The organism is Thalassovita sp. (genome assembly GCF_965218685.1).
Classification (GTDB): domain Bacteria; phylum Pseudomonadota; class Alphaproteobacteria; order Rhodobacterales; family Rhodobacteraceae; genus Thalassobius.
This window is the reverse complement of sequence record NZ_OZ244657.1, coordinates 57672-495083: the sequence shown is the minus strand read 5'-3', so window position 1 is coordinate 495083 and position 437412 is coordinate 57672. Positions and strand designations below refer to the sequence as shown.

General features: G+C 60.3%; 461 protein-coding genes, 7 tRNA genes, 1 other RNA gene, 6 pseudogenes and 1 riboswitch (2 of these 476 running past the window's edge). Of the genes and pseudogenes, 272 read left to right on the top strand and 203 right to left on the bottom strand.

The genetic code is table 11. The annotated features are described in order from the left end of the window. The 3 genes and pseudogenes from ACOQOQ_RS02695 to argE form a co-directional block, all read left to right on the top strand. Positions 1-264 (top strand): annotated as a pseudogene (locus ACOQOQ_RS02695) (aminotransferase class III-fold pyridoxal phosphate-dependent enzyme); its annotated part reaches 441 nt to the left of the window's first position; the annotation flags it as partial. A 12-nt stretch (positions 265-276) separates the two neighbouring features. Then, positions 277-1461, top strand: a complete 1185-nt coding sequence (locus tag ACOQOQ_RS02690) for a M24 family metallopeptidase (RefSeq protein ID WP_420568610.1) — start codon at positions 277-279, stop codon at positions 1459-1461. A gap of 3 nt (positions 1462-1464) precedes the next feature. Further along, positions 1465-2616, top strand: coding sequence for an acetylornithine deacetylase (gene argE / locus ACOQOQ_RS02685; protein WP_420568609.1), 1152 nt, complete (start codon positions 1465-1467; stop codon positions 2614-2616). 11 nt (positions 2617-2627) lie between these two features. Here the strand turns inward: argE and ACOQOQ_RS02680 are convergent, their stop codons facing one another. The 12 genes from ACOQOQ_RS02680 to hmgA all read right to left on the bottom strand — a co-directional run bounded on the left by ACOQOQ_RS02680 (position 2628) and on the right by hmgA (position 14130). Continuing rightward, positions 2628-2975, bottom strand: coding sequence for a DUF779 domain-containing protein (locus tag ACOQOQ_RS02680; protein WP_420568608.1), 348 nt, complete (start codon positions 2973-2975; stop codon positions 2628-2630). Between the two features lie 72 nt (positions 2976-3047). Further along, a complete protein-coding gene (locus ACOQOQ_RS02675) occupies positions 3048-3560 on the bottom strand; it encodes an acyloxyacyl hydrolase (RefSeq protein WP_420568607.1) in 513 nt (170 codons plus the stop codon). A 112-nt stretch (positions 3561-3672) separates the two neighbouring features. Beyond that, positions 3673-3747, bottom strand: a tRNA-Glu gene (locus tag ACOQOQ_RS02670). Between the two features lie 83 nt (positions 3748-3830). Then, positions 3831-4766, bottom strand: a complete 936-nt coding sequence (locus ACOQOQ_RS02665; protein WP_420568606.1) for a phosphotransferase enzyme family protein — start codon at positions 4764-4766, stop codon at positions 3831-3833. Then, positions 4763-6052, bottom strand: a complete 1290-nt coding sequence (locus tag ACOQOQ_RS02660; RefSeq protein WP_420568605.1) for an aspartate aminotransferase family protein — start codon at positions 6050-6052, stop codon at positions 4763-4765. Before ACOQOQ_RS02660 ends, ACOQOQ_RS02665 begins: the two co-directional genes overlap by 4 nt. 173 nt (positions 6053-6225) lie before the next feature. After that, positions 6226-6993 carry an HpcH/HpaI aldolase family protein gene (locus ACOQOQ_RS02655; RefSeq protein ID WP_420568604.1) on the bottom strand — a complete coding sequence of 256 codons (768 nt, stop codon included), beginning with the start codon at positions 6991-6993 and terminating at the stop codon, positions 6226-6228. A gap of 1 nt (position 6994) precedes the next feature. Beyond that, positions 6995-8410, bottom strand: coding sequence for a pyridoxal phosphate-dependent decarboxylase family protein (locus ACOQOQ_RS02650; RefSeq protein ID WP_420568603.1), 1416 nt, complete (start codon positions 8408-8410; stop codon positions 6995-6997). 105 nt (positions 8411-8515) lie between these two features. After that, positions 8516-8707: a DUF2783 domain-containing protein gene (locus ACOQOQ_RS02645; protein ID WP_420568602.1), complete on the bottom strand. Its 192-nt coding sequence runs from the start codon at positions 8705-8707 to the stop codon at positions 8516-8518. 5 nt (positions 8708-8712) lie between these two features. Further along, positions 8713-10335 carry an FAD-dependent oxidoreductase gene (locus ACOQOQ_RS02640; RefSeq protein ID WP_420568601.1) on the bottom strand — a complete coding sequence of 541 codons (1623 nt, stop codon included), beginning with the start codon at positions 10333-10335 and terminating at the stop codon, positions 8713-8715. 117 nt (positions 10336-10452) lie between these two features. After that, positions 10453-11403: an MBL fold metallo-hydrolase gene (locus tag ACOQOQ_RS02635; RefSeq protein WP_420568600.1), complete on the bottom strand. Its 951-nt coding sequence runs from the start codon at positions 11401-11403 to the stop codon at positions 10453-10455. A 12-nt stretch (positions 11404-11415) separates the two neighbouring features. Beyond that, on the bottom strand, positions 11416-12672 hold the full coding sequence (gene fahA, locus ACOQOQ_RS02630) for a fumarylacetoacetase (RefSeq protein WP_420568599.1): 1257 nt from the start codon (positions 12670-12672) through the stop codon (positions 11416-11418). A gap of 102 nt (positions 12673-12774) precedes the next feature. After that, the gene (gene hmgA / locus ACOQOQ_RS02625) at positions 12775-14130 is read right to left on the bottom strand and encodes a homogentisate 1,2-dioxygenase (protein WP_420568598.1); all 1356 of its coding nucleotides are present in this window, start codon (positions 14128-14130) and stop codon (positions 12775-12777) included. Between the two features lie 69 nt (positions 14131-14199). Here hmgA and ACOQOQ_RS02620 point away from each other — a divergent pair, with 69 nt between their 5' ends. Then, positions 14200-14634 carry a MarR family winged helix-turn-helix transcriptional regulator gene (locus ACOQOQ_RS02620; RefSeq protein WP_420568597.1) on the top strand — a complete coding sequence of 145 codons (435 nt, stop codon included), beginning with the start codon at positions 14200-14202 and terminating at the stop codon, positions 14632-14634. A 6-nt stretch (positions 14635-14640) separates the two neighbouring features. Here ACOQOQ_RS02620 and ACOQOQ_RS02615 read toward each other — a convergent pair whose 3' ends face one another. From ACOQOQ_RS02615 to rplS, 3 genes are all read right to left on the bottom strand, one after another. Continuing rightward, positions 14641-15450, bottom strand: coding sequence for a division plane positioning ATPase MipZ (locus ACOQOQ_RS02615; RefSeq protein ID WP_420568596.1), 810 nt, complete (start codon positions 15448-15450; stop codon positions 14641-14643). Positions 15451-15659: 209 nt separating this feature from the next. After that, positions 15660-15881: a 50S ribosomal protein L31 gene (rpmE, locus tag ACOQOQ_RS02610; RefSeq protein ID WP_420568595.1), complete on the bottom strand. Its 222-nt coding sequence runs from the start codon at positions 15879-15881 to the stop codon at positions 15660-15662. Positions 15882-15892: 11 nt separating this feature from the next. Then, complete coding sequence (rplS, locus tag ACOQOQ_RS02605) at positions 15893-16276, bottom strand: 50S ribosomal protein L19 (RefSeq protein WP_420568594.1); 384 nt, start codon at positions 16274-16276, stop codon at positions 15893-15895. A gap of 333 nt (positions 16277-16609) precedes the next feature. Here rplS and ACOQOQ_RS02600 point away from each other — a divergent pair, with 333 nt between their 5' ends. Continuing rightward, positions 16610-16978, top strand: a complete 369-nt coding sequence (locus tag ACOQOQ_RS02600; RefSeq protein ID WP_420568593.1) for a hypothetical protein — start codon at positions 16610-16612, stop codon at positions 16976-16978. Positions 16979-16981: 3 nt separating this feature from the next. On the opposite strand, the gene trmD is transcribed toward ACOQOQ_RS02600, so the two are convergent. The 10 genes from trmD to ffh form a co-directional block, all read right to left on the bottom strand. Further along, positions 16982-17857 carry a tRNA (guanosine(37)-N1)-methyltransferase TrmD gene (gene trmD / locus ACOQOQ_RS02595; protein WP_420568592.1) on the bottom strand — a complete coding sequence of 292 codons (876 nt, stop codon included), beginning with the start codon at positions 17855-17857 and terminating at the stop codon, positions 16982-16984. Between the two features lie 59 nt (positions 17858-17916). Next, the gene (locus tag ACOQOQ_RS02590) at positions 17917-18351 is read right to left on the bottom strand and encodes a hypothetical protein (protein ID WP_420568591.1); all 435 of its coding nucleotides are present in this window, start codon (positions 18349-18351) and stop codon (positions 17917-17919) included. Positions 18352-18410: 59 nt separating this feature from the next. Further along, positions 18411-18941 carry a ribosome maturation factor RimM gene (gene rimM, locus ACOQOQ_RS02585; protein ID WP_420568590.1) on the bottom strand — a complete coding sequence of 177 codons (531 nt, stop codon included), beginning with the start codon at positions 18939-18941 and terminating at the stop codon, positions 18411-18413. 57 nt (positions 18942-18998) lie between these two features. Next, positions 18999-19709: a dienelactone hydrolase family protein gene (locus tag ACOQOQ_RS02580; protein WP_420568589.1), complete on the bottom strand. Its 711-nt coding sequence runs from the start codon at positions 19707-19709 to the stop codon at positions 18999-19001. Between the two features lie 88 nt (positions 19710-19797). Then, positions 19798-20175 carry a 30S ribosomal protein S16 gene (rpsP, locus tag ACOQOQ_RS02575; RefSeq protein WP_420568588.1) on the bottom strand — a complete coding sequence of 126 codons (378 nt, stop codon included), beginning with the start codon at positions 20173-20175 and terminating at the stop codon, positions 19798-19800. Positions 20176-20243: 68 nt separating this feature from the next. Next, positions 20244-20540, bottom strand: a complete 297-nt coding sequence (locus ACOQOQ_RS02570) for a chorismate mutase (protein ID WP_420568587.1) — start codon at positions 20538-20540, stop codon at positions 20244-20246. Next, the gene (locus ACOQOQ_RS02565) at positions 20533-21135 is read right to left on the bottom strand and encodes a GNAT family N-acetyltransferase (RefSeq protein ID WP_420568586.1); all 603 of its coding nucleotides are present in this window, start codon (positions 21133-21135) and stop codon (positions 20533-20535) included. Before ACOQOQ_RS02565 ends, ACOQOQ_RS02570 begins: the two co-directional genes overlap by 8 nt. Continuing rightward, a complete protein-coding gene (locus ACOQOQ_RS02560) occupies positions 21132-21662 on the bottom strand; it encodes a GNAT family N-acetyltransferase (RefSeq protein ID WP_420568585.1) in 531 nt (176 codons plus the stop codon). The genes ACOQOQ_RS02565 and ACOQOQ_RS02560 overlap by 4 nt, the downstream gene beginning before the upstream one ends. Further along, a complete protein-coding gene (locus tag ACOQOQ_RS02555) occupies positions 21659-22219 on the bottom strand; it encodes a GNAT family N-acetyltransferase (RefSeq protein ID WP_420569720.1) in 561 nt (186 codons plus the stop codon). The genes ACOQOQ_RS02560 and ACOQOQ_RS02555 overlap by 4 nt, the downstream gene beginning before the upstream one ends. After that, the gene (gene ffh, locus ACOQOQ_RS02550) at positions 22220-23737 is read right to left on the bottom strand and encodes a signal recognition particle protein (RefSeq protein ID WP_420568584.1); all 1518 of its coding nucleotides are present in this window, start codon (positions 23735-23737) and stop codon (positions 22220-22222) included. A gap of 369 nt (positions 23738-24106) precedes the next feature. Between ffh and ACOQOQ_RS02545 the strand changes: the two genes are divergently transcribed. Then, positions 24107-24331 carry a hypothetical protein gene (locus ACOQOQ_RS02545; RefSeq protein WP_420568583.1) on the top strand — a complete coding sequence of 75 codons (225 nt, stop codon included), beginning with the start codon at positions 24107-24109 and terminating at the stop codon, positions 24329-24331. 90 nt (positions 24332-24421) lie between these two features. Here the strand turns inward: ACOQOQ_RS02545 and ACOQOQ_RS02540 are convergent, their stop codons facing one another. Further along, positions 24422-25015, bottom strand: a complete 594-nt coding sequence (locus ACOQOQ_RS02540) for an FMN-dependent NADH-azoreductase (protein WP_420568582.1) — start codon at positions 25013-25015, stop codon at positions 24422-24424. A gap of 118 nt (positions 25016-25133) precedes the next feature. Here ACOQOQ_RS02540 and ACOQOQ_RS02535 point away from each other — a divergent pair, with 118 nt between their 5' ends. After that, positions 25134-26009: a LysR family transcriptional regulator gene (locus ACOQOQ_RS02535; RefSeq protein ID WP_420568581.1), complete on the top strand. Its 876-nt coding sequence runs from the start codon at positions 25134-25136 to the stop codon at positions 26007-26009. Position 26010: 1 nt separating this feature from the next. Then, the gene (locus ACOQOQ_RS02530) at positions 26011-26892 is read left to right on the top strand and encodes a DMT family transporter (protein ID WP_420568580.1); all 882 of its coding nucleotides are present in this window, start codon (positions 26011-26013) and stop codon (positions 26890-26892) included. Here the strand turns inward: ACOQOQ_RS02530 and ACOQOQ_RS02525 are convergent. Further along, positions 26889-27221 (bottom strand): ArsR/SmtB family transcription factor, encoded by a 333-nt coding sequence (locus ACOQOQ_RS02525; protein ID WP_420569719.1) that lies wholly within the window; start codon positions 27219-27221, stop codon positions 26889-26891. The two genes, ACOQOQ_RS02530 and ACOQOQ_RS02525, sit on opposite strands and share 4 nt — an antisense overlap. A 237-nt stretch (positions 27222-27458) precedes the next feature. Between ACOQOQ_RS02525 and ACOQOQ_RS02520 the strand changes: the two genes are divergently transcribed. The 5 genes from ACOQOQ_RS02520 (at position 27459) to ACOQOQ_RS02500 (ending at position 30009) form a co-directional block, all read left to right on the top strand. Beyond that, complete coding sequence (locus ACOQOQ_RS02520; protein ID WP_420568579.1) at positions 27459-27788, top strand: AtpZ/AtpI family protein; 330 nt, start codon at positions 27459-27461, stop codon at positions 27786-27788. A gap of 2 nt (positions 27789-27790) precedes the next feature. After that, entirely contained in the window at positions 27791-28549 is a 759-nt protein-coding gene (locus tag ACOQOQ_RS02515; RefSeq protein ID WP_420568578.1) for a F0F1 ATP synthase subunit A, read from the top strand. A gap of 53 nt (positions 28550-28602) precedes the next feature. Then, complete coding sequence (locus tag ACOQOQ_RS02510; protein ID WP_136340256.1) at positions 28603-28827, top strand: F0F1 ATP synthase subunit C; 225 nt, start codon at positions 28603-28605, stop codon at positions 28825-28827. Positions 28828-28907: 80 nt separating this feature from the next. Continuing rightward, positions 28908-29447 carry a F0F1 ATP synthase subunit B' gene (locus ACOQOQ_RS02505; protein WP_420568577.1) on the top strand — a complete coding sequence of 180 codons (540 nt, stop codon included), beginning with the start codon at positions 28908-28910 and terminating at the stop codon, positions 29445-29447. Between the two features lie 4 nt (positions 29448-29451). Next, positions 29452-30009 carry a F0F1 ATP synthase subunit B gene (locus ACOQOQ_RS02500; RefSeq protein WP_420568576.1) on the top strand — a complete coding sequence of 186 codons (558 nt, stop codon included), beginning with the start codon at positions 29452-29454 and terminating at the stop codon, positions 30007-30009. A gap of 55 nt (positions 30010-30064) precedes the next feature. Here ACOQOQ_RS02500 and ACOQOQ_RS02495 read toward each other — a convergent pair whose 3' ends face one another. Next, positions 30065-30832 (bottom strand): FadR/GntR family transcriptional regulator, encoded by a 768-nt coding sequence (locus ACOQOQ_RS02495; RefSeq protein WP_420568575.1) that lies wholly within the window; start codon positions 30830-30832, stop codon positions 30065-30067. 166 nt (positions 30833-30998) lie between these two features. Here ACOQOQ_RS02495 and ACOQOQ_RS02490 point away from each other — a divergent pair, with 166 nt between their 5' ends. Continuing rightward, entirely contained in the window at positions 30999-31547 is a 549-nt protein-coding gene (locus tag ACOQOQ_RS02490) for a fasciclin domain-containing protein (protein ID WP_420568574.1), read from the top strand. Between the two features lie 54 nt (positions 31548-31601). Here ACOQOQ_RS02490 and ACOQOQ_RS02485 read toward each other — a convergent pair whose 3' ends face one another. Then, positions 31602-32816: a TsoY family (seleno)protein gene (locus ACOQOQ_RS02485; RefSeq protein ID WP_420568573.1), complete on the bottom strand. Its 1215-nt coding sequence runs from the start codon at positions 32814-32816 to the stop codon at positions 31602-31604. Between the two features lie 124 nt (positions 32817-32940). Here ACOQOQ_RS02485 and ACOQOQ_RS02480 point away from each other — a divergent pair, with 124 nt between their 5' ends. Next, positions 32941-33348 carry a hypothetical protein gene (locus tag ACOQOQ_RS02480; protein WP_420568572.1) on the top strand — a complete coding sequence of 136 codons (408 nt, stop codon included), beginning with the start codon at positions 32941-32943 and terminating at the stop codon, positions 33346-33348. Here the strand turns inward: ACOQOQ_RS02480 and ACOQOQ_RS02475 are convergent. Further along, positions 33345-33800, bottom strand: a complete 456-nt coding sequence (locus tag ACOQOQ_RS02475; RefSeq protein WP_420568571.1) for a GNAT family N-acetyltransferase — start codon at positions 33798-33800, stop codon at positions 33345-33347. The genes ACOQOQ_RS02480 and ACOQOQ_RS02475 overlap by 4 nt on opposite strands. 193 nt (positions 33801-33993) lie before the next feature. Between ACOQOQ_RS02475 and smc the strand changes: the two genes are divergently transcribed. Next, on the top strand, positions 33994-37449 hold the full coding sequence (smc, locus tag ACOQOQ_RS02470) for a chromosome segregation protein SMC (protein ID WP_420568570.1): 3456 nt from the start codon (positions 33994-33996) through the stop codon (positions 37447-37449). A gap of 57 nt (positions 37450-37506) precedes the next feature. On the opposite strand, the gene ACOQOQ_RS02465 is transcribed toward smc, so the two are convergent. From ACOQOQ_RS02465 to ACOQOQ_RS02445, 5 genes are read right to left on the bottom strand one after another with little or no spacing between them, the layout of a single operon-like run. Beyond that, a complete protein-coding gene (locus ACOQOQ_RS02465) occupies positions 37507-38055 on the bottom strand; it encodes a hypothetical protein (RefSeq protein ID WP_420568569.1) in 549 nt (182 codons plus the stop codon). After that, on the bottom strand, positions 38055-39236 hold the full coding sequence (locus tag ACOQOQ_RS02460; RefSeq protein WP_420568568.1) for a lytic murein transglycosylase: 1182 nt from the start codon (positions 39234-39236) through the stop codon (positions 38055-38057). The genes ACOQOQ_RS02465 and ACOQOQ_RS02460 overlap by 1 nt, the downstream gene beginning before the upstream one ends. 60 nt (positions 39237-39296) lie before the next feature. Then, positions 39297-40205 (bottom strand): adenosylcobinamide-phosphate synthase CbiB, encoded by a 909-nt coding sequence (gene cbiB / locus ACOQOQ_RS02455; RefSeq protein ID WP_420568567.1) that lies wholly within the window; start codon positions 40203-40205, stop codon positions 39297-39299. Beyond that, positions 40202-41137, bottom strand: a complete 936-nt coding sequence (locus ACOQOQ_RS02450) for a threonine-phosphate decarboxylase (RefSeq protein WP_420568566.1) — start codon at positions 41135-41137, stop codon at positions 40202-40204. The genes cbiB and ACOQOQ_RS02450 overlap by 4 nt, the downstream gene beginning before the upstream one ends. Positions 41138-41197: 60 nt before the next feature. Further along, positions 41198-42175: a glutathione S-transferase family protein gene (locus ACOQOQ_RS02445; protein ID WP_420568565.1), complete on the bottom strand. Its 978-nt coding sequence runs from the start codon at positions 42173-42175 to the stop codon at positions 41198-41200. Between the two features lie 254 nt (positions 42176-42429). On the opposite strand from ACOQOQ_RS02445, the gene ACOQOQ_RS02440 reads away from it, so the two are divergent. Continuing rightward, positions 42430-42789, top strand: coding sequence for a hypothetical protein (locus tag ACOQOQ_RS02440; protein ID WP_420568564.1), 360 nt, complete (start codon positions 42430-42432; stop codon positions 42787-42789). A 3-nt stretch (positions 42790-42792) separates the two neighbouring features. On the opposite strand, the gene ACOQOQ_RS02435 is transcribed toward ACOQOQ_RS02440, so the two are convergent. Further along, positions 42793-43962, bottom strand: coding sequence for a MalY/PatB family protein (locus ACOQOQ_RS02435; protein WP_420568563.1), 1170 nt, complete (start codon positions 43960-43962; stop codon positions 42793-42795). A gap of 257 nt (positions 43963-44219) precedes the next feature. Here ACOQOQ_RS02435 and def (ACOQOQ_RS02430) point away from each other — a divergent pair, with 257 nt between their 5' ends. The 5 genes from def (ACOQOQ_RS02430) to ACOQOQ_RS02410 are packed head-to-tail and all read left to right on the top strand — an operon-like array spanning position 44220 to position 46686. After that, on the top strand, positions 44220-44738 hold the full coding sequence (gene def, locus ACOQOQ_RS02430; RefSeq protein WP_420568562.1) for a peptide deformylase: 519 nt from the start codon (positions 44220-44222) through the stop codon (positions 44736-44738). Beyond that, positions 44735-45229: a peptide deformylase gene (def, locus tag ACOQOQ_RS02425; RefSeq protein WP_420568561.1), complete on the top strand. Its 495-nt coding sequence runs from the start codon at positions 44735-44737 to the stop codon at positions 45227-45229. The genes def (ACOQOQ_RS02430) and def (ACOQOQ_RS02425) overlap by 4 nt, the downstream gene beginning before the upstream one ends. Positions 45230-45285: 56 nt before the next feature. After that, positions 45286-46191 (top strand): methionyl-tRNA formyltransferase, encoded by a 906-nt coding sequence (gene fmt, locus ACOQOQ_RS02420; protein WP_420568560.1) that lies wholly within the window; start codon positions 45286-45288, stop codon positions 46189-46191. Between the two features lie 12 nt (positions 46192-46203). Further along, the gene (locus ACOQOQ_RS02415) at positions 46204-46440 is read left to right on the top strand and encodes a hypothetical protein (protein ID WP_420568559.1); all 237 of its coding nucleotides are present in this window, start codon (positions 46204-46206) and stop codon (positions 46438-46440) included. Between the two features lie 9 nt (positions 46441-46449). Further along, entirely contained in the window at positions 46450-46686 is a 237-nt protein-coding gene (locus ACOQOQ_RS02410; RefSeq protein WP_420568558.1) for a GlsB/YeaQ/YmgE family stress response membrane protein, read from the top strand. Position 46687: 1 nt separating this feature from the next. Here the strand turns inward: ACOQOQ_RS02410 and ACOQOQ_RS02405 are convergent, their stop codons facing one another. Genes ACOQOQ_RS02405 through ispH form a run of 5 tightly spaced genes read right to left on the bottom strand, consistent with a single transcriptional unit; the run spans position 46688 to position 49771 of the window. Further along, positions 46688-47311 (bottom strand): trimeric intracellular cation channel family protein, encoded by a 624-nt coding sequence (locus tag ACOQOQ_RS02405; protein WP_420568557.1) that lies wholly within the window; start codon positions 47309-47311, stop codon positions 46688-46690. Then, positions 47308-47775 (bottom strand): ribonuclease HI, encoded by a 468-nt coding sequence (gene rnhA, locus ACOQOQ_RS02400; RefSeq protein ID WP_420568556.1) that lies wholly within the window; start codon positions 47773-47775, stop codon positions 47308-47310. The genes ACOQOQ_RS02405 and rnhA overlap by 4 nt, the downstream gene beginning before the upstream one ends. Continuing rightward, the gene (locus ACOQOQ_RS02395) at positions 47768-48361 is read right to left on the bottom strand and encodes a class I SAM-dependent DNA methyltransferase (protein ID WP_420568555.1); all 594 of its coding nucleotides are present in this window, start codon (positions 48359-48361) and stop codon (positions 47768-47770) included. The genes rnhA and ACOQOQ_RS02395 overlap by 8 nt, the downstream gene beginning before the upstream one ends. Further along, entirely contained in the window at positions 48358-48801 is a 444-nt protein-coding gene (locus ACOQOQ_RS02390; RefSeq protein ID WP_420568554.1) for a DUF3429 domain-containing protein, read from the bottom strand. The genes ACOQOQ_RS02395 and ACOQOQ_RS02390 overlap by 4 nt, the downstream gene beginning before the upstream one ends. A gap of 19 nt (positions 48802-48820) precedes the next feature. Continuing rightward, positions 48821-49771, bottom strand: coding sequence for a 4-hydroxy-3-methylbut-2-enyl diphosphate reductase (gene ispH, locus ACOQOQ_RS02385; protein WP_420568553.1), 951 nt, complete (start codon positions 49769-49771; stop codon positions 48821-48823). A 147-nt stretch (positions 49772-49918) separates the two neighbouring features. On the opposite strand from ispH, the gene ACOQOQ_RS02380 reads away from it, so the two are divergent. Further along, entirely contained in the window at positions 49919-50353 is a 435-nt protein-coding gene (locus ACOQOQ_RS02380) for a c-type cytochrome (RefSeq protein WP_420568552.1), read from the top strand. A gap of 27 nt (positions 50354-50380) precedes the next feature. Here ACOQOQ_RS02380 and ACOQOQ_RS02375 read toward each other — a convergent pair whose 3' ends face one another. After that, positions 50381-50947, bottom strand: coding sequence for an NYN domain-containing protein (locus tag ACOQOQ_RS02375; RefSeq protein WP_420568551.1), 567 nt, complete (start codon positions 50945-50947; stop codon positions 50381-50383). Positions 50948-51085: 138 nt separating this feature from the next. On the opposite strand from ACOQOQ_RS02375, the gene folK reads away from it, so the two are divergent. The 12 genes from folK to era all read left to right on the top strand — a co-directional run bounded on the left by folK (position 51086) and on the right by era (position 60462). After that, positions 51086-51655 carry a 2-amino-4-hydroxy-6-hydroxymethyldihydropteridine diphosphokinase gene (gene folK / locus ACOQOQ_RS02370; protein ID WP_420568550.1) on the top strand — a complete coding sequence of 190 codons (570 nt, stop codon included), beginning with the start codon at positions 51086-51088 and terminating at the stop codon, positions 51653-51655. Between the two features lie 76 nt (positions 51656-51731). Further along, positions 51732-52091 carry a DNA-directed RNA polymerase subunit omega gene (rpoZ, locus tag ACOQOQ_RS02365; RefSeq protein ID WP_420568549.1) on the top strand — a complete coding sequence of 120 codons (360 nt, stop codon included), beginning with the start codon at positions 51732-51734 and terminating at the stop codon, positions 52089-52091. 30 nt (positions 52092-52121) lie between these two features. Beyond that, positions 52122-54254, top strand: a complete 2133-nt coding sequence (locus ACOQOQ_RS02360; protein ID WP_420568548.1) for a RelA/SpoT family protein — start codon at positions 52122-52124, stop codon at positions 54252-54254. A gap of 14 nt (positions 54255-54268) precedes the next feature. Continuing rightward, positions 54269-54931, top strand: coding sequence for a DUF2062 domain-containing protein (locus tag ACOQOQ_RS02355; RefSeq protein WP_420568547.1), 663 nt, complete (start codon positions 54269-54271; stop codon positions 54929-54931). Between the two features lie 43 nt (positions 54932-54974). Continuing rightward, on the top strand, positions 54975-55724 hold the full coding sequence (locus ACOQOQ_RS02350; protein WP_420568546.1) for a pyridoxine 5'-phosphate synthase: 750 nt from the start codon (positions 54975-54977) through the stop codon (positions 55722-55724). Next, the gene (locus tag ACOQOQ_RS02345) at positions 55721-56215 is read left to right on the top strand and encodes a hypothetical protein (protein ID WP_420568545.1); all 495 of its coding nucleotides are present in this window, start codon (positions 55721-55723) and stop codon (positions 56213-56215) included. The genes ACOQOQ_RS02350 and ACOQOQ_RS02345 overlap by 4 nt, the downstream gene beginning before the upstream one ends. A 23-nt stretch (positions 56216-56238) precedes the next feature. Beyond that, a complete protein-coding gene (locus ACOQOQ_RS02340) occupies positions 56239-56655 on the top strand; it encodes an ABZJ_00895 family protein (RefSeq protein WP_420568544.1) in 417 nt (138 codons plus the stop codon). A gap of 3 nt (positions 56656-56658) precedes the next feature. Continuing rightward, positions 56659-57060 (top strand): holo-ACP synthase, encoded by a 402-nt coding sequence (gene acpS / locus ACOQOQ_RS02335; RefSeq protein ID WP_420568543.1) that lies wholly within the window; start codon positions 56659-56661, stop codon positions 57058-57060. A gap of 55 nt (positions 57061-57115) precedes the next feature. Further along, positions 57116-57946 carry a signal peptidase I gene (gene lepB, locus ACOQOQ_RS02330; RefSeq protein WP_420568542.1) on the top strand — a complete coding sequence of 277 codons (831 nt, stop codon included), beginning with the start codon at positions 57116-57118 and terminating at the stop codon, positions 57944-57946. Further along, the gene (rnc, locus tag ACOQOQ_RS02325) at positions 57943-58632 is read left to right on the top strand and encodes a ribonuclease III (protein ID WP_420568541.1); all 690 of its coding nucleotides are present in this window, start codon (positions 57943-57945) and stop codon (positions 58630-58632) included. Before lepB ends, rnc begins: the two co-directional genes overlap by 4 nt. A 2-nt stretch (positions 58633-58634) precedes the next feature. Continuing rightward, a complete protein-coding gene (locus ACOQOQ_RS02320; protein ID WP_420568540.1) occupies positions 58635-59501 on the top strand; it encodes a DMT family transporter in 867 nt (288 codons plus the stop codon). 55 nt (positions 59502-59556) lie between these two features. Then, complete coding sequence (era, locus tag ACOQOQ_RS02315; protein ID WP_420568539.1) at positions 59557-60462, top strand: GTPase Era; 906 nt, start codon at positions 59557-59559, stop codon at positions 60460-60462. Positions 60463-60472: 10 nt separating this feature from the next. On the opposite strand, the gene ACOQOQ_RS02310 is transcribed toward era, so the two are convergent. Next, positions 60473-61375: an endonuclease/exonuclease/phosphatase family protein gene (locus ACOQOQ_RS02310; protein ID WP_420568538.1), complete on the bottom strand. Its 903-nt coding sequence runs from the start codon at positions 61373-61375 to the stop codon at positions 60473-60475. 32 nt (positions 61376-61407) lie between these two features. Further along, on the bottom strand, positions 61408-62763 hold the full coding sequence (gene hemN / locus ACOQOQ_RS02305) for an oxygen-independent coproporphyrinogen III oxidase (RefSeq protein WP_420568537.1): 1356 nt from the start codon (positions 62761-62763) through the stop codon (positions 61408-61410). A gap of 68 nt (positions 62764-62831) precedes the next feature. Between hemN and fnrL the strand changes: the two genes are divergently transcribed. After that, positions 62832-63578: a transcriptional regulator FnrL gene (fnrL, locus tag ACOQOQ_RS02300; RefSeq protein WP_420568536.1), complete on the top strand. Its 747-nt coding sequence runs from the start codon at positions 62832-62834 to the stop codon at positions 63576-63578. Between the two features lie 48 nt (positions 63579-63626). On the opposite strand, the gene ACOQOQ_RS02295 is transcribed toward fnrL, so the two are convergent. After that, entirely contained in the window at positions 63627-64466 is an 840-nt protein-coding gene (locus ACOQOQ_RS02295) for a universal stress protein (protein WP_420568535.1), read from the bottom strand. A gap of 201 nt (positions 64467-64667) precedes the next feature. Here ACOQOQ_RS02295 and ccoN point away from each other — a divergent pair, with 201 nt between their 5' ends. The 4 genes from ccoN to ccoP are packed head-to-tail and all read left to right on the top strand — an operon-like array spanning position 64668 to position 68096. Continuing rightward, a complete protein-coding gene (ccoN, locus tag ACOQOQ_RS02290) occupies positions 64668-66269 on the top strand; it encodes a cytochrome-c oxidase, cbb3-type subunit I (RefSeq protein ID WP_420568534.1) in 1602 nt (533 codons plus the stop codon). Between the two features lie 16 nt (positions 66270-66285). Then, a complete protein-coding gene (ccoO, locus tag ACOQOQ_RS02285) occupies positions 66286-67014 on the top strand; it encodes a cytochrome-c oxidase, cbb3-type subunit II (protein WP_420568533.1) in 729 nt (242 codons plus the stop codon). A 14-nt stretch (positions 67015-67028) separates the two neighbouring features. Then, the gene (locus ACOQOQ_RS02280; RefSeq protein ID WP_420568532.1) at positions 67029-67220 is read left to right on the top strand and encodes a cbb3-type cytochrome c oxidase subunit 3; all 192 of its coding nucleotides are present in this window, start codon (positions 67029-67031) and stop codon (positions 67218-67220) included. A gap of 3 nt (positions 67221-67223) precedes the next feature. Further along, positions 67224-68096 carry a cytochrome-c oxidase, cbb3-type subunit III gene (gene ccoP, locus ACOQOQ_RS02275; RefSeq protein ID WP_420568531.1) on the top strand — a complete coding sequence of 291 codons (873 nt, stop codon included), beginning with the start codon at positions 67224-67226 and terminating at the stop codon, positions 68094-68096. 121 nt (positions 68097-68217) lie between these two features. Here the strand turns inward: ccoP and ACOQOQ_RS02270 are convergent, their stop codons facing one another. Then, positions 68218-68889, bottom strand: a complete 672-nt coding sequence (locus ACOQOQ_RS02270; RefSeq protein WP_420569718.1) for a DUF2270 domain-containing protein — start codon at positions 68887-68889, stop codon at positions 68218-68220. A gap of 279 nt (positions 68890-69168) precedes the next feature. Here ACOQOQ_RS02270 and ccoG point away from each other — a divergent pair, with 279 nt between their 5' ends. Genes ccoG through ccoS form a run of 4 tightly spaced genes read left to right on the top strand, consistent with a single transcriptional unit; the run spans position 69169 to position 73421 of the window. Beyond that, positions 69169-70605: a cytochrome c oxidase accessory protein CcoG gene (gene ccoG / locus ACOQOQ_RS02265; RefSeq protein ID WP_420568530.1), complete on the top strand. Its 1437-nt coding sequence runs from the start codon at positions 69169-69171 to the stop codon at positions 70603-70605. Next, entirely contained in the window at positions 70605-71060 is a 456-nt protein-coding gene (locus tag ACOQOQ_RS02260) for a FixH family protein (protein ID WP_420568529.1), read from the top strand. The genes ccoG and ACOQOQ_RS02260 overlap by 1 nt, the downstream gene beginning before the upstream one ends. Positions 71061-71069: 9 nt before the next feature. Beyond that, complete coding sequence (locus ACOQOQ_RS02255) at positions 71070-73256, top strand: heavy metal translocating P-type ATPase (protein ID WP_420568528.1); 2187 nt, start codon at positions 71070-71072, stop codon at positions 73254-73256. A 6-nt stretch (positions 73257-73262) separates the two neighbouring features. After that, positions 73263-73421: a cbb3-type cytochrome oxidase assembly protein CcoS gene (gene ccoS / locus ACOQOQ_RS02250; RefSeq protein ID WP_420568527.1), complete on the top strand. Its 159-nt coding sequence runs from the start codon at positions 73263-73265 to the stop codon at positions 73419-73421. A gap of 61 nt (positions 73422-73482) precedes the next feature. Here ccoS and ACOQOQ_RS02245 read toward each other — a convergent pair whose 3' ends face one another. Both ACOQOQ_RS02245 and ACOQOQ_RS02240 read right to left on the bottom strand, forming a co-directional pair. Then, the gene (locus tag ACOQOQ_RS02245) at positions 73483-74892 is read right to left on the bottom strand and encodes a D-alanyl-D-alanine carboxypeptidase family protein (RefSeq protein WP_420569717.1); all 1410 of its coding nucleotides are present in this window, start codon (positions 74890-74892) and stop codon (positions 73483-73485) included. Between the two features lie 212 nt (positions 74893-75104). Then, complete coding sequence (locus ACOQOQ_RS02240; RefSeq protein ID WP_420569716.1) at positions 75105-75806, bottom strand: HAD family hydrolase; 702 nt, start codon at positions 75804-75806, stop codon at positions 75105-75107. A gap of 110 nt (positions 75807-75916) precedes the next feature. Between ACOQOQ_RS02240 and clpS the strand changes: the two genes are divergently transcribed. From clpS to hemF, 4 genes are all read left to right on the top strand, one after another. After that, positions 75917-76255 carry an ATP-dependent Clp protease adapter ClpS gene (clpS, locus tag ACOQOQ_RS02235; RefSeq protein ID WP_420568526.1) on the top strand — a complete coding sequence of 113 codons (339 nt, stop codon included), beginning with the start codon at positions 75917-75919 and terminating at the stop codon, positions 76253-76255. Between the two features lie 29 nt (positions 76256-76284). Next, positions 76285-77259 (top strand): class I SAM-dependent methyltransferase, encoded by a 975-nt coding sequence (locus tag ACOQOQ_RS02230; RefSeq protein WP_420568525.1) that lies wholly within the window; start codon positions 76285-76287, stop codon positions 77257-77259. A gap of 39 nt (positions 77260-77298) precedes the next feature. Continuing rightward, a complete protein-coding gene (locus tag ACOQOQ_RS02225) occupies positions 77299-78099 on the top strand; it encodes an SDR family NAD(P)-dependent oxidoreductase (RefSeq protein ID WP_420568524.1) in 801 nt (266 codons plus the stop codon). A gap of 74 nt (positions 78100-78173) precedes the next feature. Then, the gene (gene hemF, locus ACOQOQ_RS02220; RefSeq protein ID WP_420568523.1) at positions 78174-79067 is read left to right on the top strand and encodes an oxygen-dependent coproporphyrinogen oxidase; all 894 of its coding nucleotides are present in this window, start codon (positions 78174-78176) and stop codon (positions 79065-79067) included. Positions 79068-79273: 206 nt separating this feature from the next. Here the strand turns inward: hemF and hemE are convergent, their stop codons facing one another. Next, positions 79274-80308: a uroporphyrinogen decarboxylase gene (gene hemE, locus ACOQOQ_RS02215; RefSeq protein ID WP_420568522.1), complete on the bottom strand. Its 1035-nt coding sequence runs from the start codon at positions 80306-80308 to the stop codon at positions 79274-79276. A gap of 99 nt (positions 80309-80407) precedes the next feature. Here hemE and hemC point away from each other — a divergent pair, with 99 nt between their 5' ends. Then, on the top strand, positions 80408-81364 hold the full coding sequence (gene hemC / locus ACOQOQ_RS02210) for a hydroxymethylbilane synthase (protein WP_420568521.1): 957 nt from the start codon (positions 80408-80410) through the stop codon (positions 81362-81364). A 3-nt stretch (positions 81365-81367) separates the two neighbouring features. Here the strand turns inward: hemC and ACOQOQ_RS02205 are convergent, their stop codons facing one another. The 8 genes from ACOQOQ_RS02205 to ACOQOQ_RS02170 form a co-directional block, all read right to left on the bottom strand. Further along, positions 81368-82651, bottom strand: a complete 1284-nt coding sequence (locus ACOQOQ_RS02205) for a flavin-dependent oxidoreductase (RefSeq protein WP_420568520.1) — start codon at positions 82649-82651, stop codon at positions 81368-81370. A 73-nt stretch (positions 82652-82724) separates the two neighbouring features. Next, a complete protein-coding gene (locus ACOQOQ_RS02200; RefSeq protein WP_420568519.1) occupies positions 82725-84125 on the bottom strand; it encodes an FAD-binding oxidoreductase in 1401 nt (466 codons plus the stop codon). A gap of 59 nt (positions 84126-84184) precedes the next feature. Then, on the bottom strand, positions 84185-84985 hold the full coding sequence (gene hpaH, locus ACOQOQ_RS02195; protein ID WP_420568518.1) for a 2-oxo-hept-4-ene-1,7-dioate hydratase: 801 nt from the start codon (positions 84983-84985) through the stop codon (positions 84185-84187). Next, positions 84982-85839 carry a fumarylacetoacetate hydrolase family protein gene (locus ACOQOQ_RS02190; protein WP_420568517.1) on the bottom strand — a complete coding sequence of 286 codons (858 nt, stop codon included), beginning with the start codon at positions 85837-85839 and terminating at the stop codon, positions 84982-84984. Before ACOQOQ_RS02190 ends, hpaH begins: the two co-directional genes overlap by 4 nt. Positions 85840-85861: 22 nt before the next feature. Beyond that, positions 85862-86842 (bottom strand): 3,4-dihydroxyphenylacetate 2,3-dioxygenase, encoded by a 981-nt coding sequence (hpaD, locus tag ACOQOQ_RS02185; RefSeq protein WP_420568516.1) that lies wholly within the window; start codon positions 86840-86842, stop codon positions 85862-85864. 26 nt (positions 86843-86868) lie between these two features. Further along, positions 86869-87723: a 3,4-dihydroxyphenylacetate 2,3-dioxygenase gene (gene hpaD, locus ACOQOQ_RS02180; RefSeq protein ID WP_420568515.1), complete on the bottom strand. Its 855-nt coding sequence runs from the start codon at positions 87721-87723 to the stop codon at positions 86869-86871. Between the two features lie 45 nt (positions 87724-87768). Next, a complete protein-coding gene (gene hpaE / locus ACOQOQ_RS02175) occupies positions 87769-89280 on the bottom strand; it encodes a 5-carboxymethyl-2-hydroxymuconate semialdehyde dehydrogenase (RefSeq protein WP_420568514.1) in 1512 nt (503 codons plus the stop codon). 3 nt (positions 89281-89283) lie between these two features. Beyond that, on the bottom strand, positions 89284-89667 hold the full coding sequence (locus tag ACOQOQ_RS02170; RefSeq protein WP_420568513.1) for a 5-carboxymethyl-2-hydroxymuconate isomerase: 384 nt from the start codon (positions 89665-89667) through the stop codon (positions 89284-89286). A 102-nt stretch (positions 89668-89769) separates the two neighbouring features. Between ACOQOQ_RS02170 and hpaR the strand changes: the two genes are divergently transcribed. Next, positions 89770-90225 carry a homoprotocatechuate degradation operon regulator HpaR gene (gene hpaR, locus ACOQOQ_RS02165; protein ID WP_420568512.1) on the top strand — a complete coding sequence of 152 codons (456 nt, stop codon included), beginning with the start codon at positions 89770-89772 and terminating at the stop codon, positions 90223-90225. Positions 90226-90255: 30 nt separating this feature from the next. Here hpaR and nirD read toward each other — a convergent pair whose 3' ends face one another. Then, on the bottom strand, positions 90256-90576 hold the full coding sequence (nirD, locus tag ACOQOQ_RS02160; protein WP_420568511.1) for a nitrite reductase small subunit NirD: 321 nt from the start codon (positions 90574-90576) through the stop codon (positions 90256-90258). Further along, complete coding sequence (gene nirB / locus ACOQOQ_RS02155) at positions 90573-93020, bottom strand: nitrite reductase large subunit NirB (RefSeq protein ID WP_420568510.1); 2448 nt, start codon at positions 93018-93020, stop codon at positions 90573-90575. The genes nirD and nirB overlap by 4 nt, the downstream gene beginning before the upstream one ends. Before the next feature lie 597 nt (positions 93021-93617). Here nirB and ACOQOQ_RS02150 point away from each other — a divergent pair. Next, positions 93618-94682, top strand: coding sequence for a Hint domain-containing protein (locus tag ACOQOQ_RS02150; protein ID WP_420568509.1), 1065 nt, complete (start codon positions 93618-93620; stop codon positions 94680-94682). A 140-nt stretch (positions 94683-94822) separates the two neighbouring features. After that, positions 94823-95443: a 30S ribosomal protein S4 gene (gene rpsD / locus ACOQOQ_RS02145; RefSeq protein WP_420568508.1), complete on the top strand. Its 621-nt coding sequence runs from the start codon at positions 94823-94825 to the stop codon at positions 95441-95443. A gap of 107 nt (positions 95444-95550) precedes the next feature. Here the strand turns inward: rpsD and ACOQOQ_RS02140 are convergent, their stop codons facing one another. Beyond that, complete coding sequence (locus ACOQOQ_RS02140; protein WP_420568507.1) at positions 95551-95997, bottom strand: SMI1/KNR4 family protein; 447 nt, start codon at positions 95995-95997, stop codon at positions 95551-95553. Between the two features lie 466 nt (positions 95998-96463). Next, positions 96464-97369 carry a LysR substrate-binding domain-containing protein gene (locus ACOQOQ_RS02135; RefSeq protein ID WP_420568506.1) on the bottom strand — a complete coding sequence of 302 codons (906 nt, stop codon included), beginning with the start codon at positions 97367-97369 and terminating at the stop codon, positions 96464-96466. 100 nt (positions 97370-97469) lie between these two features. Between ACOQOQ_RS02135 and nhaA the strand changes: the two genes are divergently transcribed. The 4 genes from nhaA to ACOQOQ_RS02115 all read left to right on the top strand — a co-directional run bounded on the left by nhaA (position 97470) and on the right by ACOQOQ_RS02115 (position 102051). Beyond that, the gene (gene nhaA / locus ACOQOQ_RS02130) at positions 97470-98660 is read left to right on the top strand and encodes a Na+/H+ antiporter NhaA (RefSeq protein ID WP_420568505.1); all 1191 of its coding nucleotides are present in this window, start codon (positions 97470-97472) and stop codon (positions 98658-98660) included. Between the two features lie 31 nt (positions 98661-98691). Continuing rightward, positions 98692-99660: a sodium-dependent bicarbonate transport family permease gene (locus ACOQOQ_RS02125; RefSeq protein ID WP_420568504.1), complete on the top strand. Its 969-nt coding sequence runs from the start codon at positions 98692-98694 to the stop codon at positions 99658-99660. A gap of 291 nt (positions 99661-99951) precedes the next feature. Then, positions 99952-100839 carry a tyrosine-type recombinase/integrase gene (locus ACOQOQ_RS02120; RefSeq protein ID WP_092465131.1) on the top strand — a complete coding sequence of 296 codons (888 nt, stop codon included), beginning with the start codon at positions 99952-99954 and terminating at the stop codon, positions 100837-100839. A 12-nt stretch (positions 100840-100851) separates the two neighbouring features. Beyond that, the gene (locus ACOQOQ_RS02115) at positions 100852-102051 is read left to right on the top strand and encodes an IS91 family transposase (protein ID WP_420566739.1); all 1200 of its coding nucleotides are present in this window, start codon (positions 100852-100854) and stop codon (positions 102049-102051) included. A 479-nt stretch (positions 102052-102530) separates the two neighbouring features. Here the strand turns inward: ACOQOQ_RS02115 and ACOQOQ_RS02110 are convergent, their stop codons facing one another. Further along, positions 102531-104576: an FAD-dependent oxidoreductase gene (locus ACOQOQ_RS02110; RefSeq protein ID WP_420568503.1), complete on the bottom strand. Its 2046-nt coding sequence runs from the start codon at positions 104574-104576 to the stop codon at positions 102531-102533. A 92-nt stretch (positions 104577-104668) separates the two neighbouring features. Between ACOQOQ_RS02110 and ACOQOQ_RS02105 the strand changes: the two genes are divergently transcribed. After that, on the top strand, positions 104669-105289 hold the full coding sequence (locus tag ACOQOQ_RS02105) for a TetR/AcrR family transcriptional regulator (RefSeq protein ID WP_420569715.1): 621 nt from the start codon (positions 104669-104671) through the stop codon (positions 105287-105289). A gap of 564 nt (positions 105290-105853) precedes the next feature. Here the strand turns inward: ACOQOQ_RS02105 and ACOQOQ_RS02100 are convergent. The 4 genes and pseudogenes from ACOQOQ_RS02100 to ACOQOQ_RS02085 all read right to left on the bottom strand — a co-directional run bounded on the left by ACOQOQ_RS02100 (position 105854) and on the right by ACOQOQ_RS02085 (position 109307). Beyond that, on the bottom strand, positions 105854-106618 hold the full coding sequence (locus ACOQOQ_RS02100; protein WP_420568502.1) for an SDR family NAD(P)-dependent oxidoreductase: 765 nt from the start codon (positions 106616-106618) through the stop codon (positions 105854-105856). Positions 106619-106818: 200 nt separating this feature from the next. Beyond that, a pseudogene (locus ACOQOQ_RS02095) lies at positions 106819-106953 on the bottom strand (aldehyde dehydrogenase family protein); the annotation flags it as partial. A gap of 9 nt (positions 106954-106962) precedes the next feature. Next, positions 106963-107748 carry a coniferyl-alcohol dehydrogenase gene (locus tag ACOQOQ_RS02090; RefSeq protein WP_420568501.1) on the bottom strand — a complete coding sequence of 262 codons (786 nt, stop codon included), beginning with the start codon at positions 107746-107748 and terminating at the stop codon, positions 106963-106965. Between the two features lie 143 nt (positions 107749-107891). Further along, positions 107892-109307, bottom strand: a complete 1416-nt coding sequence (locus ACOQOQ_RS02085) for an aldehyde dehydrogenase family protein (RefSeq protein WP_420568500.1) — start codon at positions 109305-109307, stop codon at positions 107892-107894. An 84-nt stretch (positions 109308-109391) separates the two neighbouring features. On the opposite strand from ACOQOQ_RS02085, the gene ACOQOQ_RS02080 reads away from it, so the two are divergent. The 5 genes from ACOQOQ_RS02080 (at position 109392) to ACOQOQ_RS02060 (ending at position 114008) form a co-directional block, all read left to right on the top strand. Continuing rightward, positions 109392-110276: a helix-turn-helix domain-containing protein gene (locus tag ACOQOQ_RS02080; RefSeq protein ID WP_420568499.1), complete on the top strand. Its 885-nt coding sequence runs from the start codon at positions 109392-109394 to the stop codon at positions 110274-110276. Between the two features lie 321 nt (positions 110277-110597). Further along, complete coding sequence (locus tag ACOQOQ_RS02075) at positions 110598-111110, top strand: TIGR00645 family protein (protein ID WP_420569714.1); 513 nt, start codon at positions 110598-110600, stop codon at positions 111108-111110. A gap of 101 nt (positions 111111-111211) precedes the next feature. Then, a complete protein-coding gene (gene hisC, locus ACOQOQ_RS02070) occupies positions 111212-112297 on the top strand; it encodes a histidinol-phosphate transaminase (RefSeq protein ID WP_420568498.1) in 1086 nt (361 codons plus the stop codon). A gap of 53 nt (positions 112298-112350) precedes the next feature. Then, on the top strand, positions 112351-113211 hold the full coding sequence (locus ACOQOQ_RS02065; protein WP_420569713.1) for a prephenate/arogenate dehydrogenase family protein: 861 nt from the start codon (positions 112351-112353) through the stop codon (positions 113209-113211). After that, positions 113208-114008, top strand: coding sequence for an extensin family protein (locus tag ACOQOQ_RS02060; RefSeq protein WP_420568497.1), 801 nt, complete (start codon positions 113208-113210; stop codon positions 114006-114008). The genes ACOQOQ_RS02065 and ACOQOQ_RS02060 overlap by 4 nt, the downstream gene beginning before the upstream one ends. Here ACOQOQ_RS02060 and ACOQOQ_RS02055 read toward each other — a convergent pair whose 3' ends face one another. Continuing rightward, entirely contained in the window at positions 114009-115010 is a 1002-nt protein-coding gene (locus ACOQOQ_RS02055; RefSeq protein ID WP_420568496.1) for a DUF2125 domain-containing protein, read from the bottom strand. Between the two features lie 67 nt (positions 115011-115077). Here ACOQOQ_RS02055 and ACOQOQ_RS02050 point away from each other — a divergent pair, with 67 nt between their 5' ends. The 3 genes from ACOQOQ_RS02050 to ACOQOQ_RS02040 all read left to right on the top strand — a co-directional run bounded on the left by ACOQOQ_RS02050 (position 115078) and on the right by ACOQOQ_RS02040 (position 118717). Next, complete coding sequence (locus ACOQOQ_RS02050) at positions 115078-115608, top strand: gamma-glutamylcyclotransferase (protein ID WP_420568495.1); 531 nt, start codon at positions 115078-115080, stop codon at positions 115606-115608. Between the two features lie 68 nt (positions 115609-115676). Continuing rightward, a complete protein-coding gene (locus ACOQOQ_RS02045; protein ID WP_420568494.1) occupies positions 115677-116861 on the top strand; it encodes a biopolymer transporter ExbB in 1185 nt (394 codons plus the stop codon). 2 nt (positions 116862-116863) lie between these two features. Then, positions 116864-118717 carry a peptidoglycan -binding protein gene (locus ACOQOQ_RS02040; RefSeq protein WP_420568493.1) on the top strand — a complete coding sequence of 618 codons (1854 nt, stop codon included), beginning with the start codon at positions 116864-116866 and terminating at the stop codon, positions 118715-118717. On the opposite strand, the gene ACOQOQ_RS02035 is transcribed toward ACOQOQ_RS02040, so the two are convergent. The 3 genes from ACOQOQ_RS02035 to gloB all read right to left on the bottom strand — a co-directional run bounded on the left by ACOQOQ_RS02035 (position 118718) and on the right by gloB (position 122938). Next, positions 118718-119611 carry a M23 family metallopeptidase gene (locus ACOQOQ_RS02035; RefSeq protein ID WP_420568492.1) on the bottom strand — a complete coding sequence of 298 codons (894 nt, stop codon included), beginning with the start codon at positions 119609-119611 and terminating at the stop codon, positions 118718-118720. Positions 119612-119679: 68 nt separating this feature from the next. After that, the gene (gene clpA / locus ACOQOQ_RS02030) at positions 119680-122010 is read right to left on the bottom strand and encodes an ATP-dependent Clp protease ATP-binding subunit ClpA (RefSeq protein WP_420568491.1); all 2331 of its coding nucleotides are present in this window, start codon (positions 122008-122010) and stop codon (positions 119680-119682) included. A gap of 160 nt (positions 122011-122170) precedes the next feature. Next, positions 122171-122938, bottom strand: a complete 768-nt coding sequence (gene gloB, locus ACOQOQ_RS02025) for a hydroxyacylglutathione hydrolase (RefSeq protein WP_420568490.1) — start codon at positions 122936-122938, stop codon at positions 122171-122173. Between the two features lie 60 nt (positions 122939-122998). On the opposite strand from gloB, the gene ACOQOQ_RS02020 reads away from it, so the two are divergent. The 7 genes from ACOQOQ_RS02020 (at position 122999) to ACOQOQ_RS01990 (ending at position 129496) form a co-directional block, all read left to right on the top strand. Beyond that, on the top strand, positions 122999-123739 hold the full coding sequence (locus ACOQOQ_RS02020; RefSeq protein WP_420568489.1) for a class I SAM-dependent methyltransferase: 741 nt from the start codon (positions 122999-123001) through the stop codon (positions 123737-123739). Between the two features lie 412 nt (positions 123740-124151). Beyond that, positions 124152-124712: a F0F1 ATP synthase subunit delta gene (locus ACOQOQ_RS02015; protein ID WP_420568488.1), complete on the top strand. Its 561-nt coding sequence runs from the start codon at positions 124152-124154 to the stop codon at positions 124710-124712. After that, the gene (atpA, locus tag ACOQOQ_RS02010; protein ID WP_420568487.1) at positions 124713-126251 is read left to right on the top strand and encodes a F0F1 ATP synthase subunit alpha; all 1539 of its coding nucleotides are present in this window, start codon (positions 124713-124715) and stop codon (positions 126249-126251) included. It begins immediately after the preceding gene. Positions 126252-126266: 15 nt separating this feature from the next. Then, complete coding sequence (locus ACOQOQ_RS02005) at positions 126267-127142, top strand: F0F1 ATP synthase subunit gamma (protein ID WP_420568486.1); 876 nt, start codon at positions 126267-126269, stop codon at positions 127140-127142. A gap of 16 nt (positions 127143-127158) precedes the next feature. Then, positions 127159-128583 carry a F0F1 ATP synthase subunit beta gene (gene atpD / locus ACOQOQ_RS02000; RefSeq protein ID WP_420568485.1) on the top strand — a complete coding sequence of 475 codons (1425 nt, stop codon included), beginning with the start codon at positions 127159-127161 and terminating at the stop codon, positions 128581-128583. 11 nt (positions 128584-128594) lie between these two features. Then, positions 128595-129032, top strand: a complete 438-nt coding sequence (locus ACOQOQ_RS01995) for a F0F1 ATP synthase subunit epsilon (RefSeq protein ID WP_420568484.1) — start codon at positions 128595-128597, stop codon at positions 129030-129032. Positions 129033-129148: 116 nt separating this feature from the next. Beyond that, on the top strand, positions 129149-129496 hold the full coding sequence (locus ACOQOQ_RS01990) for an H-type lectin domain-containing protein (protein ID WP_420568483.1): 348 nt from the start codon (positions 129149-129151) through the stop codon (positions 129494-129496). 30 nt (positions 129497-129526) lie between these two features. Here ACOQOQ_RS01990 and ACOQOQ_RS01985 read toward each other — a convergent pair whose 3' ends face one another. Next, complete coding sequence (locus ACOQOQ_RS01985; protein WP_420568482.1) at positions 129527-130543, bottom strand: ribose-phosphate pyrophosphokinase; 1017 nt, start codon at positions 130541-130543, stop codon at positions 129527-129529. A 105-nt stretch (positions 130544-130648) separates the two neighbouring features. On the opposite strand from ACOQOQ_RS01985, the gene ACOQOQ_RS01980 reads away from it, so the two are divergent. After that, entirely contained in the window at positions 130649-131248 is a 600-nt protein-coding gene (locus ACOQOQ_RS01980) for a 2-hydroxychromene-2-carboxylate isomerase (protein ID WP_420568481.1), read from the top strand. A gap of 3 nt (positions 131249-131251) precedes the next feature. On the opposite strand, the gene ACOQOQ_RS01975 is transcribed toward ACOQOQ_RS01980, so the two are convergent. From ACOQOQ_RS01975 to ACOQOQ_RS01945, 7 genes are all read right to left on the bottom strand, one after another. Then, positions 131252-132295 (bottom strand): threonine aldolase family protein, encoded by a 1044-nt coding sequence (locus tag ACOQOQ_RS01975; protein WP_420568480.1) that lies wholly within the window; start codon positions 132293-132295, stop codon positions 131252-131254. Next, a complete protein-coding gene (locus ACOQOQ_RS01970) occupies positions 132295-132741 on the bottom strand; it encodes a YcgN family cysteine cluster protein (RefSeq protein ID WP_420568479.1) in 447 nt (148 codons plus the stop codon). The genes ACOQOQ_RS01975 and ACOQOQ_RS01970 overlap by 1 nt, the downstream gene beginning before the upstream one ends. Then, positions 132738-133676, bottom strand: coding sequence for a bifunctional riboflavin kinase/FAD synthetase (locus ACOQOQ_RS01965; protein WP_420568478.1), 939 nt, complete (start codon positions 133674-133676; stop codon positions 132738-132740). Before ACOQOQ_RS01965 ends, ACOQOQ_RS01970 begins: the two co-directional genes overlap by 4 nt. 92 nt (positions 133677-133768) lie before the next feature. Beyond that, the gene (locus ACOQOQ_RS01960) at positions 133769-134212 is read right to left on the bottom strand and encodes a MaoC family dehydratase (protein ID WP_420568477.1); all 444 of its coding nucleotides are present in this window, start codon (positions 134210-134212) and stop codon (positions 133769-133771) included. Between the two features lie 101 nt (positions 134213-134313). After that, on the bottom strand, positions 134314-135189 hold the full coding sequence (locus ACOQOQ_RS01955; protein WP_420568476.1) for a TIGR01459 family HAD-type hydrolase: 876 nt from the start codon (positions 135187-135189) through the stop codon (positions 134314-134316). Between the two features lie 153 nt (positions 135190-135342). Further along, the gene (locus ACOQOQ_RS01950) at positions 135343-136263 is read right to left on the bottom strand and encodes a manganese-dependent inorganic pyrophosphatase (RefSeq protein ID WP_420568475.1); all 921 of its coding nucleotides are present in this window, start codon (positions 136261-136263) and stop codon (positions 135343-135345) included. A gap of 90 nt (positions 136264-136353) precedes the next feature. Then, on the bottom strand, positions 136354-137355 hold the full coding sequence (locus ACOQOQ_RS01945; RefSeq protein ID WP_420568474.1) for a TraB/GumN family protein: 1002 nt from the start codon (positions 137353-137355) through the stop codon (positions 136354-136356). A gap of 97 nt (positions 137356-137452) precedes the next feature. Between ACOQOQ_RS01945 and ACOQOQ_RS01940 the strand changes: the two genes are divergently transcribed. The 4 genes from ACOQOQ_RS01940 to ACOQOQ_RS01925 all read left to right on the top strand — a co-directional run bounded on the left by ACOQOQ_RS01940 (position 137453) and on the right by ACOQOQ_RS01925 (position 141187). Next, on the top strand, positions 137453-138109 hold the full coding sequence (locus ACOQOQ_RS01940; RefSeq protein WP_420568473.1) for a DUF2161 domain-containing phosphodiesterase: 657 nt from the start codon (positions 137453-137455) through the stop codon (positions 138107-138109). A gap of 179 nt (positions 138110-138288) precedes the next feature. Continuing rightward, positions 138289-138576 carry a co-chaperone GroES gene (groES, locus tag ACOQOQ_RS01935; protein WP_420568472.1) on the top strand — a complete coding sequence of 96 codons (288 nt, stop codon included), beginning with the start codon at positions 138289-138291 and terminating at the stop codon, positions 138574-138576. A 38-nt stretch (positions 138577-138614) separates the two neighbouring features. Next, positions 138615-140261, top strand: coding sequence for a chaperonin GroEL (groL, locus tag ACOQOQ_RS01930; protein ID WP_420568471.1), 1647 nt, complete (start codon positions 138615-138617; stop codon positions 140259-140261). An 83-nt stretch (positions 140262-140344) separates the two neighbouring features. Continuing rightward, on the top strand, positions 140345-141187 hold the full coding sequence (locus tag ACOQOQ_RS01925; protein WP_420568470.1) for a DMT family transporter: 843 nt from the start codon (positions 140345-140347) through the stop codon (positions 141185-141187). Positions 141188-141232: 45 nt separating this feature from the next. Here the strand turns inward: ACOQOQ_RS01925 and ACOQOQ_RS01920 are convergent, their stop codons facing one another. The 6 genes from ACOQOQ_RS01920 to ACOQOQ_RS01895 all read right to left on the bottom strand — a co-directional run bounded on the left by ACOQOQ_RS01920 (position 141233) and on the right by ACOQOQ_RS01895 (position 145448). Next, entirely contained in the window at positions 141233-142156 is a 924-nt protein-coding gene (locus tag ACOQOQ_RS01920; protein WP_420568469.1) for an FAD-binding protein, read from the bottom strand. Next, positions 142156-142914: an electron transfer flavoprotein subunit beta/FixA family protein gene (locus ACOQOQ_RS01915; RefSeq protein ID WP_420566854.1), complete on the bottom strand. Its 759-nt coding sequence runs from the start codon at positions 142912-142914 to the stop codon at positions 142156-142158. Before ACOQOQ_RS01915 ends, ACOQOQ_RS01920 begins: the two co-directional genes overlap by 1 nt. A gap of 267 nt (positions 142915-143181) precedes the next feature. Continuing rightward, on the bottom strand, positions 143182-143754 hold the full coding sequence (locus ACOQOQ_RS01910; protein ID WP_420568468.1) for a cob(I)yrinic acid a,c-diamide adenosyltransferase: 573 nt from the start codon (positions 143752-143754) through the stop codon (positions 143182-143184). A gap of 1 nt (position 143755) precedes the next feature. After that, on the bottom strand, positions 143756-143959 hold the full coding sequence (locus tag ACOQOQ_RS01905; RefSeq protein ID WP_420568467.1) for a twin transmembrane helix small protein: 204 nt from the start codon (positions 143957-143959) through the stop codon (positions 143756-143758). A 75-nt stretch (positions 143960-144034) separates the two neighbouring features. Continuing rightward, entirely contained in the window at positions 144035-144865 is an 831-nt protein-coding gene (locus tag ACOQOQ_RS01900) for an SDR family NAD(P)-dependent oxidoreductase (protein WP_420568466.1), read from the bottom strand. Between the two features lie 142 nt (positions 144866-145007). Beyond that, a complete protein-coding gene (locus ACOQOQ_RS01895) occupies positions 145008-145448 on the bottom strand; it encodes a hypothetical protein (RefSeq protein ID WP_420568465.1) in 441 nt (146 codons plus the stop codon). Positions 145449-145645: 197 nt separating this feature from the next. Between ACOQOQ_RS01895 and ACOQOQ_RS01890 the strand changes: the two genes are divergently transcribed. After that, positions 145646-147988, top strand: a complete 2343-nt coding sequence (locus tag ACOQOQ_RS01890) for a DNA topoisomerase IV subunit A (protein ID WP_420568464.1) — start codon at positions 145646-145648, stop codon at positions 147986-147988. 73 nt (positions 147989-148061) lie between these two features. Here the strand turns inward: ACOQOQ_RS01890 and ACOQOQ_RS01885 are convergent, their stop codons facing one another. Continuing rightward, positions 148062-149417, bottom strand: a complete 1356-nt coding sequence (locus tag ACOQOQ_RS01885) for a cytochrome P450 (RefSeq protein ID WP_420568463.1) — start codon at positions 149415-149417, stop codon at positions 148062-148064. 122 nt (positions 149418-149539) lie between these two features. On the opposite strand from ACOQOQ_RS01885, the gene ACOQOQ_RS01880 reads away from it, so the two are divergent. The 28 genes from ACOQOQ_RS01880 to rplP all read left to right on the top strand — a co-directional run bounded on the left by ACOQOQ_RS01880 (position 149540) and on the right by rplP (position 178390). Next, the gene (locus ACOQOQ_RS01880) at positions 149540-150112 is read left to right on the top strand and encodes a hypothetical protein (protein WP_420568462.1); all 573 of its coding nucleotides are present in this window, start codon (positions 149540-149542) and stop codon (positions 150110-150112) included. Positions 150113-150264: 152 nt separating this feature from the next. Next, positions 150265-151440: an elongation factor Tu gene (gene tuf, locus ACOQOQ_RS01875; protein WP_420568450.1), complete on the top strand. Its 1176-nt coding sequence runs from the start codon at positions 150265-150267 to the stop codon at positions 151438-151440. A 132-nt stretch (positions 151441-151572) separates the two neighbouring features. Continuing rightward, a complete protein-coding gene (locus ACOQOQ_RS01870; RefSeq protein ID WP_420568461.1) occupies positions 151573-152559 on the top strand; it encodes a zinc transporter ZntB in 987 nt (328 codons plus the stop codon). A gap of 95 nt (positions 152560-152654) precedes the next feature. Further along, positions 152655-152730 (top strand) — tRNA-Trp (locus tag ACOQOQ_RS01865). 153 nt (positions 152731-152883) lie between these two features. Continuing rightward, positions 152884-153081, top strand: a complete 198-nt coding sequence (secE, locus tag ACOQOQ_RS01860) for a preprotein translocase subunit SecE (protein ID WP_420568460.1) — start codon at positions 152884-152886, stop codon at positions 153079-153081. Between the two features lie 198 nt (positions 153082-153279). Continuing rightward, positions 153280-153813: a transcription termination/antitermination protein NusG gene (gene nusG / locus ACOQOQ_RS01855; protein WP_420568459.1), complete on the top strand. Its 534-nt coding sequence runs from the start codon at positions 153280-153282 to the stop codon at positions 153811-153813. Between the two features lie 101 nt (positions 153814-153914). After that, positions 153915-154364: a 50S ribosomal protein L11 gene (rplK, locus tag ACOQOQ_RS01850; RefSeq protein ID WP_420568458.1), complete on the top strand. Its 450-nt coding sequence runs from the start codon at positions 153915-153917 to the stop codon at positions 154362-154364. A 1-nt stretch (position 154365) separates the two neighbouring features. Next, positions 154366-155064 carry a 50S ribosomal protein L1 gene (gene rplA / locus ACOQOQ_RS01845; protein WP_420568457.1) on the top strand — a complete coding sequence of 233 codons (699 nt, stop codon included), beginning with the start codon at positions 154366-154368 and terminating at the stop codon, positions 155062-155064. A 486-nt stretch (positions 155065-155550) separates the two neighbouring features. Beyond that, the gene (rplJ, locus tag ACOQOQ_RS01840; protein WP_420568456.1) at positions 155551-156069 is read left to right on the top strand and encodes a 50S ribosomal protein L10; all 519 of its coding nucleotides are present in this window, start codon (positions 155551-155553) and stop codon (positions 156067-156069) included. Positions 156070-156141: 72 nt separating this feature from the next. Continuing rightward, positions 156142-156519 (top strand): 50S ribosomal protein L7/L12, encoded by a 378-nt coding sequence (gene rplL, locus ACOQOQ_RS01835; RefSeq protein ID WP_420568455.1) that lies wholly within the window; start codon positions 156142-156144, stop codon positions 156517-156519. Between the two features lie 239 nt (positions 156520-156758). After that, positions 156759-160895, top strand: coding sequence for a DNA-directed RNA polymerase subunit beta (gene rpoB / locus ACOQOQ_RS01830; protein ID WP_420569712.1), 4137 nt, complete (start codon positions 156759-156761; stop codon positions 160893-160895). Between the two features lie 52 nt (positions 160896-160947). Continuing rightward, positions 160948-165189: a DNA-directed RNA polymerase subunit beta' gene (gene rpoC, locus ACOQOQ_RS01825; protein WP_420568454.1), complete on the top strand. Its 4242-nt coding sequence runs from the start codon at positions 160948-160950 to the stop codon at positions 165187-165189. Positions 165190-165243: 54 nt separating this feature from the next. Further along, positions 165244-166230 carry a DMT family transporter gene (locus tag ACOQOQ_RS01820; protein ID WP_420568453.1) on the top strand — a complete coding sequence of 329 codons (987 nt, stop codon included), beginning with the start codon at positions 165244-165246 and terminating at the stop codon, positions 166228-166230. Between the two features lie 273 nt (positions 166231-166503). Then, a complete protein-coding gene (gene rpsL, locus ACOQOQ_RS01815; RefSeq protein WP_005621086.1) occupies positions 166504-166875 on the top strand; it encodes a 30S ribosomal protein S12 in 372 nt (123 codons plus the stop codon). 12 nt (positions 166876-166887) lie between these two features. Further along, positions 166888-167358, top strand: coding sequence for a 30S ribosomal protein S7 (gene rpsG / locus ACOQOQ_RS01810; protein ID WP_420568452.1), 471 nt, complete (start codon positions 166888-166890; stop codon positions 167356-167358). 21 nt (positions 167359-167379) lie between these two features. Further along, the gene (fusA, locus tag ACOQOQ_RS01805) at positions 167380-169497 is read left to right on the top strand and encodes an elongation factor G (protein WP_420568451.1); all 2118 of its coding nucleotides are present in this window, start codon (positions 167380-167382) and stop codon (positions 169495-169497) included. Positions 169498-169584: 87 nt separating this feature from the next. Next, positions 169585-170760, top strand: coding sequence for an elongation factor Tu (gene tuf / locus ACOQOQ_RS01800; protein WP_420568450.1), 1176 nt, complete (start codon positions 169585-169587; stop codon positions 170758-170760). 120 nt (positions 170761-170880) lie between these two features. Next, positions 170881-171459, top strand: a complete 579-nt coding sequence (locus tag ACOQOQ_RS01795) for a sulfotransferase (RefSeq protein WP_420568449.1) — start codon at positions 170881-170883, stop codon at positions 171457-171459. 203 nt (positions 171460-171662) lie between these two features. After that, the gene (gene rpsJ / locus ACOQOQ_RS01790) at positions 171663-171977 is read left to right on the top strand and encodes a 30S ribosomal protein S10 (protein WP_420568448.1); all 315 of its coding nucleotides are present in this window, start codon (positions 171663-171665) and stop codon (positions 171975-171977) included. Between the two features lie 18 nt (positions 171978-171995). Further along, positions 171996-172721, top strand: a complete 726-nt coding sequence (gene rplC / locus ACOQOQ_RS01785) for a 50S ribosomal protein L3 (RefSeq protein WP_420568447.1) — start codon at positions 171996-171998, stop codon at positions 172719-172721. Continuing rightward, complete coding sequence (gene rplD, locus ACOQOQ_RS01780) at positions 172718-173335, top strand: 50S ribosomal protein L4 (RefSeq protein WP_420568446.1); 618 nt, start codon at positions 172718-172720, stop codon at positions 173333-173335. The genes rplC and rplD overlap by 4 nt, the downstream gene beginning before the upstream one ends. After that, complete coding sequence (locus tag ACOQOQ_RS01775) at positions 173332-173628, top strand: 50S ribosomal protein L23 (RefSeq protein WP_420568445.1); 297 nt, start codon at positions 173332-173334, stop codon at positions 173626-173628. Before rplD ends, ACOQOQ_RS01775 begins: the two co-directional genes overlap by 4 nt. A gap of 428 nt (positions 173629-174056) precedes the next feature. Further along, positions 174057-174785: a sulfotransferase gene (locus ACOQOQ_RS01770; RefSeq protein ID WP_420568444.1), complete on the top strand. Its 729-nt coding sequence runs from the start codon at positions 174057-174059 to the stop codon at positions 174783-174785. 962 nt (positions 174786-175747) lie between these two features. Next, entirely contained in the window at positions 175748-176590 is an 843-nt protein-coding gene (gene rplB, locus ACOQOQ_RS01765) for a 50S ribosomal protein L2 (RefSeq protein ID WP_420568443.1), read from the top strand. Between the two features lie 3 nt (positions 176591-176593). After that, on the top strand, positions 176594-176872 hold the full coding sequence (gene rpsS / locus ACOQOQ_RS01760; protein WP_136338417.1) for a 30S ribosomal protein S19: 279 nt from the start codon (positions 176594-176596) through the stop codon (positions 176870-176872). A 3-nt stretch (positions 176873-176875) separates the two neighbouring features. Then, positions 176876-177256: a 50S ribosomal protein L22 gene (gene rplV, locus ACOQOQ_RS01755; protein ID WP_420568442.1), complete on the top strand. Its 381-nt coding sequence runs from the start codon at positions 176876-176878 to the stop codon at positions 177254-177256. Continuing rightward, positions 177256-177963: a 30S ribosomal protein S3 gene (gene rpsC, locus ACOQOQ_RS01750; protein WP_420568441.1), complete on the top strand. Its 708-nt coding sequence runs from the start codon at positions 177256-177258 to the stop codon at positions 177961-177963. The genes rplV and rpsC overlap by 1 nt, the downstream gene beginning before the upstream one ends. A gap of 13 nt (positions 177964-177976) precedes the next feature. Next, on the top strand, positions 177977-178390 hold the full coding sequence (gene rplP / locus ACOQOQ_RS01745; protein ID WP_420568440.1) for a 50S ribosomal protein L16: 414 nt from the start codon (positions 177977-177979) through the stop codon (positions 178388-178390). Positions 178391-178596: 206 nt separating this feature from the next. Here rplP and ACOQOQ_RS01740 read toward each other — a convergent pair whose 3' ends face one another. Further along, on the bottom strand, positions 178597-179217 hold the full coding sequence (locus tag ACOQOQ_RS01740; RefSeq protein WP_420568439.1) for a 2OG-Fe(II) oxygenase family protein: 621 nt from the start codon (positions 179215-179217) through the stop codon (positions 178597-178599). A gap of 266 nt (positions 179218-179483) precedes the next feature. Between ACOQOQ_RS01740 and rpmC the strand changes: the two genes are divergently transcribed. From rpmC to ACOQOQ_RS01600, 28 genes are all read left to right on the top strand, one after another. Continuing rightward, complete coding sequence (gene rpmC / locus ACOQOQ_RS01735; protein ID WP_420568438.1) at positions 179484-179684, top strand: 50S ribosomal protein L29; 201 nt, start codon at positions 179484-179486, stop codon at positions 179682-179684. Positions 179685-179696: 12 nt separating this feature from the next. Further along, on the top strand, positions 179697-179924 hold the full coding sequence (rpsQ, locus tag ACOQOQ_RS01730; protein ID WP_420568437.1) for a 30S ribosomal protein S17: 228 nt from the start codon (positions 179697-179699) through the stop codon (positions 179922-179924). Positions 179925-180011: 87 nt separating this feature from the next. Continuing rightward, the gene (gene rplN, locus ACOQOQ_RS01725; RefSeq protein WP_005849814.1) at positions 180012-180380 is read left to right on the top strand and encodes a 50S ribosomal protein L14; all 369 of its coding nucleotides are present in this window, start codon (positions 180012-180014) and stop codon (positions 180378-180380) included. A 1-nt stretch (position 180381) separates the two neighbouring features. Continuing rightward, complete coding sequence (gene rplX, locus ACOQOQ_RS01720) at positions 180382-180693, top strand: 50S ribosomal protein L24 (protein WP_420568436.1); 312 nt, start codon at positions 180382-180384, stop codon at positions 180691-180693. Further along, positions 180686-181249, top strand: coding sequence for a 50S ribosomal protein L5 (gene rplE / locus ACOQOQ_RS01715; RefSeq protein ID WP_420568435.1), 564 nt, complete (start codon positions 180686-180688; stop codon positions 181247-181249). The genes rplX and rplE overlap by 8 nt, the downstream gene beginning before the upstream one ends. 17 nt (positions 181250-181266) lie before the next feature. Beyond that, positions 181267-181572 carry a 30S ribosomal protein S14 gene (gene rpsN / locus ACOQOQ_RS01710; protein ID WP_420568434.1) on the top strand — a complete coding sequence of 102 codons (306 nt, stop codon included), beginning with the start codon at positions 181267-181269 and terminating at the stop codon, positions 181570-181572. Between the two features lie 13 nt (positions 181573-181585). Beyond that, the gene (rpsH, locus tag ACOQOQ_RS01705) at positions 181586-181978 is read left to right on the top strand and encodes a 30S ribosomal protein S8 (protein WP_420568433.1); all 393 of its coding nucleotides are present in this window, start codon (positions 181586-181588) and stop codon (positions 181976-181978) included. 11 nt (positions 181979-181989) lie between these two features. After that, complete coding sequence (gene rplF, locus ACOQOQ_RS01700) at positions 181990-182523, top strand: 50S ribosomal protein L6 (protein ID WP_420568432.1); 534 nt, start codon at positions 181990-181992, stop codon at positions 182521-182523. Positions 182524-182534: 11 nt separating this feature from the next. Continuing rightward, positions 182535-182894, top strand: coding sequence for a 50S ribosomal protein L18 (gene rplR, locus ACOQOQ_RS01695; protein ID WP_420568431.1), 360 nt, complete (start codon positions 182535-182537; stop codon positions 182892-182894). A gap of 115 nt (positions 182895-183009) precedes the next feature. Next, complete coding sequence (gene rpsE, locus ACOQOQ_RS01690) at positions 183010-183579, top strand: 30S ribosomal protein S5 (protein ID WP_420568430.1); 570 nt, start codon at positions 183010-183012, stop codon at positions 183577-183579. Positions 183580-183591: 12 nt separating this feature from the next. Beyond that, positions 183592-183780 carry a 50S ribosomal protein L30 gene (rpmD, locus tag ACOQOQ_RS01685; protein ID WP_420568429.1) on the top strand — a complete coding sequence of 63 codons (189 nt, stop codon included), beginning with the start codon at positions 183592-183594 and terminating at the stop codon, positions 183778-183780. Between the two features lie 535 nt (positions 183781-184315). Beyond that, positions 184316-184783 (top strand): 50S ribosomal protein L15, encoded by a 468-nt coding sequence (gene rplO, locus ACOQOQ_RS01680; protein ID WP_420568428.1) that lies wholly within the window; start codon positions 184316-184318, stop codon positions 184781-184783. A 109-nt stretch (positions 184784-184892) separates the two neighbouring features. After that, entirely contained in the window at positions 184893-186254 is a 1362-nt protein-coding gene (gene secY, locus ACOQOQ_RS01675) for a preprotein translocase subunit SecY (RefSeq protein WP_420568427.1), read from the top strand. Then, the gene (locus tag ACOQOQ_RS01670; protein ID WP_420568426.1) at positions 186251-186826 is read left to right on the top strand and encodes an adenylate kinase; all 576 of its coding nucleotides are present in this window, start codon (positions 186251-186253) and stop codon (positions 186824-186826) included. Before secY ends, ACOQOQ_RS01670 begins: the two co-directional genes overlap by 4 nt. A gap of 208 nt (positions 186827-187034) precedes the next feature. Next, entirely contained in the window at positions 187035-187403 is a 369-nt protein-coding gene (gene rpsM / locus ACOQOQ_RS01665) for a 30S ribosomal protein S13 (RefSeq protein ID WP_420568425.1), read from the top strand. A 15-nt stretch (positions 187404-187418) separates the two neighbouring features. Next, positions 187419-187811, top strand: a complete 393-nt coding sequence (rpsK, locus tag ACOQOQ_RS01660) for a 30S ribosomal protein S11 (RefSeq protein ID WP_420568424.1) — start codon at positions 187419-187421, stop codon at positions 187809-187811. A gap of 111 nt (positions 187812-187922) precedes the next feature. Then, on the top strand, positions 187923-188939 hold the full coding sequence (locus ACOQOQ_RS01655; protein WP_420568423.1) for a DNA-directed RNA polymerase subunit alpha: 1017 nt from the start codon (positions 187923-187925) through the stop codon (positions 188937-188939). Positions 188940-189075: 136 nt separating this feature from the next. After that, positions 189076-189504, top strand: coding sequence for a 50S ribosomal protein L17 (gene rplQ, locus ACOQOQ_RS01650; RefSeq protein WP_420568422.1), 429 nt, complete (start codon positions 189076-189078; stop codon positions 189502-189504). A 130-nt stretch (positions 189505-189634) separates the two neighbouring features. After that, complete coding sequence (locus ACOQOQ_RS01645) at positions 189635-191023, top strand: Do family serine endopeptidase (RefSeq protein ID WP_420568421.1); 1389 nt, start codon at positions 189635-189637, stop codon at positions 191021-191023. A gap of 2 nt (positions 191024-191025) precedes the next feature. Then, entirely contained in the window at positions 191026-192351 is a 1326-nt protein-coding gene (locus ACOQOQ_RS01640; protein WP_420568420.1) for a replication-associated recombination protein A, read from the top strand. Positions 192352-192411: 60 nt separating this feature from the next. Continuing rightward, positions 192412-192789 (top strand): fluoride efflux transporter CrcB, encoded by a 378-nt coding sequence (gene crcB, locus ACOQOQ_RS01635; protein ID WP_420568419.1) that lies wholly within the window; start codon positions 192412-192414, stop codon positions 192787-192789. After that, entirely contained in the window at positions 192786-193829 is a 1044-nt protein-coding gene (locus ACOQOQ_RS01630) for an RluA family pseudouridine synthase (protein ID WP_420568418.1), read from the top strand. Before crcB ends, ACOQOQ_RS01630 begins: the two co-directional genes overlap by 4 nt. Continuing rightward, positions 193826-194500 carry an HAD-IA family hydrolase gene (locus ACOQOQ_RS01625; RefSeq protein WP_420568417.1) on the top strand — a complete coding sequence of 225 codons (675 nt, stop codon included), beginning with the start codon at positions 193826-193828 and terminating at the stop codon, positions 194498-194500. Before ACOQOQ_RS01630 ends, ACOQOQ_RS01625 begins: the two co-directional genes overlap by 4 nt. A gap of 3 nt (positions 194501-194503) precedes the next feature. Next, the gene (locus ACOQOQ_RS01620) at positions 194504-195226 is read left to right on the top strand and encodes an ATP12 family chaperone protein (RefSeq protein ID WP_420568416.1); all 723 of its coding nucleotides are present in this window, start codon (positions 194504-194506) and stop codon (positions 195224-195226) included. Between the two features lie 192 nt (positions 195227-195418). Further along, positions 195419-196435 carry an amino acid ABC transporter substrate-binding protein gene (locus tag ACOQOQ_RS01615; protein ID WP_420568415.1) on the top strand — a complete coding sequence of 339 codons (1017 nt, stop codon included), beginning with the start codon at positions 195419-195421 and terminating at the stop codon, positions 196433-196435. A gap of 125 nt (positions 196436-196560) precedes the next feature. Beyond that, positions 196561-197808, top strand: a complete 1248-nt coding sequence (locus ACOQOQ_RS01610) for an amino acid ABC transporter permease (protein ID WP_420568414.1) — start codon at positions 196561-196563, stop codon at positions 197806-197808. A 1-nt stretch (position 197809) separates the two neighbouring features. Further along, positions 197810-199111 (top strand): amino acid ABC transporter permease, encoded by a 1302-nt coding sequence (locus ACOQOQ_RS01605; RefSeq protein WP_420568413.1) that lies wholly within the window; start codon positions 197810-197812, stop codon positions 199109-199111. 12 nt (positions 199112-199123) lie between these two features. After that, complete coding sequence (locus ACOQOQ_RS01600) at positions 199124-199915, top strand: amino acid ABC transporter ATP-binding protein (RefSeq protein ID WP_420568412.1); 792 nt, start codon at positions 199124-199126, stop codon at positions 199913-199915. Positions 199916-199963: 48 nt separating this feature from the next. Here ACOQOQ_RS01600 and ACOQOQ_RS01595 read toward each other — a convergent pair whose 3' ends face one another. From ACOQOQ_RS01595 to argB, 3 genes are read right to left on the bottom strand one after another with little or no spacing between them, the layout of a single operon-like run. Beyond that, positions 199964-200464 carry a SixA phosphatase family protein gene (locus ACOQOQ_RS01595; RefSeq protein ID WP_420568411.1) on the bottom strand — a complete coding sequence of 167 codons (501 nt, stop codon included), beginning with the start codon at positions 200462-200464 and terminating at the stop codon, positions 199964-199966. After that, positions 200461-201102, bottom strand: coding sequence for a ferredoxin (locus tag ACOQOQ_RS01590; RefSeq protein ID WP_420568410.1), 642 nt, complete (start codon positions 201100-201102; stop codon positions 200461-200463). The genes ACOQOQ_RS01595 and ACOQOQ_RS01590 overlap by 4 nt, the downstream gene beginning before the upstream one ends. Beyond that, positions 201099-201983: an acetylglutamate kinase gene (gene argB, locus ACOQOQ_RS01585; RefSeq protein ID WP_420569711.1), complete on the bottom strand. Its 885-nt coding sequence runs from the start codon at positions 201981-201983 to the stop codon at positions 201099-201101. The genes ACOQOQ_RS01590 and argB overlap by 4 nt, the downstream gene beginning before the upstream one ends. A 131-nt stretch (positions 201984-202114) precedes the next feature. On the opposite strand from argB, the gene ACOQOQ_RS01580 reads away from it, so the two are divergent. Beyond that, positions 202115-202849, top strand: a complete 735-nt coding sequence (locus ACOQOQ_RS01580) for an SDR family NAD(P)-dependent oxidoreductase (RefSeq protein WP_420568409.1) — start codon at positions 202115-202117, stop codon at positions 202847-202849. A 104-nt stretch (positions 202850-202953) separates the two neighbouring features. On the opposite strand, the gene yihA is transcribed toward ACOQOQ_RS01580, so the two are convergent. From yihA to rpmH, 8 genes are all read right to left on the bottom strand, one after another. Next, positions 202954-203604, bottom strand: coding sequence for a ribosome biogenesis GTP-binding protein YihA/YsxC (gene yihA, locus ACOQOQ_RS01575; protein ID WP_420568408.1), 651 nt, complete (start codon positions 203602-203604; stop codon positions 202954-202956). Further along, positions 203604-204353, bottom strand: a complete 750-nt coding sequence (locus ACOQOQ_RS01570) for an MOSC domain-containing protein (RefSeq protein WP_420568407.1) — start codon at positions 204351-204353, stop codon at positions 203604-203606. Before ACOQOQ_RS01570 ends, yihA begins: the two co-directional genes overlap by 1 nt. After that, positions 204350-206146, bottom strand: coding sequence for a membrane protein insertase YidC (gene yidC, locus ACOQOQ_RS01565; protein ID WP_420568406.1), 1797 nt, complete (start codon positions 206144-206146; stop codon positions 204350-204352). Before yidC ends, ACOQOQ_RS01570 begins: the two co-directional genes overlap by 4 nt. Positions 206147-206253: 107 nt before the next feature. Continuing rightward, positions 206254-207774, bottom strand: a complete 1521-nt coding sequence (locus tag ACOQOQ_RS01560; protein ID WP_420568405.1) for a putative bifunctional diguanylate cyclase/phosphodiesterase — start codon at positions 207772-207774, stop codon at positions 206254-206256. A 57-nt stretch (positions 207775-207831) separates the two neighbouring features. Then, positions 207832-208701 (bottom strand): tRNA 2-thiocytidine(32) synthetase TtcA, encoded by an 870-nt coding sequence (gene ttcA / locus ACOQOQ_RS01555; protein ID WP_420568404.1) that lies wholly within the window; start codon positions 208699-208701, stop codon positions 207832-207834. A gap of 2 nt (positions 208702-208703) precedes the next feature. After that, a complete protein-coding gene (yidD, locus tag ACOQOQ_RS01550; RefSeq protein WP_420568403.1) occupies positions 208704-208937 on the bottom strand; it encodes a membrane protein insertion efficiency factor YidD in 234 nt (77 codons plus the stop codon). After that, a complete protein-coding gene (gene rnpA / locus ACOQOQ_RS01545; RefSeq protein WP_420568402.1) occupies positions 208934-209350 on the bottom strand; it encodes a ribonuclease P protein component in 417 nt (138 codons plus the stop codon). Before rnpA ends, yidD begins: the two co-directional genes overlap by 4 nt. A 20-nt stretch (positions 209351-209370) precedes the next feature. Then, complete coding sequence (gene rpmH / locus ACOQOQ_RS01540) at positions 209371-209505, bottom strand: 50S ribosomal protein L34 (RefSeq protein ID WP_005980833.1); 135 nt, start codon at positions 209503-209505, stop codon at positions 209371-209373. A 319-nt stretch (positions 209506-209824) separates the two neighbouring features. Between rpmH and ACOQOQ_RS01535 the strand changes: the two genes are divergently transcribed. From ACOQOQ_RS01535 to ACOQOQ_RS01520, 4 genes are all read left to right on the top strand, one after another. Further along, positions 209825-210514, top strand: a complete 690-nt coding sequence (locus ACOQOQ_RS01535) for a TVP38/TMEM64 family protein (protein WP_420569710.1) — start codon at positions 209825-209827, stop codon at positions 210512-210514. Further along, positions 210514-211929: a dihydrolipoyl dehydrogenase family protein gene (locus ACOQOQ_RS01530; protein WP_420568401.1), complete on the top strand. Its 1416-nt coding sequence runs from the start codon at positions 210514-210516 to the stop codon at positions 211927-211929. Before ACOQOQ_RS01535 ends, ACOQOQ_RS01530 begins: the two co-directional genes overlap by 1 nt. 18 nt (positions 211930-211947) lie before the next feature. Next, entirely contained in the window at positions 211948-213333 is a 1386-nt protein-coding gene (locus ACOQOQ_RS01525; protein WP_420568400.1) for a sensor histidine kinase, read from the top strand. 119 nt (positions 213334-213452) lie between these two features. After that, positions 213453-213529: transfer RNA gene (locus tag ACOQOQ_RS01520), tRNA-Arg, on the top strand. 60 nt (positions 213530-213589) lie between these two features. On the opposite strand, the gene ACOQOQ_RS01515 is transcribed toward ACOQOQ_RS01520, so the two are convergent. After that, positions 213590-214495 carry a LysR family transcriptional regulator gene (locus ACOQOQ_RS01515; RefSeq protein ID WP_420568399.1) on the bottom strand — a complete coding sequence of 302 codons (906 nt, stop codon included), beginning with the start codon at positions 214493-214495 and terminating at the stop codon, positions 213590-213592. 123 nt (positions 214496-214618) lie between these two features. Between ACOQOQ_RS01515 and ACOQOQ_RS01510 the strand changes: the two genes are divergently transcribed. The 6 genes from ACOQOQ_RS01510 to ACOQOQ_RS01485 are packed head-to-tail and all read left to right on the top strand — an operon-like array spanning position 214619 to position 219851. Then, entirely contained in the window at positions 214619-215671 is a 1053-nt protein-coding gene (locus tag ACOQOQ_RS01510; protein WP_420568398.1) for a C4-dicarboxylate TRAP transporter substrate-binding protein, read from the top strand. A 5-nt stretch (positions 215672-215676) separates the two neighbouring features. Next, complete coding sequence (locus ACOQOQ_RS01505; RefSeq protein ID WP_420568397.1) at positions 215677-216192, top strand: TRAP transporter small permease subunit; 516 nt, start codon at positions 215677-215679, stop codon at positions 216190-216192. Further along, positions 216189-217499 carry a TRAP transporter large permease gene (locus tag ACOQOQ_RS01500; protein ID WP_420568396.1) on the top strand — a complete coding sequence of 437 codons (1311 nt, stop codon included), beginning with the start codon at positions 216189-216191 and terminating at the stop codon, positions 217497-217499. Before ACOQOQ_RS01505 ends, ACOQOQ_RS01500 begins: the two co-directional genes overlap by 4 nt. Positions 217500-217511: 12 nt before the next feature. Next, positions 217512-218282 carry a cyclase family protein gene (locus ACOQOQ_RS01495; protein ID WP_420568395.1) on the top strand — a complete coding sequence of 257 codons (771 nt, stop codon included), beginning with the start codon at positions 217512-217514 and terminating at the stop codon, positions 218280-218282. A 3-nt stretch (positions 218283-218285) separates the two neighbouring features. Next, positions 218286-218861, top strand: coding sequence for an OsmC-related (seleno)protein (locus ACOQOQ_RS01490; RefSeq protein WP_420568394.1), 576 nt, complete (start codon positions 218286-218288; stop codon positions 218859-218861). A gap of 18 nt (positions 218862-218879) precedes the next feature. Continuing rightward, entirely contained in the window at positions 218880-219851 is a 972-nt protein-coding gene (locus tag ACOQOQ_RS01485) for a fumarylacetoacetate hydrolase family protein (RefSeq protein WP_420568393.1), read from the top strand. Positions 219852-219855: 4 nt separating this feature from the next. Here ACOQOQ_RS01485 and ACOQOQ_RS01480 read toward each other — a convergent pair whose 3' ends face one another. Further along, complete coding sequence (locus ACOQOQ_RS01480) at positions 219856-220842, bottom strand: YeiH family protein (protein ID WP_420568392.1); 987 nt, start codon at positions 220840-220842, stop codon at positions 219856-219858. 156 nt (positions 220843-220998) lie between these two features. Between ACOQOQ_RS01480 and ACOQOQ_RS01475 the strand changes: the two genes are divergently transcribed. The 6 genes from ACOQOQ_RS01475 (at position 220999) to uvrC (ending at position 226505) form a co-directional block, all read left to right on the top strand. Next, on the top strand, positions 220999-221502 hold the full coding sequence (locus ACOQOQ_RS01475; RefSeq protein ID WP_420568391.1) for a CoxG family protein: 504 nt from the start codon (positions 220999-221001) through the stop codon (positions 221500-221502). 111 nt (positions 221503-221613) lie between these two features. Beyond that, the gene (locus ACOQOQ_RS01470; RefSeq protein WP_420568390.1) at positions 221614-222408 is read left to right on the top strand and encodes a S49 family peptidase; all 795 of its coding nucleotides are present in this window, start codon (positions 221614-221616) and stop codon (positions 222406-222408) included. After that, positions 222389-222577, top strand: a complete 189-nt coding sequence (locus ACOQOQ_RS01465; protein ID WP_420568389.1) for a hypothetical protein — start codon at positions 222389-222391, stop codon at positions 222575-222577. Before ACOQOQ_RS01470 ends, ACOQOQ_RS01465 begins: the two co-directional genes overlap by 20 nt. A gap of 2 nt (positions 222578-222579) precedes the next feature. After that, positions 222580-223524 carry a calcium/sodium antiporter gene (locus ACOQOQ_RS01460; RefSeq protein ID WP_420568388.1) on the top strand — a complete coding sequence of 315 codons (945 nt, stop codon included), beginning with the start codon at positions 222580-222582 and terminating at the stop codon, positions 223522-223524. A 17-nt stretch (positions 223525-223541) separates the two neighbouring features. Continuing rightward, a complete protein-coding gene (locus tag ACOQOQ_RS01455) occupies positions 223542-224321 on the top strand; it encodes an SDR family oxidoreductase (RefSeq protein WP_420568387.1) in 780 nt (259 codons plus the stop codon). 300 nt (positions 224322-224621) lie between these two features. Continuing rightward, positions 224622-226505, top strand: a complete 1884-nt coding sequence (gene uvrC / locus ACOQOQ_RS01450; RefSeq protein WP_420568386.1) for an excinuclease ABC subunit UvrC — start codon at positions 224622-224624, stop codon at positions 226503-226505. Here the strand turns inward: uvrC and ACOQOQ_RS01445 are convergent, their stop codons facing one another. Continuing rightward, the gene (locus ACOQOQ_RS01445) at positions 226506-228287 is read right to left on the bottom strand and encodes a histidine kinase N-terminal 7TM domain-containing protein (protein ID WP_420568385.1); all 1782 of its coding nucleotides are present in this window, start codon (positions 228285-228287) and stop codon (positions 226506-226508) included. It abuts the gene before it with no gap. A gap of 191 nt (positions 228288-228478) precedes the next feature. On the opposite strand from ACOQOQ_RS01445, the gene pgsA reads away from it, so the two are divergent. From pgsA to ACOQOQ_RS01425, 4 genes are read left to right on the top strand one after another with little or no spacing between them, the layout of a single operon-like run. Next, entirely contained in the window at positions 228479-229144 is a 666-nt protein-coding gene (gene pgsA, locus ACOQOQ_RS01440) for a CDP-diacylglycerol--glycerol-3-phosphate 3-phosphatidyltransferase (RefSeq protein WP_420568384.1), read from the top strand. Next, positions 229144-229389, top strand: coding sequence for a molybdopterin converting factor subunit 1 (moaD, locus tag ACOQOQ_RS01435; protein ID WP_420568383.1), 246 nt, complete (start codon positions 229144-229146; stop codon positions 229387-229389). The genes pgsA and moaD overlap by 1 nt, the downstream gene beginning before the upstream one ends. A gap of 1 nt (position 229390) precedes the next feature. Further along, positions 229391-229834, top strand: a complete 444-nt coding sequence (locus ACOQOQ_RS01430) for a molybdenum cofactor biosynthesis protein MoaE (RefSeq protein WP_420568382.1) — start codon at positions 229391-229393, stop codon at positions 229832-229834. Positions 229835-229890: 56 nt separating this feature from the next. Beyond that, a complete protein-coding gene (locus ACOQOQ_RS01425; protein WP_420568381.1) occupies positions 229891-230355 on the top strand; it encodes an MAPEG family protein in 465 nt (154 codons plus the stop codon). On the opposite strand, the gene ACOQOQ_RS01420 is transcribed toward ACOQOQ_RS01425, so the two are convergent. From ACOQOQ_RS01420 to ubiA, 3 genes are read right to left on the bottom strand one after another with little or no spacing between them, the layout of a single operon-like run. Continuing rightward, positions 230356-230685 (bottom strand): hypothetical protein, encoded by a 330-nt coding sequence (locus tag ACOQOQ_RS01420; protein WP_420568380.1) that lies wholly within the window; start codon positions 230683-230685, stop codon positions 230356-230358. Beyond that, entirely contained in the window at positions 230678-232600 is a 1923-nt protein-coding gene (locus tag ACOQOQ_RS01415; RefSeq protein WP_420568379.1) for an OmpA family protein, read from the bottom strand. Before ACOQOQ_RS01415 ends, ACOQOQ_RS01420 begins: the two co-directional genes overlap by 8 nt. 57 nt (positions 232601-232657) lie before the next feature. Further along, the gene (ubiA, locus tag ACOQOQ_RS01410) at positions 232658-233629 is read right to left on the bottom strand and encodes a 4-hydroxybenzoate octaprenyltransferase (RefSeq protein WP_420568378.1); all 972 of its coding nucleotides are present in this window, start codon (positions 233627-233629) and stop codon (positions 232658-232660) included. Positions 233630-233641: 12 nt separating this feature from the next. Here ubiA and ACOQOQ_RS01405 point away from each other — a divergent pair, with 12 nt between their 5' ends. From ACOQOQ_RS01405 to ACOQOQ_RS01395, 3 genes are all read left to right on the top strand, one after another. Continuing rightward, the gene (locus ACOQOQ_RS01405) at positions 233642-234367 is read left to right on the top strand and encodes a 16S rRNA (uracil(1498)-N(3))-methyltransferase (protein WP_420568377.1); all 726 of its coding nucleotides are present in this window, start codon (positions 233642-233644) and stop codon (positions 234365-234367) included. Then, positions 234364-234888, top strand: coding sequence for a hypothetical protein (locus ACOQOQ_RS01400; RefSeq protein WP_420568376.1), 525 nt, complete (start codon positions 234364-234366; stop codon positions 234886-234888). The genes ACOQOQ_RS01405 and ACOQOQ_RS01400 overlap by 4 nt, the downstream gene beginning before the upstream one ends. 61 nt (positions 234889-234949) lie before the next feature. Then, positions 234950-236320: a glutamate--cysteine ligase gene (locus ACOQOQ_RS01395; RefSeq protein ID WP_420568375.1), complete on the top strand. Its 1371-nt coding sequence runs from the start codon at positions 234950-234952 to the stop codon at positions 236318-236320. Between the two features lie 42 nt (positions 236321-236362). Here the strand turns inward: ACOQOQ_RS01395 and plsY are convergent, their stop codons facing one another. Genes plsY through ACOQOQ_RS01360 form a run of 7 tightly spaced genes read right to left on the bottom strand, consistent with a single transcriptional unit; the run spans position 236363 to position 241185 of the window. Further along, the gene (gene plsY, locus ACOQOQ_RS01390; RefSeq protein ID WP_420568374.1) at positions 236363-236968 is read right to left on the bottom strand and encodes a glycerol-3-phosphate 1-O-acyltransferase PlsY; all 606 of its coding nucleotides are present in this window, start codon (positions 236966-236968) and stop codon (positions 236363-236365) included. Then, the gene (gene pyrC, locus ACOQOQ_RS01385) at positions 236968-238248 is read right to left on the bottom strand and encodes a dihydroorotase (RefSeq protein ID WP_420568373.1); all 1281 of its coding nucleotides are present in this window, start codon (positions 238246-238248) and stop codon (positions 236968-236970) included. The genes plsY and pyrC overlap by 1 nt, the downstream gene beginning before the upstream one ends. Next, a complete protein-coding gene (locus ACOQOQ_RS01380; protein ID WP_420568372.1) occupies positions 238245-238712 on the bottom strand; it encodes a hypothetical protein in 468 nt (155 codons plus the stop codon). Before ACOQOQ_RS01380 ends, pyrC begins: the two co-directional genes overlap by 4 nt. Beyond that, positions 238709-239242: an aspartate carbamoyltransferase catalytic subunit gene (locus ACOQOQ_RS01375; protein WP_420568371.1), complete on the bottom strand. Its 534-nt coding sequence runs from the start codon at positions 239240-239242 to the stop codon at positions 238709-238711. The genes ACOQOQ_RS01380 and ACOQOQ_RS01375 overlap by 4 nt, the downstream gene beginning before the upstream one ends. Beyond that, positions 239239-239679, bottom strand: coding sequence for a hypothetical protein (locus tag ACOQOQ_RS01370; protein ID WP_420568370.1), 441 nt, complete (start codon positions 239677-239679; stop codon positions 239239-239241). The genes ACOQOQ_RS01375 and ACOQOQ_RS01370 overlap by 4 nt, the downstream gene beginning before the upstream one ends. A gap of 1 nt (position 239680) precedes the next feature. Beyond that, positions 239681-240232: a hypothetical protein gene (locus ACOQOQ_RS01365; RefSeq protein ID WP_420568369.1), complete on the bottom strand. Its 552-nt coding sequence runs from the start codon at positions 240230-240232 to the stop codon at positions 239681-239683. Beyond that, the gene (locus tag ACOQOQ_RS01360) at positions 240229-241185 is read right to left on the bottom strand and encodes an aspartate carbamoyltransferase catalytic subunit (RefSeq protein ID WP_420568368.1); all 957 of its coding nucleotides are present in this window, start codon (positions 241183-241185) and stop codon (positions 240229-240231) included. The genes ACOQOQ_RS01365 and ACOQOQ_RS01360 overlap by 4 nt, the downstream gene beginning before the upstream one ends. 126 nt (positions 241186-241311) lie before the next feature. Between ACOQOQ_RS01360 and ACOQOQ_RS01355 the strand changes: the two genes are divergently transcribed. From ACOQOQ_RS01355 to ACOQOQ_RS01335, 5 genes are all read left to right on the top strand, one after another. Beyond that, the gene (locus ACOQOQ_RS01355) at positions 241312-242106 is read left to right on the top strand and encodes a uracil-DNA glycosylase (RefSeq protein ID WP_420568367.1); all 795 of its coding nucleotides are present in this window, start codon (positions 241312-241314) and stop codon (positions 242104-242106) included. Then, positions 242106-242720: a LysE family translocator gene (locus tag ACOQOQ_RS01350; protein WP_420568366.1), complete on the top strand. Its 615-nt coding sequence runs from the start codon at positions 242106-242108 to the stop codon at positions 242718-242720. Before ACOQOQ_RS01355 ends, ACOQOQ_RS01350 begins: the two co-directional genes overlap by 1 nt. Before the next feature lie 2 nt (positions 242721-242722). Continuing rightward, positions 242723-243265 carry a molybdenum cofactor biosynthesis protein B gene (gene moaB / locus ACOQOQ_RS01345; protein ID WP_420568365.1) on the top strand — a complete coding sequence of 181 codons (543 nt, stop codon included), beginning with the start codon at positions 242723-242725 and terminating at the stop codon, positions 243263-243265. 99 nt (positions 243266-243364) lie between these two features. Then, on the top strand, positions 243365-244822 hold the full coding sequence (locus ACOQOQ_RS01340) for an efflux RND transporter periplasmic adaptor subunit (RefSeq protein ID WP_420568364.1): 1458 nt from the start codon (positions 243365-243367) through the stop codon (positions 244820-244822). A gap of 3 nt (positions 244823-244825) precedes the next feature. Next, the gene (locus ACOQOQ_RS01335) at positions 244826-248194 is read left to right on the top strand and encodes an efflux RND transporter permease subunit (protein ID WP_420568363.1); all 3369 of its coding nucleotides are present in this window, start codon (positions 244826-244828) and stop codon (positions 248192-248194) included. Between the two features lies 1 nt (position 248195). Here the strand turns inward: ACOQOQ_RS01335 and ACOQOQ_RS01330 are convergent, their stop codons facing one another. Continuing rightward, positions 248196-249005 carry a protein-disulfide reductase DsbD domain-containing protein gene (locus ACOQOQ_RS01330; RefSeq protein ID WP_420568362.1) on the bottom strand — a complete coding sequence of 270 codons (810 nt, stop codon included), beginning with the start codon at positions 249003-249005 and terminating at the stop codon, positions 248196-248198. Between the two features lie 131 nt (positions 249006-249136). Between ACOQOQ_RS01330 and ACOQOQ_RS01325 the strand changes: the two genes are divergently transcribed. Continuing rightward, complete coding sequence (locus ACOQOQ_RS01325; RefSeq protein WP_420569709.1) at positions 249137-249712, top strand: YqgE/AlgH family protein; 576 nt, start codon at positions 249137-249139, stop codon at positions 249710-249712. Here the strand turns inward: ACOQOQ_RS01325 and ACOQOQ_RS01320 are convergent. After that, positions 249709-250662: an L-threonylcarbamoyladenylate synthase gene (locus ACOQOQ_RS01320; protein WP_420568361.1), complete on the bottom strand. Its 954-nt coding sequence runs from the start codon at positions 250660-250662 to the stop codon at positions 249709-249711. The two genes, ACOQOQ_RS01325 and ACOQOQ_RS01320, sit on opposite strands and share 4 nt — an antisense overlap. A gap of 121 nt (positions 250663-250783) precedes the next feature. On the opposite strand from ACOQOQ_RS01320, the gene ACOQOQ_RS01315 reads away from it, so the two are divergent. From ACOQOQ_RS01315 to ACOQOQ_RS01295, 5 genes are all read left to right on the top strand, one after another. Continuing rightward, on the top strand, positions 250784-252481 hold the full coding sequence (locus tag ACOQOQ_RS01315; RefSeq protein ID WP_420568360.1) for an acyl-CoA dehydrogenase: 1698 nt from the start codon (positions 250784-250786) through the stop codon (positions 252479-252481). Continuing rightward, positions 252478-253521 (top strand): MBL fold metallo-hydrolase, encoded by a 1044-nt coding sequence (locus tag ACOQOQ_RS01310; RefSeq protein WP_420568359.1) that lies wholly within the window; start codon positions 252478-252480, stop codon positions 253519-253521. The genes ACOQOQ_RS01315 and ACOQOQ_RS01310 overlap by 4 nt, the downstream gene beginning before the upstream one ends. 4 nt (positions 253522-253525) lie before the next feature. Continuing rightward, complete coding sequence (locus ACOQOQ_RS01305) at positions 253526-253978, top strand: DUF6173 family protein (protein WP_420568358.1); 453 nt, start codon at positions 253526-253528, stop codon at positions 253976-253978. Between the two features lie 126 nt (positions 253979-254104). Next, positions 254105-254239: an aa3-type cytochrome c oxidase subunit IV gene (locus tag ACOQOQ_RS01300; RefSeq protein WP_420568357.1), complete on the top strand. Its 135-nt coding sequence runs from the start codon at positions 254105-254107 to the stop codon at positions 254237-254239. Between the two features lie 25 nt (positions 254240-254264). Next, complete coding sequence (locus ACOQOQ_RS01295; RefSeq protein ID WP_420568356.1) at positions 254265-254918, top strand: hypothetical protein; 654 nt, start codon at positions 254265-254267, stop codon at positions 254916-254918. 10 nt (positions 254919-254928) lie between these two features. On the opposite strand, the gene ACOQOQ_RS01290 is transcribed toward ACOQOQ_RS01295, so the two are convergent. The 4 genes from ACOQOQ_RS01290 to greA form a co-directional block, all read right to left on the bottom strand. Then, positions 254929-255261 (bottom strand): AzlD domain-containing protein, encoded by a 333-nt coding sequence (locus ACOQOQ_RS01290; protein WP_420568355.1) that lies wholly within the window; start codon positions 255259-255261, stop codon positions 254929-254931. Further along, complete coding sequence (locus tag ACOQOQ_RS01285; RefSeq protein ID WP_420568354.1) at positions 255261-255980, bottom strand: AzlC family ABC transporter permease; 720 nt, start codon at positions 255978-255980, stop codon at positions 255261-255263. The genes ACOQOQ_RS01290 and ACOQOQ_RS01285 overlap by 1 nt, the downstream gene beginning before the upstream one ends. Before the next feature lie 89 nt (positions 255981-256069). Beyond that, entirely contained in the window at positions 256070-257098 is a 1029-nt protein-coding gene (locus ACOQOQ_RS01280; protein WP_420568353.1) for a hypothetical protein, read from the bottom strand. A 20-nt stretch (positions 257099-257118) separates the two neighbouring features. Continuing rightward, on the bottom strand, positions 257119-257589 hold the full coding sequence (gene greA, locus ACOQOQ_RS01275; protein ID WP_420568352.1) for a transcription elongation factor GreA: 471 nt from the start codon (positions 257587-257589) through the stop codon (positions 257119-257121). Positions 257590-257917: 328 nt separating this feature from the next. Here greA and ACOQOQ_RS01270 point away from each other — a divergent pair, with 328 nt between their 5' ends. The 3 genes from ACOQOQ_RS01270 (at position 257918) to ACOQOQ_RS01260 (ending at position 262228) form a co-directional block, all read left to right on the top strand. Continuing rightward, positions 257918-259564: an electron transfer flavoprotein-ubiquinone oxidoreductase gene (locus ACOQOQ_RS01270; RefSeq protein ID WP_420568351.1), complete on the top strand. Its 1647-nt coding sequence runs from the start codon at positions 257918-257920 to the stop codon at positions 259562-259564. 149 nt (positions 259565-259713) lie between these two features. Continuing rightward, positions 259714-261435 (top strand): tetratricopeptide repeat protein, encoded by a 1722-nt coding sequence (locus ACOQOQ_RS01265; protein ID WP_420568350.1) that lies wholly within the window; start codon positions 259714-259716, stop codon positions 261433-261435. Beyond that, positions 261422-262228 carry a 4-(cytidine 5'-diphospho)-2-C-methyl-D-erythritol kinase gene (locus ACOQOQ_RS01260; RefSeq protein ID WP_420568349.1) on the top strand — a complete coding sequence of 269 codons (807 nt, stop codon included), beginning with the start codon at positions 261422-261424 and terminating at the stop codon, positions 262226-262228. Before ACOQOQ_RS01265 ends, ACOQOQ_RS01260 begins: the two co-directional genes overlap by 14 nt. Here ACOQOQ_RS01260 and ACOQOQ_RS01255 read toward each other — a convergent pair. After that, entirely contained in the window at positions 262221-263222 is a 1002-nt protein-coding gene (locus ACOQOQ_RS01255; protein WP_420568348.1) for a polyprenyl synthetase family protein, read from the bottom strand. The two genes, ACOQOQ_RS01260 and ACOQOQ_RS01255, sit on opposite strands and share 8 nt — an antisense overlap. Before the next feature lie 56 nt (positions 263223-263278). Between ACOQOQ_RS01255 and ACOQOQ_RS01250 the strand changes: the two genes are divergently transcribed. The 3 genes from ACOQOQ_RS01250 (at position 263279) to ACOQOQ_RS01240 (ending at position 264517) form a co-directional block, all read left to right on the top strand. Further along, positions 263279-263494: a DUF2007 domain-containing protein gene (locus tag ACOQOQ_RS01250; protein ID WP_420569708.1), complete on the top strand. Its 216-nt coding sequence runs from the start codon at positions 263279-263281 to the stop codon at positions 263492-263494. Continuing rightward, a complete protein-coding gene (locus ACOQOQ_RS01245) occupies positions 263487-264233 on the top strand; it encodes a tRNA1(Val) (adenine(37)-N6)-methyltransferase (RefSeq protein ID WP_420568347.1) in 747 nt (248 codons plus the stop codon). Before ACOQOQ_RS01250 ends, ACOQOQ_RS01245 begins: the two co-directional genes overlap by 8 nt. A gap of 116 nt (positions 264234-264349) precedes the next feature. Continuing rightward, a complete protein-coding gene (locus ACOQOQ_RS01240) occupies positions 264350-264517 on the top strand; it encodes a YdcH family protein (RefSeq protein ID WP_420568346.1) in 168 nt (55 codons plus the stop codon). Here the strand turns inward: ACOQOQ_RS01240 and ACOQOQ_RS01235 are convergent, their stop codons facing one another. Both ACOQOQ_RS01235 and ACOQOQ_RS01230 read right to left on the bottom strand, forming a co-directional pair. Beyond that, positions 264518-265381: a DMT family transporter gene (locus ACOQOQ_RS01235; protein ID WP_420568345.1), complete on the bottom strand. Its 864-nt coding sequence runs from the start codon at positions 265379-265381 to the stop codon at positions 264518-264520. Beyond that, positions 265378-266325, bottom strand: coding sequence for a transcriptional regulator GcvA (locus ACOQOQ_RS01230; RefSeq protein ID WP_420568344.1), 948 nt, complete (start codon positions 266323-266325; stop codon positions 265378-265380). The genes ACOQOQ_RS01235 and ACOQOQ_RS01230 overlap by 4 nt, the downstream gene beginning before the upstream one ends. 108 nt (positions 266326-266433) lie before the next feature. Here ACOQOQ_RS01230 and ACOQOQ_RS01225 point away from each other — a divergent pair, with 108 nt between their 5' ends. Then, positions 266434-266595 carry a hypothetical protein gene (locus ACOQOQ_RS01225; protein WP_420568343.1) on the top strand — a complete coding sequence of 54 codons (162 nt, stop codon included), beginning with the start codon at positions 266434-266436 and terminating at the stop codon, positions 266593-266595. Between the two features lie 75 nt (positions 266596-266670). Here the strand turns inward: ACOQOQ_RS01225 and phbB are convergent, their stop codons facing one another. The 3 genes from phbB to ACOQOQ_RS01210 all read right to left on the bottom strand — a co-directional run bounded on the left by phbB (position 266671) and on the right by ACOQOQ_RS01210 (position 269754). Beyond that, on the bottom strand, positions 266671-267393 hold the full coding sequence (gene phbB / locus ACOQOQ_RS01220; RefSeq protein ID WP_420568342.1) for an acetoacetyl-CoA reductase: 723 nt from the start codon (positions 267391-267393) through the stop codon (positions 266671-266673). 197 nt (positions 267394-267590) lie between these two features. Beyond that, positions 267591-268766 carry an acetyl-CoA C-acetyltransferase gene (locus ACOQOQ_RS01215; protein ID WP_420568341.1) on the bottom strand — a complete coding sequence of 392 codons (1176 nt, stop codon included), beginning with the start codon at positions 268764-268766 and terminating at the stop codon, positions 267591-267593. Positions 268767-268905: 139 nt separating this feature from the next. Beyond that, entirely contained in the window at positions 268906-269754 is an 849-nt protein-coding gene (locus ACOQOQ_RS01210; protein ID WP_420568340.1) for an EAL domain-containing protein, read from the bottom strand. Between the two features lie 119 nt (positions 269755-269873). On the opposite strand from ACOQOQ_RS01210, the gene ACOQOQ_RS01205 reads away from it, so the two are divergent. Then, complete coding sequence (locus ACOQOQ_RS01205) at positions 269874-270461, top strand: DNA-3-methyladenine glycosylase I (protein ID WP_420568339.1); 588 nt, start codon at positions 269874-269876, stop codon at positions 270459-270461. Here the strand turns inward: ACOQOQ_RS01205 and ACOQOQ_RS01200 are convergent. From ACOQOQ_RS01200 to ACOQOQ_RS01190, 3 genes are all read right to left on the bottom strand, one after another. Beyond that, a complete protein-coding gene (locus ACOQOQ_RS01200; protein ID WP_420568338.1) occupies positions 270458-271381 on the bottom strand; it encodes a sterol desaturase family protein in 924 nt (307 codons plus the stop codon). The genes ACOQOQ_RS01205 and ACOQOQ_RS01200 overlap by 4 nt on opposite strands. Further along, on the bottom strand, positions 271378-271770 hold the full coding sequence (locus tag ACOQOQ_RS01195) for a hypothetical protein (protein ID WP_420568337.1): 393 nt from the start codon (positions 271768-271770) through the stop codon (positions 271378-271380). Before ACOQOQ_RS01195 ends, ACOQOQ_RS01200 begins: the two co-directional genes overlap by 4 nt. 76 nt (positions 271771-271846) lie before the next feature. Further along, the gene (locus ACOQOQ_RS01190) at positions 271847-272431 is read right to left on the bottom strand and encodes a TlpA family protein disulfide reductase (RefSeq protein WP_420568336.1); all 585 of its coding nucleotides are present in this window, start codon (positions 272429-272431) and stop codon (positions 271847-271849) included. 21 nt (positions 272432-272452) lie between these two features. Between ACOQOQ_RS01190 and argH the strand changes: the two genes are divergently transcribed. The 5 genes from argH (at position 272453) to ACOQOQ_RS01165 (ending at position 278214) form a co-directional block, all read left to right on the top strand. Next, positions 272453-273844 (top strand): argininosuccinate lyase, encoded by a 1392-nt coding sequence (gene argH, locus ACOQOQ_RS01185; protein WP_420568335.1) that lies wholly within the window; start codon positions 272453-272455, stop codon positions 273842-273844. Further along, entirely contained in the window at positions 273841-273963 is a 123-nt protein-coding gene (locus ACOQOQ_RS01180) for a hypothetical protein (protein WP_420568334.1), read from the top strand. The genes argH and ACOQOQ_RS01180 overlap by 4 nt, the downstream gene beginning before the upstream one ends. 56 nt (positions 273964-274019) lie before the next feature. Further along, positions 274020-274286, top strand: coding sequence for a DUF2834 domain-containing protein (locus ACOQOQ_RS01175; protein WP_420568333.1), 267 nt, complete (start codon positions 274020-274022; stop codon positions 274284-274286). A gap of 81 nt (positions 274287-274367) precedes the next feature. After that, on the top strand, positions 274368-275633 hold the full coding sequence (gene lysA, locus ACOQOQ_RS01170; RefSeq protein ID WP_420568332.1) for a diaminopimelate decarboxylase: 1266 nt from the start codon (positions 274368-274370) through the stop codon (positions 275631-275633). Between the two features lie 34 nt (positions 275634-275667). After that, positions 275668-278214 carry a TIGR02302 family protein gene (locus tag ACOQOQ_RS01165; RefSeq protein WP_420568331.1) on the top strand — a complete coding sequence of 849 codons (2547 nt, stop codon included), beginning with the start codon at positions 275668-275670 and terminating at the stop codon, positions 278212-278214. Between the two features lie 243 nt (positions 278215-278457). Here the strand turns inward: ACOQOQ_RS01165 and ACOQOQ_RS01160 are convergent, their stop codons facing one another. After that, positions 278458-280035 carry a 2-isopropylmalate synthase gene (locus ACOQOQ_RS01160; protein WP_420568330.1) on the bottom strand — a complete coding sequence of 526 codons (1578 nt, stop codon included), beginning with the start codon at positions 280033-280035 and terminating at the stop codon, positions 278458-278460. Positions 280036-280300: 265 nt separating this feature from the next. On the opposite strand from ACOQOQ_RS01160, the gene ACOQOQ_RS01155 reads away from it, so the two are divergent. After that, positions 280301-280966 (top strand): SDR family NAD(P)-dependent oxidoreductase, encoded by a 666-nt coding sequence (locus tag ACOQOQ_RS01155; protein ID WP_420568329.1) that lies wholly within the window; start codon positions 280301-280303, stop codon positions 280964-280966. 10 nt (positions 280967-280976) lie between these two features. Here the strand turns inward: ACOQOQ_RS01155 and ACOQOQ_RS01150 are convergent, their stop codons facing one another. Continuing rightward, a complete protein-coding gene (locus ACOQOQ_RS01150) occupies positions 280977-282332 on the bottom strand; it encodes an MORN repeat-containing protein (RefSeq protein ID WP_420569707.1) in 1356 nt (451 codons plus the stop codon). A gap of 199 nt (positions 282333-282531) precedes the next feature. Here ACOQOQ_RS01150 and ACOQOQ_RS01145 point away from each other — a divergent pair, with 199 nt between their 5' ends. Beyond that, positions 282532-284193 carry an NAD+ synthase gene (locus ACOQOQ_RS01145; protein WP_420568328.1) on the top strand — a complete coding sequence of 554 codons (1662 nt, stop codon included), beginning with the start codon at positions 282532-282534 and terminating at the stop codon, positions 284191-284193. Then, complete coding sequence (locus tag ACOQOQ_RS01140) at positions 284194-285060, top strand: EamA family transporter (RefSeq protein ID WP_420568327.1); 867 nt, start codon at positions 284194-284196, stop codon at positions 285058-285060. 3 nt (positions 285061-285063) lie between these two features. Here the strand turns inward: ACOQOQ_RS01140 and ACOQOQ_RS01135 are convergent, their stop codons facing one another. Further along, a complete protein-coding gene (locus ACOQOQ_RS01135; protein WP_420568326.1) occupies positions 285064-285996 on the bottom strand; it encodes an MBL fold metallo-hydrolase in 933 nt (310 codons plus the stop codon). Positions 285997-286183: 187 nt separating this feature from the next. On the opposite strand from ACOQOQ_RS01135, the gene ACOQOQ_RS01130 reads away from it, so the two are divergent. Next, positions 286184-286834 carry a hypothetical protein gene (locus ACOQOQ_RS01130; protein WP_420568325.1) on the top strand — a complete coding sequence of 217 codons (651 nt, stop codon included), beginning with the start codon at positions 286184-286186 and terminating at the stop codon, positions 286832-286834. Between the two features lie 186 nt (positions 286835-287020). Then, the gene (gene gltX / locus ACOQOQ_RS01125) at positions 287021-288340 is read left to right on the top strand and encodes a glutamate--tRNA ligase (RefSeq protein WP_420568324.1); all 1320 of its coding nucleotides are present in this window, start codon (positions 287021-287023) and stop codon (positions 288338-288340) included. Between the two features lie 59 nt (positions 288341-288399). Here gltX and ACOQOQ_RS01120 read toward each other — a convergent pair whose 3' ends face one another. Next, positions 288400-288963: a gamma-glutamylcyclotransferase family protein gene (locus ACOQOQ_RS01120; protein WP_420568323.1), complete on the bottom strand. Its 564-nt coding sequence runs from the start codon at positions 288961-288963 to the stop codon at positions 288400-288402. Positions 288964-289090: 127 nt separating this feature from the next. Here ACOQOQ_RS01120 and ACOQOQ_RS01115 point away from each other — a divergent pair, with 127 nt between their 5' ends. The 4 genes from ACOQOQ_RS01115 to gcvP all read left to right on the top strand — a co-directional run bounded on the left by ACOQOQ_RS01115 (position 289091) and on the right by gcvP (position 294263). Then, positions 289091-289537 (top strand): RrF2 family transcriptional regulator, encoded by a 447-nt coding sequence (locus ACOQOQ_RS01115; RefSeq protein ID WP_420568322.1) that lies wholly within the window; start codon positions 289091-289093, stop codon positions 289535-289537. Positions 289538-289606: 69 nt separating this feature from the next. Continuing rightward, positions 289607-289692: riboswitch (glycine riboswitch) on the top strand. 160 nt (positions 289693-289852) lie between these two features. Continuing rightward, positions 289853-290977, top strand: a complete 1125-nt coding sequence (gene gcvT / locus ACOQOQ_RS01110; protein WP_420569706.1) for a glycine cleavage system aminomethyltransferase GcvT — start codon at positions 289853-289855, stop codon at positions 290975-290977. Positions 290978-291000: 23 nt separating this feature from the next. After that, a complete protein-coding gene (gene gcvH / locus ACOQOQ_RS01105; RefSeq protein ID WP_420568321.1) occupies positions 291001-291360 on the top strand; it encodes a glycine cleavage system protein GcvH in 360 nt (119 codons plus the stop codon). A gap of 65 nt (positions 291361-291425) precedes the next feature. Continuing rightward, positions 291426-294263: an aminomethyl-transferring glycine dehydrogenase gene (gene gcvP, locus ACOQOQ_RS01100; protein ID WP_420568320.1), complete on the top strand. Its 2838-nt coding sequence runs from the start codon at positions 291426-291428 to the stop codon at positions 294261-294263. A 40-nt stretch (positions 294264-294303) separates the two neighbouring features. On the opposite strand, the gene ACOQOQ_RS01095 is transcribed toward gcvP, so the two are convergent. The 3 genes from ACOQOQ_RS01095 to ACOQOQ_RS01085 all read right to left on the bottom strand — a co-directional run bounded on the left by ACOQOQ_RS01095 (position 294304) and on the right by ACOQOQ_RS01085 (position 298431). After that, positions 294304-295167, bottom strand: coding sequence for an inositol monophosphatase family protein (locus ACOQOQ_RS01095; protein WP_420568319.1), 864 nt, complete (start codon positions 295165-295167; stop codon positions 294304-294306). 64 nt (positions 295168-295231) lie between these two features. Further along, positions 295232-297748, bottom strand: coding sequence for an ABC transporter permease (locus ACOQOQ_RS01090; RefSeq protein WP_420568318.1), 2517 nt, complete (start codon positions 297746-297748; stop codon positions 295232-295234). Then, positions 297745-298431, bottom strand: coding sequence for an ABC transporter ATP-binding protein (locus ACOQOQ_RS01085; RefSeq protein ID WP_420568317.1), 687 nt, complete (start codon positions 298429-298431; stop codon positions 297745-297747). The genes ACOQOQ_RS01090 and ACOQOQ_RS01085 overlap by 4 nt, the downstream gene beginning before the upstream one ends. A gap of 16 nt (positions 298432-298447) precedes the next feature. Between ACOQOQ_RS01085 and ACOQOQ_RS01080 the strand changes: the two genes are divergently transcribed. Continuing rightward, complete coding sequence (locus tag ACOQOQ_RS01080) at positions 298448-299128, top strand: arylesterase (RefSeq protein ID WP_420568316.1); 681 nt, start codon at positions 298448-298450, stop codon at positions 299126-299128. A 54-nt stretch (positions 299129-299182) separates the two neighbouring features. Continuing rightward, a complete protein-coding gene (trxC, locus tag ACOQOQ_RS01075; RefSeq protein WP_420568315.1) occupies positions 299183-299614 on the top strand; it encodes a thioredoxin TrxC in 432 nt (143 codons plus the stop codon). Positions 299615-299629: 15 nt separating this feature from the next. On the opposite strand, the gene ACOQOQ_RS01070 is transcribed toward trxC, so the two are convergent. Further along, positions 299630-299950, bottom strand: coding sequence for an antibiotic biosynthesis monooxygenase family protein (locus ACOQOQ_RS01070; protein ID WP_420568314.1), 321 nt, complete (start codon positions 299948-299950; stop codon positions 299630-299632). A 121-nt stretch (positions 299951-300071) separates the two neighbouring features. On the opposite strand from ACOQOQ_RS01070, the gene ACOQOQ_RS01065 reads away from it, so the two are divergent. Then, entirely contained in the window at positions 300072-300707 is a 636-nt protein-coding gene (locus tag ACOQOQ_RS01065) for a hypothetical protein (protein ID WP_420568313.1), read from the top strand. 87 nt (positions 300708-300794) lie between these two features. Here ACOQOQ_RS01065 and ACOQOQ_RS01060 read toward each other — a convergent pair whose 3' ends face one another. The 3 genes from ACOQOQ_RS01060 to ACOQOQ_RS01050 all read right to left on the bottom strand — a co-directional run bounded on the left by ACOQOQ_RS01060 (position 300795) and on the right by ACOQOQ_RS01050 (position 305311). Beyond that, the gene (locus ACOQOQ_RS01060; RefSeq protein ID WP_420568312.1) at positions 300795-303086 is read right to left on the bottom strand and encodes a glycosyl hydrolase family 28-related protein; all 2292 of its coding nucleotides are present in this window, start codon (positions 303084-303086) and stop codon (positions 300795-300797) included. 146 nt (positions 303087-303232) lie between these two features. Further along, on the bottom strand, positions 303233-303628 hold the full coding sequence (locus tag ACOQOQ_RS01055; RefSeq protein WP_420568311.1) for a DUF4864 domain-containing protein: 396 nt from the start codon (positions 303626-303628) through the stop codon (positions 303233-303235). Positions 303629-303736: 108 nt separating this feature from the next. Continuing rightward, entirely contained in the window at positions 303737-305311 is a 1575-nt protein-coding gene (locus ACOQOQ_RS01050; protein ID WP_420568310.1) for a lysine--tRNA ligase, read from the bottom strand. Positions 305312-305433: 122 nt separating this feature from the next. Here ACOQOQ_RS01050 and ACOQOQ_RS01045 point away from each other — a divergent pair, with 122 nt between their 5' ends. After that, positions 305434-305865 (top strand): tellurite resistance TerB family protein, encoded by a 432-nt coding sequence (locus tag ACOQOQ_RS01045; protein ID WP_420568309.1) that lies wholly within the window; start codon positions 305434-305436, stop codon positions 305863-305865. Between the two features lie 320 nt (positions 305866-306185). Here ACOQOQ_RS01045 and dacB read toward each other — a convergent pair whose 3' ends face one another. Further along, positions 306186-307526: a D-alanyl-D-alanine carboxypeptidase/D-alanyl-D-alanine endopeptidase gene (gene dacB / locus ACOQOQ_RS01040; RefSeq protein WP_420568308.1), complete on the bottom strand. Its 1341-nt coding sequence runs from the start codon at positions 307524-307526 to the stop codon at positions 306186-306188. Between the two features lie 213 nt (positions 307527-307739). Further along, the gene (locus ACOQOQ_RS01035; protein WP_420568307.1) at positions 307740-308339 is read right to left on the bottom strand and encodes a nicotinate-nucleotide adenylyltransferase; all 600 of its coding nucleotides are present in this window, start codon (positions 308337-308339) and stop codon (positions 307740-307742) included. Positions 308340-308484: 145 nt separating this feature from the next. Here ACOQOQ_RS01035 and ettA point away from each other — a divergent pair, with 145 nt between their 5' ends. The 3 genes from ettA to ACOQOQ_RS01020 all read left to right on the top strand — a co-directional run bounded on the left by ettA (position 308485) and on the right by ACOQOQ_RS01020 (position 310983). After that, positions 308485-310140, top strand: coding sequence for an energy-dependent translational throttle protein EttA (ettA, locus tag ACOQOQ_RS01030; RefSeq protein ID WP_420568306.1), 1656 nt, complete (start codon positions 308485-308487; stop codon positions 310138-310140). Positions 310141-310308: 168 nt separating this feature from the next. Next, positions 310309-310674 carry a hypothetical protein gene (locus ACOQOQ_RS01025; protein ID WP_420568305.1) on the top strand — a complete coding sequence of 122 codons (366 nt, stop codon included), beginning with the start codon at positions 310309-310311 and terminating at the stop codon, positions 310672-310674. A gap of 105 nt (positions 310675-310779) precedes the next feature. Next, complete coding sequence (locus tag ACOQOQ_RS01020; protein ID WP_420568304.1) at positions 310780-310983, top strand: hypothetical protein; 204 nt, start codon at positions 310780-310782, stop codon at positions 310981-310983. A 76-nt stretch (positions 310984-311059) separates the two neighbouring features. On the opposite strand, the gene ACOQOQ_RS01015 is transcribed toward ACOQOQ_RS01020, so the two are convergent. Beyond that, positions 311060-311263 carry a YgaP family membrane protein gene (locus ACOQOQ_RS01015; RefSeq protein ID WP_420568303.1) on the bottom strand — a complete coding sequence of 68 codons (204 nt, stop codon included), beginning with the start codon at positions 311261-311263 and terminating at the stop codon, positions 311060-311062. A 169-nt stretch (positions 311264-311432) separates the two neighbouring features. Here ACOQOQ_RS01015 and ACOQOQ_RS01010 point away from each other — a divergent pair, with 169 nt between their 5' ends. The 4 genes from ACOQOQ_RS01010 (at position 311433) to ACOQOQ_RS00995 (ending at position 314728) form a co-directional block, all read left to right on the top strand. Beyond that, positions 311433-311840 (top strand): universal stress protein, encoded by a 408-nt coding sequence (locus tag ACOQOQ_RS01010; protein ID WP_420568302.1) that lies wholly within the window; start codon positions 311433-311435, stop codon positions 311838-311840. A 105-nt stretch (positions 311841-311945) separates the two neighbouring features. Continuing rightward, complete coding sequence (locus tag ACOQOQ_RS01005; protein WP_420568301.1) at positions 311946-312209, top strand: zf-TFIIB domain-containing protein; 264 nt, start codon at positions 311946-311948, stop codon at positions 312207-312209. Positions 312210-312323: 114 nt separating this feature from the next. Then, positions 312324-314126, top strand: coding sequence for a translation elongation factor 4 (lepA, locus tag ACOQOQ_RS01000; RefSeq protein ID WP_420568300.1), 1803 nt, complete (start codon positions 312324-312326; stop codon positions 314124-314126). Between the two features lie 119 nt (positions 314127-314245). Next, positions 314246-314728 (top strand): cytochrome b, encoded by a 483-nt coding sequence (locus ACOQOQ_RS00995; protein WP_420568299.1) that lies wholly within the window; start codon positions 314246-314248, stop codon positions 314726-314728. 69 nt (positions 314729-314797) lie between these two features. Here the strand turns inward: ACOQOQ_RS00995 and ACOQOQ_RS00990 are convergent, their stop codons facing one another. From ACOQOQ_RS00990 to ACOQOQ_RS00965, 6 genes are read right to left on the bottom strand one after another with little or no spacing between them, the layout of a single operon-like run. Then, positions 314798-315643, bottom strand: a complete 846-nt coding sequence (locus tag ACOQOQ_RS00990; RefSeq protein WP_420568298.1) for a class III extradiol dioxygenase family protein — start codon at positions 315641-315643, stop codon at positions 314798-314800. Between the two features lie 12 nt (positions 315644-315655). Further along, the gene (locus tag ACOQOQ_RS00985; RefSeq protein WP_420568297.1) at positions 315656-316015 is read right to left on the bottom strand and encodes a protocatechuate 4,5-dioxygenase subunit alpha; all 360 of its coding nucleotides are present in this window, start codon (positions 316013-316015) and stop codon (positions 315656-315658) included. Between the two features lie 60 nt (positions 316016-316075). Further along, positions 316076-316963, bottom strand: a complete 888-nt coding sequence (locus tag ACOQOQ_RS00980; protein WP_420568296.1) for an amidohydrolase family protein — start codon at positions 316961-316963, stop codon at positions 316076-316078. Then, entirely contained in the window at positions 316960-318015 is a 1056-nt protein-coding gene (locus tag ACOQOQ_RS00975; protein ID WP_420568295.1) for a 4-oxalomesaconate tautomerase, read from the bottom strand. The genes ACOQOQ_RS00980 and ACOQOQ_RS00975 overlap by 4 nt, the downstream gene beginning before the upstream one ends. Further along, on the bottom strand, positions 318008-318700 hold the full coding sequence (gene ligK / locus ACOQOQ_RS00970) for a 4-carboxy-4-hydroxy-2-oxoadipate aldolase/oxaloacetate decarboxylase (protein WP_420568294.1): 693 nt from the start codon (positions 318698-318700) through the stop codon (positions 318008-318010). Before ligK ends, ACOQOQ_RS00975 begins: the two co-directional genes overlap by 8 nt. Continuing rightward, positions 318697-319431 (bottom strand): PIG-L deacetylase family protein, encoded by a 735-nt coding sequence (locus tag ACOQOQ_RS00965; protein WP_420568293.1) that lies wholly within the window; start codon positions 319429-319431, stop codon positions 318697-318699. The genes ligK and ACOQOQ_RS00965 overlap by 4 nt, the downstream gene beginning before the upstream one ends. Before the next feature lie 129 nt (positions 319432-319560). On the opposite strand from ACOQOQ_RS00965, the gene ACOQOQ_RS00960 reads away from it, so the two are divergent. Together ACOQOQ_RS00960 and ACOQOQ_RS00955 are read left to right on the top strand one after the other, a co-directional pair. Then, positions 319561-320784, top strand: a complete 1224-nt coding sequence (locus ACOQOQ_RS00960; protein ID WP_420568292.1) for a LysR family transcriptional regulator — start codon at positions 319561-319563, stop codon at positions 320782-320784. A 148-nt stretch (positions 320785-320932) separates the two neighbouring features. Further along, positions 320933-321877: a Gfo/Idh/MocA family oxidoreductase gene (locus ACOQOQ_RS00955; protein WP_420568291.1), complete on the top strand. Its 945-nt coding sequence runs from the start codon at positions 320933-320935 to the stop codon at positions 321875-321877. A gap of 329 nt (positions 321878-322206) precedes the next feature. On the opposite strand, the gene ACOQOQ_RS00950 is transcribed toward ACOQOQ_RS00955, so the two are convergent. Further along, positions 322207-322281, bottom strand: a tRNA-Thr gene (locus tag ACOQOQ_RS00950). A gap of 116 nt (positions 322282-322397) precedes the next feature. On the opposite strand from ACOQOQ_RS00950, the gene ACOQOQ_RS00945 reads away from it, so the two are divergent. The 12 genes from ACOQOQ_RS00945 to ACOQOQ_RS00890 all read left to right on the top strand — a co-directional run bounded on the left by ACOQOQ_RS00945 (position 322398) and on the right by ACOQOQ_RS00890 (position 330290). Then, a complete protein-coding gene (locus tag ACOQOQ_RS00945; protein WP_420568290.1) occupies positions 322398-322550 on the top strand; it encodes a hypothetical protein in 153 nt (50 codons plus the stop codon). Then, positions 322550-323818, top strand: a complete 1269-nt coding sequence (gene murA / locus ACOQOQ_RS00940; RefSeq protein WP_420568289.1) for a UDP-N-acetylglucosamine 1-carboxyvinyltransferase — start codon at positions 322550-322552, stop codon at positions 323816-323818. Before ACOQOQ_RS00945 ends, murA begins: the two co-directional genes overlap by 1 nt. Then, entirely contained in the window at positions 323815-324291 is a 477-nt protein-coding gene (locus tag ACOQOQ_RS00935; protein WP_420568288.1) for a DUF2948 family protein, read from the top strand. The genes murA and ACOQOQ_RS00935 overlap by 4 nt, the downstream gene beginning before the upstream one ends. A 176-nt stretch (positions 324292-324467) precedes the next feature. Beyond that, on the top strand, positions 324468-325769 hold the full coding sequence (gene hisD / locus ACOQOQ_RS00930; RefSeq protein ID WP_420568287.1) for a histidinol dehydrogenase: 1302 nt from the start codon (positions 324468-324470) through the stop codon (positions 325767-325769). 9 nt (positions 325770-325778) lie between these two features. Continuing rightward, positions 325779-326258 carry a UPF0262 family protein gene (locus tag ACOQOQ_RS00925; RefSeq protein ID WP_420568286.1) on the top strand — a complete coding sequence of 160 codons (480 nt, stop codon included), beginning with the start codon at positions 325779-325781 and terminating at the stop codon, positions 326256-326258. A 4-nt stretch (positions 326259-326262) separates the two neighbouring features. Then, positions 326263-326721: a low molecular weight phosphatase family protein gene (locus tag ACOQOQ_RS00920; RefSeq protein ID WP_420568285.1), complete on the top strand. Its 459-nt coding sequence runs from the start codon at positions 326263-326265 to the stop codon at positions 326719-326721. A 24-nt stretch (positions 326722-326745) separates the two neighbouring features. Next, a complete protein-coding gene (locus tag ACOQOQ_RS00915) occupies positions 326746-327330 on the top strand; it encodes a GNAT family N-acetyltransferase (protein WP_420568284.1) in 585 nt (194 codons plus the stop codon). 3 nt (positions 327331-327333) lie between these two features. After that, positions 327334-328212, top strand: a complete 879-nt coding sequence (locus ACOQOQ_RS00910) for a carbon-nitrogen hydrolase family protein (RefSeq protein WP_420568283.1) — start codon at positions 327334-327336, stop codon at positions 328210-328212. A gap of 84 nt (positions 328213-328296) precedes the next feature. Next, positions 328297-328515 (top strand): translation initiation factor IF-1, encoded by a 219-nt coding sequence (gene infA / locus ACOQOQ_RS00905; RefSeq protein ID WP_008186030.1) that lies wholly within the window; start codon positions 328297-328299, stop codon positions 328513-328515. A gap of 1 nt (position 328516) precedes the next feature. Continuing rightward, complete coding sequence (locus ACOQOQ_RS00900) at positions 328517-329092, top strand: Maf family protein (protein ID WP_420568282.1); 576 nt, start codon at positions 328517-328519, stop codon at positions 329090-329092. Continuing rightward, positions 329089-330111 carry a ribonuclease E/G gene (locus ACOQOQ_RS00895; protein ID WP_420568281.1) on the top strand — a complete coding sequence of 341 codons (1023 nt, stop codon included), beginning with the start codon at positions 329089-329091 and terminating at the stop codon, positions 330109-330111. Before ACOQOQ_RS00900 ends, ACOQOQ_RS00895 begins: the two co-directional genes overlap by 4 nt. Further along, a complete protein-coding gene (locus ACOQOQ_RS00890) occupies positions 330108-330290 on the top strand; it encodes a DNA gyrase inhibitor YacG (protein ID WP_420568280.1) in 183 nt (60 codons plus the stop codon). Before ACOQOQ_RS00895 ends, ACOQOQ_RS00890 begins: the two co-directional genes overlap by 4 nt. On the opposite strand, the gene ACOQOQ_RS00885 is transcribed toward ACOQOQ_RS00890, so the two are convergent. Beyond that, positions 330287-331531: a cytochrome P450 gene (locus ACOQOQ_RS00885; protein WP_420568279.1), complete on the bottom strand. Its 1245-nt coding sequence runs from the start codon at positions 331529-331531 to the stop codon at positions 330287-330289. The genes ACOQOQ_RS00890 and ACOQOQ_RS00885 overlap by 4 nt on opposite strands. A gap of 186 nt (positions 331532-331717) precedes the next feature. On the opposite strand from ACOQOQ_RS00885, the gene ACOQOQ_RS00880 reads away from it, so the two are divergent. Beyond that, positions 331718-331792: transfer RNA gene (locus tag ACOQOQ_RS00880), tRNA-Phe, on the top strand. A gap of 450 nt (positions 331793-332242) precedes the next feature. On the opposite strand, the gene ACOQOQ_RS00875 is transcribed toward ACOQOQ_RS00880, so the two are convergent. The 5 genes and pseudogenes from ACOQOQ_RS00875 to ACOQOQ_RS00855 all read right to left on the bottom strand — a co-directional run. After that, positions 332243-333585 (bottom strand): IS3 family transposase gene (locus ACOQOQ_RS00875; RefSeq protein WP_420566748.1). Its coding sequence is split into 2 segments (ribosomal slippage): positions 332243-333258 and positions 333258-333585, totalling 1344 coding nucleotides; the frame shifts between segments, so codons are not numbered across the junction. Between the two features lie 161 nt (positions 333586-333746). After that, positions 333747-334764, bottom strand: a pseudogene (locus ACOQOQ_RS00870) (IS3 family transposase). A 115-nt stretch (positions 334765-334879) separates the two neighbouring features. Next, complete coding sequence (locus tag ACOQOQ_RS00865; RefSeq protein ID WP_420568278.1) at positions 334880-335032, bottom strand: recombinase family protein; 153 nt, start codon at positions 335030-335032, stop codon at positions 334880-334882. A gap of 115 nt (positions 335033-335147) precedes the next feature. After that, positions 335148-335243, bottom strand: a complete 96-nt coding sequence (locus ACOQOQ_RS00860; RefSeq protein WP_420568277.1) for a recombinase family protein — start codon at positions 335241-335243, stop codon at positions 335148-335150. Positions 335244-335281: 38 nt separating this feature from the next. Next, a pseudogene (locus ACOQOQ_RS00855) lies at positions 335282-335425 on the bottom strand (IS3 family transposase); the annotation flags it as partial. Positions 335426-335482: 57 nt separating this feature from the next. On the opposite strand from ACOQOQ_RS00855, the pseudogene ACOQOQ_RS00850 reads away from it, so the two are divergent. Continuing rightward, positions 335483-335665, top strand: a pseudogene (locus ACOQOQ_RS00850) (IS5/IS1182 family transposase); the annotation flags it as partial. Positions 335666-335877: 212 nt separating this feature from the next. Here the strand turns inward: ACOQOQ_RS00850 and ACOQOQ_RS00845 are convergent. Both ACOQOQ_RS00845 and ACOQOQ_RS00840 read right to left on the bottom strand, forming a co-directional pair. After that, the gene (locus ACOQOQ_RS00845; protein ID WP_420568276.1) at positions 335878-337416 is read right to left on the bottom strand and encodes an alanine/glycine:cation symporter family protein; all 1539 of its coding nucleotides are present in this window, start codon (positions 337414-337416) and stop codon (positions 335878-335880) included. Positions 337417-337436: 20 nt separating this feature from the next. Beyond that, entirely contained in the window at positions 337437-337871 is a 435-nt protein-coding gene (locus ACOQOQ_RS00840; protein ID WP_420568275.1) for a universal stress protein, read from the bottom strand. A gap of 143 nt (positions 337872-338014) precedes the next feature. On the opposite strand from ACOQOQ_RS00840, the gene ACOQOQ_RS00835 reads away from it, so the two are divergent. Then, positions 338015-338470, top strand: coding sequence for an Lrp/AsnC family transcriptional regulator (locus ACOQOQ_RS00835; RefSeq protein ID WP_420568274.1), 456 nt, complete (start codon positions 338015-338017; stop codon positions 338468-338470). Positions 338471-338513: 43 nt separating this feature from the next. Here the strand turns inward: ACOQOQ_RS00835 and ald are convergent, their stop codons facing one another. Then, complete coding sequence (ald, locus tag ACOQOQ_RS00830) at positions 338514-339632, bottom strand: alanine dehydrogenase (protein ID WP_420568273.1); 1119 nt, start codon at positions 339630-339632, stop codon at positions 338514-338516. A 170-nt stretch (positions 339633-339802) separates the two neighbouring features. Then, positions 339803-340678 (bottom strand): LysR family transcriptional regulator, encoded by an 876-nt coding sequence (locus ACOQOQ_RS00825; RefSeq protein WP_420568272.1) that lies wholly within the window; start codon positions 340676-340678, stop codon positions 339803-339805. Between the two features lie 109 nt (positions 340679-340787). On the opposite strand from ACOQOQ_RS00825, the gene ACOQOQ_RS00820 reads away from it, so the two are divergent. The 6 genes from ACOQOQ_RS00820 to ACOQOQ_RS00795 all read left to right on the top strand — a co-directional run bounded on the left by ACOQOQ_RS00820 (position 340788) and on the right by ACOQOQ_RS00795 (position 346992). Beyond that, on the top strand, positions 340788-341948 hold the full coding sequence (locus ACOQOQ_RS00820; protein WP_420568271.1) for an ABC transporter ATP-binding protein: 1161 nt from the start codon (positions 340788-340790) through the stop codon (positions 341946-341948). 1 nt (position 341949) lies between these two features. Then, complete coding sequence (locus ACOQOQ_RS00815; protein WP_420568270.1) at positions 341950-342927, top strand: carbohydrate ABC transporter permease; 978 nt, start codon at positions 341950-341952, stop codon at positions 342925-342927. Beyond that, the gene (locus ACOQOQ_RS00810; protein WP_420568269.1) at positions 342924-343886 is read left to right on the top strand and encodes a carbohydrate ABC transporter permease; all 963 of its coding nucleotides are present in this window, start codon (positions 342924-342926) and stop codon (positions 343884-343886) included. The genes ACOQOQ_RS00815 and ACOQOQ_RS00810 overlap by 4 nt, the downstream gene beginning before the upstream one ends. 114 nt (positions 343887-344000) lie before the next feature. Then, positions 344001-345248: an ABC transporter substrate-binding protein gene (locus tag ACOQOQ_RS00805; protein ID WP_420568268.1), complete on the top strand. Its 1248-nt coding sequence runs from the start codon at positions 344001-344003 to the stop codon at positions 345246-345248. A 62-nt stretch (positions 345249-345310) separates the two neighbouring features. Then, on the top strand, positions 345311-346141 hold the full coding sequence (locus ACOQOQ_RS00800) for a metallophosphoesterase (protein ID WP_420568267.1): 831 nt from the start codon (positions 345311-345313) through the stop codon (positions 346139-346141). Further along, positions 346138-346992 carry a phosphodiesterase gene (locus ACOQOQ_RS00795; RefSeq protein WP_420568266.1) on the top strand — a complete coding sequence of 285 codons (855 nt, stop codon included), beginning with the start codon at positions 346138-346140 and terminating at the stop codon, positions 346990-346992. The genes ACOQOQ_RS00800 and ACOQOQ_RS00795 overlap by 4 nt, the downstream gene beginning before the upstream one ends. A gap of 68 nt (positions 346993-347060) precedes the next feature. Here ACOQOQ_RS00795 and ACOQOQ_RS00790 read toward each other — a convergent pair whose 3' ends face one another. The 15 genes from ACOQOQ_RS00790 to ACOQOQ_RS00720 all read right to left on the bottom strand — a co-directional run bounded on the left by ACOQOQ_RS00790 (position 347061) and on the right by ACOQOQ_RS00720 (position 360216). Further along, positions 347061-348524 carry a benzaldehyde dehydrogenase gene (locus ACOQOQ_RS00790; RefSeq protein ID WP_420568265.1) on the bottom strand — a complete coding sequence of 488 codons (1464 nt, stop codon included), beginning with the start codon at positions 348522-348524 and terminating at the stop codon, positions 347061-347063. A 23-nt stretch (positions 348525-348547) separates the two neighbouring features. Continuing rightward, a complete protein-coding gene (locus tag ACOQOQ_RS00785) occupies positions 348548-349648 on the bottom strand; it encodes an NAD(P)-dependent alcohol dehydrogenase (protein ID WP_420568264.1) in 1101 nt (366 codons plus the stop codon). Between the two features lie 27 nt (positions 349649-349675). Further along, the gene (locus tag ACOQOQ_RS00780) at positions 349676-350713 is read right to left on the bottom strand and encodes a branched-chain amino acid ABC transporter permease (protein WP_420568263.1); all 1038 of its coding nucleotides are present in this window, start codon (positions 350711-350713) and stop codon (positions 349676-349678) included. Positions 350714-350725: 12 nt separating this feature from the next. Next, complete coding sequence (locus ACOQOQ_RS00775) at positions 350726-351589, bottom strand: branched-chain amino acid ABC transporter permease (protein WP_420568262.1); 864 nt, start codon at positions 351587-351589, stop codon at positions 350726-350728. Positions 351590-351591: 2 nt separating this feature from the next. Then, positions 351592-352308, bottom strand: coding sequence for an ABC transporter ATP-binding protein (locus ACOQOQ_RS00770; RefSeq protein ID WP_420568261.1), 717 nt, complete (start codon positions 352306-352308; stop codon positions 351592-351594). Continuing rightward, the gene (locus ACOQOQ_RS00765) at positions 352305-353033 is read right to left on the bottom strand and encodes an ABC transporter ATP-binding protein (RefSeq protein ID WP_420568260.1); all 729 of its coding nucleotides are present in this window, start codon (positions 353031-353033) and stop codon (positions 352305-352307) included. Before ACOQOQ_RS00765 ends, ACOQOQ_RS00770 begins: the two co-directional genes overlap by 4 nt. A gap of 66 nt (positions 353034-353099) precedes the next feature. Beyond that, entirely contained in the window at positions 353100-354383 is a 1284-nt protein-coding gene (locus ACOQOQ_RS00760; protein ID WP_420568259.1) for an ABC transporter substrate-binding protein, read from the bottom strand. 284 nt (positions 354384-354667) lie between these two features. Then, positions 354668-355606, bottom strand: a complete 939-nt coding sequence (locus tag ACOQOQ_RS00755; RefSeq protein ID WP_420568258.1) for a helix-turn-helix domain-containing protein — start codon at positions 355604-355606, stop codon at positions 354668-354670. Between the two features lie 419 nt (positions 355607-356025). Beyond that, entirely contained in the window at positions 356026-356802 is a 777-nt protein-coding gene (locus ACOQOQ_RS00750; protein ID WP_420568257.1) for a TonB family protein, read from the bottom strand. Beyond that, positions 356799-357176: an ExbD/TolR family protein gene (locus ACOQOQ_RS00745; protein ID WP_420568256.1), complete on the bottom strand. Its 378-nt coding sequence runs from the start codon at positions 357174-357176 to the stop codon at positions 356799-356801. The genes ACOQOQ_RS00750 and ACOQOQ_RS00745 overlap by 4 nt, the downstream gene beginning before the upstream one ends. Before the next feature lie 2 nt (positions 357177-357178). Next, the gene (locus tag ACOQOQ_RS00740) at positions 357179-357550 is read right to left on the bottom strand and encodes an ExbD/TolR family protein (RefSeq protein ID WP_420568255.1); all 372 of its coding nucleotides are present in this window, start codon (positions 357548-357550) and stop codon (positions 357179-357181) included. Between the two features lie 4 nt (positions 357551-357554). After that, positions 357555-358268, bottom strand: a complete 714-nt coding sequence (locus ACOQOQ_RS00735; protein WP_420568254.1) for a MotA/TolQ/ExbB proton channel family protein — start codon at positions 358266-358268, stop codon at positions 357555-357557. A 163-nt stretch (positions 358269-358431) separates the two neighbouring features. Continuing rightward, positions 358432-359202, bottom strand: coding sequence for a CPBP family intramembrane glutamic endopeptidase (locus tag ACOQOQ_RS00730; protein WP_420568253.1), 771 nt, complete (start codon positions 359200-359202; stop codon positions 358432-358434). Next, positions 359199-359807, bottom strand: a complete 609-nt coding sequence (locus ACOQOQ_RS00725) for a TetR/AcrR family transcriptional regulator (protein ID WP_420568252.1) — start codon at positions 359805-359807, stop codon at positions 359199-359201. The genes ACOQOQ_RS00730 and ACOQOQ_RS00725 overlap by 4 nt, the downstream gene beginning before the upstream one ends. A 335-nt stretch (positions 359808-360142) precedes the next feature. Beyond that, a tRNA-Cys gene (locus ACOQOQ_RS00720) sits at positions 360143-360216 on the bottom strand. Positions 360217-360373: 157 nt separating this feature from the next. Between ACOQOQ_RS00720 and ACOQOQ_RS00715 the strand changes: the two genes are divergently transcribed. The 3 genes from ACOQOQ_RS00715 (at position 360374) to ACOQOQ_RS00705 (ending at position 363504) form a co-directional block, all read left to right on the top strand. Beyond that, on the top strand, positions 360374-361027 hold the full coding sequence (locus ACOQOQ_RS00715) for a protein-L-isoaspartate O-methyltransferase family protein (RefSeq protein WP_420568251.1): 654 nt from the start codon (positions 360374-360376) through the stop codon (positions 361025-361027). A gap of 87 nt (positions 361028-361114) precedes the next feature. Next, positions 361115-362539, top strand: a complete 1425-nt coding sequence (locus ACOQOQ_RS00710) for a TolC family outer membrane protein (RefSeq protein ID WP_420568250.1) — start codon at positions 361115-361117, stop codon at positions 362537-362539. A 71-nt stretch (positions 362540-362610) separates the two neighbouring features. After that, positions 362611-363504 (top strand): hypothetical protein, encoded by an 894-nt coding sequence (locus ACOQOQ_RS00705; RefSeq protein WP_420568249.1) that lies wholly within the window; start codon positions 362611-362613, stop codon positions 363502-363504. Here ACOQOQ_RS00705 and ACOQOQ_RS00700 read toward each other — a convergent pair. Both ACOQOQ_RS00700 and ACOQOQ_RS00695 read right to left on the bottom strand, forming a co-directional pair. Further along, complete coding sequence (locus ACOQOQ_RS00700) at positions 363489-364946, bottom strand: cobyric acid synthase (RefSeq protein WP_420568248.1); 1458 nt, start codon at positions 364944-364946, stop codon at positions 363489-363491. The two genes, ACOQOQ_RS00705 and ACOQOQ_RS00700, sit on opposite strands and share 16 nt — an antisense overlap. 117 nt (positions 364947-365063) lie before the next feature. Continuing rightward, positions 365064-365384 (bottom strand): DUF6280 family protein, encoded by a 321-nt coding sequence (locus ACOQOQ_RS00695; protein ID WP_420568247.1) that lies wholly within the window; start codon positions 365382-365384, stop codon positions 365064-365066. A gap of 215 nt (positions 365385-365599) precedes the next feature. Between ACOQOQ_RS00695 and efp the strand changes: the two genes are divergently transcribed. Then, positions 365600-366163 (top strand): elongation factor P, encoded by a 564-nt coding sequence (gene efp, locus ACOQOQ_RS00690; RefSeq protein ID WP_420568246.1) that lies wholly within the window; start codon positions 365600-365602, stop codon positions 366161-366163. Positions 366164-366339: 176 nt separating this feature from the next. Here efp and ACOQOQ_RS00685 read toward each other — a convergent pair whose 3' ends face one another. After that, complete coding sequence (locus tag ACOQOQ_RS00685) at positions 366340-367083, bottom strand: YgfZ/GcvT domain-containing protein (protein WP_420568245.1); 744 nt, start codon at positions 367081-367083, stop codon at positions 366340-366342. Between the two features lie 68 nt (positions 367084-367151). Between ACOQOQ_RS00685 and ACOQOQ_RS00680 the strand changes: the two are divergent. Further along, positions 367152-367760, top strand: a pseudogene (locus tag ACOQOQ_RS00680) (glycosyltransferase); the annotation flags it as partial. Here ACOQOQ_RS00680 and ACOQOQ_RS00675 read toward each other — a convergent pair. After that, on the bottom strand, positions 367696-369582 hold the full coding sequence (locus tag ACOQOQ_RS00675; protein WP_420568244.1) for an ABC transporter ATP-binding protein: 1887 nt from the start codon (positions 369580-369582) through the stop codon (positions 367696-367698). The pseudogene ACOQOQ_RS00680 and the gene ACOQOQ_RS00675 sit on opposite strands and share 65 nt — an antisense overlap. 187 nt (positions 369583-369769) lie before the next feature. Between ACOQOQ_RS00675 and ACOQOQ_RS00670 the strand changes: the two genes are divergently transcribed. Next, positions 369770-370975, top strand: a complete 1206-nt coding sequence (locus ACOQOQ_RS00670) for a pyridoxal-phosphate-dependent aminotransferase family protein (protein WP_420568243.1) — start codon at positions 369770-369772, stop codon at positions 370973-370975. On the opposite strand, the gene ACOQOQ_RS00665 is transcribed toward ACOQOQ_RS00670, so the two are convergent. Together ACOQOQ_RS00665 and ACOQOQ_RS00660 are read right to left on the bottom strand one after the other, a co-directional pair. Further along, complete coding sequence (locus ACOQOQ_RS00665) at positions 370972-371142, bottom strand: hypothetical protein (RefSeq protein ID WP_420568242.1); 171 nt, start codon at positions 371140-371142, stop codon at positions 370972-370974. The two genes, ACOQOQ_RS00670 and ACOQOQ_RS00665, sit on opposite strands and share 4 nt — an antisense overlap. Before the next feature lie 49 nt (positions 371143-371191). Further along, positions 371192-372301, bottom strand: a complete 1110-nt coding sequence (locus ACOQOQ_RS00660) for a pyridoxal phosphate-dependent aminotransferase (protein WP_420568241.1) — start codon at positions 372299-372301, stop codon at positions 371192-371194. A 123-nt stretch (positions 372302-372424) separates the two neighbouring features. Here ACOQOQ_RS00660 and ACOQOQ_RS00655 point away from each other — a divergent pair, with 123 nt between their 5' ends. After that, positions 372425-373213: a crotonase/enoyl-CoA hydratase family protein gene (locus ACOQOQ_RS00655; protein ID WP_420568240.1), complete on the top strand. Its 789-nt coding sequence runs from the start codon at positions 372425-372427 to the stop codon at positions 373211-373213. A 158-nt stretch (positions 373214-373371) separates the two neighbouring features. On the opposite strand, the gene ACOQOQ_RS00650 is transcribed toward ACOQOQ_RS00655, so the two are convergent. Next, on the bottom strand, positions 373372-376470 hold the full coding sequence (locus ACOQOQ_RS00650; protein WP_420568239.1) for a valine--tRNA ligase: 3099 nt from the start codon (positions 376468-376470) through the stop codon (positions 373372-373374). A 153-nt stretch (positions 376471-376623) separates the two neighbouring features. Continuing rightward, positions 376624-377058: an Lrp/AsnC family transcriptional regulator gene (locus ACOQOQ_RS00645; protein WP_420568238.1), complete on the bottom strand. Its 435-nt coding sequence runs from the start codon at positions 377056-377058 to the stop codon at positions 376624-376626. Between the two features lie 115 nt (positions 377059-377173). On the opposite strand from ACOQOQ_RS00645, the gene ACOQOQ_RS00640 reads away from it, so the two are divergent. The 3 genes from ACOQOQ_RS00640 (at position 377174) to ACOQOQ_RS00630 (ending at position 381694) form a co-directional block, all read left to right on the top strand. Continuing rightward, positions 377174-378295 (top strand): type III PLP-dependent enzyme, encoded by a 1122-nt coding sequence (locus tag ACOQOQ_RS00640; protein WP_420568237.1) that lies wholly within the window; start codon positions 377174-377176, stop codon positions 378293-378295. Positions 378296-378363: 68 nt separating this feature from the next. Then, on the top strand, positions 378364-380658 hold the full coding sequence (locus tag ACOQOQ_RS00635; RefSeq protein ID WP_420568236.1) for a xanthine dehydrogenase family protein molybdopterin-binding subunit: 2295 nt from the start codon (positions 378364-378366) through the stop codon (positions 380656-380658). Beyond that, positions 380639-381694 carry a DUF2235 domain-containing protein gene (locus tag ACOQOQ_RS00630; RefSeq protein WP_420568235.1) on the top strand — a complete coding sequence of 352 codons (1056 nt, stop codon included), beginning with the start codon at positions 380639-380641 and terminating at the stop codon, positions 381692-381694. Before ACOQOQ_RS00635 ends, ACOQOQ_RS00630 begins: the two co-directional genes overlap by 20 nt. Here ACOQOQ_RS00630 and ACOQOQ_RS00625 read toward each other — a convergent pair. Beyond that, complete coding sequence (locus ACOQOQ_RS00625) at positions 381691-382179, bottom strand: PaaI family thioesterase (protein ID WP_420568234.1); 489 nt, start codon at positions 382177-382179, stop codon at positions 381691-381693. The genes ACOQOQ_RS00630 and ACOQOQ_RS00625 overlap by 4 nt on opposite strands. Positions 382180-382246: 67 nt before the next feature. After that, on the bottom strand, positions 382247-383113 hold the full coding sequence (gene metF, locus ACOQOQ_RS00620) for a methylenetetrahydrofolate reductase [NAD(P)H] (protein WP_420568233.1): 867 nt from the start codon (positions 383111-383113) through the stop codon (positions 382247-382249). Positions 383114-383208: 95 nt separating this feature from the next. On the opposite strand from metF, the gene ACOQOQ_RS00615 reads away from it, so the two are divergent. Both ACOQOQ_RS00615 and ACOQOQ_RS00610 read left to right on the top strand, forming a co-directional pair. After that, positions 383209-384114, top strand: coding sequence for a LysR family transcriptional regulator (locus ACOQOQ_RS00615; RefSeq protein WP_420568232.1), 906 nt, complete (start codon positions 383209-383211; stop codon positions 384112-384114). 140 nt (positions 384115-384254) lie between these two features. Continuing rightward, entirely contained in the window at positions 384255-385049 is a 795-nt protein-coding gene (locus ACOQOQ_RS00610; protein ID WP_420568231.1) for an inositol monophosphatase family protein, read from the top strand. 137 nt (positions 385050-385186) lie between these two features. On the opposite strand, the gene ACOQOQ_RS00605 is transcribed toward ACOQOQ_RS00610, so the two are convergent. Further along, positions 385187-385936, bottom strand: a complete 750-nt coding sequence (locus ACOQOQ_RS00605) for a rhomboid family intramembrane serine protease (protein ID WP_420569705.1) — start codon at positions 385934-385936, stop codon at positions 385187-385189. 113 nt (positions 385937-386049) lie between these two features. Between ACOQOQ_RS00605 and ACOQOQ_RS00600 the strand changes: the two genes are divergently transcribed. Both ACOQOQ_RS00600 and ACOQOQ_RS00595 read left to right on the top strand, forming a co-directional pair. Further along, positions 386050-386559, top strand: coding sequence for a tetratricopeptide repeat protein (locus ACOQOQ_RS00600; RefSeq protein WP_420568230.1), 510 nt, complete (start codon positions 386050-386052; stop codon positions 386557-386559). A gap of 90 nt (positions 386560-386649) precedes the next feature. Continuing rightward, positions 386650-386736, top strand: a tRNA-Leu gene (locus tag ACOQOQ_RS00595). A gap of 337 nt (positions 386737-387073) precedes the next feature. Here the strand turns inward: ACOQOQ_RS00595 and dtd are convergent. From dtd to ACOQOQ_RS00550, 9 genes are all read right to left on the bottom strand, one after another. Further along, complete coding sequence (gene dtd / locus ACOQOQ_RS00590) at positions 387074-387511, bottom strand: D-aminoacyl-tRNA deacylase (protein WP_420568229.1); 438 nt, start codon at positions 387509-387511, stop codon at positions 387074-387076. Beyond that, positions 387508-388191, bottom strand: coding sequence for a nitroreductase (locus tag ACOQOQ_RS00585; RefSeq protein ID WP_420568228.1), 684 nt, complete (start codon positions 388189-388191; stop codon positions 387508-387510). Before ACOQOQ_RS00585 ends, dtd begins: the two co-directional genes overlap by 4 nt. A 20-nt stretch (positions 388192-388211) precedes the next feature. Beyond that, complete coding sequence (locus ACOQOQ_RS00580) at positions 388212-389312, bottom strand: primosomal protein N' (replication factor Y) - superfamily II helicase (protein ID WP_420568227.1); 1101 nt, start codon at positions 389310-389312, stop codon at positions 388212-388214. After that, positions 389302-389682 (bottom strand): nuclear transport factor 2 family protein, encoded by a 381-nt coding sequence (locus ACOQOQ_RS00575; protein WP_420568226.1) that lies wholly within the window; start codon positions 389680-389682, stop codon positions 389302-389304. The genes ACOQOQ_RS00580 and ACOQOQ_RS00575 overlap by 11 nt, the downstream gene beginning before the upstream one ends. A gap of 18 nt (positions 389683-389700) precedes the next feature. Continuing rightward, entirely contained in the window at positions 389701-390822 is a 1122-nt protein-coding gene (locus tag ACOQOQ_RS00570) for an SPFH domain-containing protein (RefSeq protein ID WP_420568225.1), read from the bottom strand. Between the two features lie 17 nt (positions 390823-390839). After that, positions 390840-391778, bottom strand: a complete 939-nt coding sequence (locus ACOQOQ_RS00565) for a DUF2927 domain-containing protein (RefSeq protein ID WP_420568224.1) — start codon at positions 391776-391778, stop codon at positions 390840-390842. Between the two features lie 6 nt (positions 391779-391784). Beyond that, on the bottom strand, positions 391785-392984 hold the full coding sequence (locus ACOQOQ_RS00560) for a toxic anion resistance protein (RefSeq protein WP_420568223.1): 1200 nt from the start codon (positions 392982-392984) through the stop codon (positions 391785-391787). A gap of 27 nt (positions 392985-393011) precedes the next feature. Further along, positions 393012-393890: a 5-bromo-4-chloroindolyl phosphate hydrolysis family protein gene (locus ACOQOQ_RS00555; protein WP_420568222.1), complete on the bottom strand. Its 879-nt coding sequence runs from the start codon at positions 393888-393890 to the stop codon at positions 393012-393014. 163 nt (positions 393891-394053) lie between these two features. Then, entirely contained in the window at positions 394054-395031 is a 978-nt protein-coding gene (locus tag ACOQOQ_RS00550; RefSeq protein WP_420568221.1) for a pseudouridine synthase, read from the bottom strand. Between the two features lie 86 nt (positions 395032-395117). On the opposite strand from ACOQOQ_RS00550, the gene ACOQOQ_RS00545 reads away from it, so the two are divergent. Then, positions 395118-395567 (top strand): nucleoside deaminase, encoded by a 450-nt coding sequence (locus tag ACOQOQ_RS00545; protein ID WP_420568220.1) that lies wholly within the window; start codon positions 395118-395120, stop codon positions 395565-395567. A gap of 3 nt (positions 395568-395570) precedes the next feature. Here the strand turns inward: ACOQOQ_RS00545 and ACOQOQ_RS00540 are convergent, their stop codons facing one another. Continuing rightward, positions 395571-396263, bottom strand: a complete 693-nt coding sequence (locus ACOQOQ_RS00540; RefSeq protein WP_420568219.1) for a metal-dependent hydrolase — start codon at positions 396261-396263, stop codon at positions 395571-395573. A gap of 215 nt (positions 396264-396478) precedes the next feature. Between ACOQOQ_RS00540 and gatC the strand changes: the two genes are divergently transcribed. From gatC to ACOQOQ_RS00500, 8 genes are all read left to right on the top strand, one after another. After that, positions 396479-396766, top strand: coding sequence for an Asp-tRNA(Asn)/Glu-tRNA(Gln) amidotransferase subunit GatC (gene gatC / locus ACOQOQ_RS00535; protein ID WP_420568218.1), 288 nt, complete (start codon positions 396479-396481; stop codon positions 396764-396766). Beyond that, the gene (gatA, locus tag ACOQOQ_RS00530) at positions 396766-398253 is read left to right on the top strand and encodes an Asp-tRNA(Asn)/Glu-tRNA(Gln) amidotransferase subunit GatA (protein WP_420568217.1); all 1488 of its coding nucleotides are present in this window, start codon (positions 396766-396768) and stop codon (positions 398251-398253) included. The genes gatC and gatA overlap by 1 nt, the downstream gene beginning before the upstream one ends. Before the next feature lie 35 nt (positions 398254-398288). Then, positions 398289-399062, top strand: coding sequence for a hypothetical protein (locus tag ACOQOQ_RS00525; RefSeq protein ID WP_420568216.1), 774 nt, complete (start codon positions 398289-398291; stop codon positions 399060-399062). Positions 399063-399143: 81 nt separating this feature from the next. Further along, a complete protein-coding gene (locus tag ACOQOQ_RS00520; protein WP_420569704.1) occupies positions 399144-399791 on the top strand; it encodes an N-acetylmuramoyl-L-alanine amidase in 648 nt (215 codons plus the stop codon). A 33-nt stretch (positions 399792-399824) separates the two neighbouring features. Beyond that, positions 399825-400221, top strand: an RNA gene (gene rnpB, locus ACOQOQ_RS00515) — RNase P RNA component class A. Between the two features lie 90 nt (positions 400222-400311). Further along, a complete protein-coding gene (locus tag ACOQOQ_RS00510; protein ID WP_420568215.1) occupies positions 400312-401037 on the top strand; it encodes a DUF533 domain-containing protein in 726 nt (241 codons plus the stop codon). 143 nt (positions 401038-401180) lie between these two features. Then, on the top strand, positions 401181-401348 hold the full coding sequence (rpmG, locus tag ACOQOQ_RS00505) for a 50S ribosomal protein L33 (protein ID WP_420568214.1): 168 nt from the start codon (positions 401181-401183) through the stop codon (positions 401346-401348). A gap of 93 nt (positions 401349-401441) precedes the next feature. Then, positions 401442-402128, top strand: coding sequence for a VIT1/CCC1 transporter family protein (locus ACOQOQ_RS00500; protein WP_420568213.1), 687 nt, complete (start codon positions 401442-401444; stop codon positions 402126-402128). A 54-nt stretch (positions 402129-402182) separates the two neighbouring features. Here ACOQOQ_RS00500 and ACOQOQ_RS00495 read toward each other — a convergent pair whose 3' ends face one another. Together ACOQOQ_RS00495 and ACOQOQ_RS00490 are read right to left on the bottom strand one after the other, a co-directional pair. Next, the gene (locus tag ACOQOQ_RS00495; RefSeq protein ID WP_420568212.1) at positions 402183-402920 is read right to left on the bottom strand and encodes a Bax inhibitor-1 family protein; all 738 of its coding nucleotides are present in this window, start codon (positions 402918-402920) and stop codon (positions 402183-402185) included. Between the two features lie 122 nt (positions 402921-403042). Next, the gene (locus ACOQOQ_RS00490) at positions 403043-403261 is read right to left on the bottom strand and encodes a DUF1127 domain-containing protein (protein WP_420568211.1); all 219 of its coding nucleotides are present in this window, start codon (positions 403259-403261) and stop codon (positions 403043-403045) included. Positions 403262-403382: 121 nt separating this feature from the next. Here ACOQOQ_RS00490 and ACOQOQ_RS00485 point away from each other — a divergent pair, with 121 nt between their 5' ends. After that, complete coding sequence (locus ACOQOQ_RS00485) at positions 403383-404255, top strand: LysR family transcriptional regulator (protein WP_420568210.1); 873 nt, start codon at positions 403383-403385, stop codon at positions 404253-404255. A gap of 6 nt (positions 404256-404261) precedes the next feature. On the opposite strand, the gene ACOQOQ_RS00480 is transcribed toward ACOQOQ_RS00485, so the two are convergent. Further along, the gene (locus ACOQOQ_RS00480) at positions 404262-405221 is read right to left on the bottom strand and encodes an NADPH:quinone oxidoreductase family protein (RefSeq protein ID WP_420568209.1); all 960 of its coding nucleotides are present in this window, start codon (positions 405219-405221) and stop codon (positions 404262-404264) included. A 257-nt stretch (positions 405222-405478) separates the two neighbouring features. On the opposite strand from ACOQOQ_RS00480, the gene ACOQOQ_RS00475 reads away from it, so the two are divergent. From ACOQOQ_RS00475 to ACOQOQ_RS00460, 4 genes are all read left to right on the top strand, one after another. Continuing rightward, a complete protein-coding gene (locus ACOQOQ_RS00475) occupies positions 405479-405850 on the top strand; it encodes a helix-turn-helix domain-containing protein (RefSeq protein WP_420568208.1) in 372 nt (123 codons plus the stop codon). Positions 405851-405917: 67 nt separating this feature from the next. Further along, the gene (locus tag ACOQOQ_RS00470) at positions 405918-406709 is read left to right on the top strand and encodes an inositol monophosphatase family protein (RefSeq protein WP_420568207.1); all 792 of its coding nucleotides are present in this window, start codon (positions 405918-405920) and stop codon (positions 406707-406709) included. A 102-nt stretch (positions 406710-406811) separates the two neighbouring features. Next, positions 406812-408158, top strand: a complete 1347-nt coding sequence (locus ACOQOQ_RS00465; RefSeq protein WP_420568206.1) for an 8-oxoguanine deaminase — start codon at positions 406812-406814, stop codon at positions 408156-408158. A gap of 11 nt (positions 408159-408169) precedes the next feature. Then, the gene (locus ACOQOQ_RS00460; protein WP_420568205.1) at positions 408170-408628 is read left to right on the top strand and encodes a CAP domain-containing protein; all 459 of its coding nucleotides are present in this window, start codon (positions 408170-408172) and stop codon (positions 408626-408628) included. On the opposite strand, the gene guaD is transcribed toward ACOQOQ_RS00460, so the two are convergent. Beyond that, entirely contained in the window at positions 408589-409905 is a 1317-nt protein-coding gene (gene guaD, locus ACOQOQ_RS00455) for a guanine deaminase (protein ID WP_420568204.1), read from the bottom strand. The genes ACOQOQ_RS00460 and guaD overlap by 40 nt on opposite strands. A 129-nt stretch (positions 409906-410034) precedes the next feature. Here guaD and mgtE point away from each other — a divergent pair, with 129 nt between their 5' ends. The 4 genes from mgtE (at position 410035) to ACOQOQ_RS00435 (ending at position 414758) form a co-directional block, all read left to right on the top strand. Next, a complete protein-coding gene (mgtE, locus tag ACOQOQ_RS00450; RefSeq protein ID WP_420568203.1) occupies positions 410035-411432 on the top strand; it encodes a magnesium transporter in 1398 nt (465 codons plus the stop codon). Beyond that, positions 411429-411989 (top strand): 5-formyltetrahydrofolate cyclo-ligase, encoded by a 561-nt coding sequence (locus ACOQOQ_RS00445; RefSeq protein ID WP_420568202.1) that lies wholly within the window; start codon positions 411429-411431, stop codon positions 411987-411989. Before mgtE ends, ACOQOQ_RS00445 begins: the two co-directional genes overlap by 4 nt. A gap of 69 nt (positions 411990-412058) precedes the next feature. Next, positions 412059-412871 (top strand): TIGR00282 family metallophosphoesterase, encoded by an 813-nt coding sequence (locus ACOQOQ_RS00440; protein ID WP_420568201.1) that lies wholly within the window; start codon positions 412059-412061, stop codon positions 412869-412871. 108 nt (positions 412872-412979) lie between these two features. Then, entirely contained in the window at positions 412980-414758 is a 1779-nt protein-coding gene (locus tag ACOQOQ_RS00435) for an SLC13 family permease (RefSeq protein WP_420568200.1), read from the top strand. 4 nt (positions 414759-414762) lie between these two features. Here the strand turns inward: ACOQOQ_RS00435 and ACOQOQ_RS00430 are convergent, their stop codons facing one another. Next, positions 414763-416535 carry an SLC13 family permease gene (locus ACOQOQ_RS00430; protein WP_420568199.1) on the bottom strand — a complete coding sequence of 591 codons (1773 nt, stop codon included), beginning with the start codon at positions 416533-416535 and terminating at the stop codon, positions 414763-414765. 121 nt (positions 416536-416656) lie between these two features. Here ACOQOQ_RS00430 and ACOQOQ_RS00425 point away from each other — a divergent pair, with 121 nt between their 5' ends. The 3 genes from ACOQOQ_RS00425 to ACOQOQ_RS00415 all read left to right on the top strand — a co-directional run bounded on the left by ACOQOQ_RS00425 (position 416657) and on the right by ACOQOQ_RS00415 (position 419290). After that, positions 416657-417397, top strand: a complete 741-nt coding sequence (locus ACOQOQ_RS00425; RefSeq protein ID WP_420568198.1) for a YebC/PmpR family DNA-binding transcriptional regulator — start codon at positions 416657-416659, stop codon at positions 417395-417397. Positions 417398-417753: 356 nt separating this feature from the next. After that, complete coding sequence (locus ACOQOQ_RS00420) at positions 417754-418347, top strand: LysE/ArgO family amino acid transporter (RefSeq protein WP_420568197.1); 594 nt, start codon at positions 417754-417756, stop codon at positions 418345-418347. Positions 418348-418384: 37 nt separating this feature from the next. Then, on the top strand, positions 418385-419290 hold the full coding sequence (locus tag ACOQOQ_RS00415) for a DMT family transporter (protein WP_420568196.1): 906 nt from the start codon (positions 418385-418387) through the stop codon (positions 419288-419290). On the opposite strand, the gene choV is transcribed toward ACOQOQ_RS00415, so the two are convergent. The 3 genes from choV to ACOQOQ_RS00400 form a co-directional block, all read right to left on the bottom strand. Further along, positions 419287-420315, bottom strand: a complete 1029-nt coding sequence (gene choV / locus ACOQOQ_RS00410) for a choline ABC transporter ATP-binding protein (protein ID WP_420568195.1) — start codon at positions 420313-420315, stop codon at positions 419287-419289. The two genes, ACOQOQ_RS00415 and choV, sit on opposite strands and share 4 nt — an antisense overlap. Beyond that, positions 420312-421148 carry a choline ABC transporter permease subunit gene (gene choW, locus ACOQOQ_RS00405; protein WP_420568194.1) on the bottom strand — a complete coding sequence of 279 codons (837 nt, stop codon included), beginning with the start codon at positions 421146-421148 and terminating at the stop codon, positions 420312-420314. The genes choV and choW overlap by 4 nt, the downstream gene beginning before the upstream one ends. Positions 421149-421335: 187 nt before the next feature. After that, on the bottom strand, positions 421336-422259 hold the full coding sequence (locus ACOQOQ_RS00400) for a choline ABC transporter substrate-binding protein (protein WP_420568193.1): 924 nt from the start codon (positions 422257-422259) through the stop codon (positions 421336-421338). A gap of 73 nt (positions 422260-422332) precedes the next feature. Here ACOQOQ_RS00400 and betI point away from each other — a divergent pair, with 73 nt between their 5' ends. The 6 genes from betI (at position 422333) to ACOQOQ_RS00370 (ending at position 428642) form a co-directional block, all read left to right on the top strand. Beyond that, a complete protein-coding gene (gene betI, locus ACOQOQ_RS00395; protein WP_420568192.1) occupies positions 422333-422920 on the top strand; it encodes a choline-responsive transcriptional repressor BetI in 588 nt (195 codons plus the stop codon). Next, positions 422907-424421, top strand: coding sequence for a choline-sulfatase (gene betC / locus ACOQOQ_RS00390; RefSeq protein WP_420568191.1), 1515 nt, complete (start codon positions 422907-422909; stop codon positions 424419-424421). Before betI ends, betC begins: the two co-directional genes overlap by 14 nt. A gap of 22 nt (positions 424422-424443) precedes the next feature. Next, entirely contained in the window at positions 424444-425904 is a 1461-nt protein-coding gene (gene betB / locus ACOQOQ_RS00385) for a betaine-aldehyde dehydrogenase (protein ID WP_420568190.1), read from the top strand. Positions 425905-425995: 91 nt separating this feature from the next. Continuing rightward, positions 425996-427642, top strand: a complete 1647-nt coding sequence (betA, locus tag ACOQOQ_RS00380; protein ID WP_420568189.1) for a choline dehydrogenase — start codon at positions 425996-425998, stop codon at positions 427640-427642. 97 nt (positions 427643-427739) lie between these two features. Beyond that, a complete protein-coding gene (locus ACOQOQ_RS00375; protein ID WP_420568188.1) occupies positions 427740-428297 on the top strand; it encodes a hemerythrin domain-containing protein in 558 nt (185 codons plus the stop codon). A gap of 102 nt (positions 428298-428399) precedes the next feature. Then, positions 428400-428642, top strand: a complete 243-nt coding sequence (locus ACOQOQ_RS00370; RefSeq protein ID WP_420568187.1) for a YdcH family protein — start codon at positions 428400-428402, stop codon at positions 428640-428642. Between the two features lie 7 nt (positions 428643-428649). Here the strand turns inward: ACOQOQ_RS00370 and ACOQOQ_RS00365 are convergent, their stop codons facing one another. The 3 genes from ACOQOQ_RS00365 to ACOQOQ_RS00355 form a co-directional block, all read right to left on the bottom strand. Continuing rightward, positions 428650-429450, bottom strand: a complete 801-nt coding sequence (locus ACOQOQ_RS00365) for an alpha/beta hydrolase (RefSeq protein WP_420568186.1) — start codon at positions 429448-429450, stop codon at positions 428650-428652. After that, positions 429450-430847: a helix-turn-helix domain-containing protein gene (locus ACOQOQ_RS00360; protein WP_420568185.1), complete on the bottom strand. Its 1398-nt coding sequence runs from the start codon at positions 430845-430847 to the stop codon at positions 429450-429452. Before ACOQOQ_RS00360 ends, ACOQOQ_RS00365 begins: the two co-directional genes overlap by 1 nt. 70 nt (positions 430848-430917) lie before the next feature. Next, positions 430918-432135 carry a multidrug effflux MFS transporter gene (locus ACOQOQ_RS00355; protein ID WP_420568184.1) on the bottom strand — a complete coding sequence of 406 codons (1218 nt, stop codon included), beginning with the start codon at positions 432133-432135 and terminating at the stop codon, positions 430918-430920. A gap of 202 nt (positions 432136-432337) precedes the next feature. Here ACOQOQ_RS00355 and ACOQOQ_RS00350 point away from each other — a divergent pair, with 202 nt between their 5' ends. The 6 genes from ACOQOQ_RS00350 to ACOQOQ_RS00325 form a co-directional block, all read left to right on the top strand. Continuing rightward, positions 432338-433870: an acyl-CoA carboxylase subunit beta gene (locus ACOQOQ_RS00350; protein WP_420568183.1), complete on the top strand. Its 1533-nt coding sequence runs from the start codon at positions 432338-432340 to the stop codon at positions 433868-433870. Positions 433871-433959: 89 nt separating this feature from the next. Next, positions 433960-434313, top strand: a complete 354-nt coding sequence (locus tag ACOQOQ_RS00345) for a hypothetical protein (RefSeq protein ID WP_420568182.1) — start codon at positions 433960-433962, stop codon at positions 434311-434313. After that, complete coding sequence (locus ACOQOQ_RS00340) at positions 434306-434731, top strand: DUF6497 family protein (RefSeq protein WP_420568181.1); 426 nt, start codon at positions 434306-434308, stop codon at positions 434729-434731. The genes ACOQOQ_RS00345 and ACOQOQ_RS00340 overlap by 8 nt, the downstream gene beginning before the upstream one ends. 208 nt (positions 434732-434939) lie before the next feature. Continuing rightward, complete coding sequence (locus ACOQOQ_RS00335) at positions 434940-435080, top strand: hypothetical protein (protein WP_420568180.1); 141 nt, start codon at positions 434940-434942, stop codon at positions 435078-435080. Between the two features lie 78 nt (positions 435081-435158). After that, the gene (locus ACOQOQ_RS00330) at positions 435159-435515 is read left to right on the top strand and encodes a hypothetical protein (RefSeq protein ID WP_420568179.1); all 357 of its coding nucleotides are present in this window, start codon (positions 435159-435161) and stop codon (positions 435513-435515) included. Between the two features lie 390 nt (positions 435516-435905). Continuing rightward, positions 435906-437412, top strand: the 5' portion of a protein-coding gene (locus ACOQOQ_RS00325) for an acetyl-CoA carboxylase biotin carboxylase subunit (protein WP_420568178.1). Its footprint extends 542 nt past the window's final position; 1507 of the gene's 2049 nt are visible here — the first part of the coding sequence; its start codon is at positions 435906-435908; its stop codon lies beyond the right edge, outside the window.

Genomic DNA, 437412 nt, shown 5'->3' with positions numbered 1-437412 from the left:
CCCAATGTCGGCGACATCCGCGGTGAGGGAATGCTGAGCGCGGTGGAATTCGTGGCCGACAAGGACAGCCGCACCTTCTTTGATGCGGGCGAGAAGATCGGACCGCAGATTGCCGCCAAATTGTTAGAGCAGGACAGCGTCATCGGGCGCGCCATGCCACAGGGGGACATCCTTGGGTTCGCTCCGCCTTTCTGTCTGACCAAGGCCGAGGCCGACCGAGTGGTCGCTGCCACCCTGCGCGCCGTTCAGGCCGTTTTGCCTTAAGGAGGGCGACAGATGACAAAGACCAAAGCTCCGTTCAGTTCAGCCGAATACCAGCGCCGCCTGTCCAAGACGCGGGCAGCGATGGAAAAGGCCGGGCTGGATGCCCTTTTCGTCACCGACCCTTCGAACCAGGCGTGGCTGACGGGCTATGACGGTTGGTCTTTTTATGTCCATCAGGGCGTGATCGTGACCAAAGAGGGCGAACCGATTTGGTGGGGCCGCCACATGGACATGATGGGCGGACGCCGCACCTGCTGGATGGATCACGCTAACATCCTTGGGTATGGCGACCAGTTCGTGCAGTCCACCGAGATCCACCCGATGCAGGACCTGGCGCAGCAACTGAAGCAGCGGGGCCTTGGCGCATCGCGGATCGGTGTGGAAATGGAGAACTACTATTACTCCGCCAAAGCTCATTCTGTTCTTTGCGAAGAATTGCCGGACGCAAGGCTGGTTGATGCGACAGCCCTTGTGAACTGGCAGCGTCTGGTAAAATCGGACGAAGAGCTGGGCTTTATCCGAAAGGCTGCGGGCATCAGCGAAAAGGTCATGCAAACCGCGATCGAACGCGCGGTGCCCGGCGTGCGAAAAAATGATCTGGTGGCTGATATCATGAAAGCCGGGATCGAGGGGGTGGGCGACGATTGGGGGGATTACCCTGCGATTGTGCCATTGACCCCCTCGGGGCTGGACGCGACTGCGGCGCATTTGACGTGGGATGGCACCCCCATGCGCAAGGGCGAGGCGACCTTTTTCGAGTTGTCAGGCTGCTACCGCCGCTATCACGCGCCCATTTGCCGGACGGTGTTTCTGGGCACGCCCGGCGACGACATGCTGCGCGCCGAAACCGCGCAGCTTGAGGGGATCGAGGCTGGTCTAAACGCTGCCCGCGCCGGCAATCGCACCTGCGACATAGCCAATGCCTTCATGGCGGTTCTGGCCAGGTACGGCATCGAAAGGTCGGGGCGGATGGGCTATCCCGTGGGCCTTAGCTATCCCCCGGATTGGGGCGAGCGAACCGCGTCTATCCGGGCCGAGGATGAAACGGTGCTGCAGCCCGGCATGGTCTTTCACTTCATGCCGGCGCTGTGGATGGACAGCTGGGGGCTGGAAACGACCGAGACCATCCTGATCCGCGAAGATGGCCCCGCCCAGCTCTTGTGTGAGTTCGAGCGTAAACTGTTCGTCAAAGGATAACCCATGCTGGAGCAGACAAAACGCATCCTGTCTGACCTGATCGCCTTTCCGACGGTCTCGGCCGATAGCAATCTTGAGATGATCGCCTATCTGGCGAGCTATTTGCAGGATTGCGGTGCCGAGGTCGAGGTTCTGGCCGATGACACCGGCCAGAAGGCCAACCTGTTCGCAACATTGGGGCCAAAGGTGGACGGAGGCATCGTTCTGTCCGGTCATAGCGACGTTGTCCCTGTCACTGATCAAGAGTGGCGCTCGGATCCGTTCATGCTGGACGAGCGGGACGGGCGCCTTTACGGCCGGGGTACCTGTGACATGAAAGGGTTTATCGCGGCCGCGATCGCCATGGCCCCCGTGTTCGCCCGGCGGGTATCGGACAGGCCGGTGCATTTTGCCTTCACCTATGACGAAGAAACGGGCTGCGCCGGGGCCGCCCATCTGGTGCAGGCACTGAAGCAACGTGACATCTCTCCGCGCTTGGCGATCATTGGCGAGCCGACCGAGATGCGGATCATCGAGGGCCACAAGGGGTGCTACGAATACAGCACGCATTTTCAGGGCCTCGAAGGGCACGGCTCGGCCCCCGATCAGGGTGTGAACGCGGTGGAATACGCGGTGCGCTTCACTTCGCGCTTGCTGGAACTGAAGACCCAGCTGACCACCATGGCACCGCCCAATTCCAGGTTTCAACCGCCATGGACCACGGTCAATGTGGGCGCGCTACATGGCGGCAGCGTTCACAACATCATTGCCCCCAAAGCGCAGGTCGATTGGGAAATGCGCCCCGTGCAGGATAGTGACGCGAGCTTTGTCAAAAAGGCCCTGCATGTCTTTTGCCAGGACGAGCTTCTGCCCGCGATGCGCCGGGTGTTCCCGCAGGCGCAGATCGAAACCGAGGTAATAGGCGAGGTCGTCGGCCTGACGCCCGAAGACAGCAACGAGGCACGCAGGTTGCTGATGCAGCTGACCGGCGCGAACCGCGCTGATCTGGTGGCCTTCGGCACCGAGGCCGGCCTGTTTCAATCGCTGGGGATGGACGTGGTGGTTTGCGGTCCCGGCTCGATAGCACAAGCGCACAAGGCCGACGAGTTTATCGCGCTGGACCAACTGGCCGAATGCCTTGAGCTGCTGGACAAGCTGAGCCTGAAACTTGGGTGACGCTTGCCGCGTTAGCTGTCCGTCGAAAGAATGCGCGCCCGGGTGACGAAATGCTTATCGCGGCCGTTATCCAGGCTGAAGCCGTTGCCGCTTCCGGTGCCGGTATCCAGGATCAGTTGCGAGTTTTCCCACAGCGTCGCAATCGTGCGCGAGGCCCAGATCTGGGTGCCGTCCACCTCGCCCAGCTGCACATCGCCCGACCCGATATAAGCATCGCCCTTGCGGTAAACCATCGGCCCGGAACCGTCGCAGCACCCGGCGGACATCTGAAACACCACGTCACCATGTTCGGCGCGCAGTTCAGCCAGCAGCGCGACGGCCGCAGGGGTTGCGATGACTTTTTCCAGTTGCTCTGACATGTGATGCTCTGCCGTGATCCGTTTAGGTCACAGTACTGCAGGCGGGCGCTCAGCCAAGCGCGACCAAGGTCGTTACCGTAGTGGGAAACTGGCGCGCAGCTGGATGGTCTCAAGGCCTGGGTTGATGCGCCCGGTGTCCGCGTTGGACCGGTGATCATAGGACAGACCGATACGCACGCCGCTGGCGGTCTCGAAACCGATCTCGGCACCCGAGCGGAACTCGATCGCAGAGCCTAGATCAGGGCCTTCACCCTTGCCGTAAACCCCGGGCATAAGGTGCAGCTGCACATACCCGCGATCCTGGGCAAAGCTGTAGGTCCAGCTGGAGCCCGCGCCGAACCAGACGCTGCCTTCATCGGTGACCGAGACACCCAAGGCGGGCTGGAAGGGCCCGAATTTCTTGGGCAGGTCATAGCGCAGGTACACCTCGTTCGCGATGCGGTTGCCCTGAAATTCGACCTCGCCGGCGGAAACAGCGATCCGCGCGTCCAAAGGCGACGTGGCCAGACAGCCGTCATCGCAGTAATTCATGGTCATGTCGGTCAAGCCTGCCACGAGGAACAGGGTTGCAAGTGTGCCGTCCATGCTGGTCTCCGTCCTTGATGACAGATGGCTACACCACATGTGGCCTGATGTCACCTGCGGCACGCAGACCGGCGGTGCGATTGTGACATTTCAGATGGAACGAGCGGGAAAGTGGTACTCCGTAGGGGAATCGAACCCCTCTTTCCAGGTTGAAAACCTGGCGTCCTAACCGATAGACGAACGGAGCACTCTAGGTGTGAGCGCGCTTTTAGGAAAAGCCGTGCGGCGCTGCAAGCGGCAAATGATGTTCCGGCACATTTTCTTTGCGACCTAGTCAGCCAGGAAAGCCCGTGCCAATGGAACCGCCGTGCGAACAGCCAGTAACGAGCGTGCCCGCCCGCCGGGTTCGTTTCTGCGCGGGATGATCCATCCGGGATAAGTCAGGGCGCGCAACAGGATGAAGAAATCCATGATCTTGGGGTCAAACGTGGCGCGCTGGGCATAACCGTCCAGCAGGGCCCCGCGCAGTACGTCATAGTCAGCATGGCCCAAAAAGCGCATCAGAAAGGTCGCCAGTTCAAACGCCCGAAAGCCCCAGCCGCCGTCGTCAAAATCGATTAATCCCACCCGGCTGCCCTCTGTCAGCACATTCTCGGTGATGATGTCAGCATGGATCAGGCCAAAGTCCAGTTCAGCGCGCAGCCTGTCCAGCATTTCATGGGCCTTGTCGCGGGTGTGCCGCAGCAGCTCTGCCTCGTCCGGCGTCAGGTCGGGGTTTTCCCAGAACGGGCCCCACAGGGGGTGCGGGCCCAGCAGACCGTCCAGATCCCACGATGGGCGCGAGAACCCAGCCGGAGGTGTCCAGTCGTCCGTGATCTCGTGCATCCGGGCCAGAGCACGTCCCAGCGCGCGGGCGAAATTCGGTGGGTCATCCACGTCCAGCCGGTCCCCGCTGCCTGATGGCGCACCGGGCATCCAGGACAGCAGACTAACAGGGATGTCGCCGACCATGTCAATCAGGGTGCCAGCCAGTGTGGGTTCGGGCAGGGGGACGTCCATGCCGTTCAGCGCCAGAACCTCCATCCACTGCAGCTCGGACAGCAGTTCGGTCTTGGTGCGGTATCCCGGCCGGTGCAGGCGCAGGGCATAGGCCATACCGTTTTTGTGGGCTTTGTAGACGGTATTTTCGCGCCGTGCGGCCAGGGTCAGGTTCTGCGCCGAGATGCCCCATAATGCGGCGGCCTGAATAGCTGTCGTGTTGCTCATGCGGTGGCCCGGGCCTGGCCCAGAACTTCGTCCAAGGCCGAGATCATCTGGTCCACATTTTCACGGGTAAACACCATCGGAGGACGCATCTTCAACACGTTTCCATGACGACCAAGAAAGTTCAGCAGCACCCCGCGCTGGCGCATTTCATTGGCAACTTGCTTGGTAAAGAGGGGCGCTGGAATTTTCTGGGCGCGGTCCACAACCATCTCGGCGCCAAAGAACAGGCCCGCGCCGCGTACGTCGCCGATACAGTCATGCTGCGCGGCCAGTTCCTGCAGACAGGTCTTGGCATAGGCGCCAACCTGGGCGGCGTTCTGCTGCAGCCCTTCACCCTCGATCACTTCCAGCGTGGCCAGGCAAGCGGCCATCGACACGGGGTTACCGCCGAAAGTGTTGAAATAGCCAAAAGCGTTGCGGAAGGCCGCCATGGTGTCGTGCCCGGCGATCACCGCGCCAACCGGGTGACCGTTGGCCATAGGTTTGCCGATGGTGGCGATTTCTGGCGTAAAGCCTATCCGCTCGTGCCCCCAGAAATGCGAGCCCAAACGGCCGAAGCCGGGTTGCACCTCGTCGGCGATGATGATGCCTCCGGCGTCGCGAACGGCTTTGATCGCGGGGGCCAGCCAGCCCTTTGGCAGATCGGGAAAGCCTTCGTTGGCGAAAAACGGGCAGATCACCAGCGCCGAAACGCCGTGGCCCTTTTCCTGCAGCACGTCGATTCGAGCCTGCACCTCGGCTGCGAAGGCATGCGCATGCGCCATCCCCGCCTGACCACCCAACGGGCGATAGCTGTCGGGCGCGGGGACGAAGGCCATATTGTCCCAATAGCCGCCGATGGGGGGTTTGGTGCGGCTAAGCTGGCTGACCGCCAGAGTATTGCCGTGATAGGTGAAATCGGTGGCGATGATCCCGGTGTTGCCGGTGACTGCCTGCGCCATCCTAAGCGCAACGTCATTCGCCTCGGATCCGGTGCAGGTCATCAGCATCGTGTCCAGGCTGTCGTCAAAAGTGGCCGTCAAACGCTCGGCATAGTCGACGATCCCATCGTGCAGATAGCGCGTGTGCGTATTCAGCGTGGCGGCCTGATCGCAGATTGCCTGCACGACCTTGGGGTGACAATGCCCCACATGAGGGACATTGTTATAGCAATCCAGATATTTGCGCCCATCGACGTCCCACAGGTATTGGCCTTGCCCTTTGACCAGATGCACGGGCTGTTCGTAAAAAGTGGGCAGGTTTGGCCCCAGAAGGCGCGCGCGTTTCTGGACAAGGGTTTCGGTCATAACTGTATCCAGGCTGTTGTAAGGTCCACCTATTTATCAGACGCATGTAGCGATTTGTCATGCCCATTGCTGGATTATTTGACCTTGCCCAAAGCAATGTGTGATCCGCGCCACCATAGGCGCTCGCATACGCCGTGCCCGCCGGTTTGCAGGCACCAAGAAGAGCGCGGGCCTTAACCTTTCCAATGGGCGGCTTTGGCGCGCGCGGCCTGCGCCAGCATTACCACGTCCAGACCCACGGCCAGGAACTGAGCGCCCCAATCGCGATACTCGGCCGCGACTTTGTCATCCGGGGACAGAATGCCTGCTGCCTTGTCCGAGGCCGCGATCCGCCCCAGCAGATCCCTGATCATCGCACGGACTTCAGGATGAGCCGCGTTGCCAGGGTGCCCCATATCAGCGGCCAGATCTGCGGGGCCGATGAAGACACCGTCAATATTGTCCACTGCCAGTATGTCGTCCAGCGCCGCGACGCCCTTGCGGCTTTCGACCTGGACCAGCAGGCAGACCTCTTGATTGGCGACCTTCACGTAATCGGCGATCCCTCCGAAGCGCGATGCGCGAGCCATGGTGGCTCCGACACCACGGATGCCCTCGGGGGGGTAACGCATGGCGCGGACCAGCTGCGCTGCCTGAGCGCCGCTTTCGACCATGGGCACCAGAACGGTTTGGGCACCGGCGTCCAGCACTTGTTTGATCAGCCAATCCTCGCCAACAGGGACACGAACCACGGGATGAGACGCGGACCCCTGCAACGCCTGCAGCTGCGCCATGATCGAACGGATGTCATTGGCGGCGTGCTCTCCGTCGATGACCAGCCAGTCGAAGCCAGCAGTGCCCATCACCTCGATCGCAAAGGGATCGGCAAAGCCGGACCAACAACCGTATTGCATTTTACCGTCGGAAAGAGCGGCCTTGAACGGGTTCTTGATGGCAGGCATGTCAGGTGTCCTTCAGGGATTTGGCGGTTTCGATGATCACGTCAAAGGCGAACTGGATATCTTCAGCCGTGCAGTCGAATTGACCGGCCTGAAAACGGATGACCTGTTTGCCTTGCGTACGGGTTTGGGTCAGGTAGATGCGGCCTTCGTCATTGATGGCGTTCAGCAGGTTCATCGTGGCCTGATCGGCATCCTGTCCTTCGGGTGTGAAGCGGAAGGTGAACAGGGACAGAACGGGTTCGGTTACGATCTCAAAATCCGGGGCGGCGCGCAGTTTCTCAGCCAGATCCTGTGACCAGTTCACATGGTTGCGGATCATCTGCCGCAGACCATCCAAGCCGTAGGCGCGGATCATGAACCACAGTTTCAGTGCACGGAAACGGCGCCCCAGGGGGACGCTCCATTCCGAGTAGTTGATGATCCCGTCAGCGCCGTGGGTTTTCAGGTATTCAGGCTGGATGGCCAGAGTCTGTGTCAGCGCCTCGGGAGATTTGACGAAATGAGCGGACAGGTCGAATTGCGTCCCCAGCCATTTATGCGGGTTGAAGACGATGGAATCGGCTTGGTTCACGCCCTCCCACAGATCGCGGTACTCGGGGCAGATCATGGCCGAGCCCGCCCAAGCAGCGTCTACATGGGTATAGATGTTGTATTTCTGCGCGACGGCGCAGGTTGCGGCAATGTCATCACACGCGCCCGTGCCGGTGCCGCCCACGCAGGCGACGATGCCAGCGGGCAGATATCCAGCATCCAGATCGGCCTTGATTTGCGCCTCAAGTGCTTTGATGTTCATCGAGCGCAGCGGGCCTTGGGTGGGGATGCGCACCAGGTTGGCCTGGCCGATACCGGCAACCCAAATGGCGCGATCCACCGAGGTGTGCACCTCGTCCGAGCAATAGATTCGCAGCGGTTTCTGGCCCGGCAGACCGCTGGCGTTGCCATCCCAGTTCAGCGCGCGTTCCCGCATCACCAGCACCGCAGCCAGCGTGGCCGAGGATGCCGAATCCTGGATGACACCGGAAAACCCGTCAGGCAGGCCCAGCCCCTGGCGTAGCCAGTCCATCATGCGGGTCTCCATCTCGGTCGCGGCGGGCGAGGTCTGCCACAGCATGCATTGCGGCGCCATCGCGGTGACCAGGTTGTCGGCCAGAACCGCGGCGGGCGAGGCGTTCGACGGGAAATAGGCGAAAAAGCGGGGATGCTGCCAGTGGGTGATGCCCGGCATGACGATCCGCTCGAAATCGGCGATCACATCCTCGATAGGTTGCGCTTGGTCCGGAGGGCTGACCGGCAAGGCGTTCAGCACGTCCCCGGGTTGCGTCTGGGCGCGCACGGGGCGGTTGCGCAGGCCAGCGTGATAATTCGCGGCCCAGTCGGCTGCCCACTTACCCCATTTGGGAAATTCGCTCCACTTCATCTGACCCTCCTCTGTTCGCTTAACATGTTAAATAACAGAAAGCGAAACACCCCGGCAAGGAAATTCCATCACCGGGGTGTTGAAAGGTCAAGCAGGCAGGCGTGCTCAGGCGTCCTTGGCGGCCTGCATCGCGGCGCTTAGCACCGCGCGGTCACCTACGTGGTTGGCCAGGATAAGCACCAGGCGCGCGTTCAAAGCGTTGCTGTCTGCGTCGCTCAGGCCCTCGTGGGTGGCTATCAGTTCAGCATAGAAATCATCTACGCCGTCGATGTTCGGGGTCAGGATCAGATCGGACATCAGGCTTACTCCTTACCGATGGCGCGGCGCAGAGCAGCGCGGATTTTGGTTTCGTCATAGCTGTCAAAGCGCGCGGCAACGTGCTGGTCCGGTCGGATCAGGTAGACGGCCTGACTGGCCTCGCCCAGATAGCGTTCGGCCAAGGCGCCGGTGGCATCGTCCTTGGTCGACAAGGCCAGACGTTTGATCGAGACACCGTCTGCGTCCAACGCATCGGGCGCATCTGCGTCGATGGTCAGCAGAATGAACTCGTTGCCCAGTTTGGACAGCAGGAATTCATCCCCCAGCGGCGCGTCGGGGCAGGGCGATCCGGGCCGCGTGCGCTCGGGGCCGTTCAGCGCGTCCGGGGTATTCAGCGGCGAGCCATCATAGGTGCAAGGCACCGACAGGCGCCCCGAGTTCACCATGGGACGGGCGAATTCGTACTTCTCGGACAGGTTCAGCACCGCGTCGCGCAGCAGCTTGGACATACCGGATTTCGGGGTGATGAAATCGGTGGAGCGGGTCGAGTTCAGGATGTTTTCATCCGCGCCGTGGATACGCTCGTTGTTGTATGTGTCCAGCAGGCTGTCGGGGGCTTGGCCGTTGATCACCAGGCCCAGTTTCCAGCCCAGGTTATCGACGTCCTGCATGCCCGAGTTGGCCCCACGCGCACCGAAGGGTGACACCTGGTGCGCGGCATCGCCAGCAAAGAACACGCGGCCGTGGCGGAAACTGTCCATGCGCTTGCACTGGAACGTGTAAATCGAAGACCAGACCATGTCATATTCGACACCACCCAGGAAGGCATCCAGACGGCGACGGATGTTTTCTTCTTTCATCTCTTCCTTGCGGTCGACATCCCAACCGATCTGGAAGTCCACGCGCCAGACGTCATCGGGCTGTTTGTGCAGCAGCATCGAGGCGCCCTCGCCATGGCTGGGCTCGAACCAGAACCAGCGCTCGGTCGGGAAATCCACGTCGCCCTTCATCTTGATGTCGGCAATCAGGAAACTGTCCTGGAACACTTTGCCGGTGAAGTCATAGCCCAGCATCTCGCGCAGGGGCGAGCTGGCGCCGTCACAACCGATCAGCCAGTCGGCCTCGATCTTATAGGGGCCATCCGGTGTGGAAACCTCCAGCACTACATGGTCGTCTTTGACCTCGACATTGTCGATGCGGTTCTTGCCGCGAATTTCAATCGGCGCGCCCTGAGCTTGCAGCTCGCGCAGGCGTTCGATCTGGAAACTTTCATAGTAGGGCTGCTGCAGATTGATAAAGGCAGGGTACTTATGGCCCTGTTCCGGCAGCAGGTTGAATTCAAAGACCTTGTCGTCCTTGTGGAACACTTTGCCCAGGTTCCAGACAACACCCTTGTCCAGCATCGGCTCGCCGCAACCATAACGGTCGGCGATTTCCAGACAGCGTTTGGCGAAACAGATCGCACGGCTGCCCATGCCCACGCCTTCGTGGTCGTCCAGCACAAGAACCGGGATGCCTTGCAGGCCCAGATCCAGCGCGGTGGCGATGCCGATGGGGCCGCCGCCCATCACGACAACCGGGTGGCGGACAGCCTCGGATTTGTCCTGATCGGGTGATTTTTCGTAGGGGTACAGCCGGTAGGCCAGCGTGTATCTGTCGTCAAACATGGGTGTCTCCTCCCTGTTTTGGGTGCACTTGTAGAATGCCATGCCCTCGCATGACTTTCAGGTGGTCAGTTTTGCGTTTCGGGCTCCCCCGCACCGGCATGGGCGGGGGAAGCAGGCTTAGCCCTGCAGGGCCTCCCACATTTCCAGATCGCGCTGGGCGGTCCAGATGCGGGGGGTGTCGATGCCGCGGGCCTCGTCATAGGCGCGGGCAACGTTGAACGGCAGGCAGTGTTCGTAGATGGCGTAGTCGGCGAACTTGGGGTCACATTCCTCGCGGACGGCATCCCATGCTTCTTTCAGAGTGCCGTTGCGCGCAGCCACCCTGGCGGCGGGGCGATAGGTGCTGTCGACGAAATCACGGGTGTTTTCGATGGCGGCGTTTACCATTTCCTTGCCAACCAGAGCATCACCACGGCCGGGCGCGATGGCGTCCACGTCATAGGCTTTGATCTTGTCCAGGGTGGAACCCCAGTCGCCGAAATGCCCATCACCGCAATAGCAGGCCGAGTGGTATTCGACGATATCGCCGGTGAACATGACGTTCTGGTCGGGGACGTGAATGATGGAATCCCCAGCAGTATGCGCGCGGCCGATCTGGCGGATATCCACACGGCGGTTGCCCAGATAAACGGTCATCGAGTCGCTGAACGTCGTGGTCGGGTAGGTCAGACCGGGGATGGATTCGTGGCCTTCGAACAGACGGGGGAAGCGTTGGAATTCGCTGTCCCAGTCCTCTTGTCCGCGTTCCACTACCATCGAGCGGGCCGTGTCCGACATGATGACCTGCTGCGCCCCAAAGGCGCTGGCGCCCAGCACTCGCACAGCGTGATAGTGGGTCAGAACCACGTGGGTGATCGGCTTGTCGGTGACGCTGCGCACGCATTCAATCACCTTGTTTGCCAGGCGCGGGGTGGCCTGCGCCTCGACGATCATGACGCTGTCGTCGCCAATGATCACACCGCTGTTGGGGTCACCCTCGGCGGTGAAGGCATACAGGCCCTCGCCCACTTCGGTGAAGCTGATGGTCTTTTCGGTCATGTCCCCTTGGGACGCGAATGCTTTGGCCATTTTGGTATTCCTTTAGCGTTTATAGGGGTCATCAAGCGCGGGCAGAACGGTGCCAGTGCAGGCGCCGAATCCGATGGTGTAACCGTCGCCCTTGGCGGCGCCGTGCAGGGTCAGCGTGTCACCGTCCTCAAGGAAGCAACGCTCTTCTCCGGTGTCCAGCGTCAGCGGTTCCTTACCGCCCCAGCTGAGTTCCAGCAGCGAGCCGCGCTCGGGTTTGGTTGGCCCCGAAATGGTGCCCGAGCCCAGCAGATCGCCCACATTCATCGGGCAGCCGCTGGTGGTGTGATGTGCCAACTGCTGAGCCGCCGAGTAGTACATCATGTTATAATTGGTGCGGGTGATGGTGGTGGCCTTTTTGCCCTCAGGCGCCAGGGTCACGGACAGGTCGATGTCATACAGCATCGGGCCGCAGTCGCGCAGATGAGGCAGCAGCTCTTTCTCGCGCGCGGGGGTGTCACAACGGAACGGCTCCAGCGCGGCCTTGGTCACGATCCAGGGGCTGATGGTGGTGGCGGTCGCCTTGGCCTGGAACGGCCCCAGCGGCTGGTATTCCCAAGCCTGGATGTCACGCGCCGACCAGTCGTTCAGCAGCACATAGCCAAAGATGTTGTCGTCAGCCTCTTGCACGGTGATCGGCCCGTCAGACGAGGTGCCGACGATGGCGCCCATTTCCAGTTCCAGATCAAAGCGCGCACAGGGGGCCCAACGCGGTGCGTCATCATTCGGGCCTTTCAACTGACCCCAGGGGCGGCGCACAGCCGTGCCCGACACCACAACCGAGGACGCCCGGCCATTATACCCGATCGGAATATGCAACCAGTTGGGCGGCAAGGCATTTTCGGGGCCGCGGAACATCGTGCCCACGTTGAACGCGTGGTTCTTTCCGGCATAGAAGTCGGTGTATTCCGACACCAGAATCGGCATGTGCAGGGTCGCGTCAGCTTGCGGCACCAGCATGGATTCCACGGCGGCCTGATCGGCGCTGCCCTCGGCCAGGATTTCGGTCAGGCGGGTGCGCAGGGCGGCCCACAGCGCAGAGCCTTCTTCCATGACCTCATTCCAGAAAGGCACGTCGAACAGGGCCACGTCACTCACAGCGATCACGCCGGCCTCTTCGGCGGTCTGGCAATCCAGGATCATATCGCCGATGGCCACACCGCAACGGGGCTCCAGCTCGGCGGTTTCGAACACACCATAGGGCAGGTTGTTCAGGGGAAACGGGCTGTCTGCGCGATTGGCGCTTTCGACCCAGCTTTTCATCAATGACATTCGTCGTCCTTCCATCAGATGCGCTTCACCGCACCGTTTTCTTTGCTCCCGAAATACTCCGGGGGAATTGGCCGCAGGCCAAGGGGGCAGCGCCCCAACGCCTCACTTTTTGCCGGGGGTTCCGTCGAACTTCTTTTCCAGATCGGTCCAGCAATCGATATAGTCATCCTGCAACGGCGCCTCGTTGGCGGCAAATGCCGTCAGATGCTGCGGGAACCGGGTCTCGAACATGAAGGACATGGTGTTGTCCAGCTTATCCGGCCCGAGGTTCGAGTTCGAGGCGCCCTCGAACGCGTTCTTATCCGGGCCATGCGGCAGCATCATGTTATGCAGGCTCATCCCGCCGGGGACAAACCCCTGGGGTTTGGCGTCGTACTGGCCGTAAATATTTCCCATCAGCTCGGACATGATGTTCTTGTGATACCACGGCGGGCGGAAGGTGTTCTCGGCCACCAGCCAGCGTTCGCGGAACAGAACAAAGTCGATATTTGCGGTGCCCGGCTGGCCCGAAGGCGCGGTCAGCACGGTGAAAATCGAGGGGTCCGGGTGATCAAACAGGATGGCGCCAACCGGGCAATAGGTGCGCAGGTCGTATTTGTAGGGGGCATAGTTGCCGTGCCATGCGACCACGTCCAGCGGCGATTGGCCGATCTCGGAGGTGTGGAACTGACCGCACCATTTCACGGTGATCTTCGAGGGCACTTCCTTGTCCTCATAGGCCGCAACAGGGGCCTTGAAATCACGCGGGTTGGCCATACAGTTGGCGCCGATCGGGCCACGGGCGGGCAGCTCGAATTTCTGACCGTAGTTTTCGCAGACGAATCCGCGGCAGGGGCCTTCAAGAACCTCGACCTTGTACACCAATCCCCGCGGGATGATTGCGATCTCTTTGGGTTCCACGTCGATGATGCCCAGCTCGGTGAAGAACCGCAGACGGCCTTCCTGAGGAACGACCAGCAGCTCGGAATCGGCCGAAAAGAAATACTCGTCCACCATTGATTCGGTGACCAGATAGACATGGCTGGCCATGCCGACCTGGGTGTTCACGTCGCCGGCGGTGGTCATGGTGCGCATGCCGGTCAGCCAGGTCAGGCCCTCATCTGAATGGGGCACCGCGTCCCAGCGGTACTGGCCCAGGCTGGTGACATCAGGGTCCACACATGGGGCGGACTTCCAGTAAGGCAGGTCGATTTTTGTGTAGCGATGCGAGTGCTTTACGCTGGGCCGGATACGATAGCACCATGTCCGCTCGGGCGGGTGGGCGGTGAAAGCTGTTCCCGACAACTGTTCTCCGTACAGGCCATAGTTACATTTCTGAGGGCTATTCATTCCCTGAGGCAAAGCTCCGGGCAAAGCCTCGGTTTCAAAGTCATTGCCGAAGCCGGGCATGTAGCCGGGTGTCGTCCCAACATCGGACGGCGCCTGCACATAGGCGTCGGGCTGAGTTTGGTGATTCATTGCGCGTCTCCTCTATAGTTGCAGGGTTAATTGTTGTTTTTGTAACTAACAACGGGTAGAGATCGAGAAATGGAAGAAAATGATAAGTTCCCGCTACAACAATTCCTACCATACCTTTTGAACCAGGCTGCAGAAGAAAGCAGTCTGGAATTCCAGAAGGCCTATAAGGATCGATATGGCATGCTGCGGACGGAATGGCGTGTGTTGTTCCATCTTGGCATTTATGGGCGGATGACGGCCAAGGATATCGGGCTACGCTCGAAGATGCATAAGACAAAGATCAGCCGCGCCGTGCACCGGTTGGCGCAGCGGCGATACCTGACACGGACGCAGGATGATAATGACCGGCGGCTGGAGCATCTGGACCTGACGCCCACCGGGCGCGCGGCCTATCTGGATCTGCGCGGAATCGCCGAGGATTATGATGCGCGCTTGTCCTCGATCCTGACGAACGAGGAAAACCGGGTGCTGCGACAGGCGTTGCTCAAGCTGGCGCGTATGTGACGCGGATCAGAAGTTGATCTCGACGTCCGGCAGGTCCAGCGCCTTGATCAGGTCGCGCAGTTCTTGCCGGGCGGCCACGTTCGAGATGTTCAGCTGCTTCACCCCGATGTCACGCAGGTCCAGCAGAGTCAGGCCCCGGGGGAACAGCTCGCGGAAAATCACACGCTCGTGGAAACCGGGCACCACTCGGAATCCGATCCGCTTGGCCAGGGCCGACAGTGCCTTTTCCATCTTTTCCTTGTTCACCATATGCTGAGCACCCAGACGGTTGCGCAGCACGACCCAGTCGATGGGTTTCAGCCCGGCCTGTGCGCGCAACTGGCGGGCGTTCCAGACCATCTCGGAGTAAACCGAGGGGCCTTCGATCTTGCGGCCATCATTGTCCACATGGGCCAACAGGTCGAAATCCACGAAACTGTCGTTCAGCGGGGTGATCAGGGTGTCGGCCAATGAATGCGCCACCTGGCTGAGGCGGGTATGCGAGCCGGGGCAGTCGATCAGGATGAAGTCATTGTCCGGCTCGACCTCTGCAATCGCCTTGGACAGGCGGTGGTCATACGGGTTCTCGCCGGGCTTCAGCTGTTCCTGATCGGCCGGGGGCAGGTCGTGATACGAAGGGCTGGGCAGGTCCAGCCCGGCTTCGGCCAGAAAATGTTTCCGGTTGGTCACATAGCGCGCAAAGGTTTTCTGGCGCAGGTCCAGGTCCAACACGGCCACTTTCTTGCCCATCCGCGCCAAGGCGGTCGCCACATGCATCGAGACGGTGGATTTCCCGGCTCCGCCCTTTTCGTTCCCGACGACAATAATATGCGCCATACGCCTCTATCCCGCTATACTTGCCTTGTTTCAATCATATGCCCACAGGATATTGTGGTCCGCATGAATTTTCAAAGCTTTGTTACCTGTCGAGAGCCATCCTTCGCATCTGTGGCGCGATTTTGGAAGGGCCAAGGCGCATCCTGCCCTCTGAAAACAGAAAACCCCGCCAAAGGGCGGGGTTTCCATCAATGCGCGTGGGGTCAGGCTTAGAAGCCCAGACCGGCGTATTTGTTTTTGAACTTCGACACGCGGCCGCCGGCGTCCATCAGACGCGAGGTGCCACCGGTCCATGCCGGGTGCGCGCTGGGGTCGATGTCCAGGGCCAACTGGTCGCCTTCTGCACCCCAGGTAGAGCGCATGGTGACAACGGTGCCGTCGGTCATTTTCACTTCGATGAAGTGGTAGTCGGGGTGGATGCCATCTTTCATCAATCCGTTCCTTATGCTTCGGCGCCAGCTTTGGGCTTGTAGTTGGTGACTTCTGCGATACGTGCGGATTTACCACGACGCGAACGCAGGTAGTACAGCTTGGCGCGGCGGACGCGACCACGACGGACAACAGTGATGCTGTCGATGTTGGTCGAGAACAGGGGGAACACACGTTCCACGCCTTCACCAAAAGAAATCTTGCGAACGGTGAACGAACCGGCGATGCCGTTGCCGTTTTTGCGGCTGATGCAGACACCTTCGTAGTCCTGCACACGGGTACGCGAGCCTTCGGTCACTTTATAGCCGACGCGAATGGTGTCGCCAGCTTTGAAATCGGGGATATTTTTCCCCAGGGCGGCAACTTGTTCCGCCTCGAGTTGTGCGATCAGATCCATCGCTTTGCTCCTAACTATGCTTGCGGTTGGTCCGCAAAGGTCTGTGACATCCTCAGAGCTCTTGGTCTTCGTCCGGGTCCGCCGCAGCGCCCGCCAGAGGGTTCAGGTCATCTTTCTTTGAAGCTGTAGGGTATCACGTAACGGATGCCGAAGACGTATCCAAAATACCAAACAGGCCCGCAGGCCGATTCCGACCGCGAACGGGCGGTGTATAGGGGCAGAAGTCTCATGGATCAAGGGGTTTCGGCGGGAATTGCCGTCCTTGGATGTATCCGTTAGGGCTGGGTTGTTTTTTCAAAGGAAAAAGTACCCTTGATTGTGAAGAAATCCATTTTGAGCATCGCTGTTGCCTTGACCGTCGCGGTGTGCGCCCCGGCCCCCTCGTCCGAGGGAAAAGCCGCCGCGGTGGCCGAGAAAGAAGCCCGCAAAGGCGCCGAAACCTTTAGCCATGACGGAAAATCGTACCAGATCGCCGTATTGGAGGACCGCAAGACGGCCCTTATCAATAGCGCCGAGAAAGGAGTGCCCTTCACCGGGCGCGAACTGGAGCGCGCAGCCAAGGCTCATACCGGGTGCAAGTCAACGTTCCAGGCAGGCGTTCTGGCGATGATCGGCGGTTTCACCCTGGATACCGACCTGCAAAACATCAAGATCAAGAAAGACGGGTACAAGACCGGTTGGTCAGTCGCGCTGGCCTGCTAAGCCTTAGCGTTTCTTTTTCTGAGCCTTATACGCCGCCCACATGTCAGGGCGGCGTTCTTTTGTGATTTCCTCGGACATTTTTTGGCGCCATTCAGCAACTTTTCCGTGGTGCCCGGACATCAGAACATCGGGGATTTCACGGCCCATCCATTCGGCAGGGCGGGTGTATTGCGGATGCTCCAGCAACCCGTTGGAATGGCTTTCATCTTCGATGCTGTCGGCATTGCCCAGAACTGATGGCAGCAACCGCACAGTGGCGTCGATCATCGCTTGGGCGGCGATCTCGCCTCCGGTCAGGACAAAATCACCCAAGGACACTTCGTAAACGCCATAGTGATCCAGCACGCGCTGATCCACGCCCTCGAAACGTCCGCACAGCAGGGTGACGCCATCACATTGCGACCAGCTGCGGGCCATTTGCTGGTCAAACCGGCGGCCACGAGGTGACAGGTAAAATATCGGCCATTTGCCGTGGGCCCCCTCCATTGTGTGTGCGATGGCGTTGCCCACCACGTCGGGGCGCAGCACCATGCCGGCACCGCCACCTGCGGGGGTGTCATCGACATTGCGGTGCTTGCCTACGCCAAAATCCCGCAGATCGGTGGTTTCCATCTGCCACTTTCCCTCTTTCAGGGCCTTGCCTGTCAGGCTTTCGCCCAGCACGCCGGGGAAGGCCTGCGGGAACAGAGTGATAATCCGAGCGGTCCAGACCCCCGCCAGACGGGCATCCTCGCTCATCAGGTCTTGCGGCTTGGCGCTAAGACGGATGGATTTGCGGCCATGCGACTTGTTTGCGTGCGATTTGCCGCCGTGCGACAGGCTGCCGTGGGATTTGCTGCCTGCAGCCTTGCTGCCTGGGGTTTTGGGTGTCTGAGTCATGGCGCGGGTCTAGCGCGATCGGGCCGCGCTCGCCAAGGGCTGTTTTTATGCGCGCGGGTTTAATCGGCGTCGATATCGTCGGTCTTGATCTGTGAAAGGGCATTCAGCGCGTCGTCCAAGGCGGCGTCCAGCTTGGCCTGCTCTGGTGTCCAGCGATAGCGCCAGATGCCGACTGCCGTGGCTGCCGCGCACATTGCCAGCGCGGCCCAAACGGGGACGGGCAGGGGGCCGGTCAACAGCGCCGCTCCGCGTCCCAAGGCAAACAGCCCCGAGGCAATGGCCCCGTGCAGAGCCAAGGCAAAGGCAACGGTCATGGCCAGCGGGCCAGCTTTATCTGGAACGGCGCGGGTTTTCAGGATCAGGGCCGAGAACAGGCCTGCAAATGCGGGTACCGCTGCCCAAGGAGCCGCGCTGGCGCCGGCAATGATGGGCGCGGCATACAAAGGGACAGCGTACAGCAGGATGCCAGAGGGGGAATATTTTTCGAAAGCCATGGGGCGATAATATCATGCGCGCCCAGGCTCGCTCCAATGACAAAGCCTGTCACAAAGGCTTATTCGGCGTCAGGCTCGGGGAACAGCCCGTCGGGAGGGTCGGCTATCACGCGGCCCGCGGTCAGGTCCACGGTGGGCACGGCGGTACGGGTAAAGGGCAGCAGCACGGTTGCCTTCAGACCGGGGCCATGGATTTCCAGAAGGTCCCCTGCGCCGTGATTCTGCACCGCCTTCACCTTGCCCAGAAGGGTGCCGCCGGTATCCACGACCTCCAGTCCGATCAGATCGGCGTGGTAAAACTCATCATCGGGCAGCGACGGCAGACGCGAGCGGGGGACATAAAGGTTCACACCCTTCAGCGCGTCGGCCTCTTCCTTGGTCGAGACCGAAGTCAGACGCACCGCCAGCCCGTTCTTGATGGATTGGAGTATGCCGACGTCAAAAGATTGGCTGCCGTCCTCGGTGGTCAGAGGGTTGTAGTCCTCGATCGCTTCGGGATCGGCGGTAAAGCTTTTCAGCCGCACCTCGCCGCGCACGCCAAAGGCGCCTGCGATCGAGGCAACACAGATCAGATCGTCCGGCTCGCTCATGGTGTTGGTCCTTTGGCGGTTCGAGGGCGTTTTACCCAAGTGCGCCGGGCGGGGCAATCACTCGGCCAGCTGCTCGGTCAGGAAATCGGTCAGGATGCGCCATGTTCGGGCATCGGCGCGGGGGCTAAAGGCCATCCCAGTCTCGGGCATCTGCGCATTGGGATTGGTAAAGGAATGCCCGGTGTGGCCAAAGGCCAGGGTCTGCCAGTCGGGGCAATGGGCGGTCAGCTCTTGCGTCAACGCCATGAAATCATCGGGCTGGGCCAGCGGGTCATCCCAGCCGTGCAGGATCAGCGCGGCTGCCTTGTAGTCCTGCACCTGGGGCGGGGCGTCGAACAGGCCGTGGATCGGGATCACCGCGCGGGTATCCGCACCCGAGCGCGCCAAATCCAGCACCGCCTTACCGCCCAGGCAGAACCCCATCGCTGCGGTGCGCGATTCATCGACGTTGGGTAGCGCCTTGAGGGCATCCAGCGCTGCGTTCATCCGGCGGGCCAGTTCGGGGCGCTCGTCGTTCAGGCCCGACATCCATTGAAAGGCGATTTCGCGTTCGGTCGTGTGGCGGCCGTCCCCGTAATAGTCGACGACCAGCACGACATAGCCCTTGGCCGCCATTTCGCTGGCGCGCAGCATTTCCAGAGGGCCGGGGCCGGCAAAGGCAGGGGCCAGCAGCAACCCGGGCAGAACATTCCCAAGCAAGGGGTCGTGAAAGACGCGGCCAACCATTTGGGTGCGCCCGTCGGAATATGTGATTTCGGTACTGTTCATCGGGCCAGATTGGGCCAGCCGCACGCCAAGCGCAACGCAAAAAGGGCGCCGCAAATGCGACGCCCTTTCGCTTAGCCTGATGAAAGGCTTATTCCTCGGCGGGTGCTTCTTCTGCGGCTTCGGCAGCTTCAGCAGCCTTGGCGGCTTTCTCTTCTGCGCGGTCCTTGGCTTTCTGGCCGGGCTCGGCTTTCTTCATGTTGGCGCGCTCTTTTTTCTCCAGGGTGCCAGCGGCCTCCAGGAAACGCGACACACGGTCGGTGGGCTGAGCGCCCTGGTCCAGCCAGTACTGAACGCGTTCCATGTCCAGTTTGACGCGCTCTTCGCTGTCTTTGGGCAGCAGCGGGTTGTAGGTGCCCAGTTTCTCGATGAAGCGGCCGTCGCGCGGCATGCGGCTGTCAGCAGCAACAACGCGGTAGAAGGGACGCTTTTTCGAGCCACCACGGGCCAGACGGATTTTCATTGCCATTGTTCAGTTCTCCTTAAGATGGCGGGTGCCGGTATCGGACCGGCGTGTCCTTGGGTTAGGGGCCAGGATCATTCCTGGTGTTTTTTGTGGTGCTGAATGACTTCAGCGATGATGAAGTTCAGAAACTTCTTGGCGAAATCGGGGTCCAGATCGGCCCGGTTTGCCAAATCTTCCAGCCGCGCGATTTGCGCGGCCTCTCGATTGGGGTCCGAAGGCGGCAGGTCATGGCTGGCCTTCAGCTTGCCGACCGCTTGGGTATGTTTGAACCGTTCGCCCAGAGTGTAGACGAGGATCGCATCCAGACGGTCGATGCTTTCGCGGTGTTCCTTCAGGATTTCCGCGGCGCGGGTCACAGCGTCAGTCAATGGGCATCCCTTTCGGTTTGAACAGAGGATCAGCGTAGTTGGCGATCTCCATCTCGATCCCGTTGGCTAGTTGGCTGCCTGCCAACTGATCGGGCGAGGGATGGCGATACACGATGTCATTGCCGTCAACGGTGGTGGCGGTCTTGTCGCGCTGGGCGCCCAGACGTTCGGCCAGCCGGATCGAATCCAGATTCTTGGGGTCCACATAGGACACGGCGGTTTCCCAACCCATCTGAGTATACAGATGGTTTCGGACAGCATGCGTGGCTTCAAGCGCATAGCCCTTGCCAGCAGTTTCCGGCCAGATGATCCAGGCCAGCTCGGCCTCGGGCCATTTGGCGGGTCGCCAGCCACCGGCCATGCCCAGCGGTTTGTCGGTTGCCTTGTCGTGGATCATCCACATGCCAAAGCCGCGAATATGCCAATGGCCAATCTCGGCCGCGTACAGCATCCATGTTTCATAGTCGTTCAGCGGTCCGCCCATGAAACGCGCGCGGTAGCTGGTGAAGGTCGACTTGAAGTTCGGGTAATCCTCGGGCTCGGGGCCGCGCAGGATCAGGCGTTGGGTTTCCAGAGTTGGAATTTGGACGGTCATTGGGCGCCCTCGCTGGGAAGATGGCGATAGGTGTCGCAATTGTCGATGGGTGCAGGCAAATCCGGCGCAACTTGTGCCCCCAGACGATCTGCCAAAGCGCGTGAACGCGTGTTATCGCGGTCTATATAGCTAACGACATGAGGCCAGTTCAGATCAGCGAACAGGTGGCGCAGAACAGCCTGACAAGCCTCGCGCGCCAGACCTTTGCCTTCATGCTGCGCCGAGGTCACAAGCCAGCTCATCTCGGGTTCGGGAAAATGAGCAGGGTGATAGGGGCCGGCCATGCCGACGGTTTGCTCCGAGGCCTTCTCGACCACGGCGAACATGCCGTATCCGCGCAACATCCATTGGCCCGCATAGGCGGCCAGCTTGCCCCAAGCCGTGCCCAAATCCATGGGGCCGCCATAAAATTCGGCCCGGTCCGAGCGCAGAAAACCCAGGATTGCAGATTCGTCGTCAGCGCCGGGCGCGCGCAGGATCAGGCGGTCGGTTTCCAGGGGGGGGATGGTGGCCGTCAGCAGGGTCATGCGTAAGCCTCCACCGAGCCGTCGGCGTCCAGATCTGCCGGACCTGGATGGCGATACAGCAGATCCTCGCCCATTTCGACATTCTGATAGGTGCGTTCGTATGTGGCGCCCAGCCGTACAGCCAGCGCGATCGAGCGGTCATTGCCCGGCACGATGTTCGAGGTCAGCGTGGTAAAGCCCAGCCCATCGGGCGCATAGGCCCATTCGCGGGCGCGTTGGGCGGCCTCATAGGCGATTCCCCTACCCTCGAACCCAGCGAAAACCACCCAACCCAGTTCGGGTTCAGGCCAGCCATGCGGGTTCCAGATGCCGGTGATGCCAGCAGTGGCCCCCGAGGCTTTTTCTTCGATCGTAAGGTAGCCATAGCCATGCAGGTGCCAATGGCCGACGTTCAGCGCGAACCAGCGCCACGCGTCCGAGCGGTTGTTATAGCCGCCGAAGCCCGCAGACCGGTCCAGATCGCACAGGAAATCCATCAACGGTTCCGCATCTTCATGACGCGGACCTCGCAGGATCAGGCGATCGGTTTCCAGGGTGGGGGCGTTGGTCAGCATGATTTATTTCTTCTTGCCAAAACCGCTGAGACCGGGGGGCAGCGCACCGCCACCCAGACCGGGCAGACCGCCGGGCAGGCCTTTGCCGCCGCCCAGTGCCTTGGCCGCTTGTTCCAGCGCTTTGGGGTCCATCTGGCTGGGATCCATGCCCGCCATATCCGGCGCGCCGCCCTTGCCCATCATGCCCTTCATGGCTTGTTTGAGCATGCCGCCTTTGCCCATCTTGCCCATTTTCTTCATCATGTCGGCCATCTGGCGCTGCATCTTCAGCAGCTTGTTCAGCTCGCTGACCTCCAGCCCGGCACCGCGCGCGATACGTTTCTTGCGGCTGGCCTGCAGGATCTGCGGGTTGGCGCGTTCCTTCTTGGTCATCGACTGGATCAGGGCGATCTGACGCTTCAGCACCTTGTCGTCCATGCCTGCGGCCTGAGCCTGCTTGGCCATTTTGCCCATGCCCGGCATCATGCCCATGATGCCCTCCATGCCGCCCATTTTCAGCATCTGCTCCAGCTGCATTTTCAGGTCGTTCATGTTGAACTGACCTTTCTTGAAGCGGCGCATCATGCGCTCGGCTTGCTCGGCCTCGATGGTTTCCTGAGCCTTCTCGACCAGGGCAACGATGTCGCCCATGCCAAGGATACGGCCAGCGATCCGTTCGGGCTCGAAGGTTTCCAGGGCGTCCATCTTCTCGCCCAGACCGACGAATCGGATGGGTTTGCCGGTCACGGCGCGCATCGACAGGGCGGCGCCGCCACGGCCGTCACCGTCCATACGGGTCAGAACCACGCCGGAGATGCCGATCTTGTCGTCAAATTCTTCTGCGACCTCGACGGCGACCTGACCGGTCAGGCCATCGACCACCAGCAGGGTTTCGCGCGGGTTGACGGCGTCGCGGACGTCCTCGACCTCTTTCATAAGGGTCTCGTCGATCTGCAGACGGCCGGCGGTGTCCAGCATATAGACGTCATAACCGCCCAAGCTGGCCTGAGTCTTAGCGCGCTTGGCGATCTGCACGGCGCTTTCTCCGGCCACGATCGGCAGGGTGTCCACACCGATCTGCGCGCCCAGAACCTGCAACTGCTGCATTGCGGCGGGGCGATAGATATCCAGCGAGGCCATCAGGACCCGCTTGCCTTCTTTTTCTTTCAGGCGCTTGGCCAGCTTACCGGTCGTGGTCGTCTTACCCGAGCCCTGCAGGCCTACCATTAGAATCGGTGCGGGCGGGTTGTCGATTTTCAGCGCGCCGGGGTCTTCGGCGCCTTGCAGCACCTCGATCAGGGCGTCATGAACGATCTTCACGACCTGCTGGCCGGGCGTCACGGACTTGGTGACGGCTTGGCCGGTGGCCTTTTCCTGAACCTTTTTAACAAAATCGCGGGCAACGGGCAGGGAAACGTCGGCCTCCAGCAGGGCCACGCGGACCTCGCGCAGGGCGGTTTTAACGTCATCCTCGGACAGAGCGCCCTGTTTGGTCAGGCGGTCAAAGACCCCACCAAGGCGTTCGGACAGATTTTCAAACATTCCCGTGGCTCCTTTAACCCCGTTTCAACATGGCCTTACAGGTAAGCAAGACCGGCCCAAATGCCAATGTCCCCCGTGGGCGCAACGCGCTGACGGGGGGCGATCCCTGCATATAGCATGGGACCGGAAGACTCGCGGACTCCCGGATTGGTAGGGCGCGGATATTCGAACTGTGTGAATAAGTCAACACATCTGGCCAAGAGGCCCAGAATTGAACCTGCGGCGGGCTGTCTGCTTGACCATTAGTCACATGTAAGAGTAATACAGGGCTTTAAGCTGGCTGTTACATTAAATGCTTTGCCTGAAGTTTTGATGTGCGCTAAAGCCGTAATGGCCATGTTGGCCGAAACATTAGAAGGAAGATTCGATATGAAAAAGCTTGCTATGGCTGTGGCCGTTTGCTCCGCTTTCGTGCCCGGTATCGCCGCGGCAGGTAACGTTCTGTCGGGTAGCACCGATCCTGAGCCCGCAATGTCCGACGATCCCTTTGCCGCCGCTTCGTCGTCGGCAGGTTCGCTGGGTGCCGGTGGCGCTGCTGGTATCGTTGCTGCTGTTGTTGCAGTCGCCGCGATCGCTGCAGCTGGCGACAGCTAAGTCGACATAAGAATAACAGACGGTCAGCTTGGCTGGCCGTTTGGAGAGCGACGGTGGCTTTGGCCTCCGTCGCTTTTTCTTTTTGGGGCGTTATGCCGCCAGTTCTGCGATGCTGTTGTTGGCGGCTTTCAGCGAATCCTCGGCGTCGATGGCCGAGCGGTCCGAGGCCACGAACTGCACATCGGTGATGCCAAAAAATCCAAGCATATGCTTCAGATAACCCGAGGCGAAGTCGATCTCGGATTGGAAAGGCGTGCCGCCCGAGGAATAGGCGACGATGGCACGGGTGCCTTCTACCAGGCCGATGGGGCCGTTTTCAGTGTACTTGAAGGTCTCGCCCGCGCGGGCCATCTGATCAAGCCAGGATTTCAACTGCGAGGGCATGGTGAAGTTGTAGATCGGCATGCCAATCACCAGAATGTCGGCCTCTTTAACCTCGGCGATCAGAGTGTCGGACAGATCGGCGATCTTGGCCTGTGCGTCCGTGCGTTGGTCCGCGGGCGTGTTCACAGCCACCAGCCAATTGCTATCGGCGGCTTCGACCGGGTCGGTGCCCAGATCGCGGGTCTTCACTTGGGCATTTGCGTGGGCCGCCTGCAAGCGAACGATGATCTGGTCGGTGAGTTTGTGCGAGATCGAGCCTGCGGATTGAATGCTTGAATCGATGCGAAGAATCTTGGTCATGGTCATATTCCTGTGAGTGTCTTGTTTCTGTCTGACAGGAATGTATCTTCTGCGCATTGGATAACAATTCGTCCAAATTTCACATCTTATGTGAGAGCGCGCACAGAAAGGATTGCACATGGACAACTGGGATGAGATTCGCACCGCCTATCAAGTGGCCCGCATGGGAACCGTCAGCGGTGCAGCAGGCGTGCTGGGGGTCCACCACGCGACGGTGATCCGGCATATTGATGCGCTCGAAGATCAACTGGGCGTGAAATTGTTCCAGCGTCACGCGCGTGGGTACACCCCGACCGAGGCCGGTCAGGATTTGCTGCGCGTCGCGCAGGGTGCGGATGATCAGTTCAGCCAACTGGCAGGTCGAATCAAAGGGCGCGGGCAGGATGTCTCGGGCGAGTTGGTGATCACGTCGTTGTCGGCACTCGTGCCACTGCTGGTGCCGATCCTTTCCGAATTCCAAAGACTCTATCCTGATGTGGTTGTGCGGCTGCTGACTGGAAACCGCCTGTTCCGTCTGGAGTATGGCGAGGCCCACGTGGCGATTCGCGCAGGAAGTGCACCGCAGGATCCTGACAACGTGGTCCAACCGATGCTGCACCAGAAAATCGGGCTTTACGCTGCGCGAAGCTATGTAAAGCGGATGGGAATGCCCGCCGGGGACGCGGATTTCGCGAAACACCTGTTCGTGGGGTCTGACAGTCGTGACACGCGCGCACCGTTTTATCGCTGGATGTGGGAGGTAATCCCCGAAGACAACATCGTTTTCCGTACGTCTGACATCCACGCGGTTGAAGAGGCGATACTGCAGGGAATCGGGATTGGTTTCATGTCGCAGTGGCAAGCGGCCCAAAACCCGGATCTGGTCGAGGTCGCCGCACCGCGTGACGAGTGGGCAAGCTCGCTTTGGTTGGTGACCCATATGGCGTTGCACCGGACCAGCAAGGTGCAGGCTCTGCTGAACTTCCTTAAGGATAGCACCAAGGACTGGGAATAAGATGAGCCAGGCTTTGCGCGGCCATGCGGCCATGCTGTTGTTTTCGGCTCTTGTGGCTGGCTCGTTCTCGCTTGGGGTGATGGCGGCGCCGCATATCGCTCCGGCGGTGCTGAATTCCTTGCGGTTCCTGATCGCGGCAGTGCTTGTTGGCGTGGCTGCTTTTGCCACAACCGGTGTGCCCCGATCCGCATTGCACGCTCCGTGGCGCTATTTCGTTCTGGGGGGCATTTTCGCCACCTATTTCGTGCTGATGTTCGAGGGGCTGAAAACCGCAGAGCCTGTTTCCGCGGCTGCCGTGTTTACCCTGACGCCAATCATGGCGGCCTTTGCCGGGTATTTTTTGTTGCGCCAGATCACGACCGGCTGGATGGCTGCGGCCCTGGCGATCGGGGGGGTAGGGGCCGTCTGGGTGATCTTTCGCGCTGACCTGAATGCCCTTTTGCAGTTTCAGGTGGGCCGGGGCGAGGCGATCTATTTCGTCGGCTGCATCGCTCATGCGATTTATACCCCCATGGTGCGCAAGCTGAACCGGGGTGAGCCTGCCGTGGTCTTTACCTTCGGAATGCTGGTGGCTTGTTGCATCGTGGTGACCGTCTGGGGGTGGCGTGATTTTCTGGTGACGGATTGGGCGGCCATGCCGGGGATCGTCTGGATCACGCTGCTATACGTGGCGATCTTTGCCAGTGCGATCACCTTTGTGTTGCTGCAATACGCCTCGCTGCGGCTGCCCTCGGCCAAGGTGATGGCCTACACCTATCTTACCCCAAGCTGGGTACTGGTATGGGAGATCGCGCTGGGCCACGGCGCACCGACGTCTTTGGTGCTTCTGGGCGTCGGGCTAAGCATCCTGGCGCTGGTGATGCTGCTGAAGGGCGACCGCTAGTCGGTCTTGCCGTTCAGCTCGGATTCCAGAAAGCGTTCAAAGGCATCCAGGTTCACCGCTTCGAACTGACCAAAGCTTTGCATCCAGATGCTGGCCTCGCGCAGGGCGTCGGGTTCCAGCTTGCACCATTTTACACGCCCGCGCTTTTCCTGACTGATCAGTCCGGCATTAGCCAAAATCGTCAGGTGCTTGGAGATTGCGGCCAATGACATCTCGAACGGATCGGCCACATCGGTAACGGCCATGTCGTCCTCAAGCAGCATGGACAGGATTTGCCGGCGCGTGGGATCGCCCAGAGCGGCAAAGACGGTATCGAGGGAAGCGGCCAGTGTCATGCCCATGCGTTACCCGCGCCAAATCCGAAGATCAACCAAACAGTTGAATATGGGAAATGGCTCATGTGGGCGCTAACAGGTCGCAGTCGGGTCCGGAATGTCGCGCCGGGAGACTCGGGGTATTGTTGTTTTTCAATAGGTTAGTGGGGGCGAGCAAGGGCGTTTTGCATGCTTGACTCAGGCCGTGCCGCACCGTAGCACAGGGCCAACCGTCCAAAGGGGGTTTTGCGCGTGACCGATCCCGACCAGAAACGCGACCTAGAGCGTCTGGAAGCCCGGATCGAGGCTGCGAAAGTGGCCCAGTCCCCGAAACCCCGCGCGGACGAACACTATTCCATGGCCAATCAGGCCTGGCGGATGGTGATCGAGTTAGTTGCCGGTCTTGGGATCGGTTTTGGCATAGGATTTGGGCTGGACAGCCTGTTCGGAACCATCCCGATCTTCCTTGTCATATTCACATTGTTGGGTCTTGCGGCGGGGATACAGACGATGATCCGCACGTCAAAAGAGATCCAGGAACAGACATTGGCCGAAGAGGCCAAGAAGGACGAGAGGACATAGACGTGGCAAGCGAAGCACATGGCGCGGAAGAAGGCGGTCTGGTTTTCCACCCGATGGATCAGTTCATCGTAAAACCCTTGTTCGGGGGTGACGCGATTCACTGGTACACCATCACCAACGTGACCCTGTGGATGGCCCTGGCGGTTGTCGCAGTGATCGCGCTGATGGTTCTGGGGACCTCGCGCCGCGCAACCGTGCCGTCGCGCAGCCAGTCGATCGGCGAACTGGCTTATGTCTTTGTATATAAGATGGTCGAGGATGTCGCCGGCAAGGACGCCGTCAAGTTCTTCCCCTACATCATGACCCTGTTCATGTTCATCGTTTTCGCCAACTTCCTGGGTCTGCTGCCCATGAGCTTTACCACCACCTCGCATTTTGCTGTGACCGTGGTTCTGGCTCTGCTGGTGTTCGTGACCGTGACCGTCACCGGTTTCGTCAAGAACGGCATGGGTTTCCTCGGCCTGTTCTGGGTGTCCAGCGCGCCGCTGCCGCTGCGCCCGATCCTGGCAATTATCGAACTGATCTCGTACTTCGTGCGCCCCGTCAGCCACTCCATTCGTTTGGCTGGTAACGTGATGGCTGGCCACGCCGTGATCAAGGTTTTCGCGGGCTTCGCAGCCATTGCTGCTGTTAGCCCCGTGTCGGTGGTCGCAATCACCGCCATGTACGGTCTGGAGGTCCTTGTGGCCTTCATCCAGGCCTACGTGTTCACAATTCTGACCTGTGTGTATCTGAAGGACGCTCTGCATCCGTCGCACTAAGGTTCGACACTAAACCCTACTTATTCAAACTTCCAATCGTAAGGAGATACATCATGGAAGGTGATCTGGCACACATCGGCGCAGGCCTGGCAGCAATCGGTTCGGGCGCAGCAGCAATCGGTGTTGGTAACGTTGCAGGTAACTACCTGGCAGGCGCTCTGCGCAACCCCTCGGCAGCTGCTTCGCAGACTGCAACCCTGTTCATCGGCATCGCATTCGCAGAAGCCCTGGGGATCTTCTCGTTCCTGGTCGCTCTGCTGCTGATGTTCGCCGTCTAATCCGAACGGAACACATCCTTACGGCCGGGTGGGCGCAGCGCGCCTGCCCGGTGTAACCGGAAGTTCCCAAGGAGGACGCAATGGCGAGCAATACGCACGACGCCGCAGGTCAAGCCGCTGAGGCCGCCGCACCCGGCATGCCGCAGCTGGATTTTTCGAACTGGGGCAACCAGATTTTCTGGCTTCTGGTCACGCTGGTCGTGATCTACTTCGTCCTGTCGCGCATCGCGCTGCCCCGCATTGCTGCGGTTCTGGCCGAGCGTCAGGGGACAATTACGAACGATATCGCCGCAGCTGAAGAGCTGAAGGCGAAAGCGGTCGAAGCTGAAGAGGCTTACAATAAAGCACTGGCAGACGCCCGTGCCGAAGCCCAACGCATCGTCGCTGAAACCAAGGCCGAAATTCAGGCCGATCTGGACGCAGCCACCGCCAAGGCGGATGCCGAGATCGCCGAGAAAGTGGCCGAGGGTGAGAAAGTCATCGCCGAGATTCGCGCGAATGCCCTGGAAAGCGTCAAAGACGTTGCCAAGGACACCACCGCTGAAATCATCGCTGCCCTGGGCAACGAGGCAGACGCGAAAACCGTGGACGCAGCTGTTGCTGCTCGTTTGAAAGGGTAAGGGAATGCGTACACTTGCTACTCTGCTGGCCCTGACTGCGGCTACTCCGGCCTTCGCGGCCTCGGGTCCGTTCTTTTCGCTGCACAACACGAACTTCATCGTGCTGCTGGCCTTCATCCTGTTCATCCTGGTTCTGGTGTACTTCAAAGTGCCCTCGATGCTGGGCAAGATGCTGGACAAGCGCGCTGACGATATTCAGTCGGAACTGGACGAAGCACGCGCTCTGCGTGAAGAAGCCCAGACCCTGCTGGCCTCGTACGAGCGTAAGCAGAAAGAGGTTCAGGATCAGGCCGACCGTATCGTCGCCCACGCCAAGGAAGAGGCCGGTGTGGCCGCTGAGCAGGCAAAGGCAGATCTGGCCAAGACCATCGAACGCCGCTTGAAGGCCGCCGAGGAACAGATCTCTTCTGCCGAGGCATCTGCCGTCAAGGCCGTGCGCGATCAGGCAATCACCATTGCCATCGGTGCCGCCAACGACGTGATCGCCAAGCAGATGACCGCGACCGAAGGCAACAAGCTGATCGACGCAGCTATCGCCGAAGTGGACGCGAAACTGCACTGATTACGGTCAGTTCAAGACATCAAAGAACCCGCGCGAAAGCGCGGGTTTTTTCGTTTCAGCGGGCTTTTTCGTGTTGGAATCGCTGTAAGGCGATTTCCTCGTTCCGTTCGGCCTTTTGCTGGTCGCTCAGCGAATTCTTAACGAAATCCAAATGCGCCTCGACGGCTTGCCGTGCTGCCACTGGTTCGCGTGCTTGTAGCGCATCGTTGATGGCGCGGTGCTGGTCCAGCAGGGTGTCACGCGTCGTGCGCTGACGGAACATGATCGTGCGGTTATAGAACACGCCCTCGCGCAGCAATTGGTACATCGAACGCATCATGTGCAGCATCACCACGTTGTGGCTGGCCTCGATAATGGCCAGATGAAAATCGGCGTCCAAGCGGGCCTCGTCTGCGGGGTCGCGTTTGGAATGCGCGGCCTCCATCTTGTCGAAAATGGTCTGGACCACCTTCAGATCCGTGTCCGAAGCAAGGCGCGCGGCGCGTTCGGCGGCCAGCCCCTCCATGTCGCGGCGGAAGGAAATATAGTCGAACACGGCCTCGTCATGGGCGGCGAAAAGTTTGACCAGTGCCTCGGAAAAGGCCGAGCCCAAAACGTCGGCGACATAAATCCCGGCCCCGGCGCGGGTGGTCAACAATCCTTTGTCTTGCAACTCGGCGATGGCCTCGCGCAGCGAAGGGCGCGAGACGCCCAGCTTCTCGGACAGCTCTCTTTCCGAGGGCAGGCGCTCTCCAGGGCGCAAAATGCCGCGCAGGATCAGCAGTTCGATCTGGCGGGTTACAGCGGCGGACAGCTTTTCGGGCTGGACCTTTTGGAAGGGCATGGCTTGTCCTTTTTGGTCAAATGATATGACCACGTGCCCGCACTGACAAGAGCCAGACCTCACAGTGCCGTGATCATTCGTGAACAAGAAAAATGAAACCAGTCGGACATGCGCTGCGTAGTCCTTCACATCAACAACAGGCTTAGGCCGCATGAGGAGACTAGCTATGACCAAGTTCAAAACCATTTTCGCCGGCACCGCATTGGCCCTGATCGCCAGCACCAGCTTTGCGATGCAGACCAGCAAAGCGGACGCGATGTCCGGGTCCAAAACCATCGTGGAAACGGCTGTGGGTTCGGCTGATCATACGACGCTGGTGGCGGCGGTTCAGGCTGCTGGCCTGGTCGAAACCCTGTCCAGCCCCGGCCCTTTTACCGTGTTCGCGCCGGTCAATGACGCATTCGGCGCTTTGCCTGCGGGGACCGTTGAAACCCTGCTTCAGCCCGAAAACAAAGACACTCTGGTCAAAGTTCTGACCGCCCACGTGGTGGCGGGGAGCTGGTCCGGCGCGGATCTGGCAGGTAAGGCCCAAGCCAGCGCGGATGGCTTTTTCCACTTCAACACGGTGTCTGGCGATGCTCTGTCGGCCCAGGTGAAGGGCGGCAAGGTCTACATTTATGACGAAAGCGGCAACGCGGCCCAAGTGACTGTCGCGGATATGCAGCAATCGAACGGCGTGATCCATGTTGTCGATAAGGTGCTGCTGCCGAAATAAGAGCCTCGGCATAAACAGCAAAGGGCGACCCTATCGGGTCGCCCTTCTTGTTCGTTATTCGGCGGGAACGGCCACCGCTTGCGAAGTTTTCCCGAAATGCTGCCGGTTCAGTCGCAGCACCAGCCAGACCATCAACGCTTGCGAGATCAGGGCAATCGCGGTCACCGCCCAGTACCCGGCCGAGAATTTATCGATCACACCAGCAGCCACCAAACCTTTGTTGACGAAGAATTGGATCATCACCGACAGTGCCACGCCGGGGCAGACCAGAGCATAAGAACCAGGCGAGGTTTTCGGGCCCATCACGAAGTCTGCAAAGTAACCCTGGCGGCGCAGCACCAGCATCCCAAGCAGCAGGAACACGACCTGCACCGTCAGCATACGGGCCAGGAACACCATGGTTTCGCCTGCCGAGCCATGGACGTCAAAGGTGACGTGCAGACCGTGGTCCTGACGCAGGAACAGGATACCCAGAACGGTCATGATCGGAACGATGACCATCAGGGTGGGGCCGGCCTCTTTCGCGGTGCCATAATGCAGCATCGAGTTGAAGGCGGTCACGGCGGCCACGACGGTGTACAGGATCGAAGCAAAGCCGAAGAAGGTCGACAGCACCACCGAAGTTCCAACAGTCAGCGTGTTGGTGCTCATTGCGGCGGGGGCGGCCAGACCCACGCCTACCATGGCCAGGGCAAAGGCCGGCATCAGCTGGGCGAAAGAGTTATGCGCAGTCACGTCAAACACTCCACCCTTGGTCAGCACACGGCCCAGGAAGTCCCCGATCGTACGCAGCGCCCAGAGACCGATCAGCGCAAAGGCGACGATGGCCATCGGGAACAGGTATTCAACGATGGTCCACAGCTTGGGCACATAGACCAGCCCCACGATGAACAGCGCGTTCACGGTCATCGCCATGGCCAGCGGCGCTGCCAGCAGAGTTGTTTCGGCGTTCGAGTTGCGCAAAGCCTCGTACTTGTCGGTCTTCTGGAACTTGCCAAGCGAGGACAGGTTCCACAGCAGCATTTTGACGTTCAGGAAGGCAAAGACGGCGATGCCGACAACGGCGATGGCGATGGCCACCTGCAGCGGAACCGAGCCGGATTGAAAGGCGGACAGGATGTCCTCGAAGATGGGAACGGGGCGGCCGGGATGAGGCACCCAGAACATCAGGTACATGAAGAAAGTAACGGCCAAGCCGCCGGCCCCCAGTGATGCAAGGAAATAGAGCGGAGAGTAATTGTCCGCCGGTCGTTTGATTTGAGTGGTCATGGCAACCTCATAAATATTCTACAGCTGGAATGTATACTAATATGCAAATAATGGAATGTAAGTGCATCAGTTGTCGCAGGTGGTCATTAACCACGCGTTTACCCTGATACCGGACCCTGCAGACATGAGAGCCCTTGCTTGCCTGATCCTGCTTTGCGCCTGCGACACGCCCAGCCCGGATTTCTGGGGCGTAGAGGCTACGCGGGTCATGGTCCAGGGGACCACCTTTGATGTCCGGATCAAGGATCGAAAGGCCGAAGCGATTCGTCTGAATGCTGAACCAAGGCCCCGCTGGATGGTGATCGGCGCTAAGGCCGGGCTTGCGATCGAACGGGTGAGCGGATGCAAAATCAAGAAACTAGGCGGGGACCCGGCGGTCGTTCTGGCCAAGTTGAAATGCAAGAATGACCCGGACCAACAACGGTATCTGCCGCGAAACCTGACCTATGATTGCGACATCGACGACACCTATTTCAGTCGCGGCAGGGGTGTTGAGGTGACCGAGATGAACTGCGAGCTGGTGGAGCTTTAGCCCAGTGGTTTGGCCATGAACAGGCTGGCTGGATGGTCTTCGTAGTCGCCGAACGGACCGCGCCTGGTAAAGCCCAGAGCGTGATAAAGCGCCACGGCGGCGGCCAGTTTCTCTCCGGTTTCCAGCATGATTTCAGTGTGGCCGGTGGCGCGGGCTGTTGTTTCGAGCCGTGCCATCAAGGCCCGGGCCGCGCCAGTGCCACGCGATGCAGGGTCAACGAAAAGACGTTTCACCTCGCCGTAATCGCCCAAATCCACCAGCGCAACGCATCCTATCGCATGTCCGTCCAGACGCGCGACAAGGAAAGAAATCGCCGGATCATCCAGCTGCTTTGCGGAAAAGGTAAAGCATTCATCAGGCGTATAAACCGCGCGCAGTGCCTGTTCCGAACCCTCGATCAAGCGATGAGCATCATCGGTCAGCGGGCTTTCCTGGTGGATTGTCAGGGGCATGCGGGCCTTTCTGTTTTCGCTTAGTTTTCAGTACGGCCTTGGCACTCGTCAAGCGGCAAATCCCTGCCGATAATCGCAATATCTTGTGGATAACTGCGCCTTTCAGGCCATATCCGGGGGGAATACGTTGACTCGTGGGGGCGTGGCGGAACAGGATCAAGGTCAATCTGGAATCACCGGAGCGAATCCGCGCGTGCTTTTCACGAAACTCAGACTGACCGGCTTCAAAAGCTTTGTTGACCCGACCGATCTGCTGATCAAGGACGGGCTGACCGGTGTTGTTGGGCCCAACGGCTGCGGTAAGTCCAACCTGCTAGAGGCGCTGCGCTGGGTCATGGGGGAAAACCGGCCCAAGGCGATGCGTGGCGGCGGGATGGAAGACGTGATTTTCGCCGGGGCGTCCTCGCGTCCTGCCCGGAACTTCGCCGAGGTTTCGCTGATCATCGACAACGCGGATCGTTTGGCTCCCGCCGGGTTCAACGATGAAGACCAGCTGGAAATCGTGCGCCGTATCACGCGTGACGTGGGCAGCGCCTATAAGGTCAATACCAAGGATGTGCGGGCGCGGGACGTGCAGATGCTGTTCGCGGATGCCTCGACCGGGGCGCATTCTCCCGCTCTGGTTCGGCAGGGCCAGATCAGCGAACTGATCAACGCCAAGCCCAAGAATCGCCGCCGCATTCTGGAAGAGGCCGCTGGCATCTCGGGGCTGTATCAGCGCCGTCACGAGGCTGAGCTGAAGCTGAAAGGCGCCGAGCAGAACCTGGCCCGTGTCGACGATGTCGTGGAACAGCTGGCAAACCAGTTGTCTCAACTGGACCGTCAGGCCCGTCAGGCCGCGCGGTATCGGGCGATTGGCGAGGAATTGCGCAAGGCCGAGGGGCTGCTGCTGTATCGCCGTTGGCGCGAGGCAGACGAGGCTCGTCTGGCCGCCGAGGAAGAACTGCGCGAGCGGACGACGCTGGCCGCTCAGGCCGAAGGTGCAGCGCGTCAGGCAGCCAAGCTGCGGGCGGAAAAAGACGACGCTCTGCCGCCCCTGCGCGAGGAAGAGGCGATCGCGTCGGCCGTATTGCAGCGTCTTCAGGTGCAGCGTGACGCCTTGGGCGATCAAGAAGCCCGCGCCATCCAGACCATTGAAACCCTACGCAACCGTATCTTGCAGCTGAGCCGTGATATCGAACGCGAAGCCGGTCTGAACCGTGACGCGGGCGAGATGATCGAGCGGTTGGAATGGGAAGCCCGCGAGCTGCAGAAGGCGGGCGAGGGGCAAGCCGACAAATTGAACGAAGCTGCGGAAGCATCGCGCGAGGCAGCCAGCGTGTTGCAGGACCGCGAGGCTGATCTGGCCGAACGAACCGAAGATGTCGCGCGTCTGGCGGCCAAGCATCAGTCGGCGCATCGACTGCTTGACGACACTCGAAAAATGCTGGCCCGCGCTGAAGGCGAAGCTGCCAAAGCCAAGGAAGTCGTCAGCTCGGCGCAGTTGACGCTGGAAAACGCTCAGATCGAGTATGAGGCCGCGCAAGAGCAAGAGGCGATCGCGGTGGAAACCGTCGCCCATGCCGAAGAAACCCTGATGGAGGCCGAGGCTGCTCGGGCTGAAACACAGGCGCGCGAGGCGGACGTTCGGGCTGAACGGTCCGAGGCCGAAGGCGAGCTGAATGCGCTGCGCGCCGAGGTGACCGCATTGGCAAAATTGCTGGAGCGGGACACGGCCGAGGGCGGCCAGATCATGGATCGACTGCAGGTCGAACAGGGCTTTGAAAAGGCCTTGGGCGCGGCGCTGGCCGATGATTTGCGGGCGCCAGAGGTTGACGAGGATGGGCCGTCCGGCTGGACCGTGCTGCCCGAGTACGACACGCCCCCTGCGCTGCCTGCCGGGATCACACCCCTGTCGCGTCACGTGTCAGTGCCCGAAGTTCTGGCGCGGCGCATGTCCCAGATCGGGCTGGTTGGCGCAGAAGAGGCCGCGCGCCTGCAGTCGCAGCTTTTGCCCGGCCAGCGTTTGGTCAGCCTTGAAGGGGACTTGTGGCGTTGGGATGGCTATCGGGCATGGGCCGAAGATGCGCCCTCGGCCGCGGCCCTGCGTTTGCAGCAGCTAAACCGTTTGGAAGAACTGAAACAGCAGATGGAGCGGGCGACCGCGCGCGCGGATGCGGCCCGGCAGGCGCACGATACGCTGACCGAGCGTCTGACCGAATTGACCCATGCCGACCAGGCCGCCAGACAAGAGCGCCGGGACGCAGACCGGCTGGTGAACGAGGCGAACCGCAAGCTGAGCCGCGCCGAAGCCGATCGGAATCTGGCCGAATCCAAGCTGGAATCGATGGGCCTGGCCGTTGAACGCCACGAAGAAGACGCGATGGCCGCGCGGGTGCAGGTCAACGAGGCTGAGCGGGCGGTATCAGATCTGGACGATCTGGATGCGGCCCGCGCCTCGGTCGAGGATGTGAAAATGACGGTCGAGGCCGCTCGGATCACCATGATGTCGCGCCGCTCGGCCCACGATGAATTGCGCCGCGAGGGCGAAGCGCGGCTGCGCCGTTCGCAAGAGGTGACGAAAGAGCTGAGCGGTTGGCGGCACCGGCTGGAAACCGCCTCGACCCGAAGCGCCGAATTGGAAGAGCGCAAGCAAGCCTCGGAGGAGGAGCTGCTTGAAGCCACCGCCGCACCTGAAGAGATCGCAATCCAGCGCGAGGAGCTGGGCGAGGCAATCGATGCGGCCGAAGCGCGGCGCAAGCTGGCAGCAGACAAGCTGTCCGAGGCCGAAACCGAAGCGCGCGCTGCCGAGCAATCCGAACGTGATGCCGAACGTAGGGCCAGTGAGGCCCGTGAGGGGCGTGCCCGGTCCGAAGCGCGAGCCGATGCCGCGCGCGAGACCGTTACCGTTGCCGTGGATCGTATCGAAGAACAGCAAGACATCACGCCGCAAAAGCTGCTGGAAACGCTAGATGTGAACCCCGAACAGATGCCGCCTTCGGATCAGATCGAGGCGGATGTGAACCGCTTGAAGCGTCAGCGCGATGCTTTGGGTGCGGTGAACCTGCGGGCCGAGGAAGATGCCAAGGAAGTGCGCGAAGAGCACGGTAACCTGTTGTCGGAAAAGGCGGACCTGGAAGAGGCCATCAAGGCGTTGCGCGCAGGGATCGCCAGTTTGAACCGTGAGGGTCGCGAGCGGTTGCTGACGGCCTTCGAGCAGGTGAACAGCAACTTCACCACCTTGTTTCGACATCTGTTCGGTGGCGGTGAGGCAAACCTGGTTCTGGTTGAAAGCGACGACCCGTTGGAAGCGGGGCTGGAGATTATGTGCCAGCCTCCGGGTAAGAAACTGTCCACCCTGTCGCTGTTGTCCGGGGGAGAGCAAACGCTGACGGCGCTGGCGTTGATTTTTGCAGTGTTCCTGGCCAATCCGGCGCCGATCTGTGTGCTGGACGAGGTGGACGCACCATTGGATGATGCCAACGTGACCCGTTTTTGTGATCTGCTGGACGAAATGTGCCGACGGACAGAGACGCGATTCCTGATCATCACGCACCACGCTGTGACGATGGCGCGGATGGATCGGTTGTTCGGGGTGACCATGCAAGAGCAGGGTGTGAGCCAGCTGGTGAGCGTGGATCTGAAGAAGGCCGAGCAGCTGGTTGCTTGAGTCGGGGCCGGGGACGACGCTCGTTGCCTGCTGCAACATCGCCCCGCCCACCGTCCCTTAGGAGAGCTTGGTCAGCCGGTCTTGGGTGGTAACGGAGCCATCCTGGACGATTTTGCACAGCAGGCCGCGCAGGCGCAGGTGAATGTGTTCACGCTGGGTGATCCAGTCTTTGGCCGGGGTGCCGTAACGTTGCTTCCACTTGATGCAGGCGTCGTTGAAGACGTCCGAAACCTCGAGCACAGCAGTTCCTGCCTGAAGACGGCTGCCGACGGGCAAATTACCATACGAACAGTCCAGGTCGGCGACGATGGGATCGCCTGGGTGGGGTTGCGCGTCGCGGTCCAGCCAGACGGCGTTCATCACGCGCGTGGGCAGAATCGAGACCTGGATACGTGGATCTGGGCTGCCGTCGGGCAAGCGCATCCAAGGGCCGGTTTGCCAGCGTTCGCCGGGGATGCCTTGGGCGACGGTCAGGTCGAGTTTGGAGACAAACTCGCGTTCACCGAAGCCGGGCCGCCGGCACAGCATCTGGATGGGCGCCTTGTCCTTGGGGGCGGCCAGGACGTGGGGCATGGCCGCGCGCAGTTGGCCTGTAGTCGCCTGCATCACAGTTTGCCCAACAGTGCGGCAGTCGGCCAGGCGTCTGCAGGAAGGCCCAGGCGGATTTGTTCGTCCTGAACGGCCTTGCGGGTGCCAGCGCCAAGGATGCCGTCGATTTTGCCGACATCGTGGCCGCGTTTGGCCAGCTTGCGTTGTAGTTCCTTCATTTGCGAGCCACTGAGGCCGGGGTCTGGGTTGCGGGCGTCAAAGACGGGTGCTCCGGTTAGTCGGGTGGCAAAGTACCCAGCGGTCAGTACGTAGGTAAAACTTTGATTCCATTCAAAGAAGACGTGAAAGTTGGGGTATGCGGCAAAGGCGGGGCCTTTGTGGCCTTGTGGCAGGATGATGCTGACGGGCAGGTTGGTTTGCCATTGTCCGGCCCTTGGGCGCACCCCCATTTTTTCCCATTGCGATTGGCTGAGCGTGGTGTGAATACCGGTTTTCGACCAATCCATTCGGGCGGGGACGGTGACCTCTTGCAGCCAGGGTTGCCCCTTGTTCCAGCCAAGGTGGCTGAGCATCTTGCCCCCCGACATCAGCGCGTCCGGTGCCGAGGTTTTCAGGCGGACGTGACCGTCTCCGTCACCGTCTACGCCGTTGTCCAGAATATCCTGCGGCAGCATCTGCACCATGCCGATCTCGCCTGCCCAGGCACCTGTGGTGCGGGCGGGGTCGAAATCTCCGTTCTCATAGAGCTTTAGCGCGGCGAATATCTGGGGGCGGAACAGCGCGGGCCGGCGGCAATCATGGGCCAACGTGACCAGCGCGTTCAGCGTGTTGAAATCACCCTGAAAGGCGCCATAGTCCGTCTCGAATGCCCAAAAGGCCAAAAGGACGCCGCGGCTGACGCCGTATTTGCGTTCAACTTGGTCAAAGATCGCGTTGTATTTGCGGGCGTTTGATTGTCCGCGCTTCATCCGGTCAGCCGAGATTAAGCGTCGTGCGAACGAGGTGAAATCCATCTGGAACACACCTTGCGCGCGGTCAGCCTTCAGCACTTTGGGATCCTGGCGAACGCCTGCAAAGAAACGCTTAACGGTTTTGGAGCTGTGTCCGTCCGAGATCGCCTCGGCGCGTAATCCGTCCACGAAATTGGAAAACGCGCCGCCGCACGGGGCGGCCAATGTGGTTGTAGCGCTGAAAAGCAGGGCAGAAACGGTAACGCAGAGCGACTTGTGAAAACGCATGGGGGCCTCGGGTAAATGACTTTGGGCCGACCCTAGCAGGTGCCAAGCCTTTAGCGAAAGTCAGAAAAAACAGACGATCAGACCGATGACTAGGCTAAGCGCCAGCGCAGTGGCCCAGGTGCGCCACAAGGCTGCCACCGCAGAATCGATTGCATCCGGGCCCGGGGCGCGGTCTGCATGTGGGTTCACCCACGGAAAATCGCGCATCTGCCCGTCATACGAGCGGGGGCCGGACAGTGCAACGCTCAGGGCACGCGCCATCGCGGCCTCGGGCCAGCCTGCATTGGGCGAACGGTGACGTCGGGCCTCGGCGCGGATCAGGTGCCAGTCATTCTGCCCGTTGTGGGTCAGCGCGATCAGGGCAGCCGTAAGACGCGCGGGGATCAGGTTCAGCAAGTCGTCAAACCGCGCCGCCGCCCAGCCAAAGGATTGATGCCGAGCGGTTTTATAGCCGATCATGCTGTCGGCGGTGTTGGTGATCTTGTACAAAAGAAGGCCGGGCAGACCCGCCACAAGGAACCAGAAGGCAGGGGCGATAATCCCGTCTGAAAGGTTCTCGGCCGCTGACTCGATCGCGGCGCGGGTGACGGCGGGTGCATCCATTTCAGCGGTATCGCGCCCCACGATCATGGCGACCGAGCGGCGCCCCTCGGCCAATGAAAGGCGCAGCGCGTTGCCCACGGCTTGCACATGCTGCACCAGGGATTTTTGAGCCAGCAAAACGGCGGCCACGAGGATCTCGATCACCGGACCCAGTTGGGACAGTAGCGCACCAAGCAGAACAGCGCCAACGGACAGCGCGGCCACGGTCGCGATGCCTTTAAGGCGGCGATAGGACCCGTTGTTGAAACGTTTATCCGCCCAACCGATCAGGCGCCCCATCAAAACGGCGGGATGAGGCGCGCGGCTCCATAGCCATTTCGGCTCGCCCAGCAGCGCGTCCAAAATCATCGCGAAGAACAATGTCACAGGGCGGCCTCCAGTCGGGGCCAATCGGCGGGGGAGGGCAGGCCAAGGCGCAAGAAGTGGTCCGAGTATGGGAAGGTGCGCGTCCAGATGTGTTGGCGGGCCAAGCGGTCCTGCCACTGTGCAGCATTCGGGACGTGATAGAGCCGGAACAGGGAGGTTCCGCCTTGCAACTGGGCCCCGGCGTTCAGCATCAGTGTATCAAGGCGCGCGGCATCAGCTGTCAGACGCGCCCGGGTGGTTTCGGCCCAGTCTTGATCTGAAAGAGCCCGTGCGCCGATCGCCAGCGCGGGACCCGAAACAGGCCAAGGGCCAAGCGCGTTCCGCAGGGGCTCGATATCCTGCGGCTGGCCGATGGCAAAGCCAAGGCGGAGACCCGCCAGCCCCCAGAATTTCCCAAAGCTTTTCAGGACAATTCGACCAGGCTGGGCGGTTTCGCGGATCAGGGACCGGTCGGGCGCCTCATCGCAAAAGCTTTCGTCGATGATCGTCAAAGGCGCGGTCACGGTGTCGCGGTGGTGCCAAGTGCCCGTCGGATTGTTCGGGTGGACCAGAACACGGGCGTTGGCATCTGCCCCTCGCGTCCAACCGTAGGCCTCGAAGGCGGCCAGATGTTCGTTATAGGTGGGCTGAGGGATATCGACCCGCCCCGCAGGCCGCAGCAGCGGGATGCGGGCGATCAGCGCCGAGGCGCCGGGGGCAGCCAGGACCGAAGCCGTGTCAGGCACGTTCCAGAATTGGCGGGCAGCGCGTTCCAGCGCCTCGGCGGCGCCGGCGTCGGGCAGGGCGGTCCAGGCCTGCGCGGGCAGATCGCCCACCGGGTAGGGCACCGGATTGATCCCGGTGGACAGGTCAATCCAATCGCCTCGCGCCCCGCCATATCGTGCGGCGGCCGCGTCGATGCCTCCTCCGTGATCTCGGGTGTTGGTGGTCATGTGTGCCTCTGCCAGATCCTGGGGCGTTGAATGCCCGGAAACCGCAGGGAAAGACAAGGCCTAGTGCCCGCGGTTGTGCGGCTCATTGTAGTTCAAAACCGGGTTGATCGGCAGGATCCGGTAAGGATTTATCGTCTCGTGGCTGTAGTGATAATGGCGCACGATATGATCCAGATACGTAACCTGGGCCACTCCGGGCGTCTGATACAGCTCGCGGGTGAACCCCCACAGGTTGGGATAGTCAATCAGTCGCTTGCGGTTGCATTTGAAGTGCAAGTGATAGACCGGATCAAAGCGGATCAGGGTGGTGAAAAGACGCCAGTCGGCCTCGGTCTGTTGATCGCCCAGCAAATAGCGGTTCGAGGACAGGTGGGTTTCCAGCCACTCCAAGCTGTCGAACAGCGGGTGAACCGCCGCGTCATAGGCCTTTTGCGTGGTGGCAAAACCAGCCTTGTAGACACCGTTGTTCACCGTGTCGTAGATGCGGGTGTTGAACGCTTCGATCTTTGTGCGCTGCGCTTCGGGCCAGAAATCCAGCGTAATGCCGGTCAGCTTGTCAAAGGCGCTGTTGAACATTCGGATGATCTCGGCGCTTTCGTTCGAAACGATCGTGTTCGTCTGTTTGTCCCACAGCACAGGCACCGTCACTCGCCCCGAGATGTCATGTTGCGCGCGGGTGTAGATGTCGCGCAGGAACGGCAGGCCAAACAGTGTGTCGCCCGTGGCACCCGGAAAATCAGTCGCGAAGGTCCAGCCATCATCCAGCATGTCCGGATGTACGACCGAGATGCTTATATGGTCCGTCAGCCCCTTCAGAGCGCGAAAGATCAGGGTGCGATGCGCCCAGGGACAGGCGTGCGAGACATAAAGATGATAGCGCCCGCTTTCGGCCGCGAACCCGCCCGTACCGCTGGGGCCGGGTTGCCCGTCAGGGGTGATCCAGTTGCGAAAACTGGTGACTGAACGTACGAATTTTCCACCCGTTTTACTGGTGTCGTACCACGTGCTTTCCCATTTTCCGTCGACAAGCTGGCCCATAGAGGTATCTCCTTTGACCGGGGGTATAGGACATTGGTCGCGCCGCGAACAGCCCGCCAGCGCGCAGTTACGGTGCGTTGCTGCACATGCAAGAGAATCAGTTTTTTCACCGATTCCTAAGGACTTGGGTGTGAAACATTCTTGCGCGACCATGTAGGAAAGGGGTTTGCGGCCATGCTGCGCCGCCGCGTAAGCGGCGCTTGACGGCTGCGCTTATTGCGGCATGCTCTACTCATCTGGAAGGGGAAGCCACGATGTCTACGTTCATATCCAAAGAGGTTCAGGCCGGCCTGGATGCCGCGCGTCTGCGCAGTCAGAAACGCTCGTCCCGTATGGTGGTCGAGGCAAACGGCCAAGCCTTCCGCATATTGCGGTTCTGGGACACGGGTTTCGCACTCGAGGCCGAGGATGCGCCCAAGCTGCGCGGGTTTGTCGATATCTACGACCGCGGCTTTCACATGTATCAATGCCTGATCGTCGCCTCGGAAGAGGAAAACGGCCAGATGATATTCGAGTTCAAGCGGCTGACGGCCATTCAAGACGTCCCGCCCGTGGATTTCGTCGTGGACGAGCCGCAGACGGCCGGGCTTCTGGAAAGCAAACCGATCGTTTAGGCGTTATTGCAGGTCCGAGAATGCGGCCTGCATCCGCTCGATCGCCTGCTCGACCAGCGCCCGGGGTGTCGCCAGATTGAAGCGCAGGAAATCCTCGCCGCCCGACCCGAAGGTCGGCCCGTGGTTCACCGCGATCTTGGCTTCTTTTTCCACCCGCGCGGTGAATTCCTCGCGCGGCATTCCGGTGCCGGAAAAATCGACCCAGGCCAGATAGGTGGACTCCAGCGGCATGGATTTCAGGCCGGGGATGGCGTTGATCGCAGTGTCGAACAGCTGCTTGTTGCCATCAAGATAGGCGACCAGTTCATCGACCCACGCCGCCCCTTCGGGAGAATAGGCGGCCTCGGCCATGTGCAGCCCAAAAGCGTTGGGTGAAAGACCCAGACCCATCAAGCGGTTCGCAAACTTCCGGCGCAAGGCTGGGTTTTGGATGATCACATTGCCCGAATGGCTGCCTGCGATGTTAAAGGTCTTGGTGGTGGCGGTCATCATGATCAGCCGGTCCTCGATCCCGTCGATCAGCGCCATGGGGGTGTGGGTGGCGCTGGGGAAAACCAGATCGTGGTGGATCTCGTCCGAGACCAGGATCAGGTCGTGACGTTTGGCGAAATCGGCAACGCCCTGCAGTTCGTCCTTGGTCCAGACACGCCCACCCGGGTTATGCGGCGAGCACAGAACCAGCATCCTGGCCGAACCATCCATCTGCGCGTCCCATGCCTCGAAATCCATCTCATAGCGGCCATCATTGTTGCGCAGATCGCATTCGATCACGTGGCGGCCATTGGCGCGGATCACCTTGGCAAAGGCGTGATACACCGGGGTCATCAGGACAACGCTGTCGCCGGGCTGGGTAAAGGTCTCGACACACATCGCGGTGCCGTTGACCAGTCCGTGAGTGGTGAAGATGGCGCTTGGGTCCACCTCCCAGCCGTGGCGGTTTTTCATCCACCAGCAGATAGCCTCCAAATAGCTGCGTTCGTCGCCGTAATAACCGTAGATCCCATGGTCATGCATCCGCTGAACTGCGTCCTGAACGCATTGCGGGGCAGGAAAGTCCATGTCGGCAACCCACATGGGCAGGCCCTCGTCAGCCGGGACATCATAGCGCGCGCTCATCATGTCCCATTTCAGGGAATGGCTGCCAAAACGGTTGATGATGTCATCAAAGCTCATACGAGGTCTCCTTGGTGGTTGGGGCTGCACCCTAGACGGATAAATAGGTTGGGAACAAGGAGGCATCCTTGGTAGGTATTTGCTCTCATAATGCCGAAAAAAATAAAAGGGTGTTCCTAAATATTAGATAAAAATGGGAAAAAGTACCTAAAGAAGATAGCAAAGCAGGAAAAAGTCCCAAATGGATAAGTCTTCCCCTCTGTCATCCGAGACTTTGGCCCATTGCGCGGGGCTTGGCCATATCATAAATGCCCCTCATGAAGTACCCGATCCTGATCCATCCCGACCCCCGGCTCAAGAAAGTCTGCGATCCCGTTGCCGACCTTTCGGACGAGCTGCGCACCCTGGCAGACGACATGCTGGAAACCATGTATGACGCACCGGGCATCGGTTTGGCGGCCCCTCAGATCGGGAAAATGCACCGTCTGATCGTGCTGGATTGCGTTAAGGAAGAGGGCGAAACGCCCCGCCCCCTGATCATGTTCAACCCCGAGATTATTGCGTCCTCGGACGACACCAATGTCTACGAAGAGGGCTGCCTGTCGATCCCCGACCAGTACGCCGAGGTAACGCGCCCGGCGGATGTCTCGGTGCGGTGGATCGACATGAACGGCAATGAGCAGACCGAGGATTTTGGTGGGCTGTGGGCGACCTGCGTGCAGCACGAGATCGACCACCTGAACGGCAAGCTGTTTATTGACTATCTGAAGCCGCTAAAGCGCCAGATGATCACCCGCAAGATGCAGAAGCTGAAACGCGAACGGGCCCGCGCGTGACCGCTCGGGTGTGCATTCCCTGGCCGGACAAGCGGCTGCGCACAGCGGCCGCTGATGTAGCTGAGATTACCGATGAAACCCGCGCGATCTGGAATGACATGATCGACACGATGGAGGCGATGCCCGGTGTTGGTCTGGCTGCTGTCCAGATCGGCGTGATGCAGCGGCTGGCGGTCGTGGACGCGTCCGAGGCCCGTGGTCAGGCCGTACGCATGGCCAATCCTGAAGTGCTTCATGCCAGTGTTCAGCTGCGCCCTCATGAAGAGGCCAGCCCCAACCTGCCGGGTGTGTCTGCCAAGATCGAGCGGCCTCGGGCCGTGACCGTCCGCTTTCTGAACGAAAACGGAGACATCGAAGAGCGCGATTTCGTCGGCCTGTGGGCCACCAGCGTTCAGCATCAGATCGACCACTTGAATGGCAAGATGTATTTCGACCATCTATCCAAGATGAAGCGGGATATGCTGATCCGCAAAGCGCGGAAACTGCGCTAAACTCACGCTGGGACGCCTCCGGCGGGAGTATTAGAAGAGCAAAGAAAGGCAAGCGGATGCGCGTCGTATTCATGGGAACACCAGAGTTTTCGGTTCCGGTGCTGGAGGCGCTGGTCGAGGCCGGGCACGAGATCGCCGCTGTTTATTGCCAGCCGCCGCGTCGGTCTGGGCGCGGTAAGAAAGAACGTCCCACCCCGGTTCATGCCCGTGCTCTTGAAATGGGTTTGGACGTAAGACATCCGGTATCCCTGAAGGGCGTTGAAGAACAGGCCGAGTTCGCCGCCTTGGGTGCTGATGTAGCCGTAGTTGTGGCTTATGGTTTGTTGCTGCCCCAGCCCGTGCTGGATGCGCCCAAATATGGTTGTCTGAACATTCACGCCAGCCTGCTGCCCCGTTGGCGCGGGGCGGCTCCGATTCACCGGGCGATCATGGCCGGGGATGCGCAAACCGGTGTGTGCATCATGCAGATGGAGGCCGGTCTGGACACCGGGCCTGTGCTGTTGCGCAAAACGACGGAAATTGGCACTGAAGAGGTCACCTCGGAGCTGCATGACCGACTGTCTGAAATGGGGGCCGCGCTGATTGTCGAGGCGCTGGAGCGTCTGCCCGAGCTTACTCCGCAAAAGCAACCTGCCGATGGGGTGACCTATGCCCACAAGATCGACAAGGCCGAGGCCGCGATCGACTGGCAGGCGCCTGCAGCCGAGGTGGATCGCAAAATCCGCGGACTTTCGCCCTTTCCCGGTGCGTTCGTCGAGATCGAGGGCGTGCGCATCAAGCTGCTGGGCTCGCGTCTGGTCGAAGGGAATGGCGTGCCCGGTGAAATTCTGGATGACAGGCTGACGGTGGCCTGCGGCTCGGGTGCGGTGCAGCTTTTGCGCTTGCAACGGGCCGGTAAGGGAGCGCAGGATGCCACCGAGTTTCTGCGCGGAATGCCTTTGCCAAAGGGCACGCGCCTTTAATCGGAGAGCTCCATGTTTCCTTCCATGATCGGTACTGTCGTGATTGCCGGGATCGTGGGCTATGCCTCGGAGAGAACCGGGTTTACGCGAAACGGGTACCTGCCCTCGATTATCATCTGCGTGGGTGGGGCGCTGTTGTTCTATTTCGTGCGGATCATGTTCGGGCTGCGGTTCGGCAGCGCTGGCGTGGATGCGATCCTGAGTTCGATCGGGGCGCTGGTTATCGTGCCCACGCGCTTTCGCAAATAGGAGGGAACCATGGGCGTCATCTGGTTGGTTATCATTGGGGCCGCGGCCGGTTTTCTGGCCACCCGGTTGATGAAGCTGGAAATGCAGATCATCCCGACCATCGCCATTGGCATTGCCGGCGCGTTGATCGGCGGGCTGGTCCTGCGGTTTTTGCTGAGCGTGATGGGCGCATTTGCCGGGCTGATCGGGGCGGTCCTGGGCGCGATGCTGCTGATCTGGCTGTGGCAGACCTATATCCAGAAATAGATCACTGTTTGGGCGGGCGGCTTTTATAGACCGGCAGTTGCCAGCCGAACTGCATCGAACCGGCGCGCAGGGCCCAAGTTGTACCTGCGCAGATCATCAGGCTGATCGGGGTCGAAAGGTCCAGCCATTGGGCCAGCACCGCTGCGGCCGATCCGGCGAAGGCGGCGGTGACGTATAGCTCGCCTTGTTTCAGCACCAATGGTACTTCGTTGCAGACCACGTCACGCATCAGGCCCCCGAAGGTGCCGGTGATCATGCCCATGATCATCACAATGGGGGCGGGTTGCCCCTGGCTTAGGGCCAGGCTGACCCCGGCCGGAACGGCCACGGCCAAGGCGATGCTATCCAGCCAAAGTAGCAACCGATAGCGGCTTTCGAACAGGTGAGCGGTGAAGAAAACCAGCAGGGCAGCACAGGCAGCAAGGGCGATATAGGACGGCTGGGCGATCCAGAACAGCGGGTTTCGATCCAGTAGCAAATCGCGCAGAGTGCCTCCGCCCACGGCTGTCAGACACGCGATGAAGGCGAACCCAACAAGGTCCAACTGCGCGCGAGACGCGGCCAAGGCGCCGGTCAGGGCGAACACCGCGACCGAGGCATAATCCAACATCGCAAGCGCGCTCATTGGCTTGCCTTGCTTGGTTTGAAGGGCGCCATGCCGGCGCGGGCCAGCTCGTCCGCGCGTTCGTTCTCGGGGTGGCCGGCGTGGCCTTTGACCCATTCCCAGGTGACCTGATGCCGGGCTTGGGCCTCGTCCAGTCGCTGCCACAGCTCGACGTTTTTCACCGGTTTTCTGGAGGCGGTTTTCCAACCGTTCCGCTTCCACCCGTGGATCCAGCCGGTGACGCCGTTCTTGACGTAGGCGCTGTCGGTCACAACCGTGATAACCGAGGGTTTTGCCAGCGTTTCCAGCGCGTTGATCGCGGCCAAAAGTTCCATCTGGTTGTTTGTGGTCTCGGCCGCACCGCCCGAAAGCTCGCGTTCTTTGACGATGGAGTCGCCGTCCATCGCGCGCAGCAGAACGCCCCAGCCACCGGGGCCGGGATTACCAGAGCAAGCTCCGTCGGTATAAGCATATAGTTCAGGCATGGGAGGCCACCGATATCCAATCAGACAAGCTGCCGTCCAGCCCTTTATCGCGTCCGGGCGTGATTTTCGTGACGGTGAAGCCCGCGTCCTCCAGCAGCGCCCGCATTTCGCAGGGTTGATAGTAGGTATAAAAACGCCCCAGCCGGTCACGCGCCTCGCCCGTGCCGGTTTTCACGGTCATGTGGAACTGTCCGCCGGGTTTCAGCGCTGAGTGGATACGGGCCAAGTGGCCGGGCATGTCTGCGCGCGGGGCGTGCAGTAAGCTGAAGTTGGCCCAGACGCCGTCATAATGTTCCCGCGCATCCAGATCAGCAAAGCTTGCCTGCCGGGCGCTGACGCCTGGTTGCTGGTTGGCCAAAGCCACCATCTGCTCCGAGGCATCGGTGGCATCCACCGTCAGCCCCTTTGCCTCCATGGCTGCTGCGAACAACCCCGGACCGCAGCCCAGATCCAGAACATGCGCATCAGAGGGCAGGGCGGCGATAAAGGCTTGCAGTAGCGGCGTTTCGATATGGTCCGCTGTGACCGAGGCATACTCGCCCGCGCGTTCGTCATAGATCTGGATGGTACGAGGATCCGAGCTCATGAGGTGGCCGTGATCAGAAGGCAGGCAACGACGACGATACTCAGCGGGATACGCAGGGCCATCCACCAATCTGGCGCCAGCCGGTGACGCACGAAATAGGCGTCCACCAGCAAGATTGCCAGAAAGCCGATTGCAAGGTTAAGCGCGGCGGTGACGTGGCCTCCGCCCGTGGAATAGAACGCCCAAAAGGCCGGCGGGACGGACAAAAGATACCCCAGTGGCCGGTCCGATTTTGTGGCAAAGCCCCACAGGATGCCCGACATGAAGGCCAGGATCACCGCGCCGTAGAAGACACCGATATATGGTCCAGTGAAGCGGGCACCCAGGGCCTGAATGCTCCAGACGGCAAGGGAGTCAAAGGTGACGGTCAGGGCGCTCCAAAGGAATGGGAGCAACCCGGCAAGGCCGATCAGTAGGGGCGTGCGTGGGATCTGGATCATTGCGTGGCCTATGGGTGGTTCAGGCAGTTTCACGCAGAACGCGGGGGACCTTGAACTCGATGTTTTCCTGCGCGGTTTCCACGATCTCGACCTGTGCATCAAAGCGGGCGCGGAATGCATCGACAACCTCAGAGATCAGAACCTCGGGGGCCGAGGCGCCAGCCGTGATGCCGATCGACCGGATGCCTTCAAGCGCGCGCCAGTCGATATCCGTGGCGCGCTGCACCAGTTGGGCATAGTCGCAGCCATTGCGCGAGGCGACCTCGACCAGACGGCGCGAGTTGGACGAGTTCGGCGCCCCCACGACCAACAGCGCGTCCGAGCGCGGAGCAATCGCCTTGACCGCAGCTTGCCGGTTTGTCGTGGCATAGCAGATGTCCTCTTTATGAGGGCCAACGATCTGGGGAAAGCGCGCATTAAGGGCCGCGATGATGTCGATCGTATCGTCCACCGACAGTGTGGTCTGCGTCACGAACGCCAGCTTGGACGGATCGCGCACGGCAACGCTGGCGACGTCCTCGACGGTTTCGACCAGCAGCACCTCTCCTTCCGGCAGCTGACCCATGGTGCCGATGGTTTCGGGGTGGCCTGCGTGTCCGATCATGATGATCTGTAGCCCGTTTTCAAAGTGCCGCTCGGCCTCGATATGCACTTTCGAGACAAGCGGACAGGTGGCATCCACATAGACCATCTGGCGCGCCGAGGCGGCCGCGGGCACCGATTTGGGCACCCCATGGGCCGAGAAAATCACCGGGCGGTCGTCGGGGCAATCCTCAAGCTCTTCCACGAAGACGGCGCCTTGGTCGCGCAGGCTGTCGACCACGTATTTGTTATGCACGATCTCGTGGCGGACATAGACGGGCGCCCCCCATTTCTGGATCGCCATTTCGACGATCTTGATGGCGCGGTCAACGCCTGCACAGAACCCGCGCGGGGCAGCAAGATAGATGGTCAACGGTTGTTTGGTCATGCGGGCTCTCCTGTGGGGTCAGAGGTAAGGCCTTAACCCCCAAGCGTCCAGCCCCTTGGGCGCAATGGAACACGCAACCGTGAGCAGCGGCGGTGTTGATCGTCGCCGGGTGATCTGATGCAATGGAACCGAAGGACAGGAGGGGTCATGCGCAAAGCGTTCTATTCTCTGGCAGCGGTTTTGGCGGCTGGCAATGTTCAGGCCGAAGGGTTCGTGCCTTATGACAACCCCTCCGCTGTGCGTGCCGGCCAGCAGATATATGCCGAGAATTGCGCCAGTTGCCACGGGGCGAACCTGGAAGGCGAGCCGAACTGGCGCGACCGCGACGCCGAGGGCTATCTGCCCGCGCCGCCGCATGATGCCTCGGGGCATACATGGCACCATCCGGACCGGATTTTGTTCCTGACCACGAAATACGGGACCGAGGCGATGGTTGGCGGTGGCTACAGGTCGCGCATGGCCGGGTACGAGGACATCCTGTCGGATGGGGACATACTGGCTGTGCTGGCTTTCATTAAAAGCACGTGGCCCGCAGCGGTGATCCGACGGCATGACATGATCAATGCGCAGGCGGATCAGTGACAGGCGGCGGGCCCGACCCGTAAGGTGTCACGACGAATAGACGGTCTCGCGCTCCAAGGGGACTTCGCGCGGGGGGCGCCCGATGACCTCTTTCAGCTCGTCCAGTTCGATGAAGTTGTCGGCCTGACGGCGCAGTTCGTCTGCAATCATTGGCGGTTGGCTGCGAATGGTCGACACGACCGACACGCGCACACCCTGACGTTGCAGCGATTCCACCAGCGGACGGAAATCCCCATCGCCCGAGAACAGCACAACGTGATCAACACGCGGGGCCAGCTCCATCGCGTCGACGGTCAGCTCGATGTCCATGTTGCCTTTGACCTTCCGGCGGCCCTGGCTGTCGGTGTATTCCTTGGCCGGCTTGGTCACCATGGTGAAGCCGTTGTAGTGCAGCCAGTCGACCAGCGGCCGGATGGGCGAGTATTCGTCGTTTTCCAGCAGGGCAGTATAATAAAAGGCCCTAAGCAGTTTCCCGCGGCGCATGAATTCCTGGCGAAGCAACTTATAATCAATGTCAAAGCCAAGAGCTTTGGCCGCAGCATATAAATTTGATCCGTCGATGAACAGCGCCAGCCGTTCGTCTTTGTAGAACATAAAAATCCTTCCCAATTTTTTAATGCGCGCCGACTGTCCGTGAGTGAGTGAGTGAAAAAATCAGGCGCGACTAGTTTCAGAATTATGTTTATCAGAAACAGTTAGCAAGTGGGTTACTACGCTCGAAAGGATAGGGTCTTGCAGAATACCGATCAAGTCGTCGTGCTTGCCTTAGGATCGAATCAGTCTCTGGACGGTCAGGGGCCAGAGCAGCTGTTGCGACTTGCCTTAGCGAAAATTTCGGCAAGCGGAGTGCGGGTGCTTAGAACCAGCCGGTTCTACGAAACACCCTGTTTTCCCGCCGGGGCGGGGCCTGACTATGTGAATGCGGTGGTGGTTGTGGACACGCGGCAAGAGCCCGGCCCATTGCTGGAGCTGCTGCACAAGGTCGAGGCCAACCTGGGCCGTCAGCGCGACCGGCGTTGGGGCGCGCGGACGGTGGATATCGATCTTATCGCCCACGGACAAAGGGTTTTGCCCGACGTGGCTGTTTTCCGCACCTGGCTGGAGCTGCCGCTTGACCGACAGCAAACCGAGGCCCCACAGCAACTGATCCTGCCGCACCCCAGGTTACAGGACCGGGCCTTTGTGCTGGTGCCGATGCTGGACGTCGCGCCGGACTGGTCTCATCCCGTTCTGAACCAGACCACCCGGCAGTTGTGCGAGAGCTTGCCGAAAATTGCGCGAGACGAGGTAAAACCGATTTGAAATTTGGGTTGTCAATCCCTTATTTTGAGCCTAGAAAGCGCCTTTCATACTCTCACCCCTCTGATTGGAGTGCCCGATGGCCCGCGTTACCGTTGAAGATTGCGTAGACAAGGTTCCGAACCGCTTCGAGCTGGTTATGCTCGCTGCTCACCGCGCACGTGAAGTGTCGGCCGGTGCCCCGATCACCGTGGACCGTGACAACGACAAGAACCCCGTTGTTGCCCTGCGCGAGATTGCCGAGGAAACCCAATCGGCCGACGAGCTGCGCGAGCGCCTGATCGAGAGCAACCAGACCCAGATCGAGGTCGACATGCCCGAGGATGACAACATGGCCCTGCTGATGGGCGGTGGTGAACCCGAGGACAAACCGGCCGCGGACGACATGTCCGAAGAAATGCTGCTGCGTCAGTTGATGGAAGCTCAAGGGCAGGGCTAAGCCTGCCCCTAGCCACGGAAAGCGGGTTTTATGATCGCGGTTGATGACCTGATCGCTCTGGTCCGCAATTACAATCCGAACACGAACGAAGACCTGCTGCGGCGGGCCTATGACTTTGGGCTGCAGATGCACGAGGGGCAGTATCGCCACTCGGGCGAGCCCTATTTCACCCATCCCGTCGCCGTTGCCGCCATCCTGACCGAACAGCGTCTGGACGATGCCACCATCGTCACCGCGTTGCTGCACGACACGATCGAGGATACCAAGGCCAACTATTCCCAGGTCGAAAAGCTGTTTGGCACCGATGTGGCCGAGCTGGTCGACGGCGTTACCAAGCTGACCAACCTGCAGCTGTCCAGCAGCGAAACCAAGCAGGCCGAGAACTTCCGCAAGCTGTTCATGGCGATGTCCAAGGATCTGCGGGTTATTCTGGTCAAGCTGGCCGACCGTTTGCACAACATGCGCACGATCAACGCCATGCGACCTGAAAAGCAGGTCGTCAAAGCGCGCGAGACCATGGACATCTTTGCCCCCCTTGCCGGACGGATGGGGATGCAATGGATGCGCGAAGAGCTGGAGGATCTGGCCTTCAAGGTGCTTAACCCCGAGGGCCGCGCCAGCATCATGCGCCGCTTCGTGATGCTGCAAAAAGAAACCGGGGACGTGATCCATCGCATCACCGGCGACATGCGTCACGAGCTGGAAGAGGCCGGGATCGAAGCTCAGGTCTTTGGGCGTGCCAAGAAACCCTACTCGATCTGGCGCAAGATGCAGGAAAAGGACATGGGCTTTAGCCGCTTGTCCGACATCTATGGCTTTCGGGTTATCACCGACACGGAAATGGATTGCTATCGCGCACTGGGCGTGATCCATCAGCGCTGGCGCGCCGTACCGGGCCGGTTCAAGGATTACATCAGCCAGCCCAAATCGAACGGGTACCGATCGATCCATACCTCGGTTTCGGGCCGTGATGGCAAACGGGTCGAGGTGCAAATCCGCACCCGGCAGATGCATGATGTGGCCGAAACCGGTGTGGCCGCGCACTGGTCCTATCGTGACGGTGTGCGCAGCCAGAACCCCTTTGCCGTGGACCCGGCCAAGTGGATCGCAAACCTGTCCGAACAGATGATCGTTGAAGAAGACCATGACGAGTTCATGGAAGCGGTCAAGCTGGAGATGTATACCGATAAGGTGTTCTGCTTCACCCCCAAGGGCGAGGTGGTCAAGCTGCCTAAGGGCGCGACGCCGATCGATTTCGCCTATGCCATCCACACCAGGATCGGCAACGCCTGCGTAGGCGCCAAGGTGGATGGGATGCGCGTGCCGCTGTGGACCCGCGTGAAGAACGGCCAATCGGTCGAGATCATTACCGCCGAAGGCCAGACGCCGCAAAGCACCTGGCTGGAAATCGCGACAACCGGCAAGGCCAAGGCCGCCATTCGCAGGGCCTTGCGCGCTGTGGACCGCGAACGGTTTATCAAGCTGGGCCGGGAACTGGCGCGCTCGGCCTTTGAACATGTCGGCAAGAAATCAACCGACAAGGCGCTGGACACTGCCGCGCGGCATTTGCGCATCGACGGCCGTGACGAGCTGCTGGCCCGCCTTGGAAGCGCCGAGCTGACAGCCCGCGAAGTGATACATGCCGTCTATCCCGAGCTTAGCTCGGTTGAGGGCGACGTGGTTGAACCCAAACGCGCTGTTGTTGGTCTGTCTTCGGACCAGCGGTTTGACCTGGCGCCGTGCTGCCAGCCGCTGCCCGGCGAGCGGATCGTTGGCATTACCTATCGCGGCAAGGGTGTCGTGGTGCACGCAATCGATTGCGAGGCGCTTGCCTCGTACGAGGATCAGCCCGAACGCTGGATGGACCTGCATTGGCACGCTGGACAGCACCCGCCAGTGCATCCGGTCTCGCTTGAGCTGACGATCGGCAATGATGCGGGTGTACTGGGGCGTATTTGCACATTGATCGGAGAGCAGAAGGCCAATATCTCGAATTTGCAATTCGCCGACCGCAAGCCCGATTTCTTCCGCCTGATCATGGATATCGAGCTGCGCGACGCAGAACATTTGCACTCGGTAATGTCGGCCCTTGAGGCAGAAGGGGACGTGGCGGCCGTAGCGCGTCATCGTGATCCCACTCGGTTGAGCGGGTATTCAGGGTAAGGAAGGAACCTTTCGTGGTTTTCAAACGCAGGGACAGAAGGCCGATCTGGCAGATCGTGTTCGAATTCTTCTGGCCCCGCGGGGGATGGGGGCGCGCCGCCCAATACGTCCAACACCGCCTGCGCCGCCTGCCCGATTCGCCTGAAAAGATCGCTCGCGGTCTGTTCGCCGGGGTCCTTACCACCTTTACGCCTTTCTTCGGGATGCATTTCGTCGTGGCGGCTACGCTGGCCTTTATCGTGCGCGGCAACATCCTGGCGGCGCTTTTGGGCACCTTTTTCGGTAATCCGCTGACCTATGTGCCCATTGGCGTGATCAGCATGAAGACGGGCTATTTCCTGCTGGGACGCGGCAATGGGGACGATGACGAGGTACACCGCTCGCTTGCTGGCAAGTTCGTGGACGCGGGCGAGAACCTCAAGGACAACGCGCTGGCCCTGTTCAACGGGCAAGAGGTCGAATGGCATAACCTGCTTGTCTTTTATGACGAGGTGTTCTTTCCCTTCATGATCGGCGGCATCATCCCCGGCACCATCGCGGGACTGGTTGCTTATTACATTAGCGTGCCGCTGATCCGGGCCTATCAGAAGCGCCGCAAGGGGGCTCTGAAGGCAAAACTTGCTGCCCTGAAGAAAAAAGCGCATCTGGCGGCTGACGACAGCAAAAAACCGGACTAGGGTCTGCCCCGCGGGGTCTTGCGAAAGAGTGAAGGAGAAGGCGATGGAGCCTTTGGGAAAACTGCGTCTGGGTGTGAACATCGACCATGTCGCCACGGTGCGGAATGCACGAGGTGGGGCGTATCCGGACCCGCTGCGGGCGGCCAAGCTGGCCGAAGAGGCAGGGGCGGATGGCATCACGGCGCATTTGCGCGAAGACCGCCGGCACATTTCGGACGCGGATATTGATGGGCTGATGGAGGTCCTGACCGTGCCGCTGAACTTTGAAATGGCCGCGACCGACGAGATGCAGAGAATCGCGCTGCGTCACAAACCACATGCGGTCTGTATCGTTCCTGAAAAACGCGAAGAACGCACCACAGAAGGCGGGCTGGAAGTCGCGCGCGATGAAAACCGTTTGGCGCATTATATTGCGCCCTTGCGCGAGGCGGGGTGCCGAGTATCGATTTTCATCGCCGCTGATAGAAAGCAGATCGAAGCCGCCGCGCGCATCGGGGCCCAGGTGATCGAATTGCACACCGGTGCCTATTGCGACGCCCATGCCGAAGGTCGTTTCGATGAACGCGATGCCGAGCTTGAGGCCCTGCGCGAAATGTCGGCCTATGCGCATTCGCTGGGGCTCGAGGTCCATGCGGGCCATGGCCTGACTTATGACACTGTCGCGCCCATCGCGGCCTTTCCCGAGGTGATGGAGCTGAACATCGGCCATTTCATCATTGGCGAATCCATCTTTCGCGGGCTCACGCCTGCTATCCACGAAATGCGCCGCCTGATGGACGAGGCTCGCGCATGAAGTGGCTGATCACGGCAATCGCAATGCTGGCCAGCACCGCCAGCGCGGAAACCTATGCGCCCTATCCGGCGGAAACATGGGTTTTCAAGGTCGAATTTCGCCGCTTTCGGGACATCCCTCAATGCGCCGAGGAAAAAGGCCGGGGTCATCTGACCAAGCAGACCGGGGGTGGCCGCGCGACCTATGTTTTGACAGGGTTTCCGCAGGCGCGCCGACTGGTGTGTAAACTGTCCAATGGCCAGTCGTTCATCGTGGACGCCTGGCACCTGTTCGACATCCCCGAAGACGGATGGAAGGGCCCGGTCGAGATGATGAAGCGTGGCGACATCCGCGAGATCACCGCGCGGGCCACCTACAAGAAAAAGGCCCATATGGTTGATGGCTACATTGACTTTGAGACCTACAAGGGGCGCTATCGCGAAAACGCCTTCTGGTCCGAAATCCACTATGCCTTGGAACCTTACCCCAGAAAGGTCGGGCGCTGGAAATAGCCGCCCGAACCCAGGAGAAACCCATGAATATCATTCGCTATACCATCGTTTTTCTGGGCGTCAGCGTCGGGCTTTGGTTCCTGACGCTGATGGTCGTCCAGCTGTTTGACTTTGACATCTCGAACGGGGGCATGGTGCTGCTGCCGCCCTTGGTTGCCGCGATGATTGAAGGGAACAAATATGCCCGCAAAACCCGCCAGATGCCCGAAAGCGGTCAGATGTGGCGATTTGCGCGGACTGCAGCTCTGGTCGTGCTGGCCATCACCATGATCTTTACTGTTGTGCTGACCTTCGTGGTGCCGCAACTGCAAGCGATGATGGCGCAGCCCCTTGGCGCCGGGATGCTGATGGGCGCGGTGCTGCTGCAGGCGGTGATTGCCTTCCTGACCACTCGGTTTTTCCTGGGGATGGGCGCCAAATCGGGTCTGAACGGGCGCTGAAACATGATCCTGGGCATCGGCACTGATCTGGCCAATATCGAGCGGATCTCAGGCACGCTGGAGCGTTTCGGGGACCGCTTCCGCAACCGTGTCTTCACCGAGGTCGAACAGCGCAAGGCCGAACGGCGCAAGGACATTGCCGGGACCTATGCCAAACGTTGGGCCGCGAAAGAGGCGTGCTCCAAGGCGCTGGGCACGGGTCTGCGCATGGGGATCAGCTGGAAGGACATGGCCGTCAGCAATCTGCGTACCGGTCAACCGGTGATGGAGGTTACGGGCTGGGCCCTCGAGCGGCTGAACGAAATGACCCCCGAGGGTCACGAGGCCATCATTCACGTCACTTTGACCGATGATCACCCTTGGGCGCAGGCCTTTGTCGTGATCGAGGCGCGCCCGCTACCTTGACACCTTTGGCGCAGCCCCGCATGTAGCCAGCAACAGATTTTCAGGAGTTTGCCCGATGGCGAAGAAGGAAAAGAAAGACAGCGGTTTGGTCGAGACCATTAAGACCGTTGTCTACGCTCTGCTGATTGCGGGCGTGTTCCGTACCGTGTTTTTCCAACCGTTCTGGATTCCGTCCGGTTCGATGAAGGACACGCTGCTGATCGGGGATTTCCTGTTCGTGAACAAGATGGTCTATGGCTACTCCTATGCTTCGTGCCCCAGCATCCGCGCGTTCGGGCTGGACATCGATGCCAAGGACATCTGCGGTTTCCTGGATGGTGACAACAAGCGGTTCCTGGGCAGCGAGCCCGAGCGTGGCGATGTGATCGTATTCCGCCACCCGGTGACCGGCGCGGATTACGTCAAACGCCTGATCGGCCTGCCAGGGGATACCGTGCAGATGAAGGCGGGGCGGCTCTATCTGAACGGCAAGGCGGTCGAGGTGAAGGATGACGGCGTGTTTGAAGAGGTCGCCGACGCGCAAGGCCCGCAACGCCTGCGCCCGCGCTGCGAAAACGGCCCCGTGGGCACCGGCGGCGTCTGTCAGAAGTCGCGCCAGATCGAAACGCTGCCCAACGGCGTCTCGCATGCGATCCTAAACATCACCGATCAGCAGTCTGACCACACCGGCGTTTATACTGTTCCCGAAGGGCATTTCTTCTTCATGGGGGATAACCGCGATAACTCGACCGACAGCCGCGTGCCGCAGGCCGTGGGTGGGGTGGGCTTTGTGCCGCTGGAAAATCTGATTGGCCGCGCGGATCGCATCATGTTCTCGTCTGCGGGCAGCTCGCTGTTCTCGGTCTGGGCATGGCGTGGGGATCGCTTCTTTGTGGGGGTCGAGTGAGGCTTTCGGCGGAATTAAAGGCCTTTGAGGGCCGGATCGGGCACACATTCGGACGGCCCGAACTGCTGGTGCGCGCGCTGACCCATTCGTCGGTGTCTTCGCCCACACGGCAGGACAACCAACGGCTGGAGTTTCTGGGCGACCGGGTTCTGGGCCTTGTCATGGCCGAGGCATTGCTGGCGCGGGACAAATCCGCATCCGAGGGGAAGCTGGCCCCGCAATTCAACACCCTTGTCCGCAAAGAGGCCTGCGCTGATGTAGCCCGCCAGATCGATCTGGGGGCTGTGCTGCGGTTGGGCCGGTCGGAAATGATGTCAGGCGGACGCCGCAAGCAGGCCTTGCTTGGCGACGCCATGGAAGCTCTTATCGCTGCGGTCTATCTGGATGCCGGGTTTGAAACTGCGCGGGACATGGTACTGCGGCTGTGGGGCAATCGCGTGGACACGGTCAAGGCCGATGCCCGCGATGCCAAGACCAGCCTTCAGGAATGGGCGCAGGCGCGTGGTCAGCAGCCTCCCACGTATTCTGAAAAGCACCGCAGCGGCCCCGATCATGCGCCGGTGTTCACCGTCTCGGTGACCCTGCAATCGGGCGAGCAAGCCGAGGCGACCGCCAGCTCGAAACGACAGGCCGAACAGGCGGCAGCGCAAGAGCTGCTCTCGCAAATCACCGCAAACGGAAAATAGCCATGGGCCGCGACAACCTGCGTGGCGCCGCGTTCATGGTTTTGGCCATGGGCGCCTTTGCGCTTGAAGATATGCTGTATAAATCGGCCACGCAGACCTATCCCGCGGGGCAGGCGCTGGTGCTTTTCGGAACCTTCGGGCTGGTGATTTTCGTGGCCATGTCCGTGCGCCAGCACGAGGCGATCCTGCATCCGGCCATCCTGACCCGTCCATTGCTACTGCGCACCGTGTTCGAGCTGGGCGGGCGACTGTTCTTTGCCCTTGCGTTGGCGCTGACGCCTTTGGCCAGCACGTCTTCTATTCTGCAAGCCGCGCCCCTGGTCGTGGCTTTGGGCGGGGTGTTGATCTTTCACGAGCCTGTCGGCTGGCGGCGCTGGCTGGCCATGCTGGTGGGCTTTGCGGGCGTTCTTCTGATCCTGCGCCCGACCCCCGCCAGTTTCGAGCCTTATTCGATCTTTGCGCTGTTGGGTATGATCGGGTTTGCGGGACGTGACCTGGCCACGCGCGCCAGTCCACCCAGCATGTCCACCGCACAGCTTGGTACGCTTGGTTTCGCTGTTATGGTCCTTGCCGGGGTGATCCTGATGGGATCTCGCGCCGAACAGCTGCAAGCCCCACCGTCAGAGGCCGTCTATTTGCTGATCGGCACGTCGGTGGTCGGCGTTCTAGCGTATGGCGCGCTGACGCGGGCGATGCGCATCGGGGAAATCGGCTTTGTTGCACCGTTTCGGTACTCGCGTCTGGTATTCGCCCTGATTCTGGCCGTGGTGATCTTTGAAGAGCGTCCCGACGGCTTGACGCTGCTGGGCGGGGCAGTGATCGTGGCAAGCGGGCTGTATTCTCTGCGCCGTCAAAGCAAAGCGGGCTAGCGGTGGCCGATGTTTTGCGCTATGCCGCTGACCTTGATCCAAGGAGAGACGAACCATGACCAAGCGCGCAGGCTTTGTGGCCCTGATCGGAGAGCCGAACGCCGGTAAATCCACGCTGACCAACCGGATGGTGGGGGCGAAGGTCTCGATCGTGACGCACAAGGTTCAAACCACGCGCGCGCGCATCCGGGGCGTCGCCATGGAGGGTGAAAGCCAGATCGTGTTCGTCGACACGCCCGGCCTGTTCCGCCCGCGTCGCCGTCTGGACCGCGCAATGGTTGCCGCCGCCTGGGGCGGGGCTGCTGATGCGGACGTGATCGTCCTGCTGGTCGAGGCGCATCGCGGTGTTACCGAAGGCGTCGAGCGCATCCTTGAGGGGCTGGCCGACTTGGGCGAGCGTCGCATCGCTCTGGCCATCAACAAGATTGACCGGGTCAAGGCCGAGGATTTGCTGGCTTTGTCCCAGGATCTGAATGCCCGCTTCAACTTTGTTCAGACCTTCATGATCTCGGCTGAAAAAGGGCATGGCGTTGACGATCTGCGCAAATGGTTGGCCCAGGAACTGCCCGAGGGCCCTTGGCTGTACCCAGAGGACCAGATCGCCGATCTGCCCATGCGCATGATCGCCGCCGAAATGACCCGCGAAAAACTGACCCTGCGCCTGCATCAGGAACTGCCCTATCAAATGACGGTCGAAACCGAGAAATGGGAAGAGCGCAAGGATGGCTCGGCTCGTGTTGACCAGATCATCTATGTGCAGCGCGATGGCCACAAAGGTATCGTTCTGGGCAAGCGCGGTGAGACGATCAAGGCAGTCAGCCAGGCCGCACGCGCCGAGCTTGAGGAATTCATGGGCCGACGTATCCACTTGTTTTTGCAAGTGAAGGTGCGTGAAAACTGGCAGGAAGAGGCCGAGCGTTACTCGGAAATGGGTCTGGATTTCCGTGACGGAAACACCTGATTTTCAGCGTTCAGAGGCCGGGTAAATCCAGCACCAACGCCGCGTGGTCACTGGCGTGTGGGCGATGATGGCCGACGCCGGACAAATGCGGACCGGGGTTGCGGTGGGTCTCAAGGCTCATGCCCTCTCGCAGAATTTGTGGAACAGCGTTCGGGAATTGGTGCGCCAGGGTAGGGCTGGCCAGCATCGCATCGGGATGGCCATACAGATGGCTGGGCGGGTGGTGCCACGTCCACCGCTGCGGCGCGGGCAACCGGTCCAGAAGATCAACGCTGATCGCTGACAACTCCTCTAGGGCGCGCGGCGCATGGTCTGAGGCGGGCTCGTTCAGATCCCCCAGAACCAGCCAAAGCGCCTGCGGCGACTGCGAGCGGTAAATGATTTCGTGCAATGCCCGCGCTTCGGCGCGGCGGATGTCCCATGTGCGTTGGGTGTCGGGGTAGGGGGCCTTGAAGTGACAGATGAACAGGGTCAGGGCTCCACTACGAATTTCCAACACATCCCGGCGAAAAATCGGCTGATCCAGCGGCAAAGACGGCAGATCCAGCTCCAGATCCTGCGGCGTCAGTGCGGCGTGGCTGCGCACCAGATCCAAAGGGCTTCGCGCCATCACGGCCACATCCAGCCCGCGCCCATCATTTCCGGGCAAGCAATGACGGTGCGGGTATGTCACCCCGATTGGCGTCAGATAGCGGTCGTGAAATGCATCCAGGGTCGCGCTGTCGAATACCTCTTGCAAGGCGATGATATCGGCCGTCGTGTCGCGGATGACCTGCGCGCTAAGCTGGCGATCTGAGTGATCCAGCGTCGGGGCCTGATCGCCCATGTCAGCGGGCAAGTCGCTATCGCGGGCGCCATCCAGATGATCGCCGCGCAGACGCAGGTTTTGCAGATTGAACGTGGCGATCCGCATGTGCTCGCCCCAGTTTGGCTTTGGTCGTTTCCCTAGATAGCCGAGGAATGCCCAGCTTTGCTTAGGTCATAAGCATCGAAAGAACGGGCGATCATCCGGGTCAGCGGACGTGCCTGTGCCGGGATGTACAGACCCTTGCTGTTGTGTTCCAGCATCTCGGAGAATTCGGCCCGTGCAGGGGCGAAAAGCGCGTTCAACTCGGCCTGCGTCATCTGGAAGGTTTCCTTCAGCTCGGCGTCGTCGGTGGCAAAGTCGCACATCAGCATCTCGATGATCCGCGAGCGCAGAACGTCGTCGTTGCGGAAAAGGTGACCCCGCGCGGTCGAGTAGCGCCCCTCGCGGATGGCGGCGGTATGCGCGCCGGTGCTGGGAGCGTTCTGAGCATAGCCCTGCGGAAACCGCGAGATCGACGACGCGCCGACGCCCAGCAACACGTCAGACGTATCATCCGTGTATCCCTGGAAATTGCGGCGCAGTTTTCCGGTTTTCTGAGCGATGCTCAGGCCATCCGATTTTGTGGCGAAGTGGTCGATGCCGATTTCCACGTAATTGTCCCAGGCGAACAGGCGGCGGGCTGTCTCGAACAGTTCCAGCCGCTCTTCGGGGGTGGGCAACGCGTCCGAGGGGATCATCTGTTGCCGCTTGGCCATCCACGGCACATGCGCATAGCCATACAAGGCGACCCGGTCAGGGTTCAGCGACAGCAGTTTTTGCACACTTTCGGTGATGCGCTCGTTGGACTGGTGCGGCAGGCCGAACAGGATGTCGGCGTTAAGGCTGTAAACTCCGTGACTGCGGATCGCCTCGATCGCGTCGCGGGTGATATCAAAGCCCTGAATCCGTCCGATGGTTTTCTGAATATCTGGGTCGAAGTCCTGCACTCCGATCGAGGCCCGGTTCATCCCGGCCGCAGCCAGTGCACTTAGGCGAGCGTCGTCGATCTCGTTCGGGTCGATTTCGACTGAAAATTCATAATTCTTTGCAAAAGGCGCCACATCCAGCACGGCTTCGGCCAGATCGGTCATCATTTCAGCGGACAAAAGCGTGGGCGTCCCGCCCCCCCAATGCAACCGGTTGAGCCTTACGCCCTCGGGCAGATCACGTTTCAGAATCTGCAATTCGGCCTTCAGAGTTTCCACATAGGCGCGAACAGGTGATTCCGATTGAGTGCCTTGAGTCCGGCAGGCACAGAACCAGCACAGACGGCGACAAAACGGCACATGCAGGTAAAGAGATATCTCTGATTCAGGTTCTATCCCCCTGATCCAGCTTCTAAAATCCCCGTCTGAGACGTCATTTGAGAAGTGTGGCGCCGTAGGGTAACTCGTGTAACGAGGGACCTTCGCGTCAAACAGACCCAGTTTTGCAAGTTGCGTTTTCGTTTCCATAAGCCTAGCCTCTAGTGGAAACAGGAAGGGTCAACTTTGACCCAGATCAAGCGCGAAACGGTTCCAAAATGCTGCAGGACGACACCCTTGCCCGCAACCATCACTGTGATGAATGTCCGATTCGTCATAAAGCTGTATGCGCACGTTGTGATGGTGATGAGCTGGAGCAACTGGAAGAGATCAAATACTACCGCAACTTCGAGGCCGGCCAGACCGTGATCTGGTCGGGTGACAAGATGGATTTTGTTGGGTCGGTCGTATCGGGTATCGCCACGCTGACCCAGACGATGGAAGACGGGCGCACTCAGATGGTCGGCTTGCTGCTGCCCAGCGATTTCGTCGGTCGCCCCGGGCGTGACGGCGCAGCCTATGACGTGGTCGCGACCACTGACCTGGTGATGTGCTGCTTCCGCAAGAAACCATTTGAACAGATGATGGAGCGCACGCCCCATATCGCTCAGCGTTTGCTGGAAATGACCTTGGACGAGCTGGATGCGGCACGCGAATGGATGCTGGTCTTGGGCCGGAAAACCGCGCGCGAGAAAATCGCATCACTGCTGTCGATCATCGCGCGTCGCGATGCGTCGTTGAACTTGCGTGCGACGCAGGGGCCGGTGGTGTTCGATCTTCCGCTGACCCGCGAGGCGATGGCCGACTACCTGGGGCTGACGCTGGAAACAGTCAGCCGCCAGATCTCGGCGTTGAAACGGGATGGGATCATCACGCTGGAAGGCAAGCGCCACGTCACCATCCCTGATCTGGGCCGCCTCATGGAAGAGGCCGGCGACGACAGCGACGGCGGCATGTTCGCCTAAGAGAATTCGCCTAAGAGAAAAGGGAGGCCTTGCAGCCTCCCTTCTTTATTAGTGGGCCATCAGCACCGGTAGTTCGGTCTGCTCCAGCATGTACCGTGTCGCGCCGCCAAGGATTGCCTCGCGAAAGCGCGAGTGGCCATAGGCGCCCATCACCACCAGATCGGTCTTGGTATCCGCGGCGTGGCGCAATAGCACATCCGATACGCGGGGCATGGTTTTGGCCAGCACATCGATTTCGGCGCGCACACCCTGGCGGGCCAGGTATTGCGACAACAGCCCACCGGGATCCGAGCGGGTGGGGCCGTGGGTCGGCGGGTCGATGACCACCACATGCACGGATTCGGCTGCCTGCAGATAAGGCAGCGCAGCGCGTACGGCCATCAGGGACTCGTTGCTTTCGTTCCACGCGATCGAGATCGTCTTGGCCTGTGTCATCGGAGGCTTACCGTCAGGCAGCATCAGCACCGGCACCTTGCCGTCAAACAGGGCGGCTTCGATCACGGGCTCCATTTCGGCGCTGTGGTCTTCTCCGTATGGCTGCGGCAGCACCACCAAGTCAGAGAATCGCGCATGGGCCGCGACGATACGGCTGAGATCCGCCATCTGGGCGACGCTCTGTTCGGTTCCCCAGCGAATTTCGGTTTTCGACAAGAAAGCCTTGGCCGCGTCCTCGATTTCCTGGGCATCCTCCTGCGCACGCGAGATTGTTTCCTGCAAAACCATCGCACTAGCGCCAGCGTAGTAGTATCCGGTCTGGGTCCGATCGACCCCCATGCAAAGCACGTCCAGATGCGCATCATGCGCCGCGGCCAGCGCGGTGGCTTGTTCCAAAACAGGTGCAACGAAAGCGGAATTCGTCAGCACCGTGAAAAGACTTTTATAGGCCATGGGTCACTCCAATCCGTTTGCCCTCTGAGATCAGAGCCTAAAGCGCGCTATTCGGACGCACTTTGACACGGGTCAAGGAATGCACGGCTGAGTTTTGACACAGATCAAGGCAAGACCGGGCCCCGAACCGCATTAAACGCCCAGTCTGGAACCGCCTGCGCGGCACACGAATCGTGCAGGTCAGAGACGAAGGGACGCAAAATGGTAAATTACATCAAGCTGATCGCGCTTGGTCTGATCACGCTCTTGGCGCTGATCGCGGCCAATTATGCGCGTGACGTGGCATACTTGGTGAACGCGATAACCGTGGCTTTGGCCGCCGGTGTCACGTTCCTGTATGTTCTGCGGAATACTGGCGAGGACGCCAAACCCGCACCACAAAACGAATATCTCGACGGTGTCGTCCGCTACGGCGTCATCGCAACTGCCTTGTGGGGGGTCGTTGGCTTCCTGGCGGGGACATTCATCGCATTTCAATTGGCATTCCCCGTGCTCAATTTCGATTGGGCCCAAGGGTATCTGAACTTTGGCAAACTTCGCCCACTGCACACCTCGGCGGTTATTTTCGCCTTTGGCGGCAACGCATTGATCGCGACCTCGTTCTACGTGGTTCAGCGGACCAGCGCTGCACGCCTTTGGGGCGGTAACCTGGCCTGGTTCGTGTTCTGGGGCTACAACCTGTTCATCGTTCTGGCCGCAACCGGGTACATCCTGGGTGCAACCCAGTCGAAAGAATACGCCGAGCCTGAGTGGTATGTGGACATTTGGTTGACCATTGTTTGGGTGAGCTATCTGGCCGTGTTTGTCGGCACCATCGTCAAACGGAAAGAGCCGCACATCTACGTGGCAAACTGGTTCTTCCTGTCGTTCATCATCACCGTGGCCATGCTGCACGTGGTGAACAACCTGTCGATCCCGGTTTCGATCTTCGGTTCGAAATCCATCCAGGTCTTTGCAGGTGTCCAAGACGCCATGACCCAGTGGTGGTACGGCCACAACGCCGTGGGCTTCTTCCTGACCGCTGGCTTCCTGGGTATGATGTATTACTTCGTGCCGAAGCAGGCTGAACGTCCGGTTTACTCGTACAAACTGTCGATCATCCACTTCTGGGCACTGATCTTCATCTATATCTGGGCTGGTCCGCACCACCTGCACTACACCGCGCTGCCTGACTGGGCTTCGACCCTGGGCATGGTGTTCTCGGTTGTGCTGTGGATGCCCAGCTGGGGTGGCATGATCAACGGCCTGATGACCCTGTCTGGCGCTTGGGACAAGCTGCGCACCGATCCGATCATCCGTATGATGGTTATCTCGATCGGCTTCTACGGCATGTCGACCTTTGAAGGTCCGATGATGTCGATCCGCGCTGTGAACTCGCTGAGCCACTACACTGACTGGACCATCGGTCACGTGCACTCGGGTGCGCTGGGTTGGAACGGCATGATCACCTTTGGTGCTCTGTACTTCCTGGTTCCCAAACTGTGGAACAAGGAACGCCTGTACAGCCTGAGCCTGGTTTCCTGGCACTTCTGGCTCGCGACCATCGGCATCATCCTTTATGCGGCATCCATGTGGGTGACCGGCATCATGGAAGGTCTGATGTGGCGCGAAGTGGATGCAAACGGCTTCTTGGTGAACTCGTTCGCTGACACCGTTGCTGCGAAACTGCCGATGTATGTGGTGCGTGGCGCTGGTGGGATCATGTTCCTGCTGGGTGCGATCATCATGTGCTACAACCTGTTCATGACCATCAAGCGGAGCCCGGCTGTTGCAGCTGATAACTCTGCTGTCCCGGCAGAATAAGAAGGGACCATAGACAATGGCAATTCTTGATAAACACGCGATCCTCGAGAAGAACGTAACGCTTCTGACGATCTTTGCCTTCCTTGTGGTCACTATCGGCGGCATCGTGCAAATCGCTCCGCTGTTCTGGCTGGAAAACACCATCGAGGACGTAGAGGGCATGCGCCCCTACACCCCGCTGGAGCTGGCTGGTCGTGACATTTACATCCGCGAAGGGTGCTATGTCTGCCACAGCCAGATGATCCGCCCGATGCGGGACGAGGTTGAACGCTATGGCCACTACTCGCTGGCGGCTGAATCGCAGTATGACCACCCCTTCCAATGGGGTTCGAAACGGACCGGTCCTGATCTGGCCCGTGTGGGCGGCCGCTACTCGGACGAGTGGCACGTCGACCACCTGCGTGACCCGCAATCGGTTGTGCCTGAATCCGTGATGCCGAAATACGGCTTCCTGGAGAACCGCATGATCGACGGCAAGTACATCGCCGACAGCATGAAGGTGAACTCGTTCGTTGGGGTGCCTTACTCCGAGGAAATGCTGGCCAGTGCCCAGGCGGACTTTACCGCTCAGGCTGACCCGGACAGCGATTACGATGGCCTGCTGGAGCGCTATGGCGAAGACGTACAAGTGCGCAACTTCGACGGTCAGCCCGGAATCTCCGAAGCTGACGCTCTGGTCGCCTATCTTCAGATGCTGGGCACGTTGGTTGATTTCTCGACCTTCACCCCGGACGCAAGCCGGTAAAGGAGGGACCAAATATGGAAACCTATTCTTTCCTGCGTGAGTTCGCGGACAGCTGGATGCTGATGGCCCTGTTTGCCTTCTTTATCGGGGTGGTGGTCTTCGCCTTCCGTCCCGGTTCCTCGAAGGTCTACAGCGACGTCGCCGACATCCCCTTCCGGCACGAAGACAAACCCGCCGCTAGCGGCGGTGACGCCAAGGAGGCGTGAGACATGGCTAAGAAACCAACTGAAAACAAAGATGTGGGCACGACGGGCCACGAATGGGACGGCATTGAAGAGCTCAATACCCCCCTGCCGCGCTGGTGGCTGTGGACCTTCTACGCCTGTATCTTCTGGGGCGTGATCTACACCATCGCTTATCCGGCATGGCCGGGCATCAGCAGCGCAACTGCGGGTGTTCTGGGCTGGTCGACCCGCGGTAACGTTGCGGCTGAGATTGCTGCCAACGAAGCCAAACTGGGCCCGATCAACGAACGCCTGGCATCGGTCGAGCTGGCCTCGATTGCGGATGATGCCGAGCTGAACGGTTATGCCGTTTCCGCCGGTTCCGCCGTGTTCAAGACCTGGTGCGCTCAGTGCCACGGTTCTGGTGCAGCTGGTGCCAAGGGCTATCCCAACCTGCTGGACGATGATTGGCTGTGGGGTGGTTCCATCGAGGACATCCACTTCACCGTCACCCATGGTATCCGCAATGAGGATGACCCCGAAGAAGAGGCCCGCCTGTCGGCAATGCCTGCCTTCGGTGCAGACGAGTTGCTGGAGCCCGAACAGATCGACCAGGTCGTGAACTACGTCATGTCGCTGTCGGGTGAGCCAATGGATGCTTCGCTGGTTGCAGCTGGCGCCACCGTGTTCGCGGACGAATGTTCCTCGTGTCACGCAGAGGATGGTACCGGTGACCGCGGTCAAGGTGCACCGAACCTGACGGATGCGATCTGGCTGTATGGCGGCGACTATGACGCCATCAAAGAGACTGTTGTGAACTCGCGCTATGGCGTGATGCCCAACTGGAACACCCGTCTGACCGAAGCTCAGATCCGCGCGGTTTCCGCTTACGTCCACCAGTTGGGCGGCGGCGAGTAACCTCGCAAAAGAATACCCAGGGGCGTTTCCCGCGTCCCTGGGTTCGGCACCGGCCCTTCCGTCCTGTTCGCGCGTTTCCTGGAAGGCCGGTGCCAATTAATTTAGGCACCGATCCCAAAAATCAACCCATCGAGCTGTCAGTTCCGCGCCCCCGAGCGCGGTTTTTGTCGTTTTGGTCGCTCCAAAGCGCAATTCCCATCCAACTGATCATGTACAGAATGCCAAAAACTACGATTACTTCGCCGGGCAAAGGGCCGACATCGGCGCGGCGAAACGCTTGATCCAACGATTCGACCGGGGTGGGGTGCACCGCCAGCTTGCCCGCAAAAGCCAGGGATTGGATCATCAGGATCCACAGGTAATTCCGACGGATGCGCCGCCCGATCGCGGTCATCATGCTGACGTGATACTTGGGTTTAAGATAATCCTCGGACAGGGTTTTCTGCCAGTTCTCCTCCATATGAAGGTCGCCGTCATACAGCATCGGCGCATAGAAATGGGTCTCCATCCAGCGGGCCCGCGCCCGCCAGACGTTGAAATAGCGATAGCGCCGGGCCTCTTGCATCAGGAAAAAGATGATCAGCACCCCCACGAGCACCAATGGCAGCGGCGAGGCATCGGGCGAGGCAAACGAGATGGACAAGGCCACCCCCAGCGTCACCACCGCCCAGTTTGTGGTGGTGTCCAATCGGGTGCGCCAGATGGTGCTGCGATAGACCTCGCCCCGATAAAGGTGAGCGATTGCTGTTACTTCGGAATTAGTCAGCGATGTTCGTTCGGTTTCTTGGGCCAGTTTGCCCGCGGATTGGGTCACGTATTCCCCCCGTTTTGCCTTTTGTTCCGGACGTTTTGCCCGGCGTCTCCTGCTCCAAGGAAACTATGCACGGGGGAACTGAGATGGTCAAAATTTAAGCAGGCCCCAGAGCTGCCTTTTTCGCTCTGGTTTAGACGACAGGCCAAGGCATCTTCAGAAATAGGTGAGTGAAAGATGCAGATTTGATGCAGGTCAAAGCCGCTGAGTGCCAAGACTGGGAAAACAGCGCGACCAGTAGCCATTTACCGGAGTGATTCCGTGTCGCAAACCGAACCCGAAACCCCACCGAGCCTTTATGCCGCCCGCGAACCGATTTTCCCGCGCCGTGTCAGCGGGAAATTCCGTAATCTCAAGTGGTGGCTGATGGCCTTTACGCTGGGTATTTACTATCTAACCCCTTGGTTGCGCTGGGATCGTGGGCCGGCTTTGCCCGACCAGGCTGTTCTAGTTGACCTGGGCAACCGCCGCTTTTTCTTTTTCATGATCGAGATCTGGCCGCACGAGTTTTACTTCATCGCTGGCCTTTTGGTGATGGCGGGGCTTGGGCTTTTCCTGTTCACCTCGGCGTTAGGGCGTGTTTGGTGCGGCTATGCTTGTCCTCAGACCGTTTGGACTGACCTATTTATTTTGGTCGAGCGCTGGATCGAAGGTGACAGAAATGCGCGTCTGCGTCTGCACCGCCAGAAAAAACTGGATTTCCGCAAAGCGCGGCTGCGACTGACCAAATGGGTGGCGTGGTTCCTGATCGCCCTGTCTACGGGTGGGGCCTGGGTGTTCTATTTCACCGACGCTCCGACGCTGCTGGTTGATCTGGTGACGATGAGCGCACACCCGATCGCTTATTCGACCATTCTGGTTCTGACGCTGACCACCTTTATCTTTGGCGGTTTCGCGCGTGAACAGATCTGTATCTATGCCTGCCCCTGGCCGCGGATTCAGGCCGCCATGCTGGACGAAGACTCGTTGGTTGTGGGCTATCGCAGCTGGCGCGGCGAGCCGCGCGGCAAGCACCGCAAATCCGCCGAGGCTGAAAACCTTGGGGATTGCATCGATTGCATGGCCTGCGTGAACGTCTGCCCCATGGGGATCGACATCCGCGACGGCCAGCAGCTGGAATGTATCACCTGCGCCCTGTGCATCGATGCCTGTGACGAGATGATGGATAAGGTGGGCAAACCGCGTGGCCTGATCGACTATATGGCCCTGACGGACGAGGCCGCCGAACGCGCTGGCAACGCTCCGAAATCGGTCTGGAAGCATGTCTTCCGCCCGCGTACCATTCTTTATACCACATTGTGGTCGCTGGTTGGTGTCGCGCTGGTCGTCGCCCTGTTCTTGCGGACCGAGATTGACCTGACCGTCGCCCCGGTACGGAACCCGACCTTCGTGACGCTGTCGGATGGCACTATCCGCAACACCTATGACGTCCGCCTGCGGAACAAGCATGGCGAGGAGCGGCCCTTCAAGATCTCGGTCAAGGGCGATCCGTCGCTTTATGTGATGCTTGAAGGCACGCCCTATGCGTCGGTCACGGTGCCTGCGGACTCGATGAAGCTGCAGCGCGTGTATGTGATGGCGCCCAAGGGGTCAGCCCCGGCAGAAAGCGAACGCGTTGACCTGCGTATCTGGGTCGAGGACAATTCCAACGGTGACCGCGCTTATAAGGACACCGTATTCCACGGAAGGAACAACTGATGACCGAGCGTCAAATCACCGGCCGGCATGTCTTTTTGGGGTTTGCCGCGGCCTTTGGCCTGATCATTGCCGTGAACGTCTTTATGGCCTTCAACGCCATCAAGACCTTTCCCGGGCTCGAGGTGAAAAACTCGTATGTCGCCAGCCAGGAGTTCAACGTACGCAAGGCCGCGCAAGAGGCTTTGGGCTGGACCGTCACGGCGGTGCATTTGAAGGGGACGCTTTACCTGAACATCAATGATGAGAATGGTAACCCGGTTGTTCCCAAGGAATTGCACGCGGTTGTGGGGCGCGCAACGTCGATCGCCGAGGATGTGGAACCCGCTTTTTCCTTTGACGGCCGTGCCCACGTAGCGCAGCTGGAACTGGCCGATGGTAACTGGAACATCCGCATGAATGCCATCGCCGAAGATGGCACCGAGTTCACCCAACGGGTGATCCTGCACGTGAAGTAAGGCCCTGACATGACTGCCACCATGCGTCCAACCCCGTCTGCATGTCCGGCCTGCGCCGCGGCTCCGGCCTCGGAAGCTTTGGCTGAACTGGACGCCCCGCAAGAGGCCCGCATAGCCCTGTCAGTTCCTGCCGTGCACTGCGCGGCCTGTATCTCGACCGTGGAAAGGGCCCTGGCCAAGGCCCCAGGCGTGCAGTCGGCCCGCGTGAACCTGACCCTGAAACGGGTCCAGGTCGAGGCGGACGCAGACGTGATGCCCGAGGATCTGATCGGCGTGCTGGAGCGCGTCGGCTATGAGGCGCACGAGCTGGACGCCGGCGCGCTGAGTGCCACCCAAACCGACAAATCAGGCCGCGATCTGCTGATGCGGTTGGCGGTGGCGGGCTTTGCCTCGATGAACGTGATGCTGCTGTCGGTGTCCGTCTGGGCCGGGGCGGCAGATGCCACGCGGGACATGTTTCACTGGATCTCGGCGGCGATCACGCTGCCGACCATCGCGTTTTCGGGCGTACCATTTTTCAAAAGCGCATGGGGCGCGTTGAAGCACAAGCGCCTGAACATGGACGTGCCGATCGTGCTGGCCATTGTGCTGGCGCTGGTGACCTCGCTTTGGGAAACCTCGTTGTCCGGGCACCATGCCTATTTCGACGCCGCGCTGACGCTGACGTTTTTCCTGCTGGCGGGTCGCTATCTGGATTACCGCACCCGCGCGATTGCTCGGTCAGCAGCCGAGGAACTGGCCGCGCTTGAGGTGCCCCGCGCCATCCTGATCCGTGACGGAGAAGAAGTGCAGGTGCCAGTTTCCGAGGTATCCGTGGGCGATATGATCCTTGTGCGTCCGGGCGGGCGGATGCCCGTGGATGGGGACGTAACCGAGGGCACATCCGAGATTGACCGCTCGCTTCTGACCGGGGAAACATTGCCGGTTCTGGCCGAGCCGGGGCACGGCGTTTCAGCTGGCGAGGTCAACCTGACCGGCCCACTGATCATTCGCGCCACGGCCGTGGGCAAAGATACCTCGTTGCATCAGATGGCCGATCTGGTTGCTATCGCTGAATCCGGCCGCTCGCGCTATACCTCTTTGGCGGACAGCGCGGCCAAGCTTTATGCGCCCGGCGTGCATATCCTGTCGGCGCTCAGCTTTGTTGGCTGGTGGCTTTATACGTGGGACGTGCGCACCGCGCTGAACATTGCCGCCGCCGTTCTGATTATCACCTGCCCCTGTGCACTGGGTCTGGCTGTTCCGGCTGTGACCACCGCAGCCTCGGGACGGTTGTTCCGCAAGGGGATGCTGATCAAGCATTCGACGGCTTTGGAACGTCTGGCCAAGGTCGACACCGTGGTCTTTGACAAGACCGGCACGCTGACCGCTGGCACGCCCGAGCTGACAAATCTGGGTGATCATGCGACCCGCGATCTTGAGATTGCGCTGGCATTGGCCGAGGGGTCCTCGCATCCCTTGTCGCAATCGCTGACTCGCGCTGCGCGAGAGGCTGGCGTAAAACCCGCCCGCGTTGACCAGATCACCGAGGTGCCGGGCTATGGTACCGAAGGTCTGTGGAAAGGTCAGCGCGTCCGCCTGGGCCGTGCGGCTTGGGTTGGCGCCAGCTCGACCGAGATGACTTCGGCCTGGTTGTCCGTCGCGGGGGAAGCGCCGCAAGCCTTCACCTTTACCGACCGTCTGCGCGATGGGGCCGAAGAGGCCGTGCGCGCGCTGATTGATGCGGACAAAGAGGTCATCCTGATTTCGGGCGACGCCACCCGCGCGGTCGAGGATCTGGCCAACCGTCTGGGCATTCAACACTGGATGGCCGAGGCGCTGCCCGCAGACAAGGCCGCCCGAATTCAGCATCTGTCGCAGCAGGGCAAGCATGTGCTGATGGTGGGCGATGGGCTGAATGACACAGCAGCGCTGGCGGCTGCGGATGTTTCGATCTCGCCAGCCTCGGCGCTGGATGCGGCGCGTGTGGCCTCGGATATTGTGCTGCTGGGCGGGGATCTGTCCCCAATTGCAGACGCGCTGGAGACGGCTCAATCGGCCACCAAGCGCATCCGTGAGAACTTCCAGATCGCGACCCTGTACAACGTGATCGCCGTTCCGATCGCGATCATCGGGCTGGCCACCCCATTGGTGGCGGCCTTGGCCATGTCTGCAAGTTCCATTACAGTATCGCTGAATGCGCTGCGCCTGAGGTAACCCGCCATGGAAGTCCTGTCATACCTGATCCCGATCTCGATCGTCATGGGCGGCGTGGGGCTTTTGGCGTTTGTCTACACGGTACGCTCGGACCAATATGACGACCCCGAAGGCAACAGTCAGCGCATCCTGTCCGACGAATGGGACGATCACCCCAAACCGTGAACCGCAAACACAAAAGGCCACCCAAACGGGTGGCCTTCTGCGTCACGGGACAGACGAGGGATCAGCCTGGCCCGATCATGAAACAGGTAACTTGCCGCGCTTGCAGGCGGCGGCAGGCCAGATCGGCGCTTTCACGAGTCATGCCCATGAAATTGGCGTCAAACCCGCCCTTGCGGTTGACCACCTTGCGCAGGCTGCCGTCCAGCGTCGCCATTTCGGCCAGGGCGGTTTTCACCAGAACCTTTTCCGCGGCATAGCGGCTGGGATAGCGACCCACGTTGATGCCCCAGTGGCGCCCTCCCGAGGTCGACAGACGGGTGACAACCTCGCGGCGTTGTTCCTCGGCGATGACTTCGGCGACCAGCTCATCCACAGCGGAAGCATTTCCAGTGCTGGCAAGCAGCAGGTTCTTGGGCCGCTCCCGAGGCTTAATGGATTTGTTCGCGTTTGCTGGCAGGGTGTCCGGTGCGGCGGCGGGCTTGTTGATGACTTCCTTAAGCGCGTCCTGAATGTCGTCCTTGACCGCGACCAGAACCGGCGCCTGCGTTCCCGGGCGCATCTTCGGGCGAAGGCTTTTCTGAACTGCGGTGACAACGCGGATGGTTTTGCCAGCACCGCCCTTGGGAACGGTATTACCAACATAGGCTGGACGCGCGGGCTTGCGGACGTTTGCATGGCTGGGCGCTCGGCGGAACCCAAGATCCATCAGCTCGGCCACCTTGGCGTTACGCGTCGCGGTCGAGCGGCCCCCGAAAACGGTGGTGATGATGCGTTCGTTGCCGCGTTCGGCCGATGCAACAAGGTTGAACCCAGCAGCGCGGGTATAGCCGGTCTTGATGCCATCGGCACCGCGATAGTCGTTCAGGAATCGGCGGTTGGTGTTCTTCACCGTGCGTAGCCCCGCATGGGTCGAACGACGGCTGAACAGGTTGTAGTATTCGGGGAAATCATACAGCAGGTGCCGCCCCAGGATGGTCATATCGCGGGCGGTGGACAGGTGACCGTCACGGGTCAGGCCATGCGCGTTCTTAAAGGTAGTGCGGGTCATGCCCATCGATTTGGCTGTGCGGTTCATCCGGCGGGCAAAGGCCGCTTCGGAGCCCGAGATCGCCTCGCCGATGGCCGTAGCTGCGTCGTTGGCGGATTTCACTGCGGCAGCGCGGATCAGGTAGCGCAGCTTGATACGTTGCCCGGCGGCCAGGCCCAACTCGGATGGCGGCTCGGCTGCAGCGTTGCGGGACACTTTAACCATCGTATCCAGCGAAATCTCGCCACGCTCGATGGCCTCGAAGGCGATATAGAGCGTCATCATTTTGGTCAAAGAGGCCGGATGCAATCGCGTGTCAGCGTTGGACGAGTGCAGCACCTTGCCGGTGCGGGCGTCCATCACCATCGCCGCATAAGGAGCCGCCCGTACCACCGCAGGTACGAAGGCCAGAAGACCCACCAATAGAAGGGATAGCAGACCCATACGGGTCAACTGTACATGCCGATGATCCACGGACACTGCCTTTTTCTGCCTCTTGCCGCTGATTTTTCAGTCGGCGTTTTTATTTATTAGTAGAAGGCTAGCACAGGCGGTGAATCGAATAAAGTCTTCATTTCTAACGATTTGACCGCTCGCGTGACGTGACATTTTCAAAATGTAGGGGCTATGACGGCGCCAACCCCAACAAGATGATTTCAGTCGCCGCTTTGTTCGATCCGGTCGATCTGGGCGCGCAGCCCACCCAGATCCTGCAGCTGCACGAACCTCGGCGCGTCATGCGGCGGATCCGCGCGCTCGATCTCCCATTCCAGCCCATGGGGGACATGCACGCCCCAACCGCCGGCCTGCACCATCGGCACCACATCGGATTTCATCGAGTTGCCGATCATCATCCCCCAGTGCGCCCCGTCTCCATGCCGCGCGAAAATCTCTTCGTAGACAGGTTGAGTTTTGGCCGAGACGATTTCGACCCCGTCGAACAATTCGCCAAGGCCCGATTGCGCCAATTTGCGTTCCTGATCCAGCAGATCGCCCTTGGTGATCAGCAAAACACGATGGGTATCGGCGATGGCCTCGACGGCTTCTTGTGCGTGGGGCAACAACTCGATCGGGTGTTGCAGCATCTCTTGGCCAGCATCGACCAAAGCGCGGATCACGGGTCCGGGCACCCGATCTCCCGTGACGTCCAGCGCGGTTTCGATCATCGACAGAACGAAGCCCTTGATGCCGAACCCATAATGAGAAATGTTGCGCTTTTCAGCTTCCAGTAACCGTTCCATCAAATGATCAGCCTCGCAATAATCGCGCAGCAGATCGGCGAATCGGTCCTGGGTCATGCGGAAAAAACGCTCGTTGTGCCACAGAGTGTCGTCCGCATCGAAGCCTATGGTGGTCAGTTTGGGCAACCTTCTCTCCTTGTCGCTGGTTCGCCCTCTTTCCTTGTGGCGCACAGAGGTTATATAGACCCTTCAAAGAATGATTGGTCAAACCCGGAAGAGTTTGAATGATGGCGCAGTGGCCTGTGACAATGTCGGATGAAGAGTTTGACGACGGAGACCCCTCTGTCGCCCTGAAAACCCGCCCGAAAACCAAGCGCCCACCGTTGTACAAGGTGATGCTGCTGAATGACGACTACACCCCGATGGAGTTCGTCGTGCACGTGCTGGAACGTTTTTTCGGCATGTCTCATTCCCAGGCGTTCGAGATCATGCTGACCGTCCACAAAAAGGGTCTGGCCGTGGTCGGTGTCTTCAGCCACGAGATCGCCGAAACCAAGGTGACCCAGGTGATGGATTTCGCCCGCCGTCACCAACATCCCCTGCAATGCACGATGGAGAAGGAATGACCGCGCGTTCGGTCCTTCTGTCCTGAAACATGACACATACCCGCTTGTCCCTGGCGCTTGAGGCCGGAATGGAATTGCCGTCCCAGGGCGTGATTGCCGTATTTGGCCCGCGCGCCGATACGGATCTGTCTGACCTGCCCAAGGACCGGTTGGTGCTGGTCACCGGGTTCAAGCCCGATGTGGATGCCTTTACCGCGCGTGGATACGCTTGCCAGACCGATGCGCCCACAGCCGCGGCTGCCATTGTGATCCTGCCCCGCGCCAAGGCCTTGGCCCGCGCGATGATCGCTCGGGCCGCCGGGGCGGATGTCCTGATCGTTGACGGGCAAAAGACCGATGGCATCGAATCCGTCCTGAAAGAGCTGAAAAAGCGCGAGCGGATTGCCGGAACCATCTCTAAGGCGCATGGCAAGCTGTTCTGGCTGAACCCGACCTCGGATTTCTCGGACTGGCAGGGCCGTGCTGCGACAGTGCAGGGCTTTGTTACCCGCCCCGGCGTGTTCTCTGCCGATGGGATCGATCCGGCTTCGGCCCTGTTGATCCAACATCTGCCGCAGAAACTGTCCGGTAGGGTCGCCGATCTGGGGGCAGGCTGGGGATACCTTGCGGCCACCGTCTTGGCCGGCCATCCCGCCATCAAGGAATTGCATCTGGTCGAGGCCGACAGCGCCGCGCTGGATTGCGCCCGTGAAAACGTCACTGATCCGCGTGCCTGTTTCCATTGGGCCGACGCCACGCGCTGGACCGCGCCTGCGCGTATGGATGCGGTGATCATGAACCCACCCTTCCACGTGGGTCGCGCCGCCGAGCCCGATCTGGGCCGCGCCTTTATTGCGACCGCCGCCAAAAGTTTGGCCCCGAATGGGCAGCTTTGGCTGGTCGCCAACCGTCAACTTCCCTACGAGGCAGCGCTTGCCGCGCTTTTCACCCATGTCGAAGAGATCGGCGGCGACAAACGCTTCAAAATCCTGCACGCGCAACGGCCCACTCGCCAGCGCGGTTAACGCCCTATAGGCTCGAGCGAAGGGAATCAGGAGGTCTTCATGACATTCTCACTTGCCGGAAAAACCGCCATTGTCACCGGAGGCGCCAACGGAATCGGTTTGGCCATCGGGCTCCATTTCGTGGACAAGGGCGCGAATGTGGTGTTCGCGGATCGTGACGAAGACGGGCTGGTCAACCAGTTCGGCGAAAACGACGAGGCCAATCCCTATCGCTATTTTGCCGGAGACCTGCGAGAGCGTCTGACCCAGGCCAACCTGCTGTCGGCCACGCTGGATGCGTTTGATCGGGTCGATATCTTGATCAACGCCTCGCGTCAGGTGGTGGCGGTGGACCCGCTGAACGATGATGACGATGCGGTTGAAATGCTGCTGCAACAGAACCTGCTGAACGCGCTGCGGCTGTCTCAGCTGGTGGCCAAGCGCATGATTAAGCAGGCAAAAGACCAAGAAGAAGGCGTTGCCGGGTCGATCGTGAACCTGTCCTGTATCGCCGGGCGTCGTACCAGTTCGGATCTGCTGGCGTATTCTGTGTCGACTGCTGCGCTGGATCAGATGACCCGCTCGTTGGCGGTGGCCCTTGCGCCGCATCGTATCCGGGTGAATGGACTGGCCTTTGGGTCGGTCATGTCGCACAGCCTTAAGGATCAGCTCAAAGGCAATGCCGAATACCGCAGCGATATCGAGCAGCACACCCCGTTGCATCGGATCGCATCGCCGACCGAGCTGGTGCATTCCGCGCAATACCTGGCCTCCGAGGCATCGGCCTTTATGACGGGCCAGGTGCTGACGCTGGACGGCGGGCGCACGCTGATTGACCCGGTCTCGGCCCCCGCGCATTGATGTCGCGCCCCTGGGTGGTGGCGTGAAGCGGCCTTGCCTGTTAGGTCTTGGGAAAAGACAAACGGGGACCCAAGATGACCGACACCTTCACCGATCAGAAAGCCCGCGCCAGCGCTTGGTTCCGTAGCCTGCGCGATGAAATCGTGGCCAGTTTCGAAGCTTTGGAAGACAGCCAGACAACCGGACCTTTCGCGGACTGTCCTGCTGGCCGTTTCGAAGTGACCGAGACCAAGCGCGCCTCGGATGACGGCAGTGACGCTGGTGGCGGTCTGATGAGCGTGATGCGCGGCGGCCGTGTGTTTGAAAAGGTCGGCGTCAATGTCTCGACTGTCTACGGAGAGCTGGGCGAGCGCGCCCAGGCAGCCATGGCGGCGCGCAAAGGCATCCCTGGGATGAAAGATGACCCTAGGTTCTGGGCCAGCGGCATCAGCCTGGTGGCGCATATGCAGAACCCACACACACCGGCGGTGCATATGAACACCCGCATGTTCTGGACACCGCATGCATGGTGGTTTGGCGGGGGATCGGACCTGAATCCCTGCATCGAATACGATGAGGACACCACCCATTTTCATGCCGTACAGAAAGAGCACTGTGATCGGCATGACGCAGGATTTTATCCACGGTTCAAGGACTGGGCGGACGAATATTTTTATGTCCCCCACCGTGGCCGCGCCCGCGGGGTAGGGGGGATTTTCCTTGATGACCATAACTCGGGTGATTGGGAGACTGACTTTGCCTTCATCCAAGACGTCGGTCGCGCGTTCCTACCCGCCTTTGTGCCGGTGACGGAAAAGCGCCGCAACACGCCCTGGAGCGAGGCTGAAAAGGACACTCAGCTGGTGCACCGGGGGCTCTATGCCGAGTATAATCTGGTCTACGACCGGGGCACGAAATTTGGCTTGGAGACAGGGCACGACGCCAATGCCGTGCTTATGAGTCTGCCCCCGCTGGCGAAATGGGTCTGACCTGAAGGAGCGCGCAAGCGCGCACAGGATATCTCGGCTTTTCCCATTGGGAAAAGCCTCGGGTTTGGCGCGTGCTGGACGCGCGGCTGATCATTTTGAGTGTTGCTGAACTTCGGGCGCCTTGGGGGTTTGGGGGGATGTCCCCCCATCTGCCCGCAGGGTCAGACCTGGGCAGGCCGAATGGCCTGCTCCGCTGGATCAATAGGTCAGTTGCCTCTAACTGTGTCGATCATCAGTTGCACGTTTTCGGGGTTTGCGTCAGGCGTGATGCCGTGTCCCAGGTTAAAGATGTGCGGGCCGTTTGACAGGGCTTTGACGATCCGGCGGGTTTCGTCCACCAGTGCCTGGCCACCTGTCACCATGTGCGACGAGGCCAGGTTGCCTTGCACGCAGCCATCCACCTGAACGTTCTTGGCCACCCACTCGGCGCTGACCGAGTTGTCCACGGCCACGCAGTCGGCGCCGGTTGCTTTGGCGAAACCGATATAGCGCTCGCCGCCCTCGCGGGGGAAGGCGATGATGGGAGTGTTCGGGTGACGCTCTTTCAGCGCGGCGATGATCTTTTTCGCAGGTTCCAGAGCGAAGTCGTCAAAATCTTGCCCTTTCAACGAGCCGGCCCAACTGTCGAAGAGTTTCACCACCTCGGCGCCGGCCTCGATCTGTTTGCTGAGATACTCGATCGTGCTTTCGGTCAGCAGGTCGATGATCCCTTGGAATACCGCGCGGTTTTCAGCTTTCAGCGCGTGGGCCGGGCCCTGGTCCTTGGTGCCGCGACCGGCGATCATGTAGGTCGCCACCGTCCAGGGCGCGCCAGCGAAGCCGATCAGGGTGGTTTCCTTAGGCAATTCTGACGACAGGATTTTCACCGTCTCATAGATCGGGTTCAGAACCTCGTGGATGGCGTCTTTGTCCTTCAGCTTGGCCAGTTCCGCCTCGGTCGTGGTGGTGGACAGGCGCGGGCCTTCACCGGTAACGAACCACAGGTCAGCGCCTAAGGCTTGAGGCAGCAACAGGATGTCAGCGAACAGGATTGCGGCATCGAACCCGTAGCGGCGGATGGGTTGCAGGGTGACCTCGGCGGCCAGCTCGCTGTTATAGCACAGCGACAGGAAATCCCCGGCTTGCGCCCGAGTGGCGCGATATTCGGGCAAGTAACGTCCCGCCTGGCGCATCATCCAGATAGGAGGGGTTTCCAGCGTCTCGCCTGCCAGCGCGCGAAGGATCTTTTTCTGTTCAGCCATCGGATTTCCTTTCGTTCCCCCGGTTCGTCCCCTTATGGCGACAAGATGTCAAGCATCGGGTGCTTGTCAGGACAACCTGCCGCGACTAAGGCTTTGGGCATGACACTTACGATGCCCAGCCCCGCCTCGCCTTTGAAGATCGGAACCCGTGGATCGCCGCTTGCGCTGGCGCAGGCGCATGAAACGCGGGATCGGCTGGCGAGGGCCTTTGATCTGCCGCCCGAGGCGTTCGAGATCGTGGTCATTCACACCACCGGCGACAACCAGCGTTTGATCGACGCGGATCAGCCGCTGAAGACGCTAGGCGGCAAGGGCCTGTTCACGCGTGAAATTGAACAATCCATGCTGCGCGGTGGCATCGACATTGCCGTGCATTCGATGAAGGACATGCCGGTGCTGCAGCCCGAGGGGTTGGTGCTGGATTGTTTTTTGCCGCGCGAGGATGTGCGTGATGCGTTCGTGTCGCTGACCGCTGCTTCGTTGGCCGAATTGCCTAAAGGGGCCGAGCTGGGCTCGTCTTCTTTGCGGCGCCGGGCGCAGTTGCTGCACCGCTTCCCGCATCTGAAAGTCGTCGAATTCCGCGGCAACGTGCAGACCCGGATGAAGAAATTGCAGGACGGTGTGGCCGATGCGACCTTCCTGGCGATGGCGGGTTTGAACCGGTTGGGCATGGCGGATGTGGCGCGCTCGGCCATTGACCCAGATGAAATGCTGCCCGCCGTGGCACAGGGTGCGATCGGGATTGAACGGCGGATGGACGACAGCAACACGGCTGGCCTGCTGGAGGCGATCCATGACGGTGTCACCGGTCAGCGCCTGACGGCGGAACGCGCGTTCCTTGAGGCGCTGGATGGCTCGTGCGAGACCCCGATTGCCGGCCTGGCGACGCTGGACGGTGGGACCTTGCGGTTGCGCGGTGAGGTGCTGCGCCCCGATGGATCCGAGGTGATCGCCGACGATCGCACTTGCCCGGTCGAGGACGGCGCCGAACTGGGCCGCGTCATGGCCAAGGATATGCTGGCGCAGGCGGGCCCCGATTTCTTTAGCTGGCGCTAAGGCTTAGGTTTTCACCTTGGCCCCTTCGGCAATTGTGCGGGGGGCGTTGTTCAGCTTTTCAATCGCGAAACCGGCGGCGGCCTTGTACTTGGCCATGAACTCGGCGCGTTCGTCGGCGGGGATCACGTCGTCGATATTGTCGAACTCGCCGCCACAGCGATCATCGACCATGTTCAGCAGACCAAAGGGGCCCGCGCCCCGGTTGCGCAGGATCAGCTCGGACACCGGGCCGCACAGGGCTGCATCATAGCTGGCCAGCGCCTGTTCGGTAACACCGTGTTCTAGCATCGCAGCGGCCAGGGTACGCGCGTCGATCACGGCCTGTGACGCCCCGTTCGAGCCTGTCGGGTACATCGCGTGGGCCGCATCGCCCATCAGCACGACTTTGCCGTCCTGCCAGGTGGGGATCGGGTCGCGGTCAATCATCGGGTTCTCATAGGCGACCGAGGCCCCGCGGATCAGCGCGGGCACGTCCAGCCAGTCATAGGTCCAGCCGTCAAAGTGATGGGCGAAATCGTCAATCTGAACCTGGCGGAACCAGCCGGTGTTTTCATGAGCCGAGGGATCATCATAGGTGACCTCGGCGATCCAGTTGATCTCGGCCTCGCCGGAGTCGGGATCAGGATGCGAGATGGGATAGATCACCATTCGGTGCTTATGCGTGCCCAGCCCCAGGAACGAGGACCCGGTGCGCGAAGGTTTCGCCCGCGTCGTGCCGCGCCACATCACAGCGCCGCCCCAGTGAATGGGGGGCTGATCAGGGTGCATCTGCGCGCGGATGTTCGAATGAATGCCGTCGGCGCCAATCAGGATCGTGCCACTCTCTCGGCTTTCGGACCCATCGGCATGACGGATGATCGCGGTGACACCCTCGGCGTCTTGCTCATAACCTGTAACCTGACAGCTCAGACGCACGGCATCCGTGCCGGCGCGTTCCACGAATTTGCGGTACAGCAGCATGTGAAACTCGCCCCGATGCACGGCATATTGCGGCCAGTTATAGCCAGCCAGCTCGCCGCGCGGTTCGGCGTAGATGTCATTGCCGTTCAGGCCTACAAGGGCCCATTCCTTGGCCGGAACCCCCACCGTATCCAGATCATCCGCGCCAATTCCCAGATCATACAGCTCGCGTACGGCGTTGGGCTGTAGGTTGATGCCTACGCCCAGCGGTTTCAGCTCTCGGACGCTTTCGAACACCACACATTTCACACCGATCTGTTCCAGCGTCAGGGCCATGGACAGGCCGCCAATACCGCCGCCGGCGATCAGGACGAGTGGTGTGGACATAGGTTCCTCCGGGTGTGCAAGTCTGGAGGGTTGTTACCCTACATAACTATCAACGCCAAGGGGGACCGTACGGTCAGGGCAGCAGCTTGCCGGGGTTCAGGATGTTGTTCGGGTCCAGCGCGGCCTTTATCGCCTTCATTGCGGCCAGCGCGACAGGGTTCTTACGCCGCCGCATCGAAGGCAGCTTGGACAGTCCGATCCCATGTTCTGCCGAGAAGCTGCCGCCCAGTTTCAGAACCTCGTCCTCGACCGCTTCCATGATTGCGTCGTGCTGATCAGGGTCCTGCGAGCCGGGCCAAACAGTATAGTGGATATTCCCATCCCCCAGATGCGCCACGATGATCGGCCGGGCACCTTCGTCAATTTCAGGCAAGCGGGTTTCCATCGTGTCCAGAAAGGTCGCGACCTTATCCAGCGGCAGGGCGATATCGTTGCCGATGATCGGGCTGCGGGACATGGCGATCTCGGCTGCGGCCTCGCGGCGTTCCCACATTTCCTGGCGTTGGGTGTCGTTCTGCGCAACCACCGCGTCCAGAACGGCACCTTCTTCGAACATCTCGCCCAGAACGGTTTCCAGATAGGTCGTCACGGGGATCGAGCCATCGGGTTCCGGCGTTGCATCGCGCGGGGCGGTTGCACCGACCTCGACCAGGAGGTTGATGTCATAGGCTTCGTCAAAGGGTTCGCGAGCGCTTGGATTGATCTCTTTGTGGATCTCGATGTGGTGGCGCGGCATGTATTCAAAGGCCTCGACGCAGCCGCCGGTGGCCTCTTGCAGCCGGTTCAGCAGGTCCAGCGCGGCAGGCAGGTCGGGTGCAGCCACCATTGCGGTCGCATAGGCGCGCGGTTTGGGGTGAAGCTTCAGCACCGCGGCGGTGATGATACCTAGCGTCCCCTCGGCACCTATCAGCAGATGTTTGAGGTTATAGCCCGAGTTGTCCTTATGCAGCTCGCTCATGATTTCCATGACCTCGCCAGTGGGCAGCACGGCCTCGATCCCCAACACCAGGTCGCGCGTATTGCCATAGCGCAGCACGTTGGACCCGCCCGCGTTGGTGGCCAGGACGCCCCCGATCATCGCCGAGCCCTTGGCGCCGAAGGTCAGCGGAAAGATCAGGTCTTGCTCTTCCGCGGCGCTGTGGACGTCGGCCAGAATGGCGCCAGCCTCGACAATCGCGATACGAGAGGAGGCGCGGACCTCGCGGATGGCGTTCATCCGGTCCAGCGACAGCATGATCGATCCGTCGGCCGATCCCCCGCCAGCAAGCCCCGTGTTCCCCGAGATCGGCACAATGGGCGTTTTGGTCTGGTTGGCCAGCTTGACGATGGCAGAGACCTGGGCCGTGTTGGCAGGGCGCACCACGGCCAGCGGGTTGGACTGGTATTTTCCAACCCAGTCCCGCGACCATTTTGCGGTATCCTTGCCGGTCAACACATAGGCCGCGCCGACAATCTGTTGCAGCTGTTCCAGCATCTCTCTCTCTCCCTTGTTCCCATCCCTGAATGCCGACTGACTTGGACAAAGGCAAGAGGTCAGGCGAAGGCGATCGATACGCCTCCGAATGGACCAAAGTCCGCCTCGATCACCGCACCCGAGGGGGCCTCGACCGGGCGAATGAAGCTGCCTGACAGGATAACCTGCCCGGCCTCGATCCGCTGGCCGTATTGGTCCATGCGCCGCGCCAGCCAGACAATGCCCTGCACCGGATCGTTCAGAACGCCCGCGCCCAGCCCGGTTTCCTCGACCTCGCCATTTTTGGACACGATCGCCCCGACCCAACGCAAATCCTGCGCGTCAATGGCGTGTTTCTCGTCCCCCAGTACGATTCCGGCGTTGGCGGCATTGTCGCTGATCGTGTCGGTGATGATGCGGGTTTTCCCGGTTTCGGGGTCCGCGCGCAAAATCCGCGTGTCCAGAATTTCCAACGAAGGCGTCACGTAATCCGTCGCGGCGATCACATCCTCGGCGGTGACATGTGCGCCAGCCAAAGGCGACTTCATGACAAAGGCGATCTCGGCCTCGATCCGGGGCTGAATGAACCGCCCCTTGGGCACCACGCCACCGTTCACAAAGGCCATATCGTCCATCAACACCCCGCTATCGGGGATGTCGATGTTCAGCGCCGATTGCATCGCCTTCGAGGTCAGCCCGATTTTCCAGCCGATCACTTCGCGCCCCACGGCCTTGCGCCGGGCGATCAGGGCCGCCTGCACGGCATAGGCATCATCCATCGTCATGCCCGCGTATTTCAGCGACAGCAGACCGATCTGTTGGCCGGTCTGTTCAGCCTGCCACAGGGCCTCGGCGGCTTCTACGTGCTGGTCGGGGGTCACGCCTCGTCCTCCACGGTGTTGCGCAGGGTACCGATGCCTTCGACCTCGATTTCAACCACGTCGCCGGGCACCAGATACTTGGGCGGATCAAAGCGTGCACCTGCGCCCGTTGGGGTGCCGGTCACGATCACATCGCCGGGGACCAGGGTGGTGAAGGTACTGATATAGGCGATTTCCTCGCGGATCGGGAACATCATGCGGGCCAATACGTCGTCCTGACAGACCTCGCCATTGACGCGGGTGATGATACGCGCGTCATCCAGCTGAGCGGCGTCCGTGAACGGCACCAGCCACGGCCCGATCGCGCCCGATTTGTCCCAGTTCTTGCCTTGCGTGACGTTGAATTTCGCATGGCGCACCCAGTCTCGGATCGTGCCTTCGTTACACAGGCTCAGCGCGGCAATATGGTCATAAGCATCCTCGGCGGCAATGCGGCGTCCGCCCTTGCCGATCACGATCACCACCTCGCCTTCGTAATCCAGCGTGTGGTTTTCCGGCGGACGGATCAGCGGGCGACCGTGACCGGTAAAGCTGCTGGGAAACCGCGGGAACAGCGACATGTGTTTGGGCTGGCTGGAGCCATCCTTGTATTCCGCATTCCGGTCGGGGAAGTTCACGCCCACGCACAGGATTTTTTCGGGCGAAGGGATCGGGATGTCATAGTCGAACGTCCCCTCAGGATGCGTTACCGCGCGCCCTTCGGCGGCTTCGGCCAAGGTGCCCAAACCGTCGGCCGCGATCACTTCGCGCAGGGTGGGCCATTCGGGGAATTCCTTGGACAGGGCCACAAAGCCCCCTTCGATCACGGCGCCGTAAAGCTGGCCTTCGTCTGTCGATACAGTCGCAAATTTCATGCTAATCACTTTCTTCAGCGGGTCAGGGTGCGATGATGGGTTGTGCTTTCATCTTGCTGGCGCGCAGCTCGACGTTTTGGAAAACACTGCCATGTTCGAACCATGATTTCGGAGCTGGCGCGCCCCAAAGTGTCTGGCGTTGCGGGTCTTTCAGATCCCATTTTATGGGCTCCAGATCAGGGTCAACTGTCTGATAATCCGAGCAATAAATCTCGATCCGGTGGCCGTCAGGGTCCAGGATATACAGGAAAAACGCGTTCGAGATCCCGTGCCGGCCCGGCCCGCGTTCGATGTTGTCCAGGTATCCTGTGGTGCTCATCAGATCCAGCAGATCGATGATGTTCAGCGGGGTGGGCACCCAGAAAGCAGTGTGGTGCAGGCGCGGGCCCTTGCCGTTGGTAAAGGCGATGTCGTGAATGCCGCCCTTGCGGTGCATCCAGGCGGCCCACAGGTTCTTGCTCTCGTCATCCTCGGTATATTCGGTGACGCGGAAACCTAGTTCGTTATAGAATTCCACGCTGGCGTCCACGTCGGGGCTGTAGCAGTTGAAATGGTCGATCCGCAGCGGTTTCACACCGTTATACAGCTTGTATTCCTGATGGATGGGCGCCAGCCGGTCCATTTTGAAATAGAACTCCATCGGCGCGCCGAACAGGTCGGTGGTGCGCATCGTGCGGCCCTGATAGGGGCGCTCCACCCATTCGACCGGCAGATTTTTGGCGGCGAACCACTCGGCTGCGTTATCCAGATCATCCTCGGAGAACACCTTGTAGGACAGGTAGCTGACCGAGGGCGTATCGCCCTTTTTCAGCACCATGCAGTGGTGGCCACGCTCTTCCATGGCGCGCAGATAGATGGTGCTGTCGTCCTCGTCAGTGACTTGCAGGCCCAGCGTGTCCACATAGAACGCGCGGCTGGCGGCAAGGTCGGTGACGATCAGCTCAACATGGCTGAGGCGGACGATATTGAACGCCGGATAGAGGTTAGGGGCGGGAACGGGCATTGGGGTCTCCTGTTATCGCGTTGGTCTTAAGGGACCGGGAAAATCACGTTGGTCTGGCCGGTGCCAGAGCTGGGGAAATACTCGGTCACGACCTCGCATTTCTGGTCATACTTGTCCCAGCCAAGCGCGCCATACAGCATCGCGGTGTCATGCATCGAGCCTTCACCGCAGCACAGTTCGGCGTAGTCGCCCAGCATTTTGAGGAAGGTAGCGTGTTCTCCGTTCTTCCACATCTCCATCACGCGCAGATCGACCTGGCGGTTGAATTCCGAGCTGATGGTGAAGGTGCCGTTATTGGGCGCGTATTCCTTGTTCGACCAGATCTTGTGGCTAAGGCTGCCGCTGGCAACCAGCAACACCTTGCTGTCGCTTTCCTCGACGGCGGCGCGGATAGCTTCGCCGATGATCCGGCTTTCGTCATGGTCATGCACAGTACAGAACGCGGCGACGGACACGACCTTCATATCATGTTCGCGGCTCATGAAATGCATGGGCACCAGAGTGCCGTATTCCAGATCCAGACTGTCCAGATGATGCGCCAGGGTATAGGCGCCCAGCTCGGTCGCCTTTTCGGCGATGGCATCGCCCAAGGCGGGGTTGCCGCGGTGCGAATAGGGCATGTCCCGGATGAATTGCGGGAATTCGGACGAGGTCAGCAGCCCCTCGAATTTTTCATTCGCGTTGATGTGGAACCCAGCGTTCACCAGCCAATGCGTGTCGCAGATGACCACGGTATCCGCGCCCAGCTCTTTGGCGCGGCGGGCGATTTCCAGGTGCCCGTCGATGGCGGCCTGACGTTTGCCTTTGACGGGACCTTCTTGTTCGGACATCTGCAGCGTCGGAACGTGGGTCATTTTTGCGGCGAGTACGATTTCACCCATTTGATTTCTCCTCCAATAGAAACTTACGCGCGTTTCCTGTGGGTATTAGGCGCCCAGACGGGGGATGTTGTGCTGACCGATGGCCAGACCGATGTGTTTTTGCTCCATGTAGAACTCGAACGACCAGTCGCCGCCATCCCGGCCGATACCGCTTGCCTTAACCCCACCAAAGGGCGTGGGCAGGTGGCGTACGTTTTCGCTGTTCACCCAGATCATCCCGGCCTCCAGCTTATTGGTAAAGCGCAGGGCGCGGGTCAGATCGTTGGTCCAGACATAGCCGGTCAGCCCGTATTGCACATCATTGGCAATCTGCAGCGCATCCTCTTCGGTATCAAAGGGGATCGCTGTCAGCACGGGGCCAAAGATTTCCTCTTGCGCGATCCGCATATCGTTCCGGGCACCGGTGAACAGGGTCGGTTTGACGTAATATCCGGGCTGGTCCAGCGCTTCGCCACCGGCGGCGATGGTGGCGCCGTCCTGCTTGGCGATATCGAAATAGCTGCACACCTTACCGAAATGGGTCTGGTGGATCAGCGGGCCGACTTCGGTCTTCGGGTCCAGCGGGTGGCCGACCTTGATGTTGTTCACGCGGGAGGTCAGTTTTTCGATGAATTCACCAGCGATTGTGGATTGCACCAGCAAGCGACTGGACGAGGTGCAGCGCTCGCCGTTCAGCGAGTAGATCATAAAGATCGCAGCATCCAAAGCGCGGTCCAGATCGGCGTCATCGAACACGATCACAGGGTTTTTGCCACCCAGTTCAAAATGGACGCGTTTCAGCGTGTCAGCCCCCTGTTTCATGATCATCGAGCCAGTTTTGGACTCGCCCACAAAGGCGATGGCCTTGATGTCGGGGTGTTCGGTCAGGGCCTTGCCAGCGTCTTCGCCAAAGCCATTCACCAGATTCCAGACGCCCGGCGGCAGGCCAGCCTCTTCGGCGATCTCCATCAGGATCCGCGCAGTGACGGGGCTGAATTCGGCGGGTTTGTGCACCACTGTGCAGCCTGCGGCCAGCGCCGGAGCAATCTTCCACGTGGACAGCATGAAGGGCGTGTTCCACGGGGTGATCACGCCGATCGGGCCAATGGGCGTGCGGGTGGTGATGTTCATCAGCGTAGGCGAGGGCAGGTTCTGCCCGTCCCGTGCGCTGGGCGCCTTGTCAGCGAAGAATTTGAAGTTCGCAGCCCCACGCAGCGCGGCCTTGGACATGAAGCGCAGTGCCTGACCAGTGTCGAAACATTCACACAGGGCGATTTCCTCGGCGCGGGCCTCGATGCCCTCGGCGATCTTGTGCAGGATTTTCTTGCGTTCAGCGGCGGGCATATCGCGCCAGGCGGGGAAAGCATCCCGCGCGGCCTTGGCTGCGGCGTCGATATCGGTTTCGTCCGATTTGACGACGTTACAGATAAAGGTTTCGTCAACGGGTGAATGGTTTTCGAAGGTCTTGCCGCTGTTCGCGGGCAGATCCTGGCCACCGATCCGGTTCAGAACGCCGGTGTCCTTGAAACGCGCCAGATAGCCGTTCAGTTTCTCGATATTGGTTTGCAGATCGGACATGGTTCAGCCTTTCAGATGGTCGCGAATGGTGCCGGTTTTGGGCGCCAACTCGGCGTCGATGTCCCGCATCTCCATGGACAGAGCCAGGGAACGGGTTTGCATAATGGGTTCAAGGAAGCTTTCGGCCGCGGCGAACAGCGCGGCGGTCGCGGTTTTGCGTGCTTCCAAAGAGCGGCCTTCGCGCAGACGGACGCTGATGTCGATATAGCCGTGCTTGGCATCACCGTCGGCGATGCTGACGTGGTTGGCCGCAAAAGCACGGACCCGGATGCCCGCCAAGGGAAACACGCCGGTCGCAATCGCCTCGGTCCGCAGCAGATCACAGAATGCGGGCCAGTCGATCTCTTCCTCCAGATTAGGGGAATAGTCGATGATGAAATGTGCCATGGTGCCTCCCTCTTGATCAGTTATTAACATGTTAAGCAAATTGAGGGGCCTGCGTCAAGCCCCCGTATTGCCAGTCGTAAAAAACGCAGGCAGAAAAGGGACATGGAAGCAGTCAAACACACGCCACCCGAAACGAATCGCTCTTTGCCGATCGCGCTACTGCGCGCTCGGGAGAAGGTGATGGGACCCATCCGGGCGATGTTGGCGGATGTCGGTGTGACCGAGCAGCAATGGCGCGTGTTGCGCGTGCTGAACGAAGGCGGGACCCTGGACCCCACCGAGATCGCCGAGCGTTCATGCTTGTTGCTTCCGTCGTTGACGAGGATTCTTCAGACGCTGGAGAGCAAGGCGCTGATCACCCGCCAGCCGCACCCAACTGACCGGCGCAAGCAGTTGGTGACGATCTCACCCTCGGGCAGTCAGCTGATCTCGGATAACCTGAAGGAAAGCCAGCAGCTGAACGCCTGGCTGCTGGACAGTTTCGGCCAGGAAAAGCTGGACGCGTTGCTGGATCTTCTGAACGAGCTGGACGCGCTGGAACGACCAGGCGAGCGCTAAGAAAAATGGGCCCCGCAGGGCCCATTCTGATTACAGCCCCAACAGAACCGTTTGTCCGTCCAGCTTGACGGGAAAGCTGGCTGTCTGGCCATCGTCCGCGCCCTGGGCTTCGCCGGTTTCCAGCGAGATAACCCAATTATGCAGCGGGCAGGTGACGCAGCCGTCATGCACAATGCCGTTGCTCAGCGGGCCGTTCTTGTGCGGGCACTTGTCCTCGAGCGCAAAGACCCGGTCATCGCTGGTGCGAAAGATGGCGATTGTCATGTCGCCGTTCTTCACACAGCGCGCACCTTGGCGCGGAATGTCGGACAGCTCACCAACCGAGATCCATTGTTGTGCTTGGACGTTCATTCTGCGGCCTCCAGTTTGATATCTGCCATGGGAGAGAATTCATGCGCCTCGGCGCCGGCAACGCGTTCGGCCCAGGGATCAACCTGCGAGAATTGCTGGCTGTAGACGAAGCGTTCGTAGTAGGCCTGACGCTGTTCCAGGTCGTCATAGATGACTTCCCTAATGTGGTCATAGCCCACGCGATCGGCCCATTTATAGATGCGTTCCAGATAGAAGCCCTGTTCGCGGTACATCTGGGTCAGGGCGCAGATGGTCTCGATCACCTCTTGTTCGGTCTTCACGGTGCCCAGCTCGGTGGTGCCCTGAATGTGCAGGCCCGCCGCGCCGCCATAGACAATCTGATAGCCGCTATCGACACAGATGACGCCGATGTCCTTGCAGGTGGCCTCGGCGCAGTTGCGCGGGCAGCCGGTGACGGCCAGTTTCAGTTTTGCAGGCGACCACGAACCCCACAGGATTTTCTCCAGCTTCACGCCCAGACCGGTCGAGTCCTGCGTGCCAAAGCGGCACCAGTCCGTGCCGACGCAGGTTTTCACCGTCCGCAGCCCCTTGGCATAGGCCGCGCCCGAGATCATGCCCGCGTCGTTCAGATCCTTCCAGACGGGGACCAGATCCTCTTTCTTGACGCCCAGCAGGTCGATCCGTTGGCCTCCGGTCACCTTGACCGTGGGGATGTCGTATTTGTCAGCTACATCTGCGATGGCGCGCAGCTCGTCCGGGGTGGTCAGACCACCGAACATACGCGGCACGACCGAATAGGTGCCGTCTTTCTGGATATTCGCGTGGACGCGTTCGTTGATAAAGCGCGACTGCTGGTCATCCACGTATTCACCGGGCCAATCGGCCACCAGATAGTAGTTCAGCGCGGGGCGGCACTTGGCGCAGCCTTCGGGCGTGGACCATTCCAGTTCCTGCATCGCCTCGGGGATGGATTTCAGTTCCTTGGCCTTGATCAGGCGGCGGACATCGGCATGGGTGTGGGTGGTGCAGGGGCACATGCCCTCGGCCTCGGGCAGGACGAACTCATCGCCCAGGGCCAGCCCCATCACGCCCTCGACCAGGCCGGTACAGGTCCCGCACGAGGCGCTGGCCTTTGTCACCGCGCGAACCTCGGCCAGGGTGGTCAGGCCCTGCTCCTTGATCGCGGTCATGATCTGACCCTTGGAGATGCCGTTACAGCCACAGATTTCCGCGTCATCTGGCAGGTTGGCCAAAGCGGCCAGCGGATCGGCAGTCGCACCGCCCTGATAGGCCTGACCAAAGATCAGCGTCTCGCGCATCTCGTGGATGTCTTCGCCCGATTTCAGCAGTTCGTTATACCAAGCGCCATCGGCAACCTCGCCGTACAGAACGGCGCCGATCACCTTGTTGTCTTGCAGGATGACCCGCTTGTATGTGCCCCGGTTGGCGTCGCGCAGGACGATATCCTCGCGATCGGGACCTTCAGCGAAATCCCCGACCGAGTAGAGATCACAGCCGGTGACCTTCAGTTTGGTCGGTGTCTCGGCATGTTTGAATGCGCTGTCCGACGGGCCTGCCAGATGCGCGGCAGCAACGCGGGCCATCTGATACAGCGGGGCGACCAGGCCATAGACCATGCCGCCCACCTCGACGCATTCCCCGACCGAGTAGATGTCAGCGTCCGAGGTTTGCATGGTCGATGTGGTCACGATGCCCCGGTTGACCTCAAGGCCCGCATCGGCGGCCAGTTGCGTGCTGGGGCGGATGCCCACGGCCATCACGACCAGCGAGGCGTCAATCACCGTGCCGTCGGCCAGCTCTACGCCCTCGACTTTGTCGGAGCCCAGGATTTGCTTGGTGTTGGCCTCGCACAGAACCTCGATCCCGCGCGATTCCAGCTCGCGTTGCAGCAGGTAACCGGCCGCGGGGTCCAGCTGACGCTCCATCAGGGTGGGCATCAGGTGAATGACCGTGACGTTCATGCCGCGCGCCTTCAGACCGGCGGCTGCTTCCAGACCCAGCAGGCCGCCCCCAATGACAACGGCGCGCCCGCCCTTGTCCGAGGCGGCCAGCATCCCATCGACATCATCCAGATCGCGATAGGCCAGAACGCCCGGCAAATCCTTGCCCGGAACCGGGATGATAAAGGGGGACGAACCTGTGGCGATAACCAGCTTGTCATAGGGCGCGGTCACGCCACCCTGGCTGGTGACGGTTTTGGCTGCACGGTCGATATACGTGACCTTCTGGCCGCGATGCAGGGTGATGCCGTGATCGGCGTACCAGGCGTCGTCATGGATGACGATATCGTCAAATGTTTTCTCGCCCGACAGAACCGGGGACAGCATGATGCGGTCATAGTTCACGCGCGGCTCGGCGTTGAAAATGGTGACTTCGTATTGATCGGTCAGGTCGAAAAGATGCTCCAGCATCCGGCCGGGGGCCATACCATTGCCGATGATGACAAGACGTTGTTTGGACATTGTGGCGCTCCATCGTCACATGAGCCGCTGGGGCTCGTTGTTCTTGGTGATCGAAGTTGCAGCGCCATTGCCGCGAAGATCCGCACGGGGATCGAAATAGGCAGGGCCACGCCATTGTGGCCTGTTGATTGGACCCAATGTTACTAAGAGAGACCGGGTGAATTGCAAGACCTTGCCGCTGCGGTGCAGCGAGAAATCATGGGTAGCGGGGTCGGAGACTTCTGCTGGCGCCTAAAGTTTGTGCAGGTTTTCGGCGCAAGGGCAGGTTTTCGACGGTCCCAAGTCGGAGAATCCCACCGCTTTTGTCTTGGCCACAGGGCCGAGTCGCGAAGCGCGGTTTCTTCCTGGTGTTCGCCGTGCCCGGCGAGGCAAAGGCCGCCGGAGCGATGATCCGTCAGCCCGGCACAAGATCGCGCGGGATTGAAAGAAGGCTCTACTCTTGGTTGGTCGGTGCGCGCTGCTACGCATGTTCGTGGGGAAAACTTAAGACAATTCGTTGGAATCGGACAAGATTTTCGTTCTCAGCGGGCTAGGCAGACGAATCGGATTCTGCTATGGCTGGTTGTAATAAAAAAATAAATGGCAGGCATACGGGCAATGAGAACGGGCTATCTGGGCACGTTCGTCATTTCTTGGTCGCAAACAGAACTAGACGGCTTGCGGGCCGCCCCTTTGACGCAATTGACCGTGGGAGCAGCATGGTCTTGGCATGGGGACGCGCTGCGCGTAGATGGCCGCAACGACCTTTTGCGACTGGAAAATGCGGACGGAGAAGAGAATCTTCGCCGAAGCGCGGCACGCATGGTGTCGCGACTGGTTGGCGTTGCACTTTCAGACAAGCGCAAGCAAGAGCCGCAGGGCAGGGACACCCCTCTGCGAGATCGGTACTTTATCGTCACGGATGGTCAGCGGTCCTATACGGTTACGTTGGTTGATCCGGATACGGGCGGCGCCCCGCTGGCGATGTTCGTCGGCGATGTGCCCCCCCAGAAACGTGATTTGTGGATCGTGCATGCCGCAGTGCGCCCCGATGGCGGGGCCGAGGTCGCGGATACGCGTCGCGGTGTCATCTGCTTCACCCCTGGGACCAAGATCGAAACGCCCTCGGGGCCGCGACTGGTGCAGGACCTGCGCGAGGGCGACATGGTTCAAACCCGGGACAGCGGGGCCCAGCAAATCCAATGGATCGGCCAGCGCCGGATGACGGGCGCACGTCTTTTCGCGATGCCTTATCTGCGCCCGATCCGGGTGCGCGCCGGCACCTTTGGGCTGGACCGCCCGGATCAAGAGCTGCTGGTCTCGCCCGATCACCGTATCTTGCTGCGCGGGGATGCAGCCCAAGCGCTGTTCAACACGCCCGAGGTGCTGGTCGCCGCGCGCGATCTGGTGAACGGTCACACGGTCAACGTGGACATGGGTCTGCGCGAGGTCACTTATATTCACATCCTTCTGCCGCATCACCACGTGATCCGCGCCAACGGCGTCGATACCGAAAGCTTCCACCCGGCCAGCGCGCATTTCGATGCGCTGGAGGACAGCGACCGTCTGCGGCTGGGCAAGGCCCGCCCGGATGTGATGGATGATCCAACAGGGTACGGCGACTATGCCCGCCGGATGCTGAACAGGTCCGAGGCCGCGATCCTGATGCACGAGGTTGCCTAAGGGCTGTTGACTCCTCCAAACCTTCGTCTATAAGCGCGGCTTCATTGGTGTTGGTGGCCCCCGCAAGGGGATGCCTGTCATGTCGGCCAAATCCGGCAAGAGGACAACGCCCTTCGAAACCTAAACGAAGGAGATCAGCCGTGACCAAACGCACGTCTGCCAAGTACAAAATTGATCGCCGCATGGGCGAAAACATTTGGGGCCGCCCCAAATCCCCCGTCAACCGTCGTGAATATGGCCCCGGCCAGCACGGTCAGCGCCGTAAGGGCAAGCTGTCCGACTTCGGCACCCAGCTGCGTGCCAAGCAGAAGCTGAAAGGCTACTACGGCGACCTGACCGAGAAACAGTTCCGTCGCATCTATGGCGAAGCCGAGCGTGTCAAAGGCGATACCGGTGAAAACCTGATCGGCCTGCTGGAGCGCCGCCTGGACGCCGTTGTCTACCGCGCCAAGTTCGTGCCCACCGTTTTCGCGGCCCGTCAGTTCGTGAACCATGGCCACGTCCTGGTGAACGGCAAGCGCGTGAACATCGCGTCCTACCGCGTCAAAGAAGGCGACGTTGTCGAAGTTCGTGACAAGTCCAAGCAACTGGCCGTTCTGCTGGAAGCCGTGCAACTGCCCGAGCGTGACGTTCCTGACTACATCGACGCCGACCACTCGAAGATGAAAGCCACCTTCGTGCGCACCCCCGGCCTGTCGGACGTGCCCTACCCGGTGATGATGGAACCGAACCTGGTCGTGGAATTCTACGCGAAGAACTAATCTTCGCCGATCCAGACGAAATTCAGGAAAACCCGGCCCTCGCGGCCGGGTTTTTCATTTGGTGTTTCTGTCCAAAGTCCAGATTGAGCCTTCTCTGCCCGGGGCGGCTAGTATTGCATATCACCAGAGTTCATCCTGACGGCAAAGCTTTCGAGGTCTTGAGCGATTACTTCGTCAACCCCGGGTCCGATGGCAAGGACTTCGCCATTGCCTGAGCAGTTTGTGTTTAGGAAAAAGTACGCCCCTAGACCATCTTCTGAGATTGGAACAAGGTGACGCCTCTCGGTTCCGACTTGCCCCAACCTCCGAAGTTGGCTCGTCACATCAACAACCTGTTGCCACATGGGTGGACTGTTTTTCTCAATTTCAACTATCCCAAAGACTTCAAAGCCATCGGCAATCATGGCACCAAACTCCTCAAGGAAAGCCCGGTAACTCTTTGGGAAAACGACCCCCAAAGAACTCTCTGCGTTAGCAATCTGAGATGGAGAAGCTCCTCCAGCAGTCAAGCTGGCCTCGCAAAACTTCCGAAAATTCTCGTTGGTAGCGGCCATGGAAGGGTTCTTTTGAGACGCGGACAAAGATGAAAATGGGCTTCGACCTATTTATCGGAATACTGAGTTGGGTCAATTGATGTCAGCTTTGTCCGCGCTGCTGACATAAACAATGACCGCTTCGGATACACCCTGCCGCACTGCGCGGCGGTGCAGCATGGCTGAAACCGGGTCCAGAACGTCCGGAAACGGCCATAGAACCAGTCATCCGACGCCACCAGTCCGATCGACAGGAAAAAGCCGACCACCCGGGTCAAACCGACACTCAACCCGGCAAAGACAAGCGAGCCGATCTTGCTGGCCACAAATCCGAATGCAAACGCATAGTGATCCAGGCGGTGTCACTCAGCGCGATGGCGAACGCTCGAACTCCGTGTTTGCCCCGTTTTTACTGGAATTGGCTCTGCGGTCGCGTACTCGGGGTATGATTTACAACCCGGTCTCCTAGGCCGAGCCTCTTGGCGGATCAGGCTGCCAGTAAACGCTGCGCCTCGGCTCTGAGTATTTCCGACAATACCTCGCTGCCGGGGCGGGGTTCCGGGAGCTGTGGCTGGATCAGCGCGATGTCGCGGCTGGCCGCGGGGTCATCCAGCACCCGCAGGCTCACATCGGTGGCGCGGCGCGCCTCGGTCGCGGCATAGATGCTGGGCAGGATGGCGATCCCGGCGCCAGAGGCTGCCATCAGGCGGATCGCGTCCAGGCTCGTGCCTTCGTATTCATCCGAAACGTGGCCACCAGCACGGCTGGCAAGGCCCGCGACGATGTGCGACAACCGGTGCCCGGCGCCAAGGGTCAGGAAAATCTGCCCGGCAAGCGCCTGCAATGCGACCCGGCTGGTTTCGTCGTGCAGCGGGTGATCCAGTGCCATGGCGGTCCAGAGTTTTTCTGTGAACAGCGGCGCCTGACGGGTGCCCGGATGGTCTTCGGGCGTCGAGATGATCATGTCCAGCCGCCCGCTGCGCAGCCCTTCATCCAGGTCACGGGTGCTCTCTTCGCGCACGATCAGGCGAAAGCTGGGGTGTTCGACATGCAGCCGCCGCACCACGCCGGGAAGCAAGTAGGGCCCGATCGAGGGCAGCACGCCCAGGCGCAAACGGCCCTGGAAGATGCCGCCGCCCCGGGCCGCGGCGCGCAGGTCCTGCAGTTCATGCAGGATCTGGCGGGCCCGCCGCGTGACTTCTTCGCCCACCGGTGTGGGCTTGGCACCCGACCGTCCGCGCTGAAAGAGCACGGCACCCAGATCGGCCTCGACTTCGGCCAACTGCGCCGAGAGGCTGGGCTGGCTGACATTCAGCCGAGTCGCGGCCAGGCTGACCTGTCCGGTCTCGGCAACGGCGACGATGTATTCGAGCTGGCGCAGGGTTGGGCGCATTATAGCCTCAAGCTATGCAATATAGATGAAACATATATTTGAAAGTATGTCTCTGGCAACCGATATCCCTGCAGACACCCTCAATCGAACGGAAATTCCGATGGTCAAGACCCTGTCCCGCATCCAGGCCTTTATGAAACTTGAGGCCAGCGCTGGCTTGATCCTAATGGGGGTTGCCCTCACGGCTATGCTGGCCGCCAACAGCCCGCTGGCGGCGCTTTATGATGGTGTTCTTGGCACTAACATCCGGGTCGGGATCGGCAGTTTTGAGATATCCAAACCGGCGCTGTTGTGGATCAATGACGGGCTGATGGCGATCTTCTTCTTCCTGGTCGGACTGGAGATCAAGCGCGAGGTGCTCACCGGCGAGCTTTCGAGCTTTGACAAGGCGGTGTTACCGGTGCTGGCAGCGATTGGCGGCATGGCGGTGCCGGCGCTGGTCTTTGTGGCGATGAACAGGGGGTTGCCTGCCAATCTCACTGGCTGGGCGGTACCCACGGCCACTGATATCGCTTTTGCCCTCGGTATTCTCGCCCTGCTCGGGACTCGCGCGCCGGTGGCGCTCAAGGTGTTTCTGCTGGCGGTTGCCATCATCGATGATCTGGGCGCCATTGTTATCATCGCGGTGTTTTACACCTCCGAGCTGTCAACCAATGCGCTGACCCTGTCGATGCTGGGTTTCGCGCTGGCGGTTGCGCTCAATCGGATGGGGGTTCAACGGGTGGCGCCGTACCTGATCATCGGGGTTTTCATGTGGGTATTCGTGCTGAAATCAGGTGTCCATGCGACCCTGGCGGGCGTGCTGATCGCGCTGACCATCCCGCTGAAAGAAAAGGATGGCGAGAAGGCGCTGCTGTACCGGCTGGAGCATTCCCTGCACCCCTGGGTCGCCTTCCTGATCCTGCCGGTCTTTGCTTTCGCCAATGCGGGTGTGAGCCTGACCGGCCTGTCGCTCGACGACCTGACCCAGCCGCTGCCCCTTGGCATCGCCGCCGGGCTGTTCCTGGGCAAGCAGGTCGGCGTGTTCGGGGCCACCTGGATCGCGGTCAAGAGCGGGCTGGCGAGGTTGCCCGAGGGAGTGGACTGGCGCCATATCTACGGTGTGGCCTGCCTGACCGGCGTGGGATTTACCATGAGCCTGTTCATCGGCTCGCTGGCCTTCGGCGCCGGTGACACCATGAACGCGGTGCGGCTGGGGGTGATCTCGGGCTCGATCCTATCCGGCCTGCTGGGCTACGCGGTGCTGCGCAGTGCTGCACGCCCGGCATCGGTCACCGCGCCTGCTGCATAAACAACGACAACAACCAAGTTACGGGACAGTCATGGACCTTTCAATCGCCTCCCTGGCGAGCAACCTGCTCGCGCCCACGATCCTTTTCTTCATCCTTGGCCTGGTCGCTGCGATTGCCCGCAGCGACCTGTCGATCCCAGACGGAGCAGCCAAGATCATGTCGATCTACCTGCTGCTTGCAATCGGCTTCAAGGGCGGCGTGGCGGTCGCAGAGAGCGGGGTCGATTCCCAGATGATCGCCTCGCTCGGGGCGGGGGCCGTGCTGTCCTTCGTCTTGCCCTTCATCGCCTATTGGCTGCTCAGGATCATGACCCGTCTCGATCCCCTGAATGCCTCTGCGGTTGCAGGACATTATGGATCGATCTCGATCGTGACATTCGTCACTGCGGTGAACCTGCTTGAAGGGCGCGGCCTTGGGTTCGAAGGATACCTTGTGGCGGTTGCCGCGGTCATGGAAGTGCCCGCGATCATGTCCGCACTTTGGCTCGCCGCACGCAGAGCGGGCACGGCCTCATCCGACAATTCGCTCCTCCGCCACATCATCGGCAACGGCTCCATCGTGCTGCTGATCGGTTCCTTCGCTATCGGCGCGATCACCGGCGAGGCCGGGCTGATCGAGCTCAAGCCCTTCATCGTGGTTCCGTTCACCGGCGTGCTGGCGGTGTTTCTGCTGGATATGGGCCTGTCTGCGGGCAAGAGCCTTCTGGAACACCGCAAAGACATCTCGGGCGGCCTGCTGGCCTTCGGCTGCATCATGCCGCTGATCGGCAGCCTGTTCGGTCTTGCGGCCGGCGTGCTGATCGGGCTGAGCACCGGGGGTATTTTCCTAATGATGGTTCTGAGCGCCTCGGCCTCTTACATCGCCGTGCCAGCCGCCATGCGCCTGGCTTTGCCGCAGGCGAAATCGGGCATCTATCTATCACTTGCGCTCGGGGTCACATTTCCCTTCAACCTCACCCTCGGGCTCCCCATATATTTCCTGTTGGCAAACTTGATATGACCAAAGCGCAGAAGCACGAGTGAAGACTGCGACGCGCAGTTCAAGTCGGCAGGAAAAACAAAACGGTTAAGGAATACATTGGCGGTATACCCGGATCGTGCCGGTGACAGCGATGCTTTGAAGCACGCCCGATCCCTGCCCAACGTCGGGTATGAGCCCATGGACTAAGCCGCTCCGCGGCATTGGCGCCTTTGGTTGGTGTGGTGACCTGACCAAATCAGTGCGCATTTTGCGATTTTGATGACCTGCCGGACGATTGGGGCCTTCTCAATCATTAGACAGGAGGTTTCCATGACAGAGGAGAGAGTAAGCCCGCTGCGTCAGCGGATGGTCGAAGACATGCGTATCCGTGGCATGGGCGACAAAGCTCAGAAAGCCCACATCCGAGCGATCAAAGACTTCACCGCATTCCTTGGCCATTCGCCTGATACCGCAACGCCGGAGGAACTGCGCGCCTATCAGCTTCATATGACCAACGCAGGGGTCACGCCGTCAACTTTCAATGCGCGGATCGTGGCGCTCAGGTTCTTCTTCGGCATGACCTGCGGGCGGGAGGAGATGAAGCGCTATATGCAATTCCGCACCGAACCGCGGAAGTTGCCGATCGTTCTCAGCGTCGAGGAGGTGTCCGACATCCTGATGGCGGCACCCGGGCCAGGGCTGAAGTATCGGGCGGCGCTCAGCATTTCTTACGGTGCCGGCCTCAGGGCAGCGGAAGTCTGTAATCTCAAGATCGGTGATATCGACAGCGACCGGATGCTGATCCATGTCGAGCAGGGCAAGGGGCGTAAGGATCGCAAGGTCATGCTGTCCCCGGGCTTGCTGAATCTGTTGCGTGATTGGTGGCGCGAGGCCCGCCCGGAAGGCTGGCTGTTCCCGGGCAAGCCAAAGATCAACCCGATTTCGCCGAGGCAGTTGAACCGTGCTTTCACCTCAGCCAAGCACATGGCTGGCATCAGCAAACCGGCAACACTGCACACGCTGAGGCACAGTTTCGCGACACATCTGTTGGAGGCCAACACGGATGTGCGGGTGATCCAGGTGCTGCTCGGTCACGCCAAGCTCACCACGACGGCGCAATATACCCACGTCGCCACCAAAACGATCCGCGACACGGTCAGCCCCTACGAGATGCTGGCCAAGCTGCAGGACCAGACTGTGAAGCGAAGTCTGGAGTGATTGGCTGTCGGGGTGCCCCGGCCAAAGCTAGAGATCGCTGACATCTTCCGTGCCCATGGTCCTGCGTGGCGGCAGGCCAATGCCGGGCATGTCAGCCTCTCGCAACTCAAGGTGATGTCAGCGATAGAAGCCTGCCGGACCGACGCGCTCGGCGGGCATGTGGCCGGTTGCACCAAGTGCGGCCACCATCACATCGCCTACAACAGTTGCAAGAACCGCCATTGCCCGAAGTGTCAGGGGCCGACGGCGCGAGACTGGATTGAGGCCCGCGCCGAGGACCTGCTTCCCGTGGAATATTTCCACGTCGTGTTCACGCTGCCCGCCGAGATCGCGCAAATCGCCTATTGGAACAAGAGGGCGGTCTACGCGCTGCTGTTCAAAGCGTCGGCGGAAACGGTCATGACCACTGCCGCCGACCCCAAACGCATGGGTGCGAAGGTGGGGCTGACCAGCGTCTTGCACACCTGGGGCTCTGCCATGACACACCATCCGCATATCCATATGATCGTGCCCGGCGGCGGTCTGTCGAGGGACGGCACCAGGTGGGTCGCCAGCAAGCCCGGGTTCTTCTTGCATGTGCGCGTGCTGTCCCGCCTGTTCCGCCGCCTCTTTCTGGACGGCCTGATGGCGCTGCACCAAGCCGGAGACCTGGCTTTCTATGGCGACCTGGAGCGGTTGGTCCGGCCGGATGCCTTTACCGCCTGGCTCACCCCATTCCGTAAATCCGAATGGGTGGTCTATTCCAAACCGCCCTTTGGCGGCCCAGAGGCCGTGCTTGCCTATCTGAGCCGCTATACCCACAGGGTAGCGATCTCGAACCATCGCTTGGTCAGCGCGGATGCCCACACTGTAGCTTTCCGTTGGAAGGATTATCGCATCAAAAATGGCGATCGCCAGAAGATCATGCGCCTTGCCACACCCGAGTTCATCCGCCGCTTCCTGATCCATGTCCTGCCCGATGGGTTCCATCGCATCCGCCATTACGGCCTGCTGGCCAGCGGTGTCCGCAAAGCGAACCTCACCAAAATCCGCGCGCTGCTCTGCGTCCAGCCAGTGGAACAGGCGGATAACCACGATCTTGAGCCAGAGGTTGCCCCTCTTACGCTGCGTGAACCCTGCCCATGCTGCGGCGGACCCATGCGTATCATCGAGATCTTCCGTCGTGGGCAAAAACCGATGTCGCGCGCGCCACCAAGGGAGCAGGCCGCATGACCGAACGCCTCGCAAAGATCATAAACCCATGCTGGCAGCTCCATGCAGGCCCGGCCCAAGCCACCTGCGCCGATCAGGTACCAGCGCGGTTCCAGACCGCACATGCACACAGTCCGACGGTTAGCGCTTGGCGGCTGGACTGGGAAGCCCGCGTGTCCACCGCCGTGAAAAACGTGAAACGGCCCGCTGAAATCGCCGTCGCATCAACCGCCGGCGCTCTTTCCCCATAGTCTCACCAAGACCCTCGCGGCTTCGTCCTTGGGAGGTTTTCCAACGCGGGTCGTCCGCCCGCCAAGGCGCCAACCTTACGCCGCGACCCGCATCAGAAAACCTTCACCAATTCGACCAATGCCGCAAAAAGCGCAAAAGGTAGATTTGAGGCACAAAGCAGACGTGTTCGACGGTCTTTTTGCAGAAATGGACACGCAATTTATCAATGCATACCCATTCCAAGCAGTGTTTAATTTGAAGACTTTGCTTTACAAGTCCTTCACCAACCTCAGCGCATCGTAGATAGCAGCGTGTGTATTACGTGCCGAAACTGCGTCTCCGATGCGAAATAGCTGAAACGTTCCTTCAGCATTGCGAGAAATTTGTTGCGGCTTTCCGTCAATGAGGTCTTCGTAGTCAACAGCTCCGCCATTTGAGCTCATTGGCTTCAGGTCAAAGTAAAGATCATCAAGCGGCATAGTCCCGTAATTTACAACGACCTGATCGTATTCCATCTGGTAGGTGTGATCGCTGTAATCGGTGCCGACAGTGGCAGCCAGTTTGTTGCCTGTCCGTTCGACATTCAGCAACCGTCGTGTGACGGTAAAAGTCACATCCTTGTCCTGGAGGGATCGCATGTAGGGTGTCAGGTTCATCGCCATGACATCCGGAGCAAAAGAACGATCAGGGGTCATGATTTCCACCTTCGACCCGGCAAATGCAGCGACTTCTGCGGCCTGCAGCGCCGGATGGTCGCCGCTTTCATCATAGATAAGCACATGATCCGACGGTTTCACATCCCCGGCAATCAGGTCCCAGGCCGTCACGACATGCGGTGCATCCTTGCCTGTTTCGAAAAGCTCGGTGTTGGGTAGACCGCCCGTGGCTATGATCACGACATCTGGGTTCAACGCGGTGACGTCATCGGCTTCGGCCAAGGTGTTGAAGTGGAAGATCACGTCACGCGCGGCGCATTGGGACATTCGCCAATCAATGATCGATATCATCTCGCGGCGGCGTTCGCTTTGTGCCGTCAATCGAACCTGTCCACCGGGATCGGGCTGGGCTTCGAACACGATGACTTCGTGACCACGCTCGGCCGCAACCCGTGCGGCTTCCAGACCGGCAGGGCCCGCACCCACGACCACCACACGGCGCTTTTCCGTTGCCGGTTCGATCTCGTGTGGCATGGTCAGTTCGCGACCAGTGGCGGCATTGTGAATGCACAGGGCATCCCCGGCCTGATAAATTCGGTCCAGGCAATAGGTGGCCCCGACACAAGGGCGGATATCATCTTCGCGCCCCTCGACAATCTTCTTCACGATATGAGGGTCGGCCATGTGTGCCCGAGTCATGCCAACCATGTCCAAAAGTCCTGCGGCGACGGCATGACGCGCAGTGGCAACATCCGGTATCTTTGCCGCGTGGAAGGTGGGCATTCCAGTGGCCTGTTTCACCCGTCCAGCGAAATCAAGATGCGGGGCATTGGCCATGCCTTGCACGGGGATTACATCGGTCAGTGCCGGGTCGTTATGGATGCGTCCCTTGATGACGTTCAGAAAATCCAACTGGCCGGTCGCCGCCAGTCGCTTGGAAATCTCGATACCGTCCTCTTCGGTGATCCCGCCCTTTTGCGCTTCGTCCGCCGTATAGCGAAAGCCTACGATAAACTCATCTCCGACCCGTTTACGGACGGCGCTAAGAACATCCATTGGGAATCGCAGTCGGTTTTCCAAAGTGTCGGCACCATAGGGCCCGGCAAGATCATTGGTCAAAGGCGACCAGAACTGGTCCAGCAGGTGACCATAGACCTGCAATTCAATCCCATCCATGCCGCCGAACTTCATGCGTTCGGCTGCATCGGCAAAGTCATTGATGATCCGGTCGATGTCCCAATCTTCAATCAGCTTGGGGAAAGCACGGTGCGCGGGCTCGCGATGCTTGGAGGACGAAACAGAAGGAAGCCAATGCCCCTTGTTCCAGTTGGTTCGGCGGCCCAGATGGGTCAGTTGGATCATCACCGCACACCCATGTTCGTGGCAGCCGTCAGACAGGTTCTGAATCCAGGGAACTACTTCGTCTTTGTAAGCCAAGATGTTGTTAAACACCGGCGGGCTGTCTTTGGATACCGCCGCCGAACCCGCTGTCATCGCCAGAGCCACCCCCGCTTTTGCGCGCTCTTCGTGATAGGCGCGATACCGATCCTTGGGCATGCCATCTTCCGGATATGCCGGTTCATGGCTCGTGGTCATGATGCGATTTCTCAAGGTCAGATGCTTGAGTTGATACGGCTGAAGCAGTGGATCTTTTGACATTGGAACATCCTGAGATGGTGGACTTGACATAGGTGTAAAGTGATAGCTACGCGATACTTGACAGATGTGTCAAGCGATGTATTTTTGTGGCGATGAATGAGACATCCGAGAAACGCCCGCGTGGTTCGCGCGAACTATGGCTCGATGCGGCCTATGAGCTTTTGCTTACGGACGGGATCGACGCTGTGAAGGTGATGCCGTTAGCAAGGCGCCTGAACATGACCCGCACAGGATTCTATTGGTTCTTCAAAGATTTAAATGAATTGCACGCTGCGGTGATCGAGCGTTGGGAGAACATGAACACCGGCAATCTCGTTGCTCGATGTAATGCTGAAGCGAGCAATATCTGCGAAGCACTCTTCAACGTGATGGACTGCTGGCTGGACCCAACGCTTTTCGATTCAAGGCTTGATCTAGCAATTCGCAACTGGGCACGCGTTGACGTGAAACTCAAGGAACGCCTGGATCAAGCAGACAAAACTCGAATCGACGCGGTCAGGCAAATGTTCTCGCGGTTCGGCTATTCGGAGGAGCAGGCAATAGTGCGGGGTATGACGCTTATTTACACACAGATTGGCTATATTTCGATGGAAGTCGCAGAAGACTCAAACGAAAGGCTTGAGCGGGTGCAGCACTATGTGGAACTTTTCGCCAGCGTTCAGCCTAACCAAATGGATGTACGGAATTTCGTGACAAGGCATTCACACAGCTAAGCGCGCGAGATTCTAAGAATTTTTAGACGCGATTTTTTTGTCTGCGCCAAACTCATTGCAGACATTCACAACAATTCGCTCATCGGCAACAATGTCCTGCACTCCCGTCGTCGATATAAAACGCGGAAGGTCCCCGCCCGAGCTTTCGCCCGGACGGAGTGTTGTTCATGATGGAAGTCGTTCCCTGACCACGTACTCAGCTAGCCAAGCCCAGTATTCTTGCCCCTTCGCTGCCAGATCCTCCGAATTCTTTCTTGGCAATCCTCCATCGTATTCAGCAATGGCAGCCCTTTCTTCGAAAGCTTCGATATCGGGGAGCATGGTAGGGTCAACGGTTCGTCCGTTGGCTTGTGGGCCTTCAGAGCTGCTGTTCGAGGACTGGGTATGCGATAGCAACATAGTGCGTCGTTGCTGACCTTGCGCAGGTGTGCTTGGTACGGGGTTTTCCTGAGTCTAGGTGGTGCAAAATGGCGGCCAATTGGCGCTTCGCCAAAGCAAGAAGGCATATTCGCTGGAGAGCGGCCGTTGCCCCCGCCCGCAAATCGGGCGAGGGCACGTGGTTCATTATGGGCAGGTATAGCCACCATCGATGACAAGATCGGAGCCGGTCATGAACGAGCTTTCATCTGACGCAAGGAACACCGTGCCGTAGGCGATCTCCTCGGGTTTTCCGAAACGCTTCATCGGCACAAGATCGACCAACGGCCCCCATGCCTCTTTGGGTACCGAGCTTTCGAACAGGTTGGTGTCGAACATACCTGGGCAGATAGCGTTGATGCGGATGTTGTCTCCGACAAACTCCAATGCCGCAGACTTGGTCATCAATCGCACGGCGCCTTTGGTTGATTGATAAGCCGTCGACACGCCCGCACCCGCGATGCCATAGATTGAGGCGAAGTTAATGATGGAACCGCCACCGTTTTCCTTCATTGCAGGAACGGCCGCTTTCATGCCCAGCAGAACCCCAAGCTGGTTCACACCGACTATTTGCTGGAACTTGTCGATCGTGTGATCCAGCAAGCCAGCGTGATAATAGATGCCAGCGTTGTTGACCAGCACATCGAGCTTCCCGAAGCGATCCACTGTTTGCGCAACGGCGTTTGCCCATTGCGATTCACTGGTCACATCAAGCGCCACAACCTCCGCTTTGCCGCCTGCATCACGAATGCTCTTTGCTGTGTTCTGAGCGTTTTCCCAGAGGCAATTTGCAGCTTTCCCTTCCGCGACAACGGGGTCTTCGGGCAAGTTGGCCAGCATAAGCGTCGCCCCCTCTTTTGCCATCAGTTTGGCTTGAGCAGACCCGAGGCCTCCTCCTGCGCCGGTCAGCAAAACGACCTTTCCTTCTAGACGTCCTGTCATTTTTTCTCTCCCTAGTTGGTTGATAAACTGTGTGAATGTGGCCCGTAGCGAGCCAATGCCCGGTAAGCCCAACCACGTTGAGCTCCCCGATTTCGTGGCCGCGGTGGCCGCTTGTTCTTGCGGCGATACCGTGCTCCACAAACTCTTGCGCTCTTGGATGTGCATCGCACTTAGAACGGATAGTGTTGCTTGGGGTTCTCGATCGTGACCCAGCGTTGTGTGGTGAATGCGTCGATTGCCGCCTTGCCGCCGAAACGGCCGTAGCCACTCTCTTTGACGCCGCCGAAAGGCATTTGAGCTTCATCGATTTGTCCTTAAAAACCCATGACTTCTGCCATGACCGAGGCTTCAAGCCCGCCATCGCAGGCGATGTTTGTGCCGTTGACCCATCGCGCCATATCCGAAGCCAGAAATGCGATTGTCGGTGCGATGTCGTCTGCTGTGCCCGCACGTCCGACACGATCGATGTCACTGTTGACACGTGCGTCCCCCAAGACGTTGCGGAATTGTTCGAGTATGGGGGTTTCGACCGGGCCGGGACTCACCGCGTTCACGCGGATGTTCTTCGATTTGAAGACATCGAGATGCGCGGCTTGATAGGTCCAAAGCAGCAAGAGTTCCTTGGACGAGGGGTAGGAGTTTTCATCTGTGATCTCGTGATCGGTGCAGAACGCGGCTGGATCAGGGAACCCTTCCGCGGCAACGGCTGCTTTGACCTTTTCGAGGTTGGGTCGCCAGCCGAAGCCCGCGATGGAAGCGACATTGATGATCGCACCGCGTTGGTTCATTTTCGCGACCACTCCGAGCGAAAGCGCTCTCAAGCCGAGGAAGTTCACCGCAATTGTCGGGACCGCGCCTGGTGTTCCCGAAAGCCCTGCGACGTTGGCCAGCGCATCGAGACCCGCAGGCAGTTGGTCGAGGATGGCGGCGACCCCTCCTTCAGTTCCAAGATCTCCTTGGATGAAGTGGCCGACCGAATTTCTTGGGGTATCACGATCAATGCTGAAAACGTTCGCACCCATTGTATGTGCGAGTTCGGCTGTGCGCTTCCCAATGCCTGAAGCGGCGCCGGTGACTACAATGTTCTTTCCTTGAAGCATTTTTCCTCCCTGAGCGTGAGCTGGTGTGTTGAGTGGTTGAACCGGTGTCGCCAAGACCAGTGCGCAGAACGCACTGTCCCCGTCCCGCCCAAAGGCGAGTTCAAAGAAGCGACTTTTTGTTGAAGTTTGAGAGCGGGTAGCGCCTAGATGCGTTCTGTAAACCAACGTTGGTTGGTGAATTCATCAATGGCCCATCGTCCACCAAAGCGCCCATACCCGCTGTCTTTCATCCCCCCGAACGGGGCGTGCGGGTCGTCATCGACGGTCGATCGGTTGATGTGACAAATCCCCGTTTCGAGCTGCGACGCGATCCGCCGCGCTTCTTCGAGATTTGCCGTGAAAATTGAGGCGGCCAAACCGTAGCCGCTGTCGTTTGCGATAGTGATTGCTTCGTCAGCGCTGTTGATCCGCGTTACCGACAATACCGGCCCGAACACCTCTTCCTGAAAGAGGCGCATTTCTGGTTCGACATGGTCGATTAGGGTCGGTTCGAAATAAGCGCCGTCAACACCTGCGCCGCCAACAACCTTTGCGCCTTTAGAGACCGCGTCGCTCACAAGACCCGAAAGCCGCTGTGCAGACTCCGCGTTTATAAGAGGCCCAAGATCGGTGCTCGCTTGCCGTGGATCCCCTACGGTTAAACCGGATCGTAATTTCTCAACCATGGCAATAAACGTGTCAGCAATTGGTGCGTCAACGATGAGACGCTCTGTGGACATGCAAATCTGGCCCTGATTGAGAAAGCCACCTTCTACTACGGCTTGTGCCGCCAATTCGAGATCGGCGTCCCCAAGCACAATCATCGATGCCTGTCCGCCGAGCTCAAGCAAAGGGCGCTTGAGATGTCGTGCACTGATCTCCGCCACGCGCCTCCCAACGCGTGTGGACCCGGTGAAACTGATATGACGCACGACTGGGGACGCGATCAGCATATCGACCACGGCTTCACCAACGTCAGTCGCGCAAAGAAACAGGTTCACGACCTTGTCGGGTAACGCGGACCGTTCGATTGCGTCTCCGAAGAGTTGATAGCATTTGGGCGAAAGCTCATTGCCCTTCAAAAGAACCGTGTTTCCGCACAGCAGAGCCATTGCGATTGCGCGTGCCCCCAAAATGAGCGGTGCATTCCACGGCGTGATTGCCAGACAGACACCCAGCGGGTCGTTGACCACATAGCTGCGCACGTCGAGGTTTGGGATAACCTCGGGGCCTTGAGAGATCGTGTCTGCATAGGTGGCTGTTTCTCTGAGGGTTTTTGCGGCCAGAGAGACGTTGTGGTTGGCCCAGGCGGCCGTTGCTCCGATCTCGTCGAGCATTGTCTCACAGAGGATGTCACGGGATTTTTCGAGCTCGTCAGCAAGGCTTTCGAGGCACGCCGCACGTTCTCGTGGTGTGCCTTTCGACCATGGTTCAAAAGCGGCGGCACATTCGGCAAGCATCGCTGGACAAGCCGTCGTCATCCGCTCCCGAACCTCGCATGATTGCGCAAGGTCATCGGGCCCCTGCAGACCAAGTTCCACTGGCTTGAATCTGACTATTTCACTGGCCGCAATGTCCATGTTCCCTCCTCAAAACACAGATGGCTTGTGAAAAAGCTAGCGAGATGAGACTGTGCGATAAATGTGAAATTCTGGATATGGATTGTGAAAAAATTGCATAATTCGGCAACATCCCCGTACGCGATCTGCCAGGTTGAGCGAGAAGCGCTAAAGCCAAGAACCCTTCGACGCAGATTCTCGGAAGACTTTGCCACCTTGCTCCAACTGGAACGCGGAAAGCTGCAAGTCGGTGACGATGGCCAGGAAGTTCCCGGGCCCGCATTGTGCTTTTGGCCAAGCATGCAGTTTCCAAGAATTACGCTGGCTCCAGGCGCCAGTGCCAAAGTCCTTGGTATCAGCGATACGCTCATACTGGACGCCGTCGGTAGTCAGGCAGAGTCGGTCCACCTACGCATGATGATCGAGCAACCTTTTCAGGTCGCACTCAAAATCGACCCGCGCTTTTCCCACGTAGAATCTCTTTTCGAATGGTTTGCCTTCGAAACCAAAGTTCCGCACCACCGATCGCCAATGATGCAGTCAGCTTATTTGCGTTGTCTTCTGATTATTGCTCTTCGCGTTCATGCGCCCAAAGTGGAAAACGAGAACACCAAACGCTCGGAGGTTTTGCGGCGTTTTCGACATCTAGTCGAAATACACTATCGTGACCATTGGAAGGTTTCGGAATATGCTGAAGCTTTGGGTGTCGAGTACGACAGGCTCCACCGTATTTGCAAACGTCACACGGAGCGGACACCTTCGATTCTGGTGCATGAACGCTTGATTGCGGAAGCTAAGGCAAGACTGGAAAACACAGGACAATCCGTGAAGGAGATTGCCAACGCGCTCGGGTTTGCCGACGACTCACGGTTCGGTCACTTTTTTAAGAAAAACACAGGCGTGTCGCCCGGGGCCTACCGAAAATACGCGTCCCAACTTGATATGGACGGATACCGCCCTGAATCTGGAAACTTCGCGGATTGGCCTTAATGCCTTCTGAATTACAAACAGACCGCACGCTTTGGTTAAACCAACGGAAGCACACAATGGCCTCTCTGACTGCAGCGTCCGGCGAGGGGACCGACCTACCGCAAGGTCAATTTGGCAAAGGCTGCGAATCCACAAGGGTTTCCATCGACCGTAACAAAAGCCGTCATCGGTGCAGCCTTGGCGAAGGTCGGAAGAGCCCCGCTTTACAAACATAGACAATGATCGTTTCGGATACACCCTGACGCATTGCGCGGCGGTGCAGCATCGCTTAAACCGCGTCTGCGACAGGACAGGAGAGCTGACATGGCCGAAAAACCAGCGCTGGAACGGAAATTCGAACAGGGGCTGTTTGCCTCGCGTTGGTTGATGGCTCCGATGTATCTGGGGCTGGTTGTGTCCTTGGGGATGCTGACCATCGTGTTCTGCCGCGAGCTGATTTATTACGCGCCGCAAGTTCTGACCATGACCGCCGACAAGGCTATTCTGGTTGTGCTGACCCTGATCGACCTTTCGCTGGCCGCAAACCTGCTGCTGATCGTCTTGTTCTCGGGCTATGAAAACTTCGTGTCCAAGCTGGACATCGATGACGGTGGTGATCGGCCCAGCTGGATGGGCACCGTGGATTTCGGCGGGCTGAAAATGAAGCTGATCGCCTCGATCGTGGCGATTTCGGCTATTCATCTGCTGAAGCAGTTCATGGAGATTGGCAAAACCGACAAGCCCCTGGATGAACAGGCGCTGTATTGGCTGGTGGTGATCCACATGGTGTTCGTCGGCTCGGGCGTGTTGATGGCCGCGATGGATTGGCTGGCCGCGCAGACGAAAAAGCGCTGACCCGGGCGGGTCCTTCGCGTCACACAAGCGTTCAAATCTCTGGTTTCGACCTTCCCTTGCCTGTGCGGGCTTTGTAAGGAGGGTCCGAAGGAGACACGAACATGACCAAGATCACGCCCCAACCCGGCATCATGGAAATCGCCCTGTATGTGGGCGGTGCCAGCCATGTTGACGGCGTGAGCGATGTGGTTAAGCTCAGCTCGAATGAAAACCCCTATGGGCCCAGCCCCGTGGCAATCGAGGCGCTGCGGCGTGCATCGTTCGAATTGCACCGCTATCCGTCCACTGATCACGCCCAATTGCGGGCCGCGATTGGCGAGATTCACAGCGTGGACCCCGACAACGTCATCTGCGGTGTCGGCTCGGACGAGGTGTTGCAGTTCATCGCCCAGAGCTTCTCTGGCCTCGGTGACGAGGTGATTTATACCGAGCACGGGTTCTCCATGTACCCGATTCTGGCCCATGCGGCCGGTGCGACTCCGGTCAAGGTGCCCGAGGCCGAACGTGTTGTGGATGTTAACGCCATTCTGGCCGCATGTACTGATAAAACCCGGATCGTGTTCATCGCAAACCCGGCCAACCCGACTGGCACGATGATTGATCTGGACGAATGCGCGCGGCTGGCCGATGGCCTGCCCGAGGGCGCGTTGCTGGTGCTGGATGGCGCTTATGCCGAATTTGTCGAAGGTTATGACGGTGGCGCCAAACTGGTGGAAACCCGTGAAAACGTGATCATGACCCGGACGTTTTCCAAGATCTATGGGCTGGGCGGTTTGCGGATCGGCTGGGGCTATGCGCCGCGTGCGATCATCGACGTGCTGAACCGCGTGCGCCAGCCCTTTAACCTGTCCAACACCCAGCTGGCCGCGGCCGAGGCTGCCGTGCGTGACGTGGCCTATACCGAAAAATGCCGGACGGATAATACGCGTCTGCGCGCTTGGCTGGCCGAGGCTTTAGAGGCGCATGGCGTGCCCTCGGACCCGTCGGAAACCAACTTTATTCTGGCGCGGTTCAAGGATGAGGCCGAGGCCAGCGCCTGTGACGAATACCTGAAATCTCAGGGGCTTATCGTGCGAAAGGTGGGCGGATATGGCCTGCCGAATTGCCTGCGGATCACCATTGGGGATGAGCCCGCCTGCCGCCGCGTGGCCCATGCCATCGGCCAGTTCAAAGGGGGTGCATCGTGAAGACCCCCTACAACCGTGTGGCTCTGATCGGGCTGGGTCTAATCGCTTCGTCCATGTTCTGGGCGCTGAAACGTGCCGGATTCGAAGGTGAGGTGACGGGCTATGCTCGCTCGCAGGAAACGCGCGACACCGCGCGCCGGATCGGTCTGTGTGATCGGGTCTGCGACAGCGCGGTCGAGGCCGTGCAGGATGCCGATCTGGTCGTTCTGTGTGTGCCAGTTGGTGCGATGGGCGCAGTTATGGCCGATATCGGACCGCATCTGAAGCCGGGCGCGACCGTGTCTGACGTCGGTTCGGTCAAAAAATCCGTGGTCGAGGCCGTGGCCCCGCATATCCCTGCAGGCGTGCATTTCGTCCCCGCACACCCCATGGCAGGGACCGAACATTCCGGTCCTGAATCCGGTTTTGCGACCCTGTTCGATAACCGCTGGTGCCTGATCGTGCCAAATGGTGCGGACGAAGCTGCGACCAAGGCGCTTGAGGATTTCTGGCACGATCTGGGCGCCAATTGCGAACGGATGGATATCCAGCACCACGATATTGTCTGTGCAGTGGTCAGCCATATCCCGCACCTGATCGCCTATACGATGGTGGGCGTGGCCGACGATCTGAACCGTGTCACTGATTCCGAGGTTATCAAGTTCTCGGCCGCAGGTTTCCGTGATTTCACCAGGATTGCCGCGTCGGACCCGACCATGTGGCGCGACGTGTTCTTGACCAACAAAGAAGCGACGCTGGAAATCCTTGGCCGTTTCACCGAGGAACTATTCGCGCTGCAACGGGCCATTCGCACGGGTGATGGCGACCAGTTGCACGACTATTTCTCGCGTACGCGTGCCATTAGGCGCGGCATCATCGAGGCTGGTCAGGACACCGAGGCCCCGGATTTCGGTCGCGGCCAGAAGCCTGCATGAAGGCGGGGCGGGCGCTGACCTGCGCTGCCCTGATCTGGGCAAGCATGGGTTCGGTTGTCTGGTCAAATGCGCCTTCTGTATCCTTGCGACCGGTTGCGCGCGGCGAAGTTGATCCACGGGTGATCCTGCCGATCTCGCCTTCTGTTGTGGGGGTGAAGCCGTCGGTCCAAGAGGCACCGGGCCTGAAACGCTCGCTGCGCCCCAAGGCGCGGCCCAAAGGGCTGGCGCGCCGTGCTGCCAAGGCCCAGAAAGTGGCGATAACCACCGGCAAACGCGGGGCCGTCTGTGGCAGCCGCGATATCATCGGACAGGTCGAGGGGCGCGTGCCCGGCAAGATCAATGGCTGCGGGGTTTCACAGGCGGTGCGGGTGCGCTCGGTATCGGGGGTGAAGCTGTCGCAACCGGCGCTAATTGATTGTGACACTGCCAAGGCCTTGAAAACATGGGTCGAGCGCGGCCTGAAACCCGCCGTTGGGCGCTATGGCGGCGGCGTTGATGATTTGAAGGTTTTTGCCAGCTATTCGTGCCGGACCCGCAACAACAAGAAAGGCGCGAAAATCTCGGAGCATGGCAAGGGGCGCGCCATCGACATCGGGGTTGTCGGGCTTAAGGACGGATCGGATATCTCGGTGTTGCGGGACTGGAAAAAGGGCCGCAAAGGGCGCATCCTGAAAGAGCTACACGAGACTGCCTGCGGCCCGTTCGGAACAGTTCTGGGGCCCGCGGCGGACAAGTATCACCGCGATCACTTCCATTTTGATACCGCGCGCTATCGCAGTGGCAATTACTGCCGGTAATCAGCGCAGCACCAACGCCGGCAGTTGCCCCACGGGGATCGGCCCCAAAAAGGCCACCCCGCGGCGAATGTCCAAAGGTACGTCCAGCGTGTTGGGGTTGCCCGCCAATTGCGACAGCAGGCCCAAACCTTTTTCCATTTGATCGCCCAGACCTTGCGGAATCTGGCCCGAGTTCACTGCCATCCGCAGGATGTCGCGCCAGTTGCGCAGTTTGATGGTGAACTTGCCCGTCATGGCACCATTTGCGTCCACGTCCGCTTGGCCGGCCAGCCAGATTTCCAGGTCACCCCAGCGGGCCTCGGCCAGGGACAGGTCCAGGCGGGTTGGCTGTGGTCGCCGATCTTCGATCGCATCCAGATCCCAGGGGGCGTCAAAACCAACCGAGAATTGCGCCCGCAACGCCGAGAATGTCCGGGGCAGGGTATCCGTCGCGCCAATCAGGCCGCGAAAGCTCATCGGGGGGGCGAAATCATCGCTCTCGACCGCGAAGCGATAGGTTTGCGGCGCCTCGGCGTCTTGGCTCACCGCCGCCCTGAGCGAGGTCATGGTGGTTGCCTGCCCGTCGCGATCCTGCAGGGTCAGCGTCTCGGCCACCAGGTTGGCGCGGTTCAGCGGCAGGCGCGTGCCCGCATCCAGTATCACACTGGCCTGAAGAGAATTGCTGGTGATGTCGAATTTCTGCGTCGGCGTGGCCAAAAGTTGCTTGTTCGGCCAAACCGCGATCACGTGATTGGGCCGGTAGCTGAGCGCCAGCATCTGGAAAAACGGGGCTTCCCATGCCCATCCGGTGCGCGGATCGGCCAGTTGAAGATCGCTGAAATGGGTGTCGACCCGGTTCGGAAAGCCCGTGACGCTTAGGTCGGAATATTCAGCCACCCAGCCTTGGGCGCGGCGGTCCTCGAACCAGGCCTTGAAACCAGATTTCACTCCGGTCGATGCTGACAGCCAGAACCCGGCCCAGACACAGGCCAAAATCACAATCGCGATCAACAAACGTTTCATTCCCGCAGGCCCTTTTCTCTTCGCTTGCGGTGGTGTTTACAGGGGGGCGCAAGAAAGGACCAGTGACATGACGATGTGGGTGTTTGGCTACGGCTCTTTGCTATGGAACCCGGGGTTCGAAGCGGCGGACAGCCAATTGGCGCATCTGCCGGGCTATCACCGCAGTTTCTGTATGCGTTCGATCCATCACCGCGGAACCGAGGACAAGCCGGGCCTGGTGTTGGCGCTGGACCGCGCGGTTGATGCCGCCTGTCACGGGCTGGCCCTGGCGGTGCATCCCACTGATGAAGAACAGGTTCTGGCGGATTTGCGGGAACGCGAGCTTGTGTCCTCGGCCTATCTTGAGGTTCAGCACGAAGTCCACCTGCGTGACGGGCGCAGTGTCACGGCGATCACCTATGTGATCGACCCCGATCACGTGCAGTATTGCGGCGGCCTGCCCTTGGAGGAGCAGGCCCAGATCATCGCCCGTGCCCACGGCGGCCGCGGCCCCAATACCGAATATCTGTTCAATACCGCTGATCATTTGACCCAGCTGGGTATCCGTGATCACGAACTGGACTGGTTGACGGCACGTGTGCGTGAGATCATCGGATAAATCCTTGGCTTGAAAGCGAGTTGATCGTACAGTCCGGGCAACAATAACAGCGTCAGGACCTGTCCGAAATGGAGCAGCCAGACCTCGAGGCCGAGCCGCAATTTTCGCAACCCTTCCGCCAGATCATGCTGATGATCCTGGTGCTGGGGCTGACATCTTTCGTGGTGTTCCTGGCCCTGCCGCGCATTTTGCCGGTGTTCGAAGCCAACCCGTATCTGAACGGCTTTATCATTTTCGTCTTTCTGGTCGGGGTGATTGCCTGTTTCTGGCAGGTGGCCCAGCTTTTCAACTCGGTCAGGTACATCGAAAGCTTTGCCAGCGACCGTCATGACATGTCGGGCCTGAACGCGCCGCGTCTGCTGGCGCCCTTGGCTGCGTTGCTGCGAACCCGTGACGCCCGGATGCAGATCAGCGCGTCCTCGTCTCGATCGATCCTGGATTCGGTGGCAACGCGCGTTGATGAAGCCCGCGAAATTACACGGTATATCGTCAACCTGTTGATCTTCCTTGGCCTTCTTGGAACTTTTTATGGTCTGGCCACCACCGTTCCGGCGTTGGTCGATACGATCAGGGGCTTGGCCCCCCAGGAAGGCGAGGCCGGCGTCGAGGTGTTTGGCCGTCTGATGAGCGGGCTGGATTCGCAGTTGTCTGGAATGGGTGTTGCTTTTGGGTCGTCTCTGCTGGGACTGGCCGGATCGCTGGTCGTGGGCCTGCTGGAACTGTTTGCGGGCCACGGTCAGAACCGTTTCTACCGCGAGCTTGAAGAATGGTTGTCCACCATCACCCGCGTGGGATTTTCCTCTGGGGATGGAGAGGGTGCCGACGGATCTCCGGTGGCTATCGTGCTGGATCACATGAGCCAGCAGATCGACTCGATGCGTGCGATGTTCATGCAATCCGAGGCAAACCGCGCCCATCTGGATGCGAACCTTGCCAGTCTTGCGACCTCGATCGAGCGGTTGACCGATCGTATGGCTGGCACGGCGCGGGCCAATGATGCGATGGTGAAAATGGCCGAGTCCCAGGACCGGCTAATCGATGTTCTGACCGAACAGGGCGCCGACGGGATGGATCCCGAAAGCCGGATGCGTTTGCGCTCGATCGATGTGCAACTGCTGCGCATCCTGGAAGAAATCAGCGCCGGCCGGCAGGAAACCATGGCAGAACTGCGTACGGATATTGCGGCGCTGACACAGGTGCTGCGCCGCCGGCAACGCCGAAACCAACAGTCTGACGAGCAGCAGGAGGGCTGAGTATGGCCCTGTCACGACGCACCGGTCAACGGTTCCAGGCCTCGATCTGGCCCGGCTTCGTGGATGCGATGACGGGGCTTTTGCTGGTTCTGATGTTCGTGCTGACCATCTTTATGGTCGTGCAATCGGTCCTGCGCGAAACGATCACCGGCCAGGAAAACAGGCTGGATGCACTGTCAACCGAGATCGCTGCGCTGGCTGACGCGTTGGGGCTAGAACGCGATCGCACGGCGCAGCTTAGCTCGGAATTGGGGCAGCTCAACGCCACGTTGGCGGAAGAGCGCGCGCAGTCACAACAGCAATTGGCTTTGATCGCGTCGCTGAGCGCCGAGCGTGACGCGCAGGCCCGCCAGATCACTGATTTCGAGGCGCAGGTGGCGGTGCTGCTTTCTCAGCGGGACAATGCCTTGAACACCGTCGCGACACTGGAGGGTGAAAAAGCCGCTTTGCAGGATGAGCGTTCGGCGTTGGAGCTGGCCCTGGCCCAGGCGCGCACCGAAATTGACGCTGGCGCCGAAGCCGCCCGGCTGGCCGCAGCGCGTCGCGAAGCGTTGGAAGCCCTGATCGCCGATCTGAAGGCTGAAAACGCGCAGGCGGACACTCAGAATTCGGCCCTCAATGCGCGGATCACTGATTTGGAAGCCCAGCTTAGCGAGGAAGAGGCCATCCGCCTGGCCGAGGCCGCCGCCGCCCAAGCCCTGCGCGAGCGGTTGAAAAATGCCGATGTCGAACTGACGGCCATGACCCTTGCGCTGGAAGAGCAGCGTAAAAAGGCCGAGGAAACGCTGACGTTGCTGGCCGCTGCGCAAACGGCCGGCGAGGATCTGACCGCCCGGCTGGCGGAGGCTTTGTTGGCGCAAGAGCAGGCCCAAACGCGATTGAGCGAGGCTGAAACCGGCAATGCGGATGCCCAAGCGCGAATGGAAGGCCTTGAGGCCAGTTTGTTGAACGCCCGCGAAAACAATGCCGCGCTTGAGGCTGATCTGGCCGACATTCAGCAGGCCTTGGCCCGTGCCCTGGCCGAGAAGCTGGCGGCAGAGCAACAAGCGGCCTCGCGACTGTCTGACGCCGAGCGTCAGGCTGCCTTGCTGGCTGCTGCGGACAAGGCGCTGGCGAATGAAAAGGAAATCTCGACCCAGGCGCAGCGCGCCCAAGCCTTGCTGAACCAGCAAGTGGCGGCGCTTAGGACACAGCTTGGCAGCCTGCAGGCGCTTTTGGATGATTACGAAGAACGTGACGCCGCTGCGCGTGTGCAATTGGAAAGCCTTGGCTCGGATCTGAACGCTGCATTGGCCCGCGCCGCAGCCGAAGAGCGTAAGCGCCGCCAGTTGGAAGAGGCCGAGCGCCTGCGCCTTGAACAAGAGAAAAAAGCGCTTGAGGCCGAGAAGAAGGATCTTGAGAAATACCGCAGTGATTTCTTTGGACGCCTGCGCGAGGTGCTGGGCGCCCAAGAGGGGATCCGCATCGTAGGCGACCGTTTCGTGTTCTCCTCCGAGGTGTTGTTCCAGCCTGGCAGCGCTGATCTGTCCGGCGAAGGGCAGGCCGAGATCGCCAAGATCGCGCGCATTCTTCGGGGTATTTCCAACGATATCCCGCCCGAGATTGACTGGGTGATCCGTGTGGACGGGCATACGGATAATGTGCCCCTGTCCGGCACCGGTGAATACGCGGACAACTGGGAACTCAGCCAGGCGCGCGCGCTTTCCGTGGTGCGCCATATGGTGAACTTCCTGGGCCTGCCGCCAGATCGGCTGAGCGCCAACGGCTTTGGCCAATATCAGCCCGTCAATCCTGCCGATACCCCCGAAGCGCGGGCACAAAACCGGCGGATCGAGCTGAAGCTGACCGAAAAATAGCTAGTTCAACACAACTTGCGTCTGGCGGGTGTCCAGCTGCTTGCCATCTCGGATCAGGCGGATCTGGCCGTTATAGGTTCCGGGTGCAAATCCCGCGCCGGGGCGCCGTTTCCCAACCGCGCGGAAATATTGGGCCTGGGTTTTCTCCAGCGTGACATCCTTGCTGAGTACGATGCCCGCGGGCCCCGATATCGTTAATTGCAGGATATCTCCGGGCTGGCTGCCATAGGCATAGACCCACAGCACCAGCGCTTCGTCCATGACCGATAAAGGGGCGGGTGCGGGGCCGTCCTTGACCTCGGCAAAGCTGGGAACACGGGTGGAAAAGCCAGCATTCAGCGTGCCGCCGGGGCGATATTCCGGCGCGACATCCCACAGGGTTTCGACCGCCCCGCCGCAAGTATCCGCCGCGACAGACGAGAACGGATCAACCACAGCACCGTTCTTGCGGACAGACAGGTGGACATGGGGAAACTGGGTTTTTCCGGACAAGCCAACCTGACCTAATACCTGCCCAGCCTTGATCACATCATTGCGCCGCACGCGAACCGAGCCGGATTTCAGATGGCAGTATTGCGTCTGCCAGCCGTCCCCATTGTCGATGACCACGCCGTTGCCGCATTCCTTGCCCTCGATTGCGGCGGCTGTGTCCTTGGAATAGCCGGTGTCTGGCATCCCGTCGCGCGTGCCGATGACCACACCGGGCGCTGCGGCCAGGACATCGACGCCCGCGCGCATTGCCGCCAAAGAAGGCAGGCCGAAATCGGTCCCTTTGTGACCGTCATAGCTTAGCGCTCCGCAGGTGAAATCACGTGCAGCATTGCCAGGATCCCGGTCGACATATTGCTGAATGAAACAGGTCTGCCCCAAGGTGCAGTCAACGGGTTGTTGCAAAAGCAAATCCCCCGCGATGACTGGCATCGCGAGGGAGAAAAACGCGGCAGTCGTGGCCGCAAGACGCATCAGTCGGCGGTCAACAAGGGGGGCTTGTCCCCGGACAGACGCTTTTGCGCGGGGCCATCGATCCGAAGTTCGATCTTGCCGTCCTTGACCCCAACTTTGACCACCCCGCCCTTCGAGAGCTTGCCGAACAGCAATTCCTCGGCCAGGGGTTTCTTGATGTTTTCCTGAATCACACGGCCCAAGGGACGTGCGCCCATCTTCTCGTCATAGCCCTTTTCGCCAAGCCATTCGGCGGCCGGGCGGGTCAATTCGATATGGACGTTGCGATCCAACAGCTGAGCCTCGAGTTGCAGCACGAACTTTTCGACCACCTGCAGGATCACCTCTTTGGGAAGCGGCGCAAAGCTGATTACCGCATCCAGTCGGTTGCGGAATTCAGGCGTGAACGTTCGTTCGATCGCGGCGGTATCCTCGCCCTCGCGACGGTCACGACCAAAGCCGATTGCAGCCTTGGCCTGTTCGGCCGCACCCGCGTTCGAGGTCATGATCAGCACCACGTTGCGGAAATCGACCGTGCGGCCGTTGTGATCGGTCAGGCTGCCGTGGTCCATCACCTGCAACAGGATGTTGTAGACGTCAGGGTGCGCTTTCTCGATCTCATCCAGCAGCAGCACACAATGCGGATGCTGATCAACACCATCAGTCAGCAAACCGCCCTGATCAAACCCGACATAGCCCGGAGGCGCACCGATCAGGCGGCTGACGGCGTGTTTCTCCATGTATTCGGACATATCAAAACGCAGCAGCTCGACACCCAGTGTATCGGCCAGTTGCTTGGCGACCTCGGTTTTGCCGACACCAGTGGGGCCCGCAAACAGATAGTTACCGATGGGTTTTTCCGGCTCGCGCAGGCCCGCGCGGGCCAGTTTGATGGCGCTGGACAGCGCCTCGATCGCGTTGTCCTGACCAAACACGACGCGCTTGAGCGATTTCTCCAGGTCTTTGAGAACCTCGGCATCGTCCTTGGAGACATTTTTCGGCGGGATGCGGGCGATCTTGGCCACGACGGCCTCGATCTCTTTGGCGCCGATGGTTTTGCGACGCTTGGATTCCGCGACCAAATGCTGGGCGGCGCCCGCCTCGTCGATTACGTCAATCGCTTTGTCCGGCAGCTTGCGGTCATTGATATAACGCGCAGCCAGTTCCACGGCGGTTTTGATCGCATCAGCGGTATAGCGCACGCTGTGATGTTCCTCGAAATAGGGTTTCAGGCCCTTGAGGATCTTCACCGCGTCCTCAACCGAGGGTTCCACCACGTCGATTTTCTGGAACCGGCGGCTAAGCGCGCGGTCCTTTTCGAAATGCTGGCGGAATTCCTTATAAGTGGTCGAGCCCATGCAGCGCAGTTTGCCGCCCTGCAGCGCAGGCTTCAGCAGGTTGCTTGCGTCCATCGCCCCGCCCGAGGTTGCCCCAGCACCGATCACGGTGTGAATCTCGTCGATGAACAGCACCGCGTCGGGGTGGTCCTCAAGCTCGGTCACGACGGCCTTCAGGCGTTCTTCGAAATCACCGCGATAGCGTGTTCCGGCCAGCAAAGCGCCCATATCGAGCGAGTAGATGGTGGTTTTAGACAGAACCTCGGGCGTTTCGCCCTGCACGATCTTGCGGGCCAGACCCTCGGCAATGGCGGTTTTGCCCACGCCGGGATCGCCCACCAGAAGCGGGTTGTTCTTGCGGCGGCGGCAGAGCACCTGAATGCAACGCTCGACTTCGGAATCGCGGCCGATCAACGGGTCAACATCGCCCTTGTTGGCCTTGGCGTTCAGATCCACGCAGTACTTCCCAAGCGCGGATTCCTTTTGTTCCACGGCTTCTTGTGCCCCGGGGGAAGTGCTGTGCGTCTCTTCTTCGGTCGCGCCCGAAATGGGGCGGGATTCGCCAAATGCGGGGTTCTTGGCCACGCCATGGGCAATGAAATTCACCGCGTCATATCGGGTCATGTCCTGTTCTTGCAGGAAATAGGCCGCGTTGGATTCACGTTCGGCGAAGATGGCGACCAGAACATTGGCGCCGGTCACTTCGGTCCGCCCCGACGATTGCACATGGATCGCGGCGCGCTGGATGACGCGCTGGAACGCGGCGGTCGGCACGGCCTCGGAGCCATCAATGTCGGTGACTAGGTTCGAAAGATCCTCGTCGATGAATTCTACCAGCGTGGTGCGCAGCTCTTCGGTGTCGACCGAGCAAGCCTGCAGCACGCGCAGGGCGTCGGGCTCTTCGATCAGGGCCAGAAGCAGATGTTCCAACGTGGCGAATTCGTGTTTGCGTGCGTTGGCCTGCGCCAGCGCAGCGTGGATCGCCTGTTCAAGTGTGTTCGAGAATGAAGGCAACGGGGTGCTCCTTCCAGATCTGGGTCGGTCTGCGGGATCGCAGGGCCAACCATGGCCTCATAAGTTTAAAGTTTGGTCGATAACCGCCCGGCTTCAAGTCTTTTCTGTCTTTTTTGTTTCACAAAAGGCGGCGTTGCTGGCTGTCTGAGCGGGTTTTCTCTTAAAAATTGTCCTTGCGTTTGCGTACTTCGGCAAAGACCTGCACCGGGTCGGCCCCCACCATGTTGACCGCTTTTTGGACGCCCGGCGTGTGTCCGCGCAGGAACGGGTTGGTCTCCAGTTCTTCGGCCAAGGTCGAGGGCACGGTGGGCTGCCCGGCGGCGCGTGCTTCGGCAACCGCCTGAACCCGAGAGATAAGCTGCGGATTGTCAGGGTCAACGGTCAAGGCGAATTTCCCGTTGCTTTGTGTGTACTCATGCCCCGAGCATACTGTGGTTTCAGGGTCCAGCGCGGCCAGCTTGGACAGGCTGGCATGCATCTGTTCAGGAGTGCCTTCGAACAGGCGCCCACAACCAAGGGCCATCAGGCTGTCGGCGGTGAACAGCAGTTTGCTGTCAGGCATGTGAAAGGCGATGTGCCCGTTCGTGTGACCTGAGACATCCATCACATGCACAGTCTCGGCGCCGAATTGAAATGTGTCGCCATCGGCCAGTTCCTGATCCAGCGGAGGCAGGCGATGGGCGTCAGCAGCCGCGCCAAAGACAGCGGCCGGATGATCTGCGGCCAAATCCGAGAGCCCGTCGATATGGTCCCAGTGATGATGCGTCAGAAGAACGTGCGACAGGACCCAGCCGCGCTTTTCCAAGGCAGCCTTTATGGGCGCGGCATCGGGAACGTCCACAACAGCAGTTTCGCCCGTTTCGTCATCATGGATCAGAAAAGAGTAGTTATCCGAAAGGCACGGGATCGTAACAAGCTCGACAGGCATGGTGTTTCCTTCTGTGATCGCTATGTTTGTTCCAGAGTACAGATCACAGGGCTGGCCGCAATGCATCTTGATGTACAAGATCTGCGCAATTTCTATTATCGGTCCACTTTGGGGCGCGCGGCACAAAAGGCCGTGCGCAATCAGTTGCTGCAAATGTGGCCCGAGGCGACAGGCCAAACCGTGGTGGGTTTCGGCTTTGCGGTACCGCTGTTGCGCCCGTACCTGGCCGATGCGCGCAGGGTCACGGCTTTGATGCCGGGGCCGCAAGGGGTGATGCCCTGGCCGGCGGGGATGCCCAACCTTTCCGTTCTATGCGAAGAAACGCAGTGGCCGATCGAAACTGGTCACGTGGATCGTTTGATCGTGATGCATGGTCTTGAAACCAGTGAACAGCCCACGGCGCTGCTTGAGGAATGCTGGCGCGTTCTGGGGCCGGGGGGCAAGGCGATGTTCATCGTACCGAACCGCGCTGGGCTGTGGTCTCGCAGCGACGAGACCCCCTTTGGCTTTGGCCGCCCCTACACGCTGGGTCAGTTGGAAACGCAGCTGAAGCTGCATCACTTCATGCCCGAGCGGAATGCCTCGACGCTCTATCAGCCGCCGTCGCCACGGCGTTTCTGGCGCAAGACGGGTGAGCTGTGGGAGAAGATGGGCGCCTCGATGTCCGTTGTCGTTTCGGGCGGGGTCATCATGGTCGAGGTGTCCAAGCGCGTGCACGCGCCCTTGGGGCCTGGTTTGAAAGAGGCCGTACGCCGCCCGCTGAAAGTCCTGAGCCCCAGCCCCGCGACCGAACCGGCCTAGCACAGCGGTCGGGTTTTGCCGATTTGAACGGTGCCGAATCCTATGCGTAGGTGGCAGATTGAAATGGTTCGATTGCGCCAAAACCCGGCGATTACCGTCACGTCAACCGTGCCGCATCCACGTGATAGCGATAACGTTTGTGACGCCTTGTGCGGTTAAAAGGCCCAAAACAACCATTAACGGGAAAAAAATGCGCTTAAAAAACCGGTTCAAACCGTCGCACTTTGGTTAAGTATCTGAAATGCAAAGGTATTCAATTGTATACTGCGTTCTTCTGGCAGCTTGCTAGGTGAGGAATGCTCTGCTAAACCCACGCCGATTTTGATACTTTGACGTAAATCAAAGGTCCAAACGTCCTCGGCTCGGAATTCAGGATATTTCGGACGGGGCCTTAATAGTCGGAAGGGTGGACGTGTCCGAACCAGCTTCGATTTCCTCTGGCATTGCCTCGCGCTATGCCACCGCAATTTTCGAGATTTCGAAAGAGAGCAATTCTCTGGAGACTCTCGAAGCAAATGTTACCGATCTTGCAGCAGCCCTGGGCGCCAGCACTGATCTGAATGCGCTGATCGGTTCGCCGGTTCTGTCGCGCGATGATCAGGCCAAAGCCATCGCAGCCGTTGCCGACAAGATGAGCCTGGCAGACGTCATGAAAAACGGTCTGGCCGTGATGGCGGAAAAACGCCGCCTGTTCGTGCTGCCTGCGCTGCTGAACGAACTGTCCGCGCTGATCGCCGAAGAAAAAGGCGAAGTGACCGCCGAGGTCGCAAGCGCGAAAGCGCTGACCAAGGCGCAATCGGAAAAACTGGCCAAAAGCCTGGCCGCACGCGTCGGCAAAGACGTGAAGATCAATGCGACCGTTGATGAAGATCTCATCGGCGGTCTCGTCGTTAAAGTGGGCTCGAAGATGATCGATACCTCGATCCGCTCCAAGCTCAACTCCCTCCAGAATGCAATGAAAGAGGTCGGATAAATGGGTATCCAAGCTGCAGAGATTTCTGCGATCCTGAAGGACCAGATCAAGAACTTCGGTCAAGAAGCCGAAGTGGCCGAGGTTGGCCGCGTGCTCTCCGTCGGTGACGGTATTGCCCGTGTCTACGGTCTGGACAACGTTCAGGCCGGTGAAATGGTCGAGTTTCCGGGTGGCATCATGGGCATGGCCCTGAACCTTGAAGCTGACAACGTCGGTGTTGTGATCTTCGGTTCGGACCGTGACATTAAAGAAGGTGACACCGTCAAGCGTACCAACTCGATCGTGGACGTTCCGATCGGTGAAGGTCTGCTGGGTCGCGTTGTTGACGGCCTGGGCAACCCCCTGGACGGCAAAGGCCCCATCACTGGTGTCGAGCGCGGCATCGCCGACGTGAAAGCCCCCGGCATCATCCCCCGTAAATCGGTGCACGAGCCGATGGCAACCGGCCTGAAATCGGTTGACGCGATGATCCCGATCGGCCGTGGCCAGCGTGAGCTGATCATTGGTGACCGTCAGACCGGTAAAACTGCCGTTGCTCTGGACGCGATCCTGAACCAGAAATCCTACAACGACGCCGCCGGCGACGACGAAGGCAAGAAACTGTACTGCGTTTACGTCGCAGTTGGTCAGAAGCGTTCGACCGTTGCTCAGCTGGTGAAGAAGCTGGAAGAAACCGGCGCGATGGAATACTCGATCGTGGTTGCTGCAACCGCGTCCGATCCTGCACCGCTGCAGTTCCTTGCGCCCTACGCCGCAACTGCAATGGCCGAGTTCTTCCGTGACAATGGCCGCCACGCTCTGATCATCTATGATGACCTGTCCAAACAGGCCGTTGCTTATCGTCAGATGTCGCTGCTGCTGCGTCGCCCGCCGGGCCGTGAAGCTTACCCCGGTGACGTTTTCTATCTGCACTCCCGCCTGCTGGAACGTTCGGCCAAGCTGAACGAAGACTTCGGTGCTGGCTCGCTGACCGCGCTGCCGATCATTGAAACCCAGGGCGGCGACGTGTCGGCGTTTATTCCGACCAACGTGATCTCGATCACCGACGGCCAGATCTTCCTGGAAACCGAGCTGTTCTACCAGGGTATCCGTCCTGCTGTGAACACCGGTCTGTCGGTTTCGCGTGTGGGTTCGTCGGCTCAGACCAAGGCGATGTCCTCGGTTGCTGGTCCGGTGAAACTGTCGCTGGCTCAGTACCGCGAGATGGCAGCGTTCGCCCAGTTCGGTTCCGACCTGGACGCCGCCACCCAGCAGCTGCTGGCCCGTGGTGCCCGCCTGACCGAGCTGATGAAACAGCCGCAGTATTCGCCCCTGACCAACGCTGAAATCGTCTGCATGATCTTTGCAGGTGTGAACGGCTATCTGGACAAGGTCGAAGTCAGCGATGTTGGCCGCTTCGAGGCCGGTCTGCTGGGCCACCTGCGTGGCAAGCACGCCGAGTTGCTGGAGTGGATCACCACCGAAGATCCGAAGATCAAAGGCGATGCAGCCGACAAAGTCAAAGCAGCGCTGGACGAATTCGCAGCTGACTTCGCATAAGGGGGAGATAAGGCAATGCCGAATCTCAAGGACCTAAAAAACCGGATCGCGTCGGTCAAATCGACCCGCAAGATCACCAAGGCCATGCAGATGGTTGCCGCGGCGAAACTTCGCCGCGCGCAGGATGCTGCCGAAGCCTCGCGTCCCTACACAGAACGTTTCAACAGCGTTCTGGGTGGGCTGGCTGCTTCGGTTGGCGGATCTGACAGCGCCCCCAAGCTGCTGAGCGGCACCGGTGCCGACCAAGTTCATATGCTGGTTGTCATGACCGCAGAACGTGGTCTGTGCGGTGGCTTCAACAGCACCATCGTGAAACTGGCCCGTGCGAAAGCTCAAGAGCTTATCGCGCAGGGCAAGACGGTTAAAATTCTGACCGTCGGCAAAAAAGGCCGTGAGCAGCTGAAGCGTGAAATGGGGGACCTGATGGTCTCGCACGTGGATCTGTCCGAGGTGAAAAACATTGGCTACGCCAACGCACAGGATGTCGCCCGCGACCTTCTGAACCGCTATGACGCGGGCGAATTTGACGTGGCCACGATTTTCTTCAACCGCTTCCAGTCGGTGATCAGCCAGATCCCGACCGCGCAGCAGATCATTCCTGCCAAGTTTGACGAGCCCGCGGCTGATGCAGCCACGACGCTTTACGACTATGAGCCGGATGAAGAGGCCATTCTGGCTGACCTGCTGCCGCGTGGTGTTGCCACCCAGATCTTCGCTGCGCTTTTGGAAAACGCAGCGTCCGAGCAGGGTGCACGTATGTCCGCAATGGACAACGCAACGCGCAACGCGGGTGAGATGATCGACAAACTGACCATCGAGTATAACCGCTCGCGTCAGGCTGTGATCACCAACGAGCTTATTGAAATCATCTCGGGCGCTGAAGCGCTCTAAGAACCGGAGACGAAACATGGCAAACGCAAAAGGCAAAATCACTCAGGTGATCGGCGCCGTTGTGGACGTGCAGTTCGAGGACGCCCTGCCGGAAATCCTCAACGCACTGAACACCGACAACAATGGTAAGAAACTGGTTCTGGAAGTTTCCCAGCACCTGGGCGAAAACACTGTTCGCTGTATCGCAATGGACGCGACCGAAGGTCTGGTTCGCGGTCAGGAAGTCGTTGACACCGGCGCACCCATCTCGGTGCCCGTTGGTAACGCGACCCTGGGCCGTATCCTGAACGTCGTCGGCGAGCCCGTTGACGAAAAAGGCCCCGTAAACGCAGAAGAAACCCGTTCCATCCACCAGCCCGCACCGGATTTCGACGAACAGTCGACCGAGTCGGAAATCCTGGTGACCGGCATCAAGGTTATCGACCTGCTGGCTCCCTACTCGAAGGGTGGTAAAATTGGTCTGTTCGGTGGTGCCGGTGTTGGTAAAACCGTTTTGATCATGGAACTGATCAACAACATCGCAAAAGTGCACTCGGGTTTCTCGGTGTTCGCAGGTGTTGGTGAGCGTACCCGTGAAGGGAACGACCTGTACTGGGAAATGATCGAATCCAACGTGATCAAGCCCGACAACCTGGAAGAATCGCAGGTTGCTCTGGTTTACGGTCAGATGAACGAACCTCCGGGTGCACGTGCGCGTGTTGCTCTGACCGGTCTGACCCTGGCAGAACAGTTCCGCGACCAGTCCGGTACCGACGTTCTGTTCTTCGTGGACAACATCTTCCGCTTCACTCAGGCAGGCTCCGAGGTTTCGGCGCTGCTGGGTCGTATCCCCTCGGCCGTGGGCTACCAGCCGACGCTGGCCACCGACATGGGTGCGATGCAGGAACGTATTACCTCGACCAAGAACGGTTCGATCACCTCGATCCAGGCCGTGTACGTGCCTGCGGATGACCTGACCGACCCTGCACCGGCAACGACCTTTGCCCACTTGGACGCAACTACCGTTCTGAACCGTGCGATCTCGGAACTGGGTATCTACCCGGCCGTTGACCCGCTGGACAGCTCGTCGCGTCTGATGGACCCGGCAGTTGTTGGTGAAGAACACTACAACGTGGCCTTCCAGGTTCAGGGTATCCTTCAGCGTTACAAGTCGCTGCAGGACATCATCGCGATCCTTGGCATGGACGAACTGTCGGAAGAAGACAAACTGACCGTTGCCCGTGCTCGTAAAATCCAGCGTTTCCTGTCGCAGCCCTTTGACGTTGCGAAAGTGTTCACCGGCTCGGACGGTGTTCAGGTTCCGCTGGAAGACACCATCTCGTCGTTCAAGGCTGTTGTGGCCGGCGAATACGATCACCTGCCCGAAGGCGCCTTCTACATGGTTGGCGGCATCGATGAAGTGATCGCTAAAGCCGAGAAAATGGCGGCCGACGCGGCCTAAGGAGGGCCATTATGGCTGATACTGTTCAATTCGATCTGGTCAGCCCCGAGCGGAGCCTTGCTTCGCTGGTGGTTGAACAGGTCCAGATCCCGGGTGCGGACGGGGACATGACGGCCATGGCCAACCATGCTCCGACCATCACCACCCTGCGTCCTGGCGTGCTGCGGATCTCGGGCCCGGAAGGCGAGGCTGAATATGTTGTGACCGGCGGTTTCGCTGAAATCACTGCTGACGGCATTTCCGTTCTGGCCGAGCGCGCAGTTCCGCGTGCCGAAGTGACCCAAGAGCACCTCGATGAGATGCTCAAGGCCGCCTCGGAAGCGCTGAGCCAGGCCAAGGAAGTGTTCAAGAACGAGCCTGGTCCGGTTGATGACGCAGCCAAACTGCTGGCCGATATGGTTGCCATGGGCGGCCACATCGGTCTGGACACCAACGCTGCGAACAACTGATCTACGTTCAAACGACATCCTAGAAAGGCCCCGGAAAGCTCCGGGGCCTTTTTTCTTGCCTGGGCCGGGGAATGCGGCACTATGGGGCTGCACATAAAACGGGCAAAATAATAGCCATGAAGATTTTGAATACGGGTCACGTTGCCGTGACTCAGGGAAATGCCGATCTGTTCGAGGATTTCGAAGACGGCGGAGAGATGTGGACCGGAGAGGGTACACGCGAACGCCGTGTCCACATTGCCTTTGAACGGGCCTTTTCCGCGCCTCCCAGTGTCCATTGCGCGCTGTCCCTGTGGGACGTCGATTACTCGACCAACATGCGCGGGGACGTAGACGTGGACAAGATTACCCCAAAAGGGTTCGAGATCGTGTTTCGGACTTGGGGAAATACGCGCGTCGCACGGGCCAGGGCCAGTTGGATGGCAATTGGCACCATCATTGATGACGACATGTGGGAAGTTTAGGGTCGCACCATTGGCACGACCCTGAAAGGCTTAGCCCTTGAACTGACCTTCGTAGATCGGCTCCAGCGTATCTGTTTCGAACAGTGACGATACCGAGGTGCCGTTCCAGATGTTCAGGATGGCCTGGGCGAACATCGGCGCGGTTGGCAGGATGCGGATGTTCGGGGTGGCCTCGACGGCTGCGGTCGGCTGGATCGAGTCGGTGATGACCAGTGATTTCATGACCGAGTTGGTGATCCGTTCAACTGCGGGGCCGGACAGAACACCGTGCGAGATATACGAGTGCACCTCGGTCGCGCCGTGTTCCAGCAGGATCTCGGCCGCTTTACACAGGGTGCCGGCGGTATCGCACATGTCATCGACGATGATGCATTTCTTACCCTCGACATTCCCGATCACGGTCATTTCGGCGACCTCACCGGGTTTCTCGCGGCGTTTGTCCACGATCGACAGGGGGGCGTTGATCCGTTTGGCCAGCTCGCGGGCACGAGCCACGCCGCCAACGTCGGGGGAAACGACCATTACGTCTTCCATCGAGCCTTCGAACTGTGTCTGGATGTCCAGCGCAAAGATCGGCGAGGCATAGAGGTTATCCACGGGGATATCAAAGAAGCCCTGGATCTGAGCAGCGTGCAGGTCCAGCGTCAGGATACGTTCGATCCCGGCCTCGACCAGCATGTTGGCAACCAGCTTGGCGCTGATGGGCGTGCGGGCCTTGGTGCGGCGGTCCTGACGGGCATAACCGAAATAGGGGATCACGGCGGTGATACGCGAGGCCGACGAGCGGCGCAGCGCGTCGGACATGATCAGCAGCTCCATCAGGTTGTCATTCGCGGGACGCGAGGTCGGCTGGACGATAAACATATCTTCGCCGCGGACGTTCTCGTAGACCTCGACAAAGATCTCCTGATCGTTGAACCGTTCGACGCGGGCATCCACCAGGCCGATGTTCATTCCGCGATGGATGGACATCCGGCGTGCGATGGATTGGGCCAAGGGCAGGTTGGCATTGCCTGCGATCAGCTTGGGTTCGTTCAGAGTGGGCATGGCAGCAGTTCCCCAGAGTGGTCGATATGACAGATTCGTGTCGTTGACACCGCATAGCATCCCACTACCGTCAGGCAAAGCTATGCGCACGAGGGAGGGGCAGAAATGCCACATATCGACTACTATTTTTCGACGCTTTCACCGTATTCCTATCTGGCGGGCAGCCGGATGGAGCAGATCGCGAACAAACACGGGGCAAGTGTCACCTATCGCCCCTTCGATATCATTGCTGCGTTCCCTCGAACCGGGGGGCTGCCGCAGGGCCAGCGGCATTCGTCTCGTAATGACTATCGCGCGCAGGTGCTGCCGCGGACGGCCAAGAGGCTGGGAATGGCGTTCAACCTGCAACCTGCGCATTGGCCAGTGAATGCTGCGCCGTCTTCTTATGCAATCATCGCGGCGCAAGCCTCTGGAGGCGGCGATGTTGGCGCCTTGGTTCAGGCAATCTTGCGTGCCACTTGGGCCGAAGAGAAGGACATATCCGATGACGCGGTGATCAAGGCCTGTCTTGAGAGCGCGGGGTTTGATCCCGGTCTGACCGACAGTGGTCTGCTGATGGGGGCCGAGACCTATGCCCGTAACCTTGAGGATGCGGTCAGCGCGGGCGTTTTCGGGTCGCCCTTCTATGTGGTTGATACCGGGCAGAAATTCTGGGGTCAGGACAGTATTGATGATCTGGATCTGCACTTGGCGGGCAAGCTGTAAGGCTTAGCCCAAAAGGTCTAAAAACCTGTCGATCTGGGCGTTCTGGATCGACCAGTCACAGACAAATCGGCCGGTCAAAGGCTCGTCCGGGTCGTCGCCTTCAAGCGTACCGCGGGTGATATAGTAGGTCGCGCCGCCATCATGCAGTCGCTGGTGCAATGCGCGCGGCATGTCCGCGAAAATGATGTTGGCCTGAGGCGGAAACAGGATTTGAATGCCCTGCGCCGTGTCGAACCCGGCGGCAAGGCGGGCGCAGGCAGCATTCGCGGTGTCGGCCATGTCGCGCCACAGATCGCCGCTCAGATAGCCCAGAAACTGCGCCGACAAATACCGGTGCTTCGAGAACAGATGCGCCCCGCGCTTGCGGCGCAGTTCGAACTCCCACGCTTTGGCGGGGTCAAAAAAGATCACGGCCTCGACGCCAAGGCAGCCGTTCTTGGTGCCGCCAAAGCTGACGGCGTCAATACCCGCCTTCCAGCTCATTTCGGCAGGCGAGCATCCCAACGCGGCCACAGCATTGGCGAAGCGCGCGCCATCCAGATAGGTCGGCAGGCCAAATTTGCGGGCGACGGCGGTCAGCGCCTGTAGCTCACTCAGGCTATAGACCTGTCCGCGTTCCGTGACCTGAGTCAGCGATACCGGCCCGCGCTGCGGGCCATGCACACCGCGCGTTTCTTCGGCCAGAATGGCGGTGCGAAGGGCATCGGGTGTGATCTTGTCCGCATTGCCCACCAAGGTCAGCTTGGCGCCGCCCGAGTAAAATTCGGGTGCGTTGCATTCGTCTTCGTGGATATGGGCGGTGGGCGCGCAGAACACCGTCTGCCAAGGGTCGCCCAAAGTCGCCAGCGCCAAGGCGTTTGCCGCTGTGCCGGTTCCGACCAGATAGATCGCGGCGTCGGGGGCCTCGAACAGATCACGCAGCTGGGTGCGGACCTTGGCCATTTCGGCATCAGCACCATAGCCCATCGCATAGCCCTGATTTGCGTCCGCCACGGCCTGCATCACCTTCGGATGCACAGGCCCTGCATTGTCCGAAGCGAAAAACATCAGCGCGGCTCCTCTATCAGGTGGTCTTCCCAGTCATCTTCGTCGATCTCGAATTCGGGCACTGTTATCCCTTGGACCGAGACACCAGCCCGGTGCACGCTTTCAGGATCGCCCGAGATCAGCGGATGCCAATTATACAGTTTATGGCCGTTCCACAGAAGTTTATAGGCGCAGGTTTCCGGCATCCAATAAAGGTTCTTGTCGATGTTACCGGGCTTCAGAACGATGCATTCGGGAACGAACTGGTGGCGAATTTCATACTGCGTGCAGCGGCACGTTTCGTCATCCAGAAGACGGCAGGCGACGCGGGTCAGGGCGACCTCGCCGGTGTCTGCATCCTCAAGCTTGTTCAGGCAGCATTTGCCGCAGCCGTCACACAGCGCTTCCCATTCATCGCGGGTCATGTCCTTCAGTGGGACGGTTTCCCAGAACCGGGGCCGGGTCATAGCGCGCCAAGAATATCGCGGGCCTGAAGGCAATCCTTGTCCATCTGCGCAGTCAGGGATTCCAGCCCATCGAACTTCATTTCAGGGCGCAGATAGTCGACCAGTCCGATGGACAGAGGTGTGCCATAAAGATCGCCGGTGAAATCGAAGATGAAGGTTTCCAGGTTCGGCTTTTCGCCGTTGAACGTCGGCCGCACCCCGATCGAAGCGGCGCCGTGGTAGCTGCCTTTGTGGGGGCCTTCCAGCACGTCGACCAGAACCGCATACACACCCATTTTCGGCTGGTGCAGCCCGTCGATGGACATGTTCGTGGTCGGATAGCCCATTTCGCGGCCGCGTTGGTCGCCACCGATTACTTCGCCCTCGATCCGGTGCCAGTGGCCCAGCATCGCGGCAGCATCGCGCGGGCGGCCATCCGTCAGCGCTTGGCGGATCGCGGTAGAGGACACCTCGCCGGTGTCACCCTCGATCAGCTCGGTCACAGTGACCCCAAAGCCCATTTGATCGCCAAACCGTATCAGATCTTCGGTCGAGCCTTTGCGGCCCCGCCCAAAGCAGAAATCCGCGCCCACGATCACATGTTTCAGGCCCAGCCCGTCCTTGATGACCTTCTGCGCGAAATCTTCGGGCGTCAGGCCGGACAGGGCGGCGTTGAAGTTCAACTCGTATAGGCGCTGGACGCCCAGTTTTTCCAGCCGGTGCGCCTTGGCTTCGCGGCTCATCAGGCGAAAGGCCGGGGCGTCGGGGGCGAAATACTGGCGAGGGTGCGGCTCGAAGGTCATGACGCCCAGTGGTGCGCCGATGGCGTCGCCAGCTTTGCGGGCCAAGTCGATTACCGCCTGGTGGCCCAGGTGGACGCCGTCGAAGTTGCCAATCGCAACCGAGGCGCCGCGGTCCTCTTCGTTCACATAGGTATGGTCACGGATGATACGCATTTCGAAGGCCTAGCGGCCCACGGCAAAATGCGCAAGCAGGGATGCGCCCCAGGCTTGACCAGCGACGCATCATTTTTTGCCTTGTCAGGCGATCAGTCGAATTTACGCGACGGTGCCAGCACGGTGGCTTCGCCGACCAGAACCTTCTTGCCGTCGACCATGCAGCGGCAGTCCAGCTTGACCCGGCGTTTCTGGTGTTCGATATCCACGACCTCGACCTCGGCCGTTACCATGTCGCCCGGGCGGACCGGCGCCAGGAATTTCAGGCTTTGGCCCATGTAGATCGTGCCATGGCCTGGCAGCTGTTCGCCGATCACGGCCGAAATCAGCCCTGCCGTCAGCATCCCATGGGCGATGCGGCCATGGAACATGGTGTCCTTGGCGTATTCTTCATCCAGGTGCACCGGGTTGTGGTCGGTCGAGACCTTGGCAAACATTTCGATATCTTCGTCCGTGACGACTTTCCGCACATGACGGGTCATCCCCATCTCGATATCTTCGATGCAGATCGTTCCACGAGGTAAATTGTCCAACATCCGACCCTCCGTTTGGTTCGGTGAGTAATTTTTGGGCGTTCGCGGCCCTCATGTTGGAACTTTATTACTTTGCAGTCGCAGAAAATCAAGTCCTAATTGGATTAACGGAGTTGTCCAATGGTATAGGTTGGCATGGACATTTCCCTTTGCAGATAGGCGGTTAACGCTTCTGGGTCCGGTTGGTGCGACGTTTTGGTATCTGCGCGGGCCAGACCGCCACTGATGAACAGGGAATCGATGTCTTCGCCGGTGGCGCCTTTGATATCGGTCTGGGCGCCATCGCCGATGGCCAGAATCTGGCTGTCCGGGATATCGTGACCCAAAGCGTACAGGCGCCGCCGCGCCAGATCATAGATTGGCGGATGGGGTTTGCCGAAGTACAGGCTTTCTCCGCCCATTTCGGTGTACAGGCGCGCGACCGCACCGGCGCACCATTCGCGCACTTCGCCGCGGTCCACGACGATGTCGGGGTTGGCGCATAGCAGCTTCATTCCCTTGGTCTTGGCATAGAGCAGCTGGGGCCGCAGATCGGCGGGGTCCGCCATCGGGTCGAAGGGGCCACAGCACACGATGCCCTCGGCCTGATCCAGATCGACCAGTTCGATGTTCAGCGGATCTTCCAGCAGCTTCAGCGGTGTAAAGAACTCTTCGTCCCGCTCCCACTCGCCCATGAAGAAGACCTTCTCGCCAACGGCGCCCCGGAACATGGCCGAGCGCGCACTGTCCCCCGAGGTGGCGATCGTGTCCCATGCATCGGTGGGGACGCCGAATTTCTGAAGCTGAACCTCGACCCCCGCGCGCGGCTTGGGCGAGTTGGTGACCAGAACCACGATCCCGCCCTTGCGGCGATAGTCTTGCAAGGCGGTGACGGCCTCGGGCATGGCTTGAACACCATCATGAACACAGCCCCACAGGTCCACGAACAGAGCGTCATAGCGGCTGGAAATCTGGGCAAGCGAGGAAATAATCTGGGTCATCGGGGCTCTCGGACTGGCAATGGCTGTTTGCCGCCTGTCTATCACACCACTATGACGCCGCAGCACAAATCGGCCCTCAAAGAACCCGAAATGGGCCTGCAACGAAAAAGGGCGCCCCGCTGGACGCCCTTTCGAAACTTGTCAGAGTTCAGATCAGACCTTCAGGTTGGGGATGATTTGTTTCTTCCGGCTCATGACGCCTGGCAGGACAACGGTGTCGCCGGTCACGGTGGCGCCAAAGGATTTTTCAGCAACGCCTTTGATCACGTCGTTGGGGACCAGCAGGGTGGCTTCTTCGTTCAGGATGTCCACGGCGAACAGCAGAACTTCGTCAACGCCGTCCTCTTTGGCGACTTCGGCGAACGAGGCCATCAGGCTGTCTTTGCGGTCCAGAACCAGCTTGGGTGCGGTGGTTTCCAGAACCGAAACGCGGAAATTGGTGCCGTCGACTTCGTATTTTTTCGAGTCCATGCGGATCAGCTCGGCGTCCGAGAAGGCCGAGATATCGGATTTTGCTTCGAACATTTCCGAGGCATAGGCGGCAACGTCGACGCCCAGATCGGCGGCCAGCGCCTCGACCACTTCGCGGTCACGATCGGTGGTGGTGGGCGAGCGGAATTCCAGCGTGTCCGAGATGATGCAGCTCAGCGCGGCGCCTTTGATGGCTTCGGGCATCTTGGCGGCGTCGTCACCCATCAGGTCGTACATGATGGTGGCGGTGCAGGCCAGCGGACGGATGGTGATATCGATCGGGCCTTTGGTTTCCAGGCCGCCGACCAGCTTGTGGTGGTCGATGATCGCGGTGATGTCCGCATCGTTGATGTTCTCGGGCAGTTCACCGGGGTTGTTGGTGTCAACGATGACGACGGGTGCGCCGGCTTCGACACCATCGATGATCTCGGGCTTGTCCAGGTTCCAGCGTTCCAGCACGAACAGAGCTTCGGTGTTGGGCTCACCCAGCAGTTTGGGGGCGGCGGCAACGCCTTTGATCTCGTTCAGGTACCAGGCCCAGACGATGGGCGAACCGGTCGAGTCGGTATCGGGGGATTTATGGCCAAAAACCTGGGTGGTCATGTTGAGATTCCTTAGATTCATCAAAAAGGGGCTGTTGTCGGGCTTATAGGCAGCGGAAAAAGGATTGTCACGCGCCTAAAATGCCGCGTTTCAGGGCTGATTCAACGAAAGCCGTTCAACCGAAAATCCCGCCTTTTCCAGCATCCTGAGGACGCCGTATTCCCCCGGCAGATGTAGGGCGCCAACAGCGACGAAACTGGGTGTCTGCGTCAGCTCCGGTGCCAGCGTTTCCCCCCACTGCTGATTGCGTCCAATGATCAGGTCATCCAGCAGCTGCGTTGTGAATTCTTGCAGCTTTGCCGCATCCTTTGCGGGGACGGTCGCGGCCAGAGTTTCGAAATAATGCAGGGTATAGACCCAGGCCACCTGCGTCTCTTCCTGGAAATAGAAGGCCGTGATCCCCGAGGTTGTCGGGTCCTCGGGCAGGTCCAGCATCAGGCCCCAGCGCATGTCTTCGACCTGTTTGGGCAGCGGGTCCTTGGCGAAATAGGCCAGCAGATCGCCAACATCGTCCAGGGATTGCACGGGTTTGTTCAGGTCTACGGCAGTGGCTTCGATGCTTTTGTCGATGCCGAACCGTTTGGCCTTCAGGTCCTCCATCGCGCATTTCGGCAGCATCATTGAAAATCCCAGAAACCAGGGTTGAAGCTTGGCCGCCATGAAAGGAGGCGTTCCACGACCTTGCAGTTTTTCGACTAGTTTCGCCCAGGCTTCGGGGCCCAGCCGGTCCATCAGGCTGGGGCCTTCGGTGATGGAGTAGAGGTCCGGGTTTTTCCCAAGCAAGGTCTTCATTTTGGCCTCGCTTTTTTTGGTCACCTCAACCAGCACCTGTTCGGAAGACGCAATCAGGGGCTTCAGGCGTTCGAGCGAGGCCGCATGGCGTGGATCATACAGATGCATCGTGCCAAAAATGTACGAGGTCACGCCGTCCTTCTGGACCTGCCAAAGATTACCGCGATGAAAAGGGGCTTGGGCGGCTTTGGCCCGTAGCTCGGTCAGGACTTGGGGGGAAATGTCCAGCTTCTCGGTGCAGCGGGCCTGCGCCAGAGGAGCGAGACAGATCAGGAAAATGGCGAACAGAATACGGGTCATACAGGCCTCGGTTGTGAAGTGATGCTGGCACGATACCAAATTACAGCAGCGCAGCAACTGGGGTTGGACTGGCGCGCGCGGCGCAGTAGAAAAAACTATGGCCAAGATTTCCGAAACTGACCTCTATGATCCGGTGAAACGGTTCTTCCAGGCCTTGGGTTATGAGGTGAAATCCGAAATTGGCGCGGCGGATGTTGTGGTCATGCGCGCAGGCGAACCCCCGGTGATCATCGAGCTGAAGACCGGCTTTTCCCTGACATTGTTGCAGCAGGCTGTGGCGCGTCAGGCTTTGACGGATCAGGTGTATGTGGCAGTCCCCCGGTGGAAGGGGCGCACGGGATGGCGGGCGTTCAAGGGCAATGTTGGTCTGTGCAAACGGCTTGGGCTGGGCGTGATCACGGTCAAGCTGGATACAGCCGAAGTACAGGTGCACCACGACCCTGCGCCTTTCCGCCCGCGCAAGATCAAGCGGCGGCAAGACACGCTTATGAAAGAGTTCGAGAGACGTCAGGGCGATCCCAACCAGGGCGGGGCGGTGCGCAAGGGGCTGGTGACCTCGTACCGGCAAGAGGCGCTGCGCTGCGCGGCCTATTTGGCCGAACACGGACCCAGTAAAGGCAGCCTGGTTGCCAAAGGCGCCGAGGTGGCCAAGGCCACGACGATGATGCGCGACAATCACTATGGCTGGTTCACCAAGGTCAGTGTCGGCACATACGATTTGTCCGATGCAGGTCGCGAGGCGCTTGTGACCTAAGTGAAATTCATGCTGCAGCGCCGCATGAAAATTTGTCGAATTTGTCCGGACAATCAGTTGACTCCCCTCTGTGCTGTTCCTAACTATGCCGCCGTTAGCACTCGACAATGGTGAGTGCTAACGGCCTCGCTTCATGAGGAGGAGGCCAGAGGGAAACTTTGAGCTTAGGAGTCTCAGAGATGGCATTTAAACCGCTACACGACCGCGTGCTGGTACGCCGCGTTGAAAGCGAAGAAAAAACCGCAGGTGGGCTGATCATCCCCGACAGCGCCAAAGAAAAGCCGGCGGAAGGCTTGGTTGTCGCCGTTGGCGCAGGCGCGCGTGACGAAGATGGTGATCGCATCTCCATGGACGTCAAAGAAGGCGACCGCATCCTGTTCGGTAAATGGTCCGGCACCGAAATCACCATCGACGGTGAAGAGCTGCTGATCATGAAAGAATCCGACATCATGGGCACCCTGTCCTGATCGTCGACGACAGAATTTAAGAAACAGGAGCAAGCACAATGGCTGCTAAGGACGTAAAGTTCGGAACCGACGCCCGCAACGCGATGCTGCGCGGCGTGAACATTCTGGCTGACGCCGTGAAAGTGACCCTGGGCCCCAAAGGCCGTAACGTGGTCTTGGACAAATCCTTTGGTGCGCCCCGCATCACAAAGGACGGTGTGTCGGTCGCAAAAGAGATCGAACTGGAAGACAAGTTCGAAAACATGGGCGCCCAGATGGTCAAAGAAGTGGCCTCGCGCACCAATGACGAAGCTGGTGACGGCACCACCACCGCGACCGTTCTGGCCCAGGCCATCGTTCGCGAAGGTCTGAAGCAGGTCGCAGCTGGCCTGAACCCGATGGACCTGAAGCGCGGCATCGACGTGGCAACCGCCACCGTCGTTCAGTCGATCAAAGACATGGCCCGCGAAGTGAAAGACTCGGCAGAAGTTGCCCAGGTCGGCACCATCTCGGCCAACGGCGAAGCCGAAATCGGCCAGCAGATCGCTGACGCGATGCAGAAAGTCGGCAACGAAGGCGTGATCACCGTCGAAGAGAACAAAGGTCTGGAAACCGAGACCGATGTCGTCGAAGGCATGCAGTTCGACCGCGGCTACCTGTCGCCCTACTTTGTCACCAACCCTGACAAAATGATCGCAGATCTGGACGACTGCCTGATCCTGCTGCACGAAAAGAAACTTTCGTCGCTGCAGCCGATGGTTCCCCTGCTGGAACAAGTCATCCAGTCGCAAAAGCCCCTGCTGATCATTGCCGAGGACGTCGAGGGCGAAGCCCTGGCAACCCTGGTTGTGAACAAACTGCGCGGCGGCCTGAAAATCGCTGCTGTGAAGGCTCCGGGCTTCGGCGATCGCCGCAAGGCAATGCTGCAGGACATCGCAATCCTGACCGGCGGTCAGGTCATCAGCGAAGATCTGGGCATGAAGCTGGAATCGGTGACCATGGACATGCTGGGTTCCGCCAAGAAAGTGACCATCACCAAAGACGAAACCACCATCGTCGACGGTGCCGGTGAAAAAGCCGAGATCGAAGCCCGCGTTGGCCAGATCCGCACCCAGATCGAGGAAACCACCTCGGACTACGACCGTGAAAAACTGCAAGAGCGCGTGGCCAAACTGGCTGGCGGTGTTGCCGTGATCAAGGTCGGCGGCATGACCGAAGTCGAAGTGAAAGAGCGCAAAGACCGTGTCGATGATGCTCTGAACGCGACCCGCGCTGCTGTTCAGGAAGGCGTGATCGTCGGTGGCGGTGTTGCCCTGGTTCAGGCCGGCAAAGCCTTGGAAGGTGTCAAAGGCGCCAACTCTGATCAGGACGCTGGTATCACCATCGTGCGCAAAGCTCTGGAAGCTCCGCTGCGTCAGATCGCTGAAAACGCTGGTGTCGACGGCGCCGTGGTTGCTGGCAAAGTACGCGAGTCCGATGACAGCACCTTCGGCTTCAACGCTCAGACCGAAGAATATGGCGACATGTTCTCGTTCGGTGTGATCGATCCTGCCAAAGTGACCCGTACCGCTCTGGAAGACGCGGCATCGGTTGCTGGCCTGCTGATCACTACCGAAGCCATGGTTGCTGACAAGCCGTCCGAAGGCGGCGCTGCTGGCGGCATGCCCGACATGGGCGGCATGGGCGGCATGGGCGGCATGATGTAAGTCACGCCATCCAGTCGGATGAATTTGGGGTCGCCTTCGGGCGGCCCCTTTTCTTTTACGCAGTCTGTGCCACTTTACCCGGCATGAAGTTGTTCGTTCTGACCGCCCTAACCATGATCGCCTTTGCCGCCAACTCGGTTCTGAACCGAATGGGGCTGGACAAGGCGGGCATGGACCCGCTGCATTTCGGTACCATCCGGCTGTTTGCGGGCGCGTTGACCCTGGCGGTGTTGGCCCTGATCCTGCGCCGGGGGCTGCAGATCCGAGGGCCCGGTAGGGTGCTGTCGGTGCTATCCTTGATCATCTATATCTACGGTTTTTCAATCGCTTACGTAATGTTGGATGCAGGCTTGGGTGCGTTGATCCTGTTCGGCATGGTCCAAGTCACCATGTTCGCCGGCGCGGTACTGAACCGCGAGGCCATCCCGCCCTTGCGCTGGCTGGGGGCAGGGGTGGCCTTTGCCGGGCTGGTCTGGCTTTTGTGGCCCCGTGAGGAGGTCTCGGTCCCGTTGTTCCACGCAAGCATGATGGTGCTGGCGGGGGTTGGTTGGGGCGTTTACTCGCTGGTGGGGCGCAAAGCGACAGACGCGTTGCAGGCGACCGCGGCTAATTTCCTTTTGGCCGCACCAATCGGTTTGGGGTTGGGGTTTTTACGCCCAGCTGTCAGCGACATTTCTCAGTTCACCACAGAGGGCGTTGCTCTGGCGATCCTGTCCGGCGCCATCACCTCGGGGTTGGGATATGCGCTGTGGTACAGCCTGATCCCGGCCCTGGGCGCGGGGCGTGCTGCGGTTGCGCAGCTTTCGGTTCCGGTCATAGCTATCGCGGGCGGAGCCGTCTTCCTTGCTGAATGGCCCGACCTGCGCTTCGTCATTGCGGCCCTGATCGTGTTGGGCGGGGTGGGGCTGTCGCTGCGGGCAAAATAAAAGGCCCACCGGATGGCGGGCCTTTTGAATTGGATCGGGAGCTTGTTAGCCCAGTTTTTCGGTCAGTTCAGGGACGGCGTCGAAGAGGTCAGCGACCAGACCGAAGTCTGCGACCTGGAAGATGGGTGCTTCTTCGTCCTTGTTGATGGCGACGATGACCTTGCTGTCTTTCATGCCGGCCAGGTGCTGGATCGCGCCCGAGATGCCCACGGCGATGTAGAGCTCGGGGGCGACGACCTTGCCGGTCTGGCCCACCTGCCAGTCGTTCGGGGCAAAGCCGCTGTCGACTGCGGCGCGGCTGGCGCCAACGGCGGCGCCCAGCTTGTCAGCCAGGGCCTCGATCAGGGCGAAGTTCTCCTCGGAGCCGACGCCGCGACCACCCGAGACAACGACGCCTGCCGAGGTCAGTTCGGGCCGGTCGCTTTCGGCAACCTTGTCCTCGACCCATTCGCTCAGGCCGGGGTTGGCTGCGGCGGCAATCGCCTCGACCGGGGCCGCAGCACCGGTGCCGGCCGCGTCAAAGGTCGAGGTCCGAACCGTCAGTACCTTCTTGGAATCGTTCGATTTAACCGTCTGCATCGCGTTGCCGGCATAGATCGGGCGTTCAAAGGTCGACCCGTCCACAACCGCCGTCACATCCGACAGAACCATCACGTCCAGCAGCGCCGCGACGCGCGGCAGGATGTTTTTCGCCGATGCCGTAGAGGGGGCAACGATATGTTCATAATTGCCTGCCAGGCTGACCAGAAGGTCGGCCACAGGCTCGGCCAGGCCGTTGGCATAGGCCGCGTCATCGGCAACCAGGACCTTGGACACACCATCAATGGTGGCGGCCTCATCGGCAGCCGCTGCAGCGCCGGCAACCAGGACGGTCACATCGCCCAGGGCCTTGGCCGCGGTAACCGCCTTGGCGGTGGCGTCCAGCGCCAGCGCGCCGCCCGAGATTTCTGCAAGGAGAAGAACAGCCATTACACGACCCCCTTTTCTTTCAGTTTGGCCACCAGGTCATCGACCGAGCCGACGATCTCGCCAGCTTGACGTTCCGACGGTTCGGCGGTTTTGACGATTTCCAGACGCGGGGCGGTGTCGACGCCGTAATCGGCGGCGGTTTTCTCGTCCAGCGGCTTCTTCTTGGCCTTCATGATGTTCGGCAAAGAGGCATAGCGCGGCTCGTTCAGGCGCAAATCGGCGGTCACGATCGCCGGCAGCTTGACCTTGATGGTCTGAAGACCGCCGTCAACTTCGCGGGTCACAACGGCCGCATCGCCGTCAATCTCCACCTCAGAGGCAAAGGTCGCCTGACCCCAGCCCGTCAGCGCCGCCAGCATCTGGCCGGTCGCGTTCATGTCGTTGTCGATCGCCTGCTTGCCCGCAAGAACCAGGCCGGGCTGCTCTTCGTCGATCACGCCCTTCAGGATCTTGGCAACCGCCAGAGGTTCGATGTCCTGGTGCACGTCATCAGCCGCAACAACCAGGATCGCCCGGTCCGCGCCCATGGCCAGGGCAGTGCGCAGCGTCTCCTGCGCTTGTTTCACGCCGATCGAGACGACGATAACCTCGTCCGCCTTGCCTGCTTCTTTCAGACGGATCGCCTCTTCAACGGCAATCTCGTCGAACGGGTTCATCGACATCTTGACATTCGCGAGATCGACACCGCTTCCGTCCGCCTTAACACGAACCTTAACGTTGTAATCAATCACGCGTTTAACAGGTACTAGTACCTTCATTTGCGCGGTCTCCTTCCAATGGTGGGGGCGCGCGAAACGACTCCCCACGAAATGCTCTTGGATGTGATATATTCTTGCTCGCCGAGTAAACAGAGCAAAATCGACCTGAATTGGCTAAAGGACGCCGCGTTTACCGAAAAAAATTGTAAGATGTCTTACAAAAATGGCGATTTCATCCAGCCGGGGCCGAAGAGGTTAAGAAGGATGAATGTTTGAAGGTGGCGGCCGTTTCCCGGCGCGCCGTTGATTCCCCAGGCGAAAGACCGGTTATCGGTTTGCGCCCGGCACCCACAGCACATCGGTATCGCCGTTGTCATTTGCCACGCGGGCGGCAACGAACATCCAGTCGCTCAGCCGGTTGAGGTATTTCACCGCCGCTGGGTTCACATCCTCGATCAGGGCTAACTCGACCGACAGGCGCTCGGCCCTGCGAGAGACTGTGCGGCACAGGTGCAGATGCGCGGCAAGGGCCGAGCCGCCGGGCAGGATGAAACTGCGCAGCGGCGACAGGGCCGCATTCATCGCGTCAATCTCGGTTTCCAGGCGTTCCACCTGGGTGTCGGCGATGCGCAGGGGCGGGTACTCGGCCTTTGCGTCCTTGGCCATGTCGGGGCGGCACAGGTCCGCGCCAAGATCGAACAGGTCGTTCTGAATGCGCTCCAGTGCGGCGTCCAGGTCCCCGGTCGCGTGCAGCCGGGCCATGCCCAGTGTCGCGTTGGTTTCATCGACGGTGCCATATGCATTCACGCGGGCCGAGTTCTTGGCCACGCGTTCGCCGTTGCCCAGGGCGGTGTCGCCCTTGTCGCCGGTCCGGGTGTAGATCTTGTTCAGAACAACCATGTCATCCCCCCGAGCGCAGCCAGACAAACAGCAGGATCATGGCCACGGCAATGAACTGAGCCACAATGCGCAGGCGCATGATCTTGTTCGCGTATTTACGGTTGAAATCACCGCCCTTGGCGAAGCCGCCAATGCCGGTCATCAAAATCACCACGACCGCCAGGCAGGCGATTGCAACGACATAGAACAGGGGATCGTCCTTCATCCGGATGGGTCCTTTTATAACTTAGCCCTGATGTAGTCGCATCGGACGAAAAAGCGAACCCTCGTTATTGTCGCGTCAGCCTTTGGCCAGAATCCAGTCCAGCGCGCGCGATGGCAGGATGCGCCGCAGGGCTCCCATGATATGGGTGGCCTTGGTGACATAATATCTGGGCCGCGGGTTGTCACTGTTCAGAATTCGCAGCAGCTTTTGCGTGACTGCCGAGGGGGGCAGCTCGAACAGGTCCGTACCCTCTTTCTTGGCATAAAGACGCGGGATCAGCGCATCGCGGTATTGCTGGGCCCGGGGCGAGTTTTGCCAGTCGATCCATTTTTCGAAATAGGGAACCGAGTTGGCTCGGATGCGCGAGGTCACGGGGCCGGGTTCCAGCAGCACCACCTTGATATTGGTGTCGCGCATTTCGATCCGCAGGGTGTCGGTCAGGCCCTCAAGCGCGAATTTGCTGGCGTTATAGGCCGATCGCCAAGGCGCCACCACGATCCCCAGAATGGACGAGCAGTTGATGATGTAGCCATGCCCCTGCGCCCGCATCACCGGGATCACCCGGCGGGTCAGGTCGTGATAGCCCAGCACGTTGACTTCGAAAATCTCGCGTAGCGCCGCGCGGGGCAGATCCTCGGCGGCGCCGGGGCATGCGAAGGCCCCGTTGTTGTAAAGCGCGTCCAAAGTGCCGCCCGTCTGCTCAAGCACCCAATCCAGTGCGCTGGCGATGCTGTCCTCGTCACCATAATCCAGCTGGCAGCTTTCGAGCCCCTCGTTTTGCAGCCGTTGCACGTCCTTTTCCTGGCGGCAAGTGGCAAAAACGCGCCATCCGGCCCGGTGCAACCCGTGCGCCACGTCATAGCCAATACCCGAGGAACACCCGGTGATAAGAATTGATTTGCGCATCTGTCTGGCCTCAACCTGCTCGGGTCACGTTCCGGACATTGGCCTAGGAGAATTCGCGCAAGGTTGCAACGCTGGGCTTAGCTGGTGGCCTGTTCCAGCAGACGCGCGGCGATCCAGCCGATCCGGCCGGTATCCTCGACCTTCAGCTTGACCCAACATTGCCGGGGTCCTGAAGGATTTCAACGCGCGTGCCTTGGGTGAGTTTCAGGATCACATTGTATCGTGTGCTGGGCCCGTTTCGAACATTGACGCGAGACCCACGCACCTGGCGGATATCTGCAGCCGGTTCTGGTTGCGCGGATATCGTTGCGATTGCGGCAGGTGTCTGGGCTGCGGGTTTGATCTGCACCTCGGTGGGATCAAAGGCGGCACGGGTGACCATGACCTCGGTCACGACCCGCTCTTCGGCCGCTTCGGCTTGCCGGGTTGCTGCGGCTTGTGCCGCCGCCAGTTCGCGATCTTCTTCCAGTTGCAGGGCGGCCAGTTTTCGGGCCTCCAGATCCTTGGTGAAGTCAGCGCCGCCGCTAAGTTCGTAAAAACCCCGGCCAAGAAAAAGCAGCGACAAAAAAACAAAGCGCGACATGGCGCATCCCCTTTACCCAATACTCAAACGAATGCAGCCATCATAGCACAAGCCGTTGAATTCATTTATGGGGAAAGCCGGCAGACTGTTCCCCCGCCGGGAAAACAGCGTTAACATATCCAGAACGGACAAGGCGCGCGCGCGCCAGAACGGGGCTGCGGCTTGCCGTGCCAGATTTTGGGCGCTACACAGCATTTATGAGCGACCTGCTGGATGACCCCAACATGAACCCCACTGAACTGGCCGAGCCGCTGCGCCGCGCCATTGGTGACCGTTACCTGACCTATGCACTGAGCACGATCATGCACCGGGCCTTGCCCGATGCGCGTGACGGGCTGAAACCGGTGCATCGGCGAATCCTTTACGCCATGCGCGAGCTGCGACTCACTTCGAGCGGGGGGTTCCGGAAATCCGCGAAAATCAGCGGTGACGTGATGGGCAACTATCACCCGCATGGTGATGCTGCGATCTATGACGCGATGGCGCGTCTGGCGCAGGATTTCGCGGTGCGCTATCCGCTGGTGGACGGGCAGGGGAACTTTGGAAATATCGACGGGGACAACCCTGCTGCCAGCCGATACACCGAGGCGCGGATGACCGCCGCCGCCGAGGCTTTGCTGGAGGGGCTGAACGAAAACGCCGTCGATTACCGCGAGAATTACGATGGCACGCTGACCGAACCGGTTGTGCTGCCTGCAGCCTTCCCGAACCTTCTGGCCAACGGGTCCAGCGGGATCGCGGTGGGGATGGCGACGAACATTCCGCCGCACAATATCGAAGAGCTGTGCAACGCCTGTCTGCATCTGATCAAGGCCCCCGATGCGCGCGACGACACGCTGCTGCAATATGTGCCGGGGCCGGATTTCCCAACGGGCGGTGTGATCGTCGAGCCCAAGGAAAATATCGCCAAGGCCTATCGCACCGGGCGCGGCAGTTTCCGCCTGCGCTGCAAATGGGAGATCGAGGATCTGGGCCGCGGCCAATGGCAGATCGTCGTCACCGAGATTCCCTATCAGGTGCAAAAATCCAAGCTGATCGAGAAACTGGCCGAGGTCATCCAGACCAAGAAGGTGCCGATCCTTGCCGATGTGCGCGATGAATCCGCCGATGACATCCGCCTGATCCTGGAACCCAAGTCGAAAAACGTGGACCCGCAGCTGTTGATGGGCGCGCTGTTCCGCAACACTGATCTTGAGGTCCGTTTCAGCCTGAACATGAACGTGCTTATCGACGGGGTTACGCCCAAGGTCTGCTCGCTCAAGGAAGTGCTGCGCGCCTTTCTGGATCACCGCCGTGACGTGCTGCAACGCCGCTCGCGTCACCGGCTGGACAAGATTGATCACCGTCTGGAAGTGCTGGAAGGTTTCATCATCGCATTCCTGAACCTGGATCGCGTGATCGATATCATCCGATACGATGATGATCCCAAGGCCGCGCTGATGGCTGAAAACTGGGGTGTGAAACACGCGCGCGCCGCGACCGAGGCGGACTATCGCTCGCCGTTGCCTGCCTCGGGTGAAGGTGAATTGTCTGAGGTTCAGGCCGAAGCGATCCTGAACATGCGTCTGCGCAGTCTGCGCCGTCTGGAAGAGATCGAGCTGGTCAAGGAACGCGACGCCCTGATGGAGGAACGCGCGAACCTCGAGGACCTGCTGGCCGACGAAGGGCTGCAATGGGCCCGGATTGCCGAAGAACTGCGCGAGACCCGCAAGAAATTCGGCAAGGATTATGAACGCGGCAGCCGTCTGAGCCAATTCGCCGAAGCCACCGAAGCCGAAGAGGTCCCGCTGGAGGCGATGATCGAACGCGAGCCGATCACGGTTGTTTGCTCGCAAATGGGCTGGGTCCGCGCGATGACCGGCCATATCGACCTGAACCGCGAATTGAAGTTCAAGGACGGCGACGGGCCGCGCTTTATCTTCCATGCGGAGACCACCGATAAACTGTTGGTTTTTGCTTCGACCGGACGGTTCTACACGGTGCAGGCCAGTAATCTGCCAGGTGGGCGCGGCATGGGCGAGCCCCTGCGCCTGATGGTGGATCTTCCGAACGAGGCTGAGATCGTCGATTTGTTCATTCACAAACCAGGGCAGAAGCTGCTGGTCGCCTCCTCCGAGGGCAATGGGTTTGCCGTGAACGAGGACGAAATCCTGGCGCAAACCCGAACGGGCAAACAGGTGCTGAACGTGGGCAAGGATGCGCGCGCGCAGCTGGTCCGGCCCATCGCTGGGGACCACGTGGCGATTGTCAGCCTGAACGGCAAATTCCTGGTCTTCCCGACTTCGGAACTGCCGGAAATGGCGCGGGGCAAGGGCGTGCGCCTGCAGAAATACAACATGGCGCGGGGGCGGCAAGGGACGCTGGAGCTGGACGGCGGTCTAAGCGACATCACCACTTTCAACTGGTCTGAGGGGCTGAGTTGGGAGATGGGTGGCGGCAAGACCCGCCACGAGCCGGACTTGACCGAGTGGCTGGGCAAACGCGCGGGAGTTGGCAAGAAGCCACCTTATGGGTTCCCGCGCAATTTCAGGTTCAGCTAAGCGGTGCGCGCTGAAGCGCGCGCTGGATATCTCGTCATCGGCCTTTGGCCTCTTCCTCGGGTTGTCGCGTGGGTCAGACGTGTTCGGCTTGCAACCAGACGCCGCCTTGAGGGCGTAGTGTAAGGATCATCACCGGGTCAGGTTGTTTGCCAGGAACGGGTGTGAAGTGGAAGCGGGAAAGAAGCGTCGCGAGGATAATCACCGCCTCCTGGATTGCGAAACTTGCGCCAATGCAAATCCGCGGGCCGTCCCCGAAGGGCAGGTAGGTGAAACGCTGGATCTGCTTGCGATCGGCAAAGCGGTCGGGGTTGAAACTGTCGGGATCGGGCCAGAGTTGATGGCTGCGGTGCAGGGCATAGATCGGCAGGATCACGGTGTCGCCCGGACGAATTGCGCGCCCGCCAAGCGTGTCGGATTTTAGCGCGGTGCGCGAGACCAGCGCAGCGGGGGGATAGAGGCGCAGGGCCTCGTCGATGATCATGCGGGTGAAGGGCAGGCTGGCGACGTCCTGCGCGGTGGCGGTGCGGCCTGAGAGCACCGATTGCGCCTCGGATCGGGCGCGATCCTGCACGGTTTGATCGAAGGCGCAAAGATAGAGCGCCCAGGACAGGGTCAGGGCCGTGGTTTCGTGCCCGGCGACGATGAAGGCAAGCAGGTTGTCGCGCAGCTCGGCTGTGTTCATGGCGCGTTTGGTATCTGGGTCTTCGCCGGCCAGAAGCAGGTCCAGAAGGTCGGGAACCTTGGCGGCGGGGGCGGCCTTGCGCGATTCGATGGCTTGGTCGGCCATGGACTTCATCTGTTTCACCGCGCGGCCGGCAAAGAGCCGGTTGGGTCGCGGAAACCATGCTGGGGCGCCGATCATGTCCAGAAGGCTGACGCGGCCGGCCTCGGCGATATACTGGTCGATAGCGCCATGAACAGCGGCGCGGTCGAACCCCTGATCACCCGAGAAGGTCACGTCGCTGATCACCTCGAATGTGGCGCGGACCATTTCGTCATACATGTTAAGGGCTCGCGGCATGGCCGAGGTGATGCGAGTGGTGGCGTTCTGGGCGGCGGCGCTCATGATCGGGCCCAGGTTTGTGACGTTGCGATGCGAAAAGACAGGGGCCGCCGCGCGCCTTTGCCAGCGCCAGTGCGCGCCCTCGGCGACGAACAGTGACTCGCCAATCGCGGGACGCAGCAGGTTCTTGGTGACGTCAGACTTGGGGTAGTCATCCAGCTTTTCAATGAGCACCCGTTTCAGCGCCTCGGGGTCCATTACCATGTGCCAGCGTTTGCCGGTCTTGCCGCTGACCATGGGCTGACGGGTGGCGATTTCGGGGATAATCGACAGAATGTTGCGCCGGGCCGCGGCCAGGCTGCCGAAAATTCCCATCGGTTCAGTCACCAGCGGGACGCGCACGGGAGTGGGTGTTGGATTGGGCATGGTCTTCTCCGATCGTGGTGAAGACTATAGGGCAGGGCGCGCGCAGGCAAAGTGCCGCCTGCAAGATTGCGCTGCGTGGTCCCATACAGTATCCCAAGTCAACCTGACTGCCGGAGTTCCCAATGCTGCGTTTCCTTGCCGTGATTTTTCTGCTTCTTGGGCTAAGCGCCTGCGCGAACCCGAACGATCTGGATCAGCCGCCTGTTGATCTGGGCGCGTTCAAGCTGGGGCACAATATCGTGGTGGCGCCGAAAGCGACCAAGGGGCCGGTCTCGCGCGATGCCTCTGCGGAAGAATGGGTGGCCTCGTTGACCGAGGCCATGGCCGAGCGGTTCGGGCGCTACGAAGGCGAAAGGCTGGTTCACTTCGGCATCTCGGTCGAGGGATTCGTTCTGGCGCAGCCCGGTATTCCGGTCGTTGCGTCTCCGAAATCGGTGTTGATCATCAATTTGACCGTCTGGGATGACAAGGCGGGCGCCAAGCTGAATGAAAAACCGCAGCAAATTACGGTGTTGGAGAGCTTTTCGGGCAAAAGCTTCGTTGGATCGGGTCTGACGCAAAGCAAGGAAGAGCAAATGTTGAACCTGTCACGCAATGCGGCCAAACAGGTCGAGGAATTCCTGGTTAGAATGCACGCCGAAGAGGGCTGGTTTGCGCCGTCCCGGCCTGCGGATGAGGCCTTGGATCAGGGCTGATTCCGCCGCGCTGGGCCAAACCGGTCCAAAGCGCGTGAAATCACTGGGTTTGCAGCAGTAACCAAGGCTTGATTTCCGCTTCTCAAACCAATAAATCGGCCTCCGAAGATCAAACCGGGCCAATGGGGCCCCCAAATGCGAGGCGCCATAAGATGGCAAAGGAAAAGTTTGAGCGTAGCAAACCGCACGTTAACATCGGCACCATTGGTCACGTTGACCACGGTAAGACCACTCTGACTGCAGCGATCACCAAGTATTTTGGTGACTTCAAAGCGTATGACCAGATTGATGGCGCGCCCGAAGAGAAAGCCCGCGGTATCACCATCTCGACCGCGCACGTGGAATACGAGACCGACGCGCGTCACTACGCGCACGTCGACTGCCCCGGCCACGCTGACTATGTGAAGAACATGATCACCGGTGCGGCGCAGATGGACGGCGGTATCCTGGTTGTGAACGCAGCCGACGGCCCGATGCCCCAGACCCGCGAGCACATCCTGTTGGCGCGTCAGGTTGGTGTGCCTGCTCTGGTCGTGTTCATGAACAAAGTTGACCAGGTTGACGACGAAGAGCTGCTGGAGCTGGTGGAAATGGAAATCCGCGAGCTGCTGTCCGAATACGACTTCCCCGGTGACGATATCCCGATCATCGCAGGTTCGGCCCTGGCCGCAATGGAAGGCCGTGACCCGGAAATCGGCGAGAACAAGATCCGCGAACTGATGGAAGCCGTTGATTCGTACATCCCCGAGCCCGAGCGTGCCATCGACCAGCCGTTCCTGATGCCGATCGAAGACGTGTTCTCGATCTCGGGCCGTGGTACTGTTGTGACCGGCCGTGTGGAGCGTGGCGTGATCAACGTTGGTGACGAGATTGAAATCGTCGGCATCAAAGACACCACCAAAACCACCTGTACCGGTGTTGAAATGTTCCGCAAGCTGCTGGATCGCGGCGAAGCCGGCGACAACATCGGCGCCCTGCTGCGCGGCATCGACCGCGAGTCGGTTGAGCGTGGCCAGGTTCTGTGTGCCCCCGGTTCGGTGAACCCGCACACCAAGTTCGAAGCCGAGGTCTACATCCTGACCAAGGAAGAAGGCGGCCGTCACACTCCGTTCTTCGCGAACTACCGTCCGCAGTTCTACTTCCGTACCACGGACGTGACCGGCACCTGCATCCTGCCCGAGGGCACCGAGATGGTGATGCCCGGCGACAACCTGAAACTGTCGGCCGAGCTGATCTGCCCGATCGCGATGGAAGAAGGCCTGCGCTTCGCCATCCGCGAAGGTGGCCGCACCGTCGGTTCGGGTGTTGTCTCGAAAATCATCGAGTGATCCTGATCACATCGACTTAAAGAAGGGCCGCTCAAAAGAGCGGCCCTTTTTGCATGCCACGGGGAATTGCAGAGGCTTGATGGTGCCGGTTTGGTCTGTATCCTGATCGCGCCAATCAGACCGGAGCCCCCGATGGAACCTTCCTTTGTGACCTATGCTTTCGCTTTGCAGGGGGACGACCGCGGACCTGTGCAGTCCGAGGATGTCCTGGTGCAGACCTTGCGCGCTGATGCGCCTGCCTGGGTCCACCTGGATGGGACCGGCCACGGTGTCGACACATGGATCGCAGAGCATCTGGATTACCTTGACCCGCAGGCGATTGAGGCGCTTTTGGATGCGGACACCCGCCCGCGTATGAATGTTTTGGGCAGCGGCATGATGCTGATCCTGCGCGAGATCAACCTCAACGAGGGGGAAGACCCCGAGGACATGGTCTCAGTCAGGATGTGGGTCGACGCGCATCGAATCGTGACGATCTCGCGTCGGCGGGTGCGGGCGATCGAAAACATCAGCCGCGCCCTGGGGGCCGGCGGCGGCCCTGAAACCGCGGGGGCCTTTCTTGTTCATCTGGTCGAACATCTGACGCAGAACATCGCCCGGTTTCAAAGCGAGCTGGATGCAAATGCCGAAGAGCTGGAGCACAAGGTCATCGCGCACGGGGGCGAGGCCCTGCGCCGGCAGGTGGTAGATATGAGGCTGCAGATTATTGCGGCGCGCCGTTACATGGGCCCGCAACGGGACGCGCTGGCCTCGATCATCGCGGCGCCTTTGGACCTGATTGATAAGACCACTCGCCGCGAAATCCAGGAAGAGCACGTCAAGATGACCCGCGTCGTCGAGGACATGGACGAGCTGCGCGATCAGGCGATGATCCTGCGTGAGGAACTGTCTGGCCATTTGTCCGACCGGCTGAACCGCAACATGTTTGTTCTGTCTTTGCTAAGCGTGGTTTTTCTGCCCCTAGGGTTTCTGACCGGACTGTTCGGCGTGAACGTGGCCGGGCTGCCGGGGCTGCAGGACCAGGATGCGTTCTGGTGGCTGTGCGGGGCCATGGGGGTGTTGGTGATGTTGCAGTTGCTGTTGTTCTGGCGCCTGCGCTGGATTGGACGGGGCGGTTAGCGACCCGTCGCGGAAACTCTACCCGGATTTCCTAGGATCGGGCGGTTTTCGCTCTTGAAATCCCTTCTGCGATTCCGTAACAGTCCACCCACTTTAGGGGTATAGCTCAGCTGGTAGAGCGACGGTCTCCAAAACCGTAGGTCCCGGGTTCGAACCCTGGTGCCCCTGCCATTTCTCTTTCACACCGATCCGATCGCCCGAAACCTTCTGGCCGGTTCTCGGATTTCCACGCCTTCAAAGGTTGCCGCCCGCGCGCAGGGCTTGAATTCCTGCGGCATGGGGCGTATGTGACGCAGCAATCTGATCAGATAAAGATGCGAAAACATGGCACGTACAAACCCGCTACAATTCATTCAGCAAACCCGTTCGGAAGTGGGCAAGGTCGTCTGGCCGACCCGCCGAGAGGTTCTGCTGACCACCGTGATGGTGTTCGTCATGGCCTCGTTGACGGCCGTGTTCTTTGCACTGGTCGACATGCTGATCCGCGGCGGTCTGCGCGGTCTGCTGTCGCTGTTCGGCTGACAGGAAAAAGCCCTGTAACAACGCGGCTAGGGTTGATTAATTCAGCCCGTGGCGGTAGGTGACAGGCCTGATCCGATCCATGGCGTGCGGCGATTCGTGTTGCACGCCGATTTTTTGTTTCGGACAGGGGCGGGCAACCGCCTGACTGGATTAAGAATTTGGCCCTCTGTGGCCTTGGGATGCAAGGACTGAATCGTCATGGCAAAGCGTTGGTACTCGGTGAGCGTTCTCTCGAACTTCGAGAAGAAAATTGCCGAGCAGATCAGGACCGCTGTCATCGAAAACGGTCTGGAAGACCAGATCGAAGAAGTGCTGGTCCCCACCGAAGAAGTGATCGAAGTGCGTCGCGGCAAGAAAATCACGACCGAGCGCCGCTTCATGCCCGGCTATGTGCTGGTGCGCATGGAGATGTCGGATCAGGGCTATCACCTGATCAGCTCGATCAACCGCGTCACTGGTTTCCTGGGCCCGCAGGGGCGCCCGATGCCGATGCGCGACGCCGAGGTAAACCAGATCCTGAACCGCGTGCAGGAAGGCGAAGAAGCCCCGCGCACCCTGATCAACTTCGAAGTTGGTGAGAAGGTGAAGGTCAACGACGGCCCGTTCGAAGATTTCGATGGCATGATCGAAGAAGTCGACGACGACAACCAGCGCCTGAAGGTGTCGGTTTCGATCTTTGGCCGGGAAACCCCGGTCGAACTGGAATTCACTCAGGTCACCAAACAGACCTGAGCCTGAACCGTGGGAGGATCCGGGCGCGCGCGTCCGGCCGGACCACACAACTGAGAGCCTAAGGAACGCGTTCCAAGGGCGTTGGAAAAAGGAGAGGCCAAATGGCCAAGAAACTGGTTGGTACGCTGAAGCTGCAGATCCCTGCAGGTCAAGCAAACCCGTCGCCGCCCGTGGGTCCTGCCCTGGGTCAGCGTGGCATTAACATCATGGAATTCTGCAAGGCGTTCAACGCCAAAACGCAGGAAATGGAAAACGGCGCCCCGTGCCCGACCATCATCAACTACTATCAGGACAAGTCCTTCACCATGGACATCAAGACGCCCCCAGCGTCTTACTACCTGAAGAAAGCTGCTGGTCTGAAGCCCGTCGGCAAGCGTAACCGTCCCCGTGGTGCTGAAAACCCCGGTCGTGAAGTGGTCGCTACCGTGACCGCCGCTCAGGTCAAAGAAATCGCAGAAGCGAAAATGAAAGACCTGAACGCCAACGACGTTGAAGGCGCAATGCAGATCATCTTGGGCTCGGCCCGCTCCATGGGCATTGAGGTGAAGTAAGATGGCAAAACTCGGAAAACGCACCGCCGCTGCTCGTGAAGCATTTGCTGGCAAAACCGACGTCTCGGTCGAAGATGCTGTCGCACTGGTCAAGGCAAACGCCACCGCCAAGTTCGACGAAACCGTCGAAATCGCAATGAACCTGGGTGTTGACCCCCGCCACGCGGACCAGATGGTCCGCGGCGTGGTTTCGCTGCCCAACGGCACCGGCAAGACTGTTCGCGTCGCTGTGTTCGCACGTGGCCCCAAAGCCGAAGAAGCTCAGGCCGCTGGCGCTGACATCGTGGGTGCCGAGGACCTGATGGAAACCATCCAGGGCGGCACCATTGAATTCGATCGTTGCATCGCAACCCCGGACATGATGCCCGTCGTTGGCCGTCTGGGTAAGATCCTGGGCCCGCGCAACCTGATGCCGAACCCCAAAGTTGGCACCGTGACCATGGATGTGAAAGCAGCCGTGGAAGCAGCCAAAGGCGGCGAAGTGCAGTTCAAGGCTGAAAAAGCCGGTGTTGTGCACGCAGGTGTCGGCAAAGCCTCGTTCGACGAAGCCAAGCTGGTCGAAAACGTCAAAGCGTTCGTAAGCGCCGTAGCCAAGGCCAAGCCTGCAGGTGCCAAAGGCGCCTACATGAAAAAAGTCGCGATCTCCTCGACCATGGGTCCGGGCGTTTCGATCGACCTGGGCAGCGTCACCTCTGAATAAGAGAGACGCTTGTCACCAATACGGAAAGGCGCCCCTTCGCGGGCGCCTTTTTGTTTGCGCAAAGGCTGGCCGAGACGGGCAAAAGACAAAAAGCGTGAAAAAACATGCCAACATGTGCTAATATCCCCCAGTCAAACCGCGCGGACCACATCACCGCGCCGACAGGGCGGAGCCCCGCAAAGGTACGCACGGCCTGTTTGCTTTTTGTCAAGGGAAGTGGCTTCGCCCCCTTGCGGAAGGTGCGATTTGCCCTTAGTTAAACTCTCGCTGATCAGCGTGCGATTCGTCGTGCGCTGTTTTGCATTCGTCCAAGACGGTGGGTGAGAGGAGTGTCCTTTCTTAATTTCCTGCCTGAGACGGGAAAAACCGGATTAGCCGCGGGTAACCTCGGGTGGTCTTGGCATTGCCCCGTAGTCGGACATAGCTGCCGGTCGCAAGGCCGGCTCAACTGAGCCGGGGGGCAACCCCCAAATTTGGAGTAAAACTGTGGATAGAGCCCAAAAAGAGAAGGTGGTCGAGGAACTCGGCCAGATCTTTGACAGCTCTGGCGTTGTGGTCGTAGCCCATTACGCAGGTCTCACGGTTGCCGAGATGCAGGACCTGCGCGCACGCATGCGTGATGCGGGCGGTGCCGTACGTGTCGCCAAGAACAGGCTCGCCAAGATCGCCCTCGACGGAAAGCCCTGCGCAAGCATTGCAGACCTGCTGACGGGTATGACCGTTCTAACCTATTCCGAGGACCCCGTGGCAGCAGCCAAGGTGGCCGAGGACTTCGCCAAGGATAACAAGAATTTTGAAATTCTTGGTGGCGCAATGGGTGAGAACGCTCTGGACCGTGCTGGTGTCACGGCCGTGTCGAAAATGCCTTCGCGCGAGGAGCTTATTGCCTCGATCGTTGGTTGTATCGGCGCACCGGCCTCGAACATCGCCGGCGCCATTGGCGCACCTGCTTCGAACATCGCCTCCATTCTGTCTACCATCGAGGAAAAGGCAGAGGCGGCGTAAGCAACCTTTTGATCTGCGTGGGGTCAAAACCTTCACGTTGGAACACATACCTACAAACGGAAAGAGTCTAAAATGGCTGATCTGAAAAAACTGGCAGAAGAGATCGTTGGTCTGACCCTGCTGGAAGCACAAGAACTGAAAACCATCCTGAAAGACGAGTACGGCATCGAGCCCGCCGCTGGCGGCGCCGTCATGGTCGCAGGTGCTGCTGACGCCGGTGGCGCAGCTGAAGAAGAGAAGACTGAATTCGACGTCATCCTGCTGGAAGCTGGCGCTTCGAAAATCAACGTCATCAAAGAAGTCCGCGGCATCACCGGCCTGGGCCTGAAAGAAGCCAAAGAGCTGGTCGAAGCCGGCGGCAAAGCCGTCAAAGAGCAGGTTTCGAAAGACGAAGCAGAAGAGATCAAAGGCAAGCTGGAAGCAGCTGGCGCCAAGGTCGAACTGAAGTAATAAACGCCGGGGCAACCCGGATGTTTGTTCAGGCTGGGCCCGGAGTTTTCCGGGTCCAGCCATACCTGTCTTGGTAAAGGCTTTTGCGAAAGTCTTTTCCTGGGAGAGGTTCGAGGATCGGGAGGCTTCTGGTGGGACAGAGGCCGGGAATTGATCAGAACATCCCTGTTTCGGATGAACGTGCTGCCGGGGCCCGACGGCTGGCGCGATCAGAGGTGAAACGAAAGGTGACATCGACCATGGCTCAGAGCTTCCTTGGCCAGAAACGTCTGCGTAAATATTTCGGCAAAATCCGCGAAGTGCTGGAGATGCCGAACCTTATCGAGGTTCAGAAATCCTCGTATGATTTGTTCCTGCGTTCCGGTGACGCGCTTCAGCCGACTGACGGCGAAGGCATCATGGGCGTGTTCCAATCGGTGTTCCCGATCAAGGACTTTAACGAAACGGCAATCCTGGAGTTCGTGAAATACGAGCTGGAAAAGCCGAAATACGACGTTGACGAATGTATGCAGCGCGACATGACCTATGGCGCACCGCTAAAGGTCACCCTGCGTCTGATCGTGTTCGATATCGACGAAGATACCGGCGCCAAATCGGTGAAGGACATCAAGGAACAGGACGTTTTCATGGGCGACATGCCCCTGATGACTCCGAATGGGACGTTCATCGTGAACGGTACCGAACGTGTGATCGTGTCCCAGATGCACCGTTCGCCCGGCGTGTTCTTTGACCACGACAAAGGCAAGACCCACAGCTCGGGTAAGCTGCTTTTTGCCTGCCGCATCATTCCCTATCGCGGCTCGTGGCTGGACTTTGAGTTCGACGCCAAGGACATCGTATTTGCGCGCATCGACCGTCGCCGCAAACTGCCTGTGACCACCCTTCTGTATGCGCTGGGTCTGGACCAGGAAGCGATCTGTGACGCCTACTATGACACCGTCACTTACACTCTGCGCAAAGGCGAAGGTTGGGAAACCAAGTTCTTCCCGCAGCGCGTCCGCGGCACCCGTCCCACCGAGGATCTGATCGACGCCGCGACCGGCGAAGTGATCTGCGAAGCGGGCAAGAAAATGACCCCCCGCGCGGTCAAAAAGATCATCGACGAAGGCAAGATCACCGATCTTCTGGTCCCCTTCAGCGCGATCGTTGGCAAATTTGTCTCCAAGGACATCATCAACGAGGAAACCGGCGCGATCTATGTCGAAGCTGGCGACGAGCTGACGCTGGAGATGGACAAAGACGGTGAGATCACCGGCGGCACCCTGCAAGATCTGATCGACGCAGGCGTCACCGAGATCCCCGTTCTGGATATCGACAACGTCAACGTTGGCCCCTACATCCGCAACACTCTGGCGCAGGATAAAAACTCGGGTCGCGAAACCGCCCTGATGGACATCTACCGCGTCATGCGTCCCGGCGAACCGCCGACCGTTGATGCAGCAAGCGCGCTTTTCGACACGCTGTTCTTCGATTCCGAACGTTACGATCTGTCCGCCGTTGGCCGCGTGAAAATGAACATGCGCCTGGCCTTGGACAAGGAAGACACCCAGCGGACCCTGGATCGCGAAGACATCGTTCAGTGCATCAAGGCCCTGGTCGAGCTGCGCGACGGTAAAGGCGACATCGACGACATCGACCACCTGGGCAACCGTCGTGTTCGCTCGGTTGGCGAGCTGATGGAAAACCAGTACCGCGTCGGCCTGCTGCGCATGGAGCGCGCGATCAAGGAACGTATGTCCTCGGTCGAGATCGACACCGTGATGCCGCAGGATCTGATCAACGCGAAACCCGCCGCTGCGGCCGTGCGTGAATTCTTCGGCTCTTCGCAGCTGTCGCAGTTCATGGACCAAACCAACCCGCTGTCGGAAGTCACCCACAAACGCCGCCTGTCGGCGCTTGGGCCGGGTGGTCTGACGCGTGAACGTGCTGGCTTTGAGGTTCGCGACGTGCACCCGACCCACTATGGTCGGATGTGCCCGATTGAAACGCCTGAAGGTCCGAACATTGGTCTTATCAACTCGCTGGCGACCTTTGCCCGCGTGAACAAATACGGCTTCATCGAGACCCCGTATCGCGTGGTCAAAGAAACCAAGGTGACCGACGAAGTTCACTACATGTCCGCGACCGAGGAAATGCGTCACACGGTGGCTCAGGCCAACGCGACCCTCGACGAGGACGGCAAGTTCGTGAACGATCTGGTGTCGACCCGTCAGTCGGGGGATTACACCCTTGCGCCGCGCGAAAACGTGGACTTGATCGACGTGTCGCCGAAGCAGTTGGTCTCGGTCGCTGCCTCGCTGATCCCGTTCCTGGAAAACGACGATGCTAACCGCGCTCTGATGGGGTCGAACATGCAACGTCAGGCCGTGCCGTTGTTGCGCGCCGAGGCGCCGCTGGTCGGCACCGGGATCGAAGAAGTTGTGGCTCGCGATTCTGGTGCGGCCATCATGGCCGAGCGTGGCGGTATCATCGACCAGGTCGATGCACAGCGTATCGTGATCCGCGCCACCGAGGATCTGGAACTGGGCGACGCCGGTGTGGATATCTACCGGATGCGCAAATTCCAGCGTTCGAACCAGAACACCTGCATCAACCAGCGTCCGCTGGTGAAGGTGGGCGACACCGTGACCAAGGGCGAAGTGATTGCCGATGGTCCGTCGACCGATATCGGTGAACTGGCGCTGGGTAAGAACGTGATCGTCGCGTTCATGCCCTGGAACGGCTACAACTACGAAGACTCGATCCTGATCAGCGAACGTATTGCGCGTGACGACGTGTTTACCTCGATCCACATCGAGGAATTCGAAGTCGCCGCCCGTGACACCAAGCTGGGCCCGGAAGAGATCACCCGTGACATCCCCAACGTCGGTGAAGAAGCGCTGCGCAACCTCGACGAGGCTGGCATCGTTTACATCGGTGCGGACGTTGAACCGGGCGACATTCTGGTCGGTAAGATCACCCCCAAAGGTGAATCGCCGATGACCCCCGAAGAGAAGCTGCTGCGCGCCATCTTTGGTGAGAAAGCTTCGGACGTGCGCGATACCTCGCTGCGTGTGAAACCGGGTGACTACGGTACCGTCGTCGAGGTTCGCGTCTTCAACCGGCATGGTGTGGAAAAAGACGAACGTGCCCTGCAGATCGAACGGGAAGAGGTCGAACGCCTGGCCCGTGACCGTGATGACGAGCTGGCAATCCTGGATCGCAACATCTATGCCCGTCTGAAAGGCATGATCCTGGGTAAAACCGCTGTCAAAGGCCCCAAAGGCGTGAAGGCAAACTCGGAAATCACCGAGGAATTGCTGGACAGCCTGACCCGCGGCCAATGGTGGCAGCTGGCCCTGGAAGAAGAAGCTGACGCCCAGGTTGTCGAGGCTCTGCACGAACAATACGAAGTGCAGAAACGTGCTCTGGACGCCCGTTTCGAGGACAAGGTCGAAAAAGTCCGCCGTGGCGACGATCTGCCCCCGGGTGTGATGAAAATGGTCAAGGTGTTCATCGCGGTGAAGCGTAAGCTGCAGCCGGGTGACAAAATGGCTGGTCGTCACGGGAACAAAGGTGTGATCTCGCGCGTGGTTCCGATGGAGGACATGCCGTTCCTCGAAGACGGGACCCCGGTCGATTTCTGTCTGAATCCGCTGGGTGTGCCTTCGCGTATGAACGTTGGTCAGATTCTGGAAACCCACATGGGCTGGGCCTCGCGTGGTCTGGGCCTGAAGATCGACGACGCTCTGCAAGAGTATCGCCGTTCGGGTGATCTGACGCCGGTTCGCGAAGCAATGCATCATGCCTATGGTGACGACGTCTATGACGAAGGCATCGCAGGCATGGACGAAGGTCAGCTGCTGGAGGCCGCAGGCAACGTGACCCGCGGTGTTCCGATTGCAACGCCCGTCTTTGACGGCGCGAAAGAGGCTGACGTGAACGACGCCCTGATGCGGGCTGGCTTCAGCGAAAGCGGCCAGTCGATCCTGTTCGACGGTCGCACTGGTGAACAGTTCGCGCGTCCGGTGACGGTGGGTATCAAGTACCTGCTGAAACTGCACCACCTGGTCGACGACAAGATCCACGCGCGTTCGACTGGTCCGTACTCGCTTGTTACTCAGCAGCCGCTGGGTGGTAAGGCGCAGTTCGGTGGTCAGCGCTTTGGTGAGATGGAAGTCTGGGCCCTGGAAGCTTACGGCGCCGCCTACACTCTGCAGGAAATGCTGACGGTGAAATCGGATGACGTGGCTGGCCGGACGAAAGTCTACGAGTCGATCGTCAAAGGCGAGGACAACTTCGAAGCCGGCGTGCCGGAATCGTTCAACGTTCTTGTCAAAGAAGTTCGCGGCCTCGGCCTGAACATGGAACTCCTGGATGCGGAGGGTGAGGAATAAGGGCCCTTGGCCCAATTCCCCCCACCCATCTGCAAGAATTTGAGGTATCAAAATGAACCAGGAACTGACTAACAACCCGTTCAACCCGCTGACCCCGCCCAAGGTTTTCGACGAAATCAAGGTGTCGCTGGCCAGCCCGGAACGGATCCTTTCGTGGTCGTACGGCGAAATCAAAAAGCCCGAAACCATCAACTACCGGACGTTCAAGCCTGAACGTGACGGCCTGTTCTGTGCACGTATCTTTGGCCCGATCAAAGATTACGAATGTCTGTGCGGCAAATATAAGCGCATGAAATATCGCGGCGTTGTCTGCGAAAAATGTGGTGTCGAGGTGACGCTGCAGAAGGTCCGCCGCGAACGCATGGGCCACATCGAACTGGCCGCGCCCGTTGCGCATATCTGGTTCCTGAAATCGCTGCCCAGCCGCATCGGCCTGATGCTGGACATGACGCTGCGGGATCTGGAACGCGTTCTCTACTTTGAAAACTACGTCGTTATCGAGCCCGGTCTGACCGACCTGCAATACGGCCAGATGATGAGCGAAGAAGAGTACATGGATGCGCAGGACGCGTATGGCATGGACGCCTTCACCGCCAACATCGGTGCCGAAGCGATCCGCGAAATGCTTGCGGCCATCGACCTGGAAGCCGAAGCCGAACAGCTGCGTGCTGATCTGGCCGAAGCCACCGGCGAACTGAAGCCCAAGAAAATCATCAAGCGCCTGAAAGTTGTGGAATCCTTCTTGGAATCCGGCAACCGCCCGGAGTGGATGGTTCTGACCGTGATCCCCGTGATCCCGCCGGAACTGCGCCCGCTGGTGCCTCTGGATGGTGGTCGTTTCGCGACTTCGGATCTGAACGATCTGTATCGCCGTGTGATCAACCGGAACAACCGTCTGAAGCGCCTGATTGAACTGCGCGCGCCTGACATCATCGTCCGAAACGAAAAGCGGATGTTGCAGGAATCGGTTGATGCTCTGTTTGACAACGGCCGTCGCGGCCGCGTGATCACCGGCGCCAACAAGCGTCCGCTGAAATCGCTGTCCGACATGCTGAAGGGTAAGCAGGGCCGCTTCCGTCAGAACCTTTTGGGTAAACGCGTCGACTTCTCGGGTCGTTCGGTGATTGTGACCGGCCCCGAGCTGAAGCTGCACCAATGTGGTCTGCCCAAGAAGATGGCGCTGGAGCTGTTCAAGCCCTTCATCTACTCGCGACTGGAGGCCAAGGGCCTGTCCAGCACCGTGAAACAGGCGAAGAAGCTGGTTGAAAAAGAGCGTCCCGAGGTTTGGGATATCCTGGACGAGGTCATCCGCGAGCATCCGGTTCTGCTGAACCGCGCGCCCACGCTGCACCGTCTGGGCATCCAAGCGTTCGAACCCACGCTGATCGAAGGTAAGGCCATCCAGCTGCACCCGCTGGTCTGCTCGGCGTTCAACGCTGACTTTGACGGCGACCAGATGGCCGTGCACGTCCCGCTGAGCCTTGAGGCACAGCTGGAAGCGCGTGTTCTGATGATGTCGACGAACAACGTTCTGTCGCCTGCAAACGGCGCGCCGATCATCGTTCCGTCGCAGGATATGATCTTGGGTCTGTACTACACGACCATCGAACGCGAAGGCATGAAGGGCGAAGGCATGACCTTCGGCTCGATCGAAGAGGTGCAATACGCGCTGGATACCGGTGTGGTTCACCTGCACTCGAAAATCGTCGCGCGCATTCCTCAGATTGACGAGGAAGGTAACGAGGTGCTCAAGCGCTTTGAAACCACCCCTGGCCGTGTCCGTCTGGGTGCGCTGCTGCCGCAGAACGCCAAGGCGCCTTTCGATCTGGTGAACACGCTGCTGCGTAAGAAAGACGTGCAGAAAGTTATCGACACGGTCTATCGCTACTGCGGTCAGAAAGAGTCGGTCATCTTCTGTGACCAGATCATGTCGATGGGTTTCAAAGAGGCGTTCAAGGCCGGCATCTCGTTCGGTAAGGACGACATGGTGATCCCCGACAACAAGTGGGAGATCGTCGAAGATACCCGCGGTCAGGTGAAAGACTTTGAACAACAGTACATGGACGGCCTGATCACTCAGGGCGAAAAGTACAACAAAGTTGTGGATGCTTGGTCGAAGTGTAACGACAAGGTCACCGATGCGATGATGGGAACCATCTCGGCTGAGAAACGCGACGAAAACGGCGCAGTCATGGAACCGAACTCGGTTTACATGATGGCTCACTCGGGTGCGCGTGGCTCGGTTACGCAGATGAAACAGCTGGGCGGTATGCGCGGCCTGATGGCTAAGCCGAACGGCGACATCATCGAGACCCCGATCATCTCGAACTTTAAAGAAGGCCTGACCGTGCTTGAGTACTTCAACTCGACTCACGGTGCTCGTAAAGGTCTGTCGGATACCGCTCTGAAGACGGCAAACTCGGGTTATTTGACCCGTCGTCTGGTTGACGTTGCGCAGGATTGCATCGTGCGTGAAATCGACTGTGGTACCGAGCGTTCGATCACCGCCGAAGCGGCTGTGAACGACGGCGAAGTCGTGGCGACGCTGGGCGAACGTATTCTGGGTCGTGTCGCTGCAGGTGACATCCTGGTGCCCGGAACCGAAGAGGTTCTGATCGCCGAGGGTGCGCTGATCGACGAACGGATGGCTGACTCGGTCGAGGAAGCAGGCGTTCAGTCCGCACGTATCCGCAGCCCGCTGACCTGTGAGGCCGAAGATGGCGTTTGTGCCATGTGCTATGGTCGTGACCTGGCGCGCGGTACCCGCGTGAACACCGGTGAGGCCGTCGGCATCATCGCGGCTCAGTCGATTGGTGAACCCGGTACACAGCTGACGATGCGGACCTTCCACATCGGCGGCGTTGCCCAGGGTGGCCAGCAGTCGTTCCAGGAAGCAAGCCAGGAAGGCCAGATCTCGTTCGAAAACCCGCAGCTGCTGACCAACGCCAATGGCGAAATTCTGGTTATCGGCCGGAACATGAAACTGCGGATCATGGACGAGCATGGTGAAGAACGCGCCAGCCACAAGCTGGGCTACGGCACCAAGCTGTTTGTGACCGACGGTCAGACCATTGCCCGCGGTGACAAGCTGTTCGAATGGGATCCCTATACCCTGCCGATCATCGCCGAGAAGGACGCAACCGCCAAATTCGTTGACCTGGTCAGCGGTGTGGCCGTGCGTGACGAAACCGATGATGCAACCGGTATGACCCAGAAGATCGTGATCGACTGGCGCTCTGCCGCCAAAGGTAACGAACTTAAGCCAGAGATCATTCTGCTGGACGGCGATGGTGAGCCTGTGCGCAATGATGCGGGCAACCCGATCACCTATCCGATGTCTGTGGACGCTGTCCTGTCGGTCGAAGACGGTCAGGAAGTCAAAGCCGGTGACGTTGTCGCGCGTATCCCGCGTGAAGGCGCCAAAACCAAGGACATCACCGGTGGTCTGCCGCGTGTGGCTGAACTGTTCGAAGCCCGTCGTCCCAAGGACCACGCGATCATCGCGGAACTTGATGGTCACGTCCGTTTCGGCCGCGACTACAAGAACAAGCGTCGCATCGCGATCGATCCTGTGGACGAAAGCCGTGAGCCCGTCGAATACATGGTGCCCAAGGGCAAGCACATCCCGGTGCAGGAAGGCGACTTCGTGCAGAAGGGCGACTATATCATGGACGGCAACCCCGCGCCGCATGACATCCTGGCCATCATGGGTGTCGAAGCGCTGGCGAACTACATGATCGACGAAGTGCAGGACGTGTACCGACTGCAGGGCGTGAAGATCAACGACAAACACGTCGAGGTCATCGTGCGCCAGATGCTGCAGAAATGGGAAGTCTCGGACAGCGGTGAAACCACGCTGCTGAAGGGCGAACATGTCGACAAGGCCGAGTTTGACGCCGCCAACCAGAAAGCTCTGGATAAAGGCGGACGTCCGGCTCAGGGCGAGCCGATCCTCTTGGGGATCACCAAGGCTTCGTTGCAGACCCGTTCGTTCATCTCGGCGGCGTCGTTCCAGGAAACCACCCGCGTTCTGACCGAAGCCTCGGTTCAGGGTAAACGCGACAAGCTGGTTGGCCTGAAAGAGAACGTCATCGTGGGTCGTCTGATCCCGGCCGGTACCGGTGGGGCCACCATGCGCGTGCGCCACATTGCGCAGTCGCGTGACAACGTGGTCATCGAAGCCCGCCGCGAAGAAGCCGAGGCCGCTGCTCAGCTGGCCGCTCCGGTGGACGACGTGGTTGGTGGTGACGACTTCGACACCCTGGTCCAGACCCCGGAAAGCCGCGAAGAATAATCGCAGCTGAAACGCATTCCAAAGGCCCTCGGAGAAATCCGGGGGCCTTTGTCGTTGCAGACCCGTAGTATTCCGGTGGGGCTGGACGAGGCAGGGCATTCAGCGCAAAGCTGCATCGACCAATCAGAGGAGCCGACGGCTTTGAACCTATCTGCCAACATGCGCGGTGCGCTCTTGATGATGTGCTCGATGGCGGCCTTCACGCTGAACGACACGTTTCTGAAAGAGCTGGCGGGGCAGGTGCATCTGTTTCAGGTCCTGGCGTTGCGCGGGGCATTGACCACGGTTTTGATCGCGATCGTTGCCTGGCGGATGGGGGCCCTGCATTTCCGTATCCCACGCGGTGATCAATGGCTGATTGGTTTGCGCATGGTGGCCGAGGTCGGCGCGGCCTATTTCTTTCTGACCGCCTTGTTCAACATGCCGATCGCCAACGTGACGGCGATCTTGCAGTCAATTCCGCTGGCCGTGACCCTGTGCGCTTCTTTGCTGTTCGGCGAGGCCTTGGGATGGCGCAGGATGATCGCAATCATGGTCGGCTTTGCCGGGGTGATGCTGATTGTTCAGCCGGGCGGGGCAGGGTTCAACGGCTACTCGATCTACGCACTGATTGCGGTGGGGTTTGTGGTCCTGCGGGATTTGGTGACCCGCCGGCTAAGCGGATCGACGCATTCACTGACCGTGACCTTTGCGACGACCATCGCCGTGACGGTGTCTTTCGGCGCGGCCAGCGTGACTGTAGACTGGGTGCCGATGAACACGGACCAAATTCTGCTGATCGTGAAATCGTCGGTGATGGTCATGGCGGCTTATCTGTTCTCGGTGATGGTCATGCGTGTGGGCGAGGTGTCGTTCGTGTCGCCTTTCCGGTATACCGGCCTGCTGTGGGCCTTGGGATTGGGATGGTATGTGTTCGACGAATGGCCCAGCCAGTTAGAGCTGACTGGCGCCGGAATCGTCGTGGCCAGTGGGGTCTTCATGCTGTACCGCGAGGGCGTGGCCGCGCGCAGACAGGCAAGGGCCCTGGCCAAGAGCAGCTAAGGGCAGGGGCGCTGTTGACACCGGTCGCGACTCCGCATATACGCGCGTCCATCCGGCACCTTGGGGTTCGCCCCATATCGCCGAATTCAAATCTGTAGTGGCCAAGATCCAAGCAATTTTGCAGCTTTGATCCTCTGGGAACTCACCGCGTCGTTTACCTCGGTACGGAAACGATTGCGGTTTTTGTCTTTGCGGGCGTGTCATGCGTCTGAACTGAAATCGCCAGGGGCTTCGGCTGTTGGCAACACAAGAGTAGGAAACGGGGACCGCCCAATGCCAACGATCCAACAGCTGATCCGCAAACCGCGTCAGCCCAAAGTCAAACGTTCGAAGTCCATGCACCTGGAGCAGTGTCCCCAGAAGCGTGGCGTTTGCACCCGTGTGTACACCACCACACCGAAAAAGCCGAACTCGGCCATGCGTAAAGTTGCGAAGGTTCGCCTGACCAACGGTTTCGAGGTCATCTCGTACATCCCCGGTGAAAGCCACAACCTTCAGGAACACTCGGTTGTTCTGATCCGTGGCGGCCGTGTGAAAGACCTTCCGGGTGTCCGTTACCACATTCTGCGTGGTGTTCTGGATACCCAGGGCGTCAAAGACCGTAAGCAGCGTCGTTCGAAATACGGCGCCAAGCGTCCTAAGTAAGGAGATCTCAGAATGTCTCGTCGTCACGCTGCTGAGAAGCGCGAAGTTCTGCCCGACGCCAAATATGGCGATCGCGTGCTGACCAAGTTCATGAACAACCTGATGATCGATGGTAAAAAATCGGTCGCAGAAAAAATCGTCTACAACGCGCTGGATCGTGTTGAAGGCAAAGTCAAACGCGCCCCTGTCGAGGTCTTCCACGAAGCCCTGGACAACGTGAAACCCGCCGTCGAGGTTCGCTCGCGTCGTGTGGGTGGTGCCACCTACCAGGTTCCCGTCGAAGTTCGTCCCGAGCGTCGCGAAGCCCTGGCGATCCGTTGGCTGATCACTGCCGCACGCGGTCGCAACGAAAACACCATGGAAGAGCGCCTGGCAGGTGAACTGCTGGATGCCGTCAATGGTCGTGGTACTGCTGTTAAAAAGCGCGAAGATACTCATAAGATGGCCGACGCGAACAAAGCGTTCAGCCATTATCGCTGGTAATCCCCAAAGGACTGTAGACCAATGGCACGCGAATATCCGCTCGACCGTTACCGTAACTTCGGTATCATGGCGCACATCGATGCAGGTAAAACCACCTGCTCCGAGCGTATCCTGTATTACACCGGCAAATCCCACAACATCGGTGAGGTGCACGACGGTGCAGCCACCATGGACTGGATGGAGCAGGAACAGGAACGCGGGATCACCATCACCTCGGCTGCGACCACCACCTTCTGGGAACGCACCGAAGATGGCGAAACTGCTGAAACTGAAAAGCACCGCCTGAACATCATCGACACCCCCGGCCACGTTGACTTCACCATTGAAGTTGAACGCTCGCTGGCGGTTCTTGATGGTGCCGTTTGTGTTCTGGACGCAAACGCCGGTGTTGAGCCTCAGACCGAAACCGTGTGGCGTCAGGCTGACCGCTACAAGGTTCCGCGCATGGTGTTCGTCAACAAGATGGACAAAATCGGCGCTGACTTCTTCAACTGTGTGAAGATGATCGAAGACCGTACCGGCGCTCGTGCGATCCCGGTTGGTATTCCGATTGGTGCCGAAACCGAGCTGGAAGGCCTGGTTGACCTGGTGACCATGGAAGAGTGGCTGTGGCAGGGCGAAGATCTGGGTGCATCCTGGATCAAAGCTCCGATCCGTCCCGAGCTGCAGGACATGGCCGCCGAATGGCGCGAAAAAATGGTCGAGGCTGCCGTCGAAGAAGACGAAGAAGCCATGATGGAATACCTGGAAGGCAACGAGCCCGACGTGCCCACCCTGCGCAAACTGCTGCGCAAGGGCACCCTGGCTCTGAACTTTGTGCCTGTTCTGGGTGGTTCGGCGTTCAAAAACAAAGGCGTGCAGCCCCTGCTGAACGCTGTGATCGACTATCTGCCCAGCCCGCTGGACGTTGTTGATTACATGGGCTTTAAACCCGGCGACGAAAACGAAGAACGGAACATCGCGCGTCGTGCAGACGACGAGATGGCCTTCTCGGGTCTGGCGTTCAAAATCATGAACGACCCCTTCGTTGGCTCGCTGACCTTCACCCGTATCTACTCGGGCACCCTGAGCAAGGGTGGCACCATGCTGAACTCGACCAAAGGCAAAAAAGAGCGTATCGGTCGTATGATGATGATGCACTCGAACGATCGTGAAGAGATCGAAGAGGCATTCGCAGGCGACATCATCGCTCTGGCCGGTTTGAAGGACACCACCACTGGTGACACCCTGTGTGATCCCAAGGATCCGGTTGTTCTGGAAACCATGACCTTCCCCGATCCTGTGATCGAGATTGCCGTGGAGCCCAAAACCAAGGGTGACCAAGAGAAGATGTCGCAAGGTCTGGCCCGCCTGGCCGCCGAAGACCCCTCCTTCCGTGTGGAAACTGACCTGGAATCGGGCCAGACCATCATGAAAGGCATGGGCGAACTTCACCTGGACATCCTGGTTGACCGTCTGAAGCGTGAATTCAAGGTTGAAGCAAACATCGGTGCGCCGCAGGTGGCCTACCGTGAAACCATCAGCCACGAAGCCGAAGTTGACTACACCCACAAGAAACAGTCGGGTGGTTCGGGTCAGTTCGCGCGCATCAAAATGGTCATCACTCCGACCGAGGCCGGCGAAGGCTACTCGTTCGAGTCGAAGATCGTCGGTGGTTCGGTTCCCAAGGAATACATCCCCGGTGTGGAAAAAGGCATCCAGTCCGTCATGGACAGCGGCCCTCTGGCTGGCTTCCCCGTGATCGACTTCAAGGTTGCCCTGATCGATGGTGCATACCACGACGTTGACTCGAGCGTTCTGGCGTTCGAAATCGCGGCCCGTGCAGGCATGCGTGAAGGTCTGAAAAAGGCCGGCGCGAAACTGCTGGAACCGATGATGAAGGTCGAGGTTATCACCCCCGAAGAATACACCGGTGGCATCATCGGCGACCTGACTTCGCGTCGTGGTCAGGTTTCGGGTCAGGAACCCCGTGGTAACGCGATCGCGATTGACGCGAACGTGCCGCTGGCCAACATGTTCGGCTACATCAACACTCTGCGTTCGATGTCGTCGGGCCGTGCCCAGTTCACCATGCAGTTCTCGCACTACGATCCCGTTCCGCAGAACATCTCGGACGAGATCCAGGCTAAATACGCATAACAGCGGTGGGCCAGTGGCCCACCCTACCCCCAACAGTAGGGTGCGAGGCGACCTCGCACCGCTTCAAAGATCTAAGGAGGCCATAAGATGGCAAAGGAAAAGTTTGAGCGTAGCAAACCGCACGTTAACATCGGCACCATTGGTCACGTTGACCACGGTAAGACCACTCTGACTGCAGCGATCACCAAGTATTTTGGTGACTTCAAAGCGTATGACCAGATTGATGGCGCGCCCGAAGAGAAAGCCCGCGGTATCACCATCTCGACCGCGCACGTGGAATACGAGACCGACGCGCGTCACTACGCGCACGTCGACTGCCCCGGCCACGCTGACTATGTGAAGAACATGATCACCGGTGCGGCGCAGATGGACGGCGGTATCCTGGTTGTGAACGCAGCCGACGGCCCGATGCCCCAGACCCGCGAGCACATCCTGTTGGCGCGTCAGGTTGGTGTGCCTGCTCTGGTCGTGTTCATGAACAAAGTTGACCAGGTTGACGACGAAGAGCTGCTGGAGCTGGTGGAAATGGAAATCCGCGAGCTGCTGTCCGAATACGACTTCCCCGGTGACGATATCCCGATCATCGCAGGTTCGGCCCTGGCCGCAATGGAAGGCCGTGACCCGGAAATCGGCGAGAACAAGATCCGCGAACTGATGGAAGCCGTTGATTCGTACATCCCCGAGCCCGAGCGTGCCATCGACCAGCCGTTCCTGATGCCGATCGAAGACGTGTTCTCGATCTCGGGCCGTGGTACTGTTGTGACCGGCCGTGTGGAGCGTGGCGTGATCAACGTTGGTGACGAGATTGAAATCGTCGGCATCAAAGACACCACCAAAACCACCTGTACCGGTGTTGAAATGTTCCGCAAGCTGCTGGATCGCGGCGAAGCCGGCGACAACATCGGCGCCCTGCTGCGCGGCATCGACCGCGAGTCGGTTGAGCGTGGCCAGGTTCTGTGTGCCCCCGGTTCGGTGAACCCGCACACCAAGTTCGAAGCCGAGGTCTACATCCTGACCAAGGAAGAAGGCGGCCGTCACACTCCGTTCTTCGCGAACTACCGTCCGCAGTTCTACTTCCGTACCACGGACGTGACCGGCACCTGCATCCTGCCCGAGGGCACCGAGATGGTGATGCCCGGCGACAACCTGAAACTGTCGGCCGAGCTGATCTGCCCGATCGCGATGGAAGAAGGCCTGCGCTTCGCCATCCGCGAAGGTGGCCGCACCGTCGGTTCGGGTGTTGTCTCGAAAATCATCGAGTGATCCTGATCACATCGACTTAAAGAAGGGCCGCTCAAAAGAGCGGCCCTTTTTGCATGCGGGCAGCTTGATGAATGCCGCGTCTCGTGGTTCTTTGCTGCAGGCGCAATTCCGGAGCCCAATATGCCCAGTGTCAAAGTCTTTCAGGTCGGCTTCAACAAATGTGCGACACGCAGCCTGGCCCAGTTTTTTGAGGACAATGGCTATGCTGCTGCGCATTACCTGGGGGGACGCCTGGCGCGGAACATCCGTAACAGCAAGGCTGCGGGGACCCTGCCGTTGGAGCGCTGGTCGGACACTGTGCTTTTCTCGGATATGGAGCTTGTCACCGAGGACGCGTTGATCGAGTCCTACAAGGATTTTGCCTTCCTTGATCAGTGCTTTCCGGACGCTCATTTCATTCTGAACACCCGGCGGGTCGAGGCGTGGCTGCTAAGCCGGTTGCGCCATGAAAACGGGGACTACCTGAAACGCTATATGGCCGCGTATGGGGACGACAATCCGTTGCACGCATTGCAGCGGTGGCAGGAAGATTGGAACGTCCATCACCAAGCTGTACGCATGCATTTCGCGGATTGCCCTGACAGGTTTCTGGAATTCGACATAGACAACGACGACCCAGAGAAAATTGTTGCCCACTTTCGTGGAACCCTGGATCTGGATCCTGAAAAGTGGGGCCACCGGGGCAAGACAACTGGGTAGGGCGCGCTAAGGCATCAAGCTGCGCTCAAGCTCAGCGTGATCGGCGTGAATTATTCCTTGCCACCCCCCTTTAGCCCCTGTATATCGCGCGAGTTCGCAATTGCGAGCAGGGGCGGGATGATTCCCGCCTTTTGGGTTCGACGAGGGTTCGCGATGCGCGTGGGCCGTCCTCTCAACTCCAACGCCTAAGAAAAGGCTATGAAATGCAAAGCCAAAACATTCGCATTCGGCTGAAGGCATTCGATTTCCGCGTTCTGGACGCCAGCACCCAGGAAATCGTTAACACGGCAAAGCGCACCGGCGCATCTGTCCGTGGCCCGATCCCGCTGCCGAACAAGATTGAGAAGTTCACCGTTCTGCGTGGCCCTCACATCGACAAGAAATCCCGCGACCAGTTCGAGATCCGTACGCACAAGCGTATGCTCGACATCATTGATCCGACCCCCCAGACCGTTGACGCGCTGATGAAGCTCGACCTGGCCGCTGGTGTGGACGTCGAGATCAAGTTGCAGTCGTAAGATCGGAGGGTATAGAAAATGCGCTCTGGTATTATCGCTAAAAAGGTGGGCATGACCCGCCTGTTCATGGAAGACGGCAAGCAGATCCCTGTGACCGTTCTTCAGCTGGAAAACCTGCAGGTCGTTGGTCAGCGTACCGCCGACAAGCACGGCTACACTGCTGTTCAGCTGGGCTGTGGTTCGATCAAAGCAAAACGCGTCAGCAAAGCCATGCGCGGCCACTTCGCCGCTGCGTCGGTCGAGCCCAAGCGTAAGCTGGCCGAATTCCGCGTCTCCGAAGACAACCTGATCGAAGTTGGCGCCGAAATCTCGGCCGAGCATTATGTGTCCGGTCAGAAGGTGGACGTCGCCGGTACCTCGATCGGTAAAGGTTTCGCCGGTGCCATGAAACGCCACAACTTTGGTGGTCTGCGCGCCACGCACGGTGTGTCGATCAGCCACCGTTCGCACGGTTCGACCGGTCAGTGTCAGGACCCGGGCAAGGTGTTCAAAGGCAAGAAAATGGCCGGCCACATGGGTGCCGTCCGCGTGACCACTCAGAACCTGGAAGTCGTCAAAACCGACGCCGACCGCGGCCTGATCATGGTCAAAGGCGCCGTTCCTGGCTCCAAAGGCGGCTGGGTCACCATCAAGGACGCCGTGAAGAAGAAACTGCCCGAGAACGTTCCGTTCCCGGCTGCTCTGAAAACCGCTGCTGCTGAAGCCCCGGCTGAAGAAGCTCCTGCGGAAGGTGGTGAAGCATGAAACTTGATGTGATCAAACTGGACGGCGGCACCGCCGGTTCCGTGGAACTGTCCGAAGACCTGTTCGGTCTGGAGCCGCGTGCAGACATCCTGCACCGCGTGGTTCGCTGGCAGCGTAACAACGCTCAGGCCGGTACCCACAAGGTTCTGACCCGTTCCGAGGTGAGCTACTCGACCAAGAAGATATATCGCCAAAAAGGCACCGGTGGCGCGCGCCACGGGTCCCGCAAGGCGCCTATCTTCCGTAAAGGTGGTATCTACAAGGGTCCGACCCCGCGTAGCCACGGCCACGACCTGCCGAAGAAATTCCGCAAGCTGGGTCTGAAGCACGCCCTGTCCGCCAAAGCCAAGGCTGGCGAACTGGTTGTGATCGAAGCCGCCGAAACCGAGGGCAAGACCGCCGCTCTGGCCAAACAGGTTGCAAACCTGGGCTGGAAACGCGCCCTGATCATCGACGGTGCGTCGGTGAACGAGGGCTTCGCCCAAGCCGCCCGCAACATCGAAGGTCTGGATATCCTGCCGACGATGGGCGCTAACGTGTATGACATCCTGAAGCGTGACACCCTGGTGATCACCAAAGCAGGTGTCGAAGCTCTGGAGGCTCGCCTGAAATGACCACCAAGGCAGAACTGTACGACGTGATTCGCAAGCCCGTCATCACCGAGAAGGCCACCATGGCTTCGGAAACCGGTGCTGTCGTGTTTGAGGTCGCAATCGACGCCAACAAACCCCAGATCAAAGAGGCTGTTGAGACTCTGTTCGGTGTGAAGGTGAAAGCCGTCAACACCACGATCACCAAGGGTAAAGTAAAGCGTTTCCGCGGCCAGCTGGGCAAGCGTAAAGACGTCAAGAAAGCTTACGTGACCCTGGAAGAGGGCAACACGATCGACGTGTCCACCGGACTGTAAGATCTGAGCTTTGCAAGATTGAAGGGCCCCTCGGTGCAAACCGGGGGGCTTTTCTTGTTTTCTACTTTGATAGGTTTTCAATACTAAACGTGTCGACTTCGCGCCGGCAGAGCATCCGCTTGGAGTTCGCGAACATTGTCCCGTGAGGGCGCGCGCAGGCCAGGAGGTGCGCGCAATTGTTCGCCATTTTTGAGGAGAGCGACCGTCTGTCCTCATCCTAAACAATTAAGAGCTAAACAGAGTTTCGAGTCCAAAATGGCGGAACGTTGACCTTTCTCGTGAACTGCTGCAATTAGGCCAATAGACCTAATACAGTAACCCAGGGTTGAGGGATTTCTCTTTAGCCCAAAATTCCCTGCGCTATACGCATTTCGCCTTTGGCGGCTGAGAGACAGCTCTAACGGTACCGAAATAGAAAGGAGCCTGAGTTGACTACCCGTTTCCTCGTCGTTGGGCTGCCGCGGAGCGGCACAACTTATCTTATGAGTTTGTTGAATGCACACCCCAAGGTCCGTTGTGATGGCGAGATTTTTAACCCGAATAGTCTAATTATGCAGGGTGCGCCGCAGCAGGATGACGCGAGGATTCTGACAAGGGATACCTTCCCGAAAGCCTTCCTCGAAAAACACTTCATTCGACAGACCGAAGAAGACCCAAAGGCGCTTGCAGTGGGGTCGAAGTACATGATTGGGCACCACCCGGAAGTTTACGATTTTCTTAGGGCGCGGCCGGATATTCGTCTAATCTATGTGTACCGAGAGAATAAGCTGGCGCAAACAGCATCCCTCCTCAAGGCACTGCAAACCAAAAAATGGGCTACCCGCAATCCTCTGTCTGTCGATCGCACGCCCATCCCCGCTTGGCCAAGAAACGTGGCGATGCGGGTTCGGGAGCAGCAAACGACGGACCTGCTTTTCCAGAACTTTTTGGCAGGGATGCCTAACCCTTCTGTGACCTTCGAGTATCGCGAGATGTTTCAACCAGGTTTCAAAGACAGCCTGTGTCAATTTCTTGATGTGCCTAGCAGCCGCCGAATGAAGTCATGGCTTGTCAAACAGGGCGACAACAATATTTTGGCCCGCTTTGAGCACTCCAAGGCTATTGCGGAGTACTTCACAGCGATCGGGAAGGGGGATTGGTTAGAGCCTGAACTCTAGCCTATAAAGGCCCTAAGGCGTGCTAACTGAGCTGGCTCAGTCCAAACGAGAATGTGAATCCCTTTTTGATGCTGAGAATTGGAAAACTGGTCCTCATGCGGCGTGCATGTCTATAGGTGCTATCGTGGGTGAGGGTACTAGCACTGGGCTTGTTACTAGCGCTCCGATAAATTCAATGTGTCGAGATGCAATCTGTACAGATAAATGTGCAAAACAGTGAGGACTGAAATAGTGCGAAGATTTCTTACAGTCACGTGCATTCCAGGAACGTTGTTCATTTTGGGTTTATGGGAGTTGTGGGGAGCACTCGGACTAATTTGCGCTGTAGCTATATACATCGCAGTTGCGGTTTTATGGATGCGAATGGAGCTATAGCGGCATAGCTGCAGCTGAATGCGTGAATGTTTGGCCGCTAGAGATTGCCCGTGACCTGAGCCCCAAGTTTCCTCCACTTCACGGAGAGTCCTTGGGTTTGGTTTGATCCGCAGTCATCATTTAGGAGCTTAGTGGTTCCAATTGTTGTAGCGCTAATATTCATTGGAAATCTCGGGCGTGTTTTGCGAGGCCGGTCACTCAGGGAGTATTACTTGGGATCGTCGTTGCGAATTTGGTGACCTACGTGTTGATCGGGGACACGAGCGCTATTCTCGCCATAGGAACCTGTTGGAATATTCTTGTTTACTTTGTGGCCAGGTAATGTGGCGCCAAGCAGCGGTCATCTGGCCCCAGCGCGAGACGTCGATGCGCGAGATCATTCATGGTGAGGGAAGAATCTCGCCCCCACTATAGACACTCCAGCATTCCACTGCTAAAGACGCGCATCTCTTCGGCCTCGGATTCGTTCCGGGGCCGGTGAGTTTTGGAATCAGGGACCTTCGGGGCCCTAGCAAAGCGGCCACCTTCGGGGGGCTATAACATCGGGTGGGCCGTCGGCCTGCCTCACAAAACGGAAGACAGAAAGCATGGCACTCAAGTCGTATAAACCGACGACGCCGGGCCAGCGTGGGCTGGTTCTGATCGACCGTTCGGAGCTGTGGAAAGGACGTCCGGTCAAAGCCCTTACTGAGGGTTTGACCAAAAACGGCGGCCGGAACAATACCGGACGGATCACGATGCGCCGCAAAGGCGGTGGGGCAAAGCGCCTCTATCGTATCGTGGACTTCAAGCGCAACAAATTCGACGTTGCTGCAACGGTTGAGCGGATCGAATATGACCCCAACCGCACCGCGTTTATCGCGCTGATCAAATACGAAGATGGCGAACAGGCCTATATCCTTGCTCCGCAGCGTCTTGCTGTTGGGGATCAGGTGATTGCCTCGGCCAAAGCCGACATCAAGCCGGGTAACGCAATGCCGTTCTCGGGCATGCCGATCGGTACTATCATTCACAACATCGAAATGAAGCCCGGCAAAGGCGGTCAGATTGCCCGCGCAGCTGGTACTTATGCTCAGTTCGTTGGTCGTGACGGTGGCTACGCTCAGATCCGCCTGTCCTCGGGTGAACTGCGCCTGGTGCGTCAGGAATGCATGGCCACCGTCGGTGCCGTGTCGAACCCTGACAACAGCAACCAGAACTTCGGTAAAGCCGGTCGTATGCGCCACAAAGGCATCCGTCCGTCGGTCCGTGGTGTTGTCATGAACCCGATCGACCACCCCCATGGTGGTGGTGAAGGCCGGACCTCGGGTGGTCGTCACCCGGTGACCCCTTGGGGTAAACCGACCAAGGGTGCTCGTACCCGCAACAAGAACAAGGCGTCGCAGAAGCTGATCATCCGCTCGCGTCACGCTAAGAAGAAGGGCCGTTAACACATGGCACGTTCTGTTTGGAAAGGCCCCTTCGTGGATGCTTACGTGCTGAAAAAAGCCGAAGCAGCTCGCGAGTCGGGTCGCAACGAAGTCATCAAGATCTGGTCGCGTCGTTCCACCATCCTGCCCCAATTCGTTGGGCTGACCTTTGGTGTGTACAACGGCCAGAAACACGTTCCTGTGAACGTCAGCGAAGATATGATCGGCCAGAAGTTCGGTGAGTATTCGCCGACCCGGACCTACTATGGTCACGCGGCTGACAAAAAAGCGAAGCGGAAATAAGTCATGGGCAAGGCAAAGAACCCCCGCCGCGTGGCAGATAACGAAGCAATGGCCAAAGTGCGCATGCTTCGCACCAGCCCGCAGAAACTGAACCTGGTCGCCGCAATGATCCGTGGCAAGAAGGTGGACAAGGCTCTGACCGACCTGACCTTCTCGAAGAAACGGATCGCTCAGGACGTGAAGAAATGCCTTCAGTCCGCCATCGCGAACGCTGAAAACAACCACAACCTGGATGTCGACGAGCTGATCGTGGCAGAAGCTTACGTTGGTAAGAACCTGACCATGAAACGTGGTCGTCCCCGTGCCCGTGGTCGTTTTGGCAAGATCATGAAGCCGTTCTCGGAACTCACGATCACCGTGCGTCAGATTGAGGAGCAAGCCTAATGGGTCAGAAAGTAAATCCGATCGGCATGCGCCTTCAGGTCAATCGCACCTGGGACAGCCGCTGGTACGCGGACTCGAAAGATTACGGTGATCTTCTGCTGGAAGACATCAAGATCCGTGAGTTCATCAAGGAAGAGTGCAAACAGGCCGGCGTGGCCCGTGTGATCATCGAACGTCCGCACAAGAAGTGCCGCGTTACGATCCACACCGCACGTCCGGGCGTGATCATCGGCAAGAAAGGTGCAGACATCGAAGTGCTGCGCAAGAAGCTGGCGAACATGACCGATTCTGAGCTGCACCTGAACATCGTCGAAGTGCGCAAGCCCGAGCTGGACGCTCAGCTGGTCGCGGAATCGATTGCTCAGCAGCTGGAACGCCGTGTGTCCTTCCGTCGTGCCATGAAGCGCGGCGTGCAGAACGCAATGCGTATGGGCGCCCTGGGCATCCGTGTGAACGTTGCTGGCCGTCTGGGCGGTGCAGAAATCGCGCGTACCGAATGGTACCGTGAAGGCCGCGTGCCGCTGCACACCCTGCGTGCTGACATCGACTATGCCGCCGCCGAAGCGATGACCCCCTATGGCATCATCGGCATCAAAACCTGGATCTTCAAAGGCGAGATCATGGAACACGATCCTCAGGCTCGTGACCGTCGCGCCCAGGAAATCCAGGATGGTCCCGCGCCCCGTGGCGCTGGCGGCCGCCGCTAAGGAGATCTGAGTTATGCTTCAACCAAAGCGTACTAAATTCCGCAAGCAGCAGAAGGGCCGGATCAAAGGCCTGGCCAAGGGCGGTTCCGACCTGAACTTCGGTTCGTTTGGTCTTAAAGCCACCCAGCCCGAGCGTGTGACTGCGCGTCAGATCGAGGCCGCTCGTCGTGCCATGACGCGTCACATGAAACGTCAGGGCCGTGTCTGGATCCGTATCTTCCCCGATGTCCCCGTGACCTCGAAACCCGTCGAAGTTCGTATGGGTAAAGGTAAAGGTTCCGTGGACTACTGGGCTTGCAAGGTGAAGCCTGGCCGCATCATGTTCGAAATCGACGGCGTCGACGAAGATATCGCACGTGAAGCTCTGCGCCTGGCCGCGATGAAACTGCCGGTGAAAACCCGCGTCGTGGTTCGCGAAGACTGGTAAACAGCTGCAGTTTGCATCGCAAACTGTCGGCAGCGCGGTATAGGCAAAATCGCAGATTTTGTCTGGGCCGCGCCCCAGCCAAGAAAATCAAAAACCCCCGTCGAGCAATCGGCGGGGGTTTTCTTTGAGTATTTGAAGAGCAAAGAAGCGGGCTTTGTGGTGGTTCGGTCAGAGTGTTGGCGCAAGGGCTGAGGCGCCGCTCCGGCTTATTCCCACTTATAGTTAAAGCTCACCGACACCCGGTCATATTCCGAGCGGTTCAGGGGGACTTCGTGGCGCAGCCAGCTTTCCCAGAGCAGCACGTCGCCCACTTTGGGGGCCATGTAGATGAACGGTTGCAGGTCGCGGCGGGCGTCTTTGCGGCGGGCAGGGGCGGCCATCATGCGGCCCGAACGCGGGTCTTCCAGTTTCAGGGCGCTGGCGCCGTCGGGCATGGCCACATAGGTGGTGCCGGAAATCACCGAATGCGGATGCAGGTGGGATGAATGGGTGCCGCCCTCGGGCAGGATGTTGATCCACAAATCCTCGAGTACCAGTTTGCGCCCGTCCAGATCGAATTCCAGATCCTCGGCAAAGGCGGCGACATGTTTGTCCAGCGCCTCGATCAGGTCGGCGAAGACGGGAAAGCGCCAACCCAGGTCGGTCAGCGAGGCATAGGAGGTGTAGCCGGGATAACCGTTATCCTCGCACCATTGCTGGCCGGCCTCGTCGTCCTCGGCGATGGAATAGCACGAGGCCTCCATTTCATCGGCGTCGACCTTGGGGTCAAACTCGGACAGGGCGGCGCGGTACAGGCGGGTAACAAAGAGGGATTCGATCTGGGACATTGAGTCCTCCTGAGGCAGAGATTACAAATGGTCTGACGCATTTGGCCCGTGCCCTCAAGAGGCCGGAATGGCGCAGATTGTTCAGGGCAGGGGGACAGCGGGCGAAAAGCCTAGTTTTCCCTTGCTCCCAAAGGACAACCCTCTTATAGAGCAACATCTCGCGGATTCCGGGTGACTGGGATTCGCGCGTTTGTTTTTTGAATCCACCAGAGAATGGGTCACCCGTCATAAGGAGCTCACTGGTGTCAGAAAGAAGGAATGGCGAAATGTCCGCCACTGAACTGCGTGAAAAATCGCTGGACGAACTGCGCGAGCAGCTGTCCACCCTGAAGAAAGAAGCGTTTAACCTGCGCTTCCAGCAAGCAACCGGTCAACTGGAAAACACTGCACGCGTCAAAACCGTGCGTCGCGACGTCGCTCGTGTCCTGACCGTGTTGAACGCCAAAGCCGCTGAAGCAGCAGAATAAGGAGCCTGACAGATGCCCAAACGTATTCTCCAAGGCACCGTGACCTCGAATGCCAACGAACAAACCGTTACTGTTCAAGTCGAGCGCCGCTTTACGCACCCCGTTCTGAAGAAAACCATCCGTAAGTCCAAGAAATACCGGGCTCACGATGAGAACAACCAGTTCAACGTCGGTGACACCGTCCGTATCCAGGAATGTGCACCGAAGTCGAAGACCAAGCGTTGGGAAGTGATCGCCTAAGCAAGCCTTAGACGATCCCGACGCTTATTAGCGAAACCCTGGGGATCAGGACGCCTGCATGTCCCCCCATAGGTCGGGAGAAACCAAATGATCCAGATGCAGACCAATCTGGATGTAGCTGACAACTCTGGCGCTCGCCGAGTTCAGTGCATCAAGGTTCTGGGTGGCTCGAAGCGTAAATACGCTTCGGTAGGCGACATCATCGTCGTCTCCGTCAAAGAAGCCATCCCGCGCGGCCGCGTTAAAAAAGGGGACGTCCGCAAGGCCGTCGTCGTACGCACCGCCAAAGAAGTCCGTCGTGAAGATGGCACCGCGATCCGTTTTGATCGCAACGCAGCTGTTATCCTGAACAACAGCAACGAACCCGTCGGTACCCGTATCTTCGGGCCGGTTGTTCGTGAACTGCGCGCCAAAAACTTCATGAAGATCATCTCGCTCGCGCCGGAGGTGCTGTAAGATGGCTGCTAAGTTGAAAAAAGGCGACAAGGTCGTCGTGCTGGCCGGTAAGGACAAGGGCAAAGAGGGCACTATCACCTCGATCGACCCCAAGGCCGGCAAGGCCGTTGTGGAAGGCATCAACATTGCCATCCGCCACACCCGCCAGTCGCAAACCGAACAGGGCGGCCGCCTGCCTAAGGCACTGCCGATCCAGCTGTCGAACCTGGCAATCCTGGACGCAAATGGCAAACCGACCCGCGTTGGCTTCCGCATGGAAGGTGACAAGAAGGTTCGTTTCGCCAAGACCACGGGGGACGTGATCGATGCTTGATGCTGCAACCTATACCCCGCGTCTGAAGGCCCTGTACAAGGACTCGATCCGCGACGCTCTGAAAGAAGAGTTCGGCTACAAGAACGAGATGATGATCCCCAAGCTGGACAAGATCGTTCTGAACATCGGCTGTGGCGCTGAAGCTGTCAAAGACAGCAAGAAAGCCAAGTCGGCCGTCGAAGATCTGACCGCGATTGCAGGCCAGAAGGCTCTGACTACCGTCGCTCGTAACTCGATCGCTGGTTTCCGGGTTCGTGAAGGTATGCCGATGGGCGCGAAAGTGACCCTGCGTGCAGACCGCATGTACGAATTCCTGGACCGTCTGATCACCATCGCAATGCCCCGTATCCGCGACTTCCGCGGTGTTTCGGGTAAATCGTTCGATGGTCGTGGCAACTATGCCATGGGTCTGAAAGAGCACATCGTCTTCCCCGAGATTGACTTCGACAAAGTCGACGTGAACTGGGGCATGGACATTGTGATCGCCACAACCGCGAAAACCGACGCGGAAGCTAAGGCGCTGTTGAAGCACTTCAACATGCCCTTCAACAGCTAAGCGCGGGAGAGAGAATTATGGCTAAAAAATCCATGGTCGAGCGCGAGAAGAAGCGCGAGCGCCTGGTGGCAAAATACGCCGCTAAGCGTGCTGGTCTCAAAGAGATCATCAACGATCAAGACAAGCCGATGGAAGAGCGTTTCCGCGCTTCTCTGAAGCTTGCTAAACTGCCGCGCAACAGCTCGGCTGTCCGTTTGCACAACCGTTGTCAGCTGACCGGTCGTCCCCACGCTTACTATCGTAAGCTGAAGGTCAGCCGTATCATGCTGCGGGAACTGGGCTCGAATGGCCAGATCCCCGGTCTGGTGAAATCCAGCTGGTAAGGGAGAGACTTTTATGAACGATCCTATCGGCGATATGCTCACCCGTATCCGCAACTCTCAGATGCGTGGCAAGTCCACCGTTTCGACACCTGCGTCGAAACTGCGCGCCTGGGTCCTGGATGTACTGGCCGACGAAGGCTACATCCGCGGCTACGAAAAGGGCACTGATGTCAACGGTCACCCGACCCTTGAAATCAGCCTGAAATACTACGAAGGCACCCCTGTCATTCGCGAACTGAAGCGGGTTTCGAAACCCGGTCGTCGTGTTTACATGGGCGTCAATGACATCCCCACCGTCCGTCAGGGCCTGGGCGTGTCGATTGTCAGCACTCCGAAAGGTGTGATGTCGGACGCAAGCGCACGCTCCAACAATGTTGGCGGCGAAGTGCTCTGCACCGTCTTCTAAGGAGGTCTGCAATGTCTCGTATTGGTAAAAAACCGGTCGAGCTGCCCAGCGGCGTTTCCGCGTCGGTGTCCGGCCAGACCATCGAAGTCAAAGGCGCCAAGGCGTCGCAAAGCTTCACCGCATCCGACGACGTGACCATCACGGTTGAGGACAACTCGGTTGTCATCACCCCGCGTGGCAAGTCCAAGCGGGCGCGTCAACAGTGGGGCATGTCCCGCACCATGGTGGCCAACATGGTCACCGGTGTGACGACCGGCTTCAAAAAAGAGCTGGAGATCAACGGTGTTGGTTACCGGGCTCAGATGCAGGGCAACACCCTGAAACTGAACCTGGGCTACTCGCACGAGGTGAACTTCGAAGTGCCGGCCGGCGTGACCGTGACCGCACCGAAGCCCACCGTGATCGTTGTTGAAGGTGATGACTCGCAACTCGTCGGCCAGGTCGCGGCCAATATCCGCGAATGGCGTAAGCCCGAGCCCTACAAAGGCAAAGGTATCAAGTACAAAGACGAGTACATCTTCCGCAAAGAAGGCAAGAAGAAGTAAGGACGAGCAAAATGGCAAACAGCAAACGGACCCTGTTCCTGAAGCGCCGTCTGCGCGTTCGGAACAAGCAGCGGAAAGTGAACGGAGGCAAGCTGCGCTTGTCGGTTCACCGCTCGAACAAGAACATCAGCGCTCAGCTGATCGACGACGTCAAAGGCGTCACCCTGGCATCGGCCTCCTCGCTGGAGAAAGATCTGGGCGTGGTCGGCAAGAACAACGTCGAAGCAGCAACCAAGGTTGGTGCACTGATCGCAGAGCGTGCCAAGGCAGCCGGTGTCGAAGAATGTTACTTCGACCGTGGTGGCTTCCTGTTTCACGGCAAGGTGAAGGCTCTGGCCGACGCCGCGCGTGAAGGCGGTCTGAAGTTCTAAGAACCCTGTGGGGGGCGCGCCGCGCCCTCCCGATGATCCGGGGCCGGTCCTGTGGGCCGGTCACCAGGATTGAGTAATCATGGCGCAGCCGCGCCACCATGAAAAGGACTGTCCAATGGCAGAACGTGATAACCGTCGGGGTCGTGGTCGCAACCGCGAAGAAGAAACCCCGGAATTCGCCGATCGTCTGGTTGCAATCAACCGCGTATCGAAAACCGTTAAAGGTGGTAAGCGCTTTGGCTTCGCCGCTCTGGTCGTCGTTGGCGATCAAAAAGGCCGCGTTGGCTTTGGTAAAGGTAAAGCGAAAGAGGTCCCCGAGGCCATTCGTAAAGCCACCGAGCAAGCCAAGCGTCAGATGGTTCGCGTACCTCTGAAAGAGGGCCGCACCCTGCACCACGACATGGAAGGCCGTCACGGCGCCGGTAAAGTGGTCATGCGCACCGCTCCGGAAGGTACCGGAATCATCGCAGGTGGCCCGATGCGTGCCGTCTTCGAGATGCTGGGCATCAAAGACGTGGTTTCCAAGTCGATCGGCTCGCAGAACCCCTACAACATGATCCGCGCTACCATCGATGGCCTGACCAAAGAGTCCAGCCCCCGTTCGGTTGCTGCGCGTCGCGGTAAGAAAGTTGCTGACATCCTGCGCAAGGACGAAGCAGCGGCCCCCGCCGAAGCTGAAGCGTAAGGAGAGCAGATCATGGCTAAAACCATCGTTGTGAAACAGATCGGCTCGCCGATCCGTCGCCCCGCCGTCCAGCGTCAGACCCTGATCGGTCTGGGCCTGAACAAGATGCACAAGACCCGCGAACTGGAGGATACTCCTTCGATCCGTGGCATGGTCGCGAAAATCCCGCACCTGGTCGAAATCATCGAAGAGCGCGACTAAGCGATCTTTGGGCCCTGTGCCCGAATGACATCCAAGACACCCCGCTGCTTGCAGCGGGGTGTTTTCGTTTCCCGAGAGGCGGCAATTTTTCATTCTGCCTATTTGCTATGCACTGAGTGCATTGCGGGGTTTCGGCATTCGCTATGGATATGGAAGCTTTGCTGCCGTATCCGGGCGCCAACGCTTTCAATGAATATGGACCCCGAAATGGCAAACGCAACAAACCTGGTCGGCATGACCATCCGCGCGTTCTTTGGTAAACTGACCCGCGCCGTGACCAACCCCGTTCCCTGCTGGGAAGATTATCTGCGCCAGACGCGCTGATCCCTCTCGCGTCATTGTGATCACCGAGTGAACAAGCGCCGCGGCCATGCCGGGGCGTTTTGTCGTTCTGCTGGGCATCACAACACTTGCTTCATAAGGGCCAGGGGTCTATACGCCCCCGGTGGCCATCTGGCCGCAAAAGAATCAATCAAGAAAAGCCGTGTTTGGCCCCCTACGCTTCATGGGTCAGTTCCGGCAAAGGAGAAGCGACATGAAATTGCATGAACTGCGCGACAACGAAGGCGCAACCAAGAAACGCACACGCGTTGGCCGTGGCCCGGGTTCGGGCAAAGGTAAAATGGGTGGCCGTGGTATCAAAGGTCAAAAATCGCGCTCGGGTGTGGCCATCAACGGCTACGAGGGCGGCCAGATGCCCCTGTACCAACGTCTTCCCAAGCGTGGCTTCAACAAGCCCAACCGCAAGGAATTCGCTGTTGTGAACCTGGGTCTGATCGCCAAGTTCATCGAAGCCGGCAAGCTGGACGCTTCGGCCGCGATCACCGAGGACGCACTGGTTGCCTCGGGTCTGGTCCGCCGCAAGCTGGATGGCATCCGCGTTCTGGCCAAAGGCGAGATCGGGACTGCCGTTAACCTGGAAGTGACCGGTGCCTCGAAATCGGCTATCGAAGCCGTCGAAAAGGCCGGTGGCTCGCTGAAGGTCGCGGCTGCCGCAGAATAACGGGTTGTGAGCGGCGACGAGGCCGCTTAGATACAACTTAGTTTTCCTAAGAACGCCGCCCGAGCTGGAAAACGCTCTGGGCGGCGTTGCTACATAAGAGAGACCGAATATGGCATCTGCAGTCGAACAAATGGCCGCGAACACCAGCTGGGGACAGCTGGCGAAGGCGACGGACCTGCGCAGCCGCATCCTGTTCACCATCATGCTTCTGATCGTTTGCCGTGTCGGCACGTTCATCCCAGTTCCGGGCATTGACGGCGTAGCGCTGCGTGACTTTATGGAAGGCGCGGCCGCTGGTCTGGGCGGGATCTTGTCGATGTTCACGGGTGGCGCCCTGGGCCGCATGGGGATTTTCGCGCTGGGGATCATGCCCTACATCTCTGCCTCGATCATCGTGCAGCTTCTGACGGCCATGGTGCCTCAGTTGGAGCAACTGAAAAAAGAGGGTGACGCAGGCCGCAAGAAGATCAACCAGTATACCCGCTATGGCACCGTGCTGCTGGCGACGATGCAGGCCTATGGTCTTGCTGTCTCGCTTGAGGCGGGCGAGCTGGTGACCGATCCTGGTCTCTATTTCCGCGTCTCCTGCGTGATTACGCTGGTTGGCGGCACCATGTTCATGATGTGGCTGGGGGATCAGATCACCAGCCGCGGCATCGGTAACGGCATCTCTCTGATTATCTTCGTCGGCATCATCGCCGAGGTTCCCGCAGCGCTGGCTCAATTTCTGAGCCAAGGCCGTTCGGGTGCCATCAGCCCGGCCGTGATTATCGGTGTGTTCGTCATGGTCGTGGCGGTGATTGCCTTTGTGGTCTTCATGGAGCGCGCTCTGCGCAAAATCAACATCCAGTATCCGCGCCGTCAGGTGGGGATGAAGGTCTATGACGGCGGCAGCTCGCACCTGCCGATCAAGGTCAACCCCGCAGGCGTGATCCCCGCGATCTTTGCCAGCTCGTTGCTGTTGCTGCCGACTACGATCAGCACCTTCTCGGGGTCGCAAACAGGCCCGGTCATGTCGACCCTGCTGGCCTACTTTGGTCCCGGGCAGCCGCTGTACCTGCTGTTCTTCGTCGGGATGATCGTGTTCTTTGCCTACTTCTATACGTTCAACGTTTCGTTCAAACCTGACGAGGTCGCGGACAACCTGAAAAACCAGAACGGATTTGTTCCCGGCATTCGCCCCGGTAAGAAAACCGCTGAGTATCTGGAATACGTGGCCAACCGCGTTCTGGTGCTGGGTTCGGCTTACCTTGCGGCAGTTTGTCTCTTGCCCGAGATTCTGCGTAGCCAACTGGCGATCCCCTTCTATTTTGGCGGCACCTCGGTTCTGATCGTCGTGTCGGTGACCATGGACACTATTCAACAGGTCCAAAGCCACCTGCTGGCGCACCAATACGAAGGTCTGATTGAGAAGTCGCAGCTTCGCGGCAAAGGTAAAAAACGCGCACGCAAAGGACCCTCACGTCGATGAACATTATTCTGCTTGGACCGCCCGGCGCGGGCAAAGGAACTCAGGCCGCATTCCTGGTCGAAAACCGTGACATGATCCAGCTGAGCACCGGCGACATGCTGCGCGAAGCCAAGGCAAGCGGCTCGGAAATGGGTCAGTTGGTTGCCAAGGTCATGGACAGCGGTGGCTTGGTCACCGACGAGATCGTCATCGGCCTGATCCGCGAGAAGCTGGACGGCGACAAAAAGGGCGGGTTCATCTTTGACGGCTTCCCCCGCACGCTGGCTCAGGCTGACGCGCTGAGTGAGTTGCTGGCTGAAAAGGGCGAGACCCTGGACGCCGTGATCGAGATGCAGGTCGAGGACGAAGTTCTGGTCAAGCGTATCGTTAACCGCGCCGCCGAGGCTGTCGCCGCAGGTGGCACCGCGCGTGCAGACGATAACGAGGAAAGCGTCCGTTTCCGCCTGATGGAATACTACAAGAAGACCGCGCCGCTGATCGGCTACTACCACGCCAAGGGTAACCTGACCTCGATCGACGGTCTGGGCTCGATCGACGAAGTTCAGGGCGCAATCGCCGCGATTCTGGACTAATCAGGGTACGAATAGGGAAGGGGGCTTGACGGCCCTCTTTTTTCCTCCTACCCAGCAACATCTCTATTACGAGAATGATTCTCGGCAGACATATGCGCCGAAGATCTTATCACCTGGATCAGCTGAGGCCCGGCGGAAAAATCGTCGGGCTTACGTTGTGAAAAAAGGTTCTGGAACTACGGAACCGCAACGAAAAGGAAAGTGACACGTGGCACGTATCGCCGGCGTAAACATCCCCACTGCAAAGCGGGTACCCATCGCCCTCACCTACATCACCGGTATCGGCCCCGCATCGGCCAAAGCCATCTGCGAAGCTGTGAACATCGACTCGACTCGTCGTGTGAACGAACTGTCGGACGCCGAAGTTCTGTCCATCCGCGAGCACATCGACGCCAACTACACCGTCGAAGGTGACCTGCGCCGCGAAGTGCAGATGAACATCAAGCGTCTGATGGACCTGGGTTGCTACCGTGGCCTGCGTCATCGCCGCAGCCTGCCCGTACGCGGTCAGCGTACGCACACCAACGCTCGCACCCGCAAAGGCCCCGCAAAGGCCATTGCCGGTAAGAAGAAGTAAGGGAGGGCAGCACCAATGGCACGTGATACCCGTCGTGGCGGCAAGAAAAAGGCCTCCAAGAACATCGCATCTGGCGTCGCACATGTGAACTCCAGCTTCAACAACACCAAGATCCTGATCTCTGACGTGCAGGGCAACGCCATTTCGTGGTCGTCTGCTGGCACCATGGGCTTCAAAGGGTCGCGCAAATCCACCCCCTATGCCGCTCAGATGGCTGCAGAGGACGCGGGCAAGAAAGCCCAGGATCACGGCGTGAAAACCCTGGAAGTCGAAGTTCAGGGCCCCGGTTCGGGCCGTGAATCGGCTCTGCGCGCACTGGCCGCAATCGGTTTCAACATCACCTCGATTCGTGATGTGACCCCGATCGCACACAACGGCTGCCGCCCGCCGAAACGCCGCCGGGTCTAATCCGACAGTATTGTTTTGGGGCTGTGCACGCGCACGGCCCCATTCCGTCATTTTGAAACCTCGGGCGTTTTGCTCTTCGGACATGGGAGCAAGACAGGAATGGAGGGACGCATGATCCATAAGAATTGGGCAGAACTGATCAAACCGACTCAGTTGGAGGTCAAACCCGGCAATGACCCGTCGCGTCAGGCGACTGTTGTTGCAGAACCTCTGGAGCGTGGCTTTGGTCTGACCATGGGCAACGCGCTGCGTCGCGTTCTGATGAGCTCGCTGCAAGGCGCGGCCATCACCAGCGTTCAGATCGACAACGTTCTGCACGAGTTTTCCAGCGTTGCCGGTGTACGTGAAGACGTCACCGACATCATCCTGAACCTGAAGCAGGTTGCCCTGCGGATGGAAGTCGAAGGGCCCAAGCGCCTGTCGATCTCGGCCAAGGGTCCGGGTGCCGTCACCGCCGGTGACATCAGCGACAGTGCTGGCATCGAGATCCTGAACAAGGAACACGTGATCTGTCACCTGGATGACGGCGCGGACCTGTACATGGAGCTGACCGTTAACACCGGTAAGGGCTATGTCGCAGCCGACAAGAACAAGCCCGAAGACGCCCCCATCGGTCTGATCCCGATCGACGCGATCTATTCGCCGGTCAAAAAGGTGTCGTACGATGTGCAGCCCACCCGCGAGGGCCAGGTTCTGGACTATGACAAACTGACCTTGAAGATCGACACCGATGGCTCGATTTCGCCCGACGATGCTGTGGCCTATGCCGCGCGCATTCTGCAGGATCAGCTTTCGATCTTCGTCAATTTCGACGAGCCCGAAGCCGCTGGTCGCCAGGACGAAGACGACGGTCTGGAGTTCAACCCGCTGCTGCTGAAGAAAGTGGACGAGCTGGAACTGTCGGTCCGTTCGGCAAACTGCCTGAAGAACGACAACATCGTTTACATCGGCGATCTGATCCAGAAAACCGAAGCAGAAATGCTGCGCACCCCGAACTTCGGCCGCAAATCTTTGAACGAGATCAAAGAAGTGCTGTCGGGCATGGGACTGCACCTGGGCATGGACGTCGAGGACTGGCCGCCGGACAACATCGAAGATCTGGCCAAGAAGTTCGAAGACAGCTTCTAAGAGTTTCGGGGTGGGCCAGCGGCCCGCCCCAACAATGCCCGCACCTTGCGGGGAATATCTGGGCCAACGCCCCAAGGAGAGCCGGTGACACGCATCGCCGGACGGACAAAGCAAAACGCAAGTTAGGAGATAGAAAATGCGTCACGCACGTGGTTACCGCCGCCTGAACCGTACTCATGAGCACCGTAAGGCCCTGTTCTCGAACATGGCTGGTTCGCTGATCGAGCACGAGCAAATCAAAACCACCCTGCCCAAGGCAAAAGAACTGCGCCCGATCGTTGAAAAACTGATCACCCTGGCCAAACGCGGCGATCTGCACGCCCGCCGTCAGGCCGCAGCTCAGCTGAAGCAGGACAAGGACGTTGCAAAACTGTTCGACGTTCTGGGCCCGCGCTACAAGGAACGCCAGGGTGGCTACATCCGCATCCTGAAAGCCGGCTTCCGCTATGGCGACATGGCCCCCATGGCCATCATCGAGTTTGTCGATCGCGACGTCTCGGCCAAAGGTGCCGCCGACAAGGCTCGCCTGGATGCTGAAGAAGCAGCAGCCGACGCCGAAGAATAATCCGGACACCATTCGGAATTGAAAGGCCAGCCCGTCGGGCTGGCCTTTTTCTTTGGGGTTTTCATTCGCCCGGACGGGTTGCGAAACGGGGGCTCTCTGCGCATATCATTCCCAAAGCAAGAGGTGCCCCATGATCTTTGCCCGAGTATTGTCCCTGTTCGCCGTGATTGTCCTGGCCCTTCCAGCCGCGGCCGAGACCCGTGTCCCCCAGTCACAGACCGAAATCAGCCTGGGCTTTGCGCCGCTGGTCAAACAGGCCGCCCCGGCGGTGGTGAACATCTATGCAAAGCGCGTGGTCCAACAGCGGTCCAGTCCGTTTCAGGATGACCCGTTTTTCCGCCAGTTCTTTGGCGACGATTTGCGCGGCCGACCGCGTGTGCAGAACTCGTTGGGCAGCGGCGTTATTCTGTCCGCCGACGGGATTGTGGTGACAAACTTTCATGTGGTCGGCGAGGCGACGGAAATTCGGGTCGTACTGAATGACCGGCGTGAATTTGACGCTCAGGTGATGCTGGCTGATCAGGACTCGGATCTTGCGATCCTGCGGCTGGATGGCGCCGAGGACATGCCGCATCTTTTCCTGCGCGACAGCGATAGCGTCGAGGTAGGCGAGCTGGTGCTGGCCATCGGCAACCCTTTCGGCGTGGGTCAGACAGTCAGCAGCGGGATCGTGTCGGGGCTTGCGCGCTCGGGCGTGGCGACGGGCAGCGCGTGGGGTTACTTCATTCAAACGGATGCGCCGATCAACCCTGGTAACTCGGGCGGCGCGCTGATTGACGTGAACGGTCGCCTGATTGGAGTGAACACGCGAATCCTGTCGCGCTCGGGTGGCTCGAACGGGATCGGGTTTGCCATCCCTGCCAATTTGGTTTCTCAATTCGTAACCCAAGCGCGCGCGGGGAATGCCACGTTCCAGCGCCCCTGGGCGGGGATTGGCGGGCAGATCGTCGATGCGGACATGGCGCAAAGCCTGGGTCTGGATCGTCCGGGCGGGATCGTTGTCTCGGATCTGCATCCGGCCAGCCCGTTTCTTTCGGCTGGCCTGAAGCAGGGGGATGTGGTGACCCATGTGCAAGGTGAGGCGGTGAATACCCCCGCCGAGATGCTGTTCCGGATGAGCGTCGTCGGCCTGGGTCAGAAGGCGCGGATTGCTTATGTCCGTGACGGACAGGCGGACCAGACCCAAGTGGCCATGATGGCCGCCCCCGAAACCCCGGCGCGGCAGACCACGATCTTGGGGGATCGTTCCAATCTGCCGGGCATGCAGCTTTCGAACATCAACCCGGCGGTGATCGCTCAGTATGGGCTGGCCCTGTCGGCCAGCGGTGTGGTGGTCGAAACGCCCGGTCCGTATGGCCAGCGGGTGGGGTTGAAGCCCGGCGATGTCCTGCAAAATATCAACGGTACTGACATCACGACCACCTCGGACGCTGAACGGGCGTTGTCAGAGCGCCGCTCGACCCTGTCGATGGATGTAAAGCGCGGCTTGAAGAGACTGCGTCTGCGGTTCAGATTGTAAACATGGCTGATCTTTTCGAATCCTCCAGCGCGTCGGATCAAAACCGGGCGTCCAATGCGCCGCGACCGCTTGCGGACCGGCTGCGCCCGCAATCCTTGGATCAGGTGATCGGGCAGGAACAGGTGCTGGGCCCCGAAGCACCGCTGGGTGTGATGCTTGCCTCGGGGGCGCTGTCCTCGTTGGTGTTCTGGGGCCCGCCCGGTGTGGGGAAGACCACGATTGCGCGGCTTCTGGCCGATGAAACCGATCTGCATTTCGTTCAGATCAGCGCGATTTTTTCGGGTGTGGCCGAGCTGAAGAAAGTGTTCGAGGCCGCGCGTATCCGCCGTCAGAACGGGCAGGGGACGCTTTTGTTCGTGGACGAGATCCACCGTTTCAACAAGGCCCAGCAGGACGGGTTTCTGCCCTTTATGGAGGACGGCACGATCCTGCTGGTGGGCGCGACCACCGAGAACCCCAGTTTCGAGCTGAATGCCGCTGTGCTGAGCCGCGCGCAGGTTCTTGTGCTGGAAAGGCTGTCCCTGGCCGATCTGGAGCGTCTGGCGCAACGGGCCGAAAAAGAGCTGGACCGTGCGCTGCCCCTGACCGGAGAGGCCCGCGAGGCGCTGCTGGAGATGTCAGACGGCGACGGGCGCGCCCTGTTGAACCTGATCGAACAAGTCAATGCCTGGACAGTGGACGGGAAGCTGGATGCGCAGGGGCTGGCCTCGCGCCTGATGCGGCGGGCGGCCAAGTATGACAAGGGTGGGGACGAGCATTACAACCTGATCTCGGCCCTGCACAAATCCGTCCGCGGTTCGGATCCGGATGCAGCGCTGTATTGGCTGGCGCGGATGCTAACGGGCGGCGAAGACCCTCGTTATCTGGCGCGGCGCATCACCCGCATGGCGGTCGAAGATATCGGACTGGCAGACCCGCAGGCGCAATCGGTCTGCCTGCATGCCTGGCAAGTGTACGAGCGTCTTGGCAGTCCCGAGGGCGAGCTGGCCCTGGCCCAGGCCGTGACTTATCTGGCGCTGGCCCCGAAATCCAATGCGGCTTATGCGGGCTATAAGGCGGCGATGCGGCTGGCCAAGAAAACCGGATCGGCCATGCCGCCCAAGCATATCCTTAATGCACCGACTTCCATGATGAAGGATCAGGGCTATGGCGATGGCTATGCCTATGATCACGATGCCGAGGATGGGTTTTCGGGGCAGAACTACTTCCCCGAGGGGGTGGCGCGACCCGACCTTTACCAGCCCGTGGAACGCGGTTTTGAACGCGAGTTGAAAAAGCGGCTGGACTATTTCTCCCGCCTGCGCGATCGGCGCGCCGAGCCGGGCTAATTAGGGCAATACCCCCCGCTATCCTTGACATTCCGCCGGTCCGTGCCCACAGGTGTGCCGATGATGACAACGCTATTACAAGTGGCCCTTGGGGGCGCATTGGGCGCCAGCGGGCGCTATTTGACGGGCGTGGCCGCCAGCCGCCTGATGGGCCTCGGATTCCCATGGGGGACGCTGACGGTGAACATCGTCGGCAGTTTCGTGATGGGGATGATCGTGGTGGTTCTGGGGCACTACAGCGCCAACCGGTTCGCGCCTTTCCTGATGACCGGCGTTCTGGGTGGCTTCACCACCTTTTCGGCCTTTTCGCTGGATGCGGTGACGCTGTGGGAACGCGGGCAGGTGGTCACGGCGGCAGTCTACGTGGGCGCCTCGGTGCTGTTGTCACTGGGGGCCATTATCCTGGGTCTGATTTTCGCGCGGAGTATCGTTCAATGAGCAGAGTTCAAATGATCACGATCGGCCCAGGCGAGGGCGATCAGCGCCTGGATCGCTGGTTGAAACGAACCTTCCCTCAGCTGGGCCAAGGCCGTATCGAAAAGATGTGTCGCAAGGGCGAGTTGCGCGTGGACGGTGCCCGCTGCAAGGCCAGCACCCGGATCGAAGTGGGGCAAGAGATCCGCATTCCGCCCTTGCCCAGCACCGACGCGCCAAAGCCCCAGCCGACATCCCGCGTTTCGGCTGCGGATGCCAAGATGATGCAGGACGCCGTTCTGTACAAAGATGACGACATCATCGTGTTGAACAAACCTGCCGGTCTGCCCGTTCAGGGCGGCAGCAAACAGACCCGCCACGTGGACGGTCTGAGCGAGGCTTTGCGCTTTGGCGCAGACGAAAAGCCGCGCCTTGTGCACCGCTTGGACAAGGATACCAGTGGCGTGCTGATTCTGGGACGGACGCGGGCGGCGGCCTCGGCGCTGACGGCGGCCTTTCGGCACCGTGAAACGCGCAAGATTTACTGGGCCCTGGTGGCTGGCGTGCCCACGCCTTACCTGGGCGAGATCAAGTACGGTCTGGTCAAAGCGCCGGGTCATGGGCGCGGGGGCGAGGGTGAAAAAATGTTCTGCGTGCATCCGCGCGACATGAACGACACGCCCGGTGCCAAGCGCGCGCATACGCTTTATGCGACGCTGTACCGTGTGGCCGGACGCGCCTCGTGGGTGGCGATGGAGCCTGTGACCGGCCGCACCCACCAGCTGCGCGCCCACATGGCCGAGATCGGCCACCCGATTATCGGGGACGGCAAGTACGGCGGCTCGGGTCAGGACAACATGGGCGACGGCTGGGGCTCTCAGTTGGGCGGGATCATTAGTAAAAAGCTGCACCTGCACGCCCGCCGCTTGCTGATCGAACATCCCGTGACCCGCAAGGTTATGGAATTCACCGCCCCGTTGCCCGATCACATGGCGCAAAGCTGGGAAACCTTTGGCTGGACCGAGGACCTGGCTGCAGACGACCCGTTTGAAAGCCTGCAATGACCGCTAATTTGCGGCTGATCATCTTTGATGTGGACGGTACCCTGGTGGACAGCCAGGGGGATATCGTTGCCTCGATGACGGCTGCGTTTCAGGCCGAGGGGCACAAAGTCCCCTCGCGCGCGCAAATCCTTTCGATTGTCGGGCTCTCGCTTGAGGTTGCCATTCCGCAGCTTGTTCCGGGGTTGGACGAAGCCGCCTATGTCCGCATGGTCGAGGCATACAAATCGGCGTATATGCAGCTGCGCGCCAGCCAGGGAACCCAGCAAAGCAGCCCTTTGTATCCCGGTATCCGCGCCGTTCTGGACGAATTGAACGCGGTGCCCGAATTTCTGCTGGGTGTGGCGACGGGCAAGTCGCGACGGGGCCTTGATGCGTTGTTGGCCGGCCACCAGATGGAGCGGCTGTTTCTGACGCAGCAAGTGGCCGATCATCATCCCTCGAAACCCCATCCCGCGATGCTGGAGGCCGCGCTGAACGAGACCGGCATCGATCGGCAAAACGCCGTGATGATCGGTGATACCGAGTATGACATGACCATGGCCCGTGCCGCCGGGGTGCACGCGATCGGGGTCAGTTGGGGCTATCATGGGCTCGACCGGCTGGACCTTGCCGACAAACTGGTCCATAGCGTGGCCGACCTTCCTGGGGCGATCCGGACAGTGTGGGAGTAGACTATGAGCGCGTGGAAAGCGAAACGATTCTGGAAAGAAACCAAAGCCGCCGAGGCTGAGCGTGGATTTACCGTTCTGCTGGACGGGCGCAGTGTGAAAACTCCGGCCAAGACCCCCTTGATCGTGCCCACAATGGCCATGGCCGAAGCAATCGCCGCCGAATGGGACGCGCAAGAAGACGAAGTCCAGCCGCTAACCATGCCGGTGATGCGTGGTGCCAATGCGGCCTTGGACAAGGTGACCCATCAGTTTGACGAAGTTGCCGCTATGCTGGCCGAATATGGCGCGACCGATCTGCTGTGCTATCGCGCAGAAAGCCCGCGCGAGCTGATCGATCGGCAGGCACAGTCATGGGACCCATTATTGGATTGGGCGGCCGAGGCTTTGGGGGCACGACTTGGCAGTGCGCAAGGGGTGATGTTTGTTTCACAGGACGCCGCGGCTCTGGAGAAACTGCACGATCTGGTGCGCCAGATGACCCCGTTCGAGCTGGCCGCGTTCCACGATCTGGTTGGGATCAGCGGTTCGTTGATTCTGGGCTTCGCCGCAGTCCGAGATCACCTTCCGATCGAGCAGATCTGGGACCTGTCGCGCGTGGATGAAACCTGGCAGGCCGAGCAATGGGGCGTCGACGATGAAGCAGCCGAACAGGCCGCAATGAAACGCAAAGAATTCCTGCGCGCCAAGCGATTCTATGAGCTGTGCCAGGCTGATCAAACTGGCTGAAAATTGTTGGCTGTCCTCGCGTCAACTTCTGGTAGGCGTGCCAAATTCCTGATCAGTCCCTTGACCTTTTGGTCCGAATTTGCCCAAACTTCCTACACTGAGAGGGGAAAAACCTTTTCAGCTGTGCTTCTGGTCACTCAAGATCAGAACAACCGCCGACCATATCCGGCGGTAAATCAGGATGAGGTAAAAATGAAAAAATCCGTATTTTTTGGCGCGCTCACCGTCGCTGGACTGGCCGCTGGTGCTGCAGCAGCTGGTACTCTGGACGACGTGAAAGCACGCGGGCAACTTCGTTGCGGCGTGACCACGGGTCTGGTGGGCTTTGCTGCGCCGGACGCGAATGGCAAATGGGATGGCTTTGACGTTGGCGTTTGTCGCGCTGTTGCGGCTGCGGTCCTTGGCGATGGGGACGCCGTGGAATTCGTGCCGACCACCGGTAAGACGCGTTTCACCGCGCTTGCGTCGGGCGAGATCGACATGCTGGCCCGGAACACCACCTGGACGTTCTCGCGCGATGTCGATCTGAAGTTCGAATTCGTCGGCGTGAACTACTATGACGGCCAAGGCTTCATGGTTCCCAAAGAGCTGGGCGTGTCCTCGGCCAAGGAACTTGACGGCGCGACCGTCTGCATCCAGACCGGCACCACCACCGAGCTGAACCTGGCGGACTTCTTCCGCACCAACAACATCAGCTACGAGCCGGTTCCGGTTGAAACCAACGCTGAGATTCAGCAGCAGTACCTGGCCGGTGCTTGCGACGTTTACACCACCGATGCCTCGGGTCTGGCGGCCACACGTGCCACCTTCGAAGATCCCTCGGCCCACGTGGTTCTGCCCGAAATCATCTCGAAAGAGCCGCTGGGCCCGCTGGTCCGTCACGGCGATAACGAGTGGGGCGACGTTGTGCGCTGGACTCTGAACGCACTGATCGCTTCGGAAGAGCTGGGTATCACTTCGGCCAACATCGCTGAAATGGCGGCTGGCACCAACAACCCTGAAATCAACCGTCTGCTGGGCACCGAAGGTAGCCTGGGCGAGATGCTGGGTCTGGACGCTGGTTGGGCCAAGGCTGCCATCATGGTAGGTGGCAACTATGGCGAGCTGTTTGAAAAGAACATCGGTTCGGCCTCGCCGGTCGGTCTGGCGCGTGGTCTGAACGCACAATGGACCGATGGTGGTCTGCTGTACGCTCCGCCGTTCCGCTAAGACATTGATTACAAAGAAGGGCGCGATTCATACGCGCCCTTCTTTACTTGTACTAATCCAATAATTCGGCCATCGGGCCCCTGTGGACCCGGACAAAAATCAAGGTCGAAAGACGGGGAACCCTTATGACCACTTTGACCGACCCTCCGAAGGAGTCGTTCCGGCTATCTATGCTGATATACGACACCCGGTATCGCTCGATGACCATTCAGGTCGTGGCGATGATCGGCTTCATGCTTTTGTTCTTCTGGCTGTTCAACAACACCGCCAAGAACCTCTTGGAACTGGGCAAAGAACCCAGCTTTAGCTTTCTGGGCGAGCCCGCCGGCTATGACATCAACCAGCGTTTGATCGACTACGACAACCAGAATTCTCACTTTCGGGCGGCTTTTGTTGGCCTTCTGAACACCCTTTTGGTGGCCGTACTGGGCTGTATCACCGCCACCATTCTGGGTGTGGTGATCGGTGTTCTCAGGCTGTCCAAGAACTGGCTGATTTCCCGCATCATGACTGTCTATGTCGAGGTGTTCCGCAATGTGCCGGTGCTTTTGTGGATCGTGTTCATGATGGCCATCCTGATCGAGACACTGCCGGCGCCAAAGGCGTTCCGCGGGGTCGACACGGGGGCCATTGTCGCAACGAACCGCGGTCTTTATGTGCCTGAACCGCTTTTCTCGAACAGTTTGGGCAACATCCATCTGTTCGGCCAAAGCAGCCTTCGGTTTGACATCTCGATTGATCTGATTGCCGTGCTGTTCGCGTTGGCGGTGGGCTTTACCATCCGTCATTTCATCAACAAACGCGCAGATCGCATTCAAGAGGCAACGGGCGAGCGCCCGACCACCTGGTATCTTAACCTGGCGGTCATCCTTGTGCCTTTGGTTGCCGTGTTGTTGGCTTTGGGGTTCTATCTGGGCTACCCAGAGCTGAAGGGCTTCAACTTCAAGGGCGGCATTTACATGCGGAACTCGTTGATTGCTCTGTGGTTGGCGCTGTCGCTTTATACAGCGGCCTTTATCGCGGAAAACGTCCGCGCGGGTATCCTGGCGATCTCGAAGGGGCAGACCGAGGCCGCAGGGGCCCTGGGCTTGCGTCCGAACCGAGTGATGAGCCTGGTGGTCCTGCCGCAGGCGCTGCGGGTGATCATCCCGCCGCTGATCTCGCAATACCTGAACCTGACCAAGAACTCGTCGCTGGCGATCGCCGTGGGCTATATGGACCTGACGGGTACCTTGATGGGCATCACCATGAACCAAACCGGCCGCGAGCTGGAAACGGTTCTGATCGGCATGCTGATCTATCTGGCCATCAGTCTCAGCATCTCGTTGGTGATGAACTGGTACAACAACAGCGTCAAATTGGTGGAGCGGTGATATGAGTGATATTTCTTTCGTCCGCACTGAAATGCTGGCTGAAAAAGAGCCGCCAGCCACGTCGGTCGGTGTGATCGGCTGGATGCGCGAGAACCTGTTCTCGGGGTGGCTGAACTCGGTCATTACCGTGATCAGCGGTTTGTTCGTGCTGTACGTGGTCTTCTTCATTCTTGGTTGGGCGTGGTCTCCGACGTGGAACGCCACCTCGCTGGGGGAGTGCCGCGAGATTCTGGCCGGTTTGGGCCACGAAGGCCATGGTGCCTGCTGGGGTGTGATCCGCGACCGCTGGGTGCAGCTGATCTTTGGCTTCTACCCGGCTGACCTGTACTGGCGTCCGATCCTGGCGTTTGTCCTGCTGGCCGTTGCGCTGGCCCCGGTGCTGTACGCGGACAAGGTGCCTGCGCAATTGATCTATTTCACTGCCGTCTACCCGTTCATCATGCCTTGGCTTCTGTGGGGCGGAACGATCTGGGGGCCGCTGGTCGCTGCCGCCGGTTTCGTGCTGGGCTATGTGGCCTTCAAGCTGGTGGAAAACGCGGTAAGCAGTCTTGCGGGTTTCATCGCCGGAGTTCTGGTGGCGGTTATCTGGTGGCTGTTCCTGGCTTCGCCCGTTGCCGGAGCGCTGGGAGGCATCATTCCCATCGGCCTGGAATCAGTGGAAAGCCGCAACTTCGGCGGCATGATGTTGTCGATCACCATCGGCGTCGTCGCCATTGCCTGCTCGTTGCCGATCGGCATCCTGCTGGCACTGGGCCGTCAGTCGGACCTGTTGATCGTCAAATCCATCTGTGTGGGCTTTATCGAGTTCATCCGGGGCGTTCCGCTGATCACGTTGCTGTTCGTGGCATCGACCCTGCTGAACATCTTCATGCCTCCGGGAACGAACTTTGACATCATCATGCGGGTGATCATTATGGCAACCCTGTTTGCCTCTGCCTATATGGCCGAGGTGATCCGGGGCGGCTTGGCCGCTCTGCCCAAGGGCCAGTACGAGGGCGCTGACAGCCTTGGTCTGGACTATTGGCAGGCACAGCGTCTGATCATCATGCCTCAGGCGTTGAAGATCTCGATCCCCGGTATCGTGTCCACATTTATCGGGCTGTTCAAAGACACCACGCTGGTGTCGGTGATCGGCCTGCTGGACCCGTTGGGCCTGTCCAATGCCATCCGCGCCGATGCGGCCTGGAACGGCGTTGTGTGGGAGCTCTACGGCTTTATCGCCCTGATGTTCTTTGTCTTCTGCTTCGGCATGTCCCGCTACTCAATGTATCTCGAGCGTAAGCTCAGAACTGACCATCATTAAGGAGATCACCAAATGTCTGATCTTGCTATTGAACGTGATATCGACCGCTCCAAGATGCAGGTCTCGGATGAGGTTGCTATCGAAATCACCAACATGAACAAGTGGTACGGTACCTTTCACGTGCTGCGCGACATCGACCTGACGGTAAACCGGGGCGAGCGTATCGTCATCGCGGGTCCGTCCGGATCGGGTAAATCCACGCTGATCCGCTGTATCAACCGTCTGGAAGAACACCAGTCCGGCAGGATCGTCGTGGACGGAACCGAACTGACCTCGGATCTGAAAAACATCGACAAGATCCGGTCCGAGGTTGGCATGTGCTTCCAGCACTTCAACCTGTTCCCGCACCTGACTATTCTGGAAAACTGCACGCTGGCCCCGATCTGGGTCCGCAAGACGCCCCGCAAAGAGGCGATCGAAACCGCGATGCATTTCCTGGAAAAGGTGAAAATCCCCGATCAGGCCAACAAGTACCCCGGCCAGTTGTCGGGCGGTCAGCAGCAGCGTGTGGCCATTGCGCGTTCGCTGTGTATGAAGCCGCGGATTATGCTGTTCGATGAACCTACCTCGGCGTTGGACCCCGAGATGATCAAAGAGGTGCTGGACACCATGATCGAACTGGCCGAGGAAGGCATGACCATGCTTTGCGTGACCCACGAGATGGGCTTTGCCCGTCAGGTCGCCAACCGCGTGATCTTCATGGATCAGGGCCAGATCGTGGAACAGAACGAACCCGAAGAGTTCTTTAACAACCCCAAATCTGAACGGACCAAGTTGTTCTTGTCGCAGATTCTGGGTCACTAAGAAAATCGGGCGCGGCTGTTCTGGTCGCGCCCTTTTTGTGTCTGGCGTTTACTGGGCCATGATCTCGCGTGGGATGGCGAACTCGATCGAGGTGCCCGTCCCAAAACCGACGTCCCCCCAATCCGAGACATCGAAATCCGCGATCAGCGTCGCGCAGGTCGGATAGTCGTAAAATCGGGGATGCGGCGGTATGGTTTGCACCAGCCGGTCGGCGAAATCCGCGATGCCGGGATTGTGCCCCACCATCAGAACACAAGGCGCCGTGCCCGCGCCACGCAGCACGCGCAGCATCACTTCGGCACCAGCGTGGTAAAGCTCGCGCGTGAACGTGATCTGGCCGCCAAAGCCCACGCATTGGGTCGTTTCCTGCGTCCGCCGCGCGTCCGAGCTGAGCGTCAATTCAGGCTGTTCACCGCGTGCCCGCAGCCATTCCCCCATCGCGCGCGCGGACTTGCGCCCACGGCCGTTCAAAACCCGCGCGTGATCGGGTTGCAGGGGATCGCCCCAGTCGGATTTCGCGTGACGCATCAGGATCAGGCGCAGGCTCACAGAAATGCCCTCATGTGAAAGGCGGATTGTTCGCTCAGCCTGCCATAAGACCGGCTGAGCGGGCAAGCGCGCCGTGCTGCGCAGCCGTTGGTCATGCACTCCTGCCCGTTGGGCCCACGTAAGAAGGTCTTGCAGGCAGGCACGTCATAGCCTTGCGGGCCAAGCGCATTAACGGGGCAGGTGGTCCGGCAGGGGGCGCTGCAATCAGCACAGGGCGCTTGGGCAGGCGCGGGCGGCAGGGCGATCCGATGACCAAACCCCAAGGCCCCACGATACGAGGCAAACAGGCCTGCGTCGTCGTGCACCAGCAGATTGATCGGCGAGGCCCACGCCCGACCGCTGTCCTTGGCCCATTGGATAAAGGGATGCCAAGGCGGGCCGCCGAAGGGAAAAAGGGGCTGTGCGCCAAGCTCGGCTGCCAGATCGCCAATAACACGGGTCGACCAGCGGTCCATCGGGTCGGGTTGGCCGTCCTGATATTCGGGGCTTTGGGTGAAGGCGGGCCAAAAGGCAGGTTCGTCCGGGCCCAGCAGGATCAGGGTTTCGATCCCTTCCAGATCTTCGGGGTAAAGTCCGCCGCGGATGCACAAATGCCGCCCAAGGGCGGCATTTTGAATGGCGTCATAAGCCGGGCTCATTCATCCTCGGCATGAGGTTTTACACGCGGTTTGGTGGACCGGATGATCGAGCCCGCACCGTGTTCGGTGAACAGCTCCAGCAGGGTCGCGTTGGGCATCCGTCCGTCCAGGATCACCACGGCACGCACACCGCGATCCAGGGCTTCCAGCGCGGTTTCCGTCTTTGGGATCATGCCGCCGGCGATGGTTCCGTCGGCAATCATGTCGCGCACTTGTTCGGGGCTGATCTGGGTCATGATCTCGCCATTCGAGTCCTTTACGCCCGCCACGTCAGTCAGCAGCAACAGCCGGTCGGCCTGCAGGGCACCCGCGATGGCGCCCGCGGCGGTATCACCGTTCACGTTGAAGGTTTCATTATCATTAACGCCGGTGCCGATGGGGGCAATCACGGGAATGATACCCGCATCGCACAGGTCGCGGATGACCTGCACCTTCATCTGCACGGGTCGGCCGACAAAGCCCAGCTCGGGGTCGTCGGGAATGCAGACCATCAGGTCGTCATCCTTGCCCGAGATCCCAACCGCGCGGCCGCCTTCGTCATTGATGGCTTGCACGATGCGTTTGTTCACAAGGCCAGCCAGCACCATTTCGACCACCTCGACAGTGGCCTTGTCGGTGACGCGCTTGCCGCGGACCCAATCGCTTTCGATGCCCAGACGTTTCAGCATGTCGTTGATCATCGGGCCGCCGCCGTGCACGATCACCGGGTTCACGCCAACCTGACGCATCAGCACCATGTCGCGGGCGAACTCGGCCATGGCGTCATCGTCGCCCATGGCGTTGCCGCCAAACTTGACGACAACCTGCGCGCCGGTGAAACGTTGGAGATAGGGCAGAGCCTCGGAAAGGGTGCGGGCGGTGGCGATCCAGTCGCGGTTCATGTTCTGCTTCTTCATCATCTGCGTCCCGAAATTCGTGCTGTGTTACAGGGTTCGCGCCCGAGTGCCAAGTGCTACGTTGAACTTGCCAGTGATGGTGCTAGGGTCAAGGCAAATCAGACAGAGGTAGTCAGATGGCAGAGCGTCAGAAAACGCTGCTGTTGACCGGAGCCAGCCGAGGAATCGGCCACGCCACGGTCCGGCGGTTCAATCGTGCCGGTTGGCGGGTGATCACCTGCTCGCGTGCGCCGTTTCCACAGGAATGTCCCTGGGGTGGCGGCGAGGAAAATCACGTTCAGATCGACCTAGCTGACCCCACGGATACGATCAACAAGGTCGAAGAAATCCGCGACCGGCTGGATGGCCGTCTGGACGCGCTGGTGAACAACGCGGGCATTTCCCCCAAGGGTCCGAACGGAGAGCGCCTGAACACGATTGATACTGACCTGATGACCTGGGGGCACGTGTTCCATGTGAACTTCTTTGCCTCGGTCGTGCTGGCACGGGGGCTGCGCGAGGAACTGGCACAGGCGAAGGGGGCCGTGGTCAACGTAACATCGATCGCGGGGTATCGGGTGCACCCCTTTGCGGGGGCGGCCTATGCGACATCCAAGGCGGCGCTGAAGGCGCTGACGCGGGAAATGGCCCATGATTTCGGGCCTATGGGCGTGCGGGTTAACGCGATTGCGCCAGGTGAGATTGAGACCGCGATCCTGTCTCCGGGGACGGATAAGCTGGTCGAGGAAATTCCGCTGCGCCGTTTAGGGCAGACCGAGGAGGTCGCCAATACGATCTATTTCCTGTGTACGGATGCGTCCTCGTATATCTCGGGGACCGAAATCGAGGTGAACGGCGGGCAACACGTCTGATTGAACGGCGTGATCCAACGGGCACGCCTGCGGCGTGGCACTATGCTTGACCCCCTCCCTGGCCCTCCCCTTCTGGGGAGGGAAGCGCGCGGTGGCCGACCCTGTCAGATCAGCGTCGCGATGATGGCACGCAAGGTGGCGATACCGTCGCCTTTTTCCGAAGAGGTCAGGATCAGTTCCGGGAAAGCGGCGGGGTGTTTGGAGAGTTTTTCGCGCACCTGAGCGAGGACGCGCTCGCGGTCTTTGAGTTTGACCTTATCGGTTTTGGTCAGCACGCATTGGAAGGTTACGGCCGAGCTGTCGAGCAGGGACATGATCTCTTCGTCGACGGCTTTGACGCCGTGGCGCGCATCGATCAGCACGAAGGCGCGGCGCAGGTTTTGGCGGCCCGAGAGGTATTGTTTCAAAAGGCGTTGCCATTTTTCAACGACGGCCACTGGAGCGTTGGCAAAGCCATAGCCCGGAAGGTCGACGAGGTAATGCTCTTCTCCGGCGGTGAAGAAGTTGATTTCCTGTGTTCGGCCAGGGGTGTTGGAGGCGCGAGCCAATCCTTTGCGTCCCGTCAAGGCATTGATAAGGCTGGATTTGCCAACGTTCGAGCGGCCGGCAAAGCAGACCTCGATCCGGTCGGCAGGGGGCAGGCCGTTCATAGCGACCACGCCTTTGAGGAACTCGGTCTCGCCGGCAAAAAGCAGGCGACCTTTTTCGCGGGTGATGTCGTCGGGCTCTTCTGCCTGGGGGAATGGGAGTTGCATTACAGAACCTCGATGTCGTCGTTGATGGCGATGGGGCCGGATTTCGTGACCAAGGCATAAACGCCGAAGTCCTGGTGGTCATAGGCTTGGTCCAGCGCGGCCAGCGTGTCCACGTCCGCGTGGCCGGTTTTCGGGCTTACGGTGGTGGCCTGACAGCGGGTGATCCGTTCAACGATGCGCAATTCAGCCCCGCCCATGCGAAGCGTTTTGCCGATCAGGTCGAACTCGTGGAAAGGGGGCCAATCCTCGACCCACAGGTTGCCGCGAAAACGGTGGATAGACAGATTGCGGCCAGCGCGGTGGCCGAGCGCACGCAATGAGCTGAGGCTGAGCAGCGACAGATAGGGATCGGGCATGTCACCAAAGGGCTGGCCGGGCAGATGCACGACATTGGCGGGCGCGGGGCGGGTGTCGGGCCAAAAGGGGCGCACCCAGTCAATGAGCTGATCTGCTTGGGCCAACGGGTCAAGCGTGACCGGGTTTGCCCGCGGATGGTTGAGCGTGACGGTTCCCGATGCCTCGTTCGTCTGAGCCTGTACGGCCATCAGCTGATGGCCCGCAACCCCACGGACGAAATTGCGTTTCGACGCCCATTCGGTCGGCTTGGCACCAAAACCGGCAGCCTCGTGGGCGATTGCCCAGTGCCGATCAAAGGGAAGAGCGCGCCCCTTTGTCAGGGACGCGCTTTCAATCTCCTCGTACCCGACCGACTTGATCGGGTGCCGGACGATATGAGCGAGACGGCTCATTTCTTCCGTTTGAAGCTGTTTTTGATATTGCCGAACACATCAGGTTTGTACCCGTGACTGCGCATGATCAAATACTGCTGCGTGAAGGTGATGGTGTTGTTGGTGATCCAGTAAAGGACCAGACCGCTAGCAAAGCTGCCCAGCATGAACATGAACACCCAGGGCATCCAGGCAAAGATCATCGCCTGGGTCGCATCGGTGGGTGCCGGGTTCAGTTTCTGCTGTAGCCACATCGAGATACCCAGCAGGATGGGCAGGATGCCCAGGCTGACGATGGCAAAGATGCTGTCGGGCGACGGAGTCGCATAGGGCAGCAGGCCGAACAGGTTCAGGATCGAGCTGGGATCAGGCGCGCTCAGGTCGGTGATCCAACCCAGCCAGGGGGCGTGGCGCAGTTCCAGCGTGACGAAGATCACTTTGTAGAGCGAGAAGAAAATCGGGATCTGGATCAGGATCGGCAGACAACCCGAGGCAGGGTTCACCTTTTCCTTCTTGTACAGCTCCATCATGGCTTGCTGAACTTTGGCCTTATCGTCGCCCGCTGCCTTCTTCAGCTCTTCCATCTTGGGCTGAAGCTCTTTCATCTTCGCCATCGAGGCATAAGACTTGTACGCCAGCGGGAAGACGATCGCCTTGATCACGATGGTCAGAGCGATGATCGACCAGCCCATGTTGCCGATGAAGCCGTGAAGGAAGTGCAGCGCCTGGAAGATCGGTTTTGTCAGGAAGAAGAACCAACCCCAGTCGATCGAGTCGACAAACTTGGTGACGCCCGCGTTCTCGTAGTTGCGGATAGTTTCCCATTCCTTGGCGCCAGAAAACAGTTTCGTGTCGGCGCTGGCGGTTTGGCCAGGGGCCACGGTCTGCGTCGGTTGCACGGCCTCGGCCTGGAAGATGTTGCGCGCCTCGTCATATTTGATCACCGACTTGAAGGGCGTGCCAGCAGTTGGGATCAGGGTCGACATCCAGTAGTGATCAGTAAAGCCGATCCAACCGCTTTCAGCGACTTGGGTAACTTCAGCGCGGGTGCCCTCGCGGGCATTGAAATCCAGGTCTTCAAGGTTGCCATACGAGGTCTCGGTCAGCTCGCCATCGGCCATGCCGACGGTGCCCTCGTGCAGGATGAAGAAGTTCTTGGCGTTGGCCGGCTCGCCGTGGCGGGCCAGAATACCATAGGGGGCCAGCGAAATCGCGCTGGCACCGGTATTGGTGACCGACTGGGTGACACTGAACATATAATCCTGGTCAACGCTGATGGTGCGGCGGAAGGTTTGGCCCGCACCGTTATCCCAGGCCAGAGTGACGGGGTTGTCGGGGGTCAGGTTCGTGCCGCTTTCGACCGTCCACAGCGTGTTGGGGCCCGGTACGGCGTCGGGGGTCAGACCCGCGCCCGCAGCCCAGCCGAACAGAGCGTAAAAGGCATTCTCGCTGCCGACAGGGGACAGCACGGTTACATTCGCCGAACCGGGAACGTTTTCCTCGCGGTAATCCTTCAGCGCCAGCTGGTCGATGCGACCACCCTGCAAAGAGATCGCGCCCTCGATCCGGGGGGTGTCGATGGGCAGACGCGGAGCGTTGCTGTCCGCAGCTTCGACCGTCGCCTGTGCCGGGGCAGCGGGGGTCGCGGCCGGTGCGGCGGGCGCAGCGGGGGTGGTGACACCCTCGGCGGTCGCAACCGGTGCGTTGGGGTCGGTCGGTTGGGCCTCGGGGGGAGGGAAAAGGATGAACCATACAAGGATGACAACAAAGCTGAGCGCCGTCGCCAGGATGAGGTTCTTGTTCTGAGAGTCCATCTGATCAAAGCCTGTCGTTTTGAAGTTCAGGCTGGTTCAACAGAGTGCGGCCCCAAAGGTCAAGCAGTTTCACCCGAAAACTGGGTTCTGTGCGGCTATTCGCGGCCTCAAACCTGCTTGCGGCCGATCAGGGGCGGTTGTTTTACGCGGGCCTCATGCGCACGAATCCAGTCAAGGGTCTGATCAAAGGGCATCGGACGGGCAATGCCAAAGCCTTGAACGTGGCCGCATCCCAATTGCGCCAACAGGGCATGCTCGGCCGGGGTTTCCACCCCCTCGGCCAGCGTGTCCAGGCCCAGGCGCTCGGCCATCGAGAGAATCGCAGTGACCATCCGTTGCTGTTCAGGGTCCCTGTCGACCTTCATGACAAAGCTGCGATCGATCTTGATCCGCCCCACCGCGAATCGGCGAATGGACGAGATCGAGGCATGCCCGGTGCCGAAATCGTCCAGATCGATGCGGCACCCTTGGGCAGCAAGTTCGTTGATGTTGCGGGCGACCATGTCGTCCGGCGTTTCGGCGACGACGGTTTCCAGTACCTCGATGGTCAGTCGGTCCGGCGTCAGCCCCAGCCTGTCCAGCTCCCAGTTTACCTTCTCGGTCAGGTTCGGGTTGCGCAGCTCTTGTTCGGCAAAGTTGACCCCAACGCTGGGAACATTGACACCAGCCCGGTCCCAACCGGTAAGCGCGGCCAGCGCGCGGCTGAGCATGACTTCGCCAAGACGCTCCATCATGCCGGCGCTTTCAAGGGTTGGCAGGAAATCTCCGGGGGGGATGATTCCCTGTTCGGGGTGGACCCAACGTGCAAGGGCCTCGAAACCCGTGATCTGGCCCGTGTCGGTCGAGATCTGGGGTTGAAACCACGGCTGGATCTGACCGCTTTCAAGGGCTCGCACTGCCTGATCAGTCAGATGCGACCGGGTCAGGCGCGCTGATTTCATATGTTCCGACCAAGCGCGGATCGCGGAAGGCGCATTGGCGCGGGCGTCATCCAATGCAACATGTGTGTTTTGTGCCATTTTCAACCCGTTGCGATGGGGGTTCTGTTGGCTCAGGCTGAAGGCGATCGAACAGGACACATAGATACTGGTTGATTCGAGCGATACAGGCTCTTCCACTGCGGCCTGCAGCCGCCGTGCAACCTGGATGGCCATTTCCAGGTCCATCAGGCGCACTGGGGCCATTACCACGGGGACAACGCCCTCGTCAGGTTTCAGGACGATGTCACCATGGCGAAGCACTGCCCGGATCCGGTCAGAGACGCGCTCAAGAACGCGATCCATGGCGGCCTGCCCATATCGGTCCAACAGTTCATCGTGATCATCCATCGAGACCAGAAAACAGGCAAAGACCTTTTGGCGGTGATGTGCCTCGGCCAGGCGTTGGTCCAAAAGTACCTCGAGCTTAGGCAGATCGGGCACTTTGGGCTGGGACATCTGTCCAAAGCCCCCCACAGCGGCATAAAGCACGGGGAACCCAAGCGAAACGGCCAGCAGGTAAGCCTCGCCCCCGATCCAATATGCGCTCAGCACGGCGGCGGGCAAAAAGGCCAGCATTTGCGGCCCCGTCAAAGCTTGACGAAGTTTTACGCGCAGTTCAGCCAGGGCCTGCCGCCGGGGATGTGGCATGGGAATCCTTTCCTTCAAATCCGAAGGAAAGCTAGGCCCCCAAAGCTCAACGGCGACTTAACGCAGCTTGGGTAAATCAGTGTCGATTTGTTGAAAATTGTTCGCACCCAGCTCCAGCCCGGCGAAATCGAACAATTTCGGGTCCAGCAGATGCGATGGCCGCGCGTTCATCAGCGCGCGGAACATCACTTGCCGGCGGCCAGGTGCGTTCTTTTCCCAGCCGTCCAAAATCTGTTTGACCTGCTGGCGTTGCAACCCGTCCTGAGACCCGCACAGATCGCAGGGAATGATGGGATAATTCATCAGGCGGGCGAATTTCTCGCAATCGGCCTCGGCCACGTGGGCAAGCGGACGATAGAGGAACAGATCACCCTCTTCGTTGACCAGCTTGGGCGGCATGGTAGCCAGACGCCCGCCGTGGAAGAGGTTCATGAAGAAGGTTTCCAGAATGTCATCGCGGTGATGGCCCAGCACCACGGCCGAGCATCCCTCTTCGCGCGCGATTCGATAGAGGTTCCCGCGCCGCAAACGCGAACACAGCGCGCAGTAGGTCCGCCCCTGAGGCACCTTATCCATCACCACAGAATAGGTGTCCTGGTATTCGATCCGGTGCGGAACGCCCATTTTTTCAAGGAATTCAGGCAGTACGGTCGCCGGAAATCCAGGCTGGCCCTGATCCAGATTGCAGGCCAGCAGTTCGACAGGCAGCAACCCGCGCCACTTCAGCTCGTGCAAAACGGCCAACAGGGTATAGCTGTCCTTGCCGCCCGACAGACAGACCAGCCACTTGGCGCCCGGTTCGATCATGCCGTATTGCTCGATCGCCTCGCGGGTATAGCGGACAATCCGCTTGCGCAGCTTTTTGAAATCGGCCGATTTGGGCGCACCGTGAAACAGCGGGTGGATGTCGTCGTGATCGTCCAGCATGGTCACTTCTTCTTAGGGTCGGGGACAGGATCATAGCCATCACTGCCCAAGGGGTGACACCGCCCGATACGGCGCAACGCCAGCCAGCTGCCGCGGATCGCACCGTGTTTTTCCAACGCCTCCAGCGCATAGGCGCTGCAGGTGGGCTGATAGCGGCAATTATACCCAACCCAGGGGCTGAAGATCAGCCGGTAAGCCCGCACGGGCAGGGCAGCGATATGGGCAAGCGGTGTCATGTGCGATCCTGATGCAGCTTTTTCAGTGCATAGATAAGATCGCCCTGCAGATCCGCAAAGGGGCGCTGGGCGGTCATTTCCGCGCGCCCGATCAACACATAGTCCCAACCGTCGCGGCCCTGTTCGGGCAACACCATCCGGGCGACCTCGCGCAGGCGGCGCTTGGCGCGGTTGCGGGCGACAGCGTTGCCAACCTTCTTGGAACAGGTAAAGCCCACGCGAATGCCACGCGCGGGCTCGTCTGCACGCCGTTTGCGCGCCTGAACCATCATGCCCTTGGTGCCTTGCCGTCGCGCCTTGGACGCGCGCAGGAAATCCGAGCGGTTTTTGAGAACCTGCAGACAAACGGAAACCGCCGGGGGCGTGTCCCCAGGGTTGGCAGTGCCATCCATAGGGGCCTCCGGCGGTGTCATGTCCGTCAGGTCGGCTAAGCTTAGGCGCTCAGCGACTTGCGGCCGCGTGCGCGGCGTGCGTTCAGGATCTTGCGACCGGCTTTGGTGGCCATGCGGGCGCGGAATCCGTGGCGGCGCTTGCGAACCAGGTTCGAGGGCTGGTAGGTGCGTTTCATCGCTCCGTCTCCAAATCATCTGGGGGCTGGACAAGCGGATTCGCCCGGCCCGTGGTATCCGAAGCCCGTCCTATAGGGGGAGGCCCGGACTATGTCAAATCCCTGATAGGCCTTTTGCAACAAAAATATGGCTCTTTTCGGGGTCAAATGTTTCAAGCCATCGTAAAACCCGTGAAAACGCGGCGTTAGCTGTCACCAGCGATCAACCCGGCGTGATCACCCTATCATCTGGCGCGTCCTGCCCGCATCTTGGCTGCAACCGAGATTGGGGAAGATTGTGGAAAACAAACAGGAAAAACAGGGTCGAAGCTGGGGGCGGATGCTGCCCTTGCTGGTGATTCTGACCGTTGCGCTGCTGGGTGGATACCTGCTGCGTGAGTATCTGAGCTTTGAGACCTTGCGCGATAACCGTCAGGCGCTGCTGGAGTTCCGGGATGCGAACTTCGTGGCGACTGTGCTGGTATTTATGGCCGTCTATGTGGTGATCGTGGCCTTTTCCCTGCCCGGCGCCACCATCGCGACGCTGACAGGAGGTTTCCTGTTCGCCACTTTCCCCGGAGCCTTGTTCAACATAACCGCCGCCACCATCGGTGCGGTCGGCATCTTTCTGGCCGCCCGCTGGGGGCTGGGCGAACGTCTGGCCGCCAAGATGGAAAACAGCGAGGGCGCGGTGAAAAAGATCAAGGATGGCATCGACGAGAATCAGTGGTCCATGCTTTTCCTGATCCGCTTGGTGCCAGCTGTTCCCTTCTTCGTGGCCAACCTTGTGCCTGCGCTGGTGGGCGTGCCGCTGTCGCGTTTCGCGATCTCGACCTTTCTGGGCATCATTCCCGGCGGGGTGGTCTATACCTCGGTCGGCGCCGGGCTGGGCGAGGTTTTCGAACGTGGCGAGACCCCCAACCTGAGTATTATCTTTGAACCGCAAATCCTGCTGCCCATCCTGGGCCTGTGCGCGCTGGCGGCGCTGCCCATGGTGATCAAGGCCCTGCGTGGCCGGAAAGGTGCATAATGGCTGACATCAAAACAGACCTTCTGGTTATCGGCGCAGGCTCGGGTGGGCTGTCGGTGGCCGCCGGGGCCGTGCAGATGGGTGCGGACGTGACCCTTCTGGAAGGCCACAAGATGGGCGGGGACTGCCTGAACTATGGCTGCGTGCCGTCCAAGGCGCTGCTGGCCGCGGGGCATGCCGCCCATGCAATGACGATGGGCGCGGCAATGGGCGTGACGCCGGTGGCGCCTCAGGTGGACTATGCCGCCGCCAAGGATCACGTGAAATCGGTGATCGACACCATCGCCCCCGTCGACAGCCAGGAGCGGTTCGAGGGGCTGGGCGTCCGTGTTATCCGCGAGTTTGGCCGCTTCACCGGGCCGCGCACTGTTCAGGCGGGCGAGCATACCATCTCCGCGCGCCGGGTTATCATTGCCACGGGCTCGTCCCCTTTCGTGCCGCCGATTCCCGGGCTGGACAGCGTGCCCTATCAGACCAACGAAACCCTGTTCGATCTGCGCGAAAAGCCTGATCATCTGCTGATCATCGGCGGTGGCCCCATCGGGATGGAGATGGCTCAGGCCCATATCCGCCTGGGCTGCAAGGTGACGGTGATCGAGGGCGCTAAGGCGCTGGGTAAGGATGACCCCGAGCTGGCCGCGATCGCCTTGGACGCGCTGCGCGAAGAAGGCGTTGAGATCGTCGAAGGCGCGCTGGCGCAGCAGATCAGCGGCTCGGAGGGCGATATTACTGTGGAAACTTCGGCTGGGAGGTTTCATGGTACGCATCTGCTGGTGGCCGCCGGGCGCAAGCTCAATATCGATAAACTGAACCTTGAGGCCGCGGGGATTGAATACGAACGCACCGGGATCACGGTCGATGATCGCCTGCGCACGACCAACAAGAAAGTCTATGCCATCGGGGACGTGGCTGGTGGGCTGCATTTCACCCATGTTGCGGGCTATCACGCGGGGCTGATCATCCGCGAGGTGCTGTTCGGGCTGCCTGCACGCGTGAAAACCGCGCATATCCCCTGGGCCACCTATACTGATCCGGAATTGGCGCAGGTCGGCCTGACCGAAGCACAGGCGCGCGAAAAACACGGTGACAAGCTGGAGGTCGCCCGGTTCGAATACCACCACAACGACCGCGCCATCGCGATCCGCCAGACTCGCGGCCTGATCAAGGTAATGGTGGTCAAAGGGAGGCCCGTTGGGGCCTCGATCGTCGGCTATCAAGCGGGTGAATTGATCGCCACATGGTCGCTGGCCATCGCCAATGGTATCAAAATGGCAGGAGTTTCTGCGATGATTGCGCCCTATCCGACCATTGCCGAGGTTAACAAGCGGGCTGCGGGTGCCTATTTCTCTCCTAAACTGTTTGATAACATCAAGGTCAAACGGGTGGTGCGGTTCGTGCAACGCTGGCTGCCATGACCCGATAACGGAGCAGATATGCTGAACTCGCTTTCGGGCCGATTCCTGATCCTGACGGTCATCTTCGTGATGCTGGCCGAAGTGTTGATCTTTGTCCCGTCCATCGCGCGGTTCCGCGAGGATTACCTGTTGGCGCGCCTGGAACGCGCACAGATCGCGTCATTGGCGCTGCTTGCAGACGACATGATCACCGCCGATCTGGAAGAAGAACTGCTGCGCAACGCCGAGGTGTTCAACGTGGTGCTGCGCCGGGACGAGGCACGCCAGCTGGTGCTGTCTTCGCCTCTGCCACGTCCGATTGATGCCACATATGACCTGCGCGAGGCACCGGCCTTTGAACTGATCCGAGATGCCTCGATGCGGTTGTTCGATACCGAACCGCGCGTGATCCGCGTTATCGGCAGCCCCGTGCGTGACGCTGGCCTGCTGATCGAGGTGACGCTGGAAACCGCGCCCTTGCGCATGGCCATGATCGACTATGGCCTGCGGATTCTGCTTTTGTCGGCGGTGATCTCGGTGTTTACGGCGGTGCTGCTGTTCATGGCCGTCCGGATGTTCCTGGTGCGGCCCATCAAGGGCGTTGTGCAGGACATGCAGTCCTATGCGGCCAACCCCGAGGACGCTCGGCGCATCATCTCGCCCAAATCTTCGTTGCAGGAACTGCGCGAGGCCGAAGACGCGCTGGCCACCATGCAGACCCAACTGACTGGCGCGCTGAAGCAAAAGGAACGTCTGGCACAGCTGGGCAGCAGCGTGGCCAAGATCAGCCATGATTTGCGCAACATCCTGACCAGCGCCCAGCTGTTCACCGACCGGATCGAGATGTCCGAGGACCCCGGCGTGAAACGTCTGGCGCCCAAGCTGGTGAACTCGATCACCCGGGCGGTGCACCTGTGCGAATCCACGCTTGCCTTTGGCAAAGCCGAAGAACCCGCCCCGCAGCTGACGCGCCTGTTTCTGGCAGAGATTGTCAGCGACGTCGTCGACAGCGAACGCCTGTCGGTGGGTGAACATGATATTTCCTTCTCCGAGGATGTGCCGGGCTCGCTGCAGGTGCGGGCCGACGCCGAGCAGCTGTATCGCGTGATCTTCAACCTTGTGCGCAACGCTCGTCAGGCCATCACCCAATCGGGCAAAGCTGGCGAGATCTCGATCCACGCAGAAGAGGAAGAAAGCCACTGGCTGATCCGCGTGGCAGATACAGGGCCCGGTCTGCCCCCTAAGGCGCAAGAGCACCTGTTTACCCCGTTCCAGGGCGCGGCCTCGAAGGGTGGCACCGGGTTGGGGCTGGTCATTGCTCAGGAACTGATCCGCGGCCATGGCGGCAGCCTGATGCTGGCCCACACCGGTCCCGATGGCACGGCATTCGACATTATCCTGCCACGAGGCGGGGCCGAGTTGTAGCCTAAGCCCCATAAATCATGGGGGTTTTCAAGAACGCCGAAGACTTGGGAAAAACTTTGGAAGTTCTGTAACTTTTTGCCTTGCAAAGGTCGGCAGCAGGGCTTAAACCCCGCCTCCACGGACCGATAGCTCAGCTGGATAGAGTACCTGACTACGAATCAGGGGGTCGGGGGTTCGAATCCTCCTCGGTCCGCCACTTCCCCAAAGTGACGCGGAAAAACTGGCCCCTAGTGGCCGAATTGCCTGTGCTATCGCGCTACAAGTCGCGCCCAACCTCCATCATCAGATCGCGTAACATCCTGGTTTCAGGATCGTGTTGCTGTTTGTAGTTGGTGACAAGATATTCCTGCAGCGGCGGCACGGTGACGGGCGGGTTCAGGAACGTCATACCGGGTATATTCTCAAAGAACGGCACCAGGCGCTTGTGCACGGTCGCGATATTGCGGGTGCCGGGGATGTAGTAAGGAAGAACAACGAAATTCGGCAGGGACGCGGCGACTTTGATTTCCCGACCCTGTTCGTCCAGCCAGCGTTCGAAATGGCTTTTGCCATCCATCACAAAGAAATCGGTCACCACATGGGGCGACGAGAAGAACGTCTTGGCATCCAAACCCGAACGGAGCACCGGATTGTCCGAACACAGCACGCATTGAAACGTGTCTTCAAACAGAAGTTCGGCTTCATAGTCATCGTTGGCTGCGAAACCTGGGGCGATGAAAAACTCGACCACACCACGCTGAAACATGCTGATCGATTCCTGGGTGAAGGGGACCACGGACAACGACACCCCCGGTGCCCGCTGTGCCAGAACCTTGCTGAGGGCGGAAACATAAACGGCGGCCACATAGTCTGATGCAACGATCGTGAACCGGCGTTTGGTCTGGGTCAGGTCCGTCTGAGCGCGCATCCGGGTCAGGGCGCGCAGCTGCGCGATCATTTCGGGGACCAGGTTTTCCAGTTCGGCTCCGAACGGGGTGGGGACCATCTGCTGCCCGTCATAGTACAGAATTTTATCGCCGAAATGCTGGCGCGCGCGGTTCAGCGCACTGCTTAACGCCGATTGCGTGATCAGCAATTCCGCCGAGGCCGTGGTGACATTGCGGTGACGCATGAGCGCTTCGATCGCCACCAAAAGGTTCAGGTCAAATTTCTCGAGATGCATATGGGTAGTAATAGAATTAATGACGTCTATTTCAATTATTAATTTTCAAACTACCCAGAGTCGCGACTAGGCTGTCCGCGACGGATCGGGTGCAAAAGCCCGGCCACACACTGGGAGGAAATCATGAAATCCAAGGCACTTGGGGCTCTGGCCCTGATGATTGCGGCCACGTCGGCCGCTGCGGACAATTTCAACGTGACAATCGTTGCGGGCCATCCGCCGATTTTTCGCTGGGTGAAGCAGTTTGGCGTGGCCTTTGAGCCCGCCGCCGCTGCAAAGCTGGAGGAGCTTGGCCACACGCTGAGCGTTTCGGGGCAGTACGGCGGTGCGATCGCTGGCGTGGGCGAAGAACTGGAAACGGTCGAGGCCGGCCTGGCCGAGCTGGGCGCCTGTTCGTCGTTGTTTGATCCGGCCAAGCTGGCGGTGCAGAACGTAAGCTACTACACGCCTTTCGTCAGCGCAGACGCACGAAAAGTGGCCGAGACCATCCACAACATGCATCTGAATGACCCGCGCATGACAGAGGCCTATACCGAGAACAACGTTGTTTATGTGGGCGCGCCGTCGGCCATTGATGACTACATCCTGATGACCAATTTCGAGGTAAACTCGCTTGCCGATCTGGAAGGTCGCAAGATTGCGGCACCGGGCCCGGCGATCAACTGGCTGTCGGGCACCGGAGCTGTTGGGGTTCAGGGCAATCTGACCACCTACTATAACGAGCTGCAGACCGGCGTTTATGACGGAGTGATCGTGTTCGCCTCGGCTGCGTTCCCGGGCAAACTGTACGAGGTGGCACCCTATATCACCAAGATGGGCCTGGGCGCTCAGTTCGCGGGCTCGATCTGCGCGAACAAAGATTGGTGGGACGGTTTGGATGCTGACGTTCAGGCGGCCTTCAGGGCTGGGGCCGATGCCGCGATGGAGTGGTATCTGGGTGACCTGGAAGGCTTTGTTGGCCTGGCCTATGCCAAGATGGGCGAAGCTGGCGCCAAGATCAAAGACGCGCCTGATAGCCTGCGCGCCGCGTGGGCCGAAACCATGCCCAATTCAGCCAAGGACTGGGCCGCGGGTCTGGACAAGCAAGGCAAGCACGGCACCGCCATCCTGACCGAGTACATGGATGAAATGCGCGCCGGAGGGGCCACGCCTCTGCGGAACTGGGATCAAGAGTAAGCCCTATGAAAAGCTTGTCTTTCACTTTGCGTTGCCTGGACCGGGCAACGCAGGGTGCCAATATTGTCGGGACCTTGCTGATCGTTGGGCTGGTGCTGATCATCTGTGTTGATGTCATCGGCCGCGAAGTGGCCGGCAGCCCGCTGCCCGGTGTCCCCGAGATGGTGTCGCTGTCCATCGTGGCCATCGTGTTCCTGCAGGTGCCACAGGCCCTGAAAGCAGGGCGACTGACACGTTCGGATGGGCTGATAGACGTGATGCACAATCGAGTGCCATTGCTTGCCAAGGGTTTGGAAATTCTTTTCGACACTTTGGGCGCCTTGGTGATCAGCGCGCTGATCTATGCTCATTGGCCGATGCTGCTGAAATCCATCAAACGGGCGGATTTCGTGGGCTCGGTTGGCAACTTTACCTTTCCCACCTGGCCGGTGAAGCTGATGATCCTGATCGGCTGCGTCCTGCTGGTACTGCAATTTTTGGCGCGCATCCTGCGCCGCCTGATGCCGGAGCAATCCTCATGACCGATTTTGCCATTGGTATCTTCAGCCTGGTCGCCATGGGCGGGCTGGTGCTGGGCGGGCTGTATGTGCCCATCGCGTTGATCCTGTGCTCGTTCGTCGGGGTTTGGGCGATCAAGGGCAATATTCTGCTGGCCACCAAAATGCTGGGGCTGGCGGCGAATGACGCGATCTCCAGCTATTTCTTTGGTGTGGTGCCGGTGTTCGTTCTGATGGGGTTCCTTGTGTCGGAATCCGGCATGGGGCGCGACGCCTTTGACGTGGCCAACGCCATGTTCAAGCGGATCAAGGGCGGTCTGGGTGTGGGCACGATTGCCGCGAACACGATCTTTGCCGCCATCACCGGGATCTCGATCGCCTCGGCCGCCGTGTTCACCAAAATCGCGGTCCCCGAGCTGCGCCGCCATGGCTATGGCACGCGTTTCTCGGTGGGCGTGGTCGCGGGCAGCTCGGTGCTGGGGATGCTGATCCCACCGTCGCTGCTGTTGATCCTGTATGGCCTGCTGGCCGAGCAATCTATCGGAGATCTGTTCCTGGCAGGTCTTGGTCCAGGTTTGGTACTGGCCCTGTTTTTCGGGATCGGGACCGTTGCGATGGCCGTGTTCTGGCCCGGGTTCGTCGGGCGCAACCTAAGCGCCGATTCCGAAGAGATCCCACCGTCAGAACTGATGCGCAAGGGGCTGCCCATCGCGGGACTGATCGCCTTGGTTCTGGGCGGCATCTACGCGGGCTTTTTCACTCCGGTCGAGGCCGGGGCGGTCGGCACAGCCGGTGCCCTGATTATCGGCCTGCTGAAACGCCGACTGGATTGGGCCAGCCTGTGGCGTGTTCTGGTCGAAACCGGGATGATCACAGCGGCAATCTCGTTTCTTATCATCGCCGCACAGATGTATTCTCGGATGCTGGCCTTTTCCGGGGTGCCTGCAGGCTTTGGCAACATGGTCGCTGGCGCGGACATCAACCTGCTGAGCCTGATGCTGCTGTATTGCCTGGTCGTTATCCTGATGGGGATGATCCTGGACAGCGGTTCGATCATGCTGATCCTTGTGCCGCTGATGCTGCCGGTGATCACCTCGTTGGGGGTTGATCTGGTCTGGTTCGGCATCGTGACGGTGATCGCCGTGGAGATCGGGCTGCTGACCCCGCCCTTTGGCATATCCGTCTATGTCATCAAAGCCACTTTGGATGACCCCGAGATCGCGCTGAAAGACATCTTTATCGGTGCGGCGCCTTTTGCGGCCATGATGTTGGTCTGTCTTGCGTTGGTCATTCTGTATCCCCCAATTGCTACCGGCCTGCTGGACCGGTGATCGGAGAAGAACATGCAACTTATTGATCTTTCGCATTCGCTTGAGAACACAGAATACGCGGATCCACCCGGATTGGGGCCGAAAATCACCTATATGGGCCATAATGAAACCACCGATCAGTTGTTGGAATTCTTCCCCGGCGTGACGCGGGACCAATTGCCGGGCGGCGAAGGCTGGGCGGTCGAACAGATCACCCTGTCGACCCACAATGGAACTCATCTGGATGCGCCCTATCATTTCCACTCGACCATGGATGGGGGCAAACGTGCGCTGACCATCGATGAGGTCCCGTTGGAATGGTGCTGGGGGCGCGGAGTCAAGCTGGACTTTCGCCATTTCGAAGACGGCTATGTTGCCACCGCTGCGGATGTCGAGGCCGAGCTGAAACGGATCGGGCACGAGATCGCAGATGGTGACATTGTGCTGGTGAACACCTCTGCGGCTGCGGCCTATGGCACCCCGTCCTATGTGGCTACGGGCTGCGGGATGGGCCGTGAGGCGACGAATTACCTGTCGTCGCGCGGGGTCAGGATCACCGGCACCGACGCCTGGAGCTGGGATGCACCCTTTGTCCACACGGCCAAACGTGTGGCTGAAACGGGCGATGCATCGTTGATCTGGGAAGGCCACCGCGCGGGAATGGACCATCTGTACATGCACATGGAAAAGCTGGCCAACCTGGAAAGCCTGCCGTCGACCGGGTTCGAAGTAATCTGTTTTCCGGTCAAGATCAAAGCGGCCAGCGCAGGTTGGTGCCGCCCTGTCGCGGTTCTGAAAGGATAGGTCATGACCCAGATCGTTACGCGCGCCGCAAACCCTGCGGGCGTCACTACCATGCCCGATTTTCCCAAGCCGGTCATACGTCCGGGTGAGCCGATCCGCTTTGCATATGAAGTGGTCGCGGAACCCGGCGAGGGGCAGAAAAAACGCGGAGTGATCCTGTCGCCGCGGCCTGATTACAGCTCGTGGGAAATTATCTGCGACGAGGGCACCGGCATGGGGGGCGACGACAGCGCGCCCTCGCCACTGGGTTATCTGATCATGGGGGTGGCGTTCTGCCTGCTGACCCATATTCAGGGCTATCTGGAAAAGGCTCCGATGCAGATCGACAACCTGCGGGTCGAGATCCGAGCCGAATACGGCACCCTGCCGCCCGAACCCGGTCAGGGCCAGCAAGGGCAGGGCATGTGCGACGCCTACAGTTGTCATGTGCTGATCGACAGCCCCGAACCCGACGAGAAACTACAACACCTGATCCAGGTTTGCCGCGATGCCTGCATGGCCATCGCGACCATCAGCACCGCAGTGCCCACCACAACGCGCGTGTTCCTGAACGGCGCGACCGAGGGTCAGCAGGTCTAATTCACGAGGAGTGGCCAAATGAAATTCTGTACGATCGATAATGGCACGCCGGATGGGCGCGTGCATGTAGTCTCGTCCGATGGGGCGCGGATGCAGCCGGTGAACGGCGCAGACACCCTGCAAGAGTTGTTGGAGAATTGGGACGCTTTGGCCCCCGGTTTGAACGCGCAATACGCGGCGCTGAATGGCGATACCGGGGCCGAGGCGTTTGATGTGCAGCGTGCGCTGTCCCCATTGCCGCGGGCATGGCAATGGTTGGATGGGTCAGCCTTTGAAACCCATTCTTTGCTGCTCCAGCAGGCGTGGGGAATGCCGGTCGTGGGGCTGAATGACCGGCCTTTGATGTATCAAGGGTTGTCGAACGAATTCCTGCCGCCGCATGGCGTTGCCAAATTCCCTTCCGAAGCGGACGGGATTGATTTTGAAGGCGAATACGGCGTGATCGTGGACGCGGTTCCCATGGGGACCAAGGCCAAGGATGCCGCGCAATACATCCGGCTGATCGTTCTGATCAATGACTGGAGCCTGCGCGCGCTGGGTCCCATTGAAATGGCCACTGGCTTTGGCTGGTTACAATGTAAACCGGCCTGCGCCGTGGCCCCGATCACCGTCACGCCGGAAGAATTGGGCGAAGGCTGGCGCAATTCGCGGGTCTGCCTGCCGCTGAACGTGACCTATAACGGCAAGGAATTCGGTCGCACGAATGGCGAAGAGATGAAGTTCGGTTTTGATCAGTTGATCGAGCATGCCGCATACTCTCGCGATCTGCCTGCGGGGACGATCATCGGGTCGGGCACTGTGTCGAATACGGACTATGCGACGGTCGGGTCCAGCTGTATCGCGGAACGCCGCGCCATCGAAACCATCGCTGGGGACATGGGTGAAACAAGCTTTATGCGTCATGGGGACACCGTCGTAATGCAGGTGTCAGACCACGATGGAAAGGACCTGTTCGGAACGATCGAACACACGGTCAAGATCGTGGGCTAGCGGCCTAGTACAGGATCGCCGCGAACAGGATGGACGACAGCAACAGGAACACCGTGGTGCTGCCCAAAACGGTCAGCGCGCGGTGTCCCGACTGGAAAATTTCTTGCACGTTGCTCAGCAGTCCGATGGCCGCGATCGAGACATAGAAGATGCTGCGCGAGACATGGGAAACCGTTTCGGTCAGCACCGCAGGCAGGCTGACCGCGCTGGCCAGGATGGCAAGCGCGATAAAGACCACGACGAACCAGGGCAGGGTGATGGGGCCTGCTTTGCCCTCGCTGCGGGCAACGTGGATGGACAGGATCAACAGGATGACAGGCAGCATGGCCACACGGATCATCTTGGTCAGGACGGCCATTTCGCCAACGTCGTCGGAGACTGAATAGCCCGCCCCGACCACTTGTGCGACGTCATGGATGCTGGCCCCCAGAACAAAGCCCTGTTGGTGGAAATCAAACCCCAAGGCATCCACGATCAGCGGATAGGCGACCATTCCCACGGTCGACAGGGCCGTGGCCGTCAGCACGATGGTCATGGTCTGACTGCGGTACTGTTTCATCGCGGGCAAAAGCGATGACATGGCCAAAGCTGCCGAAGCGCCGCAGATTGACACGGCACTGGCAGCCACCAACGCCACCGGGGCCGGCCAACCGGCCCGGCGCCCGATCCAAAGGCCCAGAAAAACTGTGCAGACCAGCAGGCCAACGACCACCAGCGCCGCCTCGTATCCCAGTTTGGCGATCGTGTCCGTGGTGATCCGAAGACCCAGCAGCGCAACGCCGATCTTCAGCAGCGATGACGCTGCGAACTCCAGCCCCGGCCGGATCTTGGGGTCCTCTGCCAGAAAGGACATCGCAATCCCAAGCAGCAGGGCAAAAGGCATCACCGGCGCGCCATAGCGTTGCCCCAGCGCCAGAGCGGCAAGACAAATCACGACCGACAGGCCCATTCCCGGCGCCAGCCCTTTGGTGGTTTCGATCAGCTTTTGCATGAAGGCTCCTGCGGGGTGCGCGTTCTGGCGCAGCCTGTGTGTGTAGCGCCGCCGGGTCAAGCCGGATTTCCCGTGATTTGCCAAATGACTGGCTTGGCGCGCCTTAACGGGCAGGGTAGGCTGATCGTTAGCTAGCGAACAGAGGGGGCAGCCACCATGCAGATGGCAGACGAACGGATCATTCAGGTGGATCGAGCAACGGTCTGGGCGGCTTTGCTTAGCCCCGAGGTGCTGAAAGAATGCGTGCCCGGCGCGCAAGAGGTCACAGGCTCGGTCGACGAAGGGTTCGAGGCCACGGTCGTGCAAAAGGTCGGCCCGGTGAAAGCGACGTTCAAAGGCACGGTTACCCTGTCTGACCTGGTCGAGAACGAAAGCCTGACCCTGACCGGAGAGGGCAAAGGCGGGGCGGCTGGTTTTGCCAAGGGTGGCGCCAAGGTCACCCTGTCCGAGGTCGAAGGCGGCACGCGTCTGACCTACGAGGTCGAGGCCAAGGTCGGCGGCAAGATCGCTCAGTTGGGCAGCCGCCTGATTGACAGTTTTTCAAAGAAAATGGCTGACCAGTTCTTTGAAAACTTCCAAACGGCCGTTGAACCCGCAGCCGAAGAGGCCCAGGCAGAGGGCGAGACCAAGAAGGGCTGGTTCGCAAAACTGCGTGGCTGATCGGGCTGAACGCGGGATTTTGGCAACGCAGACACGATTTCCCACTCTTAGGCCAAGCTGACGCCGGGCCCTGCCTTGTTTGTCCGCACCTGGCATTCTACATGAGCTTCTATGAAACGCTTTATTCCTTTTGTTAAGTCGCCGCCGCGCGTCGCCATTGTGCGGCTGCAAGGCATGATCGGCACTGGGCGCGCCCCGCTGAATGATGCGGTCATGGCCCCGCTGATCGAGCGCGCTTTTCGAAGAGGGAAACCCGCGGCGGTCGCGCTGGTGATCAACTCGCCCGGAGGCTCGCCCGTGCAATCAGCGCTGATCGCTGCGCGGATCCGGCGGTTGTCCGAAGAAAAGAACGTCCCCGTGCATGCCTTTGTCGAAGACGTCGCGGCCTCGGGCGGGTATTGGCTGGCCTGTGCGGCCGATGACATCTGGGCCGACTATGGCTCGATCGTGGGGTCCATCGGCGTTATCTCGGCCGGTTTCGGCGCGCATGAGTTTATTGCCAAACACGGGATCGAACGGCGGGTGCATACCTCGGTGAAATCCAAATCCATGATGGACCCGTTCAAACCGGAAAAACCCGAAGACGTGGACCGGCTAAAGGAAATTCTGGGCGACATGCATACCGGGTTTGAAACCTATGTGCGCGAACGTCGCGGGGATAAGCTCCAGGACGATCCCGACCTGTTCACCGGTCGCGTCTGGCTGGGTGAAAAGGCCACCGCGCTGGGGTTGATCGATGGTCTGGCCCATGTCGAACCCAAGCTGAAAGAGCTGTACGGTGATAAGGTCAAGTTCCTGCGCTATGGTCGCCGTCGCGGATTGTTCCAACGCTTTGGTGCCCAACTGACTGACGACGCACTGACCAGCATCGAGGAGCGCGCCGCCTATGCGCGTTTCGGGCTCTGACGTGATTTTCAAGATCATCTCTTTGTTCCTGATCGGAATGGCCGTGCTTGCCATGTTCGGAAAGCTGCGCTTTCCCGGCCAGAAGAAACTACAATCCAAACGCTGCCCGGACTGCGGCCGTTTCAAAATTGGCAGTGGCCCTTGCCCCTGCAAAAAAGGAGTTCGCTGAGAATGGATTGGGTGTTTACCGCCGTCGGGCTGGTGATCTTGTTGCTGGCCGGGGACGCGTTGGTGCGTGGGGCGGTGAACCTAAGCCTGCGCATCGGGATCCCCGCGCTTATCGTCAGCTTGACCATCGTGGCCTTTGGTACCTCAGCGCCCGAGCTTCTGATTTCGATCACCGCCGCATTAGAGGGCGTGCCGGGCATTGCTCTGGGTAACGTCGTGGGGTCGAATACGGCGAATATCCTGTTGGTGTTGGGGGTGCCCGCGCTGCTGGCGACGATGCACACGGCTGATTGTGAGACCCGCAAAAGCTATGTTTTGATGATCGCCGGGTCTGTTCTATTCATCGCATTGGCGTTCCTGGGCGAGTTCAACTGGATCAGCGGCATCGTGCTGTTATTGGCGCTGGGCTTTGTTCTGTTTGATGCGGTGCGTGATGCACGCGCCCACCGCGCGGCCGGCGAAGACGCCGAGCTGGAAGACCCCGAGGGCGCTGATCCGGACATGCCATGGTGGAAGATCGTGCTGTTCCTTGCGCTGGGCCTGATTGGCCTGCCGCTGGGCGCGAACCTGCTGCTGGAGGGCGCGACCTCGATTGCGCGGGACTTTGGTGTCAGCGAAACTGTGATTGGCCTGACGCTGGTGGCAATCGGCACATCTCTGCCCGAGCTGGCCACTACCGTGATGGCTGCTCTGCGTCGCCAGGCGGACGTTGCCTTGGGTAATGTGATCGGCTCGAACATGTTCAACTTGCTGGCCATTATCGGTGTGGCGTCGTTGGTGCACCCGATCCCCGTTGACCCGGCTTTCTTGCGGTTTGATCTGTGGGTGATGCTGGGCGGGTCGTTGCTGTTGTTCCCCTTTGTTTTCATGAAATGGAACATCAACCGGATTTGGGGTGTGGTCTTGACGGCGCTTTATGTCATCTATGTTCTCAGCGTACTGACCTGAGTAACGGAGAACCGGACATGCCTCTTGCATTGGTGACGGGTGGGGCCAAACGATTGGGCCGCGCCATGGCCGAGTATCTGGCCGGACGGGGCTATGATGTGGCCGTGCACTACGCCAGTTCCGAGAACGCGGCGCAGCAAACTGTTGCCGGTCTGCGCGACATGGGCGTTTCGGCACAGGCCTTTCATGCGGATCTGCTGGACGAAGCGCAGGTGCAGGCTCTGATGCCGGTCGTCACCGCTCATTTCGGTGCGCCGGTGACCTGCCTGATCAACAACGCCTCGATCTTTGAATACGACCGGCTGGACACGGCCACGCGTGAAGGCTGGGATCGGCATTTCGAATCCAATCTGCGGGCGCCCTTCGTGTTGACCCAAGCCATGGCCGCCCATGCCCCCGATCCCGTACTGGACGAGCTGTCCGAGCCCGTGGCCCAAGGGCTGGTCATCAACATGATCGACCAGCGTGTCCGCAAACTGACGCCCGAGTTCATGACTTATACGTTGGCCAAGATGGGCCTGTGGGCCTTTACGCAGACCGCAGCCCAAGCACTCGCGCCGCGCGTGCGGGTGAACGCTATCGGGCCGGGGCCCACGCTGCAGGGCGGGCGCCAAACCGAAGACCATTTCCAGCGGCAGCGCAAGGCGACGATTCTGCAGCGGGGCTCGAACCCTGCTGATATCACCGGGGCGCTTGGATATTTCCTCGATTCGCCGGGGGTTACGGGTCAGTTGCTGTGCGTCGACGGAGGCCAGCACCTAGGCTGGAGAACACCTGACATCCTGGGCCTAGAGTAGCATTTCATATGCACCTACGCGGAAGTTGTGCACTGGTAACGACCTCGTTTCAAAAGCGTTACAAAAACGTCAATGTTTTCAATATTTTGCCAAGTGCTAAATTTTTTATTGTTGAAAAACAACGGGTTGAATATGTGCCTATTTTTTGGGCAAATCACGGAAAGCGCCCTGAAACAAGGGAAAATCAGACATACCGACAAGTTATCGGCAGACTTATCCACAGGTTTGGTGGACGGAATAATGCTTGCCTACATGGGCCAAAGATTGCAGCGCCTTTCAGAGAATCATACGGTCTAAGCGATGACGGATGACTTGCCCGATAACACCCTGCGCGATCCGGCTTTGACCGGCCATGCGCTGATTCAGTCGTACTTGAAAACTCTGGACAGCTCTCCGGGGGTGTATCGGATGCTGGATGCTCAGGCGCGGGTTCTGTACGTCGGCAAAGCGCGCAACCTGCGCGCGCGGGTGTCGAATTATGCGCGGCCCTCGGGGCATTCGGGGCGGATCGAGCGGATGATCCGCGAAACCGCCTCGATGATGTTCCTGACCACCCAGACGGAAACCGAGGCGCTGCTGCTGGAGCAGAACCTGATCAAGCAGCTGAAGCCGCGTTACAACGTGCTGCTGCGCGATGACAAATCTTTCCCGAATATTCTGGTGACGACGGGGCATGACTATCCGCAAATCAAGAAACATCGCGGGGCCAAGAAGGAAAAGGGCGCCTATTACGGCCCCTTCGCCAGTGCGGGCGCGGTGAACCGGACGCTCAGCCAGTTGCAGAAGGTGTTCTTGCTGCGCAACTGCCCGGATTCGCAGTTTGAGACACGCACCCGGCCGTGTTTGCAGTATCAGATAAAGCGGTGCTCGGGGCCGTGCGTGGGCAAGATCAGCCCGGCGGATTACGCGGAATCGGTCAAGGATGCGCGGCGGTTTCTGTCCGGCAGGTCCACGGAAATTCAGGAATCCCTGGCCGCGCAGATGGCCGAGGCGTCCGAGGCGATGGAGTTTGAACGCGCCGCCGCCTTGCGGGATCGGATCCGCGCGCTGACACAGGTGCAGACCGCCCAAGGCATCAACCCGCGCACTGTGACCGAGGCAGATATCGTCGCCCTGCATCTTGAGGGGGGTCAGGCCTGCGTTCAGGTGTTCTTCATCCGCGCCGGACAAAACTGGGGGAACCGTGATTTTTACCCGCGTGTCGGGGCCGAGATCGAGGCGCCCGAGGTGCTGGAGGCCTTCCTGGGGCAGTTCTATGACACCAAAGAACCGCCCAAACAGGTGATCCTGTCTCATCCCATCGAAAACACGGACCTGATGGAGGAGGCCCTGACGCAAAAGCTGGGCCGCAAGGTGGAAATCCTGGTCCCGCAGCGGGGCGAAAAGGCCGAACTGATCGCCAGCGCCGCCCGCAATGCCCGCGAAAGCCTGGGCCGGAAAATGTCAGAGTCGGCGGCCCAGACAAAACTGCTCAAGGGGCTGGCCGAAGCGTTCAACCTAGATACGCCGCCGCAGCGGGTCGAGGTCTATGACAACTCGCACATCCAGGGCGCCCACGCGGTCGGTGGGATGATCGTTGCGGGCCCCGACGGGTTCATGAAGAACCAGTACCGCAAGTTCAACATCAAGGGCGAGGATCTGACCCCCGGCGACGATTTCGGCATGATGAAAGAGGTGCTGACGCGTCGCTTCAAACGTTTGTTGAAGGAAGACCCGGATCGGGGCAAAGGGCTGTGGCCCGACCTTCTGCTGATCGACGGCGGCGCCGGGCAGGTCAGCGCGGTGCTTGAGATCATGCAGGAATTCGGGGTCGAGGATATTCCCATGGTCGGCGTGGCCAAGGGCGTGGATCGCGACCACGGTAAAGAGGAATTTCACCGCCCCGGGCAGCGGCCTTTTGCGCTGCGGATGAATGATCCGGTGCTGTATTTCGTGCAGCGCCTGCGGGACGAAGCACACAGGTTCGCCATTGGAACGCACAGGGCAAAACGGGCAAAAACCGTGTCCGCAACGCCGCTGGACGAGGTGCCGGGCGTGGGCGCTGCGCGGAAAAAGGCGTTGTTGGCGCATTTCGGCTCGGCCAAGGCGGTCAGCCGCGCAAACCTGGCGGATCTAAAGGCGGTCGAGGGGATTTCGGATGCTCTGGCCGAGACGATCTATGGGTTTTTCCACGAAAAAGGCTGATCAGGCTGCGGGTAACGAGACGATAAAGGTCGTGCCCTGACCCAGCGTGCTGACATAGCGGATCGTGCCGTCGTGCGCCTCAATGATTTCCTGCGTGATGTTCAGCCCCAGACCCGAGCCCCCACGCGCGCGGGTCGAAACGGATTCGACCTGACTGAACCGCCCGAACACCTTGTCCTCGCAGCCGGGGGGGATGCCGATGCCATGATCACGCACCAGGATTTCGTTCATGTCGTCGCGCTGACGCAGGGTGATCTCGATACTGGTGCCCCCGTCCGAAAATTTGGCCGCGTTTGACAGCAGGTTGTTCATCACCTGGAACAGGCGTTTCTGGTCGCCCATTACAACGGCCGGGGCCGTGGGAAAGTCCACTACGGCCTGCACCTTGTACTTGTCCAGATAGGACTTGTTGGCGACGATCGCGTCCTTGATCATCGAGGCCAGCTCCATCTGCTCCATCTGGAATTCCATCAGGCCTTGCTCGATCCGTTGCAGGTCAAGCAGGTCGTCAATCAGGCTTTTCAGTCGGCGCGTGTTGTTGTTGGCGATCTCGATCAGGTGCGCGGTCTGGTCAGGCAGGTCTTCCTTGGCCGTCAGTTGGACGATGTCCAAAGCCCCCTGGATCGAGGTCAGCGGCGTGCGCAGCTCGTGGCTGACGGTGGACAGGAAGTCGGATTTGGCCTGGTTGGCGGTTTCCGCCTGCTGGGCCGCCCGCGCCATCAGGTCGGCATGCGCCTGCTGGGCTGTGATGTCGACAAAGGTCAGCGTCCAGCCAACGGCGGGGCCACGCGGATTGATCGGGCTGGCCAGCGGATGCAGGCGCGGATCATAGGTGCTGCGCCCCCAGACGGCCGTATGGTGCACGGGCAGCCGGCCAGTTTTGATGACTTTGCTGACCAATGGGCCGATTTGCGGAAGCTCGGTCAACAGGGCGCCAATGCGGATGTTCTCATTCGCCAGTAGGCGCCGGGCGGGTTTGTTCAGCCCGGAAAGGCGGCCTTCGTCGTCGAAAATGATGGTCGGGGTGTTGGTCTCGTCGAACAGCAGGTCCCGCGCGATCGAGGTGATGTCCATCATGCGGTTGTTCACGATCAACCAGCCAAAAGCGGCCAGCACGAACGAGAACATGAAGGGTGTGGGATCAAAGCCAAACAGCGTAACGTCCCACAGGATATAGGCCGCGTTCCCACCCAGTGGCACCAGCGTGATCAACAGCAGCGTCACAAAGAATGGTCGCAACGAAGGCTTGGCCCGGCGCAGCGTCGCAAAGCTGATCGCAACCGAGGCCATCATGAACGCATAGACATAGCTGACGGCCACGAAAAACAGCGGGCCGTGATCATACTGACCGGACATGCGGCCATCGACCTCGACCAAGCGCGTTCCCGGACCGTACAGCAGGTGGTGAAAATCATTGGTAAACGCCATGATCGACACCACCGTCGGGCCGACGAACAGCGCAAATTTCTTTAGCTGAGGCAGGGAATCGTCCTGGCCCAGGGCATAGTGGAACAAGAACATTGCCCAAGCCGAGGGCATCAGAACGATCCCGGGCCATGCCAGTTGCGACCACAGGACCTTACAGTCCAAGCTGGCGTTCGACAGCTCCATCATGGCGGTAAAGACCCACCAAAGCATGCCGATCTCGGCCGCCATGAAGGCGCGTTTTCCGGGGAATTGGTGCTGGCGCCATACCCATAAGGTAAAGACGACCGACAAAATAAGAACGGACATCGAGCCCATGACGGGCAGGTCAAAAATGTCTGGAGCCAGACAAGCCAAAATTCTTTTCCTCGGGCCAGCGGGTAATGAACCCGCAAAACATTCTGCTTTAATTGCTCCCACAGATCGCCAAGTTATGTGTCAAAACTGGGGCTGGTTCTGGCGAATACTGGGGAATTGTGCCGCGCGGGCACACGCCGTTAGGTCGAAAGGCTACTTTTCAGCAGCGTGTTAACGGGTTAGGAAGCGTCATGACTTGGACAATTCCCAATATTCTGACGGTCATTCGTCTGCTGGCCGCTCCGGGCGTTGCCTTGATGTTTTTGTACTTCTCTCGGCCCTATGCGGACTGGTTCGCGTTGATGCTTTTCGTGGGTGCGGCCATCACCGATTGGTTCGATGGCTACCTGGCCCGGCAATGGAGCCAGGAAACCAAGCTGGGCGCCATGCTGGATCCGATCGCGGACAAGGCGATGGTGGTGATCGCACTGATGGTGCTGGTTGGGTATTCCTCGATGGCGCCGGGGCTGGTGTTGCCGGCGGCACTTATCCTTTTCCGCGAGGTGTTCGTTTCGGGGCTGCGCGAGTTTCTGGGCGACACGGCAGGGACGCTGAAGGTCACCAAGCTGGCCAAGTGGAAGACAACGTTCCAAATGGTCGCGATCGCAGTGCTGTTCCTGCAAGGTGTGTTCGAGCATTATTTCGGGATGTCCAGCTATGGTATGGATGCGGCTCTGGTCGACGATATCCTTGCCGGTCGCGAAGAGGACCTGCAGGGGCTTGAATGGAAGCTGAACGGCATGATTTTCAGCAGCTACGCAGGGCTGATCCTGCTGTGGGTGGCTGCAGTTCTGACCGTGATCACTGGCTGGGATTATTTCCGCAAGGCGCAGCCGCATCTGAAGGATGATCGCTGATGGATGTGTTGTATTTTGCCTGGGTGCGTGAACGCATCGGGATCCCGCGCGAAACTGTGGAAACGCAAGCCGCCACCGTGGCTGATCTGGTGTCCGAGCTGCGCGCTCGGGAAGAACGCTATGCTGCGGCCTTCGCCGACCTGTCGGCGCTGCGTGTGGCCGTGGATCAGGAATTGACGGATTTTGACGCCCCGCTTGAAGGCGTGCGCGAGGTGGCGTTCTTTCCGCCGATGACGGGGGGCTGACATGGCCGTCCGCGTCCAAGAGGCCGCCTTTGATCTGGGCGCTGAAACTGTAGCCTTCGCTGATGCGCAGACCGACATGGGCGCTGTGGTCACCTTTACAGGTATCGTGCGCGACCTGCCCGGCGACAGCCTGGATCGCATGGTGATCGAACATTACCCTGGCATGACCGAAAAGGCGCTTGAGAAGATCGAGGCCGACGCACGCGAGCGTTGGTCTTTGGGCGACGTGCTGATTATCCACCGCTTCGGGGCCATGGCCGCAAACGAGCGGATCATGATGGTCGCAACGGCCTCGCGCCACCGCAAGGATGCGTTCGAGGCGGCCGAGTTCCTGATGGATTACCTGAAATCCCGCGCGCCCTTCTGGAAGAAGGAATTTACCACGTCCGGCGCCGATTGGGTCGCCGCCAAGGACGAGGACGAGGACGCGCTGCGCCGCTGGTAAGGTTGGTTTGCCTAAATTCACGATATCAATTAGCCTCGGGCCCAGGAGGGCCGTTGATGGACCTGTTCACTCTTGAAAACCCAGTATTTAGAACCTTCGTGATCGCCGCCGCCTTGACCGTGCTTAAGGTGATGGGGCAGGGCTGGATGACCGTCTATCGCATGCTGCGCAGCAACTCGGGTCTGGCCAGTCCCGAGGATGCGCAAAAAGGGTTGATCAACAAGGACCCCGACCCGTCGCAGTTAGAGGTCAACGATTATGTGGACCGCTCCAGGCGGATGCATCGTAATGATCTTGAGAATATCCCTGCGTTCTGGGTCGCTGGCCTGATATTCGTTGCAACCCAGCCCGCGCTGTTATTGGCGCAATGTCTGCTTTACGGGTTTGTTCTGGCGCGTGCGGCGCATTTCGTCGCTTATGCCACCAAGCAAACACACGAGGTGCGCGCGACTTTCTACACGATCGGATCGTTGATCGTGATCTACATGGCGGTGCACAGCCTATGGGTGGTGATCAGCTGATCAATTGGCCGCGTTGGCTTGCTCGAGTTGAGAGCGCAGTTCTTCTGCTTCGTGGCGGGCCTCGCGCAGGCCGTCCATGGTTGCGGACAGTTCAGCCTCGGTCTGGGCCAGCTGATTGGTCAGCTCGGCCTCGCGCTGCTGCAGATAGGTGATGGCCTGATCGCGGGTTTCTTCGGCTTCGTGCAGTTCTTGCGCCATCTTCTCCAGCTCGCCCATGTCGGATTTCGACACGCGGGTAAAGCGGTGGATAAACCAGTTGGCGAACCAGCCCACGCAGAACGCGATGAACAGAACGATTGCGGTCACAATAATGAACTTGATCCTATCCATCGTCTGATCCTCCTTCGGTCGTTGCATCGACCTGATCTTGCTGGGCGTTTTCTTGGGCCGGTTGTTCCATCGATTCAAGCGTGGTTTCCGATTCCTGGGCAGGCTCGGGTCGGATCAGCTTGATTTCGATGCGGCGGTTTGCGTCGCGGCCTTCTTCGGTGTCGTTGTCGGCAATGGGCTGCGATTCCCCATAGCCCCTGGCCGAGAACGAGGCCGTCAGCACCTGCCGCTGTCGCAGCGCGTTCAGAACGGCCTGGGCACGGCGCTGGCTAAGCGCCTGGTTCATTTCTTCGCGGCCCTGACTGTCAGTGTGGCCGCCGATTTCCATCTTCAGCTCTTCACATTCACGCAGCACGTTCGCGACATCGTCCAGAATCGCGGCGGCCTCGGCATCGGGTTTGTCCGAGCCCGGTTCGAAGTTGATCTTGCGGGTTTTCAAAATCTCGGCCACGTCGGCTTCGCATTCGTCCGGGGTCGGCAACGAGGCGATCGGGTCCAGCGCTTCGACATATTCCACGTCGATCTGGAACCGGTCGGTTTCGGCCAGCTGGTTGGCAAAGATACGGGCGATTTCTGCGTTGGTTTCGGTGTTGCCTGTTTTCCCGGAAATCGAGATCAGGTCCGGCGTCACGACGATCAGCCCGTTCGACAAACGCGACAGCCCGTCCAGCGCGGTCAGAATGCGCAGGTCCCAGCGGCCGGGCAGACCTTCGTCCAGGCGGGCGGCGTTGTAGATCGACTTGCTGCCAAAACGGGCCTTGGCAAAGGTTTCCACGGTTGTGCGGGCGGTCTCGTCGCTTAGGCGGCCCCGCAACTGCACCAGGCCCTCGGGCGACAGGGTGGCGGTGAACTCTGCAGCTTCGCCCGCGATATCCTTGGCCACGGGCTTGGTCAGCACCGAATGCAGGGCAAAAACCTCGGGCAGGTTGTTTTCCAGCTCTCCTATGACCTGATCAAAGGTCGCAGGATTGGTGGTTTCCTCGGCAATCAGCGTGATGTCCGCGTCCGAAAAGGTGATCGAGCCCTGGCCGATCTGGGCCAGCGCGCCGATGGATTGTTCCACCGCCTTAGCCCAATGCGGCGAGGGGACGCCCATGCCAACAGTGCATCCGGCGTTGCCCTCAAGACCTGCGGCAGTGGCGGCGGCAAGGATACGGTCGCGGGCCTCGTCGGTTTGGGCCGAGCACGCGTCGAAGCGCGCGCCACCCTCGTCACGGACAAAGCGCAGGGTGAAGGGCGTGATCACCGGGCGCGGCGCGGTGATATCCAGTGTCAGCGTCACGTCATCGGGGGTGCGCCGATTCAGGTCGCTCTCCAGCTTGCGCTTGCTTTCGGCGCTGTCTGCCATGGCGCGGATTTCCACGGCGCCCGCAGTGACCGAGATCTTGCTGCGGGGCAGGAATTCCAGCGCTTCAAGCGCGAACTCCATCGAGCCGCCCCAAGCCTCGGGCACGGGGTAATCGGCGATCTCAAGAAGGTCGGTCGCGCGGCCCTCGGCAGCCATTGGGCGGATGATTTTCAGCAGCGACGCCCGGTCCGTCGATGCGGGTACCAGCCCGATCAACGAGATACCGCTGTCATTGCGCAAAATCTCGACCGAGAAGGTGGGCGCCAAAAGATCGGCGCTGTCTTCCACTGTCATTTGATCAATCACCCGCGCGGCGTCAACAACTGTACCGGCGGTGGAAAGGGCGTTAAACCGTACGGCCTCGGATGGGGCCTCGCCGGTCAGGAAAACCTGCAGCCCGTTTGCTTCGACCTCGGCCCAATGCATCCGCTGAGCGTCCAGCGCGCGGCGCACGCCAAGTTCGGATTGGTCCTCGACGGTGTTGACGGCAAAGCCTGCACCGATGACGGACAGGGCAGCAGCTGCCCCGAACGTGGCCGAGATGATGGCGATGGATGATAGTCGCATGGGCCCTGTCGGTCTTTTCGTTGCTAGCTCTTTAAGGGGCGCTGGCGGTCAGCGCAATCATCCGAACATCGCACCGGCGAAAAACAGCAAGGGGATCAAGCCGGTGTCGCGGTTTGCGCGAAACAGTTTCAGGCAAATCGCGTTATCCTCGGTATCCAGAACCCGCATCTGCCAAATCAGGTGCGCGCCCATCGCCCAAGGCGCCAGCAGGGCGATCAGAACGGCAAAGGGCCGATCAGCCTGGCCGGACATGGCGACCAGTATGGACAGGCCCATCAGGATCACGGTCGCCACCAGAAAACGCCGCAACCATACGGGCGTGTTTTCGGCAAACAGGCGGGCCGTGGACTTCACCCCGATCAGCGCGTCGTCCTCTTTGTCCTGGTGGGCATAGATCGTGTCATAGAACAGCGTCCAGGCAATCCCGGCGAGATACAGGATCACAGGGGCCGGATGCAGGCTGCCGGTATGAGCGACCCAGGCCAGCAGCGCGCCCCAGTTGAAGGCGATGCCCAAAAAGACCTGCGGCCACCAGGTAAAGCGCTTGGCAAAAGGATAAACAGCCACCGGCAGCAGCGCCAGCACGCCCATCGCGATCGCGGGCCCGTTGAACGTCAGCAAAATCCCGAACGAGATCAGCGCTTGCAGCCCCATCCAAAGGGCCGCCTGTTTCACGCTGACCTGCCCCGAGGGGATGGGTCGGGACTTGGTCCGCTCGACCGCGGCGTCAAAATCCCGGTCGGTGATGTCATTCCACGTGCACCCCGCGCCGCGCATCAGCCAGGCACCCAGTCCGCAAGCGACAAATATCCACAGATCGAACCAGCGCGCCTGTCCGTCATGCAAAATCGCCAGTGCCAGACCCCACCAGCAGGGCAGAAGCAGCAGCCAAGTGCCGATCGGCCGGTCCGCGCGTGACAGCCTCAGGTAGGGGCGTAGAAACGCAGGCGCTTTGTGGTCGACCCAATTGCCTGTCACAGCATCGGAAACCTGGCCCTCGGGGCTTTGCATATGCGGATGATCGGGCATAAGAATGGGTCCATGACTGTGAAGATCCGCCTTTATGTAGACCATCCCTTGGGGGATGGGCAAACGGTTCCGCTGAACCGTGATCAGGCCCATTACCTGTTTGGCGTGATGCGCCAGCAGGCCGGTGCCCATGTTGCCCTTTTCAATGGGCGCGATGGTGAATGGCGGGCCGAGGTGACAAAGGCCGGCAAGCGCGCGGGTGAACTGACGTGCCTTGAACAGACCCGCCCAATGCAGATGCCCCCTGACCTGTGGCTGCTGTTCGCTCCGATCAAGAAGGCGCGGACGGATTTCATCGTGGAAAAAGCAGCTGAAATGGGCGCGGCGCGGATCATGCCGGTGCAGACCGAGTTCACCAATTCCGAGCGTATCCGCCAAGATCGCCTGCAGGCCCATGCGGTCGAAGCCGCCGAGCAATGCGGCGGCACTTATGTCCCCGAGGTGACGGATCTTCAGAAACTGGACCGTGTGCTGACCGATTGGCCCCTGGACCGCCAGCTGATGTTCTGCGACGAGGCAGAGGCCGGACAGGCGCGCGATCTGGCTGCGGCCAAGCCCGGAAAATGGGCCATTCTGATCGGTCCCGAGGGCGGCTTTTCCCCTGCTGAACGCAAGCGCCTGCACGCGTTGCCCAACGCGCATGTGGTCAGTCTTGGACCGCGTATTCTGCGGGCGGACACGGCCGCGGTGGCGGCGCTGACGGTATGGCAACAGGCGCTTGGGGACTGGAACGCATGAGCCTGATCCGCCCCGAGGCCGCCAAACGGCTTTCGCGCTGGGCCGAGCCTTCGGCCGCGCTGGCCCTTGTGGCGTTGGGCTTGTGGTGGGCACTGACCTCTTTTGGCGTGCTGAAATGGCTGGGCTGGGCGCTGGCCGCAGTGGGGGCAGTGTTCCTGTTTCTGGGCATCCGGCGGGCACGGTTCTGGCGCGGTGCGGGCGGCGTCGGCCATGTCGAAGTGAACGAAGGCGCGATCAGCTATTTCAGTCCCGAGGGAGGCATGGTCCTGCCCATCGACGCGCTGTCGCAAATCAGCCTGACCGGCGAGGGCCGGGACCGCCAATGGAGGTTGCTGGCCCAGGGGTTTTATCCTCTTTCGATCCCGGTAGACGCCAACGGGGCGCAGGCGCTGTATGACGTCTTCGCCAGTTTGCCCGGAATCCAGATGGAATCGCTGTTGCGGGCGCTGGAAAAGCCTGCGGAAAATTCAGGCAAAAACGATGTTGTGATCTGGTCTCGAAACCTGAACGCCTTGCATTGACTTTGCCGGCTATAACCCTCAATTCTGGCCGGACCTGAGGGATTTAAGACCGGAGCGAGACATGTCCATTCCCCAATCCGGCGGCGGGCCGATCGAGAATATGGCCCAGCTGGCCGAGTATCTGGAATCCGGTTGCAAACCGAAAGACGACTGGCGCATCGGCACCGAGCACGAGAAGTTCGGATATTGCAAAGATACGCTGAAACCGATCCCTTACGAGGGTGAACGCTCGGTTTTGGCAGTGCTTGAGGGGCTGCGTGACGGACACGGCTGGGCCCCGTTGGAAGAAAACGGCAAGCTGATTGGCCTTGAAAAAGACGGCGCGAATGTCAGCCTGGAGCCGGGCGGGCAGTTAGAGCTGTCCGGCGCTCCGCTGGAAACCATCCACCAGACCTGCGACGAGGTGAACGAACACCTGCGTGACGTGAAGGACATTGCCGACAAGGTGGGCGTTGGCTTCATCGGTCTGGGGGCGGCGCCTATCTGGACGCATGAGCAGATGCCGATGATGCCCAAAGGGCGTTACAAGCTGATGACCGATTACATGGATCGCGTCGGCACCATGGGCAAATCGATGATGTACCGGACCTGCACCGTGCAGGTGAACCTGGATTTCGCCTCCGAGGCGGACATGGTTCAGAAATTCCGCGTCGCTCTGGCGCTGCAGCCTGTAGCAACGGCCTTGTTCGCCAACTCGCCCTTCTTTGAAGGCAAGCCTAATGGTCACAAGTCCTGGCGCTCGCGCGTGTGGCGGGATCTGGATGCGGATCGTACCGGCATGTTGCCTTTCGTTTTCGAGCAAGGCTTCGGGTTCGAACAATACGTGGACTACGCCTTGGATGTGCCGATGTATTTCGTCTATCGCGACGGAAAATATATCGATGCCTTGGGGCAGTCCTTCCGTGATTTCCTCAAAGGTCAACTGCCCGCCTTGCCCGGTGAAACGCCGACCCTGTCGGATTGGGCGGATCACCTGACCACGATTTTCCCCGAGGCACGGATCAAGAAATTCATGGAGATGCGCGGCGCCGACGGCGGCCCATGGCGCCGGATTTGCGCCTTGCCCGCCTTCTGGGTGGGGCTGATGTATGACCAATCCAGCCTGGATGCGGCCTGGGGTCTGGTCAAACACTGGGACACTGAAACCCGCGAGGCCTGGCGGGTCGAGGCCAGCGTGCGCGGCCTGCAAGCTATCGTGGGCGGGCGTCGGATGATCGACTTGGCGGCCGAGGTGCTGGATATCTCGCGCAAGGGTCTGATCGCGCGTCAGCGCAGCGGTCTGGGCGGCATGGTTCAGGACGAACGCCATTTCTTGCACGCACTGGAAGACAGCATTGAAACCGGGATGACACCGGCCGATGAGCTTCTGGAGCGGTATAACGGCGACTGGAACGGTGATCTGAGCCGGATCTACAAAGAATTCAGCTATTGATCCAAAAAACGCCCGCATCTGCGGGCGTTTTCATTTTCCGTGTTACTTTTTGCCGATCTTGGGCTCGGTGCCTTTGCGGATGCGGGCGATGTTGGCGCGGTGGGTCCAGAAGATCAGCAAGGTCAGCACCGCCCCCAGCGCCACCATGTGGCCATAGCCCAACAGCACCATCCAGACCGAGGACATCGCTGCGGCCATCAAGGCCGAGAAGGACGAAATGCGCACAACGGCTGCCGTCAGCAGCCAGGTCGCGCAGGCGGCCAGGCCAACCGGCCAGGCCAGTCCCAGCAGAAGACCCAGGAAAGTCGCAACGCCTTTACCGCCCTTGAATTTCAGCCAGACGGGGAAACAGTGGCCCAAAAAGGCCATGCCGCCCGCCAGCTGCGCGGCATCCTCGGCGGCGAAGGCACGGGCCAGCAGCACGGCGGCGGCGCCTTTGCCTCCATCCAACAGCAGCGTCAGGAACGCCGCCAGTTTGTTGCCAGTGCGCAGCACGTTGGTGGCGCCAATGTTGCCCGATCCGATCGAGCGCAGGTTCCCCAGGCCCATTACTTTGGCCAGCACCATCCCGAACGGGATCGAGCCCAGCCCATAGCCAATCACAGCCCAGAGCAGAAGAACGGTTTGTGCAGAGGTTATCTCGGGCATCACAGCTCTCCGAACACTTGGGTGCCGGACACGAAGGTCGCCAGGACTTTGCCCTGCATCCGTGCGCCGTCAAACGGGGTGTTCTTGGATTTCGACAGAAGTTTCGAGCGGTCCATGACAAAGGGCGCCTCTGCGTCGAACAGCACCAGATCGGCGGGGGCGCCGGTGGTCAGGCGGCCTCCGGGCAGGCCAAGGCGATCAGCCGGGTTCAGCGACATGGCGCGGAACAGCTGCGGCAGGGTCAGGTCGCCCGCGTGATACAGGCGCAGGGCTGCGGGCAGGAAGGTCTCCAGCCCGACGGCGCCGGCGGCGGCCTCTTCGAAAGGCAGCCGTTTGGATTCTTCGTCTTGCGGCGTATGCATCGAACTGATGGTGTCGATCAGCCCGTGGCGGACGGCCTCGACCACGGCCAAACGGTCATCTTCGGACCGCAAGGGCGGCTTGACCTTGAAGAAGGTGCGATAGTCGGCCACGTCCAGCTCGTTCAGGGTCAGATGGTGGATCGAGGTCCCGGCAGTGATGTCCAGCCCATTGCGCTTGGCGCGCTCCAGTGCGGGCAGGGCGCGGGCTGTGGTGATCTGGTCGGCGTGGTATTTCGCGCCGGTCATTTCCAGCAGCGCAATGTCGCGGTCCAGCCCCATGCGTTCAGCCATGGGCGTGACGGCGGGCAGGCCGCGCAGCGACGCGAATTTGCCACTGGTCACAGCCGCGCCCTTGGACAGGATCGGTTCCTGCGGATGGGCGATCACCAGCGCGTTCAGCGATTTGGCATAGGTCAGCGCGCGGCTGAGAACCTTGGTATTTGTGACCACATGATCACCATCCGAGAAGGCCACCGCGCCTGCATCCAGCAAAAAGCCCAGCTCGGTCATCTCGCGGCCCTCGCGGCCCTTGGTCAGTGCGGCCATGGGCACAACATTCACCGGCGCGGCTTCTTGTGCGCGTCGGGTAACGAATTCCAGTGTTTCGGGGCTGTCGATGGCAGGCAGCGTATCGGGGCGGGTGACGATGGTAGTCACGCCCCCGGCGGCAGCGGCCTGGCCCGCGGATTTGAAGGATTCCTTGTGGCGCTCGCCCGGCTCGCACACTTTCACGCCGATATCCACGATCCCCGGCGCCAGATATTTGCCGCGCCCGTCAATAACCCTTGCGCCCTCGGGGATCGCGATTTCTGCCCCATGCGCCGCGATCTTGCCGTCTTGCATCAGGATCGAGCCATGCTCGACCGCGCTGGCCTGAGGGTCGATCATGTGGACGTTGGTGATCAGGGTCGTGGTCATGAGGTCTCCCCTTTCAGGGCTTGGGTCAAGGCCGCGTCCAACGCGGGCATGTTCTGGGCGGCGATAGGCCAGGTCAGGCTCCAACTGCGCATGACGCCCGTTTGACTGTTCAGGTGTAACACGCCGGGCAGGTTTAGCGCACGGCGCAGCGGGCCGCGGGTCAGGGTGTAATCGACAGTGGTCCCGAACGAAAGAGCCTGCTCGATCTTGCCCTGAAAACGGGTGGCCTGACCTTGGGCGATCTGGAAACGGATGCGGCGGCGGTCGACAAATCGAGTGACCAGCCAGGGCATAAGGATCAACAGCAGCCCGATCAGAATGCCGGGCAGGGGCGCATCATATCGCATCGACAGGCCAAACCCACCCAGAACGCCCAGAATAGCGGGCATCGGGCCTTTGGCAGTCAGGCCGTACAGGGGATGGGTGGAAACGACCTCGTCCAGTGTTTGCGACCATAGCGTCATGCGTGGCTCTCCTGTCGGTCGGCGCGCTGGATGTCACGCATCATGTTATAGACGGCGCGCCCGTCCCGGATTCGCTGAAACCCGATGCGGTGCGTGCGGGTGCGGCCTTTGACACGGTAGTCCTCAGAGGCGAACAGGACCGTGTCCAGTTTACCCTCTTCCAGCGACAGCGATGTACCGGCGGTGATCGGAAAGCTTTTAAGGCGGCGCGTGGCCCATGGAAAATCGGTGGCGATAAAGGCACGTTGATTGGACAGGGAATACCACGTGTAGCGGGCCTTGATACCGGGCCAGAAAACTCCGCTACCCATGACGCCGACCCCGGCAAAGAAATGGATCAGGCCGAACATCCAGAAGATCCCTCCGGTCGAGGCCGCACCAATCATCCAGAACACGGCAAACCCCGAGAAGAACAGCCCGAAGATCAGCTTGCCAAAGGCCGAGGGCGTCAGAACAGGCGCGGTATCCGGGCGTCCCTGCCACAGGATTTCCTCGCCGTCGTTCAGGATGCCCTGCCAGCCCGTGGTCATACGCGCCCCCCAGATTGTGCGCGCTCGATCGCGGCGCGGGTGGCGGATTTGTCGCCTAGGTATTTCAGCAGATGCTTGTCGCCAGACAGGGTGATGACCTGCAGGGCCGATCCAAGCGAGCGGAATTGCTTAATCTCAGACAGGCGCACGCTGCGCCCCTGCGGGCCCATCAGGCGCTGATTGGTCAGGTCCCAGCGGGCCTTCAGCTCGTCCGAGGCCACATAGAACGCCCGCACGGCGATCGCCGCTAGCCCGCCAATCGCGCCGGTCCACAGATGTGGGTTGCCCATGAAAAACAGGATCGCCATGCCCGCAGCCATCGCAATTGCGGCCATCCATGCATGGTCGCGCCAATAGGTGGCCCGGTCAGAATGGATCTGCAGCAGCAGCTCTTCGCCGTCTTGCAGTTCGTAATTTGGGGTCAGCGAACCGTACATGTCAGCCTCCGTGCCGGGACAGCGTGAAAATCAGAGCGCCCAGCGCGATGCCGATCAACGGCAAGGCCCAGCCCAGCCAGCGCGGGAATTTCGGGGCGTTCGGGTCGGGGCCAATGTCGCCCAGGGTTCCCTTGGCCGCGTCCGTCTGGATCGGTGCCAGGTCCAGTTCGGGCCGGGGTTCGGACCATGTGCCCAACCAGCGCAGCGGATGGTGCAGCCGCAGTGTCTGCGCCTTGCCACGAAACGCTCGGGACGAGATCAGCGCCACATACCCGCGAATATTATTCAGCACCGTGCGGTCGTCTTTCAGGTCATCGGGTTCGATGTTGTAGGCCTCGGTCAGGTAGTTGGCCAGGCCCATGTCATCCAGCTGTTTGACCGGAAAGATCTCAACGTACGAGGGATTCAGGTCATAGATCCCCAAAGCCGAGATCAGCGGCCAGCCCTCGCGTTCGAAATCGGCGAAATCGTCGATTTCTTCGGGGGGCAGGTCCACCGAGAACAGGCGCACGACGCCTGTTTCACTGGCTGGAACCTCGATGCGGTCGCTCACACCATCACCTCGGTTGCGCGGCGGGCAGCGCGCAGGTTACGGGCCAGCAGGTCCATCGCGGCCATGCGCACGGCGACGCCCATTTCCACCTGTTCCTGGATCACCGAGCGGTTGATGTCGTCGGCGATCTCGCCGTCGATTTCAACGCCGCGGTTCATCGGGCCGGGGTGCATGACGATGGCGTCATCCTTGGCGACGCTCAGTTTCTCGGCGTCCAGACCGTAGCGGTGATAGTATTCGCGTTCCGAGGGGATAAAGCCGCCATCCATGCGTTCGCGTTGCAGGCGCAACATCATCACGACGTCCACGTCCTGCAGACCCTCGTGCATGTCGTGATAAACCTCGCAGCCGAACTGGTCGATTTGGCTGGGCATCAGCGTCGGCGGGCCGACCAGACGAATGCGGTTCTCCATCTTGCCCAGCAGGATCAGGTTTGAGCGGGCCACGCGTGAATGGGCGATGTCGCCGCAAATCGCGATGTTCAGCCGGTGCAGGCGTCCCTTGGCGCGGCGAATGGTCAGCGCGTCCAGCAGGGCCTGCGTGGGGTGTTCGTGTTTGCCGTCACCCGCGTTCAGCACGGCGCAGTTCACCTTTTGCGCCAGCAGGTCCACGGCGCCGGAATGGGGGTGGCGCACCACCAGCAGATCGGGGTGCATCGCGTTCAGCGTCAGCGCCGTGTCGATCAGGGTTTCCCCCTTTTTGATCGAGGACGCCTGCATCGCCATGTTCATCACATCCGCGCCCAGACGCTTGCCCGCCAGCTCGAAACTGGCCTGCGTGCGGGTCGAGTTTTCGAAGAACATGTTGATCTGCGTCAGCCCGTCCAGCGCGTCGGAATGTTTGACATCGCGCCGGTTCAGATCGACGTATTGATCGGCCAGGTCCAGGATGGCGGTGATCTCGGTCGGGTGGAGGGGCTCGATCCCCAGAAGATGCTTTTGCGTGAACGTCATCGCCGCCTCCAGAATTGCTTGATCTGCTTATAAGTGGGGCCATGGCAAGGGGCAAGATAAGGCAGCGCCGCAGAGGCCCGATTTGCTGGCTTTCGCAGGGGCGCGGGCCGGGATAGGGTTAGGCGCATGGAATCGGCGATGGACTATCATACGGCGCTTGCCCTTCTAGAGTGGCAGATCGAGCTGGGCGCAGACGAGGCGCTGGCCGATACCCCCATTGATCGCTATGCCGCCGCCGAAGAGGCGCGCCAGCAGGCCAAGGCTGCTCCGGCGCCCAAGAAGGGACAGCCAGCGCCGCCAGCGCCCAAGCCCAAGATTGATCCGGTTTCCGTGGCCGAGGATATGGCCGCGCGGGTGCGATCTTTGGACGAGCTGCGCGCCGCTATGCAGCAGTTTGAACATTGCGAGCTGAAACGCGGTGCCCGGAACCTTGTGTTCTGTGACGGCCATGCTGCAGCCCGCGTGATGATCATTGGCGAGGCTCCGGGTCGGGATGAGGACCGCGAGGGGCGCCCCTTCGTGGGCCGCGCCGGGCAGTTGCTGGACCGGATGCTTGAGGCGATCGGGATGGATCGTCGTTCCGAAGACGCCTCAAAGGCGGTCTATATCACAAACGTCCTGCCTTGGCGGCCGCCGCAAAACCGCGACCCCAAGCCCGAGGAAATCCAGATGCTGCTGCCGTTCCTGCGCAAGCATGTGGAACTTGTCAAACCTGATGTCGTGGTTCTGATGGGGAATATTTCGTGTCAGGCGGGGCTGGGTAAACGCGGCATCACCCGACTGCGCGGCCAGTGGACCGAGGCCTACGGCGCCCCGGCGCTGCCCATGTTCCACCCGGCCTATCTGCTACGCCAACCCCATGCAAAACGCGAGGCTTGGGCGGATTTGCTAAGCCTGAAGGCGCGGCTTGAGGGGCTGTAATGGACCCGATCACCCTTTTGGCTTTTGTCCCCGCCGCATTGGCGCTGAACCTGACGCCGGGCGCGGATATGATGTTCTGCCTGGGGCAGGGGCTGCGCAGCGGGCCAGGCCCCGCGATCGCCGCCAGCGGAGGCATCGCGATGGGGGGATGCGTACATGCCTTGGCAGCCGGATTAGGGCTCAGCGCCGTTGTTTCGACCATGCCCGGCGCGTTTGATCTCATCCGCTGGGTCGGCGTGGCATACCTGTTGTGGGTGGCGTGGCAGTCCTTGCGCGCTGGCCCTGCACGTGGATCGGTGCAGGGCGTTTCAGCCCGCCGCGCCTTTGCCCAAGGCTTCATCGTCAACCTGACCAACCCCAAGGTGATCCTGTTCGTGCTGGCCTTTGTCCCGCAATTCGTGGATCCCGCAGGCGCGGTGCTGCCGCAATTCCTGATTTTCGGGGTCGTTCTGTCGGTGGGAGGGTTCATCATCAACGGGCTGGTCGGCATCTTTGCGGGCGGGATTGGCCGCAAACTGACCGGGGACGCCCGATTTGCCACATGGCTGGGCCGGATCAGCGCGGGCATATTCGTGGCATTGGCGGCGCGTTTGGCGTTGATGCAGAGGGGATAGACATGGCGCGGATCGACGACAGCAAAGAGTTCATTCCGGTGCGGATCGCGATCCTGACGGTCTCGGATACGCGGGGTCTGGATCAGGATAAATCCGGTCAAACCCTGGTGGACCGGCTGCAAGGGGCAGGGCACATTCTGGCCGACCGCCAGATCATCCGCGACGAACGTGACCAGATTGCCGAACAGCTGCGGACATGGATCGCGGACCCCGAAGTGGACGTGATCATCTCGACCGGGGGAACGGGCCTGACCGGGCGCGACGTCACGGTCGAGGCGCATCGCGACGTCTATGAAAAAGAGATCGACGCGTTCGGGACGGTGTTCACCATGGTCTCGATGCAGAAAATCGGGACATCAGCGGTGCAAAGCCGCGCCACGGGCGGCGTTGCTGGCGGCACCTATCTGTTTGCGCTGCCCGGCAGCAGCGGCGCCTGCAAGGACGCGTGGGACGAGATCTTGCAATACCAGCTGGATTACCGCCACATGCCTTGCAACTTTGTCGAAATTTTTCCGCGCCTCGAAGAACATAAGCGACGGAAGTGATCGCGCCCGGCGTAACAGGCTTGTGCCTTGGAAATCCGCCACAAGCCGCTAAGTTGCTGTGTCAGCCCTTTGTGTGGCCCGAAATATAGGTGAATACAGATGCGATTCTTGCGCCAAAGTTTGACCGGTCTTTTCCTGGCGGCCGTAACGCTGGGGCTATTGGTCTATGCGGGCTCGATGGTGTTTGACGCCCTTGAAAAACGCATGTCCCGCGAGGCCCGCGCCCCTCAGGTTCGCGAAAGGGTCTTTGCAGTGAACGTTGTGTCAGCGGTGCCGCAGACCGTCCGCCCCGAGCTAAGCGCCTATGGCGAGGTTCAGTCCATGCGCACGCTGCAAATTCGCGCGGCGGTGCGTGGCACGGTGATCGAACTGGCCGACGGCTTTGCCGAAGGCGGGTTGGTCAAGGCTGGCGACGTGCTGGTGCGGATCGATCCGTCTGACGCCAAGGCCGCGCTGGAACGCACAGAAGCTGATCATCAGGACGCCGAGCTGGAAACCCGCGAGGCCGCCCGCGCTTTGATCCTTGCCCGTGATGAACTGGTCGCGACCGAGGAACAGGCTGCCCTGCGAGAGCGCGCTTTCAAACGGGCGCAGGATCTGGCCGAGCGCGGCGTCGCCACCGAGGCCACCGTGGAAACCGCCGAGCTTGCAGCCTCAAGTGCGCGTCAGGCCGTGGTTTCGCGCCGTCAATCGCTGGCCCTGGCCGAGGCGCGCGTCGATCAGGCCGCCACCAAGCTTAGCCGCGCAGGGATTGCCCTGGCCGAGGCCAAGCGCACCTTGGCCGACACGGTGATTCACGCAGAATTTGACGGTACGCTTAGTAATGTCGACGTGGTCGCCGGCGGGCTTGTCTCGCAGAACGAGGTGCTGGCCGAACTGGTGGATGGCAACGCGCTTGAGGTTTCGTTCCGGGTGTCGACTTCGCAATACGCGCGGTTGCTGGATGACGGGGGGCAGCTTGCCAAATCGCCCGTGTCGGTCGTGCTGAACCTCTATGGGGAAAACCTGACCGCCAGCGGCCAGATTGACCGTGACAGCGCCGCCGTGGGCGAGGGGCAGACCGGCCGTCTGATCTTTGCCCGGCTGGAAAACGCACGTGGGTTGAAGCCCGGTGATTTCGTAAGCGTGGCCGTGCAGGAACCGCCCATAGAACGTGTTGTGCGTCTGCCCGCAACCGCGCTGGATGCCGCTGACCGGGTGCTGATCCTGGGCGAGGGCGACCGGCTGCAATCGGTGCAGGTGCGCCTGATCCGTCGACAAGGCGATGATGTGCTGGTACGCTCGCCTGAATTGGCCGGGCAAGAGGTCGTGACCCAACGCTCGCCGTTGTTGGGCGCCGGTATCAAGGTGCGTCCGCTGCGCGGCGAGGCAGCCAGCCAGATCGAAGAACCCGAAATGCTGGAGCTCAGCGCCGAGCGCCGCGCCAAACTGGTGGCTTTCGTACAGTCCAACACCCGCATGCCCGCCGAGATCCGCGCGCGACTGCTGCGCGGGCTTGAGCAGGAAAAGGTGCCCGCTGAAATGGTCGAACGGCTTGAAGCCCGGATGGGGGGCTGATCGATGATCCGCGCCATTCCCCCTGCGGCAGGCGGCCTGCTGTCCTATTTTACCCGGCACAAGACGGCGGCGAACCTGCTGCTGGTGGTGCTGATCGTTCTGGGCATGGCGGCAGTGCCGCGGATGCGGGCTCAGTTCTTCCCCGATGTGATCTTGGATGATGTCACCGTCAGCGTGAAGTGGGACGGGGCCGGCGCCGAAGATGTGGACGCCGCAATCGTACAGGTGCTGGAACCTGCTTTGCTGGTGGTCGAGGGCGTGGCCAGCAGCGAAAGCCGCAGCTCGGAAGGGATCGCGCGGATCGAGCTGGAGTTCGAGCCGGGCTGGGACATGTCCCGCGCCGCAGATGACGTGCAATCGGCCGTGGACACGGTGACCACCCTGCCCGAAGAGGCCGATGACCCCGTGGTCAAGCGCGGCGTTTGGCGCGACCGGGTGACGGATGTGGTGATCTCGGGGCCGGTGGGCTCCGATCAGCTTGGGCTGTTCGCGGACGAGCTGGTCACGCGTCTTTTCGCCGAGGGTGTCACCCGCACGACCATCCGCGGTGTCGCTGCTAACCAGATCATGGTCGAAGTGCCCAGCCTGAACCTGATGGCACATGACGTCACCATCGCCCAGATCGCGGCTGCCATCGCCGAAGAGGTGGATGCCGATCCCGCAGGTGATGTCAGTGGCGGCAATGCGCGCGTGCGCACGGGGGTCGAGAAACGCTCGGTCCGCGAGATCGCGGATATCGCGCTGCGCACCCGCGATGATGGCTCGACCTTGACGGTGGGGGATGTGGCGCAGGTCAGCCTGTTGGGCAGCGACCGCAACCGCGTGTATTTCGTGGGCGATCACCCGGCTGTTTCGGTGCGGGTGGACCGCTCCGACACCGGGGATGCGATCAAGATCCAGGCGCAGGTCCAAGAGGTCGCGGACCAGATGGCGGCCACGTTGCCTCAGGGCGTCAGCGTCGAACTGATCCGCACCCGCGCCGAATCCATCACGGCGCGTTTGAACCTGCTTAAGGACAATGGCCTGTTGGGTCTTGGGCTTGTGCTGATCCTTCTGTTCTTGTTCCTGAACGCGCGGACGGCCTTTTGGGTGGCGGCAGGCATTCCGGTATCGATGCTGACGGCGATCGCGTTGATGTATGCCGCCGGCCTGACCATCAACATGATCAGCCTGTTCGGCCTGATCATCACGCTTGGCATCGTGGTGGATGACGCCATCGTGGTTGGCGAACATGCTGATCACTTGTCCCGCAATGGCCACAGCCCGACGGGTGCTGCAGAAACGGCTGCGCGGCGGATGGCACTGCCGGTTTTTTCGGCCACGCTGACGACGATTATTGCGTTTTTCGGCCTGACAGCCGTGGGCGGCCGGTTTGGTGATCTGATCCGCGATATCCCCTTTACCGTGATCGTGGTTCTGATGGCCTCGTTGATCGAGTGTTTCCTGATCCTGCCCAACCACATGGCCCACGCCTTGAAACATGCCGCCAAAGAGCGCTGGTACGATTGGCCCTCGCGCACCGTGAACAAGGGGTTCCGCTGGGTGCGCACCAACATGTTCCGTCCGCTGACGGCGGCGGTGATCCGGGCGCGTTATGCCGTGATCGCGCTGGCGGTTGTGTTGCTGGCCAGCCAAGTGGCGGTGTTTATCCGCGGCGACGTCCAATGGCGGTTCTTCAATGCGCCCGAACGGGGCAGCGTGACGGGGAATTTCTCGATGCTGCCTGGCGCCACCCGCGAGGACAGCCTGGCCATGATGCGCGAAATGCAGCGCGCGACCGAGGCCCTGGGCGCTGAATTTGAGAAACGCCACGGCACAAACCCGCTGGACTATGTGATTGCCGAAGTGGGGGGAAATGCCGGGCGACCCTTGCCCGGCGCCGACACCAAGGACGCGGATCTTCTGGGTGGCATCTCGATCGAGCTGATCGACGCCGACTTGCGCCCGTATTCCAGTTTCGCTTTTGTGGCTGAACTGCAAGACGCGGTGCGCCGCCATCCTATGGTCGAGACGATCAGCTTCCGTGGTTGGCGGTCAGGCCCCGGCGGCGAGGCGCTGGACGTGCAGTTCTACGGGGCCAGTGCTGAAACGCTGAAAGCGGCCAGCGAGGCCCTGCAACAAGAGCTGCTGCGCTTTCCCGAAGTGTCCGCTGTCGAGGACAACCTGGCCTATGACAAGGACGAGATCATCCTTGAGCTGACCCCGCAAGGGCAGGCGCTGGGCTTTACCATCGACGGGCTGGGTCGCGTGCTGAGGCACCGTCTGAACGGTCTTGAGGCCGCAACATTTCCAGACGGGCCGCGCAGTGCCTCGATCCGGGTGGAACTGCCTGACGAGGAACTGGCCGCCGATTTCCTTGAAACCATGCAGCTGCGAACGGGTCAGGGTGAATATGTTCCGCTGGCCGATATTGTCAGCGTCGACATCCGCTCGGGCTTTTCGACGGTGCGGCGGGAAAACGGGCTTCGGCTGATCTCGGTCACCGGGGATGTGTCCGAGGATGATCCTGCCCGCGCCGAGGAAATCAACCGTCTTCTGGAAACCGAGATCCTGCCCAAGATCGCCAGTGAAAAGCAGGTGGAATGGCGCATGTCCGGCCTGTCCGAACAAGAAGACGCCTTTCTAAGCGACGCCATGACCGGCCTGACCCTGTGCCTTGTGGGGATCTATCTGGTGCTGGCGTGGGTGTTCTCCAGCTGGACGCGCCCGGTGGTGGTGATGGCGATCATTCCCTTCGGGCTGGTGGGCACGATCTATGGTCATGTTCTGTGGGATGTGCCGCTGTCCATGTTCACCGTCGTCGGGTTGATTGGGATGACGGGGATCATCATCAACGACTCGATCGTTCTGGTGACCACCATCGATGAATATGCCGCCGAACGCGGCGTGATCCCCGCCATTGTCGAGGGCGCCTCGGATCGATTGCGCCCGGTGATACTGACCACGCTGACCACGGTGTTGGGGCTGGCACCGCTGCTGTATGAGACCTCGCAACAGGCGGCGTTCCTGCGGCCGACAGTGATCACGCTGGTTTATGGGCTGGGGTTCGGAATGCTGCTGGTGCTGATCGTGGTGCCTGCGCTGATTGCGATTCAGCATGACTTGCGTCGCTATTTCACGGCGCTTCGCCGCTCGGCAAGGGTGCGGGGCGTGTGGGTGCCGATGGGCGCGTCCGTGCTGGCACTTGGCGCATGGCTGGGCCTGACCATGGGCTGGTCCTTGGTTGCCGGGCAGGTGCATCCGGCGCTGGCAAACCTGCCAGCCGCCCAAACGTCAGATGGGTTGGGCCTGTTCCTGCTAGGCGCCCTGGCAATCGTGGTGGGGATGTATGTGGTTTCGCTGCTGGTGAGGGTCCTGCGCCGCACTGCCTGACCTAGTCGGCAGGGCAGCCCTGGATATCCACTGCATGGTCACTGCCCAGAACAGTCAACCGCAAGCCTGAACGGTCCAACGCAAAGCTTTCCTGGGTCATGTGGATCAACTCGGTCCGGATGGTCAGGGTGTCGCCGCTGCGTTGGGTTTCGGCCTCGGCCACCCAGATGTCAGGGTCCGAGGTTTCCACGACCGTGTATTCATGGACCCCCGCGGGCGGCATTTGCACGCTGGCTGACAGGGTCAGACCATCCTCGGACAGGGAGATGTCGCAGCTCACGCGCCCAACCCCGGCCATCTGAGCGGTGTAAGGCTGGTCCTTCAGCGCGGCTGAAATTGTGGTATCGCGCAGCTGCTCCAGCGGTAGCGCGGCATCAAAGCCCAGATCCGCAGGCACGCAGACATCTTTGCAGATCCCGATCTGCAGCTGGCCGGACAGGGCGATGGGTTGCCCCTGCTCGTTCGGTGTCAGAACAATCGGCAGTATCAGTTGATCCTTGTACCCGACCGACGTCATCCCGTTTTGCGAAAACACCAGCGGCGTGGGCCAGACTGGCATGATCTTGGCCAGGTTTTCAGACCCGGACCAATCAATCAACGGCGGAATGCCGGCATCCCCCGGCGCGCGCCAATAGGTCTTCCATCCCGGTGCCAGATTGATCTTAAGGGCGGCCACATGGGTGCCATCGGCACTGCGCCAACCGGGCAGCACCTCAAGCGCAACAACCTGTTGCGTCCCCGATTGGGCGGTGGCCAGCGGGGCGGACAGGCCAAGCGCCGCCAGCGAAAACATAAGAGCAGATCTGATCATCCTTCCGATGTGGGCTAAAAACCGGTCAATTCCAACTCACATTCCGGCGAGCTTATGTGGCAAACCGCCCAACCGTGGTTTTTGTGTCGCGGGTGCTGGACCCGGGCGGCGAGGGTTCTTATCTTTTAGAGATGGACACAGAAAACGCCCCGCTGAACCTGACCGGAAAGCTTTTGATCGCGATGCCCGCCATGGGCGATCCGCGGTTCGAGCAATCAGTGGTGCTGATTTGCGCCCACTCTGACGAGGGGGCGATGGGCCTGATCGTCAACAAACCCACCGGCGAGGTTGCGCTGTCGGATATGCTCGAACAACTCTCGATCGACCATGGACCGGAAAGTCGGCAGCTTGATGTTTCTTTTGGCGGTCCGGTCGAGCAAACCCGGGGCTTTGTTCTGCACTCGCTAGATTATGTAAGCAATGTCAATACCTTGAAGGTTCAAAGCGTCTTTGGCCTGACGGCGACGCTGGACATTCTTGAGGCGTTGGCCAAAGGCCGCGGGCCGGAACGGGCGCTTGTGGCCATCGGATATGCGGGATGGGGGCCGGGCCAGTTGGAAGACGAACTTAGCCAGAATGCCTGGCTAACCTGTGATGCCAATATGGAGCTGGTGTTCGACCTGCCCGACCAGGGCAAATGGGACGGTGCATTGAAGTCACTGGGGGTGGATGCGTTGATGCTGTCCTCGGACGCGGGACATGCCTAAGCGTCCCTCGGGGCCGCTGCACGGGCCAGACGGTCATTTATTGCAACCCCCAGGCCTTTCATTGGAATCGGGCTGACAGCAATTCCCGCAGGATCCATCGCGTCCAGCGCATGCAGATGGTGGAACAGATTCGCCGCGGCCTCGACCAAGTCTTCGGTTTCAGACAGATTCAGCGTGCAGGGGACCGGGCCAAAGCCCAGCAAAACCTCGTCTTCGGCCACCTCGGTGGCGTTCAGGCGCACGCGTGCCCCCGGCGCATAATGCGACAGCATCTGGCCGGGAGCCGTGAGCGGATCGGCTTTGTCACGCAAGGCAAGCGGAGCGCCCAGCACAGCCTCGATATCTTCGGTTGCAACGCCGCCAGGACGCAGCAGCATCGGCACGCCGGACAGGCCCACGATGGTGGATTCCACGCCGACGGGGCAGGGGCCACCGTCCAGAATACCCTCGATCCGGCCTGACAAACCGTCGATGACATGCTGCGCCGTGGTGGGGCTGATCTTGCCTGAAGGATTGGCGGATGGGGCCGCGACAGGGCCGTCAAAGGTTTCCAGTAACGCCTGGGCAATCGGGTGGGCAGGCACACGTATCGCCAGTGTTGGCAAATCCGCAGTGACCAGCGGCGAAAGGCCCGCATCGGCCCTAAGCGGCAGCACCAGCGTCAGGGCCCCTGGCCAAAACGCGTCGGACAGCTGCTGCGCAGTGTCCGACCATTCAACATAGCGCTGCGCCACCTGGGCCGAAGCCACATGCACGATCAGCGGATTGAAATGCGGGCGACCCTTGGCCTGAAAAATCCGCGCCACGGCGTGATCATTGCGCGCATCAGCACCCAAGCCGTACACGGTCTCGGTTGGCAGGGCGATCAGTCCCCCGGCGGAAAGCGTTTCCGCTGCGCGGGCGATGCCCGACGGCTTGGGGGTCAGGATAAGGGTTTCGAGGGCAGACATGGCCTTTGACGCGGCGTTTTGGTTGATGCATTCGGACCGATAGATACTTTCTTCGGCACGCATTTTTGAATAACTGCGTATGACTTGAATGCCAAGCCGTCCCGCAAGAAGGAGACAAAAGATGCCGTATCGCGCCCCCGTCGAGGACTACCAGTTTATTTTCGAGAACGTTGTCGACATGGCCTCGGTCGCCGGAACCGAGCGGTTTGCTGACACGGCAAGTGCTGACATGACCTCGGCCGTGCTGACCGAGATGGGCAAGATGGCCGAAGAGATCCTGTACCCGTTGCAGCGCAATGGGGATCTGGACGGAGCGGTGCTGGAAAACGGGGTCGTGCGCACGTCGAAGGGCTATGCCAAGGGGTTCAAGTCCATGGCTGAAGGCGGCTGGATCGCCGTATCCGCAGGCGAAGAGCACGGCGGCATGGGCCTGCCACTGGCGATGAACACCGCCTGCAACGAGATGGTCACCGCAACCGCGATGGCGCTGGGCCTGTGCCCGCTGCTGACCCAAGGCCAGATCGAGGCACTGGAACACCACGCCTCGGACGAGTTGAAACAGATGTACCTGCCGCGCCTGATCACCGGCGAATGGACCGGCACGATGAACCTGACCGAACCGGGCGCTGGCTCGGATGTGGGGGCGCTGAAATCCAAGGCCGAACGCAATGACGACGGCACATACTCGATCAGCGGTCAGAAGATTTTTATCACTTGGGGCGATCACGATTTCGGCGGCAATGTCTGCCACCTTGTGCTGGCGCGCCTGCCCGATGGCGTGCCCGGAACCAAGGGGATCAGCCTGTTTATGGTGCCGAAATTCCTGCCGAACGAGGATGGGTCTCTGGGCGAGCGCAACAGCCTGAACGTGGTCAGCCTTGAGCACAAACTGGGCATCCACGGCAGCCCCACCTGCGTGATGCAGTTCGATGGTGCCAAGGGTTGGCTTGTCGGCAAGGAGCACGGGGGCATGGCCGCCATGTTCACCATGATGAACAACGCGCGTCTGGGCGTAGGGACCCAAGGCGTGGGCATTGCCGAGGGCGCCTATCAACACGCGCTGGCCTATGCCCAAGAGCGAGAGCAGATGGGCACGATCATCAACCACGCCGACGTGCGCCGGATGCTGCTGACGATGAGGGCGGATACGTTTGCCGTGCGTTCCTTGGTGCTGGATTGTTCGGTCGCGTTGGACATGGGGACTGCCACGGATGATGCGGCTTGGAAGGCCCGAGCCGCGCTGCTGACCCCGATCGCCAAGGCTTTCTCGACCGATATCGGCATCGCCGTGGCCGAGCTGGGCGTGCAGATCCACGGCGGCATGGGCTTTATCGAGGAAACCGGCGCCGCACAATTCAGCCGCGATGTGCGTATCACCTCGATCTATGAAGGCACGAACGGAATTCAGGCAATGGACCTGGTCGGCCGCAAGATGATGGACGGAGGCGCGGCCGCCTATGCCCTGCTGGACGAGATCGAAGCCCACGCCGAAGAGGTGCGCACCGCGCTGCCTGACTTGGCCGAGCCTGTCTGGCAAGCCACCGAAACCCTGCGCGAAGCCGTGGAATGGATGGTCGCGCAGACCGACATGAACGCTCGCTTTGCCGGCTGCGTGCCCTTCCTGACGGCCTTTGGTCGCGTTCTGGGCGGGCATTATCACCTGAAGGCCGCAATGGCCGAGGGCGGCAACGGCACCCGCACCAAGATCGCGCGGTTCTATATCAACCGCCTGCTGCCGCAATATGCCGGACAGCTGGAGCACGCGCGCGCCGGGGCCTCGGACCTTTACGACATCACAAATGACGAGCTGTGCGGATGATGGATAGCGCGGGCACTGGCATTCGCTATCCATGGGACGCTCCGCCCGAGCATGGCAAGGCGATCGAGGTCGCCGAGGGCGTCCTTTGGCTGCGCTTTCCGCTGCCCATGGCGTTGGACCACGTCAACATCTATGCGCTGGACGAAGGCGACAGCTGGACGATCATCGATGCGGGGATGCATTCGAAAAAAACCGTGGCGATCTGGGAACAGGCGCTGGCCGGGCCGCTGGGCGGTAAGCCCGTTGGCCGGGTAATCCTGACCCACCACCATCCTGACCACGTAGGCATGGCAGGTTGGTTCATCGCTCGTGACGCCGAATTCTGGACCACGCGCACCGCATATCTGATGTCTCGGATGCTGATCCTGGACGTAGAGCATAAGGTGACGCCCCAGGTGCAGCAATTCTGGCGCCGCGCGGGCATGATTGACGAGGTGTTTCAGAAACGGATCAACGAGCGGCCCTTCAATTTCGCAGACATGTGTCATGAATTACCCGTTGGTTATCAGCGTGTTCAGCAGGGCGACCTGATCCGTGCGGGCGGTCGCGACTGGGATATCCACATCGGCAACGGCCATGCGCCTGAACACCTGACGATGTGGAGCCGCGACTGCAATCTGGTGTTGTCGGGCGATCAGATCCTGCCCTCGATCAGCCCCAACATCGGTGTTCACGCCACCGAACCTGATGCTGACCCGCTGGACGACTGGATGGAGAGCTGCACACGGCTGCAGGCCCTCGCACGTGAGGAGCACCTGGTGCTGGGCGGCCATAAATTGCCGTTCACCGGTCTGCCCACACGAATGCACCAGCTGATCGAAAACCACCACGGTTGCCTGCGGCGTCTGCGTGATCATCTGGCCACGCCCAAGACCGCCGCCGATTGCTTTCCTCCGCTGTTCAAACGCAAAATTGATGGCGGCACCTATGGGTTGGCCCTTGTCGAAGCGGTTGCACACCTTAATCATCTGTATCAAACCAATGAGGTTAGCCGCTCGTTACGCGAGGACGGGGCCTGGCTTTGGCAGATGAAGGGATAAGACAGTGGACGATACAATCAGCACCGCCGCAGAGGCGCATGAGCGGGATGCATTGCCGCGTCGTCACGAGGTCCACGCCGATCCGGCCGCACCTTGCAACACGGATGTCCCCGAAGAGATAACCGCTACGCCGGTCGAGCAGAAAAGCCCTGCTGAATGGGCTTATGAGCGACTGATTCTGTATATCCAGAACTTCGAGCAACAGCTGGACAACGAACACGAGATCGCCATGGGCTTTGCCGGCGGTGATGCAGGTGTTCTGCGGATCGAGGGCATGGGCTATTTCGACCCGGACATCGTGACCTTCTATGGCAGCGACGAAACCGGCGCGAAAACCCAGTTGATTCAGCACGTCAGCCAGCTGAGCGTCATCCTGCGCGCGCTGCAAAAGGAACCCGAACAGATCGAGGCCAAGCGCATCGGTTTCCGTCTGGCCCAGGATTTGAACGGCACTTAGGCATGGACTAGGTCGGATTGACGCAACTGGCCCTTCGGGGGGCGGGGGGACGTTTTCTCGGGATGACAGCCTTGAAAAAATCGGTTAGTCACGATCTGACTTTGGAATACTGCAAGGAAATGCGACATGGCAGAGCATAAGCACGGCGAAATGGACATCGAAGTTCAAAAAGAAACCTTCGACGGCTTCATCAAGTTCACCACCTATTCGGTCTATGTGATCATCGCTGTCCTGATTTTCATGGCGCTGGTGAACAGCTAAGCCATATCGCTTGGGGACCCCGGCAATGCGTAAATGGTTACTGATTCTGGCAGCGGCTGGCCTGACAGCTGGCTGCGCGGTCAAACATGATCCGCCCGTCACCGACCAACAGATCATTGATGCGACCTACAAGCACGATGCTCCGGCCGAGCTGACGCTGTACACGATGATCAGCAATACCAACGGTTCGGGGGCTCATACCTCGATGATGATCAACGCCAGCCAGCGGGTGATCTTTGATCCCGCCGGCACGTTCCGCGACAAGAAGATCGTGGCGCGGAATGACGTGGTTTACGGCGTCACGCCGTATGTCGAGGACGTCTATACACGCTTTCATGCGCGCAAGACCTACCACGTTGTGATCCAGCGTTTGCAGGTTTCGCCCGAGGTGGCCGAACAGGCCATGCGTCTGGCCCAAAGCATGGGCGAGGTGACCGACGGCCATTGCGCGCAGTCGACCTCGACAATTCTCAGTCAATTGCCGGGACTGAACATCAAGCCGACGTATTTTCCGAAAAACCTGATGGGTCAGTTCGGTGAGGCTCCGCTGATGAGTACCCAGAGCCTCTACGAATATGACGAAGACGACAAAACGCGCGCGTTGAAGGCTTATGACCCGACCAAGGCCCGCGACAGCTATGCCCGCCAAAAGGCGCGTCTGGCGGCGGCCAAGAACTAGGCCGCCGGGTTTAACCCAGCAGATACATTGACAAATACAGACTGGCCGCTCCGAAAAAGATGGCGGCCAGTGCGTTTTTGGTGACATAGCCCACGGCTACGGTCATCAGCGCAGCGATCAACCGCGAGGGGTCCAGCTGCCCACCGGTCGCCGAGGGCCAGGCCACCGCAGGCGCCACCAGAGCGGGCAGAATCGCAACCGCCGTATAGCGCAGATGCCGCAGAACCCATTCCGGCATCTGGCGATCCCCGATCAGGCCGGTAAAGACAAAGCGCAGCCCAAAGCTGCCCAGCCCCAGCAGGATAATTACGATCCACAGGGTCGAAGTTTCGATCTGATGCATCATGAAGCCCCTTGTTTGCGGGGGGTGGTCCACAGTTCGACCTGTGCGCCGACCATCATCGCTCCGATCCCGGCGACCATCAGGCCCAGATTATAGGGCAGGAAGTTGAACACCAGCGACAGCACCACGGCGCTGAGCGCCGACGCACGGTGGGCCGCGGTGTGCAGCATCGGCGCAATCAGGGCCAGAAAGGTGATCGGAACGGCGAAATCCAGCGCGAACTCGGGTGGGATAGCGTTGCCCATGATGGCGCCGGCCAGGGTGGCCAGATACCAGAACGGACAGACTGGCGTGACGACCCCGAAGAAATAGCTCAGTTTGGCGCCCATCGACCAACCGGGGTTCTTCTCATACGCCGTGATCGAGCAGGCATAGCTTTGATCGACGGTGAAATAGGCCACCAACGCGCGCTTCCACAGGGAGGCCCCGCCGATATGAGGGGTCAACGAGGCTGAATACATGGCCATCCGCAGGTTAACCGCCAGCGCCGAGGCCAGAACGACGATGGTCGGCGCGTCCTCGGACAGCAGTTGCACGGCGGTGAACTGGGCGGCGCCAGCGATGACGACGATCGAAAAGCTTAGCGTTTCCAGAACGTTCAGTCCGGCTTCGGTGGCGACCACTCCGAACAGCAGACCGAAAGGCACGATAACCAGCAGAAACGGTAAACCGTCGCGGAAGCCCTTCCAAAAGGTAGAGGAGCGGGTCGTGTTGCTCATGGCAGCCCTCAAGTGTTGTGAATGGACAAGGCGTATCGGCACTGCTTGCGGGATGCAATGTCAGTGAAAGTTGACGTAGGGTCGGGGCCTTAGTCAAACATCCCGGTCACGCGGCCCAGCAGCATGAAGGCACGTGCGGTACGGGTGTCCGACAGGTCCGCAATATCGCTGTCCGAAGCTGTCTCGCAGAACTCTGTCAGCATCTTGTCAAAGCGTCGCAGGAAATGATGGGCAGTGTCGCGAAAGATCGGGTCCTGCTTCATTCGGCCAGCAGACAGTGCCAGCGACGAGCGATCCCGAACGCCCCCCAGGCTGGCTATCTGCCTGCCTCGTTCCCCTTGGGCAAAGCGGCGCCAAATCTCGGGGCGGGCGCGGTCGGGGCGCAGATCGTCCATATAGATCCCATCCTGGCTAAGCAGGGTCAGGATGTCTTGCGCGGCCTGTATGAGCCCGGCGGCCTGACGGTCCTTCAGCGCCTTGCGCAGTGCGGCAAAGCCTTCTTCGTCTTCGGCCGTTTCGGGGAAATTCAGCGCGCGGATGAAGTCGCCGCGTTCCAGCGGCGGAGCCAGATCTTCGGCCGGGGTGCCAAGGGGCAGCGGTGCCTGATCCTCGGCCGGGGTGGCGCTGGTTTCCGGCTTAGGCGCGGCGCGCAACAGGTCCAGGCGGTCACGATCGCGGGTCGAGGTAAAGGTGGTCAGGGCGATTTCGGTTTTCTTCTGTGCCTCGGCGATCTCTTCCAGTTTCCTGGCGATGCTGGGGTCGTCCGATCCCGCGCGCCCCTGCGCCTGCGCCAGATAGGTTTTGCGAATGGCGTCGATTGCGGCCTGCAGGCGTGCGCTTTCCTCGCGCATCACCCGAGACGAGCGCGCAGCCGTCGCGCCGACCCAGATCATGGCGACGGGCAGAAAGATCACCAGCATGGTCATCATAAAGCGCAGCGCACCTGCGGGTTCGTCCGTGCCCTGCGGAAAGTCCATGACGAAAAACGCCACGCCCGATCCAATCAGCCAAAGCAGACTGAACGCCAGAGCGGCGATCTCGATTCCGGTGATGCCTTCACCCGAGGGGCGCTCGTAGAGCCCCACCGGTGTCGAACGGCTTTCTTGCTTGTCGGCCATAGCAGCCCACCTGCCTGTGGTCAGATATATTCGATCTTAAGCACTTCGTAGGATTTTTCACCACCCGGAGTGCGCACTTCGACGCTGTCGCCTTCTTCTTTGCCTATCAAAGCGCGTGCGATGGGCGATTTGACGTTCAAAAGGCCCTTTTCGACATTTGCTTCGTGTTCGCCCACGATTTGCCAGGTCTTTTCCTCATCGGTGTCCTCGTCGACCAGGGTGACCGTGGCGCCGAATTTGATGGTGCCGGACAGCGCGGTGGGGTTGATCACGTCGGCCAGGGACAGCACGCCCTCAAGTTCCTTGATGCGGCCTTCGATGAATCCCTGTTTTTCGCGGGCAGAATGATACTCGGCGTTTTCCTTCAGGTCGCCCAGTTCGCGCGCCTCGGCAATGGCCTGGATGACGGCGGGGCGTTCCACAGACTTCAGCGTCTTCAGCTCGGATTCAAGCGCGGCGTGGCCAGCGCTGGTCATCGGTATCTTTTCCATTATGCCCCTGTCTTGCGCGAAAATCGCGGCGCATGGGGTGCGCCGCATCGGTTTGGTTCCCGTGGAATTACCTGACCCCAAGCCCGGATACAATGCAAGAGCTTGCATCCAATGCTTGCTTGTACGGGCATGGCACCGCTTGGATCAGGTGACGCAAGGGCAATCAAGCGTCCGGATCTGCCAAGAATACCCCAAAAACAGCATGTGTTTCGGCGCAATTTGAGCGATTAGCCTCATTTAACGCCGTGTTCAAGTTGACGGGCAATGCTGCAGCGCGGTAACCACGTTCGAAGCAAATTAACGCGTGATCCAGAAGGAGGGGCCACCCATGTCGGAAATCGAACGGGAAGCAATGGAATATGACGTTGTGATCGTCGGCGCGGGGCCTGCGGGTCTGTCGGCTGCGATCCGTTTGAAACAATTGGATGCGGACCTGAACGTGGTTGTGCTGGAAAAGGGCTCGGAAGTGGGCGCGCACATCCTGTCTGGCGCGGTTCTGGACCCCTGCGGCCTGGACGCTCTGATCCCCGATTGGAAGGAAAAAGGCGCACCGCTGAACACCCCCGTGAAGGAAGACAACTTCTACATGCTGGGCGAGGGCGGTGAGATCCGCATCCCCAACTTCCCGATGCCGCCTTTGATGAACAACCACGGCAACTACATCGTGTCGATGGGCAATGTCTGCCGCTGGATGGCCGAACAGGCCGAGGGCATGGGCGTGGAAATCTTCCCCGGCATGGCGTGCTCGGAACTGGTTTACGGCGAAAACGGCGAAGTCAAAGGTGTAGTTGCCGGCGTATTCGGCGTGGAACCCGATGGCACCTATGGCGACGGCACCGAGCCGGGCATGGAGCTGCACGGCAAATACGTGTTCCTGTCCGAAGGCGTGCGCGGATCACTGGCCAAGGAAGTGATCGCCAAGTACGACCTGCAGGCCGGCAAAGAGCCTCAGAAATTCGGCGTTGGCATGAAAGAGATCTGGGAGATCGACCCCGCCAAGCACAAAGAAGGCACCGTGACCCACACGATGGGCTGGCCGCTGAACGGCAACGCTGGGGGTGGTTCGTTCATCTATCACCTGGAAAACAATCAGGTTTACGTGGGTTTCGTGGTTCACCTGAACTACAAGAACCCGTACCTGTTCCCCTACATGGAATTCCAGCGCTTCAAGCATCACCCGATGGTTGCCGAGCTGCTGGAGGGCGGGAAACGCGTTGCCTACGGCGCGCGCGCGATTTCCGAAGGTGGCTATCAGTCGATGCCCAAGATGGTCGCGCCGGGCGCGGCTCTGCTGGGCTGCTCGGTCGGGATGGTTAACGTCCCCCGCATCAAAGGCAACCACAACGCGATGCTGTCGGGCAAAGCTGCGGCCGAAGCCGCCTATGCCGCGATCCAGGATGGCCGCTCGGGCGATGAACTGACCGACTACGAGGCCGACGTGCGTTCGGGCCCCATCGGTAAAGACCTGAAGAAAGTCCGCAACGTCAAACCGATGTGGTCCAAGTGGGGCATGCTGCCCAGCCTGGCCCTGGGCGGTCTGGACATGTGGACCAACACGCTGGGCTTCTCGCTGTTTGGTACTTTGGGGCACGGGAAAACCGACGCTGCGGCCACCGAGGAGGCCTCAAAGCACAAGAAGATCGATTACCCCAAGCCCGATGGCAAGCTGTCGTTTGACCGCCTGACCAACGTGTCCTTCAGCTTTACCAACCACGAGGAAGAGCAGCCCTGCCACCTGCAGCTGGCCGATCCGAACGTGCCACTGAACGTCAACCTGCCCAAATTCGACGAGCCCGCGCAGCGTTATTGCCCGGCCGGCGTCTACGAGGTGCTGGAAGGCGAATCCGGGCCCGAGTTCCGCGTGAACTTCCAAAACTGCGTCCACTGCAAAACCTGCGATATCAAGGACCCCAGCCAAAACATCACCTGGGTCACCCCTCAGGGCGGCGAAGGCCCCAACTATCCGAACATGTAATCGGACGCAAAATCGCAATCATGCACGAAAAAGCGGGGCAAATGCTCCGCTTTTTTGCCGTTTACGTGAACCGGCCCCGGGGCGCATTGCGTTTGCTGACGGGCACGCTAGTTTGAGGTCCGGTAACCAGCTCATCTGCGGGGAGACGCATGCGCAAACGGATCTTGGGAATGGCTTTGGCCTTTGTGGTATCGGGGGCGGCCTTGGGCACGAACCCGGTGCAGGCGCAGGGAATTGCTGGAGCGTATCTGGCCGCGCGCAGTGCCGGCATGGCCAGTGATTACAAGGCCGCAGCAGAGTATTTCACCCGCGCTCTGGCCCATGATTCCTCGAACCCGCAGCTGTTGGAAAACACGGTTCTGTCGCAGCTATCGCTGGGACGGATCGACCGCGCGCTGCCTGTTGCCCGCAAGATGGAATCCGACGGGCTGAACAGCCAGTTCGCGCGCATGGTTCTGGTCGCGGACGAGGCCGCCACCGGCAAATTCGAAGCCTTGCGAATCCGCATTGAAGACGGGCGAGGCATCGGTCCCCTGGTGGACGGGCTGCTGAAGGCTTGGGCGTTGATGGGCGAGGGCAAGGTTTCCGAGGCGTTGAAGGCATTCGACATGGTCTCGGACGAACGGGGTCTGGCGTCTTTCGCGATGTTCCACAAGGCGTTGGCGCTGGCCAGTGTCGGTGATTTCGAAGGTGCGGATGTCATCTTGTCCGAAAATGCTGGCGCGCCCCTGCAATCCACCCGGCGCGGCGTGATCGCCCGAGTAGAAATGCTTAGTCAGCTGGACCGCAAGGACGAGGCGCTGGCCCTTCTGGACAACCTGTTTGGCGTGGGCATCGATCCTTCGGTCAAGGATCTGCGCGCTGCGCTGGTGGACGGGCAGGTGCTGCCCTTCAGCATCGTGAACGCCCCGCGTGATGGCGTGGCCGAGGTGTTTTTCTCGGTTGCGGCGGCGCTGAACAACGAGGCGGGCGAAGATTACACGCTGCTTTATTCGCGCGTTGTTGAATATCTGCGCCCCGGTCATGCCGATGCCAGCCTGCTCAGCGCGCAATTGCTGGATACGCTCAAGCAGCATGAACTGGCCGTGGCCGCATATAAATCCGTGCCCACGGATAACCCTTCGTTCTTCTCGGCCGAACTGGGCCGTGCGGAAAGCCTGCGTAAAGCCGACAAGATGGACGCGTCTGTCGAGGTTCTGGAACAGCTTTCGCGCAGCCACGCGGACATGCCGCTGGTCTGGGTCACGCTTGGTGACCTGATGCGACAGCTCAAACGCTTTGACGAGGCCGTCGAGGCCTATGACAAAGCGATCTCGCTGTACGGAGAGCCGACGGCGGAACAGTGGTTCATCTACTACGCCCGTGCGATTTGTTTCGAACGGCTTGACGCGTGGCCCAAGGCCGAGGCTGATTTCCGTCAAGCGCTGGAACTGAATCCCGGACAACCCAGTGTTCTCAACTACTTGGGATATTCCTTGGTCGAGCAGAAATCCAAGCTGGACGAGGCTTTGGCGATGATCGAACAGGCCGTCGCGGAACGTCCCAACAGTGGCTATATCGTCGATTCCCTGGGCTGGGCCCTGTACCGTTTGGGCCGCTATGAAGAGGCGATCGGCCACATGGAACACGCGACCGAGCTGATGCCCGTGGACCCCGTGGTGAACGACCATCTGGGCGATGTGCTGTGGGCCGTAGGCCGCAAACGCGAGGCCGAGTTCCAGTGGCACCGCGCGCTGTCTTTCGCGAAGTATGAAAACGCCTCGGGGGATGTGGATGCTGACCGCATTCGCCGCAAACTCGAGGTCGGCCTTGATCAGGTTTTGGCCGAAGAGGGCGCGCCACCTTTGAGGGTGCCCGATGCCGCCGATTAAGGTTTTCGCCCCGGCCAAGGTGAACTTGACCCTGCATGTCACCGGCCAGCGCGCGGATGGGTATCACCTTTTGGACAGCCTGGTGGTTTTTGCTGACGTGGGCGATCGGCTGCTTGTTTCGCTGGATGAACCCGTGCTGACGGTCTCGGGGCCTTTGGCCGAAGGGGTGCCGACAGATAGGCGCAACCTGGTTCTGCGGGCGGCCGAGTTGATGGGGGCCTCGGCCCGGATATCCCTGGAAAAGCACCTGCCAGCGGCGGCTGGTATCGGCGGCGGATCTTCTGATGCGGCGGCCGTTTTGCGTGCTTTGCAGCAGTTGACGGGGCGCGCGGCTCCGGATGCAGGGTTGGCGCTTGGTGCGGATGTGCCAGTCTGCATGGTTGCCGGCGCCGCCGTAATGCGCGGCATCGGAGAGATCGTTGAACCCGTGCCAAATCTGCCTGCCTTGCATGCAGTGTTGGTTAACCCGCGGGTCGAGGTGCCCACCGGCGCGGTATTCAAGGGGCTGGCACGCAAGGATAACCCACCGATGGAGCCTTTGCCCGCCCCTGGTGATCTGATTGCTTGGCTGCGCCGTCAGCGCAATGATCTGGAGCCCCCCGCATGCAAGGCGCAGCCGGTGATCGCGCAGGTTTTGCAGGCGTTAGAGCAAACCGCGGACTGTCAGCTGGCGCGTATGTCCGGCTCGGGCGCGACGTGTTTTGGGCTGTACCCGGATGCGGGCGCAGCGCAGCGCGCGGCTGCGGTTTTGGCTGATCTTGGTTGGTGGGTTGAGGCCACCCAGCTTAGTTAATCCGCGCCACCACATAGTCGGCAAGATCGATCAACATCTGGCGAATCGGATGCTCAGGCAGGACGCCAAGGGCTGTCTTCGCTTTGTCCGCCCATGCAAGGGCGTCCTGACGCGTGTCAGTCAGCGCGCCGTGCTTGTTCAGCAGTTCCAGCGCGTGTTCCAGATCGCCGTCTTCCTGTTTACCCTTCTCGATCGTGCGGGTCCAAAAGGCGCGTTCCTCGTCATCGGCACGGGCGACGGCCTTGATGACGGGAAGGGTCAGCTTGCGTTCGCGGAAGTCATCGCCGACGTTTTTACCGGTGGCCTTCGTGTCGCCCTGATAATCCAACAGGTCATCGACGATCTGGAAGGCAATTCCCAATGCATCGCCATAATCGAACAGCGCCTGCACATACGCTTCGTCCGCACCCGAGATTACTGCGCCGGATTCGGTGGCCGCGCTGAACAGGGCGGCGGTTTTGCCGCGTACGACCTGTAAATAGATCGCTTCGTCCGTGCGCAGGTCCTGCGCGGCGGTCAGTTGCAGAACTTCGCCCTCGGCGATGGTGGCGGCGGCGTTGGACAGGATGTTTAGAACGCGCAGATTGCCCGGCTCGACCATCAACTGGAACGCACGGGCGAACAGGTAGTCGCCCACCAGCACGCTGGATTTGTTGTCCCATAGCAGGTTGGCGGTGGGGCGGCCGCGACGCTGCGCGCTTTCGTCCACCACGTCGTCATGCAGCAGGGTCGCGGTGTGGATGAACTCGACCGTCGCAGCCAGATGGACGTGATACGGACCCTCATAGCCGCACAGCTTGGCAGCGGCCAAGGTCAGCATGGGGCGCAGGCGCTTGCCGCCGGCTTCGACCAGGTGGGCGGTAACCTCGGGGATGCGCGGGGCATGTTTGCTGGCCATCCGCTCGCGGATCAGCAGGTTGACGGCATCCATTCCGTCCGCCAAAGCGGCGGCCAGTTGCTCGTGCGGTTTTGTTGCAGCTTGATCCAGGCTCATCACTGTACCGTCACATGGCTCGACAAATGGCGCTCCATGCCCTTAATTCCCCAATTATGAAACAGCTTCTGAGTACGACCGACCCGACGATCATCGCCTTTGCAAAAGCTTTGCTTCAGGGCGAGGGTATAGACTGCTTTGAAATGGACGTAAATATGAGCGTGCTTGAGGGCGGGATAGGTCTTTTCCCGCGGCGCCTGATGGTGGCCAGCGACGATTATGTGCCTGCTGCCCGGGTTTTGACCGACAACGGGATTGCGCTGGATGGATGAGCTAAGCTGCGATGACTTCCTGGGCGGACGGGTGCGTATCTGGCAGCCCAAGAAAGGATACCGCGCCGGTGTAGATCCCGTGTGGCTGGCCGCCTCGGTACCGGCCAAGGCAGGGCAACGCGTGCTCGAGCTGGGATGCGGGGCAGGGACGGCCTCGTTGTGCTTGGCCGCGCGGGTGCCGGGGGTGCAGCTGACCGGGGTCGAATTGCAGCCCGGCTATGCAGAGCTGGCGCGACGGAACGCCGCTGAAAATGGTGCCCAGATGCAGGTGTTTACCGCCGATCTGACGGCCCTGCCAGCCGAGTTGCGCGACGCTCAGTTCGACCACGTGATCGCCAATCCACCTTATTTCAAACGCTCTGACGGGTCTGCCGCGCAGGATGCCGGTCGCGATGTGGCGCTGGCTGGTGAAACCCCTTTGACGCAATGGGTCGAGGTGGCCGCGCGGCGCTGCAAACCCAAGGGCTATGTGACTTTCATCCAGCGCATTGAGCGCCTGCCTGAGCTTATGAGCGCCATGCAGGCCCGCCTTGGCAGTCTGGAGCTGGTGCCCTTCTTGCCCCGTCAGGGCCGGGCGCCCCAGTTGTTCCTGCTGCGCGGTCGCAACGGCGGACGGGCCGATTTTCGGCTGCATCCGGGGGTCGTCGTGCACGACGGCGTGGCGCATAATGGCGATGGTGAGGATTACTCGCAGCTGATCAGTTCTGTGCTGCGGAACGGGGCGGCGCTGCCGTTCTAAGCCACATCTTGCCGCATCCCTCAAATTAAGCCCAAAATTTCTGCGCTGCCGCGTGACAGAGAGCGATTCTTGTGCTGCACTTGTCATGCTAATTTTACATTGAGAGGAGAATGCCCATGAGCTTGAGTTCGCACGTCGAGGAACTGAAGAAGAAACACCTGTCCCTCTCGCAGCGAGTCGAAGAGGCGCAACGCGCCCCTGGCTCCAGCGACGCCGAGATCGCCGATCTCAAAAAGCAGAAACTGCGTCTCAAGGAAGAGATTAGCCGTCTCGAGATGGCCTGATTACGAGTTAAGGCTGGCGCGCGCGGCCAAGGCTGCGCCGCCGGTGATCAACAGGGCCGAGATGGCCAGCGCCCAACTGGGTTGCGCCACGCCCACCCCAACCAAAACCAGGGTTGAAAGCAGCGGAGCCGCGTAAGAAGCGACGCCAAGCAGTTGAATATCCCCGCGTTTTACCCCGATATCCCAAACATAGAACGCCAGCCCGACGGGCCCAAGTCCCAACGCAATGGTTGACGCCCAGCCGATGCCGCCCTGCGGCCACACGGTCTGTTCCGTGGCCAGATGCAGCAGTGCGGACAGAATCGCGGTGGCAACGCAGAAGATGGCCACGGTCTCGGTCGGGGCGTCGCCGATGTGGCGGGACAGGACGGAATAACTGCTCCACATCAGGGCGCACCCCAACGCCAGAAGATAGCCGGGCAAGGCGTCTGGGTCGAAACCTGCGCCTCCGCCTCCGATGATTAGGGCCGCGCCCAGAAACCCGATGATCGCGCCCAGGATGTGCCCGCTCTTGAGTGATTCGCCGGGCAGCAGGCCGGAAAACAGCACGATCAACAAAGGCCAGAGATAGGCGATCAGCCCTGCCTCGGCCGCTGGGGCAAGGCGCAGGGCGCTGAAATACAGCGCGTGATAGCCGAACAGGCCGACCGTGCCAAAAATATAAACCCGCAGCGGCACCGCGCGCAGACGTGAAAACCCACCCGTCATCCCAGTCCAGATCAGGCCGATTGTACCGCCGATGGCAAAGCAGATCGCGTTCAGCAGCAAGGGTGGCGTGGGGGCCGAACCGACGGTGAACAGCGCCAAAAGCGCCCACAACAGAACAGCGATAAAACCAATCGCGGTGGCGCGGGTGGAGCTCATGATGCGGGGATGTCCTCGACCGGGATAATTTCGAAATCGTCCGAGATATGCGCGGTTTTCTCGATCTCTGCAAGAAACCAGTCGCGGAACGCCGCGATCGGTGCGCGTTTCTCGGCGCCTTTTACGCAAAGAAAGCGAAAGCGCGCCTTGGTCTCGATCGCCAGTTTGAAGGGGGTGACCAGGCGTCCCTCCATCACGTCCTTGATGATCATCGGGCGCCGACCCAGGGCCACGCCCGCACCCGTCACGGCCGCATCAATCGCGTGATCGGCGTTCGAGAAATGAAGCCCTCTGCTGGGAGGAAAGGTCAGCCCGGCAGCGCGGAACCAGGTGGGCCAGTCGCAGCGTGGGTTCAGAAAATCAATCGAATCATCGTACAGCAGCGGCGCGTGTTCCAAGCTTTGGGGGGTGGGGTATTGCGCGGCCAGTTCGGGCGTCATCACCGGGGTCAGCCACTCTTTGCGCGCGGGTACCGAATACAGGTCGTCAAAATCGTCATAGCCGAAGCGGATGGCCACATCGACGTCATCACGCTCCAGATCGATGATCTTCAGCGTGGCCGAGAAGCGCAGCTCGATTTCGGGGTGGGCGCGGGCGAAATCGAACAGGCGCGGGGCCAGCCATTTGGCCGTCAGTGCGGGGCCGGCGGTGATTGTCAGGCTGCTGTCGTCCAGCAGGCGGCGCGTCGCACGCCAGGCGCCGGCAAGCGTTTGGAACCCCTCGGCTGTGCCGGGGGCCAGGGTCTTGCCAGCCTCGGTCAGTTCAACCGCGCGGTTCAGACGGCGAAAAAGCGGCGTTCCTAGATGCTCTTCCAGAGATTTAATCTGAAAGGACAGCGCGGCGGGGGTCACGTGCAATTCGTCGGCGGCCTTGGCAAAAGACATGTGACGAGAGGCGGCCTCGAAGGCGCGCAGTGCGGTCAATGGGGGCAGGCGTTCGGTCATATCACTTAAGTACAGCTTAATCGAAGTGGTGAAAAGTCTCGTTTGTCAGCTTTGGATGCAGGGATCATATTGATTGCAGTTAAGAATTTTGCAGCAAAGGAGGCCGGTATGTACGAAGCAACCGCAAATGCCCGCACCAAGAAAGCCCTGGACAAAGCCCATGCCGAACGTGGCGCCGCGCTGCGCCTGTTGGTCAAGGCTCTGTTCCGCACGAGGGGTCAGACCAGAAATATTCCGCTGAGCGCTGCTCTTACGGGATCGCCCCGCTGACCCAATCCGGGACTTACGAGGCACGAAAAAGGGCCGGTCGCAGGACCGGCCCTTTGCGTTTCTGACTAGCGACGATCAGACGAAGAACTGAGCGCCGTTGGCCGAAATCGTCGAACCGTTGACAAAGCCCGCATCGTCCGAAGCCAGGAAGGATACGCAGCGTGCGATTTCTTCAGGCTCGCCCAAACGGCCGGCAGGGATCTGACCGATGATCGATTCGCGGACCTTCTCGGGAACAGCCATCACCATCTCGGTGGCGATGTAGCCGGGGCAAACGGCGTTGGCGGTGATGCCAGCGCGGGCGCCTTCCTGGGCCAGCGACTTGATAATGCCCAGATCACCGGCTTTGGTCGCGGCATAGTTTACCTGAGCGAACTGACCTTTCTGACCGTTGATCGAGCTGATCACGACGATTCGGCCGAATTTGCGCTCGCGCATACCTGGCCAAATCGGGTGAACGGTGTTGAACACGCCGGTCAGGTTCGTGTCGATGACTTCTTGCCACTGCTGAGGAGTCATCTTGTGGAACGGAGCGTCACGGGTGATGCCGGCGTTTGCGACAACGATGTCGATCGGGCCCAGTTCTTCTTCGACCTTGGCGATGCCTGCAGCCGAACTTTCATAGTCGCCGACATTCCACTTGTAGGTCTTGATGCCGGTTTCCGCGGTGAATTTCGCTGCGGCTTCGTCATTTCCGGCATAGGTGGCTGCAACGGTGCAACCGTCCGCTTGCAGGGCTTTCGAAATGGCTGCGCCGATGCCGCGCGAACCGCCGGTGACGAGTGCTACTCTTGCCATGGTCTTCCTCCAAATTGGCTTAATATCTTGGTAACTCTGTTACTCTTTATGTCTCGTGTGCGCAATATTGTTGCGCGATAAAAGCGACCCCATAATGCAATTTTTTCGCTTTTGCAGCGTTGCGAAGCAGGGCCATGGAACAAAAAAGGGGGCGCCATGACAGCGCCCCCGGATTAACGGTCAAACCGTCAAATTCCTTAGGGACGCTCGAGGCACATGGCCACGCCCATACCGCCGCCGATACACAGCGTCGCCAGGCCTTTCTTGGCCTCACGACGCTTCATTTCAAACAGCAGGGTGTTCAGGATACGGCAGCCCGAGGCACCGATCGGGTGACCGATGGCGATGGCGCCGCCGTTCACGTTTACGATCGACGGATCCCAGCCCATGTCCTTGTTCACGGCGCAGGCTTGCGCGGCGAAGGCTTCGTTGGCTTCGATCAGATCCAGATCGCCCACGGCCCAGCCAGCTTTGTCCAGTGCCTTGCGCGACGCATAGATCGGGCCGACGCCCATGATCGACGGGTCCAGGCCAGCGGTGGCGTACGAGGCGATGCGGGCCAGTGGCTCCAAGCCGCGTTTTTCGGCTTCGTCAGCGCTCATCAGCAGCACAGCGGCCGCACCATCGTTCAGACCCGAGGCATTCGCCGCGGTGACCGAGCCATCCTTGGCGAAGGCGGGGCGCAGTTTCTGCATGGCTTCCATGGTGGCGCCGTGGCGGATGTATTCGTCTTTATCGACGACGATTTCACCCTTGCGGGTCTTGACGGTGAAGGGGATCACCTCGTCATCGAACTTGCCTGCCTTTTGGGCAGCCTCGGCTTTGTTCTGCGAAGCAACGGCGAATTCGTCCTGCATGTCGCGGCTGATCTGCCACTGTTCAGCAACGTTTTCAGCAGTTTGACCCATGTGGTAGCCGTTGAACGCGTCCCACAGACCATCGCGAATCATCGAGTCGATGTACTTGACGTCGCCCATCTTGGTGCCGGCACGCAGGTGCGCAACGTGGGGGCTGAGGGTCATGTTTTCCTGGCCGCCCGCGGCGACAATATTCGCGTCACCCAGTTGGACGTGCTGAGCACCCAGTGCGACGGCGCGCAGACCCGAACCACAGACCTGGTTGATGCCCCAGGCAGCGCTTTCTTTCGGCAGGCCGGCGTTGATATGAGCCTGACGCGCGGGGTTTTGACCCTGTCCACCGGTCAGAACCTGACCCAGAATCGTCTCGGAAACCTCGGATTTGTCGATGCCAGCGCGCTCTACAATGGCTTCCAGAACGGAAGCGCCCAGATCGTGCGCAGGGGTGTTTGCGAAAGAGCCGCTAAACGAACCGACGGCCGTGCGGGCTGCCGAAACGATTACAACATTGGTCATGTTCATCCTCCACCAATTGTCTGGTCAAGGAGCGCCGGGCGCGCAGTGTGCGGGCCCTGGACTCCCCGCCTTAACGTCACGTCATAAAACAATGGCCGCACTGCGGCAACTGCGGAGAATTGCCGCGCCGCAGCGTTGCCTAGGCGCGCTGACGGTTTTGGCCCAGGGCCGGTTCTTTCCAAGGTGGGTGAATGGTCGGAGCGCCAAAATAATAACCTTGCAGGCAGTCCACCCCGATTTGCTGTAACCATTTGACATCAGATATAGATTCTACGGATTCGGCGACCGTGAACATGTCGAACTGCCGTGCGATAGCGACCATGGCCTTGGTCAGGACCTGATTATCCGGGTCCGTATGGATATTGCGAATAAACTCACCATCTATTTTCAGGATATCGAAATAGAAGTCGCGCAGATATCTGAACGATGTATAGCCCGCGCCGAAATCATCCAGCGCAAAGCTGATTCCCTTACGTTGCAGGTCCGACATGAAGCGGACGACCAGCTCGGGCACGGTCATCGCCGATCGTTCCGTGATCTCCAGGATCAGGCGTTCGGCAACGGTTGGGTCGGCGCGCAGTCCGCGTTTGAGCGTGTCCGTCCAGGGCGGATACCCGATCGAGCGGGCGGACATGTTGATGGACAGACGAATTTGTGGTGAATCGCGCAGTGCCTTCAGACCTTTTTCCAGGGCCAGACAGTCGATTTTTCGCCCGATCTCGGTCTCTTCGATCTGGTCGATGAAATCGCGCGCGGGGATGATGCGCCCGGTTTCGTCAAACAGCCGGATCAACCCTTCGTAAAAGGCGGTTTGCGAGGTGCGGGCAGTTTGAACCACGGGCTGATAGGCCAGTGCGACCTGTTTGTGCTTCACTGCCTCTTGGACCATCTGGATCACCATGGCGTCGCGCGCAGCCACGGCCGCGTCCAGGGGCGATTGCTGATCTGGCAGCACCTCTTTCCATTTCTTGCTGTTCCGCTTGCCCACGATTCTCTCCGGGTTTTTTGCCACGGACACATTGCGGCCTCAGACCTTAGCAGATGTTTAATATTCACATTTTGTTCTAATTTTCGCAAAATGATCGAAGACGCGTAATCGAGGTGAAAATGAACGAGCGATGCAGCTGGGCGGGGCCCGGTCAGATCTATTTGGACTACCACGATTACGAATGGGGCGTGCCAGAATACGACAGTCGCGCGCTGTGGGAAAAGCTGATTCTGGATGGGTTCCAGGCGGGGCTGAGTTGGATCACGATCCTGAAGAAGCGTGATAATTTTCGCGAGGCTTTTCAGGGATTTGATCCGAATGTGATAGCAACCTGGGGTCCGTCCGAGGTTGCCCGTCTGCTGCAAAATCCCGGAATTGTGCGTCATCGCGGTAAGATCGAAGCCGCGATAACCAACGCGCAGGCTTGGCAGCGTATCGAGGCGGACGAGGGCTTTGACCGCTTCCTTTGGAAATATGTGGACTTCAAGCCCTTGCAGAACCAATGGACTTCGATGGCCCAGGTTCCCGCCTCGACAAAAATTTCAGAACAAATTTCGAAGGATTTGAAGAAAGCGGGCTTCAAGTTTTGCGGCCCCACCATCGTCTATGCATTCATGCAGGCATGTGGGATGGTGAATGACCACTTGGTTGATTGCCCGTGTCATGGCCCTGTGGCTGCACAAGGAAAGGGCGGCCTGCCCGGTTAGAACCCGGGCGAGCCGCGGTCGTTGGGGTTGGCGGCCAGATGGCGGGCTTTGATCTGCTCGGATGTCTCGCGACTGCCATCATGGCTCCAGCCGGGGGGCGCCACCGCGTACATCAGCCGCTGACGCAAGCTGAGGCCGGGGCGCAGGATGTCGCGCAGCACGCCAAGCCATTCATGAAAGGCGACACGCAGTGGGTTGAACGTTCCCAGGTTGCGCACCAGCCCGTATTCAACCTTGTCCTCTTCCAGCTCGGGGACGAAGGTGCCGAACATCTTGTCCCAGACGATGAAAACCCCGGCATAGTTGGCATCCAGATAGCGTGGGTTGCGGCCGTGGTGGACGCGGTGGTGGCTGGGCGTGTTCATGATCGCCTCGAACCAGCGGGGCAGCTTGCCGATCGCCTCGGTATGGATCCAGAACTGGTAGATCAGGTTCAGCCCGCCGCAAAACAGGACCATCGCGGGGTGAAATCCCAGCAGGATCAAAGGCGCGCGCAGGATCATCATGAAGGTGAACGTTCCCGTCCAGGTCTGTCGCAGCGCCGTTGTCAGGTTGTAATGCTGGCTGGAGTGGTGGTTCACATGACTGGCCCAGACCCAGCGGATGCGGTGGCCAAACCGGTGCACCCAGTAATACCGCAGGTCGTCCAGAACAAAGCACAGCGCCACCACCCACCACGAGATCCCCAGATCCAGCGGCGTGAGCGTCCACAGAAACATGAAAAACCCATAGGCTACGAAACCCAACAGAATCCCGGCGGCCACATTGCCTGCGCCCATGATCAGGCTGGTCAGCGCGTCGCGGGTTTCGTACCGCCCGCCCCGGCGTTTGATCACGATCCAGATCAGCTCGATCAGGATGGCGGCGATGAAAAAGGGTACGGCCCATTGCACCACGTCAGGATATGTCGGATCGCTCATCTTGATTCCTCGATTTTCGCGCGCCACTGGCGGGCTTCGTCCTTGTCCAGATGCAGTTGGATGCGCGGCGCGGTGAAGTCGGGTAGTTCGACCGTCAGCCCCTTGCGCCAGGGCTTTACCTCGGCCCCCAAAAGCAGCCGCGCGGCACCGTCAACGCCCATGGGCCAAACCAGGCCAAGGCCATTCGGACTGACGACCAGCGCATAGTGCTGGTTTTTGGACATCAATATGGAAGAGGGTGCCTGTCCGGGAAATTCGGTCAGCCAGACCCGCCGAACCGCGTCCTCGTCTTCAAAAACGCGCCGGCTGCTTAGACCCAGCAGGTGCAAAAGGACGCCGATTCCAAGGATCCCCCCTGACACCAGCAACAGCAAGATGGACAAACTCATACTCTCCTCCTGTTTCAATGAAACGGAGAGGAACAGCATTTGTCAAAACTTTCCCTGTGTTTACGCAAAGACAGCGCTATTGAGGGTCATTCTCGGGCTTGAGGCGGGCGCGCTCCAGCAGGGCGGCGACCATCGCGCGCGCCTCGTCCGAGTGCCAGTCTGCATCGCCCATCAGCCGGCCGATTTCTTGACCCTCAGGGGTCACGACCACGGTCACCGGCAGGCCGAGCACCGACATTTTTCGCGCCAACGCCTGTTTGGGGTCGCGGTGCAGCGGCAGGTTGGTCACGCCGATCTGGTCAAAGAATTTCTTCATCGCGGGCGCAGGATTGCGCCCCGTGGCGATGGTGACGACCTGGAAATCCTCACCGCCGAATTCGTCCTGAAGGGCTGCCAGGGCGGGCATTTCCTTGCGACAGGGCGCACACCATGTCGCCCAGAAGTTCACCAGAAGGGTTTTGCCCTGATAATCTGTCAGCGTTATCTCACTGCCGTCCTCGGCGAAAAACACCACATCGGGGATAGCCTTGGCGTCCGAATGCAGGTTCAGTTTCTTCATATCGCCCACGCGCAACGCCTCAAGCGCGGCATCAGCCGCCAGCGACGTATTTGCACCAAGCGCCAAGGCCGTATAAAGGACGATCCGGTAAAACCTGTGCATGACACCTCCTAGGGGCCAATAATGACTGACAAATCCTCGAACCAGATGTGGGGCGGCCGCTTTGCCGCCGGTCCTGACGCGATCATGGAGGCGATCAATGCCTCGATCGGGTATGACCAGCGTATGGCAGCGCAGGATATCGCCGGCTCCAGGGCCCATGCCGCCATGTTGGCTGCGACGGGCATCATTACTGATAACGACGCCGAGGTCATTCGGGAAGGCCTGCTCACGGTCTTGTCAGAAATCGAGGGCGGGACGTTTGAATTTTCCACCGCGTTGGAAGACATCCACATGAATGTGGAGGCCCGGCTGAAAGAAATCATCGGCGAGCCAGCGGGCCGTCTGCATACTGCGCGGTCGCGCAACGACCAGGTTGCAACGGATTTCAAACTGTGGACGCGCGATCAGATCGACGCGGCCATCGACGGGATCGAGGCACTGATCAAATCCCTGATGGGCCAGGCCGAGGCGGGCGCCGATTGGGTTATGCCCGGTTTCACCCATTTGCAAACCGCACAGCCCGTGACCTGGGGCCATCACATGATGGCCTATGTCGAAATGTTCGGCCGAGACCTGTCGCGCTTCCGCGATGCGCGCGCCCGTATGAACGAAAGCCCGCTTGGCTCGGCTGCGCTGGCTGGCACGTCCTTCCCGATTGATCGTGAAATGACCGCCCATGCTCTGGGCTTTGATCGCCCGACGGCGAATTCGCTGGATGCCGTGGCCGACCGCGATTTCGCGTTGGAGTTCCTGTCCTGCGCCTCGATTACCGCGATGCACCTGAGCCGTTTCGCAGAAGAGCTGGTGATCTGGTCCTCGGCCCAGTTCCGGTTCGTCACCATGTCGGACAAATGGTCGACCGGTTCGTCCATCATGCCGCAAAAACGCAACCCTGACGCGGCCGAGCTGCTGCGCGCCAAGATCGGCCGCATCTTCGGCGCCAATGTCGCCCTGATGACCGTGATGAAGGGCCTGCCGCTGGCCTATTCCAAGGACATGCAGGAAGACAAGGAGCAGGTCTTTGATGCCGCCGACAGTCTGATGCTGGCCCTGGCCGCGATGACCGGTATGGTCAGCGACATGACCGGGAATCGCGAAAATCTGGCGGCTGCTGCGGGCTCGGGTTTCTCGACCGCGACGGATCTGGCCGACTGGCTGGTGCGCGAGCTGAACCTGCCGTTCCGCGATGCTCACCACGTGACCGGATCGCTGGTCGCCATGGCTGAAGGCAAAGGCTGCGATCTGCCCGAGCTGACGTTGGAGGACATGCAGTCCGTACATGCTGACATCACTCAGGCCGTTTTCGACGTGCTGGGGGTTGATAATTCGGTTGCTTCGCGCATGTCTTATGGGGGCACTGCGCCTGCGCAGGTGCGGGCCCAGATCGCGCGTTGGAAGGAAACCTTGGGATGAAACACCTCGCCGCTGTGACCCTGCTGATGCTGGCTGCCTGCGGCGTGGATGGCGAACCTGTCCCGCCCGTGGATATAGCTGTCTCAGCGGCCTCGGCGGCTGCGGTCAAGGCCGAGTGATGCCCGCCCCGCGCTGGATATTCCTCGGCTTGGCCATTTGGGGCGCCATTCATCCAATGTACTACTTCATCGGCTGGTTCAGCGAAAACGGGCTGGACCTTGGCGCGATGATCGATGCCTGGCACGCCAATCAGGCCAGCAGTGGCCTGGTCTGGGATCTGACTATCGCGGCGATTGCGCTGACTGTCTGGATCATTGCCGAAACCTTTGGCACCAAACGTTGGCGCGGCCTTTGGGCGATCCCGGCGACGTTCTGCATCGGGGTCAGCTGCGGGCTGCCGCTTTACCTGTTTTTGCGCGGTATCCGTCGGCGCGCTGAATAATCCAAACGCGCCCTTTTGCACGCGATTGAATTGCCGCTTCTTTCTGCTATGACGCTGTGAAACCAGCCTAAGGACGGATAGATGGACCATTTTCTGTACAAAAACGGCGAGCTTTTCGCCGAGGACGTGCCCGTTTCAGAGATCGTGGCCGCTGTCGGCTCGCCCGTTTATATCTATTCGACGGCCACGCTGCTGCGCCATTTCCGTCTGTTTGACGAAGCTTTGGCCGGGACCGAGCACGTGGTCTGCTATGCCATGAAGGCCGCCAGCAACCAGGCGATCCTCAAAACGCTGGCTGCTGCCGGCGCGGGTATGGACGTGGTCTCGGGCGGGGAATACGCGCGGGCCAAAGCCGCAGGCGTGCCCGGGGACAAGATCGTGTTTTCCGGTGTGGGTAAAACCCAAGAGGAAATGCGCGCCGCTCTGGAAGGTGGCATTCGTCAGTTCAACCTGGAATCCGAACCCGAGATGGAGCGCCTGAACCAGGTCGCCATGTCCATGGGGGTTCAGGCGCCTGTGACCGTACGGATCAATCCCGACGTAGACGCCAAGACCCACGCCAAGATCGCCACCGGGAAGTCCGAGAACAAGTTCGGCATCCCGATCTCTCGCGCAAAAGAGGTGTATGCCCACGCCGCCAGCCTGCCGGGCCTGAAGGTGGTCGGCATCGACGTGCATATCGGCAGCCAGCTGACCGACCTGGAGCCGTTCCGTTTGGCCTATCGCAAGGTGGCCGAGCTGACTGAAACGCTGCGCGCCGAAGGGCACGACATCCAGCGCCTGGATCTGGGCGGCGGGCTTGGCATTCCCTACACCCGCTCGAACGAGGCCCCGCCGCTACCGGTGGAATACGGCGCAATGATCCGCGAAGAGCTGGGCCATCTGGGCTGCGAGATCGAGATCGAGCCCGGCCGTCTGATCGCCGGCAACGCGGGCATCATGGTGTCCGAGGTGATCTATGTGAAATCCGGCGAGGGCCGGGATTTCCTGATTATCGACGCCGCGATGAATGATCTGGTGCGCCCCGCCATGTACGAGGCCCATCACGACATCATTCCTGTCATCGAAGCGGAAACCGGCGTCGAGCAGGCCGCCATCGACATCGTGGGGCCGGTTTGCGAATCCGGTGACACCTTTGCCAAGCAACGCTTGATGCCGCCGCTGAAATCCGGCGATCTGGTCGCGTTCCGCTCGGCCGGGGCTTATGGCGCGGTGATGAGCAGCGAATATAACTCGCGCCCCCTGATCCCCGAAGTTTTGGTCAATGGGGATCAATTCGCCGTCATTCGGGCCCGTCCGACCTTTGACGAAATCATAAACCGCGATACCATTCCTGAATGGCTGTGATGCGATCCCCGCGTCCGGCCCTGTTGGAGATGGCATGGCTGACGCAGATCGTACGGTCCTGACAAAAATCCGCTGGCCCCTGCGCCTGACCTGGGCGGGGCTGATGGCCGAGCGTATCACGCGGGCCTTCTGGCCCCTGTGGTCGGTGGTTATGCTGGCGGCAGCCGTGCTGATGCTGGGTCTTCAGGATCACATCATGGTCGAGCTTGTCTGGGCGTTGGCCGTATTGGTTTCTCTGGCCAGCGCTGCCTTCATGGTTCTGGGGTTGCGCCGCTTTCGCATGCCCCACCGCGCCGAGGCGCTTGAGCGGTTGGATGGAACCCTGAAAGGGCGCCCGATCCAGACCCTGTTGGACGATCAGGCCATCGGCGCCGGCGACGCACAATCCGAGGCGCTTTGGCGCGCTCACCAGGCACGCATGGCCAAGCGTGCAGCAACGGCCCGGGGCGTGCGCCCCAACCTGACCCTGACGCAGCGCGATCCCTTTGCCCTGCGATATGTCGCCATTCTTGGCCTGTCCGTGGCGATGCTGTTCGGCACCTGGAGCAAAGTGCATTCTGTCACCGGCATGGGGCCGGGCAGCGGCTCGGGCCTTGCCGTGGGCCCCTCGTGGGAGGGGTGGATCGAACCACCCGCCTATACCGGCCTTCCGGTGCTGTACCTAGCCGATCAGGGCGACAGTCTGAAAATTCCACAAAACAGCCGCGTTACTCTGCGTTTCTACGGAGAGCTGGGCGCCTTGACCCTGGACGAAACCGTTTCTGGCCGGATCGGCGAGGTGCCCCCGGCCTCGGATCCGGCACAGGATTTTGTGGTGACCCGCGCGGGCGATCTGGCCATCCAGGGCGTCGGCGGGCGCAGCTGGCAGGTGGCTTTGCTGCCCGATACCGCGCCCGAGGTGATGATCACCGGCGAGGCCGAGACCAACGTGGACGGCCAGATGAGCCTGCCGTTCGCGGCCAAGGATGATTACGGGGTCACGGGCGGCTCGGTGCTGATCTCTTTGGACATGCAGGCGCTGGACCGCCGCTATGGTTTGTCCATCGATCCCGAACCGCGCGCGCCTATCCAGATGGAACTGCCGATGCCGATCACAGGCAACCGCGCAGATTTCACCGAGCTTTTGATCGAAAACTTCTCGGAACACCCTTGGGCGCATCTTCCCGTTCGGTTCGAGCTGACGGCGATGGATGCTGCGGATCAGGCGGGGGTGGCTGCCCCTGTCAGCATGCCATTGCCCGCCCGGCGTTTCTTTGACCCGGTGGCCTCGGCGCTGATCGAACAGCGGCGCGATTTGCTGTGGAACCGCGCGAACGCCCCTCGTATCGCGCAGCTGATGCGCGCCATCTCGTGGCAGCCGGAAGAACAGCTTTTCCCCGACGAGGCGAACTATCTGCGGTTCCGTTTCATCCTGCGCCGGATGGAAGCCTATGCGGCCGAAGGGATGTCCAAGCCCCAACAAGAAGAACTGGCCAAGGCCCTGTGGGATCTGGCCATCGAAATCGAAGACGGCGATCTGGATGACGCCATGGAACGGATGAAGCGCGCGCAGGAACGCTTGAGCGAGGCGATGAAGAACGGTGCATCAGAGCAGGAAATCGCCCGGCTGATGCAGGAGTTGCGCGAAGCCACGCAAGACTATCTGCGACAACGCTCGCGTCAGGCGCAGCGCGAACAGGAAGAAACCGACGAGGATATGCGCGGCGCTGAGAATTCGGTGCAGATGGGCATGGATGATTTGCAGCGCATGATGGACCACATTCAGGACCTGATTGAACAGGGCCGTATGGCCGAAGCACAAGAAGCGATGCGCCAGTTCCAGGAAATGATGGAAAACATGCAGATGGCCCAGGGCGGGCAGGGCGGTCAGTCCCCCGGCGAGCAGGCAATGGAAGAACTGGGAGAAAGCCTGCGCGAACAACAGGGTCTGTCGGATCAGGCCTTCCGCGATCTGCAGGAACAGTACAATCCCGGCGCAAACTCGGGACAGTCGCAAGGCAACGAAGGGCGTAACGGCGGGCAGGGCCGCGGTGAAAGTCACGAAGGTCAGGGCGGTGAAAACGGCGAACAGGGTGAGGGCGAACAGGGTTCTCTGGCAGAGCGCCAGCAGGCCCTGCGGGACGAGTTGGAGCGCCAACGCCGCAGCTTGCCGGGTGCGGGCACTCAGGGTGGGGATGCAGCCCGCGAAGCCCTGAAAGAGGCCGAGCGCGCGATGGAAGGCGCCGAAGAAGCCTTGCGGCAGGACGATCTGCCAGGGGCGATCGACAAACAAGCCGACGCAATGGAGGCGCTGCGCGAAGGTATTCGCAATCTTGGCGATGCAATGGCCGAGGCCGGGCGTCGGCAACAGGGTGGCGATGGTCAGGAAACGGGCAATGCACAGGCCAACAGCCGCGACCCACTGGGCCGCAACCCCGGCTCTCGGGGCGGGGATGTGGGCACGCAAGAGGATCTGCTGCAAGGCGAAGATGTCTATCGTCGCGCGCGCGAATTGCTTGATGAAATCCGACGCCGCTCGGGTGAAGGGGAGCGCTCGAGTGAAGAGCTGGACTATCTCCGGCGTCTGCTGGAACGGTTTTGAGAGGTACCAAAAGGAGCGCGCCATCGCGCGCGCTGGATGTCTCGGGACCGGCTAATGGCCGTTCCCTCGGACGTGACGCCAAGGAACTTGGTTGCGCGAAATCAGTTCGGGAGCGTGAGGTCCGCGAGGGGTTGAATTCGCCGCAGGCGAAGAAGGGGCGTGCCCCTTTTGCCTGAGCACAGCGCCTACAGGCGCTGTGTGAGGTGTCGAGTGCGCCGGAAGGCGCCCCGCTGGATCAAGAGTTTAGTGAACGTCCTTGTAGTTGATCTCTTTGCGGTCTTCTCCAGGGCCAGTTTTCTGGCGACGGACGATCAGACGGTTCAGGGCGTTCACATAGGCGCGCACGCTGGCGACCACAGTGTCGGTATCTGCCGACGAGCCGGTCGCGATGCGGCCGTCCTCTTCGATCTTGACGGTGACCGTAGCCTGTGCGTCGGTACCTTCGGTCACGGCGTGAACCTGATAAAGCTGCAGGCGTGCCGCATGGGGGTACAGCATTTTCACGCAGTTGAAGGCTGCATCTACCGGGCCGTCGCCAGTGGCGTCGATGGATTTTTCCTCGCCATCGATGGACAAGGTCATCTCGGCCTCTTGCGGGCCGTCGGTGCCGCAGACCACGCGCAGGCGTTTCAGCTGCAGCGTATCGCCTTCGTCTTGCACCTCCTGGTCGTTGACCATGGCGATCAGATCGTCGTCAAATACCTCTTTCTTGCGGTCGGCCAGGGCCTTGAAGCGGACGAAGACGTCGTTCAACTGGTTCTCGCCCAGCTCGTAGCCAAGCTCTTCCATCTTCGCGCGCAGGGCGGCACGGCCCGAGTGTTTGCCCAAGGGCAGAGAGGTACCAGACAGACCGATATCCTCAGGCACCATGATCTCAAAATTCTCGCGGTTCTTCAGCATGCCGTCTTGGTGGATGCCGGATTCATGCGCAAAGGCGTTTTTGCCCACGATCGCTTTGTTGAACTGCACCGGAAAGCCCGACACGGTCGCCACGCGGCGCGAGATATTCATGATCTTTGTGGTGTCGATCTGGGTGCGATAGGGCATGATGTCGTTGCGTACGCGCAGGGCCATCACGACCTCTTCCAGGGCCGTGTTGCCCGCGCGTTCGCCCAGCCCGTTGATGGTGCATTCGATCTGGCGGGCACCGGCCTCGACCGCGGCCAGTGCGTTCGCTGTCGCCATGCCAAGGTCATTGTGGCAGTGGGTCGCAAAGACGATTTCATCCGCGCCGGGGACGCGCTCCAGCAGCATTTTGATCAGGTCAGCGGATTCGCGCGGGGCGGTATAACCAACGGTATCGGGGATGTTGATGGTTGTGGCGCCGGCCTTGATTGCGATCTCGATCACGCGGCACAGATAGTCATGTTCCGTGCGCGTGGCATCCATCGGCGACCACTGCACATTGTCGCACAGATTGCGGGCGTGACTGACGGTTTCGTGGATCTTGTCGGCCATTTCATCCATGGTCAGATCGGGGATCGCGCGGTGCAGCGGCGAGGTGCCGATAAAGGTGTGGATGCGCGGGCTGGCCGAATGTTTCACGGCCTCAAAACAGCGGTCGATATCCTTGAAATTCGCACGCGCCAGGCCACAAATGGTCGAATTCTTGGAGCGTTCGGCGATTTCCTTCACCGCTTTGAAGTCACCTTCCGAGGCGATCGGAAAGCCAGCCTCGATGATGTCGACGCCCATGTCGTCCAGCATTTCAGCGATTTCCAGCTTTTCATCGTGGGTCATCGTCGCGCCGGGGGATTGTTCGCCATCACGCAGAGTCGTGTCGAAAATCAAGACGTGGTCTTGTTTGGATTTATCGGTCATGTCGGGTCTCTTTTTTGAAGTCTGCTAAAGCCTGTGGCGCGAAAATCAAGCACATCCTCTGAGCGGTCGCGCCGGGAAATGGCACGCTCAGAGGCGGCTTAGCAGTAGCAGGGCAGCATAGGGCAACGCGCCGTCGGTGCGGCGTGCGGTTGCGGTGATATGGCCCAAAGTGATCATAGGCAGATTTATAGGAGCGCCGCGTCGAAAAGAAAAGCGTCAATTTGCCCGCATTGATCGCAGAGGCTTGGGCGCTAGGTGGCCTCTCATGCAAAGAGCTTTGATCATCGGCGCCTCGGGCGGGATTGGCGGCGCGATCGCAGCGGCGCTTGGCGCGCGCGGGGTCACGGTGAGGGGCCTGTCGCGCAGTGTAGACGGGCTGGATATCACGGACGAGGCCAGCGTTGCAGCGGCGCTGCGCGCGCTTGAGCCGGGGTTCGATCTGGTTTTCGTCGCCACGGGGCAGCTGCCGGGTGCGGGTGCGGCGCCCGAAAAGTCGCTTAGAATGCTAACGCCGCAGGCCATGATGGATCAGTTCGCGGTCAACTGTATCGGCCCGGCGCTGGTGCTGAAACATGCGCTGCGCCTGTTGCCGCGGGATCGGCACGCGGTTTTCGCGGCGCTTTCGGCGCGGGTTGGGTCCATCGAAGATAACCGTCTGGGTGGATGGTATTCCTATCGCGCGGCCAAGGCGGCGTTGAACCAGGTCATCCACACCGGCGCGATCGAGCTGGCGCGCACCCATCCTCGGGCGGTTTGCGTGGCGTTGCATCCCGGAACGGTGGCAACGGATTTCACGTCCAATTACACGGACCGGCACCCGACGGTGACCCCGTCCGAGGCGGCCCAGAACCTGCTGGCAGTGATCAACGGGCTGAAGCCCGCTCAGACGGGCCGATTCTACGATTGGGCGGGTAAGCCCGTGCCCTGGTAGGGCCCCCGGGTTATTCTGTCAGCAAGGCGCCGTTTTCCCATTGGCCAACCTCTTCCTGGCCGCTGGCATAGCGCATGGTGCCCGCGCCCTGACGCTTGCCGTCTTTGAACATGCCCTCATAGACATCTCCGTTGGCGTAGGTTGCGGTGCCGCGTCCGTTGATGGCGCCCGCTTTCCATTCGCCCTCGTATTTGAAACCATCAGAGGCCGTGATCATCCCGGTGCCCTCGCGCTGGCCATCCACGAACTGACCGACATAGATCATGCCGTTGGGATAGGTCGCGGTGCCCTGACCGTGGCGTTTGCCCGCCTGCCATTCGCCTTCATAGCGGTACCCGTCGGGGTAGGTCATGATGCCGTTGCCGTGGTTCTTGGCGTCGACAAAGCCGCCCTCGTAGACGGCGCCGTTGCGATAGGTGGCGGTGCCCTGACCTTCGATCACGCCAGCGCGCCATTCGCCTTCATAGGTGGCGCCATCGGGATAGGTGATCTTGCCCACGCCGTCCTCGGCCCCGCCGCGGAACTGACCGGAATAGCTGGAGCCATCGGGATAGGTAACGGTGCCGTCGCCCTCGATCTGGCCTGCCACCCAGGTGCCTTCATAGCGATAGCCATCGGTTCCGGTGAACACGCCCTGACCCTGGCGACGATCATCGACGAATTCGCCGTCATAGACATCGCCATTGTCATAGGTGACCTTGCCCAGCCCCTCGCGGCGGCCGTTGATCAGCATGCCTTCGTAAACATCGCCATTGCTTTGGGTAAGCTTGCCCTGGCCGTGGATTTGGCCGTTCTGCCACAGGCCTGCATAGACCATGCCGTCGGACATGGTCAGGGTGCCCTGACCCTCGCGAGTGCCGCGTTTGACTTGGCCTTCGTAAACTGCGCCATCGGGATAGGTGATGGTGCCGAACCCGTCCTTCACCCCGTTTACCCAATCGCCGTCATAGACATACCCGCCCGGCGTGCGCATGACGCCTCGCCCGTGGTGCATCGCGTTCTTGAATGCGCCTTCAAAGCGGGTGCCGTTGGCATACATCGCCACGCCTGATCCTGTGATTTTGCCCGCAACCCAGTCCCCTTCATAGGTCGAGCCATCAGTGAACACGATTTTGCCCAGCCCTTCGGGTTTACCATTGGCGAACTCACCCTCATAGACCGAGCCATTGGGGAATCGCGCCACGCCCTGTCCGCGGATTTCCCCGGCGACCCATTCGCCGGTATATTCGTACCCGTTGGGCAGCCGGTAGGTGCCGGTGCCGTGCTGCAATCCGTCCTTGAACGTGCCCTCGTAGACACCGCCATCCTCGTATTGCTTGGTCTGAACGCCCCCGTCCTGGGCCCAAACGGGGGCGGACGCTGCCATCGCTCCGGCCAGAGCGGCGACGAAAAGGATGCGCGAATTTGCCATGAAAGACCTGCCTGCGGATTGACGGTTGCCTGTTTGCGTTGCCCGAAATCTAGTGGAGCGGCCCGCCCTAGACAACGCCTTTTGGTCAAAGCGGCTTTTCCTCGCCGGTGGTTCTGATACATCGGGGGTGACGAACAGAACCAAGGGGCACGCAATGTCCGACAGATTTCGCCTGACAATTGCACAGCTGAACCCGACCGTGGGGGATCTGGCTGGCAACGCGGCCAAGGCATATGAGGCCTGGCAAAAGGCCAAGGCGGCGGGTGCTGACATGGTGGCCCTGCCCGAAATGTTTATCACGGGCTACAACACCCAAGATCTGGTGATGAAGCCGGTGTTCCACCAGATGGCGATTGCCGCCGTGCAAACCCTGGCCGCGCAATGCGCTGACGGGCCTGCTTTGGCGATCGGCGCGCCAGCGGTAGAGGACGGCAAACTGTATAACGCTTATTACATCTGCCGGAACGGTCAGGTGGCCAATTGCGTGCTGAAACATCACCTGCCGAACGAGACCGTCTTTGACGAGGTCCGTGTCTTTGACAGCGGCCCCCTGGGCGGTCCCTACGCGGTGAACGGCGTGCGTATTGGCAGCCCGATTTGCGAGGATGCCTGGCACGAAGATGTTGCCGAAACGCTTGAGGAAACCGGCGCCGAGTTCCTTTTGGTTCCCAATGGAAGCCCCTATTTCCGCGGCAAGATGGAAATCCGCCTGAACATGATGGTGGCCCGCGTGGTCGAAACTGGTCTGCCGCTGATCTATCTGAATATGGTGGGCGGTCAGGACGATCAGGTCTTTGACGGGGGCAGTTTTGTGCTGAACCCGCATGGCAAGCTGGCGATGCAGCTGCCGGTGTTCGACGAGGCGATCTCGCATGTGGATCTACAGCGCGGCGCGGATGGCTGGACCGTGGTGCCCGGTGAAAAGACGCATCACCCCGATGATATGGAGCAAGATTACCGCGTGATGGTGGAATCCTTGCGCGATTACTTGGGCAAAACCGGTTTCAAAAAGGTGCTGCTTGGCCTGTCCGGGGGGATCGATTCGGCTCTGGTGGCGACGATCGCGGTGGATGCTTTGGGCGCGGATAATGTGCGCTGCGTGATGCTGCCGTCTGAGTATACCTCTCAGGGGTCGTTGGATGACGCCAAGGATATCGCCGAACGTCTGGGCTGCCGCTATGACTATGTTCCGATTGCCGAGGGGCGGCAGGCCATTACCAATACGCTGGCCCCGCTGTTCGAAGGCACCCAGCCCGACATTACCGAAGAAAACATTCAGTCCCGTCTGCGCGGATTGCTGTTGATGGCCCTGTCCAACAAATTCGGGGAAATGCTGCTAACCACCGGCAACAAATCCGAGGTCGCGGTGGGCTATGCCACGATTTATGGCGACATGGCGGGCGGCTATAATCCGATCAAGGACATGTACAAAACCCGCGTTTTCGACTGCTGCCGCTGGCGCAATGCCAACCATCGCCCCGATTGGATGCATGGCAACGAAGGCGAGGTGATCCCGGTTTCCATCATCGACAAGCCGCCCTCGGCCGAGCTGCGCCCCGATCAAAAAGACGAGGACAGCCTGCCCCCCTACGAGGTGCTGGACGCGATCCTGATGATGCTGGTGGATGGCGAGGCATCCGTGGCGGACTGCGTCGCCGCCGGGTTTGATCGCGACACGGTGAAACGGGTCGAGCATCTGCTTTATATCAGCGAATACAAACGGTTCCAGTCCGCCCCGGGTGCCCGGCTTAGCCCGCGCGCCTTTTGGCTGGACCGGCGCTATCCCATCGCCAATCGCTGGCGAGACCCCAGCTAGATGCTGCTGGCTGTTCTCTTGGCGCTTGGCGCAGGAGCCCTGTTTGGTTTCAACGTCCACATCCACCGCAAGGGATTGGATGGCGCGGACGGTCTGACAGGGGCGTTCCTGTCAGTGGCCTCGATGGCAGTGTGTTTCTGGCTGATCGCGCCATGGGTGATCCAGGCGTCCTGGTTCAGCGAACCCGGCATGTTGATCTTTGCCATCGCCGGGATTTTCTTTCCGGCGGCCGGGCAGACCTTTCAGATTTTCTCGGTCCAACGGGTGGGGCCTGCGCTGACGGCAGCGCTGGGCGCGTTCGTGCCGGTCCTGGCGGCTGTGCCCGCGATCGTTTTCCTTGGCGAAAGCTTTGGTCTGACCCAAGCCTTCGCATTGACGCTGATGGTTGGGGGGCTGGTGCTGTCGGCCATCCCCTCGCGCGGGATTTCACGCGGCTGGCCGTTATGGGCGCTGGTCTTTCCCTTGGGCGCTGCCACGGTGCGCGGTTTTTCACAACCGGCGATCAAACTGGGGATGGAGAGCGTCCCAAGCCCGTTCTTCGCCGCGCTGATCGCGGGCAGTGTCTCGACCGTGGTTCTGGCAGCCGTCGTGATGACGCGCGACCGGGGCGCCGGCCGCATCATGGCCGGAGGCGCGGCCGTTCGCTGGTTCATGCTGAGCGGCGTGATCAACGGGTTTGGTATCCTGGCCCTGAACGGAGCGCTTTCGCGTGGGGACGTGACCGTCGTGGCTCCGCTGGCGGCAACAACGCCCCTTTGGGCGCTGCTGTTCGGTGTGGCGATCTTTCGTCGCGAGACATTGCGCCCCCGCAACTATCTGATCGCAGCGCTCGTGGTGACCGGCGCGATCATTCTGGTGACGGGCTAGGGCTTAGCCCTGCAGCATCATCTGGTACGACGCCGGGACATAGTGAAACCCGTCTCCGCGCGTTTCCACATAGCCCATCGCGGGGAAAGGCATGTGGTAGCCAATGAAGGGAATCGTTTCGGCTGCCATCATCTCAAGCATACGGCGGCGGGTTTGCGCAGCCGCGGCCTTGTCGCGGTCAAACTTGACCTCCCAATCGGGATAGGCCAGCGACCAGACATAGTGGTTTGCGAAATCCGCGCCCAGCACCAGTTGCTGCCCGTTGCTTTCGATCCGATAAGCCATGTGGCCGGGGGTATGCCCAAAGGCAGCCATGGCTGTGATGCCGCTGGCAACGGTGCCGCCATCATCCAGCATGGTCATGTTTTCGGCCAGAGGGCGGACCATCTTGTCGAAACGCTCGTTCTCCGATGCGGCCGAGGTGTCGTATTCCACGGCGCCGGTGACGTAGCGCGCATTGGCAAAGGTGGGCGCGCCATCTGTCATTAGCCCGCCGATATGATCGCCATGCATATGGGTCAGAACCACGGTGTCGATCTGCTCGGGTGCGTAACCGGCGGCCTTCAGCGCGGCCACGGTGGCGGGGCCCTGCAGGCCGGTGTCGAACAGGATCAGCTCGGGTCCGGTGTTGACCACGGTGGGGGTGAAAAAGAACTGCGCGGCATCATCTGGGATGTGATTGGCGGCTGAAACCTTCGAGAACTCCTGGGCCGAGACATTCATGCCGAATATCGACTGAGGGTTTGGTACGGTGCGGGTACCGGCCAAAATGGCGGTGACTTCATAGCTGCCAAGCTTGAACCGATTGAACCGGGTCGTGGCTGTGCCCAGCATCTCGGCTGCGGCCATGGCCTTGCCTGCAGTTGCAACCAACGGCAACGAGGCGGCGCCAAGCAGCGCCGCACGCCGTGAAATATGGGGTGTCATGAGTTTCATTTGCTTCGTCCCTCCCGATTGGCAAACTGATTGAGGGAAACATAGCGCAGGGTATTCGCGTGGCGTCCTATTTCACGACAACGTGACCCTTAGGTTTTTCGACGGGCTGCGGGGTACCCTCTGGTGGTTCAGCGCCTTGCTTGATACTACCCTGTGTGGAGAGAGTTTTTCATCTGAGGTTATGACTATGCGGAATTTGTCGCGTCCCGTTCGATTGATTGCTTTGGTTGCAGGGCTGGCCTGCCTGGGCTTTCCACAACACCTGTCCGCAGGCGAATCCATGATCGCGCGCGCGAAGTTCGCGGCACAATTTTGTTTTGATGTGGTCGAGGCGAACTCCGTCGACACGGCTTTGTTGGCCAAGAACGGCTATGTTGCGACGAACGCCAGCAAAACCTCCTTCATCAAGAAAGAGTTGGTCCAAGCTAAAAACCTGTTCGGGCGAATGACAACCAAGAGGGCGGTGACAGGGCGTTTTACCTTTCGAATAGAAGGCGTCAAGTCATTCTGTAAGTTCGAAATGAGCAGCATTGGCGACGCCAAAGGAAGAACCGCGCGAACAGAACTTTCGAGAACCGAAAAAAATGTGATGTCAAATGCCACCGAGGCGGTAGTGGCCGAAGCCCGTTTGCAAAAAAGTTTCGGGAAATCTGGGGCGCGTCTCGGTTTCAAAACAGAGGTACAAGGCCAATTGCCCGATCAACTCGAGTACATTCTGAGAAGTGAGCGTGCGGTTCATTTTGAAAACGGCGCCCAGCTGATCAAGGTATCTCAATACGTACATGTCCTGTCTGAGACGCGAACCTATTACCTGTTGGCTAGAAAAACCGCTAGGTAAGATACCAGTTGTCATGGCTGCCGTCCCAGGCGCCATTCGAATCCCCAAGATACAAACTGGCTATTGGGCAGGTTCAAAAGTGCAGATTTGTCGAAATGATACGCTTCGGTTCAGCCTGGCTCTGGGACCGATTTTCTGGACAAACCGCGTCACATGTGGAATGGGGGGCGCCAACAGGAGATTCCCATGACCACGACACGTTTTGCACCCTCGCCTACGGGTTACATTCACGTTGGTAACCTGCGCACCGCGCTGATGAACTATCTGATCGCCCGCAAGGCCGGCGGTCAGTTCATCCTGCGGATCGACGACACCGATCCCGAGCGTTCCAAGCAGGAATATGTGGACCAGATCCAGCGCGATCTGGAATGGCTGGGCCTGACCTGGGACCGGATGGAGCGTCAGTCGGAACGGCTGGATCTCTATGCGGACGCGGCGGACAAGCTGCGCGAGATTGGCCGGTTCTACGAGTGTTTCGAAAGCCCGACCGAGCTGGACCTGAAGCGTAAGAAACAGCTGAACATGGGCAAGCCCCCGGTCTATGACCGCGCCGCGCTGAACCTGTCGGACGAGGAAAAGGCCAAGCTGCGCGAAGAGCGTGGCGGGTACTGGCGTTTCCTGCTGAACCAGGAACGGATCGAATGGAATGACGGCATTCTGGGCGATATCTCGATTGATGCGGCCTCGGTTTCTGATCCGGTGCTGATCCGTGCGGACGGTCAGGTTTTGTACACTATCGCCTCGGTCGTGGATGATACGGATATGGGCGTGACGGATGTTGTGCGTGGTTCGGATCACGTGACCAACACCGCGACGCAGATCCAGATCATGGAGGCGCTGGGCCACAAAGCCCCCAACTTTGCGCACCATTCGCTGCTGACTGGCCCGCAGGGCGAGGCGCTGTCGAAACGTCTGGGCACCCTGGCACTGAAGGACCTGCGCGAACAGGGGATCGAACCGGCTGCCGTGCTTTCGCTGATGGCGCGTCTGGGCTCGTCCGATCCGGTGGAGCTGCGGAGCAATCTGGATGAGATCGCCGAAGGGTTCGAGCTGACGCATTTCGGCTCGGCTCCGACCAAGTTCGACATGCAGGACCTGTTCCCGCTGACCGGGCATTATCTGCAAACGCTGCCCTATGCGGATATGGCCGAAGATATCCGCGCGCTGGGCGTACCGGATGATCTGGCCGAACAGTTCTGGACCGTGATGCGCGACAACATCACCATCAAGGCCGATCTGGCCGGGTGGTGGGAGCTGTGCCGCGATGGCGCACAGCCGGACATCGCTGACGAGGATCGCGAGTTTATCGCGCAGGCCATGCTGCTGCTGCCCGAAGGGCCGTTTGACGGGGGCACCTGGAAAAGCTGGACCACTGCAGTGAAAGAGGCCACGGGCCGCAAGGGCAAGGGCCTGTTCATGCCGCTGCGCAAAGCTGTCACCGGCCAAAGCCGAGGCCCTGACATGGGCGACCTGATGCCTTTGTTGCAGGTCGTCAAAGCTCGCTGATCACTGTGCGCGTTTGAAATCGAAGGCCAGCCCAATGCGGCTGGCCTTTTGCTGTCTGGCTAACTGGTGGCGCGGGGAATGGGCGGGTGGTCGTCCAGATGCACCACTCGGGCCTCGACCCGGTCCAGCCAATGATCGACCAGCGCGGTTTCTTCGGGGGGAAGTGCCTGGTGACGCGGGTAATGCGGGTGTGCGCGGTCATCCAGGATCGGCGCGTCCCAGCCTTCGGTCGTGTCAAAGAAATGGGCCACGCCAGCCTCATCGAACTCGCGCAGATAGCCCTGAACCACCACGTCCAGATAGCTAAGCAGAACCGGATGCGCCATCGTCGGTGCGCCGTGCTTGCCTGCCGGGATCGAGTAGATCGCGACCTGCGGGCTGAAAGGCAGGGGATGGTGCGCCATGTCGGTCAGCTCCACACGGTCATAGGCCCGTTCGCGGTGATCCAAAGCGCGCCAATCGCCGTTGGGGACCGGCGCTATCAGCCCCTCGATCTCGCAATCGGGGTCGGGAACGGCGGTCAGAAAGGCCACCGGGCGCAAAGCCGTGTGGCGCCAGACCCGCCGCCAGCCACGGGCCCGCGCACGCTCGGCATCGCCATATTCATGGGTCTTGCGGTTCACTAGGGACCCGTATCCAAAGAAAAATGCATCCATGATGCAGATAAAATGCGCTGGATTGATCCATATCAATCCCGAATCCCTGCTCCTTCGGCATTTTCAGTCAACTTTTGCCCTAGGGGAAACTGCCGTGCGTATCACCAAAAGAACCAATATCGCCATCCGTGTCCTGATGTTCTGCGGCTCGAACGAGGGGCGATTGGTCACGAAATCCGAGGTGGCCAAACGGTGCAACGCATCTGAAAACCACTTGGCGCAAGTGATCAACCAATTGGGGCAGCTGGGATATCTGCACACTCAGCGCGGCCGTAACGGAGGCATCCAGCTGGGCCGCGCCATGAGCGAGATCCAGATCGGCGACGTGTTCCGCGAGCTGGAATCCAACGTTCCTATTGCCGAATGTTTCGCCGATGTCGACAATACCTGCCCGCTGATTGATGCGTGTCGCTTGAAGGCCGCCATCGCCGGCGCGGCCGAAGCGTTCTATGCGCATCTTGATGGCATTACCCTGGATGAACTGGTCTGCGGCAATGACCAACTGATCGAACTTATGGCTCCGGTCAAGTGTAGCGCCTGATCGCAGGGTGTATCGCAGGCGGCGTGAAAACGACCCCTTGCCGTGCGCAAGCGACTCGTCTAAGCAGAAATAATCAGATCGGGAGAACCGGGTAACCGGTGCCGAAGGAGCAACCGCCCCGGAAACTCTCAGGCCCAAGGGACCGATCGGATGGAAAGACTCTGGAGAGAGGCGCGCCAGACGCGTCCGCCGAAGGGATAGCGATCTCAGGCAAAGGGACAGAGGGGGCATCAAGTGTTCCGTCGCATTTGTGGCGGGTGTGATGCCGAGGATGGGCTGCAGGTCGCCTCGGTTTCCGAAAAGACTGGGGATGCCATGACCGATCTGAAGACATTACCGCTGGATGAGCTGCACCGAGAGCTGGGCGCCAAGATGGTGCCCTTTGCGGGCTATGACATGCCGGTGCAATACGCCGCTGGCGTGATGAAGGAACATCAGCACACGCGCGACGCCGCCGGGCTGTTCGATGTCAGCCACATGGGGCAGGTGATCCTGCGCGGGCCGGATTATGAAACCGCGGCCCTGGCGCTTGAGGGCTTGGTGCCTGTGAACATCACCGGGCTGGGCGTGAACCGTCAGCGCTATGGGTTTTTTACCAACGAAGCGGGCGGCATTCTGGACGATCTGATGCTGGCCAACCGGGGCGATCATCTGTTCGTCGTGGTGAATGCGGCTTGTAAGGACGCTGACATCGCCCATATGCGCGCCAACCTGCCCGCAGACGTGACGATCGAGGTGATCGAGGATCGCGCGCTTCTGGCCCTGCAAGGTCCAAGGGCCGAGGCGGCCTTGGCGCGGCTGAACCCTGCCGTGGCCGAGATGAAATTCATGGATGTTGCAACCGTTGTGCTGAACGGCACCGAATGCTGGATCTCGCGGTCGGGTTATACCGGCGAGGACGGGTACGAAATCTCGGTTCCTGCTGATGCGGCCGAGGGGTTGGCCCGTGTCTTGCTGGCCGATGACACCGTTCTGCCCATCGGTCTGGGCGCGCGCGACAGTCTGCGGCTGGAGGGCGGTTTGTGCCTTTACGGTCATGACATCGACGCTGAAACCACTCCGATAGAGGCGGGGCTGAATTGGGCTATCCAGAAAATCCGCCGCACAGGCGGGGATCGCGCGGGCGGTTTTCCGGGGGCCGAACGCATCCTGTCTGAGCTGGAAAACGGCGCCGCCCAAGCCCGCGTTGGCCTGCGCCCCGAAGGCCGCGCCCCGATGCGCGAAGGCGTCCAGCTGTTCGCCAGCGCCGAGGGCGGCGAGCCGATCGGCCAGGTGACCTCGGGCGGGTTCGGGCCAACGGTGCAAGGGCCGGTGGCCATGGGCTATGTCCCCACCGATCTGGCCAGCCCCGGCACGCAAATCTTTGGCGAAGTCCGCGGCAAACGCCTGCCTGTACAGGTGGCAACGCTGCCCTTCGTTCCAGCAAACTTTAAACGCTAAAAAGAAGAACAGGGAGAAATCCGATGAAATATACCGAAGATCATGAATGGCTGCGCGTGGAAGGTGACGTGGTTGTTGTGGGGATCACCGAGCATGCCTCGACCCAATTGGGCGACGTGGTGTTCGTGGAACTGCCCGAGATCGGCACCATGGTTTCCACCGGTGACGAGGTCGCCGTGATCGAAAGCGTCAAGGCCGCGTCCGACATCTCAGCCCCGCTGGATGGCGAGGTGGTCGAGGTTAACGAAGCTATCGTGGACGAACCCGGCAAGGTGAACGAGGACCCGCTGGGCGAGGCCTGGTTCTTCAAGCTGAAGATCGATGACATGAGCGCTTTGGACGGTTTCCTGGACGAAGACGCCTATGCCGAACTGGTCGGCTAAACAACTACGCCTCCGCTCGGACGTGGGGGCATCCGGACAGACCAAGACCTAAAGGAGCAGGGACCATGGCGTTCAAGCCCACGGAATATTTGCCTTATGATTTTGCCAACCGTCGCCACATCGGCCCGTCTCCGGTCGAGATGGACGCGATGCTGCTGGTGGTGGGCGCAGACAGTCTGGACGCTTTGATTGACCAGACGGTGCCTGCCGCGATCCGGGCCGAGGCCCCGCTGGAAATTGCATCTGGTCTGAGCGAGCGCCAGATGCTGCGCCGCATGCGCGAGGTGGCCGAGAAGAACAAGGTTCTGACCAGCCTGATTGGCATGGGCTATCACGGGACGGTGACGCCGCCCGCGATCCAGCGCAATATCCTGGAAAATCCGGCTTGGTACACGGCTTACACCCCCTATCAGCCCGAGATTTCGCAGGGGCGGCTTGAGGCATTGATCAACTATCAGACCATGGTCAGCGATCTGACTGGGCTGGAGATTGCCAATGCCAGCCTTCTGGACGAGGCGACGGCAGCGGCCGAGGCGATGACCATGGCGCAGAGGGTATCGAAATCCAAGGCCAAGGCGTTTTTCGTGGACGAGAACTGTCATCCGCAGAACATCGCGGTGATGCAGACCCGTGCTGCCCCCTTGGGGATCGAGGTAATCGTCGGCGCGCCCGAGGATCTGGAGCCTGAGGCAGTGTTCGGCGCAGTGTTCCAATACCCCGGCACCTATGGCCATGTGCGTGATTTCACGGCTGAAATGGAGGCGCTGCACGCCGCCAAAGCCGTGGGGATCGTGATTGCCGATCCGATGGCGCTGGTGCTGTTGAAGGAGCCCGGCGCGATGGGGGCGGATATCGCTGTGGGCTCGACCCAGCGGTTTGGTGTGCCTTTGGGATATGGTGGCCCGCATGCGGCCTATATGGCCTGTCGCGACAGTTTCAAACGCGCGATGCCGGGGCGTCTGGTGGGCGTGTCTGTGGACGCGCGCGGTAACCGGGCCTACCGGTTGTCGCTGCAAACGCGCGAACAGCATATCCGGCGTGAAAAGGCGACCTCGAACGTTTGTACAGCACAGGCGCTGCTGGCCGTCATGGCCTCGATGTACGCGGTGTTTCATGGGCCCGACGGGATGCGCGCGATTGCGCAGCGTATTCACCGCAAGGCTGTTCGGCTGGTCAAAGGTCTGGAAGAAGCCGGGTTCAGCATCGAACCAGAGACGTTCTTTGACACGGTGACAGTCGAGGTTGGCCCGCTGCAACAGGCCGTTCTGAAATCGGCGGTGGATGAGGGCGTGAACCTGCGCCCCGTAGGCAAAACCAAGGTCGGCATCACGCTGGACGAGGCCGTGGTTCCGTCCACGATCGAGGCCGTCTGGCGTGCCTTTGGCATCACCCGCAAGGACGATCAGCCGGGCGAATGGCGACTGCCCGAACATGCGTTGCGGGACAGCAATATCCTTACCCATCCGATTTTCCACATGAACCGGGCCGAGACCGAGATGATGCGCTATATGCGGCGTCTGGCGGACCGTGATCTGGCGCTTGACCGGGCGATGATCCCGCTGGGCTCTTGCACGATGAAACTGAACGCTGCCGCCGAAATGGCGCCCATCAGCTGGCCGGAATTTGCCGATATCCACCCGTTCGTGCCTGTTGATCAGGCGCAGGGATATGCGGAAATGATCAATGATCTCAGCCGGATGCTGTGCGACATCACCGGGTATGACGATTTTTCCATGCAGCCCAACTCGGGCGCGCAGGGGGAATATGCGGGGCTGCTGACAATCGCGGCCTATCATCAGGCGCGCGGGCAGGGGCACCGCAATGTCTGCCTGATCCCGATGAGCGCGCATGGCACCAACCCCGCCAGCGCCCAGATGGTCGGCTGGAAGGTCGTGCCGGTCAAATCCTTGGAAAACGGCGATATCGACCTGAACGATTTCCTGGCCAAGGCGCAGAAACACGCGGATGATCTGGCGGGCTGCATGATCACCTATCCCAGCACCCACGGTGTGTTCGAGGAAACGGTCAAAGAGGTCTGCGCGATCACTCATGAACACGGGGGGCAGGTCTATATCGATGGGGCCAACTTGAACGCGATGGTGGGCTTGTCCCGTCCCGGCGATCTGGGCGGCGATGTCAGCCACCTGAACCTGCACAAGACTTTTGCCATCCCGCATGGCGGCGGCGGACCCGGCATGGGGCCGATCGGGGTGAAATCGCACCTGGTGCCGCATCTGCCGGGCCATCCGGAAACGGGCGGGGATCAAGGGCCGGTGTCTGCCGCGCCTTACGGATCGGCCTCGATTCTGGCGATCAGCTGGGCCTATTGCCTGATGATGGGCGGGGACGGCCTGACGCAAGCCACGCGCGTTGCCATTCTGGGCGCGAACTATATCGCCAAGCGGCTGGAGGGCGCTTATGACGTGCTGTACCAGGGGCCGACGGGCCGGGTGGCGCATGAGTGCATTCTGGACACGCGCCCCTTTGCCGACAGCGCCGGGATCACCGTGGATGACATCGCCAAGCGTCTGATGGATTGCGGTTTCCACGCCCCAACCATGAGCTGGCCCGTCGCAGGCACCCTGATGGTGGAACCCACCGAATCCGAAACCAAGGCCGAGCTGGATCGGTTCTGCGACGCCATGCTGGCCATCCGCGCCGAGATTGACGACGTGGCCAGCGGGGCCCTGGACGCGGAAAACAACCCGCTGAAGCGTGCACCCCACACGGTTGAGGATCTGGTGGGCGACTGGAACCGGCCCTACAGCCGGGAACAGGGATGCTATCCTCCGGGGGCGTTCCGGGTGGATAAGTACTGGCCTCCGGTGAACCGGGTGGACAACGCCTATGGCGACCGGAACCTGGTGTGTATCTGCCCGCCGATGGAAGATTACGCCGAGTGATCACAGCAAAAGGCCCCGAATTTCGGGGCCTTTTCGTTCCTTAATCCAGCAGAACCGGCGCCAGAATATCGCGCAGCCTGTCCCAGGTGTCCTGGTTGGGCGCGCACAGGATATAGCCCTCTTCGATGCTGATATCATAATCGCGCCCGTCCAGCATTTTCGCCACGCCGCCTGCACGTTGGCACAGCAATACACCCGCAGCATGGTCCCACGGGTTCAAAATACCGGACAGGGTGAAATCCACGCCGCCTTGCGCCATGATCCGGTATTCGTGGCACGAACAACGCATTGAGCTCATGCGGTAGAATTCCGGCAGCACGGGGGCCAGCTTGGCCTGCGTGTCCTTGGGCATCAGATAGTAGTGCATGATACCGGATAGGTCGGACAGCTCGCCCCCGATCGAAACATGGGCCGAGGTTTCCGTGCGGCCCGCCCCGGCAATACGTGCATGAGACAGGTCATCTGCGATCACCCAGTCATCGACCATCGGATCATACAACATTCCGAATACCGGCCGCCCGAACCGCGTGGCGGCTAGGATCACGCCAAACAACGGCACGCCCTTGGCAAAGTTCCATGTCCCGTCGACCGGGTCGATGATAAAGGCTAGCTCGGCCTCGGCTGCTTTCTGGCGCAGGGACGGATCGGCCGAGGCGGCCTCTTCTCCGATCACGACTGCATTGGGAAACAGCCGCAAAATGCCGCGCGCGATCATCGCTTCAGCGGCGGTATCGGCCTCGGTCACCAGATCCTGGGGGCCTGATTTCGTGTCGATCTGATGGGCCGACAGGTTGCGGAACCGTGGCAGGATCTCTGTCTTGGCGGCGCGGCGCACCAGGTTCACAAGGCTGGTCTGCTGGGCGCGTGTCAGCGCCGTGACGGGCATTGGTAGCGTGTCGGTCATCGGGGTCCTCGTGATTCTGCGGCTGCATAATGGGTGGCACCCGCAGAAAACGAATGCAACGCGGCTATTCGCGCGCGCGCAAGATCCCGGCCGGTCGTTGGATCAGGCTGCGCCGGGCAAAGCCCAGGCTGGCCAGCAAGGTGGCAAGGATGCCCCCCAGAACGATCCCGATGGCCGAGGGCCAGATCACCGTGAAATCGGTCTCCATCACGAAATGCGACACGGCCCAGCCGCCGCCGATCCCTGCCGCCAGTGCGACCAGACCCGCGCCCGCGCCCAAAAGGACAGCGCGCAGGGCAAAGCTGGTCAGGATGCGCGATCGGCTGGCGCCTAGAGTTTTCAGGATTGCAGCCTCGTAGCTGCGGGCCTGCTGCCCGGCTGCCGCCGCACCAATAAGTACCAGGAACCCGGTCAACAGCGTTGCCGCCGCCCCCCAGGACGTGGCCGATGCGATGCCGTTCAGCATCACGCTGACGCGGTCAATCGCGTCACGCACGTGGATCGCGGTGATGTTGGGATACTGCTTGGACAGATCGCGCAGAATGAGGGCCTCGGCTTCCGGTTCCGCATAGACAGTCGCGATGAAACTGTGCGGAGCGCCCTTCAGTGCGTTCTCGTTCACCGCCATCACAAAGCCCATCCCAGCGGTCGAGAAATCGACCTCGCGGAAGCTGGTGATCGTGCCAGTGATGTCACGGCCCAGGATGTTTAATGTGATGGTGTCGTTCAGCTCCAGACCGATCTCTTCGGCCTCTTCGCGGGCAAAGCTGATCTGGGGCGGTCCGGCGTAGTCCTCGGGCCACCATTCACCAGCGGTCAGCGTGGTGTTTTCGGGCTGCGGTCCCGCATAGGTGATGCCGCGGTCACCGCGTACGACCCAGTGATCACCGGCAACTTCGTCAGCGGGAATGTCGTTGATCCGGGTGATCACCCCGCGCAGCATGGGCGCGGATTCCACGCGGCTGACCTGCGGGTCGTTCTGCACGCGGTCAAGGAAGCCGGGCATCTGGTCGCGCTGGATGTCGACAAAGAAATAGCTGGGCGCGACGTCAGGTAAGTTGCCTGAAATCGCCTTGCGCAGATTTCCGTCAATTTGCCCCACGGCGGCCAGAACGGCCAGACCCAGACCCAGTGACAGGACAACCGGCGTTGCCTCGTCCCGGGTGCCAGCGATCGAGGCGACGGCCCATCGAAGGGCGGGCCGCCCTCGAGTGGCGGCGCGGGCACCACGCGACAGGCGGCGGATCGCAAGCGCGGCCAGTGCCAGCACGACCAAGGCGGTCAGGATGCCTCCAGCGGTCCACAGTGTCAGCACGACCGTGCCCGAGAACAGGATGGCCACGCAGACCAAAATGACCACAAGCATCAGCGTGATCAGAACATAGGGCCATGGCGGCAGCGCGCGGGCGCCCGCCATTGCGTCGCGGAACAGGGTGGCGGCGCGGACCTCTCCGGTGCGGGCCAGCGGCCAGAGCGTAAAGATCAAGGCGGTCAGCAGGCCATAAACCGCAGCTTCTAGCAGGGGCGCGGGATAGAAAGAGAACACCGCAGGCACGGGCAATTGCGCTGTCAGCAGTGGCGCCAGAACCACGGGGACGCCCCCACCCAACATCAGGCCAAGGGCGATTCCCAGCAGTGAAAGCGCCCCGATCTGCAAGAAGTATGTCTGAAAAATCACGCGCCGCTCGGCGCCCAGACTGCGCAGCGTGGCGATGACACTGGTTTTGCCGGCCAAATAGGCGCGCACTGCGGCCGAGACGCCCACACCGCCCACGGCCAGACCCGACAGACCCACCAGCACCAGAAAGGCGCCCAGTCTTTCCACGAAGGTCGAGATGCCAGGGGCGCCATTGCGCGAATCCCGCCATCTTAGGCCTTTGCTTTCAAACGCATTCAGCGCGGCGGCTTTGGTTGTCTCAAGGTTGGTGCCCTCGGGCAGGGTCAGGCGGTACTTGGCGTCGAACAACGAACCGGGCACCAGCAGACCCGAATTTTTCAACGCATTGGTGCGCACAATCGTTCGGGGCCCCAGCCCAAAGCCCGAGGCCGCGCTGTCGGGTTCATTCGCCAGGACGGCCATGAGGTGGAAATCCTGGGTGCCCAGCTTGAAGCTATCACCAATGGCCAGGCCCATGCGGTCGATCAGCACGCGATCCATTACGGCTCCGGGCAATCCGCCCGCTCCGTCCAGGGCAGTGGGCAGCGGCATGTCCGGCATCAGCCTGACCGTCCCCACCAGGGGATACATATCGTCCACGGCCTTTACCTGCGTCAGCCCGCGTTCGTCCCCTACGACCGCCATCGAGCGGAACTCGGCAATTTCGGAAAGGTTTTCGGCCGTTTCGGCCATCCAGGCGCGCTCTTCTTCGCTGGCGAAACGATAGGTGAACTCCATCTCGGCATCACCGCCCAGCAGGGCCGCGCCCTCTTGGACCAGACCTGCCTCGATGCCCGCGCGGATGCTGCCGACACCGGCAATGGCGGCCACACCCAGGGTCAGGCAGGCAAGGAAAATGCGAAACCCACGCAGCCCCCCGCGCAGTTCGCGGCGGGCGAAACGCGCGGCGATGGTCAGGCTCATGCTGCGGCCTCCTGATGGTCGATGCGCCCGTCGCGCAGGCGGACCACCCGGTCGCAGCGGTTGGCCAGCTCGCGCGAGTGCGTCACCAGCACCAGTGTCGCGCCGTGGCGGTCTTGTAGGCCGAACAACAGGTCGATGATTGCGGCCCCGTTGGCCCCATCAAGGTTCCCCGTCGGCTCGTCCGCAAGCAGGATGTCAGGACGCGGCGCGACGGCGCGGGCCAAGGCCACGCGCTGCTGCTCGCCGCCTGACATCTGGCTGGGATAGTGATCGGCGCGGTCGGCCAGGCCAACGGCACGCAATTCTTCCATCGCACGATCAAAGGCGTCCCGGTCCCCGGCCAATTCCAGAGGCGTCGCAACATTTTCCAGTGCGGTCATTGTCGGGATCAGGTGGAAAGATTGGAACACCACCCCCATATGTTTGCGGCGGAACCGGGCCAGCTGATCCTCGGACATGGCGGTCAGGTCCTGCCCCAAAGCGGTGATCGTGCCGCCCGTGGCGCGCTCTAGCCCGCCCATGAGCATGAGGAGAGAGGATTTGCCCGACCCCGACGGCCCAATCAGGCCAATTGAGGTGCCGCTCTGGACATCCAGGGTGATGCCGTGAAGAATTTCGACCAAGCCCGCGTTCCCGTGCAGGGACAATTCCGCCTTTGAAAGAGACAGCACCGGTTCAGACATGCCCAAGATCCTTTTCATGAAAACTATTCTCTCATATGGGGTGTGCCTTTTGCGGGGCAAGGTGCTGATGGCGCTTCTGTCCGTCGTGATGCTGCTGCCCGTGGCCGCCAGCGCCCAGACCAAGGCGATCATGGCCTTTGGCGACAGCCTGACTGCGGGCTATGGCTTGATGGATCACGAGGGGCTGGTGCCTCAACTGCGGGACTGGTTAGCGGCGCAGGGCCAAGAGGTGCGGGTGATCAATGCGGGCGTGTCGGGCGACACAACGGCGGGCGGGTTGGCACGGCTGGAATGGTCGCTGACCCCCGATATCGGCGGGATCATGGTGACCCTGGGCGGCAATGATATGCTGCGGGGGATCGATCCGGCCTCGGCGCGCGAAAACCTGCGGGGGATTTTGCAGATTGCCTCGGATAACGGGTTGGCGATACTGGTCGTGGGGATGCCCGGCCCTGTGAACTATGGCGCTGATTACAAACAGGAATTCGAGGCAATGTACCCCGAGCTGGCCACCGAGTTCGGCGCGCTGTTCGCACCCAGTTTCTTTGCCGGCCTGGGCGAAGGCACTCCGGCCGAGCTGCAACCCCTGTTCCAACCGGACGGTATTCATCCCAACGCGACCGGCGTGGGCATGATCGTACAAGAGCTGGGCCCGCATGTTCTGAAGCTGATCCAGCGCGTCCAGGGCGGGTCTTGAAGCTGTCGCGGCTCTTCATATATTCTGAATAACATATGTAATCAGGAGCAGGCTATGGCTTCCATGAAACTCACCTGTCTGGAATGCGGACAGGTCAATCGCATTCCCCGGGAAAAACTGGGGTCCGGCCCTAAATGCGGCACCTGCGGCACCAAGCTGGTGGGCGGCAAAGTGGCCGAGGTCGATCTGGCCACCCTGCAAAAGGCCGCGCGCAACGATGATCTGCCGTTGGTGGTGGATTTCTGGGCCCCGTGGTGTGGCCCTTGCCGGATGATGGCGCCCGAATTCTCCAAGGCTGCGGCCGAGCTGAACGGCGCGGCGCGTCTGGTTAAGCTGAACACCGAGGATCATCCCAACGCTGGCGCCAAGTACAATATCCGCGGCATTCCCACCATGGCAGCTTTTGCCGGCGGACGAGAGCGCGCGCGCCAGTCCGGTGCTTTGCCGGCAGCCAATATCGTGAATTGGGTAAAGGGCGCGGTCTGACCGCGCCCCTAAGGCCTAGCCGATGGACTTAGCCACTTCGTACATCACCGGCTCGAAGCTTTTGCACAGATCATTGATCGCTCGGTTTCGTTTACGCATTTCGTCTGTGCGCAGCATGGCCTGAAAATCCTCGCGCCGTTCCCATTGCGAGTAGTTTGCGATCCGCGTCTGTGCGTCGTTCACATGCAGCCCCGCGCCGATAAAGCCGGGCTGTTTGGAAATGAAGTTGTCATACGCATCGGTCAATGCATCCAGCAGATCCTGGCAGGTTCCGGGGGTCATCTCGAAGGTAGTAATAACGGTCTGGAACGGGTTGTCGCTTGAAATATTGGGCATTTTTTCCTCCATCCTCGGGACCAGACTAGCACTGTGCCGCCGTTGCGCCAAAGGGGGAAATGGTTAACGGATCGTTTACCTTTGTTAAGCAACACTGCAGGGAATGGAGGCGCCCTTGCGCATGTTGCTGCTTGTCCTGTCGTGCCTGCTGGCCGCGTCGCCTGCCTTGGCAGGGGCGTGGTTGCGCGACAAGGGCAGCTGGTTCAGCTCGACATCCAGCATCTGGGCGCGGGACGGAAGTTTCTACAACAATTACTTCGCCGAATACGGGCTGTGGGACAGGATGACCATCGGAGTTGATGCGGGTTTTGCCTCGGATGGACAGATATCGGCGCTGTTTTTCTCTCGGGTTCCACTGTGGCGTTCGGACAAGGGCCACCGGATCGCGTTGGAGGTCGGCGGAGGCCACAGCGCCGGGCGGCCGGTCAGCAAAACAAGCCTGTCCTATGGCCGTGGCTTTTCCTTGCCACAAGGCAACGGCTGGCTGGCCATTGATGCGGCCGCCACGATTGATCTGTGGACGGGTTTCGCAAGCTATCAGGTGGACAGCACGGTGGGGCTGGCGCCCTCGGATAATTGGAAAGCGATAGTGAAAATGCATTCCGTGCGATCCCCGGGTGTTCACCCTACGCTGAAAATAGCGCCCTCGGTCGTGCGGCGGCTTGGCAAGCATACCCAGCTTGAGATCGGGTTGAGCGAAACAGTTCTGGGCGGGCGCAGAAGCCAGCTCAAACTGGGGATTTGGCTGGAATTCTGACGGGCGGATTATTTACCAACGCAAGGGGCCAAGATGTAATAGTGGCCGCCCCGAGAAAGAGCGACCATCTTGAGTTTTACGGGACGCTTAGAAATTGTCCATCCGAACGGTCATCACCATGTTGCCGGTCACCTCTTCCGAGAAGTTGATGGTGACCTGGTCATTGTTTGCGCCCTGCTCGGCCTGGATGTAAGGCAGGTCCCAATTGGTGACGTTTGCCGCGTTCCTGATCCGGCCCTCGGCCACCAAAGAGGTGACGTTGCGCGCCCGCCCGTCAAAGGCCAGCACATCGCTGCAATCCACGGTCCAGGCGTCCGACAAGGTGTTCTGCGCGACATCGATCACGCGTGGGTTCTCGATGCTGCGACCGATGTTGTTGAACATGTTCCCCTTGATCAGAATGTTCCGCATCCGGCCATAGTTCAGATCCGCGAACGATGTATCCACGCCCTCGATCCGATCAAGCACCGTATGGATCGACCGAAAGACATTCCCGGTGATGTTCAACCCGGTAATGAAATGACCCGCGCCATAAGGTTTAATCACGATAAATCGGGACCAGGGGGCCGCGTCGATGGCTTGGAAAATGTTGTCCGAGATATTCAGGGCGCTGAACGAGAACTCGTTGTCCTGATCAGGTTCCGAGTGGTGCTCGTTCGTCCATTCGATCGAACAGTTATCGATGTAATTCCCTGTGACCGTCGCGCGGTTGTGCGGGCTTGTCAGGACCAGCCCGGCTGTGCGCAACCCTTCGGCCTCGTTGTCACCCTGGAACCAGTGGTTGCCGATCACGATCGAGCTGGTCCCGGCCAGAACCGCGAAATGACGGAACTGGGTGATGCGATTGTCGCGGAGTTTCACGTCGCTGCCGTTGGCATTCAGGGCAATGGCCGTACGGTTCTGCGCGGGCATCGAGCTTTGGTCAGACAGGAACTGGCAACGGTCGATCAACATGCCCTGACATCCTTCGCCAGGACTGGAAATTCCGCGATCCTTGGGCCGGGTCATGAAGCTGTCCTTCAGGTGGAACGTCAGCCCCGAGGGAGACAGAAGAATCCCGCTGCATCGCCCGTTACACTGGAATTCGATGTCTGAAAGGATGAGCTTGGACAGCTTGGTAAATCCCGAGAAATCCAGAATGTATTTGAAACGGGTAAAGGTGTAGGTCTGCGTGCCCACAGCATCATACAGGGGTTTGGAAAGGGTGATCTGGCCAAGCCCGACATTGGTGGCGGTGACATACACCTCGCGGCCGACACCGTTGCCCGTGACCAGCGCGCCAACTGGGATATTGGCCACGTTCGCCACGTTGGTCAGCACGTTGCCGGACGAGGTCGAATAGGTCGCGACCGAGGTGAAGACCTCGTCGTCCCAATCATTCGAGTTTTCCGCATAGAACTGCCCGTTCATGATCTGGCGGCGGGTGGCGTATTCGGTCCTGTTGGGGACAGCGGCCTGCATGTCGATCGGTTCCGAGATGTTGATGCGGCGCCCGCCAAGATCCAGGCTTTCGTGGCCCGAATTGTTCAGCAGCGATTGAAACGCCTTGCGAAAGGCCTGCCCCTCGTCACCGTCAAATGCGTCGATATAGCTGGGCAGATCGAAGTTCTGGGTCAGCCCCAGCATCGCGTCATCGGGCATAACCAATGTGCCCTGAAAGCGCACGGGGCTTTCCATTGTAAGGGTCGATGCAAGATAATAGGTGCCCGCCGAGACCAGAACCACACGCCCGTTCGCAGCAGCGTCCGCGGCCTCGAACGCAGCGGTGTCATCGGTCACACCATCGCCGATCGCGCCAAAGTCGCGCACGTCCACCCAGTCCATCATCGTGCGCAGGAACACTTCGGTGACATCCTCGATCTGGATGTCGTCGATGCGCACGATGCCGCCGTTCGCCCCCGTCAGATCCAGCCCCAGATGGCCGATTGCCACGGGCTCGGGCCAAACAACGTCCACGCCCGTGCGGTTGCCCGATCCGAAGATTGCCGAAACCTCGACCACCTCGCCATAGCTGGTCAGCGTGACCGAAGGGCCCACCTGCGCCAGACCCGAGACCGCGTTGCCGCCGGTGTCCCCGGGCCAGCCAGCGATGCGAACAGCGGGCAGGTTGCCGCTGATGGCCTTGACCCTTGCGGTGACACGCAGATAGCAACCGGGAAAGAACTGCGTCTCACCCATATAGCGCAGTCGCTGCACCGTGTCGGTCTTCTGCAGTTCCAGACAGCCCGCGAAATCCTGATCCGCCGGGACAAACGCCGCGTTCGTCGCGCCGTCATAGGTGTCCGAGCCGGGGGTGCCGTCCCCGCTGGACCAGACATCCAGCCCATCCGCGAAGGGTGTGGGCATGAAAACCACACCGTCGGTGATCGCCTTGTTCATTCCGTTTCCTTTCCTCTGACCCATCCGCGTCAACGGCGAACGGGCAAAACCGCAATCCGGGGCGCGCCCGGGTGCAAAGGGGAATAGCAAACAGATTGTTAAGGCAGCCTGAGAGCACCGTGACGGTACTGAGCAGGCAGCGGTGTTCAGGCAGAAGGGTCAGCCGAGGGCAGTAGCTGCACTCCGTTGATTTTCCATCCATTTTTGGTCTGGATCATCTGGTAGTCCAACACATGGCCCCGTCCTTGGGCATCGCGCAACAACAGGCGTTGCCAAATCAGACCGCCGTCATTTCGCTGCTCCAGAAAGGTCAGACCACTAGGGCGCTGAACCATCGGATAACCCTGTTGGACCATCTGTCCGAACCGTTGGGACGAGCCGAATAACTGCCGGATTCCGGGGCTTGCATGCTCAAAGGCTTCCGCGAAATCATCGGCACGAAATGCTTCGATTTGGTCACGGATCACGCTTTGAATCTCGCGGTCCTGAGCAACCGAGATATTGGCAAGCAATGTGAACACAATGGCAAGAAAGTATCGCATGGCAGGGGCCTCCTGCGGAGTTACCTAGGGCAATGACGAAATCGGGCAAATCCCAACAAAAAGACCGCGCACCCGGCGCGGCCTTTGCCAATTCCGATTTTGCTTGGGTTAGCCCAGTTCGCCCGCCAGCCCCTTGTCGATCAGGGCGATGGTTTCCTCGATCCCGTACAGCGCGATGAAACCACCAAAGCGCGGCCCTTGGCTGGCCCCCAGTAGCACCTCGTACAGAGCCTTGAACCAGTCGCGCATCGGGTCGAACCGTTCGCGGCCAACGCTGAACACCAGCCCTTGCAGCTCTTCTGCGTCCACGGTGCCATCCCAGACAGCCAGCTTGTCGCGTAGCTCGGTCAGGGCCTCGCGCTCCAGATCCGAGGGGGCACGGAACACCTTGGTAGGTTTCACGAAATCATTGTAGTAGCGCACGGCAAAGCCTGCCGCCTGATCCATGTCGGCGTTGGTTTCGGGGCTGGCGTCCGGCGCATAACGCTGGATGAAACCCCACATGGTTTCTTTGTCCTCGGCCCCCGAGACCGAGGCCAGGTTCAACAGCATCCCGAAGGGCACCACCATGGTGGACGCGGGCGGGTTGCCGTTGTGGATGTGCCAGACCGGGTTGTTCACCTGTTGCGCCGCATCCTGACCCGGGAAGGCCCGCAGCTGCTGGTGATATTCATCCACGGCCTTGGGGATCACGTCGAAATGCATCCGCTTGGCCGTCTTGGGCTTTTGGTACATGAAATACGACAGGCTTTCCGTGCTGGCATAGGTCAGCCATTCGTCGATCGTCAGGCCGTTGCCCTTGGATTTCGAGATCTTCTCGCCGTTTTCGTCCAGGAACAGTTCATAGGTGAAATGCTCGGGCTTTTTGCCACCCAGAATCTGGCAGATGCGGTCATAGATCGGCGTGTTGGTGCTGTGGTCCTTGCCGTACATTTCGAAATCCACGTCCAGCGCTGCCCAGCGGGCGCCGAAATCGGGCTTCCATTGCAGTTTCACGTTGCCGCCGGTGACGGGCAGGGTCCATTCCTTGCCGTCCTCGTCGTCAAAAGTGATCGTGTAGTTTTCCGCGTTCACCTCTTTCATCGGCACATACAGAACGCGGCCCGTTTCGGGGTGGATCGGCAGGAAGATCGAGTAGGTCGCCGCACGCTCTTCGCGCAGCGACTTCAGCATGACCTTCATCACGTCATCGTATTTTTCAACGGCGCGTTTCAGCACCTCGTCAAATTGGCCGGACTTGTAGAAATCCGTGGCCGAGTAGAACTCGTATTCGAACCCGAACGTATCCAGGAACCGGCGCAGCATCGCGTTGTTATGGTCGCCAAAGCTGTCATATTCCTCGAAGGGATCAGGAACCGAGGTCAGCGGTTTTTGGATATTGGCGTGCAGCAGGTCCTGGTTGGGCACGTTTTCGGGGATCTTGCGCATCCCGTCCATGTCGTCCGAGAAACAGATCAGACGGGTAGGAATGTCGCTGATCAGCTCGAATGCGTTTCGGATCATCGTGGTGCGCGCGACCTCGCCAAAGGTGCCGATATGCGGCAAACCCGAAGGGCCATAGCCGGTTTCAAACAGGACATGTCCCTTTTCCGGGGCCTTCTTCTCGTAACGCTTCACCAGCTTGCGGGCTTCCTCGAAAGGCCAGGCTTTGGATTTCAATGCGGCGTCACGCAGGTCAGACATGTCTTGCTCCAATGGATACGGGTCCGCCCGCGCCCTATGCGCGGCAGACCGCCGCTTCCTATTGCGGCAGGGGCCTACAGTCAATATTCTGCACTGCGACAACGATCATCAGGACACATAAAATGACCGAGACAGCAGAAGTTTCCCACCCGCTCAGCCCGCAAGATTGCCTTGTGGCGCTGATGATTGCCGTTTCGGCCTCGGACGAAGAGCTGCGGACCGCAGAACTGGTGAAGATTCAAAACGCGGTGAATCACCTGCCGGTTTTTGCCAATTATGACATCGACCGGATGAATATCATGGGTAAAACCGTGATGGATCTGTTCGGAGAAGAGGACGGCCTGGACGCGCTGTTCGGCCTGATCCGCGACAACCTGCCGGAAAAGCTGTTCGAAACCGCCTATGCCTTGGCCTGTGACGTGGCCGCCGCAGATGGCACTTTGCAGGAAACCGAGCTGCGCTTGCTGGAGGAAATCCGCTACGAGCTGAATATCGACCGTCTGCACGCCGCTGCGATCGAGCGTGGCGCCCGGGCGCGTCACATCAGTCTTTAGCCCTGCGCCCTGGTCTGTAATTTGGCGAAAGAGACACCTATGTCGGTTTTTGCCGACAATGGGCGCAACTCAAAGGAGAGCGCTCTTCGAAATTCTTTGACTCTGGGGCGAAGTTGAAACACTCTGGAGCCACCCCAAATGGTTAAACGATTTTAAGACATGCTTACGGTGCAATTTCGGCGCCGCGTATCTCGAAATTCAATAGAGGGCACATGTGCCCTTTTTTAGCGCCCAGAGGGGAAGGGCGCTGTGCTGACGCTCTGCTCACGGTTCGTCACAACAGGGTGCTCCGATTGGGGCACCCTGTTTTTTGTCTGCGATCACGTGCGGTAATGCTGTGTCCAGCGCTCGATCAGTTTTTGCTGCAAGGTTTTCGAACGCTTGTTCCACGTACGGGCCCCCTTAGGGCGCTCGCGCTCGGCCGGGAAAAGGGCCGCGCGCCGAGGCTGGTCGGCGGTGAAGATCACAAAGGCCAGATCGGGGCCGTTGCCGCGCCTGGCAAATCCGGCCAGGCTGCTGACAAAGTTCAAGGTGCCTGTCTTGGCGTGAACGCTTACGGGATGGGATTTGTCGATCCGGCCATTGGCATCCCTCAGCGGGATTTTCTTCAGCAGTTTTGTCAGCTCCGTAGATTTATGAGCAGCAACCAGCAGTCGCGCCATGTCCCGTGCCGAAACGCGCGAGCGGTCGCCCAGCCCGGAATGATCCACCAGCTTGGTATTGGTCATGCCGTGGCGCTGTGCGGCCCAGCGGCTCATTTCCTTGGCTGAACCACGCATCTCAACCGGGCGACCCAGCCGAGCACGGGTCGCGGCCATGCCCACCAGCTCGGCCGTGAGGTTGGTCGAATATTTCAGCATCCCGCGCAGAATCTCGTCCAGCGGCGCGCTATTGTGGATGACCAGCGGCTGTCCCTTGGGCAGGGACTGGACCGCTTTTTCGGTCTTCAGCACGATCCCGTGCGAGCGGGCAAAGGTGCGGAACACCTGGCCCACATAGATGTCCGGTTTGCGCACAGGCAGCCACCGCGCACCTTTATTACCCAAGGCGCCACTGGCCACGGTCCAGGAATCGCGCCCGTTCTTGCTGGCATAGGTATAGACCGGCACCTTGCGTTGAACGACTGACATAGTGGCGACCTGAACCTCGGGGCGGTAGCGTTCCGAGCGGGCATCCATCGTCACCCCCCAGCCCGAGCTGGCTTTGGTCCATTCGAAATAGACACGGTTATAGTTCAGCGACAGGCCGGACAGCGCGGGGTTATAGCCGACGTGGTCGGGTTGGCTGCTGTCGATCTCGGGGGCGTAAGGAACAGCGCCACCCCAGACCAAAAAGTCGCCACGCACCTCGCGCAGCCCTGATGCTTTCAGGTTCGCTGCAATACTTGCCAGATCATCAGTGTCCAGCGTCGGATCCCCGCCGCCCGCAAAGATCAGATCGCCTTGCAGAATGCCGTTTTGAATGGGGCCGGTTGCGATCACGCGGGTCTGGAACCGGTGTTTGGGGCCCAGATGCTCCAGCGCGTAGGCTGCGGTGATCGCCTTGGCAACGCTGGCGGGGGGAAGGGGGGTGTCGGGTTGAAAACTTTCCAGAATCTCCCCGGTTCTTGGATTGGCAACAGCGTAAGAGACACGCCCGCTTAGTCCCGAATTTTCGATCATCCGGGTGCTGATGGTCGGATTCCGCAACAACCCAGGAGGGCGAGAGTGCGGTCGCAGCGATGTCGCCGGCGGGTTGGCATGGGCCGAGGGTGCCGCCAGAAACGAGGCTAGAGTGCCAAGAAATAAACGTCTGGAAACTGGTAAAGTCATGGGTGAATTAATACGCCACAGGTTGGCTGCGACAAGTAACAATTCAACGGCGCTGTTTCCGAACTAGCGCCAATCCCCGCGTTCGCGAATTTTTGTTGATGAATGATCGACCATGGGCACGTTCAAAAAGCACCACCTTGGGCGCGCGCTGTGCCCCAACAGTCGACTGCTCGGTTTTCGCAGGCGAAAGCGGCGGAAGACCCGCGCGGTTTTCGACGATCGGGCCGAAATCCTCTGCCCCGGTCGCGCCAGAACACCCACGGTGACCGAGCGCATGATCCCCTGCCAATCCTGCCACTGGCTGAATTGCACCAGGTTGTCCGCGCCCATCAGCCAGACAAAGCGAACTCCGGGATACATCGCCTGCATCCGCGCCAGCGTCTGCGCGGTATACCGGGTGCCGATCTGCGACTCGATATCGGTGATCTTCACGCGCGGGTGCTGCATGACTTGGCGGGCGTGCGCAAGGCGCTTGTCCAGCTTGACCGGCCCGCGGGTCTTCAGCGGATTTCCGGGGCTCACCAGCCACCACACCTGATCCAGACCAAAGCGTTTCAGCGCCTCGCGCGTGATATGCGCGTGGCCTTCGTGGGCCGGATCAAATGACCCGCCCAGCAGCCCGATCACCTGACCGGGCCGTGCATATGGCATGTTGTGGCGCATTCCGCTCTCCTCTGGGGGTCCTTTAGTCCCGATGCGAGGCGGAATTGTCAATGTCTCGAAGGCCTCTCGGCACGGATTGCCCCCGCGCTTTGGCTCGGGTATCACACCCGCCAACACATGTATCACCCACCCGGAGCGACAACAGATGGCATCCTACCAGTACGTCTATCATATGCAGGGGGTCTCGAAGACCTATCCTGGCGGCAAGAAATGTTTCGAGAATATCCACCTGTCCTTTCTTCCCGGTGTGAAAATCGGTGTGGTCGGTGCCAACGGCGCCGGTAAATCGACCCTGATGAAAATCATGGCCGGTCTGGACAAGGACTTTACCGGCGAGGCCTGGGCAGCCGAGGGCGCCAAGGTTGGCTATCTGCCGCAGGAGCCCGAGCTGGACACCAGCCTGGACGTGCGCGGCAACGTGATGCTGGGCGTGGCTGAAAAAAAGGCCGTCCTGGACCGCTATAACGAACTGGCAATGAATTACTCGGACGAAACCGCCGAGGAAATGGCGACCCTGCAAGACGAGATTGACAGCCAGAACCTGTGGGATCTGGACAGCCAGATCGACGTCGCGATGGAGGCCCTGCGCTGCCCGCCCGATGATGCGGATGTGACAACCCTGTCGGGCGGTGAGAAACGCCGTGTTGCCTTGTGCAAGCTGCTGCTGGAAGCGCCCGACATGCTGTTGCTCGATGAACCAACCAACCACCTGGACGCTGAAACCATCGCCTGGCTGCAACAGCACCTGATCGACTACAAGGGCACCATCCTGTGCGTCACCCACGATCGTTATTTCCTGGATGACATCACCGGCTGGATTCTGGAGCTGGATCGCGGCCGCGGCATCCCCTACGAAGGCAACTACTCGGCCTGGCTGGAACAGAAAGCCAAGCGGCTGGAGCAAGAGGCCAAGGAAGACAAGGCCAAGCAAAAGACGCTGGAACGCGAACTGGAATGGATGCGTGCCTCGCCCAAGGCGCGTCAGGCCAAATCCAAGGCTCGTATCAACGCCTATAACGAAATGGCCAACATGTCCGAGCGCGAGAAGCTGTCGCGCGCTCAGATCATCATCCCCAACGGCCCGCGTCTGGGCCAGAAGGTGATCGAGGTCAACGGCCTGTCCAAGCACATGGGTGACAAGCAGCTGATCGAGGGTCTGGACTTCAGCCTGCCGCCCGGTGGCATCGTCGGTGTGATCGGCCCCAACGGCGCGGGTAAAACCACACTTTTCCGCATGCTGACCGGTCAGGAACAGCCTGACGAGGGCACCGTCGAATACGGCGATACCGTCAAGCTGTCCTATGTTGATCAGAACCGCGACGACCTGGACCCCAATGAAAACGTCTGGGAGGCAATCGCCGACGGTCAGGACATTATCAAACTGGGCGACGCCGAAGTGAACGCGCGGGCCTATTGCTCGGCCTTCAATTTCAAAGGTGGGGCGCAACAGAAAAAGGTCTCGCTGCTGTCCGGTGGTGAGCGTAACCGTGTCCACATGGCGCGCCTGCTGCGTTCGGGCGGGAATGTGCTGCTGCTCGATGAACCGACCAACGATCTGGACGTAGACACCCTGCGTGCATTGGAAGACGCGCTGGTCGATTTCGCTGGTTGCGCCGTGGTCATCTCGCACGATCGCTTCTTCCTTGACCGGATTTGTACCCACATCCTGGCCTTCGAAGGCGACGCGCATGTGGAATGGTTCGAGGGCAACTTCGAAGACTATGAAGAAGACAAGAAACGCCGCCTGGGCGCCGACGCGCTGGAACCGAAGCGGATCAAACACAAGAAATTCACCCGCTAGGCGAGTTGAATTCTTACTAGGGGCGGTCTTCGGACCGCCCTTCCCATTTTTGCGGCCGGGCGCGGTTCTCCAAAAAACGGGCGAAACGTGCTATAGTACGTTATGCTTCGACGTCTCTCGCTCCTCTTCGCCCTTCTGGCCGCGCCGATACACGCTCAGGGTATCCCCGTGGGGCAGCTACAATGCCAGTCCACCTATGCCGGGCAGGCTTTCAATGGCGTTATAGAGTTCCAAATCATGCAACTGGCCGGAGAGGTCGGCGTGGGCAATGCCGGAGCGCGGCATCAAATCCTGATGCTGGTGCGCATGGGCCGCGCCAATGAAATCCCCGGGACCCTGATGATGAACGGCCATTTCCGCAGCGCCACGTCCTTTGCCGATTTCGAGGCCACCATGGGCGGCAATCAAGGTGCCGGGGCGGTCTGGATCAACGGGGCCAATCACCGGGCCACCTACGCCAATTTCTATCTTGTCGAAGGCGGCGTAATCATGGTGACCGAAGACAATCAGCGTGTGGATTACGTCTGCACCTAAGGCAGGGTCAGCGGAATTGGGCACGGTGCCTTACTCTCGCCGCATTCCCGCGTTTACCTAAGTTTAAGGTTTTCGCTGTCGGATAGGCTCAGAAGGAGGCACAACATGGCCGTGGTTGCCCTGCTTGTTTTCAGTACGATCGGTTTTGGCTCGGCGCTTGTCGGCTTCTTTGGGCTTGGCCTGACCTTCGGCGCCGCAGTCACCGTATATCTTGGCCTGTCGATCATGGGGCCTCTGTTCGTGGTGCCCGTTGCGCATGCTCTTTCCGCGATCCTGGGGCAGAAGGGTTCGCCTGCGGCTTCGGCCTGACATTTCCTTCTCTGGAACTAAAAAGGCCGCGCGATTTGCGCGGCCTTGTCCATTTCGGAGGAAGTCGAAACAGACGTTACTGAAAAGCGCTTCCAGATTTGCAGCCCATTTTCTTGAAAACCATGGCTGCGGGGCAGAAACCGGTAAAGGACGACTGCAGCAGGTTGGCACCGACGAAGACGGTGAACCACACGAAGTGAGGCGAGACGTAAACGGTCAGTACAACGCTCAGCAGAACCATGATGCCTGCGAAACGGAACATGGCGCGGTCTATGGACATGTTGAAATCCTTTGTGTTTTCGGGGCCAGCAACTGCCAGCACTGATTGAGTTGCCAAGCAATCTATACATTCTAAAAACGGAATGCAAATAGAAAATCCACCTGACCTGTGTCAAAGCGGCCCTGGAAAATCGAAGGCAAGATACAGCCATGTGAACAGGAGGATTCCCATGTACAGCAACATTCTTGTCCCCGTGTCTTTTGATACCGAGCGCGATTCGAAAGGCGCTTTGGAGATCGCTCAGGCGCTAAGTGCCGAGGGCGCGACGATCACGCTGATCCACGTTATGGAAAGCATTCCGGGCTACGCGATCTCTTACATGCCGACCGAGTATGTCTCGGAATCGCGCATCGCCATCGAGAAAGAGCTGGCCGATATGGGCGCTAACCTGCCCAACGCAAAGGCCGTCGTGATCGAAGGGCATTCGGGGCGCACGATCGTGGATTGGGCCGAGGAAAACGGGTCTGATTGTATTGTCATCGCCTCGCACAGGCCCGGGATGCAGGATCTTCTGCTGGGTTCGACCGCCGCCAGCGTGGTGCGTCACGCCAAATGTGCGGTGCACGTGCTGCGCTGAATGGGTGGGGCTGGCAAATCCCTGCCAGCCCGCATTACGCCTCTTGAGAGGACGCGTTGGCTTCCTACATCTGTTGGGAACATATTCCCAAGGAGGTAAGCCGCAATGCAATGTCCCGTCGATGGAGCCCAACTGGTCATGACCGAACGCGCGGGGGTCGAGATCGACTATTGCCCGCAATGTCGGGGAGTCTGGCTGGACCGCGGCGAGTTGGACAAGATCATTGACCGTAGCGCGACCCAAACCGCGCCCCAGCCACAGCGCCCGAAAAGCCGGGACTACGATGATCGGGGCTATTCCAGCGGCTACTACAAACCCAAGTATAAAAAGCGCAAAAGCATCCTCAGCGAGATTTTCGATTTCGATTGATCACGGCTGTTTGCCCTTTGATTGTGAAAAACACCCTGAACGCCCCCTCTGCGGGGGCTTTCGCGCATTCAAGCCCATTGACCGCCGCGCGATTCCGCATCATATCGCTGATCCATGACCGACCTTAAGCACATCCGCAATTTCTCGATTGTTGCCCATATCGACCACGGGAAATCCACCCTGGCCGACCGCCTGATCCAATCCACCAACACCGTGGCGGATCGGGACATGAAGGAACAGCTGCTGGACAGCATGGATATCGAGCGCGAGCGCGGTATCACCATCAAGGCCAACACCGTGCGCATCGATTACACGGCGCAGGACGGTGAAACCTATGTGCTGAACCTGATCGACACCCCCGGCCACGTTGACTTTGCCTATGAGGTCAGCCGCTCGATGCGCGCTGTCGAAGGTTCGTTGCTGGTTGTGGACGCGTCTCAGGGCGTCGAAGCGCAGACCTTGGCGAACGTCTATACCGCCATCGAGGCCGATCATGAGATCGTGCCGGTGCTGAACAAGGTGGATCTGCCCGCAGCCGAGCCCGAGCGTGTGGCCGAACAGATCGAGGATGTGATCGGCATTGATGCCTCGGACGCCTGCCTGATCTCGGCCAAGACCGGCATCGGTATCCCCGACGTGCTGGAGGCGATCGTGACCCGTCTGCCCGCGCCGCATGAGGGCGACCCGGATGCCCCGCTGAAGGCAATGCTGGTGGACAGCTGGTACGACCCCTATCTGGGCGTGGTCGTTCTGGTGCGGATCATGGACGGTAAGCTGAAAAAGGGCGACCAGATCCGCATGATGCAAACTGGTGCCAAATACGGCGTTGATCGTGTCGGCGTCTTCCGTCCGCAGATGGAAAACGTGGACGTGCTGGGCCCGGGCGAAATTGGCTTCATCACCGCTTCGATCAAACAGGTCCGCGATACGCGCGTCGGCGACACGATCACCCATGATAAACGCCCGACCGCCGAGCCGCTTCCTGGTTTCAGCCCCTCGGTGCCGGTGGTGTTCTGTGGTCTCTTCCCCGTGGATTCGGCGGAATTTGAAGACCTGCGCGACGCGATTGAAAAACTGGCGTTGAACGATGCCTCTTTCAGCTATGAGATGGAAACCTCGGCTGCGCTGGGCTTTGGCTTCCGCTGTGGCTTCCTGGGGCTGTTGCACCTCGAGGTGATCCGCGACCGGATCGAACGCGAATACAACATCGAGCTGATTACCACCGCGCCATCGGTGATCTACCACGTCTTCATGAAAGACGGAGAGATGATCGAGCTGCATAACCCCGCAGACATGCCCGATCTGTCCAAGGTCGACCACTTGGAAGAGCCACGCATCAAGGCCACCATCATGGTGCCCGACGAATACCTGGGCGACGTGCTGAAACTGTGCCAGGACCGCCGCGGTATCCAAGAGGACCTGACCTATGCCGGCACCCGCGCGATGGTCGTCTATGACCTGCCGCTGAACGAGGTGGTGTTCGATTTCTACGACCGTCTGAAATCGGTGAGCAAGGGCTATGCCTCGTTTGACTACCAGATGACCGGCTATCGTCAGGACAACCTGGTGAAAATGTCGATCCTGGTGAATGACGAACCCGTGGACGCTCTGTCGGTCATGGTGCACCGCGACCGCGCCGAAATGCGAGGCCGGGCGATGTGCGAAAAGCTCAAGGATCTGATCCCGCGTCACATGTTCAAGATCCCAATCCAGGCCGCGATTGGCGGTAAGGTGATCGCCCGCGAAACGCTGGCGGCGCTGCGCAAGGACGTGACCGCGAAATGTTACGGCGGTGATGCGACCCGGAAAAAGAAACTGCTGGAAAAGCAGAAGGCCGGTAAGAAGAAAATGCGTCAGTTCGGCCGCGTGGACATCCCACAAGAGGCCTTTATCTCGGCCCTGAAAATGGACGATTGATCTAAAGCCGCCCTATCGTTGGGCGGCTTTTTCACATCTTAAGATAATAATGTAAAATACCTTCACATTCGTGTCGCAAAGGCCTAGCATACAGCCAGTGACATTGATCGGAGGCCGATATGCCCACACATTACTCACGAATTCAGATTGCCCTGCACTGGGCGGTTTTCCTGCTTATCGCATTCCAGTTCGTCGCGCATGACGCGATGGAGGAAGCCTGGGAAGTTATTGAAAAGGGGGGCACAGCTGCGCCCTCGACCATGGCTTGGGCGCATGTTGGCGCTGGGATGCTGGTTTTGGCTTTCGCTGTCTGGCGCTTGGCGTTGCGCCTGACCCGCGGAGTGCCGCCCCTGCCCAAAGAAGAGCCGCCGATGATGCAGATGGCCGCGCATGTGACCCATTGGGCGCTGTATGCGCTGATGATCCTTTTGCCGATCGGGGGCGGGATGGCTTGGTTTGGCGGCCTTGAATTCGCCGCTGAAATGCACGGCACCTTTGCGCCCGTTCTGATGGCGCTGTTCCTGCTGCATGTTGCCGGTGCGCTGTATCATCAGTTCGTTCTGAAAACCAACCTGATGGACCGGATGCGCACGCCGGGCTAGGCTTCGGTACTTACAAAGAAAAAGGGCGCTCCAACCAGAGCGCCCTTTCTTATTGCTGATCTCAGGTGCTTAGGCACATTCCAGCAGCAGCGTGCCCGCGCCGGTGTTCGAGATCGGGATGTGATAGTTGCGGGTCACCTCGGTGACGTTGTCACCCAGCGCGCCGCGCATCATCATCCACATCAGGAATTCGGTGCCCTGAGCGCCCGCTTTTTCGACCAGTTCCATCCGAGTGATCTTGGTCAGCTCTTCGGGGTTATGGGCGATGTTGTTCAGGCAGTACTGGTCGAACTCTTTGTTGATAAAGCCAGCACGTTCACCGTCCAGCTGGTGGCTCAGACCGCCGGTGCCCAGAACAACCACTTTCAGGTCCTCGGGGAAGCTTTCGATGCCTCTGCGCAGGGCCTTGCCGAAATCCAGCGCGCGTTTCAGCGTCGGGATCGGGTGCTGCACCGTGTTGGCCGAGATCGGGATCGCCTTGGGCATGTCCTCGTTATGAGGCGCGCCGGGCCAGAACAGCTGCATCGGAACCACGAAACCGTGGTCGACGGGCAATTCCTGACACGAGGTGATGTCAAACTCGTCCGACACCATCGATTCGATGATGTGCCAGCTCAGCTCGGGGTGACCGGGGAAGGGGTCCAGCTCGGGCAGACCCCAACCTTCGTCTTCGTTCTTGTATTCATGGGCCGCGCCGATCGCAAAGGTCGGCATCTGGTCCAGGAAAAAGCCCAGGCCGTGGTCGTTATAGATGTTCACGACGACGTCGGGTTTGTTGTCCTTGATCCACTGGTGAACCTTGGGATAGCCGTCAAAGAACGGTTTCCAATAGGGATCGTCATACAGCTCTTGCTGAATGGCGTTGCCAACAGCGGGGATGTGCGAGGTGGTGATACCGCCAAGAATTTTTGCCATTGTCGTATCTCCTTATGCCTGGCTCAGCAGGAATTCTTTGAACTCTTCGGTGGTGCGGCCGGTCTGCAGACCGCCAACATCCTGAACCGAAAGTTTGAAGATGCCCGCCAGTTTGGCCAGGTAGTAGATGTTGCCGCCTTCGGCGATCATGGCCAGGATGTTGCTGGACCGGATGGCGTCTTTTTGCGCCTCGGTCAGCTTGTATTTGGTCATGTAAGCTTCGGGGTCGTCCTTGAACGCCTCGCGGTTTTCAGCCTTGTTGAACGAATAGCACATCTTGTTCAGGTCATAGCCCTTCATGGCTTGCTTGCCGTCAAAGATGGTCGTTCCAGGAATGTCGATATGGTAATCGTGGCCCGGCATGTCGTGCATGGGGACTCCTCCTTCATTTGGTGCGGTCGGGCCCCGGACGATGCCGGGGCGCGGCGGCAGTTACGCCCAGTACAGACGCATAGGGTTGTCTACCAACAGCTTCTGCTGCTGTTCGGGGGTTCGCGCGATTCGGGGAATGTAGTCGACCAGAGCGCCGTCATCGGGCATGTGCGACTTCATGTTTGGGTGCGGCCAGTCCGTGCCCCACAACACGCGGTCAGGGAACCGGTCGACGATTTCAGCGCAGAAGGGCACCACGTCGTCATAGGGCGGTCCCTGCAGCGACAGACGCTCGGGGCAGGTGACTTTGGACCAGATGTTTTCGTTATCTTCCATCAGCTTGATAAAGCGTTGGAAATCGGGGTGGTCGATGCCTTTGGACACGTCAGGGCGGCCCATGTGGTCGACAACCAGAATGGTTGGCAGTTTCTCCAAGAAGGGAACAAGTTCTTCCAGATCCTGCGCTTCGAAATAGACGACAATGTGCCAGCCGAAGGGTTTGATCTTTTCAGCGATCGAGAAAAACACCTCTTGCGGGGTGGCATCGACCAGGCGTTTGACAAAGTTAAAGCGCACGCCCCGGACACCGGCGTCATGCATGTCTTGGATTTCGGCCTCGGTGATGTCGGGGCCAACGCTGGCAATCCCACGGGCCAGATCACCGGCGGCGCGGCAGGCATCGACCATGGCGCGGTTGTCCTTGCCGTGGCAGGTGGCCTGCACGATCACATTGCGCGAGAAGCCCAGGTAGTCGCGCAAGGCGAACAGCTTGTCCTTGCCCGCGTTGCAGGGGGTGTATTTGCGTTCGGGCGCAAAGGGAAACTCGGGGTAGGGGCCAAAGACGTGACAATGTGCGTCCACGGCGCCCTCGGGCAGCTTGAAGTCGGGCTTCTTGGGGCTTGGGTGGAATTCCAGCCAATCGGCGTCCATTACTTGTACTTCGGTCATGCGTAAGCTTCTCCGTCCATAAGTTTGCGCGCAGTCCGTAGGATCGCGGCAGAGGTCACGTCGCCCGCATCATTCAGCGTGGCGACGACGGTCATTTCACCGGTCGGGTGTTCGATGGGCATTGTGCGTTCCTGGCCGTCGCCCTTAGCCGCCAATTCATGGGCGGGGGCACCCTCCAGCAGGCAGGCCGTGGCCACGGACACGGCGCCCAACACGCCGATCGTTTTGTGGCAGCGATGCGGGATGAACGTCCGGGTCGAGATTACACCGCCATCGCGGGGCGCTGACACCATGGTCATCTTGGGCACCGATTTTTCGGTCACATCGCCCAGGTTCATCAGCGGGCCGCATTGCAGGCGGATCGCCTCCAACTTGGCGCGCAGGTCTTTGTTGGCTTCCAGATCCTCGGGGGTCTCTTCGCCGGTGATGCCCATGTCGCCCGCCCGCATGACCACACAGGGCATGCCGTTGTCGATCATGGTCAGCTCGATCCCTTCGATCACGTCCATGACGTTGCCAGTGGGCAGCAAAGCACCACAGCTGGATCCCGCCGTGTCCTGAAAGGCGATCGGAACAGGTGCCGAGGTGCCGGGCACGCCGTCAATGCGCGCATCCCCGGTGTAATCCACCTTGCCGCCCGGGGTTTTCACCCGCGCCACGGCCACCTGTCCGGTGTTTTCCATGTAGATCGTCACCGACGTTTCCCCGTCCGCGGCTTCAACCAGCCCGCGTTCAATTGCGAAGGGAGCAACGCCAGCCAAGATGTTTCCACAGTTTTGGGCGTCGGTGACGATCGGCTGATCCACGAAAACTTGCAGGAACAGATAGTCCACATCCACGCCGGGACGTTCGGACTTGCTGACCACTGCAACCTTCGAGGTCAGAGGGTCGGCGCCGCCCATTCCGTCGATCTGACGGATATCGGGCGACCCCATGATGCCCAGCAACAGGGCATCGCGGTCCGCCGTGTCGGCGGGCAGGTCGTCGCGCAGGAAGTACCCGCCTTTCGACGTCCCGCCACGCATCCACATTGTCCGGACGGCCTTAGACATACTTCAGGCCCTTTTCGGCCAGCCGGCCGCGCATGTTGTAGATGTCCAGGCCCAGCTCGCCTGCTTCGAAACGGGCGCGTTTCTCGGCTTCGTTGGCTTCGCGGGCGCGGGATTTCTCCAGCACTTCGGCGGCTTCTTCGCGGCGCACGACGCACACACCGTCGTCATCGGCAACGATGATATCACCGGGGTTCACCAACTCGTCGGCGCAGACAACCGGCACATTGACCGAGCCCAGCGTCTCTTTAATGGTGCCTTGGGCGAACACGGCCTTGGACCAGACGGGGAAGTCCATCTCGGTCAGGTCGCGCACATCGCGCACACCGGCGTCGATGATCAGACCCTTACAGCCGCGATGCTTGGCCGAGGTGGCCAGCAGGTCACCGAAATAACCCGCATTGCTGGGCGAGGTCGGAGCCAAAACCAGGATGTCCCCGGCTTGCAACTGCTCGATCGCGACGTGGATCATCCAGTTATCGCAGGGCGGCGCCGAGATGGTCACCGCGCTGGCGGCCAGACGCGCACCGGGAAAGATCGGGCGCATGTAGTCGGCCAGCAGACCCTTGCGGCCCTGGGCTTCGTGCACGGTTGCGACGCCGCATTCCGCCAGGCCATCAATGATGGCCTGATCTGCGCGCTCGATGTTCTGGACGACAACGCCCTGGGTGCCTACGGGATAGCTCATACCAGTTCATCCACGCAGAACGGGAAGATGCTTTCGAAGCCTTCCGCGTATTTACAGTCACGGCCACCGGCCATTCCGCCCGAGTTGCGTTTGAAGTGGTTGGCGCGCTGTTGGGCGACGCGGGTATAGAAGTCCCACAGGTGGATTTGACCCTGGTTGCATTCCATCGCTTTGCGCTTCTTTTCCCAAACGGGGGTGATGTCCAGGAAGACATTCGGCTTCCAGTGCATCTGCTCGGTCTGGTGGGGTTCAAACAGATACATCTGCGGCGCGCCCAGCACTTTCTGACCGGGGTTGTGGCCCCATGCCTGCGCGATCATGCGGCAGGTCAGCGCGAACTCGGTCGTTTTCATGTGGTCGGTGTTGTAGGGGTCCCATTTCGAGTGCGAGAACATGAACTTGGGCTGCACATCGCGGATGATGTCGACCACCTGGTTTTCGTATTCCTCGGTAAAGCGCAGCGGATAGTCGCCCATGTCCAGGAATTTGATGTCGTGGACACCCAGAGCTTCGGCGGCGTTTTCAGCTTCGCCGCGACGGTTGGCTTTCACCTCTTCCAGCGATTTGCCTTCTTTCCACAGGCGGGCGCTTTCACCGCGTTCGCCAAAGGACAGGCAAGCCACCGTCACGTTGTAACCCAGTTCCTGATGCAGGGCGATTGCCCCCCCGCACCGCCAAACGAAATCAGCTGCATGAGCAGAGATCACCAGAGCGGTCTTATTGTCAGCCATAGTCGCGCCTTTCAAATTTAGTCTGCAGATTGCGGCAACCCTAACGTTCTGGTGACTGAAATGACCATTTTGAATCCTGACAAACAGAATTTGATTTTGTTATAGTCTGGAAAAATCAGGAGCGTTCGCATGGTCATCGACTTCCCGCATATCCGCTATCTTTATGTCGTGCACGAGGTCTATCGGCACGGGCGGATCAGTGCGGCCGCCGAGGTGGTGCACGTGTCTCAGCCCGCAGCCACGCAATCCCTTGCACGGGTAGAAGAGATGTTGCGCGTCAAGCTGTTCGAGCGCCGCCCCAAGGGAATGTTCCCCACCGAGGCCGGGCGCCTGTTTGAAAAACGATTACTGCGGGTTCTGGAGTATCTTCGGCGCGGTGACAGCCTGGCCCGGAAAAAAGCCACAAGCGGCGACGAGGCTGGCACCACGCGCGGGGCGTTTCACAAATTCTGCTCGCCTGTGCAGTTGCGGGCGCTTTTGGCTGTGGCCAAGACGGGCAGTTTCAACCAGGCCGCACTGGAATTGGGGGTCAGCCAGCCGGGCGTTCATCGGGCGCTGCGCGAACTTGGGTCCCTGTCCGGCCTTACCCTGTTTGACCAGACGCGGCGCGGCGTGATCCTGACGGCTGCGGCCGATGTGTTTACCCACCATGTGCGCTTGGCCGTTAGCGAATTTCAGCAAGCGGTGTTCGAGATCAACGAATTTCTGGGCCGCGACGTGACCCGGATCAGCCTTGGGTCGCTGCCCCTGTCGCGCACCTCGATCCTGCCCGCCGCGATAGATCAGCTGGTGTCCGAAGTCGGGGCTGGCGTGCAGGTGAACTGCGTGGATGCGCGCTATCCGGCGCTGCTGAAGGACCTGCGATTTGGCGAGCTGGATTTCCTGATCGGCGCGCTGCGGTTTCCAAAACCGGCGGCGGATGTGGAACAGGAAGAGCTGTTTATGGACCGTCTGGTCGCCGTGGCCGGGCGTGATCATCCGCTGGCCAAGCGCAAAAGCGCGACGATCTGGGACACGCTGGAATACCCGTGGGTCGCCCCCCCGCGCGAGGCCCCCTCGGGCGCGTATCTGTTCGAAACCCTGCGCATTCAGGACATGCCGAACACGCCGGTGCGGCTGGTGTCGAACTCGATGATCCTGTTGCGGGGCTTGGCGGCGCGGGGCAACTATATCTCGATCGCATCCCTGCGCCAGATCGAGGTCGAAGAACAGATGGGCACACTGGTCCCGCTACCTATTGAGCTTCCTGAATCCGAGCGCCCCATCGGCCTGACCTATCGCAGCGGCTGGAGCCCGACCCCCCTGCAAAGCAGGTTTCTGGATATCATCCGCGAAAAAGCCCGCGCCAACTGAGCAGTTTTCCCGGGTCTATAACAAAAACAAATAGATTTCGCGGGCATTCGAATTCCCCGTCACTGGCCCAAGATGATAAGAGCGTCGGGGAATATCTATCGGCTCTGGCGCTATGGCGGATCCGGAACCAAGTTGAAGGGACATTAGCATGAGAATTTGCGTTGCTGGCGCCTATGGCGCGTTTGGTCTGAAACACCTGGACGCATTGGCGAACATTGACGGGGTCGAAGTGACCTCGGTCATGGGGCCGACCAAAGCCAAAATCGAAGCTCTGGCCGCCGAGCGCGGCATCGGCCACGCGGGCACCACCCTGGAAGAATGTATCGCTCGTGATGACGTCGATGCGGTGATCCTGTCGACCCCCACCCAGATGCACGCCGACCAGGCGATCGCCTGCATGGACGCCGGCAAGCACGTTCTGATCGAGATTCCGATGGCCGACAGCCTGGCCGACAGCCAGGCCGTTGTCGCCAAGCAAAAAGAAACCGGCCTGACCTGCATGGCCGGCCAGGTGCGCCGCTTCAACCCCTCGCACCAGTGGATCCACAACAAGGTTGTCGCGGGCGAGCTGACCATTCAGCAGATGGACGTGCAGACCTATTTCTTCCGTCGCACCAACACCAACGCCAAGGGCGAGCCCCGGACATGGACGGATCACCTGCTGTGGCACCACGCCTGTCACACGGTTGACCTGTTCCAGTATCAGACCGGTGGCAAAGCGGTTCAGGCATTCGGTCTGCAAGGCCCCGCGCACCCCGATCTGGGTATTGCCATGGACATGTCGATCGGCATGAAAGCTGAAAACGGCGCCATCTGTACCCTGTCGCTGTCGTTCAACAATGATGGTCCTCTGGGCACCTACTTCCGCTACATCTGTGACAACGGCACCTATATCGCCCGTTACGACGATCTGTATGACGGCAACGAAAACAAGATCGACCTGAGCGACGTCGCTGTATCCAACAACGGCATCGAGCTGATCGACCGCGAGTTCGCCGCGGCCGTGATGGAAGGCCGCAAGCCCAACGGCTGCGTGACCGACGTTATCCAGGCAATGGAAACTTTGGATGCCATCGAGAAATCGATGAGCTAATCCCGATTCGGGTGAAAATCACAAAGGGCGGGGATTTCCCCGCCCTTTTGCGTTTCAGAACACCTGACGGTCTTGGGTCTGGGCCTGCCGCGATTTCCCTGCCATCCCCACCGCCCGCAGGTGTCTGTTGAGTGGACATGGACGGGTCATTCTGAAGCAAAGAGAGGGTCAAGCGAAAGGCCCCGAAACCAGGGTGCCTAGTTCACAGGAAAACCGCCGCAGGATATCCGAAGTCAGCGACACTGTTTTATATGACCGAGCTCAAAAGTCCCAATGGGGCTGGCGTCAGTTGATATTTTTATGGGAATTTTCGGGCTTGAAAAGCGAGATGGTGCTGCTGGAGAGAATTGAACTCTCGACCTCTCCCTTACCAAGGGAGTGCTCTACCTCTGAGCTACAGCAGCGCCGGTTCGGTGTCGTCCGGTGTTGCCCGTCCGACCGTGGAGCGCTGATTAGCCCTAAATGAATCGGTACGCAAGCCCATCTGGACGCTTTTTTTCACCTCATGTAGAACAACCGCATGGAGCAGAAATCTACCGGCAAGAAACAACCGAAAAAACCGACCTCGCGCGAGGATCGGTTGAAGGCAGCGCTAAAGGCCAATATGGGCCGACGCAAGGCGCAAGCGCGCGCGCGCAGTGCGGCTGATCAGAAAAACGAAGGGCAGGACTGATGGATTCAATTATTGTGACGGGCAATGGTCCGCTGAACGGGAGCATCCCGATTGCCGGCGCCAAAAACGCCTGTTTGACCCTGATGCCAGCCACGCTGCTTAGCGACGAGCCGCTGACCCTGACCAACGCACCGCGGCTTAGCGATATCAAGACCATGAGCTTGTTGCTGCAGTCGCTGGGCGCCGAAGTGACCAGCCTGCAAGCGGGCAAGGTGCTGGCCCTGTCCAGCCATAACCTTACCTCCAGCCACGCGGATTACGAGATCGTGCGCAAGATGCGCGCCTCGAACCTAGTACTGGGTCCGCTTCTGGCGCGCACCGGCCACGCCGAGGTCTCCTTGCCCGGCGGTTGCGCCATTGGCGCTCGGCCCATGGACCTGCATATCTTTGGTCTGGAAAAACTGGGCGCTGAAATCGAACTGCGCGAGGGGTACCTGCACGCCAAAGCGCCGAAGGGCCTGAAAGGTGCGGTGATCGAGCTGGCCTTTGCCTCGGTCGGGGCGACGGAAAATATCCTGATGGCCTCTACGCTGGCCAAGGGCACCACGGTGATCAAGAACGCCGCACGCGAGCCCGAGATCGTCGATCTGGCCGATTGCCTGCGCGGTATGGGCGCCCAGATCGAGGGCGACGGCACCAGCACCATTACCATTCAGGGCGTTGACCGTCTGGGCGGCGCTACGCATCCCGTAGTCACCGACCGGATCGAGCTGGGCACCTATATGCTGGCCCCGGCGATCTGCGGCGGTGAGGTGCTGCTGGAGGGGGGGCGTCTGGATCTGGTGCGCTCGTTCGTGGAAAAACTGGATGCGGCGGGTATAGGGGTGACCGAAACGCCCCAAGGTCTGGTGGTCAAGAACCGAGGCGACCGGGTGAAGGCCGTGGACGTGACGACCGAACCCTTCCCCGGCTTTCCCACCGATTTGCAGGCGCAGATGATGGCGCTGCTGTGCACTGCCGACGGGACTTCGGTATTGGAAGAGAAGATCTTCGAAAATCGCTTTATGCACGCGCCCGAACTGACCCGGATGGGTGCCCAGATCGAGGTGCATGGCGGTACGGCCACGGTAACAGGCGTTGAGCGTCTGAAGGGCGCGCCGGTGATGGCAACAGACCTGCGGGCCAGCGTGTCACTGATCCTGGCCGGGCTGGCAGCCGAGGGCGAGACCATTGTAAACCGCGTCTACCATCTGGACCGAGGTTATGAGCGGGTCGAGGAAAAGCTGGGCAACGTGGGCGCCAAAATTGAACGGGTAAAAGGCCAATGACCGAAGACGCACGTTTCGAAGACGGCCGCGAGGCCCCGCTGAACCTTGGCGCGCTGGACGGCGATGACCTGAAGGTGATCTCGGCGCTGGTGCAGGATGCCGTCTTTCCGGCCTCGGAAATGCGGTGGCTGGCCAAGGAACGGCGATTCGTCCTGCTGTTGAACCGGTTCCGGTGGGAAGACAAGGGCCGCGACCGTCATGGCGCCGAGCGGGTGCAGGCGGTTCTGGCCTTTGACAATGTGCTGAAAATCGCCTCGCAAGGGGTGCCGCGCGGGGATGCGGATACGATCCTGTCGATCCTGTCGCTGAACTGGACCGAAGGGCAGGCGCCCTCGGGTACGCTGGAGCTGACGCTGGCCGGGGACGGCGCGATCCGGTTGGAGCTGGAGGCGCTGGAGGTCGTGCTGAAGGACGTGACCCGCCCCTATCGCGCGCCTTCGGGCACGGTTCCCGGACATAAGACCGAGGAGTGATCCGGCGGGGCGGGCTGCGCCCGCGCTGGATTTGTTGAGGCAGAGGGGCGTTGCCCCTCTCAACCACACTCTGCTCGAGTGTGGTTTTCACTCCCCAGAGTATTTGTAGAGCAAAGAAGCGGGCTTGAGGATGGGGGCGTTGGCGGATATGTCGGGTTGAACTGCCCGGAGAGACCATGCCCGTATTTCTGAACGCCGCTGACGCCGACTTCGAGACATCATTTACGGCCCTGTTGGGGGCCAAGCGCGAGGACAGCCCCGATGTGGACGGTGTTGTGGCCGAGATTATCGCGGATGTGCGCGCGCGCGGTGATGCGGCGGTGTTGGAACTGACGGCCAAGTTCGATCGGTTGGAGCTGACATCGGAGAGCATGCGGTTTTCCGAGGCCGAAGTTGATGCAATGATTGCAGAGGTGCCCGCGCATGAGCGAGAGGCGCTGGAATTGGCCGCAGCGCGCATCCGCGCCTATCACGAACGCCAGATTCCCAAAGATGCCTATTGGACCGACGAAAGTGGTGCCGAGTTGGGCTGGCGCTGGACTCCCGTATCCGCGGCAGGCCTGTATGTGCCCGGCGGGCTGGCGTCTTACCCGTCGTCCGTGCTGATGAACGCGATCCCGGCCAAGGTGGCAGGGGTCGAGCGTCTGGCCGTCGTGGTTCCCACACCTGATGGCGTGGCGAACCCGCTGGTGCTGTTGGCTGCCCGTCTGGCTGGCGTGGATGAGGTGTACCGGATCGGCGGCGCCCAGGCCGTGGCGGCTCTGGCCTATGGCACCGATACCATCGCGCCGGTGGACAAGATTACCGGGCCGGGCAACGCTTTTGTGGCCGCAGCCAAGCGCCGGGTGTTCGGCAAGGTCGGGATCGACATGATCGCCGGGCCCTCGGAAATTCTGGTGATCGCCGATGGGGACAATGATCCGGACTGGATCGCGCTGGATATGCTTAGCCAGGCGGAACACGACGAAAGCGCGCAGGCTATTCTGATCACCGACAGCCCCGCTATGGCCAAGGCGGTTGAGGTGGCCATTGAACGTCATCTTCTGACGCTTGAACGCCGCGCGATCGCCGGGGCCAGCTGGCGCGATTATGGCGCTGTGATCCTGGTCGAGGATTTGGACCAGGCCGTTGCCCTGTCCAACCGCGTGGCCCCTGAACATCTGGAACTGTGCGTGGCCGATCCCGACGCGCTGTCGGAAAAGATCACCCATGCGGGCGCGATTTTCCTGGGTCATTGGACGCCCGAGGCGATCGGAGACTATGTCGGTGGGCCGAACCACGTGCTGCCAACGGCGCGATCGGCGCGTTTTTCATCAGGTCTCAGCGTCATGGACTTCGTCAAGCGCACAACCCTGGCCAAAATGACCCCTGCGGCGCTGCGCGCAATTGGACCGTCGGCGGAAACGCTGGCAATCTCTGAAAGCCTGGAGGCGCACGGCCTGTCCGTCCGCGCCCGCCTGAACCATTTGAACGAGTAAGGACCGAATATGTCTTCTATCAGTCATATCGAACTTGATGACAGCAACCTGCCCCCGCCGACCCCCGAGATCGAGCAGGAGCGCAAGGTCGCGATGTTCGATCTGCTTGAAGAGAACTCGTTCCAGCTGCCCAAACGCGACGAGCGTGAAGTTCCCGAAGGCCCCTATCGTCTGGGCCTGTCGATCCGCGAACGCCGCCTGGTTTTCGACATCCAGACCGAAAAGGAAGAAAAGGCCGCTGAGTTCCATCTGAGCCTTTCGCCGTTCCGGCAAGTGGTCAAAGATTACTGGTCGATCTGTGAAAGCTATTTTGACGCGGTAAAGAATCTTCCCCCCAGCCAGATCGAGACCATCGACATGGCGCGTCGGGGCATTCACAACGAAGGGGCCCGCATTCTGGCCGAGCGTCTGGAGGGCAAGGCTGAAATCGATAACGACACCGCCCGCCGCTTGTTCACCCTGATCTGCGTGCTGCACTTTGGGGGCTAGTGTCGTGGTTGAAGCGCTGCCCCAGTCCGTTCTGTTCTGCTGCGACCACAATTCCGTTCGGTCCCCCATGGCCGAAGGGATCATGAAAAAGTTCTATGGCACAGGAACTTACGTGCAGTCGGTTGGGGTAAAAGGCGATCTGGAGATTGACGGTTTCGCCATCGCGGTCTGTCAGGAGATCGGGGTCGAACTGTCGCGTCACCGCTCGCGCGGGTTTGAAGAGCTTGAGGAATGGGGTGATGCTCTGTCCTCGTTCGATCTGATCATCGCGCTGACGCCGACCAGTCGTGAAACCGCCTGTCAGCTGACCCGCGTGTTCCATCTGGATGTGGAATACTGGCCGATCTACGACCCTTCGATCGAAGGCGGCGGTCGTGAGGCACGGCTCGAGGCTTACCGCGCCGCCCGAGACGAAATCATCGCGCGATTGACGGAACGCTGGGGCCCCGCTCAGGAAAGCTAGGCTTCGCAGACAAGGAAAAATCGGATGCATGTGGACGTACTTACCGGAGCAGCCCTGGACGCGGTTCTGGATGATGTCGCCCAGCTGCGTCTGGACGTGTTCCGCGCCTGGCCATACCTTTATGATGGCGACAGGGGCTATGAACGCGCGTACCTGCAGCGCTATCGCGACAGCGCGGATGCGGTGGTGGTGGGCGCCTTTGATGGCGATCGTTTGGTCGGGGCCGCCACCGGGGCGCCTCTTCTGGACCATGCCGAGGATTTCGTCGGCGCCTTCGAGGACAGCGGCGAAGATCTGACGCGGATTTTCTACTGCGCGGAATCAGTGCTTTTACCAGAATACAGGGGGCAGGGGATCGGCCACCGGTTCTTTGATCTGCGCGAGGCACATGCCCGCGACACTGGTCATTTGAAATCGGCTTTTTGCAGCGTCTTGCGCCCCGAGGATCACCCCGACCGGCCCACCGATTATCTGCCCTTGGACGGGTTCTGGCGGCGGCGCGGATATCACCCGCTGGCTGGCGTTATCGCGCGGTTCGCGTGGAAGGACACCGGCAACAGTGACGAGACGCTCAAGCCCCTGCAATTCTGGATCAGGCGTCTGGATTAAGCCATGAAGATTGCCACGGCCGCATACCCGCTGGACCTGTTCGATGACTGGAACGCCTATATGGCCAAGCAGCGCCGCTGGGTGGCGACGGCCGCCGGTGCAGGGGCCGATCTGCTGGTCTTTCCCGAATATGGCGCGATGGAGCTGGCGTCCCTGGCAGGGGATGCCGCGGCGGACCTGCAGGGGTCGATTGAGGCTGTTTCGGACCGTGCAGAACAGTCCAACGCCGTTCTGTCCGACCTGGCGCAAGAGTTCGGCGTTCACATCCTTGGGGGCTCGGCCCCCGTGCGCGACGGTGACAGGGTGGTCAACCGCGCGCCTCTTTTTGGGCCCGATGGCGGGCTGGACCATCAGGACAAGCAAATCATGACCCGGTTCGAACGGGACGAGTGGGGCATTGCAGGTGGCGGACCGCTGAAACTGTTCGATACAGCGCTGGGCAAACTTGGCGTGCTTATTTGCTATGACAGTGAATTTCCCCTTCTGGCCCGCGCGCTGATCGAGGCCGGGGCCGAGATTATCCTTGTCCCTTCGTGTACCGAAGCACTGGAGGGATATTGGCGGGTCCGCATCGGCGCGATGGCCCGCGCACTGGAAGGGCAGTGCGTCACGGTGATGGCCTCGCTTGTCGGGAAACGCCCCGAACTTTACGCCGTCGAGGAAAATACCGGTATGGGTGGAGTTTTCACCCCGCCGGACATGGGGTTTCCGCCAACTGGCGTTCTGGCTCAGGGCACGCTGAATCAGCCCGGCTGGACCTATGCCGATGTCGACCTGGCCAAATTGCAGCGCATTCGCGCCGACGGTCATGTTTTGAACATGACCCACTGGGAAGAACAGGGCCCAAGGGTGGTATCGCCGCGTCGGGTTGTCCTGACCTAGAGATTCCCCTTGAAAATCCACGCGAATAGGCCCATTTAACGCCCGTCCCGCAAATGTGGCGGGAAAACAAACTCAGGAGAGAACATGGCCAAGGAAGAACTGCTCGAATTCCCCGGTGTCGTGAAGGAACTCCTGCCGAATGCGACATTCCTGGTCGAGCTGGAAAACGGCCATACCATTATCGCACACACGGCAGGCAAGATGCGCAAAAACCGCATCCGCGTTCTGGCTGGCGACAAGGTTCAGGTGGAAATGACCCCCTACGATCTGACCAAGGGTCGGATCAACTATCGCTTCAAGTAAGTTGCGGCTGATCCTCGGGTCAGGAAGCCCGCGTCGCAAGGAATTGCTGGCGCAGATCGGGGTTGTGGCGGATGATATCCGCCCGCCCGATATCGACGAAACCCCTCTGAAAAATGAGCCGCCGCGCCCCTATTGCGCGCGTATGGCCCGCGAAAAGGTGCAGGCTGTCGCCGCTGATGCGGATGATGTGGTGCTGTGCGCCGATACCACCGTGGCCCTGGGCCGCCGGATCATGGGCAAGCCCGAAAACGCAGGGCAGGCGGCTGAGTTTCTGCTAGCCATATCCGGGCGGCGTCACCGGGTGATCACCGCCGTGGCCGTGCGCCGGGGCGATCAGCTGTGGGAACGCGACGTTGTGACGGACGTCAAGATGAAGCGCCTGTCCGATGAAGAGCTGAACGCCTATCTGGCCACCAATGATTGGCAGGGCAAGGCGGGCGGCTATGGTATTCAGGGGCCGGCGGGGGCGTTGATCCCGTGGATTCAGGGCTCGTTCACCGCCGTTGTGGGCTTGCCCCTGGCAGAAACCGCCGGGCTGTTGCAGGCCGCTGGCTATCCGGTATGGAGGCAGTCATGAAGGGCCGTCAGATCATTTTGGACCACATTCAGGGGCGCGAGGCCGCGGCTCTGCTGGTTGACGGGCGGCTGGAGGATCTGCTGATCGACAGCGATCAGCCCCGCGTCGGCGCCATCTATCGCGCGGTGGCCGAACGCCCGATGAAAGGGCAGGGGGGGCTGTTCGTGTCCACCCCCGACGGCAAGGCGTTCCTGCGGCAGGTCAAGGGCATCGCGCCGGGCGACCGGTTGCTGGTGCAGGTCACCGGCTATGCTGAACCCGGTAAGGCCATTCCGGTCACCACCCGCGTGTTGTTCAAAAGCCGGTTTGCCATCATCACCCCCGGCGCGCCGGGGCTGAACATCAGCCGTCAGATCAAGGATGACGACCTGCGGGATGAGCTGACAGGCATCGCTCGCGCCGTGTTCGAAGGTGAAGAAACCGGGCTGATCCTGCGCTCGTCCTGCGTGGATGCCGACCCCGAAGAGATTGCCGAGGACGTCGCCGCCATGGCCGATCTGGCCGCCGCCGTGATGGCCGATACCGAAGGCGAGATCGAAAAGCTGACCGAAGGCGACGGCCCGCACGATCAGGCCTGGCGCGAATGGACCGATCCTGCCGACATCATCACCGAACCGGGTGGGTTCGAGGATCACGGCGTATTGGAGCGCATTGACGCACTGCAATCGCCATTGGCCACGCTGGGCGGGGGTGCCTCGATGTATGTCGAGCCCACGCGCGCTCTGGTGGCCGTGGATGTGAACACTGGCCGCGATACCTCGCCTGCCGCTGCACTGAAGGCCAATATCGCTGCCGCACGGGATTTGCCGCGACAGTTGCGACTGCGGGGCCTTGGCGGGCAGATCACGCTGGACGTGGCGCCCATGCCGAAAAAGGATCGCCGCGCGTTTGAACTGGCCGTGAAATCCGCCTTCCGCGCCGATTCAATTGATACGGTTCTGGCCGGCTGGACCCCTCTGGGCCATTACGAGCTGCAACGCAAACGCGACCGGCTGCCTCTGTCCGAGGTTCTGGCATGAGCTGTCCGATCTGTCAGAAAGCAGCGGACCAAAAGTACCGCCCCTTCTGCTCCAAACGCTGTGCAGATGTGGATCTGGCCAAGTGGTTGGGCGGGGCCTATGCCGTGCCGTCCCGCGATCCCGAGGATATTGAAAAAGCCATCGAGGCCACCGAAGAGGCCTTGCGCAAGCCGCACTAGGGCCGCATCTGCGCGGGCAGGGCGGCATAGCCCCGGAACCGCATGCGGCCGCCATTCACCCGGCCCTCGGTGATCCGATAATCGGGATAACGGTCCAGCAGAGCCTGGATCGCGATGCGCCCCTCCAGCCGTGCCAGCGTCAGCCCGACACACACATGCGGCCCTCCGGCAAAGGCCAAATGACGGTTGGGTTTCCGGGCAATATCAAAATGTTCCGGGTTTTCGAATACTTCCGGGTCCCGGTTCGCGGCCCCGATGCACAAATGCAAATTGGTGCCTTCGGGGATGGTCAGCCCTCCGATTTCCACCTGGGCCGTCGTCTCGCGATTGCCAAGCTGGTTGGGCGAGCGGACGCGCAGCATTTCCTCGATCGCCGAGTTGATCAGCGCGGGATTGTCCATCAGTCGCTGCTTTTGGTCGGGGTGATCATGCAGCAGCGCCAGGCCGTTGCCTATCAGGTTGGTCGTGGTTTCGTGCCCCGCGTTCAGAATGAACACGCAGTTCTGGATCAACTCGATCTCGGTCAACCTGTCCCCGTTCGCATCGCCCGCAATCAACCTTGTCAGCACGTCGGTTTCCGGATCCCCCGGTTCCGCCCTGCGCCGCGCAATCAGGTCGGCCAGGTAGACGCTGAACGCCTCGACGGCGGCGTGTCCAGTGGCCAGTTGTTCATCGCTCAGTGAGGGCTCCAGCGCGCCCAGAATGGCCAGGGACCAGCTGCGCAGTGGTGCGCGTTCCTCCATCGGGACGTCCAGCAGGTTGCCGATGATCTGGATTGGAATGGAAGACGCGAAATCCTCGATCAGATCCACCCGGTCGCGCGCGCCCATCTGCTCCAACAGATGATCCACGGTGGCACGCAGCCCTGGCTCCATCCGCGCAATCGCCCGCGGCGTCAAAGCCGAGGTCATGATCCCCCGTACCCGCGTGTGCAGCGGCGGGTCGTTGAACACCAACGACGTCGTGTGGTGTTCAAACAAGGGCGAGCCCACCCCGAATTTCGGCCCAAAACTGGCCTTCTTGTCCGAGGAATACAGCGCCGTATCCTTGTAAATCCGCTCCAGATCCGCATGACGCGACAGCAGCACTGACCCATCTTCTTGTGGCAGAACCGGCGCGTATTTCAGTAAGGCGTCGTAGTATTCAAAAGGAGATTCCACGAAGTCATCAGGCGGCGCGGCCAGCTGGAACTCCATTGCCGCCTTGCGCAGCTCCGCTTTGCGATCAAGCACTTGCGACATTGCTTCCCTCCTTCTCCCACAGGGGATGCTAGCAGGCGGATAAGCGTTCTGTCAGGCCCAAAAGGACGCCCCGAATGGCCCTTGTCCAAGCGCAGTGATTTTTCACAGATTTTTTGAAAATCCCTCTGGACACTCCACCCGCTTCCGCCTAGAACGCCTCCACCCGAACGCAAGCCGTTCACCCGTGCCCGGGTAGCTCAGGGGTAGAGCAGTGGATTGAAAATCCTCGTGTCGGTGGTTCGATTCCGCCCCCGGGCACCATTTAAATACCTGAAAAGAAATACGAATTCCTGATATCAACACAGGGCGCTATGGGGGGTATGTTTGCTTGGGTGCCGATTGGGTGCTGACGAGCCACTTGGCGTCCCAATGACTCGACAACAGAAGCTAAAGCGGCTCGACTAATCTTGATCAGTTCAGCGGTTTCAAAATGTAGCCGTTAAACGAGATAAGATTGTATGGACGATCGCCAAGTCCCGCTTTGATGGCGTGTTCCTTTTCCGAGGTTGCGATCAAGATCTGATGTCGATCCGGTCTGACCTTGGCAGACTCTTGAAACAAGCTTGTAAGGTTTACCGGGTCAGCAGCTTGTTGCCCCGGTTCATCGAACACCACCAACCCTGCATGGTTGGTGTTGTGTACGTCGTCAGGGTTTTTGGAGCCAAAGCGGGCCTAAACTGAGTGAGAGTTTGGCTCATCTGGTTGGTTTGATTATGCGGCGTGTTTTCTGTGATGCAAGCGTCGCGCTTCGAGCGTGTTTCGTTTGATCCTTTCTCTTTGGTTTAGAATGGCTTGTGAGCGCCCGAAGTAGACGTCGGACGGCGTGACGTTGTTCAGGCTCTCATGGTAGCGCTGATGGTTGTAGTGATCGACGAAGGCACCGATCTGGGTTTCGAGATCGCCGGGCAAGAAGTAATTTTCCAGCAGGATGCGGTTCTTCAGGGTTTGATGCCAGCGCTCAATCTTGCCTTGGGTTTGGGGGTGATACGGCGCACCGCGAGAATGCTTCATTCCCTTGTCCTGCAGCCATTCGGCCAAATCGCCAGAGACGTAGCTGGAGCCGTTGTCACTCAGCAGTCGTGGCTTGTGAACGACGTGGACCTGATCGCAACCCGAAGCCTGTAACGCCAGGTCCAGCGTGTCCGTCACATCTTCCGTCCTCATATTGGTGCAAAGCTTCCACGAGATGATGTAACGGCTGTAGTCGTCCAGGATCGTGCTGAGATAGAACCAGCCCCAGCCCAGAACTTTCAGGTAAGTGAAGTCCGTCTGCCAAAGTTGGTTGATGGCGGTGGTTTTGTCTTTGAACTCGCTTGTAGCCTTGAGCACGATGAAGGCCGGGCTGGTGATCAGATCATGCGCCTTCAGTACGCGATAAACCGAAGCCTCTGATACAAAGTAGCTTTCTGTATCCGTGAACGTCACCGCCAGCTCTCGCGGCGAGAGCTCTGTTTCCTTCAGCGCCAGCTTGACGACCTTGTGCCGCACTTCGTCCGGGATGCGGTTCCAGACATGCTTTGGCTTGGGAGATTGGTCCGCAAGACCGGCTTCGCCGCGTTGCAGGTATCGGTCGTACCAGCGGTAGAACGTTGTGCGCGGAATGCCGAGCTTGGCCAGTGTCTGACGTGCTGACAGGTGGCTTTCTTCGACCAGCCTGATGATCTCCAGTTTCTCAGATGCGGGATACCTCATTCGTGGTCGCCCCCATCGCCTGTCATGCTTTTTTTGAGAAGGCGCAATTCCAGCGTTTGCTCAGCCACGACCTCCTTCAGGTCACGGGCCTCACGGCGCAGATCTTTGACTTCGTCACTCGTCGCTGCTCGCGCTGTATCGCCCGCCAGCCGCTTCTTTCCTGCCTCCATGAAGTCCTTAGACCATTTGTAGTAAACCCCTTGGGAAATCCCCTCACGGCGGCACAGCTCTGCAATGCTGTCCTCGCCACGCAGACCGTCCAAGACGATCCTGATCTTCTCCTCGGAGGAATACTGTTTACGCGTGGCGCGTTTGATGTCTTTGACGATCTTCTCGCCCGGGCTCTTGGTTGTCTTTCTCATCTTCAACTCCTCAGTGGTGACGATGAGCCAGAAACACTCTCTTATCAAATTGCCCTATTTGGCCCCATAAGCGCTGACGTCAGACAGTGTCCGTCGTCAGGGATTTTGGGACAGATGACTGCCTGAGCTAAGCGAGGGCCTGGCTCATCTGGTTTGTCTGATTATGCGGCGGATTCGCGGTGAAGCAAGCGCCGGGTTTCGATGGTCTTTCGTTTGATCCTTTCTCGCTGTTTCAGAATGGTCTGGCCGCGCCCGAAGTAGACGTCGGCCGGCGTGAGGTTTTGCAGGCTCTCGTGGTAGCGCCGATGGTTGTAATGATCGACAAAGGCGTCGATCTGCTGTCTGAGATCGCCAGGCAGGTAGTAGTTTTCCAGTAGGATGCGGTTCTTAAGCGTCTGGTGCCAGCGCTCGATCTTGCCCTGGGTCTGCGGGTGATAAGGTGCGCCGCGCACATGGTCCATCTGCTGGTCTTCCAGCCATTCGGTCAGTTCGGCGGAGATGTAACTGGCGCCATTGTCCGATAGCAGCCGTGGCTTGTGCAGGACCGTTGCCCTATCGCAACCGGAGGCTTGCAGCGCCAGATCCAGCGTGCCGTTCACGTCGCCGGCCTTCATCGTCGTGCAGAGCTTCCAGGTGATGATGTAACGGCTGTAGTCGTCGAGGATGGTGCTGAGGTAGAACCAGCCCCAGCCCATGACCTTCAGATATGTGAAGTCTGTCTGCCAGAGCTGGTTCGGTCGCGTGGTCGATAGATGCGACCGCTCAACCAGCCGGATGATCTCCAGCTTCTCGGATGCGGGATACCTCATTCGTCGTCGCCCCATCCCCGAGCATGCTTTTTTTGAGAAGGCGTAGTTCCTGGGCCTGTTCGGCAACCACTTCCTTCAGATCGCGTGCCTCACGGCGCAGATCTTTGACCTCGCTCGACGTCGCTGCACGCGCCGTGTCGCCCGCCAGACGCTTCTTCCCAGCTTCGAGGAACTCCTTGGACCAGCTGTAATACAAGCTCTGCGCTATGCCCTCTCGCCGACACAGCGCGGCAATGCTGTCTTCGCCCTTCAGGCCGTCCAGCACGATCCTGATCTTCTCTTCCGCTGAATACTGCTTGCGGGTGGCTCGGCGGATGTCCTTGACGACTTTCTCGCCGTGGCTCTTACGTGTTCCGGGTTTCTGTCTCATCTCCACTCCTCGGTGGTTACGATGTGCCAGAAACCCTCTCTTATCAAATCACCCTAAACTGTCCCATTGGTGCTGACATCAAACACCTGAGCAATCCCCCCAACTTTCGGGGGGATTACCGTTCGATCAGCAAATCGCGCTCAAACTGGATCAGCGCGGCGAAGACATGGAAACTCAACTTGCCATTGGCTGAGGTGGTGCCGATGGTTTCGTGCAGGGATTGGAAGCCGATACCGCGTTCCAGCAAATGCAGCGCGAAGGTCAGCAAGTGCGAAAGCGACCGCCCTATCCCTATCGAGCCGCCAGACCGTCAGCACATCGCATTCGTTCAGCGACTTCACCAGCTTGTCGAGCTTTGGCCGTTTCTTGGCTGCGCCCGACACCTAATCGACGGTGATCTGTTCGCAGCCCGCCGCCTTCAGGGCGTCACGTTGCAGGCTGGCATCCTGATCTGAAGTTGAGACACGCGCATATCGCACTCACCATTGTCCTCGGACCAATGGCGGACAAAGGCTCGTTGCTTACGCCAGCGATAGAAGGTCTGTTCTGTTATCTGCACTTGTCGGATGGCATCTACGCGCGGCATCCCTTGGCCGCAAAGCACCTCAACCTGCCGTAACTTCGTGACAATCTCTTCCGGCTTGTGTCGTTTGATTCCCATACCTGATCCTCCGTTTCCTAACTATAGGGGCGGACCTCTTCAGTGGGGGAGGATCAGCGACGATGGAGTGGATACCACCGCCGAAGTCGCGTCGAAACGAAGATGCACTGCGTCAAACTGCTGGGCCAACGCCTCTTGGCACGGGACTTCGACCGCCAGGTTGCCGAACTCCAGGTTCGCATTGCGGTTCTCAACCGTTTCACCGCTCTCGGCACACCTGTCACGGATGCCAGGGGATAAATCCATTCGGGGAAAGGGGAAGTCTGGCAGTCAGCTGATTTGTGCAACAGAGCCCCATTGCAGCAAAAGCTAACTTCGTCCCGCATAGCAGACATTTGATTGACAAAAATGCTGTCAGAGTTGGGACGCACTGAGGTTCACAACCAAGCCAAATGACTTTCTCTCAGTGTTGGTTGTTCAGGCCGGACCGCTCGATCCGGCCTGAACTTTGTTTACGAGAATTTGCGGATTTCGCCGGACGCCAGTTTGGCGCGATAGCTTTCCAATTCGCGTTTCACGATCGGCATGAGCGCATAGAGACCGATGATGTTGACCACCGCCATGGCAAAGATCGCAGCATCAGAGAAGTCGATGACGGGCCCCAGGCTTGCAGCGGCGCCGATGACCACGAAGACGCAGAAGATGATCTTGAAGGTCAGCTCGGTCGTCTTGCCCTCACCAAACAGATAGGTCCAGGCTTTCAGGCCGTAGTAGCTCCACGAGATCATTGTCGAGAAGGCAAACAGGATAACCGCCAGGGCCAGCACATACGGGAACCAGCTGAACGCGCTGGCGAAAGCGTCAGAGGTCAGAGCGACGCCCGACGAGCCGTTTGCAGTGACGATCTTGCCGCCTTCGACAATGTAGTTGCCGGTGGACGGATCGATGGTCAGCTGACCGGTGATGATGATTACCAGTGCAGTCATGGTGCAGATCACGACCGTGTCGATGAACGGTTCCAGCAACGAAACAAAGCCCTCGGTGATCGGCTCTTTCGTGCGCACCGCAGCGTGTGCGATCGCCGCCGAGCCGACGCCGGCCTCGTTCGAGAACGCGGCCCGCTTGAACCCCTGGATCAGGGCTCCGACAACGCCGCCGGCAACACCAAGCCCGGTAAAGGCTCCGGCAAAGATCTGGCCGATGGCCCAGCCGATCATGTCAGCGTTCATGGCGATGATGATCAGCGCCGCGGTCACATACATGATCCCCATGATGGGAACGACCTTTTCGGTCACGCGGGCGATGGATTTGATCCCGCCTACGATCACGGCAAAGACCGCGCCGGCAAACACCAGACCGGTGATCCAGCCAGGGTAATCGCCGGTGATGTTCGCGATCTGCTGGTGTGCCTGGTTGGCCTGGAACATGTTGCCGCCACCCAGTGCGCCCAGGATACAGAAGATCGAGAACAGGATCGCCAGTACCTTGCCACCGGGCAGGCCACGCTCGGCAAAACCCTTGGTCAGGTAATACATCGGACCGCCGGACACCCGGCCATCTTCGTATTCATTGCGATACTTCACGCCCAGCGTACACTCGGCGAACTTGGTGGCCATGCCCAAAAGACCCGCCAGGATCATCCAGAACGTGGCACCGGGCCCACCAATGCTGACCGCAACGGCGACACCGGCGATGTTGCCCAGACCCACGGTTCCAGAAAGGGCCGTGGCAAGCGCCTGGAAGTGGCTGACTTCGCCGGCGTCATTGGGGTCGGAATAATCGCCGCGAACCAACGCGATCGAGTGCGGGAATGCGCGGAACTGAACCAGCGCGAAATAGGCAGAGAACACCACCGCCGCGATCACCAGCCAGGCGACGATCCAGGGAAAGGACGTGCCTGGGAAGGGGCTGAAGATAAAGCTGACGAACCAACCGGTGGAACTGGCAAAAGCCTGGTTAACAACCTCGTCGATCGATGCGGCAGCCGCAGATTGCGCGGAAAGCACCGCGGTCGCGCCGGCCAGTGCCGCGCGTTTCATGACATTAGACATTGAATGCTCCTTTGCAGGATCTAGGGAACGATGGTGCAGGGGACCGGCGACGATTGCGCCAACGATCCAGCGACAGAGCCGAAGATCCGTACACTTGCAGTGTTGTGACCGGTGCGACCGACGACCAGCTGTGTCGCCGCGACGTCACCCGCGATTTTGCACAGCGTGTCTGCGATGTGACCGTAGTTTACAATCGAGGTGACCGTGACACCGCGCCCCGACAATTCCTCGACGATCGGACCGATCAATGAGGCCTCGGCGCGCTCCAGCTCTTGTTGGCGGCGTTTGTGGCGCTCTTCCAACTCGGTTGGCGTCAAGAACGAGAACGGCGACCATTCCAACACATGCGCGATGACGACTTCACCACCTTGTGCATTGGCACGATCGATGGCGAACTCGACGGCGCGCTTACTGACAGCGCTCCCGTCGTATCCAACGACAAATTTCTGGGACATTTTTCCCTCCCTTGTTTCATTTAGCCTATTCAGGCTTCCAAATTATCGCACCCAATGGATTGGAATAGTTCTTTGTTTTCTTGACAAGACCCCCAAGGTCGAGAAAATTTGCCAGAATTTTGTGGTAAACAGGGAAAAATTCCATGGATGAGTTTGATCGCCGCATTGTCTCTCGTCTTCAGCACGAGGGTAATATTTCCATGGCGAACCTGTCTGAAAGCGTTGGTTTGTCGCTTTCGGCCTGTCATCGACGGGTGAGGCTGCTGGAAGAGCGCGGGGTTATCACAGGTTACGCCGCGCAGGTAGATCGCAAGGCGATCGGCCTGGAGTTTCAGGTATTTATCGAGGCAAAGCTGGAATCGCAGCGGCAAAACGTCATTGGTGAATTTGAGGCCGCCGTGAAGCGAACGCCCGAGATCGTCGAATGCCACCTGATTTCAGGCGATTTCGACTATCTGTTGCGCGTCGCAACGACCGATACCGGCGCATATGAAGATGTTTACCGCCGTGTCCTTTCTCAACTGCCATCGGTGACACAACTCAAGACGCTTCTCAGCTTGGGGTCTGTCAAAGAGTTTCAGGGCTACAACGTGTACTAAGCAAAAATCCCCGACCGGTCTGGGGCCGGTCGGGGTAATGAGCTTAGGCAGCCAGAGCGTTGTCGATGGGCACGTAGTTATAGCCCAGGTCTTCGGCAACCGCTTCGTAGGTGATCTTGCCGCTCCAGACATTCAGGCCGTTGGCCAGATGCCGGTCGCTGGCAAGCGCTTGTTTCCAACCCTTGTCAGCGATGCGCAGCGCATGCGGCAGCGTCACGTTGTTTAGGGCGTAGGTCGAGGTACGGGCAACCCCACCGGGCATGTTGGCGACGCAGTAGTGCACGATGCCGTCCACAGTAAAGGTCGGATCGGCGTGAGTGGTGGCTTTCGAGGTTTCGAAACATCCGCCCTGATCGATCGCGACATCGGCCATGACTGCGCCCGGCTTCATTGTGCCCAGCATGTCGCGGGTCACCAGCTTGGGTGCGGCGGCGCCCGGGATCAGAACCGCGCCAATCACCAGATCTGCTTCGGCCACGCATTCCGCCAGGTTGGCCTGGTTGGAAAAGCGGGTTTTGGCACGGGATTCAAAGTACATGCCCAGCTTTTCCAGAACCTCGGGGTTGCGGTCCAGAATGGTCACGTCGGCACCCAGCCCAACGGCCATCTGCGCCGCGTTAAAGCCGACAACACCGCCGCCAATCACGGCGACCTTGCCGGGGACCACACCGGGCACGCCGCCCAACAGCACGCCGCGGCCGCCATGCGCTTTTTCCAGCGCGCTGGCACCGGCCTGCACCGACATCCTGCCTGCGACCTGGCTCATGGGTTTCAGCAAGGGCAAGCCGCCGCTGGCATCCGTCACGGTTTCATAAGCGATACAGGTGGCGCCGGAGTTGACCAGATCCTTGGTCTGCTCGGGGTCGGGGGCCAGGTGCAAGTAGGTGTAAAGGATCTGATCCTCGCGGAGCATGGCCCGCTCGACCGCCTGAGGTTCCTTAACCTTGACGATCATGTCAGCTTTGGCGAAAACCTCTTCGGCGCTGTCCACGACAGCCGCCCCGGCCTCGACATAGGCCGCATCGTCGGCACCGATACCAAGACCGGCATTTTTCTCGACCAGCACCTGATGACCACGCGCAACGAATTCGCGTGCGCTTTCAGGGGTCAGTCCGACCCGATATTCGTGATTCTTGATTTCCTTTGGAACGCCAACGATCATTTCCACCTCCTGTTTTCAATGCCAGAAGTATTTCCGATGCAGGAAGGGAATAGTTCTGAATTACTGCGAAAAATGGAGGTTATATGAGAAAAAATATTGCAGAACTTTTGTATGTTCGAAAAATTTATAACAACTCAGCCCGCCAGAATCAGAAGAGGAGCCCACAGTAGCTAACGAAAATCCGACGATGACGCGATCTCGATGAAGGCTTTGACCAATCGCAAACGCGCGCGGTCCTTTGGGGCGACCACCGCGGTTTCATGCACCTGCGACAACTCTGCGATGGGAATTTCGACCAGACCACGCGAGATCAACCCGCTGTTTCCAAGGAAGATTGCGATCCCGGCCCCCTGCAGAACGGCCTCGCACATCAAGGGAAAGGTTGTCATCTTGATGGTGCGCTGCAGTTGAATGCCGTGTTTGTCCAGTGCCTGGCGCACCACGCGTTCCGTCAATGAACCGGTCTCTGGCAAGATGATCGTTTCCAGCGCCAGATCCTTGAAACAAAGGATCTCTCGGCTGGCAAGGGGCGCGCCAGAGGGCAAATAGGCCACGTATCGCGCCTGCTGGACCGGCACCCGCACCCAGTCATCCGCAATGGGCGGATCGGTAATCAAGCCGACATCGGCCCGCCTTTCTCGTAACAGTCGCGTGGCCGTTGTCCATGCATGAAGGGCGAAATCTATTTCGACATCAGGATAGGCCTGGCGGAACTGGCTGATCGCGCGCAGGGCGGGCAGGGGGGCGTTGGCGATGATCTTGATATGACCGCGCGCCATCGCCTCGAACCCCTCCAGCCGTTCGGTGATCGCGGCGTCCAATGCCACCAACCGATCGGCCAGATCATAGAATTCCTGTCCGGTGCGGGTCAGTTCCACGCCTTCGCGGCTGCGCAACAGCAACTGCGATCCGACCTGTTTTTCAAGCTTTGCCACATGCTGAGTGACAGCCGATTGCGTGATCCCAAGCCGGGTAGCAGCGGCTGAAAAACTACCCTCGCGCACGACATAGGCGAAGGCAACGAAGCGGTGATGATTGGCGCGCATGATGCCCCCTTTGCGCCTGAAACCTTAATGGCCATTAGTCTCACTAATATGACGTCACAAAACTGCAGGTTCGCCTGCTTACACCAGCCCTGTCAGATGGAGGAATCAGATGGCTGGGCTGAAGATCGAGAGCATCTCAAAAAGCTTTGGCGAGACCGATGTTCTTAAGGGCGTATCGCTGGAGATTGCCGATGGCGAATTTCTGTCCCTTGTAGGGCCATCAGGTTGCGGCAAGTCCACACTGCTAAGGATCATTGCCGGGCTGGAAGAGCCAAGCAGCGGCGCCATTCATATCGGTGGTCAGCCGGTCACCGGACGTCGGGCCGCAGACCGCAACCTTTCGATGGTGTTCCAGTCTTACGCTCTGTATCCGCATCTCAGCGTTGCTGAAAACATCGCTGTACCGCTGAAAATGCGCCGGATGAACAATCTGCAGCGCTTGCCGCTGATCGGTCGGTTCATGCCCGGGGCGCGCGGTCTGGCCGCTGAGATCGGTCAACAGATCGACCATGCTGCCGGGATGCTGGAGATTGGCCATCTTCTGGATCGCAAGCCCGGCCAGCTTTCGGGGGGGCAACGCCAGCGGGTCGCGCTTGGTCGCGCTCTGGTGCGCAATCCAGAGGCTTTCTTATTGGATGAACCGCTGTCGAACCTTGATGCCAAGCTGCGCGTTCAGACCCGCGCCGAGATCGCGCAATTGCACCGCCGTCTAAGCGCGACTTTCATCTATGTGACCCACGATCAAGTCGAAGCCATGACCATGTCCGATCGGATTGCGGTGATGATGGGGGGGCGCATTTTGCAATGCGACAGCCCCGACGTGGTCTATGAAGACCCTGACACGATCGAAGTGGCCGAGTTCATCGGCTCCCCTAAGATCAACATTCTGCCGGTTACCCTGGCTGCAGACGGACGGCTTGGCTTTTTCGATCAGGTGCTGGACCTGCGCACAGCAAGCCGGATCGAGGGGGCCGTGTCCCTGGGCCTGCGCCCCGAGGCGCTGTTCCTGTCTGCAGACAAGCCAGTTTTCCGCGGAACCGTGGCCCACACCGAAAACCTGGGCGCTGAACTTTTTGCCCAAGTCGATGTTCCGGGTTTGGAGAGCCGTCTCGTGATGCGTGCCGAGGCGTCTCAGCGCGACGCTTTCAGACTTGGGACACCGGTCGGGATCGGGTTCGACGCTGAAAAGGCCCTTGTTTTTGACGGCAGCGGGCAACGTGTGCGCAGCGTCGAGGCGTTGACGCAAACCTCAGCACAAGAGGTCGCCTGATATGGCTGTCATTGAGCCTTCCTCGGCCCCAAAGTCCAAACCCGCCCCCAGCGCGGCAACGCAGGAAAGACGTGCGGCCTGGTCGTTGGCGGCTCCGGCCCTGATCCTGATGGTGGTGATCCTTTTGGTGCCGGTTTTGATCGCGGGGATCCTGTCCTTTACCAATTATTCCCTTGGCAACAGCGGGTTCGATTGGGTCGGTACGGGAAACTATGAACGGCTGTTCACCCGCTCGACCTATGAGAAAATGTTCGTGGCCACGTTTACCTATGTGGTGACTGTGGTGCCTATTTCGGTCGGACTGGGGCTGGGGGCGGCGCTGCTGATCAATTCGCTTTGCCGGTTTCGCGAGCTTTACAAGACGATCTATTTCCTGCCGGTCATGGCGACGCTTTTGGCCATGTCCATCGCGTGGGAGTTCATGCTGCATCCCACCATCGGCATGGTGAACCGCACGCTGGAAATGACCTGCGGTACACCGTTGGAAATCATTCCCTTCCTGGCCAATGGCTGCGCGGATCGGTTCCCGGTCTGGCTGGGGGACAAGCGCTATGCGATCTGGGTGATTTCCTTTATCGGGATCTGGCAGGGCTTTGGGTTCAACATGGTGCTGTACCTGGCCGGCCTGACAGGCGTGCACCGAGAGCTGTACCATGCCGCCGAAATGGATGGCGCCAAGTCCGGCTGGGATCATTTCCGCCTGGTGACCTGGCCAGCCCTTGGCCCGACGACAGTTTTCGTCGTCACCATCAGCTGCATCCGCGCCTTTCAGGTCTTCGACACGATCGAGGCCTTCTGGCCTCAAGGCGGAGGCCCCAACAAATCAACCTACGTGATGATGTTCGCGATTTTTGAGAAGGGCATACAGCAAAATCTGATCGGCATCGGCTCGGCGATCACCATGCTGTTTCTGGTCTTCGTCATGGTTCTGACCCTGATCCAGCGCTGGCTGGTGGAACGAAAGGTGCATTACGGATGACCCGCGACTGGTGGAAACATCTGATCCTGATCCTGGGCGCGATCGTCGTGATCGCTCCGTTCTACATGATGGTCAGCTATTCGTTCAAATCCCCCGGCGAGATTGACCGGGGCGAGGGGGGCTTTTTCGGCCGTCAGGAAATGATGGTGGACGAACGCTGTGTGAAACTGCGTGATCCCAGCCGCGATGATATCACCACCGCCGCTGATCGGTTCCCCGGCCAAACCGATGCTGATATCCGGGACGCTCTGGTCGCCGAGGCAAAGGCTGATTGCGCCATGCGCCCGGTGGTCTTTAACTATACCAAGGCTTTCACCGAGGCGCCCCTGCTGCGCTATCTGCTGAACGGCATCATCGTGACGGGCTCGATTTTCCTGATCCAGGTGGTGGTGGCGCTGCCCGCAGCTTATGCCCTGTCCAAACTGAAGTTCTGGGGCCGCGAGGCCGTCTTTGGCCTGGTCCTGTTCTGCCTGCTGATCCCCGTTCATGCCATTGCGCTGCCGCTCTATATCATGCTGGCCAAGTTGGGGCTGACGAATTCCTATGCTGCGCTGGTGGTGCCCTGGACGATCAGTGTTTTCGGGATTTTCCTGATGCGACAGTTCTTTATGACCGTGCCCGATGATCTGATCGACGCCGCCCGCATGGATGGCATGTCCGAGCTTGCCATCGTCTGGCGCGTCATGTTGCCCACCGCGATCCCGGCGCTGATGGCCTTTGCGATCTTCAGCGTGGTCGCCCATTGGAACGATTACTTCTGGCCCCGCATCGTCATCTCGGGGAACCGCGATCTGTTCACCCCGCCGCTGGGCTTGCGCGAATTCAAAGGCGATGCCGACGGCAGTTTCTTTGGCCCGATGATGGCCACTGCGACGGTCATCGTCACACCACTGATCGTCGCTTTCCTGCTGGCGCAGAAGCGTTTCATCGAAGGGATAACGCTAAGCGGCATGAAATGAAAAAAGGGGGCGCCCGGCAAGGCACCCCCGAAACCAGATCCCCACAGGGATAAACCCCGGAGCCACCTGTCTGCAAACACGCGCTCCACGACCCGGCAAGAGAGGATATCATCCATGAAATTCGCCACCACTGCAATTGCTTTGGCCCTTAGCGCCACCGCAGCTTTCGCCGAAGACAAAGTCACAATTGAGTTCGCCTATCCGTACTCGCATCTGTTCGATGTGACCTACGAGGCGATGATGCCCGCCTTCAAAGAGGCGCACCCGAACATCGAAGTGAAGTTCCGCGCCACCTATGAATCCTACGAGGACGGCACCAACACCATCCTGCGCGAGGCCGTCTCGGGTGATCTGCCCGACGTCACCATGCAAGGCCTGAACCGCCAGCAGATGCTGGTGGACAAGGGCATCGCCAAATCGCTGGAGCCGTTCATCGCAAAAGAAGCCGATTTCGCCAAGGATGGTTATCACGACGCCATGCTGTCGCTGTCCACCTTCGGCGGTGACGTGCATGGGCTTCCGTTCTCGGTTTCGCTGCCCGTTGGTTATTATAACATGGACGTCCTGAAGGCTGGCGGCATTGAAAAACTGCCCACCACATGGGACGAAGTGATCGGCGCCTGTGAGACCATGAAGGCCAACGGTGTGGACAACCCGATTTTCTGGGGTTGGAACATCACCGGCAACTGGTTCATGCAGGCCCTGATGTGGAGCCAGGACAAAGCCATCGTCGAAAACGGCCAGGTCACCCTGGACAGCCCTGAAGCTTTGGCCGCGCTGGAGCAGATGCAGGAAATCTTCACCAAATGCGACATGCAGAACCTGGAGTGGAAGGCCGCGCTGTCGTCCTTCTCGGCCGGTGAGATCGGCATGATGTTCTGGTCGACCTCGGCGCTGGGCGCGGTTGAGCGTTCGAAGGGCGACTTCGAGCTGGTTACCGGCCCGTTCCCCGGCATGGGCGAAACCCCCAAGGGCCTGCCCGCAGGTGGCAACGCCGCGTTGCTGACCTCGACCTCGGATGACCCCAAGGTGCAAGCGGCCGCATGGACTTGGCTGAAGTACATCACCAGCGGTGAAGGCGCGGCCGAAGTGGCGAAAACCACCGGCTACATGCCCCCCAACAAAGCCGCGAACGAGGTGATCCTGGCCGATTTCTACCAGCAGAACCCCAACAAGCAGACTGCTGTTGATCAGCTGCCCCTGCTGCGCGACTGGCTGGCCTATCCGGGTGACAACGGTCTGGCGATCACGCAGGTGATCTATGACGGGATCGAACGGATTGTCACCGGCGACGCCACCGACATGAAAGAGCTGCAGCAAGAGCTGGTCGAGGAAGTCTCGGACCTGCTGCCCAACGGCTAACTCGCCCATCCCGGCCACCCAACCGCTTTGGGTGGCCGGACCCTTTTCCTCCAGGACGCGTTATGAAAATCATCCATATTTCCGACATTCATCTGACTGTTCCCGGCGAGCCGATGGGCGGACTGAATCCGCATGAACGGCTGAAACTTGCCCTTGCCGATGTGGCGGCAAACCACCCGGACGCCGCGCGTATCGTCATCACCGGCGATCTGGCGCATTGGGGTGAAAGACAGGCCTATGAGGCGTTGAAAACAGCGCTGGCGGGTGTCTTGGTCCCGGTGCGATTGATGATCGGAAACCACGATGACCGCGCCATGTTCCAAGAGGTTTTTCCCGATCATCCCACGGACGCCAATGGTTTTGTCAATCACGCCGAAACTGTCGATGGCACGCGGATGCTCTATCTGGATAGCGTCGGTCACAAGACGCATGCCGGCCATTTCTGCACAGCGCGCCGCGCCTGGCTGAAGGCTGAACTGGCTGCCGCCGACCGCGCCCGTATTTTCCTGCACCACAACCCGATGCCTTTGGGTCTGCCCGCCGAGGACAAGATTGCCCTGGTCCCCGAAGACCGTGCCCCCTTCATGGACCTTCTTGAAGCATACGCGGACCGCATCGACTATATCCATTTCGGCCATGTCCATGCCCCCATCCACGGGCGGTTTGCCGGCATTCCCTTTGCCAGCGTTCCCTCGACTGGGAACCAGTCTCTGCCCGATCTGTCCGAGCCAGATTTGTTGAAAAGCGCCCCGATGCAGCCAGCCTATTTCGTGCTGCTGATCGAAGACGGTGACACCACGATCCACCAGATCCCCTTTGCATGGGACGGCCCGATCATGACGGCAGGGACCGCCTGGGAGGACTGGGCCAAACCCAGCGCGGCCGCGGAATGAAGTTCATCCATCTGACAGATACCCATGTGATTGGTGGGGATCGGCTGCTGTATGGCGCCAATCCTGCCCGTCGCCTGGCCCGCGCGGTGGACAGCATCAACGCGGAACACGCCGACTCCGCCTTTGTTGTGCTGACCGGGGACATGACCCATTGGGGCGACGCCGAGGCTTATGCCGCTTTCCGTACGCAAATCATGCGGCTTGCCATGCCGGTGCATCTTATGGTCGGAAACCACGATGATACCGAAGCTTTTGCCCGGTATTTCCCGAATGCCCCACGCGATGAAAACGGGTTTGTGCAATACGCATTCGACACAGATCAGGGCAGGGTGATCTGTCTGGACACCAGAAGCCCCGGCACCCATGCAGGCCGCTTTTGCGCGGCCCGGCGCGACTGGCTCAACTCTCAGCTTTCGCTAACGGACGGGCCGCTGCTTTTGTTCATGCATCACCCGCCCTTTGCGGTGGGTCTCAGCGCCATGGACCAGATCATGATGCAAGATGCCGAGGAATTTTACGCGATACTTGCCCCCCATGCGCACCGCGTTCGTCACCTGTTTTTCGGCCATTTGCATCGGGCGCTTTTTGGCAATTGGCGTGGGATCAGCTTCTCTTGCATGCGAGGGCTGAACCATCAGGTCGCTTTGGATCTGCGTCCGGGGCAAACCGAAATCGCGGGCAACCTTGAAGCTCCGGCATATGGGGTTGTGCGGTTGGACGACGACTGCGTCACTGTTCACATGCATGATTTCACCGATGATAGCCCAAGGTTTACTTTGAACGCGCCCTCGGACACGGACCCGGTGAGTTATCAGTTGAATATGAGACATGCCGGTGATTTCAGTCACTGAGCCGGCCCGCCACCTGAAAATGGCGGGGTCGTTTACCCCGGCCGCTGTCAGCGACCGGGGTGAGTTTGTTAAAGCGGGTATTGCGGCGGTGTGTCCTTGATCGTCAGCCACTGCCACTGGGTGAACTCTTCGATATTGGCGATGCCGCCATGTCGCGAACCGTTCCCCGAGGCGCCTTGCCCCCCCATTGGCATAAAGCCGTCGTCATTCACGGTCTGGTCGTTGACATGAACCAGCCCGACCTTCAGACGATCCGCGATCGCTTTGCCGCGCGAGATCGAGTTGGTCAGAATGCCCGCAGACAGCCCGTATTCGGTGTCATTGGCCAGCGCCACGGCCTCGTCATCCGAGGCGAAGGTGGTGATCGAGACGACCGGGCCAAAGATTTCCTGGCTGAACACCGGCGCATCCGGAGTGACCCCGGACAGCACCGTCGCGGGGTAGAACACGCCGTTGGCCATGCCGCCTGCCTCTAGTTTTGCGCCGCTGGCAAGGCTGTCATTGACCAATCCGCTGACCCGTTTTGCCTGAGCGTCCGAAATCAGGGGCCCAAGCGCGACCTCTTCGGTGGCGGGGTTGCCTACGGGAAGGTTACGCGCCTTTTCGGCCATGCGGGCGGTGTATTCTTCGGCGATTTTTTCGTGGACCAGATGTTTGCCAGCGCTCATGCAGATTTGCCCCTGATGCAGCCAGCTTGCCCAGGATCCGTTGGAAACGGCCAGGTCCATATCGGCGTCATCCAGAATGATCAGGGCGTTCTTGCCGCCCAGTTCCAGCGCCACCTTTTTCAGATGTTTGCCGGCCAGTTCCCCCACACGGCGCCCGACAGCACTGGAGCCGGTGAACGAGATCATCCGAATATTGGGATCGGTGATCAGGGCCTCGCCCGCCTCGGCCGCGCCGGGCAGGACGCATAGAACACCGGCGGGCAGGCCGGCCTCGGCCATGACCTCGGCCAGCAGGAAACCGCCAACGACGGGGGTGCGCGGGTCGGGTTTCAGCACCACCGCATTGCCGCACGCCAGCGCCGGGGTCACCGCCCGGCTGGACAGCAACAGGGGGAAGTTGAACGGCGAGATCACCCCCACAACGCCCAAAGGGATGCGCCGCGCAATCGACAGCCCGTCCCCGGCGTAGGGCAGCAAGATGCCCTTGGGCTGGGTCAGCAGCGCCGCGGATTCATGCATGTGGTTGATGACCGAGCTGATCTCGAACATCGCTTTGGGTGGGATGGCCCCGGTTTCGCGTACGATCCAGCCGACGAATTCGTCCGTGCGGCGTTCCAGAATGGCGGCGGCCCGGCGGAACACGGCGGCGCGGTCCAAAAAGGGCATCTCTGCCCATTCCCGTTGCGCGTCCGAGGCACGTTCCGCGGCCGCAGCCACATCACGCGCATTGGCCAGCCCGACCTCGACCAAAGGCTCGCCCGTTGCGGGTTCTGCCACGGTCAGCGTATTGCCTGCAGCCTGCCATTCGCCGGTAAAGAACGCGTTGCGCCAGGCCTCGGGGCCGAAATTCATGTCTACAGTCATAAGAGCTCTCCTTGATCGCTGTTTCAGGCGAATTTCACGATGGGTTTGATGGTTTCGCCGGTGTGGCTGTCATGGATCGCGGTCTCGAGATCCTGGAAATCGTAGAACCGGATCATCTTGTCGAAGGGGAACTTGCCGGCCTTGTACCAATCGATCATCTGGTTGATGAACGCGCCGGCGTCGTGGCTGTCGCCCTCGATGATCCCGATCAGTTTGCGTCCCTGCATCATGAAGGTCGGGTCAACCGGGATACGCATATCGGGGTGCACCCCGGCCAAATAGGCGCATGTGCCCAGCGGAGCAGTGACAGCCAGCGCCGTTTCCATGATCATCTGGTTGCCAGTGGTATCCAGCGCATATTGCGTGCCGTGACCGGTGACTTTCATGATCTCGGCGGCCAGATCATCCGCGCCGCCATTGATCGTGTGGGTCGCGCCCAGCTCTTTTGCGGTGGCAAGACGGTCTTCGGACAGGTCAACGGCGATGATGGTTTTCGCCCCGGCGACCTTGGCGCCCATCACGGCGGACAGACCCACGGTACCAGCGCCGAATACGGTGAACACATCGCCCTTTTTGATGCCAAGCGAGTTCACAGCCGCCCCGGCGCCGGTCTGGATGCCGCATCCCAGCGGGCCAAGAATTTCCAACGGCACATCATCGGGCACCTTGACGACATTCTTGCCGGTGCACATGGCATAGGTCCCGAACGAGGACTGCCCAAAGAAGAACGCGTTGATTTTTTCGCCATCTTTGGAAATGGGCGAGCTGCCATCCGCGCGCTGCAAACCGTTAAAGTTCAGCGGCAGAAAGTCATAGCAATAGGTGTGCTTGCCCTGAGCGCAGCTGGGGCACTGGTTGCAGAAGTTATAGCTCATGGCGACGGGATCGCCGGGTTTGACATGGGTGACGTCCGCGCCGACTTTTTCGACGATGCCCGCTCCCTCGTGGCCCAGAACCATGGGCATTTCCATGGGCAGAATCCCTTCGAGCGCCGAGACATCCGTGTGGCACAATCCGGTCGCGACCATGCGAACCAGAACCTCGTCGGGGCGCGGGTCTTCGATCTGAACCTTTTCGATGCTCAGCTTGGACGGTGCCCGTGCAATTGCAGCTGTGATTTCCATGAAGGGTCTCCTCCTGTTAGGTTGTGATTATGGGTGCCGCGCCGCGCCATGGCCGGGTGTCCGGTTCGGGTGGGGCGGTTGGGATGGGGGCTTGTGCCTGAGCGGCAAAAGATCATCGGACAGGTGGCGCCGGATCAGCCCCCACAGGCCACGGGGCTCGATCAGGATGACGGCAACGGCCAGGGCGCCAAGCGTGATCAGGTACCAGACACCAAAGTCCTGCAGATTCTGGCGGATTACGAAAAACACGATGGTGCCCAGGATCGGGCCCTCCAGCGTTTTGATTCCGCCGATGACCACGATGAACAGAACGAAAATGGTCCAGTCCAGCATCGAAAAAGACGAAAGATGCGAGATTCGCAGGGTTTGCAGCGTAACCAGAACGCCGATCAGGCCCGTAAAAGGCGCCACCACAAGATAGCTGAGCATCCGCGCGGCCGGCAGGTTCACCCCGGCGGTCACCGCGCCGTCCTCGTCATCGCGCATGGCCGACAGGGCCAACCCGATGCGCGAGCGCATGATGACCCAGATGCCGACACCGATCACCAGCGCCGTGGCCAGCACCATGAAATAGATCGTCATTTGCCGCGTGTCATTGCTGCTTCCGAAGCGTTTGACAAAGGCCACGGGCAGAGCAATGCCCGATCCTCCGCCAAAGCTTTGAAGGCGGCTGGCGATTAGCAAAAACACTTCGGCGACGACCCAGCTGCCGACGGCCAGATAGGCCGCGCGCAGTCGAAAGATGATCGCAAGGATCACGCCGCCCGCCACAAGGCTGACTGCCATCGCGCCCAGTATCGCCACCGGAATGGGCAGGCCCAACAGGATGGCGCAGCCGAAAAAGGCATAGGCTCCGGTGCCAACCAGCGCATGCTGGCCGATCACGATCAGGTTGGAATACCCTGCCAGCAGGTTCCACAGCATCGCCAGTGACAGAACGGTCAGCGCCTGCATTACCAGCTGGATATCGGCCCGCCCCAGCACAAAGGGCACCGCGAAAAGCGACAGAACCAGCAAGGCCAGAACAGCGCGCAAAATCCAGGTCAGAAGAACAGAGTAGGACATCAGTGATTTCCTTTAGCTGCGGGGGAACAGCCCGTTGGGGCGCAGTAAGAACAGGACAAGGAACACAAGATGACCGCCCAGGATCTGAAAGGCCGAGTCGATCGAGGCCCCCAGTGTCTGCGCCGCGGCAATCAGAATGCCCGCGATAAGAACGCCCCAATAGCTGCCCAAGCCGGCCAGAACGACGACCTCGAAGGCGACAAGCAGGCGGGACGGACCAGCCGAGGGTTCAAAATTGGTCCAGACGGCCATGAACACCCCGGCCACGGCGATGGTCACGCCGACGATGGCCATGGTCGCGGCCTGAAGCCGGCGCACAGGCAGGCCGTTCAGCTGCCCGGCCACCAGATTGTCCGAGATGGCACGAATGGCGATCCCTAGGCGCGTAGCGTGCAGCAACCGGTCCAGCAGGAAAATCAACGCCACGGCGGCAACAAAGATGATCAGCGGTACCACTCCGACATAGACGCCGGGCAGGATCGGGAACGAGGCCGCCTCGAGCCCGCTGGCGCTGACACGCCGCGCGTCCGCGCCATAGCCTGCCAGCAGTGCATTCTGGATCACGATAGACAGGCCAAAGGCCACCAGGATGACCTGCAGCTCTCCCATTCCGGCGGCGCGCTGGAAAATCCCGCGTTGCAACAGCCAGCCAAGCCCCATGCCCACGGGGATCATCAACAGCGCGCCGATCACCAGCGGCAGCCCCAAAAATTGGGTCACGGACAGGAACAGGAAAGAGATCAGCACGATCATGTCGCCATGGGCGACGTTGACAAATCGCAGCACGCCAACCGAGACAGCCAATCCCAGCGCATACATCGCGTAAAGGCCGCCCAGCAGGATTGCCTGAATGGATTGATTAAGGATATCGGTCATGTTCAGCTCCCAAAATAATGTTTCGACACAGTGTCGAGCGTGACCTCGCCGGGATCGCCCGACAGGGTGATCCGGCCTTCGAGGAAACAGTGGAATTCCTGCGCCACGGACAGGGATCGGCTGATGTCCTGTTCGACGATCACGATGCCGACCCCGCGTTCGCAGATGCGCGGCAGGATGGCGTACAGCTGGTTCACGACCACCGGGGCCAAGCCCAAGCTGATTTCGTCACACAGCAGGAAACGCGGGTTGGTCAGCAGCGCCCGTCCGATCGCAACCATCTGCTGCTGCCCCCCGGACAGATCGCGTGCAAGCTGGCGGCGGCGCTCTTTCAGGATCGGGAACCAGTCATAGACATCCTCCAGCGTCATCCCCTTGCCGGGACGGGCCACTTGCCGCCCGATATCCAGGTTTTCCTCGACGCTGAGGGTCGGAAACAGCCAGCGCCCCTCGGGGACCAGTGCAACGCCCTTGCGGATGACATCGCTGGTTTCCAGTCCGACCAATTCATCCGTGCCCAGTGTGACGGACCCCGACACGCTGCCCGCCTGGTTCAGAATGGCCTTGAGCGTCGAGGATTTCCCCGCCCCGTTCGCCCCAATGATCGAGGTGATCTGGCCGGGCCGGATGCTGAGGGATACCCCGTGCACCGCGTGGAATTTGCCATAGTGGACATGCAGGTCGCGCAGGGTCAGCGCATCGGTGTCATGCGAGCTCATGCCTGCACCTCTGCTTCGATATCGCCCATGTAGATTTCGCGTACTTTGCGGTCGGCCAGTACGTCGCGGGGGGTGCCGCTGGCGATGATGCGGCCTTCACCCAGCACCACCAGACGGGTCGCAATGCGGGTCAGGGCGTGGATCACATGTTCGATCCAGATCACCGTGGCGCCGTGTTCGTGCACGGTGCTGATGATATCCAACAGCGTGTCGCATTCCGCATCGGTCAACCCGCCCGCAATCTCATCCAGCAGCAACAGCTTGGGCTCGACCGCCAATGCCTTGGCCAGTTCCAGCCGTTTCAGATCCAGAAGTCCCAGATCTCCGGCTGAAAGCTGTGCCCGGTGCCACAGCCCTGTCATGTCCAGTGCGTGGGCGGCCTTTTCCCGACCATGATGGATCGAGCATCCCGTGCCATGCACGGCGGACACCAAGACGTTTTCAAACACCGACAACCCACGAAACGGGCGCGGCACCTGAAACGTGCGTCCAATGCCCATCCGGCAGCGCGTCCAAGGGCGCGTCTTGGTGATCATTTTGCCTTCATAGGCAATGGTGCCCGAGGACACCGGAAGATTGCCGTTGATCAGGTTGAAAAGTGTGCTTTTACCGGCGCCGTTCGGGCCAAGAATGCCCACCAGCTCGCCCTCGTCGACAGAGAGCGTCACATCGCCGATCACATCCAGCGCGCCAAAGCTTTTGGAGACAGAAGTCAGTTCGAGCATCTGGTCAGGGTCTTTCATAAAAGGGGGGGAGTGGTGGCGACAGTTGAAAGCCGCCACCATGCCGGGTCAGCTATAGGGGATCGCGAAAGGCGCGCGGTCCATCGGGATCTCGGGCGCTTGGGAGTTGTCGACGACAGCCATGTCCAGCGGATAGGGCGAGCCCTCGGCCGCGTTGTCCCATTGCACCATCACCACCCCCATCCGAGAGGCGTTGGGCAAGCTGCCCGACGAGAAATCGACCTTGCCGATCAATGTGTCCAGGCGGGTCGCGGCCAGAGCATCCCGCACCGTTGCCGGATCATCAATATCGGCCGAGCGTTGCAAGGCGTCGATCATCGCTTCAAGCATCGCGTGGGTTGATCCCAGCGTAGCGGCCCATTGGCGCCCTGCGGCGGCCTCGTAGGCGTCGATGATCTGTGGCGCGGTCTGCCCGGTGATCGACGAAGCAAACGGATAGGCCCGCGAGAACCAGATCGGAACGCTGACACCACGGGCGCGATCGCCCAGGGGTTTGATCGACGGCGGATATTCGCTGGATTTCGAGGCGATCATCACCTTGGGCTGAAACCCCTGCTGGGCGCATTGATCCCAGAACAGCGTAAAGGCGGGCGGGGGCACCACGCACTGCGCCAATTCGGCCCCGGCGGCTTTGAACGTGGAAATCTGCGTGGAGTAGCTGGAGGCCGGCAAATCGAACCGCCCCGGATCAACGATGTCATACCCAGCCCCGCCGAACGTATCGGTAAACGCCTGAGACAGCGCCAGTCCATCGGCATCATTGGGCCACAGCCCGCCCATGACCTTGTTGGTCTCCAGCCGATTGATAAAGCTGAGCATGGAGTCGGCGTAGGTTTTGCCGTCAAAGAAATGATGGAAGGTCCAGTCAAACCCCACCTTGGGATCGCCGCCACGTCCAAAGAACCAAGGCTCCAGCGGGACCGCTGTCGACACGCTGGGCACGCCGTTCAGCTCGCACTGATCCGAGGCCGGGTTGGCCGTTTCGGGCCCGCCATAGCTGAGGATCATGTCCACCTCGTCACGCTGGATCAGCTCCAGCGCCACTTCCGAGGCCCGGTTGGGGCTGGATTGGGTGTCCTTGACGATAATCTCGAACGGATGGTCGACCCCGCTGATGCTGATCTTGTGATCCATGGTGTTCAGGATCTGCGAAACGATAAAGGCCGTCGGTTCGGCAAAGGCGGCCATCGGGCCGGTTTCCGGCGAAACGATCCCGATTTTGACCGTTCGGGTCTTGGCCAGCGCGGGTGTCGCCAAGGTCGCGGCTGCAAGCGCTGCGCCTCCGGTTTTCAGCACGGCGCGGCGGCTGATTTCAGAAGTTGTTTTTGTCATGTTCTTCTCCCTGATATCGGGGGGAAACGTCATGAAAGGCGTCGTTGTCGCCGGAATAACTGGCCGCATCCAGTAGCCCAGGGCGCGGATGTCGCGCCATGTTTCCCCCTGCGTCTCCTCGCGCGGGATGGGAATGTTGGGGTTTCCTGGGGATGCGTCGGACTGCGCTTGCAGGCCGATAATGGTGCACTAAATCCGGGGGTTACGCGTTCTTTTCATGATGTCCTCCCTCTCTCCGGGGGCATCAAAGCAGCGAACGCATTGCCGGACCAGCAACGAAACTGTCAGTTTTCGATACGAGACTGCCGCGTCAGTTCATGCACCGCGTGGGTGCGCCGGTCCCGAAAGGCCGTTGGCGTTTCACCGGTGATCTGACGAAAGACTTTTGCGAAATGGCTGGCACTTGAGAACCCAAGATCAAAGGCAATAGATTCGATCGTACGCGTGACCTGAGCGCTGAGAATGCGCCGCGCTGCCGTGATCCGCAGCTGATTGGCAAAGCGCGCGGGCGTGACCCCGAACTGACGGCGGAAATTCCGAAACAGAGAAGATTCGCTCATGCAGGCGATCCGCGCCAGATCCTCGTTACTGATGTGGACCGACAGATCTTTGCGGATTTCCCGGACTGCGGCCATGATGCCGTTGTCGATGGCATCAGATTCTTTCATGTCCAACAGATCGCGGCTGCGTTTGTGCAGCAGCGTCAGCAGCATTTCATCAATCTGAGCTTCGATCCGCAGGTCGCGGAACATCGGTTCGTCCTGCTGGAACAGCGCCATCAACGAGGGCAGCCGCAGCGAATTCGCCTCGGACCCGCGCATCACCACATAGCGGCTCCAGTCGATATGCGCACTGATGGCCGAGCCTTTGGCCGAGAGGCTTTCGTTCAGCCGCGCCAGTGTGCGATCCATTCGGCCCGTTTCGATCTCAAGATTGTCGCAAGTGATTGGTGTGTCGGGCCCGGCGGCGCTCAGGTCGATCAGAATATCGGTATCGGGCGGCACATACAGCGCATCGCCGGGGAAGAACTCGAACGCCTTGTCTCCGCCGACGCGCATGACTTTCTTGCCTGCATTCAGACGGCAAACTGACGGCGTCGCAAAGCGCAGCAAGACGCTGGCAGGGGTGTTTGTGAAATACCGCGCCATTTCCGAATGCGCGGTGTAATGCGCGGTGCGGTGTTCAACGAGCTTTTCGATGTTGGAGCCATTCTGTGCGCGCATCCTGATTGCCTCCTTAACCCGGTTTTCCTGTCGCATCGGCATTCCGAAACCGAACATTTTGCGGCCAATCTGGTGACAGAATGGCTGAGCTGTTGGTGAATGCTGGGTGGGCCGCGATTAACAGTCAATCTTTTTCCATCCCATGCGATTGCCCGGGTGGCGCCGTATATCGTGTTGCTTTGGGGGGCGTACAGATTTGAAATAAAAGAAAACTTTGTGTCTTTTGACGATCGATTGGAAATGCGGCCCAGCAGTGCTTCCCTGTTTCACGATTGCCCGAGGTGCCGCCGGGATGCAGCACGCATTCGGTATGGGCGCGGTGCTTTGCAGGGTTGCGCCACAGGCGATTCGGGTCAGAGACTTGCTTTGAAAACTCAGCGAGTAGGGCGCGCAGGTTTCCAGCTCCCGCGCTTGTACCGCTAGCGCGTCTTCTCGATGGGGAGGACGAAGTTGAAACTGTTGCCGGGCAGATCTTTCGGCGCCTTGGCGAACCTTTTGGCGCGCTTGACCGAGGCGATCGCGGCCTGATCCAGTGCGCTGTTTCCTGACGAACGGGCCAACGTCACCCCAAGCAAGGCCCCATCGCGCCGAACGCTGAGCCTTACAACGCTGGTGCCCGTGGCCCGAAGAGTGCGCGGGAACCGCTGTGAGCGAGCGATCCTGTTTCGGATCTTGGCGCCCCAGATTTGCCTTAGCTCAGCTTGCTGCCCCTTGCTGGCCGTTGCCACCTGTGCGCTTTCGCGACTTCCTGCCTGCTTGGAGCCGCCGCTTCCGGCTGCCTTTTGCCCAGCCTGACCGGCCGAACTGGGACTCGGTTTGGGCTGAGGTTCAGGTTTCGGACGGGTCGGAACCGCTGATGCGGTATCCAGTTGAATTAAATCCGTGGGCGGCACGGGCAGCGCGGCCATCTGCGGGCTGCCTGGCGGCCGAGGCCGGGATGCCGAAGGCACCGGCGCGTCCGGTCTGTCCAACACATTCGGAGCTGTGGGCGACTGGACGGCGCTTTGCACGGTAACGGGTCGGTCCCATTGCGCGACGATCGCCGCAACCTCATCCGGCGCGGCCTGGATAGACACCAGCGCATCACCGCCGCTGCCGCCGGCTTCGGCACCGGTCGGGGGGCGGGCGATGAATACCGCGGCATGGGCCGCAAGCGCGATGGCCCCAAAGACAGAAAACTCCAGCACGCGGATCATTGGCCTGTCACCACAAGCTCGACACGGGGTAAACCGGCCTGGGCCAGCTGCCGCAAGATCCGGGCGATTTGTTGCGCCTCGATCTGCGCGTCCGCGCGCAGCCTGAGGGTTTGGGGGTTCTGCGAAGCCAACGCAGCAATCGCTTCGGTGCCGCGCAAATCCTCGAAGGCCAGCAGGCCAGAGCCGTCCACATAAAGCGTCAACTCGGCCTGGGGCTGTTGCGCACTGGTGGCCGTGGGCGGGGTTACCTGAAACGGTTCGGGCGGGACCAGTTGTGATGTCATCAGAAAGAAGATCAACAGCAGGAACACCACGTTGATCATCGGGACGATGCTTTCGCCGCGCGGGCGCCGGGAAGGGGACGGGAATTCCATCGTTATTCGACCAACACAACCGAAGCAAAGCCCGCAGCCTGCAGCGTTTGGGAAACGGTAACCACATGTTGCAGCGTGGCGCCGTCCTTGCCGCGCAGGATCACCATGTCTTGCGGGCTGTCCATTAACGGGGTCAGCGCCGCGACCAGATCCAAGGTCGGTACTCCGTTCAGGGCCACGCTCTGCGGTGTAATGTCGATCAGCCGGGGCGGGCCGGAATATTCACCTCCGGCCGAAGACAAGGGCAGGGGCAGCACGGCCTCGATCCCAAAGCGCGAGGCCAGCATGAAGAACACCAGCAGCAGGAACACCACGTCGATCATCGGGGTCAGGCTGGGTTTGCGGCGGCGCCGGATGGGCGGGGCAAAGTGCATCTGCTTACTCCGCGGCCAGCCTGATTTTCTTGGGGCGATCTGCGACGAACAGGCGGGTGGCGCTGTCCTCAAGATCGCGGCGCAGCTTGTCGATCACGGCTTCGAACCAGGTCAATGCGGCCGAGGCCGGGATCGCCACGGCCATTCCGGCCGCGGTGGTCAGAAGGGCCTCCCAGATGCCGCCGGCCAGCAGCGCGGGGTCTGCACGCGAGCCTGCGGCCTGCAGCGCCTGGAACGCTGCGATCATACCCAAAACGGTGCCCAGAAGACCCAGAAGAGGCGCGATGGTCGAAATCAGTTCGAGCGCACCCAGCCCTGTGCGGGCCTGCGCCAGTTGGGCCTTGGCCGCGCGGGTGGTTTCCTCGCGGGCGTTGGCCTCGGGCAGGGTGTCGATGGCTTGCAGCGCCGCGTGCACCACGGACGAGCGGATGCTGCGCCGACCTTTGACCACGTTTTGCGCTGCACTTGCGTCTCCGTTTTCGAACAGGGCGACGGCTTTCAGCGAATGGCGCGAGGTCCAAGCACCCATCAGAACCAGCCGCCAGGTTTTCCACAGGATCAGCGTCAGGGTCACAACCGACAGCGCGGCGATCACCCACAGGGTCGGGCCGCCATTGACCAAAAAGGCACGGGCCTGATCGGTTGCCGCTTGCGCCTGTTGGGCCAGGGCAGCGCCGGGCCACATCAGCAGTACACCAAGTAGAAGGGATCGTGCCATTTGGCCCCCCGTTGGAACGCAGTCTCTTTCGCTGCACGAGGCGTGATTTTTCACGCCGTGCCAATGTAGCGCGAGTAGGGATGCGAGCCTGTTTTGTCAAGAAATTTGAGGATTCGCGGCCTCAAGTGTCATGGTCAGCGCGGCGGGAATCCGCCCCTTGTGGTTACAGTTGCAGCCAGCGCAGCCCGGATTGTCCGGTCCGTGCATACACGATGCCAATCGCAATGAGCGCCAGGATAAGATAAGGCAAAAGACTTGCGCTGAACCACGCGTTTGGATCGCGAAAACCTGCAAATATGGCAAGGTTCGCAGCGACGTTGAAAGTCAGATGTAGCAGGATCGCCGGAAGGACAGAGCCGCCGGAAATCGTGTAAACGGCCCCGATAATCACCGCGTAAAGCATCACGTGGATCGCGAAAAGCGGCAACGCGATTTGGGCGTGTGGCGAGTCGATTGTCCAAAGCGGCAGGTGCCAAAACAGCCAAATCGCTCCGGTCAGCAACGAGGCTTCAAGCCAACCGATCCGCTGGTTCAGATGTTCCTGCAGGACGCCGCGCCAGCCAAGCTCTTCGCCAAGGGGGCCAAGGATCAGGTTGAAGCCAACCAAGATCGCGACCATGCCAAGGCTTATCGGCGTGGTTTCGTCTTGCGCGAGCGTTCGCATCAGCAAAAGCAGCAGCAATGGCGCGATCACCAACGCCCAGGCAGCAAGTGGAACCGACGAAAGCTTAATGGCCCGACCAAGAAGCTCCGGAAGGTTCCCGCTTTGAAAGCTAAGGATGCTCGCGGCCAGCGAGGGCCCCCACACCATAACGAGCCAAAATGGCAGCCCGGTCATACTTTCCGGCGAGCGTGCAGCGGGAAAGGCAACAATGCACGCAAAGCCCGCCAGCGAGATTGCGAAGGTCAACAACAGAAACTGGAACGGAATCATCGTGAGCTTGCCTCTTTGAGCGATGCAATGATCGGGTCAAGTTCGCTTGGGTCACTCAGAAACGGCGCCAACGCCTGAAGGGCCGTCGCCGCAAACCCCGCAGCCTGACCCGAGGTCCATTCTCCAAGAATTTCGCGACGGTTGATATGGGTATTGATCGTCAGGAAAAGCTCGGCCAGGTGGGTTGGGTCGACGTCTGGGCGCACATATCCCCCGAGCCGTTCGCCAAGCGGATAGATTAGCAGTTCCGGCAAGGCCAACTCTAGGCTGGACAGATAGTCCAACCGTTCAGGCCTTGTTTTCAGGCCTGAAATGACGCCCTGGCTGCTTCCCAAATGGCTGGACATGGCCCGCAGCAGCGTCGGGATCGGAGAGGCGCCCGTGTCCTCAAGGATCGCGACCAACTGCGCCACTTCGGCCTCGACCAATGCATCCAGCACGGCACGTTTGTTCGCAAAGTGGTGATACAGTCCACCCCTGGAAATGCCGCAGGCAAGGCGGATGTCCTCCATCTCGGTGTCTGAGAAGCCGCGCTGGGCAAAAAGCGCCCGCGCTTGATCGAGAATGGCAGATCGTCGGTCTTTTCGGCTGAGTCGTTTACGCATGGCAGTTAATTACCGACATGTGTCGGTAGTGGCAATCGCCAGTTTGCTCGACGGCCGCGGATACCGCAGTTCCGACTAAACCCTCGGGGCACTGCACTATAACATCCATAGTTGGCGCTAGAGCGCGGCCTGCGAGTTGTTGAAGGCTGGGTGGAAGGATGACTTAATCGCTGCTGTCACAGGGCAAAGCCCGGCGTAGATCTTGCTCTACACAAAGAGGTCAGACAGAAGATCAGGGCGGTTCAAGCGCAGAACATGAGAGCGAAACAAAAAACAGAACGTTTAGTCGCGCCAACTGGCATTTCTTGAAATTCGTCTAAGTCATGGATTTTGTTTGGAGGCGAGTACCGGAATCGAACCGGTGTACACGGATTTGCAATCCGCTGCGTCACCACTCCGCCAACTCGCCGCCAGAAGTGGTAGAGGCGGATTATAGGAAACTGAAACGCTCTGCAAGGGGCGAAGCAGCGGCGATTTGACGTTTTCATTCCGGCTCATTGCCGTTGCTGCCCGTCAAGGAATGTGACAATACTGCTGTTAAGAATCTGAACGAACGAGTTTAGCACATGACCAACAATGTAGATCGCCGCACTATGATGGTGGATACGCAGGTCCGTCCCTCGGATGTGACCAAGTTTCCGATCATTGATGCCCTTCTGTCCGTCCCGCGCGAGGATTTCGTTCCTGCCGATAAGGTCGAGGCCGCATATGTAGGGGATAACATCAGCCTGGGCGGCGCCCGGGTCGTGCTTGAGGCGCGGACGCTAGCCAAGATGCTGGACGCTTTGGATGTTCAGGCAGATGACCTGGTGATGGATCTGGGTTGTGGGCTGGGCTATTCCTCGGCGGTGATCGCGCGGATGGCCGCTGCAGTGATCGCGGTGGAAGAAGACGAGGCGTTGGCCGCTGATGCGCAATCTGCCCTGTCGGGCGCGGGCGCGGATAACGTGATCCTGCACACCGGCACCCTGTCCGAGGGCGCCGCAGAGCACGGCCCCTATGACGTGATCATTCTGCAAGGTGCGGCCGAACATATGCCCGAGGGTATTTTGGCCCAACTCAAGGAAGGTGGGCGCATCGCGGCGATTTTCGCCGACGGAGAATTGGGGACCGTCCGTATTGGTTATAAGATCGACGGCGATATGCATTGGCGGTTCTCCTTCAATGCGGCGGCGCCGGTGCTGCCGGGGTTTGAACGGCATCGGGCCTTCACGCTGTAAACGTCAGGTTTCAGACCGCGCCCGATCAAAGCGGCGCGGTTTTTTCGTTTTGGGGTAGCGGCCTTTTGGCCAAAGCAGGAGCGACACATGGGATTCATGGGACTTCGGAAACGGGTAGCAACGGGCGGTATCGCCCTGATGATGGCAGTTTCGGCCCCGGTGGCGGCCTCGGCTGAAAGCCTGGCGGATGCGCTGGCCTCGGCCTACAATAATTCGGGCCTGCTGAACCAGTATCGGGCCGTTCTGCGTGCCGCTGATGAGGATGTGGCAGTAGCCTTGGCTGACCTGCGCCCTGTCATTGGGTGGACTGGTACGGTTCAATATGCGCCGGTGCGCTCGGGGCTGCGAGACACGCCCTTGCCCAGCACCACGACCAACCAGAATGTCTCTGTCACCAGCCTGATCGGGCTTGAGCAGCTTTTGTGGGACAATGGCAGCACCAGGATGAGCGTCGAGGCCAAGAAAGAGGCCGTTCTGGCCACTCGTGCGGCTCTGGTCGGGGTCGAGCAGAGCATCCTTCTGCAGGCCGTTGATGCCTATATGAGTGTGCGCAGCGCCTCGGAAACCGTGGCCTTGCGGGAAAACAATGTCCGCGTGATTTCAGAAGAGCTGCGCGCCGCCAAGGATCGTTTCGATGTCGGCGAAGTGACCCGCACCGATGTCGCCCAGGCCGAAGCGCGCCTGGCCTCGGCGCGCAGTCAGTTGGCGCAGGCGCAGGGCGATCTGGTCAACGCACAGCTGTATTTCAAAAGCGCGGTCGGGCGCAAACCGGGGAGCCTGACGCCTCCGCCATTGGTGCCCGCAACGGCCAAAACCATCGCCGAAGCCAAGGCGATTGCCGTGCGCAACCACCCCAATATCAAGAAGCTGCAGCACGAGGTCACCGCCGCCGAACTGGGGATCGAGATCGCCCGTGCATCGCATGGGCCGTCGGTAAAGCTGAAGAGCGGTGTCAGCCTGAACGAGAATTTCGACAGCCCCAACTATAACCGTTCCTTCTCGATGTCGGTGGAAGCCACCGCGCCGATCTATTCGGGTGGTAAGCTGTCGGCGCTGCTGCGTCGGGCTATCGCGAATCGCGACGCCAAACGGGCGGAGTTGCTGGTGACTACGCAAACCGTTGAACGTGAAGTCGGCACGGCCTTTTCGGGGCTGCGTGTGGCAGGGGCCGCGCGCGAGGCCTATGATCGCCAGGTCCGCGCGGCGACGGTTGCCTTCCGCGGTGTGCGCGAAGAGGCCACCCTTGGTGCTCGCACCACGCTGGACGTGCTGAACGCCGAGCAAGAGCTGCTGAGCGCCCAATCCAACCTTATTTCTGCCCGCAACAGCGAGTATGTCGCCGCCTATTCATTGCTGGAAAACATGGGTCTTCTGACCGCTCAACACCTGAATCTGAAGGTGCAGCGCTATGACGAATCTGCCTATTACAACCAGGTGAAAAACGCTCCGGCCGGGCTCAGCAAACAGGGCCGTCAGTTGGAACGTGTGCTGCAAGGCATCGGAAAAAAATAAACTTTTCTCCATCGGTTGAGCGAAACCGCCCCCAGGGGTACTATGGCCCCTGAGGTTGAGTGGAATTTGGCATGTCAGACCCCGTAACGAATGCAGATATCGAGGATGTCCTGTCCTCTATCCGTCGGTTGGTGACCGAGGACAAACCGCCATCGGCGGCGCCCAAACCTGCGGCGGCCGATCGTCTGGTGCTGACCCCCGCCTTGCGTGTGATGGATTCGGAAACCCCCGAGGAAATCCGCTCGGCTGATGCGGCCGATGTTACCGAGGATGTTTCATCCGCGGTTGACGATGCGCCCCTTTCCGAACTGCCCGAGCCTGAGCTTTTGGAAGGCCACGAGCTGGTCGATCTGGACAGCAACGAAAGCGCTAAGCGCAACCTCGAAGCGCGGATCGCCGAGCTTGAAGCCGTGATCTCGGACAATGGCGGCCAGTGGGAGCAAGACGGCGAAGAGGGCAGCGACAACGCCGGTGGTACGGTCGAAAGCCTGACGTGGGACGATGAGGCCAGCCTGGAAGCCGAAGCCGCGTCCGATCCCGAACCCGAAATCGAAGAGGCGCAGATGGCCGAACTGGTCGAAGAGCCCGAGGCCGAACCGATCGCCCCGATGCCCTTCTTGCGCCATCAGTTCCACACGCCCGAAGACAAGGACGTGGAAGCGGAGGTGGAAGAGGCCGAGCTTGTCACCCCTGAAGAGGAATCCGAGGTTCAGGACGCTGACGCGCTGATCGAAGAGCCGACCATGGACGCCCCTGAAGTCGATGATTTCCCGGTGGAAGAGCCCTTTGAAGAACCTTACGAGGGACACGATTTCGTGGTCGACGAAGAGGCCCTGCGCGCTCTTGTTGTCGAGATCGTGCATCAGGAATTGCAGGGCAAACTAGGCGAGCGGATCACCCGCAACGTCCGCAATCTGGTCCGGCGCGAGGTTCACCGCGCCCTGACCAGTCAAGAGCTGGAGTAATTCGGCTTTTCCGCCAGCGCGATCAGTTGATCAATGTCCAGATGTTGCTCCATATGCTGGGCCAGCGCGTCCAGTATCTGTTCGACCATGTCTTCGTAATCGATGCCAGCGGCTGCGCCCATCTCGGCCAGCACAGTACGGCGGAACCCGTCGGCGCTGAACAATCCGTGCAGATAACATCCGCGCACGCGGCCATGGGCGGCCCCTGCGGGCTGGCCATGCACTGACAGCCAGGCATTGGCGCAATCGGGCCCCGAGGTCTGACCCAGATGAATCTCGTAACCCTCCAGCCTGTCGCCCGTCGCCAGATAGCTTGCCTGCGTCAGGGCCAGATGCTTGCGCGGTTGCATGGTGGTCTCGATGTTCAGATGACCCAGCCCGTCCACGCTGCCAGGGGCGCCTTCCAGTCCCTCGGGGTCGTGAATCTTGTGGCCCAGCATCTGATAGCCCCCGCAAATCCCCAGCACATGCCCGCCGCGACGGATATGCGCGCTCAGGTCGATGTCCCAACCCTGGGCGCGGAAAAAGTCCAGATCGGCGATGGTGGATTTCGAGCCGGGGATCAAGATCAGGTCCGCGTCACCGGGCAGGGGGCGTCCGGGCGGGATGATGTCCACCCGCACATTCGGTTCGGCGGCCAAGGGGTCAAGATCATCGAAATTGGCAATGCGCGGCAGGTGCGGGACCGCGACCTTGAATTCCCCATCCCCGCCCGAGGCAATGTCCAATACATCCTCGGCCGGTAGTTTCCAGGCGTCATGAAACCACGGCAGCACGCCGATCGAGGGCCAGCCGCTGGCTTGCCGAATATACTCCAACCCGTCGTCGAACAGGCGCACCTCTCCGCGGAACTTGTTGACCGCAAAGCCCCGGATCATCGCGGCGTCGGCGGGCTCAAGCACCGTCTTGGTGCCGATCAGTTGCGCGATCACGCCGCCCCGGTCGATATCCCCCAGAAGGATCACGGGCACGCCTGCTGCGCGGGCGAACCCCATGTTGGCGATATCCCCCTTGCGCAGGTTAACCTCGGCCGGGCTGCCGGCGCCCTCGACCAGCACAATATCGGTTTGTTCGCACAGGTGCTGAAAGCTTTGCAGGACATAGGGCATCAGGCTGGGCTTGTTCTGCCCGAAATCGCGCGCTTGCTGCGTACCGACACGCTGGCCCTGCACGATCACTTGGGCACCGCTTTCGGTTTCTGGCTTTAGAAGCACCGGGTTCATGTCTGTATGAGGCGCGACGCGCGCAGCGCGGGCCTGCAGGGCCTGGGCGCGGCCAATCTCTCCGCCATCACTGGTCACGGCTGCGTTGTTGGACATGTTCTGTGGCTTGAAGGGCCGGACAGACAGGCCGCGGTTCACCAGCGCCCGCGCCAGGCCGGCCACGAACATCGACTTGCCCACGTTCGAGCCCGCCCCCTGGATCATGATCGCGCGTGCCATTTGTCCCCCTGATCTGCTGATCCTGATCTAAGCGGTGCACGCGTGCGCGAAAACCCCAAAAGAAAACGCGCCCCCCAAAGGGAAGCGCGTTTTTCATCAGGCAGCGGCAGAAGCGGCTTAGGCGGCCTCGGCCTGTTGAGCTGCATTGCGGCGTTCGCTTTCCTCGCGCGACAGCGCGACCGAGGTGCGCACACCCTTCGAGACAAACTCCATCAGCCCACCTACAACGCGTTCGTTGGGGTCGATCCCGGCGCAGGACAGCACTTCGCGCCCATCGCGCGAACGGGCCCAGCGGGCGATCTGTTCGGGGCCATTGCCGTATTTCTTGTCATCGGCGATGGCGTCATCAAGCGCAGCCAACACAACGGCTGCAAACAGTTTACGTGCACGGTTGCCCTGCTCGTTATTGAAGGCGGTGCCGTCAACGAAATCTTTCATGTTTCGTCCTTTGTTATTGCTCTTGCGTTTTTGGCGTGGCGCCCCTTATGACGGATTGAGCGCGATTCGGATAGGCTGTATTTGCATGGCTATCATGCAAATTTTGCATAACTTGACGCCGTTTGGGTCCAAATCTCGTCTTCTTGCGCCGGGGGGCGACACAAGATATAGGATCGCTCAGATTCCATTCAACCTTTGAGCAAGGTTTTACCAATATGCCCAAAATCAACGGTAACGAAATTCGCCCCGGTAACGTGCTGGAACATGACAACGGCCTGTGGGTCGCGGTTAAGGTCGATCACGTGAAGCCTGGCAAGGGTGGGGCCTTCGCACAGGTCGAAATGAAAAACCTGCGTACCGGGTCCAAACTGAACGAACGTTTCCGCAGCGCCGACAAGGTCGAGCGTGTGCGCCTGGAACAAAAGGACCAGCAATTCCTGTACGAAAGTGACGGAATGCTTGTGTTCATGGACACTGAAACCTTCGAGCAGGTTGAGCTGCCTGCCGATCTGCTGGGCGATCGTCGCCCGTTCTTGCAGGATGGCATGACGGTAGTGATCGAATACTACGACACCGAGGCGCTGAACATGACCCTGCCGCAAAAAGTGACCTGCAAAATTGTCGAGACCGAGCCGGTCGTCAAAGGACAAACCGCCGCGAATTCGTTCAAACCCGCGGTTCTGGACAACGGCGTGCGCGTGATGGTGCCGCCGTTTGTAGCTCAGGACGAAGATATCGTGGTCAACACCGAGACCATGGAATATTCCGAACGCGCCTGATCAAAGATCAGATCTCTTGGGAGGAGGTCGAGCGGAGAGCCGGGCATAGCCCGGCTTTTTGCGTTTATGGGGCTGTCTGTCGTCAAACCAGCTTGCCGAGAGACGCAGACTGTATTTCTGAGAAGCAGAACGAAATCCAAACGGATGTCAGGGGTGATGTATGGACGTGTTGGGCGTCACTCCGACTCATTGCCACCCCAACTGACCTTTTGCCCGGCTGCTGTCAGCGGCCCCTTGGCGCGGTCAAACCGCAAATAGGCGATGGCACGCCCCCCCGATTGGGTAAAGAGCGTGCCGGCCTCTTTTTCACCGGCCATGATGGGGGTGCCGACAGGGGCGGATCCTTCGATGTCGACCACCGTCAGGCCTTTGCGTAGGTCCGTCTTGTGTTTCATTCGGGCCGTGACCTCTTGTCCGACATAGCATCCCTTGCGGAAGTCAACGCCGTTCAGGCGTTCGAACCCGGCTTCAAGGATATAGGTGTCGGGGGTTAGCTCGATCCCGGTTTCGGGGATGCAGTGGGCCACGCGGATGGCATCGAAATCACTGCTGTCATCGCCTCCTTCGGCACCATACAGCCGCCATCCCATCGCGTCGTGGCGCGGGTCGATCACCGCGCCGTCGGGCGCCGGGCCAGTGCCGCGTTTGACCGCCAGATCGGTTTCCTGCAGCGCCACATCTGCGCGCAGTTTGTACATGTTCAGCCGCGGCAGGATCGAAGGCGCCAGCCCCGCGCCGATATCCAGCAGTACGTCCTCGCCATCGGGAACAAGGAAGAAATCGGCCATATACTTGCCCTGAGGTGTCAGCAGAGCGGCATAAACCGGCCCTTCCGACAGACGGCTGATGTCGTTCGTCACCAGCCCCTGCAAGAAATGCTGCGTGTCCGCCCCCGTGATACGAATGATCGTTCTGGTCATTTTATTCTCCCGTCCTGCGCCAGAGTTTAATATAGGCTTGGGGCGCGGGGACAACAGGGGATGCGAAGATGCGCGCGGCACTTAGCGTGGTCATACCGACTTTGAATGCAGAAAACGGGCTTCCAGCCTGTCTGGCTGCCCTTATGGAGGGGCTGGAGGCCGGGTTGATCCGCGAGTTGGTTATCTCGGACGGTGGATCGACGGACAAGACGCTGAAAATCGCAGACGAGGTCGGGGCCGTGGTTGTGACGGCTCCCCCCTCGCGCGGGGGACAGCTGCGGCGCGGGGTTGCGTCCGCGCATGGGGACTGGGTGCTGCTGCTGCACGCCGATACGGTGCTTGAACCCGGTTGGTCCGGCGCTGTGATCTCTCATATGGCCGGCGGGCAGGCTGGGTATTTCCGGCTGGGCTTTGCCAGTGGGGGGATTTCCGCCCGCGCTGTTGCAGGCTGGGCAAACCTGCGGTCGAAATGGTTCGATCTGCCCTATGGCGATCAGGGGATGGTGCTGCCGCGTGCGCTGTTGGACAGCGTGGGCGGTGTGCCCGACATTCCCCTGATGGAGGACGTGGCCCTTGCGCGGGCCCTGCGTGGCCAGATGGCGGCGCTGCCCGTTACCGCCCGAACAAGCGCCGAGAGATACGAGACAGAAGGCTGGTTTCGTCGCGGCCGTCGGAACCTTTGGACCCTTTGCCGCTTTCTGTGCGGCGCTGATCCTGAGCGGCTTGCGCAAGACTATCGGCGGTCGGTCCGTCGGTCTTGAATTGCAGGGCGTGCAGCTCGGCGTAGATGCCGCCGCGCGCCAGCAATTCTTCGTGGGTGCCTTCGTCAACCACGCGGCCCTTGTCCATCACGATGATCTTGTCGGCGTTGCGCACGGTGGACAGGCGGTGGGCAATGACCAGCGTCGTGCGCCCCTTGGCCAGCTTGTCCAGCGCGTCCTGCACGACCCGTTCGGATTGCGCATCCAGCGCGCTTGTGGCTTCGTCCAGCAGCAAAACGGGCGTGTCGCGCAGCAGCGCGCGGGCGATGGCGACGCGCTGACGCTGCCCCCCTGACAGGGACGAGCCGCGCGGACCCACCGGCGTATCCAGACCCTCGGCCAGCTTGGGCAAGAAATCCTGCACATGGGCGGATTTCAGAACCTTTTGCAGCTTCTCCAGCGGTACGTCCTTGCGGCCCAGCAGAATGTTTTCGCGCAGGGTTTCATCAAACAGCGCCGCATCCTGCGACACGACCGAGAACAGCCCGCGCAGATCGGGCAGGGCCAGGTCCTTAGCCTCAGAGCCGCCGACAAGAACCTTGCCTTGTTGCGGGTCCACAAGGCGGGTCAGCAGGTTGAACACGGTGGATTTACCAGCGCCCGAGGCACCAACCAGCGCCGTAGTCTTTCCTGCAGGGGCAACCAGAGTGGTACCGCGCAGAACCTTGGTGTCGCCATAGGATAGCTGCACGTTTTCCAGCCGCACCTCGGGCACGCCCTTCGGAGCCGGACGGGGCCGCGCGGGGGAAACCAGCGTAGGCTGTTCGTCCAGCAACTCTTTGATCCGCTCGATCGCGGCGGCGGCGTTCTGCCAGATCCCGGTGACCGAGCCCAGGCGGCGCAACGGTTGAAAGGCAAAGCCGATGGCGGTGAAGAACGACATGAATTCACCGATGGTTTTCTCGCCGGCGATAATCTCGCGCCCTCCAAAGACCAGCACACCCATGAAACCGATCCCCGCCATCACGTCGATCAGCGCGGGCATGGACGAGGCGCCAAGAACGGCGCGGACCTCGGCCTTGATCAGCTTGTCGGTCAGCGCGCGGTAGCGGCCGGACTGATAGCTTTCCAACTTGTTCAGCTTTACCGGGATCAGGCCGTGAAACACTTCGTCCAGGCGGGTGGACAGCTTGGCGCCGGAATCGCGGGCCTCGCGGGCGCGGCGGCGGACGAATTTCTGCATGACCGCAGCAGGGGCGACCATCAGCGGGGTCGCGATACAGGCCACCAACGTCCATTGCCAGTCCACCGAAATGGCGACACCCATAAGGATGATAAGCGAGATGAAATCCCGCCCGGCCCCGGTAATCACCGCGTTCCAGACCTGGTTCACGCTTTCAACGTCGCTCTGGACACGTTGGATCAGGAAACCGGGCGGATGGCTTTGGTGAAAACTGCCGTCCAGCCGCATCAGGTGATCCAGAAGCGAGGTCCGCATGTCCGCCGCCGACCTCTGAGAGATCAGCGCCAGCAGGCCCTTTTGCCCCATCGTGGCGATTGCGCGCACAAAGAAGATGCCGAAAAATGCAAAACTGACCCACCAGATCGCGGCGTGATCTCCGGCCACGAATATCTGGTCGAACATCGGGTTCATCATATAGCTCAGCGCGCCCAGCATCGCGCCCTCGGTCGCCATGAACAGGGTCGCGGCAATCAGCAGCCACAGATGCTTGTGCAGATAGTTGCGCCACAACCAGCGCAGCAGGTAACCGGAGGAGGTATTCGGCGTCTCGGCCATGGGGGCCCTTTCGGCGAGGATCAAGGATGCGCGGGGCGCACCGAATTGAGGGCGAGTTTTATGTGAGCACGCGCACAGGCGCAAGCTTGGCCGTTTCGCCGCGTCCTTGCGTCACCGTGGAAATGCGGAATTGACGCGACCGTGCAAGGGATTACGCTCGTCCGGCCACTACTACGGAGTCGTTCCCATGAGCCTTGCCAACGGACAGCATTATCTGGCCATTCCTGGCCCCTCGGTCATGCCCGAGGCGGTGCTGCGTGCGATGCACCGCACAGCCCCCAATATCTATGAAGGCGAGCTGGTGGACATGATGGGCGGTCTTGTGGCGGACCTGAAGCGCGTCGCCCGGACGCGGCACGAGGTGGCCATCTATATCTCGAACGGCCACGGCGCATGGGAGGCAGCGCTGTCCAACGTCATCGCCCCCGGCGATCAGGTTTTGGTGCCCGCTACGGGCCGGTTCGGACATGGCTGGGCGGATATGGCCGTGGGTCTGGGCGCCCAGCCGCAGATCATCGATTTTGGCCGTCAGACCCCCTTTGAGCTGACCCGGATCGAGGACGCCCTGCGCGCCGATCAGGGGCACAAGATAAAGGCCGTTCTGGCCACCCATGTGGATACGTCCTCGGGGTTGCGCAATGATATCGCGGGGCTGCGGGCGGTGTTGGACGATCTGCACCACCCAGCGTTGCTGATGGCTGACTGCATTGCCTCGCTGGGCTGCGACATATTTGAAATGGACGCTTGGGGCGTGGATGTGATGGTCGCGGCCAGCCAGAAGGGCTTGATGGTGCCGCCGGGGCTGGGCTTTGTGTTTTTCGGTGACCGGGCAGCAGAGGCGCGCGGTAAAATGGAACGTGTCAGCCGCTATTGGGATTGGCGCCCACGCACCGCCCCCGAGATTTTCTATCAGTATTTTGGGGGCACTCCGCCGACCCATCACCTATATGGTTTGCGCACTGCGCTGGACATGATCCACGAAGAAGGGATGGAGCAGATCTGGCTGCGACACGCCACGCTGGCCCGTGCGATCTGGGCTGCGGGGGATGCTTGGGGGCAGGGCGGCCCGATGAGCTTTAACATCGCTGATCCGGCCCATCGCAGCCACGCGGTGACCTCGTTGCGGCTGGGCGCGCCCTTGGGTACGCAACTGCGCGAATGGGTTCAGAACGAGGCCGGGATGACGCTGGGCATCGGTCTGGGCATGTCCGAGGACGGTGATCCCAACGGCGATGGGTTCTTTCGCATTGGCCACATGGGACATGTGAATGCGCAAATGGTGATGGGAATGCTGGGCTGTATCCAGGCCGGTCTAATTGCCTTGGACATCCCACACGGGACCGGCGCGCTGGAGGCTGCTGCAGCCGTCATGGCGAACGGCGCGCGCGGTTAAGAGCCTAGCCGCCGCTCGGCCAGCTTGTTGATCAGAAGGTTCAGCACCAAGCCTGTCACCAGCACCGCCGGCAGGCCCCAGGCGACCCAGATCAGCCCAAGCACCCAGATCAGGTTCACCAGCCCCATTACCAGGGCGGCATTGGTATAATTCGGAGCTTCTCGCATGGCGCTATATTAGCATCCAAGGCATGCACGCAGAATGAAAATCCTGTGATTATCCCGCCTGCACGGCCTTAATCGCCTGCGGAAGCAGCAGCTCCAGCTGGTCCAGATCCTGCGGGCGGCCAGCGCTGACACGGATGCAGCGGTCTTGGGGGGCGACGAATGGCATCCGGACGAACAACCCGCGCGAGACAAGCTCGGACAGAAGTTTCCGGGCAAAATCACCGTCCCGACCGCAGTCTATAGCGACAAAGTTGGTGGCCGAGGGAAGCGTGCTAAGGCCATTTGCCTGCGCGATCTGGTCGATCCGTGCGCGGGCGGCGGCAACGTTTTCAACAGTCTGCGCCAGGTACTCGGCATCCTGCAACGCGGCCAGCGCACCGATCTGCGCGGCCCGGTTCATGCCGAAATGGTTGCGGATTTTGTTGAATGCGGTAATCAGAGGTTCGGCCCCCAGAGCATAGCCGACACGCGCACCCGCCATCCCGTAAGCCTTAGAAAAGGTGCGCATTCTGATCAGACGCGGATCGTTGATATCGACCTGGGCCGCGGTGCCTTCGGGGGCGAATTCCACGTAAGCCTCGTCCAGGATCAGCAGGGTTCTTTCGGGCAGATGCTCCATCGCGGCGGTGATGTCTGCGCCGCTGTGCCAGGTGCCCATCGGGTTGTCGGGATTGGCCAGATAGACGATCTTGGCGTCCACTTCGGCGGCCTTGGCAAAAAGCGCGATGGGGTCCTCGTGATCGCCAGCATAAGGCACGGTGTGCAGCTGGCCGCCAAAGCCCGCCACGTGGTAGTTAAACGTCGGATAGGCCCCGGCCGAGGTCACGACCGGATCCCCCGGTGCCACCAGAAGGCGCACCAGATATCCCAAAAGCCCATCGATGCCTTCGCCCACAACGATGTTTTCGGGCGCGATGCCATGATGGGCCGCCAGCGCCTGCTTCAGGTCATAGGATTCAGGGTCACCATACATCCACTGGTCTGCGGCGGCCTTTGCCATGGCCTCGATCGCGCGGGGGCTGGGGCCAAAGATATTCTCGTTCGCACCAAGGCGGGCCAGGAAAGGCGCGCCGCGCTGGCGCTCTTGCGTTTCTGGCCCCACGAAGGGAACGGTAGCAGGCAACGAGGCACATAGCGGGGTGTATCGGGGTCCAGTCATGCGGCCAGATAAGCGCATCCTCCCGGCTGAGGCAAGCACGCGCTGTTTCCCCAACGTTCCGGTAGATTTCGCTCAGCTTTGCCCGATACTGGCCAAACCCCGGAGGAGAGACGAGGAAACACCATGGACCGCGTATCAATCGAGATCGAAAACCATATCGCCCGCGTAACCCTGACACGCGGCGACAAGATGAACGCGCTGGATAGCGAGATGATCGAGGCGATTGTCTCTGCTGGTGAAAGCTTGCTGGACAACACCGACATCCGCGCCGTGGTCTTGTCTGGCGAGGGGCCCGGGTTCTGCGCCGGACTGGACGTGTCGAGTTTCACCAAGTTCGCCGGCGCCGACCCGGTCGAATTGCTGGTCCCCCGCACGCATGGTGACAGTAACCTCTTTCAACAGGTCGCCATGGTCTGGACGCAGGTGCCCGTGCCCGTGATCGCGGCGCTGCACGGGGTGGCCTTTGGCGGCGGCCTGCAATTGGCGTTGGGCGCTGATATCCGGATCGCGCATCCTGAAACGCGCCTGTCCGTGATGGAGATGAAATGGGGCATCGTTCCGGACATGGGAGGCATGACGATTCTGCCCCGGCTTCTGCGCTCGGATGTGCTTCGCAAACTTGTCTACACCGCCGAACAGATCGGGGCCGAGACCGCACTTGAGATGGGGCTGGTGACCGAGTTGTCCGACGATCCGCTGGCCGCCGCGATGGAACTGGCCGAGGGGCTGACACTCAAAAGCCCCTCGGGCTTGCGCGCCGCCAAGCGCCTGATTGCGTTTGCTGAAGGTACTTCCGACGTTGCGGCCGTGCTGGCCGAAGAAAGCCGCGAGCAGTCTTTGCTGATGGGCAAGCCCGATCAGGTCGAAGTGATCATGGCCAACATGCAAAAACGCCCGCCAAAATTTGGCTGAGGAAGGGGGAGAGGGGCTCTGCCCCTTCTTGGCCTTTGGCCAATTCAACCCCGGAGTATTTGACGAGCAAAGAAGAGGTGGACTGGCGCATTTCGGGAGCGGAGTTTGGCCGGCCGAAGGCCGGCCCCCCGCCCGCCGCAGGCGAGGCTGATCTTTGATCAGCCCAGCTCTTCCAAACGGGCCAGCGCCAGTTTCAGCTTTTCTTCCTCGGCCTCTTTCAGCGCCAGGTTGCCGCGGGTTTCGACCACGACCTCTTCGGGGGCGCTTTCGACGAATTTGGGGTTTTTCAGACGTCCGCGCAGGCCGCCCAGTTCTTTGCCTAGTTTCGTCAAGCCCTTGGTCAGGCGGGCTTTTTCTTCGTCGACGTCGATGATGTCAGCCAGGGGCATCCCGAAAGTGCCGCCGTCCACGGGGATCGTTGCGGTGCCTTTGGGGAAGTCCTGCGCCTCGGTCAGGCTGTCGATACGGGCCAGGCGTTTGATCAGCACCTCGTTATTGGCCCATGCCGCTTTGCCGGCCGCGTCCAGACCGGTTACCAGCATCGGCACATAGAGACCGGCGGGGACGTGCATTTGCGCGCGGGCCGAGCGGACCTCTTCGATCAGCGAGATTACCCAGTTCATTTCCGTATCCGCGCCTGCGTCGATCAGATCGGCGCCGGTGTATTCGGGCCAATCGGCGTGGACCAGCATTTTGGGCCGTTCGCCGGTCACGCTCCACAGCTCTTCGGTGATGAAGGGCATAATCGGGTGCAGCAGGATCAGGCATTGATCCAGAACCCAGCCCATCACGGCGCTGGTTTCGGCCTTTTCGGCGTCGGTGCCATCCAGCAGCAGCGGTTTCGAGAATTCGACGTACCAGTCGCAGACCTTACCCCAGACAAACGCATACAGGGCGCTGGCCGCGTCGTTGAACCGGTAGGCGGCCAGAGCCTCGTCCACCACTTCGCGGGTCCGGGCGGTTTCGCCGATGATCCATTTGTTCACCGTGGCAGTCGCCGTGGGGATTTCAGCCGAAGGTGCGCCGTTTTCGTAGACGCCGTTCATCTCGGCGAAACGGGTGGCGTTCCAGATCTTGGTGCCGAAGTTGCGATAGCCCTTGATCCGGTCTTCGGACAGTTTCAGCACGCCGCCAATCGCCGCCATCGAGGCATTTGTGAACCGCAGAGCATCCGCGCCGTATTCGTCGATGATCTCCAGCGGGTCGATGACATTGCCGGTGGTTTTCGACATCTTCTTGCCCTTCTCGTCCCGCACCAGCTGGTGCAAGTAGACGGTGTGGAAGGGGATTTCGTCCACGACGGCCAGCTGCATCATCATCATGCGCGCGACCCAGAAGAACAGGATGTCAAACCCGGTAATCAGAACGTCAGTGGGGAAGTATTTTTCCAGCTCGTCCGTCTGTTCGGGCCAGCCCAAGGTGCCGATGGGCCACAGACCCGAGGAGAACCAGGTGTCGAGGACATCGGGGTCGCGGTTTAGAAAGATCATTGCGACCTTTCCGCGTTCGTGTGACCCAGCTTCAGGCCGAGCATAATATGGTGGCGTGGCTTCACCTGACGGTACTTTCTCGTCTTCTATGTCAAGATCGTAACCTGACATAGACCAGTTCCCTTTCTTAATTTGATCCACTCGGTAACCGAGCACCTTTTCATAGTGTTCGTCGGCTTTCCGGGCGGCAGCGCGTTCCGAGGCTGCGCAGAAAATCTCCTGCCCGGGAAGGAGGTTCCCCTGAGCATCAAGTCTCGGCCCATACCAAACCGGGATCTGATGCCCCCACCACAGCTGGCGCGAGATGCACCAGGGCTCGATGTTTTCCAGCCAGTGGTAATAGGTTTTCTCGCCCGATTCAGGGATGATCTTGGTTTTGCCGCTGCGCACGGCCTCCAGCGCGGGTTCCACGATTTTCGAGGTTTCCACGAACCACTGGTCGGTCAGCATCGGCTCGATCACGACCTTGGAACGGTCGCCGAAGGGCTGCATGATGGGTTTGTTTTCGACGTAAGGCACGGTCACGTCAACCTCGTTGCCTTCATCATCTTTGCGGGTCTCGGTGGTCATGACCGCCAGACCTTCGGCATTGATCTGTTCGACCACCAGCTTACGCGCCTCGAACCGGTCCAGACCGCGCAATTCGTCCGGCACCAGGTTCAGACCGTCCACCTGCATTTCGGTGAACGGAGCCCCGCCCGAGATCTTCTGAGCCTCCATCGCCGATTCCGCATAATCGGGCCCGTCCGCACGCATATGGCCGCGGGTATCCATCAGGCGGTACATCGGGATGCCGCCGCGCTTGGCGACCTGATAGTCGTTGAAATCATGCGCGCCGGTGATTTTCACCGCACCCGAGCCGAAATCTTTGTCGGGATATTCATCGGTGATGATCGGGATCAGGCGACGGTGCTCTTTGGGGCCGACGGGGATTTCGCACAGCTTGCCCACGATGGGCGCATAGCGTTCGTCCGAGGGGTGCACGGCCACAGCGCCATCACCCAACATGGTTTCAGGGCGAGTAGTGGCGATCGAGATATAATCGCGCGTCTCGCGCAGGGTGACGTTGCCGTCTTCGTCTTTTTCGACGTATTCATAGGTCTGGCCGCCTGCCAGCGGGTATTTGAAGTGCCACATATGGCCGGGGGTCTCGATATTCTCGACCTCCAGATCCGAAATGGCGGTTTCAAAATGCGGGTCCCAGTTGACCAGACGCTTGCCGCGATAGATCAGGCCCTTGTTGTACATCTCGACAAAGACCTTGATCACGGCGTCATGGAAGTTGCCGTTCTGGTCAGAGGCAGGCGCGCCGGGGGCGCCGGACATGGTAAAGGCGTTGCGGTCCCAGTCGCAGCTGCTGCCCAGACGCTTCAGCTGATTGATGATCGTGTCGCCGTATTGGCCCTTCCACTCCCAGACCTTGTCCAGGAATTTTTCACGGCCCAGCTCGCGCCGACCTGCGTTGCCTTGTGCGGCCAGCATCTTTTCGACCTGCAGCTGGGTGGCGATGCCTGCGTGGTCCTGACCGGGCTGCCACAGGGTGTCAAAGCCGCGCATCCGGTGCCAGCGCACCAGAATATCCTGCAGGGTGTTGTTGAAGGCGTGGCCCACGTGCAACGCGCCCGTCACGTTGGGCGGAGGGATCATGATGCAGAAGGTTTCAGCGCGCTTTGCATTCGCGCCCGCAGTAAAGCAGCCAGCCTTTTCCCATGCCTCGTACAGGCGGTTTTCAGCTTCGGCCGCGTTGAAGGTCTTTTCCATCGCCATGATCCAGCACTCGCGTCAGGTTTTCCGTTGCGGACCCGTCTAGCGAATTGGGCGGGGAAGGGAAAGCGGCTTGTCCCAAAAGGGGCGTGCTGACGCACGCGCTGTATGTCTCGAGGTCGGCCTGTGGCCGCCCTCTCGGGTGGGCGCTGCGTTTCAGCTGGTGCGATCCAGTTTGGTGGACAGGTGGATGAGGCTTTCCGATGCGCGCACGCCGGGGACTTCGCCGATGTGGTCGAGGACGGCGTCCAGCTCTTCTGTGGTTTTGGCGGCGATGCTGGCGATCAGGTCGAAGCGACCGCTGGCTGTGTGGACTTTACGGACCTGTGGCAGGGGTTTGAGGCGCGCCAGAACTGCGGCGCTGCTGCGGGGCTCGACGCTGAGCAGGACGGTGGCGCGCAGCTGCGGGGTTTGGGAAGCGCCCAGACGAACGGTATAGCCAGCGATGGTTCCGTTGGTTTCCAGTTTCTCCAGCCGGGCCTGGACAGTGGTGCGGGCCAGGCCCAGACGGCGGGCAAGGGTTGCCACGGGCATCCGGGCGTTCTCGGCCAGAAGGGTCAGGAGTTTTGCGTCTGTTTGGTCGTTTGGCATGTTTTTTTCGGCGAAATGACTGAAGTTTTACTAAGTATAGTCGAAAATGCTCTCCAGATCGACAAAAACGCATCGCACCATGGAAGGAGGCGCAGTAAACGACAGGACCCCTCTTATGCACGTACATCCCCTTTGGCCCGATCCCCTGACTCATTTGCGACGGCATCGTCCTGACCATGCGGTGATGTATTTCAGTCCGGCCAGCTTGCAGGCGCAGGCACGGCGGTTTCTGGACGGGTTCGGGGGCGTGGTGACCTATGCGGTCAAGGCCAACAGCCGTGCCGATGTGCTGGTTAATCTTGTGGCAGCGGGGATCGAGGGGTTTGACGTAGCCTCGCCGGCGGAAATGGAGGCGGTGCGTGCCATCAGCCCCGATGCGGCCTTGCACTACAATAACCCGGTGCGCACCCCCGAAGAGGTTGCGGCGGCGCGGCGCCATGGGGTGGTTTCGGCGTCGGTCGACAGTCAGAGCGAGCTTGAAAAACTGGCCCCTCTGGGTGCGATAGAGGTCAGCGTACGCCTGGCCTTGCCTGTTCCCGGTGCTGCCTATGATTTCGGCGAGAAATTCGGTGTCGGCGCTGATGGCGCGACCGCGCTGTTGCAAGAGGTCGCCCGTCGCGGGCACCGGCCTGCGATCACCTTTCATCCCGGAACGCAGTGCCGTGACCCCGAGGCCTGGGTTTCGTATATCCGCGTGGCAGCCGAGGTCGCGCAGCGCGCAGGCGTCCGGCTGGAGCGGTTGAACGTCGGTGGCGGGTTTGCCTCGCACTGGCAGGGGCCCGCACCGGATCTGGAGCGCGTGTTTGCCCGGATCGAACAGGCTGTGCGAAAGCATTTCACGACGCCTCCTGCGCTGGTCTGCGAGCCCGGCCGCGCAATGGTGGCCGAAGCCTTTACCCTGGCCACGCGGATTAAGGCCCTGCGGCCCAACGGGGCGGTGTTCCTGAATGATGGCATTTATGGTGCGCTGTCCGAATTGCGCGACATCTGCGGCAACGACCGTGTGCAGGTGATGGCGCCGGACGGCACTCCGCGCAGTGGATACCCCGTGAAACGTATTGCGTTCGGTCCCACCTGTGACAGCCTGGACAAACTGCCCGATCCCATCGCTTTCCCCGAGGACACGGCCGAGGGGGACTATGTGCTGTTTTCCGGCATGGGAGCCTATTCGCTGGCCATAGCCACGCGGTTCAACGGATATGGCGTCGGAGATCCAATCACCGTTGCGTCGCTTTAGGGTCTTGGCTCTGGACAGGGCGGCTGTGGGGGCTACTCTCGACCCTGAGGGACAAGAGAGGGCGAGCGATGGAGAAATTCGGGAAAAGTCAGCCGATTACGCGGGTCGAGGATGTGCGATTCCTGACCGGACATGGGCGCTATGTGGATGATGTGACGCCCGAGGGCGCGCTGCGGTGCTTTGTGCTGCGCTCGCCGGTGGCCCATGCGCGGATCACCACGCTGGACGTTCAGGACGCGCGCGAGGCTGATGGCGTGCACTTGATTCTGACCGGTGCCGATCTGGTGGCGGCGGGGATCACGCAATCGGTCTGGGGCATAACGGTGAAAAACCGCGACGGCAGCGATGCGGCCAGCCCCGCGCGGCCCATTCTGGCGCTGGACCGTCTGCGCTTTGTGGGCGAGCCTATTGCGATGATCTTTGCCGATACGCTGGATCAGGCTCGCGATGCTTCGGAACTGATCGAGCTGGATTTCGACGAACTGCCCGCCAAAATGGACATGGCGCAGGGCGGCGAGCCCTTGCATGACGATGTGCCAGATAACCGGGCGTTTGATTGGTCCATGGGCGACGAGGCCGCCACGCAGGCCGCGTTTGACCGCGCGGCGCGTGTGGTCGAGATGGAGATTGGCGACAACCGGGTAATCGTGAACGCGATGGAGCCGCGGGGGTGTTTTGCCGACTATGATGGCGACCGTCTGCACATCAGTTTTAACGGGCAGGGGGTCTGGGGGCCCAAGGCGCAGCTGGCGCGGGTATTGAATATCGACCCCGATAAACTGCGCGTGACACATCCCGACGTGGGCGGCGGCTTTGGCATGAAAACCCCTGCTTATCCGGAATATTACGTGCTGGGACATGCAGCGATGGTGTTGGGCCGCCCCGTGCGTTGGATGTCTGACCGGACCGAAGCGATGCTGTCCGACCACCATGGCCGGGATCTGGTCAGCACCGCTGCGCTGGCCTTTGACGACACGAACAAGATCATCGGCTACCGGGTGAAAACGGCCTGTAACCTGGGCGCGTATAACTCGAATTTCGGGCAGATCATCCAGACACAGCTTTTCTCGCGCGTGTTGATGGGGACCTATGACGTGCAGGACACCTTTCTGCATGTCGAAGGGTTCTATACCAACACGATCTACGTCGATGCCTATCGCGGCGCGGGCCGCCCCGAGGCGATCTATGTCCTTGAGAGGCTGATGGACATGGCGGCGCGGCAACTGGGCGTGGACCCCTGGGAGCTGCGCAAGCGCAACTTCATTCGGCCCGACCAGTTCCCTTACAAAGCCGCGACGGGGGAAACTTATGACGTGGGCGATTTTGCCCGCGTGCTGGACCGCGTGGCCGATCTGGCAGATCGCAGCGGCTTCACGGGGCGTAAACAGCAAAGTGAAGCGAAGGGCAAACTGCGTGGGCTGGGCCTGTGTTACTATATCGAAAGTATTCTGGGCGATCCTTCCGAAGGCGCCAAGGTCGAGTTTAACGCGGATGGTACGGTGACGCTGTATGTCGGAACACAATCGAACGGGCAGGGCCATGAAACGGTCTATGCCAGGTTCCTGAGCGATCAGACGGGCATTCCGGCCGACCTGATCAAGGTTGTGCAGGGTGACAGCGACCGGATCAAACAGGGTGGGGGCACGGGGGGGTCACGCTCGGTGACCACGCAAAGCAATGCCACGCTGGCCACCGTGTCCAGCATGATCGAGGCCTTCACGCCGTACCTGGCCGACAAGCTGGGTGTCGCCCCCGAGGAAGTGAGCTTTGACGATGAAACCTTCCGAGCGCCCGGATCGAACATGACGCCAACGGTGATGGAGGTTGCCCTGATGGCGCGCTCGGACGGGCGCGAGGATCTGTTGGTGCACGAGCAGCGGGCCACGCTGCCGGCGCGCTCTTTCCCCAACGGCGCCCATGTGGCCGAGGTAGAGGTGGATCCCGAAACCGGAAAAACCGATCTGGTGCGCTACACCGTGGTGGATGATTTCGGGAACCTTATCAATCCCTTGCTGGCCGAGGGGCAGGTGCATGGCGGCGTCGCTCAGGGGGCGGGACAGGCGCTGATGGAGCACACGGTCTATGACGAGGATGGTCAGCTGTTGACCGCCACGTTCATGGACTACGCAATGCCCCGGGCCGCTGATTTGCCCTTTATCGCGTTCGATACCGAACCCGTGCCGTCGACCGCGAATCCAATGGGGATGAAGGGCTGCGGCGAGGCTGGGACCGTCGGATCAATGGCCGCGACGACCAACGCGGTACTGGATGCGCTGTGGGATCGCGGGGTGCGCCACGTGGACATGCCCCTGACACCGCTGCGCGTATGGGAGTATCTGGAGGATGCTAAAACAACTGGGTAAACGCCTGCTGGGCCGGTTCTGGCCCGGCCTGCGCGAGGGGCATCCGGCCCCCCGCCCCGACACGCGCGGGGCGCTGACCCATGTCATCATTCTGGACGGCACGGCCTCGAGCCTGAAACCGGGGTACGAGACCAACGCGGGGCTAAGCTATCGATTGCTTTCGCAAGTGGGGGCTCCGGTGTCTTTGTACTACGAATCCGGTCTTCAGTGGGAGGATTGGCGCCAGACCCTGGACGTGATGATGGGGCGCGGGATCAACCGGCAAATCCGCCGCGCCTATGGCTATCTGGCCAGCCGGTATCGTCCCGGCGACAAGATCATCCTGCTGGGCTATTCGCGCGGGGCCTTCGCGGTGCGGTCGCTGGCTGGTGTGATTGACCGGGTCGGCTTGTTGCGGGCCGAGCAGGCCACAGAACGACAGGTCACTCAGGCCTATCGCCACTATCAGGTCACTCGCGGCAGCGAGGCCGCGCAGGTGTTCAGTCAGCGTTATTGTCATGACCACGTCGAGATCGAGGCCGTCGGCGTTTGGGACACGGTGAAATCACTGGGCCTGCGCCTGCCGGTGCTGTGGCAATGGTCAGAACCGCATCATTCGTTCCATGACCATGCGCTGGGCCGCTCGATCAAGCACGGGTTTCAGGCGCTGGCCCTGCACGAAAACCGCGAGGCCTTTGCCCCGGTGATGTGGGACAGCCGGGACTGCGCGCCGGGTCAGGTCGAACAGGTTTGGTTCAATGGCAGCCACGGAGATGTGGGCGGGCAGGTGGGGATGTTCCCCGCCGCGCGGCCCCTGTCGAACATTCCGCTGGTCTGGATGCTGGAGCGGCTGGCTGACTGCGGGCTCCCATTGCCCGAGGGCTGGCGCGATCAGTTCCCCTGTGATGCGCAGGCGCCGCGCATGGGCACATGGCGCGGAGTGGGCAAACTGTTTTTGTTCCGCAGCAAACGCGTGGTCGGCGCCGACCCGTCCGAGCGGATGCACGAAACTGTTCACGAGCAGACGGGCGGTCTGACCGCCGCGCCCACGGGTTAACGCAGCTTCATGACGATGCAGGTGGTCGAGCCGGTGGCATAGAGCCGCCCATCCTCGGTGCCGCGGATTTCTCCGTTCGCGATCCCGGTGGATCGGCCGACGTGCTGGGCAACGCCTACGGCCTCGATCTTGGTGCTCAGGGGGATGGGGCGCAGGATATTTATCTTGTATTCCAACGTGGTATAGACGCTGCCCCGGGGTACTTTTGTCATCACCGCGCAGGCCATGCAGCTGTCCAGCAGCGTACCGTACCAACCGCCATGGACCGTGCCCATAGGGTTGGTAACCTCGAAATTTGGGATGCCGGTGAACACGGCGCGGCCGTCATCCACCTCGGTCAGACGATACCCCATCAGATGCGCGATCGGCGGGCCTGCAAGCTCACCGCGGACCATTTTTTGCATGGTTTCCAGCCCCGACATGGACAGCAATTCGTCCTGCGTGGGCAAATCCAGCATCGAGCGTGCCACCTTGCGTTCCGCCATTGCGCGCCTCCCTTTCATCATTCGCATGTGAATGGTGGCGCGGCACTGTCAGACAGGCAAGAGGGCGTTACGCAACGTTTTCCAGGTTGGTTTTGGGTGCGACCCCCAGGGCATGGCACACATCGCGGGTCAGCTCGGGCCGGTTCAGCGTGTAGAAATGCAGGCTGTCCACGCCGCCGTCGATCAGATCGCTGCACAGCTCGGTCGCTAGGGCGGTGGCCAGCAGATCCTCGCGCCCGTCGCGGGCGGCCTTTTCAAAGGCTTCGTCCATCCATGCAGGCACGTCGGTGCCGCAGCGGCGGGCAAAGTTGCGCGCGCCTTTCCAGTTCTCGATCGGCAGGATGCCGGGGATGATCGGTTTGTCGATCCCGGCCTTTTCGCAAGCGTCACGGAAGCGGAAGAAAGTGTCGGCCTCGAAGAAGAACTGGGTCAGCGCCTCGTCAGCGCCAGCGTCGAACTTGCGCTTGAGGTATTCCACATCGGCCGCGCCGCTGGAGGCTTCGGGGTGCTTTTCAGGGTAGGCGCCCACGCGGATGTTGAACTTGCCGGTCTCGGACAGCGCCTCGATCAGCTCGACCGAGCTGGCGAACCCGTCGGGGTGCTGCTGGAACGCGCCGGTGCCCTTGGGCGGATCGCCACGCAGGGCGACGATTTCCTTGACGCCGGCCTCGGCGAACTGGTCGGCGATGGCCAGGGTTTCCTCGCGGGTTGCGTTCACGCAGGTCAGGTGCGCGGCCACGTTCAGGCCCGAATGCTTGTGGATGGTGGCCACGGCATCGCGGGTCAGGTCACGGGTGGTGCCGCCTGCGCCATAGGTGACAGACACGAAACGCGGGGCCATCGGGGCCAGAACCTGCACCGTGTCCCAAAGGCGGAACGACGCCTCCAGGTTCTGAGGCGGGAAGAATTCAAAAGAAATCGCAGGGACGGTCATCGGTCTATCCATATCTAGGGTGGTCCCCCTTGTCGCAGATTCTGGTTTGTGAGACAACTTCATAAAACTAAAGGTCAACTTGAGTCTCATTCATAATGCATATCGAAATCCGCCATCTGCGCACTGTTAAAGCCATCCACGAGGCCGGCGGTATGGCCCGCGCCGCTGATCAGCTGAACATTACCCAGTCGGCTTTGTCCCACCAGATCAAGCATCTGGAGGATCAGACCGGGGTCGAACTGTTCGTGCGCCGCTCGAAGCCGCTGAAACTGTCCGCTGCAGGGATGCGTCTGCTGCGCGCTGCTGACAATATCCTGCCCGAACTTGCGCGGCTTGAAGAAGAGTTCAACGGTATCATCTCGGGCAAGACGGGCCGGTTGCATATCGCAATCGAATGTCACGCTTGTTTTGAATGGCTGTTCCCCGTGCTTGAGCAGTTTCGCAAGGCATGGCCTGACGTGGATATCGACATCCGTCCCAACCTGGCCTTCGACGCGCTGCCCGCGCTGGTCAAGGAAGAGGTCGACCTGGTTATCTCGTCCGACCCCGAGGACATCCCCGGTGTCGAATTCCTGCCGCTGTTTGACTATTCCCCTGTCTTCGTCGCTTCGGCCCAGCATCCGCTGGCGCAACAACCCTATGTCGAGGCCGAGGATTTCCGAGGGGAGACGCTTTTTGCCTACCCGGTGGACCGCTCGCGCCTGGACATCTTCAAACTGCTTTTGGAACCGGCCGGGGTCGAGCCCGCCGCGATCCGCCGCGTCGAGCTGACGCCGATGATGCTGTTGCTGGTTGCCTCGAACCGGGGTGTCGCCGTTCTGCCGGACTGGGTTGTGCGCGAGGTCAAATATAACTCGGACTATGTCACGCGCCCGATCACGAAAGCCGGCCTGAACCGGCGGCTTTATGCGGCCGTTCGCAGCGATGATGCGACGCGCCCGTATTTCTCGCATTTCACACGGCTGGCCCGTACTGAACCGGTAAAGCTGCAGCGCCAGTAACGCGGTCGATCTGTTTTCCCGCGTCACGTTCGCAAAGGCCGGGGGCTGCGCCTGCAAAACCCCCTCGATTCCGCGCTTTGCCCTTGGCAAACAGGGCGCTGGGGGGTATAGGCGCGGCTTGGATAATCAGGAGCCGACCGATGCAGGGCAGTGCGAATCTTAACATCATGATCAAGGCAGCGCGCAAGGCGGGCCGTTCGCTGGTCAAGGATTTCCGCGAGGTCGAGAACCTGCAGGTTTCGATGAAGGGCGCAGGTGACTTTGTTTCCAAGGCTGACCTGGCCGCCGAGGCGATCCTGAAAGAAGAACTTCTGGGCGCGCGTCCGACCTATGGCTGGCTGGCCGAAGAGGGCGGCGAGATCAACGGGCAGGACCCCACCCGCCGTTGGATCGTTGATCCGCTGGACGGCACTACCAACTTCTTGCACGGTCTGCCGCACTGGGCGATCTCGATCGCGCTGGAACATAAGGGACAGATCGTTTCGGGTGTGATTTACGACGCTGCCAAGGACGAGATGTTCTATGCAGAAAAAGGTATGGGCGCGTGGCTGAACGACAGCAACCGGCTGCGTGTATCGGGCCGCACCCGCATGATCGAGTCGATCTTTGCCACCGGTATCCCGTTCGCGGGCAAGAACACGCTGCCTGCCACGCTGCAGGACCTGGCGCGGATTATGCCCGAATGCGCCGGCGTGCGCCGCTTTGGCTCGGCTGCGCTGGACTTGGCCTATGTGGCCGCGGGCCGGTACGACGGTTTCTGGGAACGTGAGCTGAATATCTGGGACATCGCAGCAGGCTATCTGATCGTGCAAGAGGCTGGCGGCATGGTTGGCCCGATCCGCAATGGTCACGAGCCGCTGGAGCATGGCGATATCGTCGCTGCCAACGGTGAGATTTTCGACCGTTTTGCCAAGATCATCCGCGCGCGCGATTGATCTGATTGATCCAGCGGGGCGCGCTGGCGCGCGCACAGGATATCTCGGCCTTGCGGCCTCGGGGTTAGGGGCGTTGCCCCTCTGCGCTGCGCGCATTCACCCCGGGGCATTCAATCCATGACAGCGTGAATGGATGCCTATTTTCGCCGACGTTTCACCGTGGGAATGCTGGTGGGGACGAAACGATAGGCGGCCTCGGGGTGGGGCGGATGGCCTTGGGTGCGGTTCCAATACCCGGTGCCGCCGCGTTTCAGCCAGACCGGCAGGGTCAGGACGAAGCCGATGACGAAACCACCCGCATGGGCCCAGTAGGCGACGCCTCCGGTATCGGGGTCCGCGCCTGTGCCCGAGAGCAGCTGCAGCGCGAACCACAGGCCAAGCATCGCCCAGGCAGGGACCGAGAAGATGCGGAAGAACACGATCAAGATCAGCAGAATGTCTATCTTTGCCTTGGGGAACAGCAGCAGGTAGCCGCCCATCACGCCCGCAATCGCGCCTGATGCGCCCACGGTGGGAACCATCGAATACGGGGCCGAGACCACATGTGTCAGTGCCGCGCCCAAGCCCGCGGCCAGATAGAAGAGAAGGAAGCCGAAATGGCCCATTTCTTCCTCTAGGTTGTCGCCAAAAATCCACAAAAACAGCATGTTACCGGCCAAGTGCATAAAGCCGCCGTGCAGGAACATGGTGGTGACCAACGTGTCATAGCGCGCGCCATTCGAGATATTCGCCGGGACCAGCGACCAGTCTGCGAAAAAGGCGTTCAGCGCGTAGGGATCGTTGAACAGATTAACATAGCTGAGAAACACGGCCACGTTCACCGCGATCAGCGCATAGGTGACGAAGGGCGTGCCTTGGGACGGGTTGTGGTCTCGGATCGGGAACATGGGCGCACGATTGATGGTTTTGCGGGCGGGGTCAAGATGGCTGCGGGGCTTGACGGGTGCATGGATCGCGCCATCATTCGGATATGTTGAAACCTGCACTCATAGGCGTTTCGATGCTGGCGTCCCCCGCGTGGGCTTGTCCGGCCGCGCCGGATCATTCCCAGGCGCTGTCGAAATTGTTCAACGAAGCACGCGCCGCCAAGACCGAGGCCGAGGGGCAGGCGATCTCGGATCAGATGTGGGCCTTGTGGACTTCTGCCCCGGATGAGGCTGCACAAGAGCTGCTGAACAGCGGTATCCGCAAACGCGGGGTTTATGATTTTCTGGGCGCCGTGCAGGACTTTGACCGGCTGATCGCCTATTGCCCCGACTATGCCGAGGGCTACAACCAGCGGGCGTTCGTCCGTTTCCTGCAGCAGGACTATGAGACCGCGCTGCTGGATCTGGAACAGGCGTTGCGCTTGTCACCGGCCCATGTGGGCGCTTTGTCAGGTAAGGCTTTGACCTTGATGGGCCTTGGTCAGACTGAGGCAGGACAGGCCGTTCTGAAGAACGCGCTGACGCTGAACCCATGGCTGCCTGAACGTCATCTGATCCCGCCACCCAAGGGCGAAGAACTATAGTCCTGGCCGCGTAAAAACACGTCTGGTCCTTGGCGGCGACTTTGGTTATCCCTTGGGCGTCTGCCCCTGATTTCCTTTCGGGGGACTGCTGCGGGCGTGGTGGAATGGTAGACACAGGAGACTTAAAATCTCTAGGCCGTATAGGCCGTGCCGGTTCGAGTCCGGCCGCCCGTACCACTTGGTTGCACCGTTAAACCACTTTACGACCTGGCGCCGCTTGGGACGTAAGGTAACTTTTGCAGGCCCGAAAAATCCTGTTGAACGACTCGGGGTGATATGATCGTCTGACGATCAAGGCGCGGCTGGGTTCGATCCCGTGGTGTAAGGTCAACCCGCCGACAGTGACCAACGTGGGAGCGCAGCCAGTTTCCTGACGCGTTGAGGGGCGCGGATGGGGCGGTGAAAACCGTTATGGCAGACGTGGGACGAGGGTCCGGCCTACTGGCCGTTTTGCGGCCGGGCAAAGCACGACGCGGGAGCTGGGAGGTTCCCGCGTCAGCTTTTTCAGCGGCGCTTAGATGTCCATCCAGATTGTCACCGGACCGTCGTTTATCAGCGAAACAGCCATGTCCGCACCGAATTGGCCGGTTTCCACGGGGATGCCCTCGGCGGCCAGTTTCTTGGCGAAATACTCGTACAGACGCTGGCCCTCGGCTGGCGGGGCGGCGGTCGAAAATCCCGGACGGTTACCGCGCGCAGTGTCTGCGGCCAGCGTGAATTGGCTGACCACCAGCGCCGAGCCTTCGATGTCACGGACCGAGCAGTTCATCTTACCGGCGTCATCCTTGAAAATCCGCAGCTTGGCGATCTTGGCCGCCAGTTTGTCGGCCTGCATCTCGGTGTCGCCCTGCATCGCGCAGATCAGGATCAGCAGGCCCGGGCCGGTCTGCCCGATCACCTGGTCGTCCACGGAGACCGAGGCCGAGCTTACACGTTGCAGAAGGGCTCTCATGTGTCGCTCCCATGCCAGTGAATGATTTCGCCCAGCCCGGCGCGCTCGGTTCGGAAACCGTTTGCGGGGTGGTCCGGATCTTCATAGCCGAACGAGATGGCGCACAGGATGTTGCGCCCTGCGGGGATATCGAAAAACGCGCGAACGGTGGGGGCAAAAGCGGCGACGGCGGCTTGCGGGATCGAGGCCACCCCGGCTGCCTGCGCAGCAACGGTGAAAGCTGCGATGAAACCGCCACAATCCATGGCGCCGTAAGGGCCCAGATCATCCTCGGAGGTCACGATGGCCACGTGAGGGGCGCCGAACAGGGCGTAGTTTTCCATCATCTGCGCCGCCGATCCTTGGCGGTCGCCCTTGGTGATCCCCACCGAGTCATACAGCTGAAATCCGCAGGTGCGGCGGCGGTCCTTGTAGACTCCCTCGTATCGGCGGGGCCAGGCCATGTCGGGCTGAGGCGCCTGGGTGGTCGCGGCCTTTTGCAACGCAGTGCGGAACCGGTCGGTTTCTGTCCCGCGCGTGATATGCAGCTGCCAGGGCTGCGCATTGCACCAGGTCGGCACGCGGGAAGCGGCAAGGGTGATACGCTCGATCACCTCTTGCGGCACAGGGTCAGGTTTGAAGCCGCGGCACGAATGGCGGCTGTGCATAAGAGCGTTAAACGCTTCGAAGTCCCGTTGCATGGCCCCTCCCCAAGGTCATGTTATTGATTTTGTGCGATGAAATAGCCGGCAATCCCGGCGACGATCAGGCCAAAAATGACAGCAAAGGTGATCTTCCACGCCGACCAGGGCCGTTCGCCTTGTACCCGGCCGGTTTGGCCATTGACAACGAAACGATAGGTTTTCCCACGGTATTTGTAAGCGGCCAGCCAGACCGGCAGCAGCACATGCTTGAAGGTCACGTCGCTGATCTGGGTTTGGATGTCATGGATGCGTTGCTGATCGCCGCCGATATCAAAGCGTACGTCGCGCTCGATCACGCGGTTCATCTTGGTGCGGGCAAGCTCGTACCCTTCGTCCAGTTCAACGGCGTATCCTTCGGCGCGGAACCCGGCCAGAAACTCGGGGCGGTAAGGTTCCAGCGCGGACAGATCCCAGGGTTCCAGCGCGTCGGTATAGCGCGCAGGCAGGCTGCGCGAGGCCAATACCAGCACATCGTCAAAGAACCGGGCCACACGTCCCGAGACCCCCCGCCAGCGGATTTTCGTCACTGTCACCTGCTGGCGTTTGCCGTCGCGCATAACGGTGCGGGTTTCCTGATAACGGGTGCCGCGTTCGCCGCGATAGCTGGACTTGGTATCCGCATCAAAGGTCCAATAGGGGACATAGATGCCATCCATCTTGCGGCCCTTGCGAGCGTATTCCTGCAACCCATTGGGCGCGAACCACAGCTTGCCCAGCCAACGGGTCATCGCGTCGCGCGCTTGTTTCTCATCCAGATCAAAGGGCAAAACGCCGCGCGGTTTGATATGCCGGTGCGTGCCGGTATCGGTCACCACGGGGGTCGCGCAGAAGGGGCATTCCAGCGCGTGGTTCACCTCGTCAAACTCGACCTGAGCGCCGCAGTTGGGGCATTTGGTGACGCGGGTTTCCTCGATTTCCTGCGCGGGCAGAAGGTTGTTCAGCGCCTGTTTGAAATCCAGTTCGCGGATCGCGCCGCCGGACCAGGGGCCATCGTCCTTAACCGTTTCGGTTGCTCCGCAATGGTCGCAGACCAGTTGGGATTTACCGGGGTCGAACCGCAGGTCAGCACCGCATTGATCGCAGGGAAAACGGTGTTCATTCATAAGGTTATCGGACATTTTTTCGCTGGGCATGTTCAAAGCTGACCACTTGGGCGACGGTCTGGGCCGAGGTCGAGGTGAACCGGATCACGTGGCAAAACAGCCGGGTGCCCTGACCGGGCCGCGTCACCAACCCCGAGGCCGTGCCAGCCTTGCCGTGGCTGACCACTTGTTCCATGCGGATCGTCTCGCAGCGGGGCAGGGCGGCGCGGGTTTTCTGGATGGCGTTGCGACCCGAGATCGCGCCCTCGGTCCGGTCCCAGACGGCGCCTTCGGATAGGTAGCCATCGGGCAAATCGCCCGCGCCCATCAGGGCCAGGGCAATTTCCTCGATGCGCAGGCTTTTGGCCGTGGTTTCGCAGTCTGGGCCGCGTGTGATCCGGGTCATGTGTGCAAGTGCTCTGGATCAGCCCATGGGCGGCGGCGGCGGCATCACCGTGAACAGCTGCGCCAGCTCGGCCACGTCATCGGCGTGTTTCCAGCCATCCTGACCTGCGGTCCAAACAAAGGTTTCGCGCGTTAGTTCTCCGCTGGCGGCCATGCGGCCCAGAGAGGCCTTGGAGTACGGGCCCTTGGTCTGACCGTCCTCGGCGATGTGCCAGACCTTTTCAACCGGTGGCGGCGGGGGCGCGACAGGTGCCGCTGTGGCGGGGGCAGCAGCAGGACGTGCGCCCCATGGACCCATGTTGGCCATCTGCTGTGCCATCGCCATGCCCATGCCAGCACCCAGACCCGCGCCCATGCCGCTGTTCGGAGTTTGCGCAGCGGCGGTCATGGCCTCGGCGGCGGAATACTGCGTGAACTTACCCAGATCGCCCGCCAGCCCCATCGAAGTCCGCTTGTCCAGCGCGGCCTCGACCGCGGGGGGCAGGCTGATGTTTTCGATATACAGCTCAGGGATCGACAGCCCGTACTCGGCCACGGTCCCCGAGATTTCAGCCGCGATCAGCTTGCCCAGATCAGCCGTGTTCGCGGCCATGTCCAGCACAGGGATGCCCGAGGCCGCGATGGCGCGCGAAAATTCCTGCACGATGATGTTGCGCACTTGGAAACTTATTTCGTCCATGGTGAATTCGCCATCCGTGCCGACGATCTCGGTCAGGAAACGAGCCGGATCGGTGACGCGCACCGAATAGGTGCCATAGGCGCGAATGCGGGTCGGGCCGAATTCAGGATCACGCAGCATGATGGGGTTTTTGGTGCCCCATTTCAGGTCGTTGAACCGGGTGGTGTTGACGAAATAGATCTCGGACTTGAACGGAGATTTGAACCCGTGATCCCAGTGCTGCAACGTGGTCAGAACCGGCATGTTGTTGGTTTCCAACATATAAAGGCCGGGGGTGAAGACATCTGCCAGCTGGCCTTCGTGCACGAAAACGGCGGCCTGACCTTCGCGGACGGTCAGCTTGGCGCCGTATTTGATCTCGTGGTCCTCACGCTCGAACCGCCAGACCATCGTGTCGCGGCTGTCATCGACCCAGTGGATAACGTCGATGAACTCTCCGGTCAGAAAATCGAATATACCCATGGTCGGGCCTCCTTTGTTCAGCTGGATCCGCCAGCTTTTTCACCTGTCAGCTCGCGGGCGATCTGGCGGATAATGGGACGGGCTGCCTCGGCGCTGATACCTGCATGGAGCCGCCGATCATAGAGAATTTTCAGCAGCATTTCGTCATGCGTTGTCAGCAGGGCAAACTCGTCATCGTCATTGAAAATCGAGGGTCGCGCGGCCGGGCTGTCATTGGCCAGGCCCAACCCCTGTGCGATCTCCTCGTGGACGCAGGATTTGCGCAGAAGATCAGGGTGTTCGGCCCGAATGATAGCGATTGCCTTGGCATAATTGTGGTCCACCCGGATGTCCGAGAATGCAAGGACAAGGCAGTGGATCGAGCGCGGAATATTCTGAATCACCTGCATCGAGGCGGGGTTGATATTGGGCACGATCTGACGGACGCGCGCGAGCATGGTGGCGCGGTCGTCCTCGGACATGATCAGCACGTGGAAATTGGCATCGCGTCCGCGCATCGACATTGGATGGCCGGTGACCCGCTGCAAGCGCGCAACATAGTTCGAGATGGTCGCCAAGTCCTGACTTTGCTGCGCGGCCGGAACATCAGGGCCGAATTGCACGGCCACACGCACCGGCTCTTTCCAGCGGCGCAGCACCCCGGCGCCGGCGCGTGACGCCCGCAGGCCAGCGCCGCGTTCGTATTCATCGAAAAAGGCGATCGCCTCGAAGTTGCGGGCCAGAAGATCGGCCGTAAAGGGCGTGTCCGGCCCGCCCCCACCAGAGCGCAGCAGCCCCTGAGCCAACAGATCGGCCTGCAGACGGGCATAGTATGTCTTCAGCGCCCGGCTTTGCGCCGAAGGTTGGGCCGAATCCGTCCCTGCGCCGGGGGATCGGGGGGCGGGGGCATCAATGCAGCCCGCAAGGCTCAGAGTAAGCCCCACGGCGATGCCTTTTATGATACCGGACAGTTTCACGCGTGATTATGCCTCGGGGACTGCGGTGCCGGCGGTGTCGCCCACACCATCGCGGCGGGCCTTGGCAGCGGCCAGCGTGTCGCGCAGCTCGGCCTCCATTTTCTTCAGGTCCTCTTCGGCAGCGGCGCGCTTGACCTTGCCTTCGTCGGCGATCTGAAGGCTTTCGTTGATCGTTGCGATCAGGTCGGCATTGGCCTGTTTGACGGCCTCGATGTCAAAGACGCCGCGCTCCATTTCCTGACGGATCATCTTGTTGCTTTCGCGCAGGTTGGCAGCGTTGGCGGTCAGCAGCTCGTTGGTCAGATCATTGGCGTCGCGCACGGCGGCGGCTGCCTCGGCGGAGCGTTGAATGGTGACGGCCTGCGCCAGCTGGGTTTCCCACAGCGGCACGGTGTTCACGAGGGTCGAGTTGATCTTGGTCACCAGCGACTTGTCGTTTTCCTGCACCAGCCGGATCGAGGGCAGCGACTGCATGGTCACCTGGCGGGTCAGTTTCAGGTCATGCACCCGGCGTTCCAGATCGTCACGGGCGGCGCGCAGATCGCGCAATTCCTGGGCCTTCATCACCTGCTCGGCCTCGGGGGCGGCCTGAACCTCGGCCTCTTTCGCGGGGATGTCGGTGCTGTCCAGCTCGTCCAGCTTGGCTTCGCCGGCGGCGATATACAGCGCCAGTTCGTCATAGAAGGCCAGGGTTTTCTGGTACAGCAGGTCCAGCGACTTGATGTCTTTCAGCAGCGTGTGCTCGTGTTTCAGCAGGTCGTCGGTGATCTTGTCGATCTGACCCTGAACGTTTTCGAACTGGGCAGTGAACTTTGCAAAAGGCGCAGCGCGACCGATCAGTTTTTCCCACCAGCTGCGCTCGCGGCGCACGTCCAGTTCGCTGACGGAAAAGCCGCGGATCGTGGTGACGATGTTGCGCAGGCTGTCGCCGGCGGGGCCGACGTCCTTGTTGCGTACATCCGTCAGCATCGCCTGGCTGATTTCCTGCAATTCGGCTTGCGCGGCCGAACCGAAATGCACGATCGAGCCGGTGTCAGACATGTCCAGTTCGGACATACGGGCGCGGATTTCCTCGGATGTGGCAGGTTCAGCCTGCTTCAGCGCGATCACATCGTCGGCGCCGGTGGGTTCGGGCAGGACGACGGCGTTCACCTCTTCGACCAGGGCCAGGGTTTCCTTGGCTTTTTGCTGAATCGTTCCGGACATGATGTTCCCTTTCACTCCGTGTAATCGTTAATGCGAGGTCAGGCCTTCGCGTTTCAGCCGGTCGCGCAGCACCTCGATCTCGATATTCAGATCGCTGCGGTCGTCCAGCAACAGTTTTTCTGTCCGGGCGGCGAAGTTCTGCTCAAGATCATCCAGCAGGGCGGCATAGTCAGTGCGCGCCTGAGAATCGCCGGTGCGGGCATAGATGTCTGCGAACTTGATCGTCGCGTCGCGGGCGCCCATCAGATAGACAGACAGGTATTTGCGGGCCGCGGTCAGGTCGCGCGGGTCGTTTTCAACGGTGCGGAACAGGTCGCGGGCGGTGGTCTGGAATTGCTCCAGCCGGGTGATCATCTGCCGGTCGCCTGCGCGTTTCATCGCGTCGGTCATGGCGGTCAAATGTGCCTCGGCTTCGTCCACGGCGCGGGCCACGCGGTCGGTCTGGAAGGTGTCAACGCCCTCCATCCCCTTGTTTTTCATTGGATCGGGGCCGAAGGACAGGAAATGCAGCACGGCGCCGATCACCAGGTAGACCAGCGGTTCAACCAGCCCGCTGGTCGCGGCATAGCCTGCAACGCCCAGGCCCAGCCCGGTCAGCAGTGACCCCGTGATCTTGCGCGGAAAGGCAGGGCGGCGGGCCACGGTGCGGGCCTCGTATGCCTCTTGTGCCAGCAGTCCCTCGCGGGTCAGCCAGGCAGCCAGCAGCAGCACACCAAGCGCAACCAAGTTCAGCACCAGCGCCGCTGGGCCATTGCCGAAGGCGGACCAGATCAGCGGTAGCGGGGCAAGAAACAGCAGGTTCACGCGCCCGCCCGCACGCGTGCGGCGCGCAGCCCGGAACGACCCACCCCGAGGCGCGGCCGTGTCTCCCTGGGGGCTGTATTTTCCACCGTATTTCTGGGCCACCTCAGACGCCTCCTGCGATCGAGACGTAGAGGATCAATATGACAAGCAGCACAAATGCCAGCTTTTGCAGACCAGTATCAGACATCATTCCCCACGCTTTACCTGTTTTGAAACGTAGGAGATCGCGCGGGGCGATACTAGGGGGAAGATTAAGTCAGGGGCGTCACTTACGTTTGGTCGGCCGACCCCTTGGGGGTTTGCCGCTGCGGCTGTTGCGGTCTCCCAGACGGGCGCCGGGATCTGCCGCGCGGGGTTTGCCCTTGGGTGCCGGGCCACGTTTATCGCCGGCCGGTTGCGGCCGGCCAGGTTGACCCGGACCGCCAAAATCACCTGTCCGTTTCTTGCGGCGTACGAATTTCTTGCCGACGGCTTTGCGCGCTTCGCCGGTGTCGTCCTCGGCTGGCATACCTAATTGGTCACGCAGCACTTTGCGGCGGATTTCCTCGACCTCGCCCTGTTTCAGCTGTCCCAGCTGGAACGGCCCATAGGACACGCGGATCAGACGGTTCACAGACAGGCCCACGGCCTCCATCGTGCGGCGGATCTCGCGGTTCTTGCCCTCACGCAGGCCGACGGTCAGCCAGGCATTGGCGCCCTGCTGGCGGTCCAGAGTAATCTCCATCGGCAGGTATTTGACACCCTCGTGGGTCAGGCCCTTGCGCAAGGGTTCCAGCATCTCCTCGGAGACGCGGCCATTCACGCGGACGCGGTATTTGCGCAGCCAGCCGGTGCTGGGCAGTTCCAGCTTGCGCTTCAGCTCGCCGTCATTTGTCAACAACAGCAGCCCTTCGGAGTTCAAATCCAACCGCCCGACGGTCATCACACGCGGCAATTCCTTGGGCAGGGCGTCAAAGATCGTCTCGCGGCCCTGTTCGTCGCTGTTGGTGGTCACCAGGCCCCTGGGTTTGTGATACATCCACAGCCGCGCGGGTTCCGCCTCGGCCAGAGGTTGCCCGTCCACGGTGATCCGGTCCGAGGCCGTCACGTTCAGCGCCGGGCTGTCGATTGTCTTGCCGTTGACGGTGACGCGGCCCTGCTCGATCAGGCGCTCGGCTTCGCGGCGGCTGGCGCGGCCCGCACGGGCGATGACCTTGGCAATACGGTCGCCTTCGGGCGTGTTGGGGGGCGTGGAATTGGTCATGGATCGGTTCCGAAACTGGGGCAAGCCCGTCAGGTATACCATTTCCCCCCATTGCGAAAGCGTTCAATGACGGGCAAAGACAGGGAATGGTGTTTCGCAGCTACATGGATCAAGCGCTGGAGGAGGCGCGTGCCGCCGCAGACCGCGGCGAGGTGCCGGTGGGCGCTGTGCTGGTGTCCCCCGAAGGCGAGGTCGTGGCGCGGGCTGGCAACCGCACGCGCGAGCTGAACGATCCCACTGCCCATGCCGAGGTTCTGGTGATCCGAGAGGGATGCGCCGCCCTGGGGTCAGAACGTCTGCCGGGGTATGATCTGTATGTCACGCTGGAGCCATGCCCGATGTGCGCCACGGCCCTTTCAGTGGCGCGGATCGCACGGGTGTATTACGGGGCGGCTGACCCCAAAAGCGGCGGCGTGGCCCAAGGCCCGCGCATTTTCAGCCACCCGCAGTGCCATCATGTCCCCGAGGTTTATGATGGCATTGCAACGCCCCAATCCGAGGCGCTGCTGAAAGAGTTCTTTGCCGGGCGCCGCTGATGCTTACAGCGCGATCGGCACCATCACCTGAGGCTCGATCACGTCGACGCCTTGCAGCTCTTCCTTCATCAGCTCGGCCGATTGTTCCAGGATCGGGAAGGTGCGGTAGTGGCAGGGGATCACCGTGGTGAAGTTGAAGAAGGTCTTCGCCGCATAAGAGGCGCGCCTCATATCCATGGTGAAATGGCCGCCCGCGCACAGAATGCCGATGTCGGGTTTGTGCAGGTCGTTGAAGATTTTCATGTCCGACATCACGTCCGTGTCACCAGTCAGATAGATCGTGTGCCCTTCGCCCGCGATCATGAACCCTGCCTCGGCCCCGCAATAAACCGGAGCGTTTGGCCCGCGCATGGACGAGCTGTGCACGGCGTTCACCATGGTGATCGCAACCTGACCCTGTTTGACGGTGCCACCCTTGTTGAAGCCGACCACTTGGATCCCTTCTTTTTCCTCCCAAAAGCTCATCAGGTCATAGATCCCCAGCACGGGGATGTTCAGTTTCTTGGCGATGGGAAGGGTGTCGCCGATGTGGTCGCCGTGGCCATGGGTCAGCAGGATCGCCGTCGCACCCTTGATGGCGGTGTCGCGGCTGTCCTCGGGGAACAGTGGGTTGCCAGTCAGCCATGGATCGATCAGCAGGACCTGATCCTCAATCTCGATTCGGAAACCCGCATGGCCCAGCCAGGTGATTTTCATGATCGCTCCTCCTTTTTGGTTCCTCGGGGGAAATCCTAGCATGCAGGGTTAATTTGACCAGCAGGGCATTTGACGGGGCGTGCATGCCTTGGGGGGAATTTTCGCCAAGAAGACGCCCGAATGACCCGGACAGGGCTTTGGCAGGGGCGCTGATGCTTGCGGAGCGCGGGGCAGGGCGTTAAACGCATCAAAGACTGGAATACGGAGAGTTGCCGATGTCGATCGACACGCAGACCGCTGCGAAAGTGGCCAAGCTGGCCCGCATCAAGGTGGAAGACGACGCATTGCCCGCGCTGGCGAATGAATTCAACACCATCCTGGGCTTCATCGAACAGCTCAACGAGGTGGATGTGGAAGGCGTAGAGCCGATGACCTCGGTCACGCCGATGCGCCTGAAACGCCGCGAAGACGTGGTGACCGATGGCGATTATCAGGACAAGATCCTGAAAAACGCACCCGACGCGCGCGAAGGCTTTTTCGCAGTTCCCAAGGTGGTTGAGTAATGTCTGATCTGAACAAACTGACCCTGGCCGAGGCCCGAGATAAACTGCGCGCCAAGGAAGTAACCTCGGTTGAGCTGACCGAATCCTGCCTGGCCGCCATCGAGGCTGCGGGCGAGCTGAACGCCTTTGTGCACAAAACGCCCGAGATCGCGCTGGAGCAGGCCAAGGCCGCCGACGAACGTCTGGCCGCCGGTGACGCGCCCGCCATGTGCGGCTTGCCCGTCGGCATCAAGGATCTTTTCTGCACCAAGGGTGTGCTCAGCCAGGCCGCCAGCGGCATTCTGGAAGGCTTCAAGCCCGAATACGAATCCACCGTGACCAGCAAACTGTTCGATGCAGGCTCGGTCATGCTGGGCAAGCTGAACATGGACGAGTTCGCCATGGGTAGCTCGAACGAAACCAGCGTTTATGGCAATGCAGTGAACCCGTGGCGCCGGGGCAATGATGACACCCCGCTGACGCCCGGTGGCTCGTCGGGTGGGTCGGCCTCGGCTGTGGCGGCTGACCTGTGTCTGGCCGCGACCGGCACCGACACTGGCGGCTCGATCCGTCAGCCCTGTGCCTTCACCGGCACCGTGGGGATCAAACCCACCTATGGCCGTTGCTCGCGTTGGGGCATCGTCGCCTTTGCCTCGTCGCTGGATCAGGCCGGGCCGATGACGAAATCCGTGCGCGACGCCGCGATCATGCTGGAGGCCATGTCGGGCCACGACCCCAAGGACAGCACAAGCGCCGATCTGGCCGTCCCGAATTTCGAGGCCATGCTGACCGGCGATATCAAGGGCAAGAAAATCGGTATCCCCAAGGAATACCGTCTGGACGGCACCCCTGAAGAGATCGTGAAGCTGTGGGATGACGGTACTGCGATGCTGAAGGACGCGGGCGCCGAGATCGTCGATATCAGCCTGCCGCACACCAAATATGCGCTGCCCGCTTACTATGTGATTGCCCCGGCCGAGGCTTCCTCGAACCTGGCGCGCTATGACGGGGTGCGCTACGGCCACCGCGCGACGCTGGCTGCGGGTGACGGCATCACCGAGATGTATGAAAAAACCCGCGCCGAGGGCTTCGGTCACGAGGTGCAGCGCCGCGTGATGGTGGGCACCTACGTTCTGTCGGCTGGTTTCTATGATGCCTATTACAACCGGGCCCGCCGCGTTCGTGCGCTGATCAAGAAAGACTTTGATGACGTCTTTGCCGCCGGTGTGGATGCGATCCTGACGCCCGCGACGCCGTCCTCGGCCTTTGGTCTGGGAGAGATGAACGAGGACGATCCGGTCAAAATGTATCTGAACGACGTGTTCACTGTGACGGTGAACCTGGCCGGTCTGCCGGGCGTCAGCGTGCCCACCGGGCTGGACAAGCAGGGCTTGCCGCTGGGTCTGCAGCTGATCGGGCGTCCGTGGGAAGAAGGCGACTTGCTGAATACCGCCTATGCCCTTGAGCAAGCAGCCGGATTTGTAGCCAAACCCGGACAGTGGTGGTAAAACTTCGCCCAATGATCCAAGGCAGGACGGTTTCGATGCGGTATCTACTATGCGGTGTGGCCCTGATGGGTTTGGCGGGGTGCGAGCCCTCGATCCCTGACAGCGGCGCAGGTGTTGGTTTCGGTAGCTACTCGGACTTCCAGCGCCAACAGGCGCAGCGCGAGGCCGCGTTGGCGGGCGACGTCCTGCCCGCGCCCCTGGCGGTTTCAGAAGAATCGCTAGAGCCCAGCCGGACCGGTGTCTCGGGTACTGTGCCCAGCGGGACCCAGCCGCTTTCGGCCACGCGCGAAGGTGCCTTGGGGCAACCGGAAACCGAGGCTGAAAGCATCGCAGCAGCTACGGCCGCTGCTCTGAACTCGGGCGAAAAGCCGGTGGACGCCAACCCGTCCAATCCCGCGCCCGTACAGATGAACCACCCTGGTATTTCCTCGGAGAATGACTTCAATACCGTTTCGGCACAGCGGTCCATCGAAAGCGATGCCGAACGGCTGGCCCAGAACCGTGCGCAATACGAGGTCGTGCAGCCCACGGCCGTGCCCACCCGCACCGGCGCCAGTGGCCCCAATATCGTGGAATACGCGCTGAGAACCGACAACCCGATGGGCAACAAGCTGTATAAACGCTCGCCTTTGAACACCGATGCGCGGGCGGCGCGTAACTGCGCGGCGTATGCCTCGCCTGATCTGGCGCAAACCGATTTCCTGAAACGTGGCGGGCCCAAACGTGACCGCCGGGGCCTGGACCCTGATGGGGACGGTTATGCCTGCAGCTGGGATCCGCGCCCGTTCCGCAAGGCCTCTGGGGGCTAATCGCGCGTGAGTGCTCCGGCTGAAATCCTGTCCTGCCCGTCCCCCAGTTTCGGTGAACGGCGCGAGGGCGCGACCCCGGACATGGTTGTTTTGCACTACACGGCGATGGACACGGCCAAGGCGGCGCTGGAGCGTCTTTGCGATCCCGAGGTCGAAGTTTCCGCCCATTACCTGATCTCTGAAAGCGGCCAGATCTGGCAGCTTGTGGACGAGGACAAGCGCGCCTGGCACGCGGGAGCCGGTAAATGGGGTGGGGTTTCGGATGTGAACTCGCGCTCGATCGGGATCGAGCTGGCAAACCGGGGCGATTGCCCTTTTCCTGAACCGCAGATGGCCGCGTTGGAACGCTTGCTGACCGGGACCATGAAGCGCTGGAATATCCCGCCCGAAAGGGTAATCGGCCATTCGGACATGGCCCCGGACCGCAAGCAGGACCCGGGTGCGCGCTTTGACTGGCGGCGGTTGGCACTGCAGGGCCTGTCCGTCTGGCCCGACATCCAGCGTGCTGATTACGCCGGACAAGAGGGGTGGGACGCGCTGGCCATCCTGGAAATCGGCAAATCGCTAAAGACCTTTGGCTATGTCATGCCCGATAACGATATGGCCCCGATTCATGTCTATAACGCCTTTTGCACCCGTTTTGGCTGCGCCGGTCCGGACAACCGGGGCTATGCCATCGCGGTGGCCCATGACTTGGCCACGCGCTTTCCGGTCAAGCAGGACGGTTGACCGGACCCTTTCCAACGCCTAAGTGATCCCAGCGCGGAGAGCTGGATGGCCGCTTGTGTCGCAAGACGCAGGAGGAAAGTCCGGACTCCACAAGGCAAGGGTGCCGGGTAACGCCCGGCGGGGGCAACCCCAGGGAAAGCGCCACAGAAAACAGACCGCCCAGCGTGCTGGGTAAGGGTGAAACGGTGAGGTAAGAGCTCACCGCGGGACTGGTAACAGGACCGGCACGGCAAGCCCCACCCGGAGCAATGCCGAATAGGGGCCTCGCGCGGGGTTGATCGGGCTTGCCCGATATCACCGCAGGGTACGCTTTGACCCAGAGGCCCGGGTTGGCAGCTAGAGGCGCGTTGGTAACAGCGCGTTTAGAAGAATGGTCATCCAGGGTGCGCAAGCGCCCGGACAGAATCCGGCTTACAGGCTCTCCGCGCATAAATTGCCCAAATTTCTCGGAAAAAGCTTGGCGCGCTGCAGGCTAGGTCGCAAAATGGACGCAACGTAACAGAACACCGGAGATCCCCTCATGAGCTTTGTAAGAACCCTTGCGACCCTAGCCGTTGGCTTTGCTGCAGCGCGCGGCGTGGACAAGTTTCGTCAGATGGGCGGGATGGAAGGTGTGCAGGACGCCATGAAAAAGATGACCGGCGGTGATGACAGCCCAATGGCGCAGATGAACACCCAGATGGAGGAAATGGCCGGAAAAATGGGGATGACCGCGGGCAAGGACGCGCTGGAAAACATGATGGGTATGTTCGGGGCGCAGACCAAGGGCGCCTCGGAGGCGGCCGAGGCCGGCATGGCCGGGCTGATGTCAGCGATGACTGGCGCTGCGACCGCAGGCGCAGGCGGTATGTCCTCTTTGTTCGAGGCAATGACCGCCGGCACCCCCATCGGTGTGATGGCCGAGGAAAACGCTCGCCTCATGATCCGGGCCATGATCCAGGCCGCCAAAGCCGACGGCGAGATTGACGCCGAAGAGCGCGCCAAGATCCTGGAGCACCTGAGCGAGGCCAGCGAAGAGGAGGTCGCCTTTGTAACCTCGGAACTGGACGCCCCCATTGATGTGAATGGTCTGGCCACCGAAACCGGAGAGGCCGCCAAGGCGCAGGTCTATTCGGCCGCGCTGATGGCGATCACTGTGAATACCGATCCGGAAAAACAATATCTTTCCGGCCTTGCCAGCGCCCTGGGCCTGTCCGATGACAAGGTTTCCGGCATCCACCAGGCGATGGGAAAACCCGCGCTGTAGCCCCGGCTTTCGTCAAAGCGCCCCCGAATGCAAAGGGCGCGCAGAATATCGGTTGACTCGGGCCCCATAACCCTTAAAAGGCAGGCTTCAAGGATTCCACGGGCGGCCCGACTGCCTCGTAAACCGATGAACGGAGTTTTAATATGGCGAAGCCGGCAACTATCAAAATCCGTCTGAACTCGACCGCAGACACGGGCCACTTCTACGTGACCAAAAAGAACGCAAAGACCATGACCGAAAAAATGGTTGTGCGTAAATACGACCCCGTCGCGCGCAAGCACGTCGAGTATAAGGAAGGCAAGATCAAGTAATTGATCCCCTTTCCGTATGACGCTTTGGGCCACGCGATTGCGTGGCCTTTCGCGTCTTAGGGCATATGCAAATGCATCGCAGGAGCCGTCCCCATGCCTAAAGAGGGCCATTTCATCAACCGATCCGGCTGGTTGCGCGCTGCCATTTTGGGCGCCAATGACGGCATCTTGTCCACGGCCAGCCTGCTGGTCGGGGTTGCCGCTGCGGGGGTGGACCGCTCGGGGTTGCTGCTGACGGGGCTGGCCGGGCTTTCGGCGGGGGCGTTTTCGATGGCGGCGGGGGAATATGTCTCGGTTTCGGCCCAGTCGGATATCGAGGCTGCGGATCTGGAACGGGAACGCAAAGCGCTGGAAGAAAACCCGATTTACGAACTGGGCGAGCTGGCAGATGGCCTGATTGCGCGCGGCGTGGATCGCAAGATCGCCCGTGAAGTTGCCCTGCAACTGACCGCCCATGACGCGCTGGACGCCCATGCCCGCGAGGAACTTGGCCTGACCGAGTTGGCCAGCTCTCAGCCGCTGCAGGCAGCTGTGGCCTCGGGTGTGGCATTTGCTATGGGGGCCTCGATTCCCTTGGCGGGTGCGGTACTGGCCCCGGGGCAGTCGGTGGTTTGGGTCGTGGCCGCGATGACCCTGCTGGCGCTGACGCTGCTGGGGGGCACTGGCGCGCGTCTGGGCGGTGCGCAGGTCCTGCCTGCCGTGGTGCGGGTGCTGTTCTGGGGCAGCGTGGCCATGGGCATCACCTCAGGGGTGGGGCAGCTGTTCGAGGTGCTTATCTAACGAAAAAGGGCCGGTCGCAGTGACCGGCCCTTTTCGTTTGTCTGGCAGTATCGCTTATTCGCGGTTGCCCAGCAGCTGCAGCAGGAACATGAACATGTTGATGAAGTCCAGATACAGGTTCAGTGCGCCCATGATGGCGGCCTTACCCAGCCATTCCTGATCGCCATGCTGTGCGTGGGCCAGGTAGGTGTTCTTGATGTTCTGCGTGTCATAGGCGGTCAGACCGGCAAAGATCAGCACACCCAGGATCGAGATCGCGAACATGATCGCGGGCGAGCCCAGGAAGATGTTGATGATCGAAGCCACGATCAGACCGATCACACCCATGATCAGGAAGGTGCCCATGCCGGACAGGTCCTTCTTGGTGGTGTAGCCTACCAGCGACAGGCCTGCGAAGGCGATCGAGGTAACCAGGAACACCTGGGCGATCGAGAAGCCGGTGAAGGCCACGAAAATCCAGGCCAGGGACAGACCCATGACGGACGCAAAAGCGTAGAAGAACAGCTGCGCCCCGGCTGCCGACAGGCGGTTGATGGCGGCGCCGAAAGCAAAGACCATGATCAGCGGGGCGAACATGACAATCCAACCCAGAATGTTGGGTTGCAGGGTCATGGGGTCGCGGAACACGCCCAGCAGCGCAGGCGAGGTGCCCACGGCCCAAGCCACTGCAAAAGTCAGCAGCATGCCGATAGACATGGTCCCGTAGACCTTGTTCATGTGGGCGCGCAGCCCAGCGTCGATTTCAGCGGTGCGGGTTCCGGCCGCCGCTCGCATCGTGTTGAATTCAGCCATAAAAGCCTCCGAAAGGTGAAACTGATGCCCGTTCGCGCGGGCTTGGCTAAAATATCGGTGACAACGGGTGGTTTTTCAAGGTTTTCCGGCGCGAAATCGCGCCGAAACTGCTTTAATTTGAGTTAGCCTTGCCAATGCGTGGGGGCGTCCCACACGGGGCGGGCGGCCTCTTTGTTCGCTTGGGCACGGGTCAGGCCGATGTCACGCAGCATGGCGTCGTCCAACTGGGCAAGGCGCTGACGCTGGCGATGCAGGCTGAGCGCCCCCAGAACGCGGGCCATCAGCGACGGACGGCTGGCACGGGGCAGCGTGGCGCGGTGAGAAGAGATGAGAGTAAACATAGCTGACCTTCCTTCGTGATGCTTGGTGGACTTTTCATCATTTATGTTGATGTATATGACGCAGTGTGATTCATATTGGAAATGAATGTTTATTAGATGAAGCATCAAGGTTGGTGATGATATGCGGAATTTGGATGTAACGACCCTGCGCTCTTTCGTGGCCGTGGCCGATCTGGGCGGGGTGACGCGGGCGGCCGGGGCGTTGAACCTGACGCAATCGGCTGTCTCGATGCAGCTCAAACGGCTGGAAGAGTTGCTGGGCCAGCAATTGCTGGACCGCTCGAACCGAACTATTGCCCTGACAGCGGCAGGCGAGCAATTGCGCAGCTATGCGCGCCGCATGGTCGATCTGAACGACGAGGTGATGGCTCGCATGACCGACCAGGTTTTCGAGGGCGAGCTGACCCTGGGCGTGCCGCATGACATCGTCTATCCGGCCGTCCCGCAGGTGCTGCAGCGCTTTAGTCACCAGTTCCCGCGGATGAAGGTGCATCTGATCTCGTCGAATACGCGCGATCTGATGGCGCAGCACCAAAACGGCGAATGTGACGTGATTCTGACCACCGAATCCGAGGTCGGGGCGGGTGGCGAAACCCTGACCACCAAGCCTTTGTGCTGGATTGGCGCGCCGGGGGGGCATGCGTGGAAACAGCGCCCGCTTCGGCTCGCATTCGGGCGGCACTGTATTTTTCGCCTGGGCGCGATTGCGGCGCTGGAAGGCACCGACATTGATTGGGAAATTGCTGTCGAAACCGAATCCGACCGCACCATCGAGGCCACGGTCAGCGCCGATCTGGCCGTCCACACCATGATCGCAGGCACCGAACCCGCGCATCTTGAGGTGATCGAGCATGGCGGCGTTTTGCCCGCACTGGAGACGCAGCACATCAACATGTACGTGTCCGACCAAGCGGCGAAGGGCAGCAAACGCCTGAAGGGCGAGGTGCTGGATTACCTCACCGATCAGCTGCGCGTGTCCTACCAGATGATGTGAGGCCGCTTAGGGCGTGATCACCACTTTGCCCGTGGACTTGCGGGCGCGCAGCAGCTCCAGGCCTTCGGCGGCTTGCTCCAGCGGCAGGACATGGCTGACGTGGGGCTTCAGCTTACCTTCTTCGTACCAGCCCAGCATGGTGCGCAGGCTGTCGGTGATCACTTCGGGACGGAATTTCAGGTAGCCACCCCAGTAAACCCCTAAGACAGTAAGGTTTTTCACCAAAAGGTGGTTGGCTGGAATTTGCGGGACATCTCCGCTGGCAAAGCCGATGGGAAGCAGTCGGGCTTCGGGTTTGCAGGCGCGAAAGGCGGCCTCCCATTGCTCGCCACCCACGGCGTCATAGACAACATCCGCACCGCCAAGATCGCGCACAACCTGCCGGATATCTTCGGTCCTGGCGTCGATCAGATGGTCAGCGCCGGCGGCCTTGGCGACCTGCAACTTGTCTGCTCCGCGTGCGCAAGCAATCACGGTCGCACCCATCAGTTTGCCGATCTCAACCGCCGTCAGCCCCACACCACCGGCCGCGCCGGTGACCAGCAGCGTTTCGCCCGGTTGCATCCGCGCGCGGTGTTCCAGGGCGACATGGCTGGTGCCATAGGCAACCTGAAAGGCAGCGGCGTCCTCGAAGCTCATGGTGTCGGGGATCTCGACGCAGCGGTTCAGATCGAAAACGCCGTATTCCGCCAGCCCGCCTTGACCGCCAAACACCGCCACGCGTGTGCCGAGGGCGGGGCCGTCAGTGTCGGGGCCCAAGGCATCAACGATGCCGCCAACCTCCATGCCCATGGTAAAGGGGGCCTGCGGTGTGTCCTGATATTTGCCCTTGATCATCAGCAAATCGGCAAAATTCAACCCGCAAGCCTTGATCCGCAGCCGCAATTGGCCCGGGCCGGGCTGGGGCAGTTCAAGATCTGTCAGTTCGGGGTTCTGTCCTGCCTTGAAAATATGAAATGCGCGCATTTTTCCCTCCGGTTGCGAGTGTTATGCGAGGCGCGCACCTGCGAAAAAATAGGCCCTTTGGTCGCAGGACGTACCGTAGTTTCACGGCGCTTGTGCTGCAAGTTCGACAGAATTCCCCTTTGAGGCAATCGCTTAGTTGTTCAATTAGGAATTGGTGATAGTCTCCCGGCTGTCATCAGTGAAAATATCGCAAGGCGAGTGGGTTGTGTGTTTCGTGCAGCTTAAGCGATAAATGTGAGTGGAAAGGAGCGAATACAATGGCGCATCCAATCGATGTGCATGTGGGCATGCGCATTCGTCAGCGCCGGTGGATGATGGGGATGACCCAACAGCAACTGGCCGAGAGTGTTGGAACCAAGTTCCAGCAAATTCAGAAATACGAAACCGGGGCCAACCGGGTCAGCGCGTCACGGTTATGGCGGATTTCACAGGCGCTTGAGGTCAGCGTCGAGTACCTCTTTGAAGAACTGAACACCGAAACGGCCGCGCAGGGCGGTTCGGACAGCACGGAGACCGAGAAATTCAACAAACGCGAAGCCCAAGAGCTGCTGCGTGCTTACTATTCCATTCCGGCGCCGCAGCGGCGGCATCTTCTGGATCTGGCGCGGGCCATGTCCAACGCGGCTTGAGCCGTCGGGGTCCTTGGTGTAGGCGCAATGGGCGCCCCTATGGATAAGATTGGTCAAGGACCTCGACATGCAAGATGATCTTCTTTTGACAGCTCATGCTTTGGCCGACGCCGCGCGCGAGGCGATCCGTCCCTATTTTCGTCAGCCCGGCCTGCAGGCCGAAAACAAATGGGCTACGGGTTTTGATCCTGTCACTGCGGGCGATCACGCCGCCGAAAAGGCAATGCGTGCGGTCTTGGCAAAAATGCGCCCTGATGACGCGATCATCGGCGAGGAATTCGGCGCGACCCCAGGCACCAGCGGCGTGTCCTGGGTTCTGGACCCAATTGACGGCACGCGTGGATTTTTGTCCGGAACGCCCACCTGGGGCGTGCTGATCGCGGCCTCGGATGAAAAGGGGCCATTTCTTGGGATGATCGATCAGCCTTACATTGGCGAGCGGTTCTGGGGCGGTCTGGGCGAACACGCCATGCAGGGCCCTCACGGGGATCGCGAACTGCGCACCATGGGCTCGCGTCCCTTGTCCGAGGCGATAATTTTCACGACCTTCCCCGAGGTCGGCACCAAGCCCGAGGCCGAAGGGTTTCACAAAGTCGCCAGCCAGTGCAAGCTGACCCGATATGGCATGGATTGCTATGCCTATGCGCTGCTTGCGGCGGGCCATATTGACTTGGTGATCGAGGCAGGCCTGTCCAACTATGACATTCAGGCGCCCATCGCGTTGATCCAGGCCGCGGGCGGGATCGTGACCGATTGGCAGGGTCGCCCGGCGCATGAAGGCGGGCGCGCCATCGCCGCGGCCGGGGTTGAACAGCACAACGCGGCGCTGGAAATTCTGCGCGATGTGCCTCTTGATTGACCGAAACGGGGTAAGCATACTGGGATAACGGCGCGAGTCCTTTGTCCCTTTCTGTCGCGCCGTGTCACACTCTGACCGAAAGGGGCCAGACCCGAGTGTGACATGATGCCAAACCTTACCGAAACCCTGATCCGTAACGCCGACCATCTGCTGACGATGGACGATGCAGAAACCGAGCTGCGCGGGGCTGATATCCTGATCCGCGATGGCTCGATCGCCGCTGTCGGGCATGGCCTAAGCTCTGCCGGTCAGATCGTCGAGGCCCGCGGCTGTGTTGTGACACCCGGTTTGGTGAATACGCACCACCACCTGTATCAAACCCTGACCCGCGCCGTTCCCGGTGGGCAGGACGCGTTGCTGTTTGGCTGGCTTCAGACGCTGTATCCCATCTGGGCACAGTTCGGACCTGAGGAAATGTTCGTGTCGGCCCAGATCGGTCTTGCGGAACTGGCGCTGTCTGGCTGCACGCTCAGCTCGGATCACCTGTATCTTTATCCCAACGGCGCACGGCTGGAGGACACGATCCACGCCGCCAGCGAACTGGGTTTGCGGTTCCACCCCACGCGCGGGGCCATGAGCATCGGCGAAAGCGACGGCGGTCTGCCCCCTGACAGCCTGGTCGAGCGTGAAGAAGCCATCCTGAATGACTGCATCCGTGTGGTTGACGCGTTTCATGATCCCTCTGAAGGTGCGATGACCCGCGTTGGGATCGCCCCGTGCTCGCCCTTTTCCGTCAGCCGAGAGCTGATGCGCGACGCCGCCCTGCTGGCGCGGGACAAGGGTGTGATGTTGCATACCCATCTGGCCGAAAACGACGAGGATATCGCCTATAGTCTGGAAAAATTTGGCTGTCGCCCGGGTCAATACGCCGAGGATCTGGGCTGGACCGGCGATGACGTCTGGCATGCTCATTGCGTGAAACTGGACGGGGCCGAGATTGACCTTTTTGCCCGCACTCGCACGGGCGTTGCGCATTGCCCTTGCTCGAACTGTCGCCTGGGCAGCGGGATCGCCCCCGTCCGCGCGATGCGGGATGCAGGCGTGCCGGTGGGACTGGGGGTCGATGGTTCGGCCAGCAATGACAGCTCGAACCTGATGGAAGAGGCCCGTCAGGCGATGCTGTTGCAGCGGGTTACAAAAGGCGCCGACGCAATGAGCGCCCGCGAGGCCCTGCGCATCGCGACACGCGGCGGCGCCGAGGTGCTGAACCGCCCCGATTGCGGCCAGATCAGCGTCGGAAAACGCGCTGACATCGCCATTTGGGACACCTCTGGGCTGGAAAGCGCCGGCAGCTGGGATCCGGCCGCCTTGTTATTGGCAGGGCCGCGAAAGGTGCGCTATCTTTTCGTCGAAGGACGCCAGATCGTGCGCGATGGCCATGTGGTGACGATCGACACCCAGGCCCTGATCGCGCGACAGACGCAACTGGTGCACAAATTGATGAGCTAAAGGGCAGGGCAATGAAGAAAACGCTTGGGCTTGCAGTGATCTGCGCAATCGGGCTGGCCGGGTGCCAGTCTACGACCACGAACATGGCTCCGGCGGCGGTGGCCACATCCGGCAGCCTGACGTTGAAACAGGTGCGTCTAAACGCGGGCGTTCCTCCCTTGAAATATAACGGGGCCCTGACCCGCGCGGCACAGCACCACGCCAACGACATGGTTCGGCGGGGCTTTTACGCTCACGTCAATCCCGATGGGGTGAATTTTGATAAACGCGTTTCGGACGAGGGGTATTGCGTTGCGTCGCTTGCCGAAAACCTGACGGAAAAAGCCAAGACCGAGGAACAGGCGATCCAGATGTGGATGAACTCGCCCCCGCATCGCCGCAACATGCTGAACCCCAAGTATACCCATGTTGGGATCGGCTCGGCCGGGGGTTACTGGGTGATGGATTTGGGCGGCAAATGCGTGCGCTGACCGGCCAGGTAAACCGCTGAGATTGCACGATCGTCACCCATCATGATGGTGGGAAAGACAGCTTCCCACAGGTCTTCGGCGCGGGCGCTGCGTTGCGCGATTGCGGGGGTCGACGCCAAGTCCAGCACGACGATATCCGCCTCCATCCCCGGCGCCAGGTTGCCGATCTTATCCTCCATTCGTATGGCGCGGGCAGACCCGGTGGTGGCCAGCCACAACAGCTCGGACGGGTGCAGGGGGCGATGACGCAACTGGCCGATCTCATAGGCCGCCGCCATGGTCCGAAGCATGGAAAAGGACGAGCCCCCGCCCGTGTCCGTCGCCAGCCCGATCCGGTGCCCGTCAGCCATCAGCCCGCCCATATCAAACAGGCCCGAGCCGATAAACGTGTTAGATGTCGGACAATGCACCAGCGCGGCGTCTACCTCCAACAGGCGATCCTTTTCGCGGTCCTCAAGGTGGATTGCGTGGCCGTACATGCCGCCGGGGCGCAAAAGCCCGTGTTCCTCGTAGGTATCCAGATAATCGCGCGCCTCGGGGTACAGCGATTTGACCCAGGCGATTTCGTCCACCTGTTCGGAAAGGTGCGTTTGCATCAGGCAATCGGGGTGTTCGGCCCACAAGGCGCCTAGGGCCGCAAGCTGATCGGGGGTTGACGTCGGTGAAAACCGGGGCGTGATCGCATAGGACAGACGGTCAGTCCCGTGCCATTTCTCCAATAGGGCCTTGCTGTCGTCATAAGCGGATTGCGCCGTGTCGCGCAGAAAATCGGGTGCCGTATCACGGTCCATGCAGGTTTTACCGGCCACCACGCGCTGGCCACGTTGTTGCGCGGCGCCAAAGAACGCCTCTACGCTGGCGGGGTGAATGGTGCAAAAGCTGACCACGCTGGTTGTGCCATTGGCCAGGGTCAGATCCAGATAGCGTCCCGCGATTTCTGCGGCATAGGCGGGGTCTGCGAACTGCTGTTCTTCGGGGAAGGTATAGTGGTTCAACCAGTCGATCAGCCGCTTGCCCCAGCTGGCGATCATTGCAGTCTGGGGATAATGAACATGCGCGTCGATGAAGCCGGCCATGATCAGCGCATCACCGTGATCGGTCACAACGGCTTGCGGATAGGCCGCGCGCAGGTCATCCGCCGGACCGGTTTCCATGATCAGGCCATCACGGATCAGCACAGCCCCGCGTGCGTGGATCTGCGCGGCCTCGGGGCCTTGCTGAAACGGGTCGGCGGCAAAGCTCAGCGTCTGCCCCAGAAGAAGAATGTCACTGTTCATGGCACGTTCCTTTTCAAATCACCGTATTGCGTCAGAATTCGCAGGTAAATCGCCGCCGCCCATTGTTTCCTGCCCTGACCTTCCTTTATGACAAACGTGACGGCAAACAGGGCAAACCAGGAGGGCGCGATGAGCGAAGACACCAGCATCGAAAGCACCCAGCCTGAAATCCTTGAAAAGGGTGAGTACAAGCTGGTCAAGCGTGACGTCGCTGCAATTCTGTACGCGGTGGACACAGAAGACGCCAGCAAGCTGCGCGAGCTGCTGGAACCTCTGCACCCTGCCGACATCGCCGACCTTCTGGAACAGCTCAATACCTTTGACCGGCGCCGTCTTGTGCTGCTGTTTGGTCAGGACTTCGACGGCGATATCCTGTCGGAACTGGACGAGAGCATCCGGGAAGAAATTATCGCCGTCTTGCATCCGGATATTCTGGCCGAAGCCGTGCGTGAGCTGGAAACCGACGACGTTGTCGATCTGGTCGAAGATCTGGACGAGCCCCAGCAAGAGGCGATCCTTGAGGCGCTGGAAGACAGCGACAGGGTCGCGGTTGAACAGGCGCTCAGCTATCCCGAATACGCCGCGGGCCGTCTTATGCAACGCGAGGTCGTTACCGCGCCCGAACATTGGACGGTGGGTGACGCGATTGACTTTCTGCGCCATGCCGAGGACTTGCCCGACCAGTTTTACCACGTGATCCTTGTTGATCCGCGGATGCATCCGATGGGGAACGTGACCCTGGGCAAGATCATGTCCTCGGGCCGGGACGTGCCGCTGACCCAGATCGTGGAAGAGGCGTTTCGGGTCATTCCGGTGATGCAGGACGAAGGCGATGTCGCCTATGCGTTCAACCAGTATCACCTGATCTCGGCTCCTGTGGTGGACGAGGACGGTCGGCTGGTCGGTGTCATCACCATCGACGATGCCATGACTGTTCTGGATGAAGAACACGAAGAGGACATTCTGCGCCTGGCCGGTGTGAGCGACGAGGCCAGCCTGTCCGACAGCATCCTCGAGGCGGCCAAGGGCCGCGCAACGTGGCTGTTCGTGAACCTGTTCACGGCGATCCTGGCCTCGTTGGTGATCGATATGTTTGCTGAAACCATCGACCAAATGGTTGCCTTGGCCGTGTTGATGCCGATCGTTGCCTCGATGGGGGGAAATGCGGGCACTCAGACCATGACGGTGACGGTGCGGGCGCTGGCCACGCGTGACCTGACGGCGCAAAACGCCATGCGCGTGGTTTGGCGCGAGATTTCCGTTGGTGCGCTGAACGGTGTGTTGTTCGGCGTTGTTATGGCCGGCGTTGCCGCGCTGTGGTTCGGGGTGCCCATGCTGGCGATCGTGATTGGCGTGGCCATGGTGCTGACGCAAGTGGCTGCCGCGATCGGAGGTATCATCATCCCAATGGCGCTGGACCGTTTCGGCGTGGACCCGGCGCTGGCCTCGGGGCCGTTCGTGACCACGGTGACAGATGTGGTGGGCTTTTTCGCCTTCCTCGGACTTGCTGCCTCGGTCCTGTTATGAGCGATCTGGCCGCGCAAAAGGCCGCAGCGCGCAAGGCCGCCTTCGCCCGGCGCAAATCTGCGCATGGGGCCGGGCTGGTCGGACGCGCGGGGCATCTTTCGCAGGTGCTGGCAGGTTTTCGGGGGGTGCCGCTGGCCGGATACATGCCCATCCGAACCGAGATTAACCCGCTGCCCGCGATGGAAGAGGCCTCGGCCCATGGACCCGTCGGCGTGCCGGTGATCACGGGCGAGGGGCAGCCGCTGAAGTTTTCCAGATGGGAGCCGGGCTGCAAGATGAAAGAGGGCCCTTTTGGCGCGCAAATTCCCGCCCAGGATGACTTTTTCGAACCCGAGATCGTGATCGTCCCGCTGGTGGCCTTTGACCGCAAAGGCGGGCGGCTGGGCTATGGCGGGGGGTATTACGATCGAACGTTGCAGCAATTGCGCGCGCGCCGGGCGACGCTGGCCATCGGCTTTGCCTATGCCGCGCAAGAGGCCGAGGTCCTGCCGCTGGAGCCTACAGACCAGCCTTTGGACATGATCGTGACCGAACAGGGCGTTCTGACACTGGCTTAGCGGCCTTCGACGCCCTGATTGGCGATGTTCACCCTTGCCTGTCGCGCCGCCGCGGCCTAGGCAGTTCTTATGAAGATACTATTCCTTGGTGATGTGATGGGTCGCGCCGGACGGCGGGCCGTAAGTGAAAACCTGCCGCGTCTGCGTGACGAGTGGAAGCTGGATTTCGTCGTCGTAAATGGCGAGAACGCCAGCAACGGCGCTGGGCTGACCGGAGCTCATGCGAAGGTGCTGCTTGAGGCGGGCGCCGACGTTCTGACCTTGGGCGATCATGCGTTCGACCAAAAAGACATGTTGCAGTTCATCGAAAGCGAACCCCGGGTGCTGCGGCCTTTGAACTATGCAAAGGCCGCTCCGGGGTTGGGCGCGCGGGTATTCCAGGACCGGCGCGGGCGCAGGATCCTGGTGGCTCAGGTGCTGGGCAACGTGTTCATGAAACGCGCCTTTGATGATCCGTTCTCTACCATTGACGAGGTGCTTAAGCGTCACACGCTGGGCGGATCGGTGCAGGCGGCGTTGGTGGACATCCATTGCGAAGCGACCAGCGAAAAGATGGGCGTGGGGCATTTCTGCGACGGCCGCGCCAGCCTTGTTGTGGGCACGCATACCCACGTACCAACGGGGGACGCCCAGATCCTGCCCAAGGGCACCGGGTTCCTGTCCGACGCGGGCATGTGCGGCGATTATGACAGCGTGATCGGCATGGAAAAAGCCGAGCCGATGCGCCGTTTCGTGACCGGCATGGTCAAGGGGCGCTTTACCCCCGCCGCCGCCGAGGCCACCCTTTCCGGTGTTTATGTCGAGACTGACGACAAGACCGGGCTGGCCAAGGAAATCCGCATGATCCGTCAGGGCGGACGCTTGCAACAGTCTGGTTTATAATCACATTTTTTTCCAAGCCGGACAATTCGGGCTGGGGTGCAGATGCCCTCTTGCCCGTTGTGACGGCTTGGGCGACACTATTTCGAATTGATTGCACAGGATATCTATATGGATCTTTTCCATCTGTCCCAGTCCACGCAGGCGATCTTGGCGCTTTTGGTCGTGTTGGGCATGTTCGTCCTTTTCGTCAAAGAAGTCTTTCCAACCGAGGTCGTTGCCATTTTCGGCGTTGGGTTCATGCTGGTCTTTGGTCTGCTGCCCTATGACGCCGCGCTGAGCGTTCTGTCCAACCCCGCTCCATGGACGATTGCGATGATGTTCATCGTGATGGGCGCGCTTGTGCGGACGGGCGCCTTGGACGCCTTTACGGTTCTGGCTGACAAGCAGGCCAGAACAAATCCCAAAATGGCGATCGCGATGCTGCTGGCCTTTGTGGTTCTGGCCTCGGCGGTGATGAATAATACGCCGGTGGTCGTGGTGATGATCCCGGTCTTTGTGCAGCTAAGCCGGACCTTGGGGGTTGGGGCCAGCAAGCTGCTGATTCCGCTTAGTTATGCCGCGATAATCGGCGGGACGCTGACCCTGGTGGGAACCTCGACCAACCTGCTGGTGGATGGTGTCGCGCGGGCGCAGGGGCTGAAGGCTTTTTCTATCTTCGAGGTCACGCCCCTGGCCGTTATTCTGGTCCTCTGGGGGATGCTGTACCTTGTGGTCTTTGGTCGCTTTCTGCTGCCAGACCGCACCAGCATGGCCAGCATGCTGTCAGACAAAAGCCGGATGAAGTTCTTCACCGAGGCCGTGATTCCCCCCGATTCCAACCTGATCGGCCGCGAAGTGCAATCCGTGCAGCTGTTCAAACGCGAAGGCGTGCGCCTGATTGACGTGATCCGGGGCGATCAGTCCTTGCGTCATGATATGAAAGGGGTCGAGCTACAGGTCGGTGACCGTGTCATCCTGCGAACCCAGATGACCGAGCTGCTGAGCCTTCAGCGCAACAAAAGCCTTAAGCGTATGGACCAGGTTTCGGCCGTGGAAACGCAGACAGTCGAGGTGCTGATCACGCCGGGCTGTAAAATGGTGGGTCGCTCGTTGGGCGAGATGCGTTTGCGCCGTCGCTATGGTGTGTATCCTTTGGCCGTGCACCGTCGAAACCAGAATATCGGCTCGAATCTGCAAAACCTGGTGGTGCGCGTGGGGGATACCTTGCTGCTTGAGGGCTCGCCCGATGATATCCAGCGTCTGGCCGCAGACATGGATATGGTGGATGTAAGCCATCCCTCGGCCAAAGCGTTCCGCCGCAGTCAGGCCCCCATTGCCATCGCGGCGCTGTTTGGCGTGGTCGTTCTGGCGGGCTTTGGTCTGGCACCGATCCTGCTGCTGGCGACACTGGCCGTGGCGCTGGTGCTGATCACCCGCTGCATCGATTCAGACGAGGCATTTTCCTATATCGATGGACGTTTGCTGGCGTTGATTTTCGCGATGCTGGCCATTGGCGCATCGCTGCAACACACCGGCGCTGTCGAGATGGTTGTGGGCTTTGTTGAACCGGCCCTGTCCGCAATGCCGCCTTTCCTGATGATCTGGGCGGTGTACCTGCTGACCTCTGTTCTGACAGAGATGGTGTCGAACAACGCCGTTGCCGTGGTGGTGACCCCGATTGCCATGGGGCTGGCCAGTGCGCTGGGCGTTGATCCGCGGCCCTTGGTGGTGGCGGTGATGCTGGCGGCCTCGTGCAGCTTTGCAACGCCCATCGGGTACCAGACCAACATGCTGGTCTACGGTCCGGGCGGATATCGGTTCACCGATTTCATGAAGGTAGGCGTGCCGCTGAACCTGAGCATGGGCATTCTGGCTTCTGCGCTGATCCCGTTTTTCTTTCCGCTTTAAGAGGTTACAGCGGCCAGAAGATCAGGATCAATGGGATCGAGACACTAACGACCAGAATTTCAAGCGGCAGACCCATGCGCCAGTAGTCACCAAAGTGATACCCACCAGGGCCCAGCACCAGCGTGTTGTTCTTGTGCCCGATGGGCGTCAGAAAGGCGGCCGAGGCAGCGATTGCAACGGCCATCAGGAACGGGTCGGGATTCACACCCAGTTGCTGCGCCATCTGGATGCCGATGGGGGCCGCGACAATGGCCGTGGCGGTATTGTTCAATACGTCTGACAGGGTCATCGTCACCACCATCAGAACTGTAAGAATGGCCCAGGCGGGCCAGCCTTGGGTCAGGTTCACCAAGCTGCTGGCGATCAGCTCGGTCCCGCCCGAGGTTTCCAGCGCCGCCCCCAGCGGGATCATCGAGCCCAGCAAGACCACCACGGGCCATTCGATATGGTCGTAAAGCTCCTGCAGGGGCAGGATCTTGCTGAGCACATAGGCCACAACGACCAGACCCAGCGCCACGGGCAGATAAACAAGGCCCAGGCTGGCGGCCAGCACGGCGGCTGCGAACAGGCCAATGGCCAGCCAGGTTTTCGAGTTTTCGGTCACCGACAGGCCGCGACTTGCCAGTGGCAGGACGCCCAGCCAATCCATCACGTCAGCCCCGGTGCCGCGCGGAACCAGCAGCAACAGGATATCCCCGGCCTCGACCTCGGTTTTACGGACTTGTTGACGGATGGATTTCCCCCGTCGTGAAATCCCCAGAAGGACCGAGCGTTGCCGCCACGCCAGCCCCACGGCTTGTGCGGTGCGTCCATTCAGGCGGGATTCAACGGGCACCACGGCCTCGATCACCTCCAGCCCGTCACCCTCGGCCTTCAGAAGGCTTTCGCGTTTTTCATCCGAAAAGGCCAGCGACAGGGCCGAGCGGAATTCGTCCAGCGCATCGGGACTTGCCTCCAGTACCAGCGCGTCCTCGGCCTGCAACATGGTGTATCGCGACCGGCCATAGCGGCGTTTTCCGTCGCGGATCAGCCCGATAATGGCCACGTCCGCTTTTTCTGCCTCCTCGTACAGCTCTTCCAGACGTTGACCGATCAGCTTGTTGCCTTCCGGTACGGTTAGCTCGGCAATATAGTCTCCAAGTTCAGCCACTTGCGCGGTGGCATCCTCGCGTTTTGGGATCAGGCGCCAGCCGATCAGGGCGACGAAAATCAGCCCCGCAATGGCCGTCAGCCCGCCCACGGGGGCGAAATCGAACATGGAAAACGGCTCGCCCAAGGATTCCTCGCGGATCGCCGCGATGATGATGTTGGGCGGGGTGCCGATCAGCGTGGCCATGCCGCCAAGGATGGTTGCGAAACTCAGCGGCATCAGGCTCAGCCCCGGGCTGCGGCCCGCCTTATGCGCGGTTTGAATATCCACCGGCATCAGCAGCGCCAGCGCGGCGACATTGTTCATGAAGGCCGACAGGATGCCGCCGAATCCGCCCATCAGCGCGATATGCCCCCCCAGGGCGCGACTGCTGTCCACCATGGTGCGCGTGATCAGGAACACCGCGCCTGATCGTACCAATCCGGCCGAGACCACCAGCACCAGCGCCACAACCAGCGTGGCCGAGTGGCCGAAACCAGAAAATGCGTCTTTCACCGGCACCACGCCCAGCACCACCCCCACCATCAGCGCAGAAAACGCCACCAGGTCATAGCGGAACCGACCCCACAGAAGCATGGCGAAAACACCGCCGAACAGGGAAAACAGGATAATCTGGTCTGTGGTCATGGGCTGGGCCTCCTGCCTGCCAGACAATCGCATGGCCGCGATGAACGCAACCTCCTTGCGGCCCGCCCCCCGCCTGACTTATAGAGACGCGACGAAATGTATTCAGATGATGGAGGCACCGATGGCCGGCCACTCTAAATGGGCAAACATCCAGCACCGTAAAGGCCGGCAAGACGCCGCCCGTTCGAAGCTGTTTTCCAAACTGTCGAAGGAAATCACCGTCGCCGCGAAAATGGGCGACCCTGATCCGGACAAGAACCCGCGCCTGCGCCTGGCCGTGAAAGAGGCCAAGTCGCAATCCGTCCCCAAGGACGTGATTGAACGCGCGATCAAGAAATCGACCGCAGGCGACGGCGACGATTACGAAGAAATCCGCTACGAGGGCTATGGCCCCAACGGTGTTGCCGTGATCGTCGAGGCGATGACTGACAACCGGAACCGCACCGCCTCGGTCGTGCGGTCTACCTTTACCAAGAACGGCGGCAACCTGGGTGAAACCGGTTCGGTCGGCTTCATGTTCGATCGCAAGGGCGAGGTGACATACTCGGCATCCGTTGGGGATGCGGACACCGTGATGATGGCCGCAATCGAGGCTGGCGCCGAAGATGTGGAAAGCAGCGAAGATGGTCACATCATCTGGTGTGCCGATACGGACCTGAACGAGGTGTCGAACGCGCTTGAGGCTGAGCTGGGCGAGTCGGACTCGACCAAGCTGGTGTGGAAACCGCAGACCACCACCGAGCTGGGTCTGGAAGACATGCAAAAGCTGATGAAGCTGATTGATGCCTTGGAAGATGACGACGATGTGCAGCGCGTCACCACCAACTTCGAAGCCTCGGACGAGGTGATGGATCAGCTTTGATTCCCACACATAGTTATGCGAAAGGGCCAGTCCGGATCGGACTGGCCTATTTCATTCCTGGGCGCGCGTAGTCGTCAGGATTGACGCGACCTGCGGAGGGTTATCCACAAGATCGAACGGGTTTGCGTGAGGCTTCACTTATATATATCAGCCTTTTATAGCGTTTTTACGCCTCGATATTTAGCAATTACTATCCCATTTCTGACATCAAAGAGATTTCTCCACAAATCTTCCAAATGCAGTGGAAAAACCTGTGGACAAAAAACTTCCGGCTTGGGATTGCCGGAAATTGAGCTACTGTCGGGCGGCTGGGGCTTGGGTTCCTTGCCCAACACAACAACAGGCAAGTAGGTTTCATGACGTCTTTGACCGCGGGATTTTGGCTGGGCCTGTCTTTGATCATGGCTATCGGTGCGCAGAATGCATTCGTGTTGCGGCAGGGCATCCGGCGCGAGCATGTCTTTGCGGTTTGCCTGACCTGTGCGCTGTCGGATGCGATCCTGATAGCGGCGGGCGTGTCGGGATTCGGGGCGCTGGTCAATCGGCTGCCCTGGTTAGAGCCGGTGATGCGTTGGGGTGGGGCGGCGTTCCTGCTGATCTATGGCGCGCGAGCCTTTTGGGCGGCCTGGAAGGGCGGAGAGAACCTGCAAGCGGCCCAATCGGGGCGTGCAAGTCTGGGCGGGGTTCTGGTCACCTGCCTGCTGCTGACATGGGCCAATCCGCATGTCTATCTGGATACGGTGGTGCTGTTGGGTTCGGTCGCGGCGCAATATCCTGACAGGCTGCATTTCGCGCTGGGGGCCATAACGGCCAGCTTTGCGTTCTTCTTTTCGCTGGGCTATGGCGCGCGGCGTCTTGCGCCCTTGTTCGAACGGCCCGTCGCGTGGCGGGTTCTGGATGCCTTTGTGGGATGCATCATGTGGTCCGTCGCGCTGAGCCTGCTGGTTTGAGCTTGCGCTTGGTTTAGGTCCGGCAGATAATACACATATGAACAATTCGCGACCTCAACAACCCGTGGCCGGCATTCTGTGGATGCTGGTTACCGGGGCCCTGTTCGTCGGAGTCACCGCCCTTGTCAAAACCCTGGGTCCGGTCATTCCGGCCACGCAGGCTGCGTTCTTGCGCTATGCGATTGGGATGATCTTTGTGTTGCCCATGATGCGGCCGATTCTGCGGGCGGGGCTGACACGACGGCAATGGGGCCTGTTCACGCTGCGCGGACTGGCGCACTCGGTCGGGGTGGGGCTGTGGTTCTATGCCATGGCGCGCATCCCGATCGCGGACGTAACGGCGCTGAACTATCTTTCTCCGATCTATGTTACCTTGGGCGCGGCCCTGTTTTTGGGTGAAAAACTGGCACTGAGGCGGGTTTTGGCGGTGATCACGGCCCTGGTCGGCGCTCTTATTATTCTACGGCCCGGTTTTCGCGAGGTCGGGGATGGCCACCTGGCCATGCTGCTGGCCGCCGTTGTATTCGGAGCCTCGTACCTGCTGGCCAAGCGCCTGACCGATCAGACCAATGCTGCCGTTGTCGTGGGGATGCTGTCGATTTTCGTGACCATCGGGCTGGCGCCCGTGGCGATCGCCAATTGGGTAACGCCCGACTTGCGCGCTTTGGGGCTGTTGACCGGGGTCGCCTTGCTGGCCACGGCGGGGCATTACACCATGACGCTGGCCTTTGCCGCGGCCCCGGTGACGGTGACCCAGCCGGTGACGTTTTTGCAGCTGCTTTGGGCCAGCCTGCTTGGGTATTTCGTGTTCGACGAGGGGCTGGACCTGTGGGTCATGGTGGGGGGCATGGTGATCCTGAGCTCGGTCACGTTCATCACCTGGCGCGAGGCCGTGCTGAAGCGCCGGACCCGCACCCCGGTCGCGGTAGCCACCAAGGTTTAACTGCCGCGCGGATCCAGCAGTTTTGCCAGGATCGTTTCCGAGGTGACGTGGCCCAGCGTCTGCCCGCCTTCGATCACTGCAACAGGGCCATCTGCTGTCATTGTCATGACCTCTTTGATCGGCGTGTCTGCCGCGACGCTCGAAACAGCCTCGCCCTTGGCGGGATGCATTACATCTGCCGCGCTCAGCACCCCCAGCGGGTTCATATGCGCCACGAACTCGGCCACGTAATCCGTTGCGGGGTCTGTGAAAATCTCTTGCGGGGTGCCGCATTGGACGATCCGTCCGCCTTCCATGATGGCGATGCGGTTGCCCAGCTTGAATGCCTCGTCCAGATCATGGCTGACGAAAATGATGGTGCGTTGCAGTTTTTGCTGAAGATCCAGCAATTCGTCCTGCAAATGCGCGCGGATCAACGGGTCCAGCGCCGAGAATGGTTCATCCATCAACAGGATCGGGGCTTCGGTGGCAAAGGCGCGAGCCAGGCCTACGCGTTGTTGCATCCCGCCAGACAGTTCTGCCACGCGGTGGTCGGCCCAATCGGCCAGGCCCACCAGTTCCAATTGCGTTTCTACGCGGGCTGCACGTTCGGATTTGGGCACGCCCGCAAGTTCCAGCCCCAGCCCGACATTTTCCCGGACCGAGCGCCACGGCAGCAGGCCGAATTGCTGAAACACCATGGCCACGCGTTCCATCCGGATACGGCGCAGGGTGGACTTATCGGTATGGGTGACGTCCACCAGCTCGGTTCCGTCCCCGACAAAAGTGGTGCCGCGCACGACCGGGTTCAGCCCGTTTACTGCCCGCAATAACGTGGATTTGCCCGAACCGGACAAGCCCATCAGCACAAGAATTTCGCCCTCTTTCACGTCCAGCGAACAGTTGTGGACGCCCAGCACCTGATCCGTCGCCTCCTGGACCTGTGCGCGGGTCTGGCCCTCGTCCATCAGGGGAAGGGCGCGTTCTGGATGATCGCCGAACACGATGGAAACATTGTCGAATTTTACGGCTGTCTTGGTGGTCATTTTTTGCCCTCCACACGCAGCATTCGGTCCAGAAGGATGGCCAGAACCACGATCACGAAGCCCGATTCAAAACCCAAAGCGGTGTCTACGCGGTTCAAAGCTCGCACCACCGGCACACCCAGCCCGTCCGCGCCCACAAGCGCGGCGATGACGACCATCGACAGGGACAACATGATGGTTTGGTTCAGGCCTGCCATGATCTGGGGCAGAGCATAGGGAAGCTCGACCTTCAGCAGGGTCTGGCGCGGCGTGGCCCCAAAGGCCTGCGCGGCCTCGAGCAGAGGTTGCGGGGTCGAGGTGACCCCCAGATGCGTCAGGCGGATCGGCGCGGGCAGCACAAAGATCACGGTGGCGATCAGTCCGGGCACCATGCCGATACCAAAAAACACGATGGCCGGGATCAGGTAGACGAATGTGGGCAGCGTCTGCATCAGGTCCAGCACCGGGCGCATGGCCTGATAGAGCTTGGGCCTGTGCGCGGCGGCGATACCGATAGGCACACCCAGCCCCATGCAGACCACACAGGCCGACAGCACCAGCGTCAGGGATTCGGTGGTTTCCTCCCAATAGTCCTGGTTGAGGATGAACAGAAAGCCGACCGCCACCATAAGCGCCGGTTTCCAGTTTCGTTGGATCGCGAAGGTCAGCGCCGCAAACAAAGCGATGATAATAAGCGGATGTGGGGTTTGCAGTACCCAGAGGATACCGTCAATCAGCGCCTCGAGAGCGTCAGAGAGGCCGTCGAAGAACAGCGCACCATGCAGCTGGAGCCAGTCGAAGATCCGGGCGGCAAGCTTGCCAATCGGGATTTTGGTTTCGGTGATCCAGTCCATGGGTCTTCTCTTTTTTAGGGAAGGGGGCGTTTGGGCATGTCTTGCGCGCTATGGCACCCAAGCGGGGCCGGAATGTCAATCAAGCGTTGCCAAACGGGCAGGGCTGCGCCCTGTCTCTGCGCCTCGGCCCCCCTCCTGTCCTCCCCCCGTGGCCGGGGGGAGGGAGCCCGAGGAGGCCGGGCCTGACTTACAGGCCGAGTGCTGCGTTGACAGCGGCGGTGGCATTGCCGCCATCAAGGGTGGTCACACCGTCCAGCCAGGGCATGAAGGCGGTGGGGTTCGCCTTGAGCCAGTCCATTGCGGCCTTTTCGGGATCGGTGCCCTCGTTGAGGATGGCGCCCATGATCTCGTTTTCCATGGCCAGGGTGAATTCCAGGTTGGTCAGAAGCTTGCCAACATTGGGGCATTCGCTGACGTAGCCTGCGCGGGTGTTGGTAAAGACAGTGGCGCCGCCAAGATCGGGGCCAAACCAGTCATCCCCGCCCGTCAGGTAGGACATGTCAAAGTTGGCGTTCATGGGGTGAGGTTCCCAGCCCAGGAAGACGACCGGATCGTTTTTACGGTCGGCGCGGGCGACTTGGGCCAGCATGCCCTGTTCCGAGCTTTCGACCACTTCAAACCCGTCAAGGCCAAAGGCATTGGCGGCGATCATGTCCATGATCAGACGGTTGCCGTCATTGCCGGGCTCGATGCCATAGATCTCGGCGTCCAGCGCGTCTTTGTGGGTAGCGATGTCGGCGAAATCCTTGATGCCCAGATCGGCCGCGGCCTTGTTCACGGCCAGAGTGTATTTTGCGCCGTAAAGGTTGGCCTTGACGGTGTCGACGGTGCCTGCCTCGCGGTAGGGGGCGATGTCGGCCTCCATCGTGGGCATCCAGTTGCCCAGGAAGATGTCGATGTCACCTTTGGCCAGCGAGGTATAGGTCACCGGAACGGACAGGACCTTGATGTCGGTGTCATATCCCAGCGCGTCCAGCACCACGGTGGTGGCGGCGGTCGTGGCGGTGATGTCGGTCCAGCCAACATCCGAGAATGTGACCTCGGTGCAATCGGCCAGGGCAGGGGTGGCGGCCAGCATGGCCAGGACAGAAAGTGTGGACTTCAGGGTCATGGTGACCTCCCGGTTTTTCTTGATTGACGAGTCAATAAAAAGCCATCTAGCCTAGCATAGCAAGGAGTTTGTTATGCCTAAGCTGGGAATGGAGCCTATCCGCCGCGCATCGCTGATCAAAGCGACGATCGCCGAGATCGGGGCGGCCGGGTCCCTGGATGTCACGGTCAGCCAGATCGCGAAACGTGCCGGCATGTCCAGCGCGCTGGCGCATCATTACTTTGGTGGTAAAGAACAAATCTTTCTGGCGGCTATGCGGTATACGCTAACGGTTTACGGCGCCGAGGTGCGCGCGGCGCTGCATCAGGCAACCACTTCGCAAGGGCGGGTCGAGGCGATTGTGCGCGCCAGTTTCAGCCAGATGAACTTCAGGCGCGAGGTCGTGGCGGCCTGGCTGAATTTCTATGTTCTGGCGCAAAAATCCGAAGAGGCACGGCGCCTGTTGGTGGTCTATCAGCTCCGGTTGCGATCCAACTTGCGCCACGCGCTGCGGCCGATTTGCGGGGATCAATCCGACGTACTGGCCGAGCGGATTGCCGCCCTGATCGACGGGGCCTATCTGCGCCAGTCGTTAGGGATGGACCAAGAAGATGCCGAAAGTGTCGTGCGGCTGATAATGGGCTGTTTGCCTCGATTGGAGCGCGCCGATGGGCAAGCCTAACATCTTGATACTAATGGTAGACCAGCTAAACGGAACGCTATTTCCCGATGGTCCTGCCGACTGGTTGCATGCCCCGAACCTAAAGGCGCTGGCTGCGCGCTCGACCCGGTTTCGCAATGCCTACACCGCCTCGCCGCTGTGTGCGCCGGGGCGGGCGTCGTTCATGTCCGGCCAGTTGCCCAGTGCGACGCGGGTCTATGATAACGCGGCCGAGTTTACCTCCTCGATCCCGACCTATGCGCACCATTTGCGCCGCGCCGGGTATCAGACCGCGCTGTCCGGCAAGATGCACTTTGTTGGCCCCGACCAGCTGCACGGGTTCGAAGAGCGCCTGACCACCGATATTTACCCCGCCGATTTCGGTTGGACGCCGGATTATCGCAAACCCGGCGAGCGGATTGACTGGTGGTATCACAACATGGGCTCGGTGACGGGTGCGGGCGTGGCCGAGATCAGCAACCAGATGGAATATGATGACGAAGTCGCCTATCACGCGACCCGCAAAATCTATGATCTGGCGCGCGGCAAGGATGATCGCCCCTGGTGTCTGACCGTCAGCTTTACCCATCCGCATGATCCCTATGTGGCGCGGAAAAAATACTGGGATCTCTACGAGGATTGCCAGCATCTGGAGCCCACGGTCCCGCCCATTCCCTATGAGGAGCAGGACGCGCATTCCCAGCGGATTTTTGACGCAAACGACTGGCGGTCCTTTGATATCACCCCCGAGGACGTGCGCAGATCCCGCCGCGCCTATTTCGCCAATATCAGCTATCTAGATGATAAAATAGGAGAAATCCTGAACGTTCTGGACAGCACGCGCCAGACGGACAATACCATTATCCTGTTTGTCAGCGATCACGGAGACATGCTGGGCGAGCGCGGACTTTGGTTCAAGATGAGCTTTTACGAAGGGTCCTCGCGGGTGCCGATCATGATCGCGGCCCCGCAGATGCAGCCCGGATTGGTCACTGATCCGGTCAGCAATATCGACATTTGCCCCACGCTTTGCGATCTGGCGGGCGCCCCCATGGACGAGGTGATGCCCTGGACGACGGGCGAAACCCTGGTGCCTTTGGGGCAGGGGGCGGAACGGACCAGCCCCGTCGCAATGGAATACGCGGCCGAGGCCTCTTATGCGCCGATGGTCAGCCTGCGCTATGGTAAATGGAAGTATAATCGCTGCGCACTGGACCCCGATCAGCTGTTCGATCTTGAGGCCGACCCGCACGAGCGGACCAACCTTGCCGATGTCCCCGAACATGCCGGAACCCTGGCCAGCCTGCGTGCGAAATCGCAGGCACGCTGGGATCTGGACCGTTTTGATGCCGATGTCCGCGAAAGCCAGGCCCGCCGCTGGGTGGTCTACGAGGCCTTGCGTCAGGGCGGCTATTACCCGTGGGATTATCAGCCGCTGCAAAAAGCATCCGAGCGCTACATGCGCAACCACATGGACCTGAATGATCTGGAAGAGGGGCAACGGTTCCCTCGTGGGGAATGACCCCAAACCTATAGGAAAAACAATGACCTATCCGACTCAACCCACTGCCAGCCATTTCGTGAACGGCGCCTATCTTGAGGACACAGAGGGCACGCCGATCGAGGTGATCTATCCTGCCACCGGCGAGGTGATCGCGACCGTGCATGCTGCCACTCCGTCCGTGATTGATGCGGCGTTAAACGCAGCCAGAGAGGCTCAGGCGGAATGGGCGGCGTTGCCGGGCACCGAGCGCGGCCGCATCCTGCGCCGTGCGGCTGATATAATCCGCGACCGCAATCGCGACCTGTCGATTCTAGAGACCTATGACACCGGCAAACCCCTACAGGAAACGCTGGTGGCCGACGCGAGCTCGGGCGCGGATGCGTTGGAATATTTCGGGGGGCTGGCCGCGTCCCTGACCGGCGAGCATATCCCGCTGGGCGATGGCAACTGGGCCTACACGGTGCGCGAGGCGTTGGGGGTTTGTGTCGGCATCGGCGCGTGGAACTATCCCACGCAGATCGCCTGCTGGAAGGCCGCGCCGGCGCTGGCCTGCGGCAATGCGATGGTGTTCAAACCCTCGGAAACCACGCCGCTTTGTGCACTGAAAGTCGCTGAAATTCTGCACGAGGCAGGCCTGCCTGCAGGGCTGTTCAACGTTGTCCAGGGCATGGGCGAAGTCGGCGGGAACCTGGTGACTGACCCGCGTGTGGATAAGGTGTCCTTGACCGGATCGGTGCCCACGGGGCGCAAGGTTTATGCCGCCGCAGCGGGCCAGATGAAACACGTCACGATGGAGCTGGGCGGGAAGTCCCCCCTGGTGATTTTCGATGATGCGGATATCGAGGATGCTGTGGGTGGCGCGATCCTGGGGAACTTCTATTCCTCGGGGCAGGTGTGCTCGAACGGGACGCGGGTGTTCGTGCAAAAGGGCATCAAAGAGGCATTCCTGAAGCGCCTGACCGAACGGTTGGCGGATGCCAAAATCGGCGATCCGATGGACGAGGATGTCAGCTTTGGCCCCATGGTGTCCGAAGGTCAGCTGGCCATCGTGGAGCGCTATGTCGCCAAGGGCCAGGAAGAGGGCGCTCGGCTGGTCTGTGGTGGTAAGAGACTGGACAATAAAGGGTTTTTCATCGAACCGACGGTGTTTGCCGATGTTCGCGACAACATGGTGATCGCGCGCGAAGAGATTTTTGGCCCGGTGATGTGCGTGTTGGACTTCGAGGAGGAAGACGAGGTTCTGGCGCGGGCCAACGATACCGAGTTCGGGCTGGCGGCGGGTGTGTTCACCCGTGATCTGGCGCGGGCTCATCGGATGGTGGCGGGGTTCCAGGCGGGCACCTGTTTCATCAATTCCTACAATGACGCGCCCGTGGAGGTGCCGTTCGGTGGTGTGAAAGCCTCGGGCGTGGGGCGTGAGAATTCCAAGGCGGCCATCGAGCATTATTCGCAGCTGAAATCGGTTTTCGTGCGCATGGATGCTGTTGAGGCGCCTTTCTGACACCTTTGGGCCGCGCCTCTCGGGCCGGCCCGCCCGCCCACCCCCGTCCCGAGAGGCGCGGGTCATGGAGCGGCCAAGCGGAGCAATGACAATGGAAGCGGATTTCGTGATCGTGGGCGCAGGCAGTGCTGGCTGCGCCATGGCTTATCGGTTGGGCGAGGCCGGGGCGAGCGTGTTGGTGATCGAGTACGGCGGCAGCGATGCCGGGCCGTTCATCCAGATGCCGGCGGCTTTGTCCTATCCAATGAATATGGGGATTTACGACTGGGGGTACCAATCCGAGCCCGAGCCGCATTTGGACAACCGCCGTTTGGCGACGCCGCGGGGCAAGGTGATCGGGGGGTCGTCCTCGATCAACGGGATGGTGTTTGTGCGCGGCCATGCCTGTGATTTCGATCACTGGGCCGAGGTTGGCGCAGATGGCTGGGGTTATGCCGACGTGCTGCCCTATTTCAAACGGATGGAGACATGGCACGGCGGGACCTCGGAATATCGGGGGACGGACGGGCCTTTGCATGTCACGCGTGGGCCGCGCAAGAACCCTCTGTTTCATGCCTTTGTTGAGGCCGGAAAGCAGGCCGGATACCCGGTGACACAGGACTACAACGGTCAGCAGCAAGAGGGTTTCGGCCCGATGGAGCAGACGGTTTACAAGGGGCGGCGCTGGTCAGCCGCGAATGCCTATCTGAAGCCTGCCAGGAAGCATTACAACGTGGATGTGGTGCGGGGGTTGGCCTGCAAAGTGGTGATCGAAGAAGGCCGCGCCGTCGGGGTTGAGATCGAGCGGGGCGGCCAGCGTCAGATCATCCGCGCGCGGCGCGAGGTGGTGCTGGCGGCCTCGTCCATCAATTCGCCCAAGCTGCTGATGCAATCGGGGATCGGCGCGGGCGCGCATCTGGCCGAGCATGGGATTGACGTGGTGGCGGACCGGCCCGGCGTGGGCGCGAACCTGCAAGATCACCTTGAGGTTTATATGCAGATGGCGGCCAGCCAGCCGGTGACTTTGTACAAATATTGGAACCTGATCTGGAAAGGGGTGATCGGCGCGCAATGGCTGCTTACCGGCAAGGGGCTGGGGGCAAGTAACCAGTTCGAAAGCGCTGGGTTTATCCGCTCGAACGCGGGCGTTGATTATCCGGACATTCAGTACCACTTCTTGCCCATCGCCGTACGCTATGATGGCAAGGCTGCCGCCGAGGGGCATGGATTCCAGGCCCATGTCGGTCCGATGCGCAGCGAATCGCGCGGGGCAGTGACCTTGCGCTCGGCCGATCCCAAGGACGCGCCGGTGATCCGCTTCAATTATATGTCCGAAGAAAGCGATTGGCGTGATTTCCGCCAATGCCTGCGCCTGACGCGCGAGGTGTTCGGGCAAGAGGCGTTCAAACCCTTCCTGAAACACGAGATTCAGCCCGGCGCCGATCTGCAAACCGATGACGAACTGGACAGCTTTATTCGCGAGCACGCCGAAAGTGCCTATCACCCCTGCGGCACCTGCCGGATGGGGCGTGCGGACGATCCGCTGGCAGTGGTTGATCCGCAGGCGCGGGTGATTGGTGTGGACGGGCTGCGGGTTGCTGACAGCTCGATTTTCCCGCGGATTACCAATGGCAACCTGAACGCCCCGTCGATTATGGTGGGCGAGAAGGTCAGCGATTTGCTGTTGGGGCGTGATCCTCTGGGGCCGGAAAACCTGGCCCCCTGGATGCACCCGGACTGGAGAAACGCGCAGCGATAAGCGGAAGGGGCGCGCAGCCCCCTCCTACGAAAATCGGGGATTATTTTTGCGCATCCCTAAGATATTTTGAAAATGAAAATGATGTTTGGCGTTTGTGATGTTGAATCGATTGGAATTACGCGACGGGTTGCCAGAGCACTTGCAGGTGTTGCGCGCTCAGTACCCTCGGGACATGTGGACAGGGCATGCCCATTTTAATGGGCTGACGGCGTTTTGGCTGGAGCGGCACGGGATGTTTCGCCAGGTGATGACACGCTTGGTGCGCGATACGCAGGCGATGCTGGACGCGCGCGCGCCGCGTTATGGCGCCGAGATGCCGCGATTGACGGGGTTTTTGCTGGACCAGCTGCATGGCCATCACGGGATCGAAGACGACCACTATTTCCCTATGTTTCGGGGGTTGGATGCGCGTTTGCTGGACGGGTTCGACCTGCTGGACGCAGACCACCATGCGCTGGACGACCAGATGGCGCAATTAGCCGAGCAATCCAATTTGGTGTTGCGCGAGATTCAGGCCGGTGACGTTGCGCGAATCGACGTGGCGGACCTTTTGGCGGTGCAACAAGCGTTCCAGCGTTACCTGATCCGACATCTTGAGGATGAAGAAGACCTGATCGTGCCTTTGATCCTGGAATACGGGGCAGACATGGTGTGAGCTTTTTGCCTGTTTGCGCGATTGGGTTGATCCGTATCAAGGTCGCTTGCATGTGGCTTGGGTAGGCTCTGTTGAAACTAACGACAGGAAGGAGATCGCGCGATGTCGAATACCCCCCACGAGCTTCATGAAGAGTTCCCCGAACATGCTGCTGCCATCAGCCAGCTGAAGCAATCCAATGCTCATTTCGCCAAACTGGCCGAGGAATACCACGAGCTGAACCGCGCCGTGCACCGCGCTGAAACCAACGTGGAACCCGTTGAGCAGCTTGCCGAAAATGATATGCGCAAGCGCCGCTCGGTCCTGAAAGACGAGCTTTATGCGATGATCAAGGAAACCGCCTGAGGCCAGTCTACCGGGCTAGGAACCGCCACATGCGGGTCATGGTCCAGTTGCGCCAAAGGTCGGTATGGCCGGCGCCTTTGACGGCAAGGAACGATTTGTCCTTAGATGGGGCGGCAGCATGGATCTGCCGCCCCATTTCTATGGGAATCAGCGTGTCCTCGGTTCCGTGTATGATCATCATCGGCAGCTTCAGATGCTGGGCGCGGCTAAGCGAGGGCCATTGATTGCGCAACTTATCGGTCAAGGGTGCAAGCGAGGGGTAATGCGTCTGCGCCATCGCCTGGATCGAAGTCAGTGGCGCCTCAAGCAGTAGGGCGTCTGCATTGCCCCCTTGGGCAAGCAGCGCGATGGCAACAGCGGTGCCCAAGCTTTCGCCATAGATCGCGCGCTTGTCCGATTTGGGCCAGCCGGGATGGGCGGCGACAAGCTTGGCATCAGCAATCAGGGTTTCCTCGGACGGGGTGCCGGTACTGCCGGATGATCCGCGATAGGCCGGTGCAATCAGCCCGAACCCCTGGTCCATCATCCGTTGAAACCGCGCCGCGCGCACAGCCAGGTTTCCGGCGTTTCCGTGAAAATACAGGATCACCGGCATGCCACCTTTCGGGGGCGCCGACCAGACGATCAGGGTTTCCCCATCCGGGGTGCTTAAGCGGGTTTCGGTGACGCCGGACAGGCCCGCATCCTGCGGCGAAACATGGCGCGGATCGAAGGGGTAGAACAGAAACCTTTCCGCCTGACTTGCAGCGGCGGCCACGGCCAGAACGATGCCGGCCAGCAGCACCAGCTTGAAAACCAGTCGCCGCATCAATCCACCCGGTATGGCAGCAGACCGCGCTCATTCGCGTCAATGGTTAGCCTGCGTTCCAATGGCGGAACTGAGCGTTGGTGGCAGTCTTTGCGTTCGCAGATCCGGCAGGAAATCCCGATGGGCTCGTAAGCTTTAGGGTTGGTCAGATCCAGATCATCGGCATAGACCAGATCATGCGCGTGGCGCACCTCGCAGCCCAAAGAGATCGCGAAACGGCGCACCGGCGCACCAAAACTGCCCGCTGGTTTCGAGACATCCCGCGCCAGGCTGATATAGCGCACGCCGTCCGGGGTCTCGGCCAACTGGCGCAGAAAACGGCCTGGTGTTTCAAAGGCTTGGTGCACGTTCCACAGCGGGCATGCCCCGCCGAAACGGGCGAATTGCAGGCGTGTGGCGCTGTGGCGTTTGGTGATCGTGCCGGCCTGATCGACACGGACAAAGAAGAACGGAATACCCTTGGCGCTGGGCCGCTGGAGTGTCGAAAGTCGATGGGCGACCTGCTCGATCGAGGCGCCGAACTGGTGGGCCAGCAGTTCCAGATCGTGGCGCGTGGCCTGCGCGGCGGCCAGAAAAGCGCCATAGGGCATCAGACTGGCCCCCGCGAAATAGTTGGCCAGCCCGATTTTCGCGATCGAGCGGGCCTCTTCGGTTTGGAAACGGGCCAGATCCAGCGTTGCCTCAAGCAGCTTGTCCTGATGCAGCAACGCGATTTGCAGCAGCAACTGAAAGGTCTGGGTTTCGGGTGCGGCGCGGTTGGACAGGATCAGGATGCGGCTTTCACGATCGAAAAAGCGGGTCGTGTCGCAGGCCTGCGATTTGACCGTAATCCCGGCGGCGCGCAGGGTGTGCATGGCGTGAGTGCGGATGCCTTGCTCGCCTGCACCTTGGGCGAAATGCTCGGCGGCACGGTCCACAGCGTCGATGTAGTTGTCGCAATAATGGAAAAAGTCGCGAACCTCGTCCCAGGGGCTGGGCTGGGTGCGGCTGTCCTCGCGGCCCAAAGCTTCGTCCAGACTGGCCAGCCGTTCGTGGGTTTGCCGATACGCGCGGTGCAGATCCAGAAAGGCGCGGGCCAAGGCCGGCGCGTTCGAGGCGGTCAGACGCAAATCCGCCAGCGGCGGCGAGGCATCGGCAAAGACCGGATCGGCCATCGCTTCGCGCATGTCACTGACCAGCCGTTCAGAATCGCCCGTGCTCAGCTCGGTAACGTCAAAGCCGAACTCTTGCGCCAAGGCCAACACCACGGTGGTGGACACCGGGCGGTTGTTGTTCTCCATCTGGTTCAGATAGGGCAGGGACACGCCCAGCTTGGCGGCGAATTCCTTTTGCGTCAGCGCCAGCCGCGTGCGGGTCTCGCGCAGTTTTGCACCGGCATAAAGTTTTTGGGTGGCCATGATGCCTCGGGCGTTTGCAAATTAACTGTGGGGTCAGGGTAGCTTTGCAAACCCGTTGCGGCAAGAGGGCTCAGAGCGTTCCCAGCTGACGCTCGCGCCGGATTACCAGCAAGATCGCGACGATGGACAGGGCGCAGGTCGTCAGCATCAGTGTCAGCAAAGGCAAATCCCCCGAGCCTGGCGTCAGCATCGCGCCCGCCAGCGCGGACAGGGCCGCGCCGCCTCCGATCATGATGGCTCCGCCCAGCCCAGCGGCCGTGCCGGCCAGATGAGGGCGCACCGAAAGCATACCAGCGTTGGCGTTCGGCAGGGTCATGCCGTTGCCCAGGCCGATGAAAACGATACTGCCAAAAAAGGTGAACGCGGTGTTCGCGCCAAGCAGATGCAGGCTTAGCGGGATCAGCGGGCCAATGCAGGCGATCAGCGCTCCGAGCAGAACCATGCGATTGATCCCCACCCGCGCTGAATACCGACCTGAAAGGAAGTTGCCAGCGAAATACCCCACGCCCGGCGCCATGAAATAGGTGCCCAGCTGTGCGGGCTCCAGGTCATAGACGTTGATGCCGACAAAGGGCGCCCCGCCCAGATAGGCAAAAAACGCCCCCGAGCCGAAGGCCGCTGCCATGCAATAGCCCCAGAACCGCGGCGAGGTCAGAAGCTCGGGATATTCGCGAAACTGCTGAACCAGCGAGTTGTCCGATTTCGGCGCGGTCTCTCCAAGATCGGCCCAGATCAGCGCCAGCAGAAACAGACCAACGGCCAGCAGGACGTAGAAGTTGGATTGCCAGCCGAAATGTTCTTGCAGGTAACCGCCCAAAGCCGGGCCCAGCATCGGCACCAGCGACATGCCCATGGTGACATAACCGATCATCGAGGCCGCCTGCGCGCCGGGCACCATGTCCCGGATCACGGCGCGGGACAGCACAAGGCCGACAGCGATCACGGCCTGAAGCATGCGGAAGATCATGAAAACCTCGCCGCTTTGCGCCATGAGGCAGCCGATGGTGGCCAGGCAATAAATCGACACGCCCGTCAGAACCACGGGCCGGCGGCCGAATTTGTCCGACAGCGGGCCGATGAAAATCTGCAAAAACCCGCTCACACCCAGATAGAGCGCGACGGACAGCTGCATAAAGCTGTATTCAACCCCGAAATGATCGGACATTGCCGGCAAGGACGGCAGGAAAATGTTCATGACCAGGGCCGAGATGCCGGCCAGGAAAATCAGTGTCGAAATATGGGGTGCAGAGGTCCGGTTCAGATATCGGGCCGCAGGTCTACTGTTCATGTGCGAATAATTAAAACGGGCGCGACAGTTTGTCCACCACCGACGTCTGAGTTCTGGATCAAATGGCGCCACGTAACGGCACGAATTAGCACATTTGCAATTCGCCTTCATCCGCTTGCCAAAAATTTGCAAATTTGCCGAAAATGTCTTTGCGTGTGCAGCACGTGCCCTTATACCCGATTCAATTCAGAAGGGGACCGACATGAAAGATATCCTCCAGGAACTGGAAAGCCGCCGCGCCGACGCCCGTTTGGGTGGGGGTCAAAAACGTATCGACAGCCAGCACGCCAAGGGCAAGCTGACCGCCCGCGAGCGGATCGAGCTGCTGCTGGACGAAGATTCGTTTGAAGAGTTCGACATGTTTGTGTCGCACCGCTGCACTGATTTCGGTATGGAAAATCAAAAACCCGCAGGTGATGGCGTCATCACCGGGTGGGGCACCATTAACGGCCGTATGGTCTATGTGTTCAGCCAGGACTTTACGGTTCTGGGGGGCTCGGTGTCTGCGACCCACGCGATGAAGATCTGCAAGATCATGGACATGGCCATGCAGAACGGTGCGCCTGTGATTGGCCTGAACGATTCGGGCGGCGCCCGGATCCAGGAAGGCGTGGATGCGCTGGCTGGCTATGCCGAGATTTTCCAGCGCAACATCATGGCCTCGGGTGTGATCCCGCAGATTTCGGTGATCATGGGCCCCTGCGCCGGTGGTGCCGTGTATTCGCCCGCGATGACCGACTTCATCTTCATGGTGAAGGACAGCTCGTACATGTTCGTGACCGGCCCTGACGTTGTGAAAACCGTCACCAACGAGGTCGTCACCGCCGAGGAGCTGGGCGGCGCAAGCACCCACACCAAGAAATCTTCGGTCGCCGATGGCGCGTTTGAAAACGACGTCGAAGCGCTTGCCGAAGTTCGCCGCCTGGTCGACTTCCTGCCGCTGAACAACCGCGAAAAACCGCCCGTGCGCCCGTTCTTTGACGAGCCCGATCGGGTCGAGGAATCGCTGGATACCCTGATCCCTGAAAACGCCAATACCCCCTACGATATGAAGGAACTGATCCTGAAAATCGCGGACGAGGCGGATTTCTATGAGATTCAGGAAGACTTCGCCAAGAACATCATCACCGGTTTCATCCGCATGGAAGGTCAGACCGTGGGCGTTGTTGCCAACCAGCCGATGGTTCTGGCGGGTTGTCTGGACATCGACAGCAGCCGCAAGGCCGCGCGTTTCGTTCGTTTCTGTGATGCGTTCGAAATTCCGATCCTGACCCTGGTGGACGTGCCTGGCTTCTTGCCCGGCACCTCGCAGGAATATGGCGGCGTGATCAAGCACGGTGCGAAACTGCTGTTCGCCTATGGCGAAGCCACCGTTCCCAAGGTCACCGTCATCACCCGCAAGGCTTATGGCGGCGCCTATGACGTGATGGCCTCCAAGCACCTGCGCGGTGATTTCAACTATGCCTGGCCGACTGCGGAAATTGCGGTGATGGGTGCCAAGGGCGCGACCGAGATCATCCACCGTGCCGATCTGGGCGATGCTGACAAGATCGCGCAACACACCGCCGATTACGAAGACCGTTTCGCCAACCCGTTTGTGGCGGCTGAACGTGGCTTCATCGACGAGGTGATCCAGCCCAAATCGACCCGCCGCCGCGTGTCGCGTGCCTTTGCCAGCCTGCGCAACAAAAAGCTGCAGAACCCCTGGAAGAAGCACGACAACATCCCGCTGTAATGGACAGGGTGGGGGCGCCATAGCCCCCGCATTTTCCACGCGTCACACTCGATTGGGTGTGGCCTTGGACAGGTTTCGAAAGGACGGACGTGAGCCGATCAAAGTGGCATATCCAACGGGACGAGGGCGCGCTGACCTTGGCGCGTTCCCTGCCTGTGCGCTTTGATTTCTCGGCGCAGGTGACGCTGCCGCGTTGCGGCAAGCTCCGTCTGGCTACTCAGATCCGGCAGGACATGTGGCGTTTGCTGCAAAACCTGCGTGGATTTTCCCCTGTCGTGCGCGTCGAGGACGCCGGCGACATGCTGCACGTTACCGCGGGGGGGCGTATGGATCGCATGCCTTTCCCCAAGGGAAAGAGTGAAGATAAATTGCGCGAAATGCTGGCGGATCGGAAGAATGCTATTCGCTGGGTGACATACGCCGGGAAGTTCTGCTATGAGTAGCGCAACCAAGATATTAGCCGCGTTTGGAGGGTGCCTTCTGGCGTCTGCGGCCACGGCGGGCGTGCAAGAGGAGGCCCCCGCCGTGCCCTCCTATCAAGATTTGCCTTCGGGCTTGTCTGTGGCGCTTCAGGAATACTTTGTCGATACGCTGCCGGATGGAACGGGTCAGGCCCGTTTCCGCTTTGTTGCGCCGGCCCTGGCGCAGGGCGTGGGCTTTGCCCAGGTCGAGCAAGACTTCCCCGTTCTGTGCGCCCAAGTGGCTGTGCCGACCCTGGTGGCCGCGGGTCAGGATGTGGCGCAAGTCATCATCTCGATGGCCGAAAAGCCGCTGGAATTCGGCGCCACTGCCCCTTCGGTTGTCCAGTATTTCGAGGCTTTCCGCATCGAAAACGGCTCCTGCATCTGGGAGGTTTTCTGATGTACCCACAATATGTTGCGGATCGAACTTCACCCAATCACCGATTTGAGGCTTTCGCGCCACAAACCCGTGCTGGCCTGCGCGGGCGATACCTATTTGCAGCCAAATCGGCTATGCTTCGCTCCGGTGGCACCTGTGCCGCCCGTAAATCATGCATGAGGCAGTCGGGGGACCAAACCCCCGCGCACCAAGATTACAGGAGTAGCAAATGTCGAAGAAATTCCAGATCGTCGTGGCCCTTTGCGCCGCGTCCTTCCTGGCTGCTTGCGCACAGCCGCAAGAAGAGTTCGTGGTCGTCGAACCCGAGCCCATCAGCGCAGAACCAGTCTTTACCGGCAAATACAAATAAGGGCCTGTCCCTGACGCAAACAGGCTGGGCCTCTGCGCCCGGCCTGATTCGCCTCGGTTCCGGCCTGGGAGAGACCCCATGCTGAAGCACCGAGGATTCCCTGGGCGCATGCCCAGCACCGATTTTCAGTTCACCATCCGCCGCGCCAATCCCAAAGGCGTGACCCCGCTGACCAAGCGCGAACGTTTTCGCGACCGTCGCCCCGCCGACCGGCGCGCGGACGTGGCCTTTATGGCGGCGTTGTGGCAGCACTTCGGGGACCAGCCATTCGAGCGTGGCAACCTGGATGCAGGCCGCCTGAGCTGGCTTTTTGGCCGCGAAGTCCTCCCCGCAGAAGAGCCCTTTGACCCGGCAAGCTATGACGCGATGCTGGTCATCGACGAGGCCGTCGCCCGCGCCTCGTTCCCCGAGGCTTTTGAAGAAGTCGAATGGTGATCGGCATGTTTTCGCGCAACCCTAAGAAGATTGAGCGGGAAGCGGCCCAAATGGGCGCGCGAACGCTTGGCCGCTTGGAAGTGCGTGGCGATTACCCCAACGTGGAACGTGTAGTGGAGACCCGAGATGAGCGGGTTCGGACGATTTGTCTTTACCGTTACCCTTCCCCTGTTGGGCGGCGCAGCCATAATTTGGCTTGCCCGCCCGTCTTTTTTGGTGCCCCGTGCACCATCCCCCACAGTTTTCGCCGACCCTTGCCCGCGCAAGGCCGGCCGGCTGCCCGTCAGCCCAACCAGACCCAGATCCCCGCAGCGGTGCGCCGCCGGATCGGGGATTTCACTGCCATTGCCCCTTGGACACAAACGGGGCCAAGACCGGAAGGGACGATAAATGTTCAATAAGATCCTGATTGCAAACCGGGGCGAGATCGCTTGCCGGGTGATCAAGACCGCCCGGAAGATGGGTATCAAAACCGTAGCCATCTACTCGGACGCAGATAAACAGGCGCTGCATGTGCAGATGGCCGACGAGGCTGTGCATATCGGCCCGCCGCCCGCCAACCAGTCCTATATCGTGATCGACAAGGTGATGGACGCGATCAAGCAATCGGGCGCCGAGGCCGTGCATCCGGGCTATGGCTTCTTGTCGGAAAACAGCAAGTTCGCCGAGGCCCTGGAAGACGCCGGTGTTGCCTTTGTTGGCCCGCCCAAGGGTGCGATCGTGTCGATGGGTGACAAGATCACCTCGAAGAAGATCGCCCAAGAGGCCAACGTCAGCACCGTGCCCGGTTACATGGGCCTGATCGAAGATGCCGAAGAGGCCGTGAAAATCTCGAATGAGATCGGCTATCCGGTGATGATCAAAGCCTCGGCCGGTGGCGGCGGTAAGGGCATGCGGATCGCCTGGAACGATGACGAATGCCGCGAAGGGTTCCAGTCGTCCAAGAACGAAGCCGCGAACTCGTTCGGCGATGACCGTATCTTTATCGAGAAATTCGTGACCCAGCCCCGTCACATCGAAATTCAGGTTCTGTGCGACGCCCATGGCAATGGTGTGTACCTGGGCGAGCGCGAATGCTCGATCCAGCGCCGGAACCAGAAAGTTGTCGAAGAGGCCCCCAGCCCCTTCCTGGACGAAGCCACGCGTAAGGCGATGGGCGAACAGGCCGTCGCACTGGCGCAGGCCGTTGGCTACACCAGCGCAGGCACCGTGGAATTCATCGTCGATGGTCAGAAAAACTTCTACTTCCTGGAAATGAACACGCGTCTGCAGGTGGAACACCCTGTGACCGAGCTGATCACCGGTGTTGACCTTGTGGAACAGATGATCCGCGTCGCCAATGGCGAGCCGCTGAGCATTACTCAGGACGACGTGCAGCTGAACGGCTGGGCCATCGAGAACCGCGTTTACGCCGAAGATCCCTATCGGAACTTCCTGCCCTCGATCGGGCGTCTGACCCGCTATCGCCCCCCGGCCGAGGTGGCCGCTGGCCCGATGCAGATCAACGGCAAATGGGCCGATGATGCCACCGAAGGCGCCACCGCAGTGCGGAACGATACCGGCGTCTATGAAGGCGGCGAGATCAGCATGTACTATGACCCGATGATCGCCAAACTGTGTACCTGGGCGCCCACCCGCGACCAGGCGATCGAGGCGATGCGCAACGCGCTGGACAGCTTCGAGCTGGAAGGCATCGGCCACAATCTGCCCTTTGTCAGCGCAGTGATGGATCACCCGATCTTTATCGCAGGTGACATGACCACCGCCTTCATCGAAGAACAGTATCCCGAAGGGTTCGAGGGCGTTGAACTGCCCGAGGACACCCTGCGCAAGATCGCAGCCTCGGCCGCCGCAATGCACCGCGTTGCCGAAATCCGCCGCACCCGTGTGTCGGGCC

Excerpts from the sequence above, each read along its gene's own strand:
- ACOQOQ_RS00825 (WP_420568272.1), bottom strand. The coding sequence starts at position 340,678 with ATGCGCGCCAATCATCACCGCTTCGTTGCCTTCGCCTATGTCGTGCGC.
- ACOQOQ_RS01430 (WP_420568382.1), top strand. The coding sequence starts at position 229,391 with ATGGCCGTCCGCGTCCAAGAGGCCGCCTTTGATCTGGGCGCTGAAACT.
- rplS (WP_420568594.1), bottom strand. The coding sequence starts at position 16,276 with ATGGATCTGATCGCACAACTCGAGGCGGAACAAGTTGCCGCCCTGGGG.
- ACOQOQ_RS02380 (WP_420568552.1), top strand. The coding sequence starts at position 49,919 with ATGCGCAAAGCGTTCTATTCTCTGGCAGCGGTTTTGGCGGCTGGCAAT.
- ACOQOQ_RS01945 (WP_420568474.1), bottom strand. The coding sequence starts at position 137,355 with ATGACCCGTATTCTGTTCGCCATTTTCCTGATCTGTCTCGCTCCTCTG.
- ACOQOQ_RS01300 (WP_420568357.1), top strand. The coding sequence starts at position 254,105 with ATGGCAGAGCATAAGCACGGCGAAATGGACATCGAAGTTCAAAAAGAA.
- ACOQOQ_RS00610 (WP_420568231.1), top strand. The coding sequence starts at position 384,255 with ATGCAGGGCAGTGCGAATCTTAACATCATGATCAAGGCAGCGCGCAAG.
- ACOQOQ_RS02260 (WP_420568529.1), top strand. The coding sequence starts at position 70,605 with ATGACCGAGCGTCAAATCACCGGCCGGCATGTCTTTTTGGGGTTTGCC.
- ACOQOQ_RS00760 (WP_420568259.1), bottom strand. The coding sequence starts at position 354,383 with ATGACAAAAACAACTTCTGAAATCAGCCGCCGCGCCGTGCTGAAAACC.
- ACOQOQ_RS01205 (WP_420568339.1), top strand. The coding sequence starts at position 269,874 with ATGAACGAGCGATGCAGCTGGGCGGGGCCCGGTCAGATCTATTTGGAC.
- ACOQOQ_RS02615 (WP_420568596.1), bottom strand. The coding sequence starts at position 15,450 with ATGGCGCATATTATTGTCGTCGGGAACGAAAAGGGCGGAGCCGGGAAA.
- ACOQOQ_RS00960 (WP_420568292.1), top strand. The coding sequence starts at position 319,561 with ATGGTCATCGACTTCCCGCATATCCGCTATCTTTATGTCGTGCACGAG.
- ACOQOQ_RS01315 (WP_420568360.1), top strand. The coding sequence starts at position 250,784 with ATGCCGTATCGCGCCCCCGTCGAGGACTACCAGTTTATTTTCGAGAAC.
- ACOQOQ_RS02650 (WP_420568603.1), bottom strand. The coding sequence starts at position 8,410 with ATGAAGTGGAGCGAATTTCCCAAATGGGGTAAGTGGGCAGCCGACTGG.
- rpsC (WP_420568441.1), top strand. The coding sequence starts at position 177,256 with ATGGGTCAGAAAGTAAATCCGATCGGCATGCGCCTTCAGGTCAATCGC.
- ACOQOQ_RS00785 (WP_420568264.1), bottom strand. The coding sequence starts at position 349,648 with ATGGAAATCACAGCTGCAATTGCACGGGCACCGTCCAAGCTGAGCATC.
- ACOQOQ_RS00540 (WP_420568219.1), bottom strand. The coding sequence starts at position 396,263 with ATGAAAATCACCTGGCTGGGCCATGCGGGTTTCCGAATCGAGATTGAG.
- ACOQOQ_RS01015 (WP_420568303.1), bottom strand. The coding sequence starts at position 311,263 with ATGTCCATAGACCGCGCCATGTTCCGTTTCGCAGGCATCATGGTTCTG.
- phbB (WP_420568342.1), bottom strand. The coding sequence starts at position 267,393 with ATGGCAAGAGTAGCACTCGTCACCGGCGGTTCGCGCGGCATCGGCGCA.
- gcvT (WP_420569706.1), top strand. The coding sequence starts at position 289,853 with ATGACCGATCTGAAGACATTACCGCTGGATGAGCTGCACCGAGAGCTG.
- lepB (WP_420568542.1), top strand. The coding sequence starts at position 57,116 with ATGGCGAAGAAGGAAAAGAAAGACAGCGGTTTGGTCGAGACCATTAAG.
- ACOQOQ_RS00740 (WP_420568255.1), bottom strand. The coding sequence starts at position 357,550 with ATGCACTTTGCCCCGCCCATCCGGCGCCGCCGCAAACCCAGCCTGACC.
- ACOQOQ_RS00845 (WP_420568276.1), bottom strand. The coding sequence starts at position 337,416 with ATGTCTAATGTCATGAAACGCGCGGCACTGGCCGGCGCGACCGCGGTG.
- ACOQOQ_RS01975 (WP_420568480.1), bottom strand. The coding sequence starts at position 132,295 with ATGTTTTTCGCTTCGGACAATGCAGGGCCTGTGCATCCGAAGGTGATG.
- ACOQOQ_RS02445 (WP_420568565.1), bottom strand. The coding sequence starts at position 42,175 with ATGGGCCAGCTTGTCGACGGAAAATGGGAAAGCACGTGGTACGACACC.
- ACOQOQ_RS02535 (WP_420568581.1), top strand. The coding sequence starts at position 25,134 with ATGGACAACTGGGATGAGATTCGCACCGCCTATCAAGTGGCCCGCATG.
- nhaA (WP_420568505.1), top strand. The coding sequence starts at position 97,470 with ATGGTCAAGACCCTGTCCCGCATCCAGGCCTTTATGAAACTTGAGGCC.
- ACOQOQ_RS00700 (WP_420568248.1), bottom strand. The coding sequence starts at position 364,946 with ATGGCACGCGCGATCATGATCCAGGGGGCGGGCTCGAACGTGGGCAAG.
- ACOQOQ_RS01525 (WP_420568400.1), top strand. The coding sequence starts at position 211,948 with ATGCTGAACTCGCTTTCGGGCCGATTCCTGATCCTGACGGTCATCTTC.
- ACOQOQ_RS02510 (WP_136340256.1), top strand. The coding sequence starts at position 28,603 with ATGGAAGGTGATCTGGCACACATCGGCGCAGGCCTGGCAGCAATCGGT.
- ACOQOQ_RS02540 (WP_420568582.1), bottom strand. The coding sequence starts at position 25,015 with ATGACCAAGATTCTTCGCATCGATTCAAGCATTCAATCCGCAGGCTCG.
- ACOQOQ_RS00585 (WP_420568228.1), bottom strand. The coding sequence starts at position 388,191 with ATGCAACGGGACTTCGAAGCGTTTAACGCTCTTATGCACAGCCGCCAT.
- ACOQOQ_RS01005 (WP_420568301.1), top strand. The coding sequence starts at position 311,946 with ATGCAATGTCCCGTCGATGGAGCCCAACTGGTCATGACCGAACGCGCG.
- ACOQOQ_RS02345 (WP_420568545.1), top strand. The coding sequence starts at position 55,721 with ATGAAGTGGCTGATCACGGCAATCGCAATGCTGGCCAGCACCGCCAGC.
- hisD (WP_420568287.1), top strand. The coding sequence starts at position 324,468 with ATGCCCGTATTTCTGAACGCCGCTGACGCCGACTTCGAGACATCATTT.
- rpmE (WP_420568595.1), bottom strand. The coding sequence starts at position 15,881 with ATGAAAGATGGCATCCACCCCGACTACCACTTCATCGAAGTGAAAATG.
- ACOQOQ_RS00560 (WP_420568223.1), bottom strand. The coding sequence starts at position 392,984 with ATGTCCGGAACGATTCAGCAAAAAGCCAAGGAAACCCTGGCCCTGGTC.
- ACOQOQ_RS00715 (WP_420568251.1), top strand. The coding sequence starts at position 360,374 with ATGACCAACAATGTAGATCGCCGCACTATGATGGTGGATACGCAGGTC.
- ACOQOQ_RS01895 (WP_420568465.1), bottom strand. The coding sequence starts at position 145,448 with ATGTCGCGCTTTGTTTTTTTGTCGCTGCTTTTTCTTGGCCGGGGTTTT.
- lysA (WP_420568332.1), top strand. The coding sequence starts at position 274,368 with ATGGACCATTTTCTGTACAAAAACGGCGAGCTTTTCGCCGAGGACGTG.
- rplO (WP_420568428.1), top strand. The coding sequence starts at position 184,316 with ATGAAATTGCATGAACTGCGCGACAACGAAGGCGCAACCAAGAAACGC.
- ACOQOQ_RS00440 (WP_420568201.1), top strand. The coding sequence starts at position 412,059 with ATGAAGATACTATTCCTTGGTGATGTGATGGGTCGCGCCGGACGGCGG.
- ACOQOQ_RS00480 (WP_420568209.1), bottom strand. The coding sequence starts at position 405,221 with ATGCGCGCATTTCATATTTTCAAGGCAGGACAGAACCCCGAACTGACA.
- dtd (WP_420568229.1), bottom strand. The coding sequence starts at position 387,511 with ATGAGAGCCCTTCTGCAACGTGTAAGCTCGGCCTCGGTCTCCGTGGAC.
- ACOQOQ_RS02395 (WP_420568555.1), bottom strand. The coding sequence starts at position 48,361 with ATGAGCTCGGATCCTCGTACCATCCAGATCTATGACGAACGCGCGGGC.
- ACOQOQ_RS02310 (WP_420568538.1), bottom strand. The coding sequence starts at position 61,375 with ATGCGGATCGCCACGTTCAATCTGCAAAACCTGCGTCTGCGCGGCGAT.
- ACOQOQ_RS02415 (WP_420568559.1), top strand. The coding sequence starts at position 46,204 with ATGTTTCCTTCCATGATCGGTACTGTCGTGATTGCCGGGATCGTGGGC.
- trmD (WP_420568592.1), bottom strand. The coding sequence starts at position 17,857 with ATGACTCAGACACCCAAAACCCCAGGCAGCAAGGCTGCAGGCAGCAAA.
- secY (WP_420568427.1), top strand. The coding sequence starts at position 184,893 with ATGGCATCTGCAGTCGAACAAATGGCCGCGAACACCAGCTGGGGACAG.
- ccoS (WP_420568527.1), top strand. The coding sequence starts at position 73,263 with ATGGAAGTCCTGTCATACCTGATCCCGATCTCGATCGTCATGGGCGGC.
- plsY (WP_420568374.1), bottom strand. The coding sequence starts at position 236,968 with ATGCCCGAGATAACCTCTGCACAAACCGTTCTTCTGCTCTGGGCTGTG.
- moaD (WP_420568383.1), top strand. The coding sequence starts at position 229,144 with ATGGATGTGTTGTATTTTGCCTGGGTGCGTGAACGCATCGGGATCCCG.
- yihA (WP_420568408.1), bottom strand. The coding sequence starts at position 203,604 with ATGCAACTCCCATTCCCCCAGGCAGAAGAGCCCGACGACATCACCCGC.
- ACOQOQ_RS01325 (WP_420569709.1), top strand. The coding sequence starts at position 249,137 with ATGGACACAGAAAACGCCCCGCTGAACCTGACCGGAAAGCTTTTGATC.
- ACOQOQ_RS00965 (WP_420568293.1), bottom strand. The coding sequence starts at position 319,431 with ATGGCTGACAATAAGACCGCTCTGGTGATCTCTGCTCATGCAGCTGAT.
- rpoB (WP_420569712.1), top strand. The coding sequence starts at position 156,759 with ATGGCTCAGAGCTTCCTTGGCCAGAAACGTCTGCGTAAATATTTCGGC.
- ACOQOQ_RS01640 (WP_420568420.1), top strand. The coding sequence starts at position 191,026 with ATGGCTGATCTTTTCGAATCCTCCAGCGCGTCGGATCAAAACCGGGCG.
- ACOQOQ_RS01395 (WP_420568375.1), top strand. The coding sequence starts at position 234,950 with ATGTCCATTCCCCAATCCGGCGGCGGGCCGATCGAGAATATGGCCCAG.
- ACOQOQ_RS02660 (WP_420568605.1), bottom strand. The coding sequence starts at position 6,052 with ATGACCGAAACCCTTGTCCAGAAACGCGCGCGCCTTCTGGGGCCAAAC.
- clpS (WP_420568526.1), top strand. The coding sequence starts at position 75,917 with ATGGCGCAGTGGCCTGTGACAATGTCGGATGAAGAGTTTGACGACGGA.
- hemC (WP_420568521.1), top strand. The coding sequence starts at position 80,408 with ATGACACTTACGATGCCCAGCCCCGCCTCGCCTTTGAAGATCGGAACC.
- ACOQOQ_RS01795 (WP_420568449.1), top strand. The coding sequence starts at position 170,881 with ATGCCCAGTGTCAAAGTCTTTCAGGTCGGCTTCAACAAATGTGCGACA.
- ACOQOQ_RS00805 (WP_420568268.1), top strand. The coding sequence starts at position 344,001 with ATGAAATTCGCCACCACTGCAATTGCTTTGGCCCTTAGCGCCACCGCA.
- ACOQOQ_RS02120 (WP_092465131.1), top strand. The coding sequence starts at position 99,952 with ATGACAGAGGAGAGAGTAAGCCCGCTGCGTCAGCGGATGGTCGAAGAC.
- ACOQOQ_RS01155 (WP_420568329.1), top strand. The coding sequence starts at position 280,301 with ATGCAAAGAGCTTTGATCATCGGCGCCTCGGGCGGGATTGGCGGCGCG.
- ACOQOQ_RS01740 (WP_420568439.1), bottom strand. The coding sequence starts at position 179,217 with ATGTCCCAGATCGAATCCCTCTTTGTTACCCGCCTGTACCGCGCCGCC.
- gloB (WP_420568490.1), bottom strand. The coding sequence starts at position 122,938 with ATGCCTGTCGAGCTTGTTACGATCCCGTGCCTTTCGGATAACTACTCT.
- ACOQOQ_RS01160 (WP_420568330.1), bottom strand. The coding sequence starts at position 280,035 with ATGACCGATAAATCCAAACAAGACCACGTCTTGATTTTCGACACGACT.
- choW (WP_420568194.1), bottom strand. The coding sequence starts at position 421,148 with ATGGACTGGATCACCGAAACCAAAATCCCGATTGGCAAGCTTGCCGCC.
- ACOQOQ_RS00980 (WP_420568296.1), bottom strand. The coding sequence starts at position 316,963 with ATGACCGAAGTACAAGTAATGGACGCCGATTGGCTGGAATTCCACCCA.
- ACOQOQ_RS02110 (WP_420568503.1), bottom strand. The coding sequence starts at position 104,576 with ATGTCAAAAGATCCACTGCTTCAGCCGTATCAACTCAAGCATCTGACC.
- ACOQOQ_RS00375 (WP_420568188.1), top strand. The coding sequence starts at position 427,740 with ATGTTGAATCGATTGGAATTACGCGACGGGTTGCCAGAGCACTTGCAG.
- ACOQOQ_RS00570 (WP_420568225.1), bottom strand. The coding sequence starts at position 390,822 with ATGGGTATATTCGATTTTCTGACCGGAGAGTTCATCGACGTTATCCAC.
- ACOQOQ_RS01905 (WP_420568467.1), bottom strand. The coding sequence starts at position 143,959 with ATGAAGGACGATCCCCTGTTCTATGTCGTTGCAATCGCCTGCCTGGCG.
- ACOQOQ_RS00545 (WP_420568220.1), top strand. The coding sequence starts at position 395,118 with ATGGTGTTTCGCAGCTACATGGATCAAGCGCTGGAGGAGGCGCGTGCC.
- ACOQOQ_RS00925 (WP_420568286.1), top strand. The coding sequence starts at position 325,779 with ATGTCTTCTATCAGTCATATCGAACTTGATGACAGCAACCTGCCCCCG.
- ACOQOQ_RS01255 (WP_420568348.1), bottom strand. The coding sequence starts at position 263,222 with ATGAGCCTGGATCAAGCTGCAACAAAACCGCACGAGCAACTGGCCGCC.
- gatC (WP_420568218.1), top strand. The coding sequence starts at position 396,479 with ATGTCGATCGACACGCAGACCGCTGCGAAAGTGGCCAAGCTGGCCCGC.
- gatA (WP_420568217.1), top strand. The coding sequence starts at position 396,766 with ATGTCTGATCTGAACAAACTGACCCTGGCCGAGGCCCGAGATAAACTG.
- ACOQOQ_RS01870 (WP_420568461.1), top strand. The coding sequence starts at position 151,573 with ATGGAACCTTCCTTTGTGACCTATGCTTTCGCTTTGCAGGGGGACGAC.
- ACOQOQ_RS01225 (WP_420568343.1), top strand. The coding sequence starts at position 266,434 with ATGTACGAAGCAACCGCAAATGCCCGCACCAAGAAAGCCCTGGACAAA.
- ACOQOQ_RS01065 (WP_420568313.1), top strand. The coding sequence starts at position 300,072 with ATGTTGCTGCTTGTCCTGTCGTGCCTGCTGGCCGCGTCGCCTGCCTTG.
- ACOQOQ_RS01260 (WP_420568349.1), top strand. The coding sequence starts at position 261,422 with ATGCCGCCGATTAAGGTTTTCGCCCCGGCCAAGGTGAACTTGACCCTG.
- rpmG (WP_420568214.1), top strand. The coding sequence starts at position 401,181 with ATGGCGAAGCCGGCAACTATCAAAATCCGTCTGAACTCGACCGCAGAC.
- ACOQOQ_RS01645 (WP_420568421.1), top strand. The coding sequence starts at position 189,635 with ATGATCTTTGCCCGAGTATTGTCCCTGTTCGCCGTGATTGTCCTGGCC.
- ACOQOQ_RS00645 (WP_420568238.1), bottom strand. The coding sequence starts at position 377,058 with ATGCCAAACGACCAAACAGACGCAAAACTCCTGACCCTTCTGGCCGAG.
- ACOQOQ_RS01505 (WP_420568397.1), top strand. The coding sequence starts at position 215,677 with ATGAAAAGCTTGTCTTTCACTTTGCGTTGCCTGGACCGGGCAACGCAG.
- ACOQOQ_RS01425 (WP_420568381.1), top strand. The coding sequence starts at position 229,891 with ATGGACCTGTTCACTCTTGAAAACCCAGTATTTAGAACCTTCGTGATC.
- rplX (WP_420568436.1), top strand. The coding sequence starts at position 180,382 with ATGGCTGCTAAGTTGAAAAAAGGCGACAAGGTCGTCGTGCTGGCCGGT.
- ACOQOQ_RS01320 (WP_420568361.1), bottom strand. The coding sequence starts at position 250,662 with ATGTCTGCCCTCGAAACCCTTATCCTGACCCCCAAGCCGTCGGGCATC.
- ACOQOQ_RS00975 (WP_420568295.1), bottom strand. The coding sequence starts at position 318,015 with ATGTCTAAGGCCGTCCGGACAATGTGGATGCGTGGCGGGACGTCGAAA.
- ACOQOQ_RS01890 (WP_420568464.1), top strand. The coding sequence starts at position 145,646 with ATGAGCGACCTGCTGGATGACCCCAACATGAACCCCACTGAACTGGCC.
- fahA (WP_420568599.1), bottom strand. The coding sequence starts at position 12,672 with ATGTCATTGATGAAAAGCTGGGTCGAAAGCGCCAATCGCGCAGACAGC.
- ACOQOQ_RS01480 (WP_420568392.1), bottom strand. The coding sequence starts at position 220,842 with ATGCAAAAGCTGATCGAAACCACCAAAGGGCTGGCGCCGGGAATGGGC.
- ACOQOQ_RS01235 (WP_420568345.1), bottom strand. The coding sequence starts at position 265,381 with ATGAGCTCCACCCGCGCCACCGCGATTGGTTTTATCGCTGTTCTGTTG.
- secE (WP_420568460.1), top strand. The coding sequence starts at position 152,884 with ATGGCACGTACAAACCCGCTACAATTCATTCAGCAAACCCGTTCGGAA.
- ACOQOQ_RS01350 (WP_420568366.1), top strand. The coding sequence starts at position 242,106 with ATGGACCCGATCACCCTTTTGGCTTTTGTCCCCGCCGCATTGGCGCTG.
- ACOQOQ_RS01400 (WP_420568376.1), top strand. The coding sequence starts at position 234,364 with ATGAGCCTGATCCGCCCCGAGGCCGCCAAACGGCTTTCGCGCTGGGCC.
- ACOQOQ_RS02090 (WP_420568501.1), bottom strand. The coding sequence starts at position 107,748 with ATGCTTCAAGGAAAGAACATTGTAGTCACCGGCGCCGCTTCAGGCATT.
- ACOQOQ_RS02690 (WP_420568610.1), top strand. The coding sequence starts at position 277 with ATGACAAAGACCAAAGCTCCGTTCAGTTCAGCCGAATACCAGCGCCGC.
- ACOQOQ_RS01175 (WP_420568333.1), top strand. The coding sequence starts at position 274,020 with ATGTACTACTTCATCGGCTGGTTCAGCGAAAACGGGCTGGACCTTGGC.
- ACOQOQ_RS01355 (WP_420568367.1), top strand. The coding sequence starts at position 241,312 with ATGGAATCGGCGATGGACTATCATACGGCGCTTGCCCTTCTAGAGTGG.
- ACOQOQ_RS01570 (WP_420568407.1), bottom strand. The coding sequence starts at position 204,353 with ATGAGCCGTCTCGCTCATATCGTCCGGCACCCGATCAAGTCGGTCGGG.
- ACOQOQ_RS02475 (WP_420568571.1), bottom strand. The coding sequence starts at position 33,800 with ATGCCCCTGACAATCCACCAGGAAAGCCCGCTGACCGATGATGCTCAT.
- ACOQOQ_RS00755 (WP_420568258.1), bottom strand. The coding sequence starts at position 355,606 with ATGCGCGCACAGAATGGCTCCAACATCGAAAAGCTCGTTGAACACCGC.
- ACOQOQ_RS00330 (WP_420568179.1), top strand. The coding sequence starts at position 435,159 with ATGCTGAAGCACCGAGGATTCCCTGGGCGCATGCCCAGCACCGATTTT.
- rpsG (WP_420568452.1), top strand. The coding sequence starts at position 166,888 with ATGTCTCGTCGTCACGCTGCTGAGAAGCGCGAAGTTCTGCCCGACGCC.
- ACOQOQ_RS02465 (WP_420568569.1), bottom strand. The coding sequence starts at position 38,055 with ATGCAGGCGACTACAGGCCAACTGCGCGCGGCCATGCCCCACGTCCTG.
- ACOQOQ_RS01670 (WP_420568426.1), top strand. The coding sequence starts at position 186,251 with ATGAACATTATTCTGCTTGGACCGCCCGGCGCGGGCAAAGGAACTCAG.
- ACOQOQ_RS01045 (WP_420568309.1), top strand. The coding sequence starts at position 305,434 with ATGACCGAGACAGCAGAAGTTTCCCACCCGCTCAGCCCGCAAGATTGC.
- ACOQOQ_RS01010 (WP_420568302.1), top strand. The coding sequence starts at position 311,433 with ATGTACAGCAACATTCTTGTCCCCGTGTCTTTTGATACCGAGCGCGAT.
- ACOQOQ_RS02200 (WP_420568519.1), bottom strand. The coding sequence starts at position 84,125 with ATGCTGGAACAGCTGCAACAGATTGTCGGCGCGGCCTATGTGTTGACC.
- ACOQOQ_RS00420 (WP_420568197.1), top strand. The coding sequence starts at position 417,754 with ATGACGTCTTTGACCGCGGGATTTTGGCTGGGCCTGTCTTTGATCATG.
- ACOQOQ_RS00365 (WP_420568186.1), bottom strand. The coding sequence starts at position 429,450 with ATGCGGCGACTGGTTTTCAAGCTGGTGCTGCTGGCCGGCATCGTTCTG.
- ACOQOQ_RS01590 (WP_420568410.1), bottom strand. The coding sequence starts at position 201,102 with ATGAGCCCGGCTTATGACGCCATTCAAAATGCCGCCCTTGGGCGGCAT.
- rplB (WP_420568443.1), top strand. The coding sequence starts at position 175,748 with ATGGCACTCAAGTCGTATAAACCGACGACGCCGGGCCAGCGTGGGCTG.
- ACOQOQ_RS00460 (WP_420568205.1), top strand. The coding sequence starts at position 408,170 with ATGAAGAAAACGCTTGGGCTTGCAGTGATCTGCGCAATCGGGCTGGCC.
- ACOQOQ_RS01475 (WP_420568391.1), top strand. The coding sequence starts at position 220,999 with ATGCAGATGGCAGACGAACGGATCATTCAGGTGGATCGAGCAACGGTC.
- ACOQOQ_RS01465 (WP_420568389.1), top strand. The coding sequence starts at position 222,389 with ATGCGCGTTTCGGGCTCTGACGTGATTTTCAAGATCATCTCTTTGTTC.
- ttcA (WP_420568404.1), bottom strand. The coding sequence starts at position 208,701 with ATGCTGGACGATCACGACGACATCCACCCGCTGTTTCACGGTGCGCCC.
- ACOQOQ_RS01215 (WP_420568341.1), bottom strand. The coding sequence starts at position 268,766 with ATGACCAATGTTGTAATCGTTTCGGCAGCCCGCACGGCCGTCGGTTCG.
- nirD (WP_420568511.1), bottom strand. The coding sequence starts at position 90,576 with ATGAACGTCCAAGCACAACAATGGATCTCGGTTGGTGAGCTGTCCGAC.
- murA (WP_420568289.1), top strand. The coding sequence starts at position 322,550 with ATGGATTCAATTATTGTGACGGGCAATGGTCCGCTGAACGGGAGCATC.
- ACOQOQ_RS01230 (WP_420568344.1), bottom strand. The coding sequence starts at position 266,325 with ATGACCGAACGCCTGCCCCCATTGACCGCACTGCGCGCCTTCGAGGCC.
- lepA (WP_420568300.1), top strand. The coding sequence starts at position 312,324 with ATGACCGACCTTAAGCACATCCGCAATTTCTCGATTGTTGCCCATATC.
- ACOQOQ_RS02055 (WP_420568496.1), bottom strand. The coding sequence starts at position 115,010 with ATGAAACGTTTGTTGATCGCGATTGTGATTTTGGCCTGTGTCTGGGCC.
- rplA (WP_420568457.1), top strand. The coding sequence starts at position 154,366 with ATGGCAAAACTCGGAAAACGCACCGCCGCTGCTCGTGAAGCATTTGCT.
- ACOQOQ_RS02405 (WP_420568557.1), bottom strand. The coding sequence starts at position 47,311 with ATGAGCGCGCTTGCGATGTTGGATTATGCCTCGGTCGCGGTGTTCGCC.
- ACOQOQ_RS01070 (WP_420568314.1), bottom strand. The coding sequence starts at position 299,950 with ATGCCCAATATTTCAAGCGACAACCCGTTCCAGACCGTTATTACTACC.
- ffh (WP_420568584.1), bottom strand. The coding sequence starts at position 23,737 with ATGTTTGAAAATCTGTCCGAACGCCTTGGTGGGGTCTTTGACCGCCTG.
- atpD (WP_420568485.1), top strand. The coding sequence starts at position 127,159 with ATGGCAAACGCAAAAGGCAAAATCACTCAGGTGATCGGCGCCGTTGTG.
- ACOQOQ_RS01655 (WP_420568423.1), top strand. The coding sequence starts at position 187,923 with ATGATCCATAAGAATTGGGCAGAACTGATCAAACCGACTCAGTTGGAG.
- hemF (WP_420568523.1), top strand. The coding sequence starts at position 78,174 with ATGACCGACACCTTCACCGATCAGAAAGCCCGCGCCAGCGCTTGGTTC.
- ACOQOQ_RS00580 (WP_420568227.1), bottom strand. The coding sequence starts at position 389,312 with ATGTCCGATAACCTTATGAATGAACACCGTTTTCCCTGCGATCAATGC.
- hmgA (WP_420568598.1), bottom strand. The coding sequence starts at position 14,130 with ATGAATCACCAAACTCAGCCCGACGCCTATGTGCAGGCGCCGTCCGAT.
- ACOQOQ_RS01910 (WP_420568468.1), bottom strand. The coding sequence starts at position 143,754 with ATGGTTGTTCTGAACAAGATCTACACCCGGACCGGCGACAAGGGCGAC.
- tuf (WP_420568450.1), top strand. The coding sequence starts at position 150,265 with ATGGCAAAGGAAAAGTTTGAGCGTAGCAAACCGCACGTTAACATCGGC.
- rplD (WP_420568446.1), top strand. The coding sequence starts at position 172,718 with ATGAAACTTGATGTGATCAAACTGGACGGCGGCACCGCCGGTTCCGTG.
- ACOQOQ_RS00810 (WP_420568269.1), top strand. The coding sequence starts at position 342,924 with ATGACCCGCGACTGGTGGAAACATCTGATCCTGATCCTGGGCGCGATC.
- ACOQOQ_RS02105 (WP_420569715.1), top strand. The coding sequence starts at position 104,669 with ATGAATGAGACATCCGAGAAACGCCCGCGTGGTTCGCGCGAACTATGG.
- ACOQOQ_RS01415 (WP_420568379.1), bottom strand. The coding sequence starts at position 232,600 with ATGCGACTATCATCCATCGCCATCATCTCGGCCACGTTCGGGGCAGCT.
- guaD (WP_420568204.1), bottom strand. The coding sequence starts at position 409,905 with ATGAACAGTGACATTCTTCTTCTGGGGCAGACGCTGAGCTTTGCCGCC.
- ACOQOQ_RS00525 (WP_420568216.1), top strand. The coding sequence starts at position 398,289 with ATGCGGTATCTACTATGCGGTGTGGCCCTGATGGGTTTGGCGGGGTGC.
- ACOQOQ_RS01775 (WP_420568445.1), top strand. The coding sequence starts at position 173,332 with ATGACCACCAAGGCAGAACTGTACGACGTGATTCGCAAGCCCGTCATC.
- tuf (WP_420568450.1), top strand. The coding sequence starts at position 169,585 with ATGGCAAAGGAAAAGTTTGAGCGTAGCAAACCGCACGTTAACATCGGC.
- ACOQOQ_RS01615 (WP_420568415.1), top strand. The coding sequence starts at position 195,419 with ATGAAAAAATCCGTATTTTTTGGCGCGCTCACCGTCGCTGGACTGGCC.
- ACOQOQ_RS00470 (WP_420568207.1), top strand. The coding sequence starts at position 405,918 with ATGCAAGATGATCTTCTTTTGACAGCTCATGCTTTGGCCGACGCCGCG.
- ACOQOQ_RS00495 (WP_420568212.1), bottom strand. The coding sequence starts at position 402,920 with ATGGCTGAATTCAACACGATGCGAGCGGCGGCCGGAACCCGCACCGCT.
- ACOQOQ_RS00955 (WP_420568291.1), top strand. The coding sequence starts at position 320,933 with ATGAGAATTTGCGTTGCTGGCGCCTATGGCGCGTTTGGTCTGAAACAC.
- ACOQOQ_RS00745 (WP_420568256.1), bottom strand. The coding sequence starts at position 357,176 with ATGGAATTCCCGTCCCCTTCCCGGCGCCCGCGCGGCGAAAGCATCGTC.
- fnrL (WP_420568536.1), top strand. The coding sequence starts at position 62,832 with ATGCTGCAGGACGACACCCTTGCCCGCAACCATCACTGTGATGAATGT.
- rplR (WP_420568431.1), top strand. The coding sequence starts at position 182,535 with ATGGCAAACAGCAAACGGACCCTGTTCCTGAAGCGCCGTCTGCGCGTT.
- ACOQOQ_RS01280 (WP_420568353.1), bottom strand. The coding sequence starts at position 257,098 with ATGGCCGACAAGCAAGAAAGCCGTTCGACACCGGTGGGGCTCTACGAG.
- ccoP (WP_420568531.1), top strand. The coding sequence starts at position 67,224 with ATGGCTAAGAAACCAACTGAAAACAAAGATGTGGGCACGACGGGCCAC.
- ACOQOQ_RS01130 (WP_420568325.1), top strand. The coding sequence starts at position 286,184 with ATGCGGAATTTGTCGCGTCCCGTTCGATTGATTGCTTTGGTTGCAGGG.
- ACOQOQ_RS00625 (WP_420568234.1), bottom strand. The coding sequence starts at position 382,179 with ATGGCGGAACGCAAGGTGGCACGCTCGATGCTGGATTTGCCCACGCAG.
- ACOQOQ_RS00445 (WP_420568202.1), top strand. The coding sequence starts at position 411,429 with ATGAGCGATCTGGCCGCGCAAAAGGCCGCAGCGCGCAAGGCCGCCTTC.
- ACOQOQ_RS02620 (WP_420568597.1), top strand. The coding sequence starts at position 14,200 with ATGGAAGAAAATGATAAGTTCCCGCTACAACAATTCCTACCATACCTT.
- ACOQOQ_RS02050 (WP_420568495.1), top strand. The coding sequence starts at position 115,078 with ATGACGATGTGGGTGTTTGGCTACGGCTCTTTGCTATGGAACCCGGGG.
- hpaE (WP_420568514.1), bottom strand. The coding sequence starts at position 89,280 with ATGTCCGATCTGCAAACCAATATCGAGAAACTGAACGGCTATCTGGCG.
- ACOQOQ_RS00430 (WP_420568199.1), bottom strand. The coding sequence starts at position 416,535 with ATGACCACAGACCAGATTATCCTGTTTTCCCTGTTCGGCGGTGTTTTC.
- ACOQOQ_RS02590 (WP_420568591.1), bottom strand. The coding sequence starts at position 18,351 with ATGGCTTTCGAAAAATATTCCCCCTCTGGCATCCTGCTGTACGCTGTC.
- ACOQOQ_RS01270 (WP_420568351.1), top strand. The coding sequence starts at position 257,918 with ATGTCGGAAATCGAACGGGAAGCAATGGAATATGACGTTGTGATCGTC.
- ACOQOQ_RS01140 (WP_420568327.1), top strand. The coding sequence starts at position 284,194 with ATGCTGCTGGCTGTTCTCTTGGCGCTTGGCGCAGGAGCCCTGTTTGGT.
- ACOQOQ_RS02460 (WP_420568568.1), bottom strand. The coding sequence starts at position 39,236 with ATGCGTTTTCACAAGTCGCTCTGCGTTACCGTTTCTGCCCTGCTTTTC.
- ACOQOQ_RS00520 (WP_420569704.1), top strand. The coding sequence starts at position 399,144 with ATGGTTGTTTTGCACTACACGGCGATGGACACGGCCAAGGCGGCGCTG.
- ACOQOQ_RS01055 (WP_420568311.1), bottom strand. The coding sequence starts at position 303,628 with ATGCGATACTTTCTTGCCATTGTGTTCACATTGCTTGCCAATATCTCG.
- rpoC (WP_420568454.1), top strand. The coding sequence starts at position 160,948 with ATGAACCAGGAACTGACTAACAACCCGTTCAACCCGCTGACCCCGCCC.
- ACOQOQ_RS00435 (WP_420568200.1), top strand. The coding sequence starts at position 412,980 with ATGGATCTTTTCCATCTGTCCCAGTCCACGCAGGCGATCTTGGCGCTT.
- rnpA (WP_420568402.1), bottom strand. The coding sequence starts at position 209,350 with ATGACACCGCCGGAGGCCCCTATGGATGGCACTGCCAACCCTGGGGAC.
- ACOQOQ_RS02435 (WP_420568563.1), bottom strand. The coding sequence starts at position 43,962 with ATGAGCTTTGATGACATCATCAACCGTTTTGGCAGCCATTCCCTGAAA.
- greA (WP_420568352.1), bottom strand. The coding sequence starts at position 257,589 with ATGGAAAAGATACCGATGACCAGCGCTGGCCACGCCGCGCTTGAATCC.
- choV (WP_420568195.1), bottom strand. The coding sequence starts at position 420,315 with ATGACCACCAAGACAGCCGTAAAATTCGACAATGTTTCCATCGTGTTC.
- ACOQOQ_RS02440 (WP_420568564.1), top strand. The coding sequence starts at position 42,430 with ATGTCTACGTTCATATCCAAAGAGGTTCAGGCCGGCCTGGATGCCGCG.
- ACOQOQ_RS01925 (WP_420568470.1), top strand. The coding sequence starts at position 140,345 with ATGAAGTTGTTCGTTCTGACCGCCCTAACCATGATCGCCTTTGCCGCC.
- ACOQOQ_RS01500 (WP_420568396.1), top strand. The coding sequence starts at position 216,189 with ATGACCGATTTTGCCATTGGTATCTTCAGCCTGGTCGCCATGGGCGGG.
- ligK (WP_420568294.1), bottom strand. The coding sequence starts at position 318,700 with ATGAGCTATCCCGTAGGCACCCAGGGCGTTGTCGTCCAGAACATCGAG.
- ACOQOQ_RS01420 (WP_420568380.1), bottom strand. The coding sequence starts at position 230,685 with ATGGATAGGATCAAGTTCATTATTGTGACCGCAATCGTTCTGTTCATC.
- ACOQOQ_RS01995 (WP_420568484.1), top strand. The coding sequence starts at position 128,595 with ATGGCTGATACTGTTCAATTCGATCTGGTCAGCCCCGAGCGGAGCCTT.
- betA (WP_420568189.1), top strand. The coding sequence starts at position 425,996 with ATGGAAGCGGATTTCGTGATCGTGGGCGCAGGCAGTGCTGGCTGCGCC.
- ACOQOQ_RS02045 (WP_420568494.1), top strand. The coding sequence starts at position 115,677 with ATGGAGCAGCCAGACCTCGAGGCCGAGCCGCAATTTTCGCAACCCTTC.
- ACOQOQ_RS01200 (WP_420568338.1), bottom strand. The coding sequence starts at position 271,381 with ATGAGCGATCCGACATATCCTGACGTGGTGCAATGGGCCGTACCCTTT.
- ACOQOQ_RS01600 (WP_420568412.1), top strand. The coding sequence starts at position 199,124 with ATGTCTGATCTTGCTATTGAACGTGATATCGACCGCTCCAAGATGCAG.
- yidC (WP_420568406.1), bottom strand. The coding sequence starts at position 206,146 with ATGGACTCTCAGAACAAGAACCTCATCCTGGCGACGGCGCTCAGCTTT.
- ACOQOQ_RS00675 (WP_420568244.1), bottom strand. The coding sequence starts at position 369,582 with ATGGCCGAGACGCCGAATACCTCCTCCGGTTACCTGCTGCGCTGGTTG.
- ACOQOQ_RS00655 (WP_420568240.1), top strand. The coding sequence starts at position 372,425 with ATGGACCGCGTATCAATCGAGATCGAAAACCATATCGCCCGCGTAACC.
- hpaR (WP_420568512.1), top strand. The coding sequence starts at position 89,770 with ATGGAAGCAGTCAAACACACGCCACCCGAAACGAATCGCTCTTTGCCG.
- ACOQOQ_RS01080 (WP_420568316.1), top strand. The coding sequence starts at position 298,448 with ATGAAAACTATTCTCTCATATGGGGTGTGCCTTTTGCGGGGCAAGGTG.
- ACOQOQ_RS01625 (WP_420568417.1), top strand. The coding sequence starts at position 193,826 with ATGACCGCTAATTTGCGGCTGATCATCTTTGATGTGGACGGTACCCTG.
- ACOQOQ_RS02245 (WP_420569717.1), bottom strand. The coding sequence starts at position 74,892 with ATGGGTCTGCTATCCCTTCTATTGGTGGGTCTTCTGGCCTTCGTACCT.
- ACOQOQ_RS00660 (WP_420568241.1), bottom strand. The coding sequence starts at position 372,301 with ATGACTGGACCCCGATACACCCCGCTATGTGCCTCGTTGCCTGCTACC.
- ACOQOQ_RS00780 (WP_420568263.1), bottom strand. The coding sequence starts at position 350,713 with ATGTCCTACTCTGTTCTTCTGACCTGGATTTTGCGCGCTGTTCTGGCC.
- ACOQOQ_RS00575 (WP_420568226.1), bottom strand. The coding sequence starts at position 389,682 with ATGACCCGGATCACACGCGGCCCAGACTGCGAAACCACGGCCAAAAGC.
- ACOQOQ_RS00600 (WP_420568230.1), top strand. The coding sequence starts at position 386,050 with ATGCTGGCGTCCCCCGCGTGGGCTTGTCCGGCCGCGCCGGATCATTCC.
- groES (WP_420568472.1), top strand. The coding sequence starts at position 138,289 with ATGGCATTTAAACCGCTACACGACCGCGTGCTGGTACGCCGCGTTGAA.
- ACOQOQ_RS01285 (WP_420568354.1), bottom strand. The coding sequence starts at position 255,980 with ATGAGCAACACGACCCGCTCCTCTACCTTTTGGAAGGGCTTCCGCGAC.
- ACOQOQ_RS02410 (WP_420568558.1), top strand. The coding sequence starts at position 46,450 with ATGGGCGTCATCTGGTTGGTTATCATTGGGGCCGCGGCCGGTTTTCTG.
- ACOQOQ_RS01085 (WP_420568317.1), bottom strand. The coding sequence starts at position 298,431 with ATGTCTGAACCGGTGCTGTCTCTTTCAAAGGCGGAATTGTCCCTGCAC.
- ACOQOQ_RS02190 (WP_420568517.1), bottom strand. The coding sequence starts at position 85,839 with ATGAAATTTGCGACTGTATCGACAGACGAAGGCCAGCTTTACGGCGCC.
- ACOQOQ_RS01515 (WP_420568399.1), bottom strand. The coding sequence starts at position 214,495 with ATGCATCTCGAGAAATTTGACCTGAACCTTTTGGTGGCGATCGAAGCG.
- ACOQOQ_RS00885 (WP_420568279.1), bottom strand. The coding sequence starts at position 331,531 with ATGTCGCAAGTGCTTGATCGCAAAGCGGAGCTGCGCAAGGCGGCAATG.
- ACOQOQ_RS02230 (WP_420568525.1), top strand. The coding sequence starts at position 76,285 with ATGACACATACCCGCTTGTCCCTGGCGCTTGAGGCCGGAATGGAATTG.
- ACOQOQ_RS00355 (WP_420568184.1), bottom strand. The coding sequence starts at position 432,135 with ATGAACAGTAGACCTGCGGCCCGATATCTGAACCGGACCTCTGCACCC.
- hemN (WP_420568537.1), bottom strand. The coding sequence starts at position 62,763 with ATGGAAACGAAAACGCAACTTGCAAAACTGGGTCTGTTTGACGCGAAG.
- hemE (WP_420568522.1), bottom strand. The coding sequence starts at position 80,308 with ATGGCTGAACAGAAAAAGATCCTTCGCGCGCTGGCAGGCGAGACGCTG.
- ACOQOQ_RS01900 (WP_420568466.1), bottom strand. The coding sequence starts at position 144,865 with ATGCGCAAATCAATTCTTATCACCGGGTGTTCCTCGGGTATTGGCTAT.
- ACOQOQ_RS02580 (WP_420568589.1), bottom strand. The coding sequence starts at position 19,709 with ATGAACAGTACCGAAATCACATATTCCGACGGGCGCACCCAAATGGTT.
- rpsN (WP_420568434.1), top strand. The coding sequence starts at position 181,267 with ATGGCTAAAAAATCCATGGTCGAGCGCGAGAAGAAGCGCGAGCGCCTG.
- moaB (WP_420568365.1), top strand. The coding sequence starts at position 242,723 with ATGGCGCGGATCGACGACAGCAAAGAGTTCATTCCGGTGCGGATCGCG.
- ACOQOQ_RS02005 (WP_420568486.1), top strand. The coding sequence starts at position 126,267 with ATGCCGAATCTCAAGGACCTAAAAAACCGGATCGCGTCGGTCAAATCG.
- rpsP (WP_420568588.1), bottom strand. The coding sequence starts at position 20,175 with ATGGCAATGAAAATCCGTCTGGCCCGTGGTGGCTCGAAAAAGCGTCCC.
- ACOQOQ_RS01340 (WP_420568364.1), top strand. The coding sequence starts at position 243,365 with ATGCGATTCTTGCGCCAAAGTTTGACCGGTCTTTTCCTGGCGGCCGTA.
- ACOQOQ_RS01960 (WP_420568477.1), bottom strand. The coding sequence starts at position 134,212 with ATGTTGGACAATTTACCTCGTGGAACGATCTGCATCGAAGATATCGAG.
- ACOQOQ_RS00335 (WP_420568180.1), top strand. The coding sequence starts at position 434,940 with ATGTCGAAGAAATTCCAGATCGTCGTGGCCCTTTGCGCCGCGTCCTTC.
- ACOQOQ_RS02135 (WP_420568506.1), bottom strand. The coding sequence starts at position 97,369 with ATGCGCCCAACCCTGCGCCAGCTCGAATACATCGTCGCCGTTGCCGAG.
- rplN (WP_005849814.1), top strand. The coding sequence starts at position 180,012 with ATGATCCAGATGCAGACCAATCTGGATGTAGCTGACAACTCTGGCGCT.
- ACOQOQ_RS00795 (WP_420568266.1), top strand. The coding sequence starts at position 346,138 with ATGAAGTTCATCCATCTGACAGATACCCATGTGATTGGTGGGGATCGG.
- rpmD (WP_420568429.1), top strand. The coding sequence starts at position 183,592 with ATGGCTAAAACCATCGTTGTGAAACAGATCGGCTCGCCGATCCGTCGC.
- ACOQOQ_RS00990 (WP_420568298.1), bottom strand. The coding sequence starts at position 315,643 with ATGGCAAAAATTCTTGGCGGTATCACCACCTCGCACATCCCCGCTGTT.
- ACOQOQ_RS01560 (WP_420568405.1), bottom strand. The coding sequence starts at position 207,774 with ATGCCACATCCCCGGCGGCAGGCCCTGGCTGAACTGCGCGTAAAACTT.
- ald (WP_420568273.1), bottom strand. The coding sequence starts at position 339,632 with ATGATCGTTGGCGTTCCAAAGGAAATCAAGAATCACGAATATCGGGTC.
- ACOQOQ_RS01490 (WP_420568394.1), top strand. The coding sequence starts at position 218,286 with ATGACCCAGATCGTTACGCGCGCCGCAAACCCTGCGGGCGTCACTACC.
- ACOQOQ_RS00685 (WP_420568245.1), bottom strand. The coding sequence starts at position 367,083 with ATGACCAGAACGATCATTCGTATCACGGGGGCGGACACGCAGCATTTC.
- rpsH (WP_420568433.1), top strand. The coding sequence starts at position 181,586 with ATGAACGATCCTATCGGCGATATGCTCACCCGTATCCGCAACTCTCAG.
- ACOQOQ_RS01050 (WP_420568310.1), bottom strand. The coding sequence starts at position 305,311 with ATGTCTGACCTGCGTGACGCCGCATTGAAATCCAAAGCCTGGCCTTTC.
- ACOQOQ_RS02150 (WP_420568509.1), top strand. The coding sequence starts at position 93,618 with ATGAGAACGGGCTATCTGGGCACGTTCGTCATTTCTTGGTCGCAAACA.
- ACOQOQ_RS01940 (WP_420568473.1), top strand. The coding sequence starts at position 137,453 with ATGGCCAAGATTTCCGAAACTGACCTCTATGATCCGGTGAAACGGTTC.
- ACOQOQ_RS01060 (WP_420568312.1), bottom strand. The coding sequence starts at position 303,086 with ATGAACAAGGCGATCACCGACGGTGTGGTTTTCATGCCCACACCCTTC.
- gcvH (WP_420568321.1), top strand. The coding sequence starts at position 291,001 with ATGAAATATACCGAAGATCATGAATGGCTGCGCGTGGAAGGTGACGTG.
- ACOQOQ_RS02390 (WP_420568554.1), bottom strand. The coding sequence starts at position 48,801 with ATGATCCAGATCCCACGCACGCCCCTACTGATCGGCCTTGCCGGGTTG.
- acpS (WP_420568543.1), top strand. The coding sequence starts at position 56,659 with ATGATCCTGGGCATCGGCACTGATCTGGCCAATATCGAGCGGATCTCA.
- rpsK (WP_420568424.1), top strand. The coding sequence starts at position 187,419 with ATGGCACGTGATACCCGTCGTGGCGGCAAGAAAAAGGCCTCCAAGAAC.
- ACOQOQ_RS00360 (WP_420568185.1), bottom strand. The coding sequence starts at position 430,847 with ATGGCCACCCAAAAACTTTATGCCGGTGCAAAACTGCGCGAGACCCGC.
- ACOQOQ_RS01455 (WP_420568387.1), top strand. The coding sequence starts at position 223,542 with ATGCCTCTTGCATTGGTGACGGGTGGGGCCAAACGATTGGGCCGCGCC.
- ACOQOQ_RS01145 (WP_420568328.1), top strand. The coding sequence starts at position 282,532 with ATGTCCGACAGATTTCGCCTGACAATTGCACAGCTGAACCCGACCGTG.
- yidD (WP_420568403.1), bottom strand. The coding sequence starts at position 208,937 with ATGACACCGCTTGCCCATATCGCTGCCCTGCCCGTGCGGGCTTACCGG.
- ACOQOQ_RS01180 (WP_420568334.1), top strand. The coding sequence starts at position 273,841 with ATGAAACACCTCGCCGCTGTGACCCTGCTGATGCTGGCTGCCTGCGGC.
- rpmH (WP_005980833.1), bottom strand. The coding sequence starts at position 209,505 with ATGAAACGCACCTACCAGCCCTCGAACCTGGTTCGCAAGCGCCGCCAC.
- ACOQOQ_RS02505 (WP_420568577.1), top strand. The coding sequence starts at position 28,908 with ATGGCGAGCAATACGCACGACGCCGCAGGTCAAGCCGCTGAGGCCGCC.
- ispH (WP_420568553.1), bottom strand. The coding sequence starts at position 49,771 with ATGACCAAACAACCGTTGACCATCTATCTTGCTGCCCCGCGCGGGTTC.
- ACOQOQ_RS01630 (WP_420568418.1), top strand. The coding sequence starts at position 192,786 with ATGAGCAGAGTTCAAATGATCACGATCGGCCCAGGCGAGGGCGATCAG.
- ACOQOQ_RS01620 (WP_420568416.1), top strand. The coding sequence starts at position 194,504 with ATGAGCGCGTGGAAAGCGAAACGATTCTGGAAAGAAACCAAAGCCGCC.
- argB (WP_420569711.1), bottom strand. The coding sequence starts at position 201,983 with ATGAACCGCGACTGGATCGCCACCGCCCGCACCCTTTCCGAGGCTCTG.
- nirB (WP_420568510.1), bottom strand. The coding sequence starts at position 93,020 with ATGTCCAAACAACGTCTTGTCATCATCGGCAATGGTATGGCCCCCGGC.
- mgtE (WP_420568203.1), top strand. The coding sequence starts at position 410,035 with ATGAGCGAAGACACCAGCATCGAAAGCACCCAGCCTGAAATCCTTGAA.
- ACOQOQ_RS01485 (WP_420568393.1), top strand. The coding sequence starts at position 218,880 with ATGAAATTCTGTACGATCGATAATGGCACGCCGGATGGGCGCGTGCAT.
- ACOQOQ_RS01310 (WP_420568359.1), top strand. The coding sequence starts at position 252,478 with ATGATGGATAGCGCGGGCACTGGCATTCGCTATCCATGGGACGCTCCG.
- ACOQOQ_RS01990 (WP_420568483.1), top strand. The coding sequence starts at position 129,149 with ATGAAGATTTTGAATACGGGTCACGTTGCCGTGACTCAGGGAAATGCC.
- ACOQOQ_RS02360 (WP_420568548.1), top strand. The coding sequence starts at position 52,122 with ATGATCGCGGTTGATGACCTGATCGCTCTGGTCCGCAATTACAATCCG.
- ACOQOQ_RS02350 (WP_420568546.1), top strand. The coding sequence starts at position 54,975 with ATGGAGCCTTTGGGAAAACTGCGTCTGGGTGTGAACATCGACCATGTC.
- ACOQOQ_RS01190 (WP_420568336.1), bottom strand. The coding sequence starts at position 272,431 with ATGCACAGGTTTTACCGGATCGTCCTTTATACGGCCTTGGCGCTTGGT.
- rplC (WP_420568447.1), top strand. The coding sequence starts at position 171,996 with ATGCGCTCTGGTATTATCGCTAAAAAGGTGGGCATGACCCGCCTGTTC.
- ACOQOQ_RS02170 (WP_420568513.1), bottom strand. The coding sequence starts at position 89,667 with ATGGCACATTTCATCATCGACTATTCCCCTAATCTGGAGGAAGAGATC.
- ACOQOQ_RS00895 (WP_420568281.1), top strand. The coding sequence starts at position 329,089 with ATGAAGGGCCGTCAGATCATTTTGGACCACATTCAGGGGCGCGAGGCC.
- rpsQ (WP_420568437.1), top strand. The coding sequence starts at position 179,697 with ATGCCCAAACGTATTCTCCAAGGCACCGTGACCTCGAATGCCAACGAA.
- uvrC (WP_420568386.1), top strand. The coding sequence starts at position 224,622 with ATGACGGATGACTTGCCCGATAACACCCTGCGCGATCCGGCTTTGACC.
- ACOQOQ_RS00995 (WP_420568299.1), top strand. The coding sequence starts at position 314,246 with ATGCCCACACATTACTCACGAATTCAGATTGCCCTGCACTGGGCGGTT.
- rpsS (WP_136338417.1), top strand. The coding sequence starts at position 176,594 with ATGGCACGTTCTGTTTGGAAAGGCCCCTTCGTGGATGCTTACGTGCTG.
- pgsA (WP_420568384.1), top strand. The coding sequence starts at position 228,479 with ATGACTTGGACAATTCCCAATATTCTGACGGTCATTCGTCTGCTGGCC.
- ACOQOQ_RS01020 (WP_420568304.1), top strand. The coding sequence starts at position 310,780 with ATGGCCGTGGTTGCCCTGCTTGTTTTCAGTACGATCGGTTTTGGCTCG.
- ACOQOQ_RS00815 (WP_420568270.1), top strand. The coding sequence starts at position 341,950 with ATGGCTGTCATTGAGCCTTCCTCGGCCCCAAAGTCCAAACCCGCCCCC.
- ACOQOQ_RS01965 (WP_420568478.1), bottom strand. The coding sequence starts at position 133,676 with ATGCGTATCATCCGTGACCATACCTATGTGAACGAAGAGGACCGCGGC.
- nusG (WP_420568459.1), top strand. The coding sequence starts at position 153,280 with ATGGCAAAGCGTTGGTACTCGGTGAGCGTTCTCTCGAACTTCGAGAAG.
- ACOQOQ_RS02675 (WP_420568607.1), bottom strand. The coding sequence starts at position 3,560 with ATGGACGGCACACTTGCAACCCTGTTCCTCGTGGCAGGCTTGACCGAC.
- ACOQOQ_RS02645 (WP_420568602.1), bottom strand. The coding sequence starts at position 8,707 with ATGTCCGATCTGATCCTGACCCCGAACATCGACGGCGTAGATGATTTC.
- ACOQOQ_RS00765 (WP_420568260.1), bottom strand. The coding sequence starts at position 353,033 with ATGCTCGAACTGACTTCTGTCTCCAAAAGCTTTGGCGCGCTGGATGTG.
- ACOQOQ_RS00840 (WP_420568275.1), bottom strand. The coding sequence starts at position 337,871 with ATGTCCCAGAAATTTGTCGTTGGATACGACGGGAGCGCTGTCAGTAAG.
- ACOQOQ_RS02320 (WP_420568540.1), top strand. The coding sequence starts at position 58,635 with ATGGGCCGCGACAACCTGCGTGGCGCCGCGTTCATGGTTTTGGCCATG.
- ACOQOQ_RS01460 (WP_420568388.1), top strand. The coding sequence starts at position 222,580 with ATGGATTGGGTGTTTACCGCCGTCGGGCTGGTGATCTTGTTGCTGGCC.
- rpoZ (WP_420568549.1), top strand. The coding sequence starts at position 51,732 with ATGGCCCGCGTTACCGTTGAAGATTGCGTAGACAAGGTTCCGAACCGC.
- rnhA (WP_420568556.1), bottom strand. The coding sequence starts at position 47,775 with ATGCCTGAACTATATGCTTATACCGACGGAGCTTGCTCTGGTAATCCC.
- rplQ (WP_420568422.1), top strand. The coding sequence starts at position 189,076 with ATGCGTCACGCACGTGGTTACCGCCGCCTGAACCGTACTCATGAGCAC.
- hpaD (WP_420568516.1), bottom strand. The coding sequence starts at position 86,842 with ATGCCCGTTCCCGCCCCTAACCTCTATCCGGCGTTCAATATCGTCCGC.
- trxC (WP_420568315.1), top strand. The coding sequence starts at position 299,183 with ATGGCTTCCATGAAACTCACCTGTCTGGAATGCGGACAGGTCAATCGC.
- ACOQOQ_RS01530 (WP_420568401.1), top strand. The coding sequence starts at position 210,514 with ATGGCTGACATCAAAACAGACCTTCTGGTTATCGGCGCAGGCTCGGGT.
- ACOQOQ_RS01535 (WP_420569710.1), top strand. The coding sequence starts at position 209,825 with ATGCTGCCCTTGCTGGTGATTCTGACCGTTGCGCTGCTGGGTGGATAC.
- ACOQOQ_RS00500 (WP_420568213.1), top strand. The coding sequence starts at position 401,442 with ATGCCTAAAGAGGGCCATTTCATCAACCGATCCGGCTGGTTGCGCGCT.
- ACOQOQ_RS00490 (WP_420568211.1), bottom strand. The coding sequence starts at position 403,261 with ATGTTTACTCTCATCTCTTCTCACCGCGCCACGCTGCCCCGTGCCAGC.
- ACOQOQ_RS01370 (WP_420568370.1), bottom strand. The coding sequence starts at position 239,679 with ATGTACGGTTCGCTGACCCCAAATTACGAACTGCAAGACGGCGAAGAG.
- ACOQOQ_RS02655 (WP_420568604.1), bottom strand. The coding sequence starts at position 6,993 with ATGCCTGCCATCAAGAACCCGTTCAAGGCCGCTCTTTCCGACGGTAAA.
- def (WP_420568562.1), top strand. The coding sequence starts at position 44,220 with ATGAAGTACCCGATCCTGATCCATCCCGACCCCCGGCTCAAGAAAGTC.
- ACOQOQ_RS02205 (WP_420568520.1), bottom strand. The coding sequence starts at position 82,651 with ATGTCCACACCACTCGTCCTGATCGCCGGCGGCGGTATTGGCGGCCTG.
- ACOQOQ_RS00475 (WP_420568208.1), top strand. The coding sequence starts at position 405,479 with ATGGCGCATCCAATCGATGTGCATGTGGGCATGCGCATTCGTCAGCGC.
- ACOQOQ_RS00665 (WP_420568242.1), bottom strand. The coding sequence starts at position 371,142 with ATGCGAGAAGCTCCGAATTATACCAATGCCGCCCTGGTAATGGGGCTG.
- ACOQOQ_RS02280 (WP_420568532.1), top strand. The coding sequence starts at position 67,029 with ATGGAAACCTATTCTTTCCTGCGTGAGTTCGCGGACAGCTGGATGCTG.
- rimM (WP_420568590.1), bottom strand. The coding sequence starts at position 18,941 with ATGAGCGAGCCGGACGATCTGATCTGTGTTGCCTCGATCGCAGGCGCC.
- ACOQOQ_RS00835 (WP_420568274.1), top strand. The coding sequence starts at position 338,015 with ATGGATGAGTTTGATCGCCGCATTGTCTCTCGTCTTCAGCACGAGGGT.
- ACOQOQ_RS02530 (WP_420568580.1), top strand. The coding sequence starts at position 26,011 with ATGAGCCAGGCTTTGCGCGGCCATGCGGCCATGCTGTTGTTTTCGGCT.
- ACOQOQ_RS01150 (WP_420569707.1), bottom strand. The coding sequence starts at position 282,332 with ATGGCAGCGTCCGCCCCCGTTTGGGCCCAGGACGGGGGCGTTCAGACC.
- ACOQOQ_RS01915 (WP_420566854.1), bottom strand. The coding sequence starts at position 142,914 with ATGAAGGTACTAGTACCTGTTAAACGCGTGATTGATTACAACGTTAAG.
- ACOQOQ_RS01950 (WP_420568475.1), bottom strand. The coding sequence starts at position 136,263 with ATGACCACCCAGGTTTTTGGCCATAAATCCCCCGATACCGACTCGACC.
- rpsE (WP_420568430.1), top strand. The coding sequence starts at position 183,010 with ATGGCAGAACGTGATAACCGTCGGGGTCGTGGTCGCAACCGCGAAGAA.
- crcB (WP_420568419.1), top strand. The coding sequence starts at position 192,412 with ATGATGACAACGCTATTACAAGTGGCCCTTGGGGGCGCATTGGGCGCC.
- ACOQOQ_RS00615 (WP_420568232.1), top strand. The coding sequence starts at position 383,209 with ATGCATATCGAAATCCGCCATCTGCGCACTGTTAAAGCCATCCACGAG.
- ACOQOQ_RS01290 (WP_420568355.1), bottom strand. The coding sequence starts at position 255,261 with ATGCATCAGATCGAAACTTCGACCCTGTGGATCGTAATTATCCTGCTG.
- ACOQOQ_RS01380 (WP_420568372.1), bottom strand. The coding sequence starts at position 238,712 with ATGACGCTATGGTCGCAAACACTGGACGAGGTCGTTTCCACCCATCCC.
- ACOQOQ_RS00910 (WP_420568283.1), top strand. The coding sequence starts at position 327,334 with ATGAAGATTGCCACGGCCGCATACCCGCTGGACCTGTTCGATGACTGG.
- ettA (WP_420568306.1), top strand. The coding sequence starts at position 308,485 with ATGGCATCCTACCAGTACGTCTATCATATGCAGGGGGTCTCGAAGACC.
- ACOQOQ_RS02060 (WP_420568497.1), top strand. The coding sequence starts at position 113,208 with ATGAAGGCGGGGCGGGCGCTGACCTGCGCTGCCCTGATCTGGGCAAGC.
- ACOQOQ_RS01885 (WP_420568463.1), bottom strand. The coding sequence starts at position 149,417 with ATGCCCAATCCAACACCCACTCCCGTGCGCGTCCCGCTGGTGACTGAA.
- ACOQOQ_RS01360 (WP_420568368.1), bottom strand. The coding sequence starts at position 241,185 with ATGACGTTCACGCAAAAGCATCTTCTGGGGATCGAGCCCCTCCACCCG.
- ACOQOQ_RS00710 (WP_420568250.1), top strand. The coding sequence starts at position 361,115 with ATGGGATTCATGGGACTTCGGAAACGGGTAGCAACGGGCGGTATCGCC.
- ACOQOQ_RS02020 (WP_420568489.1), top strand. The coding sequence starts at position 122,999 with ATGCATCTTGATGTACAAGATCTGCGCAATTTCTATTATCGGTCCACT.
- ACOQOQ_RS00635 (WP_420568236.1), top strand. The coding sequence starts at position 378,364 with ATGGAGAAATTCGGGAAAAGTCAGCCGATTACGCGGGTCGAGGATGTG.
- ACOQOQ_RS01405 (WP_420568377.1), top strand. The coding sequence starts at position 233,642 with ATGACTGTGAAGATCCGCCTTTATGTAGACCATCCCTTGGGGGATGGG.
- ACOQOQ_RS01955 (WP_420568476.1), bottom strand. The coding sequence starts at position 135,189 with ATGACCCAGATTATTTCCTCGCTTGCCCAGATTTCCAGCCGCTATGAC.
- ACOQOQ_RS02255 (WP_420568528.1), top strand. The coding sequence starts at position 71,070 with ATGACTGCCACCATGCGTCCAACCCCGTCTGCATGTCCGGCCTGCGCC.
- ACOQOQ_RS01245 (WP_420568347.1), top strand. The coding sequence starts at position 263,487 with ATGGATGAGCTAAGCTGCGATGACTTCCTGGGCGGACGGGTGCGTATC.
- ACOQOQ_RS01495 (WP_420568395.1), top strand. The coding sequence starts at position 217,512 with ATGCAACTTATTGATCTTTCGCATTCGCTTGAGAACACAGAATACGCG.
- betC (WP_420568191.1), top strand. The coding sequence starts at position 422,907 with ATGGGCAAGCCTAACATCTTGATACTAATGGTAGACCAGCTAAACGGA.
- ACOQOQ_RS00985 (WP_420568297.1), bottom strand. The coding sequence starts at position 316,015 with ATGCACGACATGCCGGGCCACGATTACCATATCGACATTCCTGGAACG.
- rpsL (WP_005621086.1), top strand. The coding sequence starts at position 166,504 with ATGCCAACGATCCAACAGCTGATCCGCAAACCGCGTCAGCCCAAAGTC.
- dacB (WP_420568308.1), bottom strand. The coding sequence starts at position 307,526 with ATGATCGAAAATTCGGGACTAAGCGGGCGTGTCTCTTACGCTGTTGCC.
- ccoN (WP_420568534.1), top strand. The coding sequence starts at position 64,668 with ATGGTAAATTACATCAAGCTGATCGCGCTTGGTCTGATCACGCTCTTG.
- fmt (WP_420568560.1), top strand. The coding sequence starts at position 45,286 with ATGCGCGTCGTATTCATGGGAACACCAGAGTTTTCGGTTCCGGTGCTG.
- ACOQOQ_RS02140 (WP_420568507.1), bottom strand. The coding sequence starts at position 95,997 with ATGGCCGCTACCAACGAGAATTTTCGGAAGTTTTGCGAGGCCAGCTTG.
- ACOQOQ_RS00705 (WP_420568249.1), top strand. The coding sequence starts at position 362,611 with ATGTCAGACCCCGTAACGAATGCAGATATCGAGGATGTCCTGTCCTCT.
- ACOQOQ_RS01195 (WP_420568337.1), bottom strand. The coding sequence starts at position 271,770 with ATGAGTTTGTCCATCTTGCTGTTGCTGGTGTCAGGGGGGATCCTTGGA.
- ACOQOQ_RS01605 (WP_420568413.1), top strand. The coding sequence starts at position 197,810 with ATGAGTGATATTTCTTTCGTCCGCACTGAAATGCTGGCTGAAAAAGAG.
- ACOQOQ_RS00630 (WP_420568235.1), top strand. The coding sequence starts at position 380,639 with ATGCTAAAACAACTGGGTAAACGCCTGCTGGGCCGGTTCTGGCCCGGC.
- ACOQOQ_RS00945 (WP_420568290.1), top strand. The coding sequence starts at position 322,398 with ATGGAGCAGAAATCTACCGGCAAGAAACAACCGAAAAAACCGACCTCG.
- ACOQOQ_RS02040 (WP_420568493.1), top strand. The coding sequence starts at position 116,864 with ATGGCCCTGTCACGACGCACCGGTCAACGGTTCCAGGCCTCGATCTGG.
- ACOQOQ_RS01470 (WP_420568390.1), top strand. The coding sequence starts at position 221,614 with ATGAAACGCTTTATTCCTTTTGTTAAGTCGCCGCCGCGCGTCGCCATT.
- ACOQOQ_RS00605 (WP_420569705.1), bottom strand. The coding sequence starts at position 385,936 with ATGTTCCCGATCCGAGACCACAACCCGTCCCAAGGCACGCCCTTCGTC.
- ACOQOQ_RS00640 (WP_420568237.1), top strand. The coding sequence starts at position 377,174 with ATGCACGTACATCCCCTTTGGCCCGATCCCCTGACTCATTTGCGACGG.
- ACOQOQ_RS00340 (WP_420568181.1), top strand. The coding sequence starts at position 434,306 with ATGAGTAGCGCAACCAAGATATTAGCCGCGTTTGGAGGGTGCCTTCTG.
- ACOQOQ_RS02480 (WP_420568572.1), top strand. The coding sequence starts at position 32,941 with ATGAGAGCCCTTGCTTGCCTGATCCTGCTTTGCGCCTGCGACACGCCC.
- ACOQOQ_RS01510 (WP_420568398.1), top strand. The coding sequence starts at position 214,619 with ATGAAATCCAAGGCACTTGGGGCTCTGGCCCTGATGATTGCGGCCACG.
- ACOQOQ_RS02680 (WP_420568608.1), bottom strand. The coding sequence starts at position 2,975 with ATGTCAGAGCAACTGGAAAAAGTCATCGCAACCCCTGCGGCCGTCGCG.
- ACOQOQ_RS01335 (WP_420568363.1), top strand. The coding sequence starts at position 244,826 with ATGATCCGCGCCATTCCCCCTGCGGCAGGCGGCCTGCTGTCCTATTTT.
- ACOQOQ_RS02545 (WP_420568583.1), top strand. The coding sequence starts at position 24,107 with ATGAAAAAGCTTGCTATGGCTGTGGCCGTTTGCTCCGCTTTCGTGCCC.
- ACOQOQ_RS00725 (WP_420568252.1), bottom strand. The coding sequence starts at position 359,807 with ATGCGTAAACGACTCAGCCGAAAAGACCGACGATCTGCCATTCTCGAT.
- ACOQOQ_RS02500 (WP_420568576.1), top strand. The coding sequence starts at position 29,452 with ATGCGTACACTTGCTACTCTGCTGGCCCTGACTGCGGCTACTCCGGCC.
- rplL (WP_420568455.1), top strand. The coding sequence starts at position 156,142 with ATGGCTGATCTGAAAAAACTGGCAGAAGAGATCGTTGGTCTGACCCTG.
- ACOQOQ_RS01880 (WP_420568462.1), top strand. The coding sequence starts at position 149,540 with ATGCTGCGTTTCCTTGCCGTGATTTTTCTGCTTCTTGGGCTAAGCGCC.
- ACOQOQ_RS00485 (WP_420568210.1), top strand. The coding sequence starts at position 403,383 with ATGCGGAATTTGGATGTAACGACCCTGCGCTCTTTCGTGGCCGTGGCC.
- gcvP (WP_420568320.1), top strand. The coding sequence starts at position 291,426 with ATGGCGTTCAAGCCCACGGAATATTTGCCTTATGATTTTGCCAACCGT.
- ACOQOQ_RS02665 (WP_420568606.1), bottom strand. The coding sequence starts at position 4,766 with ATGAGCAACACGACAGCTATTCAGGCCGCCGCATTATGGGGCATCTCG.
- ACOQOQ_RS02450 (WP_420568566.1), bottom strand. The coding sequence starts at position 41,137 with ATGACCACCAACACCCGAGATCACGGAGGAGGCATCGACGCGGCCGCC.
- ACOQOQ_RS01980 (WP_420568481.1), top strand. The coding sequence starts at position 130,649 with ATGCCACATATCGACTACTATTTTTCGACGCTTTCACCGTATTCCTAT.
- groL (WP_420568471.1), top strand. The coding sequence starts at position 138,615 with ATGGCTGCTAAGGACGTAAAGTTCGGAACCGACGCCCGCAACGCGATG.
- ACOQOQ_RS01165 (WP_420568331.1), top strand. The coding sequence starts at position 275,668 with ATGGCTGACGCAGATCGTACGGTCCTGACAAAAATCCGCTGGCCCCTG.
- ACOQOQ_RS02065 (WP_420569713.1), top strand. The coding sequence starts at position 112,351 with ATGTTCTGGGCGCTGAAACGTGCCGGATTCGAAGGTGAGGTGACGGGC.
- fusA (WP_420568451.1), top strand. The coding sequence starts at position 167,380 with ATGGCACGCGAATATCCGCTCGACCGTTACCGTAACTTCGGTATCATG.
- ACOQOQ_RS02295 (WP_420568535.1), bottom strand. The coding sequence starts at position 64,466 with ATGGCCTATAAAAGTCTTTTCACGGTGCTGACGAATTCCGCTTTCGTT.
- ACOQOQ_RS01580 (WP_420568409.1), top strand. The coding sequence starts at position 202,115 with ATGGCAGAGCGTCAGAAAACGCTGCTGTTGACCGGAGCCAGCCGAGGA.
- ACOQOQ_RS01610 (WP_420568414.1), top strand. The coding sequence starts at position 196,561 with ATGACCACTTTGACCGACCCTCCGAAGGAGTCGTTCCGGCTATCTATG.
- ACOQOQ_RS02340 (WP_420568544.1), top strand. The coding sequence starts at position 56,239 with ATGAATATCATTCGCTATACCATCGTTTTTCTGGGCGTCAGCGTCGGG.
- ACOQOQ_RS00415 (WP_420568196.1), top strand. The coding sequence starts at position 418,385 with ATGAACAATTCGCGACCTCAACAACCCGTGGCCGGCATTCTGTGGATG.
- ACOQOQ_RS00790 (WP_420568265.1), bottom strand. The coding sequence starts at position 348,524 with ATGACTGTAGACATGAATTTCGGCCCCGAGGCCTGGCGCAACGCGTTC.
- ACOQOQ_RS00670 (WP_420568243.1), top strand. The coding sequence starts at position 369,770 with ATGAGCCTTGCCAACGGACAGCATTATCTGGCCATTCCTGGCCCCTCG.
- rplF (WP_420568432.1), top strand. The coding sequence starts at position 181,990 with ATGTCTCGTATTGGTAAAAAACCGGTCGAGCTGCCCAGCGGCGTTTCC.
- era (WP_420568539.1), top strand. The coding sequence starts at position 59,557 with ATGACCAAGCGCGCAGGCTTTGTGGCCCTGATCGGAGAGCCGAACGCC.
- ACOQOQ_RS00730 (WP_420568253.1), bottom strand. The coding sequence starts at position 359,202 with ATGATTCCGTTCCAGTTTCTGTTGTTGACCTTCGCAATCTCGCTGGCG.
- betB (WP_420568190.1), top strand. The coding sequence starts at position 424,444 with ATGACCTATCCGACTCAACCCACTGCCAGCCATTTCGTGAACGGCGCC.
- ACOQOQ_RS02485 (WP_420568573.1), bottom strand. The coding sequence starts at position 32,816 with ATGACCACTCAAATCAAACGACCGGCGGACAATTACTCTCCGCTCTAT.
- ACOQOQ_RS01135 (WP_420568326.1), bottom strand. The coding sequence starts at position 285,996 with ATGAAACTCATGACACCCCATATTTCACGGCGTGCGGCGCTGCTTGGC.
- infA (WP_008186030.1), top strand. The coding sequence starts at position 328,297 with ATGGCCAAGGAAGAACTGCTCGAATTCCCCGGTGTCGTGAAGGAACTC.
- ACOQOQ_RS00935 (WP_420568288.1), top strand. The coding sequence starts at position 323,815 with ATGACCGAAGACGCACGTTTCGAAGACGGCCGCGAGGCCCCGCTGAAC.
- ACOQOQ_RS02085 (WP_420568500.1), bottom strand. The coding sequence starts at position 109,307 with ATGGACATTGCGGCCAGTGAAATAGTCAGATTCAAGCCAGTGGAACTT.
- rpmC (WP_420568438.1), top strand. The coding sequence starts at position 179,484 with ATGTCCGCCACTGAACTGCGTGAAAAATCGCTGGACGAACTGCGCGAG.
- ACOQOQ_RS01265 (WP_420568350.1), top strand. The coding sequence starts at position 259,714 with ATGCGCAAACGGATCTTGGGAATGGCTTTGGCCTTTGTGGTATCGGGG.
- ACOQOQ_RS01985 (WP_420568482.1), bottom strand. The coding sequence starts at position 130,543 with ATGCCCACTCTGAACGAACCCAAGCTGATCGCAGGCAATGCCAACCTG.
- ACOQOQ_RS00465 (WP_420568206.1), top strand. The coding sequence starts at position 406,812 with ATGATGCCAAACCTTACCGAAACCCTGATCCGTAACGCCGACCATCTG.
- atpA (WP_420568487.1), top strand. The coding sequence starts at position 124,713 with ATGGGTATCCAAGCTGCAGAGATTTCTGCGATCCTGAAGGACCAGATC.
- ACOQOQ_RS02565 (WP_420568586.1), bottom strand. The coding sequence starts at position 21,135 with ATGACCGTCCAAATTCCAACTCTGGAAACCCAACGCCTGATCCTGCGC.
- ubiA (WP_420568378.1), bottom strand. The coding sequence starts at position 233,629 with ATGCCCGATCATCCGCATATGCAAAGCCCCGAGGGCCAGGTTTCCGAT.
- rplV (WP_420568442.1), top strand. The coding sequence starts at position 176,876 with ATGGGCAAGGCAAAGAACCCCCGCCGCGTGGCAGATAACGAAGCAATG.
- ACOQOQ_RS01330 (WP_420568362.1), bottom strand. The coding sequence starts at position 249,005 with ATGATCAGATCTGCTCTTATGTTTTCGCTGGCGGCGCTTGGCCTGTCC.
- ACOQOQ_RS00750 (WP_420568257.1), bottom strand. The coding sequence starts at position 356,802 with ATGATCCGCGTGCTGGAGTTTTCTGTCTTTGGGGCCATCGCGCTTGCG.
- ACOQOQ_RS00510 (WP_420568215.1), top strand. The coding sequence starts at position 400,312 with ATGAGCTTTGTAAGAACCCTTGCGACCCTAGCCGTTGGCTTTGCTGCA.
- ACOQOQ_RS02495 (WP_420568575.1), bottom strand. The coding sequence starts at position 30,832 with ATGCCCTTCCAAAAGGTCCAGCCCGAAAAGCTGTCCGCCGCTGTAACC.
- ACOQOQ_RS02225 (WP_420568524.1), top strand. The coding sequence starts at position 77,299 with ATGACATTCTCACTTGCCGGAAAAACCGCCATTGTCACCGGAGGCGCC.
- ACOQOQ_RS01250 (WP_420569708.1), top strand. The coding sequence starts at position 263,279 with ATGAAACAGCTTCTGAGTACGACCGACCCGACGATCATCGCCTTTGCA.
- gltX (WP_420568324.1), top strand. The coding sequence starts at position 287,021 with ATGACCACGACACGTTTTGCACCCTCGCCTACGGGTTACATTCACGTT.
- ACOQOQ_RS01240 (WP_420568346.1), top strand. The coding sequence starts at position 264,350 with ATGAGCTTGAGTTCGCACGTCGAGGAACTGAAGAAGAAACACCTGTCC.
- ACOQOQ_RS01375 (WP_420568371.1), bottom strand. The coding sequence starts at position 239,242 with ATGACCACGGGCTGGCAGGGCATCCTGAACGACGGCGAGGAAATCCTG.
- ACOQOQ_RS00775 (WP_420568262.1), bottom strand. The coding sequence starts at position 351,589 with ATGACCGATATCCTTAATCAATCCATTCAGGCAATCCTGCTGGGCGGC.
- ACOQOQ_RS00370 (WP_420568187.1), top strand. The coding sequence starts at position 428,400 with ATGTCGAATACCCCCCACGAGCTTCATGAAGAGTTCCCCGAACATGCT.
- ACOQOQ_RS01035 (WP_420568307.1), bottom strand. The coding sequence starts at position 308,339 with ATGCGCCACAACATGCCATATGCACGGCCCGGTCAGGTGATCGGGCTG.
- ACOQOQ_RS01920 (WP_420568469.1), bottom strand. The coding sequence starts at position 142,156 with ATGGCTGTTCTTCTCCTTGCAGAAATCTCGGGCGGCGCGCTGGCGCTG.
- ACOQOQ_RS00820 (WP_420568271.1), top strand. The coding sequence starts at position 340,788 with ATGGCTGGGCTGAAGATCGAGAGCATCTCAAAAAGCTTTGGCGAGACC.
- rplK (WP_420568458.1), top strand. The coding sequence starts at position 153,915 with ATGGCCAAGAAACTGGTTGGTACGCTGAAGCTGCAGATCCCTGCAGGT.
- ACOQOQ_RS00695 (WP_420568247.1), bottom strand. The coding sequence starts at position 365,384 with ATGAAAGATTTCGTTGACGGCACCGCCTTCAATAACGAGCAGGGCAAC.
- ACOQOQ_RS00550 (WP_420568221.1), bottom strand. The coding sequence starts at position 395,031 with ATGACCAATTCCACGCCCCCCAACACGCCCGAAGGCGACCGTATTGCC.
- efp (WP_420568246.1), top strand. The coding sequence starts at position 365,600 with ATGCCCAAAATCAACGGTAACGAAATTCGCCCCGGTAACGTGCTGGAA.
- rplE (WP_420568435.1), top strand. The coding sequence starts at position 180,686 with ATGCTTGATGCTGCAACCTATACCCCGCGTCTGAAGGCCCTGTACAAG.
- ACOQOQ_RS01090 (WP_420568318.1), bottom strand. The coding sequence starts at position 297,748 with ATGAGCCTGACCATCGCCGCGCGTTTCGCCCGCCGCGAACTGCGCGGG.
- ACOQOQ_RS01095 (WP_420568319.1), bottom strand. The coding sequence starts at position 295,167 with ATGACCGACACGCTACCAATGCCCGTCACGGCGCTGACACGCGCCCAG.
- metF (WP_420568233.1), bottom strand. The coding sequence starts at position 383,113 with ATGACCGTCCCTGCGATTTCTTTTGAATTCTTCCCGCCTCAGAACCTG.
- argE (WP_420568609.1), top strand. The coding sequence starts at position 1,465 with ATGCTGGAGCAGACAAAACGCATCCTGTCTGACCTGATCGCCTTTCCG.
- ACOQOQ_RS02635 (WP_420568600.1), bottom strand. The coding sequence starts at position 11,403 with ATGGCCAAAGCATTCGCGTCCCAAGGGGACATGACCGAAAAGACCATC.
- ACOQOQ_RS02375 (WP_420568551.1), bottom strand. The coding sequence starts at position 50,947 with ATGTTCTACAAAGACGAACGGCTGGCGCTGTTCATCGACGGATCAAAT.
- ACOQOQ_RS01295 (WP_420568356.1), top strand. The coding sequence starts at position 254,265 with ATGCGTAAATGGTTACTGATTCTGGCAGCGGCTGGCCTGACAGCTGGC.
- rplP (WP_420568440.1), top strand. The coding sequence starts at position 177,977 with ATGCTTCAACCAAAGCGTACTAAATTCCGCAAGCAGCAGAAGGGCCGG.
- ACOQOQ_RS02560 (WP_420568585.1), bottom strand. The coding sequence starts at position 21,662 with ATGACCCTGCTGACGGCCACCATCCCCCCCCTGGAAACCGACCGCCTG.
- ACOQOQ_RS00425 (WP_420568198.1), top strand. The coding sequence starts at position 416,657 with ATGGCCGGCCACTCTAAATGGGCAAACATCCAGCACCGTAAAGGCCGG.
- ACOQOQ_RS01970 (WP_420568479.1), bottom strand. The coding sequence starts at position 132,741 with ATGACCCGGCCCCGGTTCTGGGAAACCGTCCCACTGAAGGACATGACC.
- ACOQOQ_RS00915 (WP_420568284.1), top strand. The coding sequence starts at position 326,746 with ATGCATGTGGACGTACTTACCGGAGCAGCCCTGGACGCGGTTCTGGAT.
- hisC (WP_420568498.1), top strand. The coding sequence starts at position 111,212 with ATGACCAAGATCACGCCCCAACCCGGCATCATGGAAATCGCCCTGTAT.
- ACOQOQ_RS02640 (WP_420568601.1), bottom strand. The coding sequence starts at position 10,335 with ATGTTTGACGACAGATACACGCTGGCCTACCGGCTGTACCCCTACGAA.
- betI (WP_420568192.1), top strand. The coding sequence starts at position 422,333 with ATGCCTAAGCTGGGAATGGAGCCTATCCGCCGCGCATCGCTGATCAAA.
- ACOQOQ_RS00770 (WP_420568261.1), bottom strand. The coding sequence starts at position 352,308 with ATGAGCTCGCATGACACCGATGCGCTGACCCTGCGCGACCTGCATGTC.
- ACOQOQ_RS00890 (WP_420568280.1), top strand. The coding sequence starts at position 330,108 with ATGAGCTGTCCGATCTGTCAGAAAGCAGCGGACCAAAAGTACCGCCCC.
- ACOQOQ_RS00650 (WP_420568239.1), bottom strand. The coding sequence starts at position 376,470 with ATGGCGATGGAAAAGACCTTCAACGCGGCCGAAGCTGAAAACCGCCTG.
- rpsJ (WP_420568448.1), top strand. The coding sequence starts at position 171,663 with ATGCAAAGCCAAAACATTCGCATTCGGCTGAAGGCATTCGATTTCCGC.
- ACOQOQ_RS00400 (WP_420568193.1), bottom strand. The coding sequence starts at position 422,259 with ATGACCCTGAAGTCCACACTTTCTGTCCTGGCCATGCTGGCCGCCACC.
- pyrC (WP_420568373.1), bottom strand. The coding sequence starts at position 238,248 with ATGACCACGACCCTGATCACCAACGTCCACATGATCGACCCTCAGGCC.
- ACOQOQ_RS02125 (WP_420568504.1), top strand. The coding sequence starts at position 98,692 with ATGGACCTTTCAATCGCCTCCCTGGCGAGCAACCTGCTCGCGCCCACG.
- argH (WP_420568335.1), top strand. The coding sequence starts at position 272,453 with ATGACTGACAAATCCTCGAACCAGATGTGGGGCGGCCGCTTTGCCGCC.
- ACOQOQ_RS02490 (WP_420568574.1), top strand. The coding sequence starts at position 30,999 with ATGACCAAGTTCAAAACCATTTTCGCCGGCACCGCATTGGCCCTGATC.
- ACOQOQ_RS00735 (WP_420568254.1), bottom strand. The coding sequence starts at position 358,268 with ATGGCACGATCCCTTCTACTTGGTGTACTGCTGATGTGGCCCGGCGCT.
- ccoO (WP_420568533.1), top strand. The coding sequence starts at position 66,286 with ATGGCAATTCTTGATAAACACGCGATCCTCGAGAAGAACGTAACGCTT.
- hpaD (WP_420568515.1), bottom strand. The coding sequence starts at position 87,723 with ATGGGTGAAATCGTACTCGCCGCAAAAATGACCCACGTTCCGACGCTG.
- ACOQOQ_RS00350 (WP_420568183.1), top strand. The coding sequence starts at position 432,338 with ATGAAAGATATCCTCCAGGAACTGGAAAGCCGCCGCGCCGACGCCCGT.
- ACOQOQ_RS00800 (WP_420568267.1), top strand. The coding sequence starts at position 345,311 with ATGAAAATCATCCATATTTCCGACATTCATCTGACTGTTCCCGGCGAG.